Source organism: Streptomyces sp. NBC_00080, assembly GCF_045041255.1.
In the GTDB taxonomy this organism is placed as follows: Bacteria; Actinomycetota; Actinomycetes; order Streptomycetales; family Streptomycetaceae; genus Streptomyces; species Streptomyces coriariae.
This window is the reverse complement of sequence record NZ_CP108236.1, coordinates 112,922-561,252: the sequence shown is the minus strand read 5'-3', so window position 1 is coordinate 561,252 and position 448,331 is coordinate 112,922. Positions and strand designations below refer to the sequence as shown.

Sequence of the window (448,331 nt, the reverse complement as noted above, 5' to 3'; positions counted from 1 at the left end):
GGCACGGCAAGACGTGCCATAGAGCGCGAATTGCGCAAGCGCAATTCGAATTCCCCCGCAAGCGGGGGAATAGAATTCCGTAAACGGAATTCTAAAACGCATCATAATTCGCGCAAGCGCGAATTATGAGCGACCGCGCAAGCGCGGTCGTCTGGGCGGGCAGCAAAGGGGACGAGTGCATCACGTGCGGCACTGTGTAGCTACTGGGATCCCAGCCCACTGCCCCGCAGGGTTGACGGCCGATCAGGTCTGACGGGTGGTCATAGGGAGCGGTGGCAGGCTCCGCTTGCGCTCCACCTGAACCCCTCCAAGACCCCCATTCCCGTACGACCACCCCTCAAAACCGCTCCGCCAGAGCACACACAAACCGGCCACCAAAGATTCGGACGCGCTCGCTCGCCAGACCGAAACGCAAACATGGCACATCGAAATGCATCATGATGTGTGCTGTGTAGTAATTGGGATCACGGTACGCCACCTCTTAGCCTGTAGAGAAAAGCCACACACAGAATCCAAAATTACCGGGGTCGAGTTCCCCAATATCGGCACAGAATCCCCGAATAGAGATGCCGGAATTCGGCGTGCGAAGGCCAGCGGAGTCGAACGGACCCCGTGACGGAGATTTCTCCTCTACCAGTGAGCCACCTGATTTTCCGCTCTGTCATTCGATCCCCATGCGGCCCGACTTGCGGGACCGGCCGGACCCGCACGGCCGAGCGCGGCGGCGGAGCCGACGCGCAGCAGGACACCAGTCGCGTCCGATCCCCGAATGCCTCCGCGCCGACCACGCCCGCCCCCGCCCCCTTCTCTTCTTCACACGGGTAGGGAGTAGCGGCAGCAGAGGGGATGTCAGCAGGCGTACCAGGCTCTGTTGTTGGGGTGACCTGGGGTGAAACGGAGACGCTCCAGGAGCCTGCGCAACATCTAGCGCAACCTCTACCGCAACACCATGGCGCAACATCCGGCGCAACCCGCAGCGCAACAGGGGTTCCACCCAAGCAAAGGAGACACTATTATATGAAGTACCGGGGGAGGCGACCCCCGAGGAACGCAAGGGACCAACGAAGGGGAAAGACGTGGAACTTACGATCACTGACGGGATCGTGCGCGGGGTGCGCGGTGCGGACGCGCCCATGACCGAGCTTGCGGTTCGGGCCCGCACGATCGCGAACCTTCTGCCCCTGCTGTGCGCGCGAGCAGGCGTGAAGATCGTGCACAACTCCGACCGGAATTACACCGGAATTCGGTTCGAGACCAAGGCCGCTGGTCCGGTCGTCCTGGAAATGCCGATGGGTGAGGAGCCTTACCGTCTGGTTCAGGAGTTCATCGACCCGGACAAGGCGGGGCGTACGGAAGTTGAGTTGCGGCGATTCCCGCAGATCTACAAGCCCCATGGAATCGCGCTCATCACGGCCGATTTCCTCCGGTCGAACGGGTTCCTCAAGTAATCCGCACGGGGGCACCCCGGTAGGGGTGCCCCCGTCCCCCGGCATCACTGAAAGGAGAAGGGAAGCCATGGAGAACACGCGGATTCCAGAGCAGGCCCAGGAAGCCGGAGCGCCGCTCACGGACGCCGAGAAGGAGCAGGCCCGTTACGCGCTCGCCGAGTTGGCGCGCAGCGAGCGGGACCCGGATGCCATGCGGGTATCTCGCGAACAACTGGACGTGGTCCGGTCGTTCTTCGAGTTGGGTTGGGCCATGGGTGTGCGCACCGGCCACACCGGCCCGGCCATGACTGATGTGCCGGTCGACCGGGTGACGGTTGACCGCGCGTTCGTCGGCCTACTGCTGTCCGAGCGGGTGGCGAATCAGCTTGCGCTGGCGGTGGCGCGCAGCCTTGACCCGCAGGACTCCGGTCCCGTGCTGTGGCAGAAGGTCAGGTATCACGGCAGCGTGACACGGTGTCACGGCGTGTACTGGGTGCAGGCGATCAAGGCCCAGGCCGGACCGGTCGTAGCGGACGTCCGCTACGACCTGTGCGAGGTGATCAGCGGCATTCCGGTGACCGCTGTCACGAACGTACGGCGGCAGAGCATGACGCCGCTGCCGGACTTCCGCGCGCCGCTGGTCTAAGTGTGCTGGTCAGGGGTGGGTTCACTCACCCCTGAAACACACTAATATTGAGTTTGTCGGAGGGGCGGTGGCTCCGCCCCCCCGACCCGCAGAAACCAACAGCGAAGGGGAACATCGCATGACTCAGCAGTACGCAGAGCGCGCCACGGCAGCAGCCCCCAGGGGTGCCCGCAACGCCGATCTCCGTGACCTGGTCACCATCCTGGAGGACCACAGGAACCGGAAGCTGGACGTCGTGGCTTCCGCGTCCGCACTGTCTTTCCGTGACGGGAACGTCCAGGTCGAGGGCATCGAGCGCCAGATCACGGAAGACGGCGTGACGGACGTCGACGGCACCTACCGCCCCACCGCCGTCGCCGATGAGGGCATAGCGGACAAGCTGAAGATCCCGGTGGGCTACCTGCGCCGCATGCGCGCCGAGAACGTCCCGCTTCTGGACGAGAACGTGAACGCGTGGCTGCGTCAGGACCCGCAGCGCAAGTTCATGCTCCGTGCGCTCCGTGGCGACAGCGGCCCCGGCATGCCGCCCGCCGTGGGCGTGGCCCGCGCTCTGATGTCCGACAGCTACAAGGTGATGGACAACCTGGACATCCTGTTGGCCGCCCTGGAGGGCGTGCAGAAGTCCGGGCACCCCACCGACGTCACCGGCTGTGATCTCACTGACCGTCGCATGTACGTGCGGGTCGAGTCCGAAGCGGTCGCGCTCAGCGCGCCCGAGCTTCTCAGCGGGTACCGCTCCCCGTTCGACGGCCGCAGCGGCGACGAACTCCCGGTGATCTCTGCCGGGTTCGTCATCACGAACAGCGAGGTCGGTGCCGGAGCGTGGTCGATCACCCCGCGTGCGGTGATCCAGGTCTGCCGCAACGGCCTGACGATGCCGCAGGACGTCATGCGGGCCGTGCACATCGGAGCCAAGCACGACGAAGGAGTCGTGTCGTGGTCGGAGGAGACCGAGAGGAAGGAACTCGCGGTCATCACGTCGAAGACGGCCGACGCGGTGCGCACGTTCCTGTCGCGTGAGTATGTCGAGGCGAAGGTGCGCGAGATCCAGGTAGCCGCCGGTAAGGCCGTGGCCGAGCCGACGAAGACCATCGAGCACGTCACCAAGACGCTCAGGATCAGCAACGAGACCAAGGAGACGATCCTTTCCCACTTCATCCGGGGTGGGCAGATGACGGCCGGGGGCGTGATGCAGGCAGTCACGTCGACCGCGCAGACCCTCGCCGACGCCGACCAGGCCGCCGCCCTGGAAGCGCTCGCGCTGCCCGCCCTCACGGCCGCCGCCGCGCACGGCTGACAGACCCCCGTGCGGGCCGGGCACCTCCCCCAGCCCGGCCCGCACGGGCCCCCAGCGCTCCAAGCGCGGAGCGTTCGCGGGCCTGCACGGGCCCCGGAGCGCGGGAGTGCTCCACGAAGCCGCCGCACGCGGCACACAGACGCCGTGCGGGCCGGGAAACTCCCCGGCCCGGCCCGCACGGGGCCACCCGCCCCAAGGGCGGAGCGCGCCACCCACCGCCGCCCACCGCCACCCCGCCGGCCATTTGCCGACCGCATCTCACCAAGGAGCAATGCGCCATGCCCGCACGCCCCGAGCTCATCCACCCCGACGAGGCCTCCACCGAGGCCGCCATGGATCGCAGCCTTGAGGCGTTGGCCGCCGTGTTGCAAGCGGTCGGCCCCGGTGAACACACGTTGAGCATTGCGCTCCAGCGGACCGACGGCGCCCAGCTCTCACACACCGCCGATTTGTCGCTCGCGACCAACCCCATGCGCATGGCCGTCCTGGATCCGGACGACTACTACACACTCGCCATGCTGCTCGTGTTCGCGCTGGAGGGCAGCACCGTCGAGAGTGCCGTGCTGATAGCCACCACGGCCGCCGAGCCGCGCCCCCGTGCGTTCGGCTGGACCGTGCGGGGTGGATGGCTGCACCCCATGGACACCGCCGACGTCCAGGCCGTCGTCATCCCTTGCCCCGGCAGCTCAGCAGTCGACCGCGAGGTCTACCCCGCCCCCGTACTCATCGGGCCATCCAGCATCGAGGAGGAAGACAGCTGTGTCTGACACGTCCGCCGGCACCACGGAACCCGCCGACATCCCCGCCCGGCAGCCGCTCCCCGGAACCCGGATCATCGCCCACCGTATCCCCGTATGGGGGATCGAAGGCCCGTACCTCCACATGGACGCCGCCGACATCCACACGACGTACGCCCAGGCAGCGGGCCGGGCAGGTGACTATCCTGCCCGCACCGCACAGTTCGGCCGTCAGACGGACGGTCAGGGACTGGACAACTTCCTGCGCGGCAACCTCAACTTCTGGCTGTCCAGCGAGGCGACGGTGACGGACGACGGAGTCATCCGCTACCGCCAGACCCGCAACCACTCCACCACCACGTTCACCCCCGACCGGACGTCCGGCATTTTGCTCAACCGGCCGGACGAACAGGTCACGGCCGCCGCCTACCGCGTCACGGGGCCTAGCGGCGTCACGCAGGTATGGCGAGGCCGGGCCGTCCGCGATGCGGTCGCCGCGTGCCGCCGCAAGCCCGTAGTCGGGTGGCCCGCAGGGTGGGCCCACCTCATGCCCGACACCGCCATCCGGTTCGCCCCCGGAGGGTTTCCGTGGAGCGCCCCGGACATCTACACCGCCGAACCGGCCGACGAGCCCGCCGACTGGGGCACGCCGTGCGCTGAGTGCAGGTACCCGGAATCCGAACACGACCTGTCCCGGCTGTGGACCCGCTCGCGGACCGACGGCACCGGCCATACCTGCTGGACCTACAGCGCGCAGGCGTAGCCCTCACTAGCCCGTGCGCCTTCCCCGACCTCCCCCGAGGGGGAGGCGCACGGCCCCCAGGCCAGATCGCCTCTAGCCGCCCCTTTGTCTCCCCCCCCTTCGACGAACGCGGAGAGACCACAACCGCCCACCAGACCACCGCATCGCAACGACGGCGCTCGCACCGGGCCACCACGGCTCAGGAGCACACCGCCCACCGCGTCGACCACCACCAGGAGCAGCCGCCCATGAGCCCGAGTCTGACCGTCGTGACGCCCGCCGGCACCGTGCACGCCACCGCCCGCCCCCGCAACAACGACGCCATCGTGTTCGACCTCAGCGGGGCGATGCGCGGGAGCGTGCATGTCACTGGCACCCACCACGTGCGGTACTGGGACCAGTTCACCGCCGTCCGCGCCTGTCTCGGCCCCGTCAACGCCTTCCAGGAAACCGAGCCCGCCCCCGTCGACACACTGCCGCGGCTTGCCTGCAGCCGCACCGGCTACCGGGGCAGCCTCACTCTCTACCGCGACGCGCCCGCCGACCGCCCCCAGGTGTCCGCGTACCCGATGGAGTCCGACGCCGGACACGAGCCGTCGCCCAAGACAGCTGCGACGCTCACCGCCGTACTGCGTGCCTGTGCCGAAAACGTAGAGCAGCGCACGGACTTCCCCCAGATCCTCACCGCCTCCCGCGAGCGCGACACCCCCGCCCTGCTGCGGTTCCTCACCTGGTCGGCCGACTACCACCGCAGTGCAGCCGCCCGTCTGGAAGGCAAGGCCCGCGCCTCCCGGCCCGCACTGCGCGCCGCCGTAAGCGCCTGGTGGACCGTCGCGCGATGGTTCACCGCCCAACCGCACCCCGTGCTGCTGCTCATGCTCGCCAACCTGGACGGATCGTTGGCCCGTGACGTCGACGTCCAAGAGTGGTGGGGCCCCTACTGCCTCACCGAGGCTTCCGGCGAGCACGACCGCGCCCGCAACGCCGAGGCCGAAGCCGTCTCACTGCGCACCCAGCAGCGGACCCGGCGCACTGGCCGCGCCCCGCAGGCCGGTACGCCCACCAACGCACGGATGGAGATCGCATGAAGCTGCGCTGGCTCATGACGCTCGGAGAGCGCACCCGCCCCGACGCGCCCACCTACGCCGAATGCCCGCCCCCAGGCGAAGCCCGCGCCGCCGCACTGGTCGACGACTGCGGACAGCTCTTCCCCATCCTCCGGAACTGGCGACGGCAGTTCGGCAGCGAACTGACCGCATGGGCCGCCCAGGTCGAGGTCGACGACCTCGATCACCTCCCCCGCCACGTCACCGAGGACTGGGGCCCGGACGCGCTGCGGCTCGACACCGTGCCGGGCGGATACGTGGTGGTTTCCGACTACCGGCACCACGAACAGCCCTCCACCAAGGCACTCCAGCTCCGGGCCCAGCGCCCTGCTCTGGAAGTGGTGCCGGGGTCGCAGCCGTAAGCGCGCAGTTCAGGGGTGGATCCACATCCCTGAACTGCACTATTATTGGCGTTGCGGGAGAGGGGTGCCCCGCCCTCTCCCGCACCGGCGCTATCCAGCCGAGCACCCGACACTGAGGTCATGGCCTCGCACCTCGCTCGCCGTCCGGCCGAACAGGCCGCGCCCCCAGTCGGCTACTCCGCCCCAGCCCAAGGAGAGCTCACATGGCCCACGCAACCGCCCAGCTGATCGGCGACCGCTCCCATCAATGCGACGCCACCGCCACCTACTCCCACGACGGAGCGCGCGCGTACGTCCTGTGCGACGGCATCGGTTCCAGCGCCGAGGTACGGAGCTGGACCATCACCGCCGCCCGACGCGTCGCCCGCGCCGCCGCCCGAAGCGGCGAGGCCGAGGCCGGCCTGCGAGCCGTCTACAACAGCTACGCCGGCGAACCCGAGCGCAGCGACCCGTACGCGGACCTGCCCAACGCGTGTGTGGCTGTTGCTGTCACCGCCCCCGGCAAGCCGCTGACCATCGCATGGTGCGGAGACGTCCGGGCCTACATCCTCACCCCTGGCGGCGCCCTTCAGTGCCTCACCGCCGATCACAACTTCCGGCGCGTCTTCAGTCGCAGCCGCAACATCGTGACGTCCTACCTGGGGGCCTCGGAGTCGGACGACCAGAGGAAGGCCCGCTACGGACACCCCGCGATCGAGTCTGTCACCGGCACTGCGGAGGCGTGCCGCCTGCTGCTCGCCAGCGACGGCGCGTACGAGCCCCTGGAGGACTCCGCCCGCAATCTCGCCGACTACCTGAAGAGGGACCCCAAGCGGGCCGCAACGGACTTCGCCGCCGCCGCCATCGAGCACGCCTCAAGCCATGCCGACAATGCGACTGTCCTGGTTGCCGACCTCCCCGCAGCGGGCTCGCGGGAGTAAGTCGCAGGTCAGAGGCGGGTTCACAGCAAGTAGATATGCACTATTATTTATGTAACGAGAGGGGGTGGCCACCCCGCACCGCCCCCTCTCGCCCGGAAACCCCGACACCCGCCGCCAAGCACGCGTGCCACCAGGACGACGACGATGCCCGACGAACGCCCCTACTTCGTCATCGGACAGTGGTCCAACCCCGACCTCGAGGTCTGGGACGTCCGGAAAGCGCCGGACGACCCGGACGAACTCGCCGCCGCCCACGAGGAACTCGGCCGGGACGCCTAAGAGGCTTTCGGAGGCGTCGAGACCGTCCACGCCACCACGCCAAGGAGGCCGAGGCGACCGCGCGCCGCGAGGCAGCGGAGACAGCCGAGCGGATCAGCCGGGACATGGCGCGCCTGCGGGGAGCGGCGCAGCACGGCAACTCCGCGCCCCTGCAAGGGGGTCCCCCACCACTACAGGTATGGCACAACGGACAAAGGAGAACCGCGCCCGTGGCCACGTTCGCCCACATCACCCCCGCGCGCTGCACCCAGTTGGGCAACGCCCTCACCGCCGCCGGCCTCGCCTGGGAGGACAACGGCAACCAGGCCTGCCCCGAGCTGCTCACCTACACGGTCACCGACCCCCAAGGACGCCACTGGACCATCGACGCGGCCACCAGCAACCAGATCACCCCATCCCGGCCCGCAAGCCTCTGGCAGGCCCAGTGCGCCACGCCGATGCACCGGACCCCGGTCATGTCCGCCCGCGCGCTCGCCCACAACATCAGGGACTTCCCCGCATGACCAGCCCGCTGCGGCCGTGGCGCCCCGACGACTTCGACGACCGGTGCGAGACCTGCGGCGCAGCGCCAGGTCAGCTGTGCAAGCCGTGGTGCGACACCGGCTACACCGCCGAGGACTTCCGCCGCGACGCCGAGCGCCACGACCAGGCCGCCGAAGCGCGGCCGCACCGCCCACCCCCGGAAACTCCCGCCAGCCCCCCCCAGCCGTGAAACCGCCCTCAGTTCACAGGAGCACGCCCCTCTCAACCGGCGGCGCCCAACCAGGCCCCCTGCGAGCCCACTTACCGGGAAAGGCTCTACACCCATGATCGACAGCCGCGTCTGGATCGACACCAGCTTCGGACCCTTCCCCGCGAAGGTCGACCCCGCCGACCGCTGGAACAACTCCCTCAGGCCGCGCTTCACCCTCGACACCGTCCGCGAGGTCGCCGCCCGCACCCAGGAGATGGCCGAGGTGTGCGGGTACGAAAGCGTCGACACCGCGCACGTCATCGACGGCGACACCCTCCGAGGTGGGCCGAGGGCCGTCGTGCTGTTCGTCACCTGGCGGCACTACGACGCCAACCCCGAAGAGGTCACCCACGTCATCACCCCGGACGAAGAGGGCCTGTACACCATCGGCGCAGGCTGCTGGGCCTGGGGATTCGTCCCCTGGAAGTGCGTCTGCGGGTTCCGGATGGACTGGCACGTGGCCCGCTGCCCCGCATGCAGGGCACCTCGCGACAAGGAGCCGCCGTACCTCCTGCCCGACCCGGCAACGATCTCGACCGCAGCCCACGCAGCCGTGAGCGCCAGTCAGACGGCCAGCGAGTCCCTGGGCCGGGTGATGGCCGTCGTCACTGCGGCCGCCGTCCGCGACATCCTCACCGGCCACGACGCCAACACTCGCTTCGACGCCGCACGCCTCGAACTCCTCGAAGGCTCACACGGCGCCCTGTCCGCAACCGGCCGGTACTGGACGGTCGCGGGCGAAGAGCGCACCTTCGCCCGCGACGTCGGCGACACCGACGCCGGCAACGCCCTGCACGACATGAACGAGTGGGTGGCATACCTCGGCGACAGCAATTACCACGTCTGGCGCCCCCTCTGCGACGAGCTGCCCGACCGCGACCGCCGACCGGCCTACGCCCTCGACCTGGTCAAAGCAGCCCAGCTCCTCACCCCCTGACATCGTTTACGCAGGTCAGAGGCGGGTTCACACACCAGCAATATGCACCATTATTGACATAGCGGGTCCGGGGAGCTACCCAGCGCGTACGCCAAGGCCAGAGCCTCGCCCCCCTACCCCCTTCGCGTCTCGGGAGTTGTCTTGTTCACTTCGCTGCTCCGAACCCTGCTCCCGCCCCTGATCCGAGTGACCGCCCGCACTCTCACCACAGACACGCCGCCGCTGCCGCCGACCGCCCGCGACGTATTCGGCGCGGACCTCACGGCGGAGCAGGCCACCTCGTTCAACCGTGCCCGCGTGGCGACCTGCACTGCCCTGGCGCTGTACCGCAGCGGCCAGGAGCTCGACCACCTGAGCGACGACGACATCGACACCGCCGTGCGCGCCCTCAAGTTCCCCTACTCCCGCCCCAGCGAAGAGACCCGGGCCGCCATCCGCGCAGCGCTCGCCGTGCTGGAAGCCGACCCCACCATCAGCGTCATCTGACCAGCGCGCCGGGCCCTGCGCAGGCGGGAACCGGCGCCGGAGGCCCAGCCATGTACCTGGTCACCCCCGACCCCGAACACGGAATCGTTGCCGCGCCCCGCGCGCCGGAGAACCTCACCGCCGAGACCGAACAGGCCCTCACCGCACGAGGGTTCATCTGGGACGACAGCATCGAAGCGCACGTTCGGCCCACTCCCGCAGGCGAGGCGACATCCACGGCAGCGGCCGTGGCCGCCGAGCTCCGCTCCCTGGGCCATTACGTCATCACCCCCGCAGCCGTCGCGCTCGCGCAGCTCCCCATCTGAGACCCGGCCACCCAGCCGCCCAGCCCGAACCGGAGGGACATCCCATGGACGCAGCCACCGCGCCGGTGCTCACCACGGACGCCGTCACGGTCACGACCGACCACATGGGCCGCCTGTACGCCGTCATCCCGGACGACGTCGCCCGCCCGCTCGCCGTCGCCGCACGCAAGGGCATCGACCCCCAGGCGCACGGCATGTTCTTCGAGTCCGACCCACACCTGGCCGACTCCTGGGCCGCCACCACCGTGCGCACCAACTTCGAAGCCGTTCCGTCCTCGCCACTCGCCCAAGACGACGACCACGCCTGGGGTCTGAACCTGTACCCGAAGTACGGGGGCGGCACCTTCTACGGGCCATCGTCGGCGAGAGCGGATGGAACCCCGACACCCGCTGGTGGCGCGACTACGAGCAGACCCGTGAACTGCGCGTCCGCGGTGGCGCGTCCATCGTCGCCGCGAGCCGCCCCGCCCTCGCCGGAACCTGCACCTTCTGACAGGCCCCCACCACCGAACCCGAGCGCGCGCACCCGGGCGTCCGTCGGTCCTCCGGCGATCCCCCCCCCCGCTCACGACACTCGCGAAAAGACTACGCGGTGTCCGAGCCCAGACTCCCGCTTGCAGCCGCCGACCTGTCCGCGCTCACCGACCGTCAACGGGCTTGGTTCTCCACCGGCCGAGGCCCTGTGTCCGTACGGCGCTACGCCCGGCACTCGGACTTCGTCCGTGCCGCCATGCGCTCCGGCAACGGCCAGGACCGCGCAGCTCTGCTGACTCTGCACCAGGAGGCGTACCCTCTCGCCCCGGCGTGGCTGGCCGCAATCGCCGAGACCACCCCGGACACGGCCGACCACCGCAACCCCTCAGCATCGATGACGTCCGTGCGGCTGCTCGCACGGATGACACCGGACAAGCGCAACGGCATCCCGAGGCTGAGCGACGGATCGGTCGGCTCGAGCATGCCCGGCGCCACCGCCCGCGTCTGGCCCGACGGCCGCATCCAGCTGCGCGGCACCACCGGCCGCGTCTGGCCAGCCGCCTGGAAGGCTCACAGTGGGACCACTTCCAGGTGGCCGCTGTAGCCGACGCCGGCCTGCGCCTGCTCTGCGCGCCCGAGGCTCAGCACATGACCCGCACCGGCGAGCCCTGCGGGTGGCACCGCCCCTACGACCGCCCCGGAAACACCAGGAGGGACGCGAAACGCAAGGGCAGCCAGATCTACGACGCCTCCACCACGTCGTCCTGCTCCTGCGGCTGGAGCACGACCTCCCCATCGCAACTCGGCGCCCGGGCCATGGCCGAGCACCACCGCCGGGAAGCCACCGGCAGCACGGCCAAAGCCCACCAGCCGCGGCGTCCATAGGCACCACTACACACCGCCATGCACGCCCACCGCCCCGCCCGAGGCACCGCCGTCCCTGCACCCCGCATGGCTCAAGGAGAGCTCCGTCATGCATGGGAGCTGGCCCTACGCCCGTGACCGTACTGAAGGCGCGTGGGCCAGTGGAGCGCCATTGTCGTCGCAGTCCGCCGCTCCCCACCACCCGGCCGGTCTCCCGGCCGGCGAGACTGCCAGCCGTGGCCGAGCACCACGTCAGAAATCCCCGCCCTGCCCAGGAGGAGCCCTTGCTGGTGACCGTGCATGGGAAGGTGGTGAGCGGACCCTGTCGTGTGGCGGGCTGGTGCCGCCCAGAAGTTCGGTGCCGTAGCGGGCACGGGTCAGGTCGAAGCATCCGCTGCCGTGCTTGGCCCGCAGGGTGCGCAGAGGGCCGGTCCATCACCCGAAGTGAGATAGAGACCATGAGACGCTTAAGGCGTCGGTGGCCCCGGTGTGCGGGGTTGCTCGTGTCGGGAGCAATACAGCGGCCGGAGAGGAAGACGGGGCACGGGTGTACGTCACGAGGGTCCAGCTCAGGAACATCAAGGGTTTCAGCGGCAAGCGCGTAGTCGACCTGGCCTTGCCCGGGGGCAGCGGCTGGACGGTGCTTGCGGGGCGTAACAGTTCCGGCAAGTCGACCGTGTTGCAGGCCATCGCGCTGGCGTTGGGCGGACCGGCCGTCGCACGTGCGTTGGTGGCGGACTTCACCGGCTGGATCACCCATGGTGCCAAGAGGGGCGACGTGGAGGTCCACGTCACCGGCCAGTCCGGTCTTGACGGCTTTGCGGGTCCCGGGAACACGCCGGTGGGTGAGATCTCTCTGGGCCTGCAGTGGACGCGCCCGGATGTGGAGGACCACCGTGGCCAGCGGCCGGAAATGCGGGCGCTGGACAGCAAGGGAAGAAGCGGCCCTCGTGGTCCGTGGGTGGAGAACCCGATCGGCTGGTTCTGTGCGGGCTACGGGCCCTTCAGGCGGCTGACCGGCGGTTCCGACAAGGCGCAGCGTCTGATGCTGAATCAGGGGCCGAGTGGGCGTCTGGCCACGCTGTTTCATGAGGATGCGTCGCTTTCCGAGGGAGTGGCGTGGCTGGTGGATCTGCGGCTGCGGTCGTTTGAGGAGAATCGCGAACGTGGCGTTGCCGGTCCGTTGCTGAATACGGTCCTGGATCTGCTGCGGGACGGGCTGCTGCCTGACCGCTACCAGGTCAAGCGGGTGACGGCGGACGGCCTGTGGGTGGTGGAGGACGGACTCAAAGGACCTGGGTTCCCGTTGCAGGAGATGAGCGACGGCTACCGGACGGTGGCGGCTCTGGTGCTGGACATCGTCCGGCAGATCCACGGGGTCTACGGGCATTTGGAGACCGCGCCGACCGCGGGCGGTGGCGTGGCGGTCCTGCAGCCGGGTGTGGTGCTGATCGACGAGGTGGACGCGCATCTGCACGTGACGTGGCAGCGCAAGATAGGCGGCTGGCTGCGGGAGCACTTCCCCCACATCCAGTTCATTGTCTCCAGTCACAGTCCCTACATCTGCCAGGCCGCCGACGAGGGCGGGCTGATCCGGCTCTCCGGGATCGATGAACAGCAGGCACCGGAGGTGGTGGCCGAGGACCTGTACCGGCGGGTCGTCTACGGCAGCGGGGACGACGCCGTCCTGTCGGAGCTCTTCGGCCTGGAGACGCCGTACTCCGGTCGTGCCGAGCGGCACCGACAGCGGCTCGTGGCGCTCGAGCGCAAGGTGTACGCGGAGACGGCCACTGATGAGGAAATCGCCGAGTACCAGGAGCTGGCCAGCTTGCTGACGAGTTCTCTGGAGAGCAGGGTGGCCGAGGTGTCGGCACGCCTGGAGCAGGAACGGTGATCCCGCTTCAACGCGTCGCTATCTCCGCGAATGCGCAGGTCCTGCTGACGCGGTGGACGCAGAGGGTTGAGGATGCCGGGGCAACCGGGCCCGCTGCGAGGGAGATGTGGCGCATCGCGGCGGCTCCCAAGGGGCATGTGCGCGCGGCCTTGGAGTCGATGGCCCGCGGTGCCCTGCGGTGCATGTACTGCGACGACAGCCGCGGCACGGACATCGACCACTTCGAACCGCTGGAGAGGGCGCCTCTGCGGGCGTTCGTGTGGCCCAACCATCTCCTGGCCTGTTCGTTCTGCAACAGCAACCAAAAGCACCGCAAGTACCCGGTGGACGCGCAGGGGGCCTGCCTGCTGGTGGACCCCACCACAGAGGATCCCGCCGAGCACCTGCTCCTGCGGCTGTCGGCCGGCATCTACGATCCGCTGTCGGCCAAGGGCGAAGAGACCATCCAGGTGTTCGGTCTCAACCGTTCCGAACTCGTCAAAGGACGGGTCGATGCCTTCGTCCGCGCCTGCTCCATTCTCCGCGACTGGCACGGTCTGCACCGGAATGCCGACCCGGAGGCCGAGCGCGTCGCGCAGGCGCTGCTGGACTCGCCTTTCATCGATGTCGTGCACGCCATGACCCGACTCACGCCGGGCGCCGCAACGGTCATCGTCGGCCGGTCGACCGTCTCGGCCCTTGATGCCTGGCGCGCCGTGCACCGACTCCCGTTCCACGCCGATCAACAGCACATACTCGCAGGCGCTGCCAACGCCAGCAGCATGGAAGGCGTCGCCGACGACACCCTCGCGGACGACGAGCGCTACTTCCAGGGCCAGCCCAGCAGAAGCAGCAATGTACCCGTGCCGACCATGCAGAACTACGGCCTCACCTGGACCGAACCCGACGGCACGCCCCGCGCCTCCGGCGTCGCCTACGACGAGCCCAGCGCCCAGGATCGTAAAGATGCTCTTGAGAGCGCCCACTGCACCAGCGTGGAGATCATGGCCGTCAAGCCAGGCGAACTCCCCCAACCGCGGAGCTGACGAGCAGCCCGGCAGGAGATGGTTCACGACCCGGGTGACGTCGACATCACCAGCTTGACCAGACGCGGTTTCGACACCTGTAAATCTTCACCGGCCGCAATGCACTGCCATGGTGAGGTCATAATTTCCGCAAGCAGATCGGTCGCGTGCGCAGAAAGCCTTCAGCACGCTGTACGCCGAAGGTCAGCCGCGCACCGCCGCGCGATCCCGGTGCAAGGGCCGCGACGGGCCCCGACCGGACCGGATCCAGCGCCCGCATCCGGTCCGGTCGGCCTGGTGGCTTGGGACACCGCATCGGCCCGCGGCCCGTTCCGGTCCTCTGTCACGCTCCCGTGTCGACGTCACCTGCCGGACGGTTCACGCTGCCGGCATTCAGCCCTGCCGCCGGCCCGGATGCATCCAGCAGGGCTTCCATGAGGGCCTGGTAGCGGTCCAGGTCGGCGGCCCAGTCGGGAACGACGAGGTACTGGACGGTGCTGAGCGCGATCGCGGCCTCGCCGAGTCGTCCGGACGGTGCTACGCCTCCGACACGACCCACTGGTCCCACATCACGTCGTCCATCAGTCTCCCCAGGATCTCCGGCTCACTGTCCGCGCATTCCATCAGAAGTTTCGCCAGCGCCCCGCTCGCCTTGGTGCAGGCGCGTACCGCTTCGCACAGCAGCCGGTCATCCGCCGTCTCGACAGCGCGGAGCAGCCCGCGCAGACCGTCTGCCAGCGGAGAACGGGCCCGCAGGTCGACGCCCGCTTCGTCGGCGCTGATGTGGGCGGCGCCGATCCGGTCGATCTGTTCCGGCGCCCCGGTCCAGACGCTCTGCCACGCCTCGGTGAGCTCCTCGGGGCTGACGTCGGTCATACCGCCGATCAGGAGACGGGCACCAACCTCTAACAGCGCCTTGTCGAACGGGTTGGACACCGACCGGGGCTCCGGCAGGGCGAGTCCCGCAGCGGCGGCGTGCACACGCAGGATGCCGTCCAGGTCGCGCCCGATGGCGCGCCGCCCGGCCAGGAGCCGATCGGCCATCTCCTGCCTGGCCGCGAAGGCGCAGTCGCTGTCCCCGGCCGGGATCCGGAAGGGATCGATTCCCCTCCGATGCAGGGGCAGCTCGAGTGTCCTCGTCAGGGCCCGGCGCAGCCGCTGTGCGCTGTGCGGGGTGTCGTCGATCGCCCAGAACACCCAGCCCACCCAGCTGATGCCTCGTCCGGTCTTGGACAGAGCCGCGAGCCAGGCGGCCCGGTGCACGATCTCCGGCCGGATCGCACCCGTTGCGGAATCGGTCCACTGCGCTACCGGAGGCAGCCATCGCTGCCCGCGCCACCGTTCGAACTGGTACGGCGTGGCGGTCACGTCGCATCGCGCGAGCTCGGCAACCAGGACCAGTTCCAAAGTGCCGGGCGGGGTACGGGTCATGGTCGGCTCCCTCGGTCCTGCCCTGACGCTACGGCGCCATAGACGGCCGCCGCCGCGGTAACGGCGCTCTCCCACGCCTGGCTCAATGTGGCCAGCACCGCGGCGACGGCCACCAGCAGCAGTACGAGAACCCAATGGGGAGCCCACGGCCCGGACGAACGCATCCTGCTCACGCACGCACTCCTTTCCACGGAGGCGGCCCGCCGGCTTCATACGGGACAGCCCTCCTGTCCAAGCCGACCCGAACACGGCCGGCACCCCTATCCCGCCATACCGCTCCCGACCCCATGGGAAAAACCTCGCGGGGCACCCGCCCGACCGATCGTCGCTTCCCGGCGGGCGCCCGAGGGGCCGGGCGAGACCAGCCTGGGCATGAGTTCTTCGGGCCCCAGCGCGCCGACGACGGCACGATCGAGCCCGCCCCTGACACACCCACCTCGACTCGGAGATCGTCCAGCAGATCGCGGTCGGTCCCGATGGGCAGGCCAAGGTGCTCGGCGCCTTCGGCAGGCACCTGACCGTGCCCGGCGAAGGCTGGATCGTTGTCCGCCCCAACACGGACGTTCTCAGCTCCAAGGGCGGCCACAACTGACAGGTCCTGTCCACCCGGGAGGTCAGCCAGAAGTCCGGCAAGCTCACCGCCGAGATCAACGGAGCCGACGTCAAAGCACCATCCGGCGACGGAGAGACCCTGGACTCGACCTCGCCGGTCTCCTCCGCATGCGGGAGTCGGCCCGAGCATTCCACCGAGGCCAACAGCCCCATCCGGATCGGCATCGAGCATCGCGTTTTAGCAGTTCAGAGGCTATCTAGCCACATCCCCAACATGTACTATTATTTAAATAATGCGAGGGATGCACCCCGAACTCGCCGCGGAGACAAGGAAAAGGAGCGCCACATGGCCACCGCCATCTCGACTCAGAGCGACAAGCCGGACGAATTCGAGGAGGCCGTACACCAGATCGTGCACCTCGACTCAGCCCTGCTCGTGCGCGACGAGTGCAATGCCCGCGAGCACGACAGCGAGCCGGACGACAAGCTGATCTCGTCCGTCAAGGAACTCGGCGTCGAGGAGGCCATCAGCGTCCGCCCCAACCCGGACGGCACCTACGGGGTGTTCAAGGGCTGGCGGCGCGGCCAGGCCGCACAGATCGCCAACGCCACCGCCGAACAGGACGGCCGCCCCGTCCGCACGGTCAAGTCGTTCGTCCGCACGGACCTGGTCGGCCGTGACGGCTGGACCCGTTTCCTGTCGCTGGTGGAGAACGACCACCGTCAGGAGATGGACACCCGCGACACCCTCAAGGCCCAGGAACTGTGCCTGGTCGGTATGGACGAGGTGGACCAGGCCAGGGCCGTCAGGGCGATGGGCCTCAAGCGCGGGGCGGTCAAGCACCTCCGCAAGGCTCAGACGCTGAACGACGCCACGCTCCGGCAGGCCACCGCCGGAGGCATGGACCTGGAGCAGACCGCCCAGCTCGCCGAGGTGGAGGAGATCCCGAACGCCCCTCAGCGGCTGCTCCGGGCCCTGGCAAAGGACCAGGAGGAGGGCCGGGGCGGTCGCGGGCACTGGGACCAGGAGTTCGCCCTGCTCATGGAGGAACAGGCCAGCACCAAGGCCCGCGCGGACGCCACGGCAGCCCTCCAGGAATCCGGCGTCACCCTGCTGTCCACCCTCCCCTACAGCACCCGGGAGTCCGCCCGGCCGCTGACGGACCTCACCACCAAACTGGGCAACCCGCTCACCGCCGACAACCACCACGGCTGCCACGGCCACTGCGCACAGCTGGACGAGGACAACCAGCCCGTCTGGTACTGCTCCGACCCGACCGAGAACGGCCACAAGGTCCGCAAGCAGCCCAAGAGGCCGCGCACAGCGCACGACGAGGAGCAAGCGGCGGAGAAGGCGGCCGAGCGGGCGCGGGTGGTCGCCTGCAACCGGGCATGGAAGGCGGCCGCCGGGCCCCGTCAGCAGTTCGTGGAGCGCCTGGTCCGCAGCAAGAGCCTGCCCGAGGACGCCCGGCTCTTCGCTCAGCGGGTACTGCTGGAGCTGCCCGAGTTCTACGGCACATGGGCAAGCAAACGGGACACCACCGACGTGGCGCGGTACCTGGGGGCCAAGGAGGGCGAGCACACCAAGGCATCGGAACTGGCCGCCGCCCTACCGAAGGCCCGGCTCGCGAACATCCTGTTCGCCCAGGTCGCCGCTGCCTACGAAGCCGACATCCACGACCCGAAGACCTACGACATGGCGCGCTACCGCCCCGCCTACCTCTGGGAAGCCCCCAGTCCGCGACAGGCCGCCTACCTGCTGCTCCTGGAAGCGCTCGGACAGACCGACAACGGCAGCTACGCCCTCTCCGAGGTCGAGAACCAGGCCGTCGCCCAGCACCGGCCCCAGACGCCGGACGCCGCATAACCCCTCACGCACCCCCGGCCGGGGCTGCCATGCCCCGGCTCCTCCCCCACCCGAACAAGACCGACCACCGGGAGTTCGTCATGCCGTCGTCCCACCCCACCGAACCCGAGCCGACCGCGAACCGGCGATACCAACCGCTCACTCTCGACCTGCTGCGCCAGCTCGTCCGCAAGGACTGGGCCGGCCTCCCCGGCACCACGCTGGTCGTCCTTTCCAGCGACACCGAGGGCAACCGCTACTCCCCCTTCAGCACCTACAGCCATGGCCGGTACGCCCCCATCTACGACCTGACCGGCGATGTGTACCCGCTGGAGAGCGAACTGGCCAAAGACCCGGAACTGCGTGAACTGTTCCCCGAGATCCCCGACAACACCGTCGCCGCGCTCGTTCTCTACCCGCTCGGCTGACCAACCCCCACCGTCCGGCGGGTGCCGCTCACCCGCCGGGCCCCCGACCCCGACGCCCGGCGCCGAGGCCGCGGGCGGCTCAGCGCCCGGCCACCTCCGCAAACGAGAGGACTGCAACGCGTGCTCACCCCTACCGAGGTCCACGACCACATCCGCGACCTGACAGACGTCAAGTCCCTGGTCGCCGTACAAGAGGCAGCCACCGCACGGCTGCTCGAGCTGGACACCGCGAAGCGGCCCGTCGTCACGCCCGGACGGTCTGCGGAGATCGGCCGGCTCTCGCCCAGGATGGCGACACCGTACGGCTTCTGCTTCCCCGGCGAGGAGTTCTGCGCCGAAGCCAACAGCACGGCCGTCTTCCACCCGATGACCGGCCCCGACGACGACGGTCTGCCCTGCATCGAGGTCGGCGGCGTGCTGGTATTCGCCTACCTGGACGCTGACGTACAGGCCGTGCGGGTGATGGTGGATCTCGACACCACCATGGCGCAGCTCGTGCGCGGCGACTCAACGGTCCCGCTCTACGTCGAGGTCGGCAATGCCACGGTGTTCAGCGCGGGTGCCGCGCCGGTGCCGGCGAGCGCGTGGTCACAACGGCTGCGCAGGCTGGTCCGCCAGAGGCGGTGGATGCACTGGAAGAGGGGGAATTAACGCCCACCTAGATACACTATTATCTACTTCGGGGGTGCTCGCATGCCCACACCCACCACGCAGGTGTCCGGCACCGTCGCCGGCAACATCGAAATCCGCTTCACCGAATCCGGCCTCGCCGTCTGCCGGTTCCGCCTCACCGAAGTCCCCCGCAAATGGGACCCCGCCACACGGCAGTGGCTGGACGGCACCCCGATCCCCTACGTGTGCACCGCCTGGGGCGACCTCGCCCGCAACACCACCGAGTCACTCGTCAACGGATCAGCAGTCCTCGTCCATGGCCGCATCACCGAAATCAAGACCAACGCCATCCGACTCAGCATCGACGACCTCGGACTCAGCCTGCGCGACCGCATCGCCTATACCGAAGCGGGCCTCCCCGGCCCGGCCGCCGCCGCTCCCGTCAACCCGCCTCCCACGCCGCAACCCACCGAACGGGCCACCAGCCGACCAGGCAACCCGCCCGGCTGGTGGGAGGAACGGCGATCCTCCGGCTGGTCCGAACCCGGCTCCCCAACTGCCGCCGACGCTTCGCCCCTTCGCGTCAGCCGCTGAGCGCCTCCTTTCCCCTTCACCTCGCCCACCAGGCACGGCACCGGCTCGCCTGCCGGTGCCGCGCCGTGCCCAAATGGACGCCATGCTCGAGCCCACCCTGGCCGAACGTGCCGCCCTCGCCGTGGGGGCCGCCCAATTCGCCCTGCCCCAGATCGCCGCCGACCGCCACGCGAGAACCTGCGACACTCGCGACCCGGGTGCCGGTGGACCCGAATTCGCCGAACCTCAGGTGCAGGTCAGCGCGGCACTGTAACTCGAGCCCCGCAAGGAACTCGACCTGGCCCGCAAACGCGAAACGGCTCCTGTGCGGCGACTGCGCCGCCCAACCCCAGAGGGCCCCTCCAGAGAAGCGTTTTGGGCGGGTTGCGGTGCAACGCTGCTGGCCCCGCCGCACGAGTCTCCTACCGCCTCCGATGCCCCAGATTGATCACTTCGAAGGGCATACTGGTCATGATGACTACGTCCGCCCAGCGTCTCCTCGATCTTGCCGCGGCTGCAGCAGCCAGTCACGACGAGGACTTTGTACTGCTGCTCCTCACCGAGGCAAGTGAGTTGCACGAGCAGGGTTATCACGATGCGCTGAGAACCGTGACGGGGCGTGTCGCAGGGATGTCGCCCGAGGTTCTGGTGACAGCCGTGCACGCGGCCGGCTTGCCATGTGATGCGTCGCAGGACCGCGCCGAGCTGGTTTCGCTGCTCGCTCTCACCGAGTGGGACATGACTCCCGCAGCTCTGGCCTACTCCGAGATGGCCGAGGACGCCGCCCGCCGCGGGGTATGCCTGATCCCAGAGCCCTGACGCTCATTGTCTGCTGCCCAGGAAATCCTGGGCAGCGGGCTGGACCTACGTTCAGATCTTCTGCCATTATCTGAGTTGCGAGCCGGGCAGGCCGGCATCCTTCTCGACTGGACGGACGGTCCCGCCATGACCGCGCGACGTACGCCTCGCCTGGCTGACGCTGCCGAGATCGCGACCGACCAGAACCTGACCTCCGCACAGATCACGAACCTCTACAACAAGCGCTCCGAGAACGGGTTCCCGGAGACCGCCGGCATGCGACGGCGTGCCCGCCTGTGGGACCACGACGAGGTCACCAAGTGGTTCGCCCAGCGGAAGCTCGCAAGGATCACCGACCACACACCGCCCACGCGGGACCCCGACGACCTCCTGAACGCCGCGGACGCCTCGAGGTTTCTGGGCTACAAGAACGTCAGCCAGGTCAACAACTTCCTCCGTGACCACCCCGGGTACTTCCCCGACCCGGACGCCGTCGAAGAAATGGGCACCCCTGAGCGCCCGTATCGCCGGAAGCTGTGGCGCGCGCAAACCCTTCTCGACTGGCAGGCGAACCGGCCCGGCAGCGGCCGGCATCTCGGTTCCGACCGGGGCGCGCCGGCGCTGCCTGACGTTCCTGTCGACGGTGATCCCGACGAGCTCCTCGGGGCGTCACAGGCCGCGGCACTGCTCGGCTACAAGAGCGTCGGCTCCTTCTCCAGCAGCCTTGCGCAGGGCTATCTCCCCCTGCTGAAGACACCCGACGCCGTCACGGAGCAGCGCGGGCGCCGGCGCTGGACGCGCAGGCGGATCCTCGAGCAGGCCGACGAGCGCAGGCACAGAAAGTAGGACCCGGCGGTGCGGCTCTGTCCCACCGCCCCTTGAACGCGGCTCCCGGTTTATGGGGTGTTGGTCCCTTGCGGGCCGGGTGCCGCAACGATGGCCGGCATGCGGGGTTCGCCACCTCGCCCCGCAGCAGCCACGGCTGCTGCGGACCGGCCATCGCCAACTTTCACCGGCACCTTCCCGTGGTCGGGTTCGTGGATGGCCGCCGCGCCGGCGCAGGCCCACGTCGTGTCGGATTCGTGACCGTGGTCGGGCCTTCATGGTCGCAGGCTTGGTCGGGCCGGGCGGCTTTGCTCCTCAGAGTCAGGTCGCGGAGGGCGTTCCCAGTGAGAGCTGGCCGGCCCGCACCGCTCCGTGACGACATGGCCACGGGCGTCGGCCTGGCTGCGCAGCAAGATACGCGGAGCAGGTTCGCGCGGAGGCGGCCATGCCGCGTGGGGCGCCTCGAAAGGATCTTCAATGACCGCCGGTACACCGACCGCCCGGATCTCCCCGGCAGGCACCGGGCCCGCCGAACCTCTGAAGCATCAGGCGTTGGCCGCTCTCGCTCAGCATCGCATCGCCACGACCGAACAGCTGCGCCTCATGCTGCGCCCGGGCAGCTCACGTCAGGTGGTGTTCCGTGTGCTGGCCAAGCTGCGCGCCGCGGGCTTCGTCGACTCCACTGCTCTGCCGAACGCGAGCCGTGACCGTACCCGCGCCTGGTACCTCACACCGGAAGGATCCCGCCTCACCCGGGATCTGCCCGTTCTCCGAGGACGGCCGCCCTACCCCATCACCTCAGCCACCGCAGCATCCTTGAAAACGCACCACACACTCGCCGCCGTACGTGCCCACCTGGCATTTGCCGCCGACGCCCGACGGCACGGCCACGAACACGGCCCCTGGGACTGGACCCCCGAGATATCGCACTCCATAGGCGAGGGCGAGCGGCTCGTGGCCGACGCCGTCATGCACTACACCGCCGTCGACGGCGAACACCGGCGGAAACTGCGCGCGTTCGTGGAAGTCGACCGCACCACCATGAGCAGCGAACGCCTCGCCGTGAAGCTGATCGAGTACGCCCGGCTGTTCCAGTACGAAGCCCAACCCGTCGGCCGCCGCAGACCAGCCCCCAAGGGGCCGGCCTGGCTCCGCTGGTATCCGGTCTTCCCCCGCGTCCTCTTCGTCCTCACCGGCGCCTCCCGGGCCAGGCTGGGAGACAGGACCAAAGACCTCCAGGCGATGGTCGCCCAGCACCCGCTCGTTGCAGCCGTCTCCCGCGAAGTCCAGCTGGGAGCCGCCATCCTGGAAGACATCGAGCAGCACGGTCCCAGTGGGCCAATGTGGGTACCTCTGACAGGGGGCGAGCCGCGCTCATGGACCGCCCTGTGACCTCCTCGCGCGGGGGGCACGGTCACGCCGGAGAGGGAACCGGAGTCGGGGGCGTCCGCGGTGTCGGTGAGGGCCGCGCTCCACTCGACCGGGCCGTCGGACGCGAGGACGGTGACAGTACCGTCGAGGGCGGTGCAGTCGGCGGGGTCGATGCCGGTGGAGCCGGCGTCGGAGAGGACGGCACCACCGCCCGCCTCACCGTGCAGCTCACGGAGCTCGCGCTTTTGCGCGTGACCGTCACCGGCAGCGGCCGGTGCACCGTGCCGTGGACACCCGGTGTGGGGATCCAGTCCATGCACGAGCGCGTCGAAGAGTTCGAGGGCACTCTCACCGTCGACACCACCCCCGAGGGCGCCACCGTCACTGCCGATCTCCCCCTTGTCATCCCCGTGGCCGAGACGCCCTGGAGTTGAGCGGCGTAGTCCAGGGCAGTTTCGCGGCCCGGACTCGGTCCGAGACGGGCCTCATTGCTGTGCTTGCTCAGTCGCCGGGTGATCCGGTTCGTTTATCTTCCCAAAGGGGATGTGCACGCTGGGCGTGCTGCGGGCGGTGCCGGCCAGGTGGCCTACCTGGTCGTCGAAGAAGATGTGGGGCTTGAGGACCTCCATGATCGTGCTCTTGTCTATGCCGCCGAGGAAGAAGGCGTCGTTGACGGCCACACCCCAGTCCTTCAGGCTGCGCACCGGGCGTTCGTGAGCAGGTGCGTTGCGGGCGGTGACGAGGGAGACGTGGACGCGGATCTTGTAGTCGGCGTCTTGTGCCCGTTGTTCTTCCTCACGCAGCTGGAGGCGGTTGATGCCTGCGAGGAAGTCACGCAGGGGACCCGGGTCGTGCGGGGTGGCGGCGTTCGCCGATTCATGGAAGCGGAAGTCCTCGATGCCGCCGGACTGGTAGATCTGTTCCGAGGCGTCGTCGGCGAGGACTCCGTCGAAGTCGAAGGCGATCCGCAGGTCCTGGTCATCGCCCTCGTCGGCCACCGCCGGGCCGAGCACGCGGCCGGCGGGCAGCCCGAGCGCGACGGCCTCGCGGACGTCATCCTCGTTCGCGGACAGGAACAGGGACATGTTCAGGGCGGGCATGAAGTGGTAGGGCGAGCGGCCCTGCATGAAGATGGCCCGGCTGATGGGCAGTTCGTGGGACTGGATGGACCGCATGACCCGCAACCCGGTGTCGGGATCATTGCGGGACAGGATGATGACCTCGACCAGAGGGTCATCGGGTGAGAGGTCGTTCAGGGACAGCAGCCTGCGGATGAAGGGGAAGGCCACCCCTTTGTCCAGCGTGTCGTCCAGGTGCTCTTCCTGGTAGGTGCGATAGGCCTCCTCTCCCTGATCGCGGAAGACGGCATCCGCCTCCGCCAGGTTGAACAGGGCGCTGGAGGCGATACCGACGACCAGGCGGTTCTTGAGTTCGTAGACAGCCACGTCGTACCCCCGGCATTCATTCGCCCACATGCCCCGATCATGTTAAATCACCGCGCTCCGCGAAGGGCCTGCCGCCCGGCGGCGCGGAGGTTGTGGTGATCGGCTCTGCTGGGTTCGGGCGGGTTGAGGGAAGGGGTGTCGGGAAAATCCAGTGCCGCAGGACCGGAGCGGGCGGGCCGGATTCCGGCCTTCCGCATCTCGCCGGGCCGGGCAGTTGACGCACTGGCGTTTCCTCACCCGGGGCAGGGCTTTCGCTTGGAATCGCGGCATGGAAAGGTTACGGACCTGACCAGCACAGCCTGTTCCGCCTTGTTTCCGGGAGTCCTCGTTGCCCACGCGTGTCCACCCCGCACAGCTTGGTGACCCGGCTCGGATAGGCCCTTACCGAATCATCGGGCGACTCGGCTCGGGCGGCATGGGCACGGTCCACGCAGCCGTGGATCCCGATGGGCTGAGGGTCGCCGTCAAGCTCATCCATCCCGCGCAGGCCGACGACGATGAGTTCCGCGCCCGGTTCAGGCGGGAAGTTGACGTGACCCGGCGGGTCGCCGGTCCCTGTCTGGTATCGCTGCTCGCGGCCGACACCGATGCTGCCGCCCCGTGGCTTGCCACCGAATACATCCCCGGCCCCACCCTCGGCCGGCACATCAGCGTCGACGGCCCGCTCGGCGGAGCCCGGCTGTACGCTCTCGCAGCCGGAACCGCGGCCGCACTGGCAGCCGTTCACGCGGCCGGTGTGGCCCACCGCGACGTCAAGCCGGCCAACGTCATCCTCGCCCCCTCCGGACCCCGGGTACTGGACTTCGGCATCGCCCACGCCCTGGACGGCACCTCGGTGACCCGCACCGGCGTCATGACCGGCACCACCGGCTGGATCAGCCCCGAGGCCTACCACACCGGGATCACGGGCCCCGCCGGCGACGTCTTCGCCTGGGGAGCCCTGATCGCCTACGCTGCCACCGGACGTCTGCCCTTCGGCACCGGAGCTCCCGACGCAGTCGCCTACCGCGTGATATCGGGCGAGCCCGACACCACGGGCATGCCTGACGACCTCCTGGCGCTCGTGACGTCCGCACTGGCGAAAACACCTGACGACCGTCCCTCCGCCGCGATACTCGCCGAGAAATGCACGGCGCTGCTCTCCACCCAGACAACCCAGGCTCTGCACCCGGCCACGGACATCCCCACCGCCGTGAACGACCTGGTGACAGCCCAGTGGGACATGCCCGCCCTGGACGACCCGGCTTGGCGGGTTCCCGCCGGACGACGCAAGGGCCGTGTCCGTACGATCGCCATGGTCGTCGGAGCCGCAGCCCTGAGCGGAGCGCTTGTGGGCGCTCTTCTCATCCAGACAGGCAACAGCCCCGGGGCGAAGAGTTCCACGGGCAACCCTGCATTCCTCTCCAGCCCGACCACAGACGCGACGAACAACGCACAGAGCCCGGCCCGAAGCCACAACCCCGCCAGTACGGCAACGGACGATCCGGGCGAGGCGTCTCTCACCGCGTGGAAGGAATCTCGGCCGGCCAGAACCCCTGCCGAGAACGACGCCTTCGGGGCGATGGGGACGGGGGCCTGGCTGGATCCCGTCGCCTATCCCGACTTCAATCGTGCCATCACCTTCCACCGGCGAGGAGGGGATGTGTACGTCGCGACAAGCGGCCAGGAGCTGTCCCCGGTGGCAGTGCAAGAAGTCGCCTCGACGGTGTGCCTGGGCCTGCAGGACCTCGCCAAGTCCTACCCCGACTTCCCCTACGACGACTACATCGTCGTGGACACTGCCCGTGAGGAAGGCCCGAGCATCGTATGGGAGGACGACTTCCGCACCAACACCTCCTGCGACACATCGGTCCAGAACCGGCGCACTCCCGCCGCCGGACAGGACTCGGATTGGCAGCCCACCAAGTCCGGCCTGGAGCAGGCGCACATCCCCAGCACGGACAAGGACGAGATCCGCGTCGCCGGACAGACGGTCGACAGCATCATTTCCGAGTGGCAGGGCAACTCCCGCATCATCAGCGATCCCAACTGGCTCGACAACGGCAACGTGTCCATCGGCTTCGCCCGCGACGAGGCCGTGATGTACGTATGGGCCGACAAGCCCGCGTGGGACGAGGCGACACGAGACCGGTGGGCCGCACTCGCAGCCGACACGGCCTGCCAGGCGGTCCTCACGGAATCCCAAGCCCGCAAGGAATGGCGCTACGCGCAATACGCAGTCATCGTCGTCGACGATGCGGGATCCAGCAGGTTCCTGCGCTGGGGCTCTGCCGGTAGCTGCGCAGCGTAGCCCGCCCCCGCGGTCCGCGGCAGGAGCAGCGGGCGGGCTCCCGGACGGACGGTGTCAACCGGGAAGATCAGGGTGTTCAGGTGCTCGCAGACCACGACGCTCGCGGGCTGACTGGTACTCGAAGCCGGCACATCCGGTGAGTGCCACGACTGCGACCCCGCTCGCGAGAGCAGCAACGACCATGCGAACCCTTTCGGGTCGGAAGGCAGTGGCGGCTCGGTTCATTCTGCCGGGCAGGTGCATGATCGTCTCCAGTCGCTTGGCCTGCCACCCACTGTTGCCGCCAGGGAGCTGCCGCGCCGTGAGTACGCGTACTCAGTTCTGCACGCGTGGATACCCAAACCGCCGTATTCCTGGGGGATTTGAGAGCAGGGCCTTCGCCGGGTCGTGGACGGGCCGTTGCTTGCGCCACGGGGTGAGCGCACCGGATATCGCCGTCGAGGCCGGTCTTGCGGATCGCCTCCACCAGCCACACTGACCCGGACTGCGTTGCGACCCCGTGACCCCCGTCCTCGACACGGACAGGCGGGTACGACCCGATACCCCTCTTCACCGACAAGAAGATCCTGGAGATGACCTGCCTGACGGAGGAATGGCAGCGGCACTATCCGCTCTTCCCGCGACTACTGTTCGTCCGGGACGGCACCGGCCCCGCCGGCATCGACCACCATCTCCGTGCCCTGCACACAGCTAACCTCGACCTCGCCGTCGCCCACCTCCTGCGCGAGGTGACCGTACTCGCCGCGCCGATGACCGACCTGCTCCAGCACGGGCCCGCCGCGGCTGTCTGGCGTCCCGTACGGGACCCGGAACAACGGGTTGGCTGGATGGATCCGCTGGTGCCGTAGAGACCTTCGGTGAGACCGCCACGGCGCCAGCAGGCTCTCGCCTCACGCTCTTTGGCGCTCAGGAACGGCTCGCTGCGTGGACGTACACGCTGGTGACGTCGGTGATGAAGTCGCGGCTGCGGTCAGGGTCGAGGGCCAGGGCCTGGAGGTGGTCGTGCAGCACCCTGTAGTGCTGTACGTCGGACGGTTTGTCCAGGTAGAGGTCACTGGTGAACCGTTCCAGATACACCAAAGCTGCGGAGCTGCCGGCGGAATGCAGGACGGAGAACTGCCCTGACAGGCCCGGGTGGGCGCCGGCCGTGTAGGGCAGGACCTGCACCATGATGTGCGGCTCGGCGCCGAGTGCGTTCAGGTGTTCCAGCTGTTCGCGCATGATGTCGGGGCTGCCGACGACGCGGCGCAGTGCCGTTTCGTCCAGGACGACCCACAGGTACAGCGGGCAGGCCGGGTCGTAGATCCGGTGCTGGCGGCGCAGCCGCACCTTGAGACGCGTGCGGGCCTCTTCGGCAGTGATCTGGGGGATCGATGCCCTGATGACCGCGTGGGCGTAGGCGGGTGTCTGCAGCAGTGCGGGGATCGTCATGGGTTCGTAGGGCGTGGAGGGATGCGGCGTCCGTCTCCAGGGCGATGTAGGCGCTCTGCGGGATGTCGCCGTAGGCGTGCCACCAGCCCTGCTGGCCGGATTCCCTGGCCATCTCCATCAGCGAGTCGATGACCTGCTGGTCCGTCACCCCGTAGAGCGCGCACAGGTCGCGTACGTCGCGGGGGCTGATGGCGCGGCGGCCGTTCTCCAGGTGACTGATCTTGGGCTGGGAGACCATGAGGCGCTCGGCCGCTTCGGTGCTCTTCAGCCCACTGGCTTGGCGGAGCCGGCGCAGCTCGGCTCCCAGACGGCGTCTCCTGACGGTGGGGTTGATGTTCGCCGTCACGAGCGGTGTACCTCCGGCTCCAAGTCATCCTGCTGACCCGCAGATTGCCACGGAGCATGGAGTGTGGATCATGCGCCATGCCGCCTTGTTCGCCGGACATCCAAAGCGGCCCGTGACCCTGTCATTTGTTACACCGGGAGGGAGCAAAAACGGGCACAGGCGGTGCGCAGCAGGCGATTGCGCAGCGCGTTGTGGTCTGCGCAATCGCCCCCGAGGTCTGCGCAATGCCCCCAACCACAGGCCCGACCACGGTGGGCCAGGACCCCGACCACAAGCCCGACCACCGCAGGTCAGCGCATTGCGCAGACACTGCGCAAACACCCGGCCCCAGGCACCCCGGCCACCGCGCCGTCGGCTGCGCAGGCGGTCGCTCGGCTGCGCAGGACGGAGCTGGCTGCGCACCGCCCGCCGTCTGGCGCCCTGTCCTCCGCCCGGCCGGACGGGTACGGACGGGCATGAGGTGAACTCCCTGAGCTGCTTGGGAAGTTGGCAGGCATATGCGTAGCCTTGCTGTTGCACACGTGCACCACACCCGTGTCATGACGGAGAGGGAACGTGACCAGACAATCCACCACCGGACCGTTAGCCACCGGAGCGCTTCGCACCCGCACCTGTCTCACCGCCCTGACAGCCATGCTCTGCGCGACCGCGGCCCTGGCCGGGTGCAGCAGCGGCGACGACACCACCGCGACGGAGTCCACCGCCCCCACCCTTACAGCGTCGGCCGCGCCCCTGTCGACAGCGCCGGCGGACCCGGAAGCCGAGGCGAAGGCGACCGCGTTGACGGTCTACCGGGGCTTCTGGCAGGAGATGCAGGGGCTCTACGCCGACCGCAACGGCACCACCAAGGGCCTGGCGCAGTACGCGGCGTCCGAGACGTTGTCGAAGGCTGAGAGCGATGCGCAGCGCGCCCACGCGCAGGGCCGGATCTACCTGGGGAAGGTCACCTTCTCCGATGCGGTGGTCACCAAGACCGAGCTGGACAGCACGACGCCGAGGGTGACGCTCTTCAGCTGCCTCGATGTCTCGCGGTGGCAGCCGGTCGATGCCAAGACCCGTAAGCCCGTCACGCTGCCGGCCGACCGGATCACGAAGTACCAGGTGCTCACCACGCTGGAGAAGTGGCCGCAGGGCTGGCGGGTCGTCCGCGACGAGCCGCAGGGCAAGAAGTGCTGACCCGGGCCAGGACGGCGAGCGCCGTCGGCGTGGCCCTGGCGGCCGTCCTCAGCGTGGCACCCACCGCCCTCGCGGACGGGCCCGGCGGCGGTGTGGGCTGCGGTGACTACATCTGCGAGGTGGAGGCCGACGACCCCGGCCAGGCCGGCAGCAGCACCGGGGGCCAGGCGGGCAGTGAGCCGCAGGGCGGCAGCGGGAGCGGCAACGGCAGCAACCCGTGGACGTGTGTGTACAAGCTGCTTGCACCGCAGCCCCCGGCGGCTTCCCTGGACTGGGAAGGCCACACGCCCGGCGACGGCGCCGTCTACGAGCAGACCTGCCACTACCTCGATAGCCTCAACACCGTCGTGCGGTACCAGTGGCTCGCCGACCCGCCGCCCGCGACGGCCGCCGTCGACCCGGCCGTCCTCGCCCAGCGGGCCGTCGACTCCATGAAGCTCGCCGGACCCGACATCGCCAACCCGAGAGCAGCGGGGCGCTATCTGGTCGGGATGCCGATGTGGATGTGGGTCAACCAGAGCCCCACGACGTACGGGCCCAACACGGCGAGCGCGTCGGCAGGCGGCGTCACGGTCACAGCGACCGCGAAGGTCTCCAAGATCGTGTGGGCGATGGGCGACGGCGCCGTCGTGACGTGTGCCGGGCCGGGCACGCCGTACACCGCGGCGGCAGGGAAGTCGGATTCTCCTACGTGCGGGCACACCTACACCCGGACCTCCGCCGACCAGGCCGGAGGCCGATACCAGGTCACGGCGACGTCGACCTGGACCATCGACTGGCAGGTCACCACGGGCGGCGGTAGGCAGGCTGGCCAGCTCACCGAAACCCGACAGACCCAGACCCAGGTCCCTCTCGCGGAACTCCAAGTCCTCAACTGACGCGAGAGGCCGGAGCTGCGCCTGATGGGACTGTCCTCGAGCGCGAGCACGCGGTCCAGGCGGTGCCAGTTGCAGCAGTCGTGTCAGGTGTCGTGGTATGGCGCGGGAGCGTGGACGCCCGTTTGTCAAGTTCGTTCGCTGCATGGGCTGTTACGGCATACCGTCGCAGACGGGACACGGACCGGCCGGAAGGGGCAGGGGCGGTGAGCGGAGCGCGCGGTGGTGGCAGGCCGTCCGATGCGGTGCGTCGGGAGGTGTGGGTCCGCAGTGCGGGCAGGTGCGCGCTGTGCAACGCCTACCTGTTGGAAGGCTCTATGTCGGGGCGAGTGCTGCATCTGGGCGAGCTGGCTCATATCGTCGGTGGTGGCAGCAGCGCCCGTTCTCCTCGCAGTTTGTATCCTCTGGATCCGGCACGGCGGGACGACGCGGACAATTTGATGCTCTTGTGCGCCGACCAGCATCGCGAGATCGACGCGGCGGGCGCAGTGGACCTGTTCACGGTGGAGAAGCTGCGCCGGATCAAACAGGAGCACGAGGACAGGGTCCGGCATGTGACGGGCCTGGGCCCGGACCGCGCCACCACGGTGGTGCGGATGGTGGGTCCGGTCCACGGCAACGAGGTGGAACTGTCCCAGCAGACAGCTGCGGCCGCTGTCATCGCAGAGGACCGGTACCCGCTGTTCCTGGAGTCCTACACGCGTCACGGGCTGGAGATCGACCTGCGCGGTATGCCCGGGGAGTCAGCGGTTCTTCCGTGCACGGCCGATCGGGCTGCGAGTGCCAGCCGAGCGTATTACCGCACGGCGGCCGAGGTGATCGATGGTGTGATCGAGCAGCGGCTGCGGCCCGGCATCACGCGCGATGCTGTGAGGCATGTGAGCGTGTTCGGCTTCGCGCGTCTTCCGCTGCTGGTGCATCTGGGGTCCCGGCTGGACGACACTGTGCCCACCGATATCTACCAGCGCCACCGCGAGAACGAGTCGTGGGTGTGGCGCGACCGAGACCACACGCGCGCAGGGTTCACCACGCTGCTCGATCGGGACGTCCCGGCCGGGAACGAGGCGGTGCTGATCGTGAACGTGTCGGGAGCGATCGGGATGCAGGAGGTACCGGATGCTCTGGCGGAACTGCGTCGCTGGGAGATCCGTCCGGTCGGGGTGCCGACGGGTCCGGGCATCATGCGCGACAGCGGACGTCTGGAGCGTTTCACTGCGGAGCTGCGGGGCTTCTTCGCCGGGCTAGAAGCGGACGCAAAGACGGTGGAACGCCTGCATGTGCTGCCGGCGGTACCGATGTCCGCGGCCATCGCACTCGGCCGTGTCCATCATCCGCAGGTCCATCCGCAGTTGGTGGTGTACGAGCGTCTGGCGGGCCGTTACGTGGCGACGCTCGAGGTGGGCGGGGTAGGCAGAGCGGGTGCGGGGACCACGGCGGAGGGGGCGTCGGGGTGGGGTGCGTAGGGGATGAAGTGGTGGGCCGGCTGAGTGCCGGTGTGGGGCTGGGCGCACAGATGGGTACCGGAGACAGGGTGGTGTAGTTGCATGCCGAGCAGAGTGACGAGGGTGGCGGTGGTGCCTGCCAGGTCGGCGGCGGATCCGTGGAAGGTGGGCACGGAGCAGCCACGGGTGGGCTGGATCTCATCGCCCGGTTCCGGTTCGGTCCACAGCGGGTGGTAGGGCTCCAGGATAGGGACGGCCAGGACGTGCGTGCCGGCGGTGTGGTCGATGAACGAGGGGCCGTGGCCGGTGCCGGGGGCTGAGACGGTGAGGACGCCGTGGCTGGCCGTGGCCGTGTCGGTGGTCATCTGGGCGAGTACTGCCGTGCGGCCGGGAAGGCGTGCCTGGAGGTCGAGGAAGCGTCCGGCGGTGATGCTGACAGTGGCGTCGATGATGACGTCGGCCTGCCGGGCCGCATCCAGCAGTTCGGGGGACGGCGGCGGGCAGATGTCGACGGTGAGGTCGTCGCGCAGGCTGCGCAGGCGTCTGGCGAGGGCTGTGGCCTTGTTCTCTCCGATGTCGGCTTCGGTGTAGTTCTGCCGCACCAGGAGTCCGCCAGTGATGGGAGTGCCGGGGTCGCTGAGGGTGATGCGGGCGGCTCCGGAGCGGGCGATCAGTTCGGCGGCCCAGGAGCCGATGCCGCCGCAGCCCCAGATGTGGACGTGGGTGTCGCGGAAGGCGTTGACGGGCCGTTGGGTGTCACGGCGGGTGGTCACGGCTTGCCTTTCGTCGGAGAGGTAGCACCATTCGACGGCGCTGTCGCGTATGCCGTCGGGCAGCACGGACGGGTCCGGGGCTCGGGGGGGTGTGCGGCGCAGGGCGTCGCTGGCGGGTGCGGGCAGGCGGCCGGCCAAGAGGAAGCGGGGTTCCGCCGGCGGGCGGGGGTGGGGTATGGCGAGCACGAAGTACTGGCAGGTTCCCGGGGGGTTGCGGCGGGCAGCGTGGTGCAGGGCGGTCATGAAGGCGGCCGCGGCGGCTCCGTGCTGGTGGCGACGGGGGCGTGGAAGGCCGGGCGGGTGGTTGTCGATGCGGTCGAGCACATCGGCGAGGGTGTGGCCGGCCGCATACGGCAGGTGGTGGCCGATGGGCATCACGGGCAGGCGCAGGCTGTGCTCGCCAGCACGGCGGGCGGTCAGGTCGAGACGGCGGTCGTGGCGGGGAGTGAGCCAGCCGGTGTGCACGGTGCGCTGCTCGGCCGGTTCACGGGCGACGACGGTGGGGGTGTCGTCAGTGCGGTGCAGGACTCCCCCGACGGCGTGATAGAGGGCCGTGGTGGTGTCGAACCGGTTGGCGGCGGCATCGGTGAGCCACTGCCACAGCCGGTTGAGGACGGCCGGGATGCCCCCTTCCGGGTTCCACTCGCGGTCGGCGTCGAGGTAGATGCACAGACGTCGTCCCTCCAGCACGTGCGGGGTGCCGGCGAAGCGGGTATGCGCTGTCAGCACGTATGGGGGGATCCGCTCGACAGGCGGGAGACCGAGCACGAACTCCTCGGTCTCCCCCAGTACGAGGCCGCCTTCGGCGCGCGGGATGCCTGTAGTGCGCAGACTGACGGTGACCATGAGCAGGTCGCGGGACAGGACCGGGGGGCCGGCCAGGACCCGGAGGTCTTCGGGGTGCTGGGCGGCAAGGGCTTTGAGACCGGACAGCAGGGTCCGCTGCCACGGGCTCGCGGTGGGCGCAGGCGGTTTGCGCTTGGTCATCCGGCACGTCCGGTGCGAGTGGGAGTGATCAGGGGCGGCACCGGGAACTTGGGCCCAGCCAACGGCGCCAGCACCGTAGACGAGGATGACGGGCCGGGCGGCTCGGGGAAGCGGCTGCCGAAAAGCTCCCGCCACCGGCGCACGCTGGTGTAGAGGTCCGTCTCGTCGTAGGCGGCGCGGATCTGGCGTGCGTGGGTGTGGATGCGATCGCGGAAGTAGGCGTAGGTGCGCTGGTCCCAGCGGTGGTCGAAGGTGAGTCCCGACTGGGACGGGTCGAGGACGGAAGGCTTGCAGGGGCGGGCCTGCAGCCACTCGTCGAGGTCTTCGACAATGGTGAGCAGGGCGGTGGGCACGTTGGCGTAGCAGCCCGGCTCGAGCAGTGCGGTGGTCTGGGTGACGCGTTCGCCAAGCAGGGTGGTGAGGATGATGGAACGGGTTCCAGTGAAGGAGTTGCGGTGGTCGCGCAGGTACTTCATTAGGCGGATGACCTTGCGGAGATTGCCGCTCGCGATGTCGTCCTTCTCCCGCATCCACGCGGTGAACCCAGCGGGGTTGGTCGCTTCGAACCGGTTCTCATCGCGGTTGACGATGACTTCACGGCCGTCGGACAGGTGCAGGTAGGGAACGATGTCGACGTGCATGGAGTTGGCGTAAGTCAACTGCACACAGCGGCACTTACGCGTGTGCGGCATGTCCTTGTAGACGCTGTGCCGGTGGAGCGCGGCGTAGATCTTGTCGATGTAGGTTGCCGGGTTGTCCACCCACTCCAGGACTTCCTGGAGGTGGAGCATGAAGTCGGCGTCGAACTCCTTGTCTCCTTGCGGGTTGATGATGGTGTGCTGCGCCCAGGAGCCTTGGGGCTTCTTGCCGAGGACGAGCGGTCCGAGTTCGGGGTCGCTTTTGAGTGCCTGGTAGATGGCCTCCACGCGGGCGTCGAGGAGATCGAGCTTGGCCTGGCTGAGGTTGACGACGTCCCGCAGGAATGTGGTGAAGCAGGTGACGTGCTGCATGGGGGGATCCTCCAGAGACAGTGGGGGATTGCGGACCGACGCGGAGGTCCGATCGGCGGGTTGGAGTGCCAGAAACGGATTGGCGGACCCGTGAGTTACCTGGCGGGCACCATGAAATGCACATGCCGATATGTGTCGGTGCAGTGGCCGTGTCGGGGAACGCTCAGAGACCGTCGTTCGACGGTTTGCGGGGCTGAGGGCCGACGGCAGTGTCCGGCTGCGCCAACGGCCCGTTCGTATTGCAGTCAGTCAGACTGACTACTCAAGGCAGCTTGTCGAGGACGCCGTGCGACCGGCAGGAGCTAAGAGCGGTGCCGTCCGGCCGGTGAGGCGGTCCGTCGTCACGGACCGTCAGTCACGGGCGTGGTACAGCCCTGTCAGGTGAACGCCTGCAGGCACATGCCGAGCAGGATGCACTTCGTTTTCAGAGAACACGATCGCTCTCTGGCGTAACAATCACAGCACACAGAGCAACCAGAGCGCAAGGCACATATTGATGGACAGTCTTGCTGACATCATTTCAACGAGCGTCCGCCCGGGATCGGTTCGCCGGACGGCGGACGCCCGGGACCGCAGCGAGCACCGGGCTCTATTGCCCGGGACCGGAGATGATGCCCAGGTTCATCAGGCGGTAGGTCATCGCGATCTCGCTGAGCTCGAGCAATCCCGCCAACTGGGCCACCAGTTCGTCGACGGTGCGGAAGGAGATGCGCTGCACCGCTTCGCGGACCAGCACCTCGGGAGCGAGCAGCGCCGCGGCGAAGCGGTTGGCTTCGATCTCCTCACGGTCGGTCGCCATGCTCGACACCGTGTTGCGGTAGTTCACCCGCGTGTCCGTGTCCAGGATCAGGGGCCGGCCGCGGTGCATTCGCAGGTGCCCGAGTTCGTGAGCCACCGTGAAACGCCGCCTCGACCGGGGATGGGTGCGGTTCACGCCGATCACGCAACGGCTGTCCCTGCGCAGCAGCATGCCCGAGACGTCGGCGTCCAGGTCCTGCGGCACGACCTGGACGCCGAGGCCGCGCGCCAGCATGAAAGGGTCGACCGGAGCGACGGTGACCTGGAATTCCTGCAGCAGGGTCCGCGCGGCGGTGTCAGCCCTGGCCATGGGCGTCCTTGAGTTTCTCGGCCTCCGACCACACGGAGGCGACATCGGCGGCATGTCGGGCGGGAAGGCCGACGACCTCCTCCGGCAGAAGCTGCGGAAGCAGATCGGCTGGCTGCACGTCCAGGACAGCCGCGATGCGAACCAGGCGGTATAGCGGAGGCGTCTGCGTCCCGCCCTCGATGTTCGTGATCGACCCGCGCGACAGCCCGGCCCGCCGCCCGAGCAGTTCCTGCGTCAGCCCGACCCGGGTTCTGGTCTCACGGATCAGCCGCCCCACAGCCGCATTGAACGCCTTTTCCTCCACACTGCCCCCAAGCGCTGCCAGCCTCACTGACAACCTACTTCCCCAGCTACAGAACGACCAGGCCCCCTCGCGAACAGGTGATCGAGAGCAGTTTCCTCGTCCCACGCCATCGATTTCCCCGACCAGTGGGCGGCGCTCTTCGGGAGCTAGCCCGGCGTGGTCACCACCTCCGTTTTCACCTGGTCGACGCTGATGGTGGGCGGCCGACCCGGCCTCGGCTCGTCCGTCAGTCCGTCCTACCTCTCGGCGAGGAAGCGCCGCGCCGTCTTGCAAGGTCGCCGATTCGAACCAGGCACCGTCTTGGAAGGTCGCTGAACCGAACCGAGCGCAGTCCTGGAAGGTCGCCGATCTGAAGTCGGCTTCGTTCTGCGGGCTCGCGGATCTCCAGCCGATCGATGCCCGAGTCCTCCGCGAAGGCGGCGATCGCCGCGAGGTACGCGGCTTCGACCGGCCCATGGTCACTGACCGCCTCCTCCGCACCGGTGTAGTGGCCGTGTTCGTCACGGTCGGCGGGGTCGTACTTGGTGATTCGGTGGGTGAAGGACGGCGGCACGCTGCTCCCTGCGCGGTCAGAAGGGGTGTCTGCGTTAGCAATGGCCTTTGCAGCGCTGGGTATCAGCTGCTGAGGTCGAACACGCCCCAGGTGGTGAACGGCTCGGCCTGGACGTAGATCCTGCTTCCTCGGCCTACAACCCGCCGACGGCCGGGGGCAGAGCCATCGGGCAGGGTGAGCAGGCCGACGTCCGTTGACGCGACGGATGTTTCGATGATCTCTCCTTGGGCGAGTCGGTCCCGCTCCTCGCCGTAGCCGCCGTAGAAGGCGACCCGCTCACCGTGTACGGCCACCGCATGGGAGCCCCGTACGTGGTTCGCCCACACCCTCACGGGCCGATTGGTGCGGTCGGGGCGTATCTCGACGAGCGGGAAGTCCGTGTATGGGCATGCCCAGGCTGGTGGTGCCCGACACGTTCAGGGCGTAGCAGTCGAAGAGACCGGGGATACAGGCGTCGTCTGACGTCCAAGCGAGTCGGCCCGTGGCGCTCCAGCAACGGATTCCCACCGGGTTCTCGTCGAAGTGCCCCACCCAGATACGGCCCGCCTCGTCCACGAGCAGGTGCTCGATGGCGTCCCCGACGGAGAAGGACGAGGTCTCGCGGCCGAGCGCGTCGAAGACCTGGCCCTGGTTCGCGTCCTCGTATCGGCGGACGCGAGACGCGGCGACGACAAACCCGCCGTCGGGCAGGCGGTCCAGGTGCGGCCAGCGGGCCCGCACGGCGCTCAGTTCGGTGAGTTCGACGTTGCCGCCCGGATCGACGGAAACGACCAGCGCGTCAAAGGGCAGAACATCGCCGCCGAGCTGCGGAGCGCGTTCGGCAAGCAGCCAGTGGGCGGCGCCGAAAATGTCGACGGTACTGGTCAGGACGTGGCGGTCGTGGTGCGCTTGGGGCAGGTGGGCGTAGGGAACGAGGACGGTCTTCTGCACGGGGGGCTCTCCTGAGCGGGCGGTCGGCCACGGCCATCGGGCACTGCGGTGTTGGCGGTTGGCGGCGCGCGAGCGATGGAGAGCGGAGCGGGGCGCCTAGAGGGCATGGCCCTTTCTGGTCGTCATTAGATGATCCTGGTCGACATCCGACCTAGGGACAAGCCATGGTCCGAACGGACTATGCCTGCGCGTGAGGCCGATGAGCCCCGTGCCAGCGCCGCGAAGCAGGTGCGCGGTGTCGTGCCTGGCCTCGATCCACTTCCAGGCGCTGATGAGCCGTACGCGCCGGGCCGGGCGTGTGGGAAGCAGGGTTCATGACAGGCGTCCCTGTCGCGATGGTGGCTTGACGGGGAGTCCGTTCGGCCGGCGAACAAGACGCCTCGCCTCAAGCGCGTCCCCTGACTTGGCCGCCCGTTCCGGGCAGCACCTTCATCATGGCCGCAGTGAGGGCTGCCGTGACCACCTTGATAATCGGAATGGAAGTGTCGGCCCTGCGTGATACCACTGCTCTGAGCGGAGTTCAAAGGAGACGGGTGGTCGGGGTTGTGGGGCGACAGGAAGAAGCGATCCGAGTTGCGGACGAGCTCTTGGCTGATATCGAGCTCAAGCGATTGAAGGCGTCCGAGGTCGTCCTGAAGGCGAGCAGACTCGCCCGGTTGGTCGGCCACACCGAGTTGACGGAGTTCCTCGGATTCGAGCGCAGTGGGTACCCGACCGACGGTTCTGCTAGGAAGTGGATCGAACGGGCGGGCCGGTGGGCCAACAAGGAGAAGACGAGCTTCCACTCCGGCTCGATCGCAAAGGTGGAGGCGCACGTCGGGTCTGCCCAGCAGGCTGTAGATGCCATGCGCGGCGGGGGCAACTATTCGGGCGACAACGTCCTCCTTGCCTCGCGCCGCCATGACGAACGGATCGTGGAAGCCTCAGGCATCTTCGGTACGTGGACAGGCATCTGCGGGCAAGTCGTCGCAACCGTCTACGACATCGTTTCAGAGATCTACCACGAGCTCCTGTTCAGCGAGATTCAGGCGAGCCTGTTCGCGGACACGCAGAAGAAGGTCGATGGGTCCCTGGCGGCGGCGAGCGGGAGCGCTCTCGACAAGATCGAGCGCGTATCTGATCGCCTCCGGGACGGGGACCCCGAGTCTGTCAGCCAAGCCCTCACCACCTGTCGCCGATTGATCGACTCCTGTGCGGACTATGTGTTTCCAGCTGCAGATGAGCCCTATGAGATCGGGGACGGGGTGACTCTGAAGGTCGGACCGCAGCAGGTGCTGAACCGCCTCCAAGCCCACACACACGCTTGCGGAGCTTCCAAGAGCCGCAGGGACCGGCTGCGCCGGACCCTGGCCGATCTCTACGAACGGTGCTCGGCCGGCACTCATGCTGAGGTCGCCCTTGGTGAGGCCCGCTTCATCTTCTTGCAGACCTACATTTCTCTCGGGGAGATCCTGACCTTGGGCGCTCCTGAGGCCAGCGAGGCCTGACGCACCGAAAGCACGCCCCTCTGGGCCGGGCCGCTCATCGGTCGATTGGGCCGTGCGATTACTGCGCTGGACTCCTCGCCGACCGGCCCTTCAGCAGCTTCCTGGCCCCGTTAGGCGCTGCACCCTCGAGCGCAGCGCCTCGAGAACGCTCCTCGAGGCCCAGTCTGACCGCGACGACGAACGGGCCCAGGACGAGGACGGGAGGTCGGCTGATCAGGCGCGTGCTCCGCTAGAACTCATGGGGGATGAAAAGGCCAAGCGTCGTGCGGAGCCGGCCGAGAACCCCAACGAGTACGACCCCAGGCACAACCCTGACGGTCACCACTTCGAGGAGTGCCCGGTGTGTGGGTACGAGACCTTCTGTGTCCAGGGCTTGGACATGTCGGGGCGGGTTGGCTTCGGGCAGTGCGTCATCTGCGCGTACAGGCGCAGTCCCCGGGGCTCTGACCAGGAGGGCTTCGGCGAGCACCTCGCATGGCTGATGGGAAATGACTGAAAACTGAACGCTCAGCTCGCCAAGTGTCGCGCTCACTCGCCGAGTGAAGCCCCGACCACAGCTACGCCGAAGCGCGATATCTGTCGCCAAGGACACCGGACGACCCGGAGGAATCCCCAGAGTGAAGCACGACGGTTGTTGCCGTCTGCTGGCGGTACCCGTCGCGGGTGTTGCGGAATGCCACAGCGGGCCCCGTACAGAGCCCGGTTATTTCGGAGGAGGCCCCGGAGGCCACCGACCTGATCCTGAAGCAGTTGGAGCACTTCGCCAACGAGTGGCCCACGAACGGCACTCAGGGCAACTGGGTCGGGGCGGGGGTCAAGAAGGACTGGTACGAGGCCCATCTCGTACCAGTCCTTCTTGGTTCTGGGCGCGGCTCTCGGACGGCGGAGCTGGTCATCGTCTGAACTCTTGCGGTTTCGTGGACGAGTCCACACCGTCAGAGGCGTACGGATTCGTCTACGAAGTCGAAACTTGGGGTTCTGTCATGGACCACCCGACCATGCGCGCGGCGGTCGTCGCCGCACTCGCCGACGTCGAATCACTCCACACCAAGCTGAACGGCCTGCTCGCCGACATCGACGGAACCGACGTCGTCGTCGACCTCGGACGCCAAGGGCTGTGGACGAAGGCGCAAGTCTCCCTGCTGTGGAGCAGGGCGAACCACCTCACCGGCGTCCGCGCGCTCTTCGAGGTAACCGCCGAACGGCCCGACCAGAAGATCACCTTCACGGAGCTCCTCCAGCGCTCCGGACTCCAGGAACGCCAGCAGAGAAACGAACACGCGGCCCTCAGCCGTATCTCCTCCCAGCTGTTCAAAGAGAAGCGCTGGCCCATCGACAACAGCCAGGGCGGTTCCGACAGCACGACAGGCAAAGCCGAGATGCTCTATTGGATGGACAGCCGCGTCGCCAAATGGTGGCGCGACATCGCCCAGTAGAGGTCCGGACAGGGGAGATCACTGGCGCCGACGCACTGGACCACGCGCTATGCCTCGGCGGATAGAGAGCGCTCAGTGGATGGGCGGTCACTACTCGCCGCGCAACCGGAGACGCGGGTGTCAACGTTCACGCCGCAGCGAAACCCGTACATTCGCATCGTCATCACGATCAAGGAACAGGCCCGACCCGTTCACGCTGGTGAGGTACGGAACTCGCACGCCTGCATCGAGAACCTTCGGCTCCCCTGTGCCAGTCGCCAGGTCCAGCTCCGCGACGACCGCCTCCGAGCTGCTGGCCGCCGACTTCCCCAGGACCGCCCCATAAGCCGTGCCGTCGTCGCGGATCGCGGCGAGCGCGATCGTCTTGCGGTCGCCGTCCCCCTCCAGGCAAGTGCCCTTGCCTCGCTTCAGATCAAAGACAACTGGTCCGGCTGCCAGGTAGCGGCCGTCCGGCGAAGTAATCACGGGGTAGTCGCGAGCTTCATTGGAGTCCGCGACGTGATGCGCACAGATCATGCTGGCCCGGAGCTTGCCCGTACGCACATCGTGCACCGACCACAGCGGGTCGTTCGGAGCGCCAAACTTGCCGCCCCTCGACCAGCCGACGAGGAGGTTGCCGTCGGCGACGCCGTACGCATCGCCATTCCAGGAACCGACAATGCCTGTCTTCGCTTCGAGGCCGTGCGGGCGCACGTCGTCGCTGAACCAGCGACCCGGGATGCCGAAGCCTCCGGTACCCATGCTGACCAGCGGGCCGTCCGGCGTGGCTGCCGTCACGCGGGTGCTGGAGCATGCCACCGTCGTTGCACACTGGGAAAGGAGCCCGTTCGGCTTCTGGTACGAGTCGACCTTTCCGGTCGCCACGTCCACCGCCGAGGCGGAGCGGGGAAAGGCCTCGCTCCCGCCCCAGGCAACGAGGACTCGCCCACCAGTCGATCCCACATGCACCTGGCCGGGGTCCGCCGAGACGGGGACATCGATCTCCCGCAGCGGCTTGACCGAGGTGCCCGAGCCGTCGGCGGCGTACACGGCGAGCCGCACTACCTCCGCCCCCTCGTGGAGAGAGTCCTTGCCCCGCATTCCGTGCGCGTACGCGAGCACGTACTCACGCCCGTCCTGCTCGACCGCCGTCACATCCGGGATTTCTCCCAACTCACCGGACTCCGCGTCCCCCTCCGCACCCTCGACCGGCGTGGGCGGGTTCCAGGGCGCGGAAATCCAGCGGGCCTTGCCGGTGTCGGCAGCCTTCGCCTCGACGGTGTAGCCGTTCGAGGCGACGTGCAGCATGGCGATCGCACCGGAGCGCGGTGCGGCCGTCACGGGAATCGTCCGCACTGCACCCGGAACCCAGTTCAAGGTTGCGTCCCAGCCTTTGGCGGGGTCGTAGGCCGACGGCACGTGCAGCTCAGCGAGCGGCTTCGCCTCATTGCTCGGCTGAGCGAACCCGTTCTTGTCCTGGTCGCGACTGTCACCGTTGCCGCCGCTACAGCCCGCCGCCAAAGCTGCCGCCAACAGGACCCCGCCTACCGACGTGGCCACACGCATGTCGCTCTCCCCCTTCGCCCCCATGGCAACCCTCACGGGCGCCCGTGATCAAGCGTTTGGCGACGCTACCAGGGCTGACTACACAATTATCGCGGGCGATCACTCTCTGCTCGCTACCAGCAGCACGTTCACCTGGTCTTCTGGCTGACTCCGTGGAGGCGGCGTCGGTGCGCCCGATCGAAAGGCACATGCAAATTGGCTGATAGGGGCCGCTGTGTGGCGGGGAGCCGACCTTGACCAGGTTCCGCGAGAGCTGATCCGCTTATGCGCGTTGAGGCGTCGGATTCGGGGGTTGCCTTCGTGACCAGATCTACAGTGGGAGGGCTGTGCCGCGCCAGAGGCGGCCAGCCAAACCGGGACCATCCCTGCTCCGGCAGGACGACCCACGCATGAGACTCCGGCGGGGGATCACGGTCGCCGTCGTGGCCGCCGGCGGAGCCGTGACGACGATGCTAGTCGGGCTCGTCACGAACGCGGTGTCCGAGTCGGAGTGGCCCGGGTGGCTGGGGTGGTTGCAGCGCCATGCCTGGTTCTCGTTCGCTGTGCTGGGCGCGGCCATGGTCGGGCTGGCCGTGCTGCTTGCGGCGCTGTCGGAGTCAGGGACGCCGGAACGCCCCGCTGATCCGACGCCCCGGCCGGGGGGAGGGGCGGAGCCTCCGGGTGCTGCCCTCGTGCTGAGGTCTCTGCCACGCGATACCACCGCGTTCACCGATCGGTCCGCCGAGCTGGAGGCGTTGGTGCGGTCCGTACGTAACTCGCAGGAGAGGGGCGAGGCGTTGCCTGTGCATGTGATCGACGGAATGCCGGGGGTAGGGAAGACGACGTTCGCCGTGCACGCGGGGCATGTGCTGGCGGAGCGGTTTCCGGACGGTCAGCTCTTCGTGAACCTCAACGGGCACACCACGGGAAGACCCCCCGTACAGGCCACCGAAGCGCTGGCCTCCTTGCTGGCGGCGACCGGAGTGCCGGCGCAGCGCATCCCCGTCGGCGATGACCTTGGCGCGGTCACCGAGGCACGGGCGGCCATGTGGCGGAGCCAGCTCGCGGACAAGAAGGCGCTGCTCATCCTCGACAACGCGGCCAGCTATCGGCAGCTGGAGCCGCTGCTCCCCGGCGGGAGCGGCTGTCTTGTGCTGGTGACCAGCCGGAGGCGGCTGGCTGCGTACGAAGAGGTGGTCCTGCCGGTGGGGGCGCTGCCGCCGGAGCATGCGATCGACCTCTTCGTGCGACTCAGTGGACGGCCGGCGGCCTCACTCGATCGTGTCGTCTTGGAGCAGTTGGTGGCGCTGTGCGGGTATCTGCCACTCGGGGTGTCGCTGCTCGCCGCGCGGCTGCGCCATCACCCCTCGTGGGGTGCCGAGGATCTGCGTACGCGGCTGGCCGCGACCCGTGACCGGTTGGGAGAGCTCCGGGCTGGGGAACGTGGGGTCGCCGCAACATTCAGCCTGTCCTACCAGGACCTCGCACCTGAGCGGCAGCATTTTTTCCGGTGTCTCGGCCTCTACCCTGGCACCGACCTCGACGTCTTCTCCGGGGCCGCGCTCGGCTCGGTTTCAGTGGCGGTGGCCCGTGAGCAACTCGACGTGCTCTACGACGCCCATCTGATCGACGAGCACCCAGGAAGTCGCTTCCGGCTTCACGATCTCCTACGCGACTATGCCCGCAGTCTCGCCGACGAGGGAGGCGATATGGAAGCCGTTCAGGCCGTTCAGCGCGTGTGCACCTACTACCTGGCCGCCCTGGCTGTCGCGAACCGCCACATCGGCCGCAGTGGCGCGGCCTCTCCGCCACCTCGGGGTGGCGCCGCCCAGGTCGAGACCCCTCCCGTCGAGTCGCGTACGGCGGCCTTGCGCTGGCTGGAGGACGAGCGGTCCAACGTGTTGGCCTGCATCCGGAGGGCGAATGACCTCGCGCTGCATGAGCTGGTGATCCGCATGGCTGCGGCGATGGCGCCCTTCTTGCGTCAGGCCGGCCCCTGGGACCAGGCCGTTGGCCTCCACCGGACAGCCGCCGAGGCCGCTCGGCACACCGGCAACCGGCGGGCGCTGGCAGACGCGCTGGCCGAGCTCGGAGTCGTACGGCGTTTCATGGCGTCCTACCCCGAGGCCATCGAGGCACTGAACGAGGCGGTGGCCGAGTACGAGGCGGTCGGCGAGAAGCGAGGTAAGGCAGACGCTCTGAACCAGGTGGGCATCGTCCGGTACATGATTGCGGACAACGATGCCTCCGCACGGGCCCAGGTCGATGCCCTCGAGCTCTACCGCGAGCTCGGCGACCGCCTCGGCCAGGCGAACGCACTCGCGGACCTCGGCATGGTGCGCCGGCAGACCAGCCGGTTCGACGCGGCGGTGGAGGCGCAGACCGAAGCGCTGTCGATCTACCGTGAGTTGGGCGACCGGTACGGGGAGGCCAACTCCCTGCGGGACCTCGGCATCGTGCACTGTCTCTTGGGCGACTACCAGCTGGCCGCACAGCACCATCATGAGGCGTTCGACATCTATCGGGAGCTCAACGACCGGGTCCACCAGGCATACGCCCTCAACGAACTCGGAGTCGTACGGCGTCTGACCGGCGATCTACCTGGAGCGCGGGAGGCACACAGCCGGGCGCTGGAGTACTTCACTGAGCTTGGCGAACGGTTCGGCCGCGCGAACAGCATCCGCCACCTCGGGGTACTGGACCGCATGGACGGGAACGTCACTGGGGCTGTCCAGCTGTTGAATGACGCGCTGGGCTCGTATCGCGATCTCGGCAGCCGTGGTGGGGAAGCCGCCTCGCTGGGCGAGCTGGGTGTGGCACGGGGGGACGCCGGGGAGCGGGACGGTGCCGTCGAGTCGTTCCGGCGGAGTCTGGAGATCCTGCGGGAGCTCGGCGACCGGTGCGGTGAGGCGGAGGTCCTGAACCACTGGGGGACGCTACTGCGGTCCTGCGGTGACTGGGCCCCCGCACGCGCACTCTTCGAGCAGGCACTGGGGCTGGCCCGGGACATCCGCTGCCCGCTGGAGAAGGCACGGGCTCTGGAGGGGATCGGCCGTGGCGACTGGACGGCCGGAGAGCGGGCGCGGGCCGAGGAATCTCTGCGTGCAGCACTCGATGAGTACCGGCGGTTGGGCGTGGGCGGGGCGGCAGATGCCCTGGAACGGCTGCTTGCGCCGCCGCGGGCCGGGTGAGCCGGGCACGTGGCCGGATTCGGTATGCCGACGATGGTGCCGGTGCTGCTACGTTGCGTGCTGGTCTGCTGGCTCAATTGCCTTTGTAGTGCATCGAGGAGCGTCGAATGCCGTCACGCACGCCCGTTCCCTCGTCGCACGGTTCGGCGCCCGCCGGGGCGTGCGACGCCCACGGTTCGGTCGTCCTGGATCGTGTTGCCGTCCGCGTACGGCAGCGGCTGGCGGCCGAGCAGTCCACGTCGAACCGTACTGGCGAGGGTGGCCACCAGGCTTCGCTGATCTGGACCTGGCCTCTGTGAGCCTTACCCCTCGATGACGCCTCGCGAGGACATCGCCCCCTTTCGGTCGTTCATTCTCAAGGTCGCCAACCGCTGCAACATCGACTGCGACTACTGCTACGTCTTCAACTCCGCGGACCAGGCGTGGCGGCATCTGCCCGCCCGGATGAGTGTGGCCGTGGCCCAAGCCGCGGGGCGGCGGATCGGTGAGCACGCGGCGGCACACGGTCTGCGGGAGGTACACGTAGTACTGCACGGCGGTGAGCCTTTGCTCACCGGCCCCCGGCACATGGCGGACCTGCTCGGCGCCGTACGGGGAGGTGTGCCGGCAGGTGTGGTTGTCCGTTTCGAACTGCAGACCAATGGGACCCTTCTCACCCATCCGTGGCTGGACCTCTTCGAGCAGTGCGAGGTCGTCGTGGGCGTCAGTCTCGACGGGCCGCCTGCTGCAAATGACCGGCATCGGCTGACTCACACCTCGCGGTCGAGCGCCGCCTCGGCCGTCCGCGGAGTCGAGCTGCTGCGGTCCCGGCCGCACCTGTTCGCAGGGCTACTCGCCGTCGTCGACCTGGCCAACGATCCGGTCGAGGTCCACGACTACCTGGCATCTTTCGAGCCGCCTGCGATCGACTTCGGTCTGCCGCACGGGACTCATGACGAGCCGCCGCATCGCAACGACCCACGTGTACCCGAGTACGGGTTGTGGATGAGCCGCGTCTACGACGCCTGGCTCACCCGACCGGAGCATCAGCACAGCGTGCGGATGCTGGAGGACATCGTGGCGCTGAGCTCCGGCGTACGTGGCTCGGTTGAGTCCCTCGGCCTGGCCCCGCCGACGAGCATCGTGGTCGAGTCGGACGGCACGATCGAGGGCGTGGACACCCTGCGGTCCGTCGAGGATGGCGCCTCCTGGTTGGGGCTCGACGTCTTCAGACAGTCCTTCGACGAGGTCCTTCACCATCCGAAGCTCCTGCACCGGCAAGGCGGGAAGACCGTGCTCGCCGGACAGTGCCAGAGCTGTCCTCTGGTGGAGATATGCGGCGGGGGCTACCTGCCGCACCGCTTCAGTACCGAACACGGCTACCGGAATCCCTCCGTCTACTGCGCGGATCTGGAGTACCTCATCCGGCATGTTCAGGGCTCCCTGCGCCAGTACGGCTGGGCCCCACACGCGGCGGCGCCCCCGTAGTCACAAGCCGTGATGTCACACCACGATCATGTGTTGGAACGAGCAAGTGAAGCGAAGAGCGACAGGAGATCTCGATGACCGTGACGATCCGCCCGGCCGACAGGAGCGACATCGAGGCCCTGGCCGAACTGATCGAGGAAATCGAGCGGTTCTACGGATCGACCGAGATCCAGCCCCTCGAAGAGCGACGCTCCCAGGTGGAGGAGGCGCTCTTCGGCTCCCCGCCGCTGGCATGCGCGCTCTTGGTCGAGGACGAGGTTGGCGCTCTCGTCGGGCTCGCCGCCTACTCGTTCCTCTGGCCGGCGGCAGGCTCCTCCCACTCCCTGTTCCTGAAAGAGCTCTATGTCCGTGACACCCTCCGCCGCCAGGGCGTCGGCGCCCGCCTCATGGGCGAGCTCCGTTCCCTGGCCGCCGCACGCCCCGGATGCAGCCGGGTCGAGTGGATGACGGACCGCGACAACCCCGGCGCGCGAGACTTCTACAAGTCATTGGGGTTCACGGAGTTCGACGGGAAGGTCGTCTACCGTGTGGAGACTGGTACGACGTGAGGGCGGGGCAGGGCTGTGTCGGAAGTGCGTTGCGATCGCTGTGACTTCGTCATCGGTCTGGGCTGTGCGTGCCCGCCCGACGGATCCACGCCGAAGGCGCACGCTGCGACCTCGCCCCGGCTGGAGTGGCGGCGCTTCGCTGGGGACACGATTCTGATCTCCCCGACGCGGTACGCACACCTTCCCGGAGCCTGCACCCACCTGACCGAAGATCTCGTGACCGCGCCGCGCTGGGGCTGGATCCCCTCCCCTCCGGCCGGACTCTGGGACCGGTTGAGCAACAGCCACCCAGCGACCGCTACAGAGGGCAACACCGCGAGGCAAGCAGTACGGCGGTGCGAGGAGTGCCAGTCAACGCTGGCGTGACACAAGCTGCCGTGGACGCAGGTGCGAGTAGACACCTTGAGTTTGCCAGGCGGGCAGCCGCAGGGAGGCTCCTATCAGGCGTTCCCGCCCACGCATTTCCGTCGGCGGGGCCGACGCTGACATGGAGCGCATCACCGCGGCCGCCGAGCGCGAGGGCCAGGAGCCGGCCGAGTGGCTACGCCAGGTCGTACAGGACCGGCTGGACGCCGTGCCCTTGAGGAAGCGCTTGTCGGCGCGCACTTCACCGTCGCCACTCGCGCGGCCGCCCGCGGCTGACCGGTCGCGACTCGGTCCTGCTTCTGCTCCAGAACCGCCACAACGCCTTGCGCGGGCACTCCCGGCTCCGAAGCTTCACCTGTGCACGACACCATCGCGACCATCACAGGTCACGCCAACACCCTCCTGCAGGTCCTGGCCGCCTTCCTGGTCGTCCTCATGACGAATGGGCTGACCAACCGCTCCCGCGACCGGCAGGACCGCGCCACGGACCGGGCGGCACTGCAGGTCAAAGTGGACACCTTCATCACCGCCGCAATCGCAGTCCGCGCCGCCGCCAACGTCAGCGACCACATCTGGGAAGGCCCCAAGGAGAAGTGGCGTGCGACCGGCATCGTCATGCTCGGAGCCTTCGGCGGCTGGGCCAGCGCGGAAGCACACGGGCGCACCGACAACTGGCGCTACGCGGCTGGCCTCCGTGACGCGGCACAACTCATAAGCCGTGAGGTCCACGCCCGCAAGATTGCTCTTGCCAGCCTGCAGGCATCAACCGTCCAGCTCGGGGCGGCCGCAACCCCGCTGATGCGCCACCAGAACGAGCGCTTGGTTGAAGCTGTTGAAGCAGTCATGAGCGCAGCCAGCGCCATCGATGACACGGCCCGCTACGAACGCGCGATGGCCACCTTCGGGCAGGCCGCCCGCGCCGCGCTGCAGCCGCCGCCGTCGTTCTGGGCGCGTCTGGTTCCCTGGGGGTCCGGATCGAGCCGCTGATACCGGCCCATGCGGTCCGCGGGCGGCGATGGGCCACGTTGGCCCGCTTATCCGCCCCACCCTCGGCTATCGCCGTGATGTGGTCGACCTGCGGCGCACGCGGGTCACGCGGATCGGCCTCGCGCGGCACAGGCGTCAAGCAATGCCCGCACTCCCAATGGTCCCGCTCACCGATCTCCTCCCGCGTGTGCGTCTCCCGCTCCACGGCAGCCAGCCGCGCCCGGCGCCGCCGATCCTGCCCCCGCCTCAGCATGCGCCGCAGCGCCCGGCGCTCCTGCTCGCCCAACTCACACAAGTGAAACCGGATCACCGCATTTCGGGCCTGCAGCTCCTCGCCGTCCACCGTCCCCGCCTCCACCGCGGCCACGTACGCGCCCACATCCCGGAATGCGCCGACCTGATCCGCAGTCAGACCCAGCGCCCGCCGCAAGCGCAGGCCGGTACTCCTCACCCTCCGCACGGGCATGTGCGGCCTCGACATAAGCGCGACAAAATACAAGGTACTGAGGGGCCGTCAGGAAGCCCGCGGCAGGGAAGGATTCAAGCTTTGACTATTAGTGAAGGTAACGACCCGCACGGCGTGCCGGCCCCGCGCTCCGAAACCGAGCCGCCCTCCGCTTCACCCGCGGCCCAAGAGGTTAACTTCCCCCCGGTACAAAACGGTGTCGACTATCTTCAAAGCGTCGCCGACCACCTGCGTACGGATCAGCCAAGCCCTCGGGACCTGAAGTACGCCGTCCTGCACCTCCAGGCCGCCTCGGAGGTACTGCTCAAAGCCCGGCTCCAAGAGGAACACTGGAGTCTCGTCTTCAAGGACCCCGGGCTGGCCAGCCGCAAGAGGTTCGATGCCGGCGACTTCGACAGCTGCACGACGAGCGGGGCCATCGCCCGATTGAGGGACATAGCCGACGTATCCGTAAGTGACAAATCGGCCAAGAGCCTGGCCATCCTGTCGAAGTGGCGCAACGCTCTGCAGCACTACGGGCTAAAGGCCAACGCCCGCGCCATCGAGAGCCGGGCGGCCCAAGTCCTCGACTTCCTCATCGCGTTCGTGCACCAAGAACTCATCCTCACCTTGGAGGAAGAGCAGCAGGAAGCGATCGACGCCGAGCTGGAAGCCGTCAGCGCCAAGGTCCTCTCGATGAAGTCCGTCATCCAAGCCCGCCTCAATCGGCTCGCCGAGGAACTGAAGGACGTCCAGGACCTCACCCTGAAGTGTCCGGAGTGTGATCAGTGGGCGGTCGTCATCGGGACAGCAGACGTAGCGGAGTGTCACTTCTGCCACGCAACCTGGTGGGGTCCCCAGGAAGTCCTTTCGTACGTCTTCCATCACGAGGGAAGCGTCGACCTTGTCATGTGCCCTGAGTGCGGCCATGACGGCCTGGCCCGCAACGGCGTGCTCGTAGCTGCTGCACCAGAGGAGTACCGAATCTTCTGCGGCTGCTGCGGGCACCACTTTGACGCCATCGACATCTGCGCCTCATGCAGCGCTCCGTACGAACCCACGGAAGACGACCTCGGCATGTGCAGCGACTGCGTCGACGCTCGGTATGCCAAGTTCTGACCCGGATGGAGAGGGTGGAGTCGTGACGACTACAGCGACCGACCCGGACGACATCGTTTACGACGCCGAGATCATCGACGACCGCGAACGGCTCCTGCTCGCGGCCGCAGCTGGCGCCCCGGCCACCTACCGCCTCACCCGTCACACGATCCTTGCCGAAGGCGAGATGCCGCCGCACGCCAACCTGGAACCGCCCTTCACCACAAAGGACTTCAAAGTCCCGGACCGCGTGAAGAAGCGGATCACCGAGCGCGGCGCCCGCAACACCCGGGTCAACTGTGACTCAACGCGCACGCGCTTCGAGCAGTGGTGCGTGAAGGAGGGCCGGATCGCCCAGCCCACCACCACGACGGGATGCCACGTACTTCGGCTATCTCATGGAGACGGGGAAGCCGGACGACAGCAAGTACAGCCCGGACAGCCTGCTCGCCTACTGCTCACGGATCGCGAAGGGGGAACGGCCGGACGCCTCCCTCGTCCGCGAGACGATCGAGGACTACCGGCTGGAGGAATACATCCCGGCCTGCGGCATCCGCCCGGCCGCACAGCGCCCGCACCTCGACGCCTACCAGTACGTCATCGCTCAGCGCGGCCACGCCCCGTCCCCCCGCGTGCGCAGCGCACGCAACTGGTCCGCCGCGTCCACCCGGTCCCCATCGCGTAGGGCGGGACGGGGACCGGCGCCCGCTACGAACTCACCGAACAGGCCTCCTCCCTCGCCCAGATGGTCCCCACACGCGTGCTCGATGAAGCCTTCACCACCGCCGCGCCCAGTGGGCCAGCCGGGAGGCACACCGCAACGGGACCACCGCGCCCGACTGGATCAACGTCACCAACTTCCACAGCCACGGGGTCGACCTCGGCTCCGATGACGGCTTCACCGCGCCCACCCGCCGCAAGGGTGCCGACCTCGTCATGATCCGGGACGACGGCAGCATGGCGGTCTACCATCAAAAGCTACCGGGATCGGCCGCCCGCGCCTCCTGACCACGGAGTCGGGGCGCACGCCCACCGGCCCGGCGCGCCCACCACCAGAGCGGATGGGCGCCGAACGGCGAGGCGTCCTCCGCCAGCTCGGCGGGCGCGCGGTCCGGTTCCGTCAGTTGCGGGCGGCCTGGATCTCGCCGGCGTCAATCAGCGCTCGGCGCAGCTGCTCCGTCTCGGCCGGGCACTCAGCCGCGGGCAGGGCACGGCGGCATCGAGCAGAGGCCGGGCGTGCCGGCAGACGTCGGCGCCGTGCACGGGGCCGAAGGGCGGGGCGGGTGGGCAGGTGCGTGGCCAGGAGCAGGGCATCGGGGCTGCGGGGGTGGCCGACGGCGCGTTCGGCGACCTGGCCTTGTTGTCCTTGCCGCGTGAGATCGAGGCGAGGATCCAAAAGCCTACGCGCATGCGGGAATTCAACTCTATGATCACTTCGCCTCGGCCTCTGCTGCGGCCACATCCGCCTCCGAGACAGGCCAAAGACGATGACGAGTACCGCGCTCAAAACTCAACGGGTCCTTGCCCGCTCTGCGCAGGCCGCGGTAGCTGCGGCTGCCGTGGTGGACGTGTTCCGCGCGGTGGCGGTCCGGGATCACTACCTGCATCACACGGGCGATTCCTTGCACAGGTCGGGCTTCATGTCCACGGTCTTCCTCAATCTGATGACTCTCGCGATCGTGCTGTTCCTCGTGTGGCTTGCCCGTTCCCGGCGCAAGGCGCAGGAACTGACCCCCCGGGCCTCAGTCCCGAGTCGGGGCTGGACGATTGGTGCGTGGTTCATACCGGTGGTCAATCTCTTTGTCCCCCGTCGGCTCGTCCTCGACATCGGGCGCGCGAGTTCCCTGTCGTGGGAGGAGGAGCGAGACACGGCACTGGTGAATTTGTGGTGGGTCGCCTGGGTCGCGCACGCGCTGGTGCTCGTGGTGGCGGGCCGGGTAGCCCAGGGGTCCATGGCCTTCCTCGTAGTGGCGGAGGCACTCATGATCGCTGCGGCCGTGCTGATAGGGCTGGTCATCGAGCGCATCACGGTGCTGCAGAGCGTGGCGTTCGGTGCCGCCGTTCCCGTCGCGCCTCAGACCCAGACCTGAGTCAGGTCGGGCAGGGCCGGTCGTCCTGTGCCGGGTCCGCCCCGCAACCAACGACGATGACGTCGCCTTTAAAATTGCGCTGGCGAGGTGATCAAGTCAGGAACGAACGTGTTCGCGGTTGAGTTCGTGGTAGCCGCGAAAGTCGAAGAAGCGCAGGCCGTCGATCACTGTTCCTGACACGACGTGCTGGAGCTGGTGGGTTCGCGCATGATCTCGCCGTGGATATCGGCTGGTCTGATCGTGCCAACGATCTGTGTGACCAGGGATTCGTCGGCGTAACAGGCTGAGAGCCAGCCATCCTGGTCCTGAAGTACCGGGGCCCAGGCGGTGGGCGACGTGTGGGGCACCGCGCGGAAGAAGCCGATGCGCAGGAACTCGTGCCTGGGCACGGTCTCAGCGGGCTTCTTCCATGGGTCCGTGTCCAGGGATCCGCCGGACGTCACGGCGTCGATGAGCTGTCGCAGGAGTGGTTCGTGGTCGCTCACGATTTGCTTTCCAGTAGATCGGCCAGGGCTGCGCGCATGGGCAGCCGGCCGGCCGGTGGGCCGACGGCTCCCACACCGCCGACGCTGCCTACAGCCTCGCCAGGGCGCCGGGCCACGGGGCCCGCTCGCCGCGGTACAACAGGCGCGCCGAGCAAGGCCCGACGGAGTTAGATCAGGATTGTGACGGCCTCCGCCTGCGTCAGCGGGCGGGGCGAATCATCACAGTGAGGACCGGTGACGCGGGTGACGGCTGGCTCTGGCCCAAGTCTTGGTAGCCCCAGGACCGGTAGAGCTTGTGGACCTTTCCGTCGCCGGCCGCCGGGTTCACCATCAGCGTCGCGTATGGCTCGTCTCGCGTGGCGAGGAAGGCGTCATGCATACGCCGCGCGGTCCCGGTCCCCCGCCAAGCGTCTCGTACGCCGATCTCTTTCAGGGCCACGGTGGGATGCTGGGTATATTCCTGGGTCGGTTCCGGTGTCGTGCGCTGCCAGTACCGATCACCGTGCTCGATGCGATTGCCGTAGGCGTATCCGACAGGTTGCTCGTCCGCGTACGCAAGGACGAGCGTGAACCCTGGCTCGGCACCGTGTCGGTCCAGCCGCTCGCCGAATGCGGTGACCGCGTAGTTCGGCATGTGGAGCAGCGGGGCGCGCACTTCGGCGTATACGTCGACCACGTCGCCGCGGACGGGGCCGAGCTCTGTGAACGTGCGGAGCTCGATCGTGGATGCTGCCGGGGTCATGTGTTGGCCTTCCAAGTGTCGCGGGCGTGCTCGGTCCAGCTCTGCGCGACGGAGCTGCGCGGGGCCCGCGCACGTAGCGCAGCGCCGAATTCTTGCAGCATGCGGGAGACACGGGCGTGCTGGGTAGCCGCGTCGGAAGGCACTTTCATGGCCGTATCCGCAGCAGCCTCGAAGTCGCCTTGGGCGAGTTGGGCATGCGCGAGACGCGTGGTGGTGATGGCGTGTGACCGGCGCATGTGAGGCCGCAGGGCGGCCAGGCAGCGGTGGGCGTGGAACTCGGCGGTCGGGTAGTCCCCGAGTGTGAGGAAGGCGGAGAGGGCGAGGGAGTCCAGTTCCGCCTGGTCGTAGAAGGCAAGCAACCACACCGGCCGGAACCCGTCTGGGTCCATGCGTTGCAAAGCGTCCTGCGCCTGGTCGAGCGCGCGGTGTGTGCCCGCCCGGTCCTGCGCGGCTCCGTGGATGGCTGCCTGCCGGGCCAGGCCGAGAGACGCGAACATGGGGTCCCGGCGCGTGATGTGCAGGTTGCGTGCGACATCGTTCGCGGCGAAGGCCTCCCCCGGACGGCCGACGTGCCGGTACATGGCCCCCGCATGGCTCCAGATGCGGAACTTGATGGCCTGGTCTCCGGACATCTCGGCGAGGGCCTGGGCTTCGCGCATGTGTGCCTTCGCGTCACCGTAGCGGCGGCCGTCGATCGCTGCCCACATCGCGGAAGAGCGGAACGATGCAGCGCATCCGTACAAGCTACTGCGCACGCGTTGAGTGGCGCTGCCGGCGTTCTGAAGGTTCAGCGCCTCGTCGGCGAGGGCGGCGGCGCGCTCCTCGATGCCGAGTTGACCGCCGTAGCGGTGGTCACTCGCGATGACCTCGGCGAAGCGCTGTTGTAGGCGGCCGACGTCGCTCATGCCAATACGACGGGTTCCTGTGCTGCCGGGGGCGGCGGCTGCTGTTGCGGCGACAGCGAAACCGCCGATGAGATTGCGACGCTTCATATCGGGGTCCTCCTGCGGTGCGGCTGGGGTGGATGAAGCCCGGCCCCGTGGCACGAACCCTAAGTCGGTGGCGGATATGCCGCTGAGAGTCTCAAGTGCCCTCCGGGTAGCGGTTTTAGGCCATCGGACCCGTCCCGCCTTCCAGTCTCGGACCGAAGAGCCGTCCAGTCCGCCAGTCCGTCCGGTGAGCTCCTCAAGGGCCTTGTTCACCGCATCAGCCAAGCTGTTGGAGCTGTAGCCGTGCTCCCGCATCCACGCTTCAAGAGCCGCATTGCGCGTGGCAGTCATGCGCGCACCGTAGCGGCTTGGTGCCCATCTGTCAGGTAAAACATTGGGCAAATCGCCCTAGGCCGTCCCGTCGGATCGGCGTCTATCGCCCTAACCAGGCTGCTGCACACGGCAGTTATCTGGTTACTGGCCAGCCGATCCGTTAGCGGCAGCATTCGCTACCTCGCTGAGAGTGCAGATCCGACCACGAAGGACGTGATGACGACGACAGCCGTACGAACGCCCCGCGCGGTGCTGCGCCGCGATGGGGAGGTGATGAGGGAGCGGATCGAAATCGTCCCCCGTAACGGTGCCGATCCGCCCCGGTCCCAGGACGCGACCCGGGTAGGAGCCTTGCGCCGGATTGCAGCGGCCAAGCTCAGATATTGCGGCCTGGACCTGCTCATTGACGAAGTGCTGCTCATCGTCTCGGAACTGCTGACGAACGCAGTCCTGCACAGTGGCACCCGCCAGATAGATCTGAGCCTTTGTCTCGAGCACGGCGTCCTGCACATTGCTGTCACCGACGGTATGCCGGGCAACGCCCCGCGCAAGGACGTTGACGGCAACGCTGAGTCGGGGCGTGGTCTCGCTCTGGTTGATGCCTTGGTCCAGGAGAACGGCGGCAGGTGGGGAACCAGCGGCGACGGTTCGGAGACATGGTGCAGCCTCGTCGTACCGCCGGAGCAGCCGCGACCGTGACACCTGCCTCGTCGCGCTGGCCGGCCTCGTCGTGGGTGGCAGCCCACCCCGCTGCCGGTCCCAAGGGCGTCGGCTCCGCAGCGTCCCGGTGTGCCTGTCGAACCGATCTCGGTAGCCCTTTCCCGCTTGCTCAGAACCCGACTATTGAGGATCTTCAATGTCGTCCCGTCGCATCTCTCATCGCCGCAGGCGAGGCCAGCGTTCCGAGGAAGACCGCTCCCTGCTCGGCGAGGTCGGCAGTGTGCTGATCTTGCCACTGGTGAGCGTGGTCGTCCTGCTCAGCGTGACCCTGCTGGCCGCGTATGTGTACCGATTAGGCCCCGCGCAGCTCGTCATCGCGGTGGCCGGCAGTGTGCTCGGGGCGGCGCTGGTCGGCCTCGTCCGCGTACGGGCGGTGGCCGCGGTTCTCCAGGGCTGGCGCGAGGCGGAGTTTCAGCGGGTCGCGGAGGCGGTGGGCGCTGCTGAGGCGACGATGATCTGGACGGCGGATCAGCTGTGTCAGGGGGTGCGGCCGCCGCTGCCGCTGGAGCCTGCGTCGGCCGGCGAGGGTGCGGTGGGCAAGGTTGTCGATCTGGTCGGCCAGTTGCATGTGCAGGGCGCGGGTGCGTTGTTGCGGGTGCATGACGAGTCGCAGGCGGCATTGCTGGTGGACATGCATCGCAGTCTGACCCGGCGCCAGCACACGTTGATTGACCAGATGCTGGAGTACTTGACGGGGTTGCAGAGGTCGACCGACGACCCTGTGCTGCTGAACTGGAGTTACGGGACCGATCATTTGGCGACGCGGCTGCGGCGGATGGTGGAGAGCGTGTCCGTGGTCCTGGGCGGTGCTTCTCTGCGGGAGACGCGACAGCCGGTGCAGGTGGCGAAGGTGCTGCTGGGTGCGAAGTCGGAGGTGGTGAAGTACCCGCGGGTGCAGTTGGTCAACGGTGAGGTCGGGACGGTGTTCGCGCTGCCTGCCCAGGTGCATCCGGATGTGGCGCATCTGCTGGCCGAGTTGATCGACAACGGGCTGGATCATTCTGATCCGGCGACCCCCGTGATGGTGCGGGCGCAGAAGGTGGCGGCGGGTCTGTTGATCGAGGTCGAGGACCGGGCGGTGCTGCCGATGGATGCCGGGAAGAGGGCGATGCTGAATCATCTCCTGGCGCATCCCCGGCAGGCTGATGTGGCGGGGATGGTCCGTGCGGGGTGCTTCGGGCTGATCACCACGGCGAAGATCGCCGCCCGGCATGGTCTGCAGGTCGAGTTGGTGGTGAACGCGATGGGTGGGACCACCGCTCACGTGGTCATCCCTGAGCGGTATCTCGTGCCGATCGAGCCGGCTTTCGGCACCGTCACGCTCCCCGCCGCGACGCCGGCCGCCGTGGCCGGGCCCTCCCCCGCCGGTGTCGGGCGGCAGCAGGCGGCACGGTCCGCGCCGGGCCCGGACGGCCGCGGTCCGCAGCAGCCGGTGTTGTCCGGCGGTGACGGCCGACTGCCGAGGCGTCAGCGGGTGGCCCGGCCCATGCCGGACGCAAGCATTACCCCTGCGGCACCGGCCCGGGCGGCGAACCCTCAGGCCGCAGCCGACTGGCGCACTGGCCTGAGCACCGGACTCACAGCAGGACCGGCCCCGGGCGCCGCCCCGGCCACCGATTCCTGACCTCCACTCCCCTCTCTTTCTCGCTCTTGTTTGGAGTGATTTCGCCATGGCTCACATGCACGACACAGGTTCCGCCGTGTCCGCCGACGCGGTCCGCGGGCAGATCTCGCGGCTGCTCGAAGAGTTCGTGAAGGACACCCCCGGCGCCACGGATGCCCTGCTCGCCTCGCGGGACGGCCTCCCCCAGGTGTTCTGCTCACACATGGAGATCGGCTGGGTGGACCAGCTGGCCGCCGCGTTCTCCGGGATGGCCGCGCTGGCCAAGGGCGTGGCCGGGCCGATGGGCGCGCAGTTGCCTGCACGGCAGGTGCTGATCGAACGCGACGACGCCCTGTTCCTCCTCACGGACGCCGGTACCGGGCACGCCTTCAACAAGAGCGGGGGGACGGTGCCCACGGTGCTGGTGGTGCTGGCCCGCACCGACGCCAACATCGGCACGATCGCCTACAGCGTGGGCCGGCTGATCCAGAACTTCGCCCCGTTCATGACGACCCCCGTGCGCGCCCGCCACGGCCAGGACGGTGGTGGCGAGTGAACTCCAGTACCCACCCCGGGCCGTTAGCAGCGGTGCAAGCGGACGAGACGGCGACAGTCGTGCGCCTGCACGCGGTCACCAACGGCCGCACCCGCCCCCGCCACCCCTTAAGCCTGCACACCGTTCTGGGCCCCGGCCGGCGCGCGCCGCGCCCTGGCCTGCCCGCGGAGAGTGTGCGGATCGTTCAGCTGTGCCGGCAGAGGCGGCGGCCGCTCGCCGAGCTGGCCGGGATGGCCGGCCTGCACGTCGCTGCGGCCCGGGTGCTGGCCTCGGACCTGATCGACGCAGGCGTGCTCACGGTCCCGGTGCCGGACGTGCCGTCCGGTCAGGGCCCCGACGTGCAGATGCTGCATGCGGTCGCGGCTGCGCTGCGGCTCAAGTTCCCCGACGCTGCCGCGAAAGCCGGGTGACCCGCATGCCGGTACACCCGCAGGGCCCGGAGCGTGCGGTGGTGAAGCTGGTGGTCTCCGGAGGGTTCGGCGTCGGCAAGACCACCGCCATCGCCGCCATCAGCGACATCCCGCCGCTGCGGACCGAGGAGCGCCTGACCGCGCAGAGCGAGCCCGTCGACAGCCTGGACGGTGTTGAGGCCAAGACGACGACCACGGTCGCCTTCGACTTCGGCCGCGTCGGCTGGGACCTGCCCGACCCCGTCGAGCTGTACCTGTTCGGCACGCCGGGGCAGCCGCGGTTCTGGAGTTTCTGGCATCACCTCGCCGAGGGGGCCTTCGGCGCCGTCGTCCTGGCCGACACCCGCAGACTCGCCGGCAGCTTCCCCGCAGCCGACTTCTTCGAACAGCTCGGCCTGCCCTTCGTCATCGCCGTCAACCGGTTCCCCGAGGCTGCCCCGCGCAGCCTGGGCGAGATCCGCGAGGCCTTCGACCTCGACGACGACGTGCCGGTGCTGTTCTGCGACGCCCGCGAACCCGACTCCGTGGCCGGCGTTCTGCTCGCCTTGGTCCAGCACGTGCTGGACACCGCACCCGCCGCCCCTACCGCCCTCCTGGACGCATGATGACCTTCCACCCCGGCCACCCCACCACCCCCACCCCACCCGCGCCCGCACCGGCTTCCGCACCCGCGTGGCGGGCCGTCGAGCGCAGGCTGGAGGTGTTCACCGCCGACCCGCGCACCGAACTCACCGACATGGCCACCCGCCTGGCCCGCCTGCGGGAACTCGACATCCACCTGCACGACCACGAGGACCTCGACGCGCTCGCCGACACCATGAGCGAACGTGCAGGATTCCGCTACGCAATGGTGAACGCCTTCGGCGAGGAACAGACCTTCATCGGCCTGCGCAACCCCCCGCGTGAGGCGGGCTACGCCCTCGTCGGCCGCACCATGAGCCGCGGCCACGGCTACTGCCCCGAAGTCGTCCAGCGCAGACTCGGCCTGCCGCTGCCGAACGTCGCCGCCTCCCCCCGCTACGCCAGCAACCATGTCTGCGACGCCATCGGCATCCAGAGCTACTTCGGCGAGCCCGTCATCGACGCCGCCACCGGCCTGGTCCTCGCCACCGTCTGCGTCATCGACACCGAACCGCGCACCCTCGACGACGCCCGCCGTCTCCAGGCCATCGTCAAGGACGGCGCCCGCGCGGCCGCCGACCTCCTCCACATCCCCACCCCCCTGCCCTGACCCCGCCCCGCGGCCGGTCTCCCACACCGGCCGCCGGCTTCAACCGTCACCGTCACCGCCGCTGCCGTGGCCGCAGCTGCCGCCCAGCAAGGAAGGAAAGGGGGAACCACTCGTGCCTGTGCCCCGCACGCCCGCCACCCTCGACAGGTTTCTCACACCCGCCCACCAGGCGTTATGGGCGGACGCCGACGCCTTCGCCCAAGAGGAGGTCCTTGCCTTGGTGGAGCGCGTGGAGAGCGCGCCCAGCCGCGTCGACCGGAAGATCGCCCGGCTCATGGCCGGCCGCCGCTGGTTCGGCGTCACCGTCCCCGCCGCGTTCGGCGGCATGCAGGCCGGACACGTCGCCAAGACGATCCTGATCCACCGCCTCGCCCGCGTCTCCGGCACGGCCGCCGCGATCCTCCAGGCAGGCCTGATTCCGGTCGCCGCCCTGCTCCACTACGGCAGCGACGAGCAGCGCACCGCGCTGCTTCCCGGTGTCGCCGACGGGAGCGTGCTGATGTCGATCGCGGTGACCGAGCCGGACCAGGGCGGCCACATCGGCGGCATGACCACCAGCGCCGAGTGGGACGGCAAGGCCTGGGTGCTGTCCGGGACCAAGGCCCACGTCGGCAACAGCCACATCGCCGGCCTGCACGTCGTCGTCGCCCGCACCGCCCCGCCCGGCACCCGCACCTCCCAGGCCCTCACCGCGTTCCTCGTCCGAACCGAACAGCGAGGCGTGCACGTCCACCGCCACACCAGCAAGCTCGGCCTGCACGGCTTCAGCTTCGGACTGATCAGCTTCGACCGCGTCCGCATCCCGCCGCGGAACGTCATGGGTGAGGTGGGGCAGGGCTTCGACGTCGCGCAGTCCAGCAGCGTCCTGTACGGAAGACCCAACCTGGCCGCCGTCAGCCTCGGCCTGCACGAAGCGGCCGTCGCCCTCACCACCCGGTTCCTCAGCCACCGCCCCCGCTACAAAGGGGCAGTCGCCGACCTCGGCGTGGTCCGTGACCGGCTCGGCCGCATGTCCGCCCGCGCAATCATGGCCCGGATCCTGGCCTACCACGCCGTCGACATGCTCGACCGCGGCCAGCCCTGCGACATGGAACTCATCGCCGCCAAAGCCATCGGCCACGAACTCGCAGCCGAAGCCGGCCGGGACGCCATGGAACTGCACGGCGCAACCGCCCTCACCGAGGACTACCCCCTCGAGCGGGTCTGGCGCGACATGCAGACCACCTACGCCCCCGCCGGAACCGGAGAAGTCCAGCGCATCCGCCTCGCCCAGAACCTCCTCCACCAACACGGCCACCCAGGCGAAGAAACCGACCACACGCAGTGGTCCACCCGCCTCGCCCACCTCACCCGGCACGCCCGAGCAGACCCGGCGACCGCCCTGTAAAGCCCCCGCGCACGGCACCCCCGTACATCCACATTGCCGTGCGCGGGCCCCCAACCCCGCCGCAGACCAACCGTCCAGGCCAGGCCTGCGGCGGGGCTCACACCCCCACGCCCCTGTCCGTCCACCCCCTCCTCAGAGGAACGCATGAACATCACCGTCCACCATGACGCAGGCCGCAGATTCGACGACCTGGCGCAGCGCGTTGAGGCCGTCGCCGCCGAAACCGCCCCGCTCGTCGAAGCGGTGACGGGACTGGCCCTGCCCGACACGGTGGTCATCCGGACCATGCCCCCACGCGCATGGCTAAAGGCGCACCAGCGCCGCAGCGCACGGCTGCTGCGGGCCGAAGCCCGCGAGCTGCGCGCTCCTCGAAGGCGCAGGCGCCAGGCGAAGGTTCAGCACTACACCCAGTGCAACGGCCGGCACCGGATCTGGCCCCTGATCGGCGCCCAGGTCGTCGACTTCCGCCTTGGCCGGTTCGAGCTCGTGATCCTGCCCCAGTCCATGCGCGAAGCCGGCCGGCTCAACGACCAGGCTGTGCTCACCAAGGTCATCTGCCACGAGCTGACCCACGTCGCCCAGCACGCCGCGGACAACGGTGCGATGTGGCGGTTGCAGGACAGCTACTACCCGGAGCTGCGGGGCATAGCCGACCGCGACTACGGCTTCCTCGTGGAAGGGCACGCCTACTGGGCCGACCGGCAGATCACGACGAAGCTCCTCGGCGCCCCGGTGTCACTGAAGGAGATCAGCCCGCACGCCACTCACCGCTACAAAGACCTGGCAGACACTCCCCAACGCGCCGAAATGCTGGAGTACTTCACCAGGGCCGTCGACAGCGTGGAAGAGATCGTCACCACGCACGGCCTCGATGCCTTCAACAAGGTCTGGCACCGTCCCGACCTCGTTCCGACCCGCGATGAGGCCAGCACACCCATCGGCTGGATACGCCGATTCAGATGACGGAACCTGCCCTCCCCTGACGTCCCGCCTCAGGCACCCCCATGCCGAGCAGCGCGGGACACCCGCCCGGCGCGGGGACGACGACTCGACGCGACCTCCCTCTGTGAGCGCGCCGCAGCCGCCCCCGCGCCGGGTGGCCACCACCGACAGATATCCGCGACACAGAAAGGACCACAACGGTGCGGCTCGACCATCCCGCCTTCCTCCTTCCTGGCGCAGCACCCCAGCCCCCTCGTTCCCCGGACCGGACGGTGGTCCAGGGAGCGAGGGCCACTCCCAGCCCCTCGCCCACGGTCTCGCAGCGCAGGACCGGGCGAGCAGTGCCTGCCCTGTGCCGCGAACGGTCGACAGCGTCGAGCGCCCTCGCATCACCAGCCGCGTTCGACCGGAAGGACCTACCGATGCATGCCCTCATCGCAGCCCCGTTCGGGGCGACGAGCGTCATCCTGCGTCCAGGAAGCCCTAAGGCGATCAAGGTGGGGGCTGCACGATTCACGGAGATCCGTACCGCCGTGGCTGAGAACGGGATGGTGCCTGGCTGGCTTGCCGATGCTGCCAACACACAGTGGGGCCTCGCTCTCCACGGGCACGCCGCAAACGGCAGCATCCTGGTCCGGTCTCCCGGGCCATACCGCATCAGCCGGGCCACCTACGAGGTCAACCTGGGCTGCGACTACGACTGCGTGATGTGTTATCTCGGCGAGAAGCGCTTCGAGGGCTTGGACATGGCCGGCAAGCGGCGGCTGCTCGAGGTCATGGCCGAAGCCGGGGTGATCTGGCTGCAGATAACAGGCGGGGAACCGCTGATCGACCCCGACTTCCCCGAGGCGTACCGGTACGCACACGAGCTGGGGATGCAGCTGGAGGTGCTCTCAAACGGATCCCGGCTGCACAAGAACCACATCCTGGAGCTGCTCGTCGAGCTGCCGCCGTCCAAGTTGTCGCTGAGCGTGTACGGCGCAACGGCCAGCACGTACGACGCGGTGACCCGCAATCGGGGCGCGTTCGGCCGCTTTGCTACAGGCTTGGAAAGGGCCGTCAGCGCCGGGCTGAACATCGACCTGAGCCTGATCATCACACGGGAGAACGCGCACGAGGCCCCCGCCATGCGAGCGTGGGCGCAGGAGCTTGGGGTGGCGTCTCGTGAGTACGCGAACATCTCCCCCACGATCCACGGGACAGCCGAGCCACTGCCTTCGCAGTCCCCCGAATACCTCACCCAGCGGGCGCCGTTCCGCGGGTGCCCCGCCGGTCACACGTTCTTCCACGCCGACCCCTTCGGGCGGGCCTCGATCTGCAAGGTGGGCCGCGAACCGAACATCGATCTGGTCGCGGAAGGTGTGGAAGGTCTGGCCCGGCTCGGCGACATCGCCGATTCCCTCATGCTTCGCACCGGAGGATGCAGCGGCTGCAAGCTGTCCGGCACGTGCCGGGTGTGCAGGCCGATGGCCAAGATCCTTCAGGAGGCGAAGGCACCACTGAACACCTACTGCCAACACGGAATGAGGTAGTCATGGCCGTCACGATCGAACTCACCCGCAGGCCGGAGACCAGCGTCGAGGACCCGGACGGCGTCGCCCTGGTCGCCGACGTCGAGGAACTGACCGCGGGCACCCTGCCCGGCTGCGGCGAGGACAACCCGTACAACTAATCCACGTCCCCGGGGTGGGGACTCGCGCGGGTCCCCACCCCTCCCGCGGTACCGCACGATGACCTTCTTCTCCTGGAGCTCACCCTTGGCAACGCACCGCCAGGCCGAACTGCCCACCGACGTGCTGAAGATGATCGAAAGCGTCACCGGGCCTGTGCATGACGTCGACATGGTGTCGGCCGGCTACAACAGTGAGATCGCCGCTCGCCTGCACCTCGCCAGGGGCACGGTCTTCGTCAAAGGCCTGCGCCAGGACCATCCGCGTGTATGGACGCAGCAACGCGAAGCGGCCATCAACCGCCACACGCGCGGTCTCGCACCTGCGCTGCTGTGGCAGATCAAACAGGGAGGGTGGGACCTGCTGGGCTTCGAAGACCTCGGCGGCCGCCACGCCGACTACTCTCCCGGCTCCCCCGACCTCGAACTCGTCCTTCAGGCCATGTGGAACCTCGCCGCCGCCACACCGCCGGCCACCGTCGAGTTGAAAACCATGCCGAAGCGCATGAACACATACGTCACGGACCCAGCGCAGCTGCGGCTCTTCGAGGGCCACGCCTTGCTGCACACCGACTGGAAACCTGACAACGTCCTCATCACCAACGGGCAGGCCCGGCTCGTCGACTGGGCATGGGCCTCCAGCGGAGCAGCGTGGATCGACTCCGCACTGTGGGTGATCTGGCTTATCGCCTCCGGTCACAGCGCGCAGGAAGCCGAGAGCCTGGCCGCGCTGCATCCTGCCTGGGACAAAACACCAGCGCCTCACATCGACGCCTTCGCGTACGCCCAGCAACGGCTCTGGAAGTCGATCGCAGACGCCGACCAGCCCGATGAGTGGACGCACCAACTGCACGCAGCGGCACACGCATGGGCAGAGCACCGAAGTTGACGGCTGCCCACCCGTACCACTGTGCGCTCGAACTCTGTCCGGCTCGAGGGCGAGCCTGCGCAGTGGTCGGACCTCGCCGACCCACGCTACTGGCATCAGCCTGAGCGCCGGGCGCCGCCCGGTAGCGTCTCGACCGACCACTTGAGCAGGGAGAACCACGTTGCATGCCATGTCCTTGACCGCGATCGCCGACATCGTCGGCGGCCGTCTCACCGACGTCCTCGACCCCGAGGCACAGGTCACCCAGCCTGCCGTCTTCGACTCCCGCGAGGCCGTCGAGGGAACGCTGTTCATCGCCCTTAAGGGCCAGCACACCGACGGTCACACCTACGCCCAGGCGGCCGTCGACAAGGGCGCTGCGGCAGCCCTGGTCACCCGGCCGGTCGGTGTCCCCGCGATCGTGGTCGATGACGTCCTCGCCGCCTTCGGCCAGCTCGGGCGCACGCTCCTGCACAGCGTGTTCGGCGGGGCGCACGTCGTGGCCATCACCGGCTCGGCCGGCAAGACGAGCACGAAGGACTTCATCGCCCAGGTGCTGCCCGGCCCGGTGGTGGCAACGCCTGAGTCCTTCAACAACGAGATCGGTCTCCCGCTGACCATCACCCTGGCCGACCCCGCCACCCGCTTCCTGGTCCTGGAGATGGGCGCCCGCCACATCGGAGACATCCGGGCCCTCACCCGGATCGCCCAGCCGGACATCAGCGTCGTCACCAACGTGGGTACCGCGCACGTCGGCGAGTTCGGCAGCCGCGAGAACATCGCCACCGCCAAGGGCGAGATCGTCGAAGCCCTCCCCCAGGGCGGGCTCGCCGTCCTCAACGCCGACGACGACTTCGTCCAGGAGATGCAGAACCGCACCCAGGGCCGTGTCGTCACCTACGGTCTCAGCGAAGCCGCCGTCATCCGCGCCGTCGACGTCACGGTCGACGACCGGGGCCGCGCCTCCTACGTCCTGGTCACCCCCGAAGGCTACGCCGACGTCCGGCTTCAGTTCGTCGGCGACGTGCAGGTCCACAACAGCCTGGCCGCGATCGCTCATGGCGCCACCGTAAGTCGGGATGCGCCCAACGATCCAGCGCCTTCCCTGAACGGGATACGGGAGGAATCGGGCAAGCGCGGCTGCTCCCCGCGTCGGCGGGGACGGCGTCGGGCAGCCGAGCGACGCCCAGCGTGCCGCCGGACTGCGCGCGGTGCGCCACGGCTTCTCCGTATCCGCGGGATCCATCCGTGCCCGCCTCACGTCCTTGTTGTTCAGGAACGGGACGGGAGGCAGTCATGCGGGACAGCGGTACGGCACGGCAGGTAAGACTGCGGCTGGCCAGGCAACGCACGGGACCGAATCGCGTCCGCGCCAGGGAACGAACCCCACGTTCCGAGGTGCAGGAACCTGCCCCGTCGCCGCCTTGGTGGCGCCGTATCCATTGGACTCACGTCGGGGCGGTCCTGGGAGCACTGGTAGCTCTCGTCGGTTTGATTTTCACGGGCGCGGCGACCTATTACCAGGCCGCGGTGACGAACGACCAGCTCGACCAGTCACGCGAAGACGAGCAATACGCGAAGCGCAGTCAGGCCATGAGAGTGTTCTATTGGGTAGAGGAACCAGCCGACGGTCACCTCCGCCTTCACCTCGTCAACAGCTCACCGGACCCGGTGAGTGACGCCGACGTCTACTTCGGCGCACCTGTCGGCTCGATGACCGCTGTCTACAGCGATCTGTACGTGAGCTACGAGCAACGCATCCCCTACCTGCCGCCCTGTTCCGACACGATCCTCGACTCGCGTCACTGGCTCTACATGGACGAGGGGCAGTACGACAAGGTGTACGCCGGGACTCATCTTCTCCCGGGCTGGGAAAAATCCCTGAAACCGCTGCCAACTCCCGATGCAGTGTGGGTGGATGGCCTGACGTTCTACGACCGCGACGGCGCGTGGTGGCAACGAACCAGTACAGCACTTGAACAGGTCGAGGTAGCCGGACCTCGTACGGAAGGTCAGGCGGACCATTACGGATGGGGCTACGTTCGGGGTACACCCGAGCTGAAGGCCACGGCATCGTGCAGCGGCGACCAGGCCGGTTGAAGTTTCCTTCGTAGCAGTAGGCTCACACGGTCGCTTCGGCAGCAAGGCCGGCCGGGCTGCCCAGGAGAGGGAAGGCGCCCCGTACACGGCGAAGTACCCGTACACGGCGAAGCAGTAGTCCTTCAGCGCGCCGAAGCCGTCCGACCCCTGGCCGCCGAGCCGGTTCAGCTCGTCGTCGGCCTTCTGGATGTCGGCGTCCTCCTCGGCCCGCCGGAGCTCAGTGCGTCGAGCACCGCGACGGCGGCCTATCCGCCCTCACCACCGCCCAGCGGCACGCCCGATGCCCTCGTGGGGCACGGTGGTCGCGTTGACGATTCCGCTGAGCGGGACAGATGTCGGCTGCGGTACGCGAAACTCCCGGCCGCCTGTGATGGCGAAGGTGCTGGTCAGAGCGTCGACTGACCGCGGGGTACGGGACCTGTCGGCGTCCCGGTCCGTTTTTCTGCTCAGCTCATTGATTGTACCGACCGTTGGGTCTATCTTTCCGGCAGCCGCACCGAAGCTCCAGACGGGCATCACACCTGCCCGTGCTCGTGACCCCAGGCACCGCGCCCTCGTCCCGTAACTCCGGCCCATCAGCCATTCGGTGAGGTGGGACGGAGTGATGTCGCCGCCTTGCCGCACGTCCCCATGCCTGCCCCGACCAGAGCCGCTCTCCGGCTCTCCGCTCATCCCCGGAAGGCCTCTATGTCCGAGACCCGAACCGCTCCTGCGCAGGACGCCGAGAGATCCCGCTCCACTACGCGCAACGCACTCATCGTCTTCGCACTGCTGTGGGCAGTCCAACTGGTGACGCTCGTCGCCGCGTTGTCCGGCATCGCGCAGGCCGACGTCGCGATCCACTTCCGCACCACCGAGATCGCATGGTTCACCCTGATGACCCTGCTGACCGGGACCTTCTTCCTGCCTTTCGTGGTCAAGGCAGCGGCCCTGTTCGGCAAGAAGCGCGTCCTGCTCGTCGCCACCGGACTCGGCCTCGTCGGCGACCTGGTCGCCGCCCTCGCCACCGACTACCGCACCCTGCTGATCGGGCGCGGCATCGCGGGCATCTACGCGGCCACCATGCCGCTCGCCTACGCGATCACCCGTGACGTGTTCCCGCGCCGCTGGGTGGGGCTCGCCACCGGCATCATGGCGGGCGGCGTGGGCCTCGTCGCCTTCGGCGCGCCGTTCCTGTCCGGCTGGCTCCTGGACGACTACGGCTTCCGCGGCGTGCTGTGGTTCATGGCCATCAGCACCGCCGTCGGTTTCGTGCTGGTCACCGTTCTCGTCCCCGAGAGTCCGGTCCGCGAGCGGGGCGGCCGCATGGACTGGCTCGGCGGGATCCTCCTCGGCGGCGGAGTCACCATGCTCGTCTACGCCGTCGGGCGGGGGTCGCACTGGGGCTGGAGCAGCGGCCGGTTCTTCTCCTACGTGGCCGGAGCGCTGGTCACGCTGATCGCCTTCGTACTCGTCGAACGCCGGGTCGCCGAACCGCTGTTCCCCGTGTCCATGACGCGGCGCCGGTCGGTGTGGAGCGTGCTGCTGGCCACGTCCATCGCGGCCGGCTCGCTCAGCGCCGTCGGCGTGGTGGTACAGCTGCTGGTGCTGATGCCGCAGATCCCCACCATCTCGGAGGGCTTGGGCTGGTCCGGCAAGCACAACGCCGTGGTGACCAGCCCGATCAGCGCGACGATCATCCTGGCCGCTGTCGGCACCGGCTACCTGGCCCGCCGCGTGGACGCGCGGATCCTGCTGGGCACCGGCTCCGCGCTCACCGTCCTCGGATACGGGATCGGCACACAACTGCATCACAGCGCCGCCGACATCATCGAGATGGGTCTGATCGCCGGGCTGGGAACGGGCATCGTCATGGCCATCGTCCCCATCATGATCATCGAGGTGGTCACCCCCGAGGAGCAGGCCCTGGCCAACGGTGCGCAGACCCTCGGGCAGGGCGTCGCACAGATCGTCGTCTCCCAACTCGCCTTCGTCGTCATGGCCCAGAACGGGGCGGTCCTGAAGGGCACGCAGTTCTACCTGGACGCCGGCTTCACGAACGGACTCTGGCTGGTCGTCGGCTGCTGCGCCCTGGGCACGCTGCTCGTCCTCCTGATCCCCAGAGCCAAGCGCCTCGACGAGGCCGAGGTCGGTCAGGCGGCCTGACCGGCGCGGCCGCGGTGGTCGCGGCGGGCGTCACGACGCGGGACCGGTTCCGATCGCTCCGTCCTTCTCGTCCGTGCGGACGAGAAGGACGGAGCGATCGGAACCGGTCCCGCGTTCCTCACCGCCGTCTCACGGCTCGCCCACTGAGAACTGTGCATCGTGAAGTTGCTGGTCACGGGTCTGGTGTGCGCGGGGTTCGGGATGCTCGTGCTGGTCGTGGGTGGATGACTTCGGTGAAGATCGTCGGTCACCGGGACACTTCGCGGTTCGTGAGGACGAGCAGGGCACTGCCCAGGGCGGTCGCCCAGGTCGGGTCGGTGCGGACTTTGCCGAGCACGCGCCAGTTTTTGAGGTGGGCAAAGCCGTGCTCCACCGGTGCCCGGACCGCTGCCAGTGCGGTGTTCGACAGCTTCTGTCCTCGTGTCAGGGGCCGGTTCCGGGCGGCCTTGTAACCGGTGATCACTGAGGGGCCGGTGTCGGGGCCGCTGTCGTCGAGGCCGACGAAGCCCAGGTCGGCGATCGCGCCGAGGCTGGCGGCCCGCAGGTGGGCGGTGAGCTGGTCGTGTCGGCAGGCGGTGATCTCCGAGGTCCGTCCGGGCCGGGCCGCCGAGACCCAGAGCAGCCGGCCGCGATCGTCGGTGAGCGCGATCACGAGCAGGCCATGGCATTTGCTCTTGCCGGAGTAGTTCTTCCGGTTCTCTTTGCCGGAGCGCCGCCGGGTGCGGATCAGCGTGCCGTCCGGCAGCACCACCCCGCCACCCTCGCGGGCGATCCTTTTGAGAACGCGGTCCAGGCGCGGGGCGCGGGCGGCCAGCAGGCCGACGACTTCCCTGACCCACCGGGTCACAGTGGTGCGGTGTATCCCGTTGCCACCGGCCAGATCACCCTGCCGCTGGTCACAGCGCAGTACGGCCAGCACGAGGGTGGCGATCCGTCCCGGAGGCAGGGCCCGCCACCGTGACCTGATCTTCTTCAGGTGGTCGCGGATCAGGCCGGCGAGCCAGTTCAGGGTGGCACTCGACAGCGGCAGGCGGGCAGTGTAGACAAGGCCGTCAGGGCCCTCGACGGGATGGTTGTCTTTCTTCACACCAAACTCAACTGCTGCCGGGGGCTCGCCAGTTACGCCCCGTCGGCGCCCGCCTCCCTACGCCTGGGAGCGTGCGGCGAACCTGCCGTCAGGACGCTTGTGCAGCCAGCCGCGGTCGGCGAGCTTGGTCATCTTCGCCCGCAACGGTTCCAGCTTCCCGCGCACCGTCACCTCAAGGCCCAGCTCCTCGCCGACGGCCCTGACCTGCACCGGGCCGTCGGCAGCCCGCACGATCGCCAGGATCTTGCGGTAGTCAGCGGGCAGCACGGCCTCATCGCCCGTCCCGCCGCGGTGCGGGATCAGCAAAACCGCCCGTCCCGCCACTCGAGCCGCCGTCGGGGCGACGGCCGCGGCGGCCTCCTGCACAGCCCGGTCCTGTTCGGCCGGCCGGTGCAGGACCCGCTCGGCGATCACCAACTCCTCCCGCTCGATCTGGACCTCCGCCAGCTGCTTGGCCAACTCCTCGGCGAGCGTGTCCAGTTCATTCCGGCGAGCCGTGATCCGCTCCAGCTCCAGCATCCCCACGCCCTCCCCGCGCTCTCCCGGCACCGGCCCGGTCAGGGATCGCAGGAGGGGCACGGCGGTCGGCGCAGCAGAACCCGACAACGGCCCTGGCGACAGGTCAGACGATCTTCACCACGGACACCGCCGACGACCAGAGCGAGTACCCCGCCCGCCCCGCACACCAGACCCGTGACCTGCGTACTTCATGCTGCACAGTCTCATTGGGAATGCGGCACTCTTCGCCCGGATGCCGAGCCGCGGCGTGCGTGGTGGTACGTCTTCGATCAGCGGTCGATGGCGGCCATGTTGTCCGCGTCGTAGCGCTCGCCGGAGGCCGGGGGCAGGTCGTTCAGGCGGGCGACGCGTTCGCGGAGTCGGCGATCGGTGTGAACTGGTGCTTCAGGAACGCGCCCGACCAGGCCATCAGGTCCGACGGCACGTAGTAGCCCTTCTCGTCGTTGATGGCGTCCCAGTTCCCCGCCACGTCCTCGATGGTGACCGGGTCGCCCTGGTGGACGTACCCCTCGGTCGAGGCGATGAAGAGGCGCGCGAAGCGGCCGGCGCCGGCCGTGTAGATCTCCCCGTTGACCGGGCAGCTCTCGTGGGCGAGATACGCCACCATCGGCGCCACCGCGTCGGAGGGCATGTACGGCTGGCCGGGGAGCGCCTGCGTGGGCTCCTCCTCGGGACCGCCGCCCATCCGGGTCATGGCCGCCGGCGCGATCAGGTTGACCTTGATCCCGTGGGGTTCGCCGGCCAGTTTCGCGCTCCGGGCCAGCCCGACCGTGCCCGCCTTGGCCGCCGCGTACGACAGGTTGTTGTCGAGGCCGAACAGGCCGCTGGAGGTGGTCAGCACGACCCGGCCGTACTGCTGCTCGACGAAGTGCGGCCAGGCGGCGCGCAGCGTGTTGAAGGAGCCGACGAGATGCACGGCGAGGTGGCGGTCCAGGTTCTCCGCGTCGACCTCGGGCAGACCGGCCCACCGGATGATCCCCGCGTTGTTGACGAGGACGTCGATGCGGCCGAAGTGCTCGATCGCGGAGTCGATGATGGCCTGTCCGCCGGCCGGCGTGGAGACGTCGTTGGTGTCGGCGACGGCTTCGCCGCCCGCCGCGACGATCTCATCGACGACCTTCTGCGCGGGACCGGCGTTCGAGCCGTCGCCCTCCATCGATCCGCCCAGGTCGTTGACGACCACCTTCGCCCCACGCTCCGCCAGAAGGCGGGCGTGGGCCCGGCCGATGCCCCGGCCCGCGCCGGTGACGACCGCGACGCGTCCTTGGAAGCTGAACTCGCTCATGCCCTACTCCTGTTGTACTGCGGTTGCGGATGCGATGACCGGTCCCGCCCGTTCGGGGTGGGACCGGCTTGGTCGTGCCGGCGACCGGGGCGGCCGCCGATGTCGAGCTACCAGGTCACCGGCAGCTCTTTGATGCCGTAGGCGAGCGCGTCGGCCGGGCGGAACGCGAGTTCGTCGCGGTCGACCGCGAGACGCAGGGTGGGGACGCGCCGGTAGAGCGTGCCGTAGACGACCTGGAGCTCGATACGGGCGAGTTGCTGGCCCAGGCACTGGTGGATGCCCCAGCCGAAGGCGTGGTGGTGGTTCGCCTTACGGGTGAGGTCGAGTTTCTCCGGCTCGGGGAACGCCTCGGGGTCCCAGTTGCCGGCGGGCAGCGGGACGACGATGCCGTCGCCGGCCTTGATCTGCACGCCCTCGAACTCGAAGTCCTCGGCGGCTATTCGCCGCTGCCCGAACGTGGCGACGGTCAGATGGCGCAGGATCTCGTCGACCGCGTTCGCGGCGTCCCGGGTGTCCTCGATCTCGCGCAGCCGTGCCAGCTGGTCGGGGTTCTCCAGCAGCAGGGCGGTGCCCAGGGTGATCATGGTCGCACTGGTCTCGTGACCGGCGATCAGCAGGATCATGGAGAGCAGGGTGGCCTCGGGAAGGGTGAGGTCACCGTCCTTGACGCGCGCGGCGAAGTCCGAGAGAACGTCGTCGGCCGGCTCCTCCATCTTCTTCTGGAGCAGTGCGGCCAGGTAACCGCCCAGCGCCTCGCCCGCGCGCCGGTCGTCGTCCGCCGACTTGTCGCTCCTGGTGGCGAAGGAGGCGTGCTCCTGGAAAAAGTCGTGGTCCTCGTACGGCACGCCGAGCAGGGCGCAGATCATCAGCGAGGGCAGCGGCAGCGACAGCGCCGTCACCAGGTCCACCGGCTTCGGGCCTGCCAGCATCTTGTCGATGAGCTCATCGGTGAACCTCTGGATGTCCGGCCGCAGAGCCTCCATCCTCGGGCGCGTGAACGGGCGGGTCATCATGCGGCGGATCCGCGTGTGGTCGGCGCCGTCGGCGTTGAAGATCGTGAGCGGGTGCTCATGGGCGGTCTCCGCCATGGCCTGGTTGGGGTACGGGAACCCCGGCCGCTTGTCGTCCGAGCTGACCCGGGGGTCGGACAGGATGGCGCGCTGCGCGGCGTGGCCCGTGACGAGCCAGGGGGTGCTGCCGTCCCAAATCCGGGCACGGGAGACGGGGGCCTGTTCGTTCAGTGCGCGCAGTCCGGGGGGCGGGGCGAAGGGGCACTTGGCGTCCCGGTCGTCCTGGTAGAAGTAGGTCGGCTCGTCGGGGGCGTGCCGGACGTCTGCCTCGGCCATGGGTGTTCCTCCGGTGGTGGGATGGGGGGAAGGGGTGGGGGGAAAGGGTCGGGCTCGGGGGCTATTCCTCGATGCGAATGGCCAGGGCCGGGCACACCGCGGCGGCGTTACGGACGTCGTCGGCCAGTTCGGCCGGCGGGTTCTCGTCCAGCAGGACGACGATGCCGTCGTCCTCGCGCTGGTCGAACACGTCCATGGAGGCGGCCACGCACTGTCCGGCGGCGACGCACTTCTCCTCGTCGACGACAACCTTCATGGGAATCTCTCCTGATCGTTCAGTGGGTCGGGGCGGGGGCGGCGAGATCGTCGACGATCTCCTGACGGCGCATGCGGGCCTGCTTGGGCATGTTCCAGCCGAGGACGCCGGTGACGCGGCCTCCGCTGCGGTACCGGGCGACGAAGCGACGCGCCGTCAGGTCGCCCTCGACGACGTCCACTTCGGCGTCGGCGGGCAGGAAGCCGTGCACCTGGAGCTTGGCGTCGTACTGGTCGGTCCAGAAATACGGAACCGGCGTGTACGGCCGGTCCTCGCCGAGAATCGCGCCGGCGACGGCCATGGCCTGTTCGGTGGCGTTGGTCCGGTTCTCGAGGCGGATCAGCCGGCCGAGGCCCTCGTGGTGCCAGCGGGCCACGTCACCGACGGCGTAGATCCCCTCCTCCGCACGGCAGCGGGAGTCGCACACCACACCGTTGTCGAGCTCCAGGCCGCTGTCGGTGAGCCATTCCGTCGCCGGGGAGGCGCCGATCGCCACGACCACCACGTCGGCCGGCAGCACCTCGTCGGTGGCGAGCCGGACGCCGGTGACGCGACCTCCGTCGGCGGTGAGGCCGACGACGCCGGTGCCGAGCCGGAGCGTGACTCCGCGCTCGGTGTGCAGGTCGGCCAGCACACCGGAGACCAGCGGGCCCACCTGCATCGCCATCGGCGCCGTCAGCGGTCCGGTGAGCGTGACGTCCAGGCCCAGGGTCCGTGCGGTGGCCGCGATCTCGGAGCCGAGGACGCCCTCGCCGACGACCACGAGCCGGGTGCCGGCCAGCAGGTCGGCGCGCAGGGCCAGCGCGTCGTCGAGAGTGCGCAGCACGTGGACGCCGGCCAGGTTCTCCTGACCCGGCAGGCGCCGGGCTCGTACCCCGGTGGCGACGACGACCGCGTCCGCCCGCAGCGCCCGCCCGGAGGCGGTACGGACGGTCCGCGACGCCGGATCCAGTCCGACCGCCGGATCGCCCAGGACGAACTCGGCGTCGAGCGCCGACAGCGCGTCCCGCGGACGCAGCGTGGCCCGCTCCGGCTCCCATGCGCCGGAAAGCACCTGCTTGGACAGCGGTGGCCGGTCGTACGGTGCGTGCGGCTCGTCGCCGAGCACCGTGATCGGGCCCGCGTAGCCCTTGCGGCGCAGTGCCTCCACGGTGGTCAGTCCGGACGCGGAGGCGCCCACTACCAGGACGCGGGCCGGTGCCCTGACGTCGTCCTCGATGCTCATTCGCGGCTCCATTACAGGCGTTGGTGCGGTGTTCGATGCGAGACGGACGGACTGATCAGACGAGGTAGCGCCCGCCGTTGACGCTGAACGTCTGGCCGGTCACATAGCCCGCCTCCTCCGACGCGAGGTAGGCCACCGCGTACGCCACGTCCTCGGGCGTCCCGGCGCGCTTCATCGGCATCGTGGCCGCGGCCGCCTCCACGTCGATGGGACCCTGACGCACCAGGGGCGTGTCGATGAACCCCGGCGGGACGTGGTTGACGGTGATCCCCTTCTCGATGTACTCGACCGCCAGCGCCCTGGTGAGGCCGATGACACCGCCCTTGGACGCCGCGTAGTGGGCCATGGCGGGCGCCCCGGTCTGGGCGGAGGACGAGGAGATGTTGATGATGCGGCCCCAGCCCGCCTCGAGCATGTCGGGCACCAGCTGCTGGGTGACCAGGAACGGCCCCTTGAGGTTGATGCCGACCATGCGGTCCCAGGACGACTCGCTGATGCTCGTGAACGGCTCGTAGGCGGTGATGCCCGCGTTGTTGACGAGGATCGTGACCGGGCCGAGCTCATCGCGGGTGCGTGCCGCGGAGCGGGCCACGGCCGAGGCGTCGGCGGCGTCACCGCCCACCGCGACGGCCGTGCCGCCCGCCTCCTGGATCTCCGCGGCGGTCTTCTCGGCGCCCTCGGCGTTCAGGTCCCAGACCGCCACGGCGGCCCCCTTGGCCGCGAGCACGGTCGCGATGCCGCGCCCGATCCCCCGCGCGCCGCCGGTGACGACCGCGACCTTTCCCTGCAGTGACATGTGTGCTCCTCGTGTGCTTGGTGCGGGACCTGGACGACTGACGTCCCGGCCGGGGGCCGTCAGCCCTCCAGTGCCTCGCGGGCGGCGGTGCGGGCGGCGACCGCCCGCGGGAAACCGGTGTAACCGCTGGAGTGGTAGATGACCTCGGCGATCTCCTCCGGGGTCAGTCCGTTCGTCCGCGCGATGCGGACGTGGGTCTTGAGCTCGGTCTCCGCCCCGAGGGCGATGAGAATGCCGAGCGTGACCAGGCTGCGGTCACGTGGGGCGAGGCCCTCGCGGCCCCACAGCGCTCCCCAGACGCTGGTGAGACCGATGTCGACGAGGTCTTCTCCGAGGCGGCCGTCCCGCAGGTCCACGTCGTCCTCGGGGAACACGCCCGGCAGAGCGGCCCGCATGGCCTTCCAGCCCGCGGCCCTCAGATCGGTGGCTTCTTCGACGCTCTTGTCACTCATGACTGACTCCCGTTGCGCGGCTTCGCGTCCTGAGCGAAAGTTAGACCAGACGGTCGGTACAATCAATCTCCGTGGCGAGATTCGCATCCATTGAACGAATCCAACCCCTCCTCTAGTCTCGCCTCAATATTCGATCGACCGGTCGACATATGAATCAGGCTCACGCGGGAGAGCACATGAGCGAAACGACGAAGACGGGCCCGTCGGACCAGGGCCTCGTCGACGTACTGGTCATCGGCGCCGGAGTCACCGGCATCTACCAACTGCACCGAGCCCGGGAGTCCGGATTCTCGGTGAAGCTGCTCGAGGCGGGCAGCGGCGTGGGCGGCACCTGGTACTGGAACCGCTACCCGCAAGCGCGCTTCGACTCCGAGAGCTACACCTACGGCTACCTGTTCTCGAAGGAGCTGTGGGAGGAGTGGGAGTGGTCGGAGCACTTCGCCGGCCAGCCGGAGATCGAGCGCTACTTCAACTACGTGGTCGACCGGTTCGACCTGCGACGCCACATCTCGTTCGGCGCGAAGGTGACCTCGGCCGTCTGGGACGAGACGGCCGGCACCTGGACGGTGCGCACCAAGGACGGGTCCCTGCACCGGGCACGCCATGTGGTCGCCGCGACCGGAATCCTCTCCGTGCCGTTCGTGCCCGCCATCCCGGGCCGCGAGGACTTCCGCGGTGAGCAGCACCACACCGGCCGCTGGCCCAAGACGCCCGTGGACTTCACCGGCAAGCGCGTGGCCCAGATCGGCACCGGATCCAGTGGCGTCCAGATCGTGCCCGCGATCGCCGACGAGGTCGCCAAGCTGACGGTGTACCAGAAGGTGGCCGACTGGCTCACCCCGCTGAACAACCGGCCGATCACGCCCGAGGAGCAGGCCAGCCTCAAGAGCGACTTCGAGACCGTCAGGGACACCCTCAACGCCTCGCCCAGCGGCTTCCTCCACCAGATCACCATGCGCTCGGGCCTCGAGGACACCCCGGAGCAGCGCCAGGAGTTCTACGAGACGAGGTGGAACGGCCCCGGCTTCACCAAGCTGTCCGAGCACTACTACGACATGACCACGAACGCCACGGTCAACGAGGAGTGGTGCGAGTTCATCCGCACCAAGATCCGCTCCATCGTCAAGGATCCCGCGACGGCCGAGAAGCTGATCCCCAAGGGACACGGCTACGGCGGCCGCCGGCCTCCCTTCGGCACCGGCTACTACGAGGCGTACAACAAGCCGAACGTCGAACTCGTCGACATCAACGAGACGCCGATCGTCCGCATCACCGAGACCGGGATCGAGACCGCCGAGGGCCACCAGGAGTTCGACCTCATCATCTGGGCGACCGGCTACGACTTCGGCACCGGCGCCCTCAACCGCCTCGGCGTGCGCGGCCGTGGAGGCCTCCCGCTGGAGGAGTACTGGGCGGACGGCCCGTCCACGTATCTCGGGGTCACGACCGCCGGCTTCCCCAACTTCTACTTCCCCGGCGGACCGCACGGGGCGCTGGGCAACAACCCGCGCTACTCCGGCGACCAGGTGGAGTACGTCATGGACCTGCTCGTCCACGCGCGGGACTACGGCCATGACGTCGTCGAGGTGACGGCCGCCGCCGAGGAGGAGTGGACGGACCTCGTCAACGACAGCGCGGGGCAGTCGTCCTTCCTCAAGAGCAGCTACTTCTACGGCGCCAACATCCCCGGCAAGCCGGTCAAGCAGTTGCTGAACCCGACCGGACGCTGGAAGCTCCAGGAGCTGATCCGCGAGTCCGTCCAGAACGACTTCTCCGCCTTCGCCTTCTCCAAGGCCCAGGACGCGGCAGAGGAGGAGGCCACGGCCTGAGCGCGCGGAACGCCCGTACCGCCTGGTGCGGTACGGGCGTTCCGGGTTCCCGAAGCCGGTTACGGCAGGAACGTCGTGACCCTGCGGCTGAACCTCCACGTGCCGTCGACCCGGCGCAGCGTGTCGTCGTAGCGGCCGACGAGCTGCACCGCCCAGCCCGACTCACCGCGCTGGAGGAACGCCAGGTTACTGACCGCCGTGGCCTCGTCCCCGGTGAACGAGGTGACGACCGTGTTCGCCGTCAGGTGCAGCTGCGGCTGCGTCGGCGCGAAGGCGGCATAGCCCTCGCGGATGGCGTCCCGGCCCTCGAAGGTGGCGACGCCGGCGATCTCGGCGACCCCGTCGGGGACGAACAGCTCGGCGATGTCGTCGTTGCGGCCCGCGTCCAGCGCCTGCGCGTAGGCGGCCACCGCGGCCTCCACGCCGGCCGCGACCGACGCCCCGGCGTCGGCAGAAGTCGTACTCATCTCACTCCAAGGTTGAAGGGGGTGGTGCGGTCCGTGCCCGCGGTCCTCAGACCTGGTACGTCGTCTTCCTGCGCGTCAGCAGCCAGGTGCCGTCCACCCGGCGCAGACTGTCGTCGTAGTGCCCGACGACCTGCACCGCCCAGCCCGTCTCGCCGCGCTGGAGGAAGGCCACGTCGCTCGTCGCCGTCGCCTCGTCCTCGCCGGACGGCGTGACGACCGTGTTGGTCACCAGGTGCAGCTGCGGCTTGGCCGGGGCCCACTCCTTGAAGGCGGCACGCAGCGCGTCGTGTCCCTGGAGGGGGTCCGTGCCCGGTAGCTCCAGGACCCCGTCGGGTGTGTACAGCGCGACGACGTCGTCGGTGCGGCCGGCGTCCTGGGCCTGCGTGTGCGCCCCGATCACGGCGCGCACGCCCGCCACGACCCACGCCTGTGTGGATTCGCTCATTGCCTCTCCAAGGGATAGACGTTTCGACCAGTCAGTCTATTACTCGCGTGCGGGCGACAAGAACCCCTCGGATACAAGTAATTCCGCTTGTTGACCGATCGGTACATTGCAAATAGCATGCGGGTGACCGTCGACGGGGACTGTCACTTGAGGAGGGCGTTATCGTGACGAAGCGTTGGAAGCAGCGGCCGCCGGGTTCGACGTGGGGCGAGTTCGGTGAGGACGACGAGCTGGGCCGGATCAACCTGATGACGCCCGAGAAGGTCCTTCAGGGCGTGCGGGAGGTCGAGCACGGGATCGCGTTCAGTCTGAGCCTGCCGCTCGACTATCCGGGCGGTTCCTCCCTGAACCAGCGCCGGTACCCGCCGATCCTGCGGCCCACCGAGGACCTCCAGCACCAGCAGGACGTCTTCTACAACATCCGGGCGAGTCAGCACTTCTCGCCGGACCTGATCGACGTGTGGTCCGACGACGTGGTGACCCTCTGGCTGCAGTACTCGACCCAGTGGGACGCCCTCGCGCACCAGGGCGCCGAGTTCGACGCGGACGGCGACGGGGTCGCCGAGCCGGTGTACTACAACGGCTTCCGGCCCGGCACCGACATCGTCGGGCCCGCGGAGGACGCCAAGGGCGACGGCAGCGGAAGCATCGGCTTCGCGCGCCACCTGGGCCTGGAGCACATGGCGGAGCACGGCGTCCAGGGCCGGGGCGTCCTGATCGACCTCGCCCATCACCTGGGCACCGGCCACCAGCCGGTCAACCTCGCGAAGCTCAAGGAGATCATGGCGGCGGACAACGTCGTCGTGGAGCCCGGGGACATCCTCCTGCTGCACACGGGCTTCGCCACCCAGCTTCTGGCCTGGGGGAAGAACCCCGACCCCGTGGCCATCCACCAGACCGCCTCCTACCTCGACGCGGACGACCCGGCGCTGCTCGACTGGATCGCCGAGTCGCGGATAGCGGGGCTGGTGGCCGACAACTACGCGGTCGAGGGCGTCGGCGTCACTCAGGCCCAGGGTCCGCACACCCTGCTCCCCATCCACCACCTGTGCCTGTTCAAGCTCGGCGTCCCGCTGGGCGAGCTCTGGTATCTGCACGACCTCGCGGCCTGGCTGCGCGAGCACGACCGAAGCCGCTTCCTGCTCACCGCGCCGCCGCTCAACCTCCCGGGCACACAGGGCAGCCCCCTCACGCCGGTCGCGACCGTCTGAGACACGGGCGGGACCGGTTCCGCCGGCGGCCCACGCCTTGTCCTGCCGGCATGGCCGGGCCGACGGCGGACCGCAAGGGGATGCCCCAGGACTTCGGTCCTGGGGCATCCCCTTGCCCTGTGGCCACGCAGTGGGCGCGCCCTCCCGGACGCGCCCACGCCTTCCCGTCGTCCGGCCCCTCATCCGGCCGGCGGTTCGTTCACACCGCCGCGATCCGCCGCAGTGTCTCGGCGATGGTGTCGCTCGAGGGCAGCCACAGCCGTTCCAGCGAAGGGGCGTAGGGAGCGGGCATCGCCGGCGGCGCCACCCGGGTGACGGGCGCGTCCAGATGCCAGAACCCCTCGTCGACGGCGAGGGCGGCCAACTCGGCGCCCACGCCGAAGTCCCGTACCGCCTCGTGCGCGATGACCAGGCGGTTGGTCTTGGCGAGGGAGGCGAGAACGGTCTCCCGGTCCAGCGGGGCGATCGTGCGCAGGTCGATCACCTCCACGCTCACGCCCTCCGCGGCGAGCAGCTCCGCGGCGGCCAGCGCGTCCTGGACCATCCGCGACCAGGAGACGAGCGTGATGTCGGTGCCTTCGCGGACCACTTTCGCCTTGCCCAGCGGGATCATGTGGTCCACCGGCGGCTTCGGGCCCTTGAAGCCGTACTGGAGCCGGTTCTCCACGAAGACGACCGGGTTGGGGTCCTGGATGGCGGCGCGCAGCAGGCCGTAGGTGTCGGCCGGGTTGGACGGCATCACCACGGTCAGCCCGGGGATGTGGGCGAGCAGCGCCTCCAGGCTCTGCGAGTGCTGGCTGCCGGAAGAGCGGCCCGCGCCGAACTGGGTGCGCACCACCAGGGGCATGGAGGCCCGGCCGCCGGTCATGAAGCGCAGCTTGGCGGCCTGGTTGAGCAGCATGTCCAGGCAGACGCCGATGAAGTCCATGTACATGATCTCGACGACCGGCTTCATCCCCGCCATCGCCGCCCCGACCGCCGTCCCCAGGATCGCGCTCTCGCTGATCGGGGTGTCCCGCACCCGCCCCGGGAAGGCCTGCGCCAGCCCCCGGGTGAGCCCGAAGACGTTGCCGCCCGCGCCGACGTCGATGCCGGCGACGAACACGGTGGGATCGGCGGTGAGTTCGTGCTCCAGCGCGAGCCGTACGGCGTCCATGGAGCGGAAGATCTCACCGTCGGCCGGTGCGGGCTCGGGTACGGCGGGACGCGGCGCCGAGACGAAGTCGTACAGGCTCTCCGGGGCCGGCTCGGGCAGGCTCCTGGCCCACTGCATCGCCGCCTCGATCTCCTTGTCGATCTCCTCGTCGACCGCGTCGGCCTGGGCGGCCGCGACTCCCGCCGACGCCAGGTGCCGGCGGGCCACCAGGAGGGGGTCGCGCTCCTTGGCGGCGGCCACCTCCTCGGGACTGCGGTAGCGCTCCGGGTCACCCTCGTAGTGGCCGTGCCAGCGGTACGTCTCCGCCTCCACCAGGACCGGACCGCCACCCGCCCGCAACCGCCCGACCACGTCGGTCATCAACCCGGCCACCGCGAGGACGTCGTTGCCGTCGACATGCGCGTAACCGATGCCGTAACCCGCCGCGCGGGCGGACAGCGGGGCCCGGTGCTGTTCGGCGGCGGGCGAGAACTCGGAGTAGTGGTTGTTCTCGCACAGGAAGACGACCGGCAGGTCCCATACGGCCGCCAGGTTGACGGCCTCGTGGAACATGCCCTGCGCGACGGCGCCGTCCCCGAAGAACGCCACCACCACGTCTCCCGCGGCCCGCAGCTTGGCCGCGGTGGCGACGCCCGTGGCGATCGGGAGGCCGGCCCCGACGATCCCGTTGGCGCCGTAGATGCCGAGACCGGGGTCGGCGATGTGCATCGAACCGCCGCGGCCGTGGCACGTCCCCGCCTCCTTGCCCATCAACTCGGCCATCATGGAAGCCGAGTCCAGCCCCTTGGCCAGGACGTGCCCATGGCCACGGTGGGTGGAGGTGATGCCGTCCCGCGCGCCGAGCGGCCAGCAGGCGCCCACGGCGCTGGCCTCCTGACCGATCGACAGATGCAGGAAGCCGGGAATCTCCGTCGCCTTGTACAGCTCGGACGCCCGTTCCTCGAATCGCCGGATACGGCGCATCCGGCGGTACATCTCCAGGAGCTGATCCGCATGCGCGGATCCGGTGATGATGTGCTGCGGTGCCTCAGTCGTCATGCGCGTCCTCGCAATGCTCGCCGGGCGGCACAAGGCCGCACCGTCTGAGTCCTACTTTTAATGTACCGTCTGGTCTAGCAAACTGCTTCATGCGCAAGAGAAACGATGTCCCGGGCCCGCTTCCCCCCGGATGGGCCCGACGCCGTCCGGATGCGGGGCACGGGACATGTCGTGCCGAAACGTCGACATATCAGGCGGGGAGAGCAGCAATGCCCAGACCACCGGGCCACGGGCCGGGCTTCGAGGCCAGACGCCAGAAGATCATCGACACGGCCGCCGAGTTGTTCGCCCGGCAGGGCTACGCGGGGACCTCCGTCAACGACCTGGGCCGGGCGGTCGGGCTCGCCAAGGGAGCGCTGTACTACTACATCGACTCCAAGGAGAACCTGCTGATCGAGATCCAGTCCCGGGTGATGGCCCCACTGCTGTCCCGGGCCCGGCAGATCGCCGACCTCGACGCGGATCCCCTGCTGCGGCTGCGCCTGCTGTCCGAATCGCTGCTGACCATCATCTTCCGCAGGCTCGACCACATCTGGGTCTACGAGCACGACTACCGCAGCCTCACCGGCGACCACCTCCGGACCCTGCTCGGCCAGCGCGCCGAGTTCGAGCGGTTGGTCAGGGGACTGCTCACGGAGGCCATGAAGCGGGGCGGATTCCGTGCGGTCGACCCGCACGTGGCCACCCTGCAGTTCCTGAACCTGCACAATCACACCTACCAGTGGGTGAAGCCGGGCGGCCGCTGGGACGCCGCGTATCTGTCGCGCGAGTTCTGCGACACCCTGCTGCGCGGGTTCGGCGCGCCCGAGGCCGCCCTGCCCGCCGTGGAGGAGGGGGCGGAGGCGTTCAAGCGCGACCGTCCCGATCTGCCGCTCGACCCCGAAGCCGCGTGGCGATCCGCCGCCCTGGCGAGTTGAGCCCCGGGACCCGCGGCACACGCCGCGGGCCCTTCGGCTCTCACGCCCGCTTCACCAGCGCCCTGGCGATGACGTCGCGCTGGATCTCGTTCGTGCCCTCGCCGATCTCCAGGATCTTGGCGTCGGCGTAGAACCGCGAGATCTCCGACTCCCGGATGTACCCATAGCCGCCGTGGATCTGCACCGCCTGGGAGGCGGCCCGGTTGGCGACCTCGGAGGCGTACAGCTTCGCCATGGCGGCCTCCGTGCTGTGCGGGCGCCCCTGGTCGGCGAGCCAGGCGGCCCGGTAGACCATCCACCGGGCGGCCTCGAACTCCGTGCCGATGTCGGCGATCTTGTGTGCCACCGCCTGGAACTCCGACAGCGGACGGCCGAACTGGTGCCGCTCCGTGGCGTGTTTGACGGCCAGGGCGAGCGCCGCCTTGGCCAGCGACAGCCCCAGGGCGGCGACGCTGATCCGCCCCTTGTCGAGGACGGAGAGGAACTGGCGCAGCCCGTTGCCCTCCTCGCCGATGAGATGGTCGTCGGAGATCCAGCAGTCCTCGAAGACCAGTTCCCGCGTATCCATGGCATGCCAGCCGAGCTTCTTCAGCTTGGCCCCGCACGTGTAACCGGGCGTGCCGGTCGGCACGTAGAACGTGGCGAACCTCTTCCGCCCGTCCTCGCCCTTGCCGGTCGTCGCCAGCAGCGTGACGCCCTGGCTGATGTCGGTGCCGGCGTTGGTGATGAACATCTTGGTGCCGTTGATCACCCACCCGCCGTCCGCGCGACGGGCGGTGGTGGTGATGCCGGCGGCGTCGGAACCGGCTCCGGGCTCGGTCAGCCCGAACGCGCCGATCGCCTCGCCGCGGGCCAGCGGGGCCAGCCAGCGATGCTTCTGCTCCTCGGTGCCGTAGGCCAGCAGCGGAAGCGTGGCGATGGTGGAGTGCGCGTTCCACGAGGAGGCCACCGACTGGTCCGCGGCGCCGAGTTCCTCCATGACGGCGACGTAGGAGACGGTGTCGGAGCCGGCGCCGCCGTACTCCTCGGGCACGAGCATGCCCATCAGGCCGAGTTCACCGAGCTTGGTGAAGACGTGCGTCGGGAACTGCTCGTTCTCCGACCACTCGGCCGCGTTGGGGGTGATCTCCTTGGCCGCGAACTCCCGGACCATGTCCTGAAGGTCCCGCGTCTCCTCCGGCAGGTCGAAATCCATGTCACAGTCCCTTCGGGGTCAGCAGCACCTTCAGGTGCTTGGCGCGGTCGGCGGCCAGGTCCGCGAAGACACCAGCACCTTCCGAGAGCGAGAAACGCCCGGTGATCAGGGGCGAGGCGTCCAGACGCCCGGTGCTCATCAGGTCGATCACCCGGGCGATGTCGAAGTTGTAGCCGAGGGTGCCGAGCACGGACCGCTCGTAGAAGACGAGTTGCCCCATGTCGAACTCGACGCTGCCGTGCCCGACCCCGGCCAGCACGACCCGTCCGCCGCGCCGGACGGTGGAGACGGCCTGTGCGGCGAGCGCGGGCACTCCGGTGGCGTCGATGACGACGTCGGGGCCGATGCGGCCGGTCCGCAGGAACACCGCACGGCGTACGTCGGTCTCGCGCGGGTCGAAGGCCTCCGTGACACCGAGTCCGAGGAGCTTCTCCCGGCGTTCCTTCAGGGGTTCGCTCACATAGAGCCCGGCGGCGCCCGCGAGCCGGGCCGCGAGGACGACGGCGAAGCCGATGGGACCGCCGCCGACGACCAGGACGTTGTCGCCCGGCCGGACGCCGGCCCGGGTGACGGCGTGCAGGCCGACCGCGAGCGGTTCGGCGACGGCCGCCATCTCGTCGCTCACGTTGTCGGGAAGCCGGGTGAGCCCCGCGAGCGGGACGGTGACGCGGTCGGCGAAGCCACCGGGGGAGGCGAGGCCCACCGAGCCGCTCTTGGGGCAGATGTGGTACTCGCCCCGCACACACCAGTAGCAGACTCCGCACCGCCAGACGGGGTCCGCGGTCACCCGGTCGCCCACCGCCACACCCGGCACCGCAGTGCCCAACGCGACGACGGTGCCGCTCAGTTCGTGGCCGAGGGCGAGCGGCGGGCTGGCACCGGTGAGCGGGTGCGGACCGTTGCGGATCATGTGCGGCCCTTCGAGGAACTCGTGCAGATCCGTGCCGCACACTCCACACCAGGACACCTCCACCACGGCCTCGTCGGGCCGCGGTTCAGGCGGGTCCGGTACTTCCTCCAGCCGCAGATCGCGTGCGCCGTGCCAGCGCAGTGCCTTCATGTTCTCCACCCTTTCGTGTCGTACACACCCCCCTGCGGCGGGCCTAGCTGTCGCGCGCGGGCCCTTCGAAGCGGGCCTGGCCGGGGCCGTGTTCCAGGAAGGACTGGATGCCGGTGGCGGCGTCCGCGGTGCCGAAGACCCCCGTGAACAGGGCTCGTTCCAGGGCGAGCCCGGCGGACAGGCCGGCATCGGCGCCGTGGTCCACGGCCTCCTTGATCGCTTCCAGGGCCGCGGCCGGCCCCGCGGCGAGCCGCTGGGCGTAGCGCAGGGCGGTGCCGTGCACTTCGCCCGCCGGGACGACCTCGTCCACCAGCCCGAGTCGCAGCGCCTCGTCGGCGCTCACCCGGCGGCCGGTCATCAGCAGGTTCTTGGCCCGCGACGGGCCGATCAGCCGGGTCAGCCGCTGGGTGCCGCCCGAGCCCGGAATGATGCCGAGCCGCACCTCCGGCTGGCCGAGGAGGGCATCGTCGGCCGCCACTCGGTAGTCGGCGGCGAGCGCCAGTTCGAGGCCGCCGCCGAGCGCGTACCCCGTGATCGCCGCGACGACCGGCACGGGCAGCCGGGCGACCTCGTCGAAGGTCCGCTGGAGCGCCCGGTTCCAGCCCCTGACCTCCTCGGGACCCATCACGGCCAGCGCCTTCACATCCGCTCCGGCGGCGAACAGCCGCTCACCGCCGTACAGCACCACGGCGCGCACCTCACGGGAGTCGGCGAGCCGGCGCACCAGGGCGGCCAGTTCCTCCCGCTGTGCGGTGTCGAAGGCGTTCATCGGCGGATGGTCGAGACGGACCGTGGCGACGGACCCGTCGGTGTCGAGGCGGACACGTGGTGGCACAGGGGGCCTCCTCGTCGGCGGAAGCCGCACGTATCGCGGCTGCGGGGATGGTTGTCGATGCGTACGCGCCGTCGTACAGTTCGGCACACAGGTTTTATAGACCAAGAGGTACACTAAATCTTGTGAGCGGGCAACCGACCGGTCGGAATCCGCCGTTCCCCATGAGTCGTGGCGGGCCGCATTCGCCACCCGGAAACAGAGCGAGAGAGCCGTGCACAATTTCTCGAGCATCCTCGATTACCACTTGGCCCAGCGGCCGGACGCCGTGGCCGTGACCCAGGAGGACTCCCGGCTGACGGTGCGCCGCCTCCATGAGCGGGTCAACCAACTGGCCGCCAGCTTGACGGAACTGGGCGTCGGGCGCGGGGACGTCGTGGCTCTGCTGCTCTACAACAGGCCGGAGTTCCTGGAACTGGTCTACGCCGCCAACCGCGTCGGGGCGGTCTTCCTGCCGCTGAACTACCGTCTGTCCGAAGAGGAATGGGCGTACATCCTGGGCCACGCGCAGGCGAAGGTAATCGTCACCGAGCCGGAGTTCGTCCGCCCCGCCGACCGCATCGCCGGTGAGCTGGCCGACCTGGAGCACCGGATCCTGGTGGACGGCGGACCCTCGCCCGAGTGGACCGGCTACGAGACGCTGCTCGGCCGGCACCAGGGGGCGCGCATCGCCCCCGTGGACGTCGAGCCGCACGACCTGCAACGACTGATGTACACCTCCGGCACCACCTCGCGGCCCAAAGGCGTGCGCATCACCTACGGAAACCTGCAGGCCAAGAACCTCGCCCACATCGTCCACTTCGGTCTGACCGCGCAGGACACCACGCTCGTGGCGGGCCCGCTCTACCACGTCGGCGGCCTGGACATGCCGGCCCTCGGAGTCCTCCATGCCGGCGGCGGCGTGGTCCTGCAGCGGAAGTTCGACCCGGAGGGCGTCCTGCGCGCGATCCAGGAGCACCGCGTCACCAACGCCTGGCTGGCCCCCGCCATGGTCAACGCCGTCCTGGAGGTCCCGGACCGCGAGTCCTACGACACCACCTCGATGCGCTTCATCCTCGGTGGCGGCGAGAAGACGCCCGAGCCGGTGCTGCGGCGCATCATGACCGCCTTCCCCAACGCCTGGTACGCCGACGCCTACGGCCTCACCGAGACCGTCTCCGGCGACACCTTCCTCGACCGCGAGCACGCGCTGTCCAAGCTCGGCTCGGTCGGCCGACCCGTGCCGCACACGCGGGTGCGGATCGTCGACGACACCGGCGGGGAGGTCGCGGCGGGCGAACTGGGCGAGATCACGCTGCGCGGCCCGAAGGTCTTCGCGGGCTACTGGCGCGACGAGAAGGCCACCGCCGCGGCGCTGCGGGACGGCTGGTTCCACACCGGGGACATCGGGCACGTCGACGAGGACGGCTTCCTCTACATCGACGACCGCAAGAAGGACATGATCGTCTCGGGCGGGGAGAACATCGCCACGCCCGAGGTGGAGCGTGTGCTGTACGAGCACCCGGCCGTCCTGGAGGCCGCCGTGGTCGGCCTGACCCATCCCCGCTGGGGCGAGGTCCCCCGCGCCTTCGTGGTCTTCCGGCCCGGAGGGAACGCTGGGGCGGACGAGCTGCGGGAGTTCTGCCGGGAGCGCCTGGCCAAGTTCAAGGTACCGGCCCGCTTCGACATCGTCGACGAACTTCCCCGTACCCCTTCGGGCAAGGTCCTCAAGCGGACCCTGCGCGACATCCCCGCGGAGGGCTGAACCATGGCCGACGTCAACACCGATCTGCGTCTCGACGGCAGGACCGCCTGGGTGACCGGCGCGGGCAAGGGCCTCGGCCGGGCGATCGCGGTCGCCGTGTCCCAGGCCGGGGCGGACGTGGCGGTGACCGCCCGCACGACCGCCGACCTGGAGACTCTGGAGGCCGAACTCGCCTCGTACGGCGGCAAGGTGCTGGTGCTGCCGGGTTCCATCGCCGACCCGGACGCGGTCCGCACGACGGTCGGGCGGATCACCGGTGCGACGGGGCGACTGGACGCCGTCGTCAACTGCGCCGGGGTCAGCCCGCACTTCACCCGCAGCGAGTACGTCACCGACGAGGACTGGCGGCGGGTGCTCGACATCAACCTCCAGGGCACCTTCTACTGCTGCCGGGAGGCCGGCAAGGTCATGCTGGAGCAGGGGTCCGGCTCGATCGTCAACGTGTCGTCGGTGCACGCCAGCACCGGCTTCGAGCGGATCGCCGCGTACGCCGCCAGCAAGGGGGGCGTCGAGGCGCTCACCAAGGCGCTCGCCGTCGAGTGGGCGGACCGGGGCGTGCGCGTCAACGCCCTCGCTCCCGGCTACTTCCGCACGGACCTCAGCTCGGGCCTGCTGGACAGCAAGTGGGGCGAGCGCATCGTGCGGGGCACTCCCCTGGGCCGGGTGGGCAGCGTCGAGGAACTGGGCGGGGCGGCGGTGTTCCTCGCCTCTGACGCCTCCCGGTTCGTCACGGGTACGACGCTCACCGTGGACGGTGGATGGACGGCCTGGTGAGAGCCTCGCGGGTGGCCTGGTGACGCACCCGGACCGAGGAGAGCCGCCCCGGGTCCCACCGGGGCGGCTCTCCTCGGTCCGGCTATCCGACGACGTCCGGCACGTCCCGGCGGTACGACTCCGCCGCGCCGAAGAGGTCCTCGGAGACGGCCCGCACCGCGTTGACCACCAGCGGGGCCACGAGTTCCAGTGAGGAGCGGCCGTCTCCGACCACCGATATCGCCCCGACCGGTCCTTCCGGCCCGCACAGCGCGAGGCCGACGCAGCCGAGGTCGGGGAAACACTCGCCCCGGTCGATCGCCAGTCCGTTGCGGCGGCGCACCAGGCCCAGTTCGCGATGCAGTTGGTCGAGGCGCCCGATGCTGTGGTGGGTACGACGCTCGATCACCTGCGCGTACCGCGCGTCGATCTCCTCAGGGCTCAGCCAGGCGAGCATGGCCTTGCCGAGCCCGGTGCAGTGCGCGATGGCACGGCCCCCGACCTTCGACGGTATGTCCACCGCCGCCCGGCCCCCCACCTTGTCCAGGTAGTAGATGTCCGGCCCGTCGAGCACGGCCAGATGCACGACCATCCTGGTACGCACGGCCAGGTCCAGCAGGTGGGGCGCGGCAGCGGCCCGCAGCGCGCTGTGCCCGATCTCCCGGCCGCCCAGGCCGAGCGCCCGCGTTCCCAGCGTGTATCCGGCCACCGTATGGCGCAGCCAGTCCAGCCGGACCAACTGGTCGAGTATGCGATGCGTGGTCGAGCGCGGCAGGTGTGTCCGGCGGGACACCGTTTCGAGCGTCAGGTGGGTCTGCGGACGGGTGAAAAGGTCCATGATCAGCGTCACGCGCTCCATCATCGACGGAGGCAACGCGGGCCCGTCGACCACGGAGGATGGCGAGCTCAGGCGAAGGGCAGACGTCATCGTCGGTGCCTCTCTGATCAAACTGAAATCAATTCTAGTTCGGCGCCGGCGTCAAGGTATCAATGCCGCGGTCCGCAAAGAAAGAGTCGTGCACCGATTCATTAGAGCGTACGGTCCATTCTTTGGACAACGCAAAAATGTACCGCTCCTCCGGAAGAATCCTTCCGGAGAGCGGTACATCCTGTCGGCGTCAGCCGTGGGTGAGGTCGAGGGCGATGTCCACGATCATGTCCTCCTGCCCGCCGACGAGGCCGCGCCTGCCGACCTCCTCCAGGATGGTGCGGGCGTCGAGGCCGTACTGCTCCGCCGCGGCCTCGGCGTGGCGCAGGAAGCTGGAGTAGGCCCCGGCATAGCCCAGGGTGAGGGTTTCCCGGTCGACGCGCACCGGCCGGTCCTGGAGCGGGCGGACCAGGTCCTCGGCGGCGTCCTGCAGGGCGTACAGGTCGCAGTCGTGCTTCCAGCCGTAGAGGTTGGCAACGGCGACGAACGGCTCGATCGGACAGTTCCCCGCGCCCGCGCCCTGTCCCGCGAGCGAGGCGTCGACCCGGGTCACCCCCTCTTCCACCGCCACCACGGAGTTCGCCACCGAGAGGGAGAGGTTCTCGTGTGCGTGGATGCCGATCTGCGTGTCCGGGTCGAGTACGTCCCGGTAGGCGCGGATGCGCCGGCGCACGCCGTCCATGGTCAGCCGGCCACCGGAGTCGGTGACGTAGACACAGTGCGCGCCGTAGGACTCCATCAGCCTGGCCTGGCCGGCCAGGGTCTCCGGGGACGTCATGTGGCTCATCATCAGGAAGCCCGAGACGTCCATGCCCAGTTCCCGGGCGGTGGAGATGTGCTGGGCCGCGACGTCCGCCTCGGTGCAGTGGGTGGCGATGCGCACCGACCGGACGCCGAGGGCATAGGCCCGCTTGAGTTCGACGATGGTGCCGATGCCCGGCAGGAGGAGGGTGGTGAGGACCGCGCGGTCGATGGCGTCGGCGGCCGCTTCGATCCACTCCCAGTCGGTGTTGCTGCCCGGCCCGTAGTTGAGGCTGCCGCCGGCCAGGCCGTCGCCGTGCGCGACCTCGATCGCGTCCACGCCCGCCCGGTCGAGGGCGGCCGAGATCCGGGACACGAACTCGGGCGTGATCCGGTGCCGGATGGCGTGCATGCCGTCCCGGAGCGTGACGTCCTGCACGTAGAGCCTTCGGGTGGCGGTCACTTGGTCACCTCGGTGGTCAGTCGCCGGGCGATGCGTTCGGCGACGCGCAGGGCCGCCGAGGTCATGATGTCGAGGTTGCCGGCGTAGGCCGGCAGGTAGTGGGCGGCGCCCTCCACTTCCAGGAAGACGGAGACCTTGGTGGTCGGCGTGGAGGCGTCGCCGTCGGCCAGCAGGGTGTGGATCGGATCGCCCGTGGGGACCGGGGTGAACTGGACCTTCTGCTTGAGCCGGTAGCCGGGCACGTACTCGGCCACCGCGGCCACCATCTCCTCGACGGAGGCCCGGATCGCGTCGTGATCCGCTTCGCCGACCAGGCAGTACACCGTGTCCCGCATGATCAGCGGCGGTTCGGCCGGGTTCAGGACGATGATCGCCTTGCCCCGGCGGGCGCCGCCCACCTTCTCGATCGCGCCGGCCGTGGTCTCGGTGAACTCGTCGATGTTGGCCCGGGTCCCCGGTCCGGCCGACTTCGAGGAGATCGAGGCGACGATCTCGGCGTAGGGCACCGGTGTGACACGGCTGACCGCGTGGACGATCGGGATGGTCGCCTGCCCGCCGCAGGTCACCATGTTGAGGTTGTCGACCGCGTCGCCAGCCGCGTCCAGCTGCTCGTCCAGGTTGACCGGTGGCACGACATAGGGTCCGAGGGCCGCCGGGGTGAGGTCGACCAGGCGCTTGCCGTACGGGGCGAGCCGTTTCGCGTTCTCGACGTGAGCCTTCGCCGACGTGGCGTCGAAGACGATCCCGATGTCGTCGAAGCCCTCCATGCGGATCAGGCCGTCCACCCCCTCGTGGGTGGTGGGAACCTTGAGACGGGCGGCGCGCGCCAGCCCGTCCGAGTCGGGGTCGATGCCCACCATCGCGGCCATCTCCAGGGTGTCGGACAGGCGCAACACCTTGATCATCAGGTCGGTGCCGATGTTGCCGGAGCCGATAACGGCCACCTTGGTCTTCGTCATCCGTGTTCCTTGAATTCCTCGGGGGCGGGGGCGGGGCGGGGGTCGGGGGCGGAGTGGGGATCGGGGTCCGTCGGGTTCCTGGGCGAGAAGGTCGCCGTCACCGAGCCGAGGCCCGACATCTCCGCCCGCACGGTGGTGCCCGGCGGTGTCGGGACGAGCGGACCCAGCGCGCCGGAGAGCACGACCTGTCCGGCGCGCAGCGGGTCGCCGAACTCCCGGGCGGTGCGCGCCAGCCACAGCAGCGCGGCGAGCGGATCGCCGAGGCAGGCCGCGCCGTCGCCCTCGGACGCGAGCTCGCCGTCGGCGTACAGCCGCATGGTCACGTCCCGGGGCGTGAACTCCCCCAGTCCGACGGCCTGTCGGCCAAGGACGAACAGGCCGCTGGACGCGTTGTCGGCGACCGTGTCCGTGATCGCGATGTCCCAGTCGGCCACCCGGCTGTCCACGATCTCCAGCGCGGCCACGGCGTGTCCGACCGCCGACCGGACCCGTTCGACGTCGAGGTCGTCGTCGTCCAGATCGGCGGCGAGCACGAACGCGATCTCCGCCTCGACCCTGGGCTGAAGCAGCCGCTCGCTGGGAACGGCCGGCAGCGCGGTGACATCCATGTCGTCCAGCAGGACCCCGAAGTCGGGCCGGTCGACCCCGACCTGTCGCTGCACCGATGCGGACGTCAGCCCGATCTTGCGGCCGACGACCCGTGCCCCGGCGGCGACCCGGTCGCCGATGACCCGCTGCTGAACGGCGTACGCGAGGCTGACGTCCCACGCACCGAGCAGATCACGCACGGGTGCGCACGGCTTCCGGTCGCGGGCCGCGGCCGCGAGTCGCGCGGCCGCCTCGGCCACGGCGGTCGCACGGTCCGCGACGACCTTCGGTTCCCAAACGTCTCTCATTCGCATCCTCAACTCGTGCCTGTCCCCAGCCTGATCGGCTGTCGCGTACGGCAGTGAGGACCGTTCCGCTCAGCGGGACTGGGGAGCGGGCCACGGGCGGTCTCGCTGAGCGAGATGGCCGGACGGCACAGGGGCGATGGCTCGTTACCTTCGGCGGGCGAACCGCTGGACGGCTGATGGCCTTGACGCCGCGGCAGGCGGGACCGTGGGACGCCCCGCCTCTGGTCGCAGTCCCCAACTCCCCACCAGGAACGTGGCATTCATGAGGAGGTCATGGTGAGCATCAACGAGGATGCCTACGATGTGATCGTCGTAGGATCGGGCGGAGGTCTGGTCGGGGCGTACGTGGCGGCGGCGCGTGGCCTGCGCACGCTCGTCGTCGAGAAGACCGACCGGGTGGGCGGCACGATGGCCTACTCCGGCGCGGGGGTGTGGTTTCCCGGCTGCGCCCCGCTGCGGCGGGCCGGCCTCGGCGACGACGTCGACGACGCCCGGGCGTACCTGCGGGACATCGTCGCCGACCCCTCCCGGGAGGCTCTCCAGGACGCGTATCTGGCGGCCGGAGTCGGGCTGATCGACGAGCTGGAGAAGAACCCCTGGTTCCAGTCGTTCGTCCACGGTCCGGTTCCGGACTACTTCACGTCGGCACCGGGAGCCTCGCCCGCCGGGCACACGATCTTCCCGCTGCCCCTCGAACTGGCGGAGCTCAAGGAGAACGCCGGACTCGTCCGCCGCTCGCTTCCCACCGAGCGGTGGGGCTTCGACGAGGGGCCGGTCGTCTCCGGCGGCCGGGCGCTGGCCGGCCGGGCGCTGGCGGCGTTCCTGGAGACGGGCAACGGCACGCTGCGGCTGAACACCGCACTGGAGAACCTGATCGTCGAGGACGGCCGGGTCGTCGGGATCGAGGCCGTCAGCGAGGGTGAACGGGTCCGGATCGGAGCCACGCGGGGGGTGATCCTCGCGGCCGGGGGTTTCGAGCACGATCGCGAGCTCCGTGAGAAGCACCAGCCGCCCCTCACCGGGGAGTGGTCGAACGGGGTCGAGGCCAACACGGGTGACGCCCTGCGGGCGGGCGTCGCCGTGGGCGCGGCCACCGATCTGCTCGACGAGGCCTGGTTCGTGGCGGGGCTCGTCCAGCCGGACGGCTGGCCCGTCTTCCACACGGGCACCCGGGGCGGGATCTGGGTCAACGGCGCGGGCGAACGCTTCGTCAACGAGACACGGCCGTACGACCAGGTCGGGCACGAGATCCTCCGCCTGCACAGCTCCACGGGCGTCAGTCACATCCCGGTCCACTGGATCTTCGACCAGCGTCTGATGGACCGGGACAGCTTCGGCGGCCCGCCCGACGAACCGGTACGCCCCGAGTGGCTGGAGTCGGGCGCGCTGAAGCAGGCCGACACCCTCGAGGAGCTGGCACAGCTGATCGGTGTCCCCTTCGACGCCCTGAGCCGGACCGTGGAGGAGTTCAACGGGTACGCGCGAAGCGGCGTCGACGAGACGTTCCACCGCGGCGAGAGCGTGTGGGACCAGATGTTCCACCACATCGTCCCCTTCGCGGCCGACCCCCGGCAGAACTTCCCGGCGAAGCCCGAGACCGAGTGGCCGAACCCGTTGCTGCTGCCGATCGACACCGCGCCGTACTACGTGGCGACCATCCTCCCGGCCGACATCGGCACCAAGGGCGGACTGAAGACGGACGAGCACGCGCGCGTGCTGCGGCCGGACGGGCAGCCGATCCCCGGGCTCTACGCGAGCGGCAACACCGCGGCCGCGATGTCGGGACGCGTCTACCCGGGTGCGGGGACCCCGATCGGTTCCAGTATCGCCTTCGCCTACCTCGCCGTCCTGGACATCGCCGGGGCGACGGACTGACCTCACGGCGCTGCCCGGGACACCGCAGTTGTCCCGGGCACGGTCACGTTCTCAGGACGCGACGATCAGCCGCGCGGCCAGACGCAGGTCCGCCTCTCCCCGCTCGGCGGAGATCTCCTCGGTCAGCATGGCCACGAACAGGCCCCACCAACCGTAGACGAGCAGCCGCACCCGGCTGCGGGCGTCGGCGCGGTGCCCGAGCAGGCGCAGGATCGTCCGGCCCAGGGCGGTGTCGACGATGTCGATCCGGGCCGGGACGGCGCTCGCGTACTCGTGGAACGACGACAGCGCCACCGCGGAGGCCAGCAGGCGGCTGCCCAGCAGCTTCCAGGTCAGCGCGATGAGCGTCTCGGCCACCTCGTTCGCGGGATCCGCCGTGCCGTCGGCGCCTGCCGGACGACCGTCGCGGCCCCCGAGGAACTGCTCGATGTGCCACTCGAGGACCGCGAGGAACAGGTAGGGCTTGGACGGGAAGTAGCGGTACAGCGTGGCGATCGCGACGCCGGCCTCCCTGGCGACGTCGTGCATCTGCACGCTCGCCAGCCCCTCACGCGCGCCGAGTTCGGAGGCGGAGCGCAGGATGCGGACCCGACGGGCGCTCTGGCGGCTCGACGTCGGAGCAGCGGGCTGCCGTATCTCCGCGGGTCTCGCCACGTCGTCACCTCCGAGTCGTCGGCCGTGCCCGCCGTCAGCGCTCAGTCGGCCTCCGGACGGGTCAGGAAGGCCAGCACCGCGCTCTCCCAGGCTTCCTTCTGCTCGATCATCGCCCAGTGCCCGCAGTCCGGGAGCACGTGCAGCTCGGCCTTGGGGATGGTGCGCAGCGGCAGCAGGGCGTTCTCCAGCGGAGTGACCCGGTCGTCCCGGCCCCAGGTCAGCAGCGTGGGCGCGGTGACCTTGTGCAGCGCGGCCCAGATCGGCCGGTCGTCGTGGGACTGGGCGGCCATGATCGCAGCCATCGCCTGACGGCCGTAGATCCGGCGGGACGCCTCCAGCGTCGCCGGCTCGGTCGCACTCGCCCAGCGTTCCTCGATCAGCTCGTCGGTGAGCCGGGCGGGGTCGTGGACCATCGCCCTCAGCCATTGGACGAGGTTGTCCCGGGTGGGTTTCTCGGCGAACTCCACGAGCAGGTTCAGCCCCTCGCTGGGCGCCGGGGAGAGGATGTTGCGGCCCACCCCGCCGATGGTCACGACCCGGCGGAACAGGTCCTTGTGGGCGACCGCGAGCCTCACGGCGACGTACCCGCCCATGGAGTTGCCGATGACGTCGACGCGGTCCAGGCCGAGGCCGTCGAGGAAGCGCAGGATCGCCTTGGGGCCGGTCGCCATCGGGTTCTCGGCGGTCGGGTCGCTCACCCCGAAGCCCGGGAACTCCAACGCCAGGCAACGGAAGTGACGAGCGAGCACGGGGAGGTTGTGCCGGTAGTTGCGCCAGCCGGTCACGCCGGGCCCCGATCCGTGCAGCAGGAGCAACGGGGGCCCGTCGCCCGCCTCGTGGTAGCGCAGGGTGCCGTCGTCGGTGTGCAATTCGCGCAGGGTGTCCTCGTGGCTGAGTGTCATGCCGGTCACCGTCGCACCCGTGAGAAGCCCGTCGTCGTACGTCTCCCGATCAGTGGGACGCCCCCGGCGGCAGGAGCGCCAGGGTGTCTACCGTCGCGGACATACCGATACGGGGGGCCCGACAGGCCGCCCCGGAACTGACCACATGTGAGGGGAGGGCCTGATGGGTGTTCGCTCCCTCGGGTACCTGCGTCTTGAGTCCAACGACCTCGACCGGTGGAAGACCTTCGGTGCCGACTTCCTCGGCCTGATGCCCGTGGAGGGCGGTGACTCCGAGTCGCTGTCCTTCAGGATGGACGACTATCCGGCCCGGATCGTGGTCTCTCCCGGGGCCCAGAGCGGGATGGCGGCGCTCGGCTTCGAGGTCCTCGACGAGCGCGAGCTGGCCCGGCTGGTCGCGGACGTCGAGAAGGCCGGGATCAAGGTGACGGCCGGCACCGAGGCCGAGGCGGCGGAGCGGAAGGTCACGGGCTTCGTCAAGTTCAACGACCCTGGCGGCAACCCGGTCGAGCTGTTCTACGGCACCGTCCTCGACCATGTGCCGGTGTGCACCCCGCTGGTGTCGAAGTTCGTCACCGGTGACATGGGCTTCGGACACGCGATCGTCTCCGCCGAGGACGCGCGGGCCACGTTCGACTTCTATGTCGGCGTCCTGGGCTTCATCGAGCGCAACACGATGCGCTCGCCGGCCGGCACGACCTGGTTCATGGGGTGCAACTCACGGCACCACACGCTCGGCGTCACCCCCATGCCGGGTCCCGGGCGGCTGCTGCACTTCATGGTCGAGGGGGCGACACTGGACGACGTCGGGCGTGCACTCGACCGGGCCGCCGAGTACGAGGTGCCGATGATGCACTCGCTCGGCAAGCACACCAACGACCACATGGTGTCGTTCTACGTGTGGTCGCCGGAGAACTACGCCGTCGAGTTCGGCTGGAACGGCCTGCAGGTACCGGAGCCCGTCCCCGTGTACGAGATCACGGACGGCGCGTTCTGGGGCCACCACTTCACGCCGCCACCGCAGCCGGCCGGCTGATCGATCGGACATGGGTGAGCCCCACGGCCTCGGGCCGTGGGGCTCACCCATGTCACTCGACGGTGATCGCCCGCTCCGGGCAGGCCGTCTCCCCGTCGCGGGCGGCCTGTTCGAGGCCTTGCGGAACCTCTCCGTCGAACGGCAGCGCGTAACCGTCGTCGTCGAGGCGGAACAGTCCGGGCGCCACCGCCGCGCACCGGGCGTGACCGGAGCACCCCGCCTTGTCAATCGTGATCTTCATGCAACAGCTCCGTTTCCGAAGGTGATGGGTCGCCGAGCCGTATCGGGCCGCTGCGGGCCGCGGTCAGCAGCGTCGACAGGTCGACACCGGCCTGGGCGGCGACGTCGCCGCAGGCCTCCAGGTCCTTGCGCAGATACGGCGTGACCGTCGCGACGAAGGGCTCGGCCCCGCCCCGCGCGGTGATGTACCGACCGGCTGTCGAACCGCCGCTGCCGACCGCGAGAGCGTCCAGCAGGGCGCTCTCCTCGATGCCGAGAGCCTTCCCTGCTTCCACCGCGCCCAGCGTGAGTTGGGAGACCGCGGCGAACAGCAGGTTGTTGAGGAGCTTCGTCCGCAGGGCGGAGCCGCGCGCTCCCGTGGTGAGCACGGTACCGGCGTAGGCGCCGACGACCTGGCGGGCCGTGGCGAGGTGCTCGGGCTCACCTCCCAGGTAGACCACCAGCCGGCCGGCGCGCACCGCGTCGGCCGTTCCGCTGAACGCGGCGTCCACGATCGCGGCGCGGCCCCCGGGTCCGTACGCCGCGAGGCGGTCGAGGGTGCCCGGTCTTCCGGTCGTGTGCGAGACGAGCACCGTGCGGGACTCCATGGCCGCGACGACCTCAGGCAGTACCTCGAGCATCTGCGCGTCGTCGTAGAGGCAGCTGACGACGACGTCGGACACCGCCACCTCCAGGGGCTCCGCCACGAGCTTCGCGGCCGAGAGCCGCTCGCGCGTCTCCGCCCGTCGTGCGTACAGGCGGACCCGGTGGCCGGCCGCGAGCAGCCGCTCGACCATCGGTTCGCCGATCTGTCCGGCACCGAGGAACCCGACCGTCGGCATCGACATGCGCCCTCCCCCGCCTATGGCTTGTTCGTCGAGCCCGCGTCCACGGTGAACTGAAGTCCCGTGACGTACCGCGCCTCGTCCGAGGCGAGGAACAGGACCGCGTTCGACACGTCCCGCGGCTCGACGTAGGGAGCGAGGGGGTTCATCGCGGCCAGGGCGAACAACGGCTCCCGCGCGGCGAGTTCCTCCACCGGCACGCCGACCGTGATGCCCGTGTCGCTGACCCCGGTGGGGTGGACGGTGTTCACCCGGATGCGATGCGGGGCGAGTTCGTTGGAGAGGGCCTTCATCAGTCCGACGACGCCGTGTTTGCTCGCCACGTAGTGGGCGTACGGCACATGCCCGCGGATGCCGGCGGCCGAGCTGGTGAGGACGATCGAGCCGCCCTCCCCGGCCTCGATCATCCGGGGGATCGCGGCCCGCGCGGTGTTCCAGGCGCCCTTGAGGTTGACGTCGACGACGACGTCCCAGGCCTCCTCGGACAGCTCCCAGGCGGCTCCGATGCTCATGACGCCGGCGTTGGCCGCGACGATGTCGAGCCGGCCGAACTCCGTTGTCGCCGCGTCCACGGCGGCCCGCACCTCGGCGATCGAGCGGACGTCCGCCTGCACGGCGACGCACCGCCGCCCCGTCGCCCTGACCAACTCCGCCGTCTCCTGGAGTTGTTCCTTCGACGCGAGGGAGTACGGCAGCTCCTCGCTGATGTCGTGGCAGACGTCGGTGACGACGACGTCCGCTCCCTCCTCGGCCAGTCGCACGGCATGGGAGCGGCCCTGTCCGCGAGCCGCTCCCGTGATGAGCGCAACCTTGCCCTCGACACGCCCCATGACTGCCTCAGCCCCTCTTCGCGTGGTCGGTCAGGTCGTCGGCGGCCTCACGCAGGGCGCGCAGCCGGGACCGGAGGAGTTCACGCTCGTCGCGGTCGCTGTCGGTGCCGATGTCGCCGGCGCCGGCGCCGAGTTCGGCAAGGAGTACGTCCGTCTCGGCGATCTCCGTGAGGAGCCTGCCGTGGGCCTCCTCGCGGGTCAGCAGATCCAGGTCGGTCCAGTCGGACCGCTCGGACTGCGGGCGCCGGCTCATGCGGGGAGGTTGTAGAGGCGGCGGGTGTTCAACTCCACGATCTGGTGCACCTCGTCGTCCGGTACGTCGGCGAGGACCTCCGCCGCGTAGGCGCGGCTCTTGGGCCAGTAGGAGTCGGAGTGCGGGTAGTCGCACTCCCAGGTGATCTTGTCGATGCCGACGTGGTGGCGTACCTCGACGCCGAAGCGGTCGTCGATGAAGCAGCCGTGGAAGTGCTTGTGGAACAGCTCCGAGGGCCGCACGCTCTGGTTGACGTTCTGGTAGAAGCGATGCCGCTCCCAGGTGCCGTCGCTGCGCTCCAGCAGGTACGGGATCCAGCCGATCCCCCCCTCGGACAGGCCGATCTTCAGCTTGGGGTGCTTGTGGAGCACCGGCGAGAACAGCAGGTCGGCGGTGGCGAACATGGCGTTGCAGCCGAAGAGGGCGATCGTCACGGCGAACGGGGCGTCCTCGGCCGTCTTCGGCGGCTTGCCCGAGGTGCCGAAGTGCAGGCACAGCGGCAGTCCGGTCTCCTCGGCCGCCGAGAACACGGGGTCCCAGTGGTCGGTGTGGAAGGAGGGCAGTCCGCGCGGGGCGGGGTTCTCCGGAAAGGAGATCGCCTTGGCACCCTTCGCCGCGGTTCGATGGATCTCGGCGACACAGGCCTCGACGTCCCACAGCGGCAGGATGACCAGGGGGATGAGCCGGCCGGGCGCGGTGGCGCACCACTCGTCGAGCACGAAGTCGTTCCAGGCCTGGACGCACAGTCGGGCCAGCTCGCGATCCTGTCCGTCCAGGAACACCGTGCCCGCGAACCCCGGGAACGACGGGAAGGACAGGGCGCCCCACACTCCGTCCAGGTCCATGTCACGCAGCCGGGCCTTGGGGTCGTAGCAGCCCGGGATCATCTCGTCGTAGCGCGTCGGTTCGAGGCCGAACTCCTCGGGCTTCTTGCCCGCGACGGCGTTCAGGCCGATGTAGGGGTGGACGCGGCCCTCGTAGACCCACACCTCGGCGGGCGCCTGCCCCTCCCCCCGTGGCTGCTCCACGATGCGCGGCCCGGCCTCCCGGAGCCTCGCCGGCAGTCGGTCGGACCACAGTCGCGGCGGCTCGATCAGATGGTCGTCGGTCGAGAGCAGTTTCATCCATGGCTGCAACGGCATCCTTGCGCTCCTTCGGTCTCGCAGACTCTCTAACACTGGATGCATTGTGTGCACTGAACAGGTCTCACTCAGCGGAAGTGATCACTGCGATCCTGCTCGATCAAGAGATCATCGAGGATGAGCCAGGATCACGCACCCGTATTCAGGCTACTCTTTTAATCGAGGGAAGGAGACCCCATGGGTCGAGTGCAGGACAAGGTCGTCTTCATCACCGGGGCCGCGCGCGGTCAGGGCCGGGCCCACGCGATCCGGCTCGCCGCGGAGGGAGCCGACATCATCGCCGTGGACCTGTGCGAGGACATCGCCACCAACGGCTACCCGCTGGCCACCGAGGAGGACCTGGACGAGACGGTGCGGGAGGTCAAGAAGCTCGGCCGGCGCATCGTCGCCCGGAAGGCCGACGTCCGTGATCCGGCCGCGCTCAAGGCGGCCGTGGCCGAGGGGGTGGCCGAGCTGGGGCGGCTCGACGCCGTCGTCGCCCAGGCCGGCATCGCGCCGCTGGGAAGCGGGCAGAGCGTCCAGGCGTTCATCGACGCCGTCACCGTCGACTTCAACGGCGTCGTGCACGCCGTCGAGGCCGCCCTGCCGCATCTGCCCGACGGCGGCTCGATCGTGGCGACGGGTTCCATCGCGGCCCTGACCCCGGCGAGCGTCGACAACCCCGCCAACGGCCCCGGCGGGCTGGGCTACTCCTTCGCCAAGCGCCAAGTCGCCGCATTCGTGCACGACTTGGCGACGGTGCTGCTGTCCCGGCGGATCCGGGTCAACGCACTGCACCCCACCAACGTCAACACGGACATGCTCAACAACGACCTCATGTACCGGTCGTTCCGGCCCGACCTCGACCGTCCGACCCGCGAGGACGCCCTGCTCTCGTTCCCCGCGACGACCGGCATGGGCAACCCCTATGTCGAGCCCGAGGACGTCGCCGACACCGTGCTGTTCCTCGTCTCCGACGAGTCCCGCTACGTCACCGGCATGCAGATGCGGGTCGACGCCGGCGGTTACGTCAGGAAGCGTCCCCAACTGCCCACGTTCTGACCGCCGGCTCCACCCCGTCGGTCATGTCGATGACCACCTTGCCGGCGGTGCGCCGCCGCGCCACGTCGGTCAGGGCGGACGCCACCTCGGCGAGGGGATGGACGCGGGAGACGAGCGGGCGCATCCCGTCCCGGACCATCCGGGCGAGCGCCCGGTCGCCGGCGGCCACCGCGTCCGGGGCGTACTGGCGCAGCATGCGGATCTCGAAGCCCCGTACCACCGCGTCCTTCAGCAGCACCAGGTTCAGCGGGATCCGCGGGATCTTCCCGTCGGCGTAGCCCACCGTGACGAACCGGCCGCCCCGCCGCAGCGCGCGCAGGGCGGCCTCCGCGTGATCGCCGCCCACAGGGTCGACGACGAGGTGGGCGCCCTCGCCGCCGGTCAGTTCACGGATCCGCGTCTTCAGGTCCTCGCGGACGTAGTCGACACCGGCCTCCGCGCCGAGCTCCCGGGCGACCGCGAGCCGTTCCTGACTCGACGCCGCCGCGACCACGCGCATCCCGAGCCGGGTGGCGACGTCGACGGCCGCGGAGCCGACCCCGCCGGCGGCCCCGAGCACCGCCGCCCACTCCCCCGCCGTGCCCTGCCCGACGGTGACCAGGGAGTGGTAGGCGGTCGCGTACGTCACGTGGAACGCGGCGGCATGCACCATGTCGAGCCCGTCGGGAACGGGACGCAGACCCGTGACCGGGACCACGACCTGCTCCGCGAACGCGCCCGTCAGCACCGCCCCGGCCACGGGTGAGCCGACCGGCGGCCCGGCCACCCCGGGCCCCAGCGCGGCCACGACACCGGCGAACTCACTGCCGGGCGTGAACGGCAGCGGCGCACGGACCTGGTAACGGTTCGCCACGAGCAGCACGTCCGGGAAGTTGACCGCGGCTGCGTGCACCCGGACCAGCACCTCCCCCGGGCCGGGTTCGAGGTCGTCCCGTTCGACGACCTCCAGAGCGCCCGGAGGCCCGTACCGCGTGCAGTGTGCGGCTCTCATCGTGCCCTCCCCGCGGTCGGCGTCGCCGGGTCCCGGGGCAGACCGAGCACCTGTTCGGCGATGGTGTTGCGCTGGATCTCGGCGGTGCCCGCCCCGATCGTCGAGGCCCGGGTGCGCAGGAAACCCCAGACCCAGCGCCCCCGCTGGACGGCGTGCGGATCGCGCCTGCCGAGGATCCCGTACGGTCCCAGCATCTCCAGGGCGAACTCGTGCAGTTCCTGCTCGAAGGTCACGATGAACAGCCGCGACGTGGAGGAGGCCGGGCCGGGCTCACCCTTCGCCATGATGTCGGCGATGGTGCGCATCCCGGTGAGCCGCATGATCGTCACCCGGATCTCGAAGTCCGCGAGCCGGTCGCGCACCAGGGGATCGGCGGTCGCCCCGCGTGCGTGCGCCAGCTCTATCAGTTCGTCCAGCACCCGCCGGTACAAGGCCGCCTGGTTCATCGCGCCGGCGGCGCGTTCGTGGCCGAGGCTCGTCCGCACCAGCGGCCAGCCGCCGTTCTCGGGGCCGATCCGGTCGGCGACCGGCACGCGGACGTCGTCGAAGAAGATCTCGCAGAAGCGCGCCTCCCCGGTCAGGTCCCGCAAGGGGCGCACGTGCACGCCCGGGGCGTGGGCGTCGATCAGGAGGTAACTGATGCCGTCCTGGCGGGAGTCGGGGGGTCCGGTGCGGACGAGGGTGAAGAGGACGTCGGCGATGTCGGCCGAACTGTTCCACACCTTCTGCCCGTTGACGACGTACTGCGCGCCTTCGCGATGTGCCGTCGTGCGCAGCGCCGGCAGGTCCGAACCGGCCTCCGGTTCCGAATAGCCCTGCGCCCACACCGAGTCACCGCGCAGCATGGGGCGCAGGAAGCGCTCCTTCTGCTCGGTCGTGCCGTAGGTGACGAGGGTGGGGGCGGCGATGCCCAGTCCGGTGCCCAGGGGTCCGGGGACCCGGGCTCGCGCGTACTCCTCCTGATAGATGACCTGGCGCGCGAAGGACAGGTCCATGCCGCCGTACTCGAGCGGCCAGCTCGGGCCGGCGTATCCGGCGTCGTACAGCCTGGCCAGCCATTTCTTCTGCCACGCGAGGCGCTCGGCGGGGTCTTCGGGGCGGCGGCCGGGGTGGTGCTCCGTCAGGAAGGCCCGCAGGCGGGCGCGGAACCGTTCGTCGGTCTCGGCCGCTGTCATCGCGGGGCCATGCGGATGGCGCCGTCGAGGCGGATGGTCTGGCCGTTGAGGTAGGGGTTCTCCAGCGTCTCCACGGCGAGGCGGGCGAAGTCGTCCGGGTCGCCGAGGCGCCTGGGGTGCGGAACGGTCGCGGCGAGTCCGTCACGGATGTCGGCGCGCAGCCGGCCCAGCATGGGGGTGTCCATGATGCCCGGGGCGATGGTGTTGACGCGGATCTGCCAACTGGCCAGATCGCGGGCGGCGACGAGGGTCATGCCGTGCACGCCCGCCTTGGCGGCGGTGTAGGAAGTCTGACCGATCTGGCCGTCGAAGGCGGCGACGGAGGCGGTCAGCACGACGGCTCCGCGGTCTCCGTCCACGACGTCGTTGACGGACAGCCGCGCGGCGGCCAGACGCAGCACGTTGTACGTGCCGATCAGGTTGACGCGTACGACCTCGGCGAACGTCTCGAGCTCGCCGGGGTTGCGGTCGCGGTCGATGATCCGGGTGCGATCGCCGCCCCGCCCGGCGCAGTGCACGACGAAGCGCAGCGGACCGAGTTCCCGAGCGGCGTCGAGCGCCGCGGTGACCGCGTGCTCGTCGGTGACATCGGCGCGGACGAAACGCGCGGCGTCACCGAGGTCGGCGGCCGCTTTGACGCCCTGCTCCTCGGAGAGGTCGGCCAGGACGACCTGGCCGCCTCGGTCGATGATGCGGCGCGCGGTGGCCAGTCCCAGGCCGGAGGCGCCGCCGGTGACCAGTGCCGCAGAACCGTCGATGTTCATGTTCGACTCCTCACGGGAGGGGTTCACAGTCCCAGGGATTTGCTGATGATGGTCTTCAGGACCTCGCTGGTGCCGCCGTAGATGCGGGTGACCCGCGCGTCGGCGTACAGCCGGGCGATCGGGGACTCGAGGATGTAGCCGTAGCCGCCGTGCAGTTGCAGACAGCGGTCGACCACTCGGCCCTGGGTCTCGGTGCAGAACAGCTTGGTCTTCGCCGCGTCGGCCGGGCTCAGTTCGCCAGCGACCAGCGCGGCGGTCGCCGCGTCCAGCAGGGCCTGGGAGGCCTCCAGCTCGGCCGCCATGGCGGCGAGTTCGAACTTCGTGTTCTGGAAGTGGGCGACCGGCTTGCCGAACACCGTCCGGTCGCGGACGTAGCCGAGGGTCAGGTCGATCGCGGCGCGGGCCTGGGCGACGGCGCCGACCGCGATGGCCAGCCGTTCCTGGGCCAGGTTGCGGCCGAGGTGGGTGAAGGCGGCGCCTTCCTGGCCCAGGAGGTCGGCGGCGGGAACACGGACGTCGTCGAAGGACAGCTCCACCGTGTCCTGGACGGCGAGGCCGATCTTCTCCAGCTTGCGCCCGACCGCGAACCCGGGCATACCCTTCTCCACCACGAGCAGGGACAGGCCGGCGCGCCGGTCCTCCGGGTCGGTGGCGGTGCGGGCCACGACGATCACCAGGTCGGCGTGGTGGCCGCCGGTGATGAAGGTCTTGGCGCCGTTGAGCGTGTAGTGGTCGCCGTCCCGGACCGCTCGTGTCGTGACGCCGGCGAGGTCGGAACCCGTACCCGGTTCGCTCATCGCGATCGCCGTGTACAGCTCGCCGGAGGCAAGGCCCGGGAACCAGCGGGCCCGCTGCCCTTCGTCGGCGAGGCACGTGAAGTACGGGAGGACCACGTCGAGATGGGTGCGCAGGCCGCCCAGCGTGACGCCCGCGCGGGCGCACTCCTCCTGGATGACGACGTTGAATCGGTAGTCGTCCCGGCCGCCTCCGCCGTACTCCTCGGGGACGGCCGTACCGAGGATCCCGAGCTTACCCAACGAGGTGAACAACTCGCGGGGGACGAGGCCGGCGCGCCACCAGTCCTCGTACACCGGGAGCACCTCACGGACGAGGAAGTCACGGACGAGGAGACGGAAGTCCTCATGGTCCTGCTCGAACAGGGTCCGGCGCATCGGATCTCCTTCGACTCTCAACCCTATTCAGTATACGCAATTACCCAGTCACGGCACAGAGGAACGCCCCATAGCGCGTAGATGCGCATGTGGCGTGGGGAATGAGTGTCAGTAAATCAGTGCCACCAGGGGATGAGCGCGTCCAGATGGCGGCGCATCCGGTGACGGGCCACGCCCGCGTCACCCTGCGCGATCGCGTCCAGGATGCGCTGATGGACGTGCTGCACCTCGTCGGCCGCCGTGTCTCCGGGCAGCGGCCGGTCACGGCCGGACGCGTGCCGGCGGAACAGCTCGGTGATGATCGCGAGGAAGAGCGACAGCACCGGGTTGTCGGCCAGGGCCGCCAGTTCGGAGTGGAACAGGTCGGCCTTGCGCAGGTCGTCGGCCGGACCCTCGGTGGTCCAGCGGACCGCCTTCGTGAGGCGCTCGGCGACCTCCGTGTCGCCCTCGGCGTGCCGGGCCGTCACCCTGGCGACCACGCCGAGTTCGATGGCGTTGCGGACGATCCGCAGGTCGTCGGCCGTGACGCCCTGATACTCGAGGAAGAGCGCCATCGTGTCGATGCTGGCCTGCGGCTCGGGCGAGGTGACCACCAGTCCGCCGCCGGGCCCGCGGCGCATCCGGGCGACCTGGTGGTACTCCAGCAGACGAACGGCCTCCCGCAGGACAGCCCGGCTGATCTCGTAGCGGGCCAGCAGATCCGTCTCCGAACCGAGCACCATGCCGATCTGCCAACCCCGCGCGGCGATGTCGTCGTGGATCCGCGCGGCCACCACTTCGGCGAGCTTGGCCCGTGGCCCTTCGACCAGTTCGGGATCGACCACGTTCCCCGAGATCCGCTGTCCGCGGCGCACGCGGTGCTTCTCGATCCACCCGGCCACCGACTCCAGATGCGCGGTGAGCTCCGTCTGCGCGCGGGCGCCGTCGTCGGCGATCACTGCGTCGATGACGGCCTTGTGCTCCCGATGCGAGGTCTCCTTCGCCGCCTGCATCTCCGCCTTGGAGACACGCCGGGAGGTGTTCGCGTACCGGGCGGTGAGGCGGGTGAGCACGTCGATGAAAAGGTGCAGAACCGGGTTGCCCGACAACTGGCCGAGCACCGGGTGCAACGGGTCCTGCGAATGGACCGACGGGTCGTCCCAGTGGGAGAGCTCGGAGTCGAGCGTCGCACGGAGCGTGGCGATGCCCTCTTCGGTGATCCGTTCGGCGGCGAGACCCGCGGCGATCGGTTCGAGGAGCTGGCGGGCTTTCAGCAGGTCCGTGACGCTGGTGCCGACGTACTCGAGGTAGATCACCATGGCCCGGGTCGCCGGTCCCGCGTCGGGGGCGCAGACGATCAGCCCGCCGCCCGGGCCCCGCCGCATCCTCGCGACCTGATGGTGCTCGACCAGACGTACCGCCTCGCGCAGCACCGCACGGCTCACCCCGAGCTGCTCCCGCAGGTCCACCTCGGAGCCGAGCGAATCGCCGACGGGCCAGCCCTGGCGGATCACGGTCGCCTCGATGCGCTGCGCGGTCTGCGCGGCCAGCTTGCCGACCGGGGCGCCGGTCTCGCCGTCGGCGGGCTCGCGGTCGACGGCAGTCGCCATGGGCCAACTCCTCTGCGGGGACATCGCGGATCCCCAGTCTATTCCAGCGAGATCGGTTCACTGATTCCGCCGTACATCCCTGGCAGCAGGCTCGATGACCTGGTTAGAGTACCCTCATTTCGAGATCGCTCGCACGAGGACCGAGGAGTCGGCAGCGTGATGCGACTGGACCCCACACCCGAACTCGAGGCGTTCCGAGAGAAAGTGCGCGCCTTCGTGGCGGAGCACGCGCCCGGCGTCAAGACCCACTCCGGGGTGCGCGCACCCGAGCCGGCCCTGATGCCGGCGATCCGGGAGTGGACCGCGAAGCTGTACGAGGCCGGCTTCCTCGGCATCGACTGGCCCGTCGAGTACGGCGGCCGGCCCGACGCCCATCCCCTCGAACCGTTCGTCGTCGCCGAGGAGATCGCCCGCGCCCGTACCTGGCCGCCCGTCGGCGCGGCCTCGTTGGCTTCGGGCGCCCTGCTCGACTTCGGCACCGACGAACAGCGGGGGCGTTTCCTGCCTCGCATCCGTACCTGCGAGGACGTGTGGTGCCAGCTGTTCAGCGAGCCGGAGGCGGGCAGCGACCTGGCGGCACTGCGCACCCGGGCACGCCGGGAGGGCGGCGGCCCCGAGGATCCTGACGCGGTGTTCGTCGTCGACGGTCAGAAGGTGTGGACGACCAACGGCCAGCACGCCGACATGGGTTACCTTCTCGCGCGCACCGACGCCGCAGCCCCGAAGCACAAGGGCATCACGGCGTTCGCGCTGGACATGCGCAGTGAGGGGGTCGACGTACGGCCGCTGCGCGAGATCACCGGGACCACCGACTTCAACGAGGTCTTCCTCGACGGCGTCCGGATCCCGGCCGCGAACGTGATCGGCCGGGTGAACGACGGCTGGCGGGTGGCGATGAGCAGCCTCGGCCGTGAACGTTCCGGCGTGGCCGCCCGCGGCGCCGAGCTGTTCGCCGTGCTGGACGACCTGGTGGGGCTCGCGGAGGCGACGCCGGTTCGCGGCCGCCCCGCGCTCGACGACTCCGCCACCCGGCAGGCGATCGGTGAACTCGCCGCCCGGGTGCACGTGAACGGCGCGATGCTCTCTCTCGCGCAGTCGCGGATGCTGCACGGCACGGAACAGCCCGCCGACGCCCTCCTCGGCAAGATCTTCTTCAGCGACCTCAACCACGACCTGGCCGACTTCGGTCTGCGTCTTCAGGGCACGGACGGCCTGCTCACCGAGTACGACCCGGAGGCGGTGGCCGACGGCTGGTGGCAGGACGCCCATCTGTACTCACGCGCGTACACGATCGCCGGCGGGGCGAACGAGGTTCTGCGCACCCAGGCGGCCGAGCGGGGGCTGGGGTTGCCGCGGGAACGTCGCTGATCTCTTCGGCCCGCCCCGCGCCCGCAAAATAGACCGCTCGGTCAATACATACGGACAGAACGAGTCGATGACGTCCCGGACTATTGATTGTACCGAACGGTCTACGTAAGGTGCCCTCAGTTGTGACGACGAGAGGACGAGGGAACCATGACCGAGCGCGTGGTCGGTACCGACGCCACGGAAGAGCTGCCGGAGTATCCGTCGCCCCGATCGAGCCAGTGCCCGTTCGCGCCGCCCCCGGGCCTGCTCGAACTGCACGACGCCGGGAAGGCCGTCGTACGTGCCAGGACATGGGACGGCACCACCCCGTGGGTCGTCACGTCGCACGCCACCCAGCGTCAGCTGCTGACCGACCCACGGCTCAGCGCGAACATCGGCGCGCCCGGATACCCTCACACGACCGAGGCCATGAAGGCGCACGCGGCCGAGATCCAGCCGTCGATCAACAACACCGACGGCGCCGAGCACACCCGGTGGCGCCGGATGCTGACGAACTCGTTCACCCGTCACCGCATGGAGAGACTCCGCCCGGAGATCCAGCAGATCACCGACGACCTCATCGACAGGATGCTGGCCGGACCCCGCCCGACCGACCTCAACGAAGCCCTGTCCCTGCCTCTGCCGTCCCTGATGATCTGCGCGCTGCTCGGAGTGCCCTACGAGGACCACGAGTTCTTCCAGAAGCACGCCGGAGTCACCAACGCCCGGTTCAAGACCGCCGAGGAGGCTGCCCGCTCGACGGCGGATCTGCGCCGTTACATCTCCGGGCTCATCGAGGCCAAGATGGACGACCCCGGTGAGGACGTGCTCTCCGACCTCGGCGCCCGGGTCAAGGAGGGCGTGCTCTCCATGGAGGAAGCGGCCCCGTTGGGGCACATCCTGCTCGTCGCCGGTCACGACACCAGCGCCAACATGATCACGCTGGGCACCGCGCTGCTGCTGCGGAATCCCGACCAGCTCGCGGGCCTGCGTGAACACTCCGATGATCCGAAGTATGTGACGAAGGCCGTCGAGGAGCTGCTGCGTTATCTCACCATCCCGCATCTGCTGGCGCGGCGGGCGGTGGTGGAGGACATCGAGATCGACGGCGAGATCCTCCGGGCGGGCGAGGGCGTCATCGCGTCGCTGCCGGCGGCCAACTGGGACCCACAGGCGTTTCCGGACCCCGAGAAGGTCGACCTCACCCGCACCGCCGCGCATCACCATGCGTTCGGCTGGGGACCGCACCAGTGCGTCGGACAGCAGTTGGCCCGCATCGAACTGCACGTCGTGTTCAGCACCCTGTTCCGCCGGGTGCCGACGCTGCGACTCGCGGTCGACGTCTCGGAGCTCAAGTTCAAGGAGGACTCGCAGGCCTACGGGATCTACGACCTCCCCGTCACCTGGTAACCCGGTGTTCCCGCAGAAGGAGTCGGCTCCATGGCCACGATGAAGTCCGTCCGGACCGGCGCGAAGAACGACATCGAGGTCGTGGAGGTCGAGCGCCCCGCGCCCGGCCCGCAGGACGTCCTCGTGCGGATCCGCGCCTGCGGCATCTGCGGTACCGACACGTTCTTCGTCCGGAGCGGCGGCACCCCGTACGACGTCACCGGCTCGGTGGTCCCGCTGCCGCTCGGACACGAACCGGCCGGTGAGGTCGTCGAGGTGGGCTCCGCGATCACGGACCTCGCGGTCGGCGACCGGGTGGTCGTCAACCCGCAGGCCGCGCCGTCCGGCATCATCGGCTGCGGCGGTGAGCTGGGCGGGATGAACGAGTACCTGCTCGTCGAGAACGCCGTCTTGGGCACGAGTGTGGCGGTGTTCCCGGACGAGCTGCCCTTCGGCGTGGCCGCGCTGAACGAGCCCCTGGCGGTGGCCCGGCACTGCGTCAACCGCTCGGAGGCGAAGCCCGGCGACAAGGTCGTCGTCTTCGGTGCCGGGACGATCGGGCTGGCCACGACCATCTGGCTGAAGCTGCGCGGGGTGGAGCACGTGGTCGTCGCCGATGTCATCCCCGAGCGGTTGGAGACCGCGCTGGCCGTCGGCGCGGACGCTGTGATCAACTCCGCCGAGGAGGACGTCACCGCCCGGCTGACCGAGCTGCACGGCGAGGCGGCCAACGCGCTGGGCCAGCCGCGTGCCGGTACCGACGTCTACATCGACGCCGCTGGTGTCGCCGCCGTCTTCAAGGCCACGGTCGACGCCGCCAAGTGGGGCGCCAAACTGGTCATGGTCGGTGTGCAGAAACCGTCCGAGGCGATCGACCTGGGCGCCATGCTCCGTAGCGAGCTCACCCTCATCGCTTCCCAGGGGTATCCGACCGAGATCTTCGAGGTGACCGCGGAACTCGCGGAGCACCAGGACCGCTTCGCCCGGCTGATCAGTCACCAGGTGCCGTTCTCAGAGGTGACACGGGCCTTCGAGTTGGCGCTGACCCCCGGAGCCGTGGAGAAGGTCATCGTCACCTTCGACGACGAGGGGTGAGAAGAGCCGACACGGGATGCGGCGGCGGCTCCGGTCAGGTACGGAGCCGCGCCTCTCCGCGCCCGGGCGTGCGGCGTCGACGATGCGGTGTCGCCTACTCCGCCCTCCTCAGCAGCATCGCCCCCGACGGCACTCCCCCGCCCGCCGTCACCACCGCGACCCGGGCGTCCTCGACCTGGCGGTCCCGCGCGTCGCCGCGCAACTGGAGCATGGCCTCGCGGACGAAGCCGAAGCCGTGCAGGCGGCCCGCCGAGAGCTGGCCGCCGTGCGGGTTCAGCGGGAGGTCGCCGTCCAGGGCGATGGTCTTGCCGCCCGCGATGAAGTCGGTCGCCTCGCCCGGTCCGCAGAAGCCGAGGCCCTCGATCCAGGACAGGGCGTTGAAGGTGAACCCGTCGTAGAGCAGGGCGACATCGACGTCGGCGGGTGTGAGGTCGGTCCGCGTCCACAGGTGGGCCGAGGGGCTGTGCGCCTGCGGCAGGTGGGTCAGGGTGTCCTGGTCCCAGCTGAGGCGTTCGAGCACGGCCGTGCCGACGGCCTCCACCAGGACGGGCGGCCGGGGCCGGTCGTACGCCGTCTCGATCGCGGAGACGACGACGGCCACCGCCCCGTCGCACGGCACGTCGCAGTCGTAGAGCCCGAACGGTGTGGTGATCACGCGGGCGTCGAAGTAGTCGTCGAGGGTCATGGGGTCGCGGTGCAGGGCCTCGGGATTGCGGGCCGCGTTCGCCCGCGCGGTGACGGCGATGGCGCCGAGGGCCTCGCGGCCGACACCGTAACGGTGCATGTAGTGCGAGGCGTTGCAGCCGATCCACTGCGCGGCCGACATGGCTCCGAAGGGCGCCCGGAACTCGAACATGCCGGTGGCGCGGCCGCCGGACGACGTCTGCCACCGGCCGGACCGGACCAGGGCACTGTGGGAGGACTCCCACACCGTGCGGAAGCACAGCACGTGCCGGCACAGTCCGGCGGCGACCGCGAGCATGCCGGCGGTGATCGAGCCGATCTGGCCCGGCACCTCGCGGGCGCCGTTGACCCAGGTGGGGCGCAGTTGCAGAGCCTCGGTGAGAGCGGTGACGCCGCCTTCGCTCATGCCGTCGGGGCTCGGTCCGGGGTAGGTGGAGAGCCCGTCGATCTCGTCGAGGTCGAGGCCGGCGTCCGCGACCGCTGCCAGACAGGCGTCGACGGTCAGGGAGAGGGGGTCGGCCATGAGGCGTCGGCCCACGCTGGACTGTGCCACGCCGGTCAGCGCGACCCTGTCCTCGTACTTGCGGGGTGAGGCCATGGGCCGCAGGGCGGTGCGGACGTCGCGGGGCTCGGGCAGCGGGCCGGGGCCCTCGGCGGCCTCGGTCTCCGCATCGGTCTCCGGCTCCGGCTCCGGCTCGAACAGGGGGATGTGCACGTCTTCTTCGAGTTGCTCGAAGCGCACCCGGACCCGCAGGCCGACGCGCACCTCGTCCGGGTCGCAGCCGACGATGTTCGTCGTCAGCCGCGCCCGGTCGTCCTCCGCGAGGGCGACCACGGCGACGACGTACGGCGGCGGGAACTTCGGCAGCCAGGTCTGGTGGTTGACGCTGAAGCCGACCACCACGGCCCTGCCCGAGACGGGGGCGAGGGCCACCGCGCGGCTACGGCAGGAGGGACACACCGGCAGCGGCGGATGGAAGTGACGTCCGCAGTCCCCGCAGTGGGGGATCCTCAGCACCCCGTCGGCCCCGGAACCCCAGAACTCGGCGCTGGCGAGGGTGGGTTGGGGCAGCGGACGTTCGGCGCGGGCGGTCACAGCAGCTCGATGATCGTGGCGTTCGCGGTGCCGCCGCCCTCGCACATGGTCTGGAGTCCGTAACGGAGGTTCTCGCTCCGCATCCGGGCCAGGAGCCGTGTCATCAGGATGGCGCCGGAGCCGCCGAGCGGGTGGCCCACCCCGATCGCCCCGCCCAGCGGGTTGAGCCGCTCGGGGTCGGCGCCGGTCTCGGCCAGCCAGGCCAACGGGACCGGGGCGAAAGCCTCGTTGACCTCGTACACGCCGATGTCGTCGAGGGTGAGCCCGGACCGGCGGAGCACCTTCTCGGTCGCGGGGATCGGGCCGAGCAGCATGGTGATCGGGTCCGCGCCGCTGACGGCTCCGCAGTGGTAGCGGGCGATCGGGGTGAGGCCGAGTTCACGGGCCCGCTCGGGGGTGGTGACGAGCAGAGCGGCGGCGCCGTCGGAGATCTGGGAGGAGTTCCCGGCGTGGATCACTCCGTCCTCCCTGAACGACGGCTTGAGGCGGGCCAGCGTCTCGACCGACGTCCCCCGGCGCAGCCCCTCGTCCACGGCGAACTTGGTACCGTCGACCTCGATCGGCACGATGTGGTCGTCGAAGACACCCGCGTCGATCGCCGCGGCCGCCTTGGCGTGGGACCGTGCGGCGAACTCGTCGAGCCGGGTGCGGGTGAGACCCCAGCGTTCGGCGATCAGTTCGGCGCCGGTGCCCTGGCTGAACTCGACGCCGTCGTAACGGGCCAGTGCTCCGGGTCCGTAGGGCTGCCCCGTGGTGCGGTGCGAGCCGAGCGGCACCCTGCTCATCGTCTCCACCCCGCCCGCGACCACGAGGTCGTACTGGCCCGCCATGACCGCGTGCGCGGCTTGGTCGACCGCCTGCTGGCTGGAGCCGCAGGCCCGGTTGACCGTGACGGCCGGGACGTGTTCGGGCCATCCGGCGGCGAGCACCGCGAACCGGCCGACGTTGCTCGACTGGTCGCCGATCTGGGTCACACAGCCCCAGACGACGTCGTCGACGGTGCCGGGGTCCACGCCGGTGCGCTCGACGAGGGCGTTCAGCACCTTCGCCGAGAGATCCGCCGCGTGCACCGGGGCCAGCGAACCGTTGCGCTTGCCGATCGGGGTGCGCACGGCGTCGACGATGACGGCGTCTCGCATGAAAGCTCCTTGAGGTCAGTCGGGGATCTGCACGGCGGCGTCGACTCCCCAGTCCCGGAACACGGCCCGGGTGTCGGCGCCGACGGCCGGCGCCGTGCGGCCCGGGCTCGACGGGGTCGCCGAGAAGCGCGGCGCGGCGGCCGGCTGGACCACTCCGTCGCGAGTGAACAGGCTTGCGCGCGCGGCCAGATGGGGATGTGCCGCCGCCTCCGTGAGGCTCAGGACGGGTGCCACGCAGGCGTCGGTGCCCTCGAACAGCGCCGCCCACTCGTCCCGGGTGCGCTCCGCGAAGCGCCGTGTCAGCAGCCGCCGCAGCTCGGGCCAGGTCGACCGGTCGTGCTGCCGGTCCGGGTCGACCTCCAGGCCGAGCAGTTCGACGAGGCACCGGTAGAACTTGCGCTCCAGCGCGCCGACCGCCACATGCCGGCCGTCCTTGGTCGCGTACACGGCGTAGAAGGGCCAGCCGCCGTCGAAGCGGTTGACGCCCCGCTCGTCGTGCCACTCGTCGCGGGCGAGCTTGGCGAAGGTGCTGGCGAGGAGGTGGGCGGTGCCGTCGACGATGGCCGCGTCGACGACCTGGCCGCGGCCGGTGCGGGCGGCGGCGTGCAGGGCGGCCAGTACGCCGATCAGGAGGTAACAGCCGCCGCCCCCGAAGTCGCCGACGAGGTTCAGCGGTATCTGCGGCGGGCCGCCCGCGTCCCCGATGGCGCCGAGCGCGCCCGTCAGCGCGATGTAGGTGAGGTCGTGGCCGGCCGCGGCGGCGAGCGGTCCGTCCTGGCCCCAGCCGGTCATCCGGCCGTAGACCAGACGGGGGTTGCGGGCCAGGCAGTCGTGCGGTCCGATGCCCAGCCGTTCGGTGACGCCGGGACGGAACCCCTCGATCAACACATCGGCCCGCTCGACGAGTCGGAGGAGTACGGCGGTCGCGGCCGGGTCCTTCAGATCGAGCACGACCGAGCGCTTGCCCCGGTTGAGCACGTCCGCCGGTCCGCCCGCGTCCGCCTCGTCCGCGCGCTCGGGCCGGTCCACGCGGACGACCTCGGCCCCGAGGTCGGCCAGGAGCATCCCGGCGAACGGTCCCGGCCCGATGCCGCCGAGTTCGACGACCCGGCAGCCGGCGAGCGGTCCTGTCGTCATCACCCCTCCTTCGGTCGAGGACGCTTGATCGGACGTACGGCGGCACTTGATCGGGCGTACGGCGCTGTCAGCGGCCCTTCCAGACCGGCGCCCGCTTCTCGGCGAAGGCCGCCGCCCCTTCCCGGGCGTCCTGCGACCGAAAAACCGGCTCGGCGATGTCGAACTGCTTGCCCCATGCCTCCGCGAGGGTCCAGTCGGCGGTGGAACGCGCTATCTCCTTGGTCGCCGCGACCGCCAGGGGGCCGTTTGCCGCGATGGGCTCGGCGAGTCCCAGCGCGCCGTCGAGCGCGCCGCCCTCGTCGGTGAGCCGGTTGACCAGGCCGTACGCGGCCGCCCGTTCGGCATCGATCGGTTGGCCGGTCAGCAGGAGTTCCAGGGCGATCGCGTACGGGATCCGGCGGGGCAGATGGAGCGCGGCTCCCGCGCGGGCCACCAGCGACCGGGTCACCTCCGGCACACCGAGCCGCGCCGTGCGGGCGGCGACGACCAGATCGCAGGCCAGCAGCAGTTCGAAACCGCCGGCCAGGGCCCAGCCCTCGACGGCGGCGATCAGTGGCTTGCGCGGCGGTGTCATGCTGATCCCGCACAGTCCCCGGCCCTCGATGGCGGGGCTCTCACCACGCAGCCACGCCTTGAGGTCCATCCCCGCCGAGAACGTCCCGCCCGCCCCCGTGAGCACGCCGACCCGCAGCTCGTCCGACTCGTCGAGCTCGTCCACCGCGGCCGCCACCCCGGCGGCCACCCCGGCGTCCAGCGCGTTCTTGACCGCAGGACGGTTGATCGTGATGACCTGGACCGCGCCACGGCGCTCCACCAGTACGTCGTCGGACACGCCTACCTCCTCGAATCGTGCACTTGATCGCCGGTCACGGCGAATCGGGCCAGTTCATGGGCGACCATGCCGTCCAGGTCTTCGGCGGGCGGCGCCGGGAGTTCCACGGCCCGGTCCCGGGTCGGCAGCAGGACCACGGCCGTACCGGGGGTGGTGACCTCACCCCTCTGGTTCTCGCACCGCACCTCGACGTGCGCCTCGGACCGCCCGTCCGCCTGTCGTTTGTCGACGACCGTGCCGCGTACCCAGGTGGTGTCGCCGAGATAGTTGAACCTGCGGTGCTCGCAGCGCAGTTTCCACAGCCAGCCGTCGTCGCCGATCCAGTCGGTGAGCAGATGGCACAGCCACGTCTCCCGCATCCCGCCGTAGTCGTAGGGGTTCGGCAGCCCGAGTTCCCTCGCCCGCTCGGGTTCCCAGTGCAGGCGCTGCACGGTGTCCGGGATGTTCAGCGGGTTCGGCGGGTAGAGGCCGGGGGCCTTGCGGCGGACCTTCGCGGCGATCCCGAACGCCCCCGGCGGGGTGAGCTGCATGCCCCAGCCCAGGTGCCAGACGACCACGTCGGTGGTGGTCAGCGGTCCCTTGACCCGCGGCTGAAGCTCTTCACCGATCTCCACGTCCTCCCAGTAGCGCGGTTCGGCTCCACGCCGGGTCTCGGCCGCGTAGGCGGCGTCGATCCCGGCGAGCTGCTCGGCCGTGTAGGGCTCCTGTTCCCGGTGCTCCTTGGCCCGCTTCCGCGACGTGTGCCGCTCGGCGTTGATCCAGGTGCCTCGCCTCAGGGCGTGCATCTCGCCCCGCCCGTTGGCGTAGAGGTAGTCGCGCACGACATGTGCCGTGCGCCCGCCGAAGCTGCTGGGCTTGAGGTGGACGCCCACCTGTGCCTGCAACACCCGGCACCGGTCCCCGAGTTGCAGGGGGCGCCACCACTCGAACTCCATCACCGCCTGGTAGGAGCCGAGGCCCGCGAACGGGTCGCCCTTCAGGAGCGCCCTGGTGGGCGGATCCGGCGTGGGAGCGGCGTCCTCGCCCATCGTGTACAGGAAGGCGGGCGGTGCGACGAGCGAGCCCCAGCGGGTCCCGGCCGCGTAGTCCGGGTCGCAGTACAGGGGGTTGTCGTCGCCGTAGCCGTAGGCGAAGTGGCGTACGCCGTCCCAGGTCACCTCGTAGTTGTGCGGCGGGTTGCGTTGGGGCTGGGGGACGCCGAGGCGGCGGCGGGAGCGTTCGACCGCCTCGTCGGTCAGGACGCCGAACCGCTCCGGCCTCTTCTCCTGCGTGTCCGTCATCGCCGGTCCTCCTCGACACGGTCCTTCTCGACGCGGTCCTTCTCCGCGCGGTCCTCCTCCACGCGGTCCTTCTCGACACGGTCCTGTTGTGCGATCCGGGCGCGGACGAGGTGCAGCAACTCCGTGCGGCTCACCTTGCTCGACGGGGTCCGGGGCAGTGCGTCCAGGACCACGATGTGCGCCGGCACCTCGTACGGGGTGAGCCGGACACGGCAGAGGGCCGTGAGTTCGGCTGGGTCCGGGGCGGCCTGTTCCCGCTCGACCTCGACCGCCGCGACCGGCACCTCGCCCAGCCTCGCGTCCGGCAGCCCCGCCACGGCCGCCTCCCGTACGGCCGGGTGCGTCTCCAGTGCGCGTTTGACCGTCTCCGGCTGCACCTTGAAGCCGCCGCGGATGATGGCGTCGTCCGCGCGTCCCTCGATCCAGACGAACCGGTCGGCGTCGATCCGGGCGAGATCGCTGGTGCGCACCCACGCCCGGCCGCCTCCGGTGCTCTGTTCGGTCCGGACCTCCAGCCGGCCTGTTCCGCCGACGGGGATCTCGGCTCCGTCGTCACCGGTCACCCGCAGTTCGACCCCGTCGAGGGCCCGCCCGGCGCTGCCCGCCTTCCGCTGCCACCACCGCTCGTGCAACGGCAGCGTCCAGCCCGCCACCGCTCCGGCGAACTCGGTGGCGCCGTAGGTCATGAGGACGGGGATGCCGTACGTGCGGAAGAACGCGTCGGCGAGTTCGGCCGGGCAGGGCGCCGTACCGGAGGTGACGACCTGCAGGCTCGCGAGCCGCTCCTGCGGAACGCGGGCGTCGAGCACGGCGCGGATGGCCGCCGGCACCAGACTCGCCGCCCGCAGGTGGTGCCGCTCCACCGCGCTCACCCAGGGCTCGACGGCGAACTTGGACATCAACACCATGCGGCGCCCGGTCGCGAGACAGGCGAGCGCCCGCCACAGGCCGCCGATGTGCACGAGCGGGGCGGCCACGAGCGACGCGGACCGCGACAGCAGCCTTTCGGGCTTCGGGATCTGCCCGCCGGAGACGAGCGCCTGGTCGAGCTGCCCGCTGCGCAGATGGACGCGTTTGGGGGGCCCGGTGGTGCCGGAGGTGAGCATCTCCACGGCGACCCCGGGATTGGCCGGCGCCTCGGCGGGCGCCGTGCCGCCCGCGGGCCGCAGGGTGCCGTCCGGGCGCAGCTCCAGGGCCGCTCCGTGAGCGGTCACCGCGGCCAGGACGCCCTCGCCGGCGAGGGCCTCGGCGCCGGAGACGACGACGGGCAGCTCGCAGCGGGCGATGTCGGCGGCGAGTCGCGCGGCGGGCTGCAAGGGGCTCAGCATCACCAGGCACCGCCCGGAAGCGATCACCGCGGCGACCACGGCGACGTGCTCGGGCCGGTTCTCCAAGACGACACCGACGCGGGCGCCGGTTTCCCGACCCGCCGAGTCGAGCGCCTCGACGGCTCCCCGCGCGGTCCGTTGGACCTGACCCCAGGTCCACCACTGCCCGTGGTGCTCGATCGCCTCGGCGTCGGCGGCGGCTTCGGCCAGCAGCCGGGACAGGCGGTCGCGAATTCCCACGTGATCAGCCTTTCGTCGCCATGGGGACGGAGATTCCGAGCAGGTCGGCCAGCCGCCCCCGATGCGTCGCCGGGCTGCCGAAGAGCTGCTCGGACGACTTCGCGCGCTTCAGGTGGAGGTGCGCGTCGTGCTCCCACGTGCACCCGATGCCGCCGTGGATCTGGATGTTCTCCTTGGCCGCGTGGGTGAAGGCGTCCGCGCAGTACGCCGCCGCGAGCGCGGCGGACACCGCCAGCCCGTCCGCTTCCCCGGCCCCCGGCGGTTCGTCCGGTCCCCCGGCCGCCACGGACATCGCGTGGTACGCGGCCGACCGGGCGGCCTCGACCTTCAGCAGCATGTCGGCGCACTTGTGCTTGATCGCCTGGAACGATCCGATGGGCCGGCCGAACTGCACCCGGACCTTCGCGTACTCCACCGCCGCGTCCAGACACGCCTGCGCCCCGCCGACCTGTTCGGCGGCCAGCGCCACGGCCGCGAGATCGAGCACCGTGCGCAGATACCTGGTGGCGTCCCCCTCCGGGCCGACCCGCAGCGCCGCCGCGCCTGCCAGGTCGACGCGCGCCAGGCGGCGCGTCGGGTCGAGCGTCTCCAGGCGGGTGCGGGTCACTCCGGTCGCGGAACCGTCCACGGCGAACAGTCCGGGTCCGGTGTCGGTGCGGGCCGCGACGAGGAGCAGGTCGGCGCTGTGGCCGTCGATGACGAACATCTTCGTGCCCGACACCCGCCAGGCTCCCCCGTCGCCGGGCACGGCTTCGGCCGCCACGTCCTCGACGCGCCATGTCCCGCTCTCCTCGGCCACCGCCAGCGTGCCGGTCAGCGAGCCCTCCGCGATCGCGGGCAGCCAGCGCGCTTTCGCCGTGTCGTCGTCGGACGCGGCGAGGGCCTGTCCGGCGAGGGCCACGGTGGCGAAGTACGGCGACGGCAGCAGGACCCGCCCCAGTTCCTCCAGGACGATCCCCAACTCGACGGGCCCGCCGCCGAAGCCGCCGTACTCCTGCGGCAACGCCATTCCGTGCAGGCCGAGTTGGTCCGCCATCTGCCGCCAGATCCGCGGGTCGTGGCCCGCTTCGGACTCCATCGAGCGGCGTACCGCCTCGCTCGGCGCCTTGTCGCGCAGGAAGCGGCGCAGCGTCGACCGGAGTGCCTCGTGCTCCTCGGTGAAGGCGGAGGTGGGTGTCACGTGGTTTTCGTCCTCGACTGTCAGCGGAGTCGTCAGCGGGGCTGTCACTGGGGTGCCTTCGACCGCAGGTAGGCGGCGAAGTCGGGCATCCGGGCGCGGTCCACGATCTCGATCCGCACACCGGAAGGGGCCAGGTGGTAGGCGAAGATCGACGGGGCGCCGTCGACGAGCGCGCACGCCTCCAGGGCGAAGCCCGCCTCCTCCAGCCGCTTCGACGTGGTGGGCACGTCGTCGCAGAAGTAACCGAGGTGGTGGGTCGCGACGCGTTCGGCCGCCGTCCACGGTGTCCCGGGGATCTCCTGGACGAGTTCGATGTGCGGGGCGTCGAGCGAGTACGTGTAGCGGAGGTTCAGCACGCGGTCGCCGTCGGCCAGCCGGACCGGCAGGTCCGCGGACATGGTCTCGGTCCACCGGTAGCCGGCGACCTCGCCCATGCGGGCCTTCCAGGCGTCGACGTCCGGGACCACGATCCCGGTGTGGTAGAGATCCGCCGCTCTGAGGGGATGGCTCATGACGTCCCTCACCACTCCATCCGGAGCGATTTGATGCCGTACATGTTGCCGTGCTGCCAGAGTTCCTGTCTGGGCGCGATCCGGTAGTGGGGGATGCGCCGGTGCCACTCCTCGACGGCCACGTTGAGTTCGAGGCGGGCGAGATGCGAGCCGAGGCAGCGGTGCGGCCCCGAGCCGAACGCGATGTGGTTGGTGGCCTTGCGTCGCAGGTCCACCTCGAGCGGGTTGTCGTACCGGCCGGGGTCGCGGTTGGTGACCGCGAGCGGGAGCATCACCATCTCGCCGGCCTTGACCGGGCAGCCGCCGATCTCCACGTCCTGCGTGGCCTTGCGGGCCGGGACGACGAACGAGTAGACCCGGAGGATCTCCTCCACCCCGGTGGGGATGAGCGAGGGGTCGGCGAGGATCTCCGCCCGCTGCTCCGGATGGGCGGCGAAGTGGTACAGCGCCCAGCCGATGGAGATGGGGACGGTGTCGAAGCCTGCCTGGAACATCAGGATGCAGAAGGCGTGCATGTCCCGGTCGTCGATCGGCTCACCGTCGATCGTCCAGGCCATGGCGTGGGAGAGCAGGTCGTCACGCGGCGTCCTGCGGCGCAGGGCGATCTGTTCCTCGAAGTAGGCCGACACCTCCCGCATGGCGGTCATCTGCCGGGCGCCGTCCGGGTCCTCGTCGTGGGAGAGGTGGAGCAGCTCGTGGGTCCACGCGAGGAAGGTGAGCAGGTCCTCCTCCGGCAGGCCCATCAGACGCATGAAGATCAGGGTCGGGAAGCGGCGTGCGAACTCGTCGAGCACGTCGGCGCCGTCCCGGCCCTTCAGTGCGTCGATCATCTCCGCCGCGACCTGGCGGACCTCCGGCTCCCGGGCGGCGACGGCGCTCGGGGAGAAGTAGCGGCCGAGGAGGCGCCGCCACACGGAGTGCGTGGGCGGGTCCAGCATCTCGGGGATCCACAGGAACTTCGGGTTCGGTTCGAGCGCGGTCACCGACTTGTTGGAGAAGGTCCGCCAGTCCTGGAGTGCCTTCTGCACCTCCGGGCCGTCCGTGACGACCCAGTAGCCGCGCGCGATGGTGCTGCGGAACCCGGAGTGGGCGCCGGCGATCTCGTCCCATCGCTCCTGGTGGCTGAGGACCGGGCCGCCGAGCCGGTTGTCGAAGTGGTAGGCGGGCAGACCGTCGTGGGTTCCGTCGGGTTCGAGCGTCGTGCTCATCACGGCTCCTCTCGTCGCACGTTCGTCAGGTCGCGGCGCCGTCGATCTTGAGCGCGAGGAGTTCGTCGTCGCCGAGACCGAGCGAGCGCAGGACCTCGTCGGTGTGCTCCGCGAACTGGGGCGCGCGCGTGAGGCGGACCGGGGATTCGTCGAACTGGACGGGGCTGGCGACGAGTTCGCGGTCCACGCCGTCGGCGTCCACGACGGGGGCGATGAGACCGTTGGCGCGCAGGGCGGAATCCTGGCCGACCTCCCAGGCGTTCTGCACGGCCGCCCACTGTCCCGCACCGCGGGAGAGGATCTCGGTCCACTCGGCGTAGGGGCGGGACGCGATCAGCTCGGCCACGATCTCGGCGGCCTCGGCGGCGTTGGCCATCAGCTTCTCGGTGCTGTCGAAGCGTTCGTCGCCGCTCAGCTCCTCGCGGCCGGCCAGCTTGCAGAACTCCGCCCAGTACCGGCCGGGTTGCAGCATCGCCAGTTCGATCCAGCGGCCGTCCGAGGTGCGGTAGGCGCCGATGAGCGGGTTGGTGGCCGCGCCGTGCCGGGGCGGGGTGTTCACCGGGAGCGGGCCGCCGTTCATCAGCGCGAGGTTGACCGTGAACTGGGTGGCCCAGGCGCCGACGCCGACCAACGACACGTCCACGACGGATGGTTCACTGGTGGTGGCACGGGAGTAGAGGGCGGCGGCTATGCCTCCGGCGACGGTCATACCGCCCATCGCGTCGCCGTAGGCGCCGGCGGGCATCCGCGCCATCCGGTCCGCACCGGTCGGTGTGACACCGGCGGCGCTTCCGCCGCGCGCCCAGAAGGCCGTGCTGTCGTAGCCGCCCTTGCCCGCCTCGTCCCCGCGCACACCGAAGCCGCTGCCCCGGACGTAGATGATGTCCGGGTTGATCGCCCGGACGTCCTCGACGTCGATCCGCAGCTTCGCCCGCGCCGCGGGCAGGAAGTTCGTGAGGAACACGTCGCTGGCGCGGATCAGTTCCTCCAGCACCGGGCGCGCCGAGGGCTTCTCCAGGGCGAGGCCGACGCTGCGTTTCCCACGGTTGGGCCCCTCCATGATCGGGAAGAACGACGACCCCTTGCTGACGGCCTCGTACCCGAGCACCCGGACCAGCCCGCGCTGGGCGTCACCGCGTTCGGCGTGCTCGATCTTGATCACGTCGGCGCCCCAGTCCGCGAGCACGGCGCCCGCCGCCGGGACGAAGGTGAACTGCGCGACTTCGAGGACCCGCACGCCCTCCATCGGCCTCTGCATCGGACCAACTCCTCCAGCGGCTCAACGCTATTGCGCATACCCAATGCGCAATACGGGCTTCGAGTATGGACCGGCAGGGGCCAAAAAGTATACTGTTTTCGTCATGCTGGATTTCACGATCGAATCTGGGTTCCAGGCCAAGCTGGACTGGGCGGCGGCCTTCGTCCGCGAGGAGGTCGAGCCGCTCGATCTCCTGTTCCCACACGGCGGCGACCCGTACGACACGCGCAACGAGAAGGCCCGCGCGATCCTGAGGCCACTCCAGGAGCAGGTCCGCGAGCAGGGCCTGTGGGCCTGCCACCTGGGTCCCGAACTGGGCGGACCCGGCTACGGCCAGGTGAAGCTCGCCCTCCTCAACGAGATCCTCGGCCGCTCCTACTGGGCCCCGACGGTGTTCGGCACCGCCGCCCCGGACACCGGGAACGCCGAGATCCTGGCCATGTTCGGCACGGACGAGCAGAAGGCCCGCTACCTCCGGCCCCTGCTCGACGGGGACATCGTCTCGACGTTCTCGATGACCGAGCCGCAGGCGGGCGCCGACCCCAAGGAGTTCGTCTGCCACGCACGGAGAGAGGGGGACGAGTGGGTGATCGACGGGGAGAAGTGGTTCTCCTCCAACGCCCGGTACGCGGCCTTCCTCATCGTCATGGCCGTCACCGATCCGGACGCGCCGCCGCACACGCGCATGTCGATGTTCATCGTCCCGTCCGAGACGCCCGGCATCGAGATCAAGCGCAACGTCGGCACGATGGACGAACGCGACAACCTCGACGAGGGCATCCACGCCTACATCCGCTACCACCAGGTCCGCGTCCCGCTCGACGCCATGCTCGGCGGCCCCGGTGAGGGCTTCAAGGTCGCCCAGGCCCGCCTCGGCGGCGGCCGCGTGCATCACGCGATGCGCACGGTGGGCAAGTGCACGCGCGCCTTCGACATGATGTGCGAGCGTGCGCTGTCCCGTCGTACGCAGGGCACCCTTCTCGCCGAGAAGCAGGCCGCGCAGCAGTTCATCGCGGACTCCTGGGTGGAACTGCAGCAGTTCCGGTTGCTCGTGCTGCACACCGCCTGGATCATCGACACGCAGCCGCACGGCGCCGCCCGCACCCAGATCGCCATGTGCAAGGTCCAGACGGCCAAGGTGCTGCACGACGTCATCCAGCGGGCCCTGCACCTGCACGGCTCGCTCGGCACCACCAACGAACTCCCGCTCGCCAAGTGGTGGATGGCCGCCCCCAACCTCGCCCTCGCCGACGGCCCGACCGAGGTGCACCGCACCACGGTCGCCAAGCAGGTGCTGAAGAACCACCGGCCGGCGGAGGGGCTGTTCCCCAGCGAGCACATCCCGCCGAAGCGGGAGGCGGCCCGCAAGCGGTACGCGCACATCATTGAGGACGACAGCCTCAGCGGCCGGGGGGACGCATGAGCGGCGGGCGCGAGACGCAGGGCCGTGACGCCAAGTCCATCGCTCCGGCGGACCTGTTCGACCTGACCGGCAAGGTCGCCCTCGTCACCGGCGGCAGCCGGGGCCTGGGCCGGGAAATGGTCCGCGCCTTCGCCACCGCGGGCGCCGACGTGGTGATCGCCAGCCGCAAACTCGACGCATGCGAGACGGTCGCCGCGGAGGTCCGCGACCTGGGCCGGCGCGCCCTCCCGGTCGCCGCGCACGTGGGCCACTGGGACGACCTCGGCCGGCTCGCCGACACCGCGTACGAGGAGTTCGGCAAGGTCGACATCCTCGTCAACAACGCCGGCATGTCACCGCTGGCGCCCTCCTCGGCGGAGACCGGCGAAGAGCTGTTCGACAAGGTGATCGGGGTCAACTTCAAGGGGCCGTTCCGGCTCGCCTCGCTGATCGGACAACGGATGGCCGAGGACGACGGCGGCTCGGTCATCAACGTCTCCTCCTCGGGAGCGCTGTTCCCGCAACCGCGGTTCGGCCCCTACGCGGGCGCCAAGGCCGCGCTCAACGCCCTGACCGCCGTCTTCGCCCTGGAGTACGGCCCGAAGGTGCGCGTCAACACCATCTCGGCCGGTCCGTTCCTCACCGACATCTCCAAGGCCTGGTCGGAGGAGAAACGCCGGACCACACGGAGCGCGGCCGGGCGGCCGGGGCGGCCGGAGGAGATCATCAGCACCGCGCTGTACCTCGCGAGCGACGCCTCCGGCTACACCACGGGGTCACTGATCCGGGTGGACGGCGGACTGTACTGAGCGAGCGGGTCCGACGCGGGCGCCCGCGCCCCAAGGGGCGCGGGCCTGTACCGACGTCCTCTACCGATGTCCTGTACCGATGTGCGGATCCGCCGTACGGACGCGACCGGCCGCGGCGGACGGACCGCGGACAACGCCCCGGCCTCCCGGCACAGCGTTCAGGCACGCCGGCCGAGCAGTTCCATCGCCTCCTCCAGCAGCACCGGCAGTGCGGGCAGCATGCGCCGGTGCATGGCGGTCAGGTGGTCCGCCTTCCGGCCGCGCTTGATCAGCAGGGCGGTCGCGGCGGACTCCTTGTACTTCGTCAGTGCCTCGAACCACCCCAGTTCCGGCAGCCGCTCGCCCCGCGCCTCCTGGTACGCGTCGATCAGCTCCGCCTTCCCCGGCATCCCGGTCGGCTCCTGCGACGGGGACGCCGGGTGGCGGGCCTCGTCGGTGAAGAAGGTCAGCCAGGTGATGTCGACCCGGGGATCGCCGAGCGACCAGATCTCCCAGTCGATGACCGCGTTGACCGAATCGGCGTCGCACAGCGTGTTGCCGAGCCGGTAGTCGCCGTGGGTGAACACCGGCATCATCGCGGCGGGCAGGGTGGCGCGCAGCCGTGCCTCGACCGCCTCGTAGCCGGTGCGCAGATCCTCGGGCACGGTCGTGAACGCCCGGGTCCAGCGGTCGACCTCGGCACCGGGCGTGACGACGGGCTCCACGGCCAGGGCGGTTCGCTTGGGGTCCACGCGGTGCAGGTGGGCGAGCATCCGGGCCGCGTCGAGGGCACGGGCCCTCACCTGGCCCGCGGGAAGGGCGCCCCTGGGCACGAGCACCGGTTCCACGCACTCCCCGGGCACCAACTCCATGGCCACGAAGGGCTGGCGAGCCGTGGGCGCGCCCTTGTCGCTGAAGAGCACCTTCGGCACCCGCACCCCGGGCACTCCCGACAGCAGCTGCATGAGCCGCGCCTGGCGCAGCACGTCCCGGTTGCGGACCGGTTCCAGGCCGGGCGGGGCCACCTTGAGGACGACGCGCTCGTATCCGGCGGGGGCGCCCGACAGCACGGCCACGTAGGTGAGGCTGGACGTACCGCCGGTGAGGGGCTCGACCGAGTCCACGGCGGCCCCGGGAGCCCAGCCGCGGAGCGCGACGGCGGCGCGCTCCGTCAATTGCGTTGTCAGGTCGGCACTGCCTGCGACGACGCTCATGTCCTCATCCCTGTCGGCCGACGGCCTGAGGGCCTTCGGCGGTCAGCGCCTCGACGATGTCGCGGCGCACGAGCTTGCCGGTCGCAGTGCGGGGCAGTTCGTGCCAGCGGGTGATGCGGTCCGGGGTCTTCGAGCCGCGCAGCGTGCCGCGCACCTGCGCGCGCAGGGCATCCGCGTCGATCGCCACACCGTCGCGCAGGACGACCACCGCCTCGATCCGTTGGCCCCACTCCTCGTCCGGGACGCCCACGACGACCGCGTCGAGCACGTCCGGGTGGCCCAGCAGGACATCCTCGATCTCGGCGGGCGCGATGTTCTCGGCACCGCGGATGATCGTGTCGTCGGCCCTGCCCTCGATGTGGAGATAGCCGTCGTCGTCGAGGTGGCCCTGGTCGCGGGTGTGGAAGTAGCCCCGGTCGTCGACCGCGGAGCCCTGCCCGGCGTACTCCCCCGACACCTGCTCGCCGCGCACCCAGATCTGCCCGGTCGCGCCGGGCGGTGCGACCGCGCCGGACGCGTCGCGCACCTCCAGCTCGACGCCGGGCACCGGCAGTCCGGCGGAGCCGAGCCGGGCGCGCACCACGGGGTCGTCGCTCGCCACGGCCGTCCGGTGCTCCCGCGGGCCCAGGACGGTGATGGTGGACGAGGTCTCCGTGAGCCCGTAGGCGTTCACGAAGTCCACCCGCGGCCAGGTGCGCAGCGCGGTCTCGATGACCCGTACCGGCATCCGGGCTCCGCCGTACGCGAGCGCGCGCAGCGAGGGCACGGACCGGTCGAGACCGTCCGTGTCCATGATGCGGGCGAGCATCGTCGGCACCACCATCGCGTGGGTGATCCGCTGCTCCCGTGCGAGTCCAAGCCAGCCGTCCGGCGTGAACTGCTCCAGGGTCAGGGCCCGGCGCCCCGCGTACAGGTTCGTCAGCACATTGGACACGGCGGCGATGTGGTAGGGCGGAACACTCACCAGGGCCGCCTCGTCGGGGCCGGCTCCGGCGAACTCCACCGTGCCGAGCACGTACGACACCAGGTTGCGGTGGCGCAGGACCACGCCCTTCGGCGCGGAGGTCGTCCCGCTGGTGTAGATGAGGACGGCCGGGGTGTCCGGGGGCGCCGGATCGCCTCCGGCTTCGTCGGCGGGGTGGCCGACGTGCTCAGCGGCCTGTGCGAGCCATTCGGCCGGGCTCCGCACCGGCAGCCCCGCGCGGCGCAGGGCCTCGCCGTGCTCCGGGTCGGCGATTCCCAGTGCGCGCGGGTGGTTCGCCAGCAGCGCGTCGAGTTGGGCTTCGCCCAGGCGGTAGTTGACCGGTACCAGGGGCACTCCGGCGCGGGCCGCCGCGAACAGGGCGACCGGGAGGGCCGGACCGTTCACCGCGAGGTGGACGACCGCGTCGGCGCCGGCGGAGCGCACCAGGTGCGCTCCGCCGGCCGCCAGCTCGCGCAACCGCCCGGCGGTCAGCCCGTCGTCCGTGCGCCCGACGACGACCCGTTCGGCGAATCCCTCGGCGGCCATGTCCGACAGCATCGATATGTTCATGAGCCGCCCCGTCCCCTCAGTCCGAGGCCGGGAGCGGCTTGGGGCTCTTCACCGGCAACGGAAGGCCGTTCGCCGCCAGGCTGCCCGGCCCGGACTTGGTGCAGAGCAGTTCGAGACCGAGGCCCTCGTCGGCGTACCGCTTGCCGAGCAACGCGCCGCCCATCAGACCGGGATCGGGCGTGCCGAGGACGTCGGCCCCCGGCCCGGCCCCCTCGGTCATGGCGGCCCCGCCGCACGTGATCTCCAGCTCCTCGTCCGGGCACCGCACGACGATCACCGCCGTGGTGTCGACCGTACTGGCGAGCATCTGCCCCACGCGTGGCCTCATCGCAGTGTCCTCCGCGGCTCTCGTGGTACCGGGTGACTGGTACCGAGTAACCAGAGAAAAGTATACTACTTACCTCGATCGCGTCGAGAACGGAGCTGCCGAGTGGAACTCAAGACCGTGCTGTTCGAGGTGACCGACCACGTCGCCACGATCACCCTCAACCGACCCGAGGTGATGAACGGTTTCAACCAAGAGATGCTGGAGGAGTTCTCGGCTCTCTGGCACACCGTCAAGGCCGACGACGACGTGCGCGTCATCGTGCTGCGCGGTGCGGGTGAGCGGGCGTTCTGCACGGGCATGGACGTGAAGGAGGGCATCGACCGCCACCCCAACGTCTGGTCGCAGACCGATCCCGGCGAGTACCTCTCGCCGAAGCTGAACCAGGTGTGGAAACCCCTGGTGTGCGCGGTGCACGGCATGGCCGCCGGCGGCGCCTTCTACTGGCTCAACGAGGCCGACATCATGATTTGTTCGCAGGACGCGACGTTCTTCGACCCCCACGTCAGCTACGGACTCACCGCCGCCCTGGAACCGATCGGCCTCGCCCGGCGCATCCCGCTCGGCGAGGCTCTGCGCATCGCGCTGCTCGGCCTGGACGAGCGTGTGTCGGCGACGCGCGCCCTGCAGATCGGCCTGGTCAGCGAGGTGGTCGAGCACGAGCACCTGTGGGGCCGGGCCGACGAGATCGCGCGCATCATCGCCGCCAAACCGCCCGCCGCCGTCCAGGGCACCGTCCGGGCGATCTGGGAGTCGCTCGACTCGACGCGCACCCAGGCGCTGCGCACCGGACTGTCGTACACCCAGCTCGGGAACCCGGTCGGAAAGGCCGGGATCGACCGCTCCGCGGTGCCCAGGGGGCGATGGACACTGCGCTGACCCTCCCCTACCCTCCCCTAAATAAGTGTACTTTTTATAGGGGAGGCTCTTATGCGGTTCGGCATGCCCTGGCCCGGCCGGGACGTCGCGCGGGAGGCCGAGGAGGCCGGTGTCGGCGCCTTCTGCGCCGGGGAGTTCGCCGACCACGACGCCTACCTCACTGTGGCCGACATCGTGGCGAACACCGAACACGCCCTGGCGGGCCCCGCCATCGCCTACGCGTTCGCCCGCACCCCCTACGCGCACGCCACGGCCCTGCGCCACCTGCACGCCCAGGCGCCGGGCCGGCTGTTCCTCGGCCTGGGCAGCGCGGCGTTCCGGATCAACCGCGACTGGCTGGGCGTTCCCGCCGAACGCCCCGTGGACCGGATCGCCGAGACCGTCGGTGCCGTGCGGGCCTGGTTGCACGCGGAGAACGGCGAAGGGGTCCATTACTCCGGCGAGTTCTACGCCCTCGACGCCGACGTCCGCGCCCCGGTGCTGGGCCGGCTGGACATCCCGGTCCTGCTCGCCGCCTTCAACACCCGCATGGCCGCCACCGCGGGCCGGGTCGCCGACGGCGTCATCGGGCACGGGCTGTTCACCGGCTCCTGGTGGAACGACGTCGTACGACCCTCCGTCGAGCGCGGCACGACCGGCGGCGCTCGGTCCGGCGCCCGCTCTCTCGAACACGGCTGGATCATCACGGCGGTCGACGACGCCGCACCCGAACGCGCCGTCGCCGACGCCCGGCGGATGATCGCCTTCTACCTCACCGTCAAGACGTACGACCCGTTCGTGGCCCACCACGGCTGGCAGGAGCCCGTCACACAGCTGCGCGCGGCGTTCCGGGCCGGCGACACCGACGGCATGGCGCGGGCCGTCACCGACGACATGCTCACCGAGATCGCCGTCTGCGGAACGACGGCCGAGGCCAAGGACGCCCTCGCGCGCCGCGCCGGCTCGCTCCCCTGCAACGTCGGCTACTTCGCGCCGCCGAGCTTCATGGTGAGCCACCGGCGCCGGGCCGCCTACGCCCGGGCATCCCTGGCGCTGATCGGCCAGGTCCCGACGGAGGCGTGACGAGTGCGCGGAGGGGGACCGGCCCCGGAGCGAGATCGCTCCGGGGCCGGTCGCGGTCCAGGCCCGGTCGCCGGTCGGGGGCCGGTCGCCGTCCGGTCGTGGCTCAGACTTCCTGCGGGGCCGGCGCCAGCTTCTTGCTCTTGTCGAAGTGCACGACATCGGCCAGCGTGCCGCCCAGGATCGCCGCGCGGTCCTCGTCGTCGACTCCCTCGAAGTTCTCGGCGATGCACTCGGCACTGCTGCGGAAGGTGCCCTCCGCATGCGGGTAGTCGTTGCCCCACATGACCGTCGACAGACCGGTGATGTGGCGGGCCTTGACGGCCGTCGGGTCGTCGGCGAACTGCACGTGGATCTGCCGCCGGACGTACTCGGTGGGCTTGAGCGGGTAGGGCCACTTGTCGTTGACGGCGAACAGCCGCCCCATGGCTGACTGCTCCTTGGGCGAGCGGTTGTCGTCCCAGAAGCCGAGCCACCAGTCGGGGTCCTGGCCGGTACCCGTCTTCCAGGACTTGTCCATGTAGCCCATGAACGAGACCAGCCATCCGGCGGTGTACTCGATCAGGTTGAAGTGCAGGTCGGGGAAGCGCTCGCACACGCCGCCGCCCACCAGGCTGGCGATGATGCCCTGCGGACCGGCCACGGCCGATCCGACCGCGCTGCCCATGGTCCGGCCGGCCACCATGTCGTCGGTCAGGTTGCCCTTGCCCATGTTCATGGCGTTCATCAGCCCCCGGACGGTCATCGCCGTCTCCGACACGCTCTCCTTGACCTTCACCCCGCCGGTGGCCACGTGGATGAACACCGGCATCCCGTGCGCCTGGGCTGCGGCCCAGACCGGGTCGTACTCCCGCGCGTAGTACGGCAGGGGCGGGATCTCCGGGAGGAGTATCGCGCCGAGCCCCAGCCGCGCGCACCGCTCGATCTCCGCCACGGCCTCGGGGACGTCCGTGAGCGGGATCGCCGCCGTCGGACGCAGCCGGTCCTTGTACGGGAGGTAGCGCTCGACGAGGTAGTCGTTCCACACACGCGCGTGCGCCATGGACAGCTCGTGGTCGTCGGTGAACAGGACGAACAACGACAGGTTCGGGAACATCACCGAGGCGTCGACGCCGTCGAGGTTCATGTCCCGGATGATGTGGTCCGGATCGCCGTCCGGGGTCTCCCCGCCGAGCTGGCGGTACTTCGAGATGGTCCAGCCGTCGAAGCCGATCGTGTGCAGCTTCTTGAACTCGGTGTGTCCGCCCTCGACGATCGGCTCGTCGAGGGTGAACTCCTCTTCCCACAGCGCACGGTCGCGCAGTCGCTCGGGAAGTCGGGTCTTGAAGAGATCGACCGGCTCGATGATGTGCGAATCGCCGGACACGACAAATTCCTTGAACACAGGCGGTACCTCTTTCGAACCTCGTCGTTCGCGCCAGAACCCACCCCGCGGATGACGCCGAAGTTAGCTGTACCGAACGGTCTAGTCAATGATTCCGCATACGGAATGAGCGACCGGCCGCGAACCGAAAGCCGAAAGATCGCTGACACTGAGCCCACGACGCACCCCTCTTCTCCGGTCGGGTGAATTCAGTACACTCAACTAGACAGGTCTGGCAGGCGATCAGGAGACGGCACATGACGACGACGTACTCGTTCTCTTCGCGGCTCTACATCGACGGGCGCCGGACCGACGGCCGGTCGGACACCCCGGTACCCGTCCGCAATCCAGCGACGGAGGAGACGGTCGCGGTGGTCGCGGGCTCCTCCCCCGCGGACGTACGGCTTGCCGTCGAGGCGGCCAGGCGCGCCTTCGACGAGGGCCCCTGGCCACGGATGAGGCCCATCGAACGGGCCGCCGTCCTACTGCGCATGGCCGAGGAAATGGAGCGCAGACTGCCCGAACTGGTGGCCGTCAACATGGCCGAAGCGGGCTCGGTCCGTGCGCTGGCCGAGACGCTGCAGACCCGGGTCCCGGTGGCCCATCTGCGCGACATGGCCGAGCGCGTGATCCCGGCCTTCTCCTGGGAACGCCCGATGGACCCCACGGTCGCACCGGGCATCGGTGTCTCCCAAGGGGTGTTGCGCCGCGAGGCGTTCGGGGTGTGCGCGCTGATCTCCGCCTACAACTTCCCGTTCTTCCTCAGCATGATGAAGGTGATCCCCGCTCTCGCCGCCGGCTGCACCGCCGTACTGAAACCGGCGCCCGCCACTCCCCTGGAGTCCCTGCTCATCGGCGACTTCGCCGACGCCGCCGGGCTGCCGCCGGGGGTGCTCAACATCGTGACCGGTGACGTCGAGGCCGGCCGCGAGCTGACCACCCACCCCAGGGTGGACCTCGTCAGCTTCACCGGGTCGGACGCGGTCGGACGCACGGTCTACGCCCAGGCCGCGGCCTCCCTGAAGAAGGTCGTCCTCGAACTCGGCGGCAAGTCGGCCAACATCGTCCGCGCCGACGCCGACCTCGACGGCGCCGTCCGCTCCGCGCTGACGGGGATCACCACCCACGCCGGGCAGGGCTGTTCCCTGCTGACGCGCACCCTGGTCCACGAGTCCGTCCACGACGAACTGGTCGCCAAGCTGAGCGCGGCCCTCGCCGAGGTCAGGGTCGGCGACCCGGCCGACCCGTCCACCACCATGGGCCCGCTGATCAGCGAGGCACAGCGAGACAAGGTCGAGAAGCTGATCCGGGTCGGCGAGGAGGAGGGAGCGCGTCTCGTCCGCGGCGGCGGGCGTCCCGCCCACCTCGACCGGGGCTATTTCGTGGAACCGACCCTCTTCGCCGACGTCGACAACGACATGACCATCGCGCGCACGGAGTTCTTCGGCCCGGTCGGCGTCGTCATCCCCTTCGCCACCGACGAGGAGGCGGTACGCATCGCGAACGACAGTCCGTACGGCCTCGCCGGCGCCGTCTGGAGCGCCGACACCGTGGCCGCGTACGACATCGCCTCCCGCCTGCGGACCGGCGCTGTCACGATCAACGGCGGCAGCGCGGGAGTGAACCCTCGGGCCGCTTTCGGGGGGTACAAGCAGAGCGGACTCGGCCGGGAGTGGGGCGAGTTCGGGCTGGAAGAGTACCTGCAGACCAAGACGGTCAGCTGGGCCGCGCGCTGAGCGGCCGGCCGGGCGGCACGCCCACCCGCGTGCGCCGCCCGGCCGACTGTCCGACCGCTACTCCGGCCTCGGCCACAGTCACAGTGACGGCCTCGGCCACGGCCCCGGCCACGGTCGTTCACACCGTCAGGACCATGGCCGAGCCCATGCCGCCGCCCGCGCACATGGCCGCGACCGCGGTCCCGCCGCCCCGGCGCCGCAGTTCGTGCGCCAACGTCACGACCAACCGCGTGCCAGTGGTGGCGATCGGGTGGCCGAGGCTGCACCCGCTGCCGAACGGGTTGACCCGCTCGGGATCGAGGCGCAGTTCCCGGGTGGTGGCGACGGCCACCGCGGCGAAGGCCTCGTTGACCTCGAACAGGTCGACGTCGTCTATGCCGAGTCCGGCGCGGTCGAGGGCCTTGCAGATCGCGGCGATCGGCGCGAGCCCCGTCTCGACGGGGTCGACTCCCACACTCGCCCAGGCCCGCACGGTGGCGAGCGGGGTGAGGCCATGGGCGGTGGCCACGTCCGAACCGGCGACGACGACCGCGGCCGAGCCGTCGTTGACGCCACTGGAGTTGCCGGCCGTGATGGAGAACCCGTCGATCTCGGGGTGCAGCACCTTCAGCGCGGCGAGCTTCTCCGCGCTGGTGTCGCGTCGCGGATGCTCGTCGGTGTCGAAGACCGAGGTCGCTCCGTCCCGGCGGGTGACCTTCACCGGCACGATCTCGTCGCGGAACCGGCCTTCGTCGACGGCCCGCACGGCCCGCTCGTGGGAACGCAGCGCCCAGGCGTCCATCTCCGCGCGGGTGAGGCCTGCCAGCCGGGCCGTGTTCCAGCCGACGAGGACCCCCATGTCGTCGTTGGGGGCGTCGGGCGTCGGGACATGGGTCGGCGACATCCAGGGGTCCTGCCACTCCTCGGTGCCCGGTATGCGTCGCCGGGCCACCGGCGCCGTCGACGACGAATGCGTCCCGCCCGCGATCACCACACGGTCCATCCCGGCCCGCACGCTCGCGGCGGCGGTTGCCACGCTCGCGAGGCCGGAGGCGCAGTGCCGGTTGTGCGCCAGGCCCGGGACGTGCGTCAGCCCCGCTTGGAGCGCCGCGTACCGGGCGATGTCCCCGCCTCCGGCCAGGGATTCGCCAAGGACGACGTCGTCGATCGTCTCGGGGGGCAGTCCGCTGCGCCGCACGGCCTCGCGGACGACGACCGCGGCGAGTTCGAAGGCGCCGGTGTCCCGCAGGGTTCCTCGGCGGGCGGTTCCTATCGCGGTGCGGCACGCGGAGAGAAGAACGGCATCAACCATGGAATTAAGAGTACTTAAATCGAGGAGTCCCTGACAGGGCTACCGCTATATCACCCCGCCGTCTCGACCGTACCGCCAGTAGAGGATACCTTGCCCTGGTGAACTTCGAGCTCAGCGAGGAGCAGGACATGCTGCGCGAGGCCTCGCGCGACCTGCTGTCGGATCGGGCCCCGATCGAGCACGTACGGGCGTGGGCGGATCGCGACGAAGACGTCGATCCCGAGGTGTGGAGGCTGACGGCCGACCTCGGCTGGCCCGGTCTCTGCCTGCCCGAGGCGTACGGCGGCGCCGGCCAGGGCCTGGTGGAACTCGCGCTCGTCGCCGAGGAGATCGGGCGCGCGCTCGGGCGGGGCCCGTTCACGCCCACCGCGATCGTCGGCCGGGCGCTCGCCGCCACGGCGTCGCCGGACCTGCGGGCCGAGGTGCTGCCGGCGCTCGCCGCCGGAGCGGGCTGGGCCACCTGGGCCTTCGCCGAGCCGCACGTCCCGTGGTCCCTCGACGGCGTCCGCGCCACCGCCAGGACCGACAGGGACGCGATCGTCCTCGACGGGGTCAAGACGGTGGTGCAGGATGCGGCCGGCGCCCACTGGCTGCTCGTCACCGCGCGCCACGGTGGGGTCCTGGCGTCGTTCCTGGTCGACCGGGCCGCCTGTGGTGTCACCGTCCGACGGCAGCATGTGCTGGATTCCACCCGTTCGTTCTACGAGGTCCGGCTCGAGGGGGTCCGGGTGCCACCAGAACGCCGCCTCGCCGGCGGGCCCGAAGAGATCCAGCGGCTGCTCGACGAGGCTTCGGTGCTGCGGTGCGCCGACGCACTCGGGGTGATGGAGCGCATGCTGGAACTCACGGTCGCCCACACGAAGTCCCGCGTGCAGTTCGGGCAGCCGATCGGAACGTTCCAGGCCGTCAAGCACGCGTGCGCCGACATGGCGCTGCTGGTCCACGGCGCCCGCGCCGCCACCGCGTACGCGGCGATGGCCGCCGACGCGGGTGCCGACGAGGCCTCCCGGGCTGCTTGCGCCGCCGCCTCGTACGTCGCGGCCGGGACCGGCGAGGTCGCGGCCCGGGCTCTCCAGCTGCACGGCGGCATCGGCTTCACCTGGGAGCACGACCTCCACCTCCACCTGCGGCGCGCCCGGGCCGACAGCGTGCTGTACGGCGACGCGGCCGTGCACCGCGACCGGCTGTGCACCCTCCTGCGCCGAACGCCCGCGTCCACGCCCGCGTCCGCGTCCGCGTGAGCGAACGAAGCGAACGACCTGAAAGGTTTCCATGGAGATCAAGGGCAAGAAGGCCGTGGTGTTCGGCGGCGCCTCCGGCATGGGCCGGGCCACCGCCGAACTGCTCGCGGCCCGCGGCGCCGACGTCGCCGTGCTCGACCGTCCTGCATCGGCGGGCGAGGAGGTCGCCGCCACGCTCGGCGGGAGCTTCCATCCCGTCGACGTGACCGACTTCGAGGGGACCGAGAGCGCGTTGGACGCCGCCGTGGAGGCCCTCGGCGGGCTGCATGTCTCGGTCACCACCGCGGGCGGCGGCAGCGTGCGGCGCACCCTCGGCAAGGACGGTCCGCACGACCTGGAGACCTTCCGCCGGGTGCTCGACCTCAACGCCGTCGCCACGTTCAACGTCAGCCGTCTGGCCGCCGCGCACATGAGCCGTAACGAGCGCGAGGAGCCCGACGGCGAACGCGGCGTCATCGTCAACACGTCGTCGATCGCCGCCTTCGAGGGGCAGGTGGGGCAGGTAGCCTACTCGGCCGCCAAGGCGGCGATCGCCGGAATGAGCCTCACCATGGCCCGCGATCTCGGTTCGCTCGGTATCCGTGTCGTCGCCATCGCGCCCAGCCTGTTCGAGACGGGCGCCACCGAGAAGATCCCCGCCGAGGTGCGGGCCGCGCTGGTGAAGGACGCCGCGTTCCCCCGGCGCCTGGGCCGCCCGGAAGAGTACGCCAAGCTCGCCCTGGCGATCGTCGACAACCCCATGCTGAACGGCCAGTGCCTGCGTCTGGACGCGGGCCAGCGGTTCGGACCGAAGTGAGGTCTCTGATGCCGGATCACACACGCCCGAAAGGCGAACACGAGGGCAAGGTGGCCCTCGTCACCGGCGGTGGCCGGGGCTTCGGCAAGGCGTTCGGCGAGGCGCTGTCGGCCCGCGGCGCGCATGTCGTGCTCGCCGACATCGACGGCGCCGCCGCGGCCGAGGCGGCGGCGGAACTCGCCGCACGGGGCGCGAGCGCGACCGCGGTCACCTGTGACGTCGCCGACGAGGCGGAAGTCGGCGCGGTGGTGCACGGTGTGGCCGAACGCCACGGCGGACTCGACATCCTGGTCAACAACGCCGGTCTGCACGCCGCCTACAACAGGCCGTTCACCGAACTGGGTCTCGCCAAGGTGCGGCGCGTGCTCGACGTCAACGTCATGGGCGTCATCATCTGCTCACTCGCGGCCCGCGAGGCGATGAAAGGCCGCGCCGGCGCCTCCGTCGTCAACATCTCCTCGTCGGCCGCCTACGCGAACCGGAGCATCTACGGCGTGTCCAAGCTCGCCGTGCGGGGCCTGACGGTCTCCTTCGCCCGCGAGTTCGCCGCCGACGGCATCAGGGTCAACGCGATCGCGCCGGGACTGATCTTCACCGACGCGGTCCGGGCCGAACTGTCCGCCGCCGAGGCGGACCGCGTCCTCGGGGAACAGATCCTGCGACGGGAGGGCGAGGAGCAGGACGTCGTCGAGGCGCTGCTCCATCTGGTCTCGTCGAGGGCGTCCTTCGTCACCGGCGAAACCCTCCGTGTGACGGGCGGGTTCGCGCTCTCGGTCTAGTGCTGGATTCCTCATTGGATGTACACATACCGGCGCCGAAATAGGCGAGTGGGTGGTGCCGGTCTGCCCCATACCCAGGGCTGGGCTCGGGTGTTGAGCTGGGATGTTGCGAGGAGGGTGGCGTGTTCGATCTCGGCTGGTCTCGCGAAGGACTGGCCTGCGAGGGCGGCCTTGCGGAAGATGCGCCACCAGCCCTCCTGGAGGTTGAGCCAGCAGGCGCCGACGGGGATGAAGACGTGCCGGATTCTGGGGTGGTCCTCCAGCCAGGTCCGAGTGGAAAGGCTGTTGTGCGAGGACAGGTTGTCGGTGACGACGTAGATGTCCCCGGTGGGATTGGCTGCCTCGACCATCTGAAGAAACTGCTGGTAGTAGGCACTGTTGCGGGATGGTGCGGTCATGGTGATCTCGTGTCCGTCCCGTACTCGCAGTGCGCCGTAGACCCAGGTCTTCTCTGGTCCGCGACCGTAATCGACTTCGGACTTGATGCGGTGGCCGTCCGGCGACCAGCCCGGCGCCGGGGGGAACGTGCGGGGGATCACCGGTCCAAGCTCGTCGGCGCAGACGACCGTCGCGCCCTCGGGCGGGCAGGTGTAGAGCTCGATGATCCTGGTCCTTTTCCCTCGAAGTCCGCGTCTCTCGAGCGGGTCCATGACCGGGTGCGGCGCCAGCGCACCCCCTCGGCCAGCAGGATCCGTCGGACCTGACTGCGGCCGACCCCAATGCCCAGCCTCCTGGCCTCGGCGGCCAGCGCGTCCAGGGTCCACTCCGGCGGTCCGGACTCATCCTCCGCAGCCAGCTCGCCGTCGGCCTGCACAGTCAGCCGGCCCGGCGCCGGCTGCTTGACCAGGCCGATGATCCTGGAGCGTTCCGACTCGGTGATCCGCCGCTTGCGGCCCTGCCCGCCCAGATCCTCCAGCCCGTCCAGACCCAAGCGGTTGAAGCGGTGCAACCAGCGGCGGACCGTCTTGGGACTGCACCCCAACTCGTCCGCGATGGCCGGCACCCGCGGCCCGGCCTAGCTCAACTCGACCATCCGCGCCCGCAGCACCAGATCACGCGGCGCCTTACGCGCTCGCGACAGCCGACGCACGGCCCGTTGCTCGTTCTCGTCACGGCTCGGCCGTGCCCGTAACACCACCGTCCAGCACCCGCCCCGAGTACTCGACTTACCCCGCCACCAGGACTTGTACCCAGGGAATGAGGAATCCAGCACTAGGGCCCTTCTTTCGGATCAGGTCGGCTTGGAGCGGCGGTGCCTTGTTCGCGGCCCGAGTGGGGTCTGGTGCGTGCAGCTGCAAGGCGGAGGAGGGAGTCGACGCGATGAGGGTCCCCCCGCGCGAGCGCAGTCGAGCGTGGGGGAGTCGGCGACCGACGACAACGCCGCAGATGGGCGTGCCAGACCCCGCGAGCGACGGCAAGATCCGAAAGAGAGGCCCTGGCCTCCGGAACACGCGGCCCGCTCCGGAGGGTCCGGATGCGTCGGAGCGGCAGAAGCGCTTGCGCAGCTTCCGCCGCTCCGTCCGTGGACCGCCGTCGGCGCGTCGGCCGGCTCGGAGATCGTCCGGCCGACGGCCACCGCAGGGTCCCGTGCGCTCGTGCGCTCGTGCCAGGGGTGAGATTCGGCTGTTGTCACGCCGCCGCAAGGGTCCTACGCGGTCACCGGCTCGGCCGGCACGGCGGCGGTCTCGGCCAGTTCCTTCTCCTCCCTCGTGATCGCCTTCAGCAGCACGTACGGCGTGGCGATCTTCCAGAAGACGTACGCGATCGAGGGGATCAGATACGCGAGCAGTCCGTCCCAGGCGAGCGGTCCGGTCCGGTTGAGGAAGATGAAGGCGCCCGGGATCAGCAGCACTCCCAGCACGAGGCTGAGCCAGCCGTACCAGCGCGGGAAGACCGGCTTCTCCCGGGTGTGGTCGACGAACGCGGCGTATCCGATCGACCAGACCTGAAGGACGAAGACGCAGGCGTTGCCCACGAACATGAGCCAGAAGATGTCGGTCATCGCGGACAGGACGTCCGGGGAGTGGCTCTCCGGTCGGTAGGCCGCGGCGGCGAGGATCGCGAGCGGGAAGAAGAACCCGGCCGGGGCCATGATGCCCGTGGTGAGCTGGATCATGGACAGCATCCCCCAGCCGCCCTCGACCCGGCGCAGTTGCATGCTCGTCACGATGACGTACGGGTACTCGAACGGGATGAGCAGAACCATCAGGGCGACACAGGTGAGGATCCCCGTGCGGTGGTCCTTGAGGAAGGCGGCGATGTCCTCGGGGCTCTCCGTCGGGCTCATCGGCGGGGTGAGATGGCCCACGGCGAATGCGGCGAAGAATCCCACGAAAAGGATGACGCCACACCACGCCGACACGCGTTGCAGTCTTATGTAGAGGTCTTTCTTCATCTGCGGCTCCCTTGTGTGCCGACCGGTGTCTACCGACCGATCTCGTCCCAGCCGACGAGCCTGTCCAGCAGCAGCGCCGCGTTCGACAGGTAGTCGCCGTACCCACCCCGGAAGAAGAGCAGCGGGGTCTTCAACGACTCGACGCGCAGGTCACGGACCCGCCCGACGACCAACAGGTGATCTCCGATCTCGACGACCTGCTCCACCGCGCAGTCGACCCACGCGACGACGCCGTCCAGCACCGGGTTGCCGAGCGGTGACGCCTGCCAGCCCGTGTCCGCGAAACGCTCCTGCGCCGGGCCGGTCGCCAGCCGACGGGACAGCCGTTCCTGGTTGCCCGCGAGCGCGTTGGCGCAGAAGCGGCCCGCGGCCCTGATCGTCCGCAGGGTCGTGGAGGAGCGGTCCGCCAGAAAGGACACCAGGGGCGGGTCCAGCGACACGGAGGTGAAGGTGCCGACGATCATCCCGTGCGGCCGCTCCTCGGGATCCGTGGTGGTGATCGCGACCACGCTCGTGGGGAAGTTGCCCAGTACGTCGCGGAAGCGCCGCCCGTCGACGGCGCCCGCGTCCGCCGTCCGGCAGTGCGTCACGCCGTCGCTCATATCAGGATGCGCATCGACTCGGGCAGCTCAAGTCCCATCTGGGCCAGGGCGTTCGCGTGATACGCCGAGCCGGGGACGTGGATCATGTGCCCCAGTCCCGCGTGCGCGTCGCGCCAGAACCGCTGCATCGGGTTGCTGCGCCGCATCGAGTTCCCGCCGGACCGCGCGAAGATCTCGTCCAGGGCGGAGACGGCCCGCCAGGCGCAGCGGACCTGATTCCGCCGTACGTCCGCCCGGTCCTCGATGCTGATGGGCTTGCCGGCCTCGACCTGGTCGTACAACCGGCTGATGCCGTCGATCAGTTGCACCCGGGAGGCGGCGATCTCCGCCGCGGCCTCGCCGGCGGCGTAGAGGACGTACGGGTCGTCGCGCACCTGGACGCCGGTCACGGCGACCCGGTCACGCTGCTGGGACAGGTGAAGGGCGAGCGCGCCCTCGCAGATGCCGATGACCGCCGAGGTGATCCCGAGCGGGAACATGGAGCTGAAGGGCAGTTTGTACAGGGTGTCGGTGAGCCCGACGGCCGCCGCGGCGGCGCCGTCCTGGACCGCCTCCTGCCTGATGACGCGGTGTTCGGGAATGAACGCCTTGTCCACGACGACGTCCTTGCTGCCGGTGCCCGACAGCCCGACCACGTCCCAGGTGCCGTCGATGATCTCGTAGTCCGAGCGGGGCAGCACGACGTGCAGCACGGTGATGGGCCCGGCGGGCTTCCCCTTGCCGTCCCCGAGGAACGCGCCGAGGAAGTCCCAGCCGCAGTGGTCGCTTCCCGAGGAGAACGGCCAGCGTCCGCTGAGGACATAGCCGCCGTCGACCGGCTCGGCGATGCCGTTGGGCATGTAGGGCGAGGCGATCCAGGTGTCCGGGTTCTCGTCCCACACCTCGTGGGCGAGCCGGGGATCCATCTGGGCCAGCTCCCAGGGGTGCACCCCGACCACGCCGCACACCCAGCCCGCGGCGCCGTCGTGCCGGGCGACCTCCATCACCGCTTCCGCGAAGTCCCGCGGATGGGCGCCGAATCCGCCGAACTCCTTGGGCTGAAGAAGGCGGATGACCCCTGCGGATCGGAGCAGCTCGACGGTCCGGTCGCTCAGCTTGCCGAGTGACTCGTTCTCGTCGGCGAGCGCGGCCAGTTCGGCGCCCAGCTCCTCGACACGGCCGACCACTTCATGCGTCACTCCGCACACCTCCTGGTGACTGATCCCTCGCATGCGCCGCACGTCGCCGGCGGCGTGATGTCCTCAGTTTCGGGGGACGGGACCAGGCCCCGCTGGGCGCTTTCCGCTGACCGGGACTGGGCCGCCTCAGCGAACGACGCGGGGCCGCAGCGCGGCGGTGGAGCGGCCCTCGATGGCGGAGAGCCACACGCCGACCCCGTAGGCGAGGTCGTCGAGACGGCGGGCGACGCCGTAGCGGAGGGGGTCGAGAGTGGCTTGATCGCGTCGGTACTCGAGGGCGATGTCGGCGAGAGCGGCGACCGCCGTGGCCCGGCGTAGCCGGCGGGAGGCCGTGCACCCGACGGCCGTGAGCGGCCACCAGTGGCGGGTCAGCAGCGCGGAGGTCTGCGCCAGGGTGCCGAGCGCGCCGTTGACGGTGAGCCGCGCGGCCAGCCGGTACGGGTGCCGGGTGCCGTGCAGCTTGTGGGCGATGCGCACGGTGACGACGCCGAGGACGGCCCCCGCGGCCGGCATCGACCAACGCCGCTGGACGAGCAGCGCGGCGGCGAACGCCGCGCTCCACGGGGCGAACACGGCGGGCGCGATGTACTCGGGGTGCCGTCGGGCGAGGGGCTGGGCCCCTGTGCCGTACACAGCCTTGCGCAGGAGCCAGTCCCCCACACGCACGCGATGCTCGTGGGCGGCCCGGACGGCGGGCTCGTAGCGCACGCGTCGGTCCGCTTCGATCAGCCGCCAGCACAGGTCGACGTCCTCTCCGACCCGCATGCCCTCGTCGAAGCCCTCCGCCAGCGCGTCCGCCTTCGCCAGAACGCAGGCCGAGGACGCCCAGGAGACGGGAGTGCCGGGACGCACCGAGGCCGGGTGGGCGCCGAGATCGAGTGAGGAACGGGCGTTCTCGTACCGTTCGATCCAGGTGGTGGTGGCGCTGGACAGGCCAGTGATACGGGGTACGGCCATGGCGACGCGGGGATCGGCGAAGTGCCTCAGCAGGGTCGGGACCGTGTCGGGATCCAGAACGACGTCGGAGTCGGCGAAGACCACGTACGGGGTGGTGACCAGACGCAACCCGGCGTTGCGGGCGCCGGCGGGGCCGACGTTGGCGTTCAGGGCGACGAGCCGGGCCCCGTGCCGGGCGACGACCGCCGCCACGGCCGCCGGGTGCCGCGAGGCGTCGTCGACCACGATCACGGGAGTGTCCGTGCCGACGCTCCGCAACAGCCGGTCGAGTTGACGCGGGCGGTCACGGACCGGAACCACGACCGTGTACCGGGGGTCGGGGGGCGCCGGGAGCGAGTCGACGACGGGATGCGCCATACCGGTGTCGAGCAACCGGTCCGCGAGGAGGGCGCCCGCCGCGTCCCGCACCGGGAGCGTCCTGCCGACGAGAAGCCGCCTGGCCCTCGGGGTCAGCCGCAGCAGCCGGGTCGGGAATCCGCCGAGGAGGGCCCGGCCGCCGTCGACCACCCGGGTGTGCCGGTCGAGCTCGACGACGAATCCGAGGGGGAGGTTCATCGGCGTACGGCCCCCGGCCGTGGTGTCCGCGCCCGGTCGACCAGGCGGCCCCTGCCGTCGACGGTCCACGCGTCGATCCGCCGGACCGCCGCGGAGGCCATCGCGTCCATCGCCCGGCGTCCTTCCCCTGCCGAGGCCCCGGCTGGATCGCCGATCACGCCGGAGGGCGAGACCGCGCGCACACCTCGGGCCATCAGTTCCGGCAGGAGGACTGCGAGCGGTCGGGTGTCGCCGGCGACCGCGGCGTCGGGCCGTACCCGCTCCGGCGTCAGATGCAGCATCAGGGAGGTCTCGGTACGGCCGGCGTGCGCGTCGCCGCCCGGTACCTCGCAGCCGGTCCATGCGACGTCATGGCCCTCCGCGCGCAGTTGTCCGAGGGCTCCGTCGAGGGTGGCGGTGTTGCCGCCGTGGCCGTTGACGAACACGACGCGGCCCGCCCACAGGGACAACGAGCGCACCAGTTCCACGATCACCGCGCGCAGCGCCTCGTGCCCGATCGAGACGGTTCCGGGGAAGTCCGCGTGTTCGCCGCTGGCGCCGTACGCCAGCGGCGGCGCCACCGACAGCGGGCCGCACGCTCCCGTGGGCAGGGCGTCGGCGCACCGCCGCGCGACGGCGTGGGCGATCACGGTGTCGGTGTCGAGCGGCAGGTGTGGTCCGTGCTGCTCGGTGGACCCGACCGGAACCAGGACGAGCCCACCGGTCGGGACGGCCGGCCAGACGGAGTCGGACAGGGCCCGCGACACCGCCATGTTCAGGCCGCCGGGGCGGAGCGGAGCGCCGCGACGTCCCCGCCTCCCAGGGTCAACGGGAAGCCGGGCGGTACGACCAGGTCCTCGGGTCCCAGCTCGTGGACGGAGGAGTGCCCGAGGCCCAGCACGGCCGAGTCAAGGCCGCCGCGCAGGATGTCCAGCACGTTCTCCACGCCCGCCTGTCCGTTCGCCGCGAGTCCCCAGAGGTAGGCACGGCCGACGAGGACGGCACGGGCGCCGAGGGCGAGCGCCTTCGCCACGTCGCTGCCGCGGCGGACGCCGCCGTCCAGCAGGACTTCGATCTGGTCGCCGACCGCTTCCACGACGGAGGGGAGCACCCGGATGGTGGCCGGGGTGGTGTCCAGGTTGTTGCCTCCGTGGTTGGACACGGACAGGGCCGACACACCCGCGTCGACCGCCCGCTTGGCGTCGTCCACCCGGGTCACGCCCTTGAGGAGGAAGGGGCCGCCCCACTCCTCACGCAGCCATGTGACGTCCTCCCAGGTGGGCGGCGGGGTCCGCATCCACTCGCCGTAGGCGCCGAAGAAGGTCGGCGGCTCGCCGCCGGGAGCCCGCAGGTTGGGAACGGTGAGGTCGGGGACGCGGCCCGACCTGGCATACCGCCACAACCAGCCGGGCCGGGGCAGCACGTCGGGGGCGAACCGCAGCATGGCCTTGAGGTCGAGCTTGTCCGGGATGGCGGGGCTGCCCCAGTCGCGGCCGTGGGAGAAGGACCAGTCGAGGGTGACGATGAGCGCCTTGGCGCCGGCGGCCCTGGCCCGGTCCATGCGCTGCGCCATGGCCTCACGGGTGCCGCTCCAGTACAGCTGGAAGAAGAGGTCCGGCTGAGCGTGGGCCACCTCCTCCACGGGCTTGCTCGCGAACGAGCTGAGGCCCATGATGACGCCCCGGCTCGCGGCGGCCCTGGCCACGGCCACTTCGCCGTCCGGGTCGACCGCCTGCACCCCGGTCGGCGAGATGAGCACGGGAAGCGCGGTGGACACGCCCAGGACGGTGGTGGACAGGTCGCGCTCCGCGTGGTGGCCCACGACCCGGGGGGCGAAGCCCAGTTCGGCGAAGGCCGCGGTGTTGTCGTCGATGGTGCGGCCACGCTCGGACCCCGCGACGAGCGCACCGTAGACAGGGCTCGGCAGCCGGCTTCTGGCCCTGCGACGGGCCTCGGCGACCGTCTCGAACCAGGGGTTCCTACGCATGTGTCCCGCCCTTTCCCAGGAGTGTCGGATCCAGCCCTGCCAACGGGTCCTCGGCGCAGTCGCTCACCGGCGGGCGGCGGGTGAGGACGAGATCCACCGGGCGGGGAGAGGTCCGGTGGGAGTGGTCCCCGGACGACTTGGGCAGGTGTGCGGTCCCGCGCGGGCGCAGGGCGAGCCGTTCCTCGCCGTATCCCCGCACGCACTCGGGGTCGGGGCCGTCCAGTGGCAGCCCGGTGAAGAACTTCGCGGCCATGCACCCGCCCTTGCAGGTGTCGTAGAACGCGCAGGACGCGCAGGCCCCGCCGTGCTGCGGCGTGCGCAGCCGTCGGAACAACGCGGAGTCGCGCCACACTGCGCCGAAGCCGCCGGGTTCGCGTACGTTGCCGGCGAGGAACTCCTCGTGGAGGGCGAACGGGCAGGCGTAGACGTCGCCGACCGGGTCGATCAGGCAGACGACGCGTCCGGCGCCGCAGAGGTTGAGACCGGGCAGTGCCTGGCCGTACGCGGAGAGGTGGAAGAAGGAGTCTCCGGTCAGCACGTTCTCGCCATGAGCCAACAGCCAGTCGTACAGCTCGCGTTGTTGCGCGGCCGTCGGATGCAGGTCGTCCCAGACATCGGCGCCGCGCCCGGACGGGCGCAGCCGGGTCAGGCGGAGCTGTGCGCCGAAGCGGTCGGCGAGGGCCTTGAAGGCGTCCAGCTGCGGGATGTTGTGCCGGGTGCAGACGACGGAGATCTTGAAGTTCTTCATCCCGGCGGCGGCGAGATTCTCCAGCGCGCGCAGCGCGGTCGCATGCGAACCGGGCCCGCGCACCGCGTCGTTGACGTCGGCACTCGCGCCGTCGAGCGAGATCTGGACGTCCACGTAGTCGTTGCGGGCGAGACGCCCGGCGGCTTCGGGGGTGATCCGGACGCCGTTGGTGGAGAACTTCACCCCCACGTGGTGTGCCGTGGCGTAGTCCAGGAGTTCCCAGAAGTCGGCGCGGACGGTGGGCTCGCCACCGCCGATGTTGACGTAGAAGACCTGCATGGCCTCCAGCTCGTCGATGACGGCCTTGGCCTCTCCGGTGCTCAGCTCGCGGGGGTCGCGGCGGCCGGAGCTGGACAGGCAGTGGGCGCAGGACAGGTTGCAGGCGTAGGTCAGTTCCCAGGTGAGGCAGATCGGCGCGTCGAGGCCCGGCTCGAACAGGTCGACCAGCCGCGACCCGGTGGTCCGGGGGGCGGTCATGGGCTGGGTCATGGGGTCCTTCCGACGACCATCGACGAGCGGGCGAGGACGGCCAGCGCCCGGCCGTAGCGCGGCAGTTCTTCCTCGCCGAGGCCCGCGGCCAGACAGGCGGCGCGGGCGGTGGGGGCCTGTGCGAGCGCCTGGACGACGGCCAGGAGCCGACGGTCCTTGAGGAACGTGAGTGTGCGGGTCCCGAAGTGGTAGAGCAGCGCGCCGAAGGGTTCCGGCCGTACCGAGACCTGCGGATGCAGGTCCCAGGCACGGTCGAGGTCCATCCCGGTCATCCGGCGACGCCTAGTAGACGCCGCACATGCCGTCGATGGAGATCTCCTCCAGGAGATCCTCGGCTTCGATCAGCGCCGGCGGCGCGGCGGCCTGGTCGGCCTCGGCGTCGGTGGCGGTCTCTTCGAACGGGGCGGAGCGGAGCTCGGTCATGCGACTCTCCCTAGGCTTCCCGCGGCGCCGCGGTCGTGCGCCGCGGACCGCTCCCTTCGGATGCCTCGGAGAGTAATGGCACCAGGTGCCAAAAGTGAAGGGACGCGCACTGCCGACTCACCGGGCTCGGCTGACGGTAGTTCACCGATGTGCCGGGTGCCTGGGCTTGTCCCGGCCACTGGAACGGACCGTGGCGCGGGACGCTCACCGCGTTTTGAATCACTTGCCCATGGGGCAGACCAAGCACGGACGCGGCCGGGTACGCCGCCCGGACGTCATCGTGGTGGGCGCCGGGGGCAGCGGCGCCGTCCTCGCGGCACGGCTCAGCGAGGATCCCGGCCGCACCGTGCTGGTGCTGGAGGCGGGCCCGGTACCGCGTCGACCGTCGGAGTTCGCACCCGCGTTGCTGGACGCCCGGCTCGTCCCGGGCGCACAGCCCGGACACGGCGCCGTCCAGCCGTACGCCGTGCACCTCACTCCGACACGTCCGTACACGGTCGTCCGGGGGCGGTGCCTCGGCGGCTCGACCACCGTCAACGGCGGGTACTTCGTCCGTGCCCGGCGCGCCGACTTCGACCGCTGGTCGGCCGTGGGGGGCGCGGCCTGGTCGTACGACCAGGTGCTCCCGCTTCTCCGCGCTCTGGAGAGCGACCTCGACCACGGTGCCGACGCGCTGCACGGCGACCGCGGGCCGGTACGCGTCCGCCGTACGGAGCTTCGCCACCCCGCCACCGTCGCGTTCCGGTCGGCCGCGCGCCGGCTGGGCTTCCCCGAGGAAGGGGACAAGAACGCCCAGGACGCGCCGGGATTCGGTCCGGTGCCGTCCAACGCCGTGGGCGGAGAGCGCGTCAACACCGGCATCAGCTATCTCCTGGGCGCTTCCGGCCGCCCCAACCTCCGCGTGGAAGGGGACAGCACGGTCCTCAGGGTCGTCTTCAAGCGTGGCCGGGCGACCGGCGTGGTGGTCGAGCGGTACGGGCGCCGCACGGTGGTGCGCGGCGGGGAGGTCGTGCTCTGCGCGGGGGCGTTCGGCTCCCCTCATCTGCTGCGTCTGTCGGGAATCGGGCCGCGCCGTGAACTGGAGGTCCTCGGTATCCCCGTGGTCAGGGACGCTCCCGCGGTCGGAGCCCGGTTCGGGGACCACCCCCAGGTGGTCCTGGAGTGGATGCCCCGGCGGCCCATGCCCGAGCCCGTCGGCTCATGGCTCGGCGGGGTCCTGCACCTGTCCTCGTCGGACGGGGGCCACTCGGGGGACCTGGAGATCCTTCAGTCCCTCATCCCCATGGCCGGGCTGACGGGCGGCCGGGTGTCCGTTCCCGGCGCGCCCCTCGCGTTCCTCGCCTCCGTCCAGACGCCGCGGCTCACCGGACGGATGCGCACCCGTTCCGCCGATCCCACGACTCCTCCGCGTATCGACTACGGCTACCTGTCGACCGCGGCGGACCGGCAGCGCATGCGCGAAGCGGTCCGCGTCACCGCCGAGCTGGTCGGCACCCGTGACTTCGCGGAGGTCTCGGTCGGGCTCACGGAGCCGGTGGCCGAGGTGCTGGACGACGACTGCCTGCTCGACCAGTGGGTCCACGGGCATCTCGGCACGTCCCACCACACCTGTGGCACGGTTCCGCTGGGCCACGCCGACGATCCTCGGGCCGCCGTCGACCCCTACGGCAGGGTGCACGGTGTCGACGGTCTGCGGGTCGCGGACACGTCGATCCTGCCGACGCCGCCGTCGCGGGGCCCGGCGGCTACCGCCGTCCTCATCGGCGAACTCGTCGCCGACGCCGTGCGGCGCGGTCTGACGTGAACCGGTCCGAGGGCTCGCAGAGGGACACGCGACGCGGCGGAAGCGCTACGGGCGAAGGGCCAGGTCCCCGAATCCGGCCGCGAGCTGCCGGACGGCCAGCTCCAGCAGGTCGCTCAGGTCGGCGCCCTCGTCGGTCAGCCACTGCTCGTAGCCGGCGACACATGCGGCCAGGACGGTACTGCCGATCAGCCGGGGCATCATGCCGGACGCGGGCCTGTCCAGGCGTCGCGCGGCGAACTCCGTGACGAGGGCCCGCCACGACGCGTAGCGCACGGCCGAGTCCGCCTGAAGCGTCGGCACCCGCAGGATGAGGGCCATGCGCTGCCGGTGCCAGGGCACCATCGCCGGGTCGAACCGGTTGAACTCGACGACCGCCTCGCACAGCGCGTCCATCATCGGCATGTCCGGGTCGGCCGCCGCCAGCAAGGCGTCGAGCCTGGCCAGCTGGTCTTCGAAGTCGCCCCACACGAGATCGTTCTTGGAGGCGAAGTAGCGGAAGAAGGTGCGGCGGCCGATTCCCGCCGCGTCGGCGATGTCGTCGACCGTCGTGCCGTCGAACCCCTGCCGTGCGAACAGCTCGAAGCCCAGCCGTTCGAGCTCCGCCCTTGACGTCGCGCGCGGTCGGCCCGTTCGGACGGATCCCGTGCCCGCATCCCCTGTGTCCCGAAGCGGCGCCATCCGCGGTCTCTCCCTTCGGGCACCGGCGCCGCCCCCGGCGAACCCCGGGGGCCCGTACGCCATCGGCCGTCATTCCGCTTCGCACATGATGCACAATCCGACGGTCGCCTGTACGCGAGGTACCCAACCGGAGCCTCGTCGTAGCCGGCTCCATGGGCGGGCGGGACCGTTCCGTCGGGGGCACGTCCGAACGGGGCCCCGCTCACAGGGAGGCTTCGAGGGCCTCGCGGAACTGCCCTTGTCCTAGCATGTCCCGGAGATCAACACCCGCAGGGGCTGACCGTGCGGTAGCCCGTGGCCACGGCGGTCACGGTCCCTCAGACTGGATCGGTGACCCCGGTGTACAGCGACGAAGGATTGATGCTCCGGTCTGACGGGCAGGTGGGAAGACCCGTGCGGCGCCTGCTTCTCGACGACTGGCACGACGCCGAGGCGAGCCGGGTGGAGGCCGAGGCCGCCCGGTTGGCCGGCTCCTTGCCCCTGACGTTCGGAATCGCGACCCGGCAGCCGCCGGCCCGGCTCCGACCGCTGCTGGAGGCGGTGACGCTGACCCTGACGGCACCCCGTGTCAGTGCCCGGACACGGGAGTTGGTACCCGTCCACGATCCGCTGGTCGCGTTCGACGAGCTGGCCCGGCTCGTCGCCTGTCGGCCTCGGACAAGCCTGGCCCTGGGGCAGTTGCTGCGGCAGACGCCGCGACTCGACACCCTGCAGGGCCTGGCGGCCGAGGCCGCGGCGTACTCGATGCTTCTCGGCGGGACGGAGTTCGCTTCCTGGCTCGCCGACCGGGGCACGCTCCGGGCGGCTCCGGAGGACGGCCCGCTGGTCCGCGTCCGGCGGGAGAACGATCAGCTGTCCATCCAACTGGACCGCCCACAACGGCGGAACGCGTTGAGCTTCCGGATGCGGGAGGAGCTGTTCGAGGCCCTGGAACTCGCCTTCGTCGACGGCACGATCGACCGGGTCGAACTGGACGGCGCCGGGCCGGTGTTCTGCAGTGGCGGCGACCTGTCCGAGTTCGGGACGGCCGCGGACCTCGTCGCGGCATACCTGGTACGGCTGGACCGGGCGCCCTGGCGGCTGATCGACCGGATGCGGGACCGGGTGACCGTGCGGGTGCGGGGCGCGGCGGTGGGCGCTGGTGTGGAGATGGCCGCCTTCGCGGGACGTCTGGTGTCCTCACCCGGGGCGTTCTTCCAACTGCCCGAGGTCGCGATGGGTCTGGTGCCCGGCGCCGGCGGCACGATGAGCGTGCCGCGGCGGATCGGCCGGTGGCGCGCGGCGTGGATGATGCTGAGCGGGGCCCGGGTCGGGGCCGGCACCGCCCTGGAGTGGGGGCTGGTGGACGAGATCGACCACGACCATGAGCGGTGAGGTGCTCCTGCGCGGTGTGGAGCTTCATCCACGCCAGGATCCGGTCGACTGCCGGATCCGCGGCGGTGCCGTCGTTGAGATCGGCCGTCGACTGCGCCCCCGGCCGGACGAGTTCGTCGTACGAGGCGACGGCGGTGCACTGCTGCCCGGCCTCGCCGATCACCATCTGCACCTGGCGGCCATGGCCGCACGGCGTGCCTCGCTCGACGTGTCCCCCCTCTCCCGGCACGGTCTCGCGTCCTCCGTCGCCCAAGCCGTGGCGGGTGAGGACGGGTGGGTGCGAGCGGTCGGGTACGACGACGTGGTCCACGGCGATCTGGACCGGAGCGTCCTCGACGGTTGGAACCGTGTGCTGCCGGTGCGTGTCCAGCACCGGTCCGGCGCGCTGTGGGTCGTCAACTCCCCTGGTCTGGAGCGGCTCGGCGCCCTGGCCGCCGCCCACGCCGGCATCGAACGTGAGCGGACGGGCCGACCGACCGGGCGGCTGTGGCGTGCCGACGCCTGGCTGCGCGAGGTGCTGGGCGGACGGCCTCCGTCGCTGCGAGCGGTGGGCGCACGGCTGGCCGCCCTCGGTGTCACCCATGTCGCCGATGCGACACCGGACCAGGGCGCGGGCCACCTCGTATCGGAGGCCGTGCGGAGGGAGGAACTCCCACAGCACATCATGACCATGGCCGCCGACGCCGGTCTCCCGCCCCATCCGCGGCTGAGCATCGGCCCACTGAAGTTCGTGGTCGCGGACCACGCCCTCCCGGACGTCGACGACCTCGCCGGGCGGATGCGGCAGGCACATACGAACGGACGCCCCGTCGCCGTGCACTGCGTGACCCGCACGGCCCTCGCGCTGACCCTGGCCGCACTCGACCGAGCGGGTGGACTGGACGGGGACCGGGTGGAGCACTGCGCCGTCGCCGACCGTGCCGGTGCCGCGGAGCTGGCCGCCCGAGGGATCCGGGTGGTCACACAACCGACGCTGGTCGCCCTGCGGGGCGACGACTACTGGGAGCGCGTCGATCCCGCCGACCGGCCGGACCTGTGGCGATATGCCGGGCTACTGCACGCCGGGGTCCGGGTGGCCGCGAGCAGCGACGCGCCCTACGGCGATCCCGACCCTTGGGCCGGCCTGCGGGCCGCGGCCGAGCGGCTGACGCCGTCCGGGCGGGTACTCGGCGCCGACGAGCGGGTTCCGGTGGAGGTGGCCCTGCGGAGCATGTTCTCGCCCTTGGACGACCCCGGCGGCCCGGCGCGGCGGATCGCGGTGGGACGGCCGGCTGACCTCGTGCTGCTGGACCGGCCGTGGAGCGAGGCGGTGCGGGCTCCGGACGCGGGCCACGTGCGCGCCACCTTCATCGAGGGGCGGATCGCCCACGGAGCCCAGCAACTCGGCTGAGGATCCGGGCCGTGTCGGCGCCCATCGCGGGCGCCGCCCTCTCCGCTACCGGCGCGCGAGGCGGGAGAACCTCCTGCGTCCGGCCGAACGCCGGGCACTCCACCACCGAGCCGCCCTGTGCTCTCCGTACCGGGTGCGGCCCGTGATCGACACGGGGAGCCGTGGCGAACGCCGCCGCCACGTTCCGCATGGAGACGTCGATCATCTGTCCTCCGCCGCAGGCCAGGGCGCCCAGCGCGCCCAGCGCGGCAACGACCCCCGTCAGCGGATCGGCGACCGCGTCGGCGCAGAACACCGGCTCGCCGTCCGCGGAACGGCCGACCAGCCCGCCGGCGACCGCCGCGTCGTCGCCGAAGGCGACCCGGTCGGGATGACCGCGGCCGTACCCGGTGATGCTCACCCACACCTTGCCCGCACGGTGGTCGAGCCGTTCCGGGGCCAGCCCCAACTGGGCGAGCGCACGCGGCCGGGACGCCTCGATCACCACGTCGGCGGCCCTGACCAGCTCGGCGAGCGCGCTCCGCCCTTCGGGCAGGGTGAAGTCGACGGCGACGCTCTCGTGCCCGGCATGCAGCCAGTCGTAGAAAAGCCGGTTCCCCGTGCGGGCGCCGTCGGGACGCCGGGTGCTCTCCACCTTGACCACTCTGGCACCGGCCAGGCCGAGGAGGCGGGCGCACAGGGGGCCGGCCCAGAGCGAGGAGAGATCGACCACGAGGACACCGTCCAGCCGCCGTGCGTCCCCGTCGGGTGCGGCGATCGTGGACGCCTGCCACGGCACGTCCACGGAGGGCGGTTCGGGCGGCAGGGCCGCGGCGGGAACGCCGAACATCCGGATGTGGTCGGCGAATTCGTTCGCCTTCGCGCCTCGTACGGCCGTGGTCAGCTCCTGCCAAGGGTCTGTCAGGTCGGCCCGGCCCAGCATCGCCGGCACGAGTTCCAGGTCGTCGGGACGGCTCAGGGTCACCGCGCACCAGCCGTCCGAAGCCCGAAGCAGGCGGGTCGCGCCGCCCACCGAGATCCGCCCGCGCCGGGTGAGGTTCATGGCGCCGGCCCTACCGCTGAGGACGAGAACGGGGTCGACGGGGAAGGGCCCGGTCATGTGCGCCAGTGCGGCCACCGACTCCCGTAGCAGGGCCGTCATCGGTCCGGGCGACAGGACGGGCGGGCCGTCCGCCTCGCCGGTCAGCTCCATGGCGCCGGAGGCCGCCCAGGCCAGGAACGGGCAGCCGGCGACGCGCGCGGGGGCAGGCGGAGGCGTGATGTCCCCCAGGGTGCGCAGCCACCGCCGTACGGTCTCGGCCGGATCGCCCGTCACCGCCCCCACCGCTTTCCCACCCTGAGACGAAAAAGAGTATGCGTTTATGCAATGACGAGTTAACCGCACGAAGCTTCAAGCGGCTCAGGTCGAGGCGGCCCACTGCGAGCCAGGGCGGTACCGAGGCCCCGCGATCCGCTCACTCTTCCCGCAGCCGGCCGAGGCCGGACGATCCGTCGTCGCGCCGCGGCCGCGGTCGGCGGCCCGGCACTTACGCGAGGATGTGGGCGGCCCGTGGCCGATGGGCCGCCGCGCGGTGTCACTCGTCCCGCACAGCGGCGCACAGGCCACCGTCGACGACGATGTCCACACCGTTCACGAAGCTCGCCTCGTCCGACAACAGGAACGCGGCAACGGCGGCGACCTCGTCGTACCGACCGGTACGGCCGAGCGGCGTGCGTTCGATGAGTTGCCGCACCGACTCGTACCGCGCCGCCTCCATCCGGGTCTGCGGGGTGTCGACAGCGCCGGGCGACAGCGAGCACACGCGAGCGCCCACCGGCCCGAGCCGCACCGCCTCGGCACGGGCGAAGCGGTGCACGCCGTACGTGGCCCACGGGTACGCCCATGCGGGATCCTCGACAGCCGGGCCGATCGCGTCGCGGATCCGGTCGAGGAACATCTCGCTCGCCGGGTCGTCAAGCACGGACGCGACCGCCGGGTCGGGGTCGATGTGAGCGATCAACGGGGACACCGAGGCGCAGTACACGAAAGCCGTCCCGGCGGTGGCCAGCGGGCGGAGCGCCTCGCCGAGCAGCACGGTTCCGACGAAGTCGACCTCGATGATCCTGCGCCAGTCGCCCTCCTCCGGCGCCACGCTCTCGGCATGCGCGACCGCCCTCAGCGTGCCGAGCTCCCCGACCCGTTCGGCCAGCCGGGTGAGGTCCTCCGGATCGGTGACATCCACTCCGAACGGCTCGGCGACGGCCCTCTTGCCGGAGCCGGACAGTTCCTTCGCGACCGCAGCCGCGGCCGCCTCGTTCGGGTCGGCGAGCAACAGCACGTCCACCATGTCGGCGAGACGCCTCGCGCAGGCCTCCCCCGTCCCGCGACCGGCACCGGTGGCAATACCTACCGTGGTCATGCGCCACTCCTCACTGGAGACACTCGTCAAGGGACGAGTGTCTCGCGGTTGTCGGTGTCCGGACCTGCCCGGGTGTCCCGCGGCCTACGCCCCGTCGAGAAGGCGAGGCGCCGGATGGGCTGTGGCCGGGTCGGCTGCGGACTCTCGACGGAACGGTAGCCGGTGTGCGCCGGCCAGTCCGGCGGTTTCCGGCACCGACGATCCCGTTGGCGCCGCAGGTCCGAGCCCGGGATCCGCGATGCGCATCGCCCCACCGCGGCCGTGATGCGCCGCTGCCTGTCTGCCCGCCCTTGGCCCGCCGGCGCATCAGGCAGGCCGCGTGCCCGGATCCTGGGGTGCGGCGACGCCCGAGTGGCGCGCGTCCTCGCAACGTTCGCGTGGACAGGGCGCCCATGCGCCGTCTGGGCTTCGCCTTTCAATGTACCGTTTGGTCCAGCGAACCAAACGCGGTCCCGGAGTCCGCTTCCCCCGGACATGAGGAACCAGTCCGAGCGGCCTGGGAGTCGGCTTGGATCGATACGTCGTCACGTCAAGCGGGGAGAGACCCATGCCACGACCGCCGGGCCACGGACCGGGCTTCGAAGTCAGACGCCAGAAGATCATCGACATCGCTGCGTCGCTGTTCGCCCAGCAGGGATACGCGGCGACCTCCATCAACGACCTGGGCCGGGCAGTCGGCCTGGCCAAGGGAGCCCTGTACTACTACATCGGCTCAAAGGAGAACCTGCTCGTCGAGATCCAGGCGCGGGTGATGGGGCCGCTGCTCTCCCGCGCCCGCCAGATCGCGGACCTCGACGACACGGAACCCCTGTTGCGGCTGCGCCTGCTGTCCGAGTCGCTGCTCACCATCATCTTCCGCAGGCTCGACCACATCTGGGTCTACGAGCACGACTACCGCAGTCTGAGCGGCGCCGAGCTGAAGACTCTGCTGGGCCAGCGTTCGGACTTCGAAGAGGTGATCTCGGGGCTGCTCGCGGAGGCCGTCGGACAGGGCACGTTCCGTGCGATGCCGCCGCGGCTGGCCACCCTCCAGTTCCTCAATCTGCACAATCACACGTATCAATGGGTGCGCACGGACGGGCAGTGGGACGCGGCGTTCCTGTCCCGTGAGTACTGCACGACCCTGTTCCGCGGCTTCGGCGCGCCCGACCACGCCCTGCCGAAGCTCGAGGAACAGGCCGAGGCGTTCAAACGCGACCGCCCGGAACTGCCCCTCGACCCCGAGGCCGAGTGGGAGCCCCTCTCCACCGCCGGGTGACGTGAGGGCCCGCGTCCCGTAGCGGCCCACCGCGGGCCGTTCGTCACGCAACGCGAGCAGGGGCCGCCCGGACTGCGATCAGCGCCGGCGGCCCTTCACGGGACATGGCCCCGAGCCTGACCCGGGCGTCCGAGGCACCACAGCAGCCGTCGCCGACGCGTTCGACATCGCGGCGGGGGTCACCGCCGTCTCCCCCCAGGCTCTCCCTCCAGGCGGGAGTCCGTCGCTCGTCAGGACAGGAGGCTGGTGACGGCGTCCGAATCCACCATGCGGGCGATACGCCAGAGGCCGAGCCAACTGTCGGGGAAGACCGACTCGTCCACCAGGGCCGCGTGCACCTGCGGATCGGGGTCGGCGCAGGCATCCGCGCAGACCAGGACCTCGTACCCGATGTCGTAGGCCCACCGCGTGGTGGACAGCACCGTGCCGGACGTCGCGACGCCGCCGAGGATGAGCCGACGGATGCCGGCCGTCTCCAGGCGCTCGCGCAGGTCGGTGGTGGCGAAGGCGCCCAGGGTCCGTTTGCCCAGGACCGGCTCGTCGCCGAGGGGGGCGAGCAGGGGGTGGAACTGGTCTCGCATGGCCTCGTGGACGATGTGGAAAACAGGCGCGCCCGCCTTCCGGGCGGAGGCGAGGGCGTACGCCGCCCGGTCGGCGACGCCCGGGTCGTGGCTGTAGTTCTCGACGATGCGGGTGGCGTAGTCGAGCGCAAGGAAGGCGGTTTGCGTGCGGTCGGCTGCGTTGGCCATGGTCATGGGATCTCGGACTTCCTTCATGGGGTGAGACCAGTGGTGATCGGAGGCCCGGTGGCCTCCCTGTGCGCAGGGCGGCGGAGGGCGGCGCAGGTCAGGCTCTATCTGCGCTCGCCGACCCGGCGTTCAACAGCGCCTTCACAGGATCCGGAGAGTGCGCCCCGCTAAGCTAACATCGAATCGGAGAGTACGCCCCGCTTATGGTTCCGCCGAGCAAGGGAGATGTCGTGGGAAACGAGCCGCGGCCGCTTCGGGCTGACGCCCGTCGCAACCGGGACCGGCTTCTGGAGGTGGCCCGTGGGGCGTTCGCCGCCGAGGGAGTGTCCGTCCCCCTGGACGAGATCGCGCGCCGCGCGGGCGTGGGGCCAGGAACTCTGTACCGCCACTTCCCCACGAAGGAGTCACTCCTCGAAGCCGTCGTGCGGGAGCGAGTCCGACGCCTGGTCGATCACGCTCAGGCATTGCGGCATGACGAAGACCCCGCAGCAGCCCTCTTCGCCCTGCTGGACCAGGTGGTCGAGGACGCGGCCGCGAAGGCGGATCTCGTCGACACGCTGGCCGGCGCCGGCGTCGAGATCCGGACGGCGCTCGCGACGGACGTCACCCGGCTCCACGCAGAGATCGGCCATCTCCTGATCCGCGCCCAGGACAGCGGTGCGGTCCGCGGTGACATCGGCATCGCGGACCTCATGACCGTCCTCGGCGGAGTCCTGTACGCCCTCCGTCACCTCGGTGCCGGCGCCACGCGCGAACACGTCGTGGCCATCCTGTACGACGGCCTACGCACGGGGGCGCCCGCGTGACACCGTGCCGACTTCGAACACAGGACGGAGAGCCGCGTCCCGGGGCTCACAGCCGCCGCAGGGGTCGACGGGCGTCTCGCGACTGGGGCACTGGTACCGCGGTACCAGTGACCAGTGGCAATTGTGGCCTGCGGGTCCACGGGTCGTGGTGTGGCCGCTCCTAGCCTCGAAGCAGTGATCCGGCGAGAGGCCGGGCCGGAATCGGGGAGTGGCGCTGTGATCGAAGTTCGCGGGCTGACCAAACGGTACGGGGACAGGACGGTGGTGGACGACCTGAGTTTCACCGCCCCACCGGGACAGGTCACCGGATTCCTGGGACCCAACGGGGCGGGCAAGTCCACCACCATGCGAATGATCGTGGGCCTGGACGCGCCGACCAGCGGCACGGCCCTGGTCAACGGCAGACTCTACGCCCAGCACCGCGCGCCCTTGCAGGAGTTGGGGGTGCTGCTGGAGGCGAAGGCGGTGCATCCGGGCCGCAGCGCGTTCAACCATCTGATGGCGCTGGCCTACACCCATGGCGTGTCGCGTCGGCGGGCGGAGGAGGTCATCGACCTGGCCGGACTGCACGCCGTGGCGCACAAGCGGGTCGGGGCGTTCTCGCTGGGGATGGGGCAGCGGCTGGGTATCGCCGCCGCACTTCTGGGCGACCCCGCGGTGGTGATGCTGGACGAGCCGGTCAACGGGCTGGACCCCGAAGGCGTCCGGTGGGTACGGGAGTTGCTGCGCGGACTGGCCGCCGAGGGCCGCACGGTGATGCTCTCCTCACATCTGATGAGCGAGATGGCGCAGACCGCCGACCGTCTGGTGGTGGTCGGCCGGGGTCGGCTGCTGGCCGAGACGACCGTCGACGCGTTGGTCGAGCAGAGCGAGGACAGGGGCGTACGGGTGGCCACCGGCGAGCCCGCGCGGTTGCGTTCGCTGCTTGCGGCGCCGGGGGTCACCGTCACCTCGGCGAGTGCCGAGCAACTGGTCGTCCGCGGCCTGGACACGCGGCGGATCGGGCAGGTGGCCGCCGAGCATCAGGTGCCGCTGTACGAACTGGTCGCCGAGTCGGTGTCCCTGGAGGAGGCGTTCATGAATCTGACCCAGGACGCGGTCGAGTACCACAGCAGCGACGCCAGGAGGGCCGCCTGATGACCACGAACACCGTCACACCCGCTACGACCGCCCCCACGCCGGCGCGTCCGGTGTACCGCGTGACCGGCCGACGGGTGGTCCGTTCCGAATGGTCCAAGTTCTGGTCGCTACGCTCCAGTTGGATCACGCTGGGGGTGGCCGTGCTGTTCCTGGTGGTCATCGGGGTGATCGCTGCCGCCCTCTACAGTCCGAGCGGTCCGTTGGGCGGGAAGGACGCGGCATCCGGTGCGGCGCTCACCCTGGCGCTGGCCGGCACCAACCTCGCGGCACTGGCCGTGGGCGCGCTGGGTGTCCTGCTGTCGGCCGGTGAGTACAGCACGGGGATGGTCCGTTCGACGTTCGCGGCCGTGCCGGGCCGGCTGCCCGTGCTGTGGGCGCGGTGCGCGGTCTACGGCCCCATCGCCTTCGTCACGTCCACCGTCGGCGCCCTGGTCTCGTTCCTGCTCGGAAGCGCTTCCCTGGACGGTGAGGAGATCGCCCTGTCCCTCGGTGACCCCGGGGTCTTCCGCTGCCTGGTGGGTGCGGGCCTGTATCTGGGTCTGGTCGGTGTGTACGGCGTGACGGTCGGCCTGCTGGTGCGCAACAACGCGGGGGGCATCGCGATCCTGGCCGGCGTGGTGCTCGTGCTGCCCGGTCTGACCGGGCTGCTGCCCAGCTCGCTGGGGGACACCGTCAGCCGCTACCTGCCCAGCAACGCCGGCCAGTCGGTGATGACCCTGCACGAGTCCAGCGACTCTCTGGTCAGCCCCGGAGCGGGTGCGACGGCGCTGCTGGTGTGGGCCGTACTGCTGCTGGCCGGTGCGGCTCACCGGCTGCGCCACAGTGACGTCTGAGCGGCCGTCCCCCAGGATGGAGCCGATGGATCACACAAGGTCGGGCCACTCCGGTCGGGCGGGGACGGCTTCCCGCTCGGCCGGGTCGGCTCGGGCAGGAGCGGCGTCGCCCTCGACCGGGCCGGCCCCCGGGCCGGAAGGTGCCGGCCCGGGGGCCGAGGCCGTCTGGGCGCACCCCGTCATGCGGACGTCGCTGCGGATACTGAGCCGTCTGCGGGTGGCGGACCGGCGGCGTCCGTGGCTGCTCGACACCGCCGTGGTGGTCCTGGTCGCCGCCGCGGCGCCGCCGGATCTGCTGGTGCACAGCCCGGGGCATCCGGTGGCGCGCCCGGTGGGGTCCGGACTGCCCGTCGGTGTGGTGCTGGGCATCGCGACCGTGCTGGTGGTGCCGCTGTGGTGGCGGCGCCGCGCCCCCGCCGCGGTCTTCGGCGTCTGCCTGGTGGTGTGCCCGGTCATGTGGTCGCTGGGCCTGGGCCCCGCGGCCGCCGCCGTGCTGCTGATCACCCTGTACAACCTCGCCCTGCACGCTTCGCTCCGAGCGATCTGCTGGGCGCTGCCCGTCACCGTGGCGGGGTGGGTGCTGCTCGTGGTCACCGTGATCCCGGCGGCCAATCCGGTGGCCTTTCTGATCCTGTCCGCCGGCACGGGCATCGGTGCTGTCGCCCTGGGCCTGGCCCTTCGGATCAGCCGCCTGTACCTGTCGGCGCTGCGGGACCGGGCGGCGCGGCTGGAGATCGAGCGCGACCAACGCGTCCGGCTGACGGCGGCGGCGGAGCGCTCGCGGATCGCCCGGGAGATGCACGACATCGTCGGCCACAACCTGTCGGTCATGGTGAACCTCGCCGACGGCGCCGCCGCGCTCACCACCCGCGACCCCGGCCGGACCGAGCAGGCACTCCATCTCATCGGCGACACCGGCCGGCAGGCGATGGACGAGTTGCGTCGCGTGCTGGGGGTCCTGCGCGACTCCCAGGAATCGGAGGACGACGGCACGCCTCGGTCCCCGCAGCCAGGCATCCGCGACCTGGAGCCGCTGCTCGACCGGGTGCGCGCGGCAGGTCTGCCAGTGGCCTACCGCACCGCGGGACCGGTCGACGGGCTGGGCCGCGGTGTGCAGCTCACGGTGTTCCGTGTGGTGCAGGAAGCCCTGACCAACACCCTCAAACACGTCGGCCCCGGCGCCACCGCCGACGTCACGGTCACGGTCGAGGGCAGCAGGCTGCGCGTCCGGGTCACCGACACCGGTTCACCGCCGCGGAAACGGCCCACGGCTCCCCGCGGGGACACCGGCCACGGCCTGGTCGGCATCCGCCAACGGGCCGCGCTCTACGACGGCACCGTCACCATCGGACCTCGGGACCACGATCAGGGCTGGATCGTAGACGTCCTGATGGATCCGTCCGCCTCGGCCACATCCGGAGAGCCCACGCCATGACCACCATCGTGATCGCCGATGACCAACCACTCCCCCGCATGGGCTTCCGGATGCTGCTCGACGGCACCCCCGGCATGACCGTCGTCGGCGAGGCCGACAACGGCGTGCAGGCCGTCCGCATGGCAGCGGACCTGCGCCCCGACGTGGTCCTCATGGACGTCCGGATGCCCGGTGTCGACGGCATCGAGGCGACCCGCCGGATCGTGGCGTCCGGCGCTCGCACCCGCGTGCTCATCCTGACCACCTTCGACCTCGACGAGTACGCCTACGCCGGCCTGCGCGCCGGGGCCAGCGGATTCCTGCTCAAGGACGTCAGGCCGCCGGAACTCCTCGCCGGAATCCACGCGGTCGCGACCGGCGACGCCGTCGTGTCACCCCGGTTGACCCGCCGCCTGCTCGACGCCCACGCCCACCACTTCCTGGCGCCCGGCGCCCAGCGCCATACGGACGCGCGGCTGACCGCGCTCAGCGAACGCGAGCACGAGGTGCTCGTGGCGATCGGTATGGGGTGGACGAACGCGGAGATCGCCGACCGTCTCGTGCTGACCGAGTCCACCGTGAAGAAGCACGTCGGCCGGGTCATGGCCAAGGTCGGTGCCCGCGACCGCATCCAGGCGGTCATCGTCGCCTACGACGCGGGACTGGTCACTCCCCGCCCATGACTTCTGTCAGTTGCATGACAATGCTCCGCCGAGGCGCCTCGGCGGAGCATTGTCATGGGTCACCCCGTCAGTGCGTCGCCTTCGGGGCGGGGCGCTTCCTGTACAGACTCAGCGGCACCCGGCTGATGAGGGAATCGAGGGAGGAGTTGTTGCGCCCGTCGGCCCACGTGACGTACGCGTACCCGCCGGCGATGGTGATCCCCGACCAGCGGTCACCGGGAGGACCCATCTCCCCCACCGGCTCCGTCACATGGTTGACCTGCACCGGCGCGCTGAACGAGCGTCCGTGGTCGAACGAGACGACCGAGAACGCGTCACCCGTGACGGTCCGCCACATGACACCCAGATCACCGTCGGCGCCGAAGTCGATCGCCGGCCGCTGGGCGTTCGGAGTGGAGATGACCGCCGGCCCGGTCCAGGTCCTGCCGGCGTCGGGGGTGACGTAGACCTCCAAGGTGCTGGAGTCCCGGGGCACCATGACGGCGAACCGGCCGCGGTGGGAGGGATCGGCCGCAACCCACGGGGCGGGGTCGGCAGCCGCACCCCGTGCCGGAACCGGCACCAGAGAACCGGTGCCCGCCGCGACAGGCGTGCCCAGGCCGTCGTTGACCGTCGTGTTCGTCCACGTCTTGCCGTCGTCATGGCTGACGTGGAAGTTCACCGGCTGCCCCGCCTCCTGGGAGGCGGACACGAGGATCCCGCCGTACACGGCGATCTCACGCCCCGGATAGCCGCAGACGAGCGGGATGCCCGGTGCCACCTCGATGCAGGGCATCGGGCCCGGGATCACCCGCGAGTCGCCGCTGAAGGTCTCCCCGCCGTCGGCGCTGACGGAGACCGCGCTCGGGTACTCCCACGCCGCTCCCGCTACCGCGTAGACCCTGCCCGTCGCGACGTCCACCCGCATCTTCGGGGCACCGCCGAGCAGAAGCGGCGTGGACACCGGATCGGACCAGGTCTTGCCCCCATCCTCCGACTTCGCGACCTGGTTGTGGTTCACCAGGTTCGCGTCCAGGCCCGAGCTGACCTGGTTGTTGTCCACGTACACGGTCCCCTTCGCGTCGAACTGCACGCTCGGTTCCCCGCACTTGGGCGCCGCGTCGCCCAGGGGCCACGCCGCCCGGGTCCAGGTGTCGCCCCTGTCGTTCGAGTAGGCGAGGAAACAGCCGCCGGCGACCGGCTCCAGGCCGGGCGCCGGCGGGAAGATCGTCGAGACGAACACCAGGTTCTTCGGGTTTCTCGGATTGACCGCCACCGTCGGCTGACCCTCTTTGGTGGCCGGCAGGTCGGTGACGTCGACTTCGTGAACGGCCGCGGGGCCCGCACCGTTCTGCGCCGCCGTCGCGGCAGGTGATTCACACAGGAGGAACAACGCGCAGAGGGCTGCCGCGCTTAACTTCGTGGACGTACTTCTGAACAGCACCATGTAGTCCTTAGTGTGGTTCGACGGCTCAGGAAGGGTGGCGTCACCATCGGTGGCGTCGGATCCCGCACCAGGCTAGGGACGGCCACAGCGGCGTCCGTGGGACCGCGGGACACAATCGGCTCGCCTGCGTGGGACCGCGGTACCACGGAGGAAAGGGACGCCGTCCCCCGAACGGCCCGGTCGCTGCGGTCGGGGGGTGGCGGACCCTCGACTCAAGGCTGCCGGGGGGACTGCCTGTCCGTTGCCGCCGGGATCTGGGCGGCTCGGGGTGCGGCCATGTCGAGAAGCACCGTGGCGTCGTGTTCGGGGGTTCCTGGGGTGGTGACGTACACGCCCAGGCGGTGGCCGGGGCTGCCTTCGAGTTGCATGCCCTGGAAGTTCAGGGTGATCTCGCCGACCAGGGGGTGATGGAAGGTCATACCGATCCGCAACGGGCCAACGCCGGTCGGTGGGGCGAGGTCGAAGTCATGCGGGGGTGTGTCAATTTAACGGCTGATCTTGGTTGTTGAGTGGTCAGTTGTTGCTCGGGGTCAGGCGACCCTCGAAGGCGATCTGGAACGCGTTCAGGGGTGCTTTCCAGCGCATGGTCCATCGCTTGCGGCCCTTGCCCGTCGGGTCCAGGCTCATCAGGGCCATGTAGATGCACTTGAGGGCGGCGGCCTCGTTGGGGAAGTGGCCGCGGGCGCGGACGGACCTGCGGATGCGGGCGTTGACGCTTTCGATCGCGTTCGTGCTGCAGATGACCTTGCGGATCTCGACGTCGAAGGCGAGGAAGGGCACGAACTCGGCCCAGGCGTCCGACCACAGCTTCACAATCGCCGGATACTTCCGGCCCCAGGATTCCTGGAACTCCAGGAACCGCTCCGTCGCCGCGTCCTCGCTGGGTGCGGTGTAGACGGGTTTGAGGGCCCCTGCGACCTTGTCCCAGTCCTGGCGGGCGGCGTAACGGAACGAATTCCGCAGCAGATGAACGACGCACGTCTGGACGATTGTGCGAGGCCAGACGGTTTCCACAGCCTCGGGGAGTCCTTTGAGCCCGTCGCAGACGAGCATGAGCACGTCGTCCAGGCCGCGGTTCTTCAGCTCGGTGAACACGTGCAGCCAGTACTTGGCGCCCTCGCCGCCGTCGCCGGCCCAGATGCCGAGGATGTCGCGGGTGCCGTCCACCGTCACCGCCATCACCACGTAGATGGGGCGGTTCGCGACCTTCCCGTCCCTGATCTTGACGTTGATGGCGTCCACGAACAGGACCGGATAGACGCGGTCGAGGGGGCGGTTCTGCCATTCGGCCATGCCCTCCATCACTTGGTCGGTGATGGTGGAGACGGTCTGCTTGGACACCTCGGCGCCGTACACCTCGGCGAGATGAGCTGATATCTCTCCGTGCGTGAGGCCCTTCGCGGACAAGGAGAGCACCATCTCGTCGATGCCGGTCAGGCGTCGCTGTCGCTTCTTGACGATCTGCGGCTCGAAACTGCCGGCAGTGTCGCGGGGCACCTTCACTTCCACCGGCCCGACGTCGGTCAGCACGGTCTTGGCCCGGCTCCCGTTGCGGGAGTTGCCGCTGCCCCGGCCGACAGCATCGTGGCGTTCATAGCCGAGGTGATCGGTGATCTCACCTTCCAGAGCAGATTCCAGGACCCGCTTGGTCAGCTGCTGCAGCAGCCCGCCCTGCCCGGTCAGCTGCAATCCCTCCGACCGGGCCCGTTCCACCAGCATCGCGACCAGTTGCTCGTCAGACACGGGCTGCCCGGACGGGGCAATCTCGACAGGTTCCACGGTCTCCAACTCCACGGCGGTGTAAGTCACTTGACGTCTCTCCCATGATCGTCGGATCCGCCGTTAGATTTACACTCCCTCGGCATGCTGCTCCTCGATGTGCGACTGCCGGACGACGTGCTGCCTGTTCTGTTGGGATGCCTGCTGTGCGGGGCCCTCTCCAGCGCTGCCCTCGGCATGCTTCTTGGTGTCTTTGCTCTCTGCGTGCGCGACATCTTCACCGTCATCAACCTCGCCATGTGGTTCCTTTCGCTGGCGTTGGGCCTCTTCGTTCCTCCGTCCGCCTATCCGACATGGCTGACGGTTGCTGCGCACTGGGTCCCGGGGTACCACGCCCTCAGCGCGGCCCGAAAGGTCGTGGAAAGCGGCGCTCCGGTTGGCAGTGACCTTGCGATCGAAGCGGCCCGTGCTGCCGGTTTGATCGTGGTCGGCATGTGCGCAATCACGTACTACCGCTGGCAGGTGCGCCGCGGGCGCACCTCAGGCTTGGATTGACACCACGACGGACTACACATGGCAGCAACTGCCGCCAACCTTCGACACTTCGGCTTCGACCGCGCATCGGTGCTTCGCCGAGTTACTGAGCTTTTCGGGTTGCCTTCGGGTGGTGACGTTGAGTGATCCCTGCGGTATGCCGGTGTCATGCGGTATGCGGATGGTGGGGGCCTGACTGCCGAGCGGCGGGCTACGCGTGAACGGATCCGGATGGAAGCCGGCCGTAGGTTCGAGCGGGGTGACAGAACGTCGGACATCGCCAAGGACCTGCGGGTGAGCGAGCGTTCAGTCGAGCAGTGGCGGCGCAACTGGCGTGAGGGCGGTCTGGAGGGTCTGAGGTCGAAGGGGCCCGCGAAGCTGCCGAAGCTGTCGGATGAGCGGTTCGCTCTGCTGGAGGAGGAGCTGGCGAAGGGGCCGGCGTCGCATGGCTGGGAGGACCAGCGGTGGACACTGGAACGCGTCAGGATCCTGATCGGCCGCCGGTTCCAGGTCAGTTGCGCCGCCACTGCTCGACTGAACGCTCGCTCACCCGCAGGTCCTTGGCGATGTCCGACGTTCTGTCACCCCGCTCGAACCTACGGCCGGCTTCCATCCGGATCCGTTCACGCGTAGCCCGCCGCTCGGCAGTCAGGCCCCCACCATCCGCATACCGCATGACACCGGCATACCACAGGGATCACTCAACGTCACCACCCGAAGGCAACCCGAAAAGCTCAGTAACCCACCCGTCACCGCGCTTCGTCACAGCGGCCATGGCGCGTCGGTACGCGCCTGCTGAGCCATCGTGGGGGGAAATCCGGCATTCGAGCCGCCTGACACCGGAACCTCGCTACACTTACCGCCCGTAGTCGCTTCTGCACGGTGAGGAACTCTCCTTGGCGTGCACCGGTGTGCGGGGGGATGCGTGGGGCAGCCGAAGATTTCGTTCGATTCCGCCTGCGGCTTCAGCGACAAGAAGAAGGCCCACGTCAAGGACGCGCTGCTGGGAGTGGCGGTCAGCAGCGACACGCACGCCTCCGAACAACACTGCCGCGATCAGGGCGTATGGCCGGCCGATATCCAGTCGGTGAAAGTACACGGCCGCCTGTCCGGCGGCCGCGGCGGAGCAGACGTCCTGAAGATCCTCGTCACACGGAAAAATAGAGCGAGTTCGCTTCAGGCAGCGAAGCTCATGCCCTATGACGAGGCCCTCAAGGAATGGAAGGCCTATCAGACTCTCAAGGAGACTTTCGACTCCACCCTATATGTTCCGATTGTCGCCGTCAGTAAAGGCGTACACGCCAACCGCGGCCAGGAGGCACCCTGCAGCGTGGTCGTGTACCGCCATGTCAGCGCCTGGAACCACGCTCCTGGGGAGCTCGAGGCGCTGGAAGATCTCGTCACCGCAGCCGTGACTTCGCCTGCACATCTCGAAATCTGCACGACGACGCTCACCACCGTGCTGGAATCGCTGTCTTCGAATCTGTACCACACCGCCCAATGCGAGCACATCGACCTCGAAGCGGAGAACCGCGGTCTGGGCGACGACCTGAAAGTCACGGTCAACAAGATCGAGGGCACGGGTGCCCAGCTGCGCCTCGTGTACGGCAATCCGCAGCCCGGCCAGGCCTACCCCCGGCCTACGTCCTCGGAAGTCCTGCGCAGCTCCACGTCCCCGCCAGGTCAGGGCAGAACCCTGCGGGTGGACGAGCGCGCGGACTTCACGCTGGAAAGCGTAATCAGGCAGGACGACTTCGTACGGGGGACGTTCCACGCAACCCGGGTGCAGGTGGAACTGGCCGACAGCGCCAAGCTGCCTCAGCAGTTGAATAAAGTACGGGCCGGCCAGACTGTCGAAGTGCAGGGCAAGTTGACCTCTGTGCGTGCCGAGCGGTGGTCGGCCTTCCTCCAGAAGCACTTCGGTGACGGCAACGGCTTCACCGAGGATGGCAGTGCTCAGACGCTTCAGTACGAGGGGGTGACGGTCGGGCACCCTTTGGCGGCTCTGCACACTCTTCTGGTCGCGGATGCGGAACCTCGCATGCGCACGGCGGTGCACGGGGATCTGAACCCCAGAAATGTGATCTTGTCGGGCCGTGTCCCGTACCTGATCGACAGTGCCACCTTCAGCCGGGAGGGTTTCACGCTTGCCGACGTCACCTGGCTGGAGACGTGCATCCTGCGTGATTCTATCGCCGCGCATCTGTCGTTTCCAGAGATGGTCCGCCTCCAGCGCTATCTTGGCCTGCTGACGCTGCTACGGCCCGGTTGGAGCGAGTCGGACCTCGCGTCGGCTGCCGAGTTGCTCGCGCAGGCCGCAGGCGAGGACAATCCCGCCTTGGCCCGATGTCTGCTGATTCTTTGGCGGCTGCGGTCCGGCATCTGGTCGGTGGTGCCCTCCGAGTGCCGCGCGCCCTGGTCACGGCACTACTTCCAGCACCTGGTCCTCTCAGCTTGCCGCACCTTCCGGTGGGACTCGCTCGACGAGCCCGAACGCGTACAGGTCACCGCGGCAGCCGCAGGCGTGGCCTGTGAATTCCTCGGCGTGGAAGGCGCTCTCTCCCACTGGCCGCGACAGGACCTGGATGTCGTGGCGCGTGTCCTGCTCTGCGGGAATCAAAGCGATCCGGTGACCGAAGGCCTGCTGGTCCAGGCTGCTGCGGCGGCGGACCCCGCATTGCGCAACAGAGTGATCAAGCGATTATCGGCGGGGCCTCTGCGGGAGGTCCGGCGCATTCTGCACGAACGCTCTTCGGCTGCTGCCCAGTCGGAGGACGCCGGCTGGGGTGACGACCCCTACATCGACCTGGAAGGACGTCAGCTCGCCCCGGGAGAAACCTACGTGCGCCAGGGCAACGGCGCGTTGACCGTGCAGGCACGTGACTGTCTCGCCCTGCTCATGCAGGACCCGGCCATGATTTTGATCGCGGAGCCCGGCGGTGGCACGTCGCGCATTGCCCGTGAGTTCCGTCTGCGAACAACGGCGGAGCACCACCCGCACTACCGCAGCGTGTTGCTGCCGCTGCACGCGACCGCCGAGCAGATCATGAAGTTCTTGCAGCAGCGTCAAGGCCAAGAGCGCACGGTCACGAAGTTCTTGCTGCAACTGGCAGACGAAGGCGGGATGCTGACGGAAAGGCTCCTGGAGCAGCTGGTGTCCCTGGGCGTTGTCCACCTGACGGTCGACGAACTGCACGACGTGGCGGAGCAGGACCAGCGCAAGATCCTCGCCTGGATCAGACGGCTGTCATCGAACCAGCCCCGGCTGCGCCTGCTGGTGTGCCAGCGGGCGGGCGATTTCCATCCGGCGGTTCTCAAGTGGCCGACCGTGGTGATCCATAAGGTGCGCGAGGGTGCAGCGCGCTCCTATGCGACCGAAGTGCTGCGCCGACGCCTTCCGGAGAGCTGGCAGGAACCGCTCGGCGAGTTGGACAGCCGTTTGTTCGCCGATCCCGCAGCAGGTGCGCTGCGGGACTGGGCGGGTAAGCCCCAGCCTTTGCGGCTGCTTGTGCACCATTTAGCCGAGACAGGTCAGGTTCCCGCGAACATCGGTGGGTTACTGCGCACCTATCTGGAGCACCTGCTGCACGCAGCTGCCGCCTCGGCACCACTCGAGAGCCTGCTGACGGTACTGGGCAAGTTGGCAGAAGAACTCGGATCCGCCGGTTCCTTGAGCCGGGAGCAGGCAACTGCCGTCCTTCGCAAAGCAGTCGAAGAGCTGAACGTGGTGCCCTTGGGCGTGGAGCAGATGCTGCAGATGCTGGTGCATTCCAGTGTCGTCATGGAGTCCGGTGAGCGGATCCGATTCCGTGACCCGCTGCTGCAGGCCTACTGCGCGGCCATCGCCCTCCAGCAGTACCCGGCCGATCAGCTGCCGGTGGTGAGAGAGCGCATCCTCAGGCATGGATGGCGGGACACGGCCGTGTTCCTGGTCGCCGACGAGCGCACTGATCCCGGCTGCGTGCTTGCGGTCGTGACGGCGGGCGTCGAAGCCAGCCCGTGGTACGGAGCACTGCTTTTGCAGGCGGCACCGGACCACTGTACGCAGGAGGTCCACCATGCCTTCTTGCATCATCAGAAGGAGGTGTTGCGTTCTCCCTACAGTGGCGCCCCGGCGTGGAAACGTTCTGCCTACGCTCTGGCCAAGTACGGTGTGCCCTCCGCCCAAGACGTCCTCGTCAAGATCGCTTGCTCGTCGCAGAGTCCGGCAGAGGCGGTGCAGGCATCGCTGGACGGGTTGGTGATGATGCATCAATGGTCTGTCCCCGGGGCGACGCTACGTCTGACGGACGTCGTCAGCACTCTCCTGGATGCGGGGAAAGGGGCGCGAGCTGACGTCGGGATCACGGTGCGTGCCCTGCGCAGCATCCAGGTGGCGCGGCTGGGCGAGCTTGCAGGCTATGCGTGGGCCCATGTGACGCCGGGCCGGCCCTGGGAGGTTTTGTCCCAGGCCTGGCAGGCTTTAAGACAGCTGGGTCTGCGTCCCGACCGGGCCCGTCAGCGCGCATACACCACAGGGTGCGGCTCGCGGCTCAGCGCCGTCGACGAGGCGCTTCGCACCACGGCCGACACCGAGACCGCGGATGCCTTGAACGCTGAACGACTCCAGGTGCTGGAGGAACTGGCGGCGGCTGGGGACATCGAGACTCTGCTGAAGTACCGGTTCCGGGCCGGGCTCGCTGAATGCCCCGCCTGGGCGGAGATGCTGCAGCGGGCCGTGACCGCGCACAGGGCGGGCGAGTCGATGACGTCGGCGGTTGCTGCACTCCTCGATGAGAGCACGCTGCATGCGGTGGGCATGGATTCCGTTCGGTGGAAGCGGCTCCTGGTTTTCGGCGATGAAGGTGTATGTGCGATTGCCGCGCATTACATCTTGGCGGCCAGGGACGTGGTGAGTGTGGAACTGCTTTCCGAGGTTGCCGCGCAGGGGTCGGCACGTTCCCTTTCTGTGGTGGCAGCATTCGTACATTGTCTGCCCCCCGAGGGGCACAAGGCGCTGGAACAGCTGCTGGAGCCTTTCCTGGCAGGAATGGACGCTGCGATGGTCGAAGCGGTGTCCAGCTTTGTCAGCGCAGCGGAAACCCTCAACCAGGAAACGGGCCGGCGTCTGGCGCTGCGGGTGCAGCATGCGCTGGCGCAACAGGGCCTGGCTCAGGAGGCTTTGCACTGGCCGTGGTGCACGACGTGGCGGCGTGCGCTGCCGCCCAGGGCGGAGATTCCGCTGTTCCTCGGCGAGCAAAGCCGGTTGCGTTCCTGGCGCTCCAAGGGGCCCGATGCTGCGCTGCTGTCGGTGCTGGGCAGTGCGGACGTGTTGCTCGACGCACCCTATGTGAAGCCGATGCCGTTGGCGCCGGCCCTGCGCAGGCGCCTGGGAGATCTGAAGCCCTCGACTGCGGACGGGCCCGTTGCCCACCAGTTCGTTCTGCTGGCGGCGAGTGCCGGGCTGCCTGAGGAACTGCCGTTCATCAGGCAGGTCGCGAGCGACGACTACAACCAGCAGACCGTCATCCGGCATGCACACGGCATCCATGGTCTGGTCGAGGTCACGCTGGCAGCCCACGCCGTCACGGCGATCGGATACCTGGGCATGCTGGCCGCGCTGGACGACCCGGATCTGGACGCGGCAACGATCACCGGTCCGCTCGAGGAAATGGGGCGGGGTACCGGTGACATGCACCCCAGCATGGAACGGGCCCGTCTGGTGGCCCTTGGCTACTGGGGTCAGTTGGCGCCCCTGCTGGGGGCATTGTGCATGCGGGAGGACCCGATTCTCGCGTCATCCGTGCGCAATATTGTCAATCACTGGCTGCCAGGTCCTCGAACATCCATGGGTCCGGATCCGTATTTCACGAAGGTAGCGGAGTCGCTCAGCATGGAAATGAGTGTGAAGCAGCTGCCTTCTCAGACACGCGCATTGCTGACAGAGCTTCGCATCGGTATCGAGGACAGACTGGGGCGCTATGTCATCTGACGCATCACAGACCCATCTCCTTCTTGGCGGCATCGACCACCGAGCGCCGCAAAGCAGAGGCGTCGGCCATCGCGGCCGTCCGCTCCGGCCCGGGCGGGGCGTCGTGCACACGGCGCTGGCAACGCAGCAGCTCTTCGCCCGTGCGCAGCACCTCCTCGGAGGTCAGCAGACGCAGCCGCGTCAGCTGCGAGCGCATCTCCTGGTACAGAGCCAGCGTCGGGGCCGACTCGGCGCCGGCCTGCGTCGGCAGCGAGCGCACCGCGTCAGAATGGGCCCAACTGGCTTCCAGAAACGCCACAAACGCATCCGTCAGCGCCTCGCGGGCCCATCGATGCTGCTCCCGGCGGCCTCCCACGACCGTGGTGACGACCAGTGTCGCAAGGCTCGTCGCCGCGGCAGCCCAGGCGGCCCAGGTGCTCGTATCCCCCATGCTTCGATTTTCGCCGATCGCTGCACCGCTGTGACCAGAGATTCCACCGGTACGTCAAAATCAGCTGATTTGTGTCTTGTCCGCAACAGCGCGGAGGCCGGACAGTCATACGTGACGGCCAGACTGCGCAGCAGACACGAGCACAGCAGGCTGTTCTTGGGGGGTGGCAGTCATGGGGGTTTCTAGGGCAGTTCATTACTGGCGTGCCGTATTGGGGGTGGCGCCGCCCAAGGCGCTGGAGAGGGCCATGGTCGACGTGCTGTGTACGTCACCGTCCTTGTCCGACGCCCCCACCCGCAGAGCTCTGGCAAGGATGCTGGCCCACGCGCTCAACCGCACATTCTCCGACGACGAATCCACCACACAGCTGGCACAGGAGCATCTGTCGTGGATCGTGGCACGGTGCATGGAGCACAGGGAAGCAACAGAGTCCGCCGACGCCCTGGCACGGATCGCGGGCACGGTGACCGGCGATGACAAAGTCGCGGCGCAACTGAGAGTGCTGTCGGACTGGCGGGTGGCCAGCGCCCGGCTCAGCGACGAGGACCTTGACGTGCTCGGACAGTTACTGGAAGGCAAGGCAGTCTCCAGCGCGAGGATGATCGCACGGACATGCCTGCAACCGTTCCCCGTGCACCTACCCGTCCACTGCACCGACGCGTGGAGCGTGGTGCTGTATCTGCTGCGGCGCAACGCACTGCCCACCGGCCTGCCCGTCTTCCTGGTCTTCCTCGAACACCTGGCTCCCGAGCTGGAAGCCGCTGCCAAGGACGAGCTGCGCGCCTGGGCCGACTCCTACGCCCAGTCCCAGGGTCTGCAGGAACAGCTGGCCGGATGCCGCGCCCGCGTCAAGGCCACACCTGCGGCGCCCCGCACCGAACGCACAGGGCGAGTCATGTTCGTCCTACTGGCGGACGGCCTGGACGAGGACTACTGCGTCCTTCAGGTGTGGCACCAGGACGGCCAGAGCGGACAATCACCCCCCATGCGCGAAGGCGACGAACGGGTACGCCGTCACGACCTGGGCCACCACGTCCATCAGCGACTGCAACAGTCTCTGGCCGACATCGGCCGTCCGGCCGCGCTCACCGTCGAGTTCTGGCTGCCCTTGATGCTGGCCAACCTGCCGGTCGCCCAGTGGTGCCGTCCCGCCCGCAACGCCGCGGGGACGTCGAATTACCGGGTCGTGGTGCGCAGCTTGGACCGAGACAGCCTGGAAACCACGCATTCCGCGTGGAAACAGCAGTGGGATCAGCTGATCGCAGGTCACGACTCCGGCACACAGGATCCCGCCCCCGACACTGAGACCCTGCCTGGCCCGCCGGCCCCCGGCCGACTGCTGGTGCTGAACACTCCACCGGACAGAGAAGAAGGCCGGCGGCAGCTCCTCGACGGCATCCGCGCCGGGGCACCGGCGATCCTATGGCATCGCAGCGACTGCACCTCACGATCCTTTCGCCAGCACGTGCGCGACCTCACCAAAGGCTCCCTGGCCGATCTACCCGCACGCCTGGGCGAGCTGCAGCACCAGTCGGACAGCCTGGGTACCGGACCACTGAGCGATCTGACGCTGCTGTGGGACGACCCGAACCAGCCACGCCCCGTGCTCAAAGCACTCACATCACCGGACGCGGTGGTACCCCTGTGACCTTGTTCGACGCGCAGCCGTGGCTCATCACCGCCGCACCGATCCCCGCGGTGGACCATCGATGGCGCAGTCCCCTGTCCTTCGATCCGGTCTTCCTGGAGGCCCCGGACGACTGGCCGACGGTCGCACCGACAGCACCTGCGGAGAACGCGGCCTCAGCGCTGAGCCCGCTCAGCCTGATGGGAGAAACTCCCACCCGGCCAGCCGCAAGCATCTACGACCCTCCCGAGGGCCCCGACGACGCCCCCGCGGCGCCCGGCTTGGACTTGGTCCTGGTCATCGACACCAGCCCGTCCATGACCGCCTGGTACCCGGCAGCCAACGCGATCGCTGCGTGCCTGCGCGACCTGCCGCATTTCCACAGCGTGCAGGTCATCGAAATGGCCAACCGCCGACCCGCAGGCTGTGACGATCTGTTCCGCCCGACGGACCGCCCGACCCTGCAGGCCGAGCGCTTCTCTCCCGAGCGCTCGAAGATCACTCTGGTGCTGACCGACGGTGTCGGAGCGGCCTGGAAACGCCGTCTGCTCTGGCCGGACCTGTACGAATGGGCCTCGTCGCACACCGTCGCCATCCTGCACGTTCTGCCGCACCACCACTGGTCCTTGTCCGGCATCCCCGCACAGCCCATGCAGCTGCGCGCGGTGCGCGAGTGGTGCCCCAACAGGGAGCTGGAAACGGCCCCCACCGAGCACGACAGCGCCGCCCAGGCGAGCACCGCAGGCGCGCGGGACCAGAGCATGGTCATCCCCGTACTCGAGATCCGCAAACGCTGGCTCGACCAGTGGACCCGCCTGCTCCTGACGAACTTTCTCGTGCACCAGCAAGCCCTGACTGTCACGATGTCTGTTCCCCCGAACGCCGTAGTGCCTGCACCCACCCGCGCCCAGGACGATGCACCCGACGCCAGTCAACTCATCGCGGAGTTCCACACCACCGCACCCGAGCACGCATTCAACCTGGCCATCCTGCTCGCCGTTGCCCCCTTGAACCGCTTCGTCATGCAGCTCATCGCAACCGAACTCGCCCCCGCAGCCACCACTCGCGACCTGTCCGCCGTTCTGACCAGCGGACTCCTCGTGAGCCTTGAGCCCTCCATCGGGGAAGGCAACGACTACGGCCAGATCACCTTCGACTTCTTGCCCGAGGTTCGCCAAAACCTCCTCGCCATGGGCGAATCCAGCCAGACCCACCGAGCCATTGGGCTGCTCGACACCTACCTCGCCCCCTACGCTCCCGCCTTTCAAGGCATCAGCGAACGTATGCGCCAGCCCACCGTGAAAGCACTCCCCGCCATCACCGAATGCACCGCTCCCTACCTCGAGATCGAGCACTCCCTCCTGACCGCTCTTTCCGGCGAAACAGCAGCCCACCGCGCCGTGGCCGGCGCCCTACGCGCACGGCTCGACAGCACATAGGCAGCACCTCCCCTCAGCGCTCCTGCCTCCGGCCGACGGCTGCCAGGCTGCACGTATCCGCCTTCAGCCTGCGCAGCCAGGCGGCCGCCGGCCTGCTGCTTTCAACGGATGGAGCAAGCGCTTGCGTGAGTCTTCGGGCGGTTCACGCGGGCCCGTTGCAGCGACCGGAGGAACCGTCACAGGAGCGGTCCCCGGGGGCCACGACCGGTGGCGCACCTGTTCTGTCTCCAGGCCGGGGCGTCCCTTCGCCCTGGTATCGATCGTCGACCTCCACTGCGCCCCCTTTACCTGACCGCACCACCACCTGGAGCCCTCGATCAGGTGACGCCAGGAGACTTCCATGGCCGATGACCCTGCCCCGCCTCCACCAGATCCGGCGCCGTCCCCGCGACGTCTGCGGCCTGCCCAAAGGTGCCGACGGCCTTGCCACGGCATACGAGCGTGGTGCATTCACCGAGGAGCTCGTCCTGCCTGCCAGGTATCTGCTCGGATGTGTGGCGCCGATCGTCGCCCTCGCGCTGATCGTACTGGGGGTCGTCTCCTGGCTACGGGCCTGTCGACGATCGAGTTTTCCCCAGGTCGGGCGGTTTGAGCGTCATGTAATTCCCCATCCCGAATCCTAATTGGCCATGGGTAGCGCGGAGGTCGGGATCGAGGGACCTGGTCGTCGCGGAGCCGCTCGAGTTCATCGTCCCGTGGTTCGGATGGCCGATGGGCAGCCCGGCTGGCGAGAAGAGCGTTCGTCGTGGTCGACATCACCGAGATCTACGTCCACTGGTACGCAGGCCGCTCGAAGAGCGAGCTGGCCGCGTCGCTGGGAGTGGACCGCAAGACGGTCAGGAAGTACCTGGCCCCGGCGGAACCGGCCGGGATCAGCCCGGGCGGCCCGCCGATGAGCGAGGCGGACTGGTCGAAACTGATCAAGGAGTGGTTCCCGGTCTCATCGACAGACGACTGAGGCAAGTCTGGCCGGACATCGACCAGCACCGCGACTACATCAAGAGCCTGCTCGGGACGGTGACCGTCTCGACGACCCACCAGCGCCTCCGTGACGAGCACAAGCTGCAGGTATGCGCTCGATCGAGGTGAACTCCCGGCCTCGCCAGAACGAGTGTCGATCTCCTCGTTCCGTCGCTGGGTGCATGCGACGCCGCGTTTCCCGGTCCGCGGGTCAATCCACTGCCCGAGGAAGCCGTAGTCGACCGTGGACCGACGGTTCCGGAGCTTCTACAACCTGCGGGACAAGAAGTTCCTGTCGACGGCGTGGCCGATCTCGTGGAGCGCGGCGACGGAGCGCTGCGCGTCCCACTCCCCACCCTCGCCGGTGATCGCCTCGGCGAGGCAATCCTTCTGGCTGGCGAGCAAACGCGAGCGTATCGGGATTGCTGAACAACGCTCAGAAGCGCGACCATGCCGCCGCACACCAACGGTCCGAGACCGGTCGACCGCTCGAAGAGGTAAAATCCGTCAACGCCGTTACCGACCTCTATTGTCGGTTACTTGCCGCCAGGTCGTTGAGAACAGCGTTGACCGTCGACCAACACAAATCGGCCGTGTCGAAGTCTGCGCTGTGTTTGGCTCGTTTTTCCGCGAGAGGGTGGACCAGGTTGCGGTACGTCCGGAGCAGCTCCGAAGCCATCTTGGCATCCTGGTCGATCCACCCATTGGTGTGCGCGTGCTGGACAAGATCCTGCAACCCGGTGGCGCGTAGTGGCTTGGGAAGCGGCACACCTGCGGTCCTGACTTCGGCTGCGTGGACCAGGACGCCCTCGAGGAGGCTGCCGAGCATAATGACCGCGGATGTGAAGGCGCCGTGTTCTTGGCAGATGTGTGCCTCATCAAGGCGCAGTTGAACTGCGCGGGCCAGGTCTGGGTCGTCGACGATGTCGGTGATGGCTACTTTGAGTTCCACCCGCTGTAGGCGGGGTGGCTCGTCGGGGTCGTACTCGACGAGAACGGGCTGGCCGTTGCGGTAGTCGATGCGACGGCCTTCCAGCGCCAGGACTTCCTGAAGGCGTTCGAGGACAGGGTCGTATTCGCTGGGCTGCTGCTGATATTCGCGACGGTCGGCCAATCGCAGGACGACGCGTTCGATGTCTCCGGCATCGTCTTCTTTCCGTTCGCGCAGGAGGTCCAGGATCCAGCGCTGGCGCGGACTGCCGTCGTGGTCGGGGACGTCTTCCCAGCCGGCCCGCCGGAGGAAGAGCGCCAGTTCCCAGCCACGCCGGCGTTTCATGCCGGGCTCATCGCCGCAAACCATGGCGGCGAGTTCGTCGAGGGTGCCGTCGTCGAAGTTTTCCATGTCAGGCTGCCTCGCCGTCGTCGTCCAGCTCACCGTCGTAGGGGTCGATGTCTTCATCGTCGGGTTCGGCTTCGGCCAGTCCGACCGGTGTCCATGACGCGTGAGATCCGGTGTCCTCCGTGGATGTCTCCGGCGTCGTGCGCGGGTGGATGCCCAGGTCGGTCAGGCGTTTCCACAAAGGAGCCAAGGCCTCTTCCGGTGAGAGCGCGAAGGCGCTGCTGCGTACGCGCCAGAACGTCCAGCCGGCGCGGCGCAGTTCTCGTTCCCGCTCGGCGTCGTCGTGGATCTGCTGCTTGGTGGAGTGGTAGGGGCTTCCGTCGCATTCGACGGCGAGGCGCCCGTGGTCTCCAGTGACGACGAGGTCGATGTATTTGCCGTTGACTTCCCACTGTGGCACCACGTCGTAGCCGTGTGCCTTGATGCACAGGAAGACGCGCTGTTCGAAGAGCGACTGGAAGGGGGCACAGAGTTGGTCTGGGCTGACGTTTGCCAGCTGGTGGGCGTGGGTGTAGGGCGGGGGAGGGCTTTGCATGTAGGTGAGCAGGGAGTGCCGGAGGTCCTTGCTGCTGAGCTGGTCGGCGGTCAGGGAGTGGAAGAGCCACATCTGGTCGCGGGCTCGGCTGGCGGCCACGTTGAAGCGCCGTTCGTGGTGGCGGCCGGTCGCGGCGATGACGTTGCGGCCGTCGACGACCATCGACAGCAGGATGACGTCGCGTTGGTCGCCTTGGAATTCTTCGGGGGTGCCGATCTGAATGTTGTGTCGTTCTCGGGCGGGCATGTCGATGCGCTGGTCGACGAGGTCTTGTACGAGCCGAGTCTGGTCGCCCTGGCGCAGGATGATGACGCCCATGGTGCGGTCGGCGTAGGCGGGGTCCTGGGTGAGGCGGTGGAGTTGGTCGACGACCGCTTCTGCTTCTGGCCGGTTGATCAGCTTGTCCCTGCGTCCTTCGCAGTGACCCTCGGGCACGTGGACCACTTTCAGCGGGGGGAGCCGGTCCGAGCCGTGCTGGCGCAGCAGGATGAGCTGGTTGTCGGGGTAGAACTGCATGGAGGACCACTTGATGATCTCGGGCATGCAGCGGAAGTGCTCGGTGAGGCGGATGACCTCGGTGAACCGGGATGACAGCAGTTCATACAGGTTGGATTTGGGGTCGAAGCCTTCGCGCTGCCAGGGCTCGAGTGCGGCCATGCGTTCGTCGAAGATCTGGGTGATCCGGTCGTGCTTGCTGCCGGTGTAGGAGGGCGCGCACTGGCGGTCGTCTCCGACGACGATGATCCGCGGGGCGAGCCAAAGCAGAAGCAGTCCGTTCAGACCGACCTGGCTTGCTTCGTCGACGATCACGACGTCGAAGGAGTCCGGTTCCGGGCTGATCGTTTCGGCTACCTGCCTCAGCGGCATGATCCACGCGGGTACCGCGCCTTGGGCTGTCTGCATGGCTGAGCGTGCGTGGCGTTGATGGCGTTTGCCGTACTCCGTTGTTCCCTGGCCGGCGTTGGCGATGGCGCTGGCGTAGGCGGCCAGGGCTTGTTTGTGCTTCGTGGTCATCCGGCTTACGCAATGGAGGGCCGCACGGTCGCAGACGAGTTGTTCGACCAGGTGGTTGAGTCGGGCCTCGACCTGTGCCAGCTCCCCTTCCAACTGCTCTTCACGTCCGGTAAGCAGAAACGTGTCGAGGAAGTCCTGTGCCTGACGCCATGCCCAGGCTTGGGCCAATGCGGTGAACTGGGCGCGCCAGTGCGCAGTGAGAGGATCGGCAGCGAATGCCTGTGCCAGCTCGGGGTGGGCTTCGCTCAGGCGCTGGAAGAGCTTGCCGGTCTCGCGCCGGTCCGCCTCGCGCTGGTACGCCGCCGCCAGCGCGTCCACGGCCAGCGCGTAAGCCTGCGCGTCGCGGGCGGCTGCCGCATCAGCCGCATGCTGGAGTTCCGCGACCGCGTGGGGTTGTGGCTGAGGAAGGCCAGCGAGGAGCTCGTCGAGCTGTCGGCCTGCCGCCCTGACCCGCAGCAGCTGCCGGGCCCGCGCCGTGGCGTGGCGGATGTCCTGCCATTGTTCAGAGGTAGTGACCGATGCCGGGATGCCGCTGGCCAACAGGGTCGCGTGGACTTGGCGGATGACCTTGACACACGTGTCGACGGCCTGCAAGACAGCTGCTCGGTCCAGGAGTTCGGATACCAGCAACTCGGCAGTATCCTGTCCGACGGTCGATCCGACGCCTGCCCATCGGCCGCGCAGGGTACGGGCATGGGCGCGCATCTCCAGATGGCGCACCACCGCGGCGATCTGCTCTTGGCCAGCGGGGGCCATGCCTTCGACACGGCACTGTTCCAGCAAGACACGGGCTTGTTTGAGAACGGCCGGCCGGGGCCAGCGTTTGTTCAACTGCCCGCCCTGCAGAGCGTACTGCTCCACGTTGCGGCCGCTGATCAGGAGCTCTTTCTCCCCGCTTTCGGAAAGCTGCGGTATTTCCACCTCGGGGAAGGAGGCAGCCGCTATCTCCTGCTGGGTCTGCTGGGCACGCTGTGAGGCGTTTCGGATGCTGTCCCACATTTGCTGCCATCGGCGTGCGAGGCCGTCCTGAAGTGCACGGGTGGACCACATCTCTTCGTGCCAAGAAGCGGGGTCCGCGGACAGTCCGACACTCTGCAGGGCCTGCTGGGCTTGGTCGATCAGCGATTCCAGGACCGTGAGTTCCGCGTCGCCGTGGTCGGCCAGCGTCTGGGCCAGCGGCGTGACGGGCTCCGCGCCAAGAGATTCCTCGGCCCCTCCCAGTTCGCTGATGCGGCTGGCAACATCCGTAGGGTTCGGCAGGGTGGCGGGATCGGGGCAGTAGTGGATGTGCGCGTCGAGGATTCCTGGACCATGCATGGTGACCAGCAGCCACAGCCGCTGCGCCTCATCCGTGGTCAAAGGCGGCAGCTGCTCCGGCTGGGCAGGCAGGGACGGCAGCCACTGGTATTCGACGGTGCCGCGCTCGACTGCCTGCACGATCTCGTCGAGCCGACCGCGGTACCCCGGCGCGATCTCAGGGTGCTCGTACCACTCGACTTCTCGCACCGCCCGCAGGCGCTCCCGCAGCTTGGTCTGTTCCGCCATAAGCTGGTGGCGCTGCATCTGCTGAGCCTCAATACGCTGCTGAAGCCTGTCGGGATTCGTGGTCGCGCTCAGGTGGGCCAGAGCGCCGAGCGACTGGCGCAGATCGGAGCTGCCGCCCTGCCAATGATCGCGCTGGATGACGCACATGCTACGCAGCCCGGCGGGCAGCTGGTCCCGCAGCACCTTCAAGGCCTGGCCCTTCTCGCTGGTGACCAGGACCCGCTTCCCGTCTGCGAGAAGCGCTGCGATCAGATTGCTGATCGTGTGGGTCTTTCCGGTCCCCGGCGGCCCTTGGACCACCACACTGGTGTCGTGCTGCAGCCTGTCCAGAACATCCAACTGGGCAGCATTGGTGACCATCGGGAACAATGGTTCCGGGCCCAGTGCCGGAGGGACGGAGCCGCTCCTGCTCCGCCAGGCCATACGTTCTTCCGGTTCGAGGTCGTACAGCAGCTGCGCCAGCCCCAGAGGAGCTTGCGTTCCCGGGCGTTTCAAGGCTCGGGCGATGCCCTCGAAGAAGCCCAGTACCGAGCGCTGGCCGTGCTCGCGGAGGATGAGCGCCGGCGCGTGATGCAGCGAGCGCACCTGCAGGTCCGCGGTGAGGTCGGGATGCTCCCTCCCCGGGTCGAATGGAAGCGTACGATCGACTCCGAAGGCTCGCTGTGACCACGAGCGCAAGGCCTCCGTCGCCCGTTCCGACAACGGGTGGAAGGCGACGTCATCGATATCGGAACGCACAACCCCCAGCAGCTCCGAGGTGTAGCCGTCGGACTCGCTGAGGAACTCCGTGTCTTCCAGACGGCCAGCCTGCCCCGGCACCAGGGACACCGTCATGCTGACCGAATTCGGATCAACCGTGAGCGTGACGGGGGCAGTGACGATATGCCTGCGCACCCGAGCCGAAACGCGCTCGGCCCCCAGCTGCAAGAGTCCCACCGCCAGGACGACTTCGAACGTGTCACCGTCCTGCTGGATCTTCTTGGCCATCCGGTACAGCTGCTGATGCAGACGACGCTGCGGCTCGGCCGCCAACTCCTCCTGCGCCCACCGCCTCCATCGGCCGACCCAGGCTTCGTACGCCTTGCTAACCTCCGACGTGCCGTTGTCCAACACGCTGAGTATCTCGCCCTCGCCAGCCGGGACTTCGGCTTGCTCACCATCGGTCGACGTGTCGTCGATCAGCTGGGGAGGCTCCACTGCAGCAATGGCAGCGGCCTCGACCGACACACGGCCGTGCAGGATCGCAGGCAACCGTGGTGCTTCAAGCGGGGGACGGTGCTTGACCACCATGATCCGGGAGTCGGCGTCCGGGGAACGGCGGACGAGCCCTTCGGGAACGTCCGCGAACCACACCACCTCTGAGTACTTGGCACAGTTCCTGACGGGCCGGTGGGTAGCGCCTCGCACCAGCTCCTGCAGACAGTCGACCAACACGCGAGTGTCGCGTATGGCCTTGGGATCGCTGCCATCGCGTACCGTCAGGCGGCCCATCACATCCCCCAAACGCCTGCCACCCTGGCAAGCCTTCTAGAATTCATGACCGCCGCAAGTCAGGCAATACTGCATGCCTCAGGCAAGGCTATTTTTCGACACACAGCGCCCTTCCTGCCCGAATGCTTTTCGTGGCCGATGGAGTCGCCGACGAGCGTCCGGCATCACGGCAGACTGGCGCTCAACACCGATCACACGTGAGCGGAGGCAGTCGACCCGGTTGTGTGTCGTATTCCTTCCGGCCACAACCATTACTTCACTGAACCTCTTTCATCCTGAGGAATCGCAGGTCAGTAGCACGTGGATGGCTTGGACGGTGCGGCTGATGCGGCGGGTGGAGGAGCGTGCTCGGCGCATGATGCGCCAGGACTTGAGTCGGGCGAAGGCGCGTTCACCGGGGGCTCGGAGTCGAGCGTGGTCGCGGTTGAACTGCTGGGAGTGCTCGGGCTGTTCGCTGTGGTGGTAGTACGGGGTGCGGAAGGTGCCGCCGGCGCCCTGGTAGGCGCGGTCTGCCAGCACAAGGATCTGTCGGGTCAGGCAGGCCTGGACGATGCCGTGGGCGCGGGCCGAGGTCAGGTCATGTGTTCGGCCGGGTGTCGCGCGGGAGAACCACAGAGGTGTGCCGTCCGGGCGGGCGATGACCTGCACGTTCATGCCGTGCTTCTTGTGTTTCTGCGAGTAGTACGGCTGATCGGCGCGGACGCGGTCGGTGGGGATCAGTGTGCCGTCAACGATGACGTGGTCGTCCTCACCGAGGCCGGTAAGGGCTTCGTGGAGGCCCTGGGGCCCAGGAAGCCAGCACCTCCAGGGCCTGGGGACCGATGTCCAGCGCCGCTCCCAAGACCTCAGCCGAGTACTGGCACACGTACAGGCCGCATCGCGGCAAGGACCTCCAGCCGCGCCCGGCGGCGGAACGCTTCGAGTGGACGGGCATTGCGGGGCATGGGCCCGGTTCGGAGTTCCTCGACTCGCCGACAACCGCCCTGGACCTGGGGCCGGCGGAGGGAGAAAATGCCGCCTTCCTCGCCCGCAGCGGCGTCCACGTCACCGCCGTGGACTTCTCTCTCGTCCAGGTGAACAGAGCACGGAGCTTCTGGCCGGCCTCCCCGGGCTGGAATTCGTCCACCCCGAAGCCTGCGCATTCCTCCGTGACGACCTGCGCCAGTGGTGACGCCATCTACTCAACGTGGGGCGCTGCGTGGTTCACCAACCCAGAAGATCTCTTCCCTCTTGTAGCCAAGTGCCTACAGCCCGGCGGTGTCTTCGCGTTCTCCCACCGTGAGCCGATCACCGGCCAGCACGGCGCACAGAAGATGAGCGGGAAGTGGCTGGAAGGACGCGAGGCAGAGCTGACGGTGTACCGGTGGCAGTACACCGCGCAACAGTGGGCTGACATCCTGAAGCGCCACGGCTTCATCGACATCGACGCACGGATCTTGCCCGATCCCGAGCCAACGGCACTGGGCACACTGCTGGTGCGGGCCTGGTACGCCTGACGTCTCTCAAGATACCGATTCGCTGCGAACCCGCACTTCAGGACAAGGTGAGTGGTTCGCTGACACCGTCAAGCTTCAGCAGACGGCTGCGAGGCCGATGCATGGGTAATCGACTGTTCCATTTGTAGCAGGTACTGCACCAGTGTCGCCGCGTAGACAGGAGAGTCAGGGAGGGCTGCCGACGCCCACCTTCCGGAACCCCTCCTTCGCAAGGGATCTGCACCCGGGAACGCTCGACGGTCATCACACCCGGCTGAGTGGCAGGCTGCACAAGAGGACGGCGCAGCCCGCCCACCAGTCCCCAGGGAAGCCCAGCCAAGGCTCCGCGCCTGTGAGGGAACCGGTCATGTGAGTAGGGGCAGAAGGACGCCCAGGAGGGCGACGAACAGCATCATGACGCTGAAGGCCACGAAACTCCCGCGGTTGATCGACTCTGAGACAGGGGCGCCTCCCCAGCGCGCGACGCCGAACGCGACACCCCCCATAAGACGTTGTTTCACTTGGTGAGTCGGCGGTGGTTGATGAGGCTGGTGGCGATGGCGGTGAAGGCCATGAAGTGTTCGGGCTTGCGTTCGTAGCGTCGGTGGAGGCGGCGGCATCCGCCGAGCCAGGACATGGTGCGCTCGACCACCCAGCGGTGTTGGCCCAGTCGTTGTGAGTTCTCGACGCCGCGGCGGGCGATGCGAGGAACGATGTTCCGCTCGCGGAGCCATCGCCGCAGGTAGGGATAGTCGTAACCCTTGTCGCCGTGGAGCTTTGCCGGTCGGCGACGCCGCGGTCCACGGGGGCTGCGGACCGGCGGGATCCCCATGACCAGGGGTTGCAGGGCCAGGCTGTCGTGGGTGTTGGCGGCCGAGATGGCGACAGAGACAGGCAGGCCGGCACGATCGACGACGAGATGGATTTTCGATCCCAACTTGCCGCGGTCGGTCGGATTCGGTCCGGTCAGCTGCCCCCTTTGAGGGCGCGGACACTGACGGAGTCAACGGCGAATCGAGACCAGTCCAATCCCCCCTGGGCACCGAGCTCGTCGAGGATGACGCGGTGCAGACGGGCCCAGACACGCTGCTGACTCCACCGCGCAAAACGTCGGTAGACGGTGGGCCAGGCCGGCCCGAACACCGGCGGTAACTGCCGCCAGGAGCACCCCGACGTGGCCACGAACACGATCGCGGTCAGACATTCGCGGTCCCCGGCCCGCCGACGGCCCCCGCCCTGCGGACGCACCACCACTGTCTCCGGCACCACCCGCCGAAACAACTCCCACAACTCATCCGAGACCAGATGCTCAGCAAGACTCGTCATACGAACACAACGACAACCCCCGCCAAAGGAAACGACGTCTAAGTGAGCGTTTGATACGCCTTTTGGGCGGTTCATAGAGATTTTCAGCGACCATGCGCAAGCGCCGAACCAAGCGATCCGCCGGAAATACGGCTTCTGCGGCAATCAGCAGACCAGTTATGCGCCGGGTTCCTTACCAAAGCTCCTGTCTCATTTAGAAACCTACCGGTTCACCCGAGATGGAGGACGCACGCCCCGGTGCACCCAACGCCCCCGCACACGCCCTGCTCAGCCCGGCCGCGACCGCATACCCAGACATCATGCAGCCCTCACGGCCCTACCCCAGCGACCTGTCCGACGCCCGCTGGGAACTCATCCGCCCCACCCTCGAAGCCTGGCGCCAGGCCCGCAACGGCATCCGCAAACCCACCCACGACCTGCGCGCCCTGATGAACGCCATCCTCTACGTCGACCGCACCGGCATCCCCTGGCGCTACCTGCCCCATGACTTCCCGCCCCACCAGACCGTCTACGGCTACTTCGCCCACTGGGAGACCGACGGCATCTTCGACCAGCTCACCGGGCTGTTACGCGGCAAAGTCCGCCAGGCCGAAGGCCGCACCAGCGAGCCCAGCGCCTGCCTGATCGACAGCCAGAGCGTCAAAACCTCCGCCACCGTCCCCCTGACCAGCCAAGGCATCGACCCCGCCAAGAAAATCATCGGACGCAAGCGGCACATCGTCACCGACACACTCGGCCTCCTGCTGGCCGTCGCCGTCACCGCCGCCAGCGTCCACGACTCCGCCGCCGGCACCCAGCTCCTGACCAAAATCCGCGAACGCCACCCCACCATCACCAAAGCCTGGGCCGACAACGGCTACAAGACCAAAGCCGTCGAACACGCCGCCCACCTCGGCATCGACCTCGAAATCGTCCAACGCGACCCCACCACCCGCGGCTTCCACGTCCAACCCCGCCGCTGGGTCATCGAACGCACCCTCGGCTGGCTCATGCACCACCGCCGCCTGGCCCGCGACTACGAAACCCACCCACACCGATCAGCAGCCATGATCCAACTCGCCGCCATCAACCTCATGACCCGCCGCCTCACCCACGAAGCCACCCACAACTGGCGCGACAGCTAAGCGAAACGAAACAGACATCAGAAAATCAAACGCTCACTAAGTAAGGCGAACAGCAGGCCTGTAGCCAGGGCGAGCATGAGGAGTACAAGGTCATGGATGCTCACTTGGCACGCCCCGGCTGTTCGTGGGTGCCGTTCACGTGCACAGGTCGCAGCGACGTACACAACTGCTTTTCGTGGACCCCCCGGTGGGAGGGACGAAAGGGCTGAGTGGGCATTTCCGCTCCATGGGTTAAGCCGGTTGGATAGGGTCCGATCACACCGGTGTCACGCATGGTTGCGGCAGGCCGCACCTGCACATTGCCGCAGGCCAGCGCAAGTTGCCTGGGCTGCAACACGAGGAGGTGAAGGTCGTGGGTGAGAGGCTCCCGCAGCGGCGCGGACTCGCTGAGCTCGACGAGAACCTCTCCATCGAGGTGCAGCGATGCGCACAGCGCCTGCGCGAGCTGCACGAACGAATGGACCTGCCCTCGTACGAGGTGGCGGAACGGCTGAGTGACGAGGGCATGCGCGTGGACAAGACGCGCCTGTCGAAGTTCCTAAACGGGCGCGAGGTCCCCCGTCATGCGCTGGCGGCACGGTTTCATCGGGTCCTGGCCGAAGAAGAGGGCACCGAGGTCGACCCGCAGGAAGTGTCGTTGACGCGCACACTGATGTATGAAGCAGCCCGCGCGAGCGGAGCCGCGCTGAAAGCGCGGGAACACAAACTTGCTGAGGCAGCCGAAGCGATCGAGCAGGAACGGCAACGCACGGCCCAACAGCTGACCTCTCTCAACAGCGAACTGGAGGCCGAACGTCGGCTGCGGCAAGAGGCCGAGGAAGAACTCAAGGATCTGTCGTCCCGGACCGAAGAGCAGATCGCCGCCCTCCAGGCGCAGCGCGATGCCGCGCAGCGGCGCATCGACGAGCTCCAGGACCAGGTCGCACAGGCCGAAGCGCTCCTGCGCCTGCAACGCAGCGAGGCGGCCATGATGACGCGGGCAGCAGCCGAAACGGCAGCGGAGCTCGCCCGGTGGGAGCAGGCGCCTCCGCGCGCCGCTGCGATGAACGTAATCGCAGAACGCTTCGTCGAGCAGGTGGCTCAGTGGCGGGACCAGGACGAGGACCAGACGGCAGAAGCAGCGATCGAGCACCTGAGCCAGACCGAACCGCTCACCACAGCACGAGCAATCTGGAACCAGTTCCACAGCTCCCAGCGGATGTTTGACCAGCAGCGCATGATGACGGCGATTGCGCGCTTCGCGGACCCTCTGGAGCTCTACCGTTCTGTAGGGATGATCTCCTCCGGCAAGATCCACAGCAGCGACTGGACCGGAAATCTGATTGCCGCGCTCGCAGACCACGCCCCTCCCGAGACCGTGCGACGCTTCCACAAGGCCGCTCGCGAACGTCACAACACCAAGCTCGTGGCGACGCTGAATCGGCAGCTCGTCAAACGGCAGTCACGGGCCGCCCGAAAGGCCCTCATCAAGGGCTCCCCCGCCCTTCGCGAGGAGCTGAAGACCTGGCGGCGAGAAGAGGCCAAGGAACGCGCTTCAGACATCGCGTCTGCACTTCTGACGCCCTTTATCCTGCCGATCTTGAAATATCTCGACCGCCGTGAACGTCGGCAGCGGGAAAAACAGGACGCCGCAGCACAGGCGCATGAGCAAACATGACGAACATCTGAACTACCGCCCTGGTCGCCCAAACCATAGGGGACGGACCGCATCGCCTGGCTGGCCTTGAGGGGCGGGAAACTGCGTCCTTTGACCTCGCCGGCGAGGCCACCCAGGTCGCGAACCGGCTGCACGGGCTGCTGACGCAGATCCATCCGTCGCTGGAACGGGTGTTGCGGCCGCGGTTGCAGCACCCGTCCGTTCTCACGCTGCTGGAACGGTTCGGGTCACCGGCCCAGATACGCAAGGCGGGCCGTCGGCGGCTGGTCACGCTGCTGCGGCCGAAGGCGCCGAGGATGGCGGAGCGGCTGGTCAAGGAGATATTCACCGCGCTGGACGAACAGACCGTCACGGTCCCGGGGGACCAAGGCGGCCGCGTTGATCGTCCCGAGCCTGGCCGGCTCGCTGACGGTCATCCTCACGCCGTGCCACCAGGACGGCTGCTCTACGATCCGGCCGAACAACAGATACGCCTCTCGGAGCGTCCAGCCCGTCTGAGCTGTACGTGGACGAAGCCAAGGGGCGCGGCCTTCACCGTCTCTCACAGATCCTGTCCATGCTGATCCGTACCGTAAGACCGTGGTTTCCAGGATGGAGGCGACAGCGCCGGTACTCAGTAACCAGCGGGTGGCGAGTGCGACGTCGTTGGGCGCGGGGCGCCCGGCGCGCAGGTGCAGGATGCGGATGGCGGCGCGGAGTGTTCGGTAGCTGGCATGGGAGGTTCGTCGGGATCCACTGCCGGGCCGCGGTCTTTCTCGCTGAGCTTTTCAGACTCCCGGAGACTTCGCAGGACGTCCGGGTCGGCACCACAGGCTCGGGCGAATTTCGCCCTCGCCCTCCTACTTGTCATGGACCCTGTCCGGCGTCGGCCCGCCTGGAGGCGATGACACTCGGGCACCGTGCCGGCCACGGCTGGAGTCAGACGTTCCTCAACACCCGCTTCGGGGAACGGATCGAAGCCGCGGACGGCGGCAGCGCCCACACCACCCGCACGGGGCCGCCGCCGGACAAGGCTCGGGGGAGGGCTGGACCACTTGCATCCCGGCTTCGTGCGGAACTGGGCCGCCGACCACCTGGTCATCGGCGCGCCCGGCTGCGGCTCCTGGGCCACCGCTCGCCCGGACGACACCGGGACCTGCATCCTGCACGGCGACAAGGCCGCGCTGACATCACCTCGCGAACGGGCCAAGTACACTGCGCGGTCCGCCCTCATAGGGGTCCTCACGCGTACGTCCAAGCCGAACGACACGTCGTTCGCCCCGCTCAGGTCAGCTGCTCGCCTCCCTCGGCTTCGGCCAGAGCGCGCCGCTCATCCATCGCGAAGCCCAGCCGCTCCGCCTGGACCTGGACATCGGTCCACAGGGACAGCGTCGTGAGCGAAGTCCACGGTTCAGTCCGTTCTGGGTCATCGAGCAGCACCGTCTCGGTGTAGCCGTCAAACCACGCCTCTCCGCGGGCCCGGCCGTCCGCCCAGGCCCGGTCCTTGAACCACAACCTCTTGATGGTCGACTCCAGCAGCCGTGCGTGGAGTCCCACCTGGAAAGTAAGAGTTTGTGCGACCTCCCAGCCATTGTTGATGTGGCTCTCAAGGCGCTTGTTGTGCGGGGCGTCCTCACAGATGCCGATCTTTACTATCTCCGGATCCGAGCGATGAAGGAGGTAGATTAGGCCCGGCGCGTCGTCCTTGAAGCCGGTGAGCTTGCACTTTTGGGAGTTGCAGGCGCCCTGGCCCCGGTAGAGGTTGCCCAGTCGGGCCTCTACCTCGGCCCCGCACTCGATGCACGTCCCCGGCCAAGGGGTATTCGTGCTCTTGAATGTGTGCAGATCATCGGGAAGAAAACGGTAGGAGAGGGCGCGGTCCCATGCCTGCTGCGGGGTCAGCGGAGTGTTGGGCGCGCAGTGTATGCACGCTCCTTGACCGTTTCGGACATCGTTCAGACGAGGGGTCACATCCTTGTGACACCGGCGGCATTCGCCGAGCCACGGTATGTCGACGCCAGGGTAGGGCACCTTGGGCTCGACCAGCCCCGAGTCCACCATCATCTTGAAGGCATCATCGGGGTGGATCTCCTTCTTGGAGCAGAAACGGCAGGCCATGCCGCCGGCCCGAACCACCTTCATGAGTACCTTGATCGGATTACCCTCGCGTGGGCAACCGACGTTGAGGCAACGACATGCCCATCCCTTGGAGTTCTTCTCGTACGGCTCCAGCGGCTCGATGTTGGCGGCTACGACGCTCTTCGCCAGCTCGTCCTCATCGAGCCTGAACTTCTTTGCACGCTCCTTGTCAGCACACGGGCGACACCCCCGGGGTGCATCCCCGTGTCGCTTGGCCTTCGTGGAAATGCTGTCGTACGTCGGGTCAATGTCCCCCTGGCACCTCATGCACGTACTCTCCCAGGGCGTCTTGTTCGAGGTAAACGGCACCTTCGAGTCGCACCCGTTCCGAAGCATGAGCTGCCGCGCATCTTCCGGGTCAGTCGCACGTCCTGATACCAACTTGTCCATCCCTCAGTCAGGTTGCAGGCCACGCTCGCCCCGCAATGACTCTACGGGCGACCACCGACAGAGACCGGGCGCTGCGACCCTTCCCGTCCGTCTGTTGGCGTCCGTGGCGCCACCCAGGCGGATCCGGAAAGACAGGAGCGCAGCGACCGCACCCTGGCGCGCCTGCGATCCCAACGCCGCAACGGACGGACCACATCGAACGCAGGCACGTGCCCGACGACACCCAGCAGGCGATCCCAGCCGTCCCGAGTCCGGCGACCGGAGGTGGACCACACGAGCACCACATGCACCTGCTCGGGCGGTACTACCGCCAAGTGGAAGCAGGCCGCAAGACGATCGAAGCGAGGGTGGCTACCCCTCATAAATGCGCCGTCACAGTCGGTGACACGGTCGTCTTCCGCGACCGGGACACCGGGCCAGAACCCGACGTCATCGTGAAGCGGGTCGCCGCGTACCACTCCTTCGAGGATCTGCTCAGCTCGGAGGACACGTGCGTATCGGACGGGCCGCATGGAGAGCTACCCGCCAACCTCCGCAGCATCTACCCGCTCCCTGTGCAGGGGCCTCCAACCGCACAAGCAGCGACGGATGAAGTGTGGGGTAGTCAGGCCGGGCGGGTTGGCCTGCGGTGCTGGCCTCTTCAGTCTCCGTTGCGGTTCCGTCGCCGGCGTGCGGACTCGAGTTCTCTTTGCAGCTTGCTCAGCAGAGTCGGGTCCAGGTCGAAGTCATAGGACTCGAGCCCGAGCACATCAAGATCGCGGCGGAGGAAGGTGCCCAGGAGGTTGCGCCAGGCATAAAGGTCCTCGGGCTCAGGCCCCCCTGTCGCTGCCCAATTGCGACAGCATTCACGAAGGCCGAGCAGAGCACCTCGGGTGGTGGCGTCGGCGCATAGACCGCCGGCGGAGTAGAGCCAGTTGTTGAGCTGCTGGGCCACCTCGCCGGCGACTTGGGGGGTGACCGCGTCCGGGCTGGCGTGTGACAGCGGCGCGAGGCCTCTGTGCGCCTCGGGGTAGGTCGCCATTCGTGATTTATGGAGTTCGAGTGACCATGCGACCTTGAGATCGGTCAGCCACCTTCGGTGCTCCCTGCGGATCTGTGTCAGGGACAGGAGGGCGCTTCCACCTCCAACGAGCAGGGCTACGAGACCTGATATCAGTGCCGTCGTGATCTGCTCCATGCGATTCACCTCGTGCGGGTTTGCGTGATGGCGCTGTCGAAGAGCGGCGTTGCCTAATCCTCGTCCAGCGTCGTTTCCAAGTCAGAAGATCTCGCTTCTCTGCACGGAGTCAACCCACACGATCAAGGTGGTCCGGCGGGCGGGGAGGCGCGCGCGAGTCGGCGGCATCAGCTCGCTCGGTTCAGACGAAGGCCTTTGTTGGGCTGGGCAGCCTGGGCACTGGGCGTGGAAGATCGCGCCGTGACCATCACCGGGCGTGCTGTAGAGGTCGAAGGAGCAGGCGCAGAGGACCGACCCGCACCGCCCGCGTTTGGAATCCGGTCAGCGTCTGAAGTTCTCTGCCCTGATTGGGCAGTTGAAGGGAGCCGGGATCTGCCCGGGCCCGGGGCAGGCTCACGGACGTCGAGCAAGCGGAGCGAGCAGACCGTCGCCGGGCCACAGGTCCTGGTCAGCCACGAGGCTGGCGAGGAGCGTGCCCACTTCGGCCAGCGCGGCGGCCCGTTCTTCGGGGCCGTAGTCGATGAACTCGTCAGTTGCGGCGTCGAAGGCGCGCACGTGGCTGACCGGACTGGTGCAGACGAGGGCGCGCGCGATCTCGGGCAGGCCGAGGCTGAGGGCATCGCAGTCGCCGGAGTGGACGAGCTGTACCAGGTCGGTGGTTACGCGCTCCCAGTCGCCGACGGCCGGCCAGTCGACGCCGCCGCCCAGTTCGTGGGTGAGGGTCGACAGGGGAACGATCTCGTCCAGCTGCCGTCCTCGGGTAAGGAGGTCGTGGATCCGGACACCGTCGGGCTGGCACACCTGCGGGTGGAGCAGAGAGCCGGCGGCGACGACGGTGGTGTTGATCTCCTGGGTTCCGGGGCCGGGGTAGTACGGCGCGTGCGCGAAGAGCAGGTACACGTTCTGCTTGCGGGCGGGGCTGGGGTCGGGCTGGGGCATGAGGAGGGTTCCTTCCAAGGGTGGTGCGCCGGGAACGCGGTGAGGTGCTGGGGGTGGCGTCGACCGAGTGCCCGGTGGGTACGGGCCCAGCTGCGGCCCGGGCTCACGGGTCAGGTCGGTGTTGGCCGTTCCGTGCTTGGATGCCGGGCGCATCTGGGCCACTTGGTGGGCGAGTTGGAGCATCAGCCGCTCGTAGGCGATGCGGCGGTCCGGGGCGGAGCGGGTGTCCTGGGCCTGGAGGAGGCCGGCGGCATCCCAGAGCAGGTTGTGGCCGAGTTCGGCCGAACGGCGCAGTTCGTAGCGGTCGCTGCCGACGGCGGCCTGGACGAGCGAGGTGTGCAGGGCGGCGAGGCGCTGCAGGTAGCGGCAGGCATCGTCGCCTTCGACGATGTGGACGTGTTCGCGGGCCCAGATGTCCAGTCGGTCGGGCAGGTGTTCGGCGAGCAGCGGGGCGAGGAGCATCGCCGGCAGGGCGACGTCGACGGGGAATGCGTGGCTCATGGCGACCAGGCCGGCGACCAGGCTGACGAGCGCGGCGACCGCGGCGGAGAACCGCAGGGGCCCGGGGACGCTGTTCAGGGTGATGCGCTGGGCGGGGCGCCTGGTCAGCCAGCGCAGGGCTAGGCGCTGAGTACGGGTGGCGGTTGGAGTGAGGACCGCGATCCGGTGGGGGAGCTCGGGCGGGCTGCCGTCGCTGGGGACGGTCCAGGCGAGCCAGCCCCAGGGGGTGCGTTCGTGGACGAGCACGAGTTCGCAGGCGGCCGAGCAGGTGTGGTCGCGGACGTGGCCGGTCCGCAGGGCGCGGGAGCGTTCTCTTTCCCACCGTCCCGGGTCGCGGGTGAAGGGGCGCTCGTGGTGCGCGGCCGCTGCCTGGGGTGGTGTGTGGAGCGTGGCTGTCACGGGCTGAGTCCTTCTGGTTGGGCGGTGAGGGCGGAGGCGCACGTGGTGCAGCGGCCGTCGCCGTCGGGGTGGGCGCGCCGGGGTGTGGGGCCGGGGCAGGTGCGGCAGAGCGGCCAGCCGAGGCAGGCCGGGCAGAGGTCTTCGCCGGGGGCGGTTCCGGGAACGCCGCAGCCGGCGCATTCGGTCAGGGCCCGGTAGGTCAGGGCCTCGCTCACTGTGCGCGCGGCCGCGGAGCCGGTCGTCGGCTGCGGCGGCGGGTCGTCCCACACGGGCTGGTCGTGGTGGTCGGCCGCGCGGGTGGGCGGCGGGTAGGCCTGGGCGGCGCGCAGGCGGGCGGCGATGATCGCGCCGACCGAGGTTCGCACCGGATGGGGCAGGGGCCGGGCAGCGATGACGTGCCGCAGCTGCTCGCGGCTCCAGCCGGATTCGAGCATCACGGTCACGACGCGGCCTTGGTCGGTCAGCGCCTGCCCGGTCAGCAGCAGCTCGGGGCGAGCCGCCCCGAGGTCGAGCAGCAGCAGGATGCCCGGGTGCATCTCATCCGCCGCGGGCGCGGCCGGCGGCGACGGCAGCGGGTCCGGCCGGTCCGTCCGTCCGGGTGCTCGCGACGCGTCGCCACGGCACGGACGGAGGGGGCTGGTCTTCTGCTGAGTGGTCTTCTTTCTGTTGGTGTTCTTAGTGGACCGATCAGCCAACGTAGGGTCATCCACTGGTGGAAAACCCGACTCTGGTTGTGACCTGCTGCTTTGCAGAGCGGGCAGGTCGGTGATGAAGTACGCGGCCGCGCCGAGGGTGCCGTCTGGGCCGCGCTCGCGTTCCCGGACCAGGAAGCCGTGCTTCTCCAGCTCCTTCAGCCCGCTCTTGACGGCTGAGTCTCCGTCGCGTCCACGGCGGGCGATGTCGGCAACCGTCATCCGCCAGCCGTCCCGGTGCGTGGAGAGCAGTCCGAACAGGCCCTTGGCCTTGAAGGACAACCGGGTGTCGCGGAAGAGCCCGTTGGCGATCTGGGTGAACTGATCGGCCGCCATAACGCCCCGCCGGATCCCCGCCGGGAGGCCGCCGGCGTGCTCGGCCTCGGGAGCCGTGACCTCCAAGTCGGCTTCGATCAGTGCGATGTCCAAGGCGGCCGGCCGGTCCGTGATGCAGTAGACGACTTCGCCCAGGGTGCCGTCCGGGCGGCGCAGGCGTTCACGGATCAGGTAGCCGTGTGCCTCGAGCTCCTTCAGGCCGGTGCGTACCGCTTCGCGTCCGTCCGGGCCAAGTCGGACGAGGTCGGTGACCGTCACCTGCCAGCCGCTCCTGTGCGTAGAGACGTACCCGAAGATCCCCTTGGCTTTGAACGACAGCCCGGAGTCACGGAACAGCGCGTTGGCGATCTGGGTGAACTGATCGCCCGCCATGACACCCCGGCGGATCCCCACCCCGAAGCGGCTCACCGCCGTGCCCCTGACGCACGCCGCGCGCAGTGGACACGGCGGCACACCAGCCCCGCCGCGGTGGGGCGGCCGGGGGTCCTGGGCGTGGAGGCGTGCGTGTGTTCCATGGCGTCAGCTCACCGGCCGACCCCGACCAGGCTGACGGCCACGAGCCCCGACCATCGGTCACGATCCGGCAACGGAGCCGTCTAGCTGCCGTGGTCGGGCTCATGGTCGGGCCGACCACGAGCCTTCAGCCCGGGCGCTCAGTGATTGCGCAGCCGACTACGCAGGCTCGGACGGGCGTTGCGCAATCGGGCTGCGCAACTGGTCGAGGATCCTGCGCAGTCGAGTTGTGCCGGGCTGGCTGCGCAGTCCGCCCGGACTTCCTGGTCTTCTCTTGCGCAGGTCCGTCTGGCGCACTGCGCAGGCGTCTGTCGCGGCCCGGCCGACTTCCATCTGCGCATCGATGTCGGGGTCCAGCGGCCGGGCGGCACGTGATCGCACGGCGGTGGCCGGTCCGGGCAATGCGCCCCGGACACGATGGCCTGCCGCCGGCTCGCGGCTGACCCGTGGTCGGGGTCATGGTCGGGCCGACCATGACCCCGACCACGGACTTCGTGTCCCCATCGTGACCTTGGTCGGGGGTTCGTGGTCGGTGGTCGGGTCGGGGTCGACGGGTTTTCTCGAGGTCAGAAACATCCGTGCTGACCTGGGAGTTTGACCATGTCCCCTGGCAAGCAGACCTCACAGAGCGAGGCGGCTGCTCCGATGGCGGCCGGTGCCCGCCTGGAGGCGATGCGCCGCCGCGTACGCTTCTCGCGTCTGGCGGTCTGGACCGTCATCGCAGCCGGCCCGATCGCCCTGTGCATCGCCGTCGCCTCCACCCCGACCACGGTCGAGGCGGCCACCCCGGCCAAGCCCGCCGCCGTGCGCACTGCGGCGGTCGCCGCCGACCCGGGCGGCTATGCGCAGCTGTTCGTCAGCGCGTGGTTGCGCAGCAGCGCAGACGCCGCGACGACTGCGCAGGCGCGGCTTGCGCAGTCGCTCGCGCCCGACGTCGAACTGCCGGACCCGGCCGCGGGTGTGCAGTCGAAGCCGCAGTCCGTGACGGCGGTGCTCAGTGCGCAGCGCACCGGCGGCACGTGGTCGGTGACGGTGGCTGCGCAGTACGCCGATGGACGGTTGCGCTACTACGCCGTGCCGGTTGCTGCTGGCGGCGCGGGCGCCTCGTTCGCGGTGACCGGTGCGCCCGGCGTGGTGGCCGGTCCTGCCCGGGCCGAGGTGGCGAAGTCGTCGTACGGCGTGACTGTCCCTGAGGGTGATTTGTCGTCCGCGGTCGGGGAGTTCTTCGCCGCGTACCTGACCGGTTCTGGGGAGGTGAGCCGCTACCTGGCTCCCGGTGTGAGGCTGTCGGCTGTCTCTCCCGCCCCGTACCAGGCGGTCTCCGTCGAGCAGGTGTCCGCTGTCGAGGAGGCCGCGGCCGCCGGGCAGGTGCCGGCCGACGGCACGAAGGTGCGTGCCCTGGTCCAGGTGGAGGCTCGGGACGCCGACGGCCGGTGGCCGCTGGCGTACGAGCTGGCTCTCGAGGCCCGCTCGGGCCGGTGGGAAGTCGCGGCTCTGGAGTCCGGGACCGCTCAGGTGGGCGGTGCGCAGTGAACACGGTGCACAGCCTGATGCTCGCCGGGCAGCTGGACGACCTCGGCAACTCGTGGATCACTATGTTCAAGAACTGGGCGGCCAAGGGCCTGCAGGCCGGTCTGCTCGTCCTCGTCGTCGTCACCATGATCCAGAAGTTCTCGTTGAAGGCGGGGATCGGCGCCCTGCTGCTGATGGTGATCGCGCTCGGTCTGTACAACTCGCGCAACGACCTGGCGAACATGTTCACCGACGAGGTGAAGAACCCGTCCAAGGGCGCGCCCGCCGCTCCGGGGGTTGTCCGGTCCGAACTCCCGGCCTCTCGTGACCACTCGCCGGGCGTCGGGGGCCGGCTGTGAGCGCGGCCGCCGCGGCACGGGTGGGCCGCTTCTACACCTCAGCCCGCCGTCACCCGTGGGTGCTGGGCAAGGTTGCCGACTGGAAGATCCCGCTCGGCCCGTACACCCCCGCGCAGATCGCGGTCGCCGTCGTCGGCGGTTTTCTGCTCATCAAGACCATTGCGTGGTGGTCGTGGATGGGGCCGGTTCCGCTCGTGGCCTGGCTGCTGACGATCTGGGCCGTGCGGCGGCCGAAGATCCGGGGGCGTGCCCCGATGCAGGCGGCGTTGGGTTGGGTGCTGCTTACCTGGCAGCCCCGCGGAGGGCGGATCGGCGGGCGGGCCGCCCGCGACCGCGGGTCCCGTCCCTTGCTCGGCGGTTTCACGATCGAGGATGCGCCCGCGCTCGCCGCGGCGGCCGCTCCGACTCGTCCGGGTTTGCAGCGTGCCTCCCGGGCAGCGCGCCCGGACCCGGTAGCCGGTCGCTCGTCCACGCGCCAGCCCGCGGAGCCAGCGGCTCCCGCAGCGCCGGCGCGTCCGGTGTCGGGTGTGCAGCAGCTGCTCGCCCTCGCCGGGCAGGGCGGAGGTGCACGGTGAGGGTTCCGATCCGGCACATCGCCGGGCACCTGGTGTGGTCGACGCAGGGCAGCGTGTGGGCCCTCTATCGTCTTCACCCCGGCCCGGACGCGCAGGGACGGGTGGAGGAGACCGTTCAGGGCACGTACGTTCCCGCTGCCGTCCGTGACGAACAGCTCGCCAAGATCACACATTTGGTGCGGTCGTTGCCCGGGGCGCCGCGCCTGTTCGGGCTGTGCGCGCAGGTCGACCCGGGCGAGGTCGCCCTGCGCATGATCGAGGGCATCGCGCCGGCCGACCAGGTACCCGATGCGGGCCGGCGCCCGTGGGTGGAGAACGTCGAGGCCACCCTGGACCTGCTGGACGACCAGGAGATGCACCGGCGCACCCTGTGGCTGGCGGTGCCGCTGCGGACCGAGAGCGCCGGCATGCAGGTGTCGGCGTCCCTCGGCGCGGCGTGGGCCGAGCTGTCCCCGATGCTGGGCATGCGTCCGGCGCTGGTGGCCCGGCGCGAGGTGAGCGCCTACCGCGAGCAGGCTTCCCGGGTGGAGGCAGCGCTCGCCGGCGGCATAGCTTTCCGCCCCGCCCGCCCGGCGGAGATCGTGTGGATGATCGAGCACGCCCTCCACCGCGGTCTCGCGGAGCCGCTGCTGGCCGAGGCCGAGAGCAGCGAACTGTACGGCGGGCGCATCCGGGACGGGGTGCTGCGCTCCCCCAGCTACGCCGACCTCGGGCAGGTTCGCCTGCAGGAAGGCGGTATCGACCCCGAGCTCGACGACGTCGACGAGCTCAAGAGCGCGGGACAGCTCACGCGGTCGGGACGCAAGGCCTGGTGGCGGCTGAACACCGGCTCGCCGCTCGGGCGGCGCTGGCTGCAGGTCGAGACGGACATCGGGGTGGGCTACCAGGCGCAGTTGGCGCTGGCCGAGTGCCCGCCCGCCGTCGGCCAGGACGCCGCTGATCTGTTCGCCCAGCTGGAGCTGCTGGACTTCCCCGTCGACTACACCGTCGACCTCACCCTTGTGCCCGCGGAGAAGGCCCGCGGCCAGGTCCGGCGCAAGAAGAACGAGCTGATCGACCAAGCGGACCAGTATGACGCCCGCCCCACCGGCATGCCCGCCTCGCTCACCGAGGCAGCCCGGGACCTCGGCGAGCTGGACGCCCGTCTCTCCCGCACCAGCGTGGAGGTCGAGGTCCAGTCCGTAACCGTGCTGACGGTGTGGGGGCCGACCGCTTCCGTCTGCGACGCCCGGGCTCGCGCCCTGGTTGCGCTGCTCGGCGGCGCCGACTACCGCGCTGTGCGCCCGGCTGGCCTGCAGGAGGCCCTCTTCACTCTGGGCCTGCCCGGCACGGTGCGGCCCGGTGTGGTGCGGGAGTTCACCCAGCATCAGGTCGGCGAGGATTGGGCGCTTTCCGGGGCCTTCACCGCCGCGGAGGTCGGCGACCCGAACGGCATGTTCCTCGGCATCGACCTGGACTGCGGCACCACCCGACCCGTGATGATCAACGTGGCGGATGCGCCCAGGGTGGACGCCTCTGCCTCGATGGGCATCGTCGGCGATCTCGGCGCTGGGAAGAGCGTGCTGCAGAAGCTGATCGCCGAGGCTGTGTGGGCACGTGGCGGATGCGCGATCTGCATCGACCGCACCCCCGTGCGCGAGTGGGCCACCTTCGCCCGAACCGCCGCGAAGGGCCGCGTCCAGATCATCGACGCCGCGCAGGCCGAGGTGTCCATCGACCCCCTGCGGATGTTCACCGGGCCTGAGGGACGGCACTACGCCCTGTCCTACCTGACCCTGCAGCTCGGCATCGGCCCGATGAGCACCAGCGGCGAGGTCCTGCACCACGCAGTGGAGCAGGCCGCCGCTGGCTCGGAGCCGTCCATGCACCGCGTCCTTGGGGTCCTCGAAGAGATGGCCACGAGCGAGGCGGGCAAGCGGCAGGACGCGGCGGCCACCCTCGCCGGCCTCATCCGCGTCGTCGCCACTAACTCCCTGGCTGCGATGGTTTTCGACCCTTCGCTGCCGCCGGTACGGCTGGACGCCTCCAGCAACTCCGACATGATCGTGATCACCACGACCGGTCTGAAACTGCCGCCGAAGGCCGCGTTCGCCAATCCGGAGGTTCTGCACCAGCAGCCGCTGGAGGCGCTGATCGGGCGCGCGGTGCTCTATCTGATTGCCGCGATCGCCCGCCAGACCGCGTTCGAGGACCCGGAGCGGTTCACCGCCGTGGTCCTGGACGAGTTGTACTGGCTCACCTCGTCCGCGGAGGGCACCGCCCTGGTCCACGAGATCCTCCACGACGGCCGTAAACACGGCGCCGGCCTGCTCGGCGCATCCCACGAAGCCGAGGAACTCGGCCCCGACCGCGGCCTGATGGCCTACCGGGCGCTCGCCCGGACCGCGGATCGCGAACGTGCCCGCCGCGGCCTGGAGTTCGTCGGCCTCGACCCAGGCGACCCGGAGCTGCTGCGGCTGGTGACCACCGGCCTGTCCCCCGTCGGCCAGAAGGGCCGGGAGGGCGAGTTCCTGCTGACCTGCCCGCGGCAGAACACCGGCCGCATCAAGGTCTCCATCCCCCGCATCCCACGCATCACCACCTCCATCACCACCACGCCAGGACGCCGCATGAGCGCCGCACCGCGCTCCGCACCCGCTGTGGGTGAGGCCGTGGACGCCCGTCCGAAGGAGCACGTCCGATGACCACTTCGTCCTGGGACCGTTCCCGGCGCATCGCCGCGGTCGTGAGCGTCCTCACTGTGATCGCCGTCATCGCCGGCGCGGTCATCCTTGCCCTCGGGGTCGGCCTGCCGGACGCCTGGTGGCCGCACACCGGGCAGGCGTTCGCCGCCGATGCCCGCCCCGCGCACCACGATCCCTGCGCCTTGATCGTCGGGCCGGCCAAGGCGTACTGCGAGCGCGGGGCCACCACCGCCGCCGGTCAGCAGGACACTGCCGGTGCTGCGTGGAGGCTGGTGGCCGCCGGTGCCGGTGTGGCTGCCCTGGTGGTGTGGCGGCTGCGGTCCGCTGCTGGGCAAAGGCGGCGCTGAAGTGTTCCGTCCAGACCGCGTGACTCTGCGTTCGGCTGGCTTCGTGGTGGTGCTCACCGGCGTGTTCCTTCTGGTGAACAGCCAGGTCGTGTACGCGGCCAGCAGCAGCAACAGCGAGACCGGAGACCTGCTTGCCCCGCTGAACATCACCTCGTCCGAGGGTGTGCCGATCGACGGGTACGACCTGAACTCCGAGGGCGGGTCCATCGTCGCTTTCAAGACGCAGGCCCTCTCTTTCGCCCTGTCCGGGGTGTTCACCCTGATCCGGCTGCTGGTCGGGCTGGCGGGGTGGGCGATCGAGGTCGCGTTCAGGTTCCCGCTGCTGAAGATCCTCACCCGCCCGGCGCAGAAGGTCGCAGACACCTACGACAACGTGGTCGTCGACACCCTGGGGTTGAAGGGGCTTTTGCTGGCCTGGGCGTTTGTCTTCGCCGGTTTCATGATCGTGCGCGGTCGCGTCGGCCGCGGTCTGGGCGAGATCTTCCTGACACTGCTCATCGGGGCGTTCGCCGCTTCGGCTCTGATCCGCCCCGACACGCTGCTCAGCCAAAACGGACCGCTGGGGCAGTCCCAGCAGGTGGCCGCGGAGGTCGCTCAGCAGAGCGTCAACTCCTATGACTGGGGCGGCAAGCTCGCCAGCTATGACCCATGCGCCGGCATGGCTGGAAACGCCGAGATCAAGTGTGAGGAGCGTGAGGGCGAAGGACCGGTCTCATCATCGGAAGTGGCCCGTCCCATCCAGGACAGCATCACCAATGCACTGATCGTCAAGCCGTACATGCTCCTGCAGTACGGACGCATCCTCGACCCGGCCCGGCCCGCCGACCGCAAGGCCTACGCCGTCCACCTGAAGTGGATCACCGGCGGATACAAGGTAGGCAACGCCAAGGTCACCGACGAGGGAAAGGAGGCGTGCAGCAAGATTCACGGCCCGGCCAAGCAGTACTGCGAGCGGGGCTACATCGAGGGCGTCACGAACGCTGACGCCAGTGGCGACGGGCTTCCGGCACTGACTCCCGGCGGTGAGCTGCTGGACACCACCAACGCGCTCGTCACCGACGAAGACCGCGAATTCAACGTGTTCCTCGCGGACATGAAACGGGCCGGCGAGGTCGGCAAGTCCTGCGCCGCCTACGCCGAGAAACCCACCTGGTGGCGAGTCGGCGGAGCTGGACTGCTGCTGATCGCCGCACTGTTCATCTGCGGCATGCTGCTCTCCTCGGCGATCGTGCTGCTCGGCACCCAGGGCATCTGCGCCGCCGCAGCGGCCGTCGGCGGCGTCACCTTCATCGCGGGCATGCTGCCCGGGCCTGCCCGCCAGTCGGTGTGGAAGTGGCTGTCGATCTGGGGCATCGCGGTCCTGGCCGTGGTCGGGATCTGCGCGTTCATCCCGTTCTTCGGCATCGCCATCGACGCGACCATCACCGACGGGCCGGACCTGGTGGTGGAGCGGATCCTGCTCATCGACGTCCTTGCCATCGCCGGCGCGGCCGGGCACCGCCGCCTGCTGACCGGCGTCACGTCCTTCGGCCGGCGCATGGCCATGCGCATGCGCTACGCGAAGGTCGGCGGCACCCACATGCCTGGCGACACTTCCGAGCTCGGCGCCGCGCTCGCCATGAACTCCCCCGCCGCAACGGGCGGATACGGCGGCGGACTGCGCATGTTCGCTGGCGGCGGGGGCGGCCGGTACGGAATGCTCGGCACCCGCCAACGGCTCATGGGCGCGCTCACCTCGTTGCTCGACGGCGCAGGCATGCCAGCAGACACTGGCGGAATCCTCGCCGATGCAACGGCCGAAGCCAGGCGGGGGCTGGCCCCACTGACCGCTGCCGCGGCCGTGGGCGGGCTGGGCGCACGATTCGGCGCGAAGGGCACGCACTGGCTACTCATCGGCCGCCGCCCGGACAGAGAGCAGTTGGCCAAGTGGCGCAAGCCCACCGCCGACGGCGACCCGGGCGGGATCGGGCCGTCGGACGGCGGGGACGGTGGTCCAGGCGGTACCGGGCCGCGGCGGCCCTCAGGACCGCCCGACCGGTACCGCAACGAGCAGGGGCAGGTCGTCGACCGCAACACCGGCCAGGTGCTGCACGACCAGAACAGCGACCGCACGCTGCTGTCGACCCGGGCCCACAACCGTCTGGTCCGCTTCCGCGGGTACCGCATCCTGAACCGCGGCGGACGGGCCGCCTACGGGGCGACAGTCGGCCTGCCGGCCAACGTCCGCCGGGCACGGTCAGGGGGCTCGCGCTACTCCCAGGACGCTCGCCAGCAAGTGCAGGTGTGGGGCAACACCGTCCGCGAGGACGGCCGTGCCTGGGGCGACACGGGGCGTCATGCGTCCCGGGCTATCCGGGAGAACAGCGGTGGCTCGGGTCCATTCGCCAGCCGCCGACTGCCGACCGCAGCTCCACCGGCTGCCACCCCCCGACCGGCACCCCGTCCGCGCCCTGCACCGTCGGGCCGTCCGGCCCCTGCCCCCGCACGGCCCATTCCGTCTGCGGGCGGTCCCGCCGCAACTCCGCCCCCGGTATCGCTCCCGCCCCGGAACGGCCCTGCGCCGCAGCCTCGGCCCGATCTGGGCAGGCCCGTTCGTCCCGAGAGCGGGAGTGCGCGCAACCCGCGCGACGAGGCGCGGGCCCGGATGCGGGAGCTGATGCGGCGAAACACACCCGACGACGACCGGCTCAACCGCCTGCGCCAGGTGCGGGACCGATGGGGGACCGAGGACGGTGAGGACGAGTGACCCGACCTGGACGCCGCGTCCGGCGGTGGGGATGTGTGGTGGCGTTGTTGATGTTCGCCGCCGTGTGCTGTGCCGCGCCGGTCGGGAACGCGATCAGCGCGTATGTCGCGCTGAAAACGGGTGCGCCAGAGGACGGCGGGATCGCCGAGGGCGGCAGCGCCGCGGACATCCCTGCTCGGATGCTGACGGCCTATAAGAAGGCCGTCCAGCAGGTCGGGAAGTACGTGCCCAAGTGCCAGGGCATGCGCTGGCCGGTCCTGGCCGGGATCGCCAAGGTCGAGTCCAACCACGCCATCGGCCGGAACATCACGAACAACGGCGACATCACCCCGAAGATCTACGGAGTGCTCCTCAACGGGTCCGGAGTCGGCGGGAACACCACCGTCTTCGCGGACACCGACAACGGGCGCTGGGACGGCACCGCGGCCGGGGAGCGCGCGGTCGGCCTCTTTCAATTCCTGCCCTCCACCTGGGAGTCGATCGGGGAGGACGGCAACGGGGACAAGACGGCGGATCCGCACAACGCCGACGACGCCGCGCTCGGCGCGTCCGTGTACCTGTGCGGCAACGGCCGTGACCTTTCCAAGCGCGCCCAGCTCAGGGCCGCGATCTGGCAGTACAACCACTCGGACGAATACGTAACCAACGTGCTCGGGTGGATCGACCAGTACACGGCGGCCGCCACGGACCCGGACCTGAAGAACGTCACGGGCAAGGTCCGCACCGTCATTGAGGCCGCGCTCTCCCAGCGCGGTGTCCCGTACTCCTGGGGCGGCGGCAACGCGAGCGGCAAGTCCTACGGCATCTGCTGCTCACCGAGCGGCAAGAGCGGCGCGGCGATCAAGGGTTTCGACTGCTCCGGGCTGACCCAGTACGCGTACGCGAGGGCCGGGATCAGCCTGCCGCGCGTCGCGGCCTCCCAGGCCGGTGTCGGTCAGCGCATCCCGGCCAGCCTCGGCACACTTGCGCTCAAGCCCGGTGACCTGGTCTTCTTCGCCACCGCTCCCAGCCGCGATTCCACCATCTACCACGTCGGGATCTACCTGGGCAGCGGACAGATGATCAACGCCCCCCGCCCGGGCGCCGTGGTGCGCCTGGACGCCGTCAACACGATGTCCGGCTACGCGGGGGGAGCACGGCTGCTGTGACCACCACCCCGCGCTCACCGCGTCTGCTGATGCTGAGCACCGTCATGCTCGCCGTCGCCGGCATCGCCTTGCTGGGCGTGCCGAACGGCCAGGAGCCCCCGGCCGCGGCAACGGCCTCGCACGCGACTGAGGACCCGTCGTCTGCGGCCGCTGTGCCTCCTGCCAGCAAGCCGGCCACCAGCACGGCTCCCTCCACGACGCCCACCGCATCGACACCACCGGTCCTCGAGTCCGCTCTGCCGCCGCACGGCGAGGGCGTCGCCGGCGACCGGGCTGTCCAGCAGAACCTGGAGGACGCCTGGCCCGCTGACCTTCCCACCGATGACGAGCGGGAGTTGCTCACCGCCGGCCGCGCGCTCCTGCGCGCGGACGCCACCGGAGTGGGCCGCGCGAAGTGGCCCACTGCCTTTCCCGACTCGGGCCAGGCGGTGGCCCCGGCGTTTGCCACCGCCCGTTTCCGCATCCAGGCCGCGATCGCCCGCCGCGACGGCAGCCCGGACAAGGCGGTGGTCCATCTGGTGTGGGCCGGCATGGACCGCGGCGGCACCTTCACCGACCTCCGCATCACCGACTGGTTCTTCACCCGCACGATCAAGAAGGGAACAGCGACGTGGACTCCGCAGCCCCGTACCTGACAGACCGGGCCAACGAGACAACTGCCAGTCAGGCAGTCGGGCTACTCAGCGCCCTCATCGACGCCGTCGACTGGATCTACGACCACTGGTATCTGCTCGCCCTGGCCATCGCCGTGTGCTGGAGCGTGGGCGCGACGCTCGTGCGTCGGCTCGCGGCGCGGGCATCGGCCGAGCGGATGGCCTTGGAGCTCGTCCCAAACCGGCATTTCGACCCGAGCCTGGAGGAAATTTTCCGGCGCGGTGTCCAGCTGGCCCGGGCGTCCACGGCCATGCCCTGGTGGGCGCCGCGCCGGGCGAAGACCGTTCAGATCCGTCTGCGCGCGGACGGCAGTACGCCGCTGCGCTACCGCGTCGAGGGCCCGGCGGGCGGTGAACGGCTGCTGTCCATCACCCCGTTCGGACCGGACATCACCGTCAAGAGAGCCCGGCCGATCGTCGACAAGCCACGGACGCACACCGTGCGAGCCGAATTCATCCTGCGCGGCAAGCTCATCGCTCCGCTGCGGGAGGTGCCACTCAACCCCGACCCGCTCCAGCCACTCGTCGATGCTGTGTCCGACCTTCGGGCCGAGCTCGGCGATCTCGCCGAGATACGGCTCGACATCCAGCGCGCTCCGAAGTGGGCCCTGAGAGCGCGCCGCCTGCAGCTGATGAGCGCCGCGCGCCGGGCCGAGCGCCGAGAGGCCCAGCGGGCCGCGCGCTGGCTGCGGCAGGACGCCAGCGGCATCGAGGACTCCTGGAGCGGGCAGTTGCAGCAACTCCTCGGTGACAAACCCGGCTCAGGTTCCGGGCGGCGGCTGGTGATGCCGCCGGTTCCCCGCCGGGTGGAGCCGGCCGAGGCGCTGGGCAAGCTCGCCGACGATGACCACCTGGTGAGGGTCCAGCTGCTCGTGATGTGCGCCTCGAACACAGAGGGCCGCGCGCAGGCAAGGCTCGCCCAGCTCCAGGCCGCGTTCGATGTGTTCGGCGGACGCTCCCGGTGGGCCATGCGCGGCTGGAGGCTGGGACCGGGGCGGGTCGGCGCTGACCATTGGCCCACCAAGGGTGGTTTCGAGCGCCGCTGGAATCTGGGGCACTGCCAGCCTCCGCGAGCGAACTGGGTCCGTCTGGAGGAGTTGTGCGGCCTGCTCAAACCGCCGACCACCAACTGCCGCCTGCCGGTACTCGCCGGGGACCTGCCGACCTTCGCATTCGGCAAGCCCGAGTTACTGCTACAGGGCATCTACCGGGGGCCGGGCGGCCGGGAACGGCTGGTCGCCACCTACGCCGAGGAGACTCTCTTCGAGGTCGGGGTCGGCAAGGCGGGCGGTGGCAAGACCGAGCGGGCCCTGGCGCAGGCAATCGGCTGGGCTCACGCGGGCGGAGGGCTGGTCTTCGTCGACCCTCACCGCGACTCCTGGCCGCGGGCCACCACGTTCCTCGCTCACGGTCACCTGATGCCGCGGATCGCACTGGTCGACCTCAACGGTCTCGGCCCCAACCCGCGCGTGAGTTCGTGGAATCCGCTCGGCATGCACCACGGACAGACGGCGTACGAGGTCGTCGAGGCGATCGCCGACGCCTACGCCTCCACACTGGGCTGGGACGACGCGACCGCCCCACGCGCGCTCACCATCCTCACCTCCGCGCTCACCGTCCTGGTCGCAGTGAACGAGGCGGCCTGCCAGACCGGCCGGCCGGAGGACCAGGCCACGATCTTCCACATAAGGGCCCTGCTTACCGACGCGGGGTTCCGCTCGGCCGCGCTCGCCTCGGTGGCGGGCCGGCTGAATGAGGAGACCCGCTCGTGGTGGAAAGTGGTGTTCCCGGCCCTGCCGCCCGACGCATTCGCCGTGGTCCTCAACCCGATCGCCCGTCTCGCCGCCAACCCGGTCACCCGCGCCTTCCTCGGCCAGCCGGCCGGCGTCTACAACATCCGGGCGGCGATGGACTCGAAGATGATCGTGTGGGTGTGCCCGGGCGGCAACGGGCCCACCGACCGCCTGCTGACCGCGCTGCTCGCCCGCGATCTGTTGCGGGCCGCGCGCTCCAGGCGTGACACACCGGAGGAGAAGCGGGTGCCGTTCCGCCCGTACTTCGACGAGCTGATCACCCTGACCGGCGCGGCCCCGGAGACGATCGCCGCGATGTTCGAGGATCTCCGCAAGTACCGGTGCCACGTCCACGGCATGACCCAGCTGCTCTCCCGCCTGCCCACCCCGGTGCGGCTGTCCTTGGTGCAGAACGCGTCCACGCTGGCCACGACCGCCGGGTCGAAGTCCGCTATTGCGCCGGTCACCGCCGAGTGGGGCGACAACCCGAGCCCGGACCGGGTCGCCACCATGGAGCGCTTCGAGCACTACGTCTCCATGAACGTGCGCGGCCGCCGCATCGGGCCCATCCAGCTACGCGGACCCCACCTCGACGACGTCTTCGCCGCCCAGGCTCGCCCGCAGCAGGTCCCCGCGCTGGAGCGGGCCGCGCAGGCGAACGCCCAAGCGCTCCCGCTGGACCAGCTCACTGACCACGCCGCGAAACAGCTCGGCCGGGTCTCCGCCTTCCTCGCCGCGCGCGCTCCTGCCGACGCCGCCGCTGTCCCCCTGTCGAAAGAGGAAAACGAATGGAACTGACCACCGCCCAGCCGAAGGCCGGACGCCAGCGGGCTTCACTTCCAGCCCTACTGAGCCAGCCCCTCAAGCTGCCGTTCGGCCGCCTTCTGGTACTCGGGTAGGAAGTCGTCGGGGCTACGTATGCCCGCTCTTCGAGAGCGCTTCGGAACCTGGACTGGACACTCAACGTCTCCCACACCATCCAGCCCTCGTCTCGTCCCGTTCATCACCCAGCGCGAGGTCGAGGACACAGCACCCGACAACCTGGTCCTCCTCCGCCGCCCAGACGGCCGACTCCATCGGCACTACCTCGACAAAGACTCCCGCGACCGAGATCCACGCGGAGTGCTGTGGGCACGCTGCTTCTTGAACCCCTCGACCCCCATGGCCAGCCCACCGGGCCCGCTACGAGCGGCATTCCACTCCTCGGGGGCAGCAGTCACGATGGAACACGGGTCAGTAGCGCACCACGACAGTGCGCGCCGCACGGTCGTACTTGCTCTGGTGGTAAGTCCCCCGGTCTTTCGCCATCTGCATCAACAGAATCGCGCCGACCAACAAGTTCAGCACCGGAAGCGACAAGAAGGCCGCACGGTCGAACTCGCGGAGGAACGTGTCCTTCCAGGACGGGGGAAGGGTCCCGTCCGACCACAGCCGGACCACCCGCAGCCCGAAGATTCGTTTGCCGATGGTCGTGCCCCACCAGTGCACAAGGGGAAGGAAGTAGAGCAGTCCGCCTGCGGCGAACCCCACTGGTACGAGCACCAGCAGCGCAACGCCATCGCTCGATGCCGCCGCAGCCATAAAGCCGAGGCATGCGAACGCCGACGCGATCACCGTGTCCACGAGACGGGCCGCGACCCTGCGTCCGTTTGACGCCAGCACGAGCACTGGATTTGCTGTCGCCCCGGCAGCCGCCACTGCGTTGGCGGCATACTCGACCAACGCTCCCTCAGGCCGTGTGCCCCGTAGGGGCTCCATGTTGGCCAGGTAGTCCCTGTACCACTCCCGCCCCATCGCCCTGGCAACCATGGAAGGCACTCCCGCGACGCCTTCCCGATTCACCATTGCCACGCCAGCCGTCGCACCACTCATCCCAACATCCGTTTCCCTCGACGCTCAAATTGGCCTTTTTTTCCTCTGCTGTTTTGCAAGGCGATCCTGGAGAGCGGTACGGAAGTGAGCAAGCCGAAGTCCGTCATCCTCGATCACCTCGAGAATATCAAGCGCATTCTCCGTATCTCCCGAAACCGCCTCTCGGTAGATTTCCCAAAGACCGTCCCGCGCCTTTTCGCAGCACTCTTCACCAAGGTCCTCCCGCCCTGCCTCCATCTCACTGGAATGCGACTCTCCAGAGACCAAGAACAGGAGCGTCACCAAGAAATGACTGCGCGCAAAGCGGGCGGGTTCCTCGGTCAGCGCAGCCAGAATCACGGACACTGCGGGGACAGCAGCTTCAAACAGCATGGACTGAATTTCCAGGTGCCCGTCGAAACGATATCCAACCGCATCCTCGGGGGACTTCGCCGCGAGTAGTCGACGGAACGTCTCCGGGATGTGCGCGGCACTTTTTCCGCAGCCACACCGGAACTGTTCCCAGTCATATCTCTCCAGCTCAAGAAGAGCCGCACTCACCATTGTTGCCTCCTACCCGGGGTGACCCTGCTCTGTCGCCAGGAGCGCTCCAGGAACAAAAGAATCCAGCGGGAAGATCCCCTGACACGTCGTGCAGATCTCCATCTCCTGCCAGACTTTACCAAGCCCGTCGTCCACGTCCATCAACCGGCCTGCACGGGTGAAGAGTACATTCGCCGGACTCCATCCAGTGGATTCAAGAATATTCACTTCCGCGCAGTTACCGGCCCCTGAGCAGCCAACCGCGATGTCACCAGTGGTTACATTGATCGCGGCGGAATAAGTCCGGTTCTTCGCAGCGCCAGTGGCGACCGTCCCGACGTCGTCACGAAGGGCATTGGCATCTGACACCCGGCTCTCAAGACTCCAGCTGCCTGGGGCAGGATGGACCTGAACCTTCGGCTGGAACTTGCCTTTGGCTCCACGGCTCCCGCGCGCCGGAACCGATCCGCTCTTGGGCGCTGCAGTGGCGGTGCGCGTAGTGCCACCAGCTGCACCGGAACCGGCAGTCGACTGCGCCGCGCTCTGCGCTGCTCTGGCACCCGACGCCGTCGCCGTCTTGGACGCGGAGGCTGTTTCGGCTCCCTCTGCGACGGCTGCCGCTCCCGCCCCTGCAATGCCCATCGACCCGGCAATTACGGCGCCGCCTTCGGCCGCTACTCCCACGGATGCGCCCACCAGGGCACCTCCGAGACTGCCCGCCTCAGCACCAGCTGTGAAGCCCTCTGCGCCCGCCACCAAAACGGCTGCGCATCCGCCCGCGGTAGCGGCGACGCAGGCGACCACCCCCACCACGACGGCTGTCGCCACCACGGCTGCGATCACCGGATGCTGCTGAATGGCGTGGTAGGCCTTGTGCGCGACATTGGAGACGTGGCAGGACAGGGACCAGCCGCAGCTGTGGTGGGAGCTGCCGCCACCGCTGTGGGATCCGCCGCCGCCACCGCTGTGATGGGTCCCGCTGTCGTTGACCGAGCCGGTGTCGACCAGCGTGGACTTCTGGTCGGCCTGCGCGCAGCTGGTGCAGCCCTGGTCGACGGGCATCTGCAGACCGGAGGGGTCGCTGCCTCTGACGGGGTTGTCGGCCGCGTAGGTGTAGCCGTCGATCTGTTGGGCGTCGGTGAGTTCCAGGATCGGGTCGTCGGAGACGAACCGGCCGATCGTGGGGTCGTACTCCCGGGCTCCCAGGTGTGTCAGGCTGCTGGTGGTGTCCTGGACGCCGGCTACGAAGCCCTTGTCGCCGAGCCAGGCGGTCGCGGTCGGCTGGGTGCCGCGTGTGTTGCCGAAGGGGTCCAGGCGGCGGCGGGTGATCGCCTGTGTGGTGGCGTCGACCGCGGTCTCGGCGGTGTCGTGGGCGTCCGTGACCTGCCACTGCAGGCTGCCTGTGTTACTGCGGACGGCGATCGTCTGCCCGGCCCAGCTGTAGTACCGGGTGCCCGTGGTCGTCGTCGTGCCCTTGGCGAGGCGGACCTCCGTGTCGCCGAGGTAGAGAGTCGTGCCCGAGGCGTCCCGGGACAGCAGTCGGTTGCCGCCCGCGTCGTACAGGTAGGAGGCCGAGGTGCCGTCCGAGTTGGTGACCTTGGCGAGGTGGCCTTCGTCGTCCCAGTCGAGCGTCTGGGTCTTGCCGTTGAGCGTCCGGGTGTGGGTGTTGCCGGACGCGTCGTAGGTGTACGAGTTCGTGGTCGTCGTGCCCGCGGTGACCGTTGTCGACGAGCTCAGGGTGTGGGCCTGGCTGGTGCCCGGCGTCGGGTAGACGAAGGACGTTGTGCTGTCGTTGCCGCCCGTGGCCGTGGCGTGGTTGACCTGCGTCTTGCGGTTACCAAGGTCGTCGTAGGCGAAGCTCTGCCAGTAGGGGGCCGGGCCGCCGAGGACGGCCGTGGACGGGTCGGCGGAGCAGCCGTCGGTGGCGGTCCAGGCCTCGGTGAGGCGGTCGTGGCCGTCGTAGCGGTAGCACTGGACGTCGTCCGTGGCGTCGGCGTGCGTGGCGACCTTGGTGGGGTTGCCGTAGTCGTCGTAGGTGTAGGCGGTGTCCTGGACGGGATCTGTCTGGGCGTCGTCCGTGACGAGTTCACGCTTGAGGCGGTGGGTGCCGTCCTCGTAGGTGTTGGTGATCTGGAGCCATTTTGCGGTGTCGGACGGGGACACCCCCAGCGTCACCTGGCTGATGTCGCTGAGCTTGGTGTAATTCGTTTTCTGAACGTAACCCGTGGCGCCCTTGAGCGTCGTGGGCATGCTCAGGTCGTTGTAGCCGTACTCCAGGGACTCGGAGGGCAGTCCGCCGGCCGCCGGATCGGAGGTCAGCTGGACGCTGCCGTCAAGGTTGTAGCCGATCGTCGACGTGTACGAGCCCGCCAGAGCTTCCTCACCGACGACTGAGGGGATCGTGACCCGTGTGAGGGTCGGCCGGTAGAGGGAGTCGTATGCACCGACCTGGCTGATGTACGCCTTGCCCGAGCTGCCGCCGACGTAGCGGATCGACGACGTGGGCTGGCCCTTGGCGAGCGAGTCGTACGTCCACTTGGCGAGTTCGTGGGCGGCGTCTTTGGTGGTGCCGTCGTACATGTCGGTCTGGCGGCCGAGGACGTCGTAGGAGTAGCTGAGGGTCTTCGCCTCGGCGGTGCCCACCGCGGTCGTGGTGGAGGCGACTTGGTCGAGTTCGTTGTAGGCGGTGGTCGTCGTGCCGGCGTCCGGGTCCATGGAGGTGGTCTTGCGGCCCATCAGGTCGTAGCCGTAGGACCAGGTGTTGCCGTCGTCGTCGACGACCGACTTCAGGCGGCTCTTCGCGTCATAGGAGTACTTGATCGACGTGTACGTGCCGGACGGGCTGCCGTTGTCGTACTGCCGGGTCTCGGTCGTACGGCCGAGGGTGTCCGTCAGGGTCGTGGTCGCGATGCCGCCGTTGGGCGGGGTGACCGTCGTGCGGTCGCCGCCGTACGACGTGGAGGTCGTCCACCGCTTGGCACCGTTGGCGTAGAAGTCGGCTGCCGTGGGCCGGCCCGCGCCGTCGTAGGTGGTGAGGGTCTGGGCGGGGACGGCGGAGGTGATGATGGCCAGGGTGCCGGACGGGTTGGACGCGTCCGTGTAGTCGGCGTCGGCCTCTACCGCGAGGCCTCGGCTGTCGTACTTGGTTTCCGCGATGACGCGGCCGCCGCCTGGCGCGGGGGTCTGCGTCTGGCGGGGGCGCAGCAGTGCGTCGTACAGGGCGTAGGTGGTGTCGTAGGTCGTGCCGTCGTTGTTGAGCTTGCCGGTGGTGACCACCGAGGCGGCCGTGTTGGAGACGGAGTAGCTGTATACGAGGCTCGCGGACTGGTTCGAGGCCTTGGACCGGTTGGCCAGCCACAGTCCGGTGACGCGGCCGAGGCCGTCGTAGGCGTATTCGGTGCGCTTGCCGTTGGGGTCGACGACGGACGTGGCGACGCCGCGGGCGGGGTCGAAGTTCGTGGTCGTCCCGTACGTCTTGGCATCGGAGGTGAGCGTGCTGGTGAGCGGGCCGCCTGTGGCGGGGGTGTACTGGGTGGTGCTGACGGTCGCCGAGTTGGTGTCCTTGACCGAGTCGACGCGGCCCTGGCTGTCGTAGTGGCTGGTGGAGACCGTCTGGTAGACCGGGCTGCCGCCGCTGTAGGAGGACAGCCGCTGGGTGGCGGTCTCGTCGCCGATCGTCGGCGCGGCGCCGAAAGCTTGGCTGTCGTAGAGGGTGCGGACGTCGGAGACGACGTCGTCCGGGCGGTTGGTCGTGGCGCCGCAGGCCACGTCGACCGTCTCGACCCGTACGGGGAAGGCCCGCAGCCAGGCGGTGGTGTTGTCGGCGAGGGTGGTGCGGGTGCACTGTTCGTCGCCGGTGACGGCTGCGTCGCCCGAGTCGTCGACCGTGAGCGCCGCGCCGGTCGTGTCGTCGTAGGTCGTGCTGACGGTGGTGTCGCGGGTACCGCCGGAGGACAGGTCGGTGCGGGTGTGGACGGTCTGGGCGCGGGTGTAGGTGGAGGCGCGTGTGCCGTCCGTGCCGGTCTGACGGATCCACGGGTCGGTGATCGAGCCCGACACCTCGGCGCTGCCGTTGTAGGCGATTGATTCGCGGACGGTGCCGGCGAGCGGATCGGCGTCCGTCACCGTCGTGCCCTTCGAGTCGGTGACCTTGGCGGTGCGCGTGGTCCCGTCGGACTGCTTGTCGCCGTCCATGCCACGGAAGTACGTCGAGACGGTCTTCGTACGGAGGGACTGCGCGTCACCGGACGTCGATGTGACGCTGCCGTAGCCGCGCCAGACCGACCAGGTCTTCCGCTTGGCGGGGGAAGTGACGTTGTCGCTGTCGTAGTGCCAGGCCGGGGCACCGTTGTAGGTGTAGTCGGTCTCCTTCAGCGGGGCCCCGCCGGTCGGGTCCGACTCGGTGACCTGGGTGATGACGTACTTGTGGAACCAGTCCAGTTGGGGATCGGTTGTGTAGGGCGGCTGCCAGTAAGTGGGGAAGCAGCGCAGGGTGTCCGAGTCGGGGCTGCTTGGCATGGTCGTGCCCGCGACGCACTGCGGGTCGGAGTAATTGACCGTGAGGACGGACCCTGTCTCCGAAATGATCTTTCGGACGCGCCACTTGACGAGGGCGGCGATGTCGTCGTGCGTGGTGTCGACGCGGTTGAAGAGCTGGATGCCGTCGAAGGTGACCGGCGGCATGGCCGTGGTCGCGCCGTCCTTGCCGGTGCGGGTGATGGACTGCAGCCACAGGCCCGCGGAGGTGCCGTCCCCGGGGTCGGGGAAGGAGTGGGCGAGCGCCCAGGAGTCGACGTCGCGGTAGGCCGGGGTGGCCAGGCTCGCGTCCCAGATGCTGGTCGTGACGCCGGTGAGTCGCTTGCGGGAGAAGAACGTGGGCCCGGTCGCGTCGCACACCTTGCTGGCGGCGCAGATCTGGTCGAACGGCACGTCTGGCCAGTGCGAGGCCGTGCTGGTGGTGAGCGAGGAGCAGTCCTCGGTGCTGGTCACCAGGCAGCGTTCTGCGGTGGTGAAGGTGACTTTTTCCGGAGCGGTGCCGAAGACAGTGGAGGCGGTGATGCCGTAGTCGATCCGGCTCAGGTAGCCGCCGCGGTCGTACACCGTGCCGTTGGCCGTGGTGGTGCCGTTCTTGGCGTAGTAGTTGGTCTCCTTGGTGTACCAGTACGACATCGCGTTGCCGTGCGGGTCGACCACGTAGTCCAGGTTCCAGCGCCAGGCCTGGGTGAGGGACCTGCCGGAAAAGGCGGTGCCCTGGTCGTAGCCGGGCTCGCCGGAGTCGTCGCCGAAGACTGGTGCGGTGTAGGTGGAGTTGGTGACAGCGGCTCCGGTGGTCCAGCCGGGCAGGCGGTTCTTGCCGAAGACGTACTGAGTGCCGTCCTCGGTGGTGACCGTCCAGTACTCGCCGTCGTCGTCGCCGTTCGTGGCGCCGGTGGAGTGGACGACGCGCTCGCCGTCGTCGGTCTTGGGGTGCCAGGTGCCGCTGGTCTTGTCCTTGATCAGAGGGCTGGACTTGCCGCCGAGGACGAGGGTGGCGTTGTCGTTCGCCCAGCACTCGTCGTTCTTGTCGCTCTGGCCGTCGTCATCACAGGAGTCGTAGGAGCGTTCGATGTAGGAGGTGGAGAGGTCGAAGCCCTCGCCTGCCCAGGACGGCTGGTTGTTGGTGGACGGCAGCCGGCCGTCGATGCTCTGCGAGTCGTAGGTGATCGCCAGGTTCGGGGCGGGACCGCCATTGGAGGGGGGCACGGACAGCGGGTACGACCAGGTGAAGTCACCGCTGGAGCCGCCCGCGTTCCAGGCGGCGGAAGGGTTGAGGGAGGTCGCCTGGTAGGAACCGGCGCCGGAGCTGGCGGCCGCGGCAGTCGCAGCGAAAGCTGTGATCGAGGAAGAACTGACCGGGGCGGTCGTGGTCAGGGTGTGGTGTGCGACGTCGTTCGTGGTGGCGACCGGTGTCGTGGTCCGGCACTTCTTCAGGGCCGGGGTGGTGATCGCGCAGGAGGGGAGGCGGACGAGGGTGAGGCGGGAGGCGTAGTCCCCGCCGTAGGCGTTCGCGAAGCCGGAGTAGTCCAGGGTGAGCCGAGTCTGGGCGGTGCCCTTGCGCCCGTCGGCGCGGGCCACGGAAAGCACGGTGCCGTTGAGGCCGAGGGCGGTCGCGGTGCTGTGTGAGGCCACCTTGACCGTCACCTTGCCCGGGGCGACCCCCTGGGCCGGGGCGCTCACCTTGACCGGCAGTTTGCCGACCGAAGTGGCCTTGGCGAGGGCTGCCCTGCCCGCCACGGGCAGGGTGGCGGCGGACGCGACGGGCCAGGTAGCCGGCTTCGCCACTGCCGCGGCCGTGCGGGCGGCGGCGGCCCGCGTCGGGTCCTTCTTCGTGAACTTGCCGGCCTTGAAGGGCTCGGCCGTGCCGTCCTTGACGTCGGGCGCGTCCACAGTGTTGTGCCCGTGCCGCTCGGTCGCCCAGACAGCTGGGGCCGTGCCCAGCCCCGCGGCCACCAGGGCGCTCGCTGTGACAGCGACGACCCCCAGCTGTGTCCGCCGTAGCCCACCCATGACTGCACTCCCGATCGTGTGACGTGTGAAAAGTCCGCTGGTGATCTGTCGCGTGCGCCGTGTCGGCGGACGGTCCTACAGAGGGATGGGCACTTCGTTGACGTACATCTGGTCGATGGCGGTGTCGGACATCACGCCTGTCCACACCCGTACGTCGTCCACGAGGCCGTGGGCGTAGTCGCTGTAGGCTCCTGTGCTGATCCGCCCGCGGCCGATGTTGAAGGTGCCGGTGGCCTGCCAGGGCTGGGTGAAGACGATGCCATCGCCCGTGTCGTCGTCGGTGTCGGTGTCGCCTTGGGCGCCCTGCCGGACCCCGTTGACGTAGAGGAACAGCTGGTGGTGGGCGCCGTCGTAGACGCCGGTGAGCAGGGTCCAGTCACCGGGGTCGACCAGTTGGGCCGAGGCGATGTTGGCGGGCACGGCCACGACGGCACCGCTGGTGGTGTCGGCGGTGGTGCGGCCGAACACCCACATGCCTTGGGTGGATCCTGCGGCCTGGTCGTACCACAGGCCCCAGGAGTCGCGGACGCCTCCGGACTGAGTGGCGATCCTCATGTGATGGGCCACAGAGGTGTCTGCCAGTGCCGAAGCGTCGAGTTTGGCCCAGGCCGCCACGGTGAAGTCGCCCTGCGAATCGACGATGGGGCCGGTTGTGGTGGCGTTGGCCGTCGACGTTCCAGCCAGGGAGAGGACGTTGCCCTTGCCGCCGTCGGTGTCGGTGGTCCAGGTGCCGCCGGCTGCAACGGTGGCCGGGTGGCCGTATCCGGAGGAGTCGGCGGCGCTCGTTCCCGTGGTCTCTTCCATGCCCCACTCGGCTGCCAGGGCCGGACGGGCCTGACCGGTGCTCGCGTCGGTCGTGGCCTGGAGGTCGGCGATCTCTTCCTCGGAGAGGATCCGGTTCCAGACGGTCACCTCGTCGACCTGTCCGGGGAAGTAGTTGGAGAAGTGGCCGCCGTACTGGCCCCGGGCGATCTGGAGTCCGCCGGTGCCCTGCCATGCGGTGGTGTACGAGACGGGGGCACCCTGCGGGATGCCGTTGACGAACAGCTGGATGGTCTGCTCCTGCGCGTCGTACACACCCATCAAGTGCGTCCAGACACCGGCCTCCGGGAGAGCGGTCGAATTCGAGCGGACGATGGTCGGGGCCACGACGTCGGTGGTGTACCGGTTGAAGACCCAGGCGTTGTAGGAGGTCGAGTAGTACAGGGCAAACGCCGACCCGTTGACCCCGGCCTGGGCCAAGGCCACAGAGTTGTGCGAAAGGTCGTCCAGGCGGGCCCAGGCGGACACCGTGAAGCTCTTGGTGGTGTCCAGCACTGGGGAGGTCGTGGCCGCGTACGACGTGGTGCCGTTGGCCTGCACCGACTTGCCGAGCCTCGCGTGGTCGGACCACGTGGCCGAACCGGCCAGGGTCGCGGTCTTGCCGCCGATCGCATCCGCCGCCGAGGCGCCGGTGCCTTCATCCATGGACCACTGGGAGAGCGGTCCCGCGCCGGCCGCGACCTTGAAGGTGTAGGTGTAGCTGCTCGAGGCGTTGCCCGCGGAGTCCCAGGTCTGCACGGTGAGGGTGTTCACACCGCGGACATCGGGAGCGAGGGAGGTGGCGTAGCTGGTCGTCGCGGCTGTGAAGGTCTTGGTCCGCACCGGGTTGTCATTGAGCTGGTACGTGTACTTGACCACGTCGGTCGCGCCATTGGCCTTGAGTGTGAAGGACGCGGGAGCGCCCACACCTCCGTAGGCCGTGCACTCATCCGGTGCGTCCGGACTCGCACACTCCTGATACGTCGCGGAATCCACATCCGGCTGGACGGGAGCGGAGGTGTCGATCCTGAACCAGCAGGCCGCGCTCCAGGCCGAATACATGTAGCCGGTCGTGCCGCCGAAGGAGTACTTGTACTGGCTACGGGCCCGGAACCAGTAGGTCTGGCCGCTGGCGAGCGCTGCAGTCGTCCATGTACCGGCCGTGCCCGACGTCGTGTATGCCGAGGGGTTGCCTGAGCCGATCAGGGGGTCGCCGGCGTTCGCGTCGTAGCGGTACACCTCGAAATTGGGGCGCAGCGTCGACTGCGAACCGTCCGCCGACTTCGGCGCTGCCGTCAGCGTAGGGGTCGCGTCACGGATCACGGCGCCGGTGCCGAGACTCGTCGCACATGCCACGCTCGGGCTCGACAGCTTTACACCGGTGGGCGCGGACGGCTTGGACACGAACGTCACCGACAGCGTCGGCTTGGTGTCCGACGGCGAGGCGAACTGCTTCCAGGCGATCTCGTCGTCTTCGTCGCCGGGGGCCCGCAGACCGAGCGTCGTGGTCGAGGAGGATTGTCCGGCCGTGTAGCTGACGGCGCTGGTCGCGTCGAAGGAGACGTTCCCGCCGGGGCACGAAGTCGAATAGCCCTTGGCGACGCTGACCGAGTCCACCTGTGCGGCCCAGGACGGCTGCGCCGACCACTTCGTCGATGACGATATCGACCCGGTGCGCCACAACTGCACTGCCTTGGCCGTGCAGTTCGCCGACCACACCTCCAACGCCGTGAAGGTCGCCGAGAGGATCTTCTTGCCGCCCAGAGTGTGGGTGTCGAACTGGTACAGCGAACGCGCCTTCTTGTTGTCCACCCAGGCGTCGTAGCCCACGCCGAGCGAGTGCGAGGTCTTCCAGAAGGACGTGGAGGGTGAACTCGACCACACCGTTGTCCAGCCCGACAGCGACGCGCTGGTCGTCTGCGGGTCCAGCACCACGGGGTACGTGGTGTCAGGGTCGTCAAGGAACGAGCGGTCGGGCTTCAGCGTCAGTGCGTCGTCAGAAACCGTCACGTCCATGACCTGCGACCTGGCCCCCGGGGCTGGACCGTCCAACTCGCCGTCCTGCGTAGTCGCAGCCTGGTCGGACGATGCGGCCGCCACGGTGTACGAAGCCTTCGCGGCCGTGGCCGAATCGATTGCCTGTGGGGACGCGGCGACCGCCGACGAGTCGTACATCAGGGCGGTACCCGTGGTGAACACCGGGCGCCCTTGATCATCCACCAAGGCGGCGCCGCCGGAATGCGTGTCGTACGCGGAGACGCCGTCGGTGGAGACAGGGAAGGCGATGCTCGACAGATTCTCGTTCTGAGCCGCGTCGCGGGACTTGACTACCAGGTTCTCGCTGAAGCCGTCTGCCGTGGCCTGCACTACCAAATCTGTCCCGGGCATGACATCCGGATACGTCGCGGTGGAACCCGACAGCTTCGGCGACGGCAGCGCCCACGGCGAACCGACGCTGTACGTCTTCCCGTCCTGCGTGATGGTGGCGAGGGGGTCGCGTGAGCCGCCTCCGGAGAAAGCGATGTCCGCCGCGGCGGCTTTCGGTACGACGACGCCGGACGAGGTCGCCTCCAGGTCAGTGTCCACCGGGACCCACCCGGACGCCTTGTTCACGCGCACCGGTACCGGATCAAACGCAACGGTGAACGTGCCGTCCGGCTGGGCCGTAACCAATTGCGTGGGAGTCGTCTCCGCACCTACCTCGACAGGCGAATCAGAGTCTGCGGCTTTGCGCGAGGCGACTGCCTCAGGCGACAAGTCCCTGGTGTCGGCTGTCACCGGCGAGGCTTCCGAGACCGTGGCGGCAACCGCCCGGGCATTCGCGGCACCCATCACGGGCACGAGAAGTACCGATGCCACGAGCCAGGCCGTTCGCCCTGACACCCATCTGCCGCTCACACCCGCGCCGACGATACGACGCACTCCACCCCGCCCCATGACCCCCACCTTGCGTTTACATATTCCTCACAGCCGGGTGATCAAAGCCCGGTCGGTCACCTCGCGTCAATCAATCAACGGAAGTACCAATTGGACGAAGTCACCCCATAGGTGACACCGAAAATGCAAAGAAAATAAATAGAGTGAATGATGCAATCACCATCAATGAGTAACGAAAGACCCAAGAGTTCGACCGCAAACGGCCATAGATCCAAAAGATCAACAAGAGGAAGAAAACCCTTGCCCACCTGCTAATCCACACGGTGAAGCCACAGAAGATCACATGTCGCCGACGCGAGGCACGAACCGCTACGACACTGCCAACTCGCTCTGGGAACCCGGGTCCTGGACAGCTCAGGTCACCGTTGCCACGACCCCACCGAGCGCCTGAAGTTGAACGACAAGCTCAGTGGCGATGGCCGAAGAGGAGGACGCGGCGGCAGCCGTCTCGGCCCTCCGCGATGCGGGAGCCGAGGCAAAGACGAGAGAGCAGCCGGAGCCGGACTTCCTGAAGCGCCGAGCACGACCCGACCGACCGGCTGACGGCCCAGGCCCACCAAAAACCTTCGCTCCCGAAGAACTCGCGGAGATCGAGCCCGGCCCGATACACCACCAGCCGCACACGGAACAGGGGCGGCCGGTCCGTTTTCCGCATCGCATTCCAGCCACATCGCGCCAGGCGCCCCAACAGCCCCACGCGTCCCAGCGTGTCGCCCGACCTAGAAAGCCGCCAACCAGGGAACGCCTGGGTAGCGCACGAAATTACCCCAAACCGGCTCGCGACGCAGAGACGCCGAGCAACGACGGGCGGACGTCGCAACGCATCGCGCACCTCAACTTCACAGCCAAAAACACAACTCACCAAGCAGGCCGACGACGAACACTCGAAACCGGCCGCAGGCATATGCGTAACTTGCCATCACGCAACGCATCACTGCAGCCGACCCGGCCGCCGATCTGGACTGCCTGTGCGTAGGCGCCCGAAGCAGCGGTCGCACCGCACAGCGTCGTACGGGGAGACACATCGTGACACGCGCACAACGACGCCCGTCAGGCTTCACCGCAGTTCGCATCCGGAGGCACGCAACCGGGCTACTGATGGCGGGCGGTCTGATCGCTCTGTCGGCCTGCGGGAGCGGCGACGACTCCGACGGCTCCGCCAAGCGCCCTGTCCCCACCAGCAGTGCGCCTGCCCCCGAGACGTCGTCGGCCAGCGCCGATACGCAGAAGCAAGCCAAAGACACTGTGCTGCAGGCGTACGAGGATTTCTGGGCAGAGCAGGTCAAGGCCTACGGGCAGGCCGACATCAAGGGCACCAACCTGAAGAAGTACGCCACGAAGAAAGCGCTCGGTCGTGCCATGGGCGATGTGCTGGTGATGAAGGAAGCCGGCACGACCACCGAAGGCGCACCGACGCACAAGGCAACGGTCACCTCGCTGACACTCACCGGAGACGTCCCCAAAGCCAGCCTGAGTGACTGCCTGGACATCTCAGGCTGGAAGACGGTCAAGACCAAAACGGGCGCGGTGCAGCCGTTCCCGTCCAATCAGCCCCTGCGTTACGTGACGACGGCCAAGGCGGAGAGGTGGGGGAACCAGTGGATGATCACGGATCTCACACCGAACGGGAACCGCACATGCTGAGGCGTTCCTCGCTGGCAATGGTGCTCCCTGCCGCCATGCTCTGCGCGCTCGCAGTCCTACCGGCTGGCGCGGACGACGGCCCGGTCGTCGGCGGGGACTGCGACGGCGCGAGTTCCTTCGTCACCGTCTGCCGACAGGAGCCTGGCAGCTCGAGCGGACAAGACCAGACAAGTGATCAGTCGGGCACAGACGCCGGCCAGGACAGCAAACCTCGCCCGCAGACCTGTTCCGTGGAGCGGCTTGATCCTCAGCCGCCCTCCAGCGATCCGGTCTGGAACGGCCACGAGCCCAGTGACGGCGCGATCTATACGCGGGTCTGCCTCAGCGATGTGCTGGGTAGCGCAACAGGCGCTCAGATCGTCCCGCAGGTCTTCTGGGCGGCCGAGGCCCCTGCAGTCAACGTCGACCCGGAACAGCTGGCACGTGAGGCCGTCGACCGCATGTTGTTGACCGGCCCGGACATCGCCAGCCCCCGCGCTGCCGCCACATACATCGTGGGCATGCCGATGTGGATGTGGGTCAACAAGAGCCCCACCACGTTCGGGCCCAACTCGGCCTCGGCAACGCTGGCGGGTGTGACCGTCACCGCGCAGGCAGAGGTCACCAAGATCGACTGGAAGATGGGCGACGGCTCAGCAATCACCTGCAACGGGCCAGGTACGCCGTACAGGGCTGCATACGGCAAGCAGGAGTCCCCGACGTGCGGCCACACCTATGCCCGCACGTCAGCTTCTCAGCCCGGAGACAAATACAACGTGACCGCAACCGCAACGTGGACCGTGGACTGGCAGGTGAACGGTGGCGGACAGACGGGGCAGTTCACGGAGACCAGGCAGTCCCAGACACAAATGGCAATCGGAGAGCTGCAGGTCGTCAGGTAACGTCGCCAGAAGGGCGGAACGTTGAGCAAGACTCAAGAACGTGTAGGCCCAGTCAGCTCGAACGGAATCCCACCGGTGGGACGTCCGGCGAGCCCGGTGACTCCACCACGGGTTTCAGCCCGCAGACGGCGACCAGGCGTTGTCGCTCTGTCGCTGGCGCTGATCGCCGCCGGAGGCGCTGGTGTGGCCGTCCTGCTGCTTCAGGTCGGCAACCGCACCGAGGTGGTGACCGTGGTCCGCGACGTCCAGGTCGGCCAGGTCCTCACCGAAGGCGACTTGGGCAAGGCCTCCATCGCCCTGGACCCGGCTGTCAAAGCGGTGCGCTCCGACGACGTGGACTCGGTGGTGGGCAAGCGGGCCGCTGTGGAGCTCAAGCCCGGCTCTCTCCTCGTCCCCTCGCAGGTGACGAAGGACTCGCTGGTGAAGGCCGGCGAGCAATTGGTGCCGGTCGGTCTCGAGCCCAAGCAGATCCCCGCCACCGCGCTGGTGCCGGGCCAGAAGGTCCAACTGGTGCATGTCCCCGCCCAGGGGGCGACGGACACCGGCGAGACGTCCGACGCCTCGCCGCAGACCATCGACGGCCGGGTCGTGAAGGCGTCTGGAGCAGCTCCAGGCACCGGGATCGTGGTGGTCGACGTCGCCACATCTGCCACGGACGGTCCCAAGGCTGCCGCATGGGTGGCTGCTGGCGCCCTGCGCCTGGTCCTCGCCGCCCCGGACGGTAGCTGATGGCTGTCATCGCATTGGCGGGATGCAGCGGTGCGCCAGGCGTGACCACAAGTGCCCTGGCGCTGCTGCTGTCTTGGCCGCTGGAGCCGGGTCGGCGGATGATCTTGGCCGAGTGCGACCCAGACGGCGGCGCTGTGCTGCACGGGCTGCTGCAGGGCACGCTCGGGGACCGGTACGGGCTGCGGAACCTCTCCGTCGCCGCCCGGCAGGGCGACCTCGGCGACGCGTTCTGGCGCCAGCTGATCGATCTGGGCAGCGAGGACGGCACGAAGGACGCGCCGCACGACCGGTTGCTGCTGCCTGGCATCACTGATCCCGCGCAGGCGGCGAGTCTGGGCTCGGTGTGGAAGGCGCTTGGCGTCATCTTCCGTGGCATCGCGGCCGAGCACGGTCACGACGTTCTGATCGACCTCGGCCGCCGGGGTGCCTTCGGGCCGTCCGGTGTCCTGGCCGAGCAGGCCGACGCCGTGTTCGTGGTCGTGCGCAACACCCTGCGCTGTCTCCAAGCAGCAGAGGGGCGGGTGCGCGCGCTGGAGGAACGGGTCGGTGACGTCAGCGTGCTGATGATCAACGAGGGTCCGTATCCCGCGGGCGAGGTGCAGCGCGTGCTCCAGGTGCCGGTGGTCGCGACCCTGCCATACGCACCCAAGGACGCCAAGGTGCTGTCCGACGGCGCGGAGCAGCCGCGTCACTTCACCAGGTCACCGCTGATGAAGGCTGCCCGTACGGGCAGCGCGCTGGTGGTTCAGCGGGCTGCGCTGCGTCGGGCGCGCCTCGATCCGGCTGGCGCGCGCGTCGGGGACGGCGAGGTGACCCGTGCGCGGTAAGCCTCTGCACACCGATCCCACAGTGGCTCCGCCGCCTGGCCGGTCCCAGCAGGCGTGGAAGCACCAGGTAGACGGCGTCTCTGCCGGTGCTGCCTCGAGTACGCAGGTGCTCGGCGCCACGGCTCCTCAGGTCACCGTCGACTACAAGGTCGCCCGGCATATCGCTGCGCAGGTCGCCAAGCAGCGCGAGGAGCTGCTGAAGACGACACCGGACATGGACCGGGCGAGCGAGGAGCAGCGCTGCCTGGACTGGATCAACGAGGCCGTGGCCTTGTGGTCGGATGCCCAGGCGATGGTTCCGCAGGAAGACGAAGCTCTGCGGCGTGCCGTCTACGACCTGCTCTTCCGTGCTGGCCGGCTCCAGCCGTACCTGGACGATGAGCGGGTCGAGGACATCATCATCCAGGGCCCGGGCGAGGTGTGGCTCGACTACGGCGACGGCGAGCGCCGCCGGGTGGGCCCGATCGCGGACTCCGAGGAGGAACTGCTGGAGCTGCTGCGGGAGTTGGCCCGAGGCTCTGGGCACAACGAGCGCACCATCTCCACCGCGAACCCCACCCTCGCTCTGTCTCTGCAGGACGGTTCCCGTCTCCAGGCCATCACGGGGCTCGGCCCGATGACCTATGCGGTCATCCGCCGGCACCGGGTCTCCCACGCCGACCTGGACGACCTCGTACGGCTGGGCACCATCGACCCGGTCCTGCGGGAGTTCCTCGGCGCGTGTGTGCGCGCGGAGAAGAACATCATGATCGCGGGGAAGCAGAAGGCCGGGAAGACCACCCTCCTGCGGGCGATGCTCAAGGAGTTCGACCCCGAGACTCGGTTCGCGACCATCCAGACCGAGGACGAGCTTTTCGCCCACGCCAACGGCTACCACCAGCAGGTCGTCTCCCTGGTCGGGCGCGAGTCCAACGGGGAGAAGGACGTCACCGGCCGCGGCGCCGGCGAGGTCACGCTGCTGGATTTGATGCACCCGGCGCTGCGGATGTCGCTGGAGCGGATCGTGGTCGGAGAGGTCCGCGGCCCCGAGGTCGTGGCCATGATGCAGGCGTTGACGAACGGCTCGGGCGGCAATCTGTGCACGATCCACGCGCGTCGCCCGGACATCATCTTTGACCGGATCGCCGAGCTGTATGCGCTGGCCCAGGGCAACCTGTCCGAAGCGCTGGCCTACCGGCAGACCGCCAACGGCCTGGACTTCATCGTCTACGTCGACATGACGGACGAGACGCAGATCGGTGGCCGCCGCCACCGCTACGTCTCCCACGTGCTGGAGCTGACCGGGATCGGCGAGAACGGCCGGCCGGCGACCAACACGGTCTTCTCCCCCGGCAGGGAGTGGGGGGACCTGCGGGCCGTTCCCCGGATGGACCCGGGCTGCGTTGATGACCTGCGCCGCGTCGGCTTCGACTCCTCACTGTTGCAGCAGTCCTACGGGGCCTGGCAGGCGCCGCTCCCGCTGAAGGTGGGGGCGGGCCGATGACGCTGCTGTTCGGGCTGCTGTGCGGTATGGCCGTAGTCGGTGGGCTGCTCGGTGCCGTGGCGGGTCTCGTGGGCACCACGGCGCCTCGCCGGGCCCCGCTGCACCGGCGCTGGCAGGCATCCCTGCGTGGTGGGAGGAACCAGAGTGATGACACCCGGATGCGACGGCGGACGCTCATGGTCGCGGCCGTTGTGGTGTTCGTGACCGTGTGGCTGGTCTCGGGGAACTTCGTCGGCGGCGCGCTGCTCGGCGCCGGCGTCATCGGCGTGCCCTGGCTGATCACCCCGGCGCAGATGGCGAAGGACCGCATCGGCCAGCTGGAGGCGTTGAGCGAGTGGACCCAGCGCCTGGCCGGCCTGCTGCGCCTCGGCATGGGCTTGGAGCAGGCGATGATGACCAGCCGCAAGGGCGCGCCGGACGAGCTCGCTCCGCAGATCGTCGCCCTGTCCGACCGGCTGCGTCTGGGGTGGCGGCCGGAAGGAGCGCTCCGCGCGTTCGCGGATGAGCTAGATGATGTGACGGCGGACAAGGTGGTCGCCGCGCTCATCCTGTCGGTCAACGACCGCGGACCGGGGCTGGCTCAGGCGCTGGAGGACCTGGCGGGCACGGTCCGCGACGAGGTCGCGAAGAAGCGCGCCATCGAGGCGGACCGGGCGAAGCCGCGGACCACGGTGCGGTGGATGACCATCATCACCGTGGGGGTCGTGGTGGCCGGGTTCTTCGTGCCCTCTTACACCAAGCCCTACTCCACTCTCCTGGGACAGCTCGTGCTCGCCTTCCTGACGGCCGGATTCGTCGGCGTGCTCGCCCTGATGCGGCAGCTGGGCAACTTCCGCCGCATCCCGCGCTTCCTGGTCACTGACCCGACCAGCACCGTCCGCCTGCCCTCGGCCGCGCCGGAGCCGGACCTGCCGATCGCTGCCCGCGAGCCGGAAGGAGCCACCCCGTGAACCTGATCCCCGTGGTGTTGTCCGGCGGTACGGTCGGCGCCGGCGTCGCTCTGCTGATCCGTGAGCTCCTGCAGCCCCAGCCCGCGCTGGGGCCGGCCCTGAGGCGTAGTGCCCCGGCGACCTTGACGATGCCCGAGCCGGACCTGGACCGCGAGGAGGTGTGGGGCCGGTGGCTGCTGCCCCGCCTCGAGCGCCTGCCGGGAGTTCGGGTCCCCACCACGAACCTGGCCCTGCTCGGTCAGGGGCCGGGCCAGTTCATGCTCAAGAAGACCGCGCTCGCCGCGCTCGGGCTGCTCTGCCCGGTGATCGCGACGATCCCCTGGATCATCGCCGGCGTCTCCCTGCCGTTCTACGTGCCCGCCGGTGTCGGAATGGTCATCGCAGGGCTGCTGTTCATCACCCCGGATCTCGCGGTGCGCGACCAGGCCAAGCGGGCGCGGGAAGAGTTCGCCCACGCCCTGTCCGCCTACCTCGACCTGGTCGCGCTCAAGCGGGCCGCCGACGCCGGCCCCGCCGAAGCGCTGGAGAAGGCCGCCGAGGTCGGCGAGGGCTGGCCCTTCCTGTATCTGCAGGGCGCCCTGCGCCGCGCCCGGCTGGAGAAGATCCCGCCGTATCAGGCACTCACAGAGTTGTCCGCCCAGTACGACCTGCCCGTCCTCGACGACGTCGCCGACATCATGCGCGGCAGCGCCACCGACGGCGCCGCCGTCTACAAGGCGCTGCGGGCCCGCACCGCCGCCCTCAACGCCGAACTGCTGGCCGACCAGGCCGCGGAGGCCAACGCCGCCAGCGAGAAGATGACCGCTCCGGGAGCCCTGCTCGCTGTCCTGGTCATGCTCCTGATGGCGTTCCCCGCGGTCATCCGCATGCTCACCGTCTAGACCACCTCGAATTGCTGGACCGCTGAAGGAGCAAGGAGAACCGATCATGAAACACACCGCAGCCCGCACCTACCGTGCGGCGCACTGGCTGACCACACGCCTGCAAGAGAGCCTGGAGGAGGCAAAGCAGCGACCGGACCGCGGCGACATCAGCACGACGACCGTCATCATCTGGGTAGCGGCCGTCACCGGCGCCGTACTGATCGCCGGGACCATCGCCATCGTGATCACCAAATACAACGGCAAGCTCAGCGGGCTGTAGCGATGTCTCAACCGGAGCGGCTGAAGGACTGGTGGCAGGGCCGAAGATGGCGCGACGACCGAGGCGACACCAGCATCCAGATGGCGATCATCTTCCCGTTCGTACTGCTCGCCACCGTCGCCGTCATCCAGGCCTCCATGTGGTACTACGCCCGGCAGATCGCTCTGACCGCTGCCCGCGAGGGCCTCACCGCCGCCCGCGCCTACCAGTCGAGCCCGGCCGAAGGTGCCGCCCAGGCACAGGACGTGCTGGGCCGCACGGCGGGTGACAGCCTGCGCGGCTACAGCGTCTCCGCCAGCAGTGACGGGCAGCGGGTGCGGGTCCAGGTGTCCGGCACCGCCCTGTCGATGATCCCGGGTGTCTCAGGCCTGCAGATCACGCAGTCGGCATCCGGCCCCCTGGAGCGCTGGGTACCGGCGGAGTGAACAACGTGCGATCCATGGCCCATTGGGCTCGCAGAGCCCGCAGCGATCAGGGGAGTGCCGCGATCGAGGCGGCGATCGTCCTCCCCGCATTGATCATGTTCCTGTGCCTGGCGATCGCCGGCGGCCGGATCGTGACCTCCGGCGCGAAGATCGACTCGGCGGCCGAGGACGCGGCGAGGGAGGCGTCCATCCACCGCACGGCGGCGGCCGCCCAGAGCGCCGCGCAGTCGGCAGCCGCCGAGTCCCTGGAGGACCAGGGCATCACATGCGCGTCGACGTCCGTCAGCATCAACACCGGCGGTCTCAGCGTTCCAGTGGGGCAGGTCGGCACGGTCACCGTGACCGTGACCTGCACCGTCAATCTGGCAGACCTTCTACTTCCGGGCGTGCCAGGAGCCAAGACCCTCACGTCGACCGCGACCTCGGTAGTGGATCAGTACAGGCAGAGGGGTGACTGATGACCTTCCAACAGATGTGCCTGCGCCGAGGACAGTTGGACGACCAGGGAGGCGTCACCGTCTTCGTCGCCGTCTGCGTCATCGCCCTGATCGGGATCATCGGCGTCGCCGTCGACGGCGGCAGCAAGATGCGGGCCACCGAGCGCGCCGACTACATCGCCGGCGAAGCCGCGCGAGCCGGCGGGCAGGCCATCAATCCTGCCGACGCGATCAGCGGGAAGGCGGTCGTCGTGGATCCGCAGGCCGCGGCCGCCGCCGCCCAGACCTACCTGCGCTCCGCCGGTGCCACCGGCACGGTCAGCGTGTCCGCCGACGACAAGACCCTCACCGTCACGATCACCGGCTCATACAACACAAAGTTCCTATCGGTGGTGGGGATCGGCTCACTGCCGGTGTCCGGCCACGGCAAGGCCACCCTCCTGCACGGCGTCACGGCTCCCGAAGGAAACTGATGCGCACCACCCCCTCTCCCACCGCAACCGCCGGCCGCACCCTGGCACGGGTCCTCAAAGCCGTGCTGAGCCTGCTGGCCCTGGCAGTCGCGGTCGCCGGGCTGCCGCTGCTGCTGGCCTGGGCCACCCCGGTCATCTGGGCTGCCACCCATGACGACCTCACGCACCTGCTCGACCGGCAGGACACCGGCAGCGTGTTCCTGCTGCTGCTCGTCGCGGTGGGCTGGATCGGCTGGTTGCAGTTCACGTTCTGCGCCGTACGCGAGCTGATCGCACAGGTGCGGGGCCGGACCTGGCACGCCCCGCGCGGGATGGGCGCCTCGCAACGCGCCGCGGCTCTCCTGATCGGCAGCATCCTGGTGCTGCTGCCCACCAGCTCGGCGCTGGCATCCGACGCCCAGGCCGCACCAGCCACCGCGGCGACCCGCGTCCCCGGGCCAGCCCAAGCGCAGGCCGCCGAGACCGAGCAGGCTCAGGCGCCCGCGGCGAGCACCCCTGAGTCCCGCACGACGTACACGGTGCGCGAGACCCGGCCCGCGGAGAGCCTGTGGGGCATCGCCGAAAAGCAGCTGGGAGACGGCGAGCGGTGGCGGGAGATCGCCGACCTGAACGAGGGCCGGACCATGGCCGACGGCACAGTCTTCCGCGCGAACAGCTTTCTGCAACCCGGCTGGCAACTGCAGATGCCCGACACCGCCGCGGCCGCGGGAGGCGCCCGTACGCAGCTCGGTGACAGCGCCCCGGCTGCCGGCAAGAAGGACGGGCACGTCGTCACGGTCCACTCCGGCGACTACCTGTCGAAGATCGCGGAGGAAGAGCTCGGCGACGGAAACGAATGGCCTCAGCTGTTCGAGGCCAGCAGGGGCAAGCCACAGCCGCACGGCCTGCCCGAGATCACCGACCCCGACGTCGTCTACGCGGGACAGCAAGTCACCGTGCCCGGTGCCGAGACCGACCAGCGGCCACGAGACCGCGGCCAGGGTGAGGAGTCGGGCAGCCAGGAGGCCACTCCCCCGGCCCCCCAGAACCCCGACGGCGCACAAAGGCCGGGCGACGGTACGGGCAACGCGCAGGCGCCTGTGCCCAGCCAGAGCGCGACGCCCGCACCGCAGTCGTCGGCGCCCACTGCACCGTCCAGTCGTCCGGAGCAGCGGCCTGGGCAGGAACAGGACTCTCCGCCCGCAGCAGCGTCGGCGACGCCCGAGCCCACCGCCAGTGTCTCGTCTCCGACCGCCTCCCCGCCGGCGTCGGCGGAGCGGTCCGGTGGCGCTGCCTCCACCCCCAGCACGCCAGCGCCTCAGACCCCGGCGACGTCGCCGGCCAGCAGCCCGCTGAACCTGCGGATCGTGCTCGGCGCCGGTGCGCTGCTCGCTGCCGCCATCACCGGTGCGCTCGCCCTGCGCAGGACGCTGCAGCGCCGGCGCCGCAAACCGGGCGAAACGATCGCCATCGCGTCGGAGACGTCCGCCGCCGAGGCCCAATTGGCGGCGGCAGCCGAGCCCAGCGGCGCTGCCCGTCTGGATGTGTCGCTGCGTACCCTGGCCCACCACGTGGCCCTGCAGGGAGAGGACGCGGTCCTGCCTCCGTTACGGGCCGCCCGCATCGGAACCCGCACGGTGGAGGTGCTGCCCGAGGACCTCGCCCAGGAACCGGTGGCCCCCTTCACCTCCGGGCAGGCCGGCTGGTGGGTCCTGCCCGCCGATGCCACACTCCTAGACGACGAGGCCGCCCGCGACGTGGCGGCGCCGTACCCGGCGCTGGTCACGATCGGCAGCACCGAGTCGGGCGATCTGTTGCTGCTGAACCTCGCCGGGCTGCCCGCGCTGCTGCTGGACGGCAACCTGGTCCACATCACCGAGGTATGTGCCTCGCTCGCCCTGGAACTCGGGATGAGTCCGTGGACATCCGAAGTCGAGGTCGTCACCGTCGGGTTCGGCGAGGACCTGCCCCAACTGCTGCCCACCGCGCGGATCGCCCACATGCGGCAGGCCGCCCACGCGCTGCGCGATCTAAGCGAACGCCTTCTGGAAGCGCACCAGATGCACGAAAACCAGCATCAGCCGTACCTGGTCCTGTGCGCGGCCTCCCTGGACGAGGACACGGCCTGGCAGTTCGCCGACGTCATCGACCGGGCGGGGATGGTGCCCGTCACCCTGATCGCCCCGGCGAGTACGGCGGCCGCCCGCTTCCCCGAGGCGGAGATCCTCAACGCCTCCCTCAACGAGCCGCAGACGCTCGACTACGCCGGCGCCGACATCACGGTGCAGCGTCTGGAGCACGCCGCCTACCTGCAGATCACCACCGCGTTGAAGGTTTCCGGGCAGCCCTCCCACCCGGCCGAGGGGCCCTGGCAGGACATCCCGGACGAGCTCGACAGCAGGCAGCCCGAGCCGGTATCGCCCGCGGAGCCGACCGTGCCCTCGCCCGCCGCCGCCCCGATCCCGTCGCGGACGGCGGCAACGGAGGTGAGCGGTGAGGTCTTCCCAGCCCTGCTCGCCGCCAGCACCGATCCGTCCGGGCTCCGTCTCCTCTCCCCCGCCGCGCCGTCATCTGGGCTCAGCAACGACGCTGGCCCGGAGACGAGGCCTTCCATGCCAGCATCCGCGAGTGCCGCAGACTCCACTTACGCGGCAGAGACAGCGGCTGCGGACGGTCCGGCGGCCGCATTCGAGGAGCCCGCCTCGGCGGAGGCGGAAGAGTCCAGGGCGCACGAACTGCACGCCCCGGAGATCCGGGTCCTGGGGCCGGTCGAGGTGACAGGCGTGGACAGCACGGGCCACGGCCCGAGGATGGCGCAGCTTGCCGCGTTGCTGTATTTCCGGCCGGGGCGGAGTGCGGATGTCCTGTGTTCGGACATGGATCCCGTCAGTCCGTGGTCGACGGCCACCCTCAACGCAAGGATGCAGGGTCTGCGGAGCTCCCTGGGCAGCGACCCGACCGGCAATGTCTACGTGCCGCGCCGTAAGGCGGGCGACGACCCGTACCGGCTCACTGCCAGCGTGCGATGCGACTGGACCCGATTCCTCCAGCTCGTCGAACGCGCGCTGCCGCTGGGGACGTCCGGCCTTCCCGACCTGGAGAAGGCGCTGACTCTGGTGCGGGGCAAGCCGTTCGGCGGTCGGCCACTGCCCTGGGCCGAGCCCTACCAACAGGAAATGATCACGCGGATCGTCGACGTCGCGCACACCGTGGCCACCTACCGCATTCCCGCAGGCCCGCATCATGATCTGGACGCTGCGCGCCGGGCCGTCTCGACCGGTCTCGACGTCGACGATTCGGCTGAGCTCCTCTACCGGGATTGGATGCGTCTCGAGGCTGCGCGCGGGAACCGCTCCGGGCTGCACACCGCGATCACGCGCGTGCAGCAGGTCAACCGGGAGTTGGACTGCTCGCTCGAGATGGAGACCACGCAGCTCATCAACGAACTCCTCAACGGCTCGGGCACCGCACGCAAGGCAGGCGCTGTAGCCGAGTAGTGGCGAGCGCCCCGACGCTCTGATCACCGCAGACGACGTCCACGCCCACCAGTTGTAAGGACATGGGAAGCGGCGCGGCTAGGGGTCGGCCGCCGCTGACCGCGCGTTGAAATCTGCCACCTGACCAGCGGCTGAGGTGCCGGACACCTCCGCGGGCGCGGAGCGGACGGTATGGCGGCACGGTCGCCCGCTGGCTCATCGACAACGCCGACAAGTAGGTCGTCGACGGTAGTGATGCCGATCTCGAATCGGTGAACCTTCAACCGGACCGCCTACATCAACATCATCCGGCGATAACCTGCCGATCCGTCACAACCCTGGGGGGATCATGACCGACGAAACACCCGCACACCCTGCCACCGCACCGGCCGCCCCCGAATCGGCACCCGAGGCGCCAGCCACACCGCCGATGCCCACGGCCCCGCCCCGCAAGCCCCTCCGCCCGCTCACCGCCGGCCTCATCGGACTCGCCATCGGCGCAGGACTGATGGGCGGTATCTGGGCCATCACCGCCAGCAGCGCCGCCGGAAGCCCCGGCAGCTTCACCCTCGAAGGCGAGTTCACACTCCTCGAAGACGCCTCCGAAACTGGCAGCGGTTGCGAAGGAACCGGCGGATACGACGACATCGCCGAAGGCGCCTCCGTCACCGTCTACGGAGCAGACGGAGACGTCATCGCCACAGGCTCCCTCGGCGACAGCGAAATCATCACCTTCGGTACCTGCAAGTTCGGCGTTGCGGTCGAAGACGTGCCCAAGGATGAGAAGTTCTACAAGGTCGAGGTCTCCCACCGCGGCACCGTCCAGCTGAGCGCGGAAGAGGCAGAGAATGGGGAGTTCTCCGCCAGCCTCGGCTAGCCAGACACGCCAGTGCTCCGGCCTGATTCCCCGGCCACGGGACATCTCCGCGGGAGCGGTGGTGTCCCGTGGCCGGCCGACTGGGATCGCGTCCTCGACAAGTCCTATCCGCGCGCGGAGGTGTCCCGTTCTTATCGTGCACGCTGCTACCGCACCGACCGTCCTCTCCGCGCGAGCGGACCCAAGCCGGGCCGGAACAGACAGGCCAGTCGGCGCCACTTCAGCCGGACGGTTCCTGCGTGCGATACGCCGTCACCAGGAGTGTGTCGGCGGCGCGCGGCCCCGGTCCGCCGGGTAGCACCTCGGTAGTAATCCGGGTGAACCCGGCCTCGTCAAGGAGCTCGGTCCACACGTGCTCCTGGAGCACCCAGCGGCGTATGACGGCCGCCGTGCCGTCCGGTGTCTTCCCGCCGATCTCGGTGTGCTGCACGTCGGGGTGGGCGGGCGTGCCGCCGAGGTGATGAGCGAGGGTGGAAAACACCAGCCGTCCACCCGGGCGCAGCGCACTCACCGCTGCGGGCAGCAAGTCGCGCGGCTCGGTGAAGTCGACGGCGCCGGAGACGCTGTAAAGCACGTCATAGGTGTCGGTGCTGGCCCTGAGGTGGGCGGGCACGTCGCAAAGGGCCAGGCGCAGCCGTGGGGCGAGGTGGCCGTACAGGTTGCAGGCCATGGCGTGCTGAGCGGGCGAGGCATCGATGGCGACGATGCCGGCGGGGTGGTGGTGGACGGCCAGGTGGGACGCCTGCCGGGCCGCCCCAGCTCCGAGATCGCCTACATAACGGCCGGCGAGGTCGCCGAGGAGTTCCGCTCCGGGTCCGCTGTCCTGGCCCCAGGTCCAGTGGAATTCGCTGGGCACGGCACGGTCGGTGGTGTGCCGGGTGCGGCCGTAGTGGTGCCAGAGGTCTGCGGTGCGGGTCACCCGGTCCATCCTGGCGGGTGCCGTCGATCGCGGGGCAGGTTCAGTCGAATCCCACCCGGAATTATCATGCATGCCCCCAGTGGATGCTTTGGGATTGCGCGGTGACCCGGACTGCGGCCTTTTGAACCGTCGGAGTTCCGGCGGCATGCCAGCGGCCCAGGTGGTCCTCGATGGCGTCCCAGGGGGGTTGAGGACCGCCCTGCCGGACGATCCAGCGACCATTCTCTTCGTAGAGCGCGGCCCACGATCCGGACATGGCATCGATCAGGACGTCCTCGTCTTGCTCGCCGTGCCGCAGTTGCATGTGCTGTGCCTGGGGCGCGGCGAACTGTGCGACAAAACGGGTGGTCCAGTCAGTGAGGACGTCGGCCCCGATGAGGGCTTCGCGTTCGTTGCCGGCACTGAGGTCGGGAAGCAGTCCGATGGGCGGCGGCAGATGGGGGCGGGCGAGCATAAAGCTGACCTGTCCGCTCAGTACTGGCCCAGATGCAGTGCCGTCTTCGTGGACGGTCAGGCGGACCAGTTCGGATGCGTTGAGCCAGCCGCCGATGGTCGTCAGGATGTGCCCGCCGGGCTGGGTCTGTTCGAGCCAGGTCGCGGGCACGGTGTGTACAGCGCAGGTGGCGATGATCCGGTCGTAGGGTGCGCCGTGCTCGTGGCCAGCAAGACCGTCGCCAGTCAGCAGAGTGGGAAAGGTGCCGAGTCGGCTGAGAGCGTCTCGAGCTTGCTGGGCGACCCCCTCGTCGTATTCGATCGAGGTGACGTGGTCATCGCCCAGGCGCGCGCAGAGCACGGCGGTGGAGTAGCCGGTTCCGGTGCCGATCTCCAGCACGTTCATGTCCGGCTCTACGAGGAGGTCCTCCAGCATGCGCAGTACCAGCGAGGGGAGCGTGCTGGAGCTGGTGGGTTCGCGCATGATCTCGCCGTGGATATTGGCTGGTCTGATCGTGCCAGCGATCTGTGTGACCAAGGATTCGTCGGCGTAACAGGCGGAGAGCCAGCCATCCTGATCCTGAAGTACGGGGGCCCAGGCGGTGGGCGACGTGTGGGGCACTGCGCGGAAGAAGCCAGTGCGCAGGAACTCGTGCCTGGGCACGGCCTCAGCGGCCTTCTTCCACGGGTCCGTGCGTAGGGATCCGACGGCCGTCACGGCGTCGATGAGCTGCCTCAGGAGTGGTTCGTAGTCGCTCACGATTTCCTTTCCAGTAGATCGGCCAGGGCTGCGCACATGGGCAGTCCGGTCTCGTTCTGTAGCCAGTACCACTGGCCGGAGGGGTTGCATTCCAGGAACCACCATTGGCCTTCGGCGTCGAGAGCGAAGTCGAAGGCGCCGAAGATCAGTCCGAAGTGGTCGAGGTAGTCGTGAAGTGCGATCTCGATCTGCTCAGGGGCGGATACGGGGGTGTAGGACAGGTGGCTGTAGTCGGTGCGCCAGTCCAACAGATCGGAGTCGATCCGAACGCTGAAGGTGTGAAGTCCGATCGCTGTCACGCGGACGTCCGCTGTCTTGGGTACGCGCTGTTGGAAAAGGTGGGCAGTGCCAGACACCCGGTCGTCGATGTCTCCGGCAGCCGCCTCGGCAATCTCGACGGTGCAGGAGACGTCGTCGACGTGATAGGCGGGATTGTGCAAGGGCTTGTAGATCACCGGGCCGTGGCGCTCGATGAAGGTCCTGGCAGCCTCAGGTTGGGAGGTGATGAGAGTAGGCGGAACCTGGAGGCCGACCTGCACCGCAGCGGCGAGGCCGGCCGGTTTGAATTCAGCGTCGCCAATGCGGTGAGGGTGGTTCACATACAGGCAGTCAGGGAGCGAGGCGATCACACCGCCGAGGCCGTATCGGGCTTGGGTGATGGCGAACCGCGCGTCCTGATCTTCGAGGTGAGGGAAGGCGAAGCCGGTTGGGCGGCGGTAGTAGAGCGCGCGGACGTGGGCCAGCTCGGCACTGCGCGTCGGGGTGCTGATGCGTCCCTGGATGCCGTTTTGAGTAATCTCTGCCTCCACCGACAGCGATGCGGGGAAGTCTCCCGAGTCGAACCGCACGACTGGGATATCCCGGTCGTGGAGCTCATTGATCACCACGTCGGCTGTGGGGTCATAAAGGCTGGTTACGACCAGCACAGGACGCTGATCGCTCATTGGTCGTTGTCACTGCCTGTGTCGCTGTCTTGAGTGGAGCCGTTGCCGTCGGGGCTGGTTCCCGTGGCCGGACTGGTGCCGGTGCTGGTGCCGTGGCCGGGCATCTCCATCACCCGGCCCGAGCCATCGAAGAATATGGCGGTTTGGGTGACCGGGTTCAGCTCTACCTGTGTGTATTCGGGAGCCGATGTCGGGTACGGCGCCATGCGACTGATGCCCCACGGCTCCGGGGTGTTGATGCCCTGCGGGATGGCTGCGCTTGTGGGCAGACGGTCGGAATGTACAAACATCGCGTCTCCTATGTGTGTGGCACGGGCACGTAAAGGTCTTGATGCGTAGAGGTGGAGGCGGCTCCGCACGGTACGCAGTGCCAGACAGGTGAGCGGGCCTCGCTGCCGGAGCGTAGGGAGGGGCCGGCCCCTGTGTTATGTCTGGCGGATGAACTGGCCTTTTGCTGGTGGCCCGACGTTCTGACCATCGCCTCGCGCTGCTTGCAGCATCTGCTACAGCCGCGCTCCTAGGTCCCTGATTAGGCGTCATGTCACTTACCACTCAAGCACCTGTACCCCTGTGGATTCGACGCCAGAGCAATGCAAGAACGATGTAAGTCGGTCCAGGCAAGTGAGCGTTAGCCTAGGCCGGGCATGAAATGAGGAGGAGCGCGGTACCGTTGCCGCGCCCTTCCACTTCGCGGACTCCGGAGCCCGGCATGACCGACCCTCGCAGAGCGCTCCCCAATACCGTGCTGCGTCAGGTGCGCGAGCTGGACTTCCAGATGAGCCGAATGGAGTTCGCTTCGGCGGTCCGCAAGGCTGGCGAGGAGCTGGGCGAGCACGTCGGGTGCCAGACCCGATTAGTGGCAGCCTGGGAAGACGGGGAGGTCGACTGTCCTCGCGCCGTCTACCGGCGGATCCTTACCCAGATGACCGGCCGCAGCATGGCACAACTGGGTTTTCGTACCAGCCCGGCGCCCTCTGCAGCCACGGTAGATACCGTGACCGTGCCACGGGAGGAGAGTGATCCGGTGGAGCGGCGTGACTTCCTGCTCGACGGCGCGGGCGTCGCCCTCGGGCTGCCGTTCGGCGCTGACGACACATCTCCGGGAAAGATCGGCGCCACCCACGTACGCGCCGTTACCCGGGCCGTGTCCATGCTGTACGAGCAGGACCACGACCACGGTTCGGCGATGCTGCGGCAGGCCGCCTCACGGGCCCTGCACACCGCTTACCAGTGGTTACAGACCGGCACGTACACGGGGAAGACCGAGCGGAAACTCCGCTCGGCGGTCGGCGCTCTGTCGATCGCCGCCGGATGGTTGTCGTACGACTCCGGCCGCCCGGGTGACGCTCACTCGCTGTACGGCGAGGCACTCGCGGCCGCGCGGATCGCCGATGACCCGGAACTGGAGAGCCATGCATTCGGCTGCCTGAGCCTGCTGGCCAAGGCCCAGGGACGGCCGCGTGAGGCGGTCGCCGCCGCGCAGGGTGCGCAAACTGTCGCCCGCCACATCGGTTCCGCCCGGCTGTTGTCCCTGTTCCACATGCGTGAGGCCGGAGGCTGGGCACTCGCTGGTGACGCCAGCGCGACGGATCGGGCGATCGTGAAGTCCCATCGTCTGTATGCCCAGGGGCCCAGCGATGCAGACCCGGCATGGCTGGGCTTCTTCGCACCCGGCGAACTCGCCGGGTTGGAGTCCCTGGCCCGGGCTGATCTCGGACAGCACGAACGCGCCGCGGCCGGGGCCGAGCAGGCCGTCATGCTACACGGGGGGACATTTGCGAGGAATTCTGCTCTGTACACCGCCGACGTAGCCATCCAGCATGCCGTGAGGGGCAGGCCCGAGCCGGAGGCCGCCGCCGAGGCCGCAGGCAAGGTCTTGGAATTTCTCCCCGAAGTGCGCTCCGACCGGCTATTGCAAGCGCTTCACAATGTTGCGGGTGCACTCCAGCGGCACAACCGCGTCCCTGCGGTCGCAGACTGGATCGAGGAGTACCGCACCATCACCGCCACCGCAGGAGGACGGGCGTGAGCACCCCCAGCACCCACTCAGACGTCGTGATCCGCACCTACGGACCCGGCCAGGTCGCACCGCTGATCGACACGGTCGCCGACCTCTGGGCCGACGCCCACCCCGAGATCGTGGACACCCCTGGCGCCGCCACTGACGGCCTGTCCGTACCCGCGCTGCGCCGTCAGGTCCTCGGACATGTCCACCACCACAGGGAGGGATTCACACTGGTCGCGGCGTACGCGCACGGCGCCATGGTCGGCTTCGGGTACGCCTTTCCCTGCACGCCGGAGTACTGGTTCGGCAGCGAACTGCTGCCCCAGATCCCTGAACCTGTCCGCGCCGGTCGTCTGATGGGGCTGTGCGAGCTTGCGGTCACCCCAGCCTGGCAGGGCCGAGGCATCGGTACCCGTCTACACGCCGCACTCGTCACATCGATCAACCCGGAGTGGTCCTCTCTGCTGGTACGTCCCGACAACGCCAGCGGGCGCTCGCTGTATGACAGGCTCGGCTACCAGGACGCCGGCCCGTACCGCAACGAACCCGACGGACCGGTCTATGACCTTCTGCTCCTCCGGGTTGAATCTGCTGAGGGTTTGCCGGAACCAAGACGCTGATTTCACTTGGGAGTTGCCCGGGGCAAGTGTGTTAGCAGAGCGGACTCCTTCTGCAGCGTGTTGCCAATCAGTCGGCGCAGACGCAATAACCATCTCGGGGCAGCTTCACTGCCAGGTGTCGGACTTCGTAGTTCAGCAAGCAGCGACATGGGTCGCCTCGCTCGTTGGGGCTCGACCAGCACAGACAGCGCGGGTCGCAGCCCCCGGCCTGCACGAGTGATCAATCTGACGCCGTTGTGTCCCAGCGCCCCGTTGCCGACCCCTGTCGCCAGCCGATGCTGACGCCCATTCAAATGCGGCACAACGACTCAGCTTGGCCGTCAGGAGCCACGGCTTGTTTCCCGGGAAGCCCTGAACCTGCCATTTCCGCAACCGTGATCACGCCGCGCCAAACGCAGTGGAGGTCAAGGCCGTAGCCCGGAAGGGGCATCGTTATGGCAGGACAGCGCGGGCGTCAAACAGAGTCTCTTACCAAGGAGCGAACTGCGGGCGGGCCATCGCGCGCCTTCAGGCTACTACCTCGAATTCCACTTACATCGTTCTTGCATCGCGCTGGCGTCGCAGCCGCCGCTGGCCTGCTGGTTGCTTTGTCCCCACGTGACGACCGACCAGGGAGGCGCCGTGGCAAGCGCGGCGGTAGGAGAGCAGTACCGGTCTTCGGACCACACCAGCAACGTGATGGACACGCGGCTCGCGATCGCCCCTCGCTCCTGTGACGCTCCACCCCGCGTACAGGATGCTTACCAGGTCGGGGTCATGCGCCGGGCCGTGGCAGCCAAACTCAGGTGCTACGGCCTGAACATGCTCATCGACGAAGTGCTGCTCATCGTCTCGGAGCTGCTGACGAATGCAGTCCTGCACAGTGGCACCCGCCAGGTCACTCTGAGCCTTCACCTCGAGCACGGCGTCCTGCGCATTGCCGTCGCCGACGGTATGCCGGGCCGCGCTCCGCGCAAGGACGTTGACGGCGAGGCCGAATCGGGGCGTGGTCTGGCTCTGGTCGATGCCTTGGTCCATGAGAACGGCGGCAGGTGGGGAACCAGCCGCGACGGTTCGGAGACCTGGTGCAGCCTCGTCGTACTGCCAGAGCAACCGTGACCACCCGAACATCGCATCGTCAGTCGGCCGCAGGCGAGGCCTTGGTCCCCAAAATGATCGCGGTCTGTTCGACGAGGTCAGCGAATGCGTTCATCGCGCCGTTGGTGAGCGTGGTCGCCCTGCTCGACGTGACGCTACGGGCCGCATGGGTATACCCGTTCGGCCCCGCGCCGCGCGTCAAGCTGCTCAGACCTGGCGATGCCGTGAACCTCTGCACTGCGGCCGGAGAACTGCTCCGGCTGCCAGGCAGGCAAGACCCCGGCGCGGGGCCGACTACCCGACCGTCCCCCCACGGCCGCGTATCTGTCCCGCGCCGGTTCTCCCAGCAATGCACTCGACGTCAAGGAGGCGCACGATGACGATCGCTCCCGAAGTTTTCACCAAGCCGGCCGCGTCGGAGTTCCTCGAGCTGGAGATCACCGGCAGGTGTCAGCTGACCTGTCCCTCCCTGTGCTACGCCGAGGCCGGCCCGACCGAGGACCACGGCAGTTTGACCGCCGACGACTGGAAGCAGATCATCAGCGAGGCTGCCGAGATCGGTGTAAAGAAGGTCCAGTTCATCGGCGGCGAGCCGACGATGCACCCGCAGTTCGAGGCCCTGGTGCACCGCGCTTTAGCGCTCGGGCTCGAGGTGCAGGTCTACAGCAATCTGTACCGGGTGAAATGGGCGCACTGGGATCTGTTCGCGCACCCGAGAGTGTGTCTGGCGACGTCGTACTACAGCGACATCGCTGAGGAACACGACCGCGTGACCGGCCGCAAGGGCTCGCACGGCGCGACCCGCGCGAAAATCGTCCAAGCCATCGACCGGGGCATCCCACTCCAGGTCGGCATCGTCGAGGTGTTCGAAGGACAGCGTACGACCGCGGCCCGCAAGGAGCTGTTGGGCCTCGGCGTCCGCGCGGTGAACACCGACCGTGTCCGCAGCATCGGCCGCGGCGAGGTCCACGTCCCGAGCACCGCCGACTTGTGCGGCCGCTGCGCGAAGGGCCGGGCCGCCGTCGTGGCCAATGGCACCGTCACCCCGTGCGTCCTCGGTCGGTTCCTTCCCACGGGGAACGCGAAGGACGACGGGCTTGCCGCAGTGTTCGGCGGTTGGCAGTGGGCGGCCACCGCTGCCCGCATCCCGGCACGAACAGCTTCGGCGTGCCCGCCTGACGATTCCGGTGACTGCGACCCCGCAAACACCGAAGCCTGCGACCCTGCTTACTAGGACGAAAGGGCTGTGTAGCGATGAAGTGGCTCCCGCAGGCCCGGCGCCTGGCCCACGAGGTCGTGCGGCCGGAATCCCGCCGGCACTCCGCCGTGGCCGGCGTGCCGCGCCACTCGTTCGTACCCCGATGGTGGGAGCAGGACGGCGAGACGTGGCATCTGCGCACCGGTGCCGATGACCCCGCCGCCTGGTTGCAGGCGGCCTATCGTGATCAGACGCTGGTGACCCAGGTCGACGCCTGCCACGCCGACACCACCAGCAACAGGGTCGTCGACGGCAAACCGGCCTCCTCGTCGACACTGCCGAGCCTTGTCGTGCGGATGTACCGGCACGCGATGATCGCTGACGGCGACCAGCTCCTGGTGACCACGGGCACCGGCTACGGCACCGCCCTGGTGTGCGCTCGGCTCGGCGACGCGAAGGTAACCAGCGTGGACATCGACGAAAACCTGGTAAAGCTCGCGGAAGAGCGGCTCGCGGTCCTCGACGCCCGCCCCCGCATGGAAGTCTGCGACATCACCGGGCCGCTGCCGGGCGAGTACGACCGGATCGTGTCCACCGTGTCCGTACGGCCCGTGCCGGTCTCCTGGCTCAGGGCGCTGCGGCCGGGCGGCCGGTTCGTGACGACGATTGCCGGCACGGGCCTGATCCTCACCGCGGACAAGACCGCGGACGGCGGCGCCACGGGCCGCATCGAGTGGGACCGGGCCGGGTTCATGCGCGCGCACCACGGCGGCGTCTACGAACACCTGCCGGAAGGCATCTGGAAACAGTCGGCACACGGGCAGGGAGAGGAAACCTCCACCAGCCGGTATCCGCTGCTGTATCCGCCGGACGCGTGGGACGTCATGTCGATGCTGGAGCTGAAACTTCCCGGCATCGACTACCGGCGCAGCCAGGACGGAGACACCCGCACAGTGTGGCTGCTGCACCCCGACGGTTCCTGGGCCCGCGCCACCGCGCACGGGTTCCTCGAGTCGCCCATCGTGCACGAGAGCGGTTCCCGTCGGCTGTGGGCGGAACTGGACCGAATCCGTAACCGCCTCAACCGCGAAGGCGCCCTCCCCATCTACGGCGCCCAGGTCAGCATCACCCCTGACGGGATGGCCACCCTGACCCGTGGATCCTGGCAGACCGTTCTGTAGCCGCCGGACGGAGAAAAGCACGAGGGCTCGTCCCTCTTTCCGCGCTTGTCCCGCTCACGCCGACGACCAGGTCATGCCGGCCAATGCCACACGAATGCCTCACCAGCGCATCAAATCTGCTCAGCGAACACGGTAGTCCGATCGGTTGGGGTGAAGTCTCGATTCCCCACAGCGAGAACCACGACCGATGTTGCAGGACGTCTCTTTCGCTGCCGGGCCCAGAAAGCGCGCAGACAGGCTGCCAGTTCGTAGCGGATCTGCTGAGCCCTGTACTCGTGCTCACCAACCTCGGCGTGATCGTGGCCAGGACTGTGCAGGCCATCCGCCCAGCCCGCTGACGCGCCCAGCCAACACGCGTACCCCCTGCTGGAACTGATGACGAGGAACCCATGCCTTCCCTCCAGCCCACCGCCCGTCGTCGCAGACACGGCCGCCGCTCCCGGACAGAGCGCTACCTCCTCGACGAGGTAGTCGGCGTCCTGCACGCCCCGTTCGCCTGCATGGCCGTTCTGGCGTGCCTCACCGCAGCCATCACCTGGGCTCTCGGGCTCACCGCCCCGCAGGTTGCCCTGTGCCTGGCCGGCAGCGTCCTCATCACCGCAATCGTCGGCGTCCTCCGCGCGCACGCCGTGGCGGCCTCGCTCCAGCTCAAACGTGACGCCGAGTTACAGCTGGTCGCTCAAGCCGCAGGCGCTGCTGAACAGACCATGATCTGGACGGCAGATGAGCTCTGCCGAGGATCCCGGCCGGCACTCCCGCCAGACCCCCAGCGAGCCGCCGACGACCCGCTGGAAAGCGTCTTCGAACTGATCGGGAACCTCCAAGTGCAGGGGGCGGGTGCCCTGCTGCGGGTGCACGACGAGTCACAGGCGGCCGTGCTCGTGGAGATGCACCGGACCTTGACGCGACGCCAGCACGCTCTGATCGACGAGATGCTGGAGCACCTGACCAGTTTGCAGGAGGCGACCGAGGACCCGGTGCTTTTACTGTCCCTAACAAAGCCGCTGGACGTGGCGATGGGTGATCAGGCAGACGGCGAGTCCGAGGAACGCTTCGTGGATGTCGTCGCGTCGTTCCCAGCGGATGCGCAGGCGGCGAAAGCCGTGGAGCCAGGCGATCGTGCGCTCGACGACATAGCGGAAAACGCCCAGGCCAGTGCCGTGCGGCTCGCCTCGCTTCGCGATCACGGGGCGGATCCCCCGCTGCCAGAGCAGGCGACGGTACTTGTCGTGGTCGTAACCGCGGTCGGCCAGCAGCGCGTCGGGCCGTCGGCGCGGTCTGCCGGCCCGGCCCGCGACGGCCGGGATCTTGTCCAGCAGAGGCTCGAGTTGGGTGACGTCATTGCGGTTCCCGCCGGTCAGCGACACCGCGAGCGGGATGCCCTGTCCGTCGACGATGAGGTGGTGCTTGCTGCCCGGACGTGCGCGGTCGACCGGGCTGGGTCCGCTTTTGGGCCCCGCCGGGCCGCGCGAACGTGCGAGGAGTCGATCACCGCCCTCGACCAGTCCAGCTGGTCCTTCGACCGCAGCTTCTCCAACAGCAGCACGTGCAGCCGATCCCAGACGCCGGCCTCGTTCCAGGCCGCCAGGCGCCGCCAGCAGGTCATCCCCGAGCCAAAGCCCAGCTCCTGGGGCAGGTACTCCCACTGGATCCCGGTGTGCAGGACGAAGAGGATTCCGCACAGGGCCTGACGGTCCGGCACCCGAGGTCTGCCCTCGACCAGCTTCGGGCCCGGCTCGGGCAGCAACGGCTCGATGAGCGACCAGAGTTCATCCGACACGATCCACGGTCGCGACTGGCGTTTCCCCACGACCAGACCAACGAGCGGACAAGCCAACAGTCACATGATCAACAACTTTTGTTAGAGCCAGTTAGACCGGAGCTTCAGGATCGACCATCTTGCGACGCGTCTGCGGCGCATGGTGGAGAGCGTGTCCGTCGTTCTCGGCGGCCGGTCCCTTCGGGAGACGCGTGCACCCGTACAGGTCAGCACCGTCCTGCGTGGCGCAAAGTCCGAGGTGGTCAAGTACCCGCGCGTGCTCACTGTGCCCGGTGATGTCGGCGCCGCGTTCGCGCTGCCCGCCCAGGTGCACCCCGAAGTGGCGCACCTGCTTGCCGAGTTGATCGACAACGGCCTGGAGCACTCCGACCCGGCGACCAACGTGGTGGTCCGCGCGCAGAAGGTGGCGGCCGGTGTGCTGATCGAGGTCGAGGACCGGGCGACGCTCCTGATGGATCCGGCCCAGCGGGACATGCTGAATCATCTTCTGGCTCACCCGGACCAGGCTGACGTCGCCGCCCAGGTCCGCAACGGACATCTCGGCCTCATCACCACCGCGAAGATCGCTGCGCGGCACGGTCTGAAGGTCTGGCTCGTCATGAACGCGATGGGCGGGACCACCGCCCACGTGATCATCCCCAATCGCTACCTCGTCCCGACACCTCCTGCGGTCGGCACCGTCACCATCTCCGCCGAGCCGGTACCCACCGCCCCACCTATGCATGCCGGAGCCGTGCAGCAACGCGTACGCCCCGCACCGGACAACCGCGGCACGACGGACCGCCTGCCCCGGCGCCAGCGCGTGGACAGGCCCATGCCGCCCGCAGCCACCGCGCCAGCCATGCCCACGCAGGCGGCGAACCCCCGGGCCGCAGCGGACTGGCGCACGAACCTCAACGCCGGGCTGAGCGCCGGTCCCGGCCCCGGCACATCACATCCCTGAACAACCCCTCGTGACCCGACCCCTGATTCGTATGGAGCGAACTGCCATGACCTACGACGTGAACGGCACGACTACTGGTGTGATCTCCGACCTTCCCGCGACCTCCCCCGACGAGGTCAAGGGGCAGATGACGCGCCTGCTCGAACAGTTCGTCGACGACACTCCCGGTGTCACAGACGCCCTGCTGCTCTCGCGCGACGGCATGCAGCAGGTGCGCTGCTCGCACATGGAGGCCGACTGGGCCGACGAGTTGGCTGCGGCGTTCGCGGGAATGGCGGGTCTGGCCGCAGGGGTCTCCGGGCCGATGCGTGCGAAGCTGCCGCCCCAGCAGGTCCTGGTGGAGCGGGATGACGCACTGTTCCTGGTCACCGACGCCGGCGTCGGGCGGGCCTTCAACAAGAGCGGGGGCAGCGTTGCGACAGTGCTGGTGGTACTGGCCCGCGCCGACGCGAACATCGGCACGGTCGCCTACGCCACCGGACGTTTAGTGACGCGGTTCGCGCCGTTCATGACCACCCCCGTCCGCGCCCGCGACGGCCAGAGCGACGGTGCCGCATGAGCCGCCGCCCAGGCCATGCCTCGTTACCGGCCCAGGTCGTGGATGAGACGGCCTCAATCGTGCGGCTGTACGCCGTCACCGACGGCCGCACCCGCCCCCGTCACAGGCTGAGCCTGCACACCGTGCTGGGTCCCGGCCGCCGCAAGCCTCGCCCCGGGCTGGCCGAGGAGAGCGCCCAGATCATCGAGCTGTGCCGGCAGCGGCGGCGTCCGATCGCCGAACTGGCCGGCACCATCGGCCTGCACGTCGCCTCGGTGACGGTCCTGGTCTCCGACCTGATCGACGCGGGCTCTCTGGCCGTGCCCGCGCCGGACCGGGCGGACGGAGAGGGGTCCGACCTCCAAACGCTCCAGGCGTTCAGCGCCGGCCTCAGACGCAAGTGGCCCCATGCGGCCGCGATGGCCGGGTGACGTGCGTGACCCAGCCGCCGCAGCCCGCCGAGCGGGCCGTCCTGAAACTGGTCGTCGCCGGAGGATTCGGCGTCGGCAAGACCACCGCCATCGAATCCATCAGCGACATCCCTCCCCTGCGCACCGAGGAAGTCCTCACCGCCCAGGGCGAGAGCGTCGACAGCCTGCACGGCATCGAGGACAAGACGACCACCACGGTCGCCTTCGACTTCGGCCGGGTCGGCTGGGACGAACCCGAGCCTGTCGAGCTGTACCTGTTCGGCACCCCCGGGCAGCCACGGTTCTGGAGCTTCTGGCACAACATCGCTCAGGGCGCCTTCGGCGCCGTCATCCTGGCCGACACCCGCAGACTCGCCAGCAGCTTCCCCGCGGCCGACTTCTTCGAACAGCTCGGCCTGCCCTTCATCATCGCGATCAATCGGTTCCCCGGGGCCGCCCCGCGCAGCCTTGGCGAGATCCGCGAGGCCTTCGACGTCGACGCCGGAGTGCCGCTGATGTTCTGCGACGCCCGCAAGGCCGATTCCGTCGCCGGAATCCTCCTCGCCCTGGTCCAGCACGTAGTGAACACCGCAACCTCCGACTCCGCACTCCTGGACGCACCATGACCCTCACCCCGCCCCACCAGACCACGCCCGAACCGGCCTCCCCAGCCCCGGTCCCGTCCCTTCACACGGTGCAGCGCCGGATTCAGGTCTTCACCGACGACCCGGCCACAGAACTCACCGAGATGGCCACCCGCCTGTCCCGATTCAACGAGCTGGGCATCCGCCTGGAGGGATCCGAGGTGCTCGACGACATCGCCGTCGACATGGGCGAACGCGCCGGCTTCCTCTACGCCATGGTGAACGCCTTCGGCGAAGAACAGACCTTCCTCGGACTGCGCAACCCGCCGCGCGACGCCGGCTACCCCCTCGTCGGCCGCACGATGAGCCGCGCCCACGGCTACTGCCCCGAGGTCGTCCACCGCAGGCGCGGCCTGCCCCTGCCGAACGTGGCGGCCTCCCCGCGCTTCCAGGGCAACCACGTCGTCGACGCCATCGGCATCCAGTCCTACTTCGGCAGCCCCCTCATCGACGAGACCACCGGCCTCGTACTGGCCACGGTCTGCATCGTCGACCCCGAGCCGCGAACTCTCGCCGACGCAGCGCGGCTTCAGGCCATCGTCAAGGACGGCGCCCGCGCGGCCGCCGCCAAGCTCAAGATGCCCGCCCTCTGACGCACCCGGGTGCCCGAGAACCCCCCACACGCGGTTCTGACCGCAGCCGCTATGTGAGCCCACCAGCAAGAGGGACCGCCATGCCCATACCCACAACGCCCGCCACCCTCGACAGGTTCCTCACCCTCAGCCACCAGGCCCTGTGGGCGGACGCCGACGCCTTCGCCCAAGAGGAGGTCCTTCCCCTGGTGGAACGCATGGAGAGCGCGCCCAGCCGCGTCGACCGGAAGATCGCCCGGCTCATGGCCGGCCGCCGCTGGTTCGGCGTCACCGTCCCCACCGCGTTCGGCGGCATGCAGGCCGGACACGTCGCCAAGACGATCCTGATCCACCGCCTTGCCCGCGTCTCCGGCGCGGCCGCCGCGATCCTCCAGGCGAGCCTGATCCCGGTCGCCGCCCTCCTCCACTACGGCAGCGACGAGCAGCGCACCGCTCTGCTTCCCAGCGTCGCCGACGGGAGCGTGCTGATGTCGATCGCGGTGACCGAGCCGGACCAGGGCGGCCACATCGGCGGCATGACCACCAGCGCCGAGTGGGACGGCAAGGCCTGGGTGCTGTCCGGGACCAAGGCCCACGTCGGCAACAGCCACCTGGCCCACCAGCATGTTGTCGTCGCCCGCACAGCCCCGCACGGCACGCGCACCTCCCAGGCCCTCACCGCGTTCCTCGTGCAGACCGAACAACGAGGCGTGCACGTCCACCGCCACACCAGCAAGCTCGGCCTGCACGGCTTCAGCTACGGCCTGATCAGCTTCGACCGCGTCCGCATCCCGCCGCGGAACGTCATGGGTGAGGTGGGGCAGGGCTTCGACGTCGCGCAGTCCAGCAGCATCCTGTACGGAAGACCCAACCTGGCCGCCGTCAGCCTCGGCCTGCACGAAGCGGCCGTCGCCCTCACCACCCGGTTCCTCAGCCACCGCCCCCGCTACAAAGGGACAGTCGCCGACCTCAGCGTGGTCCGTGACCGGCTCGGCCGCATGTCCGCCCGGGCGATCATGGCGCGGATCCTGGCCTACCACGCCGTCGACATGCTCGACCGCGGCCTGCCCTGCGACATGGAACTCGTCGCCGCCAAAGCCATCGGCCACGAACTCGCAGCCGAGGCAGGCCGGGACAGCATGGAGCTGCATGGGGCAAACGCGCTCATCGAGGGGTACCCCCTCGAGCGGGTCTGGCGCGACATGCAGACCACCTACGCCCCCGCCGGCACCGGCGAGGTCCAGCGCATCCGCCTCGCCCAGAACCTCCTCCACGAACACGGCCACCCCGGCGAGGAGACCGACCAAACGCAGTGGTCCACCCGCCTCGCCCACCTCACCCGGCACGCCCGAGCAGACCCGGCGACCGCCCTGTAGAGCTCCCGCGCACGGCACCCCCGTGTATCCGCATTGCCGTGCGCGGGCCCCGGCCCCGCCGCAGACCACGCCATCAAGCCAGGCCTGCGGCGGGGCGCACACCCCCACACCCCTCCCCTCACACACGCCCCTACCCATCCACCCTTCTCAAAGGAACGCATGAACATCACCGTCCACCATGACGCAGGCCGCAGATTCGATGACCTGGCGCAGCGCGTTGAGGCCGTCGCCGCCGAAACCGCCCCCCTCGTCGAAGCGGTGACGGGACTGGCCCTGCCCGACACGGTGGTCATCCGGACCATGTCCCCACGCGCATGGCTGAAGGCGCACCAGCGCCGCAGCGCACGGCTGCTGCGGGCCGAAGCCCGCGAGCTGCGCGCTCCTCGAAGGCGCAGGCGCCAGGCGAAGGTGCAGCACTACACCCAGTGCAACGGCAGGCACCGGATCTGGCCCCTGATCGGCGCCCAGGTCGTCGACTTCCGTCCGAGCCAGTTCGAGCTCGTGATCCTGCCCCAGTCCATGCGCGAAGCCGGCCGGCTCAACGACCAGGCCGTGCTCACCAAGGTCATCGGCCACGAGCTGACCCACATCGCCCAGCACGCCACCGACCACGGTGCGATGTGGCAGCTACAGGACAGCTACTACCCGGAGCTGCGGGGCATAGCCGACCGCGACTACGCCTTCCTCGTGGAAGGGCACGCCTACTGGGCCGACCGGCAGATCACGACGAAACTCCTCGGCGCCCCGGTGTCGCTGAAGGAGATCAGCCCACACGCCACGCACCGCTACAGAGACCTGGCAGACACCCCCCAACGCGCCGAAACGCTGGAGTACTTCACCAGGGCCGTCGACAGCGTGGAGGAAATCGTCACCACGCACGGCCTCGATGCCTTCAACAAGGTCTGGCACCGTCCCGACCTCGTTCCGACCCGCGATGAGGCCAGCACACCCATCGGCTGGATGCAGCGCTTCGGATAGCGGGGCGTGCCGCCCTCTGACGTCCCTCGCCAGGCACCCCCGTTGCCCAGCGCGGGATACCAGCCCGGCGCGGGGACGACTGTTTGACGCGCCCTCCTCTGCGAGCGCGCTACAGCCGCCCCCGCGCCGGGTGAACCACCGAGAGCTTTCCGCGACGCAGACCAAGGACAACAACGGTGCAGCCCGACCATCCCGCCTTCCTCTTTCCTGGCGCAGCACCCCCTCAGCCCTCTCGTTCCCCGGACCGGACCCTGGTCCAGGGCGGGGCCGGGGCTCCAAGCCACCACACTGATTCCCCTGACCAAGAGAGTGCTGCGCTCACACCGCCCGTCTTCGACGTCGAAGGCACATCCGAAACGAACCAGTGCCGAAGGTGTTGTCCTGCCAATTCCGGCGGTGCAACGATCGCGGCCTCCCTGAGTGCTGCGGGGACGGTGGCTCGGTGAAGCCGCTGCTGTGGCGGGGCATGCGGGTTCCGTACCTCACCTCATGGACCGGAGAGCACGTCCCCCAGCCGCGCATCATCAAAGTCCCCCATCCCCGCGGCCAGCGCATCGGCTATGTGGACGAGAACGAGATGGCCGACCGGCGCCTGGAGACTCTGTGGGTACGCACCGGCCCCGCCCAGGGCTGCGGCCGACCGGACTTCCTGCGCAACAACTCGCACCGGCAAAAGCTGGTTTGCGTACGGCTACATCCACGATCGTCTGTCCGAATCCTGTGCGACGTTCCGTCCGCGGGACGGCCAGCGCCCCTCACGCCAGCCGCGCGGCAGCGGCCCGCAGGCCCCCGCGCTGACAGTTCAGGCAGGCGGCCTCTGCAGATCCTGAGGCGTTTGCACCTTGTGCTGGCCGCGCACCACGGCCGTCATGCCGGCGGTGTTCTCGAAGAAAGCCAACGCCGCACCCTCAGACTCCCGCCCCGGCCTGCTGCCGGGCCACGTCCTGCCTCACATGGCGCAGGACGGGGCGGGCTCCAACTTCCCGTCCGAGCACGGCCACGCGACCGCACATGCAGCAGCCTCCCCGCGTTGCAGCGGAATGGCAGCCGAGCCCGGACCGGGAAGCACGCGCTACTCCAACACCGCTCACTAGGAGGACGAGATGTTCCTTCCCTATCCCGTGATCGAACAACTCGATGACACCCAGGTGGCCACCTGGGAGAAGCACTTCGCCGGCGCCGAACACGAACGGCCCCGGGCGATCGAAGAGGGTATCTGGCGCCGGACGCAGGACCCAGCGAACGCCGTGCAGTCCGGATGGTCCGAGGACGAGCAGGGCCGCCGCCGCATCGTGCACTACCGCTACCGGTTCGACCTCGACTACACGTTCCCGGTGCCGCGGCTCGTTCTCTCGGACCTGTACCTGTACGCGTCGGTCCTCGCCCCGAAGGCCGAGATCGGCGAGTACCGCGACCACGTGTGCTCCTGGCTCGCCGAAGGCGGATGGCGGCAGGTCGATGACGCCATGTGGTCGAAGGGCGACCTGCGGGTCACCGTCACCCCGTACGACACGCACCCGCAGGACGAGCGAGCCTCGCGGGAGACGCCGGCCGGGTTCTGCTCGCTCGACGTGGTGTTCGTCTCCGAGGACTTCGCGGTGACGCGCAACGTGCGACAGATGCCGTGGAACGTCCTGGCCGGCGGCATCCGCATCAAGGACGAGCGCGGCAACCCCACCTACACCGACGACCTGAGCGAGCTGAAGAACTACCTGCCGTTCCAGGTCGAGATCGGCTGCGGCACGAGCGTGGAGGCCGGGGTGCCACCGCTGCACTTCCTGCACCAGGCGTACCGGGTCACCGAGCGGACCGACAACGTCATGAAGCAGACGCACCCGTTCGTCCTGAGCCCGCAAAAGGACACACTCGTGCGGGAGATGCTGCTCGACGCCACGGCGAAGGCGGACGAGCTGGTCACGATGTTCCGCGTCAGCTTCCTCGCCGAACCGACGGCTGCGCACCACGCGCTCAAGGCCCTGCACGACGCCGGGGTTTTCGTCGGCCCGGTGATGCAGCACAACTTCGATCTGCTCGCCGCACGGGCCGGGCTCGCGGAGCACTTCGTGCGCCGCTACGACCAGAAGATCCCGCCGGTGCCGTTCCACCCCGACGCGAAGGCGCTCCTGGTCGTCGGCCTGCACGCCGATCGGCGGTCGGTCCAGAAGCGGGCCCGCGAGCGCGGCATGAAGGTCTTCTACATCGACACCGAAGGTCTGGAGGAGTTCGGCACGTACATGCCCTACCCGCTGGAGGGCCCGCAGGACGGTGACGTGATCGTGAAGGCCGAGGCCGTCCCCACGCTCATCGAACTGTGCCACCAGCTCGGCGTGACCGTCCCCGTCGCCCAGGCTGCCGCCTGATCGGCACGGTTTCCCGGGGCCGCGCACGGCGCTCGCACGCGGCCCCCTCCGTGAGCACACCCGAGAAGGGACTCCCCCAAGTGGATCGGTACGCACAAAACCGTGAGCGGCTGCTGACGTCATCCAGGCCCATGCCGGACTTCGAGGTCGTAGGAACACAGGGCCCATGGCTGCACCTTGCGGGCGGCGCCCGGATCTTCGACGGATCGAGCGGGCTGCTCTGCACCAACGTGGGCCAGAGCAGCCCCAAGGTCCACGCCAGGATCGAGAGGCAGTTCTTCCGCTACTCCTTCGGCGGCGCCGCCGTCGTCCAGCCCCACATCCAGATGGAACTGATGGAACGTCTGTGCCGCGCCGTGGGCCGACCTGACGACTCCGTAGCGCTGACCACGTGCGGGACGCTCGGCGTCGAGGTGGCCCTGGGCCTGGCGCGGATCATCACCCGGGTACGTGACGGGAAGCGGCGCGGGGACATCCTGACCTCGACCTTGAGCTACCACGGGATGTCGGCCCTCACCCTCGCACTGGCCGGCAACCACGCCCGCAGGCCCCGCCCGCAGGACGCTCTCGGCCTCTGCCCCGGCTTCCCGGCGCCCTACCCGCCGACGCACCCTCACACGGACCGCGACTGCGACGCCTCGTGCGCCAACGAGATCGCGAAGGAGATCGACCGCCGCGGGGCTGAGCACGTCGCCGCGGTACTGATCGAGCCCATCAACGGGACCACGGGCGGCGGCTTCGTGCCGCCGGACGGCTACCTGCGGCGGGTCTCGGAGATCTGCCGAGAGCGGGACGTCCTGGTGATCCACGACGAGGTGCTGACCGGGATGTGGCGCACCGGAACCCCGCTCGCCAGCCATCACTGGGACGGCTGCGAGCCCGACATAGTGATCCTGTCCAAGGGGCTGGGCGCCGGATACACGAGCGTCGGCGCGGTGCTGGTGTCGCCCGAGATGGCCCAGTGGGTCCGGCACGCGGACTCCGACCCGCTGCCCGCGATGGGCACCATGGCCACCCATCCCCTCATGGCAGCCGCGTGCCTGGGTGTCCTGGACGAGCTGGAGGAGATGGACTTCGTCGCGTTCGCAGCGCGCGGCCACCGCCTCGGGGAGGCCATGACGTCGCTGAGGGGTGTCGGGCCGGTGCTGGACATCCGCGGGCGGGGATTCCTCTACGGGGTGGAGGTCGCCCCGGGAAAGCTCTGGCCGGTGATGAAGGCCGTGGAGGACCGAGGCGTGTTCTTCTACCCGTTCACCGGCGCCGGGGAGCCCGAGAGCGAAGGGCTCGTCGTCGCGCCCCCGCTGACGTCGACGGACGAGGACATCGAGTTCCTGTCCACCGCGCTGTCCGGCGCGCTGGACGCCGTGAGCTGAACCGTCGGCGCCCCGACCTGACTCGCGTTACCCGATCGAACACTCCAACGAACCCGTGAGCAGCCCGACTTGGGGCGTGCTTGCCAACCGATAGCGTCTGGATGCTCACCGAAGTCGGTGTGCCCCCGACGAGACAAGGACGACCTGCAATGCGTGTTTCCGTGATCGGCTGCGGTCACCTCGGCATCCCGCACGCGGCGGCGATGGCCGAGCTCGGCCACGAGGTCATCGGCGTGGACGTCGACCAGGCCAAGGTCGATCGGCTCAACGCCGGCGAATGCCCCATCTACGAGACCGGCCTGCCGGAACTGCTCGCCCGCCATACCCAGAGCGGACGGTTGCGCTTCACCACCGACATCCGCGAGGCCGCCGACTTCGCCGATCTGCACTTCATCGGTGTCGGTACTCCCATCGACGCGGACGGCCGCTCCTACGACACCGCACAGGTCTTCGGCGCGATCCGTCAGCTCGCTCCCCACCTCGACCGCGCGTGCACGATCGTCGGGAAGTCCACCGTCACCGTCGGCACCACCATCCAGGTCACCGCCCTCGCGCAGCGCCTGGCCCCCGCCGGCGACCGGGTCGACGTCGTATGGAACCCGGAGTTCCTGCGCGAAGGCCACGCCGTCGAGGACACCCTTCGCCCGGACCGGCTCATCGCCGGCGTCTCCACCGCGGAGGGCGAGAAGGCGATCCGCGCGGTGTACGCCGGGATCATCGACGCGGGCGTGCCGATCTTCGTCACCGACCCGCAGACCGCCGAACTGGCCAAGGGCGCCGCGAATACGTTCCTGGGCTTGAAGATCAGCTACATCAACGCTGTCGCCGACATGTGCGAGGCCGCGGGCGGCGACGTCTCCCAGATCGTGGACATCCTCGGCATCGACCCCCGCATCGGCGCCGGGGGCATGCGGCCCGGGATCGGCTACGGCGGCGGCTGCCTCCCCAAGGACGTCCGGGCCTTCACCGCCTCCGCCCGGCAGCTCGGCGCCGAGCAGGCCGCGGCCCTCCTGCGCGCCGCCGAGGAGATCAACGAGCACCGCACGGACGTCGCCCTCGGGCTCATCACCCGTGCCTTGGGCGACCGCCCCATCAAGGGCGCCCGGATCACCGTGTGGGGCGCCGCGTTCAAGCCCGGCACCAACGACGTGCGCGATTCTCCGGCCCTTGCCCTCTGCCAGGCACTCCATCAGGCCGGCGGCGTCGTCACCGTCCACGACCCGCAAGCCGTGCCCACGGCGATGGTCCGCAACCCGGAGCTGGACTACACCGACGACCTGGCCGCCTCCCTCGACGGCGCGGACCTCGTCGTCCTGGCCACCGAGTGGCCCGAGTACCGGCAGGCCGTTCCCCACACCTTGGTGGACCGCCCGGCCAACCCCCTGCTTGTCGACTGCCGGACCACCCTCGACCCTGAGCCCTGGCGCGCGGCGGGATGGACTGTTCGCCAGCTCGGGCGGCCGGGGAAGTAGCACCGGGCCGCGCCATGAGCAGCAACGACGTTCTCCTTCGCCGGGCATTCGCCGCCGACGCATGCGCCGCGGCCGATGTGTGGCTGCGCTCCTACGCCGCGGCGCTGCCGACCGTGCGCTGCGCACACGACGAACGCGACGTGCGGGACTGGTTCGCCCACGTGCTCGTGCCGCAGTACGAGACCTGGGTCGCCGTCACCGGGAACAGCGTGGTGGGCCTGTTGGTGCTCAAGGGAGAGGAGGTGAAGCAGCTCTACCTCGAACCGGAATGGCGCGGACGGGGCCTCGGCGACCGGTTCATGTCCCTGGCCAAACAGCAGCAGCCTGACGGCCTGTCACTGTGGACGTTCCAGGTCAATGGCGCGGCCCGGCGTTTCTACCGGCGGCACGGCTTCACCGAGGCCGAGCGCACCGACGGTCAGCGCAACGACGAGCGCGAGCCCGATCTCCGCTACGTCTGGCGGCCGCAGACGTAGCCGCTTCCCGCCCGGCCGGACGATGACAGCGGTCACCCGAACACCGGGTGGCCGCCGTCCCGATGGGGCCTGCGGGACTACGGTGACGCACATGACGATTCTGATCGTTGGTGGGTCCGGCTTCCTGGGGTCCGAGCTGGTCCGGCAGGCGAGTGCGGCGGGACACACGACAGTCGCGACGTACACGACCAAGGCGGGAATCGCCTCACCAAGCGCGTGGCGCCCGCTCGATCTGCGGGACGCGGGAAGCCTGGACGCCATCATGGCCGAGGTGAACGCGCGCGTCGTCATCAACGCATCGAGCGGCGGGGCCGACTGGGCAGTTACGGCAGAAGGTCCGCTCCAGCTCGCCATAGTCGCAGCGAAGCGCGGAACCCGCATGGTCCACATGTCCACCGACGCGGTGTTCTCCGGCGCCGATCGCGTCCACTACGACGAGTCCTGTCTCCCGGACCCCGTCACCCCGTACGGCGCAGCCAAGGCAGCCGCGGAGACCGGGGTCCTCGCGGTGCACCCGAAAGCCGCCGTCGTCCGCACGTCGCTGATCATCGGCCACGGGCGTTCCGTGCACGAGCGCCTGGTCCACCAACTCGCCGCTGGTACGGTCGACGGAGCCCTGTTCACCGACGACATTCGGTGCCCGGTCCACGTCTCAGACTTGGCCGCCGCACTGCTGGAACTGGCGCTGAGCGGCGCTGTGGGAATCCACCATGCCGCGGGATCCGATGCCCTGAGCCGCCACGAACTAGGCGTCCTCATCGCAAGGCGCGACGGTCTCGACGCCTCCCGGCTGCCCGCCGGCCTCCGAGCCGAGAGCACCGTTCCCGGAGGCCTTGACGTGCGTCTCGACAGTCGGACGACCCAACGGTCTTTGCGCACCCCCCTGCGCGGCGCCCGGGAGTTCCTTCGCCTCCGGGAAGACGGGCATCGTTCCCACCGCTGACCATCCATGTCCACGGCGCAAACTTCTACGACGCCGCGACCAAACTGAACTCGGGCAGCAGCGGGCCCATCACTGTGAAGCTGGCCGACTTCCCCCGACATGCCGGCCTGGACCTCACCATGATGTCCGCGCTGCGCTCCATGCCCGCCCTAGTCGGCGCCGCCCTGCGCATGGCGTGGAGCGCCGACCGGCGGGCGCTGCTCGCCGTGGCGGTCAGCGAGATCGGCCAGGGCATCGCCGCCGCCGTCGGCCTGCTCGCCATCAACGCCGTCATGCATGCCCTGCTCGCCGGCAGCGGCGACGCCGCCCAGCGGCTGCACGCGCTGCTGCCCGGCCTACTGGCCGCGGCCGCCATCGGTGTGGGTCAACTCCGCCCTGGCCGCGTGGTCGACCTCTCGCGCCGGGCGCCTGGAGCCCATGGTCGAGCGGGTCGCCACCACCCAGTACCTGGCCGCCGCCGCACGTGCCGAGCTGGAAGCCATCGACGACCCCGACTTCCGGAGGCTCGTCGACGTCGCCCAGTACGGTCCGGGCTCCGCCCGCCGCATGGATCGGTGTCTGTGTCGCCGCGCTGAACGGCCTCATCTCGCTGATCGCCACCGCAGGCGTCCTGGCCGTCCTCCATCCCGTCCTGCTGCCCATGCTGATCCTCATCGCCGCCCCGCGCGGCTGGGGTGCCATGCGCGTGGCCCAAGAACGGTACGTGTCGGTGATGAGCTGGCTCGAGCATGTGCGGGCCAGCCGGCTCATCGGTAACCTGCTCACCGAGCGCAGCGCCGCCCAGGAAGTCCGCCTGCACGCCGTCGGCGCCTTCCTCCTGAACCGCTACGAGCGCATGGCCGAGAGCGCCGAGGCCGAACAGGAACGCCTCGCCTCCAGCAAAGCCCTGACCGAGTGGCTCGCCTCCGCGCTGTCCGGGCTGGCCATGGCCGGGACCTACGGGGCCATGTTCTGGCTGATCATGACCGGCCGCATGAGCCTCGCTATCGCCGGCACCGCTGTGATCGCGGTGCGGACCGGGTCGGCGAGCCTGGGCGCGCTGGTGATGAACATCAACCAGCTGTACGAGGAATCCCTCTACGTCCGCGACCACGGCCGGTTCCTGGCTCAGGCAGCGCAGCACACCATCCCCGAAGGCGGCGATCCCGTCCCCGAACAGGTCAGGGAAATCGTTCTTGACCGCGTCACCTATCGCTACCCCGACCGTGACACGGCTGCCCTGGACCAGGTGTCCCTCAGCCTGCCGATGGGCACGGTCACCACGGTGGTGGGTGAGAACGGCTCCGGCAAGAGCACGCTGATGAAAATCCTGTCAGGCATGCTGCTACCCCAGGCCGGCACCCTGCGCTGGGGCGAGGCGGACATCAGCGACCTCGACCGCTCCCAGGTGTTCGAGCGTGTCTGTCTGCTCACCCAGGATTTCCAGCGCTGGCCCGTGACCGCAGCGATGAACATCCGCCTCGGCCGCCCCTCCCACCCGGCCACGCTCCAAGACCTGCAGCCCTCTGTCGACTACGCCGCAGCCGGACCGGTCATCGCCAAACTCCCGACGGCCTTCGCAGTCTGTTGGCCCGCATGTTCCGCGGCGCCATCGAACTCTCCGGCGGCGAATGGCAGAAAGTGGGGCTTGCCCGCACCCACTGGCGCAGTGCAACCTCGCACGCGGACAGCGTTCTCATCGTGGACGAACCCACCTCGGCCCTCGACCCCGAAGCCGAAATCGAAGCCTTCAACCGCATTCGCCGTCTCGCCGCCCCCAACCGGGCCGTCGTCCTGGTCACTCACCGCATGTCCGGCGTCCGCCACGCCGACCGCATCTACGTCCTCAACGCAGGACACCTCGTCGAACACGGCACCCACGACGAACTCATCGCCGCACACGGGCGGTATGCCGCCATGTTCGACGCCCAGGCAGCCCAGTACGCCCCCACCGCCACCATCCCGAAACCCGCCTCAACCACCGTCACAGATCCCGCATAGCGCAGCACGGGAGCGGTGGGGCCCGCCCACCGCGTGCCCCGCCGCCATCGAAGAGATCCCGGCGGAGGGGATGCGGCTGAGCTGACCTCCCCACCTCGACTCGTCCCGCTCCACGCACGTTTGAGGTTGCCCTATGCCGCTATCGCTCCACCACGTCCGCACCACCGTCGAGACCTACCTCGCTCGCCACCCTTACGAGCGCGTGCAGCTCGGCGCCCTCCTGGACGCCCTCGAACGTCCCACCGACATCGCCAGCCGCTCCACCTTCACCGGACACGTCACCTGCGCCGCGATCGTCGTCGACCCGGTCGGCCGCGTCCTGCACATGCTGCATCTGGCGAACGGGAAGGTCCTCACCCCTGGCGGACACCCCGATCCCGCAGACGAGTCCTTGGCCGGGGCGGCGCTGCGGGAGCTGCACGAGGAGACCGGGATCCCGGCTGAGGCTGTGGCACCGTGGCCCGGCTACGAGGCCGTGCCATTCGACATCGACATCGCAACAGCGGTGCTGGTGGTGCCGCAGGCAGAAGAGGTCGGCGGCATCGAATGGCGACCCGTGGACAGGGTGACCTCCCCCTCACTGCGCGCGAAGCTGCTCAAGCTCACGCCGCAGACCGCCAACGCCTCCGCCCTGATCTACAACGACCGCGGCGAGTACCTGCTCCACCTGCGTGACTACTTCCCCGGCCGGATCTGGGAGCCGGGCATGTGGTCCCTGCTGGGCGGCGGCCGAGAGCCCCAGGACGCCACCCTGGAACACACCGTGCGGCGCGAACTGGCCGAGGAAGCCGGCCTCGACCTCGCCGACCTGACCCCGTTCGGCACCGAGTACGCCTCCGACGACGCCGGTCTGAGCGTGCCCATCGCCATCTACGCCGGCCGCTGGAACGGCGATCCACGCGACCTCCGTCTCACGGAAGGGGTGATGCTGGCCTGGTTCGCCCCCGACGACCTCCACCGCCTGCGTATCGCAGACACCACGTACGACCTCGTACAACGCCACGCCGCCAGCCGCCCGGCCAACGCGTCCAGCACTGCGTCGCAGAGCGGGCTCTCATCGAACGAGGAGTGCCGCCCATCTGCTCCGCACGGCACGGTCCTCAACGTCATCGGCGTCCACCTCTACCTGGAGCGGCCCGACGGGACAGTGCTGCTCGGGCTGCGCCACCCCGACTCCGAGTTCGCGCCATCCACCTGGCACGTCCTGGCCGGTCACTGTGAGCAGGAGAGCGCCATCACCTGCCTGATCAGGGAGGCACAGGAGGAAGCCGGCCTGCACATCGAGCGCCAGGACGTCGAACTCGTCCACGTCGTCCACCACATCGACACCGGCGGGGACCGGCCCCGCATGGGCCTGTTCCTGCGCGCCCGCGTCTGGAGCGGCGAGCCGGAACTGCGCGAGCCGGACAAGTGCACTCAGTGGAAGTTCTGGGATCCGGCCGCGCTCCCCGACGATCTCGTTCCCTACACCCGAGTGGCCATCGAGGGCATCCGTGCCGGCCGCCTCTACTCCGAAACGGGCTGGGCATGAGCACGGCCGCGCCCCCGCACCCGGACCTCCCGCCCGAGGAAGTACGACAGCTCGCCGAGCAGGCGGTGGGGCACATCGTCACCTGGACAGACACCTCCTGGGACCGCGACAGCAGCCGGGTATGGCGGGCCGACGGAGCACAAGAAGGGATCTGGTACGTCAAGATCCACCAGAGCGCGCGGTTCCACCACCGCGAGGTGGACGCGTACCGCACCTGGGTCCCCAGCCTCGGAACAGCTACTCCCACCCTCGTGACCGCCGACAGCACGTTGCGGGCCGTCGTCATCACCGCAGTGCCCGGCCGACCCTTGCACGGCATCGCGCACCCGCCCGAGCAGCAACAGCTCCTCTTCCACCAGATCGGCGCCCTGGCCGCAGCCATCCACCACAGCGCAGCACCGCTCCCCGCGGAGGAAAGAGTGCCCGCGCTCGCGAAGGTCGAGCGGCACCTGGAAGCAGCCCGCCCCAACCTGCAACCGGGAGACGAGGAGTTCATCCGCCAGATCGTGGCGCGCGCCCAAGATGTTCCGCCCCTCGACCGCGTGCCGACACACGGGGACTTCCAGCTGCGCAATCTGCTGCTGGACGACACCGGCAGCCTCGCCGTGATCGACTTCGAACGCAGCGAGCCCGGCCCGGCCATCCGCGACCTGGTCCGCCTCGCAGACGCCTGGGCCACCCAGCCGCACCTCCACGACGCCTTCATGTCCGGCTACGGCCGGGCACTCACGCCAACCGAAGAAGAACGCTTCGTCGTCGACTCCGCGCTCGACGCCCTCTCCGGAATCCATTACGGCGCCACCCACGCCGATACGGAAACACAAGAGCGCGGCCACCGCGCCCTGGCGCGCCTGCGATCCCAAGGCCGCAACGGACGAACCGCATCGAACGGAGGCACGCGTGGCTGACGACACCCAGCAGGCGATCCCAGCCGTCCCGAGTCCGGCGACCGGAGGTGAACCACAAGAGCACCACATGCACCTGCTCGGGCGGTACTACCGCCAAGTGGAAGCAGGCCGCAGAACGATCGATGTGAGAGCGGCCACCCCGCAGAAGCACGCCGTCGCAGTCGGTGACACGGTCGTCTTCCACGACCGGGACACCGGGCGGGAACTCGACGTCATCGTGAAGCGGATCGCCCTATACCACTCCTTCGAGGATCTGCTCAGCTCGGAGGACACCGTGCGCATCGACCCGGACGGGCCGCCTGGAGAGCTGCTCGCCAACCTCCGCAGCATCTACCCGCCGGCCAAGGAAGCCCTCGGCGTTCTCGCCCTCGCATTCGACCACCGCCCTGCCCGCCCCGGCCGCCCCATGCCGATGACGCCCACGCAGTACGCGCAGACCGTTCCCCACCACACGGTGTACGGCTGCCTGTACATCCGCGACGAATACGACCGGCCGGTCCAGCTCCGCTCGGTCTACGGCTCGAGACTCTGGCAGTTCCCCGGCGGCAACCTGGACGCCCCAGGCGAGGACCCGCTGCAGACCGCACAACGAGAGACAATCGAGGAGACGGGCCTCGAACTCGGTCTGGACACGCCGAAGCTGCTCCTGACGCACTTCCTTCACGCCGGGCCGCGCCTGCCGCTGAACAAGGTGGGGCTCATCTTCGACGGAGGCCAGCTCACCGCCGACCAGCTCGGCCGGATCCGACTCGATCCCGCAGAGCACGACATGTGGGCCGTCCACGACCTCACGACCTGGCAGGAGCTGATGGCGCCACGTGCCTTCGCCCGCCTCGACGCCATCGAACGAGCCCGGCGCGGCGAGGGCCCCGCCTACCTGATCACGCACACCTGATCCCCGACACCCCCTACCGCCCGCACATCGAGCGCCACGACATTGCCTAAAAGGGTCGTCAGCTGCGGGTACCCGTTATGGCAGCAGGGCCCTGTTGTGAACGGGGTGTCTTCTCCCCAACCTTCCTGACGTCGATCGTGCGGGGATCGACGGCTTCGCCGGGAGCACCCTCTTGATACAGGCCTTCGGGCTGAGTGTCGCGGTCGTGCGGGAGAAGGAAGAAGACGCGGCGCCGGTAGAGGCCGCTGTCGGGGTCGGCTTCGGCGTGGTCGTCGAGTTCGGCGTAGCCGACCATGCGGCCGTCGCGGGCGTAGCGGGGTTTGTTGCGCCGACGTGGGGTCTTGTCAAGGGCTTGGCGGACGTAGTCGAGGTTTTCGGGGTCTTCTAGCCACACCACGTGTGCTTCGTGGGTGAGATCGCCCTCGGTCAGTAGCGAGCTCATGGCTGCTGCCCCTCCTCTGTGTGCCGGGCCGGATGGCGGACCGTCTCGTGGTGCGGTGTGCTATTCGCTGGCGAGCCCGGCCCCGCAGGTTCATGGTAGGCCCGGCGGGCGGGAGTGCGCAGGGGCGTCTGTGCGCTGCGCCAGTGCAGGAGTTGGTTCATCACGGTGTGTCCAGCAGAGCGAGGCCGGGGTAGTACTTACGGCCGTTCGATTTGATCATGTCGGCGGGTGAGGCGAGGCCGACTTCCTGCCGGACGCGAGTGGCGAAGGCGCGGGCACCGGCAGGGCGGATGCCTTCGCCGACGCTGCACCAGGAGGCGTAGGCGGTGTACAGCAGGCCTTGCTCGACGCGCAGGTCGGGTTGGACGTCAAGGTCGCGGGTGCAGCATTCGGTAAGGAAGCGGCCGATGTGGTCTTCGGTGTTCGCGTAGGCGGTGGTGGCGATGCGGACGCGGTCGGGACCTTCGAGGTTGTCGCGGGTGGCGAGGTAGCGGCGGGCCCCTTCGATGAGCCACTGCAGGATGCCGGGGCCTTCGTCACGGACGAGCTCGAAGGCCAGGTTGTCGATCTTGCGGTGGTCGGGGACGGTGCGCTCAAAGGGAAGCAAGCGGATGCGGCGCCAGAAGGCGAAGCCCCCGGTGGAGACTTCGGGGCGGTGGTTGCCGAGCAGCCACAGGTGGTGGGTGGGGGTGAAGGAGAAGTAGTCCTGCCGCATGCGGCGGGCCTTGATCTTGTCTCCGCCGGTCAGAAGCCGGACGCGGGCTTCGTCGAATTTGTCGTTGGGCTTGAGTTCGCTGCAGACGATCAGCCGGCGCCCGTGGAGCTCGGTGAGTTCGGTGGAATGCTCCGAGAACGCCCCACGGTCCATGAGGAATCCTGGTGGTGCTGCGTCCGCGTAGTCGCCCAGGATCTGGATCATGGTGTCAAGCAGGACGCTTTTGCCGTTCTTGCCGTGGCCGTGCAGGAAGGGCAGGACCTGGGCGCCGACGTCACCGGTAATGGAGTAGCCCAGCAGCAGGTGCAGAAAGTTGATCATTTCCTGGCCTTCGGCGTCGTCGCCGAAGGTGTCGTGCAGGAAGCGGTGCCATCGCGGGGTCTCGATCGCCTGCGGTGCAACGCTCGTAGCACGGGAATGGAAGTCGCAGGTGGGGTCGGGCTTGCGCAGCAGCCCGGAGTTCAGGTCGACGACGCCTGCCGGGGTGCACAGCGCATAGGGGTCCCCGTCGAGAGTGTCAGGGTCCACGGAGAGGTCCGGGGAGGCTTTCGCCTGAGTGAGAAGAGCTTTCATCCCGGTCGTCGACAGGGTGCGCTTCTTGTGCAGGTGGAGCTCACGGTCGCTGAACAAGCCGCGCGGGTCGGTGTCAGGCATGTCCTCGGCCATTTCGCCCGCGGCCCACAGAGCTGCCTTTTCACCACCGGTGCGCTTCCAGCGGTAGCCGTCCCAGGAGAACCAGCCCAGGCCTTCGACGTGGCGGAACTGATCGCGGAAAAGCTTCACGAAGAGCTTGGCGTTGCCCCGGTCGGTGAGTGTCCCGGGCAGGGGGGCCGGCTGCGCCCACGACGGCGCAGCCACTGGGGAGGTGTTGGCCTGGGCGGGGAGCGCTGCCGGAGGGTGGACCGGATGTTCGAGGTCCAACATCTGCTGAGCGGCGGCGCTGGCGTCGAAGCGCGGTGATTCGGCGCTGCTCATGAGCGTCCTTCGAGGTGGAGCGGACGTGCGGATCCGGCGGCAAGGGCGTCGTCGATGATGCGTTCGTTGCGGGTGCTCTGCCAGGGCCGGGCAGCAGCGGCTGCTTCAAGCAGCAGGGTACGCGCGGTCTGTTCGTCGAGGTGCCCGGCCGCTGCGAGTCCCCCGGCGGTGTAGGCGGCCTTGTTGAGCTTTTCCGTGAAGGAGGCGCCTTCAGGCGTGGCCGCGCACTCGGCCACGTCCATGAGCAATGGGTCAAGGACGCGCTGCCCGCCGGGAGGAGCAACGTGGCGGCGTCTGCGAGGGACCGCCGGCCGGGGACGGGCCACCGGGCACTGGATCATGTGGCCGGTCCTCACAAGTTCCTCCCCAAGCCATTCGGGCAGTGGGGCGGGTAGACGGGCGGTGCCCTCGGCCAGATAAGTGCCCTGGGTGGTTCGGGTGGTGGGGGCAACGATGTAGCCGCCATCGGCCCGTACGTCGACCTGCCAGGCTAGGGCGACCTTGGCGCTGGATCCGGTCGAGCAGCGGAACCGTACGGCCGGATGAGGGTTGCGGTACCAGACGTGGAGACCGCCGGACGGAGTACGCACGCGCAGGGTGCTGTCGTCTTCAGCCGGGCTGGGCTGCCGACGCAGCGCCGCGAGGAGCGCGAGCGTGTCGAAACCGGACGCCAGGCCCTGAAGGTTTACGGAGTCATGAATGGGAATGCCGGGAAGCAGCCGGTTACGGTCAGGGACCGGTGCGGGGTGAGCGTCGATGTCGATGACGACCAAGTCGGCCTTCCCGCAAGCGACGCCAACGCCCCAGGACGCGTCGCCGGACCACCAGCTATCGATCCGCGCCAGGTCAGTGGTCGCAGCGTGGAAACCGTGGCACGGCCGGCCAGCGGGGAGGCAGGAGCAGTCGGCCGGTGCGTGGTGATGGTCTCTGCAGGCCTGGCAGTTGGCGGCGGGCGTCTTGCGACCCGCCGCGAGTGGATGGACCGGCCAGCCTTGGTCAGCGCACCACCGGGCTACGGCATGGGGAGTCGCTGGCCGCCCAGTTGCTGCGGGCGCTCGCTTCACACCGGGGCCGGACACGTGTCTGTTCCTTCTGCCGAGGTCTGCTTCCTTCAGTCCCTGACGGCCTCCTCAACCAGGTCCAGCTCGCTGTACCAGGGACCGGAGGGACTGTAGGGACTGTGTTTCCGAAGAAAGTCTAGGACCCGGAGGCGGGGGAAGTGAGCAGCTCCCCCGCGTGGCGGTCTATCAGCTTCCGGGTCCCTACAGTCCCTTGGGTCTCTACATGGAGGCAAGTCCACTGAAGCAATGCCACAAATGCCCTTTATGCGAGGGCCTAAAGGGATCGTAACCACACGTCAGGCGCGCGATCCACGTCGCGAGGGGAGTGCTCTCAGCTTGAGCCCTGTAAGAGACCACCTTGGAGAACCGGGACTGAAAACGCGGTCACACCGTTCGGTCCCTCGACTCAGTCCCTGCACATTGTCCCAGGTCAGAGCCTGGTTGCCCCACCCCTGAGGGACTCAAGGGACTGAAAGCTCTCATTATGGGCCAGCTTTTACACCTGTACCTAATGGATGCGCCCGCGCGTACACACCTACACAACTCACTCATAATTCCAAGTTCGAGTCCCTTCAGTCCCTGACAGGACCTCGCTAGGCCTGTGACCTGCAACTTTGCCCAGGGACTGAACACAGGGTCTGAACGAAGCCCGAACCCTGATCCTCCTTCTCCCGCGCTGGTCAGCATCTGTGGGCTGCCCGTACTGGCCAGCCCACAGCTCTCCGCCCCTGGCAGGCCGCTGCCCGCGCCCTCGCACCTGCGATCACAAGAGGTGCAGGCAAAAAGGACTTCGCTCACGAAACGACGGCGCAGCCACGGTCCGAGCCCTGCTCCACCCCCCGCTCACGTGCAACGAAGGATTCATTGACCTTCTCGCTCAACGCCGCGAACCCCTTGCGCCCGGAGTCAAAAGCGACTGAAGCGACTGAGAGCCAGACCTGGCCGTCGCCGTTGCCAGCAGCAGCCCCAACGCTCCAGTCGCTGCGCCCAACAGGTATAAGCGACCACGGAACCCCGACGGCTTCGCGGGCTTTGTAGCCGCGAGGGCGCGTCCATCGTGCTTAGCAGGCAAGGCTGCTGCTGCCCTCGGCAGGCGGGAACTGGGTGCCGGTTAGGGCCTGTTCTGAGTTGAGATCACGGGATCGGTCATTCCCGCTTCAGGAGGGTGCTGGCTGCGGTAGACCGGTCGCGTGACTCGTGGTGATCTGACCGATGCCGAGTGGGAGTTGATCGAGCCGCACCTGCCGCTGGGGGCGTTCGGACTGATTCCTGACCTGCGCAGCTACTTCAACGCGGTGATGTGGCGGTTCCGTACCGGCAGCCCCTGGCGGGATGTGCCGGAGAGCTACGGCTCCTGGTCGACGATCTATGACCGGTTCCGGACGTGGGCGCGTGACGAAGTCTTCCAGACCCTCATGGAAGCAATGATCGCCGAGGCGGCGGCCCGCGACGACGTCGATCTCAGCCTGGTCAGCGTGGACTCGACCGTTGCCCGCGCGCATCACCACGCGGCGGGCATGGTCGTCGCCCCGGAGCTCCTTGAGGACTTGGAGAAGGCCGTGGCGGAGGAAAAGGGGCTGCGGCAAAGGGGCAAAACGACGCCGCAGGCGAGGGGTCCGCGAACAGGGAGGATCCCGAGCGGGAACAGCGCCGCGCCGTGCGCCGCCGCCGCAGGGCCCGACTACGGGCCGCCGAACTGGGCCGCTCCCGGGGCGGGCTCACCAGCAAGGTCCACCTCGCCGTCGAGCGGCGCTGCCGCCCGCCGTCCATCATCCTCACCCCCGGGCAGGCCGCGGACAGCCCGCGCTTCATCCCGGTCCTCAAGAAGATCAAGGTGCGCGGTCCCCTCGGCTGCCCCAGGACCCGGCCGGACGCAGCGGTCGGCGACAAGGCGTACTCCTCCCGTGCCAACCGCGCCCACCTGCGCAGACGCAACATCAAGGCGGTGATCCCGGAAAAGACCGACCAGGCCGCCAACCGCAAGAAGAAGGGACGCTCCGGCGGCCGCCCTGTCAGCCATGACGCCACGCTGTACAAAGATCGCAACACAGTCGAGCGCGCCATCAACAAGTTCAAGGAATGGCGGGGGCTGGCCACTCGCTATGACAAGACACCCGAGAGCTATGCCGCAGGACTCCACCTGCGCGGGTCCATCCTCTGGTTACGTAGCCTTCCAGCCCTCCCGTGACCTCAACTCAGAACTTGGCCCTAGCCGGAGTGCGAGCCGCGGGTCCGGCGCAGTCGGCGAGTCACCGGATCAACTCGGATCGCACTGCCGCGAAAGCCTCGTCCAGATGGTCGGCCAGCGGCCCACGGCGTTCCAGGCTGCTCCAGATCTCGATGGCCAGGGGCAGTGTGCCGACTCCGGCCATGGCGATCAGCCGGAGTGCCTGCTGCCGTGCAGGGGCCGGCTAGCGGTCGGCCAGGGCCTCGGTGATGATCCACTCCTGGCGCTCATAGTTGGAGTGCTTGCGGGCGAGAAGGGCCTCCGTCGACCGCATCAGCCGGTCGAGTGCTGCCGGCCCGGCCGCTCGGGCTCCATCCGGAAGCAGACCAAGCGGGTCTTGGCGGCGGCCGTGCGCAGCTCGTCGTCGGTGGGCTGCCGGTCGCCCGGGAGGCCGAGCATCAGCCCCTTGGCGGCCTTGGGCCCTTTGCGCCGGCCGAACTCACCCAGCAGGGCGGCGACTTCCTCAGGGTCTTCGACGACCGTTGGGACAGCGCCGTGGTCCTGGCCCCGGATGCGCAGCCGGACGGCGGACCCTTGGCGCATGCTGGGGATCCAGCCGAGCTGGGAGGACATGGCGAGCACCGTGCCGGGATCCCAGTCGAAGTAGCCGATGGGGACCGTGAATTCGCGGCCCGTCCTGTGCCCCTTGTACGTGAGCAGCATCAGGCGCCCGCTCAGCGGCTTGTGGAAGCGGGAGGCGAGCAGCGGCCGGACGACCTTGTTGGCGGCCCGGAAGATCTTCACCATGGGTGGCCTGGCCGTGTTCGCCGCGGGTGTGCCGGAGGTGCTCACCTGATGCCGCCGGGGACGGTGTGGACGATCTCGGCCTGGTCGCGCTTGGTGTACGCGTCCCAGTAGTGCTCGGCGATGGTCTCGGGCTCGGTGCCGGGACCGCTGCCGATGTACACCCCGATCGCCACGTGCGCGGCGTGCACCCCGTGCTCGGCGAGGTCGATGCCCAGGGCCACGGCGTAGTTGCGCAGGGCCGCCGCCGCGACGCCGATGCTGCCGAACGCGCCGCCGCTCGGCCGGATGGAGGAGGCGCCGGTGGAGAACAGCAGGGTGCCGCTGCCGCGTTCGAGCATGGCGGGCAGCACCTGACGGACCGCGGCGACCGCTCCGTACAGGTAGTAGTCGAGCTGCTTGTGGAGGTCCTGCGCCGTGGCGTCGACGGCGGCGGCGCCGGCGAACGTGGGGTCGGCGGGCGAGTACTCCAGTACGTCGACGGCCCCGAACCGGTCGGCGACCGCGGCGAGCGCCGACTGCAGCGAGTCGGGACGCGTCACGTCCGCGGCGAAGCCTGCGGCCTCGATGCCGTCCTCGGCGAGCCGCGCGGCGAGCGCGTCGAGCTTGTCCTGGGTCCGGGAGACCAGGGCGACCTGGAACCCCTCCTTTCCGAAGCGGCGGGCGATGGACAGGCCCAGGCCGGGGCCTGCCCCGATGACGGCGATGACGGGCATGGGTGGTGCTCCTGTGGTCGGACGGGCTGAACGGATGAGGGGCACCTCACGCCCCGACAGCGGTCGGGACTGAAAGTCGAGGGCAGCCTCATGTTCTGGAGCGTAGCAGAGAAAATGAGGCACCCCTCCGGTTGGTAGGCTGAGTGACATGGCCATCGACCGTCCGTCCGCCTCCGCCGGGAACCCGGCCCCTGTCCGCCCCCTGCGGCGTGACGCGCAGCGCAATCGCGAGGCCCTGCTCACCGCGGCCCGCTCCTGCTTCGCCGAGCAGGGCCTGGAGGCACCCCTGGAGCAGGTGGCCAAGCGGGCCGGGGTGGCCATCGGCACGCTGTACCGGCACTTCCCCACCCGGCTGGACCTGGTGCAGGCGACCTTCGCCGGGAAGCTGGCCCTCTGGCGGGAGGCCGCCGAGAAGGCCGTCACCATGGACGACGCCTGGGCGGGGCTGTGCCATTTTCTGGAGACCATGTGCGAACTCCAGTCACAGGACCGGGGGTTCAACGACCTGGCCTCCATACGGTTGCCGGAGAGCGCCTGCCTGGCGGGCGCCCAGACCCGCATCCGCGAACTCGGTGTACACATCGTCGAGCGTGCGCAGGAGCAGGGCAGCCTGCGCCCCGACCTCACCCCCGAGGACCTTGCCTTCGTCATCTGGTCGCACAGCCGCGTCACCGAGGCCACCCACGCCATCGCCCCGGACGCCTGGCGCCGCCACCTCTACCTTCTGCTCGACGGCTTCCGAACCGACCGCGCCCACCCGCTGCCGGCGCCGCCGCTCACCGGGGAGCAGCTGTACCGCGCCATGATCAGCCTCGGCGGAAACGGGGCCTGCGGCACCTGACCGTCGAGACGCGCGTTGTCTCAAGACGCCGCGGGGAGCCCCTTCCCGGCGACCAGGCCGAGCCGGTACGCCTCCGTCCCCGCGACGCAGAGTTCACGGAGGCGTTTGGTGACCTCCGCGTGCACCGGCGACACGGCGTGCGCCTCGAAGGCCGCCTCAGGGCTGGCCACTCGCTATGACAAGACGCCCGAGAGCTATGCCGCAGGACTCCACCTGCGCGGGTCCATCCTCTGGTTACGTAGCCTTCCAGCCCTCCCGTGACCTCAACTCAGAACAGGTCCTAGTGCTGGATTCCTCATTCCTTGGGTATATGTCCTGGTGGCGGGGTAGTTCGGGTGCTCGGGGGCGGGTGCTGGACGGTGGTGTTGCGGGCACGGCTGAGCCGTGACGAGAACGAGCAACGAGTCGTGCTTCGGCTGGCGCGAGCGCGCAAGGCGCCGCGTGATCTGGTGTCGCGGGCGCGGATGGTCGAGCTGAGCTGGGCCGGGCAGCGAGTGCCGGCCATCGCGGACCAGCTGAGGTGCAACCAGAGGACGGTCCGCCGCTGGTTGCACCGCTTCAACCGCTCAGGCTTGGACGGGCTGGAGGATCTGGGCGGACAGGGCCGTAAACGGCGGATCACCGAGACCGAACGCTCAAGAATCATCGGCCTGGTCAAGCAACCGGCTCCGGGCCGGCTGACCGTGCAGGCCGACGGCGAGCTGGCCGCGGAGGACGAGTCCGGGCCGCCGGAGTGGACCCTTGACGCGCTGTCCGCCGAGGCCCGGAGGCTGGGCATCGAGATCGGCCGCAGCCAGGTCCGCCGGATCCTGCTGGCCGAGGGCGTGCGCTGGCGACGCACCCGGTCCTGGACAAGATCAAGAGACTCGGACTTCGAGGGAAAAGGACCAGGATCATCGACCTCTACACCTGCCCGCCCGAAGGCGCGACGGTCGTCTGCGCCGACGAGCTCGGACCTGTGATCCCCCGCACGTTCCCGCCGGTGCCGGGCTGGTCGCCGGACGGCCACCGCATCAAGTCCGAAGTCGACTACGGTCGCGGACCGGAGAAGACCTGGGTCTACGGCGCCTTACGCGTGCGGGACGGACATGAGGTCACCATGACCGCATCCTCCCGCAACAGTGTCTTCTACCAACAGTTTCTTCAAAAGATCGAGGCAGCCAACCCCGTCGGGGACATCTACGTCGTCACCGACAACCTGTCCTCGCACAACAGCCTGTCCACCCGAACCTGGCTGGAGGACCACCCCAGAATCCGGCACGTCTTCATCCCCGTTGGCGCCTGCTGGCTCAACCTCCAGGAAGGCTGGTGGCGCATCTTCCGCAAGGCCGCCCTCGCAGGCCAGTCATTCGCCGGAGCAGCCGAAATCGAGCACGCCACCCGCCTCACAACCTCCCAGCTCAACGCCCGAGCCCAGCCCTGGATATGGGGCAGACTCACACCACCAACCCGGCTACTACGACGCCGATATATGTACATCCAATGAGGAATCCAGCACTAGTGCCCAGTCGGCACAGGCCGATGAGGACACCATCCGTGACGTGATCCACAAGGAGAACGAGATCGATCTGGCCTGCCTGGACCCTCAGTGGGCGGGAGGCCGGCACCGCCATCTCAGCACTGACGATGAGGACTTCGTCATCCAGACGGCCACCACCCGCCCGCGCAAGCCCGGCCGGGCCTTCACCGCTGGTCCATCCACAAGTGCCCCCCGCTGGGCCGAACAGGGCAAGCCCGACCAGCTTCCTGCGTCCTTCCCCCACCCACCCACGGCGTGACCTAGGGTCCGGGGTGGTGGCTGCGACCGCGACGCACGCAGAGCTACGCGGTGACCGCTACTGAACTTGATCGAGTGATGTCGGGGAGTTCTCCTGACGCCTCTGCGGTGGTCAGGTAGCTGTGGGCTTGTGAGATATGCGCAGGGCGGCGGGTTGACCGACGCCGGGAGGGCAGCGCGGGAGCGGGTCCGGCTGCAGGGCCGTGGACCGCTTCGAGCGCGGGGAGAAGAACCGGGAGGTCGCCGCCGCGCTGCGAGTGAGCGAGCGGTCTGTGGAGCGGTGGCGTCTGTCCTGGCGCGAACGCGGCGCGGCCGGTGTCGCGTCCAAGGGATCACCCGGACGTCCCCAGCTCAGCGATGTTCAAGTGGCCCGGCGTGAAAGCGAGTTGGAGCGCGGGCCGTTGGCACATGGCTGGGCGGATCAGCGGTGGACGCTGGCCCGGGTGAAGACGCTGATCGGTCGCATGTTCCACGTCTCGTACACGCTCCAAGGCACGTGGCGGCTGCTGAGGCGGCACGGCTGGTCGTGGCAGCAGCCCACCCGCCGGGCCATCGAACGCGATGACACGGCGGTCGACTTGTGGAAGAAGGATGTCTGGCCGCGGGTAAAAGCACCGCGGCGGCGCTCGGTGCCTGGATCGTCTTCCAGGACGAGGCCGGGCAGTCGCTGACGCCGCCGCGCCCCAGGACCTGGGGCCGCCGGGGCTGCACGCCCGTAGTGCGGGTACGCGGGCGAGGATCTGGCCGGGTGTCGATGGCAGGGATGGTCTGCTACCAGCCGGGCCGCCGCTCGCGGATGTTCTACGCGGTACGCGAGTATCGGAGCCGCCTGGGACAGCCGAAGGGCTTCGGCTGGCAGGACCTGCGCGACCTGGTCGCGCAGGCCCGCATCCAGCTCGGCGGGCCCATCGTGCTCGTCTGGGACAACGTGCGCCTCCATCTCACCGCGGGGATGCGGGAGTTCATCGCTGCGAACACCACCTGGCTCACCGTCTTCCAGCTGCCCGCCTATGCACCCGACCTGAACCCTCAGGAGGGCATTCGGTCGCTGGTCAAACGCGACCTCGGCAACCTCGCCGCAGCCGACCTCGCCCAGATCACCCGGACTGTGAAGCGCAGACTCAAGCAGATCCAGTACCGGCCCGACCTGGTCGACGGCTGTCTGGCCGGCACTGGGCTGATGATGGATGACTGACCGAAGTGAGGGGGTATTCGATGGAAGACCGAGCCTCCCAGCTGACAGGCTTTGGCCATGAGTCTCCGGCCCAACGGCGTATCCGACCCCTCTTGGCTGGGCAAGCCGATCGATACTCGCCCGCTGTTCGGGCCAGAGCTGGCGTCGCTCCTCGACGTGCTACGCGGTCTGCGGGGCAATGAGTGGAGCAAGGCCGCAATCCCGGGCTGGACCGTGCACGATATTGCCGCCCACATCCTCGGCGACTACCACGGCCGTCTCGGCTGGAGCACAGAGAGCTACCAGCGCGCCAGGGCGGCCGGAGAGACGCTGGAAGCGTTCATCCACCGGGTCAACCAGGAATGGATAGATCTCCACGCCGATCACAGCCCCGCCGAGCTCATCGAGGCCCTGGAACTGGCCGGGACCCAGGTCACCCGTCAATTCGAGGGCACCGACCTCCACGCAACGGGCCTGGGGGTGTCCTGGGCAGGGGCCGACCCGGCGCCCAAGTGGCTAGACGTCGCCCGGGAGTTCACCGAATACTGGACCCACCGCCAGCAGATCCGCCACGCCACCGGCCAGGACACCGTCCCGGAGCCCAACGCTCTGTCCGCGGTCCTGGACACCTTCATGAGGGCATTGCCCCACACGCTGCGTCACACGCCCGCGCCCGCCGGGACACAACTCCAGGTGGCCATCGATGAGCCAGCCATCGGCACCTGGACCGTGACCGCCACCGCAGACCGCTGGTCACTGGCCGAAACACCCACCGGTCGGCCGACCGCATCAGTACGGCTGGACCCAGAGACCGCCTGGCGACTCTGCACCCGCAGCATCGATCCCGGCACTGCCCTAGACCGAGCCCGCATCATCGGAGAGCGCCAGCTCGCCGAAGCCGCCTGCCAGATCGTGTCCATCGTCTACTGATGAACTCTGCTGCTTCGAGGGCCATTGCCCCGGCATGTCGTCGTCTGTCACAGATGGCAGTCCGACATCACGCATTCAAGTTCAGTAGCGCTGCGCATTCATGCTCTGGTCAGGGGTTTCGCTGAATGCGCAACCTGAAAGGGAAGCTGACACGCAGGGTGGGACGGGGGATCTACGGCTGCGTATCGACGTGATGGCGGCTGAGCGCTTGCCACCGGCGCTCAAAGTCCACAGCCTCTTCGGCGATGAAGCCGGGGGTGATGGGCTTGTTGTGCTGGCCGGTGATCCCCCGGTCTGCGCAGGCTTGCGCAAGGTCCGAGTGTGCAGGGGCTTCGGTGTGCGCCCGCTGCTCCGCCCAGACCTTGTAGACACGCCATCGCAGGAAGTGGCGCCGCAAGTTGGCCGGACTGACGGGTTTGTTGCCGCGGCCGAGCAGTCCCTTTTCTGCGCAGTAGGCCGAGAGCTCCTTGTCGCTGGGTTCGTTCCCCTTCTGCTCCTGGTACTCCATCCATGCAAGGTAGTACCGGTCAGGAGTGGTGAGTCCGCCTCCCCCGTTCGCGGCGTGCGACGTTTCATCGACCGGAGCATCGGCCTGGGGACCACGAGGCGCCTTCGCCGCCTGTGCTGAACCGCCAACGGGCGCCGACTGTGAGCCGCTCGACTCCGGGAGCGGCTCGTTGGCTTCACGCTCGACAGGATCGGCGGCGTCCTCAGAAGGGAACTCGGTCTCGCCGAACTCTCGTTCCTGGAAAGTCGCGACGAAGTTCGCCAGGTCCTCGCCCGCGAGAGGGTTACCGCCGTCGCCCGTGATGGTGTCCCGCTCGTACACGTATGCCGCGAGGGCAGCAGCGTCAGGATGGAGGCCGCGCTCATCCGCGTAGCTGCGCCAGGCGCTGTAGAAGTAGTCGTACCAGGACTGGTCGGTCGCCTGCGGCTCTTCCAGGTCGGTGGTTCCCACGGTGGAAAGCGCGTAGCGGTTCTGCAGAACTCGGAGCAGGGGCTGCAGTTGCCCTTCCGAGAGCGGTTCGCCGGCCCCGGTGGAGATGCCGTACGCGTCGCGGAGCCAGAGGGCCCATTGCGTGGCAGTCGGCTCGGCCTGGAACCGCGTGATGAACGCCTGGTAGGCCTCAGCGAACCGCTTGGCGTCCTTCTCAGCGGATTCCGGCAACTCACCAGGCGGCTCGGGTACTCCTGCCGGAGCCTCCGCCGGTCGCACCTCGAGACTCTCCAGTCCCGCCGGCTCCGGCAGCTCGTGTGGTGTGGCCTCGAGCGCGGCGCTTTCAGGCTGGACAGAGGAGGAGACCCGCTCGACAGTGAAGAGGATCGGCGGTTCGATGCCCGCCGCCGCCAGACCCGCCGGGGCGGTCTCCGCCAGCGGGACGCCGTACCGGGCCAGTCGCAGCGGCATCAGCGACTCCACCGGGGCCTTGCGGCGCCAGGCGCGGCCGAAGCGGGAACGCAGCCTCGCCTGGTAGACGAGACGTTCCTGCTCCAGCTTGATCACCTGTTCGTAGGAGCGCAGCTCCCACAGCTTCATACGGCGCCAGAGCAGGAAGGTGGGCAGCGGCGAGAGCAGCCAGCGCGTGAGGCGCACGCCCTCCATGTGCTTGTCCGCCGTGATGTCCGCGATCCGGCCGATCGCGTGCCGGGCCGCCTCGACGGACACCACGAACAGGATCGGGATCACCGCGTGCATACCCGTGCCCAGCGGGTCCGGCCAGGCCGCCGCGCCGTTGAAGGCGATCGTCGCCGCCGTCAGCAGCCACGCCGTCTGCCGCAGCAGCGGGAAGGGGATGCGGATCCAGGTCAGCAGCAGATCCAGGGCCAGCAGGACGCAGATACCCGCGTCGATACCGATCGGGAACACATACGAGAAGTTGCCGAAACCCTTCTCGAGGGCCAGTTCCCGGACGGCCGCGTACGAACCGGCGAAGCCGATTCCGGCGATGATCACGGCGCCGGTCACGACCACGCCGATGAGAACGCGGTGCGTCCGGGTCAGCTGAGGTATGTCGCCGTCAGCCACGCACCGCTCCCCTGCCGCATCGGACTTCCTGAACAACCATCACACTTTCATGTGCCTGGCGGCCCTGCGACACCTTTGGCGCCTCCCATCGCGCATTTACGGGAGGCGCCTGCGGCGGCTCAACTCGCCGGCTCAACGGTGAACTGCGCCATGGTCTCTGCGAACTTCGCGGGATCACGCTCCTGGCCGACCTGGGCAAGTTGACGCAGCAGTTCGAAGAACGCCGGCTCTTCCATTTTCCGCTTGAGGTGCATCGCGATGAACCACGGATCGTCGTAGGGCAGCGAGCGGGGCTGGCTGCCCTCCTTGTCCACCGTCTTCTTGGCCGGGTCCGCTTGAGCGTTGCGCGGTTCCGGTACGCCCTGGTCAGGCTCCGGATCGGGTTCGAGCTCGTCGTCCTTCTGCTTCGCTTCGGCAGGTGTGGCCGGTGTGGCTGGGGAGTTGATGACGGGACGGTCATTGCTTACGTCGTCATTGCCTTCGTCACCATCCGGCGTGCCTTCGGCCTGGTCGTCTGCCTCTGCAGCTTCGACTGCCTCCTTTCGTACCGGCTGGGAGACGGCCGCCCGGAGCTGTTGTTCCTTACGCGCCCGTTCCGCCTTCAGCTCTGCCAGAGCGGCCTCTTGCTGGTCGGCGGGCTTGTTGCCGACGGCACGCAGCAGGTCGATGGACTCCTCCCCGATCCTGGACTGCAGTTCGGGGGTGAGGTTGAGGAGAGCAACGCGCTGTGACACCCAGCCCTGCGAGCGGTGCAGGCGCTTGGCCAGAGCGCGCTGACTGCCGTGGATGGCCAGGAGCCGTTGGAGAGCGCGCGCTTCGTCGAGCTCGTCGAGGTCCTGGCGGTGGATGTTGGCTACGAGGGCGGACTCCAGGAGTTCCTCGGAGGTGCCGCCTTGCTCGTCACTGACCATGACCTTGAGGCTGGTGAGCCCGGCTTCGCGGGCTGCCGCAAGCCGGCTGCTGCCGTCGATGACCACATGCGTGATGTCGTGCTCGAGGTCGGCTGCGCGGTCGGGGTTGGCCTTGATGTAGGCGTCCCGGTTCATGACCGTGATGGCCTGCTTCTGACCATGGGTCCTGAGGCTGCCCGCCAGGTCGGTCAGGTCACCGAGGCTGGATCGGGGGTTGTCGGGGTTCGGGCTGATGCGGTGGACGGGGAGTTCGGTCGGCGGGGCGACTCCGTCGGTGGGGACCCCTGTGGCGGCGGCGACTGCTTGGCGGCGTGCGCTGACGTTGCGCACGGACCCGCCGAACCTGCCGCTGCCCAGCTGGTCGGCCTTGCTCACAGCACCTCCCTGGCGAGTGCGCGCATGCCGACGGCCTGCTGCGACTTGGGCGCGTAAGACAGCAAGGGCTTCTTCACGCGGACTGCTTCCTTCTGTTCCTTCAGGTCGCCGATGAGCCCGACCACCCTCGGATCCTTTATGTCGACCCACCCCTGGAGCGAAGACGTCGCGATGTAACCGCGGCGGGAGTCGTAGAGGTTGACGACGATGCCGAGGTAGTCGATGTCGATCTGGAGGTCGTTGCGCAGGTCTTCGATCTGGGTGGTCAGAAGCTCGTAGGCGTCGGCGGAACTGTCCTCGGCCTGAACGACGATGAGCGCTCCGGACTGTCCGGGATTCTCGGCGTCGCGGCGGCGGCCGTAGTAGGCGGCGGCGTCCATGCTGAGCCCGAGGCTCGGCGGGCAGTCGACGATGATTACGTCGTAATCACTCTCGAGCGGAGCGAGCGCCCGCTCGAGGGCGGCTTCGCGGGCACGGACGGCAGACAGGCGCACGTCGAGGAGAAAGGCGTCGTTGCACGCGGGCAGCAGGTGGAGGCGGCCGTCGAAGCTTTCGTCGTCGACGGCGACGATCAGGTCGCGCAGGTCGCCCTTGGGGTCGCCGGCCATGTGATTGGTGAGGCTGTCGCCGTTGAGCGGCAGCGGGCTCGCGCCGAGCTGGTTGGTGAGGTGGCACTGCGGGTCGAAGTCGACGAGCAGGACGCGTTGTCCGGGCCCGGGCAGGTTCTCGATGTCGAGGGCGGCGTCTTCCAGGGCGGTCTCGCCGGCTTCGGTCTCGCTGGCGCGCAAGGCTTTGGTGAGGGCCTTGGCTACCCGCACGGGGTGTAGGGAGTCGGCGTCTTCGGCGAGTGCTTCGCCCAGTCCGGCCGTGATGGCGGTCTTGCCGACGCCGCCCTTCTGGTTGCAGACCACGATGCGGCGGGTGATGGCGGGACGTCGGACGCCGGGGGCGGGGTTGGTGTCGAGCCAGAGTTGGACGGCCTGAGCCAGGCCCTGGATGAGGGAGACGCCCCGGTCTCCGGCGCTCTCGCGGAACTCTTTCCATTGGGCGGCCGGAATCCAGGTGGAGAAGGAGTCCGCGCCTGCGGTGTCGACGGTCGTGGGCGTCGAGGCCAGGGTGCACCAGTCCTTGATGCCCTGTTCGACGGCGCTTTGGATTTCGACGCCGAGCTGCGCGGCTCTGATCTTGAGCTTCTGCCGGAGCCGGGCCGGCAGTTTGGAGACGACCTTCTCGCGGTCGCTGGAGGTGGCTGGGGTACTCATGATGACACCATACTAACGTCGTAGATCATCTACCTTAGCGACACGTTACCTAGACCAAGTTGATGCACGGACGGCTGTGCCCGCAGGTGATTACGGCGTAATCACTTCGCGGCTCCTCGCCCTCACGCCGCAGACTCCTCAACCAGGCTGGCGGGCCTCGCAACCCAGGCTCGCCGATGGCCCCCACGTGTTCTGTCTCAACGAAGTTGGTCGTCTGCGCATCGCTGACCTGCGTGGACTGGATTGGGTGAGACACAACGACTGGGTTCGTTGAGACAGACGGCAGGTCTCCGGGCCGGAGCAGGCTCAGCCTCCGGTGTCCCGTCTCCGAGGAACTGGCCCCCGTCTCAAGTGAACTGGTCCAATTCGCTGGCGGTCTCAGGTGGCCTGGCTCGCCAACGTGTGTGACTCGGGGCGGGCGTACCGCTGTGGCCCTCAGCCGTGCACGGATGAAGTGACCGAAGTCGTACCCGCGCCGGCCCCAGCACCGGTTCCTCCACCGCCGGCCGCCCCGCCGATCCCCAGCTGGAAGCCGTGCTCAAGCGGATGCTATTTCCCTACCTGCGCAAAGCCGCCCCCGAGGGTCTCGCGACCGCGAGATCACAACGCTGGGACCCGGCCGAGGTCGTGCGGATTCTCCTGGAGACAGAAAATAAGGGCCGGGATGCCAGCATCCCAGCCACCACTGACATCGGCGCTGACACAGACTCCACGAGCGTGGCCTTCCAGAGGCCGCACGACCCGCCGATCAGGGATCGAATAGTCATACCGGACAGGGAGATCAACTGTCCGCCAGCAAGGACCTGAACTTCCGCTCACCCGGATGCCCCACTGTCCGTGGACAGCCGCTGGCCCCCACGTGCCGCAGCGCCCAGGGCTGCGGCACGAACTACGCTCGAGGTGATTACGGCGTAATCACTCCCCCGTCACCACTCCCCCGCCCGCAGGTGATTACGGCGTAATCACTTCGCGGCTCCTCGCCCACTCGCTGCGGGCTCCTCAACCAGGTGTCCCGTCTCACCGAAGGTTGGTCAGTCGCACCGAACCTTGACCACTCGGCTGTTTGTCTCATCGAACTTCGACCGCCACAGGTCGAGGGCGGATGGCCCCCTGGCCAGGCCGGCGCGGACAGCGACGGGGCTGGCCATGCGCAGCTGGGCAGCGGGCTCGAAGGCGGTCAAACATCGGTGAGATCTAGGCGGCGATTGCCCGAGTCCACGTCGTCGAGCTGGAATTCACGCACTGTCTTCGACCGAGCTGACGTGGACGTCGGCCAGGGCCAGGGCGAGCCGTGCGGCCGGCGTGGTCACCACGCAGGCGATGCCATCCGCCCGCCAGCCAGTCAGGATCGGCCTGACCGAGTCAGCGGGAATCCGTTGCGTCGCCCTCGGCCGGGCGGGGGGCCGCCGAGCTGTCGGCTGCCTGGCGGGCGGCGCGTTCCGCGCGGAGTTCTTCGGCGACCTCGTAGGCCCGGCCCGGGTCGTAGACGGTGACCGACGTGCCAGGGCTGTACATCGCGGCTGCCCGGGGCGTGTACCCATAGCTCTCGACGCGGCGCCGGGCGGCTATGCCGTCGACCTCGCTGACGGGTACCCGCCACAGCTCGGCGGTGTGGGACGGGGTCCACCACTCGTCCGGACGCACGAAGTCCCGCTTGACCTCCGTCCGACGCTCCACCGCCACCTGGGCCCGGCCGAGTTGCTCGGTCAACCAGCTGGTCAGCGCCTGTGCATCAACCCGAGCCAGCGGTGCGAAGGCCGCCGGTTCGCACTCCACCGTCTCGCCGCGGGTATGCAGCACCACCTTGATCGACTTTCGCTGCCCCAGACTGAGTCGCTCGATGACGACGACTCGCTGCAGATCGGCCGTCGCCACGGTCGACGAACGCAGAAAGCGGGCGATCACGACCTGGGACGGAGTTCCCCGGGGGCAGAACTCGACCCACCGCACCGTCGTGGACACCGTGACGCACACCGTGGCCACGATGAACAGGATCATCGCGACGACCGTGAGCGCCAGGAAGACCCACAGAATGCCCCAGGCAACGGAACTCCCCGAGATCACGGCGCCCAGCAGAACGCCCAGCAGAAGGGGGGCGGCGACCACCGCCGGGACCACGGTGCTCGCGCCGAACCCGAAGGCCAGCTGGCGGACCCGGCTGGGGGCGAACAGCAGCCGCCATCCGTCCGTCACGGGTAACACGACTTTCGCCAGCGGGCCAGAGCGCTGAGATTTCATGGCTTAAAGGTAGGACCGTGCAAGGGAGTTCGTAAGGCCGCCACAGAGAGCCGCACCTCCTCGAGGGCGGAAACCGCAGACGACAGCGCGTCAGCCGGCCAGGCAGCGCCGGCCTGGCCCGGGGGCCATCTGCCCTTCACCTGTGGCGGTCAAAGGTCGATGAGACAAACAGCCGAGTGGTCAAAGTTCGGTGAGACTGGCCAACCTTCGGTGAGACGGGACACCAGGCCGACGGGCCTCGTACCCCTGGCTGGCCGCTGGCCCTCTCGGTGTCCTGTCTCATCGAAATTGGTCGTCTGCATGCGGCTGACCTTCGCGGGCGGGATTGGGTGAGACGCGTGGACTCGGTTCGTTGAAACAGACCGCAAGTCTTATGCCTGCCGCATCGCGTGCCGCGGCTAGGCCTCGCTCGTTCCTGAGCCGGACCAGACGGCGAGGTCGCCTCCAGGCAGCGATGTGAAGCGCCATCCTGTTGGGCCCGTGACCTGCCACGCCTCGAAGTGCATATCGGATGAACAGGTCAGGTGGTGGCCGGTGTCGAAAGCGAGACGCAGGGTGCCGGACTTGAACGCGACCGCCGACAGGACTTTCGCTCCGAACAGAGTCAGGGCCGCTGCAACGTCCTGCGATTCCGGTTTCAGGATCACGGACGGGTTGGCGTGGGCGGTCCCGAGCGAGAGGTTGACGGATGCTTCCAGTGCGACTTCCCAGTCCGAGTCGAGGGCCAGCACGAGCCGGAAGTCCACGCTGATCTCGGTAACGCTCATGCCGCGAAGGTTCAGGATCCACCGGTTCTCGTGTTCTACGGGACTCTCAGCGCTCACTCCTGCACCTTGGCTAATTCGACAGCCGAGAGCCATGGGATTTCCGGTGCCAGGCGGCAGGGCTAGAACCATGTTCCGGCTGTGGACACAGGCAGATCACACACCGCGTCCACGTGCGTCAACTTGACGCACTGCTGCCCTCGGGGTGATTACGGCGTAATCACTTCGCGGCTCCTCGCCCACTCGCCGCGGACTCCTCAACCAGGCCGGCGGGCCACGCACCCCTGGCTCACTCCTGGCCCCCTCGTGCCGCAGCGCCCAGGGCCGCGGCAGGAACTGCGCTCGGAATCAGCAGCACCCTCCAGTCTTCGGTGACGGTGCCAGGGCTAAGCGCCGCTTGAACGACGCGCGGAACCCTGCGCACTCGGCTACGCATCTCCGAACAGAGCAGACCGATGAGGCGACAAACCGGGGGGCGCACACACCTGACTGGCACCGGGCTCTCCCCCCAAGAGCAGGCGCTCTGGGACGCCTTCCCCACGGGGCAGACCGTCGACCTGAGACAGCACTCCCCCCGCGCCTGCCTCCGTTGTCCAGCGGCTGGCCCGGGCCGGCGTCCTCACTCATCGCAGCGGAATGGGTCCTTGCTACCCCGATCGCCACGGGCCTCACCCGCGCGCCCGCGCGCCGGTAGCCGCGCACTGGGGGAGCGGAAGGGTAGGTCCTACAGCTGAAAGTGATTACGACGTAATCACTTTCAGCTGCCTCGACACAGTGAGACGTCAGCCGCCGGCTACCAGTGCTGCGGCAGCTGCCACCGCCGCAAGCGCACCCTCACCCTTCTCAGCCGTCCGGGCTGCGCGGTCTGCCTTGTTCAGCTCACGCACCACGGCCTCCACGTAGATACCGAGGCTGACGAACTGGGTGGGAGTCTCGCAGTGGGGGAGTACCGCTTCGATCTGGTCCAGCCAGAACGTCACGTCATCGTCGTCATCCAGAACGACCCGGTGCTCAAGGAGCCTATGCGCGACGGGAGCCATCAAGGCATGCCGGCGTGAGGCTTCCTCTTCCGCACGGCGTTCTGCCGCGGCTTGAGCCGCAGCCTGTCGCTCGGCAAGCAGAACCGCCTCAGGAGTACGGCGTACCGGCAGGTCCGGGTCTGCGGGATTGGTCAGGGCGGCAGCACGCAGTCTCAGCGCCTTGTTGTAGGCAGCGCTCGGCGCGTTGACCGCGAGCGCGGACGCAAGTTCCGCCCACTCCGCCCCTGCGGCCCGCGCATTGTCAACGGCTCGGGACTGGTGGACATCCGCCTGCTGGCGCAGGTACTCCCACAGCCGGGTGCGGTCGAGTGCGGATGCACGCCGTGCGGCCACGCTCTTCAGGGCGCCGGCGTGAGCCTCGAGGTAGAGAAGGGCACCGAACAGTTCGTCGTCGGCCGGCATGCGACCGATGTCCTCGTCCTCGGCCTCCTCATGCAACTGGCGCAACTGCCCGACGACCGCTGCCGTATCGAGATGGCCAACCCTCACAGGGGGTCTGAGCAGCGGTTTTGTCGGGTCCTTCGGCCTACGAGCTGTGCGAGCCATGCATCAGAGTGTGCCCCACTCCACCGGATTCACATTCTGTGAAACAACATCTGGCCGACCTTTGTCGTCTCTTGTGACGGAGCACGCCAGTTGGCCATTGCGCGCGTCACCAGCCAACTTGGCCGCCCGCAGACGAGTGCGGTCAAACCGCAACTTCGCTAATCACGCGTTCAACTGACGGTCGATAAGCCATCGCGCCTGGGCTACGTCGCCGCTGCCCACGGTCAAGCCGGCCCTGGCAGCAACGTAGAAGCGGTCCCGGCCTTCGTCCGCGCGCCGTACAGCAGCTACCCAGTCGAAGCCGTCGCCGGCGACACCACGTGCCTCGCGCTCCAACTGCAGCACGGCCCAGCGCCACTCGCGCGCAGCGGCCACAGTGTCAGCGTCACCCAGCAGAAGCACCGCCTCCCAGGCTTTGGTCCGCCGGGCGTCCGCTTGGGCAATCAACTCAAGCCCCGTAGCCCGATCGATCGGATGCGCACGCGACGAGGGCCGCGACGACGCGGTGAGACGATGCGCAAGCAAGTGGACCTCCTTGAGCGCCCGACCGAACTCGGAGTAGGCATCCAACCGTCGTTCATCCCACCGCACCGACAAGGCACGCGCCCACTGCGCCCTGTCGTTGAGCCGTGCCGTGAGCAGCGTCCCAAGGACACCGACGATGACACCTATGAGGGCAGGCAACTGGTTCAGAAAGGCAGTCATCCCCACAGCCTGCCCGCGACAGCATCCGGTCAAGAGGCACGCTCAGAGCGGCCAACTGGCTTGCCACACCTATGTCTGGTCGGCGGACAATGCCCCGGGCCGGCCAGGGCTCCCTTCCTGGAAGCATCGACCGCAGCACTTGCCTCGCAGGTCCCCAGACCCTGCTGTTTCACGGGCTTGCGCCACCACGACGTCCGTCGTCCTGGCGTCCCCCTTCGCTGACACCGTGTGACGCCTGACGGATCCCGCTGGCTGCCCAACACCACATCGGGGAGAGCGTGCCAGCTCGTTTGAGTGATTACGGCGTAATCAGAGCGAGCCTGCTAGCTGCGCCCGGTACGGCACTCAATGCCATCCCACGAGCCTCGGGCCGAGCGCTCCCGAACCTTGGCTCCAAGCCTCAGCCACTCGCCGGCAACCGCAGAACCGGGTCGCGGCGGACGCGAAGCGTGGTCGGGGGTTCATGGTGAGCTGCTACCCGGTCCCCTGCTGAAAAGATTTGGCGCCCGCCTTCGGGCTACTGCTGGTTCCTCGCGATGCCTTCCTCCGCCGCCCGACGTAGTGCAGCGGACCGAACTTGGATCACGAGTTGGCCGCGGTGTTCACGATGTCCAACCCAGTCCTCTGGGGACCCGTCCGCTCGATAGTTGGGCCCTGAGAACGCGGACCCTCCCGCTTGCCAGCCCGCGAGTGATTACGGCGTAATCACTCAGACCGCCGCTTCCCCCGGGCACTGGTGATTACGCCGTAATCAAGCCTCGGCCCGATTCCAGAGAGCAGCGGACCAACTGCCGGCGTCTGTCACGTCTCACTCCATCGAGTCGCCTTCTCAGCGAACCGAGTCGTTCGGGCTTCTGTCTCAGCGAACCCGGACGCGCGGCGGTGTGGGCTCGGGGTGCTGCGTGGCGGTACCAGCTGGGGTGGATCAGGCGGGCCGTGCATCGAATTGTCGTACGTGGACGCGGTGCACGGGCGCTGCCGGCGACCGCTGCGGGACTGTGTGACCGGCCGGTTCGAGGATGTCGCTCCGGTGCACACGTTTCGCTGGTCGCGCGGTGAGCGTCAACGATCCGCAGCATCCGGCTCGTCGGCCTGGTGCCGATGCCAGCCCGAAACTGACCTGCCTCGCAGCCGCTTCCATGATCTAGTGCCGGTCATGCCGTTGCTGCTGCTGGACCTCGACAACACCCTTGTCGACCGCGATGCGGCCTTCCGCGCCGCAGTCGTCGACTTCCTCGCCCAAGACGGCCTACCTGCCTCGGACCTCACGTGGGTGATGGCTATCGATGCCAGCGGCTATACGACGCGTCAGGAAGTCGCGGCAGCTCTGACCGACCGGTACGGGGGCGTGGTGCCGACCACGACCATCCGTGCCCTTCTCGACACTGGCGCCGCCGATCGAGTCGTCCTGGCGCAGTCCACCCGCGAGGCGCTGGGCAAGGCACAGGCGCACGGCTGGAGTTGCGTCATCGTCACCAATGGGCGCACCGTCCAGCAGGAAGCGAAGATCCGTAACACCGGACTCGAACAGCTCGTTCAGGGCTGGGTCATCTCCGAAAGCGTCGGCCACAAGAAGCCGGAACCGGAGATCTTCCAGGCGGCCGCCGCCACCGTCAGCCTTCCCCTGCGTGGCGCGTGGGTCATCGGCGATTCACCGCACGCTGACATCGCGGGCGCCCACATGCTCGGTCTTCGGAGCGTATGGGTGACGAACGGACATGCCTGGACCCAGGACTCCTACTGGCCCACCCATGTCGCTGACGACGTCGCTTCCGCGATCAACCACACCATCAGGACATCGAGATAGGGCGCCACCAACCCCGAAACCTGCCATGTTGTCTCAACGAATCCGGCTCACGCGTCTCACACAATCCAGCCCACCCAGATCAGCACCCGAGGACGACCAACTTCGTTGAGACAGGACAGCGCCGAGGCAGCAAAGGCAGCTGTCCGACCGGGTCCGAAGAGATCTACCGCTGGCGACTCCCCCGACCGATCGGAAGGGAGCGCCGCCGGGACACCGTGTATGGCAACTTGCGCACGAACTGCCGCTCCCTCGCCGCGCCAGTGATTACGCCGTAATTACTCGGGCGGCCGAGCTCCATCAAGAGACTCGTCCGCCGTGGCTGCCCTGTATGTTGACGGGCGGCCCAGCGGAAGTGCCAGCCAGGCAAAGGGTGCCGCCGCGGCGGCCAGCGATTGCCAACTCCCGTGCGATGGCTTCGCTGGCCAAGTCATGTCCTTCGCGCTCGGCCTGCTCCCTCAGGAACGAGGCTTCCACTACACGGCCAGCGTCCAGCAAGTACTCGACCGCCTCGGCGAGCGCGTACTCATCATCGGCAGCGGCAGCCTGGCCGAACCAGGGGAGTGCCTTGCCTCAATCGACCGCCGTCGGCCAGCGCGCTGGCTGCTGCCAGCAGGCTGCCTTCGTCACCTGCCCGCGTCGCGGCTCGGAACCATTCCGGCGCTCATCTAGGCCCTTCCGCGGCCATGATCTCAGCGGTGTGCCTCATAGCCTGTGGCGTGGCGCGTGCCGGCGTGCGCACAAGCCACTGTGATGGGCCGACGACATACCGCCGCCCTCATGGCATCACCTACTTCCATGGCTGCTACTCGGTCGGCGATGACCAACTCTGGGGAGTCGTCCGCCGACGCAAGGGCACGGACCACACTTGGGCGGCCCTACGGTCGATCCGCGCGGCCCGTCCGGACGGCGCCCCGATCTACGTGATCCTCGACAACCTGTCCGCGCACCTGAACTGGCGGATCCGCCGCTGGGCCGCCCGGAAAAGGGATCGATCTCTGCTTCGCCCCGACCTACGCGTCCTGGGCCAACCCAATTGAGGCCCACTTCGGGCCCCTACGGCAGTTCACCCTCGCCAACTCGAACCACCCCAACCACAGCGTCCAGAACCGCGCATTGCACGCCTATCTGCGGTGGCGCAACAAGAACGCCCGTCACCCCGATGCCCTCGCCGCCCAACGACGCGAACGCTCTCTCATCCGCATCGAGAAGCACATCCGCTGGGGCGGCAGGCCACTTCGGCTTGCGGCCTGAACCCCGGCAGACCTCCCTGCTGGTGACAGCATTAGTCGTCGAACTCGAAGCCTGCCGTCTCGGCACGGGCAACAATCTCGCGAACGGCGCTGGGGCTCAAGATCACGGGCTCAAGGGCAGTCTTGAGCTGCGCGAGGTCACCCGAGCTCCCGAGCGCACAGAACATGCAGCCCTCACTGTCGAAGTCGAGGCGCTCAGCAAGATCCGGCCAGGCGAACTGCACAAGACCTTCCCAGAAGTACCCATTCGGCTCGTGTCCGGCGGCAACGACTGCAGCATCGGCGGCCAGGTCACCAGCAGCGAGTGTTAGCGAGTGCTCGCCGTCGAAGTCGTGCAGGGTGATAGTCACGGCGCGATCTTCCCACGCCCGGTGCACAGGCTACCCAGCCCAACAAACTGCTTGTCCGCTCCCGATCCGGCGAACCTTTCCGGTCACAGCACTCGGTCGAAGCCAGCCGCCAGGTACTGAGTGACCATGCCGTCCTCGGCGGAGCACGCAGCTGCGACCAAGCGAGGGTCGTCCGACTTGCTGCTCAGATCGACTTCGCGAGGCGTAAATGCCGCGGGCCTAGAGGACGTCCGGCCAGCAGGTAGCGAGCCTGCCGGTGCGGGTCAGGGTTCTTGGGGCGGCGGGCAGGGGCTGTGAGCGTGCCGTGTTCGGGCCTGGCCGACGGGGGAGTGGTCAGCAAACTCGTCGAAGTAGCCGGGTCTTGGCCAAATGGTGCCCAGGACCAGAATGGGCGCGCGGGTTGTGCCTGCCAGGAGAGTGCGCAGCGCGGCGGCTATCTGCTCACCATGATCGGGGTGCAGCAGGTAGTGGTGGGCTTCGTTGCGCCAGACGACGGTCCTGGGTCCGACTCTGTCGAGTTCGGCGATACCGCCTGGGGGCGCCCGGGATCGATGGGGGTGCCACAGCCGCCAGTCGTCTGGCAGGGCATGCGCGGCTCCATAGCAGGCTCGAGTCTTGCCCAAGGATGAGGAGCCGCCCGGCATCACCCGGTGGCTGGTGCCGCGGGCTGCCTCGGTTATAAGGCGCCGCAGCTCGAGGTCGTGGTCACGTTCGACGTAGCTGGGCCGCCCCCTGACGCTTCGCCAGGTGATCTCGTGGTGGACCTCGAGGTCATAGGCGTCGATCTCTTTGACAGGCCGCCCGAGGAGTTCGGCGGGCTGAACCTGCCGCCACAGCGCGGCGACTTCTTGTCCAGCCTCCTGGCCGTCGCCACCGGCCATGCGGGTCAGAACGGTCACCACTGCGACCGCGTCCGATTGTTTTGCGGGAACGGCAGGATCGCCGATTAGGTGACTCTCATCGGCAGCCGCCAAGGTTCAACCGAGTCGCGGAGAACGGGCGTGACCCTGATCTTCGTTGGACAGGGCCATCTCGCCGCTGCAAGCGCCGAATAGATACCCCGAACTACGCCGGCGAGATGAACCTAGATCACCTGGCCGACACTGATCACAAACGAAGCTTGCGTAACAATCGGCACATAAGCGACTCCCAGAATAGGGCCTCCAGCGGCCGATCTCCGAGGAGGCAATACGATCGGACCTCGGACCTTACGATAGGCCGCCAGAAGCCCATACAGGCCCTTCAGGTCCGTCCACGGCGCCCTCAATTGCCACATCCGTCCCCGGAAACAGCTCGGCCTGGGGCTCCAGGACTCCGGGTACCGCCGGGCGGCGAACTGCGCGGAACTGAACTACAACGGATACGCCTCGGGGGAGTGGGTGACCAGGACGTGGCCCGTGTCCGACTTCGAACTCGGCGGCCGGGCCAGAGAGCCGCAGGGGAGGCGTGGTCAGGATTCCGTGGGACCAGCGATTTGAGTCAGGATGGGATCGGCGGCGAGGCGTTGACGCGCCTGGTAGAGGTGGACCCGGACTGTACTGGGGCTGATCCGCATCTGCTGCGCAATGTGGGCTGTGGGGGTGCCGAGCGCCCACAGCCAGGTGACCTGCCGCATGTGGCAGGGAAGCCGGTTGATTGCGTCGGCCAGGCCACTGTTGCGGTGGCTCTCGATGGTGATGTCTTCGGAGGTTCGCTCGTTTTCGTTGCTGCCTAGAAACTCGCCGGTCGTCACCTCAAGTCTGAAGCGTGCTGAGGCGAAGTGGTCGGCCACAAGATTGCGGGCGATGGTGACCAGCCAGGCGCCGAAGTCCCGGCCTCGCCAAGTGAACGTATGCAAGCGCGCGAACGCACGAAGGAAGACTTCACTGAAGTCTTCGCACAGGTCCTCGGCGGTCGCTCTACTTCCGACCCGGTAGTAGACGTACGGGACTGCTGCATGATCGGGTGACAGCGGGGTTTATGCAGCCAGAGCTGCGGGTGGGGTCATGATGGTCTCGTACTCGACGGGGGTCAATCGGCCCAGGCGTCGCTGCCGTCAGCGCCGGTGATAGGTCCGCTCGATCCAGGTGACGATAGCGATCCGCAACTCTTGGCGGGTGGCCCAGACGCGGCGGTCGAGGACGTTCTTCTGCAACAGTGCGAAGAAGCTCTCCATCGCGGCGTTGTCGCCGGCGGTCCCGACCCGGCCCATCGAGCCGACCAGGCCGTGGCGGGTGAGGACGGCGGCGACCTTTGCGGGAGCGGAATTGCGATCCGCGGTCGGAGTGCACGATGCATCCCGCAGCGGGGCCGCGGCGGGCGACGGCGGACTCCAGTGCGGCCACCGCAAGGCGGGACTTCATCCGGGCGTCGATGGAATAGCCCACGATGCGGCCGGAGTACACGTCCTTGACTGCGCACAGATACAGCTTGCCCTCGCCGGTCGCGTGCTCAGTGATGCCGTGAGCCACAACCGGTTCGGCCCGTCCGCAGTGAAGTCCCGCCGCACCAGGTCATCGTGGACCGGTGGCCCGGCTTTGGCGTTCTTCCCGCGGCCTCTTCGTTTGCCGAAGGCACTCCACCAGCCGTTGTCCCGGCAGATCCGCCAGGCGGTCCGCTCGGCCATCACCTCACCGGCCGCGCGGGCCTCGTCGAGAAGGAAGCGGTGCCCGGTGCGCGTCGAACAGAGCGTTGGCCCGGTATGCCTCGGCCATCTCAGCATCAGTGACCGGCCTGGTCAGCCACCGGTAGTAGGGCTGACGGGCCAGCCCGAGCACCCGGCACGTCACCGCCACCGGCACCCGGCAAGGGGCATCGGCGGCGGCCAGCTCGCGGACGAGCGGGTACATCATTTTGCCGGCAGGCTCGCCTGCGACAGATACGCCGCAGCCCTCCTGAGCACCTCGTTCTCCTGCTCCAGCAACCGGATCCGTTTGCGGGCCTCGCGCAGCTCGGCCGACTCACCCGACGGCGTTGCGGGCCTGGCGCCCTCGTCGGTGTCGGCTCGGCGCAGCCACTTCGACAGCGTGATCGGGTGGACCCCGAAGTCGGTGGCGATCTGTTCCAGCGTGACGCCGGGCTCGCGGTTGCGCGCGACCCTCACGACGTCCTCGCGGAACTCCTTCGGATACGGCTTGGGCACTGCAACATCCTTCCAGGCCGCTTCTCAGCAAGCCAGGTCAGGTGTCACCCAACCCTGCAGCAGACCCGGCTGTTCCACTCCGGGCAAGATCCGTCCGAGAGGGGACCACGCTACGTCGCTAACTGTTGTCGCTGGCATTTGCCGCGCTCGCTGCCAGTACCAGTTGGGTCAGGATGGGGTTGCCAGCGGCCTCGACTGTGACGCGGAACAACCCTTCGCGGGGGACCGAGGGGTGTCCGACGAGTTGCTCGCCGCCGACGCTCCTCAAACTGACCGAGCGTTCGAACGCACCTTCGGAATCTTCGATGCTTTCCACTACGCAATCGACGTCTGCTGGATTGTCGCTGCCGGAGATGCTGATCTCCCAGATCTGACCGGGCTCGACGCAATCAGGGACCGTCAGCCCGAGGTTTTCTCCGGCCTGCTCCGGTCCGAGGTGCGGACCACTGAGCAAAAAGCGCTTGACCGCTGTCATCGCGGGCTTGGCCTTTGCCAGGCTGCCGTGTTGCAACCCCAAGGGGGTGAACGATTGGGTGAAGGTCGCGGATTCCTCGTGGACAGTGCCGTCCCCTGTCACGTTCCAACGGTGCGGGATGCCGTTTTCGTCCCGCATGAGTTCACCGTCGCCGTGATAGCGGAAGCAATATTCGGACGCGGTGACCAGCCCAGACTCCAAAGTTAGCGACTGCACGGTGTCCTGGTCGACTCCCACGACGGCTCGATGCGCAGGCAACGAGAAGTCCCCTTGGCGGCGGAAGAAATCGAGGGAGTCCTGGGCGAACTGCCGGTTGCCACCCAACGCTTCCACGTCTTGGGGTGTCAGCGGGCGCACGTCAGTACCGTCCTCCACACAAGGAAAACGAGGAAGCAGATCGTGTACGCCGGGCATGGTGTGCGCCAGCGCCTTCAATTTTGCACGTGGAAGGGGGATCGGGGTGCCTGAAAGGCCGTTGAGCATGGAGGCTGCCATGACGGCTCCCTTGAACGGCGTGCCCAGGGTGAGTACCCCGCGCGTGTCCGCCGCCAGGTCGTTGTCGTAGCCCATCGTGAGGGCGGCGTGGGTGACAAGGCCTCCCATGGAGTGAGCAACGAAAACCAGTCGTCCCTCCCGCCCGTCAGTTGCCTGCTTTCGGGCGTTTTGGTACGCCTTCTGCGATCGCCACTGCTGCAGGTGCTTACGCGCGGCGGCGGCGAGCAGGTTCCCGTTTACGGCTACGGACAGGCGCCAGTCGTAAGGGAAGCAAAGAACGGCACTGTCGGAGGGAACGTGGGCCCGAACCGTCGATACGAGTTGGTTGTACGGTTCGATGCCTTTGAGGAGGGGCGCCCACACCGGGACCTTCAGCAGTCCTATCGGTTTTACCCGCCCGTACTGGCCCTCCTGCTCTCGGGGGGTCAGGTGCAGACCTTCGAGCCCTCGCTCTCTGGCCCAGGCCTTGACCAGCCACCGGCCCCCTTTCAGGCCCCATAACGGTCGGCTGGCATCGGTGTCGTACAGTTCGCTGCCCAGGATGCCGGGGACGATGACCACGGCGTCGTGGGTGATGTTGGGCGTGATCCGCCCGGTGCTGTAGGGCTGGCCTGGCTCAAAGGCCTCGCCGTTCGTGTGTGATGACCGGTGCATGCCTGGAAGAGTAGAGACATGCAGAACACGGCGGGCGAGATTGAGGGGACGAGACCGAGCGGGGGGCAAGGCCCCGATCAACGCATCGTGCTGTCACTGGCGTTTCGTGACTACAAGGACGGCAATGCAGAGTTCACTGCCGGGATCGACGAGCAGCTGAAGGTTGTCGAGCGATGGTGGTCCTCCCCAAGCCCCGGTGAGGCTTTCCAGGTCATCACAGCGGACGATCTGGAAAGCCGTGCCCAGGTCGATGCCTTCCTGCACGAACAAGGCGTCCGTGATCTGCAGGGCGACGCTTTGGTCTTCTTCATCACGGGCCACGGCATGCCACGCACCAACCCGCATTTCCTCAAGCTCCCTGACACGCAACGCGGCCGTCCGTTAGCTACCGCGATGCGGACCAGCGAGTTGATCACCGCCGCACTCGACTCCAAAGTGCGCAACGTCCTGGTCATCCTCAACACCTGCTTCGCTGCGAAGATCAACGCGGAACTGTCCACTCTGTATGAAATGGTCAGCAAGAGCCGTCGTGAGAGCTGCAGCATCAACGTTCTCGTAACCTGCGGTCATGACGACACCGTTGAGGTAGGCCGCTTCTCTACGTACCTCCGAGCCGCTTGGGAAAGACTGCGCCGGAGCGCAGGAGTCACGACGCCGCATCTCAGCGTGGCCACCTTCGTGACGGAGTACTCGAACTGCCTGCCTGTGGACGAACGGGACATCTACGCCCTCAGCTCGGCGTTCCGCGGAAGCCACTACACGAGGCCTACTCCCTGCCTGCCCAATCCTGGATACCAGCACGTGCGTGAACTTGCCGGAGCCTCGCGCAGTCAGGTGGCCTATCCAGCTGTCAGCTACTGGCTCGATCGGGCAAGCGGACGGCCTCAAGACGGCGACGACGGTTGGTACTTCCGGGGGCGCGCGGACCTCAACCGGCACATTGCGGACTTTCTGCGGTCGGCACCACCTCGAGGAGTCTTCCTGCTCACTGGGACCGCGGGTAGCGGCAAATCTGCCCTCCTGGCTCGGGCCGTCCTGCTCAGCGACGAGAACTTCCGCCAAGACCCCTTATACAAAGTGGCCGAGACGCTCGTCGACGACGAAGCCTGCATACCCCCCGAGGGATCCGTCACCGCTGCCGTACTCGCACGCCATCGGAGCAGCGAAGAAGTCATCAAGGCTATCCTGCAATGCCTGAAGCTTCCCGCCGAACCCATAAGCGCGCATGACGATCCCGTCACCTGCTGGACCCAGCAGCTGCTGCACCACTTACGCAGCCGCGGTGGCACGTTGAGCCTCGTCCTCGACGGCCTGGACGAAGCAGAGGAACCACACCGCATCATCACCGACCTGCTCGGCCCACTGAATGAATTCTGCTCACCGACGCAGCCGGTCTTCGTTCCCAGACCACGCTCCAGCGACAGTGCAGCGTCAGTGCGGCTACTCATCGGCGTGCGGAGCAGCAGGCCCGAGGACCCGTCGGTGGCCCTCGGCAGAGAGAGTCACTCCCTTCTCGACACCCTGCAAGAGACATTCCCGTTCGCTCGCCTTCATCGCACGGACGACCCATCAAGTGTTCAAGACATCGAGCAGTACGTGCATGCCCTCATCACCGCCGGGGGCAAGCACACAGACACAGCCAGCCACGCAGCACCAGCGGTGGCGCCCGAAGTCTGGCCATCGTTCATCGACGCCCGCCTGGCAGGCGAACAACTACGAGTCTCCCCTGACCCCTCGCTCGAGGTGGCACAGCCATATTGGAAGCCGACGCTGCAACGAGGCACACTCAGCCTGCTCAAGAGAGATTTGATGCTCGTGGAGGAGCAAGGGCTGCCCGCGTACGTGGCGGCCGCCCTGCTGCGGGGGATGGCGTTCGCGCTCGGGCAAGGCGTCCCCTGGTCAAACATCTGGCCGGTTTTCGCCGCCTCCCACCTGCAAGGAAAGCCTCTCGACAACCCCGACGAGATGATCGAGAAACTGCTCAACAGCCGGCTGAGCGGCTATCTCTCTTATGGACAGCAGGATCAACGGCGTGTCTACCGAGCCGCACATGAGTCACTGGCGGAAATGCTCCGCGACATGAGCATCGACCTACTGGACTTCCGGGAGTTCCAGTGACCGGCGAAGAGCCCCTGACCCACGAACAAATTCACCGACAGATCGCCGAGGCCCTTGCGGGCCTGGTCTCCGACGATCCGCAGACTCCTCCTCACCCCTACATCAGTCGCTATCTCGCCCAGCACGCCGCACGAGGTCATGTGCTCGATGACGCCCACGTCCCCCCCTCAGTTCTGCCCTGGGAGAAGACGACCACCGTCCGCCGCCTGCTGCAGCAACAGACGCACCCCTCCGACAATCAGGACTGGCTGAGGATCTGGGCCTCCATCGAACCCTTCATCGAGAATGCTGATCCTCTCTCCCGCATGACCAGCCTTCACCTCGCCCGGCACGCGGCCAGGCACCGCCGTCAGGCGCCATCCTCCCTGCCACCCGACATCGCCCAGCACACCGGTTCACGCGCCGTGCCGCTGTGGAGCGACTGCGCACCACCCCAAAACGTATGGGCAGTCGCAAATCCGCCATTACAGGCCCTCGCTTGCGCGACCACCACCAGCGGCACCGGCCCAACTGTTCTCGTCAGCGGCGACAATCACGGTTTGATCAGAATCTGGCGCAATGACGGAACAGTGGCCGCCGCACCCCTGCAGGTGCACAACGGCGCCGTGACACACCTCCTGACACTGGACGACACCCTCGTCGCCTCGGGAGGCAGCGACGGACGACTGTCGATCATCGATGTGCTCCGCGGACCGATCGTGGAATACCGACGCCCGCAGACGTGGATCTCATCGCTCATTCTCATCAAGATGCCCGGTTCCGCCCGGCTCCTGCTGGCGGCGCACAGTGATGGACATATTTCTGCCTACAACACCGCCACATTCCGGCCGTCAGAGATCCCCCTGCCGCACTTCGACGACGCACCCGTTCTTCTAGCACCCGTCCCCGGCAGTCAAGGGCAAGACGACTTCCTGATCTGCGCACAGCACTCGGCCGTCAGCAAATGGGACGGCAGGCGTCTCATCCGGCTGAGGGACCACCAGGGCCCGATCCGCACACTTGCTGCCCTGAGCCGACCGGGCAGCTACGCCACAAGCGATCCAGTCGACGGTCTCAGCTTCTACGATGCGACAACGGCAGACGAGCCCCTGGCACGCATTCCGCAACCCCATCCCGTCACGGCGCTACTGCCGGTGATGCTGGACGAGGGCCCAGGCCTCGCAACCGGGAGCAGCAACGGAACCATTCAACTGTGGGACGAGAAAACCCGAACCCCTGTCGGCGGCCCGCTGCAAGGGCACACCACGCCCATCACCGCACTGGCACTCTTCGTCGGCCGCAGCAGAAGGCGACTCGTTAGCGCCGCCGCCGACGGCATCGTCCGCAACTGGCAGTTGGAAAATCCCCCTCCACCAGGCGGGCTGCCCTGGGAGCCGATCACCGCGGCCGCCTTACACGTACAAACGAGTTCAGCCGGCCAGCCCAGGCTGGCCGTAGCCACGGGACGCGATCTGCGCCTGTGGAGCATCTTCGAGGGCAGCGCTCATCAGCTTCCCGTCTCCGCCCCTGTCACCGCCTTGCACTGGTCGCAGAGCCAACACGAAATCCAACTGGCGATAGCCCTTGGTGACTTCAGCGTCCAGATCTATCGGCAGTCAGCCGTCCGGGAACAGCTGGAGCATCGTGGAACCCTCACTGGTCACCTTTCCCCGGTGACCCGGATGGCTTCCATCGCGACCGGGGCCGGCTCCGTTCTGGGGACGACCAGTGCAGACGGGACTGTACGCCTATGGGACCTCACTGACATGCAAGCGATGACCAGCTTCGGCGACCACGTGCTCAGCGTACTGTGCATCGATGCCGCAGCCTCCGACAGCGGTCCCCTCTTCGCCTCGGGTGGGATGGACGGCAAACTACGCCTGTGGAGTGCCATCACGCGACGCCAGTACGGTGACACTCTCCGCTGCGACCAACACGCAATCAACGATGTTGCCTTCGCACCCAGCGCAGACCGCAGCCGACTGGAAATCGCGACCGCGGGCGAGGACGGCTCACTCAAGACGTGGGACCTGTCCGACGGCACGCCCCGCCGAATGCTTGACCTCTGGCAGACGGACGGTCAGCTGTCTGCTGTCACCTGGTTCCGCACCAATCGTCAGCGCCCAGTCCTGGCCGCTGCAAGCCGCAGCCGGATCCATGTCTGGGACGCCATGTCCGGAAGCCACCTTCTGGAGATCGTCTCCGGCCGGACAGTGACAGCACTGACGGCGCACCATTTACCCGATCTAGACAGCCAGCATGACGTGCTCACAGCAGCAGGCGAGGACGGCCTCATGGTCTTCGCCCTGCACCTGGAGAACCTGTGACACATATGCGCGACGCCTATGCTTCTTCGCTCCCACCGTGCGCCCCTGTCGTACTGCGTCACATCACCCCAAGCTAAATGGTTCTGAAATCGAGCAATGCACGGCGTGGCCAGGGGCCCATCCCGGCGCACAACTGACACCCGAAGCGAGGCCTTATGCACTTCGACTTACCCCTTACAAAGTGCTTCACCCGCCCCTCTCATGCGTTGCGTCGCCCTGGAGGCTCACGCTCCCGCCACGCTGAGAGAGGCACCTGCCTGTGACGTTCACGGCTTCCTCCGTCACCCAGGTACCGGCTCCGCCTCGTGGAGTATGGCGCCTGAGCCTGCGTAGCGCCCCCCTCAAGAGGAACAGGGCCACACCGGACACGAGCGCTGGCTCTCAGGCAGGACTCTTCAGTCTGCTGACCTTCGGCGTCCTCTACTGCTGCAGCGAACCCATTGGCTGCCTAGCAGAAGGCCTTGCGCAGTTCCGGGTGGATCCCTATCTGCGGGGCAATCTCGATGACGAACCGCCCAAGGCCGGCTTGATGGAGATTGGGCACGTCGCCTCGAGCTGGTGCACCGACCGGATCCTCGTACGCCTCGTTCCTCACGAAGAGACCCGCTTCCTCGACATCGACTGCGATAAAACGCGCTCCATCCTCAGCGAGGAACTGTCACAGGAGCTGGCTGCCCTGGGAGTCGAGGGACCTCTCACCGATGAGCACATTTACGGCAGGGACCGCCGCATCGGCCGACAGATCGCAGCCTGGGCCGTCGCCCAGCGCAACGAGGCGGGGCACATGCTGTTGCACGGAATCACCTACCGGTCGCTCTACGGCGGTCGCCGCTGCTGGGCGATCCTGCACACGGCAGAGCTACGGGAAGACGAGAGGCGCGAAATCCGGCCGGAATCAATGGATCTTCAGCAAGTGGCCCGCGAGTACGGCATCACCGTTCACTGACACCTGATGGTCAAGCCCGGGGAGCAGCTTCACCTGAACGAACGCCGTCACGAGTATGGCTGACGACCGATTGGACTAGTCCGGCATCCCCACCGCAGCATGAAACGCATGCTCACAGCCCCTCCGCCGCCTGGACGGTGGGATTTTGGTGTGGTTCCAAGGTGCAAAACCGTGGAGTTGTGGAACCCATACCGGGTACGCTTTCATCAACCACTCTGAGGAGCAGCAATGTTGACCACCCGACAGCTCTGGTTACGAGCCGACTGCGCGGCCCCAGCCAGCACCCCTCCAGCGATACCGCCACATGCCACCGCGTATGCCTCTCCTTGGCCCCGGCACTCCTCACCGCCCACTCAGCAGGGACAGAGCTATCGGCTCTGCTATCGCCGCGTCTGAGCAGGCGCTCGGCCTCCACGGCCAGCAGCCTCCGCGGCCCACACAGTCTTTGACGGCGCACGCCGGCGCCATTGACCTCCGCACCATGCCTCAAGCAAGGTGCTGGGAGGGATCGAGGAGATCATGCAAATTCAGCACGAGCGAACCATCGAAGAGCTCGCCGTCCGCGACATGACCGAACAGGCTCTGGGAGACATCGCCAAGTTCTTCCAGGAGCAGTACAGCCAACGTGTGACCGCCATCCTGGCCGGCGTCGACGACCCTAAACAGGTTGGACGCTGGATCAGGGGGGAGCACCAGCCGCGGTATGACTCCGAGCTGAGGCTGCGTACGGCATACCAGGTGTTCCGGATCATCACGCGAGCAGAGAACGCACATATCGCCCGCGCATGGATGATCGGCCTGAATCCGCAACTCGATGACGAATCACCTATCAACGCCATCGCGCACGAGCGCTACAAGGAAGTGCTGGCTGCAGCTCGCACCTATTGCGAAGGCGACCTGTGATCCGGAATTCAGCCCGGGAAGTGCCAAGGTCTCGGCGTCCATCGAGTCCTTACCGGCTGGCGGAGGACTAGCAGCGCTTCGTTAGGTTGCGGGCTGTCTGCGGCTGCTCTGATGGCTGGGCAGGGGTCGTCCAGAGGTGGTGCAGGTACCGGTCCAGCACCTCAGCAGGTCCTGAAGGAGGTCGAGGACCTGGTAGAGGGTCAGGCCGGTGCGTGGGCTTTTGGGTCGAGCCGCCTGAGGGTGAGGAAGGCCTGGGCGGCGGTGACGAGGGTGACGTGGTGATGCCAGCCGCGCCAGGTGCGGCCTTCGAAGTGGTCCAGGCGGAGGCCATGCTTGTTCGCGGTAGTCGTGCTCGATCCGCCAGCGCATCTTGGCCCACCGCACCAGGTCAGCGACTGGTGTGGCCGTCCGGCCACTCGACCAGGAGCGTCTGTGTGGGCAGAACACCGTCCTACCGGTTACGCCCGCCGCCTCGCGAAGCGTCGCCTGGGTTTCAGCGCGAGAGGCGGACCGATCTGACCGATGATGCGGTCGGCTGCCGACTTCGAGATGCCGAACAGCGGGGCGAGTTGGCGCAGTGTCAAGTTCGTGCGCCAGTAGGCCGCAACGAGCAGGAGACGGTCCTCCAAGGGGAGTCCCCACGGTCGGCCCCGTCGCACCACTGCAGCGTCCTGGCATCGGAGCACGGTCAGCAGCTTCCCAAACTGGCGCTGGCTCAACCCGGTGAATGGGTGTATCCAGGATGGTTCGGACGCCGTGATCACACCAGTCATAGCCAGACCTTCTCACCCACGATCAGCAGTCACAGGGCAGCCCTTAGGGTGAGCGGATGGTCGGACGAGATGTGGGGAAGATTCGGGCGGCGCTTCCTGCTCACGCGGTCGAGGTCGGGTCCGATCCGCTGGACCGACCGACGCGGAACTCCGTTGGCGGCTGGCCCTTCCTCGACGACACACAGGAGTGGCCCTCGTGTTTCTGCGGGGAGCAGATGGCCCTGTTCTTCCAGCTCGACGTACCCCCGGACCTGGGGCCTTTCGGTGGAGACCATCTACTGGCCTTCCACTGCCGTGCGCACAACGACGCGTCCGAACCCGAGATTGCTGACGGCCGGCTCGTGCCCGAGTATTGGGACGCTCCGCAACTGCCCTACCCGCGCCCGTTCTGGCGTGTCCTGCTCCAGCAACACGCGGTGCTTCCAACTGTGGAGCCCGAACCGTCCGTATGCGCACTGCCGCTGACGCTTCAGCCCTTCGTGGACACCCCCAACCCACGCGGGCTCGGAGCCCAGACGTTCAAGGTGGGCGGCAAACCCTCCTGGGCGCAGGACCCCGAGTACTACAAGTGCGCGTGCGGCGCCGATCTGGAGTACCTCTGCCAGGTTCCGGAAGGCATGGAATTCGCCGTCCATCCTGGCCAACCAGAGCAGCCCTACAGCGTCGGGGCCGACACCTACGGGCTGTTTCTTGGCAACGAGGTCTACCTGCTGGCATGCCCGGCCCACTGCCATCCGGCGGCGGTCTGGCCAGTGAACCAGAACTGAGTCCTCGTCATCACCGGCCTGCACAATCCCGTCCGCGCCCTCGACAACACGTCAGCGCACGTTCCGTAGATCGATTACGGGACAACCCATAGGTAGTGCCGCATCAAGCGACATTCGCCCTTTTCCGGTGGTTGAGTTGTCACCTGGTAGCGTCGCTCTCTTCGGCTGGGGCAGCCTGCTGGAGTCTTGGCGGGATGCACGGTGACTTCTCCAAATGGCGATGTCCTCGCCGCCGCGATGGCGAGGGTCGCGGAGACCTTCGGCGGTATGACGGCCCAAGCGGACGAGAGCGGCTGCGGCCGGTGCTTCGACGAGCGGGAGGTCGAGCTGCTGCGGCCCCCTGGCGTCCCTCTCCCGGCGGACCTTGTCCGTCGGGTCGCGCAGAAAGACCCCTTCCACTGGGATAGCCAGCCCGCGATCATTCGGCGGGTCCTGCCGCAGTTTGTCGTGGTGGTCGCCTAGGGCGAGGTCGAGCCCGATCTCATGGCCCGTGGACTGGCCGCGGCAGGCTGGGCGGGGTGGCCCGGCGAGCAGGCCGGCGCAGTGGCCGGTTTCCTGGAGGCGTGGTGGATACGTACCCTGCGGACGGCGTCGCCGCCCATCGCCGCGTGTGTGGTGTTCGAGAGCTGTGCGACTGCGAGCTCCTCGGTCACCCCGTGGCTCGCCCGCTGGGAGGCGGAAAGGAGCCCGGTCGCCCGCCGTCACCTGGCTGACAGCCTGGTGGCGGGAGGAGTTGACGTCCGGCGACTCGCCCTTCACCTGGTGGTGGGGAAGCGAGGCGGAGGAGCAAGCCGCGTGGCACGAGGTGAAGACATGGCTGGCCGGGCTGGCCCAGGGAGCCGTGGTGCCCGAAGGGTCGTGGCCCGGTCGGCGGTAGTGAACGCCGGCGCGGTCGGATTCAGGCGACATTCTCTCTGGCCACGACCTTGTGGAGGCGTGGGCACTCCAGCCAGAGCCCATGGTTCACGGCTGCTTTCGTCACCGATCGCTCCTCCTCGTGCCCGTAACCGTGGGTGTGGAGCATCTGGGCCACGGACGCATCGTGGTGGATGGCCAGGAACGCGGCTTCGGCGATCTTGTCGTGACCGGCAGCGAAGTACCGGCCAAATCCGATCTCCTTGCCGCAGCCGCAGTAGCAGCGTCCGGTGGCCTGGACCGCATCTGTCATGCAGTCAGCATGCTCCTTGGAATCCTTTGGAATCCAAGAATTCCAAGGTAAAGCCCAAGAACGCAAGGTCGTCTCCTGCGGTTCCGTCACCTATGACGACACCGTCGCGTGCTGCCGATGGCTAGCGGATCAGCTAAAGCATGGTGTCGTCTCCACACTGTAGGCGCCCAAGCGCGACGGCAAGGAGCCGCTGAGAAGGCATCTCCTGCCGTTTCGACCGGCTTCGATCCGTGGATTGCCGCCGCGAGCGCAGGTGCAGACGGCACGTCGGCGATGCCGCCTTTCCCTCGGAGCTGACGGGCGACATCGTTGAAGGCCTGTCCGTGAAGGCATACCTCGCCAAGCTGGCTGGAGAGAAGGAGCAAGAGCGAGCCTTGCAGACGGCGACCGCCGCTTTCCGCCGCGCGATCAGCGAGCCCGGCGTCATGGACGCCTTCGACGCCGAGTTCGGCGGGCTGCCGTCCGTCGCACACAACAACCGCCGGGCGGCCTGACCTGTGCCTCCCGTCGTATACGTCGACTACCGGTGGTTCCTCGAGCGCCAGGAAGAAATCCTCCGGGACGACCTGACCGTCAACGACTTCTCTGTGCTTGTCAGCATGGCTCAGCGCCACCGGGTCGACCCGCCCCGGCATGATCAGCACGATCCCGACGCCTACTGCCGGGCTGCCGTCATGCTGGAGGAGTGCGTGCTGCTGCGCCCGCTTCCGGCCCGCAATGAGGTGTACGGATACGGAGTCGCCATCGCCTACCTAGAGGCCTGCGGAGAACGCGTGGACACGAAGTTCGAGCTCTGGCGGGAGCTGATCTACGACATCCGGGAGCTGCGGCTGGACTCGTACGGCATCGCCGAGAGGCTGCGGTCCTGGCGCCAGGCCTGACCCTGACTGACGCTGCGTTCGCCCGGACCCTTCGTGCCGCAGTCCGGCGTGGCCGCGTCCGTGGCGTGGGGCAGGCAGCGACGCATTTGGCCTCTGGGTAGCGCCGTCCTGGCTCGGCACCGGCGAGCCCCTAGGCTCCGTCCGGTGGAGACGCTACTGATCATCACGGCTGCCACCCTGTGGGGCGGTGGCGCGGGCGTGCTCATACCCCGTCCCGCGTACCGGTTCTCCGTGCCGCCCGAGCAACCCTGGCGGTCGGCATGCCCGGCTGGCCATCCCCTCACCGGGACGGGTGGCGGCTGGCTGGGGCATGCCCGCTGCGCCGTAGGGGACACTTTCGGGCCGAGCACCCTCGCCGTCGCCTTCGCCACGGCCGTGGTGTGCGTTGTTCTTGCCGCCGCCACTGGTGCCCGCCCCGAACTGGTGGTCTGGCTGCTGCTCGTCCCGGTTGGCGTGCTGCTCGCCGCCGTCGACTTCACGGCGCACCGGCTGCCGGACGTGCTCACCCTGCCGCTCGCTGCGGCCGCGCTCGTCCTGCTCGGCGTTGCCGCGAGGTTGCCCAGTGCCGGCGGCAGCTGGACGTCTGCGCTGCTCGGCTCCCTCATCCTGGGCGCCTGCTACTTCGTGCTCTTCCTGCTCAGCAAGGGCTTCGGGTTCGGCGACGTCAAGCTTGCTCTCGTCCTGGGCGCTGTCCTGGGCTGGTACGGCTGGGCGATCGTCGTGGTCGGGACGTTCGCCGGGTACCTGCTGGGCGCTCTGTACGTCATCGTCCTCATCGTCACGGGCCGGGGCAGCCGGAAGACCAGGATCCCGTTCGGCCCGTTTCTTCTCGCCGGGGCGTTCGCCGGTGTGCTCCTGGGCTCCTACACCCGTTGATCCCCATGAGACGAGGCGGGCGGGACCCGCCACGGCCTCGCCCGGAGATGTCAGGGGCGGCGGGCGAGCAGTACGTCGAAGCGCGCGTGCTTGCTCAGGACGCCCGCGTCGGCGTGTTCGGTCAGCAGGGCGAGAGCGCGCTCCTGGCACGCTGCGATAGGCCATGCAGCCAGGACAACGTCCGGGCCCATCGCGTCCCACTCCAGGTCGGCGCGCGCTCGTCGGCGAGTGGCACGCGGCAGCCCCAGCGAAAGGGATCGGGAATTTCGCACGGCGATGAGCTCGGTCCTTGGGCCCGTGCGGCGGCCTTGAAGGCGGCTTCCGCGTCGCGCGGCCGTCCCATGGCCAGCTGAGTAGAGGCGCGTGAGCTCTGGAACTCGGCGAGGTTCATCCAGTACGCCAGAAGGGTCTATGCGGATGCCAGGTGGAGGAGTTCCGGGACGCCCTGGGCGCGGGCGTAGGGCTGGAAGCGGGGGAGGAGGTCGTCGATGAGGTGGACGCAGCGGGGTGCGCCGATGCGGCGGGCCAGGAGTAGTGACTGGGTGGCGGCGGCCGCGGCGGGTTCGGGTTCCTTCTGGTCGAGGTAGCCGGCGGCGCGGTAGGCGAGGAACACGCCGCGGGTTTTGTCCCGGGTGGTGGGTAGCAGGCGTTCGCCTTCGGTGATGAGCTGGTGGGCGCGGCCGGTGTCGCCGAGATCCAGGAGGGCCTGGCCGGAGTCCACGGCGAGGTCGGCTTCGGACACCCATGCGCACCAGGCGGGCCGGTCGTCACCGGCGTCATTGAGGTGCTGCTCGGCTGCGGAGAGCGCGCGCAGGACAGCCCGCGGTTCGCCTTTGTCGCCCTGCGCGGCGAGAGTGCGGGCGAGGCGCAGTTGGAGCAGGCAGCGTGCGGCCGGGTTGTCGGCGCGGGTCAGGGCGTGCTCGAGGATGTGGGTCGCGGTGGTGTGGTCGCCTCGCCAGGCGGCTTGGTAGGCGAGGTCGCTCAGGAGGCCGGCGCCCATGTCGTGGTTGCCTGCGGCGTGGGCGTTGTGCAGGCCGGCGATCCAGTACTGGCTGGCGTGGGTGTGGCGGCCGAGGTCGAAGCGGTGCCAGGCGATGGTCTGGGACAGGGAGGCGGCCAGGGTGTGCAGGCGCAGGCCGACGGCGGGGGTGTAGCGGCCGTGTGCGAGGCGGTCGGCCACGGTGGACAGGCAGGCGTCCAGGAGCGCGGGGGTGTGCTGGCGTTCGTCGGTGGGCAGGTCGGCGAGGCTCTGGGCGGTGTTCTCCAGGAGTTCGACGAAGTCCTCGCCGATTGGCCTGCCGTCGCGGCCCGGCGCGAGGGTGGTTGTGGGGCCTGTTGCCCGGTCGGCGGCCAGCGCGGACAGGGCGGCGCCGGAGATGGTCAGGAAGGTGCGGCGTTCCATCACTGTTCGCAGGGCCTCTCTGAGGGCGGGCACGAAGCTGTGGGGGCCGAGTGGGACTTCGCCGTCGGCGCTGAGGAGCAGCCAGTTCGGCCCAGTCGTCGGCGCGGACGATGTCCGCGGGCCGCCCGAGGGCTTCGGCGATGCAGATCTGGGGTTCCTCGTTGGGCTTGATGCCGCGTTGCCATTTGTTGCGGTCGCTCGTGCATTCAACGCTCAGGGCGCCTGGGGTGTGCTGAGGGCGATGGCCCGGTGGGCGTGGTGGGAAAGGTCGGCCACTCTGGGGTCGCGGTGCCAGGGCGCCATGGCCTGTACGACTCCGGTGAGGTACTCGGTTGCGCGGGCGGAGCGCACTCCACTGAGGATGCGGACGGCGCGATGGCCATCGGCTACGGCCCGGTCGAGGTCGCCCCGCTGGAGGTGGGCTGTTGCCATGACCGTCATGCGCAGGCCGACGGACCGGGTGAAGTCGCTGGCAGACATCGGCGCCGCCCGCTTGTTCCACCGCAGTGCGGCATCGGGCAAGTTCAGGTCACGGTGGATCTCGACTGCGTCGGCGGCCATCCGCGCCGGTGTGTAGTACCTGATCCACGCCGGCTCATCGCCGGGGGCTGTGTCGGCACGCTCCAGTAGCCGTTCTGAGGTGGTGAGGGCGGTGGCGGCGGAGCGTTTGTCGCCGAGCCGGGCGTGTGCGCGGGATTCGATGAGCTTGGCGAAGGCGAGGACCCGGGGAGCCGCGCTGCGGCGTCCACGGTCGTAGGAGCCCTGTGCCATGTCCACGGCCTCGTCGGGGTAGCCGCGAAGGGTGGTCTGGAGGGCCAGATTGGTCATCACGTGGATGCCGACGTTAAGGCTGCCTCCGGCTTTGGCCATGCGCAGGGCTTGTACGAAGTGGCGCTGGGCGAGGTCGTGGTGGCCCATGTCGAGCGCGCTCCATCCGGCGATGCGGGCGTAGAGCTCCTTGCCGACGGCGTCGGTGTAGTCGCCGTGCAGGAGTGGGATGGCATGCTTGCGCAGGATGCGGGTGACTTTGGAGGCTGCACGGGTGCCGCCGCCGAATTTTGAGTCCGAGCGCTGGGCGTGGGCAGCGGCTGCCCACAGGTCGTCCAGGTCGTGCTGGCCGACGCGGCGATCGCCGGGGTGGGCGGCGTCCGGGTCGGTGGGGACGGCGAGCCACCGGGTGATCGGTGTGCTGTAGGCGCTGACGGCGAAGCCGCTTGAGGTGGCGAGGAACTGACGGCGGTGCACGGTGCTCCAGAATCGAGTGGCGGTAGGACGGCTTCTTGGGTGTCCCGGGGGAAGTCCAGCCCCACCTGGCCGGGCTTTTCCCAGATCTCGGGCATGCCTATTTCGGCCGGGCTGACTGGGCGTCCTAGCCGGTCGGGCCAGTACCTGGGCGATGAACTCGGGAACCGGGGGCTTGGGGATCATTCCGCGGACTATCCAGTTCGCGACGCTGGTGTGGGTGTAGGAGCACGTGTGCCCGGCCCGCTGGGCCTTGGCGTTGACGAGGTGGGCGGAGTTCGTTGCGGCTGAGTTGGGATGCATCCCTCAACTCGGCCAGAGCCGGGTTGGCGGGTTCGTCCGGGTGCTGGCTGAGCGCCATAGCAGACGCCTCCTAGGGGCCAAGGCCAGCCGGATGCGTCGCCGAGCAGGCCAGTTGGGACTACCGAAGGTAGTGGCCTGCGTACTGAGACGGACGTGATTTTACGTTTGTGCGCCCCCTCGTGAGCCTGCCCGGCTCTCGCCTCCTGAAGGTTTCATGCATTTATCGCAACCACGTTCGACGACCGAATGCAGAGGTGAGGCGCCATGCAGACGAACGCTCCGGCCCGCACAGGGCGTTGGCGGCAAGACCAGCTGGTCGCGACGTGTCGCGGAGCATGGGGGCGATGGTCAGTGCCTCGCCCCAGTAGCGGCGCGCGGTGTCCTGGTCACCTGCGTCGTAGTAGAACCATGCGCAGTGCCCGGCGGTCTCCCCGGCAAGGAGTTGGAGTCGATTAACATGTCATGTCCAGGGCAATGAAGGGACGGTGTACATGAACGGATCCGCCTCCAACAGTTCGGTCAGTGTGGGCCTCGCACTGGGCGCGGCCCTGGTGTCGACGACGCTGCTCTGTACGCCGGCGACCGCGGCCGCCCCCGAGGGGGCCGGCAAGGGCCCAGGTGCGGCCGTCACCACGCCCGCGCACGGCGAACGGGCGTGTCCCGTCGTGTACTTCGACCTGGGAGAGACCCTGGTGCACACCGCCGCAGACGGCAGCACGACCTACCTGCCCGGGGCGTCCTCGTACCTGCGGACCCTGCGGGCACGCCACATCAGGGTCGGCCTGATCACCAATGTCCCGGCCGCCTGGGGCACGACCGACGCGGAGCGTGCCGCCCGGCTCCGGAGGGAGGTGGACGCGACGTGGCGGGGCCCGGCGGCCTTTGCCTGGGCGGACTTCGGCGACCGGATCCGTACACCGCGCACCGAGGCCGAACGCAAGCCGTCCCCGGTCCTGTGGCAGCGCGCCAAGGAGGACTCAGCCGGCTGCCGGGTCGTCTACCAGGCGGAGACTGCCCAGGAGGTGTCCGTCGCCTCCTCGCTGGGCTACGTGGCGTACCAGATCGGTCTGCCGCAGCGGCCCGCGTTCCTGCCGGCGGGACTGGTCGAACTCCTCGGACGTCGCCTCGCTTGAACGCAGCCACAGTCGCAGCCGGGACCGCCCGTCGACGTACGCCCTTGGTCCCGTCCCGGGGCGTACGACGACGGATCGGCGCCTGCGCCACGGCTACCGTGCCGGCGCCGCTTGCCAGGCTGATCTGCCGGTGGCCCGGTGGCCCGGTGGCCCGACGCGGCCGACGAGTCAGGGCGTCAGGCCGTCAGGTCGTTCGTGGTATCCGGGAGCCTGGTTCGGTTCGAGGGCCTCCTTGCGGCCGACGTCCCCCGCGTCCGCCAGGTCGGGTGCACCGTCGCCCGCCTCCGCCGAGGCGGGGCCACCGGCTCCCGCCCGGCCGCCCGCCCGCGGCGGCACCGCCCGATCCCCATCCTGGCCCCCGTGGGAGACCACCCCGCTGCGCAGCAGCGATTGGAAGGCTCCGAGCAGCACCGCCGTGGCCAGTGCGCTGTGCCACAGCAGGGCGTCGAGATGCCCGGCCGACAGGTACGCGCCCGCGGCGATCGCGGCAAGGGCGCACACCGCGCGGTCCACGATGCTCTCCACCGACAGGAGGGTGGCCCGCGGTGCGTGCGCGGGAACCGCGTCGTTGACCAGTTTGCGCTGGACCGGGAACGCGAACCCGGTGGCGGCGGCGAACAGGCAGAGCAGCACGACGACGACCCACGGCCCGCCGAGGGCCATGGCCGCCAGGGTGCCCGCCAGCGCGAGACTGAGGACGGACACCCAGGCGACCGGCGGCAGTCTGCGGCTGAGCCATTGGGGTCGCGCGGACGCCACCGCCTCCGCCACGGTCATCGCGGCCAGCACCCCACCGTGCGAGGCCTCGCCGATGCCGTGGTCCAGCAGGATCGGCTGGAAGAGATTGACCTGGCAGATGCGCGACAGCGTGAAGACCGCCACGCCCTGCACCATCACCAGCGCCAGCCACGGCGAGGAGGCGACGCAGCGTAGCGCGGTCCCCGCGTCCCGCAGGAAGGCGCCGCCCCGGCGCCCGCCGTCACTCCGGCCCGTGTCCGCTCCGGCATCCGCTCCAGCGAGGCGAGGCAGCAGCACGGCGCAGACGAGGGAGCCTGCCGCGCTCGCGGCGCTGAGCAGGTACGGGGCCGGGTGTGCGAGAGCCATCAAGGGTCCGACCAGCGGCCAGCACACCACCTTCGCCGTCAGCCCCAGTGCCCGCGCGGTGCCCTCCGCCCGCAGGTAGTGCTCGTCGCACCCTTGCGCCCGCAGCCCGTCGTACAGGTAGGCGCTCGCCGCGCCCGAGGTGAGCGACCGGCCGACGGCGATGGCCAGGAAGTGGAGGAGGAACCCCGTGTACGAGGCGCTGACCACCGGGGCCAGGTTCGCGGCCGTCATCACCACCGCGCCGGCCCGCAGGCAGTTGCGAGTTCCGATCCGGTCGGCGATCAGCCCGGTCGGAATCTCGAGCAGACAGAAAGCCACGTAGTAGATGCTCTGGATGCCGAAGATCTGTCCGTCCGAGAGGCCGGCCGCCTTCTGGTAGGCGTAGAACACCGGCATCCACCACAGCAGGTTGAACAGCAGCTGGAAGCCGTAGTTGAGCCGGATGATCCGGCGGGCGGTGTCGGTCGGGCCCGGGGACGCTCCGGTGCCGGGGCGTGGCCGGCCAGAACGCACCCTCACTGCGCGTAAGGGCGGATCTGGACCAGCCGGAAGTCACCCTGCTCGGTCATCAGCCACTCGATGTCGAGAGGTTTGTCCACGTCGGTCGCGCTGAAGTGGGACTGCAGGAGCCGCCCGGTCAGGGACAGGTCGGCGAGCCGGGCGCGGACGGCGGCGGACAGCTTCTGGCCCGACGAGCCCAGCGCGACAGTACGGCCGCCACCCTCCACGGTGTTGTACAGGTACTGCTGCGGCAGCACTGTCCCGTCGACCACCTGCTCGGGCGAGCCGGGGGAACAGTTGAGGTAGACGTTGCGGAAGTCCTCCCGGCGGGTCGGGTTGCAGGTTACGAGGACGCCGCCCAGGGAGGCGGGCACGTACTCCTGGATGATCACACCCATGTAGGTGTCGTCGAGGGAGATGCCGACCTGGTGGCGCAGCCGCACGCTGCGGGGCGATACGAGGGAGGCCCACACCTGGCGTACGGCGTCGAGGAGTTCGCCCGTGCCGTGGACGGTGGTGACGGAGTCGTAGACGCCCGCCGCGGAGAACCCGGGGAGGTCCTCGGCGTTGGAGGAGGATCGCACCACCAGCCGTCCGCGCGAGGCTGCCGCGGCGGGGAAGGCCTGGTCGATCTGCCGGGTGACCGCCTGGGGGACGGGGGTGTGCCGGATCAGGTGCTGCAGGTGCAGGCACAGCGAGTCCAGGACGTCGGTGGCGTCGAGTTCGAGGGCCATCTTCAGTTTGCCGATGCCCTGCTGGAGGGCGGGGGAGGAGGCGAGGAACCGCTGCTGGAGGGCGAAGGGGAGTGCGACGCCCTCCGGGGCGCCGACCGCCTCGGCAACGAACTCGGCTGCCCTGGAGCGGAGTTGCTCGGCTGTGAAGGAGGTGAGGCCGAGGCGGGCGGCGAGGTGGCCGTAGAGGTCCTCACGCGGCGGACGGGGCCGGCCGTAGAAGGAGGTCAGGTCCACGGTGCGGCTGTCGAGGACGTGGTGCAGTTCGCCGAGGTGGGCCGCCTTCGTGCCGTAGCGGTCGCGGTCGGCACTGCGCAGCCGGTGCAGGGACAGCACGGGGGCGTCTTCGAGCAGGGGCGGTTCGAGGCGTATGCGCTGCTGGTGCCAGGCTGGCGCCCGCAGGTCGGGTTCGTGGTCGAGGCGCTGCAGGGATATGTCGTCCTCGTCGACCCGGTAGCGCACCCACGCGTTGTCGAGACCGTCCTTGTCGACGAGTTGCTCCAGGTCGCGGACGATCGCGTTGGGAATGCCCCACCCGGAGGCGAGGACGTTGGTGTGCGAAAGGGGCGTGATCGGCGCGGTGTTGATGAAGCCCGCGACACGCGGCACGTCGTCGGGCAGGCAGGGCATCGCCACGATGTCCGCCCAGCCCAGCCCGGTCTCCGCCGCCGTGTACTCCTCGGCGGTCCGGAAGAACCGCAGTCGACCGGTGGCCTCGCCGGCGTTGAGCGGTGTGCGCTTCCGGGAACCGAACAGCTCGTGGCTCAGGATGCGGGGCACACGCTGTTCGCTGATCGCCGACAGCTCCTCCTCCTGCCCGTGGTTGGCGGGCTTGAGCAGCAGCGGCAGCCTGCTGTCGACCCGGGCCCGCACGAACGCGTAGAAGAATGCGAGCAGTTCGCCGTGCATGGTGTCGGCCTCGGTCGTCTCCAGGACGAGGAAGGGCCGCTCCCTCCCCTTTTCCTGCTCGGTGTGCAGGGACAGCACACCGAGCAGGAACCGGCGCTCGGGATCGGTGTAGACGGAGGCGTTGAACGCGTCCAGCTGCGCGTCGAGCGTGGCCAGGTCCATGCCCAGCACCTGGGTGGCGATGTAGTTGACGTGGAAGGGGTGCGCGCCGGTGTCGAGCAGGTGCCAGGTGTTCTGCGCGCGGTCGACGACGACCTTGAGGTAGGGGTGACCCGCCAGGACTCCCGACAGCGTCCGGAAGAGCGGCAGGGAGAGATTCTCGCCGACGACCGTGCGGTCCGTGGCGGGCTCGGCGGCACCGGTGGCCAGGTGGACGCTCATGCGGGGACCTCCTCGGACTGCGCGGCGGGCAGCACCCGGGGCAGGGCGTCCACCAGGGTCTCGAAGTCGCGCAGCACCGTCCGCGGGTCGGCGGCGGAGAGCAGGCACAGGGCCGCCATGGTGTTGGCACCCGCGGCGGGGTCGTAGACCGGCACGACACTGCCGTCGGGCAGGGAGCTCTCCGCCACCACCGACAGCTCGCTGTCCGGGCTCAGCGGCACGTCCGACGCGACCACGGGGAAGTCCCAGACCCTGCGGTCCTGCCATGCATCGCCGCGGCCGTCGACCGCGAGGACGACGAGGGAACCGGCCGCACCCCGGCCCTGCGCCGGTGTCAGAGCCTGCTCCGGCCAGGCGACAGGGCGTCCCAGGAGGTGGTCGACGAGCATGCCCACCAGGTCCAGTGCGAAGACCCCCTCGATTTGCGGCACCGTCATCGCGCCGCCGAACCGGGCAGCGGTCTCGATGAGCCACATGCTCCCGTCGGGGCCGAGCTTGATCTCCGTGTGCGTCCCGCAGTCGCGCAGGCCCAGCGCGTCGACCGCGCGGCGCGCAAGGTCCACGACGCGGTCCTGCGCGTCCGGAGAGAGCAGGGCGGGGGTGATGCCGGCGCGCTCGGTGAAGGGCTCGATGGTGGGCATCCGGCCGCTGAGACAGACGGGGTGGAACACACCGTCCGCCACGACGCCCTCGACGCTGAGGTAGTCGCCCCAGCCGGGCTCGTCGAACCAGTCCGCCGCCGTGCCGCTGACGATCTCCTCGACCACGAAGTCGGCGTTCGCCTCGGCGACATGCAGCTCCGCGTATCCCAACTGGGCGGACTCCGCCATGACCTGCCGGGAGCGGGCCCAGGCGGCGGACGCGTCGCCGGGAGAGGTGATGATCTGGTGGGCGGTGGATCCCGCGCTCCAGGCCGCCTTCAGCAGCAGCGGACAGGACAGGGAGTTCACCGCCGCCTGCAGATCCGCCTCCGTGGCGACGGGGCGGAACGCGGGCTGCGGCAGGCCGCTTCGCTGCCAGGTGCTGCGCATCAGCCGCTTGTCGCGCGCGAGTGCGGCGGCTGCGCCCGCGCCCGGCAGGCCGAGCCTCTCGCAGGCTTCGGCGACGGCCACGACCGCGTACTCGGAGAAGGTGATCACGGCGTCCGCGCCCACCTCCTGGGCCCGCGAGACGATCAGGGAGACCAGGTCGCAGCGGCCCGCGTTGTCCGGCGTCGTGACCGAGGCGCACAGTCTGGCGGCAGAACCCGCCACGGCGGCGGGAAGAGCGCTGAGCGCCAGCAGGTGCACGTCCGCCCTCGCAGCCGTCCGGGACAGGACATGGCCGAGCGGCGGACCACCCTTGGCATGCACCAACAGCACCGTGCTCACAGAAATTCGTCTCCATTCACCTGGTCGGTAGGGGCCGTCCTCGGCACCATCGGTGCGGCGACGGGCCCGGGGGCGCGTGCGGGGATGGCGTCCGGCGTCCCGCCCGCACCCTCCAGGGGACCAGGCTGCACCCGTCCATATCGCCGCAGAGAGCGCTCGCGACTCAGGCAAACGCCTGAGTCGCAGACGTGATTCGCAGAATTTCGTCCCCAGAGACCGGCCCGAGCGGTAGGGCGGCGGGATTCCCCGTCCCCTTTCGGCAACTCGGCCGGGAATGGAGCTTGTGCTGTACCGGGCGGGCTATCCACGTCATGTGACTGTGCGTCAGCCAGTCGTATACGGATGGAGACCGTGATGGGCGACCCAAGCCTCAAGACACTGCTCGAGAACCTTCCCGTGTTCTGGAGGGAATTCGAAGTCGACGAGCCGGGGCAGGCGGAGGAGGGGAACGCCGACGGGCCCAGGCAGACGGACGAGTCGGACGACCCCGGCGGCCGCGCCGACCCGGGCGGCTCACAGCCCACCAGGGACCGGCGGCGGCGAGGAGCGGGGCTCGCGGCGCCCCCCGGCCACGCTGCCTTCGCGGATCTTGTGGATCTCGCTCCGGCGGCCGCCTTCATCCGGGATCGCGACGGGCGCTACCTGTGGGCCAACCACGCCTACGCACACCTTTACGGCACCGTGCCGCAGCAACTGGTCGGCAGATATATCGAGGACTTCGACGCCCCGGCCGAGGCCAACCGGTTCCGGGCCCTGGACCAGCAGATACTCACCCGAGGCACGCCCGTCCGTCACACCCTCCGCTACCGGCGTCCGGACGGCACCACGGGCCGCGCCGTCGGCCACCGCTTCCCGGTGCGGGAACAGTCCCGTACGTGCATCGCCGGCATCTACGTGGACATCACCGACCACCTGCGGGCGACGGCGCAGCGCCAGGAGGCCGAGGAGAACCTCAGCGCCCTGCGTGACCACAGCGGTCTGCCCTGTGCCCTGTTGTCGGCGAGCGGGCGGGTGATCGAGGCGAGCGTGGCGGCCGCCGAACTCTTCCACCTCGGCCTGACCGACCTCGTGGGGCGCCGCGCCCACACGCTGCTCGCCTCCGAACCGGGGCACGATCTCGACCGGTTGCGCCGCCGCTGGAACAGTCTGATAGCCCGCCGGACCCGACGTGTCGAGACCACCGCCGTGCTCGTCGACACCCGAGGACTGCAGCGGCGGGCGGAGGTCCACCTGACGACTATCGGCCATTCCGCCAGCCGGGCACGGCACGTCTGGGCCGTGATCACCCATCAGAGCCTCGCCCACGAGGCGCATCCGCCGCTGACCGCAGCGCAGATCCGCATCCTGTCGCTGCTGGCTCAGGGCAGCAGCAACAGCGACATAGCCGCCTCGCTGAAACTGTCGCGGCAGACGCTCGACTACCACCTCAGCCGCCTGCGGCACCTGCTGGGCGCCGCCACCCGTCCGGCCCTCGTGGCCCGCGCCTACGTCCTCGGCATACTCGCCCCCCACACCTGGCCCCCACGCTCGGCCACGGCGGCCCACCCCCTCAGCACCGCATGACCTCAGCGGTCGGGAAGACTCGCCTCGGCGCCGGCGTCGTCGGGCTGAGCACCCTGCGCGAGCGCGGGACGTTCTCCTCTACTTCACAGTAGGCCTGCCCTGGCAGAAGTGGACCGCCGTTCCTGCGGCGAGGGAGCCCACGGCCGGCGGATCTACGACTGGGCCCGCGTCGAGGTGAGGCCCTGGCACCGCGAAGACCGCCGGCACCGGGTGATCGCCCGCCGCAGCGTCGCCTCCGTGGATCGGCGCCTCGCCGGTCTGCGGGAGAAACGGATCCTCCCAGCTCATCCACCACCCTGTACGCGCTCGCGCTGCTCCGCCAGACCCGCTGAGCCTTCGCCTGCTTGCAGAGCTTCCGGCCGAGTTCTGCGGGAAGGGGCAGCGTCTGCCCTCGCCCGGCGGGGCGAGGGGTGGCGTCAGTGGGAGGTCAGCCGTGGTAGTTGATGTATCCGTTGCCGTCGGTGTCGTTGGTGCGCTTGGTGTAGGAGTGGGCGTCCGCCTTGGCGCCGGTGGGCTTGAGCAGGTAGATGGTGTCCTTGTCGTTGTTCCAGATGAAGTTGCAGTTCTGGCGGTAGACGACGTTGCCTGCGTCGGAGTTGGTGCCCTTGCCGCCGCGCAGTTTCACGTAGTCGCCGGGCTCGAGCTTGTGGCTGGTGGTGAAGGTGAACTTGTTGCCCGTGGCGTCCTTGACGACGTAGCCCTTGAGGTCGACGGTCGCGGTGCGGGAGTAGTTCTTGATCGTCAGGTACTCGCTCTTGGTGTTGCCGCCGGAGCACCGGTTGGAGTCGCTGCCGGGGGCGTCGTACTGGACGCCTTTGAGCTTCAGCGCGGACGTGTACTCGGTGGCCTGGGCCGGTCCGGCGGCGATCACGGCGATCGTGCCCGCGGCGGCAACTGCGGCCAGAGTGTGGCGCATACGCATGAGGAAATCCCCCCTCAGTGGTGCGAATAGAGCGCCCGGAGCATACCGGAAGTGATCAATGAGTGTCCTTGGCGTGTACATATCGTGAACTCGCGGCGCGGGCGGGTGTCACATCGAAGCCTTGTACCGCCGGGCCGAGCTGGGGGAGGAGGCCGGGGACCGGCAGGGTGCGGAAGCCCTGGCCCGGGAGGCCGCCGACCACGACGACACCGAAGCCCTGCTCCGCCTGGCCTCGCCGATATCCAGGGCCCGGCCCGTCCGTGCATGAACCGTGGCGGCTGCGCGGCCTCGGCCGGCTGGCGGCCGGCGACTACCCCGACCCGATCGTGGATCTCTCCGACGGCCTCACCCTTTCGAACGGGCCCGCGGCCTTGCCGAAGCCTGAGATCATTTCCGGCATGGACATGAGGCAGGTGCTGACGGACTACGCGACGACCGGCGGCGTCGGCGTCCTCAGGCCCAGAGCCACGCTGGACGCCGTCACCGAGGTACTCGGACCACCGGTCGAGGCCGACTACTTCCTCCACCCGAGGGAGACCTGGCCCCGGACCTTCGCGTACGGGGACGTGCGCCTCGAAGTGTGCGGCTGTCGCGAGATCTTCCGGGTCGCGCTGAGCACCTGGACCGGGACGGTGGACGTGCCGACCGGGCGGCGGGGGGAGACGGTGACCCTCGCGTCGGAGTTCACGTTCGGGGAGCTGAAGGAGTTGCTCGGTGCGGCCGGGGTGGAGGGGGAGATGCGGACCTTCCCCACGCTGACCGACCAACTCACCGTCGTCGTCGGGGAGTACCCGCAGGGCGTCGACTTCACCTTCGTCGTCCCCGACCCCGCCGCACCGGACAGCGCCACCCTGCACAGCGTGATCGCGAAGGATCTCGACCACACCTGCTAGTCGTCCTCCTCCTCGTCCGCATCTGCGGCCTCGGGACTGGTAGGCGCGCATAACAACCCGGCCCACAACGCCTCCTGACAGGGATGGACCGATTGGCTGCCGCCAAGCGGCTGGGCATCCGGGAGGGTGATCGTGCGCATGGTCGGGGTCCATTGGCCGGCAACCGTCGAACGACTCGCATTCCAGCTCAGCCAGGCCAAAGCAGCTGACCGGCGCGTGCACGAGGCGAAGAGCGTCGGAAGCGGCCGCCCGAACCGGGACGACCTCCCGCCTGCGGAGTACCAGCGGCAGCTCCACGCGTACGTGCAGACACCCGAGTACAGGGCCTCGGACCGCGAGCTCCGGATCGCTGTGGCCTTGAGCAAGGCACACGACGCAGCCTTGCTTCGAGCGGCCCACGCACTGCCCGCACGGCGTGCCGAAGGAAATCGGCCGCCCCTCCGCCTTCAGCATCCGCGCATCCTGCCCGGCGGCCACGTGCCCCAGTGGTGGATGAACGCCATCAACACCACGTACGCCGGCATCTGGAGGGCAATCCCGTCACCCGGACCTGAGCTCCGGCTCGGCAGCCCGGACGACCTGCTGGTCCAGGAAGTCGCCAGGCAGGCACGTCTGTTGCAGGCCAGCCACTCTGAATGAGGCCGAGAATCCCGGCTCACCACCGCACAAGATCAGGCTCCGAGAAGTGGCAGCTGGTCGGCGGTGAGGTCTTCGCGCACCCGCAGGAAGCGAACGGGGTGGCGGTAGCGACCGTCGTCGACGGCCGTGTCCGCGAGGAACTCCACCACGACCACGGGGTGGACAGGGTCGAACTCCAGCTCGCCGCGGCTGCCCCAACCGGCGCTGAAGCGACGTCCGCGCCACGGGTGGTCGGCGTCGGCGGGGCGCAGCCGGGTTCCCAGGTCGCGCCGGGCGGCGGTGGGCAGCGGGGTGGTGCGGGCGATCAGCCGGAATCGGCCGGAGGCGTCGGATCGGCCCAGCAGTAGGGTGCTCGGTGACGTCGTCGCCCCGGTGACTGCGCCGATCACCGCTTCCTGCACCACCTCCACCAGCCGGGCGCGAGCAGGCTCTGCCACGGCGTTTCGACCTGATGTTCTGCCGTCTCGGCCCCCTTTGACGCAGGTGCCGGCGGCGGTTCGGTCCGCGCACCAGCCGCGTGCTGATGGGTACGCACGATGGTGGAGTCCACCGAGATGTCCCAGTCGATCTCGCCCGCGGCATCGGCAGCAGCCTGGACTGTTGCAGCAGACGTTCCCACGTGCAGTCGGCCGACCACAGCCGGTGGCGTTCATACACGGTCTTCCACGGCCCGAAACGCTCGGGAAGATCCCGCCAGTGCACCCCGGTCCGCACCCGGTGCAGAATCCCGTCGATCACCTGCCGGTGATCTCGCCACCGGCCACAACGCCCATCGCTCACCGGCAGGAACGGCCGCAGCCGTTCCCACTCGGCATCCGTCAGATCACCCCGCCCCATGCCCATAACAACGACTCAGGCACGGGCAGTCACATGATCGCCCGGACAGCTCCTAGTGCTCTGACAGGGAGGGCTCGCCGGGTTGCGGGGAGGGCGGATGACGTGCAACGACTTCCGACGACGGAGTTCCGCCCCATAGGATCTTGAGCCCAGGCATGGACGTCGGAGGGCGACGATGGAACAGCCGCGGATACGCCTCGGCAGCGATGATGTGTGGCTGGAACTGGCTCGGACCGGTGGGGACAGTTGGCAGATCACCGCAGACTGGAGCTCCTGCCTGACGGCTGACTTCACCGCAGATCTCAGCGCTGCGGAGGCTATGGACTTCGCAGCGCGGATGCTCTCTCATCTGCGCACTCCGTCGGGTGTCCGCTTTTCGGTGGCTGTGACTCCGGGTCGCAACAATCCGCTGACGCTGAACGCGGAGCCAGTCGGGGACGGTTTCGCCTTCTTCGTACGCCTGACTCCCAACGGCGACGACACCGTGTGTCACTTGCAGATGGAGATCGATCCGATCGCCACATCGGAACTTCGTGAAGCATTCCATGCACTGCACGCGGCCCTGGTGGTGTGACCGTCCGGAGCGTTTTGGTCAGACCGCGGTCGTGAGTGGGCATCCGCTGGGGCGGCCGACCCGCTCTCGCCTCATGTTCAGGCAACATGGCGAACGTTCCAGGTCACAGCATCACCTCCGCCGCGGAACTGTCTGGGCTACTTGACCAGCCGGAGGCGGGATGCCCGACCCAGGCCCGCAGGAACTCCGCTGCGATTCCTACTCCGTGACGAACGGTGCATATCCAACCGGGACCTCGCTCACCTGAAGGTCACGGAAGAGCAAGGTCAGGTTGTGCGCGTTGGTCTCAATGCGCACTTCGTGGAAGTCGATCCCGAGGGTCTTAGACCAGCGTTGGGTCGCCTCCGACTCGGGGAGGAGCTTCGCGCCCGGATAAAGGCAGTGCCACTTCACTCCCCAGACGTATCCGTCGAGGTCAACACCGGTTTCGTGGTCGAGTCATCTCGGTCACCCGGCGCTTCCCTGGTTCTCCAGATACCTCAGAGTGTCTCGCTTTCCTGCTGCGGACTGGTTCGTCTCCATAGGCCGCGAGACGCACGCCGTTCGCAGCAGCATGACCACCCGCCTCCCAGTGCTTCGAGGGCTGCCGATGCATCTCTGGGATCAATATATCGAACACGAATCGAACATCGCGAGGCACTCGATATTGCGCAAGCGGCTAACCGGGAACTGAACCAGGCCCGCTGACGCCAACTGCGCGGCCGCGGCGTCCTAAGCAGCACCGGCCTGTTTCAGCGGCCCGCTCGTCAGCGCGCGGTGTAGTCCGCGGCGAGCCGGTCGAGGAACGTCATGAGCTTGGCGTTCATCTCGGTGTAGTCGTTGGCGCGCAGCTGGTCGGGCTGCTGGACGAATGGCCGGTCGGTGAGCGCGGCCAGTTCCTTCTCGCTGTGCTCGATCAGGGCCTCGATGCAGTCGGGGGTGAACTCCATGTGGCACTGGAAGGCATACACGTAGCGGCTGTAAGCGACGATCTGGCGGGGGCATCCGGCGCTGGTGGCCAGCACAGTCGCGTGGTCGGTGAGGCCCGGCATGTCGTTGTGCCAGTGGCCGGTGTGGAAGGAGTCCCCGAAGCCCGCGAGGAAAGGGTGCTCGCGGCCGGCGTCGGTGAGTGTGACGGGGAAGGATCCGATCTCCGTGTTCGGGCTGGGCGCCCAGGCGGCGCCAAGGGACTCACCGACGAGCTGGGCGCCGAGGCAGATACCGATGACGGCCTTGTCCGCCTCGATACAGGAGGAGATGAGGGCCTTCTCCGCGGCGGCGTCGAAGTGCGCGCACTCCTCGACGGTGGTGCTGGGCTGCTGGGGGCCGCCCATCACGATCAGCAGGTCGATGTCCTGTCCGGACGCGGGCAGCGCGTCCCCCTCATAGACCCGCGAGAAGCTGAGGTCGTGGCCCCGGGCTCTGGCCCAGTCCTCGAAGGCCCCAGGGGCCTCGAACGCCTCGTGGACGACGATGTGGGTACGCATGACTGTGCTGGCCTTTCGGTCTGTGTGTGTGATGGGAGCGGTGCGCTGCGGTAGCTCATGCCGCCGACGGCATGGCCGGGCCGGGTCAGGTGGGGTGGACGGGGAGGACGGCGGCGAGGTCGTCGGTGAACTCGCGGGCCTGCTGCGTGGTGAGCGTGGAGGTGGTTACCCGGATCTCCTGGCTAGTGCCGGCCTTGGCTGCGAAGAGGTGACCGGGCTGGACTGCCCACCCTCGTCGTGCCAGTGCATCCGCGATGGGGCGGGCCTCCGTGCCCAGCGGCACCCAGACGTTCAGGCCGTCCGGCCGGTAGCCGAGCGGACGGCCGATGCCCCGCTCAGCCAGCTCGGCCAACAGCAACGCGCTGCGCTTGGCATAGGCGTCGCGCGCGCGGGCGGTCAGCTCGTGCACCTGCGGATCACTCACCAGCCGGTACACCGTGTGCTGCAGCAGTCGGCTCACCCACGTCGTCCCGGTGTTCAGCCGCGTCTGCAGGCGCTCGGCGCTCTCCTCGTCCGTCGCGACGAGCGCGAGCCGAAGATCCGGCCCGAGGAACTTCGACACCGAGCGCACCAGCGCCCACCGGGAGACCTCGGGCGGCGTGATCCGGTGGTACGGCGCGTTGGAGACGGCCCAGAAGTGGTCGTCCTCGATGACCAGGACCTGGGTATGCGCCGCAAGGACCGACCGCAGTTCGGCGGCGCGCTCGCGGGTGACGCTCACACCGGTCGGGTTGTGGGCCCGCGGCGTGCACACCACCGCTCGCACCCCGCCCTCCAACGCCGCCCGCAGGGCCTCCGGCCGCATCCCTGCTTCGTCGACCGGGACCGCGACGGTGCGCAGACCGTTCAGCCGCAGGGTACCGATACTGGCCAGGAAACACGGATCCTCCACCGCGACCGCGTCGCCCCGGGTGAGATATGCGGTCAGCAGCCGCTCCGTGGCATCGACCGCGCCGTGCGTGACCAGAATCCGGAAGCCGTCCGTGGCCACGTCCGGCGCGAACTGTTCCGCCGCGCAGCCGGCGAGGTCCGGATCGACCGACGGTGCGCCGTAGAACGCGGGCCGGTAGTCACCACCCCGGAGCGCCTGCAGTGCATCGGGGATCAGTTCCGGATCGGGGTTGCCGCTGGCCAGATCGATCAGGCGGCCGCCGAACCACGCGCCTTCGCTGGCCAGTTGCGGCACCCCACTCACGACAGTCCCGCCGCGGCCGCGGGTCTCCGCCTCGCCGGCAGCCACCAGCTGGCGGTACGCCGAGGCCACCGTGTTCCGGTTCACCCCCAGCTCCTCGGCCAGCTTGCGCACCGGCGGGAGCAGGTCCTGCGGCGCCAGCTGACCCGACGCGATCAGGTCCCGCACACTGCTCGCGATCTCTGTCGCCGTCATCCCGCTGATTTGCACCGAGCACCACCTCCGCACACGACCATAACGTTTGGCATAGGCCATAAGAAATATGTCCTATGCCAAAAGCGCTCCCGACCGTGTCGGACCGGCGAGCCGTTCATCCGGGCGACTAGACCGCGGCCACGTCATGCCGGCTCTCAGGCGCCGGGGAGGTAGGGAACACCTCGTCGACGGCACGGTGGGAGTTGGCGCGTCCACGACCCGATGCACACCCCACTCCCGGATCGGAGGTGGGGAGATCAACAGAGCACGTCTGCCCGCCTGCTGAGCACCCGGCGGGATTTCCCCGGGTTCAGCCAAGGCGAGCCCAAAAGCCGCCATGAGATGACCTTGGAGTCCTGAAGGCGGCTGGTCAGGAAGCGGCAGGCGTCGCGCGGCCGAGCGGCGCCAGGCTTCCGTGCAGGGCGGCGTGCAGGGCGACTGCGAGTCACGGGCCCGGCCCTCGACCCCCTCACCTCAAGCCTGTTGTTCACAGCGGCTTGCCCCGGACGCACCTGGGGGTCTTGCGCGAGAACCATCGTTCCCGTACGGTTTTACCTGTCGACGAGAACGCTCGTTCTCACGGCAGCGCACCCACGCCAACGGAACTCACACCCCACCAGCGGCGATACCGACAGACCCAGAGGAAGCGACATGAGTCACGAACCGCGCCCCCCGTTCCCGCCGTTCACCCGGGAGACCGCCATCCAGAAAGTCCGCCTGGCGGAAGACGGCTGGAACTCCCGCAACCCGGAAAAGGTCGCCCTCGCCTACACCCCGGACTCTTACTGGCGCAACCGCGCGGAGTTCGCCACCGGCTACGACGAGATCGTCGCCTTCCTCACCCGCAAGTGGAACCGGGAGCTGAACTACCGGCTCATCAAGGAACTGTGGGCCTTCGACGGCAACCGCATCGGCGTGCGCTTCGCCTACGAGTACCACGACGACTCGGGCAACTGGTTCCGCGCCTACGGCAACGAGAACTGGGAGTTCGACGACAACGGCCTGATGCACCACCGCTACGCCTGCATCAACGAACTTCCCATCAAGGAATCGGAGCGCAAGTTCCACTGGCCCCTCGGACGCCGCCCCGACGACCACCCCGGCCTGAGCGACCTCGGCCTCTGACCGGCCACCCCCGCGCCGTGGACCCGGGCCCGACGCCGGATCCACGGCGCGGCCGTTCGCTCGTGACGCTGTACCTGCGGCAGAGGCCGCCGCGCACCTGGAGGGCTTGGGCTCAGGAATCCCTCGCAGGCCCTGAAGACCCTCTCACCTGCGGTAAGCGTGGGGCGCTGCTCCGGATTTTCGACAGTTCGGCGCAGCCCTCTTGTGCCGAGAACGACCGTTCTATAGGTTGGTCTCAATCAATAGAACGATCGTTCTCAGTCTGAAGGCTCACGACACTGTCATCGCTGGCCGGACGGATTGCCGGTTCGGCCGCCGCGAGTGCCGCAGGACCGCCGCCTGGGCCCTGACGCCGCCCCAATCCAGGGCCGAGGGCAGAGAAGCTGCAGAACACGAGCCTGTTGATGCGGGCTCGGAAAGTTCAGCTGGGTGATCCCATGACTCTCTCGCACACCGCAATGCGACCCCCGCCGATGGCGCTGCCCCCGTCCGGCGAACAGCCCCGGCCGGCCCCCGTGACCCCGGCGCTGGCCCATGCCCGTACGGGCATGCACCGGCACGGCATGATCGCCCTCCCCGCCGAGGAGCGCTGGGTACACACCGCCCGCCACTTCGCCGCATCCCTGCTCGCCCGATGGGACGTCGTCCCGGAGGATCAGGACTCCGTCCTGCTGATCGTCGGCGAGCTTGCGGGAAACGCAGCCCAGCACGGACGGGCCGACATGATCGTGAGCCTCGCGCTCGAAGGCCGCGCCGTGCGTATCGAGGTCGCCGACTCCGGCGCCACGGCGCCCTCGCCCCACCCTCGCTGCACCGGTGCCCCTGATGAGCACGGCCGCGGCGCGGGCATCGTCGAACTCCTGGCGGACTGGACCGAAACACTCGAGGAACGGGATCACCGGCGGGACCGCGCCGGCCTCCGCGTCGCCACCGCACCGGCTGAGCAGCCCCAGGCAGACCTTGCGCTCGCTTGAGTGGGCAGCGGGCAACACGCCCGGCCCCGATCCGGGCAGGCGCACACGGCGACGGCCGGCCCGCGCCCGGGAATATGCCGTGCAACCTGGTGGCTGTATCGTGAGAGAACGACCGTTTTCGAGATTGGGTGAGCGAAGTGGAAGCCGAGACGACTGAGCAGCGGATCCTTGACGCTGCGGAGGAGCTGTTCTACGGCCGAGGCATTCAGTCGGTGGGAATGGATGCGATCCGCACCGCCTCCGGCGTGCCTCTCAAGCGCCTGTACCAGAACTTCCCTTCCAAGGACACCCTGGTCGAGGCGTACCTGAGGCGGCGGGACGCGAGGTGGCTCCGCGATCTTGCCCAGCACGTGGATACCTACGACTCACCCGAGCAGCGGATTCTGGCGGTCTTCGACTGGCTGTTCCTCTGGTTCAGTGAGCAGGGGTTCCGCGGCTGCGGCTTCATCAACTCCTTCGGGGAGCTGGGGGCGACGTCCCAGACCGTGGCCGACATCGCGAAGGCCCACAAGGATGCCTTCCGGCGATATCTTGCCGATCTCGTGGCCGCCGCGGACGTGCCCGCGTGGCTGACCGACCAGCTCGTCCTCCTCGCCGAGGGCGCGATGACCACAGCGGCCATCTCCGGGTCTCCAGAGCCCGCCCGTCACGCCAAGGACGCCGCCCGCACCCTGCTGCGGGTCGCTCACGCAGATGTGGTCACCGCTGCCTGAGCACGCCGTCGCCTTCACTCACAGCCCCGCTTCCGTTCCCTGCGGGGTGCCGCCAAGTGAGCAGGGCGCACGTGAGGCTGGTCCTGGGTGGGGGCTTTTGGCCCTGCCCGCGCCGGTCGTCCATCGAGCAGGACCCGCAGCTGCCGGCCGGCGCGCGGATGACCATGCGACTGCGGGTCGCGGCCGAACGCCGGATACGCGACGCCGGGTTCCACCGTCGTCCAGGCCGCGGGATCTGCACCTGTCCTGGCCGACCGCACGCATGCCTTGCGCGACCAGGCCCGTGAGGTCGTCGAAGCATCTTTGCCCGAGGTCGACGTGCTGGGCATCGGTGAGACCCGCCGGGGCGAGCCGCGCTGGGAACAAGACCTCGACACCGACAGACGGGCGGGGCACGCGATCGGTGGCACACCGGCTTCATCGACGCCCTCGGGGCGGGCGGGCTGCTGGGCCAGGTCGAGGACCGCAGCGTCGCCGACGTGCTGGCCTGGCTCGCCACCGCCCCGCTGAACTGGAGAAAGAGCATCACACACGTCGCCATCGACGTGACCGCCACCTACCGCGCCGCGATCCGCACCGGCCTGCCGCACACCAGGGTCGTGATCGACCACTTCCACGTGGTGCAGCTGGCGAACAAGATGCTCTCGGCGGCCCGGCGCCGCACCACTGCCGAGGTCCGCAGCCGACGCGGACGAGCCACCGATGGGGAGTGGTCGGCCCGCCGGCGCCTGCTGCGCAGCCGTGAGGACCTCACCGACGAGCAGTTCGCGACGATGTGGAACGCGCTCGGCGAGGGGCAATCGGGTAGACCCTGCTGAGGACGTGGATCGCCAAGGAGAACCTGCGCAGCCTCCTCGCTCTGGCCAGAACTGGCGCCGACCGGAACCAAGTCGGCCAACCCCGCTGGAAGTTCCTCACATGGCGCGCGGATTCCGACATCCCCGAGATGCGGCCGCTCGCCGTCACCGTCGACCGCTGATGGCCCGAGACCGCCGCATTCGTCGACACCGGACAGCAAACGCCAGGGGCGAAGGCATCAACCGTGTGATCAAGCGTGTCGCCCGCGCGGCGTTCGGCTTTCGCAATGCCGACAAACAACGGCTACGGACACGCTGCGTCACCGCTCGCCGGGCCCGCGGACACCTCCGCACCGCTCAACTCTGAGGAGCCGGTATGGGCCCCTCGTAGCAGTCGCCGATCGTGCCCGTCCAGGCAACCAGGGCCGAGGCCCGGGCCTGTTCAGTGCAGGCCCAGGACGAGAACTGGGCTGGACATCGTGCGGATCGGAATCACGCAATCGAATTCAGCAGCTTGCGCGAGAACCAACGTTCTACTATCGTGGAGGGCACGGAGAACGCTCGTTCTCTGCCTGGTCGGTCGACTGCCGCGATGCGGTTGCCGTCGAGGGCACCCACCTCCTTGTGTGGGCCCGAGTACAACCGAAGGAAGCGACATGAGTCACGAACCGCGCCCCCCGTTCCCGCCGTTCACCCGGGAGACCGCCATCCAGAAAGTCCGCCTGGCGGAAGACGGCTGGAACTCCCGCAACCCGGAAAAGGTCGCCCTCGCCTACACCCCGGACTCTTACTGGCGCAACCGCGCGGAGTTCGCCACCGGCTACGACGAGATCGTCGCCTTCCTCACCCGCAAGTGGAACCGGGAGCTGAACTACCGGCTCATCAAGGAACTGTGGGCCTTCGACGGCAACCGCATCGGCGTGCGCTTCGCCTACGAGTACCACGACGACTCGGGCAACTGGTTCCGCGCCTACGGCAACGAGAACTGGGAGTTCGACGACAACGGCCTGATGCACCACCGCTACGCCTGCATCAACGAACTTCCCATCAAGGAATCGGAGCGCAAGTTCCACTGGCCCCTCGGACGCCGCCCCGACGACCACCCCGGCCTGAGCGACCTCGGCCTCTGACCCTCGCCGCCGCGACAGGTCCCAGGCCGGCCACCCGGTTGAGAGCCTGCCGGGTGGCTGTCGATCGGAGAGCGGACGCGGCGTGGTGCGTGCGCCCGACAGAGGGACAAGCCTGAGGGAGTCGGGCGAGACCGTCCCCGTCCCTTCAGGCCCGCCCTCTGGCTCTCGCGGCGAAGCCTGTGGCCTCGGCCAACAGCGGGCCGTCGAGGCACGACAGCCCGGGCGGGCCAGTCGGTCGAAGCGCTTGAACCGCGCGGCCACTGAGCGCGTTGTTGCAGGGCTGCACGAGCAGGCAGCGGGAACCGAACCCACGATCAACCTCCGGGGCCCAAGTAACCGACCCTCGAGCAGCGAGAGCTGCTGTCTGCGTGCAGCGCCAGGAGCATCTGCCGCGCTGCTGCGACTAGCCTGCCCCGTGCGGCGCTTCGGAGGCCGGCGCGGACTCAGTACTCGCCGTGAGGCTCGAACGGCGACGGCGTCATGAGCGCCATCGACTTCCGCCTCCCTTTTTTGCACTCATACTGCTGCGGACCGCTCGCACGCAGACCGATATCCCGGCCTGATGAGCGCCACCCAGGCAGGCCCGGAGACACCGCAACGGTGGCGGCATCTTGTTCGGCCCGCCCCGCACCCGCCGCAGGCCATCACCTTCAACGGCCTGGTCGTCCCGGCCGCCACCGGCCGGTTCCACCCGGCCTGGGCAATGGCCGCCGTGGCCCTGTCGGTCACCACCGTCTTCGCCAACTTCATCGGCGCCCGCCCCACACCCTGCTGTTCGCCGCCGTCGGCAGCTACGCCGTCGCCCGGGGTCACGGCCGTGTCGACGACGGCGCCCTTGCAGGCCGAGCGCGACGCGGGTGCCGCGGACGCCGAGATCGGCGAGGTCGTCGGCCACCTGGCCCTGAACGTCCTGACGAACCACTTCAACCTCGCCAAGGTCGACAACGACTGGCCCGTGGTCACGCCGCGCTCCGTGGTCTGACCCGCACCCGCCCCGCCGGCCCGGCCCCACCCCCCGACCGGGGCCAGGCCGGCGGCCCCTCGCCCGCCGGTCGGCGGCATCCCCGACCGCCCGTGGAAGGAAGAACGATGACAGACCCGGCGCGTAGCACCCCGGTGGGCTTCCACGAGGGCGAGCTGGCCGTCCAGCGTCAGGCAGGCGTAGCCAGGGACGCGGCACGGCTCTCCGGCATGCTGGCCCCCGCCCAGCTGCGCGGCGGCGTGGCCCGATTCCTGGCCGAGCGGACCTTCGCCGCGATCACCGCCCGCGCCATGGACGGCACGCTGTGGGTCTCCCCGCTCACCGGCCCGCCCGGGTTCCTCCACGTCGCCTCGTCGGCAGCCCTCGCCGTGCGGGCACTGCCCGCCGAAGGCGACCCACTGCATCACCTACCGGCGGCCCAGCAGGTCGGGCTGATCGTGGTCGAGTTCGCCACCCGCAGACGCCTGCGGATCAACGGCACCCTCTCAGCCACCGGGAGCGACGGCCTGCGCATCGGCGTGGAGCAGGCATACGGCAACTGCCCCCAGTACATCCAGAGCCGGCAACTCCACGCCACGCCCGCGGGTATCCCTCGCGGGGAGCCGGTCCGGAGCGCCGACACCCTCGCCGCCAGCGACATCGGCCTGATCCGCCGGTCCGACACCTTCCTGATCGGCACCACCCACCCCGCCCGCGGCAACGACGCCTCACACCGCGGCGGTCCTCCCGGATTCGTCCGCGCCGAGGACGGACGACTGTGGTGGCCCGACTATTGGGGCAACAACATGTTCAATACCCTCGGCAATCTTCAGGCCGACCCCACCGCCGCCCTGCTCTTCTGCGACTTCACCACCGGCCACACCCTGCACCTATCCGGTCGGGCCGCCCTGGAATGGACCCGCACGGGCATCCCCGGCGACGACGACCGCACCGGCCGCCGTGTCCACTTCACCCCCCGCCATCTCGTGGCCGGCCGCCTGCTGCCGCTCCAGGCCGACACAGTTACCGCAGCCCCCGACAACCCGCCGCTGACCGACCAGCCCACCGCACAATGAAGGACCGCCCCGCCATGACCGACAGCCGCCCGCTCGTCCCTCCGTTCGACATCGACAGCGCCCTCGCCCAGGTCCAAGCCGCCGAAGACGCCTGGAACACCCGCGACCCGCGTCAGGTCGCCCTTGCCTGCACCGAGGACTCCGCCTGGCGTAACCGCGATGTCCTCGTCACCGGCCGCGAAGAGATCACCGAGTTCCTCACCGCCAAGTGGGAACACGAACTCGACTACGTCCTGCGCAAGAGCCTGTGGGGCTTCCGTGGCAACCGGATGGCCGTCCGCTTCCAGTACGAATGGCACAACGGCGAAGGCCAGTGGTTCCGCTCCTACGGCAACGAACTGTGGGAGTTCGCCGACAACGGTCTGATGCGCCGCCGCGAGGCCAGCATCAACGACCTGCCCATCAACGAGGAAGACCGCCGCTACTTCGGCCCCCGCCCCGACAGCGAGCGCGGCCCCGGGCACGACATCCCCCTCGCCTGAAACCACCGCACGTCCCAAGATGCCCATGACGGCGCCTGAGCAGGGCACAGCAATGAGTGAATGGCCATGACCCTCAGCTTTCGCACCATCGACGTAACTGGATACCGGGTGTCCTACCGGGAAACCGGCGAGCTTGGCGCACCGAAGCTGGCCCTCCTGGGCGGTTTCCCGTCCTCGTCGCACCAGTGACCAGGGACCCACCTCACCCCGCTTCGCTCCGGCGATCAGCCCCTCCGGCTGGCTTCGAGGACGCCGGCGTCTCTCCATTGCCGGAATCGGTTGTGGACGGTCGGGTCGGCCAGGCACCGAACTCGCCCGGCATCTCCCGCCACCGCCGCCCGTCTTCACCGCCGGACCAACCCCTCGAACCGCCGCGGTGACCGCTTGAGGTACGGGGGCGAACCTGCCGATCGGCAGGCAGCGCTCGATGAACTCCCATTCCAGATCCGTACGGCGGCGACGGGAAGCCTGGCGTGGTGCCGCTTGTGCCACAACGTACCCACCTCGGCGCCGAGTTCGGCGATCCCATCGGCCAGGCCAACAGGGACACCCCGCCTGCCCAGGCGGTCCGCGAGCACGCCACCGACGACCGCGCCACGGCGCCGCCGACGCCGTAGACCGCTGTGACGAAACCGGCGAAAGATGCCGAACAGCCCCGTTCCACCGTCAGATAGAGCGACAGGAGGACCACTACGAAGCTGCCGAGTCGGTTTGACGAGCATGGTGGTCCACAGTCACCAGAACGCAGGGCAGCGCCGTCCTCGCATCGGCCACCTCGCGCGCCATGCTCTAGGCGCCGGTGGTCACGGTGTGACGGACTCGGAGTGCCCCCCGGCCAGCCGACGCGGTCCCCCACGCGACTGCGGTGGGTGCGGACCCGGAGGGAGGCGTAGCTTGGATGTGGATCCCGGCAAGAAAGGCGTGCCATGACCGGGCCCAGCAAATTCTCAGACCGAGATCGGCACAGCGCAGCGAAACTGCTGGTCCGCTGCCTGGAGAACGAAGGTGTCCGCGTCGTCTTTGGCCTTCCCGGAGAGGAGAACCTTCACCTGACCTTAGCCCTGGCACGCTCCGGCATCCGATACATCCTGACCCGCCACGAACAGGCCGCCTCGTTCATGGCCGAGATGTACGGCCGGGTCACCGGTACGGCCGGGGTCGTCTCGGCCACGCTCGGCCCGGGAGCCATCAACCTTCAGCTCGGTGTCGCCGACGCCATGACCAACAGCACCCCCTTGGTTGCCCTGTCAGCGCAGGTCGGCCACAACCGCAACTACAAGGAAACCCACCAGTTCGTTGACCTGGTCAACATGTTCGCTCCCATCACCAAGTGGTCGGCCAGCGTGCCCAGCGCCGGGGCGATCCCCGAAATGCTGCGCCGCGCGTTCAAGACCGCCGAAACCGAGCGGCCCGGCGCGGTGTACCTGGCGGTACCCGAGGACGTCGACGCCGCGCCCGCCGCCGCCGAGCTGCAACCGCTGCCTCGCTACGTGGTGCGCGCCGAGGCGCCGTCGCCGGGCCAGATCGCCCGCGCCGCAGCACTCCTGCGCAACGCTCGCCACCCCATCGTGCTGGCCGGCCACGGCGCAGCCCGCAACGCCGCTGCCACATCGCTCACCGCTTTCGCCGACTCCCTCGGACTGCCGGTGGCAACCACCTTCCATGGCAAGGGAGTCATTGCCGACGACCTCATCGACTCCATGGGCTCGATCGGCTTCATGCGCCGCGACTACACCAACTTCGGTTTCGACGCGGCCGACCTGATCATCGCCGTCGGCTATGAACTGCAGGAGTTCGACCCCGCCCGGATCAACCCCCAACGCGACAAGAAAATCATCCACGTGCACCGCATCCCCGCTGAGGTCGACGCGCACTACTCGATCGACCTTGGCATCATCGGCGACATCTCGCAGTCCCTGGACGCGCTGTCGGCCGCCGTCTCCGACCGCTTCCGCGGGCCGGCCCCGGCCAGGTGCCGCGAAATGGTGCAAGCCGAGCTGGATCGCGGACGTGCCGACGGCCGGTACCCGCTCGCACCGCAGCGCATCGTTGCCGACACCCGCGCCGCTCTGGGGCGCGACGATGTCGTACTCGTCGACACCGGCGCCCTGAAGATGTGGATGGCGCGGCTGTACCCCACGTACGCGCCCAACACCTGCCTGATCTCCAACGGCCTGTCCGCAATGGGCTTCGCACTGCCCGGAGCGCTCGCCGTGGCTCTGGCCGAACCGGACGTCAAGGTGCTGGCCGCGGTCGGCGACGGTTCGTTCCTCATGCACTCCCAGGAGATCGAAACTGCCGTCCGCGAAGCCATCCCGCTTACCGTGCTGATCTGGGAGGACAACGGCTACGGGCTCATCGAGTGGAAGATGGACCTGACGCTCGGCGAACACGACGCCACCGCCTTCGGCAATCCCGACATCGTCCGCTACGCGGAGAGCTTCGGAGCCACGGGATATCGGATTGCCGACGCGGAGGAACTGCTGCCCACGCTGCGAACAGCCCTGGCCGACCCCGGAGTCTCCATCATCGCCTGCCCCGTCGACTACAGCGAGAACCTCAGGCTCACCGCCCGCCTCGGCCAACTGGACGCCGCACTCTGACGTCGTTCTGACTGATCCCGTGGCCCAAGTGAGCGCAAGGCCCCGCCGCCTCACCGCGACCCCATGTCGTGCTGGGGGCGCGGGAAGCGGCGGGGGAGCCCTGTCATGGTGGCCCTGGTCGCCCGAAGCGAATCGGCGTCCGGCCCAGGCGCCTTATCGGCAGCGGCCGCCGGCACGGCGGACGGCTGGGTCAGAAGGGCTTGGTGGGCAGGTACTTGCCGTCCAGGGTGATCACCGCGCGCTCGCCGCCCTCGGGGTCGGCGACCTTTTTGACGTCGAGCTTGAAGTTGATCGCGCTGATGATGCCGTCGCCGAACTGCTCGTGGACCAGGGCCTTGAGCGTGGTGCCGTAGATCTGGACGATCTCGTAGAAGCGGTAGATCGTCGGGTCGGTCGGGACGCCGCCGGGAATGGATCCCCGGGTCGGGATGGCCTGAAGCAGTACGGCCGCCTCCTCATCCAGTTCCAGCAGTTCGGCGACCGCCCTGGCGGCGGCCTCCGGCAGGGGATGCTGACCCAGAAGCGCGGCGGTGGTGAAGGCGACCGACAGGCCGCTGGCGTCGGCGAGCTGCTGCCAGGTCAGGTCCTTGCGCGTCTTGGCCTCGACAACCACAGCGGCCAGGGCCTGCCGGGCGGCAGGGTCGAACTGAGCGTGCACCATGAGGGTGCTCCTTTCCAACATGCCGGCCCGCACTACAGCGAGCTCAGCGGAGTCATACGGTCTGGGGATCAGGCCGCCGGACGGCGGCCTGGACGAAAGGGCCAGGGCAGCTCAGGCCGCGAGGGCGGCGGAGCAACCCGTGACCGGGTCGAGCTGGTCGACCGCGCCGGTGGGGATGTCGTAGACCCAGCCGCGCAGCGTGAGGGTCTTCGCCGCCAGTGCCCGGACGACGCTGGGGTGCGTTGCCAGGTTTGCCAGCTGAGCGATCACGTTGTTCCGTATCAGGACGCTCACCTTGTCCTCGCCGGGCTCGGCACAGGCCGTGCGGACCCGGGAGGCCTCCGCGTGCCGCAGCCAGTGGGCGACGGCCGGCAGGGCGGCGAGGTCGTGCTCGTCCGCCAGGGCGGTCATCGCGCCACAGGCGGAATGCCCGCAGACGACGATGTCGGACACGCCCAGGACGGCGACGGCGTACTCGATGCTCGCCGCGATCCCATCAGCGTTCGGGGTGTAGGCGGGCACCAGGTTTCCGGCCGTTCGGATGACGAACAGCTCGCCCGGCTCGCTCTGTGTGATCAGCTCCGGTATGACGCGGGCGTCGGAGCAGCTGATGAACAGGGTGCTGGGCCGGTGCGTGGTGGCCAGGTGCTGAAAGTGCGCCGCCTGGGCGGGGAAGACGCCCCGCTGGAAATGTGCGACTCCCTCGGCGAGGTCTTGCATGATCACTCCTTTCGGCCAGTGCCCGACTGGTGCGGGTTGACGAAATCCACCATGCATGAACTGTGCTTATAGAGTCCAAGACGCCCTGAATATAAGATCTATTGGTCTCATCTATAGTGATGTCATGGGCTTCGAACTACGTCATCTGCGCTATCTGCTCGCCGTCGCTGAACAAGGCAGCTTCACCCGCGCCGCCGAAGTCCTGCACATCTCCCAGCCGACCCTGTCCCAGCAGATCAGACAGATGGAACGCCTGATGGGCACGCAGTTGCTTGACCGTACGGGTCGTGCCGTGCGCCTCACCGACGCCGGCGAGACCTACGTCCACTACGCCCGTCGCGCCCTGCAGGAACTCGCCGCTGCTGAACGCGCCGTTCACGACGTGGCCGACCTCTCCCGCGGCAGTCTGCGCCTGGCGGTCACCCCCACCTTCACCGCCTACCTCGTCGGCCCCCTCACCGGACAGTTCCACGTCCGTCATCCCGACATCTCCCTGAGCATCAGGGAGATGACGCAGGACCGCATCGAGTCCGCCCTCCTTGCCGATGACCTCGACCTCGGGATCGCCTTTCGCGGTGCCCACCTGCCCGGCATCACCACGGACGACTTGTTCACCGAAGCCCTCAGCCTCGTCGTCGGCACCCACCACCCTTACGCCGACCGGACAGACCCGCTACCCGTGCGCGAACTGGAAGGCCGCCCCCTGGCCCTGCTCAGCAGCGACTTTGCCACCCGCAGGCACATCGACACCTACTTCGATCAGCACCGCACCACACCGCGCATCGCGATGGAAGCCAACTCGGTCAATGCCGTCGCCGAAATGATCCAGCGCACCCCTCTGGCATCTGTGCTGCCCGAGGCCATCGCCCGGGATCACCCGCATCTGCGTGCCGTCCCCCTCGCCCCGCCCCTGCCCGAGCGCATTGTCACTCTGCTCTGCCGCTCGGGCTCCTACCAAAGCGCTGCCGCCCGGGCTTTCACCCACCTCACCCGACAATGGGTCGCCTCCAGCGGATACTCCTCCTCCCCGTGAGGTCGCGGAGGCAGCGGGCGGTGGCCCATGGCGCAGGGACGCCGTCTGTCGAGCGAACAGGTCGAGCCGTGGAACTCTCCCTTCGTACGGCACGCCCTCTGATCGACTGGCAAGGCCCGCACGGCTCGCTCAGCTCCCGCGGTCGGTCACGGACGCCGCTGTCACCGTCGCGGGCAGCAGCCGGCAGGACACAGACCTGGAGTTCGGGAGTACCGGCTCCGAAGCGATTTGTTGCGGCTTGAGGGCGGGCCGTGGAGACGTGTGGCCACCGGCATCTCTGATGCTTCTGTGGGTCTTTGGGCCCGTGGGCGGGCTGCGGACCACGTTCCACTGGCTCTGCAGTCCGGCTGCGGCTGGGCGAAGGCCGCGTCCGTGGCGGCGCCGTCCCGTGCGCCGGCGGGGGTCGGGCTGGTCCTCACGCTCCCCGCCGCGGGCCCGGGCTCGGCGGCGCTGCCGGAGCCGGTCCGCTCTGGAGCGGGGGTCAGGAGCCGCTGTGAAGGCCGGTGTAGAGGAAGTGGTTGGCCTGGTCGACGGCTGTCTTGGCGGCGTTGGTGTGGGCGAGGGCGTTGAGCATGGCGAAGTCGTGGATGGTGCCCTGGTAGCGGACGGTGGTGATGTCGTTGCCGGCGGCGCGGAGCTTGGCGGCGTACGCCTCGCCCTCGTCGCGCAGGACGTCGGCCTCGTCGGTGATGACCAGGGCCTTGGGCAGGCCTTCGAGCTGGTTGAGGCTCGCGCGCAGTGGCGAGGCGAGGATCTGCTTGCGGTCCTTGGCGTTGGGGGCGTAGGCGTCCCAGAACCACTTCATGGCCTTGCGGGTCAGCCAGGGTCCGTCGGCGAACTCCCGGTAGGAGGCCGTGTTGAAGTTGGCATCGGTGACCGGGTAGAAGAGCACCTGCTCGCGCAGGGCAGGGCCGCGGCGCTGCTTGGCCATGAGGGTGACGGCGGCGGTCATGTTGCCGCCGACACTGTCGCCGGCGACGGCGATCCGGGAGCCGTCGACGTTGATCTCGTCACCGTGCTCGGCGACCCACTTGGTGGCCGCGTACGCCTGCTCGATGGCGATGGGGTAGCGCGCCTCGGGCGAGGGCGTGTAGTCGACGAAGACGACCGCAGCGCGGGCGCCGTTGGCGATCTGCCGCACCAGCCGGTCGTGGGTGTTCTCGTTGCCGAGGACCCAGCCGCCGCCGTGGAAGTACATGACGGCCGGGAGCTTGCCGCTCACTCCGGCGGGGCGGACGATCCGGATGGTCACCTCGCCGGTGGGTCCCACCTTGAGGGTGCGGTGGCTGATGTCCGCCGGGAGCTTGTCCACGGGGCCGGCCTGTGCGCTGTCGAGTGCCTTGCGGGCGTCGCCGTAGGACAGGGTGTAGATGGGCGGGTTCTTCGCGGCCGCGTCGGCGAACGCCTGGGCGTCCTTTTCCAGCACCGGGACGGTTGTGGTGGCGGACGGTGCAGTGGGTGAGGCCGACGCGTGGGCGGTGATGGTCACCCCGGCGATGAGGGCGGCTGCTGCGGCGACGGCGATCTTGCGGTTGATTCGGACAGGTGCGGTGCGCATGGGGAACTCCTGGTGCGTGGCGCAGGGCGCACGCCACGCGGGGACGGAGGCGGGACCCGGGCGGTCCGGCCGGGTGTAGTGCGGGGGTGTTACGGGCGCCGGATGTGGCTGAGCGCGCTCAGCCGGTGCCGAGTGCGGTGCGCAGGGTGGCGATGGCCTGGCTGATGGCCGCTTCGGCGGCGTGGGTCTCGCGCAGGGCGTTGAGCATGACGAAGTCGTGGATGACGCCCTGGTAGCGGACGGCCGTGACGGGGACGCCGGCCTGGCGGAGCTTGTTGGCGTACGCCTCGCCCTCGTCGCGCAGGACGTCCGCCTCGCCGGTGATGACCAGGGCCGGGGGCAGACCGGTGAGCTGCTCGGTGGTGGCGCGCAGCGGGGAGGCGGTGATCTGGGCGCGCTCGGCCGCGTCGGTCGTGTACTGGTCCCAGAACCACTGCATGGCGTCCCGGCGCAGGAAGTAGCCGGTCGCGAACTGGTGGTAGGAGCCGGTGTCGAACGCGGCGTCGGTGACGGGGTAGAACAGCACCTGCTGGACGAGCGGCACGTCCCCGCGCTCCTTGGCCATCAGGGTCAGTGCGGCCGACATGTTGCCGCCGACCGAGTCACCGGCCACCGCGATCCGGGTGGCGTCCAGGCCCTTTGAAGCGCCGTCGGTGACGACCCAGCGGGCGACGGCGTAATTCTGCTCGATCGCGACGGGGTAGCGGGCCTCGGGCGAGAGGTCGTACTCGGGGAAGACGACGGCGGCGTTCGCGCCGACGGCGAGTTCGCGCACCAGGCGGTCGTGGGTGTGGGCGTTGCCGAAGACCCAGCCCGCACCGTGGATGTAGAGGACAACGGGCAGCGGACCGGCGGCACCGACGGGACGGACGATGCGCGCCCGGACGGTGCCGGTGGGCCCGCCCTGCACGGTCACCCACTCCTCGGCGATCTCGGGCTTGGCGATCTCGCCGGACTGGACCTCATCGACCACCTTGCGGCCCTCGACCGGACCGAGGTCGAACAGATACGGCGGGTTGGCGGTGGCCTCGGCGAATGCGGCGGCGGCCGGTTCCAGTTCGGGGCCGGTGATGTTCTCGGGCATGGGGACTCCTTGGACTGATGCCGGGGCGGCGGCCTCGGCGAGGGATGTGTCCGGCCGTTCGGCGGTCACGAGAACACCATAGCGCTCGATTCAGTCGTGCACAACTTAATCGAGCAAGACATAGTCGAGGGCGCTTGGAATGGGTAGGATGTACCTGGCCGATCATCAGAGGTAAGGACGGCGCTCATGGGCCAGAACACGCGCGACGACGCCGCAGCAGGTTCGCTGCTGCTTCAGGACCAGCTCTGCTTCGCCCTGTACGCGGCCTCGCGGGCGGTCACGACCCGCTACCGTCCACTGCTGGACGAGCTGGGGCTGACCTACCCGCAGTACCTCGTCATGCTGGTGTTGTGGGAGCAGGGCTCGGTCTCCGTACGGGAGCTGGGCACGGCGCTCCAGCTGGAATCCAGCACCCTTTCGCCGCTCCTCAAGCGCCTTGAGGCCGGCGGCCTGATTCGCCGCGAACGACGCGCCGAGGACGAACGCTCCGTCGCCGTACGCCTCACCCCGGCCGGCTCGGACCTTCAGGAGAAGGCCCGCGCCGTCCCGCTGGCCATCGGCGAGGCCATGGGTCTGACCCCCGAGCAGGACGCCACCGCGAAGCACTTGCTCCGCCTGCTCACCGAGAACGTCACCCACGACTGAGGCACCGGGCGCGGCGCGCGCACTCCGGTTCACGAATTGCTCGTGCCAGACGATCGCGCGACACCTCGACGGGGGGATGGCGGAACACCCTCGCCAAGACGGATGGCCTTCCGCCAGTTCTGCGTGGCGAACGAGATGTCGATGCCGTCCGCGTCGCGGTCGGGGATGTAGTTGGCCACAGACCGGTAGCTCGACTGACTCGGCGTCCGTGTCCCGAACCTTGCTGCGGCAGTTTCCTCGTCGGCCATTCGTCCGTTGAACGGAATGTCGGATGTTGGGGCTGCTCTCGGGGGTCTTGTGCGGTTGTTCTTCGTGGACCAGCGCCGAGTCTGGAAGGTGGGTGCGGTCGCGGGGCGGAGCTATGCAGAGCTGAGCGAGCTCTTCGAGCGGCGCCGACTGCCCCGGGGCACCCCGATCCTGCTCGATGACACGATGCGTCCGGTCGAACCGCTGACCAGTTGGTTCCGCGCGATGGGCCTCGCGGGCCGTGATGCGAAGACGATGAAGGCCTACGCGTACACCGCGTTGATGTTGTTCAACTTCCTGGCCACCCGTAGCCGCGATTTCGTCTCGGCGAGCGAGGCGGACCTGCTGGAGTTTCGGTTGTGGCGGCGGGAGCAAGCCGAGGAGACGGTCGGACAGGCCGCTTGGGATCGTGATTCGGCGGCACTCGGCCAGCTCTACGATTACCTGGTCCAGCGTGGTCAGGTCCCTGGGCGGCCGTGGCGCCCCACCGGCCGTACGGCCTCGCTGGGCAGCGGTGTCAGCCGTGACCTGCGTGTGCGCCACATGGAACTCGAGCAGTACCTGTTCTGCCGTGACGTCGGATTCGGGGGGCTGCGGCCGGACGCCAGCCTGGACGGCACGTTCCGTGGATGGTGGCCGCACCGCAACCGTGCCGCGTGCGAGCTGGCGCTGCTGACGGGCATGCGCCTTCAGGAGTGGTCCACCCTGCTGCTGCCCGAACTCGGCCTTGCCGGCGGGCCGAAGCCCACCACTGCGGACGTTGATCTGGCTGCCTGCGCCAAGTACCAGCGCCCGCGCTCGGCGTACGTTCCCCTCGGTGCGATGGCCTTGTTGGACCCCTACCTGCTGCTCGAGCGCCCCCGGATCGTGGCCAAGGCGCAGCGCGTGCTGCGCCGTCGCAGCCGGGAACTGTTCGTCATCCAACGTCTGGAGGCGGACAGCACGAGGATCCGCGGGGTCCTGGACGGGCGCACGGTCACCCGCGTGATCAAGGACATGGATCCTGAGCTGCGGCGCATCGCCGTACTGGAGACCGGGGACGGTCTGGATCCGCTCGCGGTGTTCCTCGGGCAAGGCGGGGCGATGTTGTCGTTCTCCGGCTGGGACCGGGTGCGCTGGCGGGCCTGGGAACGGATGCAGCAGTGGTCGAGCGACCGGGAGGCCCCGGTCCTTCCGCGGCACTGCTGGTGCTATCACGATCTGCGGCACACGTTCGCCCTGCGCCTTCTCATCTACCTCACCCGTGAGGCTCTTGACGACATCAAGGCCCGAAAGCTTCCGATGGCGACGTTGCTGGACCACATGGTCGGCAACCCGCTGCTGGTCGTACAGCGCCGCCTCGGTCACGCCCATCCCGGCACGACCTACCGCTACATCCGCTATCTCAAGGATCCGATGCGGGAGGTCGACGACGCATTCCGGAACTGGGACGCGGCCGGTGGGGCCTCGTACATCGCCATCGCCCGTCATCTGTTGAACCTGGAGGAACCGGGTGCCCCGCAGAGGTGAGTACCGAGGAGGCTTTCCGCCTCCGGCTACGGCAGCATCGCTGAGCACGGCGCCGCGGATCGGCGTGCGCCAGGCAGTGTCGCTGGACACAGGGCGGCGCCCGGTCACCGTGACCTTCGACCCGAGCGGATATGCGTGCTCGCAGCTGGCCGCTGAACTCGCGGATGAGTGGGTGGAGTTGATGGCGGCTGCCGTGCTGTCGACGGGAGCATGCCGCGGGTTCCGCAAGGCCATCAGCGACTTCTGCACGTACCTGGACTCGGCGGAGCCCAGAGCCGCAGAGGCCTCGTTGGCGGCGGTCGAACCCGATCTGCACCATGCGGTCACGGAGTGGATCCGGCTGCTGCCGGCTGCCTACCGAGCAGGTTCGCCCAGCCCGGCCTGGCTCGCCAGCCGGCTTCGGCAGTTGATCGCCCGTCGTATCGCCCACCCGGGCCGCCCGGTGGCCGGACACCTGCATGGCTGGGTGAAGGGTGCGCTCGGCGTGAGCAAGGGGCAGTGCGTCGAAGTCGACGAGTTCAGCCGGGCCGACAAGAAGCAGATCGTCCAGGCAGCTTGGGCGGCCCGGCGTGCGACCGAGGAGAGGATCAAGAAGGGTTGGGCTCTCGCGGCCGTGGGGCGCGACCCGCGGGTCGACGGGTGGGCGGAGCCGGCCAACCTGCTGTGGGCCCTGGCTCACGGGGTGTGGACCTGTGAGGACATCGCGGAGCGTCTCCCACCCCCTGCCCAATGGTCGGCGCCGCTGCGCGAGCTCCTCCCGCCCGGCACCCTGCCGCAGCACACTGTCAACTGCCTGCTGCGGCACCTGGTCGGCATGCTCTACCCGCACAACCTCGACCTGCACAGCTATCGGATCCTGCTGATGGCAGCAACCGGCCGTACGTCGGAGGAAGTCGTGGCACTGCACGAGGATGACATCGAGTACGGCCCCCGCAGTGTGCTGATCGACTTTACGAAGCAGCGAGCTCGGACCACACGCCGTAGCGCGTACAGCACACCGGCTCAGAAGGAAGACCGGGTGCTGCATCCCAGCAACCCCCGCCTGGATGTCGCCGAGCTGACCCGTTCCCTGCTGGCCCTGGCCCGTCCGCTAGCCGAACGCTCCGCCACCACGCCGGTCCCGCTCTTCCTGCGCGCCGCGGTCAGCCACCACACGATGACCGTGCAGTCCTTCCGCGGGACCGGCTCGGGACTGCGGCTCACCGACTGGCTGAACATCCACAACGTCCGCATCGACGGGCCGGCGGACATCCGCCGGCTGCGGAAGTCCGGCAAGGTCGAGAAGGCCCTGACCTTCAAGGGCCGCATCAGCGACATCGCCGACGACCACACCGAGGAGACATTCCGCCGCAGCTACGCCCACGGCACCACGCTGCGCGTCATCGCAGGCCAGGTCATCACCACGGCCCAGCAGCACTGGCTGTCCAAGGCCCTCGCGGGCCCGGTCGTCCTCGACCAAGAACAGTCCCTCCAGGATCCGGAAGCCGAAGCGGCACTGGGGCTATCGGCGCAGGACATCGAGCAGCTGCGAGCCGGTGAACTTGACATGGGCGTCTCCAGTTGCCGCGACCCCTTCACGTCCCCGTTCGGGCGCCCGGGGCAGATGTGCCCGGTCGCCCCGACCCGCTGCCTGGAATGCCGCAATGCGTTCATCCTGCCGTCCAACCTTCCTCAACTTCTCCTGTTCGCCGCCCATCTGGAACAGCTGCGTCACCGGCTCGCCCCGCGCCACTTTCACGCCCTGTGGGGACAGAGCCAGGCCAACCTCACCGAAGTTCTCGGCCTGCGTACCGGCGCCGAGATCTCCCGGGCCCGCCAGCGCATCGCCGACGAGGGCCTGACGCTGCAACTCCCCATCTCCTCACAGGCGGAGTTCGACGTATGAGCGGCCAGCCGGCCCCATCCGGCCGCCCCAGCGTCTTCGCGGACGACGAACCGGTGCTGCAGTCCCTGCCGTTACTGCCCAGGGCACGTCCACCCTTGTTCGGGGAGACGCAGACCTGGGACTTCAACGACGTACTGCGCCGCCCTGCCCGGCTCGTGCCCGGGCAATGGCGTCTGACGCTCATGCAGCTCACCGAGGTGCAGAACCTTCTCGCCCGCGAGCTGGCAATGATCGAGTTCAACCCACGCCATCCCAAGATCCTGGCCCGAGGGCTCCATCTGCAGCCTCGGCCACGCAAAGTCGGCACGGTACAGCGGCACGTCGGCATCCTGCGCGCACTGGCTACGTTCGGAGCCGGCGAAGGCCTGCCCCAGGACTTCGGCCACTGGTCAACAGCCGACTTCCACCGCTACCTCACCGACCGCCGCGAACACCTTGACCTGACCGCGGTCCGGCCCCACATCCTGACCATCAAGCTGCTGCACCGACTGGCGCCCGCGCTCACTCACGGCGGGCTCACCGCGGACCCGTGGCCGGGACAAACCGGTGCCCAGGTACTCGAGCTGTCGCGCAACAGGCCGCTACGAACGCCTGTCATCCCGCCGCAGACCTGGTTTCCCCTCATCCACTCTGCCTGGACATACATCGACACCTTCGGGCCCGACATCCTGCGGGCCCGCGCCTACTGGCGGGACCTTCAAGCAACCGCCCGTCCCGTCCCTCTACCCGAGGCACGCCAGCTGTGCGAGAAGTGGCTGGCCGACCCCTCCCACCGCATTCCGGTGTGGCTGGCGAACGACATGACGCGGAACAAGAACGCCACCACGACCGTGAACTGGTCCGTGCTGGCGGCGATGATCGGCGTCGCGCAGCCCACCACCGTCTTCGCCGCAACCGCACCGCACGGACGCCAACTGCGCGCGCGTGCCGAGGAACTGGCCGCCGAGGGGCGTACGCAGAGTGGTCTGCTCTGCGACCTCACCCAGGTCGACCGGCCGGACGGCACCGCGGGGCCCTGGTGCATGAGCCTCTATCCGCAGCGCCTTTGGATCGAGTTCACAGCGCTGCGCAATGCGGCTCTGGTGTTCGTCACCGCGCTATCGATGATGCGGGACAGCGAGGTCCGGGAAATCCTCAAGGACTCGGTCGTCGAGCACTACGGCAGCCCGGCGGTGAAGTCGACCCTGCACAAACTCACCCCCAACCTCCCCGTCAAGCACTGGTGGATCATCGAACCGGTCGCCCAGGCCATCCAGACGGCCGCCGAGCTCTCCGTACACGACACGCTCGCCTTCGCCTCGGTACAGGCCAAGTCGCCCATCGCCCACCTGGACAGCTGCCAGGCGATCACGAGCTTCCTTCAGCACGTCAATCGCCACCGGGACATCACCGGTCTGCCGGCCATTCCCGGGCAGAAGCTGAGCCCTCACATGTTCCGACGCACCATGGCCATGCTCACCCGGGACTTCCCCGGATCGGAGATCGCCGTCGGAATGCAGCTCAAACACGCCGCAACGCGCGCGCTCGCCAACACCACCACCCAGGGCTACACCGAACCATCCCCCGCCTGGGCCAGCCACCTCACCACCGCCATCAGCGAGCGCCGCTTCGAGCAGCTCAAGGAACTCTTCGACGCCGACGGACGAGGCGAGAACATCGGCTACGGCCCGGGCGCTGACCAGCTCCGCGGCGCCTTCGCCACCGTACGAACCCAGGCCGAACACCTCCGCGCCAACCAGAAAGCCCGGCGCGGAGATCTCCGGGTCGAGTACGGCCTCCTCCGCCAAGTCCACCTCACCGTGCGCTTCGGCAAGCTCAACCACTGCACGATGGACGAAGCCAACCCCGTCGGCGCCAAATGCCTTGAGGACGCCGTCGTCCCCCAAGGACATCAAGGCCCTCTCATCGACCGGTGCCAACCCGCCCGCTGCGCCCGCAGCATCATCGCCCCCGCGCACCTGCCGATCTGGACCGCCGAGCGAGCCTCCATCCAGGATCTGCTAGCCACCCCCAGGCTCCCGGCCAATCGCCGCAAGCAACTGACCGAGCAACTCAACGAAGTCGATCACGTCCTGCGAAGGACCACCTCATGACCTCAGCCGAGCGTCCGAACGTCTCACCCCGCACAGAACGCGCTCTGCGCGACGCCATGGAACGGCTCTTCGCCGGCCGCCCAGCCCGCACCGACGGCAAACTCACCAAGAACAACCTCTGGCGGGAAGCCGGCGTCAGCCGCGCCACCATGAACCGCGCCACGAACGTGCTGGCCGACTGGGACAACCGCATCGGGCACAGTCCAGCCCGTGCTCAAGACCGCAAGCACGCCGAGACCATCACCGCACTACGCCAGCACCTCCGCAAAGCCCGGACAGACCGCGACCATCTCCAGGATCAGGTCGACGCCGCAGCAACCGTCATTGCCGCCCTGTACGCCGAGAACGCGGCGCTCCGTGAGCAGATCTCGAGCCAGTCGGCGACCGTCGTATCTCTTACGCCACGACGGTGACCCCGCTCGTCATCGAGCTCAGTCGGAGATGCGCCCGCTGTCTCGTGAGACATCTAAAGATCTGGAGAACCTTGGGAGCGGTGGCCGAGCCGCCGCAGGTCGGCGGAGCGGGTGCCGGCGGGCTGGAGATCGGCGTAGGGGTGCAGCCGGGCCCCGGCCGTGCCATCGGCGAGGGTGCGCTGCGGCTGGGCCGGGGTGGGGGCCAGGCCGGTCTGGCCGAGGAGGTCGAGGGCGGCCTGGGGGCCGTGGTCGCGGCGGGCGGCGGCCACCTCGTCCAGGTCCCAGGCCATCTCGCCGACGACGGTGCGGCGCGGGCCGCGGGCCTCGACGGTCCCGCGTACCAGCAGCAGGCCGGAGTGGAACACGGTGTGTGCGCAGGCTTCGTGGGAGTCTTCGAAGAAGGCGATGTCGACCAGGCCGGAGCCGTCCTCGAGCGTGGTGAAGATGACGCGCTGGCCGGACGGGATCGGCGGGGTCTGTGTGGAGGCTCGAACGCCTGCGACGAGCACCTTCTGCCCGGGCACCATGCGGCGCAGGTGGGCGGCGTCGGTCGCGCCGAGCTCTCGCAGCAGCCGGTGGTGGTGCTCCATCAGGTGCCGGCTCACGTCGATGGAGAGGGTGTCGAGTTCGGCGCCGAGCTTGTCGCGGCTGGTCATGTCCGGCAGCCCGCTCGGCTCGGCGGTCACCAGTTCGCCGCCCAGCGGCAGCTGCCCGTCTGTGGTGGTGCGGTTGCGGGACTGCCGGTGCAGTTCGGTGGCCTGCAGCAGCAGGTCCCGCCGGGTCAGGCCGGGGGAGAGGGCGTCGAGGGCGCCGATGCGGATCAGGCGCTGCGCGAGCGGCAGCGACGGGCGGGCGCGCAGCCACAGGTCCTGAAGTCCGGTGTAGGGCTGGCCCGCCACCAGACGGGCGACCTCGGCTTCGCTGATGCCCTTGATGGTGGAGAAGGCGAGCCGCACGGCCCAGCCCTGTTCGGTCTCCTCCACGTTGTGGTGGGCGTGGGAGTGGTTGACGTCGACGGGCAAGACGGGCACGCCGTGGCGGCGGGCGTCGGCCACGATGACCCGGCGCGGCCACATCCCCGGATCGTGCTCCAGCAGTCCCGCGTACAGATACGCCGGGAAGTGCGCCTTCAGATAGGCGGACTGCAGAGCGGGGACGGCGAAGGCGACCGCGTGGGCGCGGCAGAAGCCGTACGCGCCGAAGGAGGAGACGATCTCCCACACCTCGTCCAGGACGTCCTTGGTGTAGCCGCGTTCGCCGGCCGTGCGGCGGAACCAGGTCTCCACGTTCGGCAGCCGGTCGGGGTCGGCCAGGGCGCGGCGGGCGATGTCGCTGGCGGCGCGGTCGCAGCCGGTCATCCGGGAGAGGATCGCGATGATCTGCTCGTGCCAGATGACGACGCCGTAGGTGTCGTTGAGTACCGGTTCCAGGTCAGGGTGCGGATACGTGGGGGCAGCGCCGTGCCGGGCGGCGATGTACAGCGCCGGCATGCCCCCGGAAACTGGTCCTGGACGGAAGAGGCTGATGTCGGCGACGACGTCCTGCATGTGCCGGGGCTGGAGGCGGCCCACCAGGTCCTGCTGGCCGGGGCTTTCGAGCTGGAAGAGGCCGATGGTGTCGGAGGCCCGGATCATCTCGAAGGCTCGCTGGTCGTTGAGGTCGACGTGGTCGGGATTGTCGAGGTCGATCGCGCGGCCGGTGGTGCGGCGGATCTCGGCGACCGCGTACGCCATCGCCGACTGCATGCGCACCCCGAGCACGTCGAGCTTGAGCAGCCCGAGATCTTCGACGTCCTCCTTGTCAGCCTGCACCATCGCGTAGCCGGCCGGCGTCGGCTGCACCGGCAGCCGCTCCAGCAGCGCCGCGTTCGACAGGATCACCCCGCACGGATGCATGGCATAGCCGCGGGGCAGCGCGTCCAGGCCCTCGGCGAGCTCCCACAGCGGCCCGAACTTCTCCGCCCGCGCGGAGAGCTGCCGCAGCTCCGGCAACTCGGCCAGGGCGGAGCGGATGTCCCGAGCGCGGATATGCGGGAAACTCTTCGCGACATCGCCGATGACCTGCGGCGGGATGCCGAGTGCGAGCCCGGTATCGCGCAGGGCGTGCCGGGCACGGTAGGTCTCGGGCATGCCAGTGACCGCGGTCCGCTCCCGCCCGAACCGCTCGATGATCGCGTCATACACCTCCAGGCGCCGCTCGGACTCCACGTCAAGGTCGATGTCCGGCAACGACGTACGCCGCTCACTGAGGAAACGCTCGAAGAGCAGCCGATGCTCGAGGGGGTTGGCCGTGGCGACGAACAGCGAATGGTTGACCATGCTCCCGGCCCCGGAACCGCGCGCGGCGACCCGGATCCCCAGCGCCCGGGTGTCCGCCACCACCTGGGCCACCGCGAGGAAATACCCCTCGAAGCCCAGGCGGCCGATGACGTCCAGCTCGTAGTCGAGCTGCCGTCGCGAGCGCTCATCGCGGTCCAGGCCGCGGGCGACCATGCCGGCCTCGCACCGTTGCCGCAGCAGCCGCATCGCCGAACCGCGCTCGCTGCTGGCGCCGACGACGGACGGTTCGGGGAAGTGCGGCCGCCCCAGCCCCAGGTCTGCCGGGGTGAGCGTGCACGACTGGCCGGTGGCCTCGGTCTCAGCCAGCAGCCGTCCGGCCCGGGGCCGGTCATCGCCAACAGCCCGGGTGATCCGCTCGGCCACTGCCGTCATCGCGGCCGGGTCCTTCAACCACCGCTCGCCACCGTCCAGCCGACGCCGGTCTACGGGCCGCAGCAGACGGGCCGCGTCCAGGACATCGGCCAGCCGGTGCTGGCCGGGATCGGCGTAACGGACCGCGTTCGTCAGCACCACCCGCACCCCGAGCTGATCGGCCAGACCCACGGTGCGCGCGGCCAGCCGCAGCGAACCCGCACCCGTGCCCTGACCTCCCAGATACACGCCCTCCAGCCGCAGCCGCTCCCCGGCCAGCTCCCGCCACGGCGCGAGCAGCCGCTCGGCGACATCGGGACGGCCCGCGGACAGCGCCCGCACCGGCTCGGAAGACGGACCGAGCTGCACCACCAGGTCCTCGTCGGCGTACGCGCGCAGAACAGGCCAGGACACGACGGGCAACGTGCCGTCAGCCTCGGCATGCGCGGCCGACACCAGACGGCACAGCCGCGCCCACCCAGCCGCGTTCTGCGCGAGCAGGGTGATCCGCAACGGCGGCTCGATCACGTGCGCGCCACCACGTGCGGGCGTACGCGGCCGTCCGGCAGAGGGTCCTGGCGGGGTGAGCGGGGCGACGGCTACGTCGACACCGAAGACGGGGCGAATGCCGGCGGCCGCGGCGGCTTTGGCGAAGCGGACGGTGCCCGCGACGGTGTCCCGGTCGGTCAGCGCGAGCGTCGTCATCCCACCCTCAGCGGCCCGCTGGACCACGGCCGCGGGAAGAGAAGCGCCGTAGCGGGCGGAGTAGCCGGACGCGACGTGCAGATGAGTAAATCCACGTCCCCACACCTCCAGCCTTTCGCTTGCCCCTCCCTGACCTGTGACCTCTCCAGGTATCCACCATAACGCTTAATCGCGCAACTGTTCGATTTCAGGGTTCGATGCCACCTCCCCGCGTATGGCTAGCCTTCGCGCGAGGATCAACCACCCGTGGCGTGCCGTGCGTCACTTGTCGCAGGCGGGGAGATAGTTGCCGGAGAAGCACCCTGCCCGGCTGCTTGAGGGTGTCGTGGCCGCAGAGGTCAGCCCACACTCGCCAGCTGGTCGCGCGCGACGGCGAGGAGGATCATCGACAGACTGGCGTGAAATTGAGAGAAGGGCACGATGACGACCTCGTATCTCGTCTGATTGAGGTTCGAAGGTGACGGGCCGGCCGTAGAAGGCGAGTGGGCGCTGCCAGGCCCCGCTGAGGACCGGTACACGGAGTGGGTCGGGCTCTACACCAAGGACCCGAAGGTCGAGGTCCACCTCATCGAGAAGACGGGTGCCCGGGAGCGGGCGCTTCGGACGTGGACGGCGCAGGGCGAGAACACGCTGTAGGACATGCGCGTCCGGCGAGGTGTCGGAGCCCCCGGCACGACCGACATAGGATCCGTCGTCGTGGCACACACATTCGACGAACTGGTGGAGATGCAGAGACTGGCCGACGAGGCGCACAGCCGGGTCCTGGAACTGGGAGATACCTACGGCCGGCCCACGGCGACGCCGTGGACTGCGCAGCAGACCGAGACATACGAGACGGCCTGGCAGCACTGGCGGGATCTGGCCGCGCAGGCCCAGGCCGCCGTCACCGCCCACGCCAAAGAGCAGGACAAGCCCCGCTTCGGCATCGAAGCTGCCGTACGGGCCAAAGCCTGGCATCCGGAGCAGGCCGCAGCCTAGAGCGGCAAATCCGCTCCGCGGGCAGCTCATGCGGAGAAGCGATCCGCCGGCACCGCCGGGTGGGCTCAACCGCCGACGACGAATACCGTGCCCGCCGAGGATGGAGCTGCGCGCCAGCAGTCCAACCCTGCAACGAAGCAGGGAAGACGAAGTGCGCCGCTGAAGGCGCGCGCCTCAGCCCCTTACCCCGGTCGTACGGCACTCGTCTTTGTGGCGAAGTCCGGCCAGGGCGTGCACGCCGCCGGGAGGAGGGTCCTGGCGCGACGCCTACGTCCCCTGACCGCCCCGCGCGCCGCTTGAGTTCCCTGCGTTAGCGCCGCGGTTCGGGGAGTTCCCCGGGCTTGACGGTCACGATCTCCACGCCGGTGCAGCCGGCGGTTTCAAGCGCGGCCTTCTGCTGCTGGGCGCTGGGCTCGTCATAGGCGACGGCGGAGCCGCGGGGCACGCCGTCAGTGTCGGTCCAGGTGAGTCCGAAGTTCTGCATGGTGATCGCCATGGGTGCATCTTCACTGGTGGCACTGACATCGCATACTTCCGGCCGCGATCTATCCCGCTGGCTGGATTGTGGTGCATGGTGTGCCGGTGGGATCCCGCTTCACCCCCGGGTGGATCCCCCTTGCTGGGCCCTGCCGTCCCGTGGGCGGCGGGGCCCGCCGCGCCTCCCGGCTCCCCACCGGGAGGCAGACGGCTTCCTGGTGGCCCAGGTGACCGAACGCTGGGGTACCCGCTACACGCGCGAGGGCAAGACCGTATGGACCGAACAAGCAGTGACCGGCCCGCCCACCTGACCGGCCGTGCCGGGGTTCCGGCGGGCACAGGGGCGTGGAGCGCGCTCTGTACGGGGATGAGAGCGGCCTCCCGTGCCCCCGCGTACGAGCGTGTCGCGTATACGACGGGCATGGGCACAGGCCTGTCCGCGGGGCGGGCGCGGCTCTGCCCGCCGTCGAGGGTCATTCGGCTGCGGCGAGCAGCCGTGCCTCGCTCTCCTCGTACAGCCGCTGGTTCTCGTGGCTGTCGGCTGCGCGGTTGCGGTGGTCCAGACGGCTGCCGAGCCAGCCCGCCAGATAGCCGAACGGGATGGAGACCAGCCCGGTGGACTGCATGGGGAACAGATGGAAGTCCGCGTCGGGGAAGACGGCGGACGGCGTGCCCGAGACGGCCTTGGAGAAGATCATCAACAGCAGGGCGCAGGCCGCGCCGCCGTAGAGGGTGGCGAGCAGGCCGGTGCGGGTGAATCCCCGCCAGAACAGGGAGAACGTGAGCGCGGGCGCCACGGCAGAGGCGCCTATGCAGATGGCCAGCGTGGTCAGCACGCCGACGTCCCAGTGCTGGACCAGGGTGGAGAGCACGATCGCCACGGTTCCCACGACCACGCTCGTCCACGCCGCCACCGTCATCTCCGTGCGCGGTGGCGCATGTCCCCGCCGCGCCGCGTGGGCGAACAGGTCGTGGGCGAGCGACGAGGCCGCGGCCAGGGTCATCCCCGCGACCGACGACAGCAGGGTGATGAAGACCATGCCCGCCACGGCCGAGTAGAGGATCGTCGTGGCTGCGGAGCCCGGGGCTCCGCCGAGCGCCTGCGACAGCATGAGCAGCGACGTTCTGCCGTGCGGGTCCGCCGCGGTGATGTACCGCGACCCCACCAGCGCCGCCGCGCCCGTCCCCATGACGATCACGAGCAGGCAGAACGTGGTGACTGTGCCGACCGCCCACGACATGGAGCGGCGCACGGCCGGCACGTCCTGCGCGGAGTACAGACGCATCGTGATGTGGGGCAGACAGGCCACGCCGAGGACCACGGTGATCTGAAGACCGACGAAGTCGAGCCGGTCGACGGTCGAGGTGCCCAACTGGAGGCCCTGCTGGAGGAAGGCGGGGCCTGCGCCGCTGCCGTGCTGGGCGGCCCTGAGGACGTCGCCGGGGTTCCAGTCGAAGCGGTTCAGTACGAGAGCGGCGACGACGAGACTGGTGCCGAGCAGCAGGATGATCTTGACCATCTGGATGAGGGCGGTGCCTCTCATGCCGCCGATCGCCGCATAAATGATCATCAGGCTGCCGACGATGACGATGCACGCCGTCCTGGCGCCCGCCACGTGCGGGATGTCCAGGATGAAGGTGAGCAGCGACCCGGCCCCGGAGAGCTGGACGACCAGGAAGGGCAGGGTCGCCGAGAGCGTCACCACGCAGGCCGCTATCCGCACAGGTCGTCCCGGCATGTTGCGGGCCAGGACGTCACCCATGGTGAACCTGCCCGCGTTGCGCAGGGGTTCGGCCAGCAGGAACATCAGCAGTACCAGCGACAGGGCGGTGCTGACCGCGAGGACATAGCCGTCGTATCCGGCGAGCGCGATGATGCCGGTGGTGCTCAGCACCGTGGCGGCCGAGATGTAGTCGCCCGCGATCGCCAGACCGTTCTTGAGCGGGGTGAGCGAGAGGTAGCCGGTGTAGAAGTTCGTCAGGTCGTCGCGGTCCGGCCCCGTCATGACGCACATCATGAGTGTGACGGTGACCAGCGTGGTGAACAGGACCAGGACGGTGGCCTGTGCTCCGGAGTCGTTCATCTCGTCACCCCCGCGTTCCGGCCGGTGGGGACCGCGCGCTCTCGGACGGCCCGGGCCAACGGATCCACCGAGCGTTGCGCGCTGCGTCCGTACCAGAAGACCGCCACGAAGGTGACGACGAGCTGGAAGACCCCCAGGGCCATTCCCAGGCTCAGCTCTCCGGCGACCGTGGCCCCCATCAGCCCGGGCGCGAAGCAGGACAGCACGACGTACACCACGAAGGAACCGAGCGCGGCGAGCGTGGCGGTTCGACGCAGCCGACGGTAGGCCGAGCGCAGAACGGCGAGGTCGGCACCGGGCTGATGAGCCTCGTGCTGCCGGTACGACTCGTACGACCCGTCCCCGGGGACGTGCCCGTACGAGTCGTACCGGGGGACGTCGCGTCCGTATGTCCGGGGTTCGGAGTACGGCGGCGGCCATCCGGCCGGCGCTGACGGGGGATAGCGGTTCTCGTCGGCGTATGTCATCGCCTGGCCTTCCACTGCGGCTCGGATCCCTGGGGGCGAACGGGTCGTCATGGCTCTGGCGGCGCACCATACCGACCGGTTGGCATGTGTGTCTGTCCGCTGGGGGTCACGTTTCGGGGGCGATGTGGTTCCCCCCGGCGGGGAAGGTCGAACGGATGCCCCCGTCGGACGATCAACGCGTGGGGTCGAGAAGGACCTTGCGGACGCCGGCGGCGCGGCTGTTGAACAGTTCGTACGCCGCGGGGCCCTGGGAGAGGGGGAAGCGGTGGGAGATGACGACCTCGGGGGTGATGCGGCCGGCCTGGGTGAGGGGTATCAGGGCGGGGAGCTCGTAGTGGATCGAGCACAGCCCGATGGCGAACTCCAGCTCCTTGACCTGGGCCAGTCCCATGTGGAAGGGGAAGGCCCTGTTCTGGTTGACGCCGACGACGCTGACGCGTCCCGCCTGCCGGACGGCCTTGAGGGCGAGCTCGATGGTGGCGTCCGAGCCCACGGCCTCCACCACGGCGTCCGGCCCGCGTCCGGCGGTCATCTCCCGCACGGCCGCCCGCGCGTCGTCGCCCTCGACCGGTTCGACGCCCAGGGTGGCGGCGAAGGCACGGCGCTCCGCGACCAGGTCCACGCCCAGTACACGGGCGGCGCCCATCACGAAGGCGGACTGCGCGGCCATGAGGCCGACCGGGCCCAGGCCGATGACCAGTACCGTCTCGCCGGGCTGGATGCGGGCCCGGCGGCATCCATACCAGGCTGTGGGAGCGTTGTCCGTCAGGACGACGGCGGCCTCGTCGGAGATGCCGTCGGGCAGGTGCACCAGGTTGATGTCGGCATGGGGCACGGCCAGCGCCTGGGCCTGACTGCCCGGAAGCCGCGGGCTCACTCCGTAGCAGAGGTCGCTCGGGGCATGGGCTCGCTCGCACCTTGCGGTGAGTCCCCTCGCGCAGGTTCCGCACAGAGTGCAGCCGACCGAGGCGGGAACCATGACCCGGTCGCCGGGCTTGAAGCGGGTGACCCGGTCGCCGGTGTCGACGACGACGCCGACGCACTCGTGTCCCGGTGTGTAACCGGTGTCCGGGCTGAACCCGTTGCCGCCGTAGATGTGCAGGTCACTGCCGCAGATACCGGCCGTGGTGACCTGGACGACGGCGTCGGTGGGGCTGGTGACGGCCGGGTCGGGTACGTCCGCGTACCGGATGTCCTGGGGGCCGTGGTAGGTCAGAGTCTTCAATGGATGCCTCCATCCCGGCGCAGGGCGGCGCCGTGCAGAACAGGGATTCCGGAGCGGTTGCCTGGCTCCCGCGGCGCATCAAGGCGCTTTAATCAAGGATTAATGCATGCGTATTAGTTCGGCGGGGCGACGCTAGCATGGGCATCCGTGACAGCACATGAGACGCAGGCCACGTCGCCTCGGAGCCGGAAGGCCGGTGACACCCGCGGCACGCTCATCCGGGCTGCGGAGCGGTTGTTCGCGGTGAAGGGCGTCGACGGTGCGTCGCTCAACGAGATCAAGCGGGCCGCCGGCCAGCGCAACGCGATGGCCCTGCAGTACCACTTCGGCGACCGGGCGGGTCTGCTGCGGGCCGTGCTCGACAAACACCTTCCCGCGGTGGACGCCCGCCGGGAGGTGCTGCTGCAGCAGTACGAGGACAGTGGTGACAGCGACAGCGACAGCGGCGGCGACGCCGACCTTCGATCCCTGGCCGCCGCACTGGTGTTGCCTGCCGCCGCGAAACTCGCCGACCCCGACGGCGGCCGCGAGTTCCTGCAGATCGTGGCCGAACTGCTCAATCGCCCCGAACCCCTGGTCGAAGTCGTCGTGACGGAGGAGTCGAGCATCTATCCCTGGCGGCGCCTGCTGGAGCCGTTGCTGACGTCCGAGTCGACCGCGGTGTTCCATACCCGCTTCACCGCCATGCGCTTCTGCCACGCCGAACTCGCCGCCCGGGCCGCTGCCCGCCCTCGCGAAGACGACCGGTTGTTCACCAGCCGACTCGTCGACCTGGTCACCGCACTGCTGGCCGCGCCGGTGTCCGAGCAGACCGCACGACTGCTGCGCGAGCGGAACCGCACGAGTACTGCACGAGCGGGACGCACGAGTGCTGCACGAACGAGACCTTAGGAGCCGGAGCCGGTTCGAGTCGCGGATCTCGACTCGCTGACCCGTCCGGCGCGGTGCGTGGCGGGCAGGGGCGCGCACCACATGTGGTGAACGTCATGCAGCTCGGCATACCTACTGGTCGGTACTCTGCGGCAAAGCCGCGAACGACAGGAGCCGCGATGTCTGCGACCAACCGCCAGATCCGTCTGGCAGCCCGCCCCGTGGGCGAGGTCGAATCCGATGACTGGGAGCACTGTTCAGGGACCGTCGACGACCCGGGGCCGGGTCGGTTCGCGGGCCGGACGCGCGTCATCTCGCTGGACCCGGCCATGCGGGGCTGGCTGGACGACCGTCCTTCCTACCTGCCGCCGGTGGGCATCGGCGAGGTGATGCGCGCCGGATCGGTCATCGAGGTCACCGCGTCCAACCACCCCGGGTTCCGACCGGGCGATCACGTAGTCGGCACGTTCGGCGTCCAGGAGTACGTGGTCTCCGACGGCAAGGGCGCCATGAAGATCGACACCTCCCTCGCCCCGCCCTCGACGTATCTCGGCGCGCTGGGCATGCCCGGCATGACCGCCTACTACGGCCTGCTGGACGTCGGGGCACTGAAGGACGGCGAGACGGTCGTGGTGTCGGGAGCGGCCGGGGCGGTCGGCACCATCGCCGGTCAGATCGCAAAGGCCAAGGGCTGCCGGGTCGTGGGCATCGCCGGAGGGCCGCAGAAGTGCGCCATGCTCACCGACGAACTGGGATTCGACGCCGCGATCGACTACCGCACCGAGGACGTCAGGAAGGCGCTGCGCCGGCACGCCCCCGAGGGCATCGACGTCTACTTCGACAATGTCGGAGGAGACATCCTCGACGCCGCCCTGACGCGGCTGGCCATGCACGCGCGCGTCGTGATCTGCGGCGCGATCAGTCAGTACAACAACGACACGCCGGTCAAGGGCCCTTCCAACTACCTCTCGTTGCTGGTGCGCCGCGCCCGCATGGAGGGCTTCGTCGTCTTCGACTACGCCCAGCGCTACGCGCAGGCCGCGCAGGACATCTCCGCGTGGATCGGCGCCGGCCGGATCAAGGTCAAGGAACATGTGGTGAGGGGGACCGTGGACGACTTCCCCGAGACGCTGCAGATGCTCTTTCGCGGGGAGAACGTCGGAAAGCTCGTTCTGGAGCTGGCATGACCGCCGTCGAGCGCCAGACCGCCTTCCGGTCACGACCCATGGACGGTGCCGCGCTCGAGGGCGGAGGCCTCCACCGACGGGGTCGGTCAGGCCGAAGCTAGCCCGGGTTCAGCTGGTGCGGGCAGCGCGCGCCCCTCGTAGGCTCGAACTGCTCGGGGCCTGCTGGGGAGGTCTGCCATGCCCCGAACCATCTGGTCCGGCGCCATCTCGTTCGGATTGGTCACCGTTCCGATCCACGTCCAGTCCGCCACCGAGAACCACTCGATCCAGTTCCACCAGTACCACCTGGAGGACACGGGCCGGATCCGCACCCGCAAGGTCTGCGAAATTGAGGACCGCGAGGTATCGAACGCGGAGATCGGCAAGGGCTACGAGTACGCCAAGGACCAGGTCGTCGCCATCAGCGACGAGGAACTGCGCGACCTGCCGCTGCCAACAGCGAAGGCGATCGAGATCGATGCCTTCGTCGCGGCGGACGACATCGACCCGATCCGGATCGGCGAGGGCTACTACCTCTCCCCGGACGGCCAGGTCGCGGCCAAGCCGTACAAGCTGCTCCGCGAGGCCCTGGCCCGCTCGTCGAAGGTGGCCATCGCCAAATATGCATGGTCCGGACGCGAACGGCTCGGCATGCTCCGGGTCCGGGGCAACGCCATCGTCCTGCACGCGATGCACTGGCCCGACGAGATCCGCGACCCCACCGAACTCCTCCCGGAGCCCGTGGACGTGTCCGAGGACGAGATCAAGGGCGCACTCGCCCTGATGGAGTCGATGTCCCGCGACGACCTCGAAGGCGACGCCTTCAAGGACACCTACACGGAAGCCATGGAGAAGATCATCGAAGCCAAGCGGGAAGAAAAGCCGCTCCCCGAGATGCCCGAGCCGGAGCAGCCGGGCCGGGTCCTCGACCTGATGGCCGCGCTCGAGGAGTCCGTGTCCAAGGCCAAGGCATCCCGCGGCGAGAACGCCGACGTGCACGAGCTGCCGAGGCCGAAAAAGAAGACGGCTGCGAAGAAGACCGCGGCAAGGAAGCAGCCGACCAAGAAGAGCGCGGCGAAGAAGACGGGTACACGGCGGCCCCGGAGCGCCTGAGTCGCCCGCCAGTGGCGGGCGTGGACAGGGCGCCCCACCAGTGGTCACCAGGGGGACCGAAGGGGAGAGCCGCTGGCACTGCTTCCTACGCGGTCGGTGAGCTCCGCCCCGACTGCCGCTCAGCTCATGTCGTCCTGCGGGGAGAGGGCGAGTAGTCCCAGATGGCTTGCCCGCTGTAGTTCAAAGACCAGTGGTTGCCGGCTTTCAGGTGTTGCAGGACTGCTCGCTGTACGGTGGTGGTGGGGGTCAGGCGGAGGGCTGTAGGGCGGTCCGCAGGCGATTGTCCGAAGGCGTTTTCTAGTGCGTCCCGGTCGCCGGGTGTGAGGCCCGTCTTGTCTGCCGGGCCGGGGCCGTTGTGGTTGAAGTACTGGTACTTGCTGGTGAAGCGGCGGATCTCGTGGTCCTCGGGGAAGAAATCTGCCACAGCAGGGTCGTTGACCCAGCTGCCGACGTAGCAGGGGATGGCGTCGTAGCCGAAGCGAACCCCGTCCGCGTACCGCCTCGGGAGGCGGCAGAAGAAGTAGTGGATCTCGTGAGCCCAGGCCCTGTCGGCGGGAATCGCGAACGGCTCGGTGCCGTAGGGCAGCCGTACCTCGATGGAGACGTTCGACGCTCGGCAGTCGAGGCCGTCGAGGCGGTAGCGGCGGCCCTGGAACACCGGCAGGACGTAGTCGTCGAATGGGAAGGCAGGCTCGACCTCAGCTCCCGCTGCCTCCAGCGTCCTTCGCCGCACGGCCACCTTCTCTCCGAGGATCCCCAGGCTCGCCCACGAGACCTCGTCCGGCACCTCCATCGTCGCGTGCAGGGCGCGGACATCCGGTACAACGGCAAGGCAGGCCAGCACCGTGAGCCATCGGCCGGTCGGGCCGTGGTCGGTGAGGACGGGGCGCGGCGGCATGGGGGTGTCCAGGCCCATCCCGGTGCGCAGGGCCGCGACCGTGCGCTCCAGGAGCCAGAACCAGGGCGTGCCGGGCTCGGTGGCCTTCTCCGCCGCCCCGGCCACCTCCGCCTGGTCCTCGGCCGGCACCTTCAACTGCGTCAGCAGGGAGTCCAGTTGCTGCCCTGTGGGGATTTCGGCCCCAGCGGCGCCGACGGGGGTGCGCTCCAGCGCCTCCGTCCACTCGCGGTGTTCCTCGCCCAGGCCCAGCGTCGCCCGTACCTCGGCCGCGTTCACACTGCCTTTTATCGTCATCACGACGATAATCATAGATCATGACGGACAGCTCCCAGCCGCGCAGGCCGGCGCACCGGGAGTGCCCCGCGTGCGCCGGACGGCGCCGGGTACTCGGCCCGTCCCTGCGAGGACCGGCGAGAGGAGCCGACGGTGAGCAGCGCAACGGGCAGCAAGGTCGTCGTCACGGGTGCCACCGGAAATGTCGGCACCAGCGTGGTGCGGCTTCTCTCGGAGGACCCGGATGTGGCCTCGGTAAGGGGTCTGTCCCGGCGGATCCCGGACTGGTCGCCTCGGAAGACCGAGTGGACGGCCGTCGACCTGGCCTCGGACCGGGCCGATCTCGCCGCCGCCTTCGTCGACGCGGACGCGGTCGTGCACCTGGCCTGGGCGTTCCAGCCCACACACGATCCGGCGGCGACCTGGCGTACGAACGTCCTGGGCAGCATCCGGGTCTTCGAGGCCGTGGCCGCCGCGCGGGTGCCCGTCCTCGTGCACGCGTCCTCGGTGGGCGCGTACTCGCCGGGACCGAAGGACCACGCGGTGGACGAGTCCTGGCCCACGCACGGCTGGCCGGACGCCGCCTACTGCCGGGAGAAGGCCTACCTCGAGCGGACCCTGGACACCTTCGAGCGCGACCATCCCGGGATCCGGGTGGTGCGGATGCGGCCGGCGTTCCTGTTCAAGCGGCAGTCGGCGAGCGAACAGCGGCGCATCTTCGGCGGCCGGTTCCTGCCCGGCCCGGTCGCCCGCCCCGAACTGCTGCCGTTCCTGCCGGACATTCCGGGACTGCGCGTCCAGGCACTGCACACCGACGACGCGGCCGAGGCGTACCGGCTCGCGCTGCGTACCGAGGTGCGCGGCCCCTTCAACCTGGCCGCCGAGCCGGCCCTCGACGCGGAGCTGCTCGGCGAGATGTTCGACGCCCGCCCGGTGCGCCTGCCCCGGACGGCGGCCCGATCGGCGATCGCCGCCGCCTGGGGACTGCGCCTCCTCCCAGCCTCCCCGCACCTCTTCGACGCCGTCCTCAGGCTCCCACTGATGGACTGCACGCGTGCCCGCGTCGAGCTGGGCTGGCATCCGCAGCACACGGCGCCGGAGGTGCTGGAGGAGTTCCTCCTGGGCCTGCGGGCCGGTGAGGGCGAGGCCACCGAGCCGATGCGCGGGCGCAAGGTGGGCTGAGCGCCCGGCGCCCACCGACGGCCGGGCGGTGTCGGTGGGCGCCGGACCGGATCAGGCCGTTCCGGCGGGTTGGCCGTCCTCGTCGACGCGTTGGCGTTGCCGCCGTCGCACACCCGAATCCTCCTGTCCGGCTGCGCCCATGCACGCGACCCACGACCTTGAGCCTCTGGTCAGCCATCCATACGGATCCCCTTGAAGCCGGGCCCCAGCCCCCGCCGCCGGGAACGCTGTGCGGAACGCCGCGGGCCCAGCACTTCCACCGTGGCCGCCGTGCCTTCGTCGTCGCCGAGTCCGAGCAGCCGGCGGGCATGGGTGGTGGCGGCCGTCACCGGCGCGAGGGCCGCCGCGAGGTCCGGCCCGAGCTCGGACAGCGCCCCGGCAAGGGTGTCGATCGCATCCAGGAGGTCGTCGGCGGCCGCCGGGCTCCAAGCCTCCGGCCCGGTGTAATCGGCGAGGTGGCAGGCGCTCTCGGCCGCCGTATCGGCATAGTGCTCCGCCCCGGGCGGAAAAGATCACCCACCGTGCCCGGGTCGTCTGCTGAAGTCAGCGGGCTCGGACGATCTCGATGACCGTGTCCGGGCAGCCGTCGAGGACTTCGGTGAGCACAGCCTGTTCGGCGGGGTCTACGGCAAGCCCCCAGCGGATTTTCACGGCGACCCAGTCAGTGGCGTACGTGCAGCGGTAGCCCTCCGCGGGCGGCTGCCACGTGGCCGGGTCCTGGTCGGCCTTCGACCGGTTGCTGGTGGCGGAGACGGCGTTGACTTCCTCCCCCGCCTAAAGGCGGGGGATTCCAGCGGTCGCCCGCTGGGTTTCCTGCTTCACCGACGACGGCCCCGTCCGGGAGGACTCCCGTTGAGGTCTTACACCGTCTCCACAGGCAGACACGGCCAGCCCGGCCGCGAGAATGTTCTCCGCCGCGTTCACGTCGCGGTCATGCGTTGCGCCGCAGTCACACGTCCACTCGCGGACGTTCAGCGGCAGCTTCGCCCGGCTCGTGCCGCAGGTTGCGCACAGCTTGCTGCTGGGGAACCAGCGGTCGACCACGACGAGTTCACGGCCGTACCAGGCGCACTTGTACTCCAGCATGGAGCGCAGCTCCGTCCACGACGCGTCCGAGATGGCGCGCGCGAGCTTGCCGTTCTTCAGCAGATTGCGGACGGTCAGGTCCTCGATAACGACCACTTGGTTCTCGTGGACGATGCGCGAGGTCAGTTTGTGCAGGAAGTCGCGGCGCCGGTCCGCGATCCGCGCATGGACCTTGGCGACGCGAAGCCGGGCCTTCTCCCGGTTCACCGAGCCCTTGGCCTTCCGCGACAACTCCCGCTGCGCCTTCGCGAGACGGGCGCGGTCACGCCGCTCATGTTTCGGGTTGGCGACCTTTTCCCCGGTGGACAGGGTCACGAGCGACGTTATGCCCGCATCGATACCGACCGCGTTCGCCGTGGCGGGCGCGGGGGCAATGCGGTCGTCGCACAGCAGCGACACGAACCAGCGCCCGGCACTGTCGCGGGACACGGTCACGGTGGTCGGCTCCGCCCCCGCGGGGAGGGGACGCGACCAGCGGATGTCCAGATGACCGGACATCTTGGCCAGCGTCAGACGGCCGTCGCGCCACTTGAAGCCAGAACGCGTGTACTCCGCCGAGGCGCGGGACTTCTTCTTGGCCTTGAAGCGCGGGTACTTACTGTCCCTAACAAAGCCGCTGGACGTGGCGATGGGTGATCAGGCAGACGGCGAGTCCGAGGAACGCTTCGTGGATGTCGTCGCGTCGTTCCCAGCGGATGCGCAGGCGGCGAAAGCCGTGGAGCCAGGCGATCGTGCGCTCGACGACATAGCGGAAAACGCCCAGGCCAGTGCCGTGCGGCTCGCCTCGCTTCGCGATCACGGGGCGGATCCCCCGCTGCCAGAGCAGGCGACGGTACTTGTCGTGGTCGTAACCGCGGTCGGCCAGCAGCGCGTCGGGCCGTCGGCGCGGTCTGCCGGCCCGGCCCGCGACGGCCGGGATCTTGTCCAGCAGAGGCTCGAGTTGGGTGACGTCATTGCGGTTCCCGCCGGTCAGCGACACCGCGAGCGGGATGCCCTGTCCGTCGACGATGAGGTGGTGCTTGCTGCCCGGACGTGCGCGGTCGACCGGGCTGGGTCCGCTTTTGGGCCCCGCCGGGCCGCGCGAACGTGCGAGGAGTCGATCACCGCCCTCGACCAGTCCAGCTGGTCCTTCGACCGCAGCTTCTCCAACAGCAGCACGTGCAGCCGATCCCAGACGCCGGCCTCGTTCCAGGCCGCCAGGCGCCGCCAGCAGGTCATCCCCGAGCCAAAGCCCAGCTCCTGGGGCAGGTACTCCCACTGGATCCCGGTGTGCAGGACGAAGAGGATTCCGCACAGGGCCTGACGGTCCGGCACCCGAGGTCTGCCCTCGACCAGCTTCGGGCCCGGCTCGGGCAGCAACGGCTCGATGAGCGACCAGAGTTCATCCGACACGATCCACGGTCGCGACTGGCGTTTCCCCACGACCAGACCAACGAGCGGACAAGCCAACAGTCACATGATCAACAACTTTTGTTAGAGCCAGTTAGCGCGTTTGCCGAAGAAGTTCCCGAACGCCGTCTGGAGATGGCGCAGCGCCTGCTGAAGCGGGACCGAGGACACCTCGGCGAGGAACCCGAACTCCTCGGTCTTCTTCCACTGAGTCAAGGCGGCGGACGACTGGACGTAGGAGATGCGGCGCTGCTCGCCGGACCAAGCGCGAGTGCGCTCCTCCAGCGCCTTGTTGTAGACGAGACGGACACAGCCGAATGTGCGAGACAGCTCAGCCGCCTGCTCACCGGTGGGGTAAAAGCGGTACTTGAAGGCCCGCTTGACCTGCTGCGCCATACTTCACATTCTATCAGCTCCCGTGTGAGTCACGGGCATTGCCCTATGATTACCGACGCGGGATCGCCCTGGAGGCGATCCGCCTTTCCTTGCCCTGGTCCGCAGGAGCTTCGATTCCTCCCCGGCCTGAAGGCCGGGGTATCCACGAAGGAGTCCCGATGAGATCGGCAGTGAACACCGCGAACACTTCGGATGGTGCGGCACGCGCGTGTCTGCCGTAAGGCCGGCCGTACGGCCGCTGTCGATGACGGTATGAGGTGGCGAGGTGCAGGGAGACAGGACACTCGAGGCGCTCAGGGCCTTGTGGGCGTGTGAAGAGAAGGCCGAACACGGCTGGGTACTGGATGCTGTGGCGCCGTCGTTTCAGCGGCGAGCGCGTGCCTTGGCGGGGGAGGGGCTGGTGGAGACGGCCGGCCGGGAGACGCGTGCGGAGCTGTCGGCGTGGGAGGGCCGTCCGGTGCGCTGGGCGGTCCGCTTGTTGGCGACCGGGCACGACCTGCTCGCCTACGCCGGGGTCCGGCCTGCTCCGATGTCCCTGGAGCCGGGGCCGGGGGAGCGGTTGGTGGAGCTGGCGCCCTCGCAGATGACAGCACTGCGGGTGTTCGTCGGCCTGGCCGGCGAGCTGAAGTCACCACCCGCGACAGGCCTTGCCGAGCAAGTCCGTACAGCCCCGTACGACCGGGGGACGAGGCGTTGGCAGCTGCATCTGACGCAGGAGCAGATGGAGTCGGCGGCATACGGATTCTGGTTGCATCGGCTGACCGGGTCCGCGGCGGAGGCCAACCGCTTCGGCCGTGACTTCGGAGTCCTCTACGCCCCAGGCTCAGAGAAGGACAGTCCGGCTGCCATCTCGTGAAGGTGCCGGGTGCGGCACGGGCTCGAGGCGGTATCGGCGGCGACCCGGCTCCTCCAGGTTCTCCCGCTGGCCGGTGCCCGGCAGCGCGCCCTGGCCAGACACTGCGCGACCCGCCCGGGCCGGAGGGACTGGTCCTGCGACTGACCGCTGCCGGAAGGCAGCCGATGCCTCGTCATTAGCCTGCTCCCGGACGAGTTGCTCGTCGCGTGCACGGCGGCTGGGGCTCGTACGGCGGCCGGCATGTCCCCTGCCGCTCTGCTCCCACGCCCCTGGTGCGCATCGTCCGACCGGACGGCCAGGAGCTCCGGGGGCGCCTGTACGTCCGCAGGCAGTTCCCGCGCGGCGGCTGGATGTACCGGGTCGGCCTGCCGATGTGGGCCGTCGACGACCTCCCCAAAGCGCGATGCACTGCAGTAGTAACCCGGCGGTGCAGTGGATCAGTTCGCTGGCTCCTCAGCGAGGGCGTGCGCTGTCCGATCTCCTTGAATTATGTTCCAGGAATCAGCCCGATTTGAGCATCGGTGATATGCCGCCACCGGGCGGAGCTGGCCTGGGCAGCAAGGGTTAGCGGGTGGTCGCCACCCAGCACCCGGAGCATCCGGGGGAGCAATTGATCGTAGGCAGATGCTGCGCCAAGCGCGTCTCCCGCCTCCCCTCGCATGCTAGCGAGGTTGTGCCGGGTGGCGAGTGTCTCAGGATGATCTGGGCCCAGAACCCGCTCTTCGTCAGGTAACAGTTTCTGATAGCTGGCCAGAGCGCCGACGGTATCGCCCGATTTCCATTGCGCAAAGGCATAATTTCTGCGGGCTATCAGGGCGTATAGGTGGTCCGGTCCCAGAACGAGCGAGATCCGGTCGAGTAGATCGTCGAAGGCGGCTACGACTCTAGATGCCTCCCCTGCGTTTCCCTGCCAGGATAAGAGGTCGACGTGGAACGACAATGCTATGGGGTGGTCGGGGCCCAGAACGTGCTCTACTCGGTTAAGCGCTGACTCAAGGAAGGCGACAGCACCGGCGGCGTCTCCCGACTCGCCTTGCCAATTAGCAAATCTCCGCACGGAAGTGAGAGTCAACAGATGGTCGGGGCCCAGAACTTGTTTCAGCTGGTCGATCAGTTGAAGGTAGTCGGATTTGGCGGCATCCGCGTTGCCTGCTCTTCCTCGCCATTCTGCGAGGTTGTGCCGGATGGTGAGGGTTTCGGGGTGATCGGAGCCCAGAATCCGGTCCGATTTGGCCAGCAACTCCTCGAAGGCGGAAATCGCCCCGGTCGCATCCCCTGCTTCTCCTCGCCAGCGAGCAAGGTTGTTCCGGATGATGATGAGGGTTTTGGGGTGATCGGAGCCTAGAACCCGGTCCGAGTCGGCCAGTAATTCCTGAAGATCAGAAACAGCGCCAACAGCGTTGCCTGCTTCTCCCCGCCAGGTGGCCAGGGTGGCACGAGCCTTGAAGACCTCAAGATCGTCGGCGTCGAACACTTGTAACATATGGTCAAGTAAGGTCTCAAGCGCCGCCACTGCACCGACCGGATCTCCTGCCTCCCCTGTCCAGTGAGCAAGGTGGTGGCGAGCGGCAAGGGTGTCGGGGTGGTCAGGCCCCAGCTTTTCGCGAGCTGTGTTGGTCAGTCGCCGGAAGTAGTCAACAGCCGCAGCGTGTTGCCCGGCTTCGCCCAGACTCCGGCCGGCACGGAGAAGCACCTGATGAGCGCCGTCGGACTGGTACAGGGCGTCTTCAGCGTGGCTGATGAGGGCATCAGTGTTGGAGCGTAAAGCCTGGGCGAGGGCGGTGTCGCGTTCCATGTCGGGCCAGGAATCGGTGAGGGCATCTGCGACTGTGCAGGCGAGGCGGCCACGTTGCTCGGCGGTGAGGGAGTCACGAGTGACGCGTTGAACCAGTTGGTGGACGCGTACTTCCCGGTGAATGTGGTCGATCAGGCTCAGCCGGTGCAGGATGCGCAGGGCCCGCTTCGCATCCTGGGCCGTGGCCTGTCCGGTGGAGGACTGCCTGTCGAGGCCCGTGCGGTGCTCGGTGAGGTAAGTCAGAGCCGCTGGGCTGGCCAAGACTGGATCGGGGATACCGCTGGCGGCCAGGACAGCGGTGAGCCGGAGCATGGGGTGGGCCAAGCCAACCGGAGGAAGCTGGTCGGCGCGGCTGACTGACAGCGACCAGAGGGCGGCCACAGTAGCGGGTTGATCGTCGGGCAGCCCGGAAGGGTCCGGGAGCAAGTCGGCAAGGGCTTGTACGCGATCGGCCAGCAGTCCTCGGTAGGCGGCGCAGTCCAGGTCGGCGTCGATGACATAGGCGACCGCCTGGGACAGGGCTAGAGGAAGATGGCCTAGCTCGTCGGCGAGGGCAGCGAGTTCCGCCGGGGGTTCGGTGCGACCGTGGGACGCGAGCGCGGTGGCGAGGTAGGTGAGGGCCTCGTCGGGGGTGAACAGACCGACCTGCACCAGGCGTCGGCCGTAGCCGGTCAGGGCGGCATCACGACGGCGGGTGGTGACAAGAGTGCGGCCGTGCGGGCTTTGGGGCGGCCATAAGCCGCGCAAGTCGGCGGGGTCGGCGAGGTCGTCGAGCACGATCAGCCAGCGACGCTGGGTGGTGCCCGATTTGGGCTCTAGCCAGGCCAGAAACGAGCGCGCAGCCTGTTCCGAGTCAGTGGGATCGGCGCCGAGTACCTCAGCGGCAGCCTGAGCGTAGCCAGCAATGATCGCGGTGCGGGTGCTCGCGGTGACCCACACCAACAGATCCACCTCACCCCTGGCCCATACGTGGCGGGCCCGGTGTACGGCGAGCTGGGTCTTGCCAACTCCGCCTGTGCCGGCCAGCACCTGGCACAGCATCGCTGCATCCCGGCCAGTCACGGCCTGTTTCAGCTGCTGAACAGCTGCGCGCCCTTGGAACCAGTCAGCCTGCCGGGGCAACACCCCCACCTGATGCGGCCACGACGCCAGGCGTCGTGGCGCGGCGTGGTAGACGACCTGGCCGGCGCTGCCGATTGCCACGCTGTTGTGGTCAGCCAGCGCTGTGACGCTGGCCGGTGTACCAGTGCTTGTGGGTTGTGGTGGGCTTGGAGCGGCCGGCCCGTTCAGCCCTGGGACGGGTCCGGCGCCGGAGGGTGACCTACGTACGCGCCTCCCTGGATGATTCCAGCCGCGATTGAGCCTCTGTCAGCGCGGATGTCCACGTTGCCGCCAGCAGCCAGACCTCCCTGACCAGCCGACACCCCGCCTTGAGGTACGTGTTGATCCAGCAGGGCGCGCATTTCCTCGGCGGCCCGGGCTCGCTCGGTGTCATCCATGCTTTCCAACAGCGCCTCGATGCGGGCTTGCCACATCGCCTCTTGTCGGATGCGCGCTCGCTCCAGCACGGCTATCTCTGCTGTCTCCAACTCACCAGCGGTTTGATCCAGGCGCTCCAGTTCCGCCCGTTCGCGCCGCTCGTCGCCCCGGCCGAACCAGCGGGCCAGTGCCTGCCGCAAGCCGCTCCACACATCCGTCCCCGCTGCCTGCGCCACCGCGGTCCCGCCCGCTGCGGCAAGTGCTGTTAACGCCTGCTCCACCATCCTCGTTCTCCCTCCTCCACAGCACAGACGATCTCGCCAGCACGGTAGCGCCGCATACAGTGACCCCGCAGCCCTCAGCCCGTACACGTGTTGCGCGGCCGCCGACTGCCGCTCTCAATACACCTCGTGGACGTATCCGCCCCGACTCGTCGATGCTTCAGTCTTCCCGGTCGCCAGCCGGGCGAGGAATAAATACCGACTCCTGGAATACTGCCTCTCCTCCAGGTCAAGACGGAGAGCGTCGAGGCGCAGGAGTACCGGGTCTGGCTGACGGCGGCACAGGCCCGGCCGATTCGGGGCGTCTCCTACAACCAGGGCGACACGTACCCGCTCCAGCAGATGGTCCCGTCGGCGGACGCGGCCGAGCGGTGGGCCTGGAAGGTCGAGGAAGATCCGGCGGGGGCAGGCCATCCGGACTCTGTCGTCGTTCACGGCTGGCACTGCCAGGAAGCGCTGGTTGATGGCGACGAGCTCGGACTGTTCGATGCGCTGGAGATCATGCAACGACCTGGCGCGGTCGCCTGCTCGGAGTGCGGGGCCGACGTCGCGTTGAGGCCGCTCGCGTAACCGGGGCTTCCGCCCTGCTTCGGTGTGCGGACGTCCGGCTCCTCCACCGATGGCATCAAACGGTTCCTGGTCGGACTTGGACCGGTGGGACGCGGCGGAATCGGTGGAGAGGGTGTTGGAGGCGAGCGCTATGGTGCGTGGCCGTGGACGCTGCTGATCTTGAATGCCGGGCCCGGACGCGGTCCGGGTGCATCCCGCCGGAGCTGGTCTCACGGCTGCTGGAACGCGGCCACGTCGACGTGGTGGAGCTGCACGCCGGACGCGGGCAGTGGTTCTGCGCGCTGGCGTGGGCGCGGTTGCTGGGGGAGGAGGGCCGGCAGGTCGACGCGTTGGAGGTGCTCGGCCCGTACCTGGCGACCGGCTGGTGGACGGCCGTCGAAGCCGCGGCCGAGCTGCTGGAGGACTGGGGCCGCGTCGACGAGGCGATCGAGATCACCCGGGTCCGCATGGAGGCCGGACACCCGATGGCACTGGAGTCCTACACGCGCCTGCTCGCGCGGCACGGCCGCGCCGAGGAGGCGTTCACCCTGCTGCGCCGGCACATCGGCGAACTGCCCCTCGGCATCTTGGTCGACGTCGCGGGCGCCGCCGGCCGCGACGAGGAAGCCGCAGCCCTGGTCGCCGCCCGGACCGAACACGAGTGTTCCGACTTCCCGTGGTGCTGCCGAGGCCTCGATCGCGACACGGCATTCGGGTACCTGGCCGTGATCCGCGAGCGCCAGGGCCGCACCGACGAGGCGATCGCCCTGCTGTGCGCCAGCAGCACCAGCCTGCTCAACAACCGTGAGCAACTGGCCGCGGTCCTGGGACGGCACGGCCGGCTAGACGAGCTTCGGGCAATGGCGGCGACTGACGACTCAGGGTGCGCAGTTCGGCAGCTCGCGAGGTTGCTGGAGGAGAGCGGCGATGTGGCAGGGGCGATCGCGGCATACCGGCAGGCCGACCAAGCCGTGGCCGGCGACTCCAAGTCGGCTTTCGAGCTCGCGCAGCTTCTGGCCCGGCACGGCCGGGGGAGCGAAGCAATCGACGTGATGCGGGTCCAGGCAGACATCTACAACGGGTACGACTGGGTCCTCCATACGCTGGCCGAGCTGTGTCTCGACCAGGGCCGCCCCGAGGAAGGCCTGGCGCACCTCGACGCCCTCGCCGCCGCCCGCGGGGGCGAGGAGGAGTGGGACCTGTACTGGATACGGCTGCCGCTGATCGCCGCCTGCGACGGCGTCGACGAAGCGGTCGCACAGGCCCGTTCCCACCCCGAGGGCACCACCCGGTACGCGGCGTCGCACATCGCCGAGGTCCTCGCCGGCGCCGGACGTACCGAGGAAGCCGTCGCCGTCCTGGAACAGCACTCCTCCTCGAACTGTCATGACCTGGCCGGCTATCTCATCGACCTCGGTCGCGTCGAGGACGCTTTGGCCATCCTCCTGCAGCCTGCCCTCCGCCCGCCCAAGTGGGCGGGCGGCCTCTGGCACGACGAGCCCCCGTTCTGAGAGTCAGCCCGCTGCCCGGGTTGCCCTTCGGCGCCGTTTCGCACCAGGCCGGCCTGAGCGGGGTGTCCTCGGCGACCAGCTCCGCGAGGATTTCGCGCTGGCCGGCCTCGGCCTGACCCGGAGGATCGGCAGCTGATCCGGTAAGCGGTTGTCAGTGGTCTGGGCTACGGTCGCGGAGGTCCCTGGTGGACCGCTCCGCTCCCGCCTGGCCTCCTATAGCGGCCGGGCGGGAGCGGGTGACGCTCGCTCCCCAGTTCTCGGCACGGGAGCGGGCCCTTCCGGATGGAAGGCCGACACCCGAAGGCGTCCTGTTCCATTGACGCGGGTGCGCCGTGCAATTTCAAGGAGAACCGGGAACTTCCACCCTCCTGCATGCCGTACCTGGCTTTCTTTGCGCCGCAGCGGTCATCCGTGCGCGCCCGGCGCCGCCCTGTGACAGTCATTGTTCCGTGAATCAGTGATCACGTGGCGTAGCAACTTCCTCTGTGGCCATGCTGGTTGCTCTTCCCGTCGGCGGCTTCGGCACCCGCCTTCGGGGGAGCCCTGCGGCTTCCGGATGGGCCGTACGGGATATGGCCGACACCAGAGGAGTTTGGATGCAACGGAAGCAGACGGTGATCATCATGGCGACGGCCACGGTGTTCGTCTGGAGTGTGGTGATGGTGGCGATCGGCCAGACAGCAGCGGTCGCCACGCTCGCCCCGGCCCTCGGGCTGACCGTGCAGCAGATCGTCCACGCCGCCCGCACGCAGGCCGCGCCGGCCTCGGGACACCGCGTGGCGGCGGTGCCGGACAAGGAGGACGACGCCACGTGACGACGCCCTTCGACCCGCCGGTACCGCCGGCCAGTCCGGCCCCCGTGCGCCCCGGGCGCAAGCTGGGGCCGATCGCGGAGAACGTGGGCAGCGCCCACCGCGCCTGGCTGGAGCCGATGCGGGAGACGTACCTGCGCAGCGGACTGACACTGAGCGAGCTCAGCCTGCGGGTGAAAAACGCTCACTGCCGCACTGAAAACGCTTCCCCATTTTCTACGAGCCTTATTGGCCACCGCCTTGTTCTTTGTGTTGGGCGCCTCGTGGATGCCGGCGCCATCATCCGACATGATGCCCGCACGCCGGCGCACCGGCGCCTGCCTCCTGCGAGGGCTGTCGTGGTTGTCATGGACGCGGACTCCAAGGCTACCCATGCGACCTTGACGGCTAAGGGGGCATAATTGATGTGTGCGAGCAGATCGGGAGCCCCATCCAGTCGAAGCCTTGGCAAATAGGTCTCGCGTAAACGCGATCTATTAGTCGACTCGATCCGGCGAGTGTCGGTTCATTTAATCCTCTACCATCTCGGGGACGAGCTGAAATGCTGCTAGCCCTTCCGGGGCAGACAGCCGTTAAGAGGACAGTATGGGATTTACCTTGGACTGGCGCGAGGAGCCAGCAGTCTCGCCACAGTCGGGATTTTTCCTCCAGTCGCGAGCTGGCCAAACGGGGAACTTCGAGGTTGTTATTCCATGGCCAGACGGCGGCTTGGCCCACTATTGGCGCGACAACGAACATCCTGCTCTTCCATGGCATGGCCCCGCACTGTTCGCGCAAGGTAAGCGTTATATCGCGGCATCCTTGACGGAGTCGGACTACACGACTTTTCTCAGCTCACCACTGAATAACCTTGAGGTGATCGCTACCCGAGAGGACGGTGGGCTAGAGCACTGGTGGCGCGAAAACGGGGAAGCGCTAGTTTGGTCAAGCGCAGGAACAATATTCAATGGAGCGACCGGAGCTCCGGCCCTCGTATACCCAGGTGCAATATTTGCAGAAGGGTTCCTCGATATAGACCTTGATGCGCATGAACCGGTCGAGTCCTATGTCGTGACGCCATTGAGTGACGGCGGTTTTGAATTGTTCTCGTCCTGGTCCCTCGAAAGGTTGACTTCCATGGGGACCCCAGACCCGAAAGAAAGTAGGTTTTCGCAAGTCCTACCCGACCGGAAAATTGTCGGCGTCGGAATTGCCCTCACGACGCTACACAACTCAAGCGTGAAAGCCAGCTGGAAGGGAATGCGTGAGATGTACCCGGAGCTGCGCGGCGATATCATCGTTGCGGCAGTTTCGGATCAAGGTGCCCTAAACCTATACGTGCATGGCTCAAAGCCGACTGGAGCTTTCCCCTACGCGCGGGGATGGAACAGCGGGCTCACCATAACTCAGCCAACGGAATTCGGCCATGTATTGCGCCCATTCCGTGGTCGACCTTGCCTGCTGCAGAGCGATTATGGCCTCGATGAGGAATCCTGGTTTTTCGACAGTGGCCACTTTGGTAATCTGGAGTTGATGGCTCCTGGGAAAGATGGCGGAATACTGCACTTCTGGAAAGACAATGGAGAGAAGAAGGGAAGCGGAGACGAGCTTTCACTGGGTTGGTCTTTTGCATCCAAGGTGGGATCTTCCCAATACGACGAGGTGTCATTTATTCAGAGCAACTTCGGCGATGCAGACCATGGCCCTCTTGAAATGATCGCACGGCGTGGTGAACAGAAAGGATTTGACTTCTACTGGCGCGATAACGGATTCGTCTGGCATGGTCCGATCGCTGTGGTTTCAGACAAATCTTCGACGGGAACTGTTGCTCAGCCCCTGTCGCCAACGGAACCGTCCGACGGTCTCGTCTTCACCGCGTGGGAGAACATCGGCAGGGAACGAGCGGTCGGCACACTGCACGGCGTCGAGGTGAGCGTTGAGGGACCGGGAATCGGCGGTGTGACGGACGGAACGTTCACGCTGTTCGCGTCTCCGTACTTCTCACCGCCGCTACCAGCGAGCGATGCCGTGAGTTTGACCTCTCTTGCTGGCAGCTCCTTCCATCTGCGGTTCGGCGTACCGGTACGCGATGTGGTGCTGCACCTTGCATCCGTGGCCTCCAAGATCACCTTCCCTCCTGGGACTGCGGTGACGCGGGTCAGCGGCGACCCGACGTTCTCGCTGTCAGGGACGACCGCCACCGGTGTCGTCGCTGGCTCGCTGGACTCGGGCGGGACGTTGCGGATCCCGGGCGCTGTAACAGATCTCGCATTCACCGCGGATCCGGTTTTCGCCAACGGCCCCGACGGCTTCTACATCCAGGTTGGCGCCTGGCCACAATGAGCTCGCAGCTGGGTTCGGTGTCTCGATAGCGTCAGCCTGGCGCTACGTCGAGGTGACGCTGGACGTACTGGTTGGCTGGGCGCTCGTCCTTCATCATGCGCTTACCGGCCTCGGTTAGGGCGTCCACGCCATCGTTGACAGCACGCTGGTCCCCATTGACCGAATCCGCGCGGACGAGCCGTACTACTCGATGAAGCGCCGCCGGCACGGGATGAGGAGGACGAGCCCGAGGGCCACGCCTTCCCCGCTCTGAAGATCCTCAAGGACGCAGTCGGCCGCTCGAAGATGCACCCGATGCCCGTCATCCGAGCCGCCGACCGCGACAGCGGCCCGTGGCCGCTGATCAGTGAGGACATGGACGGTGAGCCCGGCTGGGTCCACCCCGACGTCACCAGCACCCGCGTCGCCCACGAGCGCAACGGCAAGCGGGTGCGGCGCGACCAGCTGGACGTGCCCGCATCGTTCGGGGACGGTCTGATGTGCCTGATCGACCGCAACGGCTCCTTCCCCTCCGCCTGTTCCGCGGTTCCGCTCGCCCCGAACAAGCTCCTGCACACCGGGCCCCTCGACGTCTTCGACAAGAGCCAGGCCGGCATCTACCAGATCAGCGTCGCCGAGTGGATTACCCGGGCATGCCGCACCCGCTCGGGCGGCTCGCCGAGCGGCCCGACGAGCAGGGACGGGTGTGGGTGACCACCCCGCACGTCAAAATGCTCGAACGCCTCCACCGCGACGGCCACCTCGCCGAACCGGTGGTCATCCATGACTCGTGGACGGGCAAGGCCAACGAATCCCTGTTCAAGCCCTTCTACCAAGCAACCAAGGACGCCCGCACCGAGCTGATGAAGGCCGCGGCGAGCCGTACAAGGCCTACAAGACCCGTCTGTCGATCGCGCTGCGTCTGCTGTGGCCCAAGCGCCCGGAATCGCGCTCCCCGTTCTGGCGGCCGGACTGGCGCATGAGCATGGTCGCCGAAGCCTCCGTCCGCCACTGGACCGTCGCCTTCAAGGCCGTCCAGACCGGCCACACCCTTATCGCCCTGCGCAACGTCGACGCCGCGATCTTCTGGACCCCCGACGAGACGGCGCCCGACACCTACCGGATCGGGACCGGGTTCGGCGAAGTGAAGGCTAAGACGTCGTTTCCTTTGGCGGGGGTTGTCGTTGTGTTCGTATGACGAGTCTTGCTGAGCATCTGGTCTCGGATGAGTTGTGGGAGTTGTTTCGGCGGGTGGTGCCGGAGACAGTGGTGGTGCGTCCGCAGGGCGGGGGCCGTCGGCGGGCCGGGGACCGCGAATGTCTGACCGCGATCGTTTTCGTGGCCACGTCGGGGTGCTCCTGACGGCAGTTACCGCCGGTGTTCGGGCCGGCCTGGCCCACCGTCTACCGACGTTTCGCGCGGTGGACTCAGCAGCGTGTCTGGGCCCGTCTGCACCGCGTCATCCTCGACGAGCTCGGTGCCCAGGGGGGATTGGACTGGTCTCGATTCGCCGTTGACTCCGTCAGTGTCCGCGCCCTCAAAGGGGGCAGCTGACCGGACCGAATCCGACCGACCGCGGCAAGTTGGGATCGAAAATCCATCTCGTCGTCGATCGTGCCGGCCTGCCTGTCTCTGTCGCCATCTCGGCCGCCAACACCCACGACAGCCTGGCCCTGCAACCCCTGGTCATGGGGATCCCGCCGGTCCGCAGCCCCCGTGGACCGCGGCGTCGCCGACCGGCAAAGCTCCACGGCGACAAGGGTTACGACTATCCCTACCTGCGGCGATGGCTCCGCGAGCGGAACATCGTTCCTCGCATCGCCCGCCGCGGCGTCGAGAACTCACAACGACTGGGCCAACACCGCTGGGTGGTCGAGCGCACCATGTCCTGGCTCGGCGGATGCCGCCGCCTCCACCGACGCTACGAACGCAAGCCCGAACACTTCATGGCCTTCACCGCCATCGCCACCAGCCTCATCAACCACCGCCGACTCACCAAGTGAAACAACGTCTAAGGACTGCCGTACCGCCCGTCGCGGCCAGAAGATGGGGGCCGTCCCGGCCGGACCGCCAACCCTCAGCGGACGCGCCTGAAGCAGCATTGGGTTTCAGTCGCTTCGGTCGCTGTGCGGCACCGGGACGCTTTTCGCAGTCGCGCTGTCGCGGCGGAAGGCGCGTCGGCAGTCCTGCCGGAGCCCATCGCGCCAACGGCGCCACGATGGCGTCGCTCGCGAACGCGCTCCGGACGGGCTCGCTGGTGAGCATGATCCCGGAGGGCACGACGTGGTGCGGCCTGGCATCCGGTCGTTTCACGACGGCGACGTTCCAGGCGGCCATCGACGGCGGCGTCCCGGTCCGCCCGATCGCGCTGAGGTACCGCCCGGCCGACGGCCGCGAGACGAGCCGTCCCGCGTTCATCGGCCCGGAGTCGCTGATCGCGTCCCTGCGCCGGGTCGCGGCCCTGCGCGGGCTGGTGCTCGAGATCCACATCTGCCCCGGAGATCGCCGCGGGCCGCGCGGAGAACCGTCGTGAGCTGGCGGCGCTCGCCGAGGCTGCGGTGCATTCGGCGCTGGGGACGGTGCAGATCCCGGCCCAGCGGCGCCGGAGCATCCAGCGGGTCCCACCGGCTTCGCCTCCTGCGAAGTGATCCGGGCCTGTCGCCGCGATCCGGCGACAGGCCCGGGGTAGGAGGCTTTCGCGGTTTTGCGCGCGGGCCTGTCATCGGATGACGATGACAGGCCCGCGCGCCGATCTTCCGCGTGGACTTCGACGGCGGCTGCGGCTCGCTTGGCCAGCTCGGCCTGGCTCGGCCCGTCCGGTCGGCTCGGCTTACCCGACCCCGTCCGAACTCGGTCCAACCCGATCGGCCGGCCCGTCCGGCCGGTTCGCCCGTCTGAGCTCGGTCCAACCCGGCTGGCTCGGACCGTCAGGCCGGACACGTCCCGCTGACTCGGCGCGCTGGACTGATCGGTCTGCCGCGCGCGCCCGGTCTGCGCCGGGCACGCAGCCGCGCTCCCGTTCAGCTGATGGCGAGCGTGAGCTTCCCGCCGGGGTGACCGTCCTCGCTCTCGATCTGCGCGGCGGCCGCGTCCTCGAGCGGGTAGCTCTTGCCTTGGGCGATCCGGACCCCGCGGTCGGTGACCCAGCCGACGATCGCGGTCAGCACCTCCCGCGACTGCTCGGGACCCGAGTACGGGATCCCCAGCTCGTAGGCGGCCTCATCGGCGATGGTGACGATCCGGTCCTTCGTGCCCCGCAGCTTGACCGACCCGGACAGCACCCCGTGCCCGGCGGCGTCGCACACGGCGTCCACCGGTCCCGGCGTGGCCTCGCGAACCCGCTCCTCCCAGCCGTCGCCGTAGAGGACGGGCACGACCCCCAGCGACTTCAGGTCGTCGAGGTTCCGGCTGCCGGCGGTGCCGATGACGGTAGCGCCCTGTGCGACGGCCACCTGCGCGGCGAAGCGCCCGACCGTGCCGCTGGCGCCGTGGACCAGCAGCGTCTCGCCTTCGCAGACCTCGAGCAGTCCGAGGACGCGAAGCGCGGTCTCGCCGGCGACCGGCAGCGCCGCCGCGTCTGGCCACGAAATGCCTGCAGGCTTGGGCGCGAGCGCCTTCGCCAGCGCGTACTCGGCGTAGCCGCCGGTCTCGGGCCAGCCGAACACCTCGTCGCCGACAGCGAACTCCGCGCCCTCGCCTGCGGCGTCGACGACGCCGGCCACTTCGAAACCGGGGGTGTGTGGGAAGGAAACCTGGAAGTTCTGCCGCTTGGAGCCGTTGCGGATCTTGCAGTCGAGAGGGTTGATCCCGGCGGCCCGGACGGCCAGCCGCACCTGCCCCGGGCCGGGTTCCGGCACCGGGACCTCGGACAGCTGCAGGACTTCCGGTCCGCCGTAGGCGGAGAAGGTGGTCGCTCGCATGGGTTCTCTGCGTTCCTCGAGTTGTGACTTCGAATGTTGGCGGATGCGTTGCCGTGCCCAGAGCGCCGAGACCGTGGGCACGATCGCGGGGCGTTCATCGCGGCCGGAGGCTCAGGAACCAGCCACGTTCGTGGGCGCGGTCCAGCCGGTGGATCGGATCCACTCGGCCAGGTCCAGGGTGGCCGGCTCGATCGCCCGCACAACCGCAAGATCCGACGGGTGTTCCGCCGCCTTCGCGAACTGGCGGAACATCGCCCTGTCGAGGTCGCTGGGAAGCACGCTCAACGGGAGGGCCTCGTAACGTGCCGGGAGCCCGGCGCGCGCGCCGAACGCCGCGGCGATCTGAGGGCCCGTGAGCTCGTCGCCGACGAGCTCGACGGCTCCGCCGGGTGCCTCCGCGGTGTCGAGCAGGAGCGCGGCGGCGACCCGGCCGACGTCCCTGAGCGAGATCATCTTCAGGGCGACGTCCTCCGGCAGCGGCAGCCTCAGCACGATCTCTCCGTGCTCCAGGCTCGGTGCCATCTTCTCCATGAAGGGGGCCGGGCGAACCATCGTGGCCCTGAGGCCGGACTTCCTCAGGTGCTCCTCGATCGAGTGCTTCGAGTCGTGGTGCGGCACACCCCACTCCCGGTCCGCGCCGATGACCGAGTTGAACACGACGTGCGGGACGCGTGCCGCGACCGCCGCGTCGACGAGCGCGGTGCCGATGCGGATCTCCGTCTCGACCTCTTCGAGGCTGTTCGCCTCCGGGGTCATGAAGTAGAACCCCTCGACCGCCGTCAGCGCGGCGGCCAACGACGCCGGGTCGTCGGTCCGGATGGTCGCCAGCTCGACGCCGCGGGCGGCCAGCGCCTGAGCCCGGTCGGACTGCGGGTTGCGGACCAGGGCCCGCACCGTGGCCTTGTGATCCCGCAACGCGTCGACCACGAGCCCGCCCTGTCGCCCCGTCGCGCCGAAGACTTCGATCGTGCCGGTCGTCTGTGTGCTCATCGCTGCCACCCTTCACTAGCGGCCTCGACCTTGATCTTTTGTGACATGTCTCTACGGTGCGGTCTGCGGCGCCAGGCGTACCACCGGTATCACGCCAGGTTCTTCCGATAACCCGCCAGTGGCGGGTAGCCTCGATGGCGTGTCCGACTCCAGCGGCGAGCCGAGCTTCTGCACCGACGATGCGCCGTTGTCGGTGCCGCTGGCCCATGGCGCCGAGGTGGCCGCGCACTTCCACGACTACGGCCAGCTCCGCTACGCCGCGCGTGGGGCTCTGGTCACAGCGACCCAGGTGGGCACCTGGGTGGCGCCGGCCAGTCGGATCATGTGGGTGCCGCCCTTCGCGGTGCACAGCAGCACGGCGTACGGCGAGACGGACATCCGGGTGCTGTCGCTGCCCGTGACGCTGACCGGACAGCTGCCGGCCGAGCCGTCGGTCTTCGTGGCGAGCGCGTTGCTGCGCGAGGCCTATCTGGCGCTGATGAGCGAGGGCGAGCCGCTGGAGAGCCCCCGTGCGCGGCTGCTGATCGACGTCGTACTCGCCGAGCTCGCCCGCGCCGCACAGGAGCCGCTGCGCCTCCCGGAGCCGAGCGACCGGCGTCTCAAGGCGGTCACCGATCTGCTCCACGTGGACCCAGCAAGCCCGGCGACCCTGGCCGAGCTGGGCCACCGCGCTGGCGCCAGCGAACGCACCCTGAGCCGACTGTTCGGCAGCGAGCTGTCGATGAGCTTCCGTCAGTGGCGCACCCTGCTGCGCATTCAACGGGCGCTGATCGAGCTCAGCGACGGTGCCTCGGTCACCGCCACGGCGATTCGGCTGGGCTGGTCGAACCCCAGCAGCTTCATCGACGCCTTCACCGAGCTGGTCGGTCAGACACCGGGGGGCTATCGCTCGTCGGCTCGGTCCTCCGGCAGCTCCCATGGGTGAGAGGTTGGCGGGGTAGCCGTATTTCCTGGCGGAACATCGGTAGCAGCCCAATGGTGCGGGAGCTCACGCTGGGGGGTGTCCCAGTGGTTGTCAAGCCGCTGCTGGGGCAGGAGCGGCTTCGGGGCGGTAGTGAGTCCCGTTGCGCAGCATCGCGTGGAGGACGTCGCAGTGTCGGCGGGGTCAGGCAGATCAGCGCGGCGTTGTGCTTCTTGCCTTCGGCGCGTTTGCGGTCGTAGTAGGTCCTGCTGGTCGGGTCCGGCAGGGCGGCGAACGCGGCGAGGAAGAACGCGCGTTTGAGCTTGCGGTTGCCGTGCGGGCGGGGTGCTCGCCTTTGATGCTGGTGCCGGAGCTGCGGGTGACCGGGGCGATGCCAGCGTAGGCCGCGAGACGTCCGGAGCTGGCGAAGTTGGAGGCGTCGCCGATCTCGAGGAGGATGCGGGCTGCGGTCCTGACGCCGATGCCGGGCATCGAGGTCAGGACCCCGGCAAGAGGGGTGTGCATCGAGTATCCCCTCGACCTGGGCGGCGACCTGTTTTCGTTGCTGGAGAACGGTTTTGAGGCTGTCCACGAGTCGGGGCAGGACCGTGTCTGCGGCCGCGGTGCCGGGGACGGTGACGGTCTGCTCGCCGAGCGCGGTCATGATCGCCTCGACCAGTTTGTCGCCCATGCCAGGCGCGTGGACCTTGGCGATCACGGTGAGTCTGCGGCGGCCGGCCCTGGCGATGCCGGTCGGTCCGCCGCAGCGGGACAGTATTTCCAGCACGGCCGGGTGGCTGATCTTGGGGCCGATGGCGTGCTCGAGGGTGGGGTGGATGCCAGTGAGCAGGCCGCGGATCCGGTTTGCTGATCCGGGTAGCTTCGCCGGCCAGGTCGTCGTCGAACCCGACCAGCACCTCCAACTCGGCCAGGGCCTCGTCGCCGACATCGACCGGGCGCAGGGTGTGGGGCAGCGAGCGGGCGGCATCGGCGATGACGAACGCATCCCGGGCATCGGTCTTCGCGCGGCCGAGGTAGAGGTCGGCGATGCGGCGCATGGCCAGGCCAGGCAGGTAGGCGACCCAGTGACCGGCCGCGCGAGCGACCGCGACGGGCAGCGCCCCGATCGTGGCCTGCTGGTCGGCCACGACCAGCAGCGTTCCGTGCCGGGCGAGTTTGTCGAACAGGGCTCTCAGTTTGGGTTCGGTGTTGGGCAACGGGGCGTCATGCAGCCGCTTGCCGTCCGGGTCGAGGCCGACCGCGTGGTGGGCATCTTTGCCGACGTCCAGGCCGAGGAACACGCTGAAACTGCTGCTCATCCACCATGCCGTTCGCTCGTCGCGAGTGGTCACCGGGAGGGCATCGAGGGCCGGCACCCACGTTACGACGAGACCTGCCAGTTGGTGGCCGTGTCCCTCTCAGCGGTCCCTCGATGCCACCAGACCCGGTCCCCCCCCCCGGATCATGCCTTCGACTGGGGGCGTTAGTCATGCCGGGCCTGGCGACCACAGCTCCTTGAACAGGAACTACGAAAAAGGTAACTGTGATAGTCGACCTGCGGCCCGGGTTGGGTTGCTGCCAGGCTGGCGTTGACGTTCCGGCATGACCCAGAACGGTAACTGGCGGCTCGTCAGAGCTTGCCGTGCCCCCGAGATGTCTGCCGGACGTCGACGTCGGCCTGGCCCACCCCGTTGGCTTGATCAGCAGCTTGTCCGCCATCTCGACGTGACTCATCACAGTTCTGCCACGCGGTGACTCCACCCAGGCCGGCGTCGACCACGGTCGTCCAGCCCTTGAAGGAGAACAACCGCGTGACCATGCTCGCAGAACAGGTCGACGGCGTCATTGGCGTCGACACTCATCGAGACACTCTTGCCGCAGCAGCCGTAAGCCCCATCTGTGCTGTCCTGGCCAGCACAGATTCGCCAGCCAACGCCCGTGGATACCAGCTGCTGCTGGACTTCGCCCGCCACCACGTTTCCGGCCGTCGCTGCTGGGCGCTGGAAGGGACAGGCTCATACGGCGCCGGGCTAGCGGCCTTCCTCGACGCGCGCGGAGAGGATGTCGTCGAGGTGTGCCGACCCAAGCGCCCCGCGGTCCGAGGCGGACGCAAAACGGACATGCTTGACGCCGTCCGCGCAGCCAGGGAGGCCCTGGCGACCGAACACCTCATCCGCCCACAACGCCGCGGTGAACGCGAAGCACTTCGCGTCCTTCTCACCACCCGGCAGAGCGCCGTCCTGGCCTCCACGGCTGCAATCAACTTGCTCAAAGCGCTGATCGTCTCAGCGCCCGACGAGGTCCGCGTCGAACTCCGAGGCATGAAGAGCAAGGACCAGATAGCTCACTGCGCACAGTTGCGCGACCGGCCCACCCAGGACATCGAACACCGCATGACCGTTTGCGCGCTGAGAAGCGCGGCTCAGCGGATCGAGGCCCTGCGCGCTGAAGCGAAGGAGCTCGAACTGGAACTCCTCGCTCTGGTCCGTACCCTCGCCCCCGCGCTTCTGGCCCTGCAGGGGGTTGGTCCCATCAGCGCCGCTCAGATCTTGATCAGTTGGTCGCATGCTGGGCGCTTCCGGTCGGAGGCTGCGTTTGCGGCCTTCGGCGGCGTCGCTCCAATCCCCGCGTCATCAGGGCTGACCAACCGGCACCGGATCAACCGCAGCGGCGACCGGCAGCTCAACCGGGCACTCCACACGATCACCTTGATCCGCATGCGCCTTGACCCTGTTACCCGTGCCTACGTTGCCCGGCGAATCAGCGAGGGGAAGACCGCAAGGGACGCCCAACGCTGCCTCAAGCGCGCAATCTGCCGACACGTCTTCAAGCTCCTCGAACGAGGAGACCAGCCCGCGCCTCCAGTCGCCACTGTCGATCTCTCTCAAGCAGCTTGACTTGATATAGCAGCCTCGGGGGCCGTACCGCCCGCTAGGGCCGGAGCGTGTGGGCCGTCCGTCTCAGCCTGCCTGCTCCCTCGGTGAACATGCCTTGTCGGCACTGGGTTTGAGTCGCTTCGGTCGCTGTGTAAGACCAGGACGCCCTTCGAGGTCGCACCGCCCCAGCGGCTGGTGGGACCGGGCTTGGGCAGACCCGGATCTGCTGGGCTTACGTGTGAAAGGACCCTCCGGCTCAGGGGGCACGCCGCTCCCGGGTACCTGAGGCTCGGTCGCTTCAGTCGCTTGGGTAGCTGTACTCGGCAGGGAACGCCTGAACAGTCAGCGACCGAGCGGCTCTTCAGTCGCTGACTCGTCAAGCCAGCAGAACTGCCAGGTCAGCGCGTTCTCCTTGAGTGAAAGCGACTGAAGCGACCGGACAGCGCATATACGGGCTCCAGAGAGTATGCGCGTGTGCGTTATATAGAGAGAGCTTCAGTCGCTTCAGTCGCTGCTTGGTCTTTCTGCCCCCGCCTGAGCTGGCCTTTTGCTGTTGCCGACCCGCAGCTACCGAACTGTCCTGGGTCGCTGTGTCGTTCTTTCGGCCGCTGGACGAGTGTTATCCGGTCGCATCATCGACACAGGAGCACCGTTGTTCTGCATGTGCTCCACGACCCCACCGTCCCCGTTCGCTAGGCTGTGTCTGTCATTGAGTCGCTTCGGTCGCTAGTGGGGGGTGCAGATGCCTGCTGAGCTGCAGTTTTCCCCCAGCGACTCACGCGACCCAGCCATCCCCGCTTCTTCAGTTGCTCCGGCCCTCGCCACTGCCCAAGCCTGCGCCCGCCGCGGTTGGCCCGTGCACCCCCTTGCGCCAGGCCGCAAGACACCGGCCGCGAACTGCAGCGACTGCCGTGCCAACGCCCACGCAGCGACTGGCTGCCCCTGCCTCCGTGCAGGCCGCTGGTGCCACAGCTTCCACGCCGCCACCCTCAACCAAGACCGCATCCAGCAGTGGTGGGGGCAGCACCCGGAGTTCGGCATCGGCGTCTCCTGCGGCCTGGCCGGCCTGGTCGTCATCGACATCGACACCCACGGCACCCAGCCCCCGGCGCGTGACCGGATCCTGCCCGGCATCCCCATCGGCGACCAGGTCGACCTCTCCGGCCTCGCCAACGGTTTCCACACCCTCGCCGTCCTCGCAGCCCTCTGCGGCCAGCAGAGCCCCGCCGACGACACCACCACCCTGCGCGTGCGCACCCCCTCCGGGGGCCTTCACGTCTGGTACCGGGCCACCGGCAACCGCCAATGGAAGTCTTCCGCCGGCTCCGGCCCCGGCCGTGCCCTGGCCTGGCAGGTAGACATCCGCGCCCACGGCAGCTACATCATCGCCCCCGGCACCACGACCCACCACGGCAGTTACACCCCCATCGGTGAGGCCCGCGAGCCAGCGGCCCTTCCTTTGTGGCTCTCTCAAGAACTCGACCGCACTGGCCACTCGCCCGCGCCCGCCGTTCCCGCTCCCCGGGCCGTTCCGCCGCGCGCCCAGCAGGCTGTCCTTGCCGCCGGCGGCCGCCGTGGCCAAACCGAGCACACCCTCGCCGCGGTCCTGGCGCCCGTTGAAGCCTGTGGCCAAGTCGGACAGGGCGCAGGCTTCTCCGACACCCTCAACCGGGCCGCCTACACCCTCGGCGGCCTCATCGCCGCCGGCCGTCTTTCCCAGCAGGAAGCCGAACAGGCACTCAAAGACACCGCCGCCGCGGCCCGCCCGGGCCAGGAGCTGCGCATCGAGCAGATCATCCGCAGCGGCCTCGCCGCAGGCCTGAAGAAGCCCCTCCACGCCACAGGGAGGCGCCCGTGACCTCCCCAGGCATCGAGCCGCTCTTCGAGTTCGACCCCGAAGCCGTCGCCGCCCAGATCCGCGCGCAGAACCCTGCCGCGCCGCTGCCCGTCCAAGCCACCGCTGAGCGGCCGAGCGGCGAAGCGACCGCCAACGGGCTCCTGCCGGACACGCTGACCGACCGCGGTAACGCGAAGCTGTTCGTCAAGCTCTACGCCAACGACTACCGGCACGTCCCCAACATCGGCTGGTACCGCTGGGACACGACCCGCTGGCAGATCGACGAAGACGAAACCGTCCTGTGGGCTGCTGGCGATCTCGCCGAGACCATCGCCTCCCACGACCCCCGCGGCCTGTTCACCACCACCGCCCTGCACAAGCACCGCACCCGTGCCATGTCGACCTCCGGCATGAACGCCATGCTCGTCCAGGCCCGCTCAGCGCCCGGCATGGTCCTCAAAGCGGACCGCCTAGACGCCGACCCCTACGCCCTGTGCACGCCCCAGGGAGTCGTCGACCTGCGCACCGGGCTGCTCAGGGCCCCCGACCCGAACAAGGACTTCCACTCCCGCTCCACCACCGTCGGCCCGCAGCAGACACCCATCCCGCGCTGGCTGCGCTTCCTGACCGACACCTTCGGTGACGACGCCGAAGGCCTGCAAATGATCGACTACCTGCAACTACTGCTCGGATACTCGATCACCGGCGACGTCGGAGCCCAGATCCTCCCCTTCCTCTGGGGAACGGGAAAGAACGGCAAGTCCGTCCTCCTGGACGTCATGATGAAGCTGCTCGGCGACTACGCCGACGCGGCCCCTCCCGGCTTCCTGATGGCCAAGCCGTTCGAAGGCCACCCCACCGACCTCGCCGAACTCCACGGCCGGCGCGTCTACGTCTGCTCGGAAATCAAACCCGGCGACAAGTTCGACGAAGCCCGGGTCAAACACCTCACCGGCGGCGACCGGATCAAAGCCCGCCGCATGCGACAGGACCCCTTCAGCTTCGAACCCACCCACAAACTCTGGCTGCTGGGCAACCACCGCCCCGAAGTCGGCACCGGCGGCTTCGCCTTCTGGCGGCGCATGCGCCTGATCCCCTTCGAACGCGTCGTCCCCGACGACCGCAAGATCGACAACCTGGCCGACCTCCTCGTCATGGAAGAAGGCCCCGGCATCCTCGGTTGGCTCATCGACGGCGCCCGCCGCTACCTCGGCGGCGACCGCGACCTCACCGGCCCCGAACGCGTCCGGATCGCCACGACCGCCTACGCCGAAACCGAGGACCACACCGGCCGCTTCTACGAGGAATGCTGCCGGCTCGGCCCCGACCTGCGCGCCGAGCAGACGACGCTCTACGCCGCCTACACCACCTGGTGCAACAATGAAGGCGCACTGGTCATGTCCTCGCGCGCCTTCGCCTCCCGCACCCGGGAACTGGTCGGGCTGGCCTCACCCAAGGGCATGATCCTGTCCAACCAGCGCAAGTACTACCCGGGCATCGGACTGCTCACCGACGAAGAGAGGGAAGCCAGCGCATGAGTTCCCTGATCGATGCGGACGAGATCAGCCACGAAGTCGACCTCGTATGGCTGGAAGACGTCGACCAGCTCGACTACGTACGCCAGAGCCTGGACCGACTGCCCACCCGCAAGGGCAAGCCCGCCTACCACCGCGACGGCCGCATGGTCGGCTACGCCATCCTCGGCCCCGACGCCAAGGCTTCCCGCGCCTCTGGCACGTTCCGCCGTCGCGTCTTCTGGGTCCTGCCCCACGACCGCGACACCGAGCCCGACGGCCTGTACGCAAAGAGCGCCCCCGCCGAAGCCGTCGACCCCCGCACCCTCGAACCTCGCGTCAAGGGCTACAAAACTGAACGCTCCGAAGGCGGCCCGCCCTCTCTCGCCATGCAGGAGCTCGGCATACAGCTCCCGCTGTAACACCGGGCCCATGACCTCACCTCCCTCCCGGCAACCTGCCTGTGCCAGGGCCGACGCTCTCCGACCGCCGACACGGGTACCGGCAGACAGCTGGCCCCCACGGAGGGAGGGGGGCGGACGTACACAGGGGGCGGACGTACACACCCATCCGGGAAACGGGCCCTCAACCCCATCATTCGTATGGGTTACATGGATGGGTTAAGCAGTGGGCTAAAACTTCATGGTGCCGTCCCATCGCCGCATACTGCCATGCTGTGGTGCGGCCTCCGTGCCGCGCGCGAGGCACGGCACCATTGCGCGCTGGCCCGCGTGGTACTGCGCGATTGCGTCCGTCCTCCGGGCAACCGCGTCGAGGGACGGGGCCCGTTCGTCCTTTTGCACCGTCATAATGGGGGCATGGCTGCCAGCGCTCAAGCATCAGCGTCCCGGACACCGGATCCGACCGGGGGGTACGCCGAGGACCTAGCGCTTTACCGGGAGAAGTTCCATCGGCGGTTGCCAGCCTCACTCGAGGACTTGCGCGGCCCCGAGCATGGAGACGTGGCACTGCCGTTGCACGTGGCATGGAGCGGCATGACCGTCTACAACCTGGACAAGCCGCGCCAGCGCATGGGCCTGTACCGCACGGTGCTGCACGAGGGTTTGAGCGAAGACGTCTCGCGCTACCTCAACAGAGACCTGCTTGTGCAGATGTGGCCGGTCCTGCGCACCCTCGTCGGCCGCACAGTACGCGCGGTGTGGGAGGACGCCTTCCCCCAGTTGGCGGCCAGGGGGCGAGCGACCGCGTGACAGACATGCCGGAGCTGCACACAAGGCTCCTGGCGGACGTGATCGCCCTTGGTGCCCCGTATCCCCTGGTTCTCACCGGCGGATACGCCGTACGCGCGCACCGGCTCGTCGACCGTCCCAGCCAAGACCTTGACGTCGCCACCGAGAACCCTGCCCCGATGGTCGACATCGCCACCGCCATTCGCGACGGGCTGCAGGCACGAGGCTGGCACGTGCAGTCGCTGGAGACCGCACCGCTGTCGGCCCGCTTCACAGTCACCGACCCCGTCACCGGGGAAGAGTGCGAGGTCGACATTCTGAAGGAGATCTTCTGGCGTCCGGTCGCCCAGAGTCGCTACGGCCCCGTCCTTGCGGAGGAGGACGTGATCGGTACCAAAGTCCGTGCGCTCGGTGACCGCGGTGCCCCTCGTGACCTGATCGACGTGTTCGCGGCCTCCCGGCGCTGGAACACCGCCGAGCTTGAGGAATTCGGCCGACGCCACGCCCGGGGGCGCTTCGACCGCGAGGACCTACAGGCCAACCTCGCGGGTGCCGATTGGACCGACGACGAGGCATTCGCCGCTTACGGCCTCGACGCGACCACGATCACCGCCCTGCGCCGCTGGGCAGTGGCATGGGCCGACGATCTCGCAGCCCGCATCCTCGAGGAAGACGGTGCCACGGACCTCGACTGAGACCATTCCCGCGCCTACACCGAGCCGGGCCCAGCATCACGCGCGGCGCCGCGCAGTGGCGGCCTGCGCTGCGGTGTCAGACTTCTACTCCTGCCTCCACAATTTGTAAGGGTTACATGAATGGGTTAAGCGATGGGCTAAAAGTTGCTAGGTTGAGGTGGGAAGGGAGGCCGCCGTGGCAACCGAGGAAGAGCTGTTCGCGAGGGTGGACGCACTGCTGGAGGAGGAGCCGCACCTGCCGCCTCCAACGGAGCGTGCCCGGCTGCGTGAAGCCGCCGGCATTACCCAGGCCCGTCTCGCGGCTGCGATGAAGACCTCCACCCAGTCGGTGAAGAACTGGGAGAACGGCCGTAGCGAGCCGAAGGAGCCGCGTCTGTCGGCGTACCGGCGGCTGCTGGACGGGTGGGCGGCGAAGCATCCCGTCCAAGGTGTTCCTGCCGCGCCCCTCCCGGAGGCCCCGGCCACTGCACCGCGCCGAGAGGCGCTGGCCACGTTCACCCGCCCGGCCGCTCCCGGGACCATGGTGCCGGAGACCGCCGCGGCGACAGTTCCTGCCGCTCTCACCGTCCCGGCTGTCGCGGAGTGGTCGGTGACCTCTCCGGCGACGTCCCGGCGTCCGGCCACGTGGAAGGCTGCGGCGCCGACGGCGGATCCGCGGTTCCCGCACGGCCCGCTCGCCGTACTGGACGGCGAGGGTTCCGCGTATGGAGTCGACGGGATCGTGCTGGACTGCCCCGCCCGTACCATCCCGGAGTTGGTGGAGTGGACGCTGAAGGAGTCCGGCCTCGGTGCGCCGAAGCTGCACCGCAACGGCAAGGACTCCGACCCGTTGATCGTCCTCACCGCCGCGGCCGCCGTGAAGCTCGGGCTCCCCGAGCGCCTGGAGGGCCACGAGCAGCGCCGCTCCCTGCGCCTGCCCGCCGACCACCCGGTGGTCAAGCAGGTGGCGAAGGCGAAGTGGCAGCTCACCCAGCGGGGTTTCGGCCCCTGGGCGCGGATCTACCGCAAGGCCCAGGCCGGGCAGCGGCAGTGCGTGCAGTTCGCGGTGCTGTCCTGGGACGCCCTCGATGAGCGGTCCTGGCCCGGCGTCGCGGACATGGAGCCGGCCGACATCGCCCGCGTCCTCGGCGTCTACGCAACCCGGGTCATCACCCCGCGCGGCTCCACGGCTGTCTCCGGGCTCGAGCTGATGACGGCGCTGCGCCCGCCCACGAGGGCGGTGCAGGACCGCGCGACCGGGAACTGGGTCTCCGGCCACAACCCCGGCAGCTTTGGTACGGATCCGATGGACCCGGCCCCACCGGAGGCCACCGCCGAACACCCGGTCGTCGTCAACTCCGGCTGGACGGGCGGTTTCCTGAACGAGGAGGCCTACCAGTGGGTGCGCGACGTCGACCTGCTCAGCGACGAGGAATGCACACTGCCGCACGCGGTCGGCCTGGACCTCAACACCGCGTTCCTCGCCGCCGCGGCCCGCCTGGTCGTCGGCCTGTCCGCCCCCGACCACTTCCACGCCCCCGGCTTCAATCCGAAGATCCCCGGCTCCTGGCTGGTCGACCTCTCGCACATCGAGCTCGACCCGCGCCTGCCCAGCCCGTTCACCCCGGACGGCTCCCGCCCGACGGGGCCGGCCTGGTACCAGACGCACACCGTCGCCTACGCCCAGGAACTCGGCTACAACGTCCACCCGATCGAGGCGTACCTGCGGCGCGAGAGCGGCGCATACCTGGACCCGTGGCACGACCGCCTCAAGACCGCCTACGTCGACACCCTCGCCGACCTCGGCGTCACCAAGGACCTGGACGACCGTCAGTTCCTCGCGGCGATGGAGCGGCACAAGCAGGCCGACCCGGCGATGGCCGCCGTGTTGGCCGCCATCAAGGCGACAGTGAAGGGCGGCGTCGGGAAGCTGCGCGAGCGTCCGCAGGGCAAGTCCTACAAGCAGGGGGAGCGGTGGCCGGCGCTGGAACGCCCGACCTGGCGCCCAGACATCCGAGCCGCCGTCATCTCCAAGGCGCGGGTGAACATGCACCGCAAGCTTTCCAACATGGCGAGGATGACGGGCATGTTCCCGCTCGCGGTGCTGTCCGACTGCGTCGTCTACCCCAGCCCGGGGGAGAGTCCGCTCGACTTCCTCCCCTACGCCGCATCCGGCAAGCCGCAGCCCGGCGGGTTCCGCCTCGGCCCGACGCCGGGGCTGGCGAAGCTGGAGGGCGTCCAGACGATGCTGTGGGCGGTCGACCTGATGGAGCAGGGCCTCAACCCGGCCCGTTACATCAAGGGCGGCGACGCCGTCCTGGACGAAGGAGAGTAGGCCGTGGGGGAGATCGGGGACGCCGTCGAGCGCGCCGACCGCGAGGCGTTCACCCAGGAGCCGCCCAGGACGCTGAAGGGCCGGATCGGCTTCCTGATCCGGCAGTTGGGCAGTGCGAAAGCGGTGGCGGCGGAGATCGGTGTCACCGCCGACTCGGTCAACCGCTACCGGCGCGGTGCCCGCAAGAACCCGCCACCCGAGATCGCGGCGAAGGTCGACGAGGCGGTGCGGCAGCGCTGGCAGCCCCGGGTGCGCAAGCGCCGGCGCCGGCAGGCCGCCACCGCCACCGGGGTCACGGTGGAGACACGGGCCCGCTTCGGCTACACCGCACCCGTCGGAACGACCGACGACGGCCGCTTCCGCCGCCTCACCGTCCACCTCCCCCCGGCCTACGCACAGCGCCTCTTCGACGCCCGCGACCAGGGCGCCGGCGATCAGGAGATGCGCGCGATCATCGCCGAAGGGTTCAAGGACATCTACTTCCAGGACGGCGGCAGGCGCGCGCAGGGCCTCAGCGACGTCGAGATCAACGACATCGACTACCTCGACCTCGACTACTGATGACGCAGACGGAAAGCGATCTGCCCATCCCCGCTTCCGCGACTTCGCGTCGCGCGTACCGTGGCGGGAGGACCTGCCAGGAGGTGCCGATGAGCGCGCAGCCCGAACAAGCCCCCGCCCCGCCGGCCCCGGCCGCCGCCGCGAAGCTGCTCGCGCAGCTGCGCGCCGACCGCCGCGCCGACACGTGGGTGCCGGCCTTCGAGCGGGACTGGGCGAAGGCCCTGGAGGACTCCCGCCACAGCTACAGCCTCACCCCGCTGCACGACGTCGTGCGGACCTGGCAGCTGCGGGTCGCCGCGGCCCCGGCCGTCGACGCCTACATGGACTCCGGCCGCGACGAGTCCGGATTCGTGGACCTGGACGACGTCCTCGGCACCAGCCGGTGACCGCTCAGCCGTGGACGGTGCGCCTGTCCCCGCAGGCGGCAAAGGTGCTCACCGAGCTCCCCGCGCCCGCCAAGGAGATGGTCCGCGACATCCTCGACATCGCCGTACGTTCCCCGTGGGGATGGCCCCAGTGGAACGCCCGCGACCCCGAAGGCGAGGACGTCCGCGCCGCCTCCATCGGACAGCTGTCCGTCGTCTACGTGATCAACCGGCTGACCCGGCGCCTGTCTGTCCTGGATGTCGTCTGGCTCGGGTAGCCGTTCGCGAGCACGCCCCGACGGATCCCGGCGATGCTGTGGGCGGTTGCTGGCTTTGATTGGCATCATCGCCACGGCGCCCCACGTGCGTTCCGGATTCGTCACTTTGAAGGGGATATCTTCCTCCTCCACGAACGGTACGCCAGCCAGCATGCATAGCCGATCGCCGCCCCGAAGGCCGCTGGCGCCCACACAGGAAGACTGCGCCCAAAAATGACCCAAATAGCCGTCATGGATGCAATGCAGCAACCCACTCCGACATAATTTTGGAGTTTACTCTCTTCCGACTTAGGCCGGTCACTCATCCGTCGCGGACTCCTCATACTCTCAGTCCTCTCCAGCTCCAGCCGCGGACCGCCATGTCGGAACGCGATCTACGAGTCACGCGGCCAACTACCAAGTGTGCGGCTTGGGTCATCGCCGCCAGCGGCGGGCCGCTATGCCCATGCCGCAACCTATACCGGCCGCGTACCACGATCGGCGGGTAGCCTTGGTCGCCCATGCAACCAATTCATTCCCGACGCCGCCGAAGAAGCAGGCTTGGACGTAGGGGTTGTGTTAATACCGCCTGACGTATTGGTTTCTATGTATGCGGTTTCGGACGCGATAGTAGTAGTGCCTGGCACGCGCATAGCCGGGCGGAAGGGGGACCAGCGGTCGCGGTGTCATGGGGCCTTCCAGTGCCACCCATAGCGCCCGTCGAAATCGTAGGCGTTGGTGGGGTCGACGGGGTAGGCGTTGGGGTTGTTGCCTGGCAGGGGCGTCCTGGTAGGAAGGCGGCGTGGACGAGGTCCTGGTCAGTCGGCTGAAGACGTCGGTGCTCCAGTCCTTCCAGCCGTCCTCTCCCAGATCCTTTTGAACATCCTCGGCTCCTGCGTCCATCGCGCCCAGGACGTAGGCCGTTTCCCTGGTGGGTGATTCGAAACTCCACTCCTCGGCGTCGCGCGGCACCGCCGCGAACGATCCGGCGGCGTGCTGGGACGCCGCGTCGCGCAGTTGCGCGTATGTGGCAGGGCGGTCCGCGGGGTGACGCATCACGTGGAGGAGGGTGACTCGGGCCAGGGACATGTGTATGCCGTCGTCGTCCCTCCAGGGCGGCGCGGAGCCAGCGCCGGCACGCACGTAGTCGATGCTTCCGGGAGACAGGATCTGATAGACGTCCGGCATGTAGTCCGCCAGCGCTTTGGACACGGGAACGGCGAGAGCGGAGTCGAGCTCGCCCTCGGCCTTGTCGGTGATCTCCCCCAGCGCCAGCAGAATGCCCTTCATCGCCTGTGCCTGGGCAACGGAGTGCACACCGGCCTTTTCACCCGTGGTGGCTCGCTGAATGGCACTCCCGAGCCGGGAGCAGCTCTCAGTATCCGGACTGCCGGCCCCAGTGCCGAGCGGACGCGCTTGTCCTCGCTCAACTCTTTGCACAAGCCGGTGCCGTCGCTCGCACGAAGGTAGAGCCAGCCTCCGATTCCGCTCGCCAACGCGATGCACAGCGTCCGCGCTGCGGCAGATGTCCCGACGGATCGACGAGGAAACCGTCAGAGTCGTCTTCAGGGTCTAGGTGTGCTGCCCGGGACGTTGGTGACAGGCGACACGCCCTTGAGTGGTCCTTGAAAGAGGTGAGGGCCTCTCCACGGACGGCGATCAGCCCTGAGGCGATCGGGCCGGTCGAACAGCCCATCCGCTCCACGGCCCGCCGCTATCTCGAAGCAGTGGCCGAGACATCGGGGTCTGCGGTCTGCAGGCCGGGAGCTGCTTTCAGGGTGAGCACCATGGTGAGGCCGCCGCCTGGGGTGTCCTCGGCGTCGAGGGTGCCGCCCATCGCCTCGGCGAAGCCGCGCGCGACCGCGAGGCCGAGGCCCACCCCCGCGCCGCGCGGGGCGTCGCCGTAGCGCTGGAAGGGGGCGAAGATGCGGTCCTTGGCCTCGTCGGGGACGCCTGAGCCACGGTCGACGACGCGGACCTCCACCCGGTCGGCGATGGCGCTGGCCGACACCAGCACCGGCTGGCCGACGGGGCTGTATTTGACCGCGTTCTCCACGACGTTGGCGACCGATCGCTCCAGCAGCCCCGGATCCGCGGCGACCATCGGCAGGGTCTCGGGGATGTCCAGCTCGACGCTCTCCTCGGGGGCCGGTATGCCGCCCAGTGCCATCGGTACTACCTCGTCCAGGTCGGTCTCCCGGATCAGCGGGGTGACGGTGCCGGTCTGGATGCGGGACATGTCGAGGAGGTTGTTCACGAGGTGGTCGAGGCGGTCGGCGCCGTCCTCGATGCCTGCGAGGAGTTCGGCCTGGTCCTCCTCGGACCATGCCACGTCGTCCGAGCGGAGTGAGGAGACCGCGGCCTTGATCCCAGCCAGCGGGGTGCGCAGGTCGTGGCTGACGGCGGCCAGCAGGGCGGTGCGGATGCGGTTGCCCTCGGCGAGTTCCTTGGCCTGGTCGGCCTGGTGCTGCAGCCGCTGGCGGTCCAGGACCACGGCGGCCTGGGCGGCAAAGGCCGCGAGCACCCGGCGGTCCTCGGCCGGCAGGACGCGGCCGGACAGGGCGAGTGCGAGGTGGTCGCCGACGGGCATGTCGACGTCGGCGTCCTCGGGGCGCCGCAGGGGCCGGGTGCCCCCGACACTGGCGGTGATCGTCCATGGGGTGACGTCGCTCTCGCGTTCCATGAGGGCGACCGCGTCCATGCTGAAGGTCTCGCGGACCCGTTCCAGCAGTGCCTCCAGGCTGGTCTCGCCGCGCAGCACGCTACCCGCGAGGAAGGAGAGGATCTCCGACTCGGCGCGCAGCCGGGCGGCTTGATGCGTGCGCCGGGCTGCCAGGTCCACGACCGAGGCCACCGACACCGCCACGGCGAAGAACACGAAGATGGCGACGATGTTCTCCGGGTCGGCGATGGTCCAGGTGTGCACCGGCGGAGTGAAGTACCAGTTGAGCAGCACCGAGCCGGCGGCCGCCGAGGCCAGCGCCGGCAGCAGGCCGCCGAGCAGGGCCGCACCCACCGTCAGGGCCAGGAAGATCAGTACGTTGTTCGTGAGGTCCGGGCCCGTGCCGATGTGGGTGAGCGCGTAGGTGAGCAGGAGCGGGCCGAGCACGCCCACCAGCCAGCCCCCGATGATCCGCGAGCGGCCCAGACGGCTGCCTCGTGCGATCGGCAATCCTCGCCCCTTGGCGACCTCGTCGTGGGTGACGATGTGGACGTCCAGGTCGGGACCCGACTCGCGGGCCACGATGGCGCTCACACCGGGACCGAACACGTACTGCCAGGTGCGGCGGCGGCTGGCGCCGAGGACTATCTGGGTGGCGTTCACTCCGCGCGCGAAGTCCAGGAGCGCGGCCGGGACGTCGTCGCCGATCACGTGGTGGAAGGTGCCGCCGAGGTCCTCGGCCAGGGTGCGCTGCACGGCCAGTTCCTTGGGCGAGGCCGAGGTCAGACCGTCGCTGCGGGCGATGTAGACGGCCAGTACCTCGCCGCCGGCGCCCTTCTCCGCGAGCCGCGCCGCTCGGCGGATCAGGGTCCGGCCCTCGGGGCCGCCTGTCAGGCCGACCACGATCCGCTCGCGAGCCTGCCAGGTGGAGCGGATGTTGTGCTCCCCGCGGTACTGCTGCAGGTACGCGTCGACCCGGTCGGCCACCCACAGCAGCGCCAGCTCCCGCAGGGCGGTCAGGTTGCCGGGGCGGAAGTAGTTCGACAGAGCCGCGTCGATCTTGTCGGGCTTGTAGACGTTGCCGTGCGCCATGCGGCGGCGCAGCGCCTCCGGGGACATGTCGACCAGTTCGATCTGGTCCGCTCGCCGGACCACCTCGTCGGGGACGGTCTCCTGCTGCCGTACACCGGTGATCGACTCGACGACGTCGCCCAGGGACTCCAGGTGCTGGATGTTGACGGTCGAGACGACGTCGATGCCGGCGGCCAGCAGTTCCTCGACGTCCTGCCACCGCTTGGCGTTGCGGGAGCCGGGGATGTTCGTGTGGGCGAGCTCGTCCACCAGGGCGATGTCCGGACGGCGGGTGATGACCGCGTCGACGTCCATCTCGGTGAAGGTCGTGTCGCGGTAGGCGATCTCGCGGCGCGGGACCTGCTCCAGACCGTGCAGCATCACCTCGGTGCGGGGCCGGTCGTGGTGTTCCACGAAGGCGACCACGCAGTCGGTGCCCCGCTCGATGCGACGGTGTGCCTCGGACATCATCGCGTACGTCTTGCCGACACCCGGCGCCGCGCCGAGATAGATCCGAAGCTTGCCGCGTGCCATGGTCTCTTACTCCTCGAAGCGGTAGCCCATGCCGGGCTCGGTGATGAGGTGGCGCGGATGGGAGGGGTCCGCTTCCAGTTTGTGCCGCAGCTGGGCCATGTACACGCGGAGGTAGTGCGTTTTGCTGCGACTTGCAGGTCCCCACACTTCCTGGAGCAACTGCTGCTGGGTGATCAGCCGCCCAGGGCTGCGCAACAGCACTTCCAGGATGTGCCACTCGGTCGGGGTCAGGCGCATCTGCCCGCCACCGCGGGTGGCCTTCTTCGCCGACAGGTCGACCGTGAACTCCTCGGTGCGCACGACCAGCGGCTTGCCGTCGGCCAGGGGTGCGCTCTCAAGGTGGCGCAGGGCCACCCGCAGCCGGGCCAGGAGTTCCTCCATGCTGAAGGGTTTCGTGATGTAGTCGTCAGCGCCGGTGTCGAGCGCCTCGATCTTCTCGCCCTCGGCCTGGCGGGCGGAGACCACCAGGATCGGTACCCGGCTCCAGCCGCGCAGCCCCCGGACCACGTCGAGGCCGTCGATGTCCGGCAGGCCGAGGTCCAGCAGGACCACGTCGGGCGGCCGGTCGGCGGCCAGCCGCAGGGCGGTCGCCCCGTCGGGCGCGGCGTCCACCTCGTACCTGCGGGCCCTGAGGTTGATCACGAGGGCTCTGAGGAGCTGGGGATCGTCGTCCACGACCAGCACCCGTGTCATCGCCGTGCCGCCTTCCATGGAGGTGCGGGAGGTGAGCCGGGCAACGGGCACCACCTTCGCCGGGTCTGTTCTGTGGGGGATGGTGGGGCAGAGACGGGAGTCGGCGGCCGGGGATGCTCCTCGTGCCGCTGGCTCCCGCCTGCTGCGGTGGCAACGCGGTCAGCTCTTCTCGGCCAGGGTCCTGAGCGCGATGTTGAGTTCGAGGACGTTGACGCGCGGCTGGTCGAGGAAGCCGAGCGTGCGTCCCCGGGTGTGGTCGTCGACCAGCTTCTGGACGTGGGCGACGGTCAGCCCGTTCGCCTCCGCGACCCGCTTGACCTGGATGTCCGCGTACGCGGGGGAGATGTCCGGGTCGATGGCGGAGGCGGAGCCGGTGACCGCGTCCTTGGGTACCTCGGACTCGGGTACGCCGTTGAAGGCGGCGACCTGCTTCTTCGCGGCCTCGACGTTCTTGACGAGGGTCGGGTCACTGGCGCCGAGCTGGCTGGAGCCGGTGGCCAGCGGGTCGTAGCCGCTGTTGGATGGACGGCCCTGGAACCACTTGGGGTCGGGCTTGTCGGTGCCCTTGATGTTCCAGCTCTGGCCGATCAGCGTCGAGCCGACCTCCTTGCCGTCGATTTTGACGATGGAGCCGCCTGCCTGGTCGCGGAAGGCGAGTTGGCCGATGCCGGTGACGGCGAGCGGGTAGATGACGCCGGTCACGATGGTGAGGACGAGGAGCATGCGCACGGCGGCCCACAGCATCCGTGCGGTGTTCGTAACGGAGTTGTTCATGTTCTTCATCCGATCCCGGGGATCAGCGAGATGAGCAGGTCGATGAGTTTGATGCCGATGAACGGGGCGATCAGCCCGCCCAGGCCGTAGATCCCGAGGTTGCGGCGCAGCATCTTGTCCGCGCTCATCGGCCGGTACTGCACGCCGCGCAGGGCGAGCGGGACCAGCGCGATGATGATCAGCGCGTTGAAGACGACGGCGGAGAGGATCGCCGACTCGGGGCTGGCCAGGCCCATGATGTTGAGCTTGTCCAGTGACGGGTAGGCGACGGCGAACATGGCCGGGATGATCGCGAAGTACTTGGCGACGTCGTTGGCGATGGAGAACGTCGTGAGCGCGCCCCGGGTGATGAGGAGTTGCTTGCCGATCTCGACGATCTCGATGAGCTTGGTCGGGTTGGAGTCGAGGTCGACCATGTTGCCGGCCTCTTTGGCGGCCGACGTGCCGGTGTTCATCGCGACGCCGACGTCCGCCTGGGCGAGGGCGGGTGCGTCGTTGGTGCCGTCGCCGGTCATCGCGACGAGCTTGCCGCCTGCCTGCTCCCGCTTGATGAGCGCCATCTTGTCCTCCGGGGTGGCCTCCGCGAGGAAGTCGTCGACGCCCGCCTCCTCGGCGATCGCCTTCGCCGTCAGAGGGTTGTCGCCCGTGATCATGATGGTCTTGATGCCCATGCGCCGCAGTTCGTCGAACCGCTCGCGCATGCCCTCCTTGACGACGTCCTTGAGGTGAATCACCCCGAGGACGCGTGCGCCCCGGTCGTCCTCGACGGCCACGAGCAGCGGAGTGCCGCCCGCCTCGGAGATCCGGTCGGCCAGGATGCCGGCGTCCTCGGCGACCTCGCCGCCCTGCTCGCGCACCCAGGCGGCGACCGAACCGGCCGCGCCCTTGCGGACCTTGCGCCCGTCGACGTCGACGCCGGACATGCGGGTCTGGGCGGTGAAGGCGATCCACTCGGCGTGCGCCAACTCGCCCTGGTGGCGTTCGCGCAGCCCGTACTTCCCCTTCGCCAGGACGACGATGGAGCGACCTTCGGGCGTCTCGTCGGCCAGCGACGACAGCTGCGCGGCGTCGGCCACCTCGGCCTCGGTCGTCCCGCGCACCGCCACGAACTCGGACGCCTGCCGGTTGCCGAGGGTGATGGTGCCGGTCTTGTCCAGCAGCAGGGTGGAGACGTCACCAGCCGCTTCGACTGCCCTGCCCGACATGGCGAGGACGTTGCGCTGCACGAGGCGGTCCATGCCCGCGATGCCGATCGCGGACAGCAGCGCGCCGATGGTGGTCGGGATCAGGCAGACCAGCAGCGCCGTGAGCACGATCATGGAGGTCTGCTTGTCCGCGCCCGCGTATATCGCGAACGGTTTCAGCGTGACGACCGCGAGCAGAAAGACGATGGTGAGGGACGCGAGCAGGATGTTCAGCGCGATCTCGTTCGGCGTCTTCTGCCGGGCCGCTCCCTCGACGAGGTTGATCATGCGGTCGATGAAGGTCTCACCGGGCTTCGTCGTGATCTTGATGACGATGCGGTCGGAGAGCACCTTCGTGCCACCGGTGACGGCCGAACGGTCGCCGCCGGACTCACGGATGACGGGCGCCGACTCGCCGGTGATCGCGGACTCGTCGACCGAAGCGACACCCTCGACGACGTCACCGTCGCCGGGAATGATGTCGCCGGCCTCGCAGACCACCAGGTCGCCGATCCTCAGCCCCGTACCCGGCACCTGCTCCTCGGACGTGCCGTCCTTCAGCAGCCGTCGGGCCATGGTGTCGGTCTTGGCCTTGCGCAGGGTGTCGGCCTGCGCCTTGCCGCGGCCCTCGGCGACCGCCTCCGCCAGATTGGCGAAGACGACGGTCAGCCACAGCCAGGCGGCGATAACCCAGCCGAACCAGTCACCCGGCGTCCTGACGGCCAGCACGGTGGTGACCACGGAACCGATGAGCACGACGAACATGACGGGGGACTTGACCATCACCCGCGGGTCGAGCTTGCGGAAGGCGTCCGGCAGCGACGTGAGCAGCTGCCCGGGGTCGAACAGGCCCGCGCCCACGCGGCCCTCGGTCGGCTTGCGCCCGGTCGGTACGTCCTGGTGCGGTGCCCGGGTGGGGGTGACCGTGGGCATCGGGTCCTCTTGCTTCTCTGTGCGGGTGGTCATGTCGCCAGTCCCTCGGCTAGCGGGCCCAGCGCGAGTGCCGGGAAGAACGTCAGACCGGTGATGATCATGATGGCGCCTGCCAGCAGTCCGGTGAACAGCGGCTTTTCGGTGCGCAGGGTGCCCGCGGTGGCGGGGACGGGCCTCTGCTCGGCGAGCGAGCCCGCCAGCGCCAGCACGAACACCATGGGCAGGAAGCGGCCCAGCATCATGCACAGGCCCAGCGTCGTGTTGAAGAAGTCCGTGTTCGCCCCGAAGCCGGCGAAGGCGGAGCCGTTGTTGTTGGACGCCGAGGTGTAGGCGTACAGGACCTCGGAGAAGCCGTGCGCCCCGATATTGGCCATGGCGTCCTTGCCGTCCGGCAGGGCCATCGCCACCGCGGTGCCGATCAGCACCAGCGCCGGGGTGACGAGGATGTAGCAGGCGGCCAGCTTGATCTCGCGGGTGCCGATCTTCTTGCCCAGGTACTCGGGTGTGCGGCCGACCATGAGTCCGGCGATGAAGACGGCGATGACCGCCATGACGAGCATGCCGTAGAGGCCGGAGCCGACACCGCCGGGCGCGCTCTCGCCCAGCATCATGCCGAGCAGCAGCACGCCGCCGGACAGACCGCTGAAGGAGTCGTGGAAGGAGTTGACCGAGCCGGTCGAGGTCATCGTCGTCGACACCGCGAACAGCGACGACGGTCCTTCGCCGAACCGCTGTTCCTTGCCCTCCATCGCCCCGCCCGCCAACTGGGAGGCGGTGCCGGGGTGGGCGTACTCGATCCACGTCACGGCGACCACGCCGGCGAACCAGATGATGCCCATGGCCGCGACGACGGCATAGCCCTGCCTGACGTTGCCGACCATCCTGCCGAAGGTGCGCGGCAGCGAGAACGGGATCACCAGCAGCAGGAAGATCTCCAGCAGGTTGGTGAAGCCGTTGGGGTTCTCGAACGGGTGGGAGCTATTGGCGTTGAAGAAGCCGCCACCGTTGGTGCCCAGGTCTTTGATGGCCTCCTGGGAGGCCACGGCACCGGGGCTGATGGCCTGCTTGTCACCGGTGAGCGTGGTGATGGTGTGGATGTCGCCGAAGTTCTGGATGGCGCCGGCGGCGATCAGCAGTACGGCCGCGACGACGGAGACCGGGATCAGGATGCGGACAGTGCCGCGCACCAGGTCCGCCCAGAAGTTGCCCAGGTCACCCGTGCGGGACCGGGCGAACCCGCGCACCAGCGCCACAGCGACGGCGATGCCGACTGCGGCGGAGACGAAGTTCTGCACGGCGAGCCCGGCGGTCTGGGTGACGTGGCTCATCGCCACTTCGCCCGAGTACGACTGCCAGTTGGTGTTGGACACGAACGACATCGCGGTGTTGAAAGCCTGGTCGGGGCTGATCGGCTTGAAGCCGAGCGACAGCGGCAGCTTGTCCTGCACCCGCTGCAGCACGTACAGGAACAGCACGCTCACCGCGGAGAAGGCCAGCACCCCGCGCAGGTAGGCGGGCCAGCGCATCTCGACGTCCGGGTTGGCGCCGACCGAGCGGTAGATCCACCGCTCGACCCGTAGGTGCTTTGTGGAGGAGTAGACGGCGGCCATGTAGTCGCCGAGGGGCCGGTGCACCAGGGCGAGCGCGCCGATCAGTGCGGTCACCAGGAGCACGTCAGCAAGTACTGGGCTCATGGGCGTGCTCAGAACCTCTCCGGGAAGATCAGGGCGAGGATGAGGTAGCCCAGCAGGGTGACGGCCACGACCAGGCCGACGACGTTCTCGGCGGTCACAGCTTCGCCACCCCCTTGGCGATGAAAGCCACCAGCGCGAACACCGCGATCGTGGTGAGGACGAAGGCCACGTCGGCCATCGCAGTCTCCTGGGTGAGGTTCGGGGAAGAACGGACCTCTAGAGGGAACCCCCTTCTCAGGGGGGAGACGAGGGTCGTTAACGCTCCTCATACGGCCGTGGGCTCGGCCTTGACGGATCTCTGACGCGGAGAGGCTTCAAGGCCGAAGGAAGCCGCGGATGCGCGCGGCGATGGCGGGCCAGTCGTCGCCGAACCAGACGAAGTGACTGTCCGCGAGGCTCTCCAGCAGCTCCGCTCTCCGGAGAGCGGCGGCCAGGGCCTGGGCATGAGCGAACGGTACGGCGCCGTCGTGACGGCTGGCGATCACCAGGCTGGGCTGCTCTACATCGGCCGACAGACACCTCAGATCGGGACCGCCGTTGAAGTCGTGGAGGTCGTTCAGGAACCCGTGCCCGGATCGCATCCGCGTGAACAAGGCGATCGCCGCATCCCGGTGCTCGGACTGCAGACCCGCCACCACCTTCCCGACCGGAAGGACTGTGAGATCACGTAACAGCATCCGAAGGGCAGCATCCGGCGCGTGCCGTACGAGCGCGTGCACCAGTGCCCATGTCGCCGGTTCCGTGCGGGGAGCGAAGACGACGTGAGCGCCGAGGTACGTACGGCGGTCGGGCCAGGGCACCGGTCCCACCGCGCTCTGCAGGATCAGCCGCTCCACCAGGACGGGGTGCCGTGCGGTCATCGCGACGGCCGTGGGACCCCCGCCCGAGACGCCGACCACCGCCGTGACCCGGGTGACGCCGAGACGTGCGCAGAGCGCAGCGGTGGCATCGGCGAAACCTTCCGCCGAACCGCCGGTCGTGACCGGGGTACGGCCGTATCCGGGCCGCGACGGCACCAGCAGGGAGCAGCCCGCCTGCGTGAACGGCTCTTCACCCAGGGCCAGCCCGGCCCGCATGTGCCCGCCATGGAAGATCACGACGGTCTCCGGCCCGCGACGATCGAGGCGGAATTCCAGCGGTCCGTGGCCCGTCTCGACCACCCTTGTGGGGAGCTCGCTCTCGGCGGCCCCGCGAGCTGGAGGGAGCCTCACGACAACTCCCCGCTGCGGCGGAGTTCCCTGACGGTGGGGCGGGTCACTCCGAAATCGTGCCATAAAGCCGCCTGTCCTGGCTGTCCCGGGGGCTGGTGGAGCTTGTGCAGGTAAGGTGTGCGGCCGGGATCTTGACGAGCCCTTGACACAGAGCTGCGCGGAACAGGGCGTCAGGGGGATGGAGGTGACAGCGGTGAGAACGCAGGGGACGCGGATGCGGTCACAGCCGTCGCTGCTGACCACGCACCCGGCTCGCTCGGTCGTCGTGGCCTTCGCCCTCGTGGTCCTGGTCGGCACGGTGCTGCTGGCCCTGCCGATCGCCACCGAGGAACGCGCCGGCGCCGGCTTCGTGACCGCACTGTTCACCTCCACGTCGGCGGTGTGCGTCACCGGACTGGCTATCGTGGACACCGGTACGTACTGGAGCGGATTCGGCGAGGGCGTGATCCTCGCGCTGATCCAGGTCGGCGGCTTCGGGATCATGACGATGGCCTCACTGCTGGCGCTGCTGGTCTCCGGGCGGCTGCGCCTGCGCATGCAGCTGACCGCGCAGGCCGAGACCAAGAGCCTCGGCATCGGCGACGTACGACGAGTGCTGCTCGGTGTCGCCGGCACCACGCTGATCATCGAGCTGACGACCGGTACGGTCCTCGCGCTGCGCTTCCGCTACGGGTACGGCGAGAGCATCGCCAGCGCTGCGTACCTCGGCTACTTCCACGCCGTCTCGGCGTTCAACAACGCCGGGTTCGGCCTGCACGCCGACAGCATCACCCGCTACGCCCAGGACGCCTGGGTCACCCTCCCGATCGCCGCCGCCGTGATCCTGGGCGGCATCGGCTTCCCCGTCCTGCTGGAACTTCTTCGCCACCGGCACCGGCGGCGCACCACCGGACGGCGCAACTGGACCCTGCACACCAGGCTGACCCTGATCACCACCGCCGTCCTGCTGGCTGCCGGAACCGCGCTGACCTGTCTGCTGGAGTGGACGAACCCAGGCACCCTCGGCCCGCTCACGACGGCGGACAAGCTCCTCAACGGCTTCTTCTACTCGGCCATGTCCCGCACCGCCGGCTTCAACGCCATCGACATCGGTGCCCTGCACGCCTCCACGCTGCTGATGACCTGCGTACTGATGTTCATCGGCGGCGGCAGCGCCGGAACCGCGGGCGGCATCAAGGTCACCACGTTCGCCGTGCTGGCCGCCGCGATACTCGCCGAGGTCCGCGGGGAGCCCACCTCCTCGATGCTGGGGCGCCGCCTGGCGCCGCACGTGCTGCGCCAGGCCCTGACCGTGGCGCTGCTGGGCATCGGGCTGGTCATCGGTTCCACGCTCGCCCTGCTCACGCTCACCCAGGAGAGCCTGGAGGCGGTGCTGTTCGAGGTGGTCTCCGCCTTCGGCACGGTGGGCCTGTCCACCGGCATCACCGCCGACATCCCAACGGCCGGGCAGCTGCTGCTGGTCGGCCTGATGTTCGTCGGCCGCCTGGGACCCATCACCCTGGTCTCGGCACTCGCCCTGCGCGAGCGCACCCGCCGCTACGAACTGCCCGAGGAGCGACCCGTCATTGGCTGACCACCTCAACTCCCTGCGCCGACGGCGCCGCAAGCGCCTCGCCCAAACGCATGCCTTGGGCAGCGGTGACCAGCGCGTCGCGGTCATCGGTCTCGGCCGCTTCGGCCACTCCCTCGCCGGCGAGCTGATGCGGCGCGGGTGGGACGTGCTCGGCCTCGACACCGACAGCCGTCTGGTCCAGAAGTACAGCGACGGCCTCACCCACGCCGCCGTCGCCGACTGCACCGACCCCCAGACACTCCACCAGCTCGGCGTCAACGAGTTCACCAGCGCCGTCGTCGCCATCGGCAGCGACATAGAGGCCAGCATCCTGGTCAGCTCAAACCTGCTCGAGGCCGGGGTGCCCAACATCTGGGCCAAGGCCGTCAGCCGCCAGCACGGCCAGATCCTCGAACGCCTCGGCGTCCACCACGTCGTCCTGCCCGAACACGAGATGGGCGAACGCGTCGCCCACCTGGTCACCGGCCGCATGCTGGACTTCATCGAATTCGATGACGACTACGCCCTGGTGAAGACCGTCGCCCCGGACATCGCCACCGGCGTCCCGCTCGGCCAGAGCCAGGTCCGCAGCAGATACGGCGTCACGGTCGTCGGCATCAAACGCCCAGGGGAGGACTTCACCTACGCCACCGCCGAGACGGTCGTCCAGAAGGGCGACGTCATCGTCGTCACCGGCAAGACCCGCGCCGTGGAGACCTTCGCCGAGCTCGGCTGAAGACCGAACAGAGTTGCCGGGTTCCGGCAACGCCCGTGCCTCCGTGGTGCCCGTCAGTGATCTGTCAAAGACGTATCAAGGGCAGGTAAGGTTCACCATGGTGTGCCGGGAAGCCTGGTCGGCGAGCAGGGGACAAGTCTCTCTTCCGATCGGAGGTGGCCGTCATGGTGCTCGTGGTGGTGTTCGGTGCCGCGCTGTTGGTGGCGGTGCTGTTGTCGGGCCTGGCGGCCCGGACGGTGCTCTCCACGTCCTTCCTCTTCCTGGTCGGCGGCGCGCTGGTCAGCGACGGATTCCTCGGACTCATCCACATCACGCCGGACAGCGAGATCGTGTCCGTCACAGCAGACCTCGCGTTGTTCGCGGTGCTCTTCACCGACGGCATGCACGTGTCCCTGCCCAAGCTGCGCGCCGGCTGGAGGAACCCCGCACGCGCCCTGGGCCTGGGCATGCCGCTCGCGTTCGTCTTCATGGCCCTGGTCACCCACTACCTGGTGGGCCTGGACTGGACGACGTCGTTCCTGGTCGGAGCCGTGCTCGCGCCGACCGACCCGGTGTTCGCGTCGGCGATCGTCGGACGCGCCGAAGTCCCGGCCAAGCTGCGGCAGCTGCTGAACGTGGAGAGCGGCATCAACGACGGGCTCGCGCTCCCTGTGGTGCTGATGCTGATCGCGGCCGCCGGCCCGACCGCGGACAGTGCGGACGCCTCCGGTTCCACCATCGCGGTGGAACTGCTGCTCGGCCTGGTCTTCGGCGTCGTGCTGCCGCTGCTGGTCAACGGTCTCGTACGGTTCCGGCTGCTGGGCGCGGAGCCCAAACTCCAGCCCTTGCTGCCGCTGGCCACCGGCATCATCTTGTACGCGACCTGCCACCTCACCCACGCCAACCCCTACCTCGCCGCCTTCTCCGCGGGCGCGACCCTGGCGCACGTCTCGCCGGAGGCCAAGGCGTCCTTCGAACCACTCGGCGAGGCACTCGCGGAACTGGCAAAGTTCGCGGCGCTGCTGGTGTTCGGCGCGCTGCTCACCCCGCAGCTGTTCGGCGACCTCTCATTCGGCGGGTACGTGGCGGTGGTCCTCGCGATCGTGCTGATCCGCCCGGCCTCGCTGCTCATCTCGCTGCTCGGCACCAGCGTCATCTCGCGCAAGGAGAAGCTGGTGGCGGCCTGGTTCGGGCCGAAGGGCTTCGCCTCGGTGGTCTACGGCCTGCTCGTGCTGCAGTCCGGCATCCCGCAGGCCGAGGAGGCGTTCACGCTCATCGCGGTGTGCATCGCCTTCTCGATCATCGCCCACAGTTCCACGGACGTCCCGATCGCCCGCGCCTTCGACGTCGACGACATCGTCGGCATCCCGGACAAGGACCAGCCCGCCACCACCGCGCCCGCGGAGGGCCGTCTTGACGCTCGCGCGTGACCTGGCCCGCCCGTATCCGACGGTGCGGGTCGACGACGACGCCCAGGACGCGGCCCGGCTGCTGATACGCGAGCGGCTGCCCGCTCTGCTGGTGCTCGACCAGGTGGACTGCCCGTACGCGATCGTCCCCACCGCCCAGCTCCTCGGCACCCTCACGCCTGAATCCGACCCCCTGGATCCCCTGCTGACTCTGATCGCCGATCGTCTGGACGACGGCGCCCAGGAAACGCTCTCCGGGCGGTCGGTGGCCGACTGGCTGCCCCGGCGCCGTGCCACGCCCGGCCTGGTGGGCCCGGAGGACTCGCCGTCTGAGGTCGCCGCCCTCATGACACGCAAGGACTGCCCCGTCGTCGCGGTGATCGAGCGTGACGGCGGCGCAGTCACGTTACTGGGCGCGATCACCGCGAACGTCTTGTTGGAGCACTTCATCGGAGGACCGTGAACGACTGGCAGAGCTGGGCGGCGGTCGTCGTCTTCGTCGGCGCCTACGCCCTGATCATCAGCGAGAAGATCCACCGCGTCGCCGTCGCCCTCGGCGGAGCCGGCCTGATGCTCGCGATCCGGGCGACCGACGACAAGTCGGCGTTCTACTCCGAGCACAGCGGCGTCGACTGGAACGTCATCTTCCTGCTCATGGGCATGATGATGATCGTCGGCGTGCTGAAGAAGACCGGCATGTTCGAGTACCTGGCGATCTGGTCGGTGAAGAAGGCCAGGGCCAAGCCCTTCCGCGTGATGGCCATGCTGGTCGTGATCACGGCCGTGGCCTCGGCGTTGCTGGACAACGTCACCACCGTGCTGCTGATCGCACCGGTGACACTGCTCGTCTGCGAGCGCCTCGCCCTGCCGGCCGTCCCGTTCCTGATCGCCGAGGTCATGGCGTCGAACATCGGCGGCACGGCGACCCTCGTCGGTGATCCGCCCAACATCATCATCGCCAGCCGGGCCGGGCTGACCTTCAACGACTTCCTGGTCCATCTGGCGCCGATCGTGGTCGTCCTGGTCATCGCACTGCTTCTGCTGTGCCGGGTGATGTTCCGCAAGTCCTTCGTCTACGACGGGGATCGCGCCGCCGAGATCATGGCGCTGGAGGAGCGCGAGGCCATCAAGGACCGGACGCTGCTCGTTCAGGGCCTCGTGGTCCTGGCCCTCGTGGTCGTGGGCTTCGTCCTGCACCCGGTGCTGCACTACGAGCCCAGCGTCGTCGCCCTGCTCGGCGCAGGACTGCTCATCGCCATCTCCACGGCGGAGACCCGGGAGGTGCTCCAAGAGGTTGAGTGGCCCACCCTGGCCTTCTTCGCCGGGCTCTTCATCATGATCGGCGGCCTGATCGAGACCGGTGTGATCGGCGAGATCTCCAAGGCGCTGGCCGACGTGATCGGTGACAACGAACTCGGCGGCTCCATGACCATGCTGAGCGCCTCCGCGGTCCTGTCCGGCATCGTCGACAACATCCCCTACGTCGCCACGATGGCCCCCATCACCAGCGACCTCGTCCAGAACATGGGCGGTGGCAGCGACCACGTCATGTGGTGGGCCCTCGCGCTCGGCGCCGACCTGGGCGGCAACGCCACCGCCATCGGCGCCAGCGCCAACGTGGTCGTCCTCGGCATCGCCGAACGCAACCGCCAGCCCATCTCCTTCTGGCAGTTCACCAAGTACGGCCTGGTCGTCACCGGCGTGACCGTGTCCCTCGCCCTCGGCTACGTCTGGCTGCGCTACTTCGCACTCGGCTGACGCCGCTCGACGCGGGCCAATCCCCTGTCCATCACGCCGGATCGGAGAGCAACGGGCGTGGATGCCTCTCTCATCGCGCCGTTGGCCGTCATCGCCATCCTCGGCTGTCGGCCGTCACACCTCGTCGTCGGGCCACCCGAGGAGCCGGGCCCCGATCACCGCGGTCTGCAGGGTGTAGCGGTGGACGGGATCGCCGGGGTCGGCACCCGTGAGCTTGTGGATGCGCTCCAGGCGGTAGGTGAAGGCCCGCACGCTCAGGTTCAGACGTCGGGCCGCCTCGGCGGCGACACAGCCGGAGTCGAAGTACGCCGTCAGCGTCTCGACGAGGGGCCGGGCGCCGCCTCGTGCGCTCAGCAACGGGCCGAGGGTGTTGCCGACGAGGTCGGCCATGGCCTGCCGGTCGCGGGTCAGGACCGGGTAGACGAGGAGGTCGGCCGCGCGCAGCACCGGCTCGTGGATCTGCAGCCGGTCTGCCAGGTCGAGGGCGTTGAGCGCCTCTTCGTAGGAGTGGACGACGCCCCCGGCACCGGGGTGGGGACGTCCGATGGCGACCTGGCCGCCCTCGGTGGCCGCGTACGCCTGCTTGGCGAAGAACGCCAGCACGTCGTCCTGGTCCCCCGGCGCGATGCAGATCAGCCTGCCGTCCTTGGTGGTGAGCAGAATGCGTCGCTCGCCGAACCGGCCGACCACGGCGCTCTCCACCTGCCGGGTGGCCGGGTCGGTCTCCTCGACGGGCTTGCCGCCTTGCGCGACGGCGACGGCGTGGGCGCGAGAGAGGAGCAGCCCGAAGCGTTCGGCCCGTTCGGACAGGCGGCCCAGGTCGCTGCGGCCGTAGAGCAGGTCGTCGATGAACTCGCGCCGCACCGCCTCCTCCTGCCGTACGGCGAGCAGCTGCGCCCGTTCGTGTCCCTCGGCGAAGGCGTCGATCGCCAGCTCGACGGCGGCGAGCGCGCGATCACCCGCCGCGGCGGAGAGTTCGGGCCAGTGGTCGCGGGCCACGGCCAAGTGCCGACGAAGGACGGCCCGCAGGCCGAAGCCGGCCTCCGCGGCGCGTTCCCCCCGCGTCCGCAGGGACTCCAACTCGTCCCTGGTGAAGCGGCGACCCGTCGCGCACACCTCGGTCAGTATCTGGACATACCCGTCCAGATACTCGTCGGGGACCTCCCGCCCTGTCACACGTCCTCCCGTGTTCTTGGCGCCTTGCCGACGCGTTCCTGACGCACGCTGGACAAGACTGACAGATCAGGGGAGGTGGGAGGAGCCTGGCATCAACGGCGGATCGGATTCCCTCGCTGATACCGAGGTGATGGTGGCGCCTGCGGTCGGGGCACGGGGGGCGTCGATCTCCGCGTACGCCGGGCTCTGCCCCTCCCGGCAGCCCGCGCTGCTTTGTGGTGCTGCCGCCGGGCTCAGAAGGTCTTGCCATCCCGCCGGGCGTCAGCGCGTTGCGGCGACGCCCGGTAACTCGTCCCGCCCGATGCCGGAATTGTCCTGAGTCTGGCTTGAGTTGAAGGCTCCTGGCTGGTTCTGCACCTTCTGCATGGATCCGCTGTTCTGGATGCCCGAGTTGGTGCCGTCGGGCTGCTGCGCCTTGCGGCTGAGCCTCTTTTCATCCCCAAAGGACCTTTCCTGTGGGGAGTTCGCCGGTGATTGGGCCTTTCATGGACTGGCGGTACTCGGGTGGTCCGGCAGGTGCGTTCCCAGGAGTTCGGCCAGCCCCTGGCGGGTGGCGGCGAGGACTACCCGGTCCTGCGGGTGGAGAACGTAGCCGAGGTGCGGGTCCCAGAGGAGACCGCCGTAGTGTTCCGTGCCGTCGTGGGACGGTGCCACCGCGAGGTCGGGCAGGCGGTCGCCGGGATCGGTGGAGTCGACGGCCAGGACGCGCCAGGCTCCCGGACGGAACGACTCGGCGATCGTGCGGCCCTCCAACTGCGGGTGGCCCGCGACGTCGAGGGCCGCGAAGACCAGGACGCGCCGTTCGACGGGGATGGCGCCGAGGATCCGGCGGCCCATCATGGCCCCCGCGAAGGCGGGCGCGGCGAGGGTGGAGACGCTGCGGCTGCGGGTGAGGGCCTCGGGGTGGGCGGCGCGCAGGGTGCGGTGGACAGCGGTCGCGAAGGCGTCGTCGTACAGGCGCAGTGACACGCGCAGTCGGGGCGCCACGGAGCGGGCGTACAGGGCGGCTTCGAGGTTGGTGGTGTCGCTGCTGGTGACGGCGAGCAGTGCGTGGGCGCGGTGGACCTTCGCAGCCTCCAGGACGCCCTCCTGGGTGACGTCGCCGATCACGGTGGGCACGTGCAGGCGGCGGGCCAGGGGGATGCCGCGCGCCTCGGGGTCCTCCTCCACACACACCACAGGGATGCCGAGTTCGTGCAGCCGGGCCAGGACACGGGTGCCGACCTTGCCAAGGCCGAGCAGGACGACGTGGCCGGACAGGCCGCGCGGCGGGCGGCGCAGCGCGGAGGCGGTGCGGAAGGTGCCGAGCCCTTCCAGCACGGCGGCCAGCAGCACGGGCAGGAGCAGCAGCCCGGCCAGCCCGGACAGGAGTTGGAGGACCTGGCGGGCGGTGGGTTCACCGACGGCGGGGTCGCCGATGGCGAAGAGGTCGAGGAGGGTGAGGTAGGCGGCGTGCAGGGGGTGGTCGCCGGTCGTGAGCCAGGACGCCACGGCCAGCCCGAGGACGCTCAGCACGAGCCCGGCCAGGGACCGGCGCAGGCGGCGCGAGAAGAGCGAGCCGAGCGGCAGGCCACGGCCGGTGAGACGGCCGGACGGACGCGTGGGGCCGACGTGGGTGACGGTCTCCAGGACGACGGTGCCGCGCCCCGTCGCGGCGGCCACCGCGTCCTCGTCCGGCAGCAGCAACGGACCGTCCTGTCCGCTGGCGTCCGAACCCTCCGTTCCGGCCGGGTCGTTGGCGGTGGCGGAGAGCAGGGCGAGCGTGCACAGGCCGGGGGCGGCGACCTGGCCCGGCCGCGGCGGGGTGCGCTCCGCGGCCCGCAGCAGCAGTCCATCGGCCTGGACCACCTTGCTGGTGCCCGTGACGGCCGTGGCGACCAGCGCGGGGGCCGCTGTGTCGGCGTCGGACAGGACGGTGGTGGAGGTGTCCAGGACGGTCGGATCGAGACCGGGAGAGGCGACCGCGGCGGCCTGGTCGAGCAGGTCGGCCAGGTGCCGGCCGAGTCTGCGGTCGTAGAGCCGGATGACCAGGCGCAGACGGGGGTTGAGGCGGCGGGCCGCGAGTGCGGCGCGGATGTTGGTCTCGTCGTCGTCATGGACGAGCGCGAGGGCGTCGGCCCGCGCGACACCGGCGTCCGCAAACGCCTGTTCGTCGAGGACTGCGGCCTGGAGGACGCGGATGCCCGGTTCCGGGTCCGTGGCGGAGGCCCGGTTCACGACCGCCTGCATGCGAGCGAACAGAGCGGCCGCCGCCGCCCATCTCTCCGTTCCGGTGCCTGCGGTGCCGGTACCGGGCAGCGACGGTACGACGACGGTGACCCGCACGCGGTACAGCTCACGCAGCTCGGCGGCCAGGCGTTCGGCGAGGGCGTCGTCGCCGCACACGACCATGTGGCCCGGAAGCGCCGGGTGCCGGGTCTGGCCGGGAAGTGAGGGAACGCGCCTCATGAATGGGTCCGCCTCCCGACGGTACCGACGTGGCTGCAGAGCCGGCCTCCCTCTGCTCGGCCGTCCACCACCCGGCGGCCTCCTACGGCTCCGTACACGACTCGGCCCACCCTTGCTCCTTCCCCGATGCTGCTGTCGACCAGGCCGGACGACGACGGCAAGGGTAGACAACGGCCCGGCACTCGCCGAAGTTGTCGTTGCCCGGCATCAAGGAGACATCAAGACTGCCGGAACACGGCAATGCGCCACACGACAGGGGCAGTTCAAGATGGGGGCAGCGGAAACAAGGGGAGCACGTCCCGGCGCCGCGCCCTGGCGACAGGGTGGGTGCTGGGACTCGGGAAATCGGCTCGGGGGCGAGGACATGGCACAGATCGTCGACGCAGCCGTACGGTTCCCCACCGTCACTCTCACCTCGGCCCTGGCCGTCGCTCTCGGTTTCTGGCTGCTGGTCCTGCTGGGCCGGGCAGACTTGCGCGCCTTCGACGCGGACGCCCCGTCGCTGACCAGGTCGCTCGGCGGGGTGCCGGTCGCCGTCGCGGCCTCCGTCGTGATCGTGAGTGCCTGGCTCGTGAGCCTCACGGGAACACTTCTGATGGAGCTGGCACGCCTGACCGGTCCCGGTGGTGCCGCGGCCCGGGTCGCACTGCTCGTTTTGTCCGTCCTCGTCGCCTGGCCGGTGACACGAAGGTGCGCGGCCTCCCTTGCCAGGCTTTTCCCGGGCAGCCCCAGGTTGTATCGGCGGGCTGCGGCGAGCAGTGCTCCGTACGACCCCGGCAGTCCCCACACCCGCGGCTGAGCCGTCCACGGGCCCGACGGCCTGACCGCGCTGTCACGCCTGACGCGCCTGTTCGCGGTCGAGCAGGCCACCCGCCTCGCCGTCGAGGCGTCAACTCCTCGCAGACTTCAAGGATTTCGTATGGATGCCATCACCGTGGGCGTCGGCGTGCTCATCGCCGCATGCCTGCTCGTCGTCACTACCGTGCTGTTCGTCGTCTCCCGGCTGTTCCGCAAGGTGGAGCAGGGGAAGGCGCTGATCGTCTCCAAGGTGCGCAAGGTCGATGTGACCTTCACCGGTCAGGTGGTCCTGCCGGTGCTGCACAAGGCCGAGGTGATGGACATCTCGGTGAAGACGATCGAGATCACCCGGGCCGGCAAGGAGGGGCTGATCTGCCGGGACAACATCCGCGCGGACATCCGGATCTCGTTCTTCGTGAAGGTCAACAAGACCGTCGAGGACGTCATCAAGGTCGCCCAGGCCGTCGGCACCGTGCGGGCGAGCGATCAGAGGACGTTGCAGGAGCTGTTCCACGCGAAGTTCTCCGAGGCGCTGAAGACGGTCGGTAAGCAGATGGACTTCACCGACCTCTACACCAAGCGCGAGGAACTCCGTTACAAGATTATCGAGTTGATCGGCATCGACCTCAACGGCTACCACCTGGAGGACGCGGCGATCGACTACCTGGAGCAGACGCCGCTGACCCAGCTCGACCCGGCCAACGTCCTCGACGCCCAGGGCATCCGGAAGATCACCGAGCTGACGGCCGTGGAGCACGTGCGCACCAATGAGGCGCAGCGCACGGAGGAGAAGGAGATCACCCGGCAGAACGTCGACGCGCGTGAAGCGATCCTGGAGCTGGAACGCCGGCAGGCCGACGCCGAGATCAAGCAGCGGCGGGAGATCGACACCGTGCGGGCCCGTGAGGAGGCCGAGACGGCACGGGTGACGGAGGAAGAGCGCCTGCGGGCGCAGTCCGCCTTCCTCAAGACCGAGGAACAGCTCGGCATCCAGCGGGAGAACCAGGCCCGCGAGGTCGCCGTCGCGCAGAAGAACCGCGAGCGGGTCATCGCCATCGAGAACGAGCGCATCGAGAAGGACCGCCTCCTCGAGGTCATCGCGCGGGAGCGGGAGACCCAACTGACGCAGATCGCCGCATCCAAGGAGGTCGAGGGCGAGAAGCGGGAGATCGCCGAGGTCATCCGCGAGCGGGTCGCCGTGGACCGTACGGTCGCAGAGCAGGAAGAGGCCATCAAGAAGCTGCGGGCCGTGGAGGAGGCCGAGCGCGGTCGGCAGACCGTGATCATCGCCGCCGAGGCCGAGGCGCAGGAGAAGCTGGTCAAGGACATCAAGGCCGCCGAGGCCGCCGAGCAGGCCGCCGTCCACCGCGCCGCCGAGGAACTCACCCTCGCCGAGGCCCGGCTGAAGAGCGCCGACCTCGACGCGCAGGCCAAGCTGCGCCTTGCCCAGGGCATCCAGGCCGAGACGGCTGCCGAGGGCCTCGCGGCCGTCCAAGTGCGCGACAAGGAGGCCGAGGTCATCGAGAAGGCCGGCCGCGCGGAGGCCGAGGCAGCCGAGGCGCGCATGCGGGCCGAGGCGGAGGGCGTCCGGGCGAAGGCCCTCGCCGAGGCCGAGGGCATCGGCGAGAAGCTGAAGGCGGAGGCAGCCGGCCTGACCGAGAAGGCAGCGGCGATGGCCGCGCTCGACGAGGCGTCCCGCGGCCACGAGGAGTACCGGCTGCGGCTCCAGGCCGAGAAGGAGATCCGGCTCGCCGGACTGGACATGCAGAAGCACGTCGCCGAGGCGCAGGCCACGATCCTCGCCACCGGCCTGGAGAACGCCGACATCAACATCGTCGGCGGGGAGTCCGTCTTCTTCGACCGCCTCGTCTCCTCGATCGCGCTCGGCAAGAGCGTCGACGGGTTCGTCCAGCACTCCGAGACGGCCCAGGCCCTCGCGGGGCCCTGGCTGGACGGTTCGTCGAGCTTCACCGACGACCTCAGCCGCGTCCTCGGCTCGGTCTCCACGGCGGACGTGCAGAACCTGACCGTCTCCGCGCTGCTGATGAAGCTGATGAAGACGGGCGGAGCCGATTCCGGCGCTCTGGAGCAGCTGCTCAGCAGGGCCGGCGAACTGGGTGTCGCCGACACCTCGCTCGCGGCCCTGAACGGCAGCGCCAGGGTCTGACAGGCCGCGGTCCGGAGCTGCCGCACAGGGGACGGCAGCTCCGGACCGCTTTTCCGACTTTCTGAGAGGGACTCCATGACCACCGGCCTGGACACCGGCACGTACGAGGTGCTGCGCGACCGCCTCACCGCGCAGGCCGCCGAACTCGCCCGCCGCGCCGAGGCGCTGAACGCTCGCCGTACCGAGGAGTTCGGCTCCACCCGGCTCGAACTCGCCGGCACCGAGCGGCTGCGCACCGAGCACACCTGCGTACCCCGGGACATCGTCTCCGTCGGCGGCGTTCTGCTCTTCGGCCACAACGTCTTCCTCGGCCGGGGGCCGGAGAAGACCGTCGCCGACGTCTTCGCGCTGCACGACCGTGACCTGAACCGGCTGCCGGACGACGCCGTGCCCGGCCTGCTCGACGACCCGGCCTTCCTCCGGGAGTTCGCCGCCCTCTACCGCTACTACCGGCAGGCCCACCTCCTCCAGCTCCGCCGCGTCGACGGCAGGCTGCTGGCCGTCTTCCAGACCGGTGAGAAGGCCGGGGACATCCGCGTCCTGCGCTGGGCCGTGACCGACGACGGCCGGGTGTCCTTCCTGGACGCGCGCGGCGAGCGCGACCACGTCTTCCCGCCCGCCCACGACTTCGCGTGGACGCGGACCGCCCGCGAGGACCACGTCCTCGGCCGCCACCCACACGTCTCCATCGAGGGCGAGGTCTTCGTCGAGACCGTCGGCGGCACCCTCACCGTCAAGGTCGAGAACAACACGGAGACGGGCGAGGGTGTTTACGCCGAAGCCGTCGACGAGCCGCTGCAGTCCCTCGCCGACGCGGACATCGCGTACGCGCGCGTGGGGGCCCTGATCCTGCTGCGGATCCGCCCCTACAAGGAGGACGCCGACCGCCACCTGGTGTTCAACACCCTGACCAGGACGGTCGTCCGACTGGACGGCATCGGGCAGGCGTGCCGTCGGTTGCCCGACGACCAGGGGATCCTCTTCCCCGGCGGCTACTGCCTGGCCACGGGCGCGTACAAGACCTTCGACGCGGTCGTCACCGAGGGCCTGGAGTTCGAGCGCGTGGTCCGCTCGCCCAACGGCGAGGACGTGCTGTTCGCCTTCCACGCGCGCGTGGAGGGCCGCAGCCTGCTGCTGCCGTACAACGTGATCCGCAAGGAGGCCGCCGCGCTGTCCTGCCACGGCTGGGCCCTCTTCGACGACGGCGCGCTCGTCGTCCTGCGCGCGGACAGCGACGAACCGCAGCGCGTCCACCCCGTCCAGCTCTGGAACTCACCCTTCGTCTCCGACACCCACGCCGCCGCAAGGCCCGCGGGCACGGGCGCGCTCGCCCGGCTTGGCAACGCCGACCTCGTGCGCGGCATCTCCGACTGCCTGTCCATCACCCGCGCCGTCACCGAGACCACCCCGACCAGCGAGGTGTACGAGGCACTGACCGCCGCCTGCGTCCGGGCGGCCGACTCCCACCACTGGCTGGGCGAGCCAGAACTCGGCGACCTGCACGAACCGCTCACCCAGGTGCGGACGACGGCCGAGCAGGTACTGGCCGAGTTCGAGACCGTCCAGGCACTCACCCGGCAGGCCGCGGACGCGCTCACGGAGGCCGCGGAGCGGGTCGCCACCGTCGTACGGCGTCTGCGCGGCGAGGCCCCGCGCAGCGCCGCCGCCTGGGTCACCGGCCTGACCGAACTCCGCAAAGCCCAGGGCCACCTGCTCACCCTCAAGGACATGCGGCACGCCGACACCGCGCGCCTCGACGAACTCGCCGCCGACGCGGAAGCCGATCTGGCCGCTTTCGGACAGCGGGCCGTGGCCCGCCTCGCGCGCGAGGACGCGTTCGCCGGCCACCGGGCCGACGTTGAACAGCTCATCGCCGACGCGGAGGCGATCGCCACCGTCGCCGAGGCCGCGTCCGTCGCCGCCCGCCTCGACGAACTCGCCGACGGCCTGCGCACGGTGACCGAGGTCGTCGCCGGGCTGGACATCGGCGACGCCACCGTCCGGACGTCCGTTCTGGAACGGATCGCCGAGGTCCTGGGCGGCGTCAACCGCGCCCGCGCCCTTCTCGACGGCCGCCGTCGCGCACTCCTGGACCGTGAGGGACGATCACAGTTCGCGGCCGAGTTCGCCCTGCTGGGCCAGTCGGTCACCGGCGCGCTCGCCGTCGCGGACAGCCCCGAGGCGTGCGACGAGCAACTCGCCCGCATGCTCGTCCAGCTCGAGAACCTGGAGTCCCGATTCGCCGAGTTCGACGACTTCCTCGTGGACCTCGCCGACAAGCGCGACGAGGTCCACGAGACCCTCTCCGCCCGCAAGCAGACCCTCGCCGATGCCCGCTCCCGCCGCGCCGAACGCCTCGCCGACTCGGCGGCCCGCGTCCTGAGGACCGTCACGCGTCGTGCCGCCACGCTCGCCGACACGGACGCCGTCACGACGTACTTCACCTCCGATCCCATGGTCGCCAAGGTCCGCCGCGTCGCCGACGAACTGCGCGAACTCGGCGACCAGGTCAAGGCGGAGGAACTCGACGGCCGCCTCAAGGCCGCCCGTCAGGAGGCCCTCCGTTCCCTGCGTGATCGCACCGACCTCTACACCGACGACGGCCGCACCCTCCGCCTCGGCACCCACCGTTTCGCCGTCAACACCCAGCCCCTCGACCTCACCCTCGTCCCGCACAGCGACACCCTCGCCTTCGCGCTCACGGGCACCGACTACCGCTCGCCTGTCACCGACCCCGGCTTTACCGCCACCCGCCCGTACTGGGACCGTCCACTGCCGTCGGAGTCGCCCGAGGTCTACCGCGCCGAATACCTCGCCGCCCGGCTGCTGGACGAGCACGGCCCGGCGGCCCTGGAGGAGGCCGAGCTGCCCGCCCTCGTACGACAGGCCGCGGAGGCGGCGTACGACGAGGGATACGAGCGCGGCGTCCACGACCACGACGCGGCCTTGATCCTCACCACCCTCCTGCGCCTGTACGCGGACGCCGGCCCCCTTCGCCACGAGCCTGCGGCGCGTGCCGCCGCCCAGCTGTTCTGGGCCCACGGAACGACCGACGAGGCTCGGCAGGACTGGCAGCGGCGCGCGGTCTCACTGTCCCGTGCACGGGACACGTTCGGCCTGACGCCGGCGATCGACGACCTGCGGCAGGAGCTGGCGGAGGCGATCGGCACGGAAGCGGCGGCCGCCTACCTCTTCGAGGAGCTGACGCGCGGCCCTGACGGATTCGTCGTCAGCGGGAGTGCGCGCACCCTGCTGGAGAAGTTCCGCCGCACGGTGGGCTCGTCGGCCTACGACGACGATCTCGCTGCACTCGGCGACCTGGCCGCACGCAAGCAGCTCGTCGAGGCGTGGCTGTCGTCCTACACCGCCTCGACCGGCACGGACGTCACCCCCGGCGACCTGGCCGAGGCGGTTGCCGCCGAACTCTGCCCCGGCCTGGCCCGCTACGGCTCCGACGCGCAGATGACCGAGACGGTCCATGGGCTGCTCGGCGTCCACCCCCGCATCATCGACCGGTCCCTGCTCGTCCGCGTCGACGAGTTCCTGGCCCGCACCCACGCGTTCAGCACACACGACGTCCTCGGCCATCGCGCCTACCAGCGCCGCCGTACGGAGTTGGTGGCCGCCGAGCACGCCCGGCTCCATCTGGACGAGTACCGGCCGCGGATCATGTCCTCGTTCGTGCGCAGCAGGCTCATCGACGAGGTCTACCTCCCGCTGATCGGCGACAGCCTCGCCAAGCAGCTCGGCACCACCGGTGAGTCCAAGCGCACCGACACCGGCGGCCTGCTCCTGCTCATCTCCCCGCCCGGGTACGGCAAGACGCCCCTCATGGAATACGTCGCCGACCGCCTCGGCCTGATCCTGGTGAAGGTCAACGGTCCCGCCCTCGGCCACGCCGTCACCTCCCTCGACCCGGCCGAGGCCCCGAACGCCACGGCCCGACAGGAGGTCGAGAAGATCAACTTCGCGCTGGCGGTCGGCAACAACACCCTCCTCTACCTGGACGACATCCAGCACACCTCGCCCGAGCTGCTACAGAAGTTCATCCCGCTGTGCGACGCCACCCGCCGCATCGAGGGCGTACGGGACGGGGAGCCGAGTACCTACGACCTGCGCGGCAAGCGCTTCGCCGTCTGCATGGCCGGCAACCCCTACACCGAGTCCGGCGCCCGCTTCCGCATCCCCGACATGCTCGCCAACCGCGCCGACATCTGGAACCTCGGCGACGTCCTGACCGGCAAGCAGGACGCCTTCGCGCTCAGCTTCATCGAGAACGCCCTGACCGCGAACCCTGTGCTCGCCCCGCTCGCCGGCCGCGACCGCGCCGACCTCGACCTGCTGGTCCGGCTCGCCCAGGGCGACACCACGGCCCGCGCCGACCGTCTCACACACCCCTTCACGCCCGCCGAACTGGAGCGCATCCTGGCCGTGCTGCGCCATCTGCTCACGGCTCGCGACACCGTGATGGCGGTGAACAGCGCCTACATCGCCTCCGCGGCCCAGTCCGACGCCACACGAACCGAACCGCCCTTCCAGCTCCAGGGCTCGTACCGCAACATGAACAAGATCGCCCAGCGCATCCAGCCGGTCATGAACGACGCCGAACTGTCCGCGCTGATCGATGACCACTACAAGGCCGAGGCCCAGGCCCTCACCACCGGCGCGGAGGCCAATCTGCTGAAGCTGGCCGAACTGCGCGGCACGCTCACCGCCGAGCAGGCCGCCCGCTGGGCCGACGTCAAGACCGCCCACCTGCGCACTCGAACGCTCGGCGGACCGGAGGACGACCAGCTCACCCGGGCGATCGCCGCCCTCGGCCTCCTCGGGGACCGGATCGCCGCCGTCGAATCCGCCATCAACCGCGCCGCCGACCCACGCCACCTCGTGGCCAACCCGTCGGCCCGGCACGCGGTCCGTCCGTGCGAGGAATAGCTCTCCGCATTTCACAAGGGGCCGACCGAACCGCCGCGCCGGCCCCTGACCACAGGAGGACACATGCTCTACATGGCGATGGTCGCCACGGCGCTCTTACTGGTGCTGGCCGCATCGATCTCCGTGCTGCTCCGTCGCGAGCGGCGACGTATGGGCTCCAGCCCTGAGGCCCGTCGCATCGAGGCGGCCGCGACACAGGGGATCCGCGACGCACGACGCCAAGCCCACGCCCGCCGGCATTTCAACGGGACCGGCACGATCGGCGGCCTGAGGGATCGCGACTCGCGCTAAGGGCTGTCCGATGATGCGGGGGTCGGGTCCGTCGACGGAATCCCCGCCGGCAGCGCCCACCGTGACATGTCAGGCGGCGGGCTCCAGGACGCGGGGGTGGGGTCCGGCGGCAAGGCGAAGGGTCCTGCGTGGTTGTGCATGAGGATCAGCATCACGGCAGCGAAGGCCACGCTCAGCACGATCAAGGCCAGGCCCACGGGGTTGTTCGGGTTGTACTCGTAGCGGTTCGTCCCCCACTTGCTCCGTTGGAAGACGGGTTCGTTCTCATCCAAACGCACAGCGAAGTTCCTTCTTGGAGCGCACCAATGGCGGGCCGGAGCAGGGGGAAAGCCCCGATACCGACCGGCCCGACTGCCGTCACGAGGAGTCCGATGGTGCCGTGGCCCCGAGGAGTTCATGCAGAAGATGCGAGGCAGTGATCACGCCCAGCAGACGGGTGCTCCCTTCCTTGTGCCTGCCCTTCGCCGTTTCCGCCACTGCCACCAGTGGGCTGCGCACCCGTGCCATCAGCGCGGCCACCTCCAGCGCGGTGTCGTCCGGGTCGGCGATCGGCGGCGGGGCCGCCTCGTGGGGCAGGCAGTCCCCGACGCGTCTGCCTGCCAGGGCCTGGCAGAGTCGGTCGGCGTGCTTCTCGTCGATGACGGCGGCGAGAGCGGGGTCCTCGATGACGTAGGCGGGCACCAGAATCTTGATCATCTGGGAGGCGGGAAGGATCGCCCTCGGCTCGCCCCGTTCGTCCACCACGAGCAGGGCCGGCAGTCTGTGCTCGGCCATCAGCCGGGCCGCCTCCATGGCATCGCCGTCGACGCTCACCGTTTCGTACTCGGCCGCCAGGTCACGCGCGCGCATGGCGGGCTCCTCGTCTGTTGGAAAGGTTCCTGTACTCACCGTCTTACGTCAGCGGCGAGCGGGCCAGGTCATTGACGCGAAACATACGCGGCGCCACCGGTAGAACCACAGGGTGGGGGAGAAGAGGCCGCTGCCGGGCCGTGGCGACGCCATCAGGACCGATCGCCGATGCCCTCGTCGCCGGCCGGTGGACGCGCGGCGCTCCGGCGGAACCGGTCACCGAGCTGGGAGCCGGCGATGAGTCCCGACGCGAACAGCAGCAGACCGACCTGTACGACGGGTAGCAGGAACATCGCGTCCTCGCCGACCAGCCCGCCCCACCGTCCCAGCGGGACGACCAGCCCGCCGACCCACATCACCAGCAGGGCGACGCCCCGGACACGGATGCCCCATGGAGTCGTACGGCTGCGGACACGCTTGGGCGCCCAGCCCCGTAGGGAGGCGATCGACAGGGGCAGTACGAAGGCGGACCAGCCGATCAGCCATGCCCACAGGAACACGTCCCACACTCCTTCTTCGCGACGGCCGAGCGGCCGCAATATGTTCGCGGCCGCTCGGCCGGCGACCAGCACGCCCCGGCCTCTCCGTGGAGCCCGGGCGGTTCGCAACCGACCGGACTCACTCCACTACCGGTAGCGACGTCAGCCGGTGATTTCGATCTTGCCGTTGGCTTCGGCGGACGCCGCGGCCTCGGGCTGCGGGCCGCTGTTTCGCTGGGTGAGGTTCTTCAGAAGTCCGGCGAGGTCGACTCCGGTCGTGGAGCTGAGGAGTTCGACGCCCTGGGCGACGTTGTCGGCGACCGTGCGAGAGAGCTGGGAGGCGCCGTCGGTGGAGATCACCGTCATCTTGTCGATGGCGCTGAGCGGCTCGGATGCCTTGGCCACGACCTGGGGCAGGACCTCGACGAGCATCTGGAGCACGGCCGCGTCGCCGTACTGGCCGAACGCGTCGGCCTTCTTCCGCATCGCCTCCGCCTCGGCGGCGCCCTTCGCGCCGATCGCGGCGGCCTCGGCCTCGCCTTCGATGCGGACCGCGTCGGCGAGCGCGGCGCGGTGTGCCTTCTCGCCCTCACCGGTGAGCCGGGACCGCTGGGCGTCCGCCTCGGCCTGCTTGACCAAGGCGATGCGGCGGGCCTCGGCCTCCTGCTCGGCCTGGTAGCGGGCGGCGTCGGCGGGCTTGCGGACCTTGGTGTCCAGCTCGCGGTCGGTCAGCGCGGCCTGCCGCTGGGCGACCTTCTCCTGCTCGGCGAGCACCTCCTGCGATCGCGCGGCCTCGGCCAGCGGGCCGGCGGCAGCGGCCCGGGCGGCGGCCTCGTCGGTCTCGGCCTTGATCTCGGCCTGCTTCAGCGCGAAAGTGCGCTGGGCTATCGCGATCTCCTCCTCGGCCTTCAGCCGGGCCTGCTCGGCCGCGCGGCGGGCGACGGCCTCGGCGATGTCGGCCTCCTGCTTGGCGCGAGCGGCCTCCGGTCGGCCGAGGTCCTCCAGGTAGGAGCCTTCGGTGCTGATGTCCTGGATCTGGAAGGCGTCCAGCACCAGGCCCTGCCCGGACAGGCTCGCCTCGGCCTCCTCGGCGACCTGGCCGGCGAAGGCGGCGCGATCGCGGATGATGTCCTCCACCGACATCCGGCCGACGATGGCACGCAGCGCGCCGGAGAGCACCTCCTGGGTGAAGCCCACGATGCCGTCCTGCTGCATCAGGAAACGCTGGGCGGCGGCCCGGATGGAGTCCTCGCTGCCGCCGACCTTGACGATGGCGACGCCTTCGAGGTGCGCCTTGACGCCACGCCAGGGTGACCGCGCCGCGTACCGCGACCGGGATGTGCCGAGAGGACAGGTCGAGGGTGAACTTCTGCTGCACGAACGGCACGACGAACACACCGCCGCCGACCACGACCTTCTGCCCGCTGTTGTCGGTGAAGACCCGGCCGGTCTCCGGGTCGGTGGCCTGCTTGCCGCGCCGGCCGGTAACGATGAACGCCTCGCTGGGGCCGGCCACCTTGTAACGGGTGACGACGACCAGGCCGAGCAGCACGAGGAGTACGACGACTCCCACCACGGCGAAGACGACTGGACTCATGGTGATTCCCCTCAGCCCTCCCAGGGGACGGCGGATCGATACGGTTTGTGTGAAGAAATGGGCACCGGCGCTGCCGGTGCGTCGGGAGTTTCGGCGGTGCGGTGCGGTCAGCGCTCCACGGGGCGTACGGACACCGCTGTCTGAGACAGCGTCCCTTCCACCCAGACCTCGGCCCCGCGGGCGACCGGCGACGGACTCCTCGCGGAGAGTTTCACCGGTTGCCCGGCCAGATGGACCAGCACCTCGCCGTAACCGTCGACCGGAATCGCCGTCACCACGGATCCGGAGACACCGATCAGATCGACGTCGCGTGGAGCCGCACCGGACCGGTCGCGCAGGAGCACCTGGCTGAGGCGGTACGCGAGCCAGCCCGTGACGAGCCCGGCCGGCACGCCGATCGCGGTCGCACCGACCGCGCCCACACCCGTGGCGCCCATGGCGATCGCACCACAGAAGCCGAGCATGGAGACGAACCCGGCGACGACTGGAAGCGAGAGCAGACCGTCGAAGAGACCGTCCAGCACGCCGACGCCGTCGAAAAGTCCTTCGAGGACGCCGTCGAGGACGAGAGACAGCAGCAGGAGCACGACTCCCGCGATGCCGATACCAAGAAACCAGCCCATCCGCCCACACCACCCGTCCATCGCATCGCCGCGTCGTCGGGTGCATGCTCACACGTTTCGGGTGGTGCTGACATTGCCTGTTCCCGGCAATCTTTACGCTTCTTTAATGCCGGACTCCGCACCGTCCGGCGCGCTCCCCAGCCGGGGGAACTGGTTCATGCCCCCCGAGGGGTGCCGAGCGAGGTTGCCGGAGCATGGCGCAACGTCCCGATCCCTGGGTAAGCAGCGCCGTCCGCCGCCCTCGCCGTCGGACGAGGGGATGCGTGGTGTTCGTGGGCACGGTGGCCGGCCGTATCTCTTGGTGCGGTGGTGCGGTGGTGCGGTGGTGCGGTGGTGCGGTGGTGCGGTGGTGCGGTGGTGCGGTGGTGCGGTGGTGCGGTGGTGCGGTGGTGCGGTGGTGCGGTGGTGCGGTGGTGCGGTGGTGCGGTGGTGCGGTGGTGCGGTCAGGGGCGCGGGGCGGAGCCCATCTCCGTGCTGAAGACGATCGGCTCGCTGTCGAACCCGCGGACCATCTCGTGGAACTCCCATGTTCCGGAGGCGTCCCTGACGGACTCCGCGACGGTTCCGGCGGTGGCTCCGGCGAGTTTCGCGAAGTCGTCCTTGAGCAGCTCCGCATACCCCTCGACGCCCAGAACTCCGGCGTTCGACAGGTCGCCGAAGGTCTTGGGCCCGGTGTTCTGGTGGATCGCCACGCCCACGACCACTCGTGCGAAGGAGGGGGCGAGGCGGTCGAGTTCGAGTGTCATCGCTTCGACGTAGCCGAAGCCCTGGCCGGTCTGGCTGTGCCGGCTCATGTTGATGGTGCCGTCCGGTGAGCGGCTGTCGAAGTGGACGATGTACACCGGCCGCCCGTAGGGGGCGTCCGCCGAGTAGGTGGCGGCGATGATGTCGAGATGATGAGGAGGCTGATTCCGGGGACTCGGGTCCCACTTGAGCCGCACCTCGACCTTCTCCAGCCGGTTGCTGCGATTGCTCACCGAATTGCCGCCTCTTTCGCTGTCGAGCAACCGCGCGATGTCTCCCGCATGCCAAGTATGTCTTGCCGCCACCCCGTTGAAGCCCGGTGGCTCCGTGGAGCGCGGCGCGTGCTCGCACACCGCCCAGTGTCACCTCGCTGCCCGTGGAGCTCCGGCCATCGGTGTTCCACGGGCGCGAGTGGCCGCCGATCGGTGCTCCAAGCCCGTTCCAGGTGGTCGCAGCTGGCTGCCGACGCGGCACACGCCACACCCTGTGTGTGAACGCGGGCAAGCCGTCGTCCGTATGAAACAGGAAGCCCACAGGTTCGAGGAGTTGTCGGATGTCCCGGAGGTGCCGCGGCGGCGGAGCGGGTGCCGGGGAGGTCACCTGATGCAGAACCGGGAGGGCGCCCGTGCCCCGCGTCTGCTGCGGGCCGGTGTCTTCGCGGCTGTCTGCGTGGTGACGACGGCGCTGGGCCACGCCGTGATGTCCGGTGACGTCCTGCCCTGGTGGACCCTGGGATCGGCGTTGGCCGGGACGGCCTGGGGCGCCTGGTGGTTGACCGGCGGGGAACGCGGGGCCGCCGCCGTGGTCGGCGCCACCGTCGTCGCGCAGGGGTTGCTGCACCTCTTGTTCGATCTGGCCCACGTGTTCGTCCGTGGACGGGCCGACCTGCCACCCGTCGGACGAGCCCCGGGCATGGACCACGGGATCATGTTCTCCCATTCCGGCATGTCCGTGCACATGGACCATTCGGATGCGGGCCTGACCCTGGGGCACGCCGGGATGCCCGGAGCCCCTTTCGCCCTGCTCCTCGAGTCCGTCGTCGCTCGACAGGGCTCGGGCGGGATGTACCTGGCGCATCTGTTGGCCGCCGTCGTGTGCGGACTGTGGCTGTGCCGAGGCGAGGCAGCCGCACACCAGGTGGGCCGGGCCCTGGCCGTGGTGTTGTTCGCGCCGCTGCGACGGATCTGCCGCGTGCTCGCGCACCCCGCTCTCGACCGGCGGGCCCCCTCGGTATGCGCAGCCATGACCGAGGGGGAGACGGCGCGGACCGCTCCCGTACTGCTGAGGCATGCCGTCGTCCGCAGAGGGCCGCCGTCGGCGGGTTTAGCAGTCGTTCGTCTGTCTGCCAGCCCCCTGCCCGTCGTACGGCCCTGAAGCCACTTTCCGGTGTCGGGCTCGGGTGCTGGGCCGGGGCAGGCGCATGGCCGACGTGCTCGTTCACGCGCGTCGGCCGTCCACTTCGGCCTCGGCGTGCCCTTCGTCCGGCGCGCGAGCTGTTCGGTGTCCGCCGAAAGCGCCGCGTCGTGGCGGGGCCCGCAGCCCACCCATCGATCGGGAGATTCTCTGATGCACCACGCCATATCCGTGCCCGCACACGCGGCCGTTGATCCGCGGTCCCCCCGGCCCCTCGGCCGTGGACCCCGGCTCGTTGCCTTCGGCGTCCTCGTGACCGCCACGTCCGTCCTGCTGTCCGGCTGCGGCGGCGACTCGGCGGACCACGCCTCCGCCCAAGCCGCCTCCTCGGCCTCCGCCTCGTCCTCCGCCAAGGGCATGGACGGGATGGCGGGGATGGACATGGGGGACCCGTCCGCCACCCCCGCCGACAAAATCCCCGGAGCGACCGTGGTCAAGGGCGCCTTCACGCTTCTCGACACCCGCCCGCCGGGCATGGACGACGTCGCGGGCAGCGCCTGGCTCGCGCAGGGCTCCAAGGGCACCACCGTGACCGTGTCCCTGACCGGTCTCAAGCCCGGCGCCTCCTACATGGCCCATCTGCACGCCCAGCACTGCTCCGCCAAGAACGGCGGGGAGCACTTCCGGTTCGAGAAGGGCGGCGCGACCACGCCCCCCAACGAGGTGCACCTGATGTTCACCGCCGACAAGTCCGGGATGGGAATGACGACAGTGAACAATTCCCGCAAGACCGGCAAGGACGCGGTCGCGATCGTCGTCCACCCCAGCGAGGCACAGGACAACCGGATCGCATGCGCGGACTTCGACTTCTGAGGGCGGCGGCAGGACCGCTCGGGTGCGCGGGTGTGCTGCTGCTTCTCGGCGGCACACCCGCGTACGCCCACACCGCACTCGAGGACGCCACACCGGCACCAGGCGCCAAGGTCGCGGCCGGGACCGACGTCGTCGCGCTGACCTTCAAAGACCTGAACTCCGGCGTCCCGCCGAAGATCGGCATGGTCGGAGCCGACGGCACGACCGTCCCGGTCGGAGCGCCGGTCATCACCGACGGCGGCACCGCGTGCGCCGCGGTCTCCCCGCTGCCCGTGGGTGTCGTTACCCTCACCTACACGATTACCGCCGGCGACGGGGACGCCCAGACCAGCGCGTTCCAGTTCGAGGTCATGGACGGGGCCAAGCCCGTCGAGCCCCCGTCCGCCTGCGCCGATCTGAGCCTGCCCGCGCCGGACACCGGCGGGGCCGGCACCGTCCTGGGCCTCGGACGCACCACCGCGACGGCCGTTCTCGCCGGGGCCGTCGCCGTGATCGCGGGCGGAGGGGTCGTCGCCGTCCGCAGACGACGCCGAACAGGGCTGCCGGCGGAAGGGGGAGCCGCCGAATGACCTGAAGCCTGTTCATCTCTCGGGCCGCGCTCAGGCGGGTGCGGCCCGAGCGGGTACCCGCGACACGCGAGGGATCCTGCTACGCGCCACGGCCCCCAGATCAGAGGCTGGTGGGCCGTCAGGCGGCGCTCAGCAGGTGTGCCGGTTTGGCGCAGTTCTTACGCGGCATTGGCAGGCCGTTGACGTGCACTGTGGCAGGGGTGCGATTGCCGGGTGTCGGCAAACTCGTCTGCTGGTCGATGGGTTCTCACACGGTCGCCGCGACAGGCGTGCCGGGCCGAGCTACTCGTCGCTGCCTCGGGGGCGCAGCGGGGAGGGAAGCGCGCCCTCGGTCGTCGGCGACTCGAAGATGCTTTCCGACTGTCCTGCCGTGGGGGTGTTCTGTTCCTCGGAGAGTCCCGGCGCGCCCCGGGGCAGCCAGGAGAAGATTCCCAGCAGTGCGACAACGGCGGCGACCGCGCCGAGGGTGCGGAGCACTCTGCGGACCCTTTCCCGGGCGCTCAGGTCCTGCCATGCCGGTCCGGGCCAGTCGTCGTCAGGTTGCCAGACGTCACCGACGGAGTCGGCTTGGCGGACAGGGGGCCTGGCGCGCAGAAGCAGCCGTTCCTGTGCTGAGGGTTCCCGTGGTGCGGAGCGTCGAATGGCTTCTTCGCTGTCGTTGAGGAACTTCAGCCAGACGCTCTCGGGATCGGTGGGGCCGGTGGGCTCGGGCGCAGTCACGGTGCCTGCCCATCTCCCTTCTGGCCGGTTCCGGGGGCCTGCCGACGGCTGGTACGTCGTTCCGTGCCGCATCAAATGTGTCAGCTTCACTCCTGGGCGCCGAAGCGGCGACCGGCCGTCGGCTCGGCTCCCCCACGCAATCATTGCACAATGCAAAATAAGATCGCCAGTCTATGTGCCGTTTCATGGGGAGGCTTTGCCCGCGCTTGAGCCGCAGCGGATCTGGCTGCGTCGTGTGCACGAGACAGGGAACGCGCCCTCCGGGCTCGGGGAGATCACGTCGCCCCGCAGGAGGAAGGCGCCGCCGGATAAGGCTCCTTGCATGTCTCCGGCGAGGGCGTCACCTACGTCTGCGGCTCTGCGGGCGGTGTCCGTCGGCAGCTTCGAGGCGGACGAACGGTATGGCCCGGCCCGCGTCGCGGAACGACGTCTCGCTTCCGTCGGCGGGCAGGCCCATGAACGCGCAGAGGCGGCGGGCGGTACGGGGATGCCGGCGGGCGTAGTCGGCCATGATCTGGGCGCCGTCGTCGGGGGAGAGGAAGCGGGCGGTGACGGCGTGGTAGCGGTTGCCGACCTGGATGACGGTCTTCGGGTGTGCGCGCAGGTTGCGGTACCAGTCCGAACCGGGGCCGAAGCCTGAGGCGACGGTCCAGCCGGGGCGCAGGGTCTCGTGCGCCACGACTTCGAGGACGACGTGGCGGTCGAGGCCCGTCGTGCGGCCGACGTGGTGCAGGAGAAGGAACCGTCTGCCGAGAGCCGGCCCGAGTCCGGCGCGGAAGAGGAGGACAGGTGCGCGCGCGACCAGGCGCCGCCAGCCGGTGGGGAGTTGAGGGCGCGTGCCATGGGTTCCTCTGTGGGGCATCGTCGCCTTCCAGGAGTGTCGTCGGAGGTGCCGCTGTACGGCCTCGATTGAGTAAAGGGCCGGTATGGGTGCCGCTTCAGCAGGACAACCATTGCATAGTCTAAATGCGAGAGCGCGTCGGCGGAGAGAGAAGGCCGCTCTCGAGCGCCGCGACCACTTCAGGAGGACGTTCATGATCATGAGCCGGCAGGCGTCCGGATCCCGGCTCCTGTCCTGGTTGCCTGTGACCGCGATGGGTGTGGTGGCCGTGGCGGACGTGGTGGCGGGCCCCGGGGTGGGGTTCCTGCCGCTGGTCTCGCTCGGTCCCGCCTTCGCCGGGCTGGTCGGAGGCTGGCGGCGTACCGCACTGATCGGCGTGCTGGCGCTGGTGCTCTGCCTGGCTCTCGGCCTGTACGACGGCCTCTTCGAAGGACGCCGCGGGTTCACCGCCCTGATCTCGGTGGCCGGGGTCACGGGCGCGGGCGTCGCGGCCGCCGTGATGCGCTCGCGCCGCGAGGCCGAGCTGGCCAGCGTGCGGTCGATCGCGGAGGTGGCCCAGCGGGTGCTGCTGCGCCCGGTACCACGGACGGCCGGCCCGCTGCAGGCGGCTGTCTCCTACACCTCCGCCGTCGCGGAGGCGCGCATCGGCGGGGATCTGTACGAGGTGGTCGCCTCCCCGCACGGTGTCCGGGTCATCGTGGGCGATGTCCAGGGCAAGGGCCTGGCCGCGGTGGAGACGGCCGCCGTGGTCCTCGGCGCCTTCCGGGAGGCGGCCCACGACGAGAGCGACCTGGTGGGGCTGGGGGAGCGGCTGGAGCGGAGCGTGGCCCGTGAGCTGGAGGGTGAGAAGTTCGTCACTGCCGTCCTCGCCGAGATCGGTTCGGCCGGCGGGGCAGTCTTCCTGAACTACGGTCATCCGCCTCCCATGGTCGTGGGCCAGGACGGCACGGTGGGCTTCCCGCAGCCGCCCGCCTACGCGCTGCCGCTCGGTCTCGGTTTCCACGGGGCCGAGGGACCCGAGCCCTACCGGGTGGACTTCGAGCCCGGCGAGCAACTCCTGCTCTACACCGACGGCGTCAGCGAGGCCCGGGACGAGCAGGGGGCTTTCTATCCGCTCGCCGACCGGGCGTACCTGCTCAAGGAACCCGACGCGCAACTGGCCCTCGAAGCCCTGCGGGAGGATCTTGTGCGGCACACGGCGGGCCCTCCGCACGACGACGCGGCCATGCTCCTGCTGCGCTTCCATGGTCATGGGAAGGGAAAATCTGTTCGCGACGCGTGAGTGAGCAGGTGCTTCGGCGCGATAGAAAGGATGTATGCCGCAGCACGAGAGCCCCGTGGGGGCCATGGACGATGTCGACGAGGTCACCCGAGCGGTGCTGACCGCGTCCCGGTTGCTGGTGGCCGTCTCCGCCCGCTCGATCGCAGCGGTCGAGGAGAGAGTGACCCTCGCGCAGTTCCGGATGCTCGTCGTGCTCTCCAGCCGCGGGGCGACCAAGCTGGTCGCCCTGGCCGAACTGCTCCAGGTGGCGCCGTCGACGGCCATGCGCATGGTGGACCGGCTCATCGCCGCCGGGCTCGCCGACCGCCAGACCAACCCCGGCAACCGCCGCGAGACCCTGCTGCAGCTCACCGACGAGGGGCGGCGCACCGTCGAGGAGGTCACCGCCCGGCGGCGTGAGGAGATCGCCGCGATCGTCGCACGGCTCAGACCGACGCAGCGGCTGGCGCTCGTCGAGGCCCTCGGAGCCTTCAACGAGGCGGGAGGGGAGCCGCCCGCCCCCGACATGGACGATCCGGAGCCGCATCCGCTCGGCTGGGGGGCGGACGTGGCCCGAGAGGCGTAAGCCCCCGGCCGCCTGCGCTCTGCGCCGGCCGAATGGCGGACGGGCCCGCCCTTCCCGGACTCCTCGACTTTTTGCATAATGCAAATAAGTGCGAGCGGGGTTCGCCGCATCGGGTCGGGAGAGGGGGGAATGGCGCATGCGCCGGTGGCGTCGCTCGTCCCGGGATGTGGAGCCCCGTCTGATGGCCCATCTGCGTGCCACCGTCTGGGGGCCTGCCGAGTTCGTCGGCCTCCCTCCATGGTGGCTGGTCGGGGAAGGCGTTCTCGCGGCGGCGCTGGCCGTCGCGGGGATCGTGGGCACGTCCGTCTTCGGGGCCTGGACGGGGCGCCCGGGGATGGCCGACGGCGCGGTCGGCATGGTGTGTGCGCTCGCGCTCGTTGTCCATCTGATCGTGGTGCGGGCGGGCCGGGCGCTGGTGGGCGTCGTCGCCGTGCTCGCGGCTTGCCTCGCGGCGCAGGCGCCGCAGGCCGCCGCCGGCGTCGTACTGGCGGAGCAGGGGCGGGTGCAGTCCGTGGTGGTGACGTCGGTGCGGGATGAGGGGGCGGTGCGGGGCGGCCGTGGCCGCTATCTCTGCTCCGTGGCCGACGGGCGTGGGGTGCCGCTGCAGGTGCGAGTCTGGCGTGGCTGTGGGCAGGCCACCCGCCCCGGGGACGCCCTCGCCGTCGTCTACGACCCGCGGGGACGGGTGCCTCCGCGCGGTGTCGGGGCGGGAGCAGGGGCGTCGCGTGCGGTGCTCGGCCTGAGCGGGTGGGCGGCCACTCTCGCCGCGGCGACGGTCGTCGCGGTCGTGCGCTCGTACCGGATGACCGTTCCGTCGGCCGGCCGACGGAACGGCGCCGGCGCCGGCGCCGAAGGATCATCCGGCTGACGGACTGGGCGTCGGGGATGAAGTGTTGACGTTGAGGTCAGGGCGGGCGGCGAGGACGATGACGGGGGCGCCGGGCTGGGGTGGGGGCGGAGTGAGTTGATCCTTCGGGAGCTTCGGCGGGGTGGACTGCTGGAAGTTGACCAGTTCGCCGTTGATCACGCCTGTGTTCTCCAGAACGGTGATGTGGTCCAGGACGGTGTCGTTGGCGAGGTCCGCGAGCTGACGGACCAGGGTGTTCCTGGTGGTCGCGCGGATTTTCGCGATGACCGGGAAGATCTGGCCGTGGGTGACGCGCATGATGTTGGCGGCGGTGCTGTCGAACTGCCTGCCGGACTCCGCCGCCGAGGTCGCCACGAACTGCTGCTGTTGCGGACTGGCCTGATTGGGCAGCGTGACGTTCAACATGGGCGCGATCTTGAGGCACATCGCGTCCAGACCGGCGTGCCCGACGATGAGGTGTTTGCCGGCCTCCTTCATCTCCGGCGTCGAGCCCTTCTCCATGGCCATTTCTCCCAGGGGGTACTCCCACAGGCCCGCCGCGCGGACCTTGACGACGAAGTCGCGGTCCGCCTCCGTCAGCGGGCCGAACTGGGTGTTGGCGATGATGCGGGAAGTGTCGCTCGACGTGGTCTGGATGCCGAGCATGGCCGGGTAGGCGAGAGCGCTGAGGGTCAGGCCGAGAGCGCCGACCACGAAGACCGTTCCTATCTTGCTGCGCGATGTGGGCATGGGTGCCTCCGGACGAGAGGAGTGCGGACGACAAGAGGTACGGATGTGCGGCGCCCCCGGATCATTGCAGCAGGCAAATTTTGCACGAGGTGGCGTGGTCTGCGTCACAGTCCTCGCCCCGGAGTGGCAGTCGGCCGGGGGCTCCTGGGCGGGGTGAGGGCGGTGACGGGCTTTCCGGACCGGTGCGGGGGAGGCGTGATCTGCGAGACCGGCAGGCTGGGGCGGTCTCCTGGGGGAGGGTCTGGCCGAAGCCGAGCGGACCGGTGCTCAGAATCGCGGGTGCCGCCGTTCGGCTCGACTCCGTAGGCGGCCACGGGCCCGTACTCAGGACGCGCCCCCCAGAGCGAGATGGGTGGTCAGACCCGCCCGCTCCGCAGTGGCCCGGAGTACCCCGCTGGCTCGGGTGAACCGCACGTCGATACCTGCCAGGGGCAGAGTCCGGCGAATGCTCAGCAGGGTGTACAGGCCCGGGTAGTCGCAGAAGGTGATGCCCGACAGGTCCAGCACCAGCAAGCCGCCGGCGGAGTGGGCGGCGAGCACCGCCAGATGCTCTCGGAGTGCATGCGCGGTGTCGGCGTCGAGCTCTCCCGCGAGACGCAACTCCAGTCGCGGAGGAAGGCTTCCTCCGCTCTCCCGGCGGACGGAAAGTCTCGAGGACGAAGCCGCTTCTTGGGGCTCTTGCGGCAGGGTCGACCCGTCGCCGCCCGCCAGTGCGGCACCGGCTGTCTCGTCATCCTGCGGCTCGGGCTGAGGTGGTGGCATCTGTTTTCCGGATCGGCTCGGCGACAGTTGCCGACCAGACTTCCCGGCGCACCAGGAGGCGCCAGCAGCGCTTCCACGCCCGCATCTTTGCACAGGGTAAAGATCTGCATCAACACCCGGCGAAGATTTTCGTCCTGCCGACGTGATCGCCGTCCTCAGGCCCGCAGGGGGCGGGTGAGGACCGTCGGCCAGACCACTTGCGCTCGAACCGTCACCGCGGGACGCGCACGCTCGGGCGACGCGGCCCCGCTCGGCCTCCCGGCGATTCCTGCGTGCGCAGCCCCTGGGGCCGCCCGTCCACACCAACGACTTCGACCGGCGACACGTCGCCCGGACGGTCACCCGTCGCCGAGAGCCGGGCTGCTCCACGAAGCACATGTGGTGCGCCATGCGAGAAGACGGGACGAGGGGTCGTCAGGGCCCGATGTCGACCTGGTGCTCCACGGTGACCTGGTCGACTTCCGACACCCGTACAGTGAGCCGCATCGTCCACGTCCCTTCCGTGGGCAGGGTGAGACTGTCACTGCCCCAGTAGCCGCGCTCGTCCACGAGCTCCGCATCCAGGGGGCCCACGCCCTGCGAAACCAGGGTGAAGGCGAGACGCAGTTCGGGCACAGGTACGAGCCCGCCGTCTGCGCCGTAGACGACCGCCTGGACCGCGTTGCGTCCGACCCGCCCGGGTTCCAGGACGATCTGCACCCTGCCGCTCCCCAGGGGTCCCAGGGTGCGACTGCCGGTGTCGAAGGGGACCATCGACAAGGACTGAGTGGGCTGACCGGGCACGAGAACCGCCAGCGCCGCCGACTCCTCGGCCGCCCGTCCGGTCTGCGTCCCGGTCAGCATCGTGGTGAGCACCAGGACCACCATGCCGACCGCCACCTCGGCCAGCACGCACCGGCGCAGCCCGCGCCGCTGCGCTGTCCGCTCCGTCGAAACCCCGGCCCTGGACGCTACGGTGCCGGAGGGATCGTCCGCCTCCCGGCCGCCCACCGCGATCGGCGCCCGCTCCGGCTCGGGCGCCGTGAGCAGCCGCCCGGTCCAGCGCCGTGACTGCGCGGCCACCGCCAGTACCACCAGCACGGTCCACACCTTCAGCGACAGTGTCCGGCCGTACCCGGTGTGCAGCAGCGCGTCCCAGGACCCCAGCCCGCGCCAGGACTGGTAGACGCCGGTGGCGGCGAGAACCGTCACCGAGACGAACGCCAGCCGGGAGAAGCGGGCGACCGCGGCGGGAGGGAGCGGATCCTCGGCCGGTGCCCGGTACAGGGTGGTGAGCAGGGCGGCCAGCCCGCCCAGCCACGCCGCCATCGCGAGAAGATGAAGTGCGGTGGAGACGACCGCCACGGGGACCTGGACGCCGACCGCGGCATGCTCGGCGACGACCCAGGTCGCCGCCAGGGCCAGGGCGAACAGGACACCGGCCATCCTCCCGAGTCGGCCGGCGCCTTCCCCGATCCTCCGGTTCCGAACGAGCACGGCCAAGACGAGCAGCAGCACCAGCCGCACCAGCAGGGCGACGCCCGTCCGGGTCTCCATCGTGCCGCGCAGCGACCGCGCGTCGAACACCGCGCCCGGTCCTTCGCCGCTGTCGTACGGTCCGCGGAGCAGCACCAAGGCCAAGGTGGACAGCGTCAGTACCCACCAGCCGGTCACGAAGAGTCGGCGTACGGCTCGCCGGGCCGTGGCCGTCGGCCAGCAGGCCAGGACGAACACGGCGATGCCGATGAGCAGGGCCAGTCCCGCGTAGGCGACGTAGCGGGCCGTCTCGTTCAGCGTGCTCGTGGCCCTGGGTACGGCCGGCTGCGCGGTGGCGGCGGGCCTGGCGGGCGAGCGTTTGCCGACGGAGAAGGTGAAGGCTCCGGTCACGGCGTGGCTGTCCGCCGACACCACCCGCCAGGAGACGGTGTACGTGCCCTGGCCAAGCCCTCCGGCGAGGCGGACGCGGGCCGTGTTGCCCCGTCCGTCGGCGTGCTCCGGATCGCCCGCTGTCGCCGGGCGGTTGTCGGGGTCGAGGACGCGGACGGAGTTCTCGACGAGGGCGACGGCTTCGTCGAAGGTCACCGTGATCTGTCGTGGCGCGGCCTTCAGGACGACGCCCTCGCGGGGGTCGCTGCTCGTGAACACGGCGTGCGCGGAGGCCGGGGTCGCGCCGGCCAGGAGAGAGAGGGCGAACGCCACAGCCAGGACGAGCAGGGCCCGGTACGTCCTGCGGGCGCCAGGCGTCGGCCGGAGTACGGGACTGGAGAGCGTTACCCGAACACCGAAGGCGGACGCTCGGTTCACCGCGCACCGCCCCGCCCGGCGCGGCGCCGGTTCAGCCGCCAGGCGAATGCGCCGAGCCCGAGCAGGGCGGCGGCTGTCCCGGCGGCGATCAGCCCTCCGAGCGAGTTCTCACCCTCCGCGCGCGCCGAGGCACTGGCGTCGCCGCCGTCGGAGGGGCCTTCGGACGGTGCGCTGGACACCCTGACGGAAGGCGGGCTGAGGGGCTGCGCGTCGGCGGTCGAGGGCCTCAGCTTCAACACCGGAGCCGGCTGGTCCGACTCCGCTTCCTGCGTGGGCAGTTCGATCCAGCGCGAGACCCTGCCGTCGCCGTAGGTGTCGACGGTCTTGAACACGAGCTCCTGGACGTCGGGCAACTGCCGCACGGTGATCGCGTGTTCGGCGTCCGCTCCCGTCGCCAGAGCAGGGCCGCCGATCGTGTAGCCGTCCGAGGTGGTCTTCAAAGTCCAGCCCTTCGGGGCATGCGCGAGCGTCACGTCGTCCGGCTCGATGCCTTTCGGCAGGGCGACGCGCACCCGGGCGAAGCCCGCCGTGTCGGACTCGGCCTCGGAGGTGAAGGTGAGGGTGACATTGCGGGCCAGAGCCCTCGGGGTGTCGGCCTCGACCTCCGTGTGCGCGGACGCGGGGCGGGCCAGGACGAAAGCGGATGTCAGAGCGAGGGCGCCGACCACGGCGATGCGGCCGAACTCGCGAGCAGCGGGATCCAGGGATTGCACGGAAGGCAGGGGCACGAACGAACTCCGGAAGCGTCAGGCCGGGCGGGCTTCGACCCGACCGGGATGATGGCGAAGGGACCGGAACAACGAGGTCTTCCGGTGGCCCCCGGCGCGGCAGCGCACGTTCCGGCGCTCCGAATCCGATCGGCAGGCAAGTCCCTCGGCACGCCGCTCGCCGCAAGACGGGCAGTGCCCGGCGCACCGGGCGCATCAGCAGCTTGACCCACAACCGTCTCAGCCGCCCACCGGCGGCCACCATCACGCGTCGTGCCATGCAGGCGCCGGCCAACGCGGCCGCGACGGCCACGTCTGCCTGGTGCAGCAGCCATGCCACGGCGAGCGCTGCGCCCATGTGGACAGCGGTCATAGCGGCGGAGGACTGGTGCCAGGAGTGGCCGTCGCCGGAGGCCGTCACCGAGCCGCCGTTCATCGCATGTACGGCGGGACCGGCGTGGACCGCCGTGTTCCGGTGCCCGTCGGCCGCCCAGGCGAGAGCCAGATGGAGCGCACCCTGCACGGCAAGCGTGCATCCGACCGTGGCCAGCGGGGAGAAACGACGGCGGGCGGCGGGCCAGACACCCGCGAACTGCAGCAGCACAAGGGCGGCCACAAGGCGCCACGGCTCTGCCGCGCCGCCGGCCGCATGGTGGCCGAGGGCGGCGAGGACGCTGCCCGCCAGGGCGAAGACTCCCGCCCGGGCACAGGCGCCCGACGTGTTCGCCCGCTCTCCCTCTCCCCTCTCAGAGAGGGACACGCAGGCGCCCTTTCGCACGTCTACCCCCTCGCAGGCTCGACCGTATCCGGTGCGTCGGCGCACCCCGTCATGGTGCGGGTACGGCGGCGGATCCCCCAGCGTTCACTCTCCTGGCCCCGCGTTGCCGCGCGCCCGTCGTCCTCACCGGAGGCCGTCACCAGCGGACGTGCTCGCATCGCCCCACTTGACATGCTTTGCATAATGCAAAGGTACGGAAGGGGCAGCAATGAGTGCCATCCAAACGGCCAAGAACAGGCCGGCCGCAGCGCAGAAGACGCCGATCGGTCTCCCACCCTCGCGGAGACTCACCGATCCGCGCTCCGCGCCCTGGGGGCTGCCGGTACTGGCCGTGGTGGTCGGCGCCGGGGCGGGAGCGGGATCGATCGTCTTCCGCTGGTGCATCACCACCTTCACCCACCTCTTCTCCGGACACGGCGACTACGCCGCGTCCCCGGGCTCCGGCAATCCGCACGTGCCGTGGCTGGGCCCGTACTTCGTGCTGATCGCTCCCGTGCTCGGCGGCCTGCTCTACGGGCCATTGGTGTACCGCTTCGCCAGGGAGGCCCGCGGGCACGGGGTACCCGAGGTGATGGTGGCCGTCGCCCAGCGCGGTGGGCGGATCAGCCCCAAGGTGGCCGTCGTGAAGACGCTGGCCTCCGCGCTGACCATCGGCTCCGGCGGCTCGGTGGGCCGGGAAGGGCCGATCGTGCAGATCGGCTCGGCACTCGGCTCAACGCTCGGCCGTCTGGCGAAGGTGCCCGAGGGACGGATGAAGCTCCTCGTCGCCTGCGGCGCGGCAGGCGGCATCGCCGCCACCTTCAATGCCCCCCTCGCCGGCGTCTTCTTCGCCATGGAGCTGATCCTGGGCACGTTCAGCACCGAGGCGTTCGGCGCGGCCGTACTGGCCAGCGTGACGTCGAGCGTCATCGGCCGGGCGGCCTTCGGCGACGTGGCCTTCCTCAGCCTGCCGGACTTCCACGTGGACCATCTCGCGCAGTACGGCCTGTTCGCCGCGCTGGGTGTGGTGGCCGCCCTGGTCGGCGTGGGCTTCTCGCGGTTCCTGTACCTGATCGAGGACGCCTGCGACTGGCTGTGGCGCGGCCCCGAGTGGCTGCGCCCGGCGGTCGGCGGCCTCGCGCTGGGCCTGGTGCTCCTTGCCCTGCCCGAGATGTACGGCGTGGGCTACCCGGTCCTGCAGAAGGCGACCGAGGGCGGCTACGCGGTCGCCTTCCTGCTGTTGCTGCTGGCCGGCAAGATGCTGGCGACCAGCCTGACCATCGGCATCGGCGGCTCGGGCGGCGTCTTCGCGCCCAGCCTGTTCATCGGGGCGATGCTCGGCGCGGCGTACGGCACCGGCGCGCACGACCTGCTGCCCGGCACCGCCGGTGCGGTGGGCGCGTACGCGCTGGTCGGAATGGGCGCCGTCTTCGCCGGCGCCTCCCGCGCGCCGATCACCGCCGTGGTGATCCTCTTCGAGCTCACCGGCGAGTACTCGATCATCCTGCCGCTGATGCTGGCGATCGTGCTCGCCACCGCCACCAGCCGTCTGCTGTCCCGCGACACCGTCTACACGCTCAAACTGCGCCGCCGCGGCATCGACATCGAGGGTCCCGCACGGGGCGCACGGATCGGTGCGCAGCGGGTCGACGCCGTCATGGAGCCCCTGCCCTCGCCCCTGTCGTGGTCGACACCGCTCTCCGACGCCGCCGATCTGCTGAGCCTTTCCGGCCACGGCGCGCTGCCGGTCGCGGACGAGGCGGGCGCGTACGCCGGGGTGGTCACCGCCCAGGCGGTCGCCGAGGCCCTCGCCGAGCAGTCGGACGCCGTGCCCACCCGGGTCGGCCAACTCGCCGAGCGACCCGCGCCCGTCACCGCGGACCAGTCCCTCGCGCAGGCGCTGAACACTTTGCTTGCGGCGGCAGGAACAGGGGTCCCGGTCCTCGATCACGCGCACGGCGAGCCGGTCGGCTGGCTCAGCCACCAAAGCGCCCTGCGCGCGGTGCACCCGGCGGGCGCATAGAACACGCCCTGCCCCCACGGCCCCGGCAGAGCGAGTACCGGACACGCCTGGGCCACATGCACCGGCCCCGCCCTCGCAGACGAGGACACAGCACTTCACCCTTATGTTGCACTGTGCAAAAATGGGGAGAGGCGACTTTGACGCACCCATCGCTCCCGGGAGGCCAGCATGCCCACGAACCACGTCCGGCGCGCGTACTCTTTCGTGTGCCTCGACTGCGGACACGGCTGGGAAGGCGCGTACGACATCGATGTGACCGTGGACGAGCACGCCCGGATCACCGCCGACTACCAGCTCGACGGCGAACGCGTACCGTCCCCGCTGCAGTCACCGCAGTGCCCTTCCTGCGAGGGACACAAAATACGCATCATGCGGCCGGGGCGTGTGGCTTCGGCCCATCTGTACGAGACGTGACCGGAGGCGGCGGGCTCTCGTGAAACCCCGGCCCGACGGGGCACGCCATTCAGAGCAGTCGCCCTCCGCGTGTGCTGACGGCCGGACAGGGACCCGAAGACACGTTACTGAGGAGCCCCCGCGTCCGTGACCTGGCCATTGATCGGTCTCGTCATCTTCTCCGAGGTTCGACAGGGCAGGCGGCCCGGCCGTGCGCCTCCGCTTCGGCCGGGCCGCGGGGTATCTATCCCACCGGCAGGAAGTCCCGGGCGGCGATGAACTCGGGTCGGCGTACCGGGGCGGCGAAGGGCTCCACCGGCTGGTTCTCCACGCTGTTGAACACGATGAAGACGTTGCTGCGCGGGTAGGGCGTGATGTTGTCCCCGGAACCGTGCATGCAGTTGCAGTCGAACCAGGTCGCCGAGCCCGCCGATCCGGTGAAGAGCTTGATGCCGTGCTCCAGGGCCATCTCGGTCAGCGCCGGCGCCGAGGGGGTGCCGGCCTCCTGCATCCGCAGAGATCTCTTGTAGTTGTCCTTGGGCGTTGCTCCCGCGCAGCCGAGGAAGGTCCGGTGTGAGCCCGGCATGATCATCAGGCTGCCGTTGGTGTCACGGTTCTCGGTGAGGGCGATCGACACCGAGACGGTGCGCATCCGGGGCAGGCCGTCCTCGGCGTGCCAGGTCTCGAAGTCGGAGTGCCAGTAGAACCCGCCGGCCCCGAAGCCCGGTTTGACGTTGACGCGGCTCTGGTGGACGTAGACGTCGGAACCGAGGATCCGTCGAGCGGTGTCCACAACTCTCGGGTCCCGGACGAGTCGGGCGAAGACCTCACTGATGCGATGGACTTCGAAGATCGAGCGGATCTCCTGGGAGGAGGTTTCGATGACGGCACGCTCGTCGTTGCGTACCGCCGGATCGGCGATCAACCGCTTCAGTTCGGCCCGGTAGGTCAGGACTTCCGTCCGGGTGAGCAGTTCGTCCACGGTGAGGAAGCCGTCACGTTCGAAGTCGCTCAGTTCCGCGGACGGTTCGCCCCAGAGCACGGGGTCTCGGCGGGGCGTCGTCACTTCGGCCGCACCGCGTGTCGGATACAGGTCGGTCATCTCAGGCTCCTTCCGTGAGCAGGGGGTAGGCGCCGTTCTCGTCGTGCACTTCGCGGCCGGTGACCGGCGGATTGAAGACGCAGACGAAGCGCAGATCGGTGCGGGGACGCATGGTGTGCCGCTCGTGCCCGTCGAGAAGGTAGAGCGTGCCGGGGGAGATCCGGTGTGTCTCACCGGTTTCGTCGTCGGTGAGATCGCCCTCGCCCTCGACGCACAGGACGGCCTCGATGTGGTTCGCGTACCACATGGAAGTCGTGGTGCCCGCGTACATGACGGTCTCGTGGACCGAGAAACCCACGCCGTCCCCGGCGAGGACGAGACGCCTGCTGCGCCAGGCTCCGGTTTCGGCGGTCACGTCACGGTCCGTGCCCTCGACGTCGGTCAGTGATCGAATGATCATGCGTTCGTCTCCCCCTGCGCGGTCTGGCGTACGGCCCGGGCGAGAGTGCGCAGGCCCTCGTCGAGCTCGTCCGCGGTGATGGTCAGTGCCGGCAGCAGTTTGAGGACCTCGTCCTGGGGACCCGAGGTCTCGATGAGCAGGCCCAGTTCGAAGGCCCGGGCGCTGGCCCGCGACGCCCATCCCTTGTCGTCGAACTCCAGGCCCCACACCAGCCCGCGCCCGCGGTGGCGGGCGCCGGTGCCGGCGTGCTCGGCGACGATCTCGCGCAGGACGGCCTCGGTCTGCTCGCCACGGGCGACGGTCTGCTTCGTCATGCTGTCGCTGTCCGCCCAGTACGTGTCCAGGGCTGCCGTCGCCGTGACGAAGGCGGGGTTGTGGCCACGGAAGGTGCCGTTGTGCTCCCCGGGCTCCCAGACGTCGAGTTCGGGTTTGAAGAGGGTCAGGGCCATGGGGAGGCCGTAGCCGCCGATGGACTTGGAGAGGGTGATGATGTCGGGGACGATGCCGGCCTCCTCGAAGGAGAAGAACGAGCCCGTCCGCCCACAGCCCATCTGGACGTCGTCGACGATCAGCAGCATGTCGCGCCGCTCGCACAGATCGGCCAGACCGCGAAGCCACTCCGGGCGGGCCACGTTGACCCCGCCCTCGCCCTGAACCGTCTCGACGATCACAGCGGCGGGCTGGTTGAGTCCGGAACCCTGGTCTTCCAGCAGACGTTCGAACCAGAGGAAGTCGGCGACGCGTCCGTCGAAGTAGTTGTCGAACGGCATGGGGGTGCCGTGCACCAGCGGAATCCCCGCGCCGGCCCGCTTCATGGAGTTGCCCGTCACGGCCAGCGAGCCCAGGGACATGCCGTGGAAGGCGTTGGTGAACGAGACGATCGCCTCCCGGCCCTTGACCTTGCGGGCCAGCTTCAGCGCCGCTTCCACGGCGTTGGTGCCGGTGGGGCCGGGGAACATCACCTTGTGCGCCAGCCCGCGCGGGCGCAGCACGAGATCCTGGAAGCGCTCCAGGAAGGCCCGCTTCGCGGTCGTGCTCATGTCCAGGCTGTGCGTGACGCCGTCGCGTTCCAGGTAGTCCAGCAGGGCGCGCTTGAGTACCGGGTTGTTGTGCCCGTAGTTGAGCGCTCCGGCACCCGAGAAGAAGTCGAGATAGGTCCGCCCGTCCTCGTCATGGATGCGGCTGCCCCGGGCACGGTCGAACACGACAGGCCAGCTGCGGCAGTAGCTGCGGACCTCGGACTCCAGGGTCTCGAAGATGGAGGGGGAAGGCTGAGTGACAGTCACTGAGGTAGGTCCTTCGGTGCGGTTCATGCCAGCGGGCCGATGCGGTAGAGGAACTCGGGCTCGTGTCCGTGCGCCGTGGGGAACAGGTCCTCGCCGAAGAGGACTTCGCGCTCGATGCGCGCCCCGCGCCGTTGGGCGAACGAGGCGAACAGCCGGTGCGAGGGTTCATTGCCGGGTGTGATCGTCGTCTCGACCCGGCGCGCCCCCACGTCCACGCCGCGCACCGCGATGTCGTCGAGCATCCGGCCGGCCAGCCCGCGACCCCGATGCGCGCCGTCCACGGCCACCTGCCAGATGACCAATGTCTGCGGGTGGTCGGGCCGCATGTATCCGGTGATGAACCCGATGGGGTGGCCGAGGACGTCACGCGCCACGACGGAGGTGCGGGAGAAGTCACGGCACCACAAAAGATAGCTGTAGGCCGAATTGAGATCGAGGACGCCGGTCTCGCGGGCGATGCGCCACATAGCTGCGCCGTCCGCAATATCGGGAAGGTCGAGAGTCGGTACCGGGCAGGGCGAATCCGTCTCCTTGCTGGATTTCATGGGTGACAAACCTAGATGGAGAAGTTGAATTACGCAGCGCACGAACTTCTCACAAGAGACCTGTTCGCGACGACTCTGATTCGGGGTTAAACGGATGAAACCATGACAGAAGAGAAGGGTATTTCGGGCATTACGACACCGCGTTACGCTGCGATAACGATACGGAAATCCCCTGGTTTGACAGTCTCGTTATGGGGGAGGGGGAGGTTCGGGATCAGAATTTCAGGACCGATGGAAATGCGCGCATGCTTTCACGGCTCCGGCGTCAGGCTTCGCGGGAGCCGTGCAGGGCGACTGTCGGGACCTTCATCGATTTCTTACGGAACCGCCCGGAATTACCTCGCTTGCTATCCTGTTCCGAATTCCTGAAGACTTCTTCGATGGCTCGGCTCGTTGCTGCGTGCGCCTCTGGCGTCGGGTACTCATCGCGGCGTTCCCGCGCGAACCACGTCTCGGCGGTATGTCAACGCCTCGCCGAGGGCGCCACTGCCGCCCTTGTGGCCGTCGGGAGCCTCGTCGCGAAGCTGATCCGGACGTGCCGCCGGATGTGCTGCCGGTGTGCGTCGTGAGGCGGACCCCTCCTGGACGACTGTTCGCACGGGAGGCCCCCTCGGCGACTCGAACCGGCCTCTGGAGCCTTGCTGTCTTGAGCCTATGCAATCTTTGCTCTGTATAACCATTGCCTCCCCTTTACTGTTATTGAACCGAAGCCGAAGCCCGGGCATGCTTGGTCGTCGTCGGTGGGCGGGGTCCCGCCGGGCGGCGTCGTCGCGGAACCGGTGACGAATGCCCGGGGGCGTGCTCTGTCGGGGCGGCGCTCCGGTATGCGGGGGGCGTTGCGCACGGAGGGAAGAGCTCGACCGATGGGGCCCTGCTGTGCTCCGTCATGGTCGGGAGCTCTACTGGGGCACCACCCTGGTCCTCTGCTCGGACGGCCTGATCGAGCGCCGTGACGAGGACATCGACACCGGCTTGGCCCGCCTCGCCGACTCTCTGGTCCACCACGGGCAGGCCGGTCACGAAGCCCTGGCCGATGCCCTCCTGACCGGCCGATCCGCTTGCCACCCGCTGTCAGGAAGGCGCGGACATTTCCCGCTCGGCAGCGGTGCTGGGGGATGACTGGCGGCGGTGTTCGGGGCGCCAGGTGGCGACCAGGGCGGCGGCCAGCAGCAGTTCGGCGATGTCGCCGCCGTAGTACATGATCTCCGCGCCTGTCCGGACCTGATGGATCGGTGCGTGGACGTCGACCCAGAAGCCGCCGTACATCAGCTGGGAGATCACCGCGTGCGCCGCGATCGCGACGCCGAGGCACACCAGCCGGGCTCGCACTCCAGGGCGGGAGGGGGCGGGGTCGGGGCCGGCGACGACGTAGGCGAACAGGCATCCGGACAGCAGGAAGTGTGCGTGCAGCAGCCAGTGTGCTGCCGGGGCGCCCGTGGTCGCGTTGTAGAGGGGGGTGAAGTAGAGGACCGCGAGGCTGCCCGTGGACAGTGCCAGCGCGACCGCGGGGTGGGCGATCACGCGGGCGGGCGGGCTGTGCAGCACGGCGGTCAGCTGCCGTCCCCGGACCGTGGGCAGGGTGCGCAGCAGGAGGGTGACGGGTGCCGCGAGGACGAGCGCGAGCGGCGCGTACATGCCGATGAGCAGGTGCTGGACCATATGGCCGCGGAAGTCCTCGTGCGCGAAGCCGGTCACGGGCGGCAGCAGCGCGACGCCGAGCAGGATGGTTCCGGTCAGGAAGCCGGTGGTCCGCCACCGGCTCCAGCCCAGGGCCGGGTTGCCGTGGCGTGCCCGGCGGGCGAGCAGCAGGTAGGCGCCGGCAGCGGCCAGTAGGACGAGCGCGGGCAGCAGCGTCTCCGGGAGGCTGCTGCCCGCTTCGTGCCCGTGTGCGGGCATGTCGTGGTCCATCAGGCTTGCCCGTTCTCGCTCCGCCCGGCCGGGGCGCCGGGGTCGAAGGGCAGGCCGCTGCGCTGGAGCAGATAGCCGCCGGCGACCAGCAGGGCCCCCAGGACGAGGAAGCCGATGTCCCACCAGACCTGGCCTTCTCCGGCGTGGACGTGGTGGATACCCAGGACGTGATGGTCCAGCACGCCTTCGACCAGGTTGAACAGGCCCCAGCCGACGAGCATCCAGCCCCACAGCACCCGGGAGGCCCACACCCGCCGCCGGTTGTGGGTGACCCGCGTGTACAGGACGGCGAGCCCGAGGAGGACCGACAGCCAGCACACGGTGTGGAAGATGCCGTCCCACAAAGTGTTCATCTCCAGGCCGGAGACGGTGTGGGGGTCGTAGTACCTCACCCCGATGTGGTCCTGGTTGGTGCTGGAGAGCATGTGGTGCCACTGCAGCAGCTGGTGCAGCAGGATGCCGTCGACGAACCCGCCCATCCCCACCCCGAGCACGATGCCCGGCAGCTGGATGCTCCTCGGCTGTGAGAGGCCGATCCGCGCGTCGTCCGTCGTCGTGGCCATCGCCTTGTCTCCGCTCCTGCTCCAGGACTCTGCTTGAAGTTGCCTCAGCCGCAGGTTGCCCTCTTCGCGGCACCTGACGCGTGCGGATCGTCCGTCCGGCTCAATCGGCGTGCAAAACCGGACAGCCGGCGCGCGGCCGAGACGCATGAACGCATACGACACTCCGACGAACCTGGGGGATACCGAGCTCAAGGCAGATGCCGCCAGGGCTCCGGCCCTGTTCCGCCGGCCGACCGAGGGGGACGACGGCCGCGTCCTGCCGCACGTGAGGGGCCGGCGTCCGTCCCCGGACCCTGACCGGACGAGTTCCCCAGACGCCGTCCCTAGCCGTGCCCTGATCGCACTCGCGGTGTACTCCGCCTCCGACACGGTCGCGGACGTAGGGCGTGGCCTTCGCCGGGCACTGCACTTCTTCGCTGTTCGGCATGGACGGGCCTCGCGAACCGTCCGTAGGCTGGTGATCGCCTACGAAGGGGGCGGCGTGAACGGCAATCCGCTGTATCACTGGATAGGGCTGGCAGTGTCCACGGCGTTCATGCTGCCGTTGCCGGTGGCGATTCTGGCGGGGTGGACACCGCCGTGGATGCGTAAGCGTCAGGCAGGGATACGGCTTCGCGCCTACGGCATTCTGTGCATCTACGCCCTCATGCTCGTCAACGGCATCCCCCGGATCGCCGAGGCCTCATTCGAGACGGTCATGGTCTGGACGAACGTCGGCTTCGGCTTCACCGCCGCCGCTGCGGTCCTGCTCCTGCTCTCGGCACGCAAGGATTCAGGCGCCCGGACGGCACTGTCACGTTCGCTGGCCGGGGTGGGAAGATCTTCGGATTGATCACGCTGGAGGAGGCTGTCCGTGGGGAACGTGTCACCGTTGTACAAGGGGCACCGGTACCCGGTCGAGGTCATCTCCCAGGCGGTGTGGCTGTACCACCGCTTCCCGCTCAGCTTCCGCGAGGTCGAGGAACTCATGCTCGAACGCGGCGTGATCGTCTCCTACGAGACCATCCGCGCCTGGTGCGCCAAGTTCGGGCAGACCTACGCCAACGCGCTGCGGCGCAGACAGCCCGGACCCGGCGACAAGTGGCACCTGGACGAGGTCTTTCTCAAGATCAACGGACAGGTCCGCTACCTGTGGCGGGCCGTAGACCAGGACGGGAACGTACTGGACATCCTCGTTCAGAACCGCCGCAACAAGGCCGCGGCCAGGCGCTTCTTCCGCCGGCTCCTGAAGAAGACAGGGCGGTGCCGCGGGTGATCGTCACCGACAAGCTCCGCTCCTACGGGGCGGCCCACCGCGAAATCATGCCCTCCGTCGAGCACCGTTCCCACAAGGGCCTGAACAACCGGGCAGAGAACAGCCATCAGCCCACCAGGCAGCGCGAACGGGCGATGAAGGGTTTCCGCAGCACCGGTGGAGCCCAGCGGTTCCTGTCCGCGTTCAGCGGCATCTCACCCCACTTCCGGCCACGCCGGCACCGGATGACCGCCCCCGGCCACCGCACCGAGATGATCAACCGCTTTGGGATCTGGGACCAGATCACCGGCACCGCCGGCCAGCCCACCGCAGCTTGAGCCAAGGCTGACGCCTCGACCAGCCATATCCTGGCAGCCCCTCAGGCACACACACGCCCAACAACGTGACAGCGCCGCACCCGAAGCTAATCCGGCAAGGTCAGTAATCAGCGCGCCGCGGGCGGGCCCACGCGAACGTTCGACACCAAGGAGTCCCGTCCGGCCATCAGCTCTGGCACGTACTTGTAGACCGTGGTGCGGGAGACACCTAGCAGCTTCGCGATGGACGTGATGGTGTTCTCCGGATGGGTCGCGGTGATCTTCCACAACGCCCTGGACATCGCCAAGATCGTCCGTCAGCTGCCGGAGGAGGGCTGGGCGATCGAGCCGGAGGACCTGGCGCACATCTCGCCGTACTGACTGAGCACATCAACCGGTTCGGCGAGTGCGGCACCCACGAGCTCAGGCGTACGACCCGAACGCTGAGGGCGGTCATCGCCGCAGAGATGGAGGCGGCACCGTCTGCGTCGAACACCCACAGGACGTCGTGGCTCGCAAAGATTTGCGATGCTGCTGGGGTGGTGTTGTCCTGGAAAGGGAGCTTAATTGCATTCCTGCGATCCTCAACTAAAGGGTTGCGTACGACGTACCGGCGGCCCCGATGGGGCCGCGCCCAGGGCGCTCGGCGTGAGCCGCAAATTTCGGTCTCTTGTGCGCCAACCGACAAGATCGGGGTAACTGGCATCTGGCGTGAGGGAACAGTCTGGCGCCAGCCGCTGAAGTTCGCTCTACGCATGGAAGAGGAATCACGATGACACCACACCACCCAGATATTCGCCCTCGGCCCGACGACCTCATTGTCAGCTGGTCTACTCAGCAAAGAGATCTACGTCACTTCGTCACAGAAGCACGTACACATCCGGAGAACTACCCGCCCATCGACTATTCCGAACCCGCGCAGCCCGAGCCCTCAACCTGGCCGCCCACTTTCCCGATCATGCCGCCCGGGGTCCCAGACTTCCAGCTTTCCGCGAGGTTGACCGATACAGCGAGCGCCCACGCCATATTCTTGAAAAGCCAGGACAAGGACTGGGCGAATGCTGATCAAAACATGCATCGCGGTCCTGACGGGAATCTGGTCTGGGACGTTGGGCAGCCGATGTGGGAGGCGGGGTACCACGCCTGGCGGTCGGAAAACGTAGCCTATGGATACGCCGACGCAGAGGAAGTAGTTCGCTTCTGGATGCAACATGATGCACCGTCGAAATGGGGTCATCGAAATAGCATCCTGTACGATGACTGGTATGCATCAGACGACATTCGCGAGGCTGGCTTTGGATATGTGGAAGGTGGCCCATGGGCCCACTACTGGGTGCTAGACATGGGCAGGAAGGAAGGACCATTCTAATGTCCTCCGGTTTCAGGTGCGGATTGTTTTAGGACGAGGGTTCACGGTTCGGACGGGCGTCCGGGGTGATGCAGTCCATGGGGCGTTCCTCGGACCAGGGGCGGAAATCCCCTCGAACGAGCAACGGTCAGTGCCGGCTGCCCACTCGGCCACCGCAGCGACCCCGGCCTGCACGCCGTCCAGGAACGCCCAGGCGTCGGCGAAGTGCATCGGACCGCCGCCGACTAGGCGCCGCGTGCCGCTGACGGTCAGGTTGAAGCGCACTGTGCCGTACACGAGCCGGAGCTTTCCGCGAGGTTGACCCGATACAGCGAGCGCCCACGCCATATTCTGCGAGGACGCACCGCGGCCATCCGCCACCTCGTCCTCCAGGACCTGGCATCCCAGGCAGACGAACGCGCACGGGTCAGGATCTGCGACGGGAGGCGGGGGAGTGCTCATCGTGCTGGTGTCCTTGCGGCGGGGGACGGTGGGGGGAGGCCGGGGTGGTGCCGCGGGGTAAGCCGGGGATGTCGGGGCGGCAGTGGGTGCAGGGCCGCATGCCGTCGGCGAGGAGGCGGCGTGCTTCGTCGCGGACGACCGGGCGGCGCCTCTTGCCCGTCATGTGGCAGTCTCCGGCGTGGACCTGGATCGGCGGGCGTCCGGCGCCGATGCCCAGCTCCACTGTCCAGTCCGGGGGTTCGGACCGGCGGCGCCGCCCGTGCTCGGTTTCTGTCTGCCGCTGCTGCATGGCGGCGATCTTCGCGTCGGTGCGGGTCAGCCACACCTGCCGTCTCCATCAGGAAGACCTGGACGCCTCGGTTCAGGTCGCCGTTCGGGGAGCCTGCTCGTTCACGCGGCCCTCCCACGCCCCTACACAGTGGGCGAGGTCCTCTGAGAGGTAGACGTGAAACCGGCGTGGCGGGTCGATGACCGTGGCCATGTACACCCGTGTGTCTCCTGCATCGTGGAGTCCGTCGACGGCCTGAGCCAGGCTCTCCAGCAGACCTGGATCAGATTCTCCCGTCTCCACCAACATGTCCAGCCGGTCGCACCAGATCGCCCACAACGAGCGGGCCGAGGCCGTATTCGAAGGGACCTCCCACCGCGCGCCCGACAGCAGAGCAGCCAAGGCCGCGGGCCCACTGATGGAGCCATTCCTGGCCAGAGCGGACCTCAACACCTCGAACGTCAAATTGCCCTCTCTGGTTTGGCCTTGGTGCTCAGGATCCGTCGCCCCAACCGAAAGTGACGTTGTACGCGCGCTGGAGTGCGTGTCGGCCGTGGTCCCTGTCGGTGTAGGCCCATGCGAGGGCTGCGGAGAACCAGAGCAGAAGGACTCCGCTGACGATGCCCAGAGCGACCGGCTTCCCGTTCCAGCTGAGGAGGACCAGGGCGATGGTCACGATGGCCGCGCCGAGGTGGGCTCCCCGCGAGTCGAGCGTCACAGCCTTGCGTGCTTCTCTGCGTTCGGCCCGTTCTGCGGCGAAGCGCTCCTCTCGAACAGGCTGCGGCTCGTTCTCGTCGAAGTTCATCTCATCCCCCTGGCGCTGACGCTACATGGACCCGGTCCACGTCGGCAGAGGAGCATCACGGGGATATGGATCAGGTACTCAGGGCTGGGAGACGATGTCGCGCACGTTGTGCAGCCGCCGCAGCACTTCACCGGGTTCGTACAGAGCGGTGAGGCGGGCGGCGGTGGAGACGGTCAGGGCCATGATCCGCTCTTCCTGGCACAGCCGGGAGAGCTGGTCGCTGCTGTCCCCGGCGGGTGCGTAGACAGCCGCGGCGACCGTCCGGGCATGGGCACCGTCTCCAGCCAGGCGAGCCCCGCGGGCGGCATGACCGCACGGCGGTGCAGCGCGAAGTCGGAGTCGAGCAGCACCGCGTCCGTCAGCAGAGCGGATGTCTGCTGCTCCATGTAGTCCGCGGAGGCCCGTGCCACCGCATCTGCAGTGGCTGCAAGTGGTCGCAGAGGAGTCATAGCTACTGCTGGCGGCGATCCACCACGGGCCGCTGGCCGGTGCCGAACAGACCGCCCGGCTGGTCGGCGAACGGCTCGACGGCGTCCGCGTGCAGCTCTCCGCCGCCGTCGGTGACTACATCCCGTACCTGCCAGTACGTGAGGAGTTCCCGCCCGAGACAGCTGACGCCATGCTCGGGTTCCTGGACCAGTTCCCAGCCCAGGAGCGCGAGGACGGACCCCGGCTTGCGGGGGAAGCAGTCGCGGAGTTCACCGGACCTGTCCGCGGCGACGAGCCGCGCCACGAACTCGTCGTCACCCACAACTTCCCGTCGGTTGGCTCGTCCGAGCCGCCCTCGACGCGCCGAAGTGGCGCTGGATGGGTATCAACCACGCCAACGCGGCACTGACCGTCATCCGCTACGCACCAGGCCGCCCACCGGCAGTTCTCCTCTTCAACGACACCGGCCACCTCCCCGCCGAACTCTGCTGGACCGGCTTCCCCCAGGAGCTCCACGTCTGAGACCCGTAGGTGCGGTCGGTGTACCCCCTGGTGGTGAAGCGCTTGGAGGCCCTGAGTAGCGGAGAGGGAGGGACGCGACTGTCATGCGGACGGCGAGGAAGTGGGGATCAGTTGTCGCGCTCCGGGGGGCGGATCAGGTGCACGTAGGAGACGCCGCCCTGATTCACGCAGTCCTGGGCCAGGTCGTGAACGTGCCAGAAGTAGTCGAGATCAGGTTCTACGGCGTTCACGGTCGTCGCGACGGGCGTGAATCTGTGCAGTGGCGTCGAGGTGTCGGCGTAGGTGAAGCCCATCTGGTCTTTTGTCAGGATGGTGAGGGGCTCGCTGCCGGCCCATTCGATCCCGACGCGCAGGTCGTACTCGTCGTTGCCGGTTGCCTCCGCCGTGGCCCGGAGCAGTGCCATCAGGTCGGCTACCGCGCATTCGATGGCGTAGGACTCGATCTCGTGCCCACCGAAGCGTCCCTGTTCCGCCTCCCGTGCTGGATGACCACCGACTGCCGCGGCGAGAGAGACCGAGCCGTCGTGGTGGATCGCAAGCCACGCTTCCTTCCACCGTGAGCCCTCACTCGTCGCGGTGTTCACGCAGACCCAGCGGCGCAGCCCCGGACGTGGATTAAGTGAGCGTTTGATTTTCTGATGTCTGTTTCGTTTCGCTTAGCTGTCGCGCCAGTTGTGGGTGGCTTCGTGGGTGAGGCGGCGGGTCATGAGGTTGATGGCGGCGAGTTGGATCATGGCTGCTGATCGGTGTGGGTGGGTTTCGTAGTCGCGGGCCAGGCGGCGGTGGTGCATGAGCCAGCCGAGGGTGCGTTCGATGACCCAGCGGCGGGGTTGGACGTGGAAGCCGCGGGTGGTGGGGTCGCGTTGGACGATTTCGAGGTCGATGCCGAGGTGGGCGGCGTGTTCGACGGCTTTGGTCTTGTAGCCGTTGTCGGCCCAGGCTTTGGTGATGGTGGGGTGGCGTTCGCGGATTTTGGTCAGGAGCTGGGTGCCGGCGGCGGAGTCGTGGACGCTGGCGGCGGTGACGGCGACGGCCAGCAGGAGGCCGAGTGTGTCGGTGACGATGTGCCGCTTGCGTCCGATGATTTTCTTGGCGGGGTCGATGCCTTGGCTGGTCAGGGGGACGGTGGCGGAGGTTTTGACGCTCTGGCTGTCGATCAGGCAGGCGCTGGGCTCGCTGGTGCGGCCTTCGGCCTGGCGGACTTTGCCGCGTAACAGCCCGGTGAGCTGGTCGAAGATGCCGTCGGTCTCCCAGTGGGCGAAGTAGCCGTAGACGGTCTGGTGGGGCGGGAAGTCATGGGGCAGGTAGCGCCAGGGGATGCCGGTGCGGTCGACGTAGAGGATGGCGTTCATCAGGGCGCGCAGGTCGTGGGTGGGTTTGCGGATGCCGTTGCGGGCCTGGCGCCAGGCTTCGAGGGTGGGGCGGATGAGTTCCCAGCGGGCGTCGGACAGGTCGCTGGGGTAGGGCCGTGAGGGCTGCATGATGTCTGGGTATGCGGTCGCGGCCGGGCTGAGCAGGGCGTGTGCGGGGGCGTTGGGTGCACCGGGGCGTGCGTCCTCCATCTCGGGTGAACCGGTAGGTTTCTAAATGAGACAGGAGCTTTGGTAAGGAACCCGGCGCATAACTGGTCTGCTGATTGCCGCAGAAGCCGTATTTCCGGCGGATCGCTTGGTTCGGCGCTTGCGCATGGTCGCTGAAAATCTCTATGAACCGCCCAAAAGGCGTATCAAACGCTCACTAAGACGTCGTTTCACTTGGTGAGTCGGCGGTGGTTGATGAGGCTGGTGGCGATGGCGGTGAAGGCGAGGAAGTGTTCGGGCTTGCGTTCGTAGCGCCGGTGGAGGCGGCGGCATCCGCCGAGCCAGGACATGGTCCGTTCAACCACCCAGCGGTGTTGGCCCAGGCGTTGTGAGTTCTCAACGCCTCGCCGGGCTATGCGAGGAATGATGTTCCGCTCGCGGAGCCATCGACGCAGGTAGGGATAGTCGTAGCCCTTGTCGCCATGGAGCTTTGCCGGGCGGCGACGGCGTGGACCGCGAGGGCTGCGGACCGGCGGGATCCCCATCACCAGCGGTTGCAGGGCCAGGCTGTCGTGAGTGTTGGCGGCCGAGATGGCGACAGATACAGGCAGGCCGGCTCGATCGACGACGAGATGGATTTTCGATCCCAACTTGCCGCGGTCGGTCGGATTCGGTCCGGTCAGCTGCCCCCTTTGAGGGCGCGGACACTCACGGAGTCAACGGCAAATCGTGACCAGTCCAGCCCGCCCTGAGCACCGAGTTCGTCGAGGATGACGCGATGCAGTCGAGCCCAGACACGCTGCTGAGTCCACCGCGCGAAACGTCGGTAGACGGTGGGCCAGGCCGGCCCGAATACCGGCGGCAACTGCCGCCAGGAACAACCCGACGTGGCCACGAACACGATCGCGGTCAGACATTCACGGTCCCCGGCCCGCCGACGGCCCCTGCCCTGCGGACGCACCACCACCGTCTCCGGCACCACCCGCCGAAACAACTCCCACAACTCATCCGAGACCAGATGCTCAGCAAGACTCGTCATACCAACACAACGACTCTCCTCGCCAAAGGAAACGTCGTCTAAGCAGGTCTACGTTTTCCAGAGGGTGGATCCCTTGCCTGCTCGCGTACGTCAGCGCAAGCTCTTGAGTCAGGTGTAGCACCGCCCGCGCGTCGTCGCGTGTCAGTCGCTCCGGCAGGTGGGGAACGCGCGGGTGAGCGACGCCAAGGAGCCAGGCTCTGTTGTGCGTGTCCCGGCCGGCGGACACGTCGGTGAAGAGTGCGTCGAGGGCCTCTGTGGCGTGGCGGCGTTCGCCTCGATCTGCCGCTCTTTCATCCAGACGGTGTCCGCGTCGTTGCGCACGGGCGCGCCGAAGTAGTCGCCTCTGTAGATCAGATGGGGTCATCGACGCTTGGGGGGATCTCCACCACGACAGCTCGGTTTCCCGTGGTGCCAAGGCGGTGGATGTTCAGTCCGAACACCGGCGGGGAGATGGCCGTGATGGCGGCGCTTCGCAACGAGCGCTCATAGACCTCGGTGAGCTCGCCGGCATCCATCCTCCCGGTGGCCGCCTTTTGAGACTCGCATACGCCGTAAATGATCACGCCGCCGCCGCTGTTGGCCATCGCCGCAACGTCTTTGGGAAAGTCCGTCTGCGGCAATCCCTTTGCGGGGGGGGGGGGGGCAGGTCGGTCTTCCAGTCCAGATCATCTGATTCCGTCACGCCTGCGGCTACCGCGGCATCGAGAAATTCCTCGGTCCATGGTCCTGGAGCGAGTCCGAGTGCACGGTGAAGCGCTGTGAAGCTCATTCACTCACCCTAAGACTTGTCCCGTAAATGATCTTTGACGTGCCGGATGACCTGCCGTTTCTCCGTCACCCAGCGAGGGTGATGTTGTGCAGGCGGGCGATTCCGAGCATGGCGTGATGAACGCCGTCGCCCTTGAGGCGGCAGTCGCGGAGGATCTTCCAGGTCTTCATGCGGGCGAAGGCGTGCTCGACGCGGGCGCGGACTTTGCGGTGGGAGGTGTTGTGTTCCTCTTTCCAGTCGGGGAGTTCGGTCTGGCCGGGTTCGCGGCGGTGCGGGATGACCAGGCCGGTGCTGCGGTAGCCGCCGTCCGCGATGACCGTGGTCTTGCCGACGGCGTCCTTCGCGCCGGACAGTACCCATGCCTTGCAGTCGTTGCGGTTTCCGGGCAACGGGCGGCCGACGGCGACGACGAGCCGGGTGTCGGCGTCGATGACGACCTGGTGGTTGGTCGAGTAGCGGTAGTTTTTCGACTGCTCGGCGACCTGGTGATCGCGGGTGGGGACCAGGGTGCCGTCCACGATCAGCACAGCGTCCTTGCGGAACCGTTTGCGCTGCTGGAGGGCGAGCGCGGGTCCGAGGTGGTCGATGATGCGGTCGGCAGCCGACTTCGACACCCCGAACAAAGGCGCCAGTTGACGCAGCGTGAGGTTGGTCCGCCAGTATGCGGCGACCAGCAGCACGCGGTCCTCCAGCGGCAGGCTCCACGGCCGGCCCTTGCGCATCGGATCCACACCCTCGCGCCGCAACGCGGTGATCAGCTTTCCGAACTGACGCGGGCTCAGCCCGGTGAACGGGGCTATCCAGGACGGCTCCGACGCCGTGATCACACCAGCCACAACAAGATCATCTCACCCGTGACCAGCAGTTACGGGACAAGTCTTAGCGAGCTGTTTTCCGAGCCGGAGGTCAAACTGCTGACTCGTGCTCTCCTGGAGTGGGGCGGCCCTGCACACTGCAGCGATGAACTCGCCGTCGGCATGGGGTTCGCCAGTGCGCAGGATCTGCTCGACCAGTGCCAAAGGCTCCGGAAGGCTCTTGGCGAAAACGCCCCACTCGGCGCAGGGGACTGGGCACGGACACTTCTAGCTACAGAGATCGTCTTCGTCAGCGACCTCGCCGGCTCGGGCGTCGAATGGTCAACGACCACGGGGTACGACGATGCGGCGACGATCAGGATGCTGCGGGTGATCCAGCGCAAGCTGGCCCGGACCGTCAGTCCCTATTACGGAAAACTACCGAGCGAGTAGCACTGAGGGCCACTCCGCCGATTTCCACGGCTCGAAGATCTCTCGACCGCTCCACTTTGACTGCACCTGAGTCACGCAGAAGATCGCGTTACGAGCTTTTAGGGAATTCGGTGTCCTCGCAGTCGGACGGATACCGCGCCAGGCCGCAGGCCGGTGTTCCAGCAATATGCCCACATTCCGGGAATGACGATGACGACTTGGTCGACCAGGCTGAAACGTGCCTTAGACGTCGTTTCACTTGGTGAGTCGGCGGTGGTTGATGAGGCTGGTGGCGATGGCGGTGAAGGCGAGGAAGGCGAGGAAGTGTTCGGGCTTGCGTTCGTAGCGCCGGTGGAGGCGGCGGCATCCGCCGAGCCAGGACATGGTCCGTTCAACCACCCAGCGGTGTTGGCCCAGGCGTTGTGAGTTCTCAACGCCTCGCCGGGCTATGCGAGGAATGATGTTCCGCTCGCGGAGCCATCGACGCAGGTAGGGATAGTCGTAGCCCTTGTCGCCATGGAGCTTTGCCGGGCGGCGACGGCGTGGACCGCGAGGGCTGCGGACCGGCGGGATCCCCATCACCAGCGGTTGCAGGGCCAGGCTGTCGTGAGTGTTGGCGGCCGAGATGGCGACAGATACAGGCAGGCCGGCACGATCGACGACGAGATGGATTTTCGATCCCAACTTGCCGCGGTCGGTCGGATTCGGTCCGGTCAGCTGCCCCCTTTGAGGGCGCGGACACTCACGGAGTCAACGGCAAATCGTGACCAGTCCAGCCCGCCCTGAGCACCGAGTTCGTCGAGGATGACGCGATGCAGTCGAGCCCAGACACGCTGCTGAGTCCACCGCGCGAAACGTCGGTAGACGGTGGGCCAGGCCGGCCCGAATACCGGCGGCAACTGCCGCCAGGAACAACCCGACGTGGCCACGAACACGATCGCGGTCAGACATTCACGGTCCCCGGCCCGCCGACGGCCCCCGCCCTGCGGACGCACCACCACCGTCTCCGGCACCACCCGCCGAAACAACTCCCACAACTCATCCGAGACCAGATGCTCAGCAAGACTCGTCATACCAACACAACGACTCTCCTCGCCAAAGGAAACGACGTCTAAGAACACCATCAGTAAGAAGACCAACAAGCAGAACACCAGACCCCTCCGTCCGTGCGGCGAAGCGCCGCCGGCACGGACGGTCGGACCAGGCGCACGCGCCGACATCCCCGCCGGCCGTGCCCGTGGTGGATGAGATGCACCCGGGGATCCGGCTGCTGCTCGAACTCGCGGCGGCTCGGCCTGAGCTGCTGCTGACCGGGCAGGCGCTGACCGATCAAGGTCGCGTCGTGACGGTGATGCTGGAGTCCGGCTGGAGCCGCGAGCAACTGCTTCACGTCATCGCCGCCCGGCCCCTGCCCACCCGGTGAGGACCACGGTCGGCGCGATCATCGCCGCCCGCCTTCGAGCCGCCCAGGCCTACCCCCCGCCCGCCAACCCTGCCGACCACCACGACGAGTCCGCGTGGGAAGACCTGCGGCCGCGTCCGACTAGCCCCGCCGCTGCCGCGCGCACGGTGAGCGAGGCGCTCACCTACCGCGCCCTCGTCGAATGCGCCGGCTGCGGCCTGCCCGGCGCCGCCCCCGACGAGGACCTCTGCCCGGCCTGCCTCGGCTGGCCGCCGTGCCGTACCTGTCCGGGGCCCACTCCCCGGCGCGCCCACCCCGACGGCGACGGCCGCTGCATGACGTGCGCCTCCGCCCTGAGCGACCCGATGGAAGGAAGCACCCTGTGACGGACACCCTCCATACCCCGCCGCCGACCGCAGTCACGCATCACAAGCGACCCTTCGCCCGCGACCCGGGGCGGTGGGACAGGGAACGCTCCCGCGCCCTGCTCACCGGCCACGTCCGCGACCACACCTGCTCAGCAGCCTGCGAACTCGTACTCGTCCACGAACGCACTCCTTGGGGGTGGCTCGCCTGGACCGTCCCTGGCGACGGCAGCCAGCCCGAGATCCCCCATCAGATCGGGGTGCTCACCCCGGGTGCGACCCGCAGGCAGCGCCTGGCCCTGCGCTGGCTGACCCGGCGACCTGCCAGGCGCCTTGTCCTGGGCCCCGTCCCCGGATCCCTGCGGTTCTCCGCCGCCGCCGTCGCCACCTGCCTGCTGTCCGGCGAACCAACTCGACTTCACCCGATCAAGTTCAGTACTGCCGTCACCCCACGCAGAAGCCCCGCCAAGGCGTACCTGACGGAGCTTCAAATTTTTGCGGGTGAAGGGGATCCTCTACATCTCTGGAATCTCCAGACCTGCTTTCCGTGCAAGCGCATGCACATGCTGGTTACGAGCGAGCGAGGGATATTCCGTTACCACCCGCTCCAGCTCCTCCCGAATGAAATTGATGCCAGCTGCCACGAATTCATCGACGGAGCAATGAAGTTCGGATTCCAGGTAGGTCGGAACTATGCGGAGGCCATCCCGGTCCAGGTCGAATCTGATGAATTCGTCATTCTCGGTGAAGTCGATCTTCCCAAGCGCGTTTCCTCCTTGGGCGAAGATCATCACCTGCTGCACGCAGTACATCGCATCGAACAGCGGCACCCAACCCCACGGGGGTCCAACGTCGACGCCCGAGCGGGAGATCGAAAGGCGGCCGAGGAAGTAGTACCACCTCAGCTCAGCCCTCGATACGGTAGCCAGGTCGCCGTCTTGCGTACGCTCTCGGCCGTGATCGGCGTAGTCGGGGCTCGACGAGAAAGAGATCTTCACTGGGAGCTCACTTCACCGGGAAGGCGTTGCGTACATGGTTGAGGTCGGGGTCGAAGTAGACACGCAGCGTGTAGAGCGGTGTCCTATTACGATCTCGCGCGTATCCGACCGGCTCCTCATACGTGAATTCCTTTACGATTCCATCGCGGTTCTGTGTGTCCTTTACTACCCGTCCACGCTTCAGCACATCATTGATCAGAGCCGCACGTGAGGCCTGTGAAGTCTCAGGCAGCCATTCCGTCTTGGAGCGGTCACTTGAGAACATTCCCTCGGGCGTGTGGTTGTTCACGATGTGACTGTCGTCAATAGTCGGACAACCGCTGCTGTTGTGAACGAGAACCGGCGTCTCGCCCGCCAGCACATAGTACGTGTGCTACGCGAAGCCTTCGACCTGCTTTTTCCCAGGTCAAGTACGGTTTGTTGG

The 448,331-nt window shown here is 69.0% G+C and carries 401 protein-coding genes and 25 pseudogenes; 233 read left to right on the top strand and 193 right to left on the bottom strand.

Translation table 11 applies throughout. The features are described from left to right. Positions 1 to 1,076 precede the first annotated feature (1,076 nt). From OHU34_RS46295 to OHU34_RS46210, 18 genes are all read left to right on the top strand, one after another. Complete coding sequence (locus OHU34_RS46295) at positions 1,077 to 1,448, top strand: hypothetical protein (RefSeq protein WP_331733059.1); 372 nt, start codon at positions 1,077 to 1,079, stop codon at positions 1,446 to 1,448. A gap of 67 nt (positions 1,449 to 1,515) precedes the next feature. Next, the gene (locus OHU34_RS46290) at positions 1,516 to 2,073 is read left to right on the top strand and encodes a hypothetical protein (RefSeq protein ID WP_331733062.1); all 558 of its coding nucleotides are present in this window, start codon (positions 1,516 to 1,518) and stop codon (positions 2,071 to 2,073) included. A 118-nt stretch (positions 2,074 to 2,191) separates the two neighbouring features. Further along, positions 2,192 to 3,370, top strand: coding sequence for a DUF932 domain-containing protein (locus tag OHU34_RS46285; protein ID WP_331733065.1), 1,179 nt, complete (start codon positions 2,192 to 2,194; stop codon positions 3,368 to 3,370). A gap of 278 nt (positions 3,371 to 3,648) precedes the next feature. Then, complete coding sequence (locus OHU34_RS46280) at positions 3,649 to 4,137, top strand: hypothetical protein (RefSeq protein WP_331733971.1); 489 nt, start codon at positions 3,649 to 3,651, stop codon at positions 4,135 to 4,137. After that, positions 4,130 to 4,870 carry a hypothetical protein gene (locus OHU34_RS46275; RefSeq protein ID WP_331733969.1) on the top strand — a complete coding sequence of 247 codons (741 nt, stop codon included), beginning with the start codon at positions 4,130 to 4,132 and terminating at the stop codon, positions 4,868 to 4,870. Before OHU34_RS46280 ends, OHU34_RS46275 begins: the two co-directional genes overlap by 8 nt. Before the next feature lie 227 nt (positions 4,871 to 5,097). After that, positions 5,098 to 5,937, top strand: a complete 840-nt coding sequence (locus tag OHU34_RS46270) for a hypothetical protein (RefSeq protein ID WP_331733967.1) — start codon at positions 5,098 to 5,100, stop codon at positions 5,935 to 5,937. Then, positions 5,934 to 6,317: a hypothetical protein gene (locus tag OHU34_RS46265; RefSeq protein ID WP_331733965.1), complete on the top strand. Its 384-nt coding sequence runs from the start codon at positions 5,934 to 5,936 to the stop codon at positions 6,315 to 6,317. Before OHU34_RS46270 ends, OHU34_RS46265 begins: the two co-directional genes overlap by 4 nt. A 203-nt stretch (positions 6,318 to 6,520) precedes the next feature. Further along, a complete protein-coding gene (locus OHU34_RS46260) occupies positions 6,521 to 7,237 on the top strand; it encodes a PP2C family serine/threonine-protein phosphatase (protein ID WP_331733963.1) in 717 nt (238 codons plus the stop codon). Positions 7,238 to 7,381: 144 nt separating this feature from the next. Next, positions 7,382 to 7,516 carry a hypothetical protein gene (locus tag OHU34_RS46255; protein ID WP_331733961.1) on the top strand — a complete coding sequence of 45 codons (135 nt, stop codon included), beginning with the start codon at positions 7,382 to 7,384 and terminating at the stop codon, positions 7,514 to 7,516. A gap of 209 nt (positions 7,517 to 7,725) precedes the next feature. After that, the gene (locus tag OHU34_RS46250) at positions 7,726 to 8,019 is read left to right on the top strand and encodes a hypothetical protein (RefSeq protein ID WP_331733960.1); all 294 of its coding nucleotides are present in this window, start codon (positions 7,726 to 7,728) and stop codon (positions 8,017 to 8,019) included. Next, entirely contained in the window at positions 8,016 to 8,228 is a 213-nt protein-coding gene (locus OHU34_RS46245; RefSeq protein ID WP_331733958.1) for a hypothetical protein, read from the top strand. The genes OHU34_RS46250 and OHU34_RS46245 overlap by 4 nt, the downstream gene beginning before the upstream one ends. A gap of 94 nt (positions 8,229 to 8,322) precedes the next feature. Continuing rightward, complete coding sequence (locus OHU34_RS46240) at positions 8,323 to 9,186, top strand: hypothetical protein (RefSeq protein WP_331733956.1); 864 nt, start codon at positions 8,323 to 8,325, stop codon at positions 9,184 to 9,186. A 186-nt stretch (positions 9,187 to 9,372) separates the two neighbouring features. Further along, positions 9,373 to 9,672, top strand: a complete 300-nt coding sequence (locus OHU34_RS46235) for a hypothetical protein (protein WP_405772815.1) — start codon at positions 9,373 to 9,375, stop codon at positions 9,670 to 9,672. Positions 9,673 to 9,722: 50 nt separating this feature from the next. After that, positions 9,723 to 9,977 (top strand): hypothetical protein, encoded by a 255-nt coding sequence (locus tag OHU34_RS46230; RefSeq protein WP_331733952.1) that lies wholly within the window; start codon positions 9,723 to 9,725, stop codon positions 9,975 to 9,977. 592 nt (positions 9,978 to 10,569) lie between these two features. Continuing rightward, entirely contained in the window at positions 10,570 to 11,055 is a 486-nt protein-coding gene (locus OHU34_RS46225) for a hypothetical protein (protein WP_331733950.1), read from the top strand. Then, positions 11,043 to 11,336 carry a hypothetical protein gene (locus tag OHU34_RS46220; protein ID WP_331733947.1) on the top strand — a complete coding sequence of 98 codons (294 nt, stop codon included), beginning with the start codon at positions 11,043 to 11,045 and terminating at the stop codon, positions 11,334 to 11,336. The genes OHU34_RS46225 and OHU34_RS46220 overlap by 13 nt, the downstream gene beginning before the upstream one ends. A gap of 526 nt (positions 11,337 to 11,862) precedes the next feature. Further along, positions 11,863 to 13,209, top strand: a complete 1,347-nt coding sequence (locus tag OHU34_RS46215) for an AAA family ATPase (RefSeq protein ID WP_331733946.1) — start codon at positions 11,863 to 11,865, stop codon at positions 13,207 to 13,209. Positions 13,210 to 13,391: 182 nt separating this feature from the next. After that, on the top strand, positions 13,392 to 14,234 hold the full coding sequence (locus OHU34_RS46210) for a hypothetical protein (RefSeq protein ID WP_405772813.1): 843 nt from the start codon (positions 13,392 to 13,394) through the stop codon (positions 14,232 to 14,234). Positions 14,235 to 14,556: 322 nt separating this feature from the next. Here the strand turns inward: OHU34_RS46210 and OHU34_RS46205 are convergent, their stop codons facing one another. Both OHU34_RS46205 and OHU34_RS46200 read right to left on the bottom strand, forming a co-directional pair. Beyond that, the gene (locus OHU34_RS46205) at positions 14,557 to 14,772 is read right to left on the bottom strand and encodes a hypothetical protein (protein ID WP_331733942.1); all 216 of its coding nucleotides are present in this window, start codon (positions 14,770 to 14,772) and stop codon (positions 14,557 to 14,559) included. Beyond that, the gene (locus OHU34_RS46200; protein ID WP_331733939.1) at positions 14,751 to 15,644 is read right to left on the bottom strand and encodes a hypothetical protein; all 894 of its coding nucleotides are present in this window, start codon (positions 15,642 to 15,644) and stop codon (positions 14,751 to 14,753) included. The genes OHU34_RS46205 and OHU34_RS46200 overlap by 22 nt, the downstream gene beginning before the upstream one ends. An 898-nt stretch (positions 15,645 to 16,542) precedes the next feature. Here OHU34_RS46200 and OHU34_RS46195 point away from each other — a divergent pair. The 9 genes from OHU34_RS46195 (at position 16,543) to OHU34_RS46155 (ending at position 23,083) form a co-directional block, all read left to right on the top strand. Beyond that, positions 16,543 to 18,063 (top strand): ParB N-terminal domain-containing protein, encoded by a 1,521-nt coding sequence (locus OHU34_RS46195; RefSeq protein ID WP_331733936.1) that lies wholly within the window; start codon positions 16,543 to 16,545, stop codon positions 18,061 to 18,063. Positions 18,064 to 18,092: 29 nt separating this feature from the next. Further along, positions 18,093 to 18,470: a hypothetical protein gene (locus OHU34_RS46190; RefSeq protein ID WP_331733935.1), complete on the top strand. Its 378-nt coding sequence runs from the start codon at positions 18,093 to 18,095 to the stop codon at positions 18,468 to 18,470. Positions 18,471 to 18,590: 120 nt separating this feature from the next. Next, on the top strand, positions 18,591 to 19,121 hold the full coding sequence (locus OHU34_RS46185; RefSeq protein WP_331733933.1) for a hypothetical protein: 531 nt from the start codon (positions 18,591 to 18,593) through the stop codon (positions 19,119 to 19,121). A gap of 42 nt (positions 19,122 to 19,163) precedes the next feature. Then, complete coding sequence (locus OHU34_RS46180) at positions 19,164 to 19,676, top strand: single-stranded DNA-binding protein (protein ID WP_331733930.1); 513 nt, start codon at positions 19,164 to 19,166, stop codon at positions 19,674 to 19,676. A gap of 73 nt (positions 19,677 to 19,749) precedes the next feature. Continuing rightward, on the top strand, positions 19,750 to 19,929 hold the full coding sequence (locus tag OHU34_RS46175; RefSeq protein ID WP_405772809.1) for a hypothetical protein: 180 nt from the start codon (positions 19,750 to 19,752) through the stop codon (positions 19,927 to 19,929). A gap of 170 nt (positions 19,930 to 20,099) precedes the next feature. Further along, positions 20,100 to 20,474 (top strand): hypothetical protein, encoded by a 375-nt coding sequence (locus OHU34_RS46170; RefSeq protein ID WP_405772807.1) that lies wholly within the window; start codon positions 20,100 to 20,102, stop codon positions 20,472 to 20,474. A gap of 126 nt (positions 20,475 to 20,600) precedes the next feature. Next, complete coding sequence (locus OHU34_RS46165; protein WP_331734030.1) at positions 20,601 to 21,299, top strand: hypothetical protein; 699 nt, start codon at positions 20,601 to 20,603, stop codon at positions 21,297 to 21,299. A gap of 456 nt (positions 21,300 to 21,755) precedes the next feature. Beyond that, complete coding sequence (locus OHU34_RS46160; RefSeq protein ID WP_331733924.1) at positions 21,756 to 22,670, top strand: replication-relaxation family protein; 915 nt, start codon at positions 21,756 to 21,758, stop codon at positions 22,668 to 22,670. After that, positions 22,667 to 23,083: a hypothetical protein gene (locus OHU34_RS46155; RefSeq protein ID WP_331733922.1), complete on the top strand. Its 417-nt coding sequence runs from the start codon at positions 22,667 to 22,669 to the stop codon at positions 23,081 to 23,083. Before OHU34_RS46160 ends, OHU34_RS46155 begins: the two co-directional genes overlap by 4 nt. 51 nt (positions 23,084 to 23,134) lie before the next feature. Here the strand turns inward: OHU34_RS46155 and OHU34_RS46150 are convergent, their stop codons facing one another. Next, entirely contained in the window at positions 23,135 to 24,124 is a 990-nt protein-coding gene (locus tag OHU34_RS46150; protein WP_331733920.1) for a 5'-nucleotidase, read from the bottom strand. A 298-nt stretch (positions 24,125 to 24,422) separates the two neighbouring features. Here OHU34_RS46150 and OHU34_RS46145 point away from each other — a divergent pair, with 298 nt between their 5' ends. Continuing rightward, the gene (locus OHU34_RS46145) at positions 24,423 to 26,384 is read left to right on the top strand and encodes a serine/threonine-protein kinase (RefSeq protein WP_331733918.1); all 1,962 of its coding nucleotides are present in this window, start codon (positions 24,423 to 24,425) and stop codon (positions 26,382 to 26,384) included. 366 nt (positions 26,385 to 26,750) lie between these two features. Here OHU34_RS46145 and OHU34_RS46140 read toward each other — a convergent pair. Next, a pseudogene (locus tag OHU34_RS46140) lies at positions 26,751 to 26,937 on the bottom strand (IS1380 family transposase); the annotation flags it as partial. 19 nt (positions 26,938 to 26,956) lie between these two features. On the opposite strand from OHU34_RS46140, the gene OHU34_RS46135 reads away from it, so the two are divergent. Further along, positions 26,957 to 27,232, top strand: coding sequence for a hypothetical protein (locus OHU34_RS46135; protein ID WP_331733916.1), 276 nt, complete (start codon positions 26,957 to 26,959; stop codon positions 27,230 to 27,232). Between the two features lie 58 nt (positions 27,233 to 27,290). Here the strand turns inward: OHU34_RS46135 and OHU34_RS46130 are convergent. Beyond that, a pseudogene (locus tag OHU34_RS46130) lies at positions 27,291 to 28,161 on the bottom strand (helix-turn-helix domain-containing protein). Positions 28,162 to 28,716: 555 nt separating this feature from the next. Here OHU34_RS46130 and OHU34_RS46125 point away from each other — a divergent pair. From OHU34_RS46125 to OHU34_RS46115, 3 genes are all read left to right on the top strand, one after another. Continuing rightward, positions 28,717 to 29,337, top strand: coding sequence for a hypothetical protein (locus OHU34_RS46125; RefSeq protein WP_331733913.1), 621 nt, complete (start codon positions 28,717 to 28,719; stop codon positions 29,335 to 29,337). Next, positions 29,331 to 30,215: an ATP/GTP-binding protein gene (locus OHU34_RS46120; RefSeq protein ID WP_331733912.1), complete on the top strand. Its 885-nt coding sequence runs from the start codon at positions 29,331 to 29,333 to the stop codon at positions 30,213 to 30,215. Before OHU34_RS46125 ends, OHU34_RS46120 begins: the two co-directional genes overlap by 7 nt. Before the next feature lie 203 nt (positions 30,216 to 30,418). Then, the gene (locus tag OHU34_RS46115) at positions 30,419 to 31,675 is read left to right on the top strand and encodes an SAVED domain-containing protein (protein WP_405772804.1); all 1,257 of its coding nucleotides are present in this window, start codon (positions 30,419 to 30,421) and stop codon (positions 31,673 to 31,675) included. On the opposite strand, the gene OHU34_RS46110 is transcribed toward OHU34_RS46115, so the two are convergent. The 7 genes from OHU34_RS46110 to OHU34_RS46080 all read right to left on the bottom strand — a co-directional run bounded on the left by OHU34_RS46110 (position 31,591) and on the right by OHU34_RS46080 (position 37,319). After that, the gene (locus OHU34_RS46110) at positions 31,591 to 33,414 is read right to left on the bottom strand and encodes a ThiF family adenylyltransferase (RefSeq protein ID WP_331733907.1); all 1,824 of its coding nucleotides are present in this window, start codon (positions 33,412 to 33,414) and stop codon (positions 31,591 to 31,593) included. The genes OHU34_RS46115 and OHU34_RS46110 overlap by 85 nt on opposite strands. Next, positions 33,411 to 34,424 (bottom strand): SMODS domain-containing nucleotidyltransferase, encoded by a 1,014-nt coding sequence (locus OHU34_RS46105; protein WP_331733905.1) that lies wholly within the window; start codon positions 34,422 to 34,424, stop codon positions 33,411 to 33,413. The genes OHU34_RS46110 and OHU34_RS46105 overlap by 4 nt, the downstream gene beginning before the upstream one ends. A gap of 589 nt (positions 34,425 to 35,013) precedes the next feature. Further along, complete coding sequence (locus OHU34_RS46100) at positions 35,014 to 35,532, bottom strand: ImmA/IrrE family metallo-endopeptidase (RefSeq protein WP_331733904.1); 519 nt, start codon at positions 35,530 to 35,532, stop codon at positions 35,014 to 35,016. After that, complete coding sequence (locus tag OHU34_RS46095; protein ID WP_331733901.1) at positions 35,519 to 35,863, bottom strand: helix-turn-helix transcriptional regulator; 345 nt, start codon at positions 35,861 to 35,863, stop codon at positions 35,519 to 35,521. The genes OHU34_RS46100 and OHU34_RS46095 overlap by 14 nt, the downstream gene beginning before the upstream one ends. Before the next feature lie 199 nt (positions 35,864 to 36,062). Next, positions 36,063 to 36,389 carry a hypothetical protein gene (locus OHU34_RS46090; RefSeq protein WP_405772801.1) on the bottom strand — a complete coding sequence of 109 codons (327 nt, stop codon included), beginning with the start codon at positions 36,387 to 36,389 and terminating at the stop codon, positions 36,063 to 36,065. A gap of 62 nt (positions 36,390 to 36,451) precedes the next feature. Beyond that, complete coding sequence (locus OHU34_RS46085; protein ID WP_331733899.1) at positions 36,452 to 36,682, bottom strand: hypothetical protein; 231 nt, start codon at positions 36,680 to 36,682, stop codon at positions 36,452 to 36,454. Then, a complete protein-coding gene (locus OHU34_RS46080) occupies positions 36,666 to 37,319 on the bottom strand; it encodes a hypothetical protein (protein ID WP_331733895.1) in 654 nt (217 codons plus the stop codon). The genes OHU34_RS46085 and OHU34_RS46080 overlap by 17 nt, the downstream gene beginning before the upstream one ends. Before the next feature lie 434 nt (positions 37,320 to 37,753). Here OHU34_RS46080 and OHU34_RS46075 point away from each other — a divergent pair, with 434 nt between their 5' ends. From OHU34_RS46075 to OHU34_RS46065, 3 genes are all read left to right on the top strand, one after another. Further along, on the top strand, positions 37,754 to 38,806 hold the full coding sequence (locus OHU34_RS46075; RefSeq protein WP_405772798.1) for a hypothetical protein: 1,053 nt from the start codon (positions 37,754 to 37,756) through the stop codon (positions 38,804 to 38,806). 663 nt (positions 38,807 to 39,469) lie between these two features. Then, entirely contained in the window at positions 39,470 to 39,709 is a 240-nt protein-coding gene (locus OHU34_RS46070) for a hypothetical protein (RefSeq protein ID WP_405772796.1), read from the top strand. Positions 39,710 to 39,789: 80 nt separating this feature from the next. Beyond that, a complete protein-coding gene (locus OHU34_RS46065) occupies positions 39,790 to 40,242 on the top strand; it encodes a hypothetical protein (protein ID WP_331733885.1) in 453 nt (150 codons plus the stop codon). Between the two features lie 120 nt (positions 40,243 to 40,362). Here the strand turns inward: OHU34_RS46065 and OHU34_RS46060 are convergent, their stop codons facing one another. Beyond that, positions 40,363 to 41,787 (bottom strand): hypothetical protein, encoded by a 1,425-nt coding sequence (locus tag OHU34_RS46060; RefSeq protein ID WP_405772794.1) that lies wholly within the window; start codon positions 41,785 to 41,787, stop codon positions 40,363 to 40,365. A gap of 389 nt (positions 41,788 to 42,176) precedes the next feature. Between OHU34_RS46060 and haaT the strand changes: the two genes are divergently transcribed. The 7 genes from haaT (at position 42,177) to OHU34_RS46025 (ending at position 51,958) form a co-directional block, all read left to right on the top strand. After that, positions 42,177 to 44,957 (top strand): cyclophane-containing RiPP biosynthesis TPR protein HaaT, encoded by a 2,781-nt coding sequence (haaT, locus tag OHU34_RS46055; RefSeq protein WP_331733879.1) that lies wholly within the window; start codon positions 42,177 to 42,179, stop codon positions 44,955 to 44,957. Between the two features lie 107 nt (positions 44,958 to 45,064). Next, positions 45,065 to 45,256 (top strand): HaaA family cyclophane-containing RiPP peptide, encoded by a 192-nt coding sequence (haaA, locus tag OHU34_RS46050; protein WP_331733876.1) that lies wholly within the window; start codon positions 45,065 to 45,067, stop codon positions 45,254 to 45,256. 13 nt (positions 45,257 to 45,269) lie between these two features. After that, positions 45,270 to 46,424 (top strand): FxsB family cyclophane-forming radical SAM/SPASM peptide maturase, encoded by a 1,155-nt coding sequence (locus OHU34_RS46045; RefSeq protein WP_331733873.1) that lies wholly within the window; start codon positions 45,270 to 45,272, stop codon positions 46,422 to 46,424. A 74-nt stretch (positions 46,425 to 46,498) separates the two neighbouring features. Then, entirely contained in the window at positions 46,499 to 46,972 is a 474-nt protein-coding gene (gene haaN, locus OHU34_RS46040) for a cyclophane-containing RiPP N-acetyltransferase HaaN (protein ID WP_331733872.1), read from the top strand. 723 nt (positions 46,973 to 47,695) lie between these two features. Next, positions 47,696 to 48,325 carry a hypothetical protein gene (locus tag OHU34_RS46035; protein WP_331733870.1) on the top strand — a complete coding sequence of 210 codons (630 nt, stop codon included), beginning with the start codon at positions 47,696 to 47,698 and terminating at the stop codon, positions 48,323 to 48,325. A 547-nt stretch (positions 48,326 to 48,872) separates the two neighbouring features. Then, positions 48,873 to 49,889 (top strand): hypothetical protein, encoded by a 1,017-nt coding sequence (locus OHU34_RS46030; RefSeq protein ID WP_331733867.1) that lies wholly within the window; start codon positions 48,873 to 48,875, stop codon positions 49,887 to 49,889. Between the two features lie 1,466 nt (positions 49,890 to 51,355). Further along, positions 51,356 to 51,958 carry a DUF4328 domain-containing protein gene (locus OHU34_RS46025; protein WP_331733860.1) on the top strand — a complete coding sequence of 201 codons (603 nt, stop codon included), beginning with the start codon at positions 51,356 to 51,358 and terminating at the stop codon, positions 51,956 to 51,958. Between the two features lie 164 nt (positions 51,959 to 52,122). Here the strand turns inward: OHU34_RS46025 and OHU34_RS46020 are convergent, their stop codons facing one another. The 3 genes from OHU34_RS46020 to OHU34_RS46010 all read right to left on the bottom strand — a co-directional run bounded on the left by OHU34_RS46020 (position 52,123) and on the right by OHU34_RS46010 (position 54,465). Next, a complete protein-coding gene (locus OHU34_RS46020; RefSeq protein ID WP_331733858.1) occupies positions 52,123 to 52,443 on the bottom strand; it encodes a hypothetical protein in 321 nt (106 codons plus the stop codon). A 199-nt stretch (positions 52,444 to 52,642) separates the two neighbouring features. Continuing rightward, a complete protein-coding gene (locus tag OHU34_RS46015; RefSeq protein ID WP_331733855.1) occupies positions 52,643 to 53,185 on the bottom strand; it encodes a GNAT family N-acetyltransferase in 543 nt (180 codons plus the stop codon). Then, positions 53,182 to 54,465 (bottom strand): XRE family transcriptional regulator, encoded by a 1,284-nt coding sequence (locus tag OHU34_RS46010; protein WP_331733853.1) that lies wholly within the window; start codon positions 54,463 to 54,465, stop codon positions 53,182 to 53,184. Before OHU34_RS46010 ends, OHU34_RS46015 begins: the two co-directional genes overlap by 4 nt. A gap of 198 nt (positions 54,466 to 54,663) precedes the next feature. Here OHU34_RS46010 and OHU34_RS46005 point away from each other — a divergent pair, with 198 nt between their 5' ends. From OHU34_RS46005 to OHU34_RS45940, 14 genes are all read left to right on the top strand, one after another. Further along, complete coding sequence (locus OHU34_RS46005; RefSeq protein WP_331734027.1) at positions 54,664 to 55,146, top strand: ATP-binding protein; 483 nt, start codon at positions 54,664 to 54,666, stop codon at positions 55,144 to 55,146. 157 nt (positions 55,147 to 55,303) lie between these two features. Then, positions 55,304 to 56,791 (top strand): ATP-binding protein, encoded by a 1,488-nt coding sequence (locus OHU34_RS46000; protein WP_331733850.1) that lies wholly within the window; start codon positions 55,304 to 55,306, stop codon positions 56,789 to 56,791. A 55-nt stretch (positions 56,792 to 56,846) separates the two neighbouring features. Further along, positions 56,847 to 57,326, top strand: coding sequence for a roadblock/LC7 domain-containing protein (locus tag OHU34_RS45995; RefSeq protein ID WP_405772789.1), 480 nt, complete (start codon positions 56,847 to 56,849; stop codon positions 57,324 to 57,326). Beyond that, on the top strand, positions 57,323 to 57,736 hold the full coding sequence (locus OHU34_RS45990) for a DUF742 domain-containing protein (protein WP_331733846.1): 414 nt from the start codon (positions 57,323 to 57,325) through the stop codon (positions 57,734 to 57,736). The genes OHU34_RS45995 and OHU34_RS45990 overlap by 4 nt, the downstream gene beginning before the upstream one ends. A 5-nt stretch (positions 57,737 to 57,741) precedes the next feature. Then, complete coding sequence (locus tag OHU34_RS45985; protein WP_331733844.1) at positions 57,742 to 58,341, top strand: ATP/GTP-binding protein; 600 nt, start codon at positions 57,742 to 57,744, stop codon at positions 58,339 to 58,341. After that, positions 58,338 to 58,967 (top strand): GAF domain-containing protein, encoded by a 630-nt coding sequence (locus tag OHU34_RS45980; protein ID WP_235034784.1) that lies wholly within the window; start codon positions 58,338 to 58,340, stop codon positions 58,965 to 58,967. The genes OHU34_RS45985 and OHU34_RS45980 overlap by 4 nt, the downstream gene beginning before the upstream one ends. 118 nt (positions 58,968 to 59,085) lie before the next feature. Continuing rightward, positions 59,086 to 60,354, top strand: coding sequence for an acyl-CoA dehydrogenase family protein (locus tag OHU34_RS45975; RefSeq protein WP_405772832.1), 1,269 nt, complete (start codon positions 59,086 to 59,088; stop codon positions 60,352 to 60,354). A gap of 144 nt (positions 60,355 to 60,498) precedes the next feature. Continuing rightward, entirely contained in the window at positions 60,499 to 61,317 is an 819-nt protein-coding gene (locus OHU34_RS45970) for a zinc-dependent metalloprotease (RefSeq protein WP_142270243.1), read from the top strand. 401 nt (positions 61,318 to 61,718) lie between these two features. Next, a complete protein-coding gene (locus OHU34_RS45965) occupies positions 61,719 to 62,828 on the top strand; it encodes a radical SAM protein (protein ID WP_142270242.1) in 1,110 nt (369 codons plus the stop codon). A 2-nt stretch (positions 62,829 to 62,830) separates the two neighbouring features. Continuing rightward, complete coding sequence (locus tag OHU34_RS45960; RefSeq protein ID WP_200840106.1) at positions 62,831 to 62,968, top strand: hypothetical protein; 138 nt, start codon at positions 62,831 to 62,833, stop codon at positions 62,966 to 62,968. A gap of 58 nt (positions 62,969 to 63,026) precedes the next feature. Beyond that, positions 63,027 to 63,854, top strand: coding sequence for an aminoglycoside phosphotransferase (locus tag OHU34_RS45955; RefSeq protein WP_235034782.1), 828 nt, complete (start codon positions 63,027 to 63,029; stop codon positions 63,852 to 63,854). A 169-nt stretch (positions 63,855 to 64,023) separates the two neighbouring features. Next, a complete protein-coding gene (gene murF / locus OHU34_RS45950) occupies positions 64,024 to 65,160 on the top strand; it encodes a UDP-N-acetylmuramoyl-tripeptide--D-alanyl-D-alanine ligase (protein WP_142270241.1) in 1,137 nt (378 codons plus the stop codon). Positions 65,161 to 65,363: 203 nt separating this feature from the next. Beyond that, the gene (locus tag OHU34_RS45945) at positions 65,364 to 65,933 is read left to right on the top strand and encodes a hypothetical protein (protein ID WP_142270240.1); all 570 of its coding nucleotides are present in this window, start codon (positions 65,364 to 65,366) and stop codon (positions 65,931 to 65,933) included. Between the two features lie 687 nt (positions 65,934 to 66,620). Then, a complete protein-coding gene (locus OHU34_RS45940; protein ID WP_142270239.1) occupies positions 66,621 to 68,078 on the top strand; it encodes an MFS transporter in 1,458 nt (485 codons plus the stop codon). A gap of 247 nt (positions 68,079 to 68,325) precedes the next feature. Here the strand turns inward: OHU34_RS45940 and OHU34_RS45935 are convergent, their stop codons facing one another. The 8 genes from OHU34_RS45935 to OHU34_RS45900 all read right to left on the bottom strand — a co-directional run bounded on the left by OHU34_RS45935 (position 68,326) and on the right by OHU34_RS45900 (position 75,044). Beyond that, positions 68,326 to 69,165, bottom strand: coding sequence for a transposase family protein (locus OHU34_RS45935; protein ID WP_142270238.1), 840 nt, complete (start codon positions 69,163 to 69,165; stop codon positions 68,326 to 68,328). Positions 69,166 to 69,222: 57 nt separating this feature from the next. After that, positions 69,223 to 69,744, bottom strand: coding sequence for a hypothetical protein (locus OHU34_RS45930; RefSeq protein WP_405772783.1), 522 nt, complete (start codon positions 69,742 to 69,744; stop codon positions 69,223 to 69,225). 274 nt (positions 69,745 to 70,018) lie between these two features. Then, positions 70,019 to 70,969, bottom strand: a complete 951-nt coding sequence (locus OHU34_RS45925) for an SDR family NAD(P)-dependent oxidoreductase (RefSeq protein WP_331733833.1) — start codon at positions 70,967 to 70,969, stop codon at positions 70,019 to 70,021. Positions 70,970 to 71,076: 107 nt separating this feature from the next. Further along, positions 71,077 to 72,315 carry a cytochrome P450 gene (locus tag OHU34_RS45920; protein ID WP_142270236.1) on the bottom strand — a complete coding sequence of 413 codons (1,239 nt, stop codon included), beginning with the start codon at positions 72,313 to 72,315 and terminating at the stop codon, positions 71,077 to 71,079. Positions 72,316 to 72,376: 61 nt separating this feature from the next. Continuing rightward, the gene (locus OHU34_RS45915; protein WP_142270235.1) at positions 72,377 to 72,571 is read right to left on the bottom strand and encodes a ferredoxin; all 195 of its coding nucleotides are present in this window, start codon (positions 72,569 to 72,571) and stop codon (positions 72,377 to 72,379) included. Between the two features lie 19 nt (positions 72,572 to 72,590). Then, positions 72,591 to 73,796, bottom strand: coding sequence for an NAD(P)/FAD-dependent oxidoreductase (locus OHU34_RS45910; RefSeq protein ID WP_142270234.1), 1,206 nt, complete (start codon positions 73,794 to 73,796; stop codon positions 72,591 to 72,593). Positions 73,797 to 73,851: 55 nt separating this feature from the next. After that, positions 73,852 to 74,592 (bottom strand): SDR family NAD(P)-dependent oxidoreductase, encoded by a 741-nt coding sequence (locus OHU34_RS45905; protein ID WP_142270233.1) that lies wholly within the window; start codon positions 74,590 to 74,592, stop codon positions 73,852 to 73,854. 59 nt (positions 74,593 to 74,651) lie between these two features. Continuing rightward, positions 74,652 to 75,044, bottom strand: coding sequence for a carboxymuconolactone decarboxylase family protein (locus tag OHU34_RS45900; RefSeq protein ID WP_142270232.1), 393 nt, complete (start codon positions 75,042 to 75,044; stop codon positions 74,652 to 74,654). Between the two features lie 176 nt (positions 75,045 to 75,220). On the opposite strand from OHU34_RS45900, the gene OHU34_RS45895 reads away from it, so the two are divergent. Then, positions 75,221 to 76,873, top strand: a complete 1,653-nt coding sequence (locus OHU34_RS45895) for an NAD(P)/FAD-dependent oxidoreductase (RefSeq protein ID WP_331733829.1) — start codon at positions 75,221 to 75,223, stop codon at positions 76,871 to 76,873. 59 nt (positions 76,874 to 76,932) lie between these two features. Here the strand turns inward: OHU34_RS45895 and OHU34_RS45890 are convergent, their stop codons facing one another. Next, positions 76,933 to 77,340, bottom strand: coding sequence for a nuclear transport factor 2 family protein (locus tag OHU34_RS45890; RefSeq protein ID WP_142270230.1), 408 nt, complete (start codon positions 77,338 to 77,340; stop codon positions 76,933 to 76,935). A 46-nt stretch (positions 77,341 to 77,386) separates the two neighbouring features. Beyond that, positions 77,387 to 77,785, bottom strand: coding sequence for a nuclear transport factor 2 family protein (locus OHU34_RS45885; protein ID WP_142270229.1), 399 nt, complete (start codon positions 77,783 to 77,785; stop codon positions 77,387 to 77,389). A 164-nt stretch (positions 77,786 to 77,949) separates the two neighbouring features. Between OHU34_RS45885 and OHU34_RS45880 the strand changes: the two genes are divergently transcribed. Next, complete coding sequence (locus tag OHU34_RS45880; protein ID WP_142270228.1) at positions 77,950 to 78,996, top strand: cyclase family protein; 1,047 nt, start codon at positions 77,950 to 77,952, stop codon at positions 78,994 to 78,996. Positions 78,997 to 79,195: 199 nt separating this feature from the next. Here OHU34_RS45880 and OHU34_RS45875 read toward each other — a convergent pair whose 3' ends face one another. Further along, positions 79,196 to 81,190, bottom strand: coding sequence for a pyruvate dehydrogenase complex E1 component subunit beta (locus OHU34_RS45875; RefSeq protein ID WP_142270227.1), 1,995 nt, complete (start codon positions 81,188 to 81,190; stop codon positions 79,196 to 79,198). A 209-nt stretch (positions 81,191 to 81,399) separates the two neighbouring features. Here OHU34_RS45875 and OHU34_RS45870 point away from each other — a divergent pair, with 209 nt between their 5' ends. Further along, positions 81,400 to 82,107 (top strand): TetR/AcrR family transcriptional regulator, encoded by a 708-nt coding sequence (locus tag OHU34_RS45870; RefSeq protein ID WP_142270226.1) that lies wholly within the window; start codon positions 81,400 to 81,402, stop codon positions 82,105 to 82,107. A gap of 40 nt (positions 82,108 to 82,147) precedes the next feature. Here the strand turns inward: OHU34_RS45870 and OHU34_RS45865 are convergent, their stop codons facing one another. From OHU34_RS45865 to OHU34_RS45855, 3 genes are read right to left on the bottom strand one after another with little or no spacing between them, the layout of a single operon-like run. Beyond that, positions 82,148 to 83,302 carry an acyl-CoA dehydrogenase family protein gene (locus OHU34_RS45865; protein ID WP_142270225.1) on the bottom strand — a complete coding sequence of 385 codons (1,155 nt, stop codon included), beginning with the start codon at positions 83,300 to 83,302 and terminating at the stop codon, positions 82,148 to 82,150. A 1-nt stretch (position 83,303) separates the two neighbouring features. Beyond that, positions 83,304 to 84,362, bottom strand: a complete 1,059-nt coding sequence (locus tag OHU34_RS45860; RefSeq protein WP_142270224.1) for an alcohol dehydrogenase catalytic domain-containing protein — start codon at positions 84,360 to 84,362, stop codon at positions 83,304 to 83,306. A gap of 43 nt (positions 84,363 to 84,405) precedes the next feature. Beyond that, positions 84,406 to 85,131, bottom strand: coding sequence for an enoyl-CoA hydratase/isomerase family protein (locus OHU34_RS45855; protein ID WP_200840114.1), 726 nt, complete (start codon positions 85,129 to 85,131; stop codon positions 84,406 to 84,408). A 277-nt stretch (positions 85,132 to 85,408) separates the two neighbouring features. On the opposite strand from OHU34_RS45855, the gene OHU34_RS45850 reads away from it, so the two are divergent. Together OHU34_RS45850 and OHU34_RS45845 are read left to right on the top strand one after the other, a co-directional pair. Beyond that, on the top strand, positions 85,409 to 86,938 hold the full coding sequence (locus OHU34_RS45850) for a long-chain fatty acid--CoA ligase (protein WP_142270222.1): 1,530 nt from the start codon (positions 85,409 to 85,411) through the stop codon (positions 86,936 to 86,938). Positions 86,939 to 86,941: 3 nt separating this feature from the next. After that, positions 86,942 to 87,712: an SDR family NAD(P)-dependent oxidoreductase gene (locus OHU34_RS45845; protein WP_142270221.1), complete on the top strand. Its 771-nt coding sequence runs from the start codon at positions 86,942 to 86,944 to the stop codon at positions 87,710 to 87,712. A gap of 82 nt (positions 87,713 to 87,794) precedes the next feature. On the opposite strand, the gene OHU34_RS45840 is transcribed toward OHU34_RS45845, so the two are convergent. From OHU34_RS45840 to OHU34_RS45825, 4 genes are all read right to left on the bottom strand, one after another. Then, positions 87,795 to 88,553 carry an IclR family transcriptional regulator gene (locus OHU34_RS45840; RefSeq protein ID WP_142270220.1) on the bottom strand — a complete coding sequence of 253 codons (759 nt, stop codon included), beginning with the start codon at positions 88,551 to 88,553 and terminating at the stop codon, positions 87,795 to 87,797. Between the two features lie 256 nt (positions 88,554 to 88,809). After that, positions 88,810 to 89,823: a 4-hydroxy-2-oxovalerate aldolase gene (dmpG, locus tag OHU34_RS45835; protein ID WP_142270219.1), complete on the bottom strand. Its 1,014-nt coding sequence runs from the start codon at positions 89,821 to 89,823 to the stop codon at positions 88,810 to 88,812. Beyond that, positions 89,820 to 90,782, bottom strand: coding sequence for an acetaldehyde dehydrogenase (acetylating) (locus OHU34_RS45830; RefSeq protein WP_142270218.1), 963 nt, complete (start codon positions 90,780 to 90,782; stop codon positions 89,820 to 89,822). Before OHU34_RS45830 ends, dmpG begins: the two co-directional genes overlap by 4 nt. Continuing rightward, positions 90,779 to 91,678 carry a 2-keto-4-pentenoate hydratase gene (locus OHU34_RS45825; protein ID WP_235034780.1) on the bottom strand — a complete coding sequence of 300 codons (900 nt, stop codon included), beginning with the start codon at positions 91,676 to 91,678 and terminating at the stop codon, positions 90,779 to 90,781. Before OHU34_RS45825 ends, OHU34_RS45830 begins: the two co-directional genes overlap by 4 nt. Before the next feature lie 273 nt (positions 91,679 to 91,951). Here OHU34_RS45825 and OHU34_RS45820 point away from each other — a divergent pair, with 273 nt between their 5' ends. After that, complete coding sequence (locus tag OHU34_RS45820; RefSeq protein WP_200840105.1) at positions 91,952 to 93,553, top strand: FAD-binding protein; 1,602 nt, start codon at positions 91,952 to 91,954, stop codon at positions 93,551 to 93,553. Between the two features lie 51 nt (positions 93,554 to 93,604). On the opposite strand, the gene OHU34_RS45815 is transcribed toward OHU34_RS45820, so the two are convergent. Further along, positions 93,605 to 94,207: a TetR/AcrR family transcriptional regulator gene (locus tag OHU34_RS45815; protein WP_235034779.1), complete on the bottom strand. Its 603-nt coding sequence runs from the start codon at positions 94,205 to 94,207 to the stop codon at positions 93,605 to 93,607. 41 nt (positions 94,208 to 94,248) lie between these two features. Further along, positions 94,249 to 95,109, bottom strand: coding sequence for an alpha/beta fold hydrolase (locus tag OHU34_RS45810; protein WP_142270217.1), 861 nt, complete (start codon positions 95,107 to 95,109; stop codon positions 94,249 to 94,251). Between the two features lie 163 nt (positions 95,110 to 95,272). On the opposite strand from OHU34_RS45810, the gene OHU34_RS45805 reads away from it, so the two are divergent. After that, positions 95,273 to 96,145, top strand: a complete 873-nt coding sequence (locus OHU34_RS45805) for a VOC family protein (RefSeq protein WP_142270216.1) — start codon at positions 95,273 to 95,275, stop codon at positions 96,143 to 96,145. 52 nt (positions 96,146 to 96,197) lie between these two features. On the opposite strand, the gene OHU34_RS45800 is transcribed toward OHU34_RS45805, so the two are convergent. The 5 genes from OHU34_RS45800 to OHU34_RS45780 are packed head-to-tail and all read right to left on the bottom strand — an operon-like array spanning position 96,198 to position 99,434. Continuing rightward, complete coding sequence (locus OHU34_RS45800; protein ID WP_142270215.1) at positions 96,198 to 96,386, bottom strand: ferredoxin; 189 nt, start codon at positions 96,384 to 96,386, stop codon at positions 96,198 to 96,200. Continuing rightward, on the bottom strand, positions 96,370 to 97,212 hold the full coding sequence (locus OHU34_RS45795; protein WP_235034778.1) for an NAD(P)-dependent oxidoreductase: 843 nt from the start codon (positions 97,210 to 97,212) through the stop codon (positions 96,370 to 96,372). The genes OHU34_RS45800 and OHU34_RS45795 overlap by 17 nt, the downstream gene beginning before the upstream one ends. Positions 97,213 to 97,226: 14 nt before the next feature. Further along, positions 97,227 to 98,039: a mycofactocin-coupled SDR family oxidoreductase gene (locus OHU34_RS45790; RefSeq protein ID WP_142270214.1), complete on the bottom strand. Its 813-nt coding sequence runs from the start codon at positions 98,037 to 98,039 to the stop codon at positions 97,227 to 97,229. 7 nt (positions 98,040 to 98,046) lie between these two features. Further along, a complete protein-coding gene (locus OHU34_RS45785; protein ID WP_142270213.1) occupies positions 98,047 to 98,292 on the bottom strand; it encodes a hypothetical protein in 246 nt (81 codons plus the stop codon). Continuing rightward, a complete protein-coding gene (locus tag OHU34_RS45780) occupies positions 98,289 to 99,434 on the bottom strand; it encodes an amidohydrolase family protein (RefSeq protein ID WP_142270212.1) in 1,146 nt (381 codons plus the stop codon). The genes OHU34_RS45785 and OHU34_RS45780 overlap by 4 nt, the downstream gene beginning before the upstream one ends. 177 nt (positions 99,435 to 99,611) lie before the next feature. Here OHU34_RS45780 and OHU34_RS45775 point away from each other — a divergent pair, with 177 nt between their 5' ends. Continuing rightward, entirely contained in the window at positions 99,612 to 100,475 is an 864-nt protein-coding gene (locus tag OHU34_RS45775) for a mycofactocin-coupled SDR family oxidoreductase (protein ID WP_142270211.1), read from the top strand. Here OHU34_RS45775 and OHU34_RS45770 read toward each other — a convergent pair. The 5 genes from OHU34_RS45770 to OHU34_RS45750 form a co-directional block, all read right to left on the bottom strand. Then, a complete protein-coding gene (locus OHU34_RS45770) occupies positions 100,444 to 101,466 on the bottom strand; it encodes an NADPH:quinone oxidoreductase family protein (protein WP_142270210.1) in 1,023 nt (340 codons plus the stop codon). The genes OHU34_RS45775 and OHU34_RS45770 overlap by 32 nt on opposite strands. Further along, entirely contained in the window at positions 101,463 to 102,641 is a 1,179-nt protein-coding gene (locus OHU34_RS45765) for an acyl-CoA dehydrogenase family protein (RefSeq protein WP_142270209.1), read from the bottom strand. Before OHU34_RS45765 ends, OHU34_RS45770 begins: the two co-directional genes overlap by 4 nt. After that, positions 102,638 to 103,405, bottom strand: coding sequence for an SDR family NAD(P)-dependent oxidoreductase (locus tag OHU34_RS45760; RefSeq protein ID WP_142270208.1), 768 nt, complete (start codon positions 103,403 to 103,405; stop codon positions 102,638 to 102,640). The genes OHU34_RS45765 and OHU34_RS45760 overlap by 4 nt, the downstream gene beginning before the upstream one ends. A gap of 23 nt (positions 103,406 to 103,428) precedes the next feature. Then, a complete protein-coding gene (locus tag OHU34_RS45755) occupies positions 103,429 to 104,577 on the bottom strand; it encodes an acyl-CoA dehydrogenase family protein (protein ID WP_142270207.1) in 1,149 nt (382 codons plus the stop codon). Positions 104,578 to 104,693: 116 nt separating this feature from the next. Beyond that, positions 104,694 to 106,166 (bottom strand): FadR/GntR family transcriptional regulator, encoded by a 1,473-nt coding sequence (locus tag OHU34_RS45750; RefSeq protein ID WP_142270206.1) that lies wholly within the window; start codon positions 106,164 to 106,166, stop codon positions 104,694 to 104,696. A 159-nt stretch (positions 106,167 to 106,325) separates the two neighbouring features. On the opposite strand from OHU34_RS45750, the gene OHU34_RS45745 reads away from it, so the two are divergent. From OHU34_RS45745 to OHU34_RS45735, 3 genes are all read left to right on the top strand, one after another. After that, positions 106,326 to 107,534 carry an acyl-CoA dehydrogenase family protein gene (locus OHU34_RS45745; protein WP_142270310.1) on the top strand — a complete coding sequence of 403 codons (1,209 nt, stop codon included), beginning with the start codon at positions 106,326 to 106,328 and terminating at the stop codon, positions 107,532 to 107,534. Positions 107,535 to 107,681: 147 nt separating this feature from the next. Next, positions 107,682 to 108,923 carry a cytochrome P450 gene (locus tag OHU34_RS45740; RefSeq protein WP_142270205.1) on the top strand — a complete coding sequence of 414 codons (1,242 nt, stop codon included), beginning with the start codon at positions 107,682 to 107,684 and terminating at the stop codon, positions 108,921 to 108,923. Positions 108,924 to 108,953: 30 nt separating this feature from the next. After that, positions 108,954 to 109,997 carry a zinc-binding dehydrogenase gene (locus OHU34_RS45735; protein ID WP_142270204.1) on the top strand — a complete coding sequence of 348 codons (1,044 nt, stop codon included), beginning with the start codon at positions 108,954 to 108,956 and terminating at the stop codon, positions 109,995 to 109,997. 94 nt (positions 109,998 to 110,091) lie between these two features. On the opposite strand, the gene OHU34_RS45730 is transcribed toward OHU34_RS45735, so the two are convergent. From OHU34_RS45730 to OHU34_RS45685, 10 genes are all read right to left on the bottom strand, one after another. Further along, on the bottom strand, positions 110,092 to 111,777 hold the full coding sequence (locus tag OHU34_RS45730; protein ID WP_142270203.1) for a thiolase C-terminal domain-containing protein: 1,686 nt from the start codon (positions 111,775 to 111,777) through the stop codon (positions 110,092 to 110,094). After that, on the bottom strand, positions 111,774 to 112,916 hold the full coding sequence (locus OHU34_RS45725) for a thiolase family protein (protein ID WP_142270202.1): 1,143 nt from the start codon (positions 112,914 to 112,916) through the stop codon (positions 111,774 to 111,776). Before OHU34_RS45725 ends, OHU34_RS45730 begins: the two co-directional genes overlap by 4 nt. A 15-nt stretch (positions 112,917 to 112,931) precedes the next feature. Further along, positions 112,932 to 114,053, bottom strand: a complete 1,122-nt coding sequence (locus OHU34_RS45720; protein WP_142270201.1) for a CaiB/BaiF CoA-transferase family protein — start codon at positions 114,051 to 114,053, stop codon at positions 112,932 to 112,934. Between the two features lie 67 nt (positions 114,054 to 114,120). Continuing rightward, positions 114,121 to 114,885, bottom strand: a complete 765-nt coding sequence (locus OHU34_RS45715) for a crotonase/enoyl-CoA hydratase family protein (RefSeq protein ID WP_142270200.1) — start codon at positions 114,883 to 114,885, stop codon at positions 114,121 to 114,123. Positions 114,886 to 114,887: 2 nt separating this feature from the next. Next, positions 114,888 to 116,165: a MaoC family dehydratase N-terminal domain-containing protein gene (locus OHU34_RS45710; protein WP_142270199.1), complete on the bottom strand. Its 1,278-nt coding sequence runs from the start codon at positions 116,163 to 116,165 to the stop codon at positions 114,888 to 114,890. Continuing rightward, complete coding sequence (locus tag OHU34_RS45705) at positions 116,162 to 117,733, bottom strand: class I adenylate-forming enzyme family protein (protein ID WP_235034777.1); 1,572 nt, start codon at positions 117,731 to 117,733, stop codon at positions 116,162 to 116,164. The genes OHU34_RS45710 and OHU34_RS45705 overlap by 4 nt, the downstream gene beginning before the upstream one ends. Positions 117,734 to 117,737: 4 nt before the next feature. After that, positions 117,738 to 118,913 carry an acyl-CoA dehydrogenase family protein gene (locus OHU34_RS45700; protein WP_142270198.1) on the bottom strand — a complete coding sequence of 392 codons (1,176 nt, stop codon included), beginning with the start codon at positions 118,911 to 118,913 and terminating at the stop codon, positions 117,738 to 117,740. A 44-nt stretch (positions 118,914 to 118,957) separates the two neighbouring features. Continuing rightward, a complete protein-coding gene (locus OHU34_RS45695; protein WP_142270197.1) occupies positions 118,958 to 119,425 on the bottom strand; it encodes a VOC family protein in 468 nt (155 codons plus the stop codon). 8 nt (positions 119,426 to 119,433) lie between these two features. Then, a complete protein-coding gene (locus OHU34_RS45690) occupies positions 119,434 to 120,633 on the bottom strand; it encodes a cytochrome P450 (RefSeq protein WP_142270196.1) in 1,200 nt (399 codons plus the stop codon). Between the two features lie 25 nt (positions 120,634 to 120,658). Beyond that, positions 120,659 to 121,891: a CoA transferase gene (locus OHU34_RS45685; RefSeq protein WP_331733810.1), complete on the bottom strand. Its 1,233-nt coding sequence runs from the start codon at positions 121,889 to 121,891 to the stop codon at positions 120,659 to 120,661. A 103-nt stretch (positions 121,892 to 121,994) separates the two neighbouring features. On the opposite strand from OHU34_RS45685, the gene OHU34_RS45680 reads away from it, so the two are divergent. Beyond that, positions 121,995 to 123,314, top strand: a complete 1,320-nt coding sequence (locus tag OHU34_RS45680) for an acyl-CoA dehydrogenase family protein (protein WP_142270195.1) — start codon at positions 121,995 to 121,997, stop codon at positions 123,312 to 123,314. Then, a complete protein-coding gene (locus OHU34_RS45675; RefSeq protein ID WP_142270194.1) occupies positions 123,311 to 124,102 on the top strand; it encodes an SDR family NAD(P)-dependent oxidoreductase in 792 nt (263 codons plus the stop codon). Before OHU34_RS45680 ends, OHU34_RS45675 begins: the two co-directional genes overlap by 4 nt. 158 nt (positions 124,103 to 124,260) lie before the next feature. On the opposite strand, the gene OHU34_RS45670 is transcribed toward OHU34_RS45675, so the two are convergent. From OHU34_RS45670 to OHU34_RS45660, 3 genes are read right to left on the bottom strand one after another with little or no spacing between them, the layout of a single operon-like run. Next, positions 124,261 to 125,295 carry a phosphotransferase family protein gene (locus OHU34_RS45670; protein ID WP_142270193.1) on the bottom strand — a complete coding sequence of 345 codons (1,035 nt, stop codon included), beginning with the start codon at positions 125,293 to 125,295 and terminating at the stop codon, positions 124,261 to 124,263. Positions 125,296 to 125,299: 4 nt separating this feature from the next. Beyond that, positions 125,300 to 126,829 carry a class I adenylate-forming enzyme family protein gene (locus OHU34_RS45665; RefSeq protein ID WP_142270192.1) on the bottom strand — a complete coding sequence of 510 codons (1,530 nt, stop codon included), beginning with the start codon at positions 126,827 to 126,829 and terminating at the stop codon, positions 125,300 to 125,302. A gap of 16 nt (positions 126,830 to 126,845) precedes the next feature. Next, positions 126,846 to 127,157: a hypothetical protein gene (locus tag OHU34_RS45660; RefSeq protein WP_142270191.1), complete on the bottom strand. Its 312-nt coding sequence runs from the start codon at positions 127,155 to 127,157 to the stop codon at positions 126,846 to 126,848. A gap of 102 nt (positions 127,158 to 127,259) precedes the next feature. Here OHU34_RS45660 and OHU34_RS45655 point away from each other — a divergent pair, with 102 nt between their 5' ends. Together OHU34_RS45655 and OHU34_RS45650 are read left to right on the top strand one after the other, a co-directional pair. Beyond that, positions 127,260 to 128,033: an enoyl-CoA hydratase/isomerase family protein gene (locus OHU34_RS45655; protein WP_142270190.1), complete on the top strand. Its 774-nt coding sequence runs from the start codon at positions 127,260 to 127,262 to the stop codon at positions 128,031 to 128,033. A gap of 51 nt (positions 128,034 to 128,084) precedes the next feature. After that, on the top strand, positions 128,085 to 129,095 hold the full coding sequence (locus tag OHU34_RS45650; RefSeq protein WP_142270189.1) for an LLM class flavin-dependent oxidoreductase: 1,011 nt from the start codon (positions 128,085 to 128,087) through the stop codon (positions 129,093 to 129,095). Between the two features lie 103 nt (positions 129,096 to 129,198). On the opposite strand, the gene OHU34_RS45645 is transcribed toward OHU34_RS45650, so the two are convergent. Continuing rightward, positions 129,199 to 130,476, bottom strand: coding sequence for an amidohydrolase family protein (locus OHU34_RS45645; protein ID WP_142270188.1), 1,278 nt, complete (start codon positions 130,474 to 130,476; stop codon positions 129,199 to 129,201). 236 nt (positions 130,477 to 130,712) lie between these two features. On the opposite strand from OHU34_RS45645, the gene OHU34_RS45640 reads away from it, so the two are divergent. After that, the gene (locus OHU34_RS45640; protein ID WP_142270187.1) at positions 130,713 to 132,191 is read left to right on the top strand and encodes an aldehyde dehydrogenase family protein; all 1,479 of its coding nucleotides are present in this window, start codon (positions 130,713 to 130,715) and stop codon (positions 132,189 to 132,191) included. Between the two features lie 118 nt (positions 132,192 to 132,309). On the opposite strand, the gene OHU34_RS45635 is transcribed toward OHU34_RS45640, so the two are convergent. Then, entirely contained in the window at positions 132,310 to 133,482 is a 1,173-nt protein-coding gene (locus OHU34_RS45635) for a thiolase family protein (RefSeq protein WP_142270186.1), read from the bottom strand. 98 nt (positions 133,483 to 133,580) lie between these two features. Between OHU34_RS45635 and OHU34_RS45630 the strand changes: the two genes are divergently transcribed. The 3 genes from OHU34_RS45630 to OHU34_RS45620 are packed head-to-tail and all read left to right on the top strand — an operon-like array spanning position 133,581 to position 136,298. Then, positions 133,581 to 134,723, top strand: coding sequence for an acyl-CoA dehydrogenase family protein (locus OHU34_RS45630; RefSeq protein WP_142270185.1), 1,143 nt, complete (start codon positions 133,581 to 133,583; stop codon positions 134,721 to 134,723). A 31-nt stretch (positions 134,724 to 134,754) separates the two neighbouring features. Continuing rightward, the gene (locus tag OHU34_RS45625) at positions 134,755 to 135,519 is read left to right on the top strand and encodes an SDR family NAD(P)-dependent oxidoreductase (protein WP_142270184.1); all 765 of its coding nucleotides are present in this window, start codon (positions 134,755 to 134,757) and stop codon (positions 135,517 to 135,519) included. 8 nt (positions 135,520 to 135,527) lie between these two features. Further along, positions 135,528 to 136,298, top strand: a complete 771-nt coding sequence (locus tag OHU34_RS45620; RefSeq protein WP_331733796.1) for an SDR family oxidoreductase — start codon at positions 135,528 to 135,530, stop codon at positions 136,296 to 136,298. Between the two features lie 11 nt (positions 136,299 to 136,309). Here OHU34_RS45620 and OHU34_RS45615 read toward each other — a convergent pair whose 3' ends face one another. The 11 genes from OHU34_RS45615 to mftA form a co-directional block, all read right to left on the bottom strand. Then, positions 136,310 to 136,900: an IS630 family transposase gene (locus OHU34_RS45615; protein WP_331734023.1), complete on the bottom strand. Its 591-nt coding sequence runs from the start codon at positions 136,898 to 136,900 to the stop codon at positions 136,310 to 136,312. Then, positions 136,834 to 137,301 (bottom strand): helix-turn-helix domain-containing protein, encoded by a 468-nt coding sequence (locus OHU34_RS45610; RefSeq protein ID WP_331733794.1) that lies wholly within the window; start codon positions 137,299 to 137,301, stop codon positions 136,834 to 136,836. Before OHU34_RS45610 ends, OHU34_RS45615 begins: the two co-directional genes overlap by 67 nt. A gap of 645 nt (positions 137,302 to 137,946) precedes the next feature. After that, positions 137,947 to 138,693: a hypothetical protein gene (locus tag OHU34_RS45605; protein WP_142270180.1), complete on the bottom strand. Its 747-nt coding sequence runs from the start codon at positions 138,691 to 138,693 to the stop codon at positions 137,947 to 137,949. A 29-nt stretch (positions 138,694 to 138,722) separates the two neighbouring features. After that, a complete protein-coding gene (locus OHU34_RS45600; protein WP_142270179.1) occupies positions 138,723 to 139,295 on the bottom strand; it encodes a flavin reductase family protein in 573 nt (190 codons plus the stop codon). After that, complete coding sequence (locus OHU34_RS45595) at positions 139,292 to 140,473, bottom strand: hydroxylase (protein WP_142270178.1); 1,182 nt, start codon at positions 140,471 to 140,473, stop codon at positions 139,292 to 139,294. Before OHU34_RS45595 ends, OHU34_RS45600 begins: the two co-directional genes overlap by 4 nt. A 126-nt stretch (positions 140,474 to 140,599) precedes the next feature. Next, positions 140,600 to 141,985, bottom strand: coding sequence for a mycofactocin biosynthesis glycosyltransferase MftF (mftF, locus tag OHU34_RS45590; RefSeq protein WP_142270177.1), 1,386 nt, complete (start codon positions 141,983 to 141,985; stop codon positions 140,600 to 140,602). Next, entirely contained in the window at positions 141,982 to 142,737 is a 756-nt protein-coding gene (gene mftE, locus OHU34_RS45585; RefSeq protein WP_142270176.1) for a mycofactocin biosynthesis peptidyl-dipeptidase MftE, read from the bottom strand. The genes mftF and mftE overlap by 4 nt, the downstream gene beginning before the upstream one ends. Before the next feature lie 2 nt (positions 142,738 to 142,739). Beyond that, complete coding sequence (mftD, locus tag OHU34_RS45580; RefSeq protein ID WP_331733785.1) at positions 142,740 to 143,951, bottom strand: pre-mycofactocin synthase MftD; 1,212 nt, start codon at positions 143,949 to 143,951, stop codon at positions 142,740 to 142,742. Further along, positions 143,944 to 145,188, bottom strand: a complete 1,245-nt coding sequence (gene mftC, locus OHU34_RS45575) for a mycofactocin radical SAM maturase (RefSeq protein ID WP_235034774.1) — start codon at positions 145,186 to 145,188, stop codon at positions 143,944 to 143,946. The genes mftD and mftC overlap by 8 nt, the downstream gene beginning before the upstream one ends. Further along, a complete protein-coding gene (gene mftB / locus OHU34_RS45570) occupies positions 145,185 to 145,451 on the bottom strand; it encodes a mycofactocin biosynthesis chaperone MftB (RefSeq protein ID WP_142270307.1) in 267 nt (88 codons plus the stop codon). Before mftB ends, mftC begins: the two co-directional genes overlap by 4 nt. A 19-nt stretch (positions 145,452 to 145,470) precedes the next feature. Continuing rightward, entirely contained in the window at positions 145,471 to 145,611 is a 141-nt protein-coding gene (gene mftA, locus OHU34_RS45565; RefSeq protein WP_142270174.1) for a mycofactocin precursor MftA, read from the bottom strand. A gap of 229 nt (positions 145,612 to 145,840) precedes the next feature. Here mftA and mftG point away from each other — a divergent pair, with 229 nt between their 5' ends. Then, a complete protein-coding gene (mftG, locus tag OHU34_RS45560; protein WP_142270173.1) occupies positions 145,841 to 147,415 on the top strand; it encodes a mycofactocin system GMC family oxidoreductase MftG in 1,575 nt (524 codons plus the stop codon). 45 nt (positions 147,416 to 147,460) lie between these two features. Here mftG and mftR read toward each other — a convergent pair whose 3' ends face one another. Continuing rightward, entirely contained in the window at positions 147,461 to 148,093 is a 633-nt protein-coding gene (gene mftR / locus OHU34_RS45555; protein ID WP_142270172.1) for a mycofactocin system transcriptional regulator, read from the bottom strand. A 393-nt stretch (positions 148,094 to 148,486) separates the two neighbouring features. Here mftR and OHU34_RS45550 point away from each other — a divergent pair, with 393 nt between their 5' ends. Both OHU34_RS45550 and OHU34_RS45545 read left to right on the top strand, forming a co-directional pair. Beyond that, positions 148,487 to 149,467, top strand: coding sequence for an enoyl-CoA hydratase/isomerase family protein (locus OHU34_RS45550; RefSeq protein ID WP_235034772.1), 981 nt, complete (start codon positions 148,487 to 148,489; stop codon positions 149,465 to 149,467). Next, complete coding sequence (locus OHU34_RS45545) at positions 149,457 to 150,857, top strand: amidohydrolase family protein (RefSeq protein WP_142270170.1); 1,401 nt, start codon at positions 149,457 to 149,459, stop codon at positions 150,855 to 150,857. Before OHU34_RS45550 ends, OHU34_RS45545 begins: the two co-directional genes overlap by 11 nt. Here the strand turns inward: OHU34_RS45545 and OHU34_RS45540 are convergent. Both OHU34_RS45540 and OHU34_RS45535 read right to left on the bottom strand, forming a co-directional pair. Next, the gene (locus OHU34_RS45540; protein WP_142270169.1) at positions 150,814 to 152,181 is read right to left on the bottom strand and encodes a CoA transferase; all 1,368 of its coding nucleotides are present in this window, start codon (positions 152,179 to 152,181) and stop codon (positions 150,814 to 150,816) included. The two genes, OHU34_RS45545 and OHU34_RS45540, sit on opposite strands and share 44 nt — an antisense overlap. Positions 152,182 to 152,431: 250 nt before the next feature. Continuing rightward, positions 152,432 to 153,256 carry an SDR family oxidoreductase gene (locus tag OHU34_RS45535; protein ID WP_142270168.1) on the bottom strand — a complete coding sequence of 275 codons (825 nt, stop codon included), beginning with the start codon at positions 153,254 to 153,256 and terminating at the stop codon, positions 152,432 to 152,434. 547 nt (positions 153,257 to 153,803) lie between these two features. On the opposite strand from OHU34_RS45535, the gene OHU34_RS45530 reads away from it, so the two are divergent. Beyond that, entirely contained in the window at positions 153,804 to 154,514 is a 711-nt protein-coding gene (locus tag OHU34_RS45530) for a TetR/AcrR family transcriptional regulator (RefSeq protein WP_142270167.1), read from the top strand. A 230-nt stretch (positions 154,515 to 154,744) separates the two neighbouring features. Here the strand turns inward: OHU34_RS45530 and OHU34_RS45525 are convergent, their stop codons facing one another. Continuing rightward, the gene (locus OHU34_RS45525) at positions 154,745 to 155,269 is read right to left on the bottom strand and encodes a cysteine hydrolase family protein (protein WP_142270166.1); all 525 of its coding nucleotides are present in this window, start codon (positions 155,267 to 155,269) and stop codon (positions 154,745 to 154,747) included. 224 nt (positions 155,270 to 155,493) lie between these two features. On the opposite strand from OHU34_RS45525, the gene OHU34_RS45520 reads away from it, so the two are divergent. The 5 genes from OHU34_RS45520 (at position 155,494) to OHU34_RS45500 (ending at position 160,139) form a co-directional block, all read left to right on the top strand. Continuing rightward, positions 155,494 to 156,069, top strand: coding sequence for a TetR/AcrR family transcriptional regulator (locus OHU34_RS45520; RefSeq protein ID WP_235034771.1), 576 nt, complete (start codon positions 155,494 to 155,496; stop codon positions 156,067 to 156,069). Positions 156,070 to 156,285: 216 nt separating this feature from the next. Beyond that, positions 156,286 to 157,206, top strand: a complete 921-nt coding sequence (locus OHU34_RS45515; protein ID WP_142270164.1) for an ABC transporter ATP-binding protein — start codon at positions 156,286 to 156,288, stop codon at positions 157,204 to 157,206. Then, positions 157,206 to 158,042, top strand: a complete 837-nt coding sequence (locus OHU34_RS45510) for an ABC transporter permease (RefSeq protein ID WP_142270163.1) — start codon at positions 157,206 to 157,208, stop codon at positions 158,040 to 158,042. The genes OHU34_RS45515 and OHU34_RS45510 overlap by 1 nt, the downstream gene beginning before the upstream one ends. A 181-nt stretch (positions 158,043 to 158,223) precedes the next feature. Beyond that, entirely contained in the window at positions 158,224 to 159,477 is a 1,254-nt protein-coding gene (locus tag OHU34_RS45505; RefSeq protein WP_200840102.1) for a sensor histidine kinase, read from the top strand. Continuing rightward, on the top strand, positions 159,474 to 160,139 hold the full coding sequence (locus OHU34_RS45500) for a response regulator transcription factor (RefSeq protein ID WP_142270161.1): 666 nt from the start codon (positions 159,474 to 159,476) through the stop codon (positions 160,137 to 160,139). The genes OHU34_RS45505 and OHU34_RS45500 overlap by 4 nt, the downstream gene beginning before the upstream one ends. A 67-nt stretch (positions 160,140 to 160,206) precedes the next feature. Here OHU34_RS45500 and OHU34_RS45495 read toward each other — a convergent pair whose 3' ends face one another. From OHU34_RS45495 to OHU34_RS45485, 3 genes are all read right to left on the bottom strand, one after another. Then, a complete protein-coding gene (locus tag OHU34_RS45495) occupies positions 160,207 to 161,565 on the bottom strand; it encodes a sialidase family protein (protein WP_331733771.1) in 1,359 nt (452 codons plus the stop codon). A gap of 212 nt (positions 161,566 to 161,777) precedes the next feature. Further along, positions 161,778 to 161,984 (bottom strand): hypothetical protein, encoded by a 207-nt coding sequence (locus OHU34_RS45490; protein WP_160160063.1) that lies wholly within the window; start codon positions 161,982 to 161,984, stop codon positions 161,778 to 161,780. A 94-nt stretch (positions 161,985 to 162,078) separates the two neighbouring features. Further along, on the bottom strand, positions 162,079 to 163,284 hold the full coding sequence (locus OHU34_RS45485) for an IS256 family transposase (RefSeq protein ID WP_235034797.1): 1,206 nt from the start codon (positions 163,282 to 163,284) through the stop codon (positions 162,079 to 162,081). Between the two features lie 144 nt (positions 163,285 to 163,428). Here OHU34_RS45485 and OHU34_RS45480 point away from each other — a divergent pair, with 144 nt between their 5' ends. Both OHU34_RS45480 and OHU34_RS45475 read left to right on the top strand, forming a co-directional pair. Continuing rightward, positions 163,429 to 163,839, top strand: coding sequence for an ABC transporter permease (locus OHU34_RS45480; protein WP_142270159.1), 411 nt, complete (start codon positions 163,429 to 163,431; stop codon positions 163,837 to 163,839). Positions 163,840 to 163,986: 147 nt separating this feature from the next. Next, a pseudogene (locus OHU34_RS45475) lies at positions 163,987 to 164,205 on the top strand (helix-turn-helix domain-containing protein); the annotation flags it as partial. A gap of 124 nt (positions 164,206 to 164,329) precedes the next feature. On the opposite strand, the gene OHU34_RS45470 reads toward OHU34_RS45475, so the two are convergent. Next, positions 164,330 to 164,431 (bottom strand): helix-turn-helix domain-containing protein, encoded by a 102-nt coding sequence (locus tag OHU34_RS45470; protein WP_160160062.1) that lies wholly within the window; start codon positions 164,429 to 164,431, stop codon positions 164,330 to 164,332. A gap of 312 nt (positions 164,432 to 164,743) precedes the next feature. Between OHU34_RS45470 and OHU34_RS45465 the strand changes: the two genes are divergently transcribed. Beyond that, positions 164,744 to 169,789 carry a hypothetical protein gene (locus tag OHU34_RS45465; protein ID WP_331733767.1) on the top strand — a complete coding sequence of 1,682 codons (5,046 nt, stop codon included), beginning with the start codon at positions 164,744 to 164,746 and terminating at the stop codon, positions 169,787 to 169,789. A gap of 4 nt (positions 169,790 to 169,793) precedes the next feature. Here OHU34_RS45465 and OHU34_RS45460 read toward each other — a convergent pair whose 3' ends face one another. Next, on the bottom strand, positions 169,794 to 170,219 hold the full coding sequence (locus tag OHU34_RS45460) for a hypothetical protein (RefSeq protein WP_142270156.1): 426 nt from the start codon (positions 170,217 to 170,219) through the stop codon (positions 169,794 to 169,796). 247 nt (positions 170,220 to 170,466) lie between these two features. Between OHU34_RS45460 and OHU34_RS45455 the strand changes: the two genes are divergently transcribed. The 3 genes from OHU34_RS45455 to OHU34_RS45445 all read left to right on the top strand — a co-directional run bounded on the left by OHU34_RS45455 (position 170,467) and on the right by OHU34_RS45445 (position 174,243). Next, positions 170,467 to 171,867: an effector-associated domain 2-containing protein gene (locus tag OHU34_RS45455; protein WP_142270155.1), complete on the top strand. Its 1,401-nt coding sequence runs from the start codon at positions 170,467 to 170,469 to the stop codon at positions 171,865 to 171,867. After that, entirely contained in the window at positions 171,864 to 173,285 is a 1,422-nt protein-coding gene (locus OHU34_RS45450) for an SAV_2336 N-terminal domain-related protein (protein WP_142270154.1), read from the top strand. The genes OHU34_RS45455 and OHU34_RS45450 overlap by 4 nt, the downstream gene beginning before the upstream one ends. A gap of 745 nt (positions 173,286 to 174,030) precedes the next feature. After that, entirely contained in the window at positions 174,031 to 174,243 is a 213-nt protein-coding gene (locus tag OHU34_RS45445) for a hypothetical protein (RefSeq protein WP_235034770.1), read from the top strand. A 269-nt stretch (positions 174,244 to 174,512) separates the two neighbouring features. Here OHU34_RS45445 and OHU34_RS45440 read toward each other — a convergent pair whose 3' ends face one another. The 4 genes and pseudogenes from OHU34_RS45440 to OHU34_RS45425 all read right to left on the bottom strand — a co-directional run. Next, the gene (locus OHU34_RS45440) at positions 174,513 to 174,650 is read right to left on the bottom strand and encodes a hypothetical protein (protein ID WP_160160061.1); all 138 of its coding nucleotides are present in this window, start codon (positions 174,648 to 174,650) and stop codon (positions 174,513 to 174,515) included. 121 nt (positions 174,651 to 174,771) lie between these two features. Beyond that, positions 174,772 to 175,587: a hypothetical protein gene (locus OHU34_RS45435; protein ID WP_142270152.1), complete on the bottom strand. Its 816-nt coding sequence runs from the start codon at positions 175,585 to 175,587 to the stop codon at positions 174,772 to 174,774. A gap of 1 nt (position 175,588) precedes the next feature. Beyond that, on the bottom strand, positions 175,589 to 180,172 hold the full coding sequence (locus tag OHU34_RS45430) for an AAA domain-containing protein (protein WP_235034796.1): 4,584 nt from the start codon (positions 180,170 to 180,172) through the stop codon (positions 175,589 to 175,591). A gap of 267 nt (positions 180,173 to 180,439) precedes the next feature. Further along, a pseudogene (locus OHU34_RS45425) lies at positions 180,440 to 180,983 on the bottom strand (transposase family protein); the annotation flags it as partial. 7 nt (positions 180,984 to 180,990) lie between these two features. On the opposite strand from OHU34_RS45425, the gene OHU34_RS45420 reads away from it, so the two are divergent. Then, positions 180,991 to 181,665: a bifunctional 2-polyprenyl-6-hydroxyphenol methylase/3-demethylubiquinol 3-O-methyltransferase UbiG gene (locus OHU34_RS45420; RefSeq protein ID WP_142270151.1), complete on the top strand. Its 675-nt coding sequence runs from the start codon at positions 180,991 to 180,993 to the stop codon at positions 181,663 to 181,665. Positions 181,666 to 182,161: 496 nt separating this feature from the next. On the opposite strand, the gene OHU34_RS45415 is transcribed toward OHU34_RS45420, so the two are convergent. Continuing rightward, positions 182,162 to 182,970 (bottom strand): IS5 family transposase gene (locus tag OHU34_RS45415; protein ID WP_142270025.1). Its coding sequence is split into 2 segments (ribosomal slippage): positions 182,162 to 182,620 and positions 182,623 to 182,970, totalling 807 coding nucleotides; the frame shifts between segments, so codons are not numbered across the junction. Positions 182,971 to 183,269: 299 nt separating this feature from the next. Between OHU34_RS45415 and OHU34_RS45410 the strand changes: the two genes are divergently transcribed. The 3 genes and pseudogenes from OHU34_RS45410 to OHU34_RS45400 all read left to right on the top strand — a co-directional run. Beyond that, the gene (locus OHU34_RS45410; RefSeq protein ID WP_331733994.1) at positions 183,270 to 184,094 is read left to right on the top strand and encodes an IS5 family transposase; all 825 of its coding nucleotides are present in this window, start codon (positions 183,270 to 183,272) and stop codon (positions 184,092 to 184,094) included. 352 nt (positions 184,095 to 184,446) lie between these two features. Continuing rightward, complete coding sequence (locus OHU34_RS45405; protein ID WP_142270150.1) at positions 184,447 to 185,751, top strand: hypothetical protein; 1,305 nt, start codon at positions 184,447 to 184,449, stop codon at positions 185,749 to 185,751. A gap of 92 nt (positions 185,752 to 185,843) precedes the next feature. After that, positions 185,844 to 186,168: pseudogene (locus tag OHU34_RS45400) on the top strand (IS110 family transposase); the annotation flags it as partial. Between the two features lie 846 nt (positions 186,169 to 187,014). Here the strand turns inward: OHU34_RS45400 and OHU34_RS45395 are convergent. The 4 genes from OHU34_RS45395 to OHU34_RS45380 form a co-directional block, all read right to left on the bottom strand. Continuing rightward, on the bottom strand, positions 187,015 to 188,259 hold the full coding sequence (locus tag OHU34_RS45395) for a hypothetical protein (protein WP_405772749.1): 1,245 nt from the start codon (positions 188,257 to 188,259) through the stop codon (positions 187,015 to 187,017). A 640-nt stretch (positions 188,260 to 188,899) separates the two neighbouring features. Next, the gene (locus tag OHU34_RS45390; RefSeq protein ID WP_142270148.1) at positions 188,900 to 189,436 is read right to left on the bottom strand and encodes a hypothetical protein; all 537 of its coding nucleotides are present in this window, start codon (positions 189,434 to 189,436) and stop codon (positions 188,900 to 188,902) included. Positions 189,437 to 189,829: 393 nt separating this feature from the next. Continuing rightward, entirely contained in the window at positions 189,830 to 191,275 is a 1,446-nt protein-coding gene (locus tag OHU34_RS45385; RefSeq protein WP_235034769.1) for a hypothetical protein, read from the bottom strand. Beyond that, positions 191,272 to 192,711, bottom strand: a complete 1,440-nt coding sequence (locus tag OHU34_RS45380; RefSeq protein WP_142270147.1) for a hypothetical protein — start codon at positions 192,709 to 192,711, stop codon at positions 191,272 to 191,274. The genes OHU34_RS45385 and OHU34_RS45380 overlap by 4 nt, the downstream gene beginning before the upstream one ends. A gap of 705 nt (positions 192,712 to 193,416) precedes the next feature. Between OHU34_RS45380 and OHU34_RS45375 the strand changes: the two genes are divergently transcribed. Genes OHU34_RS45375 through OHU34_RS45335 form a run of 9 tightly spaced genes read left to right on the top strand, consistent with a single transcriptional unit; the run spans position 193,417 to position 205,431 of the window. Beyond that, on the top strand, positions 193,417 to 194,349 hold the full coding sequence (locus tag OHU34_RS45375) for a conjugal transfer protein (protein ID WP_142270146.1): 933 nt from the start codon (positions 193,417 to 193,419) through the stop codon (positions 194,347 to 194,349). Beyond that, positions 194,346 to 194,687: a hypothetical protein gene (locus tag OHU34_RS45370; RefSeq protein WP_142270145.1), complete on the top strand. Its 342-nt coding sequence runs from the start codon at positions 194,346 to 194,348 to the stop codon at positions 194,685 to 194,687. Before OHU34_RS45375 ends, OHU34_RS45370 begins: the two co-directional genes overlap by 4 nt. Next, complete coding sequence (locus OHU34_RS45365; RefSeq protein ID WP_331733758.1) at positions 194,684 to 195,262, top strand: hypothetical protein; 579 nt, start codon at positions 194,684 to 194,686, stop codon at positions 195,260 to 195,262. The genes OHU34_RS45370 and OHU34_RS45365 overlap by 4 nt, the downstream gene beginning before the upstream one ends. Beyond that, positions 195,259 to 197,946, top strand: coding sequence for an ATP-binding protein (locus tag OHU34_RS45360; RefSeq protein ID WP_331733757.1), 2,688 nt, complete (start codon positions 195,259 to 195,261; stop codon positions 197,944 to 197,946). The genes OHU34_RS45365 and OHU34_RS45360 overlap by 4 nt, the downstream gene beginning before the upstream one ends. Further along, entirely contained in the window at positions 197,943 to 198,293 is a 351-nt protein-coding gene (locus OHU34_RS45355) for a hypothetical protein (RefSeq protein WP_327187942.1), read from the top strand. The genes OHU34_RS45360 and OHU34_RS45355 overlap by 4 nt, the downstream gene beginning before the upstream one ends. 1 nt (position 198,294) lies before the next feature. Beyond that, the gene (locus tag OHU34_RS45350) at positions 198,295 to 201,039 is read left to right on the top strand and encodes a hypothetical protein (protein WP_331733756.1); all 2,745 of its coding nucleotides are present in this window, start codon (positions 198,295 to 198,297) and stop codon (positions 201,037 to 201,039) included. A 38-nt stretch (positions 201,040 to 201,077) separates the two neighbouring features. Beyond that, positions 201,078 to 202,187: a bifunctional lytic transglycosylase/C40 family peptidase gene (locus OHU34_RS45345; protein WP_331733755.1), complete on the top strand. Its 1,110-nt coding sequence runs from the start codon at positions 201,078 to 201,080 to the stop codon at positions 202,185 to 202,187. After that, positions 202,184 to 202,822: a hypothetical protein gene (locus tag OHU34_RS45340; protein ID WP_331733754.1), complete on the top strand. Its 639-nt coding sequence runs from the start codon at positions 202,184 to 202,186 to the stop codon at positions 202,820 to 202,822. Before OHU34_RS45345 ends, OHU34_RS45340 begins: the two co-directional genes overlap by 4 nt. Continuing rightward, a complete protein-coding gene (locus OHU34_RS45335; RefSeq protein ID WP_331733753.1) occupies positions 202,798 to 205,431 on the top strand; it encodes an ATP/GTP-binding protein in 2,634 nt (877 codons plus the stop codon). Before OHU34_RS45340 ends, OHU34_RS45335 begins: the two co-directional genes overlap by 25 nt. Before the next feature lie 435 nt (positions 205,432 to 205,866). Here OHU34_RS45335 and OHU34_RS45330 read toward each other — a convergent pair whose 3' ends face one another. The 4 genes from OHU34_RS45330 to OHU34_RS45315 form a co-directional block, all read right to left on the bottom strand. Beyond that, entirely contained in the window at positions 205,867 to 206,391 is a 525-nt protein-coding gene (locus tag OHU34_RS45330) for an RDD family protein (protein ID WP_405772828.1), read from the bottom strand. Positions 206,392 to 206,529: 138 nt separating this feature from the next. Beyond that, a complete protein-coding gene (locus OHU34_RS45325) occupies positions 206,530 to 207,048 on the bottom strand; it encodes a hypothetical protein (RefSeq protein ID WP_331733751.1) in 519 nt (172 codons plus the stop codon). Positions 207,049 to 207,057: 9 nt separating this feature from the next. Then, entirely contained in the window at positions 207,058 to 213,573 is a 6,516-nt protein-coding gene (locus OHU34_RS45320) for an RHS repeat-associated core domain-containing protein (RefSeq protein WP_331733750.1), read from the bottom strand. Positions 213,574 to 213,648: 75 nt separating this feature from the next. After that, complete coding sequence (locus tag OHU34_RS45315; RefSeq protein WP_331733749.1) at positions 213,649 to 216,960, bottom strand: LamG-like jellyroll fold domain-containing protein; 3,312 nt, start codon at positions 216,958 to 216,960, stop codon at positions 213,649 to 213,651. A 1,377-nt stretch (positions 216,961 to 218,337) separates the two neighbouring features. Between OHU34_RS45315 and OHU34_RS45310 the strand changes: the two genes are divergently transcribed. The 13 genes from OHU34_RS45310 to OHU34_RS45250 all read left to right on the top strand — a co-directional run bounded on the left by OHU34_RS45310 (position 218,338) and on the right by OHU34_RS45250 (position 230,635). Next, on the top strand, positions 218,338 to 218,955 hold the full coding sequence (locus OHU34_RS45310; RefSeq protein ID WP_331733748.1) for a hypothetical protein: 618 nt from the start codon (positions 218,338 to 218,340) through the stop codon (positions 218,953 to 218,955). Continuing rightward, a complete protein-coding gene (locus OHU34_RS45305; RefSeq protein ID WP_331733747.1) occupies positions 218,949 to 219,836 on the top strand; it encodes an ATP/GTP-binding protein in 888 nt (295 codons plus the stop codon). The genes OHU34_RS45310 and OHU34_RS45305 overlap by 7 nt, the downstream gene beginning before the upstream one ends. 66 nt (positions 219,837 to 219,902) lie before the next feature. After that, positions 219,903 to 220,565 (top strand): SAF domain-containing protein, encoded by a 663-nt coding sequence (locus OHU34_RS45300; RefSeq protein ID WP_331734016.1) that lies wholly within the window; start codon positions 219,903 to 219,905, stop codon positions 220,563 to 220,565. Further along, entirely contained in the window at positions 220,565 to 221,392 is an 828-nt protein-coding gene (locus OHU34_RS45295) for a hypothetical protein (protein ID WP_331733746.1), read from the top strand. Before OHU34_RS45300 ends, OHU34_RS45295 begins: the two co-directional genes overlap by 1 nt. Continuing rightward, positions 221,382 to 222,875: a CpaF family protein gene (locus OHU34_RS45290; protein WP_405772742.1), complete on the top strand. Its 1,494-nt coding sequence runs from the start codon at positions 221,382 to 221,384 to the stop codon at positions 222,873 to 222,875. The genes OHU34_RS45295 and OHU34_RS45290 overlap by 11 nt, the downstream gene beginning before the upstream one ends. Then, positions 222,872 to 223,825: a type II secretion system F family protein gene (locus tag OHU34_RS45285; RefSeq protein ID WP_331733744.1), complete on the top strand. Its 954-nt coding sequence runs from the start codon at positions 222,872 to 222,874 to the stop codon at positions 223,823 to 223,825. Before OHU34_RS45290 ends, OHU34_RS45285 begins: the two co-directional genes overlap by 4 nt. Next, positions 223,822 to 224,706, top strand: coding sequence for a type II secretion system F family protein (locus OHU34_RS45280; RefSeq protein WP_331733743.1), 885 nt, complete (start codon positions 223,822 to 223,824; stop codon positions 224,704 to 224,706). The genes OHU34_RS45285 and OHU34_RS45280 overlap by 4 nt, the downstream gene beginning before the upstream one ends. Before the next feature lie 46 nt (positions 224,707 to 224,752). Then, a complete protein-coding gene (locus OHU34_RS45275) occupies positions 224,753 to 224,968 on the top strand; it encodes a hypothetical protein (protein ID WP_331733742.1) in 216 nt (71 codons plus the stop codon). A 2-nt stretch (positions 224,969 to 224,970) separates the two neighbouring features. Continuing rightward, on the top strand, positions 224,971 to 225,393 hold the full coding sequence (locus OHU34_RS45270) for a TadE family protein (RefSeq protein WP_331733741.1): 423 nt from the start codon (positions 224,971 to 224,973) through the stop codon (positions 225,391 to 225,393). Between the two features lie 14 nt (positions 225,394 to 225,407). After that, positions 225,408 to 225,851 (top strand): TadE family protein, encoded by a 444-nt coding sequence (locus tag OHU34_RS45265; protein ID WP_331733739.1) that lies wholly within the window; start codon positions 225,408 to 225,410, stop codon positions 225,849 to 225,851. Then, entirely contained in the window at positions 225,851 to 226,303 is a 453-nt protein-coding gene (locus OHU34_RS45260) for a Tad domain-containing protein (protein ID WP_331733737.1), read from the top strand. Before OHU34_RS45265 ends, OHU34_RS45260 begins: the two co-directional genes overlap by 1 nt. Next, positions 226,303 to 229,779, top strand: a complete 3,477-nt coding sequence (locus tag OHU34_RS45255) for a hypothetical protein (protein WP_331733735.1) — start codon at positions 226,303 to 226,305, stop codon at positions 229,777 to 229,779. Before OHU34_RS45260 ends, OHU34_RS45255 begins: the two co-directional genes overlap by 1 nt. A 409-nt stretch (positions 229,780 to 230,188) precedes the next feature. Beyond that, positions 230,189 to 230,635 (top strand): hypothetical protein, encoded by a 447-nt coding sequence (locus OHU34_RS45250; protein ID WP_405772738.1) that lies wholly within the window; start codon positions 230,189 to 230,191, stop codon positions 230,633 to 230,635. Between the two features lie 220 nt (positions 230,636 to 230,855). On the opposite strand, the gene OHU34_RS45245 is transcribed toward OHU34_RS45250, so the two are convergent. From OHU34_RS45245 to tgmA, 4 genes are read right to left on the bottom strand one after another with little or no spacing between them, the layout of a single operon-like run. Then, positions 230,856 to 231,563 (bottom strand): class I SAM-dependent methyltransferase, encoded by a 708-nt coding sequence (locus OHU34_RS45245; RefSeq protein ID WP_405772736.1) that lies wholly within the window; start codon positions 231,561 to 231,563, stop codon positions 230,856 to 230,858. 55 nt (positions 231,564 to 231,618) lie between these two features. Then, positions 231,619 to 232,746 carry an ATP-grasp peptide maturase system methyltransferase gene (gene tgmC / locus OHU34_RS45240; protein WP_331733729.1) on the bottom strand — a complete coding sequence of 376 codons (1,128 nt, stop codon included), beginning with the start codon at positions 232,744 to 232,746 and terminating at the stop codon, positions 231,619 to 231,621. Then, complete coding sequence (gene tgmB, locus OHU34_RS45235) at positions 232,743 to 233,690, bottom strand: ATP-grasp ribosomal peptide maturase (protein WP_331733727.1); 948 nt, start codon at positions 233,688 to 233,690, stop codon at positions 232,743 to 232,745. Before tgmB ends, tgmC begins: the two co-directional genes overlap by 4 nt. Further along, on the bottom strand, positions 233,687 to 233,980 hold the full coding sequence (gene tgmA, locus OHU34_RS45230; protein ID WP_331733725.1) for a putative ATP-grasp-modified RiPP: 294 nt from the start codon (positions 233,978 to 233,980) through the stop codon (positions 233,687 to 233,689). Before tgmA ends, tgmB begins: the two co-directional genes overlap by 4 nt. A 419-nt stretch (positions 233,981 to 234,399) precedes the next feature. Here tgmA and OHU34_RS45225 point away from each other — a divergent pair, with 419 nt between their 5' ends. From OHU34_RS45225 to OHU34_RS45205, 5 genes are all read left to right on the top strand, one after another. Beyond that, positions 234,400 to 235,719: a hypothetical protein gene (locus OHU34_RS45225; protein WP_331733723.1), complete on the top strand. Its 1,320-nt coding sequence runs from the start codon at positions 234,400 to 234,402 to the stop codon at positions 235,717 to 235,719. Further along, positions 235,716 to 236,315: an N-acetyltransferase gene (locus tag OHU34_RS45220; RefSeq protein WP_331733721.1), complete on the top strand. Its 600-nt coding sequence runs from the start codon at positions 235,716 to 235,718 to the stop codon at positions 236,313 to 236,315. Before OHU34_RS45225 ends, OHU34_RS45220 begins: the two co-directional genes overlap by 4 nt. A gap of 678 nt (positions 236,316 to 236,993) precedes the next feature. Next, entirely contained in the window at positions 236,994 to 237,413 is a 420-nt protein-coding gene (locus OHU34_RS45215) for an ATP-binding protein (protein ID WP_405772826.1), read from the top strand. Between the two features lie 355 nt (positions 237,414 to 237,768). After that, positions 237,769 to 238,626 (top strand): radical SAM protein, encoded by an 858-nt coding sequence (locus OHU34_RS45210; RefSeq protein ID WP_331733715.1) that lies wholly within the window; start codon positions 237,769 to 237,771, stop codon positions 238,624 to 238,626. Between the two features lie 20 nt (positions 238,627 to 238,646). Beyond that, on the top strand, positions 238,647 to 239,771 hold the full coding sequence (locus tag OHU34_RS45205) for a protein-L-isoaspartate(D-aspartate) O-methyltransferase (RefSeq protein WP_331733712.1): 1,125 nt from the start codon (positions 238,647 to 238,649) through the stop codon (positions 239,769 to 239,771). 110 nt (positions 239,772 to 239,881) lie between these two features. Here the strand turns inward: OHU34_RS45205 and OHU34_RS45200 are convergent, their stop codons facing one another. Then, positions 239,882 to 240,397, bottom strand: coding sequence for a hypothetical protein (locus OHU34_RS45200; protein WP_331733709.1), 516 nt, complete (start codon positions 240,395 to 240,397; stop codon positions 239,882 to 239,884). Positions 240,398 to 240,763: 366 nt separating this feature from the next. Further along, positions 240,764 to 241,581 (bottom strand): IS5 family transposase gene (locus OHU34_RS45195; protein ID WP_405764611.1). Its coding sequence is split into 2 segments (ribosomal slippage): positions 240,764 to 241,230 and positions 241,230 to 241,581, totalling 819 coding nucleotides; the frame shifts between segments, so codons are not numbered across the junction. Positions 241,582 to 241,702: 121 nt separating this feature from the next. On the opposite strand from OHU34_RS45195, the gene OHU34_RS45190 reads away from it, so the two are divergent. From OHU34_RS45190 to OHU34_RS45135, 12 genes are all read left to right on the top strand, one after another. Continuing rightward, a complete protein-coding gene (locus OHU34_RS45190) occupies positions 241,703 to 242,494 on the top strand; it encodes an ATP-binding protein (RefSeq protein WP_331733706.1) in 792 nt (263 codons plus the stop codon). A 46-nt stretch (positions 242,495 to 242,540) separates the two neighbouring features. Continuing rightward, the gene (locus tag OHU34_RS45185) at positions 242,541 to 243,053 is read left to right on the top strand and encodes a roadblock/LC7 domain-containing protein (protein ID WP_235034763.1); all 513 of its coding nucleotides are present in this window, start codon (positions 242,541 to 242,543) and stop codon (positions 243,051 to 243,053) included. 38 nt (positions 243,054 to 243,091) lie between these two features. Beyond that, on the top strand, positions 243,092 to 243,463 hold the full coding sequence (locus OHU34_RS45180) for a DUF742 domain-containing protein (RefSeq protein WP_405772731.1): 372 nt from the start codon (positions 243,092 to 243,094) through the stop codon (positions 243,461 to 243,463). Positions 243,464 to 243,468: 5 nt separating this feature from the next. Beyond that, positions 243,469 to 244,068 (top strand): ATP/GTP-binding protein, encoded by a 600-nt coding sequence (locus tag OHU34_RS45175; protein ID WP_331733699.1) that lies wholly within the window; start codon positions 243,469 to 243,471, stop codon positions 244,066 to 244,068. After that, the gene (locus OHU34_RS45170) at positions 244,065 to 244,679 is read left to right on the top strand and encodes a GAF domain-containing protein (protein ID WP_331733696.1); all 615 of its coding nucleotides are present in this window, start codon (positions 244,065 to 244,067) and stop codon (positions 244,677 to 244,679) included. The genes OHU34_RS45175 and OHU34_RS45170 overlap by 4 nt, the downstream gene beginning before the upstream one ends. Before the next feature lie 80 nt (positions 244,680 to 244,759). Next, complete coding sequence (locus tag OHU34_RS45165; RefSeq protein ID WP_331733693.1) at positions 244,760 to 246,034, top strand: acyl-CoA dehydrogenase family protein; 1,275 nt, start codon at positions 244,760 to 244,762, stop codon at positions 246,032 to 246,034. 159 nt (positions 246,035 to 246,193) lie between these two features. Continuing rightward, positions 246,194 to 247,012, top strand: a complete 819-nt coding sequence (locus OHU34_RS45160; protein ID WP_331733690.1) for a zinc-dependent metalloprotease — start codon at positions 246,194 to 246,196, stop codon at positions 247,010 to 247,012. Between the two features lie 1,103 nt (positions 247,013 to 248,115). Continuing rightward, positions 248,116 to 249,372 (top strand): hypothetical protein, encoded by a 1,257-nt coding sequence (locus tag OHU34_RS45155; RefSeq protein WP_331733686.1) that lies wholly within the window; start codon positions 248,116 to 248,118, stop codon positions 249,370 to 249,372. A 131-nt stretch (positions 249,373 to 249,503) separates the two neighbouring features. Then, positions 249,504 to 250,745, top strand: a complete 1,242-nt coding sequence (locus OHU34_RS45150; protein ID WP_405772728.1) for an aspartate aminotransferase family protein — start codon at positions 249,504 to 249,506, stop codon at positions 250,743 to 250,745. Between the two features lie 149 nt (positions 250,746 to 250,894). Then, on the top strand, positions 250,895 to 252,217 hold the full coding sequence (locus OHU34_RS45145) for a UDP-glucose/GDP-mannose dehydrogenase family protein (protein WP_331733680.1): 1,323 nt from the start codon (positions 250,895 to 250,897) through the stop codon (positions 252,215 to 252,217). A 14-nt stretch (positions 252,218 to 252,231) separates the two neighbouring features. Then, on the top strand, positions 252,232 to 252,693 hold the full coding sequence (locus OHU34_RS45140) for a GNAT family N-acetyltransferase (protein ID WP_331733677.1): 462 nt from the start codon (positions 252,232 to 252,234) through the stop codon (positions 252,691 to 252,693). Between the two features lie 91 nt (positions 252,694 to 252,784). Then, on the top strand, positions 252,785 to 253,636 hold the full coding sequence (locus OHU34_RS45135; protein ID WP_331733675.1) for a sugar nucleotide-binding protein: 852 nt from the start codon (positions 252,785 to 252,787) through the stop codon (positions 253,634 to 253,636). Positions 253,637 to 253,785: 149 nt separating this feature from the next. Here OHU34_RS45135 and OHU34_RS45130 read toward each other — a convergent pair whose 3' ends face one another. Beyond that, on the bottom strand, positions 253,786 to 253,956 hold the full coding sequence (locus OHU34_RS45130; protein ID WP_327488306.1) for a hypothetical protein: 171 nt from the start codon (positions 253,954 to 253,956) through the stop codon (positions 253,786 to 253,788). Positions 253,957 to 254,276: 320 nt separating this feature from the next. On the opposite strand from OHU34_RS45130, the gene OHU34_RS45125 reads away from it, so the two are divergent. The 4 genes from OHU34_RS45125 to OHU34_RS45110 are packed head-to-tail and all read left to right on the top strand — an operon-like array spanning position 254,277 to position 258,950. Continuing rightward, entirely contained in the window at positions 254,277 to 255,701 is a 1,425-nt protein-coding gene (locus OHU34_RS45125; RefSeq protein ID WP_405772724.1) for an ATP-binding cassette domain-containing protein, read from the top strand. Positions 255,702 to 255,749: 48 nt separating this feature from the next. Next, positions 255,750 to 257,147: an NUDIX domain-containing protein gene (locus tag OHU34_RS45120; protein ID WP_331733669.1), complete on the top strand. Its 1,398-nt coding sequence runs from the start codon at positions 255,750 to 255,752 to the stop codon at positions 257,145 to 257,147. Beyond that, positions 257,144 to 258,055 (top strand): phosphotransferase enzyme family protein, encoded by a 912-nt coding sequence (locus tag OHU34_RS45115; RefSeq protein ID WP_142270097.1) that lies wholly within the window; start codon positions 257,144 to 257,146, stop codon positions 258,053 to 258,055. The genes OHU34_RS45120 and OHU34_RS45115 overlap by 4 nt, the downstream gene beginning before the upstream one ends. Continuing rightward, positions 258,048 to 258,950, top strand: coding sequence for an NUDIX domain-containing protein (locus OHU34_RS45110; RefSeq protein ID WP_235034760.1), 903 nt, complete (start codon positions 258,048 to 258,050; stop codon positions 258,948 to 258,950). The genes OHU34_RS45115 and OHU34_RS45110 overlap by 8 nt, the downstream gene beginning before the upstream one ends. 58 nt (positions 258,951 to 259,008) lie before the next feature. On the opposite strand, the gene OHU34_RS45105 is transcribed toward OHU34_RS45110, so the two are convergent. The 3 genes from OHU34_RS45105 to OHU34_RS45095 form a co-directional block, all read right to left on the bottom strand. Further along, positions 259,009 to 259,392 carry a DUF6009 family protein gene (locus OHU34_RS45105; protein ID WP_142270095.1) on the bottom strand — a complete coding sequence of 128 codons (384 nt, stop codon included), beginning with the start codon at positions 259,390 to 259,392 and terminating at the stop codon, positions 259,009 to 259,011. A 160-nt stretch (positions 259,393 to 259,552) separates the two neighbouring features. Next, on the bottom strand, positions 259,553 to 261,082 hold the full coding sequence (locus tag OHU34_RS45100) for a phage/plasmid primase, P4 family (RefSeq protein WP_142270094.1): 1,530 nt from the start codon (positions 261,080 to 261,082) through the stop codon (positions 259,553 to 259,555). Then, complete coding sequence (locus tag OHU34_RS45095; protein ID WP_142270297.1) at positions 261,079 to 262,146, bottom strand: bifunctional DNA primase/polymerase; 1,068 nt, start codon at positions 262,144 to 262,146, stop codon at positions 261,079 to 261,081. Before OHU34_RS45095 ends, OHU34_RS45100 begins: the two co-directional genes overlap by 4 nt. 1,187 nt (positions 262,147 to 263,333) lie before the next feature. Between OHU34_RS45095 and OHU34_RS45090 the strand changes: the two are divergent. Continuing rightward, positions 263,334 to 264,331, top strand: a pseudogene (locus tag OHU34_RS45090) (IS5 family transposase). A gap of 61 nt (positions 264,332 to 264,392) precedes the next feature. On the opposite strand, the gene OHU34_RS45085 reads toward OHU34_RS45090, so the two are convergent. The 3 genes from OHU34_RS45085 to OHU34_RS45075 form a co-directional block, all read right to left on the bottom strand. Next, positions 264,393 to 264,515 (bottom strand): hypothetical protein, encoded by a 123-nt coding sequence (locus tag OHU34_RS45085; protein WP_006378951.1) that lies wholly within the window; start codon positions 264,513 to 264,515, stop codon positions 264,393 to 264,395. 128 nt (positions 264,516 to 264,643) lie between these two features. Next, positions 264,644 to 265,117 (bottom strand): hypothetical protein, encoded by a 474-nt coding sequence (locus tag OHU34_RS45080; RefSeq protein ID WP_142270093.1) that lies wholly within the window; start codon positions 265,115 to 265,117, stop codon positions 264,644 to 264,646. Between the two features lie 41 nt (positions 265,118 to 265,158). Continuing rightward, positions 265,159 to 265,830 carry an SDR family NAD(P)-dependent oxidoreductase gene (locus OHU34_RS45075; protein ID WP_331733652.1) on the bottom strand — a complete coding sequence of 224 codons (672 nt, stop codon included), beginning with the start codon at positions 265,828 to 265,830 and terminating at the stop codon, positions 265,159 to 265,161. 148 nt (positions 265,831 to 265,978) lie between these two features. Between OHU34_RS45075 and OHU34_RS45070 the strand changes: the two genes are divergently transcribed. After that, positions 265,979 to 266,671, top strand: a complete 693-nt coding sequence (locus OHU34_RS45070; protein WP_057610328.1) for a TetR/AcrR family transcriptional regulator — start codon at positions 265,979 to 265,981, stop codon at positions 266,669 to 266,671. 20 nt (positions 266,672 to 266,691) lie between these two features. On the opposite strand, the gene OHU34_RS45065 is transcribed toward OHU34_RS45070, so the two are convergent. Further along, positions 266,692 to 266,841: a hypothetical protein gene (locus tag OHU34_RS45065; RefSeq protein ID WP_006379254.1), complete on the bottom strand. Its 150-nt coding sequence runs from the start codon at positions 266,839 to 266,841 to the stop codon at positions 266,692 to 266,694. A 189-nt stretch (positions 266,842 to 267,030) separates the two neighbouring features. Between OHU34_RS45065 and OHU34_RS45060 the strand changes: the two genes are divergently transcribed. The 6 genes and pseudogenes from OHU34_RS45060 to OHU34_RS45035 all read left to right on the top strand — a co-directional run bounded on the left by OHU34_RS45060 (position 267,031) and on the right by OHU34_RS45035 (position 270,552). Beyond that, on the top strand, positions 267,031 to 267,633 hold the full coding sequence (locus tag OHU34_RS45060; RefSeq protein ID WP_235034759.1) for a helix-turn-helix domain-containing protein: 603 nt from the start codon (positions 267,031 to 267,033) through the stop codon (positions 267,631 to 267,633). Next, positions 267,567 to 268,157, top strand: a complete 591-nt coding sequence (locus OHU34_RS45055; RefSeq protein WP_331734013.1) for an IS630 family transposase — start codon at positions 267,567 to 267,569, stop codon at positions 268,155 to 268,157. The genes OHU34_RS45060 and OHU34_RS45055 overlap by 67 nt, the downstream gene beginning before the upstream one ends. After that, positions 268,141 to 268,376, top strand: a pseudogene (locus OHU34_RS45050) (helix-turn-helix domain-containing protein); the annotation flags it as partial. The gene OHU34_RS45055 and the pseudogene OHU34_RS45050, both read left to right, overlap by 17 nt. Positions 268,377 to 268,578: 202 nt before the next feature. After that, positions 268,579 to 269,119 (top strand): annotated as a pseudogene (locus OHU34_RS45045) (winged helix-turn-helix domain-containing protein). Next, positions 269,086 to 269,643 (top strand): transposase, encoded by a 558-nt coding sequence (locus OHU34_RS45040; protein WP_142270294.1) that lies wholly within the window; start codon positions 269,086 to 269,088, stop codon positions 269,641 to 269,643. Before OHU34_RS45045 ends, OHU34_RS45040 begins: the two are co-directional and overlap by 34 nt. A 57-nt stretch (positions 269,644 to 269,700) precedes the next feature. Beyond that, positions 269,701 to 270,552, top strand: a complete 852-nt coding sequence (locus OHU34_RS45035) for a maleylpyruvate isomerase family mycothiol-dependent enzyme (protein ID WP_331733642.1) — start codon at positions 269,701 to 269,703, stop codon at positions 270,550 to 270,552. A 1,317-nt stretch (positions 270,553 to 271,869) separates the two neighbouring features. On the opposite strand, the pseudogene OHU34_RS45030 reads toward OHU34_RS45035, so the two are convergent. The 7 genes and pseudogenes from OHU34_RS45030 to OHU34_RS45000 all read right to left on the bottom strand — a co-directional run. Beyond that, positions 271,870 to 272,563, bottom strand: a pseudogene (locus OHU34_RS45030) (DUF2637 domain-containing protein); the annotation flags it as partial. Between the two features lie 134 nt (positions 272,564 to 272,697). After that, positions 272,698 to 273,864 (bottom strand): ParB/RepB/Spo0J family partition protein, encoded by a 1,167-nt coding sequence (locus OHU34_RS45025; RefSeq protein ID WP_331733640.1) that lies wholly within the window; start codon positions 273,862 to 273,864, stop codon positions 272,698 to 272,700. After that, on the bottom strand, positions 273,861 to 275,126 hold the full coding sequence (locus OHU34_RS45020) for a ParA family protein (protein ID WP_331733638.1): 1,266 nt from the start codon (positions 275,124 to 275,126) through the stop codon (positions 273,861 to 273,863). Before OHU34_RS45020 ends, OHU34_RS45025 begins: the two co-directional genes overlap by 4 nt. A 1,362-nt stretch (positions 275,127 to 276,488) precedes the next feature. Then, positions 276,489 to 277,319, bottom strand: a complete 831-nt coding sequence (locus OHU34_RS45015; protein ID WP_142270088.1) for a hypothetical protein — start codon at positions 277,317 to 277,319, stop codon at positions 276,489 to 276,491. Positions 277,320 to 277,762: 443 nt separating this feature from the next. Then, the gene (locus OHU34_RS45010; RefSeq protein ID WP_331733635.1) at positions 277,763 to 278,224 is read right to left on the bottom strand and encodes a DUF6188 family protein; all 462 of its coding nucleotides are present in this window, start codon (positions 278,222 to 278,224) and stop codon (positions 277,763 to 277,765) included. 686 nt (positions 278,225 to 278,910) lie between these two features. Continuing rightward, the gene (locus OHU34_RS45005; RefSeq protein ID WP_405772718.1) at positions 278,911 to 279,714 is read right to left on the bottom strand and encodes a hypothetical protein; all 804 of its coding nucleotides are present in this window, start codon (positions 279,712 to 279,714) and stop codon (positions 278,911 to 278,913) included. 162 nt (positions 279,715 to 279,876) lie between these two features. Continuing rightward, entirely contained in the window at positions 279,877 to 280,419 is a 543-nt protein-coding gene (locus OHU34_RS45000) for a hypothetical protein (protein ID WP_331733629.1), read from the bottom strand. Positions 280,420 to 281,575: 1,156 nt separating this feature from the next. Here OHU34_RS45000 and OHU34_RS44995 point away from each other — a divergent pair. The 3 genes and pseudogenes from OHU34_RS44995 to OHU34_RS44985 all read left to right on the top strand — a co-directional run. Beyond that, a complete protein-coding gene (locus tag OHU34_RS44995) occupies positions 281,576 to 282,226 on the top strand; it encodes an HAD family hydrolase (protein ID WP_331733627.1) in 651 nt (216 codons plus the stop codon). Positions 282,227 to 282,655: 429 nt separating this feature from the next. Continuing rightward, complete coding sequence (locus tag OHU34_RS44990; protein ID WP_142270083.1) at positions 282,656 to 282,895, top strand: hypothetical protein; 240 nt, start codon at positions 282,656 to 282,658, stop codon at positions 282,893 to 282,895. Positions 282,896 to 282,981: 86 nt separating this feature from the next. Next, a pseudogene (locus tag OHU34_RS44985) lies at positions 282,982 to 283,477 on the top strand (transposase); the annotation flags it as partial. Positions 283,478 to 283,508: 31 nt separating this feature from the next. Here the strand turns inward: OHU34_RS44985 and OHU34_RS44980 are convergent. The 5 genes and pseudogenes from OHU34_RS44980 to OHU34_RS44960 form a co-directional block, all read right to left on the bottom strand. Further along, a complete protein-coding gene (locus OHU34_RS44980; RefSeq protein ID WP_142270082.1) occupies positions 283,509 to 283,826 on the bottom strand; it encodes an Imm51 family immunity protein in 318 nt (105 codons plus the stop codon). Between the two features lie 263 nt (positions 283,827 to 284,089). Continuing rightward, positions 284,090 to 284,725, bottom strand: a complete 636-nt coding sequence (locus OHU34_RS44975; RefSeq protein ID WP_142270081.1) for a hypothetical protein — start codon at positions 284,723 to 284,725, stop codon at positions 284,090 to 284,092. 551 nt (positions 284,726 to 285,276) lie between these two features. Further along, positions 285,277 to 285,777: a sigma-70 family RNA polymerase sigma factor gene (locus tag OHU34_RS44970; RefSeq protein ID WP_142270080.1), complete on the bottom strand. Its 501-nt coding sequence runs from the start codon at positions 285,775 to 285,777 to the stop codon at positions 285,277 to 285,279. Between the two features lie 6 nt (positions 285,778 to 285,783). Then, positions 285,784 to 286,947: pseudogene (locus OHU34_RS44965) on the bottom strand (IS3 family transposase). A 118-nt stretch (positions 286,948 to 287,065) separates the two neighbouring features. Beyond that, the gene (locus OHU34_RS44960; RefSeq protein ID WP_142270079.1) at positions 287,066 to 288,571 is read right to left on the bottom strand and encodes a triacylglycerol lipase; all 1,506 of its coding nucleotides are present in this window, start codon (positions 288,569 to 288,571) and stop codon (positions 287,066 to 287,068) included. Positions 288,572 to 288,589: 18 nt separating this feature from the next. Between OHU34_RS44960 and OHU34_RS44955 the strand changes: the two genes are divergently transcribed. The 4 genes from OHU34_RS44955 to OHU34_RS44940 all read left to right on the top strand — a co-directional run bounded on the left by OHU34_RS44955 (position 288,590) and on the right by OHU34_RS44940 (position 294,844). Next, complete coding sequence (locus OHU34_RS44955) at positions 288,590 to 290,689, top strand: ATP-binding protein (protein ID WP_142270078.1); 2,100 nt, start codon at positions 288,590 to 288,592, stop codon at positions 290,687 to 290,689. Further along, positions 290,686 to 292,995, top strand: a complete 2,310-nt coding sequence (locus OHU34_RS44950; RefSeq protein ID WP_142270077.1) for a WD40 repeat domain-containing protein — start codon at positions 290,686 to 290,688, stop codon at positions 292,993 to 292,995. Before OHU34_RS44955 ends, OHU34_RS44950 begins: the two co-directional genes overlap by 4 nt. A gap of 475 nt (positions 292,996 to 293,470) precedes the next feature. After that, positions 293,471 to 293,941 (top strand): hypothetical protein, encoded by a 471-nt coding sequence (locus OHU34_RS44945; RefSeq protein ID WP_327488283.1) that lies wholly within the window; start codon positions 293,471 to 293,473, stop codon positions 293,939 to 293,941. A gap of 519 nt (positions 293,942 to 294,460) precedes the next feature. Then, positions 294,461 to 294,844 carry an XRE family transcriptional regulator gene (locus tag OHU34_RS44940; protein ID WP_142270075.1) on the top strand — a complete coding sequence of 128 codons (384 nt, stop codon included), beginning with the start codon at positions 294,461 to 294,463 and terminating at the stop codon, positions 294,842 to 294,844. A 200-nt stretch (positions 294,845 to 295,044) separates the two neighbouring features. Here the strand turns inward: OHU34_RS44940 and OHU34_RS44935 are convergent. Then, a pseudogene (locus tag OHU34_RS44935) lies at positions 295,045 to 295,295 on the bottom strand (IS701 family transposase); the annotation flags it as partial. A gap of 19 nt (positions 295,296 to 295,314) precedes the next feature. After that, a pseudogene (locus OHU34_RS44930) lies at positions 295,315 to 295,617 on the bottom strand (transposase family protein); the annotation flags it as partial. A gap of 215 nt (positions 295,618 to 295,832) precedes the next feature. Here OHU34_RS44930 and OHU34_RS44925 point away from each other — a divergent pair. Both OHU34_RS44925 and OHU34_RS44920 read left to right on the top strand, forming a co-directional pair. Beyond that, positions 295,833 to 296,384: a hypothetical protein gene (locus tag OHU34_RS44925; protein WP_405772713.1), complete on the top strand. Its 552-nt coding sequence runs from the start codon at positions 295,833 to 295,835 to the stop codon at positions 296,382 to 296,384. A 201-nt stretch (positions 296,385 to 296,585) separates the two neighbouring features. Continuing rightward, positions 296,586 to 296,846, top strand: a complete 261-nt coding sequence (locus OHU34_RS44920) for a hypothetical protein (RefSeq protein WP_142270073.1) — start codon at positions 296,586 to 296,588, stop codon at positions 296,844 to 296,846. Between the two features lie 436 nt (positions 296,847 to 297,282). On the opposite strand, the gene OHU34_RS44915 is transcribed toward OHU34_RS44920, so the two are convergent. Beyond that, on the bottom strand, positions 297,283 to 297,552 hold the full coding sequence (locus OHU34_RS44915) for a hypothetical protein (protein ID WP_142270072.1): 270 nt from the start codon (positions 297,550 to 297,552) through the stop codon (positions 297,283 to 297,285). A gap of 497 nt (positions 297,553 to 298,049) precedes the next feature. Between OHU34_RS44915 and OHU34_RS44910 the strand changes: the two genes are divergently transcribed. Beyond that, entirely contained in the window at positions 298,050 to 298,433 is a 384-nt protein-coding gene (locus OHU34_RS44910; RefSeq protein ID WP_142270071.1) for a toxin Doc, read from the top strand. Positions 298,434 to 298,577: 144 nt separating this feature from the next. Beyond that, positions 298,578 to 299,309 carry an A24 family peptidase gene (locus OHU34_RS44905; protein WP_142270070.1) on the top strand — a complete coding sequence of 244 codons (732 nt, stop codon included), beginning with the start codon at positions 298,578 to 298,580 and terminating at the stop codon, positions 299,307 to 299,309. Positions 299,310 to 299,359: 50 nt separating this feature from the next. Here the strand turns inward: OHU34_RS44905 and OHU34_RS44900 are convergent, their stop codons facing one another. From OHU34_RS44900 to OHU34_RS44890, 3 genes are all read right to left on the bottom strand, one after another. Then, positions 299,360 to 299,581, bottom strand: coding sequence for a hypothetical protein (locus OHU34_RS44900; protein WP_142270069.1), 222 nt, complete (start codon positions 299,579 to 299,581; stop codon positions 299,360 to 299,362). 137 nt (positions 299,582 to 299,718) lie between these two features. Further along, positions 299,719 to 300,711 (bottom strand): XRE family transcriptional regulator, encoded by a 993-nt coding sequence (locus tag OHU34_RS44895; RefSeq protein WP_160160057.1) that lies wholly within the window; start codon positions 300,709 to 300,711, stop codon positions 299,719 to 299,721. A gap of 213 nt (positions 300,712 to 300,924) precedes the next feature. Further along, the gene (locus OHU34_RS44890; RefSeq protein ID WP_235034756.1) at positions 300,925 to 301,956 is read right to left on the bottom strand and encodes a sporulation protein; all 1,032 of its coding nucleotides are present in this window, start codon (positions 301,954 to 301,956) and stop codon (positions 300,925 to 300,927) included. A gap of 791 nt (positions 301,957 to 302,747) precedes the next feature. Here OHU34_RS44890 and OHU34_RS44885 point away from each other — a divergent pair. Then, positions 302,748 to 303,389 carry a hypothetical protein gene (locus OHU34_RS44885; protein WP_142270067.1) on the top strand — a complete coding sequence of 214 codons (642 nt, stop codon included), beginning with the start codon at positions 302,748 to 302,750 and terminating at the stop codon, positions 303,387 to 303,389. A 168-nt stretch (positions 303,390 to 303,557) separates the two neighbouring features. On the opposite strand, the gene OHU34_RS44880 is transcribed toward OHU34_RS44885, so the two are convergent. From OHU34_RS44880 to OHU34_RS44870, 3 genes are read right to left on the bottom strand one after another with little or no spacing between them, the layout of a single operon-like run. Next, positions 303,558 to 305,006: an MFS transporter gene (locus OHU34_RS44880; protein WP_235034793.1), complete on the bottom strand. Its 1,449-nt coding sequence runs from the start codon at positions 305,004 to 305,006 to the stop codon at positions 303,558 to 303,560. A 2-nt stretch (positions 305,007 to 305,008) separates the two neighbouring features. After that, complete coding sequence (locus OHU34_RS44875; protein ID WP_142270066.1) at positions 305,009 to 307,015, bottom strand: PEP/pyruvate-binding domain-containing protein; 2,007 nt, start codon at positions 307,013 to 307,015, stop codon at positions 305,009 to 305,011. Continuing rightward, positions 307,012 to 308,385 carry an acetyl-CoA carboxylase biotin carboxylase subunit family protein gene (locus OHU34_RS44870; protein WP_142270065.1) on the bottom strand — a complete coding sequence of 458 codons (1,374 nt, stop codon included), beginning with the start codon at positions 308,383 to 308,385 and terminating at the stop codon, positions 307,012 to 307,014. Before OHU34_RS44870 ends, OHU34_RS44875 begins: the two co-directional genes overlap by 4 nt. 354 nt (positions 308,386 to 308,739) lie before the next feature. Here OHU34_RS44870 and OHU34_RS44865 point away from each other — a divergent pair, with 354 nt between their 5' ends. Together OHU34_RS44865 and OHU34_RS44860 are read left to right on the top strand one after the other, a co-directional pair. Beyond that, complete coding sequence (locus OHU34_RS44865) at positions 308,740 to 309,948, top strand: PAS domain S-box protein (RefSeq protein ID WP_142270064.1); 1,209 nt, start codon at positions 308,740 to 308,742, stop codon at positions 309,946 to 309,948. A 91-nt stretch (positions 309,949 to 310,039) separates the two neighbouring features. Next, positions 310,040 to 310,182, top strand: a pseudogene (locus OHU34_RS44860) (IS701 family transposase); the annotation flags it as partial. A gap of 193 nt (positions 310,183 to 310,375) precedes the next feature. Here OHU34_RS44860 and OHU34_RS44855 read toward each other — a convergent pair. Next, the gene (locus OHU34_RS44855) at positions 310,376 to 310,870 is read right to left on the bottom strand and encodes a lamin tail domain-containing protein (protein WP_142270063.1); all 495 of its coding nucleotides are present in this window, start codon (positions 310,868 to 310,870) and stop codon (positions 310,376 to 310,378) included. A gap of 121 nt (positions 310,871 to 310,991) precedes the next feature. On the opposite strand from OHU34_RS44855, the gene OHU34_RS44850 reads away from it, so the two are divergent. The 3 genes from OHU34_RS44850 to OHU34_RS44840 all read left to right on the top strand — a co-directional run bounded on the left by OHU34_RS44850 (position 310,992) and on the right by OHU34_RS44840 (position 312,402). Continuing rightward, positions 310,992 to 311,138: a hypothetical protein gene (locus OHU34_RS44850; protein ID WP_200840117.1), complete on the top strand. Its 147-nt coding sequence runs from the start codon at positions 310,992 to 310,994 to the stop codon at positions 311,136 to 311,138. Beyond that, on the top strand, positions 311,131 to 311,763 hold the full coding sequence (locus OHU34_RS44845; RefSeq protein WP_268827260.1) for a hypothetical protein: 633 nt from the start codon (positions 311,131 to 311,133) through the stop codon (positions 311,761 to 311,763). Before OHU34_RS44850 ends, OHU34_RS44845 begins: the two co-directional genes overlap by 8 nt. 132 nt (positions 311,764 to 311,895) lie before the next feature. After that, entirely contained in the window at positions 311,896 to 312,402 is a 507-nt protein-coding gene (locus OHU34_RS44840; protein ID WP_142270061.1) for a hypothetical protein, read from the top strand. A gap of 32 nt (positions 312,403 to 312,434) precedes the next feature. On the opposite strand, the gene OHU34_RS44835 is transcribed toward OHU34_RS44840, so the two are convergent. Both OHU34_RS44835 and OHU34_RS44830 read right to left on the bottom strand, forming a co-directional pair. Further along, positions 312,435 to 312,839: a hypothetical protein gene (locus OHU34_RS44835; protein WP_142270060.1), complete on the bottom strand. Its 405-nt coding sequence runs from the start codon at positions 312,837 to 312,839 to the stop codon at positions 312,435 to 312,437. Between the two features lie 35 nt (positions 312,840 to 312,874). Next, positions 312,875 to 313,239 (bottom strand): annotated as a pseudogene (locus OHU34_RS44830) (IS5 family transposase); the annotation flags it as partial. A gap of 175 nt (positions 313,240 to 313,414) precedes the next feature. Between OHU34_RS44830 and OHU34_RS44825 the strand changes: the two are divergent. Next, complete coding sequence (locus OHU34_RS44825; RefSeq protein ID WP_142270059.1) at positions 313,415 to 313,813, top strand: hypothetical protein; 399 nt, start codon at positions 313,415 to 313,417, stop codon at positions 313,811 to 313,813. Positions 313,814 to 314,011: 198 nt separating this feature from the next. On the opposite strand, the pseudogene OHU34_RS44820 reads toward OHU34_RS44825, so the two are convergent. From OHU34_RS44820 to OHU34_RS44810, 3 genes and pseudogenes are all read right to left on the bottom strand, one after another. Then, a pseudogene (locus tag OHU34_RS44820) lies at positions 314,012 to 314,251 on the bottom strand (hypothetical protein); the annotation flags it as partial. A 308-nt stretch (positions 314,252 to 314,559) separates the two neighbouring features. Further along, the gene (locus OHU34_RS44815; protein WP_142270058.1) at positions 314,560 to 315,279 is read right to left on the bottom strand and encodes a glutamine amidotransferase-related protein; all 720 of its coding nucleotides are present in this window, start codon (positions 315,277 to 315,279) and stop codon (positions 314,560 to 314,562) included. Between the two features lie 85 nt (positions 315,280 to 315,364). Continuing rightward, positions 315,365 to 316,666 (bottom strand): aminotransferase class I/II-fold pyridoxal phosphate-dependent enzyme, encoded by a 1,302-nt coding sequence (locus tag OHU34_RS44810; protein WP_235034755.1) that lies wholly within the window; start codon positions 316,664 to 316,666, stop codon positions 315,365 to 315,367. Between the two features lie 651 nt (positions 316,667 to 317,317). On the opposite strand from OHU34_RS44810, the gene OHU34_RS44805 reads away from it, so the two are divergent. The 11 genes from OHU34_RS44805 (at position 317,318) to OHU34_RS44755 (ending at position 326,527) form a co-directional block, all read left to right on the top strand. Beyond that, positions 317,318 to 317,791, top strand: a complete 474-nt coding sequence (locus tag OHU34_RS44805) for a nuclear transport factor 2 family protein (protein ID WP_142270054.1) — start codon at positions 317,318 to 317,320, stop codon at positions 317,789 to 317,791. 437 nt (positions 317,792 to 318,228) lie between these two features. After that, positions 318,229 to 318,765, top strand: coding sequence for an ATP-binding protein (locus tag OHU34_RS44800; RefSeq protein ID WP_235034754.1), 537 nt, complete (start codon positions 318,229 to 318,231; stop codon positions 318,763 to 318,765). 137 nt (positions 318,766 to 318,902) lie between these two features. Beyond that, on the top strand, positions 318,903 to 319,478 hold the full coding sequence (locus OHU34_RS44795) for a TetR/AcrR family transcriptional regulator (RefSeq protein ID WP_142270056.1): 576 nt from the start codon (positions 318,903 to 318,905) through the stop codon (positions 319,476 to 319,478). Between the two features lie 356 nt (positions 319,479 to 319,834). Continuing rightward, entirely contained in the window at positions 319,835 to 320,296 is a 462-nt protein-coding gene (locus OHU34_RS44790; RefSeq protein WP_142270290.1) for a transposase, read from the top strand. Next, complete coding sequence (locus tag OHU34_RS44785) at positions 320,181 to 320,642, top strand: transposase (RefSeq protein ID WP_142270055.1); 462 nt, start codon at positions 320,181 to 320,183, stop codon at positions 320,640 to 320,642. The genes OHU34_RS44790 and OHU34_RS44785 overlap by 116 nt, the downstream gene beginning before the upstream one ends. A 289-nt stretch (positions 320,643 to 320,931) precedes the next feature. Continuing rightward, positions 320,932 to 321,405, top strand: a complete 474-nt coding sequence (locus OHU34_RS44780) for a nuclear transport factor 2 family protein (protein WP_142270054.1) — start codon at positions 320,932 to 320,934, stop codon at positions 321,403 to 321,405. Positions 321,406 to 321,967: 562 nt separating this feature from the next. After that, positions 321,968 to 322,387 carry a hypothetical protein gene (locus OHU34_RS44775; RefSeq protein ID WP_200840098.1) on the top strand — a complete coding sequence of 140 codons (420 nt, stop codon included), beginning with the start codon at positions 321,968 to 321,970 and terminating at the stop codon, positions 322,385 to 322,387. A 107-nt stretch (positions 322,388 to 322,494) separates the two neighbouring features. Further along, positions 322,495 to 323,442 carry a pyridoxamine 5'-phosphate oxidase family protein gene (locus OHU34_RS44770; RefSeq protein WP_142270053.1) on the top strand — a complete coding sequence of 316 codons (948 nt, stop codon included), beginning with the start codon at positions 322,495 to 322,497 and terminating at the stop codon, positions 323,440 to 323,442. Between the two features lie 14 nt (positions 323,443 to 323,456). Next, the gene (locus OHU34_RS44765) at positions 323,457 to 323,924 is read left to right on the top strand and encodes a nuclear transport factor 2 family protein (protein ID WP_142270052.1); all 468 of its coding nucleotides are present in this window, start codon (positions 323,457 to 323,459) and stop codon (positions 323,922 to 323,924) included. Positions 323,925 to 324,409: 485 nt separating this feature from the next. Continuing rightward, positions 324,410 to 324,541 (top strand): hypothetical protein, encoded by a 132-nt coding sequence (locus tag OHU34_RS44760; RefSeq protein ID WP_405772704.1) that lies wholly within the window; start codon positions 324,410 to 324,412, stop codon positions 324,539 to 324,541. Positions 324,542 to 324,850: 309 nt separating this feature from the next. After that, positions 324,851 to 326,527, top strand: coding sequence for an acetolactate synthase large subunit (locus OHU34_RS44755; RefSeq protein ID WP_142270051.1), 1,677 nt, complete (start codon positions 324,851 to 324,853; stop codon positions 326,525 to 326,527). A gap of 190 nt (positions 326,528 to 326,717) precedes the next feature. On the opposite strand, the gene cynS is transcribed toward OHU34_RS44755, so the two are convergent. Then, on the bottom strand, positions 326,718 to 327,188 hold the full coding sequence (gene cynS, locus OHU34_RS44750) for a cyanase (protein ID WP_142270050.1): 471 nt from the start codon (positions 327,186 to 327,188) through the stop codon (positions 326,718 to 326,720). A gap of 111 nt (positions 327,189 to 327,299) precedes the next feature. Further along, on the bottom strand, positions 327,300 to 327,908 hold the full coding sequence (locus OHU34_RS44745; protein WP_142270049.1) for a carbonic anhydrase: 609 nt from the start codon (positions 327,906 to 327,908) through the stop codon (positions 327,300 to 327,302). Positions 327,909 to 328,032: 124 nt separating this feature from the next. On the opposite strand from OHU34_RS44745, the gene cynR reads away from it, so the two are divergent. Then, the gene (gene cynR, locus OHU34_RS44740; RefSeq protein ID WP_142270289.1) at positions 328,033 to 328,941 is read left to right on the top strand and encodes a transcriptional regulator CynR; all 909 of its coding nucleotides are present in this window, start codon (positions 328,033 to 328,035) and stop codon (positions 328,939 to 328,941) included. Between the two features lie 481 nt (positions 328,942 to 329,422). Here the strand turns inward: cynR and OHU34_RS44735 are convergent, their stop codons facing one another. Next, entirely contained in the window at positions 329,423 to 330,499 is a 1,077-nt protein-coding gene (locus OHU34_RS44735) for an alpha/beta hydrolase (RefSeq protein ID WP_142270048.1), read from the bottom strand. A gap of 118 nt (positions 330,500 to 330,617) precedes the next feature. Continuing rightward, the gene (locus OHU34_RS44730; protein ID WP_142270047.1) at positions 330,618 to 331,583 is read right to left on the bottom strand and encodes an alpha/beta hydrolase; all 966 of its coding nucleotides are present in this window, start codon (positions 331,581 to 331,583) and stop codon (positions 330,618 to 330,620) included. A gap of 186 nt (positions 331,584 to 331,769) precedes the next feature. Here OHU34_RS44730 and OHU34_RS44725 point away from each other — a divergent pair, with 186 nt between their 5' ends. From OHU34_RS44725 to OHU34_RS44705, 5 genes are all read left to right on the top strand, one after another. Further along, positions 331,770 to 332,228 (top strand): MarR family winged helix-turn-helix transcriptional regulator, encoded by a 459-nt coding sequence (locus tag OHU34_RS44725; RefSeq protein ID WP_200840097.1) that lies wholly within the window; start codon positions 331,770 to 331,772, stop codon positions 332,226 to 332,228. Between the two features lie 312 nt (positions 332,229 to 332,540). Further along, positions 332,541 to 333,983: a site-specific integrase gene (locus tag OHU34_RS44720; RefSeq protein ID WP_142270046.1), complete on the top strand. Its 1,443-nt coding sequence runs from the start codon at positions 332,541 to 332,543 to the stop codon at positions 333,981 to 333,983. Between the two features lie 64 nt (positions 333,984 to 334,047). Next, positions 334,048 to 335,868: a hypothetical protein gene (locus OHU34_RS44715; RefSeq protein ID WP_142270045.1), complete on the top strand. Its 1,821-nt coding sequence runs from the start codon at positions 334,048 to 334,050 to the stop codon at positions 335,866 to 335,868. Beyond that, the gene (locus OHU34_RS44710; RefSeq protein ID WP_235034753.1) at positions 335,865 to 337,961 is read left to right on the top strand and encodes a hypothetical protein; all 2,097 of its coding nucleotides are present in this window, start codon (positions 335,865 to 335,867) and stop codon (positions 337,959 to 337,961) included. The genes OHU34_RS44715 and OHU34_RS44710 overlap by 4 nt, the downstream gene beginning before the upstream one ends. Next, positions 337,958 to 338,374: a hypothetical protein gene (locus OHU34_RS44705; protein ID WP_142270044.1), complete on the top strand. Its 417-nt coding sequence runs from the start codon at positions 337,958 to 337,960 to the stop codon at positions 338,372 to 338,374. The genes OHU34_RS44710 and OHU34_RS44705 overlap by 4 nt, the downstream gene beginning before the upstream one ends. A gap of 53 nt (positions 338,375 to 338,427) precedes the next feature. Here OHU34_RS44705 and OHU34_RS44700 read toward each other — a convergent pair whose 3' ends face one another. Beyond that, the gene (locus OHU34_RS44700) at positions 338,428 to 341,874 is read right to left on the bottom strand and encodes a DNA polymerase III subunit alpha (RefSeq protein WP_142270043.1); all 3,447 of its coding nucleotides are present in this window, start codon (positions 341,872 to 341,874) and stop codon (positions 338,428 to 338,430) included. Positions 341,875 to 342,213: 339 nt separating this feature from the next. Here OHU34_RS44700 and OHU34_RS44695 point away from each other — a divergent pair, with 339 nt between their 5' ends. Both OHU34_RS44695 and OHU34_RS44690 read left to right on the top strand, forming a co-directional pair. After that, positions 342,214 to 342,405: a hypothetical protein gene (locus OHU34_RS44695; RefSeq protein WP_142270042.1), complete on the top strand. Its 192-nt coding sequence runs from the start codon at positions 342,214 to 342,216 to the stop codon at positions 342,403 to 342,405. 60 nt (positions 342,406 to 342,465) lie between these two features. Beyond that, positions 342,466 to 342,747, top strand: coding sequence for a hypothetical protein (locus OHU34_RS44690; RefSeq protein WP_405772699.1), 282 nt, complete (start codon positions 342,466 to 342,468; stop codon positions 342,745 to 342,747). 310 nt (positions 342,748 to 343,057) lie between these two features. On the opposite strand, the gene OHU34_RS44685 is transcribed toward OHU34_RS44690, so the two are convergent. From OHU34_RS44685 to OHU34_RS44670, 4 genes are all read right to left on the bottom strand, one after another. Continuing rightward, entirely contained in the window at positions 343,058 to 343,243 is a 186-nt protein-coding gene (locus OHU34_RS44685; protein WP_331733554.1) for a hypothetical protein, read from the bottom strand. 454 nt (positions 343,244 to 343,697) lie between these two features. Further along, positions 343,698 to 345,308, bottom strand: coding sequence for a cation acetate symporter (locus OHU34_RS44680; RefSeq protein WP_142270039.1), 1,611 nt, complete (start codon positions 345,306 to 345,308; stop codon positions 343,698 to 343,700). After that, positions 345,305 to 345,775 (bottom strand): DUF485 domain-containing protein, encoded by a 471-nt coding sequence (locus tag OHU34_RS44675; protein WP_331733550.1) that lies wholly within the window; start codon positions 345,773 to 345,775, stop codon positions 345,305 to 345,307. The genes OHU34_RS44680 and OHU34_RS44675 overlap by 4 nt, the downstream gene beginning before the upstream one ends. Positions 345,776 to 345,947: 172 nt before the next feature. Next, positions 345,948 to 347,000: an alcohol dehydrogenase catalytic domain-containing protein gene (locus OHU34_RS44670; RefSeq protein WP_142270037.1), complete on the bottom strand. Its 1,053-nt coding sequence runs from the start codon at positions 346,998 to 347,000 to the stop codon at positions 345,948 to 345,950. A 147-nt stretch (positions 347,001 to 347,147) separates the two neighbouring features. Between OHU34_RS44670 and OHU34_RS44665 the strand changes: the two genes are divergently transcribed. The 3 genes from OHU34_RS44665 (at position 347,148) to OHU34_RS44655 (ending at position 350,149) form a co-directional block, all read left to right on the top strand. Beyond that, a complete protein-coding gene (locus OHU34_RS44665; protein WP_331733545.1) occupies positions 347,148 to 347,891 on the top strand; it encodes a helix-turn-helix domain-containing protein in 744 nt (247 codons plus the stop codon). Between the two features lie 158 nt (positions 347,892 to 348,049). Then, positions 348,050 to 349,057: an NADP-dependent oxidoreductase gene (locus OHU34_RS44660; protein ID WP_200840096.1), complete on the top strand. Its 1,008-nt coding sequence runs from the start codon at positions 348,050 to 348,052 to the stop codon at positions 349,055 to 349,057. A 177-nt stretch (positions 349,058 to 349,234) separates the two neighbouring features. Beyond that, positions 349,235 to 350,149, top strand: a complete 915-nt coding sequence (locus tag OHU34_RS44655) for a Ku protein (protein ID WP_331733539.1) — start codon at positions 349,235 to 349,237, stop codon at positions 350,147 to 350,149. Positions 350,150 to 350,273: 124 nt separating this feature from the next. On the opposite strand, the gene OHU34_RS44650 is transcribed toward OHU34_RS44655, so the two are convergent. Beyond that, positions 350,274 to 351,341: an acyltransferase domain-containing protein gene (locus OHU34_RS44650; RefSeq protein ID WP_235034791.1), complete on the bottom strand. Its 1,068-nt coding sequence runs from the start codon at positions 351,339 to 351,341 to the stop codon at positions 350,274 to 350,276. A 132-nt stretch (positions 351,342 to 351,473) separates the two neighbouring features. On the opposite strand from OHU34_RS44650, the gene OHU34_RS44645 reads away from it, so the two are divergent. Then, complete coding sequence (locus OHU34_RS44645) at positions 351,474 to 352,502, top strand: SDR family oxidoreductase (protein WP_331733533.1); 1,029 nt, start codon at positions 351,474 to 351,476, stop codon at positions 352,500 to 352,502. Positions 352,503 to 353,276: 774 nt separating this feature from the next. Here OHU34_RS44645 and OHU34_RS44640 read toward each other — a convergent pair. The 3 genes and pseudogenes from OHU34_RS44640 to OHU34_RS44630 all read right to left on the bottom strand — a co-directional run. Further along, positions 353,277 to 354,200: pseudogene (locus OHU34_RS44640) on the bottom strand (RNA-guided endonuclease InsQ/TnpB family protein); the annotation flags it as partial. Further along, positions 354,193 to 355,010, bottom strand: a protein-coding gene (locus OHU34_RS44635; RefSeq protein ID WP_405764611.1) for an IS5 family transposase whose coding sequence is annotated in 2 segments (ribosomal slippage) — positions 354,193 to 354,659 and positions 354,659 to 355,010 — 819 coding nt in all. Because the reading frame shifts where the segments join, the coding sequence is not laid out codon by codon here. The gene OHU34_RS44635 and the pseudogene OHU34_RS44640, both read right to left, overlap by 8 nt. A gap of 57 nt (positions 355,011 to 355,067) precedes the next feature. Then, a pseudogene (locus OHU34_RS44630) lies at positions 355,068 to 355,373 on the bottom strand (helix-turn-helix domain-containing protein); the annotation flags it as partial. A gap of 400 nt (positions 355,374 to 355,773) precedes the next feature. On the opposite strand from OHU34_RS44630, the gene OHU34_RS44625 reads away from it, so the two are divergent. After that, entirely contained in the window at positions 355,774 to 356,229 is a 456-nt protein-coding gene (locus tag OHU34_RS44625; protein ID WP_142270031.1) for a DUF6417 family protein, read from the top strand. Between the two features lie 487 nt (positions 356,230 to 356,716). Here the strand turns inward: OHU34_RS44625 and OHU34_RS44620 are convergent, their stop codons facing one another. Both OHU34_RS44620 and OHU34_RS44615 read right to left on the bottom strand, forming a co-directional pair. Next, the gene (locus OHU34_RS44620; protein ID WP_235034752.1) at positions 356,717 to 359,227 is read right to left on the bottom strand and encodes a tetratricopeptide repeat protein; all 2,511 of its coding nucleotides are present in this window, start codon (positions 359,225 to 359,227) and stop codon (positions 356,717 to 356,719) included. A gap of 83 nt (positions 359,228 to 359,310) precedes the next feature. Then, positions 359,311 to 359,787, bottom strand: a complete 477-nt coding sequence (locus OHU34_RS44615) for a hypothetical protein (protein ID WP_142270030.1) — start codon at positions 359,785 to 359,787, stop codon at positions 359,311 to 359,313. A 339-nt stretch (positions 359,788 to 360,126) separates the two neighbouring features. Between OHU34_RS44615 and OHU34_RS44610 the strand changes: the two genes are divergently transcribed. The 9 genes and pseudogenes from OHU34_RS44610 to OHU34_RS44570 all read left to right on the top strand — a co-directional run. Beyond that, positions 360,127 to 360,354 carry a DUF6233 domain-containing protein gene (locus OHU34_RS44610; protein WP_405772694.1) on the top strand — a complete coding sequence of 76 codons (228 nt, stop codon included), beginning with the start codon at positions 360,127 to 360,129 and terminating at the stop codon, positions 360,352 to 360,354. 143 nt (positions 360,355 to 360,497) lie between these two features. Beyond that, positions 360,498 to 361,844 carry a tetratricopeptide repeat protein gene (locus tag OHU34_RS44605; protein ID WP_142270028.1) on the top strand — a complete coding sequence of 449 codons (1,347 nt, stop codon included), beginning with the start codon at positions 360,498 to 360,500 and terminating at the stop codon, positions 361,842 to 361,844. A 596-nt stretch (positions 361,845 to 362,440) separates the two neighbouring features. Then, positions 362,441 to 362,659: a hypothetical protein gene (locus OHU34_RS44600; protein ID WP_142270027.1), complete on the top strand. Its 219-nt coding sequence runs from the start codon at positions 362,441 to 362,443 to the stop codon at positions 362,657 to 362,659. Between the two features lie 594 nt (positions 362,660 to 363,253). Further along, the gene (locus OHU34_RS44595) at positions 363,254 to 364,978 is read left to right on the top strand and encodes a hypothetical protein (protein ID WP_405772691.1); all 1,725 of its coding nucleotides are present in this window, start codon (positions 363,254 to 363,256) and stop codon (positions 364,976 to 364,978) included. Then, positions 364,974 to 365,192: pseudogene (locus OHU34_RS44590) on the top strand (IS5/IS1182 family transposase); the annotation flags it as partial. The gene OHU34_RS44595 and the pseudogene OHU34_RS44590, both read left to right, overlap by 5 nt. Positions 365,193 to 365,272: 80 nt before the next feature. After that, positions 365,273 to 365,671, top strand: a complete 399-nt coding sequence (locus OHU34_RS44585; RefSeq protein ID WP_235034751.1) for a hypothetical protein — start codon at positions 365,273 to 365,275, stop codon at positions 365,669 to 365,671. A gap of 76 nt (positions 365,672 to 365,747) precedes the next feature. Continuing rightward, positions 365,748 to 366,155 (top strand): hypothetical protein, encoded by a 408-nt coding sequence (locus tag OHU34_RS44580; RefSeq protein ID WP_331733512.1) that lies wholly within the window; start codon positions 365,748 to 365,750, stop codon positions 366,153 to 366,155. Continuing rightward, positions 366,152 to 366,960: pseudogene (locus tag OHU34_RS44575) on the top strand (IS5 family transposase). The gene OHU34_RS44580 and the pseudogene OHU34_RS44575 overlap by 4 nt, the downstream one beginning before the upstream one ends. A gap of 209 nt (positions 366,961 to 367,169) precedes the next feature. Beyond that, positions 367,170 to 367,605, top strand: a pseudogene (locus tag OHU34_RS44570) (1-acyl-sn-glycerol-3-phosphate acyltransferase); the annotation flags it as partial. 372 nt (positions 367,606 to 367,977) lie between these two features. On the opposite strand, the gene OHU34_RS44565 reads toward OHU34_RS44570, so the two are convergent. Together OHU34_RS44565 and OHU34_RS44560 are read right to left on the bottom strand one after the other, a co-directional pair. Next, positions 367,978 to 368,877: an NADP-dependent oxidoreductase gene (locus OHU34_RS44565; protein ID WP_331733509.1), complete on the bottom strand. Its 900-nt coding sequence runs from the start codon at positions 368,875 to 368,877 to the stop codon at positions 367,978 to 367,980. A gap of 111 nt (positions 368,878 to 368,988) precedes the next feature. Next, positions 368,989 to 369,867 carry an NmrA/HSCARG family protein gene (locus tag OHU34_RS44560; RefSeq protein ID WP_331733506.1) on the bottom strand — a complete coding sequence of 293 codons (879 nt, stop codon included), beginning with the start codon at positions 369,865 to 369,867 and terminating at the stop codon, positions 368,989 to 368,991. Positions 369,868 to 370,006: 139 nt separating this feature from the next. On the opposite strand from OHU34_RS44560, the gene OHU34_RS44555 reads away from it, so the two are divergent. Next, positions 370,007 to 370,792, top strand: coding sequence for an AraC family transcriptional regulator (locus OHU34_RS44555; RefSeq protein WP_331733504.1), 786 nt, complete (start codon positions 370,007 to 370,009; stop codon positions 370,790 to 370,792). 90 nt (positions 370,793 to 370,882) lie between these two features. Here OHU34_RS44555 and OHU34_RS44550 read toward each other — a convergent pair. Further along, positions 370,883 to 372,087: pseudogene (locus OHU34_RS44550) on the bottom strand (IS110 family transposase). A gap of 492 nt (positions 372,088 to 372,579) precedes the next feature. Between OHU34_RS44550 and OHU34_RS44545 the strand changes: the two are divergent. From OHU34_RS44545 to OHU34_RS44500, 10 genes are all read left to right on the top strand, one after another. Beyond that, positions 372,580 to 373,665, top strand: coding sequence for an IS110 family transposase (locus tag OHU34_RS44545; RefSeq protein WP_331733498.1), 1,086 nt, complete (start codon positions 372,580 to 372,582; stop codon positions 373,663 to 373,665). 835 nt (positions 373,666 to 374,500) lie between these two features. Beyond that, positions 374,501 to 375,502 carry a bifunctional DNA primase/polymerase gene (locus OHU34_RS44540; protein WP_331733495.1) on the top strand — a complete coding sequence of 334 codons (1,002 nt, stop codon included), beginning with the start codon at positions 374,501 to 374,503 and terminating at the stop codon, positions 375,500 to 375,502. Next, positions 375,499 to 377,019, top strand: a complete 1,521-nt coding sequence (locus tag OHU34_RS44535; protein WP_331733493.1) for a phage/plasmid primase, P4 family — start codon at positions 375,499 to 375,501, stop codon at positions 377,017 to 377,019. Before OHU34_RS44540 ends, OHU34_RS44535 begins: the two co-directional genes overlap by 4 nt. Continuing rightward, on the top strand, positions 377,016 to 377,417 hold the full coding sequence (locus OHU34_RS44530) for a DUF6009 family protein (RefSeq protein WP_331733490.1): 402 nt from the start codon (positions 377,016 to 377,018) through the stop codon (positions 377,415 to 377,417). Before OHU34_RS44535 ends, OHU34_RS44530 begins: the two co-directional genes overlap by 4 nt. Positions 377,418 to 377,813: 396 nt before the next feature. Continuing rightward, a complete protein-coding gene (locus OHU34_RS44525; RefSeq protein WP_142270018.1) occupies positions 377,814 to 378,206 on the top strand; it encodes a hypothetical protein in 393 nt (130 codons plus the stop codon). Between the two features lie 5 nt (positions 378,207 to 378,211). Next, entirely contained in the window at positions 378,212 to 378,880 is a 669-nt protein-coding gene (locus OHU34_RS44520) for a nucleotidyl transferase AbiEii/AbiGii toxin family protein (protein ID WP_331734007.1), read from the top strand. A gap of 175 nt (positions 378,881 to 379,055) precedes the next feature. Continuing rightward, positions 379,056 to 381,194 (top strand): telomere-associated protein Tap, encoded by a 2,139-nt coding sequence (gene tap / locus OHU34_RS44515; RefSeq protein WP_331733486.1) that lies wholly within the window; start codon positions 379,056 to 379,058, stop codon positions 381,192 to 381,194. Between the two features lie 3 nt (positions 381,195 to 381,197). Continuing rightward, on the top strand, positions 381,198 to 381,755 hold the full coding sequence (tpg, locus tag OHU34_RS44510; RefSeq protein ID WP_331733272.1) for a telomere-protecting terminal protein Tpg: 558 nt from the start codon (positions 381,198 to 381,200) through the stop codon (positions 381,753 to 381,755). An 89-nt stretch (positions 381,756 to 381,844) separates the two neighbouring features. Continuing rightward, on the top strand, positions 381,845 to 382,141 hold the full coding sequence (locus OHU34_RS44505; protein ID WP_331733269.1) for a DUF6247 family protein: 297 nt from the start codon (positions 381,845 to 381,847) through the stop codon (positions 382,139 to 382,141). Further along, positions 382,138 to 382,398, top strand: coding sequence for a hypothetical protein (locus tag OHU34_RS44500; RefSeq protein ID WP_331733266.1), 261 nt, complete (start codon positions 382,138 to 382,140; stop codon positions 382,396 to 382,398). Before OHU34_RS44505 ends, OHU34_RS44500 begins: the two co-directional genes overlap by 4 nt. 558 nt (positions 382,399 to 382,956) lie before the next feature. Here OHU34_RS44500 and OHU34_RS44495 read toward each other — a convergent pair. From OHU34_RS44495 to OHU34_RS44460, 8 genes are all read right to left on the bottom strand, one after another. Continuing rightward, positions 382,957 to 383,667 carry a hypothetical protein gene (locus tag OHU34_RS44495; protein ID WP_405772686.1) on the bottom strand — a complete coding sequence of 237 codons (711 nt, stop codon included), beginning with the start codon at positions 383,665 to 383,667 and terminating at the stop codon, positions 382,957 to 382,959. A gap of 424 nt (positions 383,668 to 384,091) precedes the next feature. After that, complete coding sequence (locus OHU34_RS44490) at positions 384,092 to 386,644, bottom strand: DUF4118 domain-containing protein (RefSeq protein ID WP_331733481.1); 2,553 nt, start codon at positions 386,642 to 386,644, stop codon at positions 384,092 to 384,094. Positions 386,645 to 386,650: 6 nt separating this feature from the next. After that, complete coding sequence (locus tag OHU34_RS44485) at positions 386,651 to 387,337, bottom strand: response regulator (RefSeq protein WP_331734005.1); 687 nt, start codon at positions 387,335 to 387,337, stop codon at positions 386,651 to 386,653. A gap of 159 nt (positions 387,338 to 387,496) precedes the next feature. After that, a complete protein-coding gene (gene kdpC / locus OHU34_RS44480) occupies positions 387,497 to 388,111 on the bottom strand; it encodes a potassium-transporting ATPase subunit KdpC (RefSeq protein WP_331734002.1) in 615 nt (204 codons plus the stop codon). Between the two features lie 5 nt (positions 388,112 to 388,116). Continuing rightward, the gene (gene kdpB, locus OHU34_RS44475; RefSeq protein WP_331733478.1) at positions 388,117 to 390,261 is read right to left on the bottom strand and encodes a potassium-transporting ATPase subunit KdpB; all 2,145 of its coding nucleotides are present in this window, start codon (positions 390,259 to 390,261) and stop codon (positions 388,117 to 388,119) included. Further along, a complete protein-coding gene (gene kdpA, locus OHU34_RS44470; RefSeq protein WP_331733475.1) occupies positions 390,258 to 391,922 on the bottom strand; it encodes a potassium-transporting ATPase subunit KdpA in 1,665 nt (554 codons plus the stop codon). Before kdpA ends, kdpB begins: the two co-directional genes overlap by 4 nt. 8 nt (positions 391,923 to 391,930) lie before the next feature. Beyond that, on the bottom strand, positions 391,931 to 392,020 hold the full coding sequence (kdpF, locus tag OHU34_RS44465; protein WP_331733472.1) for a K(+)-transporting ATPase subunit F: 90 nt from the start codon (positions 392,018 to 392,020) through the stop codon (positions 391,931 to 391,933). Positions 392,021 to 392,236: 216 nt separating this feature from the next. Beyond that, positions 392,237 to 393,133 (bottom strand): alpha/beta hydrolase, encoded by an 897-nt coding sequence (locus OHU34_RS44460; protein ID WP_331733468.1) that lies wholly within the window; start codon positions 393,131 to 393,133, stop codon positions 392,237 to 392,239. Between the two features lie 214 nt (positions 393,134 to 393,347). Between OHU34_RS44460 and OHU34_RS44455 the strand changes: the two genes are divergently transcribed. The 5 genes from OHU34_RS44455 (at position 393,348) to OHU34_RS44435 (ending at position 398,567) form a co-directional block, all read left to right on the top strand. Next, positions 393,348 to 394,706: a potassium transporter TrkG gene (locus tag OHU34_RS44455; RefSeq protein WP_331733465.1), complete on the top strand. Its 1,359-nt coding sequence runs from the start codon at positions 393,348 to 393,350 to the stop codon at positions 394,704 to 394,706. Between the two features lie 55 nt (positions 394,707 to 394,761). Further along, entirely contained in the window at positions 394,762 to 395,421 is a 660-nt protein-coding gene (locus tag OHU34_RS44450; RefSeq protein ID WP_405772822.1) for a potassium channel family protein, read from the top strand. A gap of 164 nt (positions 395,422 to 395,585) precedes the next feature. After that, complete coding sequence (locus tag OHU34_RS44445; RefSeq protein ID WP_331733459.1) at positions 395,586 to 396,830, top strand: cation:proton antiporter; 1,245 nt, start codon at positions 395,586 to 395,588, stop codon at positions 396,828 to 396,830. After that, a complete protein-coding gene (locus tag OHU34_RS44440) occupies positions 396,814 to 397,272 on the top strand; it encodes a CBS domain-containing protein (RefSeq protein WP_331733456.1) in 459 nt (152 codons plus the stop codon). The genes OHU34_RS44445 and OHU34_RS44440 overlap by 17 nt, the downstream gene beginning before the upstream one ends. Continuing rightward, positions 397,269 to 398,567: an ArsB/NhaD family transporter gene (locus tag OHU34_RS44435; protein ID WP_331733453.1), complete on the top strand. Its 1,299-nt coding sequence runs from the start codon at positions 397,269 to 397,271 to the stop codon at positions 398,565 to 398,567. Before OHU34_RS44440 ends, OHU34_RS44435 begins: the two co-directional genes overlap by 4 nt. Before the next feature lie 114 nt (positions 398,568 to 398,681). Here the strand turns inward: OHU34_RS44435 and OHU34_RS44430 are convergent, their stop codons facing one another. Both OHU34_RS44430 and OHU34_RS44425 read right to left on the bottom strand, forming a co-directional pair. Then, entirely contained in the window at positions 398,682 to 399,743 is a 1,062-nt protein-coding gene (locus OHU34_RS44430) for a helix-turn-helix domain-containing protein (protein ID WP_331733450.1), read from the bottom strand. Positions 399,744 to 400,226: 483 nt separating this feature from the next. Further along, positions 400,227 to 402,191 (bottom strand): NAD-binding protein, encoded by a 1,965-nt coding sequence (locus OHU34_RS44425; protein WP_331733447.1) that lies wholly within the window; start codon positions 402,189 to 402,191, stop codon positions 400,227 to 400,229. A gap of 364 nt (positions 402,192 to 402,555) precedes the next feature. Here OHU34_RS44425 and OHU34_RS44420 point away from each other — a divergent pair, with 364 nt between their 5' ends. The 4 genes from OHU34_RS44420 (at position 402,556) to OHU34_RS44405 (ending at position 410,382) form a co-directional block, all read left to right on the top strand. Continuing rightward, a complete protein-coding gene (locus tag OHU34_RS44420) occupies positions 402,556 to 402,990 on the top strand; it encodes a hypothetical protein (protein ID WP_331733444.1) in 435 nt (144 codons plus the stop codon). Between the two features lie 120 nt (positions 402,991 to 403,110). Continuing rightward, positions 403,111 to 405,156, top strand: a complete 2,046-nt coding sequence (locus OHU34_RS44415) for a flotillin family protein (protein WP_331733441.1) — start codon at positions 403,111 to 403,113, stop codon at positions 405,154 to 405,156. Between the two features lie 75 nt (positions 405,157 to 405,231). Beyond that, positions 405,232 to 410,091 (top strand): DNA repair ATPase, encoded by a 4,860-nt coding sequence (locus OHU34_RS44410; RefSeq protein WP_331733438.1) that lies wholly within the window; start codon positions 405,232 to 405,234, stop codon positions 410,089 to 410,091. A 63-nt stretch (positions 410,092 to 410,154) separates the two neighbouring features. Further along, on the top strand, positions 410,155 to 410,382 hold the full coding sequence (locus OHU34_RS44405; protein ID WP_331733435.1) for a hypothetical protein: 228 nt from the start codon (positions 410,155 to 410,157) through the stop codon (positions 410,380 to 410,382). Here the strand turns inward: OHU34_RS44405 and OHU34_RS44400 are convergent. The 6 genes and pseudogenes from OHU34_RS44400 to OHU34_RS44375 form a co-directional block, all read right to left on the bottom strand. Continuing rightward, positions 410,379 to 410,660 (bottom strand): hypothetical protein, encoded by a 282-nt coding sequence (locus OHU34_RS44400; RefSeq protein WP_331733432.1) that lies wholly within the window; start codon positions 410,658 to 410,660, stop codon positions 410,379 to 410,381. The two genes, OHU34_RS44405 and OHU34_RS44400, sit on opposite strands and share 4 nt — an antisense overlap. A 79-nt stretch (positions 410,661 to 410,739) precedes the next feature. Next, positions 410,740 to 411,231 carry a CBS domain-containing protein gene (locus tag OHU34_RS44395; RefSeq protein ID WP_331733428.1) on the bottom strand — a complete coding sequence of 164 codons (492 nt, stop codon included), beginning with the start codon at positions 411,229 to 411,231 and terminating at the stop codon, positions 410,740 to 410,742. Positions 411,232 to 411,383: 152 nt separating this feature from the next. Then, positions 411,384 to 411,731 (bottom strand): hypothetical protein, encoded by a 348-nt coding sequence (locus OHU34_RS44390; protein ID WP_405772678.1) that lies wholly within the window; start codon positions 411,729 to 411,731, stop codon positions 411,384 to 411,386. Between the two features lie 141 nt (positions 411,732 to 411,872). Beyond that, a pseudogene (locus OHU34_RS44385) lies at positions 411,873 to 413,307 on the bottom strand (flotillin family protein). A 107-nt stretch (positions 413,308 to 413,414) separates the two neighbouring features. Further along, positions 413,415 to 413,930, bottom strand: coding sequence for a hypothetical protein (locus tag OHU34_RS44380; protein ID WP_331733999.1), 516 nt, complete (start codon positions 413,928 to 413,930; stop codon positions 413,415 to 413,417). 443 nt (positions 413,931 to 414,373) lie between these two features. Continuing rightward, positions 414,374 to 414,907, bottom strand: a complete 534-nt coding sequence (locus tag OHU34_RS44375; RefSeq protein ID WP_331733997.1) for a TerD family protein — start codon at positions 414,905 to 414,907, stop codon at positions 414,374 to 414,376. 370 nt (positions 414,908 to 415,277) lie between these two features. On the opposite strand from OHU34_RS44375, the gene OHU34_RS44370 reads away from it, so the two are divergent. The 3 genes from OHU34_RS44370 to OHU34_RS44360 all read left to right on the top strand — a co-directional run bounded on the left by OHU34_RS44370 (position 415,278) and on the right by OHU34_RS44360 (position 417,469). Continuing rightward, the gene (locus OHU34_RS44370) at positions 415,278 to 416,048 is read left to right on the top strand and encodes a hypothetical protein (protein ID WP_331733423.1); all 771 of its coding nucleotides are present in this window, start codon (positions 415,278 to 415,280) and stop codon (positions 416,046 to 416,048) included. 291 nt (positions 416,049 to 416,339) lie between these two features. Further along, positions 416,340 to 416,900 (top strand): superoxide dismutase family protein, encoded by a 561-nt coding sequence (locus tag OHU34_RS44365; RefSeq protein WP_405772675.1) that lies wholly within the window; start codon positions 416,340 to 416,342, stop codon positions 416,898 to 416,900. Positions 416,901 to 416,932: 32 nt separating this feature from the next. Continuing rightward, the gene (locus OHU34_RS44360; RefSeq protein WP_331733417.1) at positions 416,933 to 417,469 is read left to right on the top strand and encodes a copper resistance protein CopC; all 537 of its coding nucleotides are present in this window, start codon (positions 416,933 to 416,935) and stop codon (positions 417,467 to 417,469) included. Between the two features lie 282 nt (positions 417,470 to 417,751). Here OHU34_RS44360 and OHU34_RS44355 read toward each other — a convergent pair whose 3' ends face one another. Both OHU34_RS44355 and OHU34_RS44350 read right to left on the bottom strand, forming a co-directional pair. Next, entirely contained in the window at positions 417,752 to 418,189 is a 438-nt protein-coding gene (locus OHU34_RS44355; RefSeq protein ID WP_331733414.1) for a hypothetical protein, read from the bottom strand. Positions 418,190 to 418,529: 340 nt separating this feature from the next. Continuing rightward, complete coding sequence (locus OHU34_RS44350; RefSeq protein ID WP_331733412.1) at positions 418,530 to 419,051, bottom strand: nitroreductase family deazaflavin-dependent oxidoreductase; 522 nt, start codon at positions 419,049 to 419,051, stop codon at positions 418,530 to 418,532. 172 nt (positions 419,052 to 419,223) lie between these two features. Between OHU34_RS44350 and OHU34_RS44345 the strand changes: the two genes are divergently transcribed. The 3 genes from OHU34_RS44345 (at position 419,224) to OHU34_RS44335 (ending at position 421,745) form a co-directional block, all read left to right on the top strand. Then, complete coding sequence (locus OHU34_RS44345; protein ID WP_405772672.1) at positions 419,224 to 420,312, top strand: PP2C family protein-serine/threonine phosphatase; 1,089 nt, start codon at positions 419,224 to 419,226, stop codon at positions 420,310 to 420,312. A gap of 34 nt (positions 420,313 to 420,346) precedes the next feature. Further along, a complete protein-coding gene (locus OHU34_RS44340) occupies positions 420,347 to 420,877 on the top strand; it encodes a MarR family transcriptional regulator (RefSeq protein WP_331733406.1) in 531 nt (176 codons plus the stop codon). A 181-nt stretch (positions 420,878 to 421,058) separates the two neighbouring features. Beyond that, on the top strand, positions 421,059 to 421,745 hold the full coding sequence (locus OHU34_RS44335; RefSeq protein WP_331733404.1) for a hypothetical protein: 687 nt from the start codon (positions 421,059 to 421,061) through the stop codon (positions 421,743 to 421,745). Here OHU34_RS44335 and OHU34_RS44330 read toward each other — a convergent pair. The 4 genes from OHU34_RS44330 to OHU34_RS44315 all read right to left on the bottom strand — a co-directional run bounded on the left by OHU34_RS44330 (position 421,734) and on the right by OHU34_RS44315 (position 426,247). Continuing rightward, entirely contained in the window at positions 421,734 to 422,474 is a 741-nt protein-coding gene (locus tag OHU34_RS44330; protein ID WP_107446381.1) for a DUF4142 domain-containing protein, read from the bottom strand. The genes OHU34_RS44335 and OHU34_RS44330 overlap by 12 nt on opposite strands. A 324-nt stretch (positions 422,475 to 422,798) precedes the next feature. Continuing rightward, a complete protein-coding gene (locus OHU34_RS44325; protein ID WP_331733397.1) occupies positions 422,799 to 423,236 on the bottom strand; it encodes an STAS domain-containing protein in 438 nt (145 codons plus the stop codon). A gap of 414 nt (positions 423,237 to 423,650) precedes the next feature. Next, positions 423,651 to 425,414: a copper resistance protein CopC gene (locus tag OHU34_RS44320; RefSeq protein WP_331733394.1), complete on the bottom strand. Its 1,764-nt coding sequence runs from the start codon at positions 425,412 to 425,414 to the stop codon at positions 423,651 to 423,653. A 101-nt stretch (positions 425,415 to 425,515) separates the two neighbouring features. Further along, positions 425,516 to 426,247, bottom strand: a complete 732-nt coding sequence (locus OHU34_RS44315; protein ID WP_405772668.1) for a DUF1775 domain-containing protein — start codon at positions 426,245 to 426,247, stop codon at positions 425,516 to 425,518. 965 nt (positions 426,248 to 427,212) lie between these two features. On the opposite strand from OHU34_RS44315, the gene OHU34_RS44310 reads away from it, so the two are divergent. After that, positions 427,213 to 429,006, top strand: coding sequence for a chloride channel protein (locus OHU34_RS44310; RefSeq protein WP_331733388.1), 1,794 nt, complete (start codon positions 427,213 to 427,215; stop codon positions 429,004 to 429,006). Positions 429,007 to 429,174: 168 nt separating this feature from the next. Next, positions 429,175 to 429,420, top strand: coding sequence for a hypothetical protein (locus OHU34_RS44305; RefSeq protein WP_190150141.1), 246 nt, complete (start codon positions 429,175 to 429,177; stop codon positions 429,418 to 429,420). A gap of 223 nt (positions 429,421 to 429,643) precedes the next feature. Here OHU34_RS44305 and thpD read toward each other — a convergent pair whose 3' ends face one another. The 4 genes from thpD to ectA are packed head-to-tail and all read right to left on the bottom strand — an operon-like array spanning position 429,644 to position 432,732. Then, positions 429,644 to 430,501 carry an ectoine hydroxylase gene (gene thpD, locus OHU34_RS44300; RefSeq protein WP_331733380.1) on the bottom strand — a complete coding sequence of 286 codons (858 nt, stop codon included), beginning with the start codon at positions 430,499 to 430,501 and terminating at the stop codon, positions 429,644 to 429,646. A gap of 1 nt (position 430,502) precedes the next feature. Next, positions 430,503 to 430,901: an ectoine synthase gene (locus tag OHU34_RS44295; protein WP_331733377.1), complete on the bottom strand. Its 399-nt coding sequence runs from the start codon at positions 430,899 to 430,901 to the stop codon at positions 430,503 to 430,505. After that, the gene (gene ectB, locus OHU34_RS44290) at positions 430,898 to 432,187 is read right to left on the bottom strand and encodes a diaminobutyrate--2-oxoglutarate transaminase (RefSeq protein ID WP_331733374.1); all 1,290 of its coding nucleotides are present in this window, start codon (positions 432,185 to 432,187) and stop codon (positions 430,898 to 430,900) included. Before ectB ends, OHU34_RS44295 begins: the two co-directional genes overlap by 4 nt. A gap of 23 nt (positions 432,188 to 432,210) precedes the next feature. Further along, positions 432,211 to 432,732 (bottom strand): diaminobutyrate acetyltransferase, encoded by a 522-nt coding sequence (gene ectA / locus OHU34_RS44285; protein ID WP_331733371.1) that lies wholly within the window; start codon positions 432,730 to 432,732, stop codon positions 432,211 to 432,213. A 786-nt stretch (positions 432,733 to 433,518) separates the two neighbouring features. Between ectA and OHU34_RS44280 the strand changes: the two genes are divergently transcribed. Next, entirely contained in the window at positions 433,519 to 433,851 is a 333-nt protein-coding gene (locus tag OHU34_RS44280) for a SpoIIE family protein phosphatase (RefSeq protein WP_331733369.1), read from the top strand. Here OHU34_RS44280 and OHU34_RS44275 read toward each other — a convergent pair. Next, complete coding sequence (locus OHU34_RS44275) at positions 433,804 to 434,628, bottom strand: cytochrome c oxidase assembly protein (RefSeq protein ID WP_331733366.1); 825 nt, start codon at positions 434,626 to 434,628, stop codon at positions 433,804 to 433,806. The genes OHU34_RS44280 and OHU34_RS44275 overlap by 48 nt on opposite strands. A gap of 11 nt (positions 434,629 to 434,639) precedes the next feature. Next, positions 434,640 to 435,203, bottom strand: a complete 564-nt coding sequence (locus OHU34_RS44270; protein ID WP_331733363.1) for a DUF2243 domain-containing protein — start codon at positions 435,201 to 435,203, stop codon at positions 434,640 to 434,642. Between the two features lie 457 nt (positions 435,204 to 435,660). On the opposite strand from OHU34_RS44270, the gene OHU34_RS44265 reads away from it, so the two are divergent. Further along, on the top strand, positions 435,661 to 436,035 hold the full coding sequence (locus OHU34_RS44265) for a hypothetical protein (RefSeq protein WP_405772662.1): 375 nt from the start codon (positions 435,661 to 435,663) through the stop codon (positions 436,033 to 436,035). A 30-nt stretch (positions 436,036 to 436,065) separates the two neighbouring features. Continuing rightward, positions 436,066 to 436,775, top strand: a pseudogene (locus tag OHU34_RS44260) (IS6 family transposase). Positions 436,776 to 436,882: 107 nt separating this feature from the next. Here the strand turns inward: OHU34_RS44260 and OHU34_RS44255 are convergent. Next, positions 436,883 to 437,056 carry a helix-turn-helix domain-containing protein gene (locus OHU34_RS44255; protein WP_331733358.1) on the bottom strand — a complete coding sequence of 58 codons (174 nt, stop codon included), beginning with the start codon at positions 437,054 to 437,056 and terminating at the stop codon, positions 436,883 to 436,885. Here OHU34_RS44255 and OHU34_RS44250 point away from each other — a divergent pair. Both OHU34_RS44250 and OHU34_RS44245 read left to right on the top strand, forming a co-directional pair. Beyond that, complete coding sequence (locus OHU34_RS44250) at positions 436,998 to 437,135, top strand: hypothetical protein (RefSeq protein ID WP_405772834.1); 138 nt, start codon at positions 436,998 to 437,000, stop codon at positions 437,133 to 437,135. The two genes, OHU34_RS44255 and OHU34_RS44250, sit on opposite strands and share 59 nt — an antisense overlap. A gap of 391 nt (positions 437,136 to 437,526) precedes the next feature. Continuing rightward, on the top strand, positions 437,527 to 438,123 hold the full coding sequence (locus tag OHU34_RS44245) for a CAP domain-containing protein (RefSeq protein WP_331733354.1): 597 nt from the start codon (positions 437,527 to 437,529) through the stop codon (positions 438,121 to 438,123). 406 nt (positions 438,124 to 438,529) lie between these two features. Here the strand turns inward: OHU34_RS44245 and OHU34_RS44240 are convergent, their stop codons facing one another. The 3 genes from OHU34_RS44240 to OHU34_RS44230 form a co-directional block, all read right to left on the bottom strand. After that, a complete protein-coding gene (locus tag OHU34_RS44240) occupies positions 438,530 to 438,889 on the bottom strand; it encodes a DUF6233 domain-containing protein (protein ID WP_331733350.1) in 360 nt (119 codons plus the stop codon). Between the two features lie 436 nt (positions 438,890 to 439,325). Next, positions 439,326 to 439,637 carry a hypothetical protein gene (locus tag OHU34_RS44235; protein ID WP_331733347.1) on the bottom strand — a complete coding sequence of 104 codons (312 nt, stop codon included), beginning with the start codon at positions 439,635 to 439,637 and terminating at the stop codon, positions 439,326 to 439,328. A 173-nt stretch (positions 439,638 to 439,810) separates the two neighbouring features. Next, on the bottom strand, positions 439,811 to 440,047 hold the full coding sequence (locus OHU34_RS44230; RefSeq protein WP_405772659.1) for a hypothetical protein: 237 nt from the start codon (positions 440,045 to 440,047) through the stop codon (positions 439,811 to 439,813). A 47-nt stretch (positions 440,048 to 440,094) separates the two neighbouring features. On the opposite strand from OHU34_RS44230, the pseudogene OHU34_RS44225 reads away from it, so the two are divergent. Next, positions 440,095 to 440,588, top strand: a pseudogene (locus OHU34_RS44225) (histidine phosphatase family protein); the annotation flags it as partial. Between the two features lie 107 nt (positions 440,589 to 440,695). Here OHU34_RS44225 and OHU34_RS44220 read toward each other — a convergent pair. The 5 genes from OHU34_RS44220 to OHU34_RS44200 all read right to left on the bottom strand — a co-directional run bounded on the left by OHU34_RS44220 (position 440,696) and on the right by OHU34_RS44200 (position 444,752). Beyond that, positions 440,696 to 441,172, bottom strand: coding sequence for a hypothetical protein (locus OHU34_RS44220; protein WP_331733342.1), 477 nt, complete (start codon positions 441,170 to 441,172; stop codon positions 440,696 to 440,698). 72 nt (positions 441,173 to 441,244) lie between these two features. Next, on the bottom strand, positions 441,245 to 442,069 hold the full coding sequence (locus tag OHU34_RS44215; RefSeq protein WP_331733994.1) for an IS5 family transposase: 825 nt from the start codon (positions 442,067 to 442,069) through the stop codon (positions 441,245 to 441,247). Positions 442,070 to 442,338: 269 nt separating this feature from the next. Then, positions 442,339 to 443,147 (bottom strand): IS5 family transposase gene (locus OHU34_RS44210; RefSeq protein ID WP_405772657.1). Its coding sequence is split into 2 segments (ribosomal slippage): positions 442,339 to 442,797 and positions 442,800 to 443,147, totalling 807 coding nucleotides; the frame shifts between segments, so codons are not numbered across the junction. A gap of 350 nt (positions 443,148 to 443,497) precedes the next feature. Further along, complete coding sequence (locus tag OHU34_RS44205) at positions 443,498 to 443,731, bottom strand: hypothetical protein (RefSeq protein ID WP_331733339.1); 234 nt, start codon at positions 443,729 to 443,731, stop codon at positions 443,498 to 443,500. A 250-nt stretch (positions 443,732 to 443,981) separates the two neighbouring features. Then, the gene (locus tag OHU34_RS44200; RefSeq protein ID WP_331733337.1) at positions 443,982 to 444,752 is read right to left on the bottom strand and encodes a transposase; all 771 of its coding nucleotides are present in this window, start codon (positions 444,750 to 444,752) and stop codon (positions 443,982 to 443,984) included. Positions 444,753 to 444,770: 18 nt separating this feature from the next. On the opposite strand from OHU34_RS44200, the gene OHU34_RS44195 reads away from it, so the two are divergent. Further along, a complete protein-coding gene (locus OHU34_RS44195) occupies positions 444,771 to 445,163 on the top strand; it encodes a hypothetical protein (protein WP_331733336.1) in 393 nt (130 codons plus the stop codon). Positions 445,164 to 445,397: 234 nt separating this feature from the next. On the opposite strand, the gene OHU34_RS44190 is transcribed toward OHU34_RS44195, so the two are convergent. Continuing rightward, positions 445,398 to 446,215, bottom strand: a protein-coding gene (locus tag OHU34_RS44190; protein WP_331733334.1) for an IS5 family transposase whose coding sequence is annotated in 2 segments (ribosomal slippage) — positions 445,398 to 445,865 and positions 445,868 to 446,215 — 816 coding nt in all. Because the reading frame shifts where the segments join, the coding sequence is not laid out codon by codon here. 167 nt (positions 446,216 to 446,382) lie between these two features. Between OHU34_RS44190 and OHU34_RS44185 the strand changes: the two genes are divergently transcribed. After that, positions 446,383 to 446,565 carry a hypothetical protein gene (locus tag OHU34_RS44185; RefSeq protein ID WP_405772655.1) on the top strand — a complete coding sequence of 61 codons (183 nt, stop codon included), beginning with the start codon at positions 446,383 to 446,385 and terminating at the stop codon, positions 446,563 to 446,565. Beyond that, positions 446,562 to 446,930: a hypothetical protein gene (locus tag OHU34_RS44180; protein WP_331733330.1), complete on the top strand. Its 369-nt coding sequence runs from the start codon at positions 446,562 to 446,564 to the stop codon at positions 446,928 to 446,930. The genes OHU34_RS44185 and OHU34_RS44180 overlap by 4 nt, the downstream gene beginning before the upstream one ends. Positions 446,931 to 447,424: 494 nt before the next feature. Here the strand turns inward: OHU34_RS44180 and OHU34_RS44175 are convergent, their stop codons facing one another. Further along, positions 447,425 to 447,907, bottom strand: coding sequence for a hypothetical protein (locus tag OHU34_RS44175; protein ID WP_331733328.1), 483 nt, complete (start codon positions 447,905 to 447,907; stop codon positions 447,425 to 447,427). A 7-nt stretch (positions 447,908 to 447,914) separates the two neighbouring features. Next, a complete protein-coding gene (locus tag OHU34_RS44170; RefSeq protein ID WP_331733327.1) occupies positions 447,915 to 448,196 on the bottom strand; it encodes a hypothetical protein in 282 nt (93 codons plus the stop codon). Positions 448,197 to 448,331: the final 135 nt, after the last annotated feature.

What these genes read in the sequence shown, in the direction of transcription:
- OHU34_RS46290 (WP_331733062.1), top strand. Translation starts at nt 1,516, where the DNA reads ATGGAGAACACGCGGATTCCAGAGCAGGCCCAGGAAGCCGGAGCGCCG.
- OHU34_RS46285 (WP_331733065.1), top strand. Translation starts at nt 2,192, where the DNA reads ATGACTCAGCAGTACGCAGAGCGCGCCACGGCAGCAGCCCCCAGGGGT.
- OHU34_RS46280 (WP_331733971.1), top strand. Translation starts at nt 3,649, where the DNA reads ATGCCCGCACGCCCCGAGCTCATCCACCCCGACGAGGCCTCCACCGAG.
- OHU34_RS46270 (WP_331733967.1), top strand. Translation starts at nt 5,098, where the DNA reads ATGAGCCCGAGTCTGACCGTCGTGACGCCCGCCGGCACCGTGCACGCC.
- OHU34_RS46265 (WP_331733965.1), top strand. Translation starts at nt 5,934, where the DNA reads ATGAAGCTGCGCTGGCTCATGACGCTCGGAGAGCGCACCCGCCCCGAC.
- OHU34_RS46260 (WP_331733963.1), top strand. Translation starts at nt 6,521, where the DNA reads ATGGCCCACGCAACCGCCCAGCTGATCGGCGACCGCTCCCATCAATGC.
- OHU34_RS46255 (WP_331733961.1), top strand. Translation starts at nt 7,382, where the DNA reads ATGCCCGACGAACGCCCCTACTTCGTCATCGGACAGTGGTCCAACCCC.
- OHU34_RS46245 (WP_331733958.1), top strand. Translation starts at nt 8,016, where the DNA reads ATGACCAGCCCGCTGCGGCCGTGGCGCCCCGACGACTTCGACGACCGG.
- OHU34_RS46240 (WP_331733956.1), top strand. Translation starts at nt 8,323, where the DNA reads ATGATCGACAGCCGCGTCTGGATCGACACCAGCTTCGGACCCTTCCCC.
- OHU34_RS46230 (WP_331733952.1), top strand. Translation starts at nt 9,723, where the DNA reads ATGTACCTGGTCACCCCCGACCCCGAACACGGAATCGTTGCCGCGCCC.
- OHU34_RS46210 (WP_405772813.1), top strand. Translation starts at nt 13,392, where the DNA reads ATGTACTGCGACGACAGCCGCGGCACGGACATCGACCACTTCGAACCG.
- OHU34_RS46200 (WP_331733939.1), bottom strand. Translation starts at nt 15,644, where the DNA reads ATGACCCGTACCCCGCCCGGCACTTTGGAACTGGTCCTGGTTGCCGAG.
- OHU34_RS46195 (WP_331733936.1), top strand. Translation starts at nt 16,543, where the DNA reads ATGGCCACCGCCATCTCGACTCAGAGCGACAAGCCGGACGAATTCGAG.
- OHU34_RS46190 (WP_331733935.1), top strand. Translation starts at nt 18,093, where the DNA reads ATGCCCCGGCTCCTCCCCCACCCGAACAAGACCGACCACCGGGAGTTC.
- OHU34_RS46180 (WP_331733930.1), top strand. Translation starts at nt 19,164, where the DNA reads ATGCCCACACCCACCACGCAGGTGTCCGGCACCGTCGCCGGCAACATC.
- OHU34_RS46175 (WP_405772809.1), top strand. Translation starts at nt 19,750, where the DNA reads ATGGACGCCATGCTCGAGCCCACCCTGGCCGAACGTGCCGCCCTCGCC.
- OHU34_RS46165 (WP_331734030.1), top strand. Translation starts at nt 20,601, where the DNA reads ATGACCGCGCGACGTACGCCTCGCCTGGCTGACGCTGCCGAGATCGCG.
- OHU34_RS46160 (WP_331733924.1), top strand. Translation starts at nt 21,756, where the DNA reads ATGACCGCCGGTACACCGACCGCCCGGATCTCCCCGGCAGGCACCGGG.
- OHU34_RS46150 (WP_331733920.1), bottom strand. Translation starts at nt 24,124, where the DNA reads ATGTGGGCGAATGAATGCCGGGGGTACGACGTGGCTGTCTACGAACTC.
- OHU34_RS46135 (WP_331733916.1), top strand. Translation starts at nt 26,957, where the DNA reads ATGACCTGCCTGACGGAGGAATGGCAGCGGCACTATCCGCTCTTCCCG.
- OHU34_RS46110 (WP_331733907.1), bottom strand. Translation starts at nt 33,414, where the DNA reads ATGACCAAGCGCAAACCGCCTGCGCCCACCGCGAGCCCGTGGCAGCGG.
- OHU34_RS46105 (WP_331733905.1), bottom strand. Translation starts at nt 34,424, where the DNA reads ATGCAGCACGTCACCTGCTTCACCACATTCCTGCGGGACGTCGTCAAC.
- OHU34_RS46100 (WP_331733904.1), bottom strand. Translation starts at nt 35,532, where the DNA reads ATGGCCAGGGCTGACACCGCCGCGCGGACCCTGCTGCAGGAATTCCAG.
- OHU34_RS46075 (WP_405772798.1), top strand. Translation starts at nt 37,754, where the DNA reads ATGGCCGCAGTGAGGGCTGCCGTGACCACCTTGATAATCGGAATGGAA.
- OHU34_RS46065 (WP_331733885.1), top strand. Translation starts at nt 39,790, where the DNA reads ATGGACCACCCGACCATGCGCGCGGCGGTCGTCGCCGCACTCGCCGAC.
- OHU34_RS46060 (WP_405772794.1), bottom strand. Translation starts at nt 41,787, where the DNA reads ATGCGTGTGGCCACGTCGGTAGGCGGGGTCCTGTTGGCGGCAGCTTTG.
- haaT (WP_331733879.1), top strand. Translation starts at nt 42,177, where the DNA reads ATGAGACTCCGGCGGGGGATCACGGTCGCCGTCGTGGCCGCCGGCGGA.
- haaA (WP_331733876.1), top strand. Translation starts at nt 45,065, where the DNA reads ATGCCGTCACGCACGCCCGTTCCCTCGTCGCACGGTTCGGCGCCCGCC.
- OHU34_RS46045 (WP_331733873.1), top strand. Translation starts at nt 45,270, where the DNA reads ATGACGCCTCGCGAGGACATCGCCCCCTTTCGGTCGTTCATTCTCAAG.
- haaN (WP_331733872.1), top strand. Translation starts at nt 46,499, where the DNA reads ATGACCGTGACGATCCGCCCGGCCGACAGGAGCGACATCGAGGCCCTG.
- OHU34_RS46025 (WP_331733860.1), top strand. Translation starts at nt 51,356, where the DNA reads ATGACGAGTACCGCGCTCAAAACTCAACGGGTCCTTGCCCGCTCTGCG.
- OHU34_RS46015 (WP_331733855.1), bottom strand. Translation starts at nt 53,185, where the DNA reads ATGACCCCGGCAGCATCCACGATCGAGCTCCGCACGTTCACAGAGCTC.
- OHU34_RS46010 (WP_331733853.1), bottom strand. Translation starts at nt 54,465, where the DNA reads ATGACTGCCACGCGCAATGCGGCTCTTGAAGCGTGGATGCGGGAGCAC.
- OHU34_RS46005 (WP_331734027.1), top strand. Translation starts at nt 54,664, where the DNA reads ATGACGACGACAGCCGTACGAACGCCCCGCGCGGTGCTGCGCCGCGAT.
- OHU34_RS46000 (WP_331733850.1), top strand. Translation starts at nt 55,304, where the DNA reads ATGTCGTCCCGTCGCATCTCTCATCGCCGCAGGCGAGGCCAGCGTTCC.
- OHU34_RS45995 (WP_405772789.1), top strand. Translation starts at nt 56,847, where the DNA reads ATGCACGACACAGGTTCCGCCGTGTCCGCCGACGCGGTCCGCGGGCAG.
- OHU34_RS45985 (WP_331733844.1), top strand. Translation starts at nt 57,742, where the DNA reads ATGCCGGTACACCCGCAGGGCCCGGAGCGTGCGGTGGTGAAGCTGGTG.
- OHU34_RS45980 (WP_235034784.1), top strand. Translation starts at nt 58,338, where the DNA reads ATGATGACCTTCCACCCCGGCCACCCCACCACCCCCACCCCACCCGCG.
- OHU34_RS45970 (WP_142270243.1), top strand. Translation starts at nt 60,499, where the DNA reads ATGAACATCACCGTCCACCATGACGCAGGCCGCAGATTCGACGACCTG.
- OHU34_RS45965 (WP_142270242.1), top strand. Translation starts at nt 61,719, where the DNA reads ATGCATGCCCTCATCGCAGCCCCGTTCGGGGCGACGAGCGTCATCCTG.
- OHU34_RS45960 (WP_200840106.1), top strand. Translation starts at nt 62,831, where the DNA reads ATGGCCGTCACGATCGAACTCACCCGCAGGCCGGAGACCAGCGTCGAG.
- OHU34_RS45955 (WP_235034782.1), top strand. Translation starts at nt 63,027, where the DNA reads ATGACCTTCTTCTCCTGGAGCTCACCCTTGGCAACGCACCGCCAGGCC.
- murF (WP_142270241.1), top strand. Translation starts at nt 64,024, where the DNA reads ATGTCCTTGACCGCGATCGCCGACATCGTCGGCGGCCGTCTCACCGAC.
- OHU34_RS45940 (WP_142270239.1), top strand. Translation starts at nt 66,621, where the DNA reads ATGTCCGAGACCCGAACCGCTCCTGCGCAGGACGCCGAGAGATCCCGC.
- OHU34_RS45925 (WP_331733833.1), bottom strand. Translation starts at nt 70,969, where the DNA reads ATGAGCGAGTTCAGCTTCCAAGGACGCGTCGCGGTCGTCACCGGCGCG.
- OHU34_RS45920 (WP_142270236.1), bottom strand. Translation starts at nt 72,315, where the DNA reads ATGGCCGAGGCAGACGTCCGGCACGCCCCCGACGAGCCGACCTACTTC.
- OHU34_RS45915 (WP_142270235.1), bottom strand. Translation starts at nt 72,571, where the DNA reads ATGAAGGTTGTCGTCGACGAGGAGAAGTGCGTCGCCGCCGGACAGTGC.
- OHU34_RS45910 (WP_142270234.1), bottom strand. Translation starts at nt 73,796, where the DNA reads ATGAGCATCGAGGACGACGTCAGGGCACCGGCCCGCGTCCTGGTAGTG.
- OHU34_RS45905 (WP_142270233.1), bottom strand. Translation starts at nt 74,592, where the DNA reads ATGTCACTGCAGGGAAAGGTCGCGGTCGTCACCGGCGGCGCGCGGGGG.
- OHU34_RS45900 (WP_142270232.1), bottom strand. Translation starts at nt 75,044, where the DNA reads ATGAGTGACAAGAGCGTCGAAGAAGCCACCGATCTGAGGGCCGCGGGC.
- OHU34_RS45895 (WP_331733829.1), top strand. Translation starts at nt 75,221, where the DNA reads ATGAGCGAAACGACGAAGACGGGCCCGTCGGACCAGGGCCTCGTCGAC.
- OHU34_RS45890 (WP_142270230.1), bottom strand. Translation starts at nt 77,340, where the DNA reads ATGAGTACGACTTCTGCCGACGCCGGGGCGTCGGTCGCGGCCGGCGTG.
- OHU34_RS45885 (WP_142270229.1), bottom strand. Translation starts at nt 77,785, where the DNA reads ATGAGCGAATCCACACAGGCGTGGGTCGTGGCGGGCGTGCGCGCCGTG.
- OHU34_RS45875 (WP_142270227.1), bottom strand. Translation starts at nt 81,190, where the DNA reads ATGACGACTGAGGCACCGCAGCACATCATCACCGGATCCGCGCATGCG.
- OHU34_RS45870 (WP_142270226.1), top strand. Translation starts at nt 81,400, where the DNA reads ATGCCCAGACCACCGGGCCACGGGCCGGGCTTCGAGGCCAGACGCCAG.
- OHU34_RS45865 (WP_142270225.1), bottom strand. Translation starts at nt 83,302, where the DNA reads ATGGATTTCGACCTGCCGGAGGAGACGCGGGACCTTCAGGACATGGTC.
- OHU34_RS45860 (WP_142270224.1), bottom strand. Translation starts at nt 84,362, where the DNA reads ATGAAGGCACTGCGCTGGCACGGCGCACGCGATCTGCGGCTGGAGGAA.
- OHU34_RS45855 (WP_200840114.1), bottom strand. Translation starts at nt 85,131, where the DNA reads ATGAACGCCTTCGACACCGCACAGCGGGAGGAACTGGCCGCCCTGGTG.
- OHU34_RS45845 (WP_142270221.1), top strand. Translation starts at nt 86,942, where the DNA reads ATGGCCGACGTCAACACCGATCTGCGTCTCGACGGCAGGACCGCCTGG.
- OHU34_RS45840 (WP_142270220.1), bottom strand. Translation starts at nt 88,553, where the DNA reads ATGATGGAGCGCGTGACGCTGATCATGGACCTTTTCACCCGTCCGCAG.
- OHU34_RS45830 (WP_142270218.1), bottom strand. Translation starts at nt 90,782, where the DNA reads ATGACGAAGACCAAGGTGGCCGTTATCGGCTCCGGCAACATCGGCACC.
- OHU34_RS45825 (WP_235034780.1), bottom strand. Translation starts at nt 91,678, where the DNA reads ATGAGAGACGTTTGGGAACCGAAGGTCGTCGCGGACCGTGCGACCGCC.
- OHU34_RS45820 (WP_200840105.1), top strand. Translation starts at nt 91,952, where the DNA reads ATGGTGAGCATCAACGAGGATGCCTACGATGTGATCGTCGTAGGATCG.
- OHU34_RS45810 (WP_142270217.1), bottom strand. Translation starts at nt 95,109, where the DNA reads ATGACACTCAGCCACGAGGACACCCTGCGCGAATTGCACACCGACGAC.
- OHU34_RS45805 (WP_142270216.1), top strand. Translation starts at nt 95,273, where the DNA reads ATGGGTGTTCGCTCCCTCGGGTACCTGCGTCTTGAGTCCAACGACCTC.
- OHU34_RS45800 (WP_142270215.1), bottom strand. Translation starts at nt 96,386, where the DNA reads ATGAAGATCACGATTGACAAGGCGGGGTGCTCCGGTCACGCCCGGTGC.
- OHU34_RS45795 (WP_235034778.1), bottom strand. Translation starts at nt 97,212, where the DNA reads ATGTCGATGCCGACGGTCGGGTTCCTCGGTGCCGGACAGATCGGCGAA.
- OHU34_RS45790 (WP_142270214.1), bottom strand. Translation starts at nt 98,039, where the DNA reads ATGGGGCGTGTCGAGGGCAAGGTTGCGCTCATCACGGGAGCGGCTCGC.
- OHU34_RS45785 (WP_142270213.1), bottom strand. Translation starts at nt 98,292, where the DNA reads ATGAGCCGGCGCCCGCAGTCCGAGCGGTCCGACTGGACCGACCTGGAT.
- OHU34_RS45780 (WP_142270212.1), bottom strand. Translation starts at nt 99,434, where the DNA reads ATGCCGTTGCAGCCATGGATGAAACTGCTCTCGACCGACGACCATCTG.
- OHU34_RS45775 (WP_142270211.1), top strand. Translation starts at nt 99,612, where the DNA reads ATGGGTCGAGTGCAGGACAAGGTCGTCTTCATCACCGGGGCCGCGCGC.
- OHU34_RS45770 (WP_142270210.1), bottom strand. Translation starts at nt 101,466, where the DNA reads ATGAGAGCCGCACACTGCACGCGGTACGGGCCTCCGGGCGCTCTGGAG.
- OHU34_RS45765 (WP_142270209.1), bottom strand. Translation starts at nt 102,641, where the DNA reads ATGACAGCGGCCGAGACCGACGAACGGTTCCGCGCCCGCCTGCGGGCC.
- OHU34_RS45760 (WP_142270208.1), bottom strand. Translation starts at nt 103,405, where the DNA reads ATGAACATCGACGGTTCTGCGGCACTGGTCACCGGCGGCGCCTCCGGC.
- OHU34_RS45755 (WP_142270207.1), bottom strand. Translation starts at nt 104,577, where the DNA reads ATGCGCCGGACCCTGTTCGAGCAGGACCATGAGGACTTCCGTCTCCTC.
- OHU34_RS45750 (WP_142270206.1), bottom strand. Translation starts at nt 106,166, where the DNA reads ATGGCGACTGCCGTCGACCGCGAGCCCGCCGACGGCGAGACCGGCGCC.
- OHU34_RS45745 (WP_142270310.1), top strand. Translation starts at nt 106,326, where the DNA reads ATGCGACTGGACCCCACACCCGAACTCGAGGCGTTCCGAGAGAAAGTG.
- OHU34_RS45740 (WP_142270205.1), top strand. Translation starts at nt 107,682, where the DNA reads ATGACCGAGCGCGTGGTCGGTACCGACGCCACGGAAGAGCTGCCGGAG.
- OHU34_RS45735 (WP_142270204.1), top strand. Translation starts at nt 108,954, where the DNA reads ATGGCCACGATGAAGTCCGTCCGGACCGGCGCGAAGAACGACATCGAG.
- OHU34_RS45725 (WP_142270202.1), bottom strand. Translation starts at nt 112,916, where the DNA reads ATGCGAGACGCCGTCATCGTCGACGCCGTGCGCACCCCGATCGGCAAG.
- OHU34_RS45720 (WP_142270201.1), bottom strand. Translation starts at nt 114,053, where the DNA reads ATGACGACAGGACCGCTCGCCGGCTGCCGGGTCGTCGAACTCGGCGGC.
- OHU34_RS45710 (WP_142270199.1), bottom strand. Translation starts at nt 116,165, where the DNA reads ATGACGGACACGCAGGAGAAGAGGCCGGAGCGGTTCGGCGTCCTGACC.
- OHU34_RS45695 (WP_142270197.1), bottom strand. Translation starts at nt 119,425, where the DNA reads ATGAGCCATCCCCTCAGAGCGGCGGATCTCTACCACACCGGGATCGTG.
- OHU34_RS45690 (WP_142270196.1), bottom strand. Translation starts at nt 120,633, where the DNA reads ATGAGCACGACGCTCGAACCCGACGGAACCCACGACGGTCTGCCCGCC.
- OHU34_RS45685 (WP_331733810.1), bottom strand. Translation starts at nt 121,891, where the DNA reads ATGCAGAGGCCGATGGAGGGCGTGCGGGTCCTCGAAGTCGCGCAGTTC.
- OHU34_RS45680 (WP_142270195.1), top strand. Translation starts at nt 121,995, where the DNA reads ATGCTGGATTTCACGATCGAATCTGGGTTCCAGGCCAAGCTGGACTGG.
- OHU34_RS45675 (WP_142270194.1), top strand. Translation starts at nt 123,311, where the DNA reads ATGAGCGGCGGGCGCGAGACGCAGGGCCGTGACGCCAAGTCCATCGCT.
- OHU34_RS45670 (WP_142270193.1), bottom strand. Translation starts at nt 125,295, where the DNA reads ATGAGCGTCGTCGCAGGCAGTGCCGACCTGACAACGCAATTGACGGAG.
- OHU34_RS45665 (WP_142270192.1), bottom strand. Translation starts at nt 126,829, where the DNA reads ATGAACATATCGATGCTGTCGGACATGGCCGCCGAGGGATTCGCCGAA.
- OHU34_RS45660 (WP_142270191.1), bottom strand. Translation starts at nt 127,157, where the DNA reads ATGAGGCCACGCGTGGGGCAGATGCTCGCCAGTACGGTCGACACCACG.
- OHU34_RS45650 (WP_142270189.1), top strand. Translation starts at nt 128,085, where the DNA reads ATGCGGTTCGGCATGCCCTGGCCCGGCCGGGACGTCGCGCGGGAGGCC.
- OHU34_RS45640 (WP_142270187.1), top strand. Translation starts at nt 130,713, where the DNA reads ATGACGACGACGTACTCGTTCTCTTCGCGGCTCTACATCGACGGGCGC.
- OHU34_RS45635 (WP_142270186.1), bottom strand. Translation starts at nt 133,482, where the DNA reads ATGGTTGATGCCGTTCTTCTCTCCGCGTGCCGCACCGCGATAGGAACC.
- OHU34_RS45625 (WP_142270184.1), top strand. Translation starts at nt 134,755, where the DNA reads ATGGAGATCAAGGGCAAGAAGGCCGTGGTGTTCGGCGGCGCCTCCGGC.
- OHU34_RS45620 (WP_331733796.1), top strand. Translation starts at nt 135,528, where the DNA reads ATGCCGGATCACACACGCCCGAAAGGCGAACACGAGGGCAAGGTGGCC.
- OHU34_RS45605 (WP_142270180.1), bottom strand. Translation starts at nt 138,693, where the DNA reads ATGAAGAAAGACCTCTACATAAGACTGCAACGCGTGTCGGCGTGGTGT.
- OHU34_RS45600 (WP_142270179.1), bottom strand. Translation starts at nt 139,295, where the DNA reads ATGAGCGACGGCGTGACGCACTGCCGGACGGCGGACGCGGGCGCCGTC.
- mftF (WP_142270177.1), bottom strand. Translation starts at nt 141,985, where the DNA reads ATGAACCTCCCCCTCGGATTCGTCGTCGAGCTCGACCGGCACACCCGG.
- mftE (WP_142270176.1), bottom strand. Translation starts at nt 142,737, where the DNA reads ATGGCGGTGTCGCGGGCCCTGTCCGACTCCGTCTGGCCGGCCGTCCCG.
- mftD (WP_331733785.1), bottom strand. Translation starts at nt 143,951, where the DNA reads ATGCGTAGGAACCCCTGGTTCGAGACGGTCGCCGAGGCCCGTCGCAGG.
- mftC (WP_235034774.1), bottom strand. Translation starts at nt 145,188, where the DNA reads ATGACCCAGCCCATGACCGCCCCCCGGACCACCGGGTCGCGGCTGGTC.
- mftB (WP_142270307.1), bottom strand. Translation starts at nt 145,451, where the DNA reads ATGGACCTCGACCGTGCCTGGGACCTGCATCCGCAGGTCTCGGTACGG.
- mftA (WP_142270174.1), bottom strand. Translation starts at nt 145,611, where the DNA reads ATGACCGAGCTCCGCTCCGCCCCGTTCGAAGAGACCGCCACCGACGCC.
- mftG (WP_142270173.1), top strand. Translation starts at nt 145,841, where the DNA reads ATGGGGCAGACCAAGCACGGACGCGGCCGGGTACGCCGCCCGGACGTC.
- mftR (WP_142270172.1), bottom strand. Translation starts at nt 148,093, where the DNA reads ATGGCGCCGCTTCGGGACACAGGGGATGCGGGCACGGGATCCGTCCGA.
- OHU34_RS45545 (WP_142270170.1), top strand. Translation starts at nt 149,457, where the DNA reads ATGAGCGGTGAGGTGCTCCTGCGCGGTGTGGAGCTTCATCCACGCCAG.
- OHU34_RS45535 (WP_142270168.1), bottom strand. Translation starts at nt 153,256, where the DNA reads ATGACCACGGTAGGTATTGCCACCGGTGCCGGTCGCGGGACGGGGGAG.
- OHU34_RS45530 (WP_142270167.1), top strand. Translation starts at nt 153,804, where the DNA reads ATGCCACGACCGCCGGGCCACGGACCGGGCTTCGAAGTCAGACGCCAG.
- OHU34_RS45525 (WP_142270166.1), bottom strand. Translation starts at nt 155,269, where the DNA reads ATGACCATGGCCAACGCAGCCGACCGCACGCAAACCGCCTTCCTTGCG.
- OHU34_RS45510 (WP_142270163.1), top strand. Translation starts at nt 157,206, where the DNA reads ATGACCACGAACACCGTCACACCCGCTACGACCGCCCCCACGCCGGCG.
- OHU34_RS45505 (WP_200840102.1), top strand. Translation starts at nt 158,224, where the DNA reads ATGCGGACGTCGCTGCGGATACTGAGCCGTCTGCGGGTGGCGGACCGG.
- OHU34_RS45500 (WP_142270161.1), top strand. Translation starts at nt 159,474, where the DNA reads ATGACCACCATCGTGATCGCCGATGACCAACCACTCCCCCGCATGGGC.
- OHU34_RS45495 (WP_331733771.1), bottom strand. Translation starts at nt 161,565, where the DNA reads ATGGTGCTGTTCAGAAGTACGTCCACGAAGTTAAGCGCGGCAGCCCTC.
- OHU34_RS45490 (WP_160160063.1), bottom strand. Translation starts at nt 161,984, where the DNA reads ATGACCTTCCATCACCCCCTGGTCGGCGAGATCACCCTGAACTTCCAG.
- OHU34_RS45485 (WP_235034797.1), bottom strand. Translation starts at nt 163,284, where the DNA reads ATGCTGGTGGAACGGGCCCGGTCGGAGGGATTGCAGCTGACCGGGCAG.
- OHU34_RS45480 (WP_142270159.1), top strand. Translation starts at nt 163,429, where the DNA reads ATGCTGCTCCTCGATGTGCGACTGCCGGACGACGTGCTGCCTGTTCTG.
- OHU34_RS45470 (WP_160160062.1), bottom strand. Translation starts at nt 164,431, where the DNA reads ATGGAAGCCGGCCGTAGGTTCGAGCGGGGTGACAGAACGTCGGACATC.
- OHU34_RS45460 (WP_142270156.1), bottom strand. Translation starts at nt 170,219, where the DNA reads ATGGGGGATACGAGCACCTGGGCCGCCTGGGCTGCCGCGGCGACGAGC.
- OHU34_RS45455 (WP_142270155.1), top strand. Translation starts at nt 170,467, where the DNA reads ATGGTCGACGTGCTGTGTACGTCACCGTCCTTGTCCGACGCCCCCACC.
- OHU34_RS45435 (WP_142270152.1), bottom strand. Translation starts at nt 175,587, where the DNA reads ATGGAAAACTTCGACGACGGCACCCTCGACGAACTCGCCGCCATGGTT.
- OHU34_RS45420 (WP_142270151.1), top strand. Translation starts at nt 180,991, where the DNA reads ATGTCCAGCGCCGCTCCCAAGACCTCAGCCGAGTACTGGCACACGTAC.
- OHU34_RS45410 (WP_331733994.1), top strand. Translation starts at nt 183,270, where the DNA reads ATGCAGCCCTCACGGCCCTACCCCAGCGACCTGTCCGACGCCCGCTGG.
- OHU34_RS45395 (WP_405772749.1), bottom strand. Translation starts at nt 188,259, where the DNA reads ATGGACAAGTTGGTATCAGGACGTGCGACTGACCCGGAAGATGCGCGG.
- OHU34_RS45390 (WP_142270148.1), bottom strand. Translation starts at nt 189,436, where the DNA reads ATGGAGCAGATCACGACGGCACTGATATCAGGTCTCGTAGCCCTGCTC.
- OHU34_RS45375 (WP_142270146.1), top strand. Translation starts at nt 193,417, where the DNA reads ATGTCCCCTGGCAAGCAGACCTCACAGAGCGAGGCGGCTGCTCCGATG.
- OHU34_RS45355 (WP_327187942.1), top strand. Translation starts at nt 197,943, where the DNA reads ATGACCACTTCGTCCTGGGACCGTTCCCGGCGCATCGCCGCGGTCGTG.
- OHU34_RS45330 (WP_405772828.1), bottom strand. Translation starts at nt 206,391, where the DNA reads ATGGAGCCCCTACGGGGCACACGGCCTGAGGGAGCGTTGGTCGAGTAT.
- OHU34_RS45325 (WP_331733751.1), bottom strand. Translation starts at nt 207,048, where the DNA reads ATGGTGAGTGCGGCTCTTCTTGAGCTGGAGAGATATGACTGGGAACAG.
- OHU34_RS45320 (WP_331733750.1), bottom strand. Translation starts at nt 213,573, where the DNA reads ATGGGTGGGCTACGGCGGACACAGCTGGGGGTCGTCGCTGTCACAGCG.
- OHU34_RS45305 (WP_331733747.1), top strand. Translation starts at nt 218,949, where the DNA reads ATGCTGAGGCGTTCCTCGCTGGCAATGGTGCTCCCTGCCGCCATGCTC.
- OHU34_RS45295 (WP_331733746.1), top strand. Translation starts at nt 220,565, where the DNA reads ATGGCTGTCATCGCATTGGCGGGATGCAGCGGTGCGCCAGGCGTGACC.
- OHU34_RS45285 (WP_331733744.1), top strand. Translation starts at nt 222,872, where the DNA reads ATGACGCTGCTGTTCGGGCTGCTGTGCGGTATGGCCGTAGTCGGTGGG.
- OHU34_RS45275 (WP_331733742.1), top strand. Translation starts at nt 224,753, where the DNA reads ATGAAACACACCGCAGCCCGCACCTACCGTGCGGCGCACTGGCTGACC.
- OHU34_RS45270 (WP_331733741.1), top strand. Translation starts at nt 224,971, where the DNA reads ATGTCTCAACCGGAGCGGCTGAAGGACTGGTGGCAGGGCCGAAGATGG.
- OHU34_RS45265 (WP_331733739.1), top strand. Translation starts at nt 225,408, where the DNA reads ATGGCCCATTGGGCTCGCAGAGCCCGCAGCGATCAGGGGAGTGCCGCG.
- OHU34_RS45260 (WP_331733737.1), top strand. Translation starts at nt 225,851, where the DNA reads ATGACCTTCCAACAGATGTGCCTGCGCCGAGGACAGTTGGACGACCAG.
- OHU34_RS45255 (WP_331733735.1), top strand. Translation starts at nt 226,303, where the DNA reads ATGCGCACCACCCCCTCTCCCACCGCAACCGCCGGCCGCACCCTGGCA.
- OHU34_RS45250 (WP_405772738.1), top strand. Translation starts at nt 230,189, where the DNA reads ATGCCCACGGCCCCGCCCCGCAAGCCCCTCCGCCCGCTCACCGCCGGC.
- OHU34_RS45245 (WP_405772736.1), bottom strand. Translation starts at nt 231,563, where the DNA reads ATGGACCGGGTGACCCGCACCGCAGACCTCTGGCACCACTACGGCCGC.
- tgmB (WP_331733727.1), bottom strand. Translation starts at nt 233,690, where the DNA reads ATGAGCGATCAGCGTCCTGTGCTGGTCGTAACCAGCCTTTATGACCCC.
- tgmA (WP_331733725.1), bottom strand. Translation starts at nt 233,980, where the DNA reads ATGTTTGTACATTCCGACCGTCTGCCCACAAGCGCAGCCATCCCGCAG.
- OHU34_RS45225 (WP_331733723.1), top strand. Translation starts at nt 234,400, where the DNA reads ATGACCGACCCTCGCAGAGCGCTCCCCAATACCGTGCTGCGTCAGGTG.
- OHU34_RS45215 (WP_405772826.1), top strand. Translation starts at nt 236,994, where the DNA reads ATGGACACGCGGCTCGCGATCGCCCCTCGCTCCTGTGACGCTCCACCC.
- OHU34_RS45210 (WP_331733715.1), top strand. Translation starts at nt 237,769, where the DNA reads ATGACGATCGCTCCCGAAGTTTTCACCAAGCCGGCCGCGTCGGAGTTC.
- OHU34_RS45205 (WP_331733712.1), top strand. Translation starts at nt 238,647, where the DNA reads ATGAAGTGGCTCCCGCAGGCCCGGCGCCTGGCCCACGAGGTCGTGCGG.
- OHU34_RS45185 (WP_235034763.1), top strand. Translation starts at nt 242,541, where the DNA reads ATGACCTACGACGTGAACGGCACGACTACTGGTGTGATCTCCGACCTT.
- OHU34_RS45170 (WP_331733696.1), top strand. Translation starts at nt 244,065, where the DNA reads ATGACCCTCACCCCGCCCCACCAGACCACGCCCGAACCGGCCTCCCCA.
- OHU34_RS45165 (WP_331733693.1), top strand. Translation starts at nt 244,760, where the DNA reads ATGCCCATACCCACAACGCCCGCCACCCTCGACAGGTTCCTCACCCTC.
- OHU34_RS45160 (WP_331733690.1), top strand. Translation starts at nt 246,194, where the DNA reads ATGAACATCACCGTCCACCATGACGCAGGCCGCAGATTCGATGACCTG.
- OHU34_RS45155 (WP_331733686.1), top strand. Translation starts at nt 248,116, where the DNA reads ATGTTCCTTCCCTATCCCGTGATCGAACAACTCGATGACACCCAGGTG.
- OHU34_RS45150 (WP_405772728.1), top strand. Translation starts at nt 249,504, where the DNA reads ATGCCGGACTTCGAGGTCGTAGGAACACAGGGCCCATGGCTGCACCTT.
- OHU34_RS45145 (WP_331733680.1), top strand. Translation starts at nt 250,895, where the DNA reads ATGCGTGTTTCCGTGATCGGCTGCGGTCACCTCGGCATCCCGCACGCG.
- OHU34_RS45140 (WP_331733677.1), top strand. Translation starts at nt 252,232, where the DNA reads ATGAGCAGCAACGACGTTCTCCTTCGCCGGGCATTCGCCGCCGACGCA.
- OHU34_RS45135 (WP_331733675.1), top strand. Translation starts at nt 252,785, where the DNA reads ATGACGATTCTGATCGTTGGTGGGTCCGGCTTCCTGGGGTCCGAGCTG.
- OHU34_RS45125 (WP_405772724.1), top strand. Translation starts at nt 254,277, where the DNA reads ATGCTGATCCTCATCGCCGCCCCGCGCGGCTGGGGTGCCATGCGCGTG.
- OHU34_RS45120 (WP_331733669.1), top strand. Translation starts at nt 255,750, where the DNA reads ATGCCGCTATCGCTCCACCACGTCCGCACCACCGTCGAGACCTACCTC.
- OHU34_RS45115 (WP_142270097.1), top strand. Translation starts at nt 257,144, where the DNA reads ATGAGCACGGCCGCGCCCCCGCACCCGGACCTCCCGCCCGAGGAAGTA.
- OHU34_RS45105 (WP_142270095.1), bottom strand. Translation starts at nt 259,392, where the DNA reads ATGAGCTCGCTACTGACCGAGGGCGATCTCACCCACGAAGCACACGTG.
- OHU34_RS45100 (WP_142270094.1), bottom strand. Translation starts at nt 261,082, where the DNA reads ATGAGCAGCGCCGAATCACCGCGCTTCGACGCCAGCGCCGCCGCTCAG.
- OHU34_RS45085 (WP_006378951.1), bottom strand. Translation starts at nt 264,515, where the DNA reads ATGGCCGGAGTCGGCACACTGCCCCTGGCCATCGAGATCTGGAGCAGC.
- OHU34_RS45080 (WP_142270093.1), bottom strand. Translation starts at nt 265,117, where the DNA reads ATGGTGAAGATCTTCCGGGCCGCCAACAAGGTCGTCCGGCCGCTGCTC.
- OHU34_RS45075 (WP_331733652.1), bottom strand. Translation starts at nt 265,830, where the DNA reads ATGCCCGTCATCGCCGTCATCGGGGCAGGCCCCGGCCTGGGCCTGTCC.
- OHU34_RS45070 (WP_057610328.1), top strand. Translation starts at nt 265,979, where the DNA reads ATGGCCATCGACCGTCCGTCCGCCTCCGCCGGGAACCCGGCCCCTGTC.
- OHU34_RS45035 (WP_331733642.1), top strand. Translation starts at nt 269,701, where the DNA reads ATGAGTCTCCGGCCCAACGGCGTATCCGACCCCTCTTGGCTGGGCAAG.
- OHU34_RS45020 (WP_331733638.1), bottom strand. Translation starts at nt 275,126, where the DNA reads ATGAGTACCCCAGCCACCTCCAGCGACCGCGAGAAGGTCGTCTCCAAA.
- OHU34_RS45010 (WP_331733635.1), bottom strand. Translation starts at nt 278,224, where the DNA reads ATGGCTCTCGGCTGTCGAATTAGCCAAGGTGCAGGAGTGAGCGCTGAG.
- OHU34_RS45005 (WP_405772718.1), bottom strand. Translation starts at nt 279,714, where the DNA reads ATGGCTCGCACAGCTCGTAGGCCGAAGGACCCGACAAAACCGCTGCTC.
- OHU34_RS45000 (WP_331733629.1), bottom strand. Translation starts at nt 280,419, where the DNA reads ATGACTGCCTTTCTGAACCAGTTGCCTGCCCTCATAGGTGTCATCGTC.
- OHU34_RS44995 (WP_331733627.1), top strand. Translation starts at nt 281,576, where the DNA reads ATGCCGTTGCTGCTGCTGGACCTCGACAACACCCTTGTCGACCGCGAT.
- OHU34_RS44990 (WP_142270083.1), top strand. Translation starts at nt 282,656, where the DNA reads ATGTCCTTCGCGCTCGGCCTGCTCCCTCAGGAACGAGGCTTCCACTAC.
- OHU34_RS44960 (WP_142270079.1), bottom strand. Translation starts at nt 288,571, where the DNA reads ATGCACCGGTCATCACACACGAACGGCGAGGCCTTTGAGCCAGGCCAG.
- OHU34_RS44955 (WP_142270078.1), top strand. Translation starts at nt 288,590, where the DNA reads ATGCAGAACACGGCGGGCGAGATTGAGGGGACGAGACCGAGCGGGGGG.
- OHU34_RS44940 (WP_142270075.1), top strand. Translation starts at nt 294,461, where the DNA reads ATGCAAATTCAGCACGAGCGAACCATCGAAGAGCTCGCCGTCCGCGAC.
- OHU34_RS44925 (WP_405772713.1), top strand. Translation starts at nt 295,833, where the DNA reads ATGGCCCTGTTCTTCCAGCTCGACGTACCCCCGGACCTGGGGCCTTTC.
- OHU34_RS44915 (WP_142270072.1), bottom strand. Translation starts at nt 297,552, where the DNA reads ATGACAGATGCGGTCCAGGCCACCGGACGCTGCTACTGCGGCTGCGGC.
- OHU34_RS44895 (WP_160160057.1), bottom strand. Translation starts at nt 300,711, where the DNA reads ATGGAACGCCGCACCTTCCTGACCATCTCCGGCGCCGCCCTGTCCGCG.
- OHU34_RS44885 (WP_142270067.1), top strand. Translation starts at nt 302,748, where the DNA reads ATGAACGGATCCGCCTCCAACAGTTCGGTCAGTGTGGGCCTCGCACTG.
- OHU34_RS44875 (WP_142270066.1), bottom strand. Translation starts at nt 307,015, where the DNA reads ATGAGCGTCCACCTGGCCACCGGTGCCGCCGAGCCCGCCACGGACCGC.
- OHU34_RS44865 (WP_142270064.1), top strand. Translation starts at nt 308,740, where the DNA reads ATGGGCGACCCAAGCCTCAAGACACTGCTCGAGAACCTTCCCGTGTTC.
- OHU34_RS44855 (WP_142270063.1), bottom strand. Translation starts at nt 310,870, where the DNA reads ATGCGTATGCGCCACACTCTGGCCGCAGTTGCCGCCGCGGGCACGATC.
- OHU34_RS44825 (WP_142270059.1), top strand. Translation starts at nt 313,415, where the DNA reads ATGGAACAGCCGCGGATACGCCTCGGCAGCGATGATGTGTGGCTGGAA.
- OHU34_RS44815 (WP_142270058.1), bottom strand. Translation starts at nt 315,279, where the DNA reads ATGCGTACCCACATCGTCGTCCACGAGGCGTTCGAGGCCCCTGGGGCC.
- OHU34_RS44810 (WP_235034755.1), bottom strand. Translation starts at nt 316,666, where the DNA reads ATGACGGCGACAGAGATCGCGAGCAGTGTGCGGGACCTGATCGCGTCG.
- OHU34_RS44805 (WP_142270054.1), top strand. Translation starts at nt 317,318, where the DNA reads ATGAGTCACGAACCGCGCCCCCCGTTCCCGCCGTTCACCCGGGAGACC.
- OHU34_RS44800 (WP_235034754.1), top strand. Translation starts at nt 318,229, where the DNA reads ATGACTCTCTCGCACACCGCAATGCGACCCCCGCCGATGGCGCTGCCC.
- OHU34_RS44785 (WP_142270055.1), top strand. Translation starts at nt 320,181, where the DNA reads ATGGGGAGTGGTCGGCCCGCCGGCGCCTGCTGCGCAGCCGTGAGGACC.
- OHU34_RS44780 (WP_142270054.1), top strand. Translation starts at nt 320,932, where the DNA reads ATGAGTCACGAACCGCGCCCCCCGTTCCCGCCGTTCACCCGGGAGACC.
- OHU34_RS44775 (WP_200840098.1), top strand. Translation starts at nt 321,968, where the DNA reads ATGAGCGCCACCCAGGCAGGCCCGGAGACACCGCAACGGTGGCGGCAT.
- OHU34_RS44770 (WP_142270053.1), top strand. Translation starts at nt 322,495, where the DNA reads ATGACAGACCCGGCGCGTAGCACCCCGGTGGGCTTCCACGAGGGCGAG.
- OHU34_RS44765 (WP_142270052.1), top strand. Translation starts at nt 323,457, where the DNA reads ATGACCGACAGCCGCCCGCTCGTCCCTCCGTTCGACATCGACAGCGCC.
- OHU34_RS44755 (WP_142270051.1), top strand. Translation starts at nt 324,851, where the DNA reads ATGACCGGGCCCAGCAAATTCTCAGACCGAGATCGGCACAGCGCAGCG.
- cynS (WP_142270050.1), bottom strand. Translation starts at nt 327,188, where the DNA reads ATGGTGCACGCTCAGTTCGACCCTGCCGCCCGGCAGGCCCTGGCCGCT.
- OHU34_RS44745 (WP_142270049.1), bottom strand. Translation starts at nt 327,908, where the DNA reads ATGCAAGACCTCGCCGAGGGAGTCGCACATTTCCAGCGGGGCGTCTTC.
- cynR (WP_142270289.1), top strand. Translation starts at nt 328,033, where the DNA reads ATGGGCTTCGAACTACGTCATCTGCGCTATCTGCTCGCCGTCGCTGAA.
- OHU34_RS44735 (WP_142270048.1), bottom strand. Translation starts at nt 330,499, where the DNA reads ATGCGCACCGCACCTGTCCGAATCAACCGCAAGATCGCCGTCGCCGCA.
- OHU34_RS44730 (WP_142270047.1), bottom strand. Translation starts at nt 331,583, where the DNA reads ATGCCCGAGAACATCACCGGCCCCGAACTGGAACCGGCCGCCGCCGCA.
- OHU34_RS44725 (WP_200840097.1), top strand. Translation starts at nt 331,770, where the DNA reads ATGGGCCAGAACACGCGCGACGACGCCGCAGCAGGTTCGCTGCTGCTT.
- OHU34_RS44710 (WP_235034753.1), top strand. Translation starts at nt 335,865, where the DNA reads ATGAGCGGCCAGCCGGCCCCATCCGGCCGCCCCAGCGTCTTCGCGGAC.
- OHU34_RS44705 (WP_142270044.1), top strand. Translation starts at nt 337,958, where the DNA reads ATGACCTCAGCCGAGCGTCCGAACGTCTCACCCCGCACAGAACGCGCT.
- OHU34_RS44685 (WP_331733554.1), bottom strand. Translation starts at nt 343,243, where the DNA reads ATGGCGATCACCATGCAGAACTTCGGACTCACCTGGACCGACACTGAC.
- OHU34_RS44680 (WP_142270039.1), bottom strand. Translation starts at nt 345,308, where the DNA reads ATGAACGACTCCGGAGCACAGGCCACCGTCCTGGTCCTGTTCACCACG.
- OHU34_RS44675 (WP_331733550.1), bottom strand. Translation starts at nt 345,775, where the DNA reads ATGACATACGCCGACGAGAACCGCTATCCCCCGTCAGCGCCGGCCGGA.
- OHU34_RS44660 (WP_200840096.1), top strand. Translation starts at nt 348,050, where the DNA reads ATGTCTGCGACCAACCGCCAGATCCGTCTGGCAGCCCGCCCCGTGGGC.
- OHU34_RS44655 (WP_331733539.1), top strand. Translation starts at nt 349,235, where the DNA reads ATGCCCCGAACCATCTGGTCCGGCGCCATCTCGTTCGGATTGGTCACC.
- OHU34_RS44650 (WP_235034791.1), bottom strand. Translation starts at nt 351,341, where the DNA reads ATGACGATAAAAGGCAGTGTGAACGCGGCCGAGGTACGGGCGACGCTG.
- OHU34_RS44615 (WP_142270030.1), bottom strand. Translation starts at nt 359,787, where the DNA reads ATGGTGGAGCAGGCGTTAACAGCACTTGCCGCAGCGGGCGGGACCGCG.
- OHU34_RS44610 (WP_405772694.1), top strand. Translation starts at nt 360,127, where the DNA reads ATGGTCCCGTCGGCGGACGCGGCCGAGCGGTGGGCCTGGAAGGTCGAG.
- OHU34_RS44600 (WP_142270027.1), top strand. Translation starts at nt 362,441, where the DNA reads ATGCAACGGAAGCAGACGGTGATCATCATGGCGACGGCCACGGTGTTC.
- OHU34_RS44585 (WP_235034751.1), top strand. Translation starts at nt 365,273, where the DNA reads ATGCCCGTCATCCGAGCCGCCGACCGCGACAGCGGCCCGTGGCCGCTG.
- OHU34_RS44565 (WP_331733509.1), bottom strand. Translation starts at nt 368,877, where the DNA reads ATGCGAGCGACCACCTTCTCCGCCTACGGCGGACCGGAAGTCCTGCAG.
- OHU34_RS44560 (WP_331733506.1), bottom strand. Translation starts at nt 369,867, where the DNA reads ATGAGCACACAGACGACCGGCACGATCGAAGTCTTCGGCGCGACGGGG.
- OHU34_RS44530 (WP_331733490.1), top strand. Translation starts at nt 377,016, where the DNA reads ATGAGTTCCCTGATCGATGCGGACGAGATCAGCCACGAAGTCGACCTC.
- OHU34_RS44525 (WP_142270018.1), top strand. Translation starts at nt 377,814, where the DNA reads ATGGCTGCCAGCGCTCAAGCATCAGCGTCCCGGACACCGGATCCGACC.
- OHU34_RS44520 (WP_331734007.1), top strand. Translation starts at nt 378,212, where the DNA reads ATGCCGGAGCTGCACACAAGGCTCCTGGCGGACGTGATCGCCCTTGGT.
- OHU34_RS44505 (WP_331733269.1), top strand. Translation starts at nt 381,845, where the DNA reads ATGAGCGCGCAGCCCGAACAAGCCCCCGCCCCGCCGGCCCCGGCCGCC.
- OHU34_RS44495 (WP_405772686.1), bottom strand. Translation starts at nt 383,667, where the DNA reads ATGAAGGGCATTCTGCTGGCGCTGGGGGAGATCACCGACAAGGCCGAG.
- OHU34_RS44490 (WP_331733481.1), bottom strand. Translation starts at nt 386,644, where the DNA reads ATGGCACGCGGCAAGCTTCGGATCTATCTCGGCGCGGCGCCGGGTGTC.
- OHU34_RS44485 (WP_331734005.1), bottom strand. Translation starts at nt 387,337, where the DNA reads ATGACACGGGTGCTGGTCGTGGACGACGATCCCCAGCTCCTCAGAGCC.
- kdpC (WP_331734002.1), bottom strand. Translation starts at nt 388,111, where the DNA reads ATGAACAACTCCGTTACGAACACCGCACGGATGCTGTGGGCCGCCGTG.
- kdpB (WP_331733478.1), bottom strand. Translation starts at nt 390,261, where the DNA reads ATGACCACCCGCACAGAGAAGCAAGAGGACCCGATGCCCACGGTCACC.
- kdpA (WP_331733475.1), bottom strand. Translation starts at nt 391,922, where the DNA reads ATGAGCCCAGTACTTGCTGACGTGCTCCTGGTGACCGCACTGATCGGC.
- OHU34_RS44455 (WP_331733465.1), top strand. Translation starts at nt 393,348, where the DNA reads ATGCGGTCACAGCCGTCGCTGCTGACCACGCACCCGGCTCGCTCGGTC.
- OHU34_RS44445 (WP_331733459.1), top strand. Translation starts at nt 395,586, where the DNA reads ATGGTGCTCGTGGTGGTGTTCGGTGCCGCGCTGTTGGTGGCGGTGCTG.
- OHU34_RS44425 (WP_331733447.1), bottom strand. Translation starts at nt 402,191, where the DNA reads ATGAGGCGCGTTCCCTCACTTCCCGGCCAGACCCGGCACCCGGCGCTT.
- OHU34_RS44420 (WP_331733444.1), top strand. Translation starts at nt 402,556, where the DNA reads ATGGCACAGATCGTCGACGCAGCCGTACGGTTCCCCACCGTCACTCTC.
- OHU34_RS44415 (WP_331733441.1), top strand. Translation starts at nt 403,111, where the DNA reads ATGGATGCCATCACCGTGGGCGTCGGCGTGCTCATCGCCGCATGCCTG.
- OHU34_RS44410 (WP_331733438.1), top strand. Translation starts at nt 405,232, where the DNA reads ATGACCACCGGCCTGGACACCGGCACGTACGAGGTGCTGCGCGACCGC.
- OHU34_RS44405 (WP_331733435.1), top strand. Translation starts at nt 410,155, where the DNA reads ATGCTCTACATGGCGATGGTCGCCACGGCGCTCTTACTGGTGCTGGCC.
- OHU34_RS44395 (WP_331733428.1), bottom strand. Translation starts at nt 411,231, where the DNA reads ATGCGCGCGCGTGACCTGGCGGCCGAGTACGAAACGGTGAGCGTCGAC.
- OHU34_RS44380 (WP_331733999.1), bottom strand. Translation starts at nt 413,930, where the DNA reads ATGGGCTGGTTTCTTGGTATCGGCATCGCGGGAGTCGTGCTCCTGCTG.
- OHU34_RS44370 (WP_331733423.1), top strand. Translation starts at nt 415,278, where the DNA reads ATGCAGAACCGGGAGGGCGCCCGTGCCCCGCGTCTGCTGCGGGCCGGT.
- OHU34_RS44350 (WP_331733412.1), bottom strand. Translation starts at nt 419,051, where the DNA reads ATGCCCCACAGAGGAACCCATGGCACGCGCCCTCAACTCCCCACCGGC.
- OHU34_RS44345 (WP_405772672.1), top strand. Translation starts at nt 419,224, where the DNA reads ATGATCATGAGCCGGCAGGCGTCCGGATCCCGGCTCCTGTCCTGGTTG.
- OHU34_RS44340 (WP_331733406.1), top strand. Translation starts at nt 420,347, where the DNA reads ATGCCGCAGCACGAGAGCCCCGTGGGGGCCATGGACGATGTCGACGAG.
- OHU34_RS44335 (WP_331733404.1), top strand. Translation starts at nt 421,059, where the DNA reads ATGGCCCATCTGCGTGCCACCGTCTGGGGGCCTGCCGAGTTCGTCGGC.
- OHU34_RS44330 (WP_107446381.1), bottom strand. Translation starts at nt 422,474, where the DNA reads ATGCCCACATCGCGCAGCAAGATAGGAACGGTCTTCGTGGTCGGCGCT.
- OHU34_RS44325 (WP_331733397.1), bottom strand. Translation starts at nt 423,236, where the DNA reads ATGCCACCACCTCAGCCCGAGCCGCAGGATGACGAGACAGCCGGTGCC.
- OHU34_RS44310 (WP_331733388.1), top strand. Translation starts at nt 427,213, where the DNA reads ATGAGTGCCATCCAAACGGCCAAGAACAGGCCGGCCGCAGCGCAGAAG.
- OHU34_RS44305 (WP_190150141.1), top strand. Translation starts at nt 429,175, where the DNA reads ATGCCCACGAACCACGTCCGGCGCGCGTACTCTTTCGTGTGCCTCGAC.
- thpD (WP_331733380.1), bottom strand. Translation starts at nt 430,501, where the DNA reads ATGACCGACCTGTATCCGACACGCGGTGCGGCCGAAGTGACGACGCCC.
- OHU34_RS44295 (WP_331733377.1), bottom strand. Translation starts at nt 430,901, where the DNA reads ATGATCATTCGATCACTGACCGACGTCGAGGGCACGGACCGTGACGTG.
- ectA (WP_331733371.1), bottom strand. Translation starts at nt 432,732, where the DNA reads ATGAAATCCAGCAAGGAGACGGATTCGCCCTGCCCGGTACCGACTCTC.
- OHU34_RS44280 (WP_331733369.1), top strand. Translation starts at nt 433,519, where the DNA reads ATGCCCGGGGGCGTGCTCTGTCGGGGCGGCGCTCCGGTATGCGGGGGG.
- OHU34_RS44275 (WP_331733366.1), bottom strand. Translation starts at nt 434,628, where the DNA reads ATGCCCGCACACGGGCACGAAGCGGGCAGCAGCCTCCCGGAGACGCTG.
- OHU34_RS44270 (WP_331733363.1), bottom strand. Translation starts at nt 435,203, where the DNA reads ATGGCCACGACGACGGACGACGCGCGGATCGGCCTCTCACAGCCGAGG.
- OHU34_RS44250 (WP_405772834.1), top strand. Translation starts at nt 436,998, where the DNA reads ATGGACGTGATGGTGTTCTCCGGATGGGTCGCGGTGATCTTCCACAAC.
- OHU34_RS44255 (WP_331733358.1), bottom strand. Translation starts at nt 437,056, where the DNA reads ATGTCCAGGGCGTTGTGGAAGATCACCGCGACCCATCCGGAGAACACC.
- OHU34_RS44245 (WP_331733354.1), top strand. Translation starts at nt 437,527, where the DNA reads ATGACACCACACCACCCAGATATTCGCCCTCGGCCCGACGACCTCATT.
- OHU34_RS44235 (WP_331733347.1), bottom strand. Translation starts at nt 439,637, where the DNA reads ATGAACTTCGACGAGAACGAGCCGCAGCCTGTTCGAGAGGAGCGCTTC.
- OHU34_RS44215 (WP_331733994.1), bottom strand. Translation starts at nt 442,069, where the DNA reads ATGCAGCCCTCACGGCCCTACCCCAGCGACCTGTCCGACGCCCGCTGG.
- OHU34_RS44205 (WP_331733339.1), bottom strand. Translation starts at nt 443,731, where the DNA reads ATGGCCAACAGCGGCGGCGGCGTGATCATTTACGGCGTATGCGAGTCT.